Origin of the sequence: Paenibacillus sp. BR2-3 (assembly GCF_046529485.1) — a bacterium.
In the GTDB taxonomy this organism is placed as follows: Bacteria; Bacillota; Bacilli; order Paenibacillales; family Paenibacillaceae; genus Paenibacillus_AQ.
The window spans coordinates 115,344-576,716 of record NZ_CP126311.1; the positions used below are offsets into that span (position 1 = coordinate 115,344).

Annotated in this window: 422 protein-coding genes, 12 tRNA genes, 3 rRNA genes, 2 other RNA genes, 17 pseudogenes and 6 riboswitches (1 of these 462 cut by a window edge); of the genes and pseudogenes, 341 read left to right on the forward strand and 115 right to left on the reverse strand. The window is 48.3% G+C overall.

Annotated features, from left to right (window positions below; genetic code table 11):
* The first annotated feature begins 243 nt into the window (after nucleotides 1-243).
* From PaeBR_RS00560 to PaeBR_RS00725, 34 genes are all read left to right on the forward strand, one after another.
* On the forward strand, nucleotides 244-1,851 hold the full coding sequence (locus tag PaeBR_RS00560; RefSeq protein WP_410513021.1) for a CTP synthase: 1,608 nt from the start codon (nucleotides 244-246) through the stop codon (nucleotides 1,849-1,851).
* A 205-nt stretch (nucleotides 1,852-2,056) separates the two neighbouring features.
* Nucleotides 2,057-3,379, forward strand: coding sequence for an IS4 family transposase (locus tag PaeBR_RS00565; protein WP_410511435.1), 1,323 nt, complete (start codon nucleotides 2,057-2,059; stop codon nucleotides 3,377-3,379).
* 386 nt (nucleotides 3,380-3,765) lie between these two features.
* Nucleotides 3,766-4,152, forward strand: coding sequence for a response regulator (locus PaeBR_RS00570; protein WP_410513022.1), 387 nt, complete (start codon nucleotides 3,766-3,768; stop codon nucleotides 4,150-4,152).
* A gap of 185 nt (nucleotides 4,153-4,337) precedes the next feature.
* Nucleotides 4,338-5,192 carry a class II fructose-1,6-bisphosphate aldolase gene (fba, locus tag PaeBR_RS00575; RefSeq protein WP_410513023.1) on the forward strand — a complete coding sequence of 285 codons (855 nt, stop codon included), beginning with the start codon at nucleotides 4,338-4,340 and terminating at the stop codon, nucleotides 5,190-5,192.
* A gap of 259 nt (nucleotides 5,193-5,451) precedes the next feature.
* Entirely contained in the window at nucleotides 5,452-6,705 is a 1,254-nt protein-coding gene (locus tag PaeBR_RS00580) for a UDP-N-acetylglucosamine 1-carboxyvinyltransferase (protein ID WP_410513024.1), read from the forward strand.
* A 162-nt stretch (nucleotides 6,706-6,867) separates the two neighbouring features.
* Nucleotides 6,868-8,220, forward strand: a complete 1,353-nt coding sequence (rho, locus tag PaeBR_RS00585) for a transcription termination factor Rho (RefSeq protein ID WP_410513025.1) — start codon at nucleotides 6,868-6,870, stop codon at nucleotides 8,218-8,220.
* A 20-nt stretch (nucleotides 8,221-8,240) separates the two neighbouring features.
* Nucleotides 8,241-9,518 carry a radical SAM protein gene (locus PaeBR_RS00590; protein ID WP_410513026.1) on the forward strand — a complete coding sequence of 426 codons (1,278 nt, stop codon included), beginning with the start codon at nucleotides 8,241-8,243 and terminating at the stop codon, nucleotides 9,516-9,518.
* Nucleotides 9,519-9,637: 119 nt separating this feature from the next.
* Nucleotides 9,638-9,835: a 50S ribosomal protein L31 gene (gene rpmE / locus PaeBR_RS00595; protein WP_410513027.1), complete on the forward strand. Its 198-nt coding sequence runs from the start codon at nucleotides 9,638-9,640 to the stop codon at nucleotides 9,833-9,835.
* Nucleotides 9,836-9,952: 117 nt separating this feature from the next.
* An RNA gene (ffs, locus tag PaeBR_RS00600) (signal recognition particle sRNA large type) lies at nucleotides 9,953-10,221 on the forward strand.
* 134 nt (nucleotides 10,222-10,355) lie between these two features.
* Nucleotides 10,356-12,122, forward strand: coding sequence for a DNA polymerase III subunit gamma/tau (gene dnaX / locus PaeBR_RS00605; protein WP_410513028.1), 1,767 nt, complete (start codon nucleotides 10,356-10,358; stop codon nucleotides 12,120-12,122).
* 50 nt (nucleotides 12,123-12,172) lie between these two features.
* A complete protein-coding gene (locus PaeBR_RS00610) occupies nucleotides 12,173-12,484 on the forward strand; it encodes a YbaB/EbfC family nucleoid-associated protein (protein WP_410513029.1) in 312 nt (103 codons plus the stop codon).
* 42 nt (nucleotides 12,485-12,526) lie between these two features.
* Entirely contained in the window at nucleotides 12,527-13,126 is a 600-nt protein-coding gene (gene recR / locus PaeBR_RS00615) for a recombination mediator RecR (RefSeq protein ID WP_410513030.1), read from the forward strand.
* Nucleotides 13,127-13,262: 136 nt separating this feature from the next.
* Nucleotides 13,263-13,514, forward strand: a complete 252-nt coding sequence (locus PaeBR_RS00620) for a hypothetical protein (RefSeq protein WP_410513031.1) — start codon at nucleotides 13,263-13,265, stop codon at nucleotides 13,512-13,514.
* Between the two features lie 52 nt (nucleotides 13,515-13,566).
* A complete protein-coding gene (locus PaeBR_RS00625; protein WP_410515027.1) occupies nucleotides 13,567-13,815 on the forward strand; it encodes a pro-sigmaK processing inhibitor BofA family protein in 249 nt (82 codons plus the stop codon).
* A 300-nt stretch (nucleotides 13,816-14,115) separates the two neighbouring features.
* Nucleotides 14,116-15,673: ribosomal RNA gene (locus PaeBR_RS00630) — 16S ribosomal RNA — on the forward strand.
* Between the two features lie 124 nt (nucleotides 15,674-15,797).
* Nucleotides 15,798-15,914 (forward strand): 5S ribosomal RNA (gene rrf / locus PaeBR_RS00635).
* 42 nt (nucleotides 15,915-15,956) lie between these two features.
* Nucleotides 15,957-16,033, forward strand: a tRNA-Ile gene (locus PaeBR_RS00640).
* 23 nt (nucleotides 16,034-16,056) lie between these two features.
* A tRNA-Ala gene (locus tag PaeBR_RS00645) sits at nucleotides 16,057-16,132 on the forward strand.
* 277 nt (nucleotides 16,133-16,409) lie between these two features.
* Nucleotides 16,410-19,340: ribosomal RNA gene (locus PaeBR_RS00650) — 23S ribosomal RNA — on the forward strand.
* The 16S, 23S and 5S rRNA genes sit together here with 10 tRNA genes alongside, the layout of an rRNA operon.
* 70 nt (nucleotides 19,341-19,410) lie before the next feature.
* Nucleotides 19,411-19,502: transfer RNA gene (locus tag PaeBR_RS00655), tRNA-Ser, on the forward strand.
* A 28-nt stretch (nucleotides 19,503-19,530) separates the two neighbouring features.
* Nucleotides 19,531-19,607: transfer RNA gene (locus tag PaeBR_RS00660), tRNA-Met, on the forward strand.
* Between the two features lie 9 nt (nucleotides 19,608-19,616).
* Nucleotides 19,617-19,692, forward strand: a tRNA-Val gene (locus PaeBR_RS00665).
* Between the two features lie 28 nt (nucleotides 19,693-19,720).
* Nucleotides 19,721-19,796, forward strand: a tRNA-Thr gene (locus PaeBR_RS00670).
* A gap of 14 nt (nucleotides 19,797-19,810) precedes the next feature.
* A tRNA-Asp gene (locus tag PaeBR_RS00675) sits at nucleotides 19,811-19,888 on the forward strand.
* A 66-nt stretch (nucleotides 19,889-19,954) separates the two neighbouring features.
* Nucleotides 19,955-20,027, forward strand: a tRNA-Phe gene (locus PaeBR_RS00680).
* Nucleotides 20,028-20,035: 8 nt separating this feature from the next.
* A tRNA-Tyr gene (locus PaeBR_RS00685) sits at nucleotides 20,036-20,121 on the forward strand.
* Between the two features lie 7 nt (nucleotides 20,122-20,128).
* Nucleotides 20,129-20,201 (forward strand) — tRNA-Lys (locus PaeBR_RS00690).
* Between the two features lie 367 nt (nucleotides 20,202-20,568).
* Nucleotides 20,569-21,447, forward strand: coding sequence for a PucR family transcriptional regulator (locus PaeBR_RS00695; protein ID WP_410513032.1), 879 nt, complete (start codon nucleotides 20,569-20,571; stop codon nucleotides 21,445-21,447).
* A gap of 107 nt (nucleotides 21,448-21,554) precedes the next feature.
* Nucleotides 21,555-22,676 carry an ABC transporter ATP-binding protein gene (locus PaeBR_RS00700; RefSeq protein WP_410513033.1) on the forward strand — a complete coding sequence of 374 codons (1,122 nt, stop codon included), beginning with the start codon at nucleotides 21,555-21,557 and terminating at the stop codon, nucleotides 22,674-22,676.
* Between the two features lie 229 nt (nucleotides 22,677-22,905).
* The gene (gene hprK, locus PaeBR_RS00705) at nucleotides 22,906-23,844 is read left to right on the forward strand and encodes an HPr(Ser) kinase/phosphatase (protein WP_410513034.1); all 939 of its coding nucleotides are present in this window, start codon (nucleotides 22,906-22,908) and stop codon (nucleotides 23,842-23,844) included.
* A gap of 12 nt (nucleotides 23,845-23,856) precedes the next feature.
* The gene (gene lgt / locus PaeBR_RS00710) at nucleotides 23,857-24,885 is read left to right on the forward strand and encodes a prolipoprotein diacylglyceryl transferase (protein ID WP_410513035.1); all 1,029 of its coding nucleotides are present in this window, start codon (nucleotides 23,857-23,859) and stop codon (nucleotides 24,883-24,885) included.
* Nucleotides 24,886-24,894: 9 nt separating this feature from the next.
* Entirely contained in the window at nucleotides 24,895-25,548 is a 654-nt protein-coding gene (gene ppaX, locus PaeBR_RS00715) for a pyrophosphatase PpaX (protein WP_410513036.1), read from the forward strand.
* Entirely contained in the window at nucleotides 25,542-26,054 is a 513-nt protein-coding gene (locus PaeBR_RS00720; protein WP_410515028.1) for an acyltransferase, read from the forward strand. Before ppaX ends, PaeBR_RS00720 begins: the two co-directional genes overlap by 7 nt.
* Nucleotides 26,055-26,209: 155 nt before the next feature.
* Entirely contained in the window at nucleotides 26,210-27,454 is a 1,245-nt protein-coding gene (locus PaeBR_RS00725; RefSeq protein WP_410513037.1) for an acyltransferase, read from the forward strand.
* A 313-nt stretch (nucleotides 27,455-27,767) separates the two neighbouring features.
* Here the strand turns inward: PaeBR_RS00725 and gntK are convergent, their stop codons facing one another.
* From gntK to gnd, 4 genes are all read right to left on the reverse strand, one after another.
* Nucleotides 27,768-29,312, reverse strand: a complete 1,545-nt coding sequence (gene gntK / locus PaeBR_RS00730) for a gluconokinase (protein ID WP_410513038.1) — start codon at nucleotides 29,310-29,312, stop codon at nucleotides 27,768-27,770.
* A gap of 89 nt (nucleotides 29,313-29,401) precedes the next feature.
* Complete coding sequence (locus PaeBR_RS00735) at nucleotides 29,402-30,763, reverse strand: gluconate:H+ symporter (RefSeq protein ID WP_410513039.1); 1,362 nt, start codon at nucleotides 30,761-30,763, stop codon at nucleotides 29,402-29,404.
* A gap of 140 nt (nucleotides 30,764-30,903) precedes the next feature.
* Nucleotides 30,904-31,575 carry a GntR family transcriptional regulator gene (locus PaeBR_RS00740; protein WP_410513040.1) on the reverse strand — a complete coding sequence of 224 codons (672 nt, stop codon included), beginning with the start codon at nucleotides 31,573-31,575 and terminating at the stop codon, nucleotides 30,904-30,906.
* Between the two features lie 109 nt (nucleotides 31,576-31,684).
* Entirely contained in the window at nucleotides 31,685-32,584 is a 900-nt protein-coding gene (gene gnd, locus PaeBR_RS00745; RefSeq protein ID WP_410513041.1) for a phosphogluconate dehydrogenase (NAD(+)-dependent, decarboxylating), read from the reverse strand.
* A gap of 322 nt (nucleotides 32,585-32,906) precedes the next feature.
* On the opposite strand from gnd, the gene PaeBR_RS00750 reads away from it, so the two are divergent.
* From PaeBR_RS00750 to PaeBR_RS00855, 22 genes are all read left to right on the forward strand, one after another.
* Nucleotides 32,907-34,124, forward strand: coding sequence for an ATP phosphoribosyltransferase regulatory subunit (locus PaeBR_RS00750; protein WP_410513042.1), 1,218 nt, complete (start codon nucleotides 32,907-32,909; stop codon nucleotides 34,122-34,124).
* A gap of 79 nt (nucleotides 34,125-34,203) precedes the next feature.
* Nucleotides 34,204-34,839, forward strand: a complete 636-nt coding sequence (hisG, locus tag PaeBR_RS00755; protein WP_410515029.1) for an ATP phosphoribosyltransferase — start codon at nucleotides 34,204-34,206, stop codon at nucleotides 34,837-34,839.
* Between the two features lie 31 nt (nucleotides 34,840-34,870).
* Nucleotides 34,871-36,178 carry a histidinol dehydrogenase gene (gene hisD, locus PaeBR_RS00760; RefSeq protein WP_410513043.1) on the forward strand — a complete coding sequence of 436 codons (1,308 nt, stop codon included), beginning with the start codon at nucleotides 34,871-34,873 and terminating at the stop codon, nucleotides 36,176-36,178.
* Nucleotides 36,168-36,776: an imidazoleglycerol-phosphate dehydratase HisB gene (gene hisB, locus PaeBR_RS00765; protein ID WP_410513044.1), complete on the forward strand. Its 609-nt coding sequence runs from the start codon at nucleotides 36,168-36,170 to the stop codon at nucleotides 36,774-36,776. The genes hisD and hisB overlap by 11 nt, the downstream gene beginning before the upstream one ends.
* Nucleotide 36,777: 1 nt before the next feature.
* Nucleotides 36,778-37,398: an imidazole glycerol phosphate synthase subunit HisH gene (hisH, locus tag PaeBR_RS00770; protein WP_410513045.1), complete on the forward strand. Its 621-nt coding sequence runs from the start codon at nucleotides 36,778-36,780 to the stop codon at nucleotides 37,396-37,398.
* A 42-nt stretch (nucleotides 37,399-37,440) separates the two neighbouring features.
* On the forward strand, nucleotides 37,441-38,178 hold the full coding sequence (hisA, locus tag PaeBR_RS00775; RefSeq protein ID WP_410513046.1) for a 1-(5-phosphoribosyl)-5-[(5-phosphoribosylamino)methylideneamino]imidazole-4-carboxamide isomerase: 738 nt from the start codon (nucleotides 37,441-37,443) through the stop codon (nucleotides 38,176-38,178).
* Nucleotides 38,179-38,802: 624 nt separating this feature from the next.
* Nucleotides 38,803-39,561: an imidazole glycerol phosphate synthase subunit HisF gene (gene hisF, locus PaeBR_RS00780; protein WP_410513047.1), complete on the forward strand. Its 759-nt coding sequence runs from the start codon at nucleotides 38,803-38,805 to the stop codon at nucleotides 39,559-39,561.
* Nucleotides 39,558-40,259, forward strand: coding sequence for a bifunctional phosphoribosyl-AMP cyclohydrolase/phosphoribosyl-ATP diphosphatase HisIE (gene hisIE / locus PaeBR_RS00785; RefSeq protein WP_410513048.1), 702 nt, complete (start codon nucleotides 39,558-39,560; stop codon nucleotides 40,257-40,259). Before hisF ends, hisIE begins: the two co-directional genes overlap by 4 nt.
* Before the next feature lie 15 nt (nucleotides 40,260-40,274).
* Complete coding sequence (gene hisJ / locus PaeBR_RS00790; RefSeq protein WP_410513049.1) at nucleotides 40,275-41,102, forward strand: histidinol-phosphatase HisJ; 828 nt, start codon at nucleotides 40,275-40,277, stop codon at nucleotides 41,100-41,102.
* Nucleotides 41,103-41,126: 24 nt separating this feature from the next.
* Nucleotides 41,127-42,077, forward strand: a complete 951-nt coding sequence (locus PaeBR_RS00795) for a ribose-phosphate diphosphokinase (protein WP_410513050.1) — start codon at nucleotides 41,127-41,129, stop codon at nucleotides 42,075-42,077.
* A gap of 226 nt (nucleotides 42,078-42,303) precedes the next feature.
* Nucleotides 42,304-44,043 (forward strand): tetratricopeptide repeat protein, encoded by a 1,740-nt coding sequence (locus PaeBR_RS00800; protein WP_410513051.1) that lies wholly within the window; start codon nucleotides 42,304-42,306, stop codon nucleotides 44,041-44,043.
* Nucleotides 44,044-44,068: 25 nt separating this feature from the next.
* Entirely contained in the window at nucleotides 44,069-45,022 is a 954-nt protein-coding gene (gene trxB / locus PaeBR_RS00805; protein WP_410513052.1) for a thioredoxin-disulfide reductase, read from the forward strand.
* Nucleotides 45,023-45,216: 194 nt separating this feature from the next.
* On the forward strand, nucleotides 45,217-45,444 hold the full coding sequence (locus PaeBR_RS00810) for a DUF1858 domain-containing protein (protein WP_410513053.1): 228 nt from the start codon (nucleotides 45,217-45,219) through the stop codon (nucleotides 45,442-45,444).
* A 32-nt stretch (nucleotides 45,445-45,476) separates the two neighbouring features.
* A complete protein-coding gene (locus PaeBR_RS00815) occupies nucleotides 45,477-46,742 on the forward strand; it encodes a DUF438 domain-containing protein (RefSeq protein ID WP_410513054.1) in 1,266 nt (421 codons plus the stop codon).
* A gap of 214 nt (nucleotides 46,743-46,956) precedes the next feature.
* On the forward strand, nucleotides 46,957-47,907 hold the full coding sequence (locus PaeBR_RS00820) for an ROK family glucokinase (RefSeq protein WP_410513055.1): 951 nt from the start codon (nucleotides 46,957-46,959) through the stop codon (nucleotides 47,905-47,907).
* A 54-nt stretch (nucleotides 47,908-47,961) separates the two neighbouring features.
* Nucleotides 47,962-48,861 (forward strand): RNase adapter RapZ, encoded by a 900-nt coding sequence (gene rapZ, locus PaeBR_RS00825; protein ID WP_410513056.1) that lies wholly within the window; start codon nucleotides 47,962-47,964, stop codon nucleotides 48,859-48,861.
* Between the two features lie 56 nt (nucleotides 48,862-48,917).
* Nucleotides 48,918-49,859 (forward strand): gluconeogenesis factor YvcK family protein, encoded by a 942-nt coding sequence (locus tag PaeBR_RS00830; RefSeq protein ID WP_410515030.1) that lies wholly within the window; start codon nucleotides 48,918-48,920, stop codon nucleotides 49,857-49,859.
* A gap of 5 nt (nucleotides 49,860-49,864) precedes the next feature.
* Entirely contained in the window at nucleotides 49,865-50,794 is a 930-nt protein-coding gene (whiA, locus tag PaeBR_RS00835; RefSeq protein ID WP_410515031.1) for a DNA-binding protein WhiA, read from the forward strand.
* A gap of 97 nt (nucleotides 50,795-50,891) precedes the next feature.
* Entirely contained in the window at nucleotides 50,892-51,161 is a 270-nt protein-coding gene (locus tag PaeBR_RS00840) for an HPr family phosphocarrier protein (protein ID WP_410513057.1), read from the forward strand.
* Between the two features lie 85 nt (nucleotides 51,162-51,246).
* On the forward strand, nucleotides 51,247-51,771 hold the full coding sequence (locus tag PaeBR_RS00845) for a GNAT family N-acetyltransferase (protein WP_410513058.1): 525 nt from the start codon (nucleotides 51,247-51,249) through the stop codon (nucleotides 51,769-51,771).
* Nucleotides 51,772-51,886: 115 nt separating this feature from the next.
* Nucleotides 51,887-52,639 (forward strand): SIMPL domain-containing protein, encoded by a 753-nt coding sequence (locus PaeBR_RS00850; protein WP_410513059.1) that lies wholly within the window; start codon nucleotides 51,887-51,889, stop codon nucleotides 52,637-52,639.
* A gap of 181 nt (nucleotides 52,640-52,820) precedes the next feature.
* Nucleotides 52,821-53,459, forward strand: a complete 639-nt coding sequence (locus PaeBR_RS00855) for a GDSL-type esterase/lipase family protein (protein WP_410513060.1) — start codon at nucleotides 52,821-52,823, stop codon at nucleotides 53,457-53,459.
* 83 nt (nucleotides 53,460-53,542) lie between these two features.
* Here PaeBR_RS00855 and clpP read toward each other — a convergent pair whose 3' ends face one another.
* Both clpP and PaeBR_RS00865 read right to left on the reverse strand, forming a co-directional pair.
* The gene (gene clpP / locus PaeBR_RS00860; protein ID WP_410513061.1) at nucleotides 53,543-54,139 is read right to left on the reverse strand and encodes an ATP-dependent Clp endopeptidase proteolytic subunit ClpP; all 597 of its coding nucleotides are present in this window, start codon (nucleotides 54,137-54,139) and stop codon (nucleotides 53,543-53,545) included.
* 192 nt (nucleotides 54,140-54,331) lie between these two features.
* Nucleotides 54,332-54,406 (reverse strand) — tRNA-Arg (locus tag PaeBR_RS00865).
* 294 nt (nucleotides 54,407-54,700) lie between these two features.
* Between PaeBR_RS00865 and PaeBR_RS00870 the strand changes: the two genes are divergently transcribed.
* The 16 genes from PaeBR_RS00870 (at nucleotide 54,701) to PaeBR_RS00945 (ending at nucleotide 74,348) form a co-directional block, all read left to right on the forward strand.
* A complete protein-coding gene (locus PaeBR_RS00870) occupies nucleotides 54,701-55,753 on the forward strand; it encodes a sugar-binding transcriptional regulator (protein WP_410513062.1) in 1,053 nt (350 codons plus the stop codon).
* A gap of 116 nt (nucleotides 55,754-55,869) precedes the next feature.
* On the forward strand, nucleotides 55,870-56,880 hold the full coding sequence (gene gap / locus PaeBR_RS00875) for a type I glyceraldehyde-3-phosphate dehydrogenase (RefSeq protein WP_410513063.1): 1,011 nt from the start codon (nucleotides 55,870-55,872) through the stop codon (nucleotides 56,878-56,880).
* A gap of 170 nt (nucleotides 56,881-57,050) precedes the next feature.
* Nucleotides 57,051-58,232: a phosphoglycerate kinase gene (locus PaeBR_RS00880; RefSeq protein ID WP_410513064.1), complete on the forward strand. Its 1,182-nt coding sequence runs from the start codon at nucleotides 57,051-57,053 to the stop codon at nucleotides 58,230-58,232.
* A 24-nt stretch (nucleotides 58,233-58,256) separates the two neighbouring features.
* Nucleotides 58,257-59,009, forward strand: a complete 753-nt coding sequence (gene tpiA / locus PaeBR_RS00885; protein ID WP_410513065.1) for a triose-phosphate isomerase — start codon at nucleotides 58,257-58,259, stop codon at nucleotides 59,007-59,009.
* 2 nt (nucleotides 59,010-59,011) lie between these two features.
* Nucleotides 59,012-60,556, forward strand: coding sequence for a 2,3-bisphosphoglycerate-independent phosphoglycerate mutase (gene gpmI, locus PaeBR_RS00890; RefSeq protein WP_410513066.1), 1,545 nt, complete (start codon nucleotides 59,012-59,014; stop codon nucleotides 60,554-60,556).
* A 58-nt stretch (nucleotides 60,557-60,614) separates the two neighbouring features.
* Nucleotides 60,615-61,901, forward strand: coding sequence for a phosphopyruvate hydratase (eno, locus tag PaeBR_RS00895; RefSeq protein WP_410513067.1), 1,287 nt, complete (start codon nucleotides 60,615-60,617; stop codon nucleotides 61,899-61,901).
* A 400-nt stretch (nucleotides 61,902-62,301) separates the two neighbouring features.
* Entirely contained in the window at nucleotides 62,302-62,535 is a 234-nt protein-coding gene (gene secG, locus PaeBR_RS00900; protein WP_410513068.1) for a preprotein translocase subunit SecG, read from the forward strand.
* Nucleotides 62,536-62,776: 241 nt separating this feature from the next.
* Entirely contained in the window at nucleotides 62,777-65,620 is a 2,844-nt protein-coding gene (gene rnr / locus PaeBR_RS00905; RefSeq protein WP_410513069.1) for a ribonuclease R, read from the forward strand.
* 552 nt (nucleotides 65,621-66,172) lie between these two features.
* Nucleotides 66,173-66,652, forward strand: coding sequence for an SsrA-binding protein SmpB (smpB, locus tag PaeBR_RS00910; protein WP_410513070.1), 480 nt, complete (start codon nucleotides 66,173-66,175; stop codon nucleotides 66,650-66,652).
* 206 nt (nucleotides 66,653-66,858) lie between these two features.
* Nucleotides 66,859-67,223: a transfer-messenger RNA gene (ssrA, locus tag PaeBR_RS00915) on the forward strand.
* Between the two features lie 581 nt (nucleotides 67,224-67,804).
* A complete protein-coding gene (locus tag PaeBR_RS00920) occupies nucleotides 67,805-68,935 on the forward strand; it encodes an SIR2 family protein (RefSeq protein WP_410513071.1) in 1,131 nt (376 codons plus the stop codon).
* Complete coding sequence (locus PaeBR_RS00925; RefSeq protein ID WP_410513072.1) at nucleotides 68,875-71,367, forward strand: hypothetical protein; 2,493 nt, start codon at nucleotides 68,875-68,877, stop codon at nucleotides 71,365-71,367. The genes PaeBR_RS00920 and PaeBR_RS00925 overlap by 61 nt, the downstream gene beginning before the upstream one ends.
* Before the next feature lie 110 nt (nucleotides 71,368-71,477).
* Entirely contained in the window at nucleotides 71,478-71,684 is a 207-nt protein-coding gene (locus PaeBR_RS00930) for a hypothetical protein (protein WP_410513073.1), read from the forward strand.
* Between the two features lie 284 nt (nucleotides 71,685-71,968).
* The gene (locus PaeBR_RS00935) at nucleotides 71,969-72,799 is read left to right on the forward strand and encodes an Rpn family recombination-promoting nuclease/putative transposase (protein ID WP_410513074.1); all 831 of its coding nucleotides are present in this window, start codon (nucleotides 71,969-71,971) and stop codon (nucleotides 72,797-72,799) included.
* Nucleotides 72,800-72,835: 36 nt separating this feature from the next.
* Nucleotides 72,836-73,957: an MFS transporter gene (locus PaeBR_RS00940; RefSeq protein ID WP_410513075.1), complete on the forward strand. Its 1,122-nt coding sequence runs from the start codon at nucleotides 72,836-72,838 to the stop codon at nucleotides 73,955-73,957.
* Nucleotides 73,944-74,348, forward strand: coding sequence for a RidA family protein (locus PaeBR_RS00945; protein ID WP_410513076.1), 405 nt, complete (start codon nucleotides 73,944-73,946; stop codon nucleotides 74,346-74,348). Before PaeBR_RS00940 ends, PaeBR_RS00945 begins: the two co-directional genes overlap by 14 nt.
* A gap of 740 nt (nucleotides 74,349-75,088) precedes the next feature.
* Here PaeBR_RS00945 and PaeBR_RS00950 read toward each other — a convergent pair.
* The gene (locus PaeBR_RS00950; protein WP_410513077.1) at nucleotides 75,089-77,146 is read right to left on the reverse strand and encodes a TOTE conflict system archaeo-eukaryotic primase domain-containing protein; all 2,058 of its coding nucleotides are present in this window, start codon (nucleotides 77,144-77,146) and stop codon (nucleotides 75,089-75,091) included.
* Entirely contained in the window at nucleotides 77,110-77,532 is a 423-nt protein-coding gene (locus PaeBR_RS00955) for a TOTE conflict system archaeo-eukaryotic primase domain-containing protein (RefSeq protein ID WP_410513078.1), read from the reverse strand. Before PaeBR_RS00955 ends, PaeBR_RS00950 begins: the two co-directional genes overlap by 37 nt.
* Before the next feature lie 88 nt (nucleotides 77,533-77,620).
* Here PaeBR_RS00955 and PaeBR_RS00960 point away from each other — a divergent pair, with 88 nt between their 5' ends.
* The 7 genes from PaeBR_RS00960 (at nucleotide 77,621) to PaeBR_RS00990 (ending at nucleotide 81,379) form a co-directional block, all read left to right on the forward strand.
* Entirely contained in the window at nucleotides 77,621-78,166 is a 546-nt protein-coding gene (locus tag PaeBR_RS00960) for a DUF6155 family protein (protein ID WP_410513079.1), read from the forward strand.
* Between the two features lie 84 nt (nucleotides 78,167-78,250).
* Nucleotides 78,251-78,448: a hypothetical protein gene (locus tag PaeBR_RS00965; RefSeq protein ID WP_410513080.1), complete on the forward strand. Its 198-nt coding sequence runs from the start codon at nucleotides 78,251-78,253 to the stop codon at nucleotides 78,446-78,448.
* Nucleotides 78,441-78,944, forward strand: a complete 504-nt coding sequence (locus PaeBR_RS00970) for a hypothetical protein (protein ID WP_410513081.1) — start codon at nucleotides 78,441-78,443, stop codon at nucleotides 78,942-78,944. Before PaeBR_RS00965 ends, PaeBR_RS00970 begins: the two co-directional genes overlap by 8 nt.
* A gap of 323 nt (nucleotides 78,945-79,267) precedes the next feature.
* Nucleotides 79,268-79,525, forward strand: coding sequence for a hypothetical protein (locus PaeBR_RS00975; protein WP_410513082.1), 258 nt, complete (start codon nucleotides 79,268-79,270; stop codon nucleotides 79,523-79,525).
* Nucleotides 79,516-79,773 carry a hypothetical protein gene (locus PaeBR_RS00980; protein ID WP_410513083.1) on the forward strand — a complete coding sequence of 86 codons (258 nt, stop codon included), beginning with the start codon at nucleotides 79,516-79,518 and terminating at the stop codon, nucleotides 79,771-79,773. The genes PaeBR_RS00975 and PaeBR_RS00980 overlap by 10 nt, the downstream gene beginning before the upstream one ends.
* Before the next feature lie 211 nt (nucleotides 79,774-79,984).
* Entirely contained in the window at nucleotides 79,985-80,917 is a 933-nt protein-coding gene (locus PaeBR_RS00985; RefSeq protein ID WP_410515032.1) for a YecA family protein, read from the forward strand.
* A 6-nt stretch (nucleotides 80,918-80,923) separates the two neighbouring features.
* Entirely contained in the window at nucleotides 80,924-81,379 is a 456-nt protein-coding gene (locus PaeBR_RS00990) for an IS1096 element passenger TnpR family protein (protein WP_410513084.1), read from the forward strand.
* Nucleotides 81,380-81,709: 330 nt separating this feature from the next.
* On the opposite strand, the gene PaeBR_RS00995 is transcribed toward PaeBR_RS00990, so the two are convergent.
* The 3 genes and pseudogenes from PaeBR_RS00995 to PaeBR_RS01005 all read right to left on the reverse strand — a co-directional run bounded on the left by PaeBR_RS00995 (nucleotide 81,710) and on the right by PaeBR_RS01005 (nucleotide 84,496).
* A complete protein-coding gene (locus tag PaeBR_RS00995; protein ID WP_410513085.1) occupies nucleotides 81,710-81,922 on the reverse strand; it encodes a hypothetical protein in 213 nt (70 codons plus the stop codon).
* Nucleotides 81,915-83,033, reverse strand: a pseudogene (locus tag PaeBR_RS01000) (IS4 family transposase). Before PaeBR_RS01000 ends, PaeBR_RS00995 begins: the two are co-directional and overlap by 8 nt.
* 311 nt (nucleotides 83,034-83,344) lie before the next feature.
* Nucleotides 83,345-84,496 (reverse strand): glycosyltransferase family 2 protein, encoded by a 1,152-nt coding sequence (locus PaeBR_RS01005; protein ID WP_410515033.1) that lies wholly within the window; start codon nucleotides 84,494-84,496, stop codon nucleotides 83,345-83,347.
* Between the two features lie 339 nt (nucleotides 84,497-84,835).
* On the opposite strand from PaeBR_RS01005, the gene PaeBR_RS01010 reads away from it, so the two are divergent.
* The 22 genes and pseudogenes from PaeBR_RS01010 (at nucleotide 84,836) to PaeBR_RS01115 (ending at nucleotide 107,181) form a co-directional block, all read left to right on the forward strand.
* Nucleotides 84,836-85,093, forward strand: a complete 258-nt coding sequence (locus PaeBR_RS01010; RefSeq protein WP_410513086.1) for a hypothetical protein — start codon at nucleotides 84,836-84,838, stop codon at nucleotides 85,091-85,093.
* A 459-nt stretch (nucleotides 85,094-85,552) separates the two neighbouring features.
* Entirely contained in the window at nucleotides 85,553-85,969 is a 417-nt protein-coding gene (locus PaeBR_RS01015) for a hypothetical protein (protein ID WP_410513087.1), read from the forward strand.
* A 104-nt stretch (nucleotides 85,970-86,073) separates the two neighbouring features.
* The gene (locus tag PaeBR_RS01020; RefSeq protein WP_410513088.1) at nucleotides 86,074-86,640 is read left to right on the forward strand and encodes a hypothetical protein; all 567 of its coding nucleotides are present in this window, start codon (nucleotides 86,074-86,076) and stop codon (nucleotides 86,638-86,640) included.
* Between the two features lie 368 nt (nucleotides 86,641-87,008).
* Nucleotides 87,009-87,335 (forward strand): DMT family transporter, encoded by a 327-nt coding sequence (locus tag PaeBR_RS01025; protein ID WP_410513089.1) that lies wholly within the window; start codon nucleotides 87,009-87,011, stop codon nucleotides 87,333-87,335.
* Between the two features lie 99 nt (nucleotides 87,336-87,434).
* Entirely contained in the window at nucleotides 87,435-87,827 is a 393-nt protein-coding gene (locus tag PaeBR_RS01030; protein WP_410513090.1) for a type II toxin-antitoxin system death-on-curing family toxin, read from the forward strand.
* Nucleotides 87,828-88,098: 271 nt separating this feature from the next.
* Complete coding sequence (locus PaeBR_RS01035) at nucleotides 88,099-88,629, forward strand: hypothetical protein (RefSeq protein ID WP_410513091.1); 531 nt, start codon at nucleotides 88,099-88,101, stop codon at nucleotides 88,627-88,629.
* Nucleotides 88,630-88,661: 32 nt separating this feature from the next.
* Nucleotides 88,662-88,868: a hypothetical protein gene (locus PaeBR_RS01040; RefSeq protein ID WP_410513092.1), complete on the forward strand. Its 207-nt coding sequence runs from the start codon at nucleotides 88,662-88,664 to the stop codon at nucleotides 88,866-88,868.
* Nucleotides 88,869-89,526: 658 nt separating this feature from the next.
* The gene (locus PaeBR_RS01045; protein WP_410513093.1) at nucleotides 89,527-93,837 is read left to right on the forward strand and encodes a bifunctional 2',3'-cyclic-nucleotide 2'-phosphodiesterase/3'-nucleotidase; all 4,311 of its coding nucleotides are present in this window, start codon (nucleotides 89,527-89,529) and stop codon (nucleotides 93,835-93,837) included.
* A gap of 247 nt (nucleotides 93,838-94,084) precedes the next feature.
* Entirely contained in the window at nucleotides 94,085-95,476 is a 1,392-nt protein-coding gene (locus PaeBR_RS01050) for an MATE family efflux transporter (protein WP_410513094.1), read from the forward strand.
* Nucleotides 95,477-95,613: 137 nt separating this feature from the next.
* Nucleotides 95,614-96,042, forward strand: coding sequence for a sigma-70 family RNA polymerase sigma factor (locus PaeBR_RS01055; RefSeq protein ID WP_410513095.1), 429 nt, complete (start codon nucleotides 95,614-95,616; stop codon nucleotides 96,040-96,042).
* Between the two features lie 105 nt (nucleotides 96,043-96,147).
* Nucleotides 96,148-96,591, forward strand: a complete 444-nt coding sequence (locus PaeBR_RS01060) for a DUF4179 domain-containing protein (RefSeq protein ID WP_410513096.1) — start codon at nucleotides 96,148-96,150, stop codon at nucleotides 96,589-96,591.
* A gap of 30 nt (nucleotides 96,592-96,621) precedes the next feature.
* Nucleotides 96,622-96,996 (forward strand): hypothetical protein, encoded by a 375-nt coding sequence (locus PaeBR_RS01065; protein ID WP_410513097.1) that lies wholly within the window; start codon nucleotides 96,622-96,624, stop codon nucleotides 96,994-96,996.
* An 81-nt stretch (nucleotides 96,997-97,077) separates the two neighbouring features.
* A complete protein-coding gene (locus PaeBR_RS01070) occupies nucleotides 97,078-98,364 on the forward strand; it encodes a LysM peptidoglycan-binding domain-containing protein (RefSeq protein ID WP_410513098.1) in 1,287 nt (428 codons plus the stop codon).
* Nucleotides 98,365-98,750: 386 nt separating this feature from the next.
* Entirely contained in the window at nucleotides 98,751-99,593 is an 843-nt protein-coding gene (locus PaeBR_RS01075; protein ID WP_410513099.1) for a metallophosphoesterase family protein, read from the forward strand.
* Between the two features lie 23 nt (nucleotides 99,594-99,616).
* Nucleotides 99,617-100,138 (forward strand): glycerol-3-phosphate responsive antiterminator, encoded by a 522-nt coding sequence (locus PaeBR_RS01080; protein WP_410513100.1) that lies wholly within the window; start codon nucleotides 99,617-99,619, stop codon nucleotides 100,136-100,138.
* Between the two features lie 322 nt (nucleotides 100,139-100,460).
* Nucleotides 100,461-101,786 carry an ABC transporter substrate-binding protein gene (locus PaeBR_RS01085; protein WP_410513101.1) on the forward strand — a complete coding sequence of 442 codons (1,326 nt, stop codon included), beginning with the start codon at nucleotides 100,461-100,463 and terminating at the stop codon, nucleotides 101,784-101,786.
* Nucleotides 101,786-102,715: an HAD family hydrolase gene (locus tag PaeBR_RS01090; protein WP_410513102.1), complete on the forward strand. Its 930-nt coding sequence runs from the start codon at nucleotides 101,786-101,788 to the stop codon at nucleotides 102,713-102,715. The genes PaeBR_RS01085 and PaeBR_RS01090 overlap by 1 nt, the downstream gene beginning before the upstream one ends.
* Nucleotides 102,669-103,742: an ABC transporter ATP-binding protein gene (locus PaeBR_RS01095; protein ID WP_410513103.1), complete on the forward strand. Its 1,074-nt coding sequence runs from the start codon at nucleotides 102,669-102,671 to the stop codon at nucleotides 103,740-103,742. The genes PaeBR_RS01090 and PaeBR_RS01095 overlap by 47 nt, the downstream gene beginning before the upstream one ends.
* Complete coding sequence (locus PaeBR_RS01100; RefSeq protein ID WP_410513104.1) at nucleotides 103,739-104,611, forward strand: carbohydrate ABC transporter permease; 873 nt, start codon at nucleotides 103,739-103,741, stop codon at nucleotides 104,609-104,611. Before PaeBR_RS01095 ends, PaeBR_RS01100 begins: the two co-directional genes overlap by 4 nt.
* A gap of 135 nt (nucleotides 104,612-104,746) precedes the next feature.
* Nucleotides 104,747-105,546 (forward strand): annotated as a pseudogene (locus tag PaeBR_RS01105) (carbohydrate ABC transporter permease).
* A gap of 23 nt (nucleotides 105,547-105,569) precedes the next feature.
* Nucleotides 105,570-106,310 carry a glycerophosphodiester phosphodiesterase gene (locus PaeBR_RS01110; protein ID WP_410513105.1) on the forward strand — a complete coding sequence of 247 codons (741 nt, stop codon included), beginning with the start codon at nucleotides 105,570-105,572 and terminating at the stop codon, nucleotides 106,308-106,310.
* A 31-nt stretch (nucleotides 106,311-106,341) separates the two neighbouring features.
* Nucleotides 106,342-107,181, forward strand: coding sequence for a glycerophosphodiester phosphodiesterase (locus tag PaeBR_RS01115; protein WP_410513106.1), 840 nt, complete (start codon nucleotides 106,342-106,344; stop codon nucleotides 107,179-107,181).
* 431 nt (nucleotides 107,182-107,612) lie between these two features.
* On the opposite strand, the gene PaeBR_RS01120 is transcribed toward PaeBR_RS01115, so the two are convergent.
* The 6 genes and pseudogenes from PaeBR_RS01120 to PaeBR_RS01145 all read right to left on the reverse strand — a co-directional run.
* On the reverse strand, nucleotides 107,613-108,857 hold the full coding sequence (locus PaeBR_RS01120) for a SpoVR family protein (RefSeq protein WP_410513107.1): 1,245 nt from the start codon (nucleotides 108,855-108,857) through the stop codon (nucleotides 107,613-107,615).
* A 59-nt stretch (nucleotides 108,858-108,916) separates the two neighbouring features.
* Nucleotides 108,917-110,113 carry a sporulation protein YhbH gene (yhbH, locus tag PaeBR_RS01125; protein ID WP_410513108.1) on the reverse strand — a complete coding sequence of 399 codons (1,197 nt, stop codon included), beginning with the start codon at nucleotides 110,111-110,113 and terminating at the stop codon, nucleotides 108,917-108,919.
* Between the two features lie 47 nt (nucleotides 110,114-110,160).
* Nucleotides 110,161-112,062: a PrkA family serine protein kinase gene (locus PaeBR_RS01130; protein WP_410513109.1), complete on the reverse strand. Its 1,902-nt coding sequence runs from the start codon at nucleotides 112,060-112,062 to the stop codon at nucleotides 110,161-110,163.
* Between the two features lie 393 nt (nucleotides 112,063-112,455).
* A complete protein-coding gene (gene tlp, locus PaeBR_RS01135) occupies nucleotides 112,456-112,680 on the reverse strand; it encodes a small acid-soluble spore protein Tlp (RefSeq protein ID WP_410513110.1) in 225 nt (74 codons plus the stop codon).
* 104 nt (nucleotides 112,681-112,784) lie between these two features.
* Nucleotides 112,785-113,420: a uridine kinase gene (gene udk / locus PaeBR_RS01140; RefSeq protein ID WP_410513111.1), complete on the reverse strand. Its 636-nt coding sequence runs from the start codon at nucleotides 113,418-113,420 to the stop codon at nucleotides 112,785-112,787.
* 247 nt (nucleotides 113,421-113,667) lie between these two features.
* Nucleotides 113,668-114,054: pseudogene (locus PaeBR_RS01145) on the reverse strand (iron-siderophore ABC transporter substrate-binding protein); the annotation flags it as partial.
* A gap of 327 nt (nucleotides 114,055-114,381) precedes the next feature.
* Here PaeBR_RS01145 and PaeBR_RS01150 point away from each other — a divergent pair.
* The 7 genes from PaeBR_RS01150 to PaeBR_RS01180 all read left to right on the forward strand — a co-directional run bounded on the left by PaeBR_RS01150 (nucleotide 114,382) and on the right by PaeBR_RS01180 (nucleotide 122,631).
* Entirely contained in the window at nucleotides 114,382-115,608 is a 1,227-nt protein-coding gene (locus PaeBR_RS01150) for a Zn-dependent hydrolase (protein WP_410515034.1), read from the forward strand.
* Between the two features lie 514 nt (nucleotides 115,609-116,122).
* The gene (ald, locus tag PaeBR_RS01155) at nucleotides 116,123-117,256 is read left to right on the forward strand and encodes an alanine dehydrogenase (protein ID WP_410513112.1); all 1,134 of its coding nucleotides are present in this window, start codon (nucleotides 116,123-116,125) and stop codon (nucleotides 117,254-117,256) included.
* A 190-nt stretch (nucleotides 117,257-117,446) separates the two neighbouring features.
* Nucleotides 117,447-117,938: a hypothetical protein gene (locus tag PaeBR_RS01160; protein ID WP_410513113.1), complete on the forward strand. Its 492-nt coding sequence runs from the start codon at nucleotides 117,447-117,449 to the stop codon at nucleotides 117,936-117,938.
* A 461-nt stretch (nucleotides 117,939-118,399) separates the two neighbouring features.
* Nucleotides 118,400-118,705: a helix-turn-helix domain-containing protein gene (locus PaeBR_RS01165; protein WP_410515035.1), complete on the forward strand. Its 306-nt coding sequence runs from the start codon at nucleotides 118,400-118,402 to the stop codon at nucleotides 118,703-118,705.
* A gap of 333 nt (nucleotides 118,706-119,038) precedes the next feature.
* Nucleotides 119,039-119,131 (forward strand): putative holin-like toxin, encoded by a 93-nt coding sequence (locus tag PaeBR_RS01170; RefSeq protein WP_410511530.1) that lies wholly within the window; start codon nucleotides 119,039-119,041, stop codon nucleotides 119,129-119,131.
* Between the two features lie 494 nt (nucleotides 119,132-119,625).
* On the forward strand, nucleotides 119,626-121,725 hold the full coding sequence (locus tag PaeBR_RS01175) for a hypothetical protein (RefSeq protein WP_410513114.1): 2,100 nt from the start codon (nucleotides 119,626-119,628) through the stop codon (nucleotides 121,723-121,725).
* 27 nt (nucleotides 121,726-121,752) lie between these two features.
* The gene (locus tag PaeBR_RS01180; protein ID WP_410513115.1) at nucleotides 121,753-122,631 is read left to right on the forward strand and encodes a tyrosine-type recombinase/integrase; all 879 of its coding nucleotides are present in this window, start codon (nucleotides 121,753-121,755) and stop codon (nucleotides 122,629-122,631) included.
* Between the two features lie 200 nt (nucleotides 122,632-122,831).
* Here PaeBR_RS01180 and PaeBR_RS01185 read toward each other — a convergent pair whose 3' ends face one another.
* Entirely contained in the window at nucleotides 122,832-124,427 is a 1,596-nt protein-coding gene (locus tag PaeBR_RS01185) for an IS1634 family transposase (protein WP_410513116.1), read from the reverse strand.
* Nucleotides 124,428-124,657: 230 nt separating this feature from the next.
* On the opposite strand from PaeBR_RS01185, the gene PaeBR_RS01190 reads away from it, so the two are divergent.
* The 4 genes from PaeBR_RS01190 to PaeBR_RS01205 all read left to right on the forward strand — a co-directional run bounded on the left by PaeBR_RS01190 (nucleotide 124,658) and on the right by PaeBR_RS01205 (nucleotide 126,774).
* The gene (locus PaeBR_RS01190) at nucleotides 124,658-125,041 is read left to right on the forward strand and encodes a hypothetical protein (protein ID WP_410513117.1); all 384 of its coding nucleotides are present in this window, start codon (nucleotides 124,658-124,660) and stop codon (nucleotides 125,039-125,041) included.
* Between the two features lie 316 nt (nucleotides 125,042-125,357).
* Nucleotides 125,358-125,531, forward strand: coding sequence for a DUF2281 domain-containing protein (locus PaeBR_RS01195; RefSeq protein ID WP_410513118.1), 174 nt, complete (start codon nucleotides 125,358-125,360; stop codon nucleotides 125,529-125,531).
* Complete coding sequence (locus tag PaeBR_RS01200; protein WP_410513119.1) at nucleotides 125,531-125,908, forward strand: type II toxin-antitoxin system death-on-curing family toxin; 378 nt, start codon at nucleotides 125,531-125,533, stop codon at nucleotides 125,906-125,908. The genes PaeBR_RS01195 and PaeBR_RS01200 overlap by 1 nt, the downstream gene beginning before the upstream one ends.
* A gap of 422 nt (nucleotides 125,909-126,330) precedes the next feature.
* Complete coding sequence (locus PaeBR_RS01205) at nucleotides 126,331-126,774, forward strand: hypothetical protein (protein ID WP_410513120.1); 444 nt, start codon at nucleotides 126,331-126,333, stop codon at nucleotides 126,772-126,774.
* Between the two features lie 14 nt (nucleotides 126,775-126,788).
* On the opposite strand, the gene PaeBR_RS01210 is transcribed toward PaeBR_RS01205, so the two are convergent.
* From PaeBR_RS01210 to PaeBR_RS01225, 4 genes are all read right to left on the reverse strand, one after another.
* Nucleotides 126,789-127,367, reverse strand: coding sequence for a hypothetical protein (locus PaeBR_RS01210; protein ID WP_410513121.1), 579 nt, complete (start codon nucleotides 127,365-127,367; stop codon nucleotides 126,789-126,791).
* A 21-nt stretch (nucleotides 127,368-127,388) separates the two neighbouring features.
* On the reverse strand, nucleotides 127,389-128,837 hold the full coding sequence (locus PaeBR_RS01215; protein WP_410513122.1) for a recombinase family protein: 1,449 nt from the start codon (nucleotides 128,835-128,837) through the stop codon (nucleotides 127,389-127,391).
* Between the two features lie 151 nt (nucleotides 128,838-128,988).
* Nucleotides 128,989-129,339: a DUF6788 family protein gene (locus PaeBR_RS01220; protein ID WP_410513123.1), complete on the reverse strand. Its 351-nt coding sequence runs from the start codon at nucleotides 129,337-129,339 to the stop codon at nucleotides 128,989-128,991.
* Between the two features lie 49 nt (nucleotides 129,340-129,388).
* A complete protein-coding gene (locus PaeBR_RS01225; RefSeq protein ID WP_410513124.1) occupies nucleotides 129,389-129,634 on the reverse strand; it encodes a DUF5372 family protein in 246 nt (81 codons plus the stop codon).
* A gap of 23 nt (nucleotides 129,635-129,657) precedes the next feature.
* On the opposite strand from PaeBR_RS01225, the gene PaeBR_RS01230 reads away from it, so the two are divergent.
* From PaeBR_RS01230 to PaeBR_RS01250, 5 genes are all read left to right on the forward strand, one after another.
* Nucleotides 129,658-130,059, forward strand: coding sequence for a reverse transcriptase domain-containing protein (locus tag PaeBR_RS01230; RefSeq protein WP_410513125.1), 402 nt, complete (start codon nucleotides 129,658-129,660; stop codon nucleotides 130,057-130,059).
* A 153-nt stretch (nucleotides 130,060-130,212) separates the two neighbouring features.
* Nucleotides 130,213-131,424: a tyrosine-type recombinase/integrase gene (locus PaeBR_RS01235; RefSeq protein ID WP_410513126.1), complete on the forward strand. Its 1,212-nt coding sequence runs from the start codon at nucleotides 130,213-130,215 to the stop codon at nucleotides 131,422-131,424.
* On the forward strand, nucleotides 131,417-132,403 hold the full coding sequence (locus tag PaeBR_RS01240; protein WP_410513127.1) for a tyrosine-type recombinase/integrase: 987 nt from the start codon (nucleotides 131,417-131,419) through the stop codon (nucleotides 132,401-132,403). The genes PaeBR_RS01235 and PaeBR_RS01240 overlap by 8 nt, the downstream gene beginning before the upstream one ends.
* Nucleotides 132,390-133,400: a site-specific integrase gene (locus PaeBR_RS01245; protein ID WP_410513128.1), complete on the forward strand. Its 1,011-nt coding sequence runs from the start codon at nucleotides 132,390-132,392 to the stop codon at nucleotides 133,398-133,400. Before PaeBR_RS01240 ends, PaeBR_RS01245 begins: the two co-directional genes overlap by 14 nt.
* 103 nt (nucleotides 133,401-133,503) lie before the next feature.
* Complete coding sequence (locus PaeBR_RS01250; RefSeq protein ID WP_410515036.1) at nucleotides 133,504-134,184, forward strand: group II intron maturase-specific domain-containing protein; 681 nt, start codon at nucleotides 133,504-133,506, stop codon at nucleotides 134,182-134,184.
* Between the two features lie 353 nt (nucleotides 134,185-134,537).
* Here PaeBR_RS01250 and PaeBR_RS01255 read toward each other — a convergent pair whose 3' ends face one another.
* Both PaeBR_RS01255 and PaeBR_RS01260 read right to left on the reverse strand, forming a co-directional pair.
* On the reverse strand, nucleotides 134,538-135,701 hold the full coding sequence (locus tag PaeBR_RS01255; RefSeq protein WP_410513129.1) for an IS91 family transposase: 1,164 nt from the start codon (nucleotides 135,699-135,701) through the stop codon (nucleotides 134,538-134,540).
* Nucleotides 135,702-135,759: 58 nt separating this feature from the next.
* Nucleotides 135,760-136,617 carry a tyrosine-type recombinase/integrase gene (locus PaeBR_RS01260; protein ID WP_410513130.1) on the reverse strand — a complete coding sequence of 286 codons (858 nt, stop codon included), beginning with the start codon at nucleotides 136,615-136,617 and terminating at the stop codon, nucleotides 135,760-135,762.
* 310 nt (nucleotides 136,618-136,927) lie between these two features.
* Here PaeBR_RS01260 and PaeBR_RS01265 point away from each other — a divergent pair, with 310 nt between their 5' ends.
* A complete protein-coding gene (locus PaeBR_RS01265; RefSeq protein ID WP_410513131.1) occupies nucleotides 136,928-137,347 on the forward strand; it encodes a GNAT family N-acetyltransferase in 420 nt (139 codons plus the stop codon).
* A 40-nt stretch (nucleotides 137,348-137,387) separates the two neighbouring features.
* Here the strand turns inward: PaeBR_RS01265 and PaeBR_RS01270 are convergent, their stop codons facing one another.
* Complete coding sequence (locus PaeBR_RS01270; RefSeq protein WP_410513132.1) at nucleotides 137,388-137,621, reverse strand: hypothetical protein; 234 nt, start codon at nucleotides 137,619-137,621, stop codon at nucleotides 137,388-137,390.
* Between the two features lie 562 nt (nucleotides 137,622-138,183).
* Here PaeBR_RS01270 and PaeBR_RS01275 point away from each other — a divergent pair.
* The 4 genes and pseudogenes from PaeBR_RS01275 to PaeBR_RS01290 all read left to right on the forward strand — a co-directional run.
* Nucleotides 138,184-138,273: pseudogene (locus PaeBR_RS01275) on the forward strand (DUF3953 domain-containing protein); the annotation flags it as partial.
* A gap of 53 nt (nucleotides 138,274-138,326) precedes the next feature.
* Nucleotides 138,327-138,875, forward strand: coding sequence for a GNAT family N-acetyltransferase (locus PaeBR_RS01280; RefSeq protein WP_410513133.1), 549 nt, complete (start codon nucleotides 138,327-138,329; stop codon nucleotides 138,873-138,875).
* 360 nt (nucleotides 138,876-139,235) lie between these two features.
* Entirely contained in the window at nucleotides 139,236-139,673 is a 438-nt protein-coding gene (locus tag PaeBR_RS01285) for a DUF6978 family protein (RefSeq protein WP_410513134.1), read from the forward strand.
* Nucleotides 139,674-139,698: 25 nt separating this feature from the next.
* Nucleotides 139,699-140,466 carry a DUF1829 domain-containing protein gene (locus PaeBR_RS01290; RefSeq protein WP_410513135.1) on the forward strand — a complete coding sequence of 256 codons (768 nt, stop codon included), beginning with the start codon at nucleotides 139,699-139,701 and terminating at the stop codon, nucleotides 140,464-140,466.
* A gap of 170 nt (nucleotides 140,467-140,636) precedes the next feature.
* On the opposite strand, the gene PaeBR_RS01295 is transcribed toward PaeBR_RS01290, so the two are convergent.
* Nucleotides 140,637-140,894 (reverse strand): excalibur calcium-binding domain-containing protein, encoded by a 258-nt coding sequence (locus PaeBR_RS01295; protein ID WP_410513136.1) that lies wholly within the window; start codon nucleotides 140,892-140,894, stop codon nucleotides 140,637-140,639.
* Between the two features lie 192 nt (nucleotides 140,895-141,086).
* Between PaeBR_RS01295 and PaeBR_RS01300 the strand changes: the two genes are divergently transcribed.
* The gene (locus tag PaeBR_RS01300) at nucleotides 141,087-141,821 is read left to right on the forward strand and encodes a protein-glutamine gamma-glutamyltransferase (protein WP_410513137.1); all 735 of its coding nucleotides are present in this window, start codon (nucleotides 141,087-141,089) and stop codon (nucleotides 141,819-141,821) included.
* A gap of 271 nt (nucleotides 141,822-142,092) precedes the next feature.
* On the opposite strand, the gene hflX is transcribed toward PaeBR_RS01300, so the two are convergent.
* The 8 genes from hflX to PaeBR_RS01340 all read right to left on the reverse strand — a co-directional run bounded on the left by hflX (nucleotide 142,093) and on the right by PaeBR_RS01340 (nucleotide 154,572).
* Complete coding sequence (gene hflX, locus PaeBR_RS01305) at nucleotides 142,093-143,358, reverse strand: GTPase HflX (protein ID WP_410513138.1); 1,266 nt, start codon at nucleotides 143,356-143,358, stop codon at nucleotides 142,093-142,095.
* Between the two features lie 429 nt (nucleotides 143,359-143,787).
* Complete coding sequence (locus PaeBR_RS01310; RefSeq protein ID WP_410513139.1) at nucleotides 143,788-145,107, reverse strand: glycosyltransferase family 2 protein; 1,320 nt, start codon at nucleotides 145,105-145,107, stop codon at nucleotides 143,788-143,790.
* Between the two features lie 11 nt (nucleotides 145,108-145,118).
* Nucleotides 145,119-146,654, reverse strand: coding sequence for a lipopolysaccharide biosynthesis protein (locus tag PaeBR_RS01315; protein WP_410513140.1), 1,536 nt, complete (start codon nucleotides 146,652-146,654; stop codon nucleotides 145,119-145,121).
* On the reverse strand, nucleotides 146,629-147,753 hold the full coding sequence (locus tag PaeBR_RS01320) for a polysaccharide pyruvyl transferase family protein (RefSeq protein ID WP_410513141.1): 1,125 nt from the start codon (nucleotides 147,751-147,753) through the stop codon (nucleotides 146,629-146,631). The genes PaeBR_RS01315 and PaeBR_RS01320 overlap by 26 nt, the downstream gene beginning before the upstream one ends.
* 30 nt (nucleotides 147,754-147,783) lie before the next feature.
* Entirely contained in the window at nucleotides 147,784-148,842 is a 1,059-nt protein-coding gene (locus PaeBR_RS01325; RefSeq protein ID WP_410513142.1) for a glycosyltransferase family 2 protein, read from the reverse strand.
* A gap of 48 nt (nucleotides 148,843-148,890) precedes the next feature.
* Nucleotides 148,891-149,796, reverse strand: a complete 906-nt coding sequence (locus PaeBR_RS01330; RefSeq protein ID WP_410513143.1) for a glycosyltransferase family A protein — start codon at nucleotides 149,794-149,796, stop codon at nucleotides 148,891-148,893.
* A 181-nt stretch (nucleotides 149,797-149,977) separates the two neighbouring features.
* Nucleotides 149,978-152,974 carry a DEAD/DEAH box helicase gene (locus PaeBR_RS01335; protein ID WP_410513144.1) on the reverse strand — a complete coding sequence of 999 codons (2,997 nt, stop codon included), beginning with the start codon at nucleotides 152,972-152,974 and terminating at the stop codon, nucleotides 149,978-149,980.
* Entirely contained in the window at nucleotides 152,971-154,572 is a 1,602-nt protein-coding gene (locus PaeBR_RS01340; protein WP_410513145.1) for an SWIM zinc finger domain-containing protein, read from the reverse strand. Before PaeBR_RS01340 ends, PaeBR_RS01335 begins: the two co-directional genes overlap by 4 nt.
* 441 nt (nucleotides 154,573-155,013) lie before the next feature.
* Between PaeBR_RS01340 and PaeBR_RS01345 the strand changes: the two genes are divergently transcribed.
* Nucleotides 155,014-155,748 carry a CPBP family intramembrane glutamic endopeptidase gene (locus tag PaeBR_RS01345; protein WP_410513146.1) on the forward strand — a complete coding sequence of 245 codons (735 nt, stop codon included), beginning with the start codon at nucleotides 155,014-155,016 and terminating at the stop codon, nucleotides 155,746-155,748.
* Between the two features lie 78 nt (nucleotides 155,749-155,826).
* Here PaeBR_RS01345 and PaeBR_RS01350 read toward each other — a convergent pair whose 3' ends face one another.
* The gene (locus PaeBR_RS01350) at nucleotides 155,827-157,509 is read right to left on the reverse strand and encodes a glycosyltransferase family 2 protein (RefSeq protein WP_410513147.1); all 1,683 of its coding nucleotides are present in this window, start codon (nucleotides 157,507-157,509) and stop codon (nucleotides 155,827-155,829) included.
* 170 nt (nucleotides 157,510-157,679) lie between these two features.
* Here PaeBR_RS01350 and PaeBR_RS01355 point away from each other — a divergent pair, with 170 nt between their 5' ends.
* Nucleotides 157,680-158,540, forward strand: coding sequence for an MBL fold metallo-hydrolase (locus PaeBR_RS01355; protein WP_410513148.1), 861 nt, complete (start codon nucleotides 157,680-157,682; stop codon nucleotides 158,538-158,540).
* Between the two features lie 59 nt (nucleotides 158,541-158,599).
* Here the strand turns inward: PaeBR_RS01355 and PaeBR_RS01360 are convergent, their stop codons facing one another.
* Nucleotides 158,600-159,313 (reverse strand): hypothetical protein, encoded by a 714-nt coding sequence (locus PaeBR_RS01360; RefSeq protein ID WP_410513149.1) that lies wholly within the window; start codon nucleotides 159,311-159,313, stop codon nucleotides 158,600-158,602.
* A 237-nt stretch (nucleotides 159,314-159,550) separates the two neighbouring features.
* Between PaeBR_RS01360 and PaeBR_RS01365 the strand changes: the two genes are divergently transcribed.
* Nucleotides 159,551-160,555 carry an AI-2E family transporter gene (locus PaeBR_RS01365; protein WP_410513150.1) on the forward strand — a complete coding sequence of 335 codons (1,005 nt, stop codon included), beginning with the start codon at nucleotides 159,551-159,553 and terminating at the stop codon, nucleotides 160,553-160,555.
* Between the two features lie 88 nt (nucleotides 160,556-160,643).
* On the opposite strand, the gene PaeBR_RS01370 is transcribed toward PaeBR_RS01365, so the two are convergent.
* Complete coding sequence (locus tag PaeBR_RS01370; RefSeq protein ID WP_410513151.1) at nucleotides 160,644-161,033, reverse strand: hypothetical protein; 390 nt, start codon at nucleotides 161,031-161,033, stop codon at nucleotides 160,644-160,646.
* A gap of 310 nt (nucleotides 161,034-161,343) precedes the next feature.
* On the opposite strand from PaeBR_RS01370, the gene PaeBR_RS01375 reads away from it, so the two are divergent.
* From PaeBR_RS01375 to PaeBR_RS01410, 8 genes are all read left to right on the forward strand, one after another.
* Nucleotides 161,344-161,550: a hypothetical protein gene (locus PaeBR_RS01375; protein WP_410513152.1), complete on the forward strand. Its 207-nt coding sequence runs from the start codon at nucleotides 161,344-161,346 to the stop codon at nucleotides 161,548-161,550.
* Nucleotides 161,551-161,694: 144 nt separating this feature from the next.
* Nucleotides 161,695-162,807: an ABC transporter substrate-binding protein gene (locus PaeBR_RS01380; protein WP_410513153.1), complete on the forward strand. Its 1,113-nt coding sequence runs from the start codon at nucleotides 161,695-161,697 to the stop codon at nucleotides 162,805-162,807.
* A gap of 96 nt (nucleotides 162,808-162,903) precedes the next feature.
* Nucleotides 162,904-163,785 carry an ABC transporter permease gene (locus tag PaeBR_RS01385; protein WP_410513154.1) on the forward strand — a complete coding sequence of 294 codons (882 nt, stop codon included), beginning with the start codon at nucleotides 162,904-162,906 and terminating at the stop codon, nucleotides 163,783-163,785.
* Between the two features lie 37 nt (nucleotides 163,786-163,822).
* Nucleotides 163,823-164,707: an ABC transporter permease gene (locus tag PaeBR_RS01390; protein WP_410513155.1), complete on the forward strand. Its 885-nt coding sequence runs from the start codon at nucleotides 163,823-163,825 to the stop codon at nucleotides 164,705-164,707.
* A complete protein-coding gene (locus PaeBR_RS01395; RefSeq protein WP_410513156.1) occupies nucleotides 164,622-165,665 on the forward strand; it encodes an ABC transporter ATP-binding protein in 1,044 nt (347 codons plus the stop codon). Before PaeBR_RS01390 ends, PaeBR_RS01395 begins: the two co-directional genes overlap by 86 nt.
* Before the next feature lie 34 nt (nucleotides 165,666-165,699).
* Nucleotides 165,700-166,572 carry an alkaline phosphatase family protein gene (locus PaeBR_RS01400; RefSeq protein ID WP_410513157.1) on the forward strand — a complete coding sequence of 291 codons (873 nt, stop codon included), beginning with the start codon at nucleotides 165,700-165,702 and terminating at the stop codon, nucleotides 166,570-166,572.
* 125 nt (nucleotides 166,573-166,697) lie between these two features.
* Complete coding sequence (locus PaeBR_RS01405; RefSeq protein ID WP_410513158.1) at nucleotides 166,698-167,015, forward strand: hypothetical protein; 318 nt, start codon at nucleotides 166,698-166,700, stop codon at nucleotides 167,013-167,015.
* Nucleotides 167,016-167,141: 126 nt separating this feature from the next.
* Nucleotides 167,142-167,378, forward strand: coding sequence for a DUF6953 family protein (locus tag PaeBR_RS01410; protein ID WP_410513159.1), 237 nt, complete (start codon nucleotides 167,142-167,144; stop codon nucleotides 167,376-167,378).
* Nucleotides 167,379-167,575: 197 nt separating this feature from the next.
* Here PaeBR_RS01410 and PaeBR_RS01415 read toward each other — a convergent pair whose 3' ends face one another.
* Nucleotides 167,576-169,876 (reverse strand): UvrD-helicase domain-containing protein, encoded by a 2,301-nt coding sequence (locus PaeBR_RS01415; protein ID WP_410513160.1) that lies wholly within the window; start codon nucleotides 169,874-169,876, stop codon nucleotides 167,576-167,578.
* A gap of 480 nt (nucleotides 169,877-170,356) precedes the next feature.
* Here PaeBR_RS01415 and PaeBR_RS01420 point away from each other — a divergent pair, with 480 nt between their 5' ends.
* The 16 genes and pseudogenes from PaeBR_RS01420 to PaeBR_RS01495 form a co-directional block, all read left to right on the forward strand.
* Entirely contained in the window at nucleotides 170,357-171,139 is a 783-nt protein-coding gene (locus PaeBR_RS01420; protein ID WP_410513161.1) for a hypothetical protein, read from the forward strand.
* Nucleotides 171,140-171,274: 135 nt separating this feature from the next.
* Entirely contained in the window at nucleotides 171,275-171,673 is a 399-nt protein-coding gene (locus PaeBR_RS01425) for a LuxR C-terminal-related transcriptional regulator (protein WP_410513162.1), read from the forward strand.
* A 154-nt stretch (nucleotides 171,674-171,827) separates the two neighbouring features.
* Nucleotides 171,828-172,736, forward strand: a complete 909-nt coding sequence (gene sbnA, locus PaeBR_RS01430) for a 2,3-diaminopropionate biosynthesis protein SbnA (protein ID WP_410513163.1) — start codon at nucleotides 171,828-171,830, stop codon at nucleotides 172,734-172,736.
* A 100-nt stretch (nucleotides 172,737-172,836) separates the two neighbouring features.
* Complete coding sequence (gene sbnB / locus PaeBR_RS01435) at nucleotides 172,837-173,892, forward strand: 2,3-diaminopropionate biosynthesis protein SbnB (RefSeq protein ID WP_410513164.1); 1,056 nt, start codon at nucleotides 172,837-172,839, stop codon at nucleotides 173,890-173,892.
* A 60-nt stretch (nucleotides 173,893-173,952) separates the two neighbouring features.
* Nucleotides 173,953-175,857: an IucA/IucC family protein gene (locus PaeBR_RS01440; RefSeq protein WP_410513165.1), complete on the forward strand. Its 1,905-nt coding sequence runs from the start codon at nucleotides 173,953-173,955 to the stop codon at nucleotides 175,855-175,857.
* Nucleotides 175,850-177,109 carry an MFS transporter gene (locus PaeBR_RS01445; RefSeq protein ID WP_410513166.1) on the forward strand — a complete coding sequence of 420 codons (1,260 nt, stop codon included), beginning with the start codon at nucleotides 175,850-175,852 and terminating at the stop codon, nucleotides 177,107-177,109. Before PaeBR_RS01440 ends, PaeBR_RS01445 begins: the two co-directional genes overlap by 8 nt.
* Entirely contained in the window at nucleotides 177,093-178,961 is a 1,869-nt protein-coding gene (locus PaeBR_RS01450; RefSeq protein ID WP_410513167.1) for an IucA/IucC family protein, read from the forward strand. Before PaeBR_RS01445 ends, PaeBR_RS01450 begins: the two co-directional genes overlap by 17 nt.
* Nucleotides 178,958-180,799 carry an IucA/IucC family protein gene (locus PaeBR_RS01455; protein ID WP_410513168.1) on the forward strand — a complete coding sequence of 614 codons (1,842 nt, stop codon included), beginning with the start codon at nucleotides 178,958-178,960 and terminating at the stop codon, nucleotides 180,797-180,799. The genes PaeBR_RS01450 and PaeBR_RS01455 overlap by 4 nt, the downstream gene beginning before the upstream one ends.
* A 27-nt stretch (nucleotides 180,800-180,826) precedes the next feature.
* Nucleotides 180,827-181,639, forward strand: a complete 813-nt coding sequence (locus PaeBR_RS01460; protein ID WP_410513169.1) for an HpcH/HpaI aldolase family protein — start codon at nucleotides 180,827-180,829, stop codon at nucleotides 181,637-181,639.
* Complete coding sequence (locus PaeBR_RS01465) at nucleotides 181,623-182,810, forward strand: type III PLP-dependent enzyme (protein ID WP_410513170.1); 1,188 nt, start codon at nucleotides 181,623-181,625, stop codon at nucleotides 182,808-182,810. Before PaeBR_RS01460 ends, PaeBR_RS01465 begins: the two co-directional genes overlap by 17 nt.
* Before the next feature lie 158 nt (nucleotides 182,811-182,968).
* The gene (locus tag PaeBR_RS01470; protein ID WP_410513171.1) at nucleotides 182,969-184,237 is read left to right on the forward strand and encodes a stalk domain-containing protein; all 1,269 of its coding nucleotides are present in this window, start codon (nucleotides 182,969-182,971) and stop codon (nucleotides 184,235-184,237) included.
* Between the two features lie 84 nt (nucleotides 184,238-184,321).
* A complete protein-coding gene (locus tag PaeBR_RS01475) occupies nucleotides 184,322-185,323 on the forward strand; it encodes a FecCD family ABC transporter permease (protein ID WP_410513172.1) in 1,002 nt (333 codons plus the stop codon).
* Nucleotides 185,320-186,339 (forward strand): FecCD family ABC transporter permease, encoded by a 1,020-nt coding sequence (locus PaeBR_RS01480; protein WP_410513173.1) that lies wholly within the window; start codon nucleotides 185,320-185,322, stop codon nucleotides 186,337-186,339. Before PaeBR_RS01475 ends, PaeBR_RS01480 begins: the two co-directional genes overlap by 4 nt.
* A gap of 27 nt (nucleotides 186,340-186,366) precedes the next feature.
* The gene (locus PaeBR_RS01485) at nucleotides 186,367-187,206 is read left to right on the forward strand and encodes an ABC transporter ATP-binding protein (RefSeq protein WP_410513174.1); all 840 of its coding nucleotides are present in this window, start codon (nucleotides 186,367-186,369) and stop codon (nucleotides 187,204-187,206) included.
* A 33-nt stretch (nucleotides 187,207-187,239) separates the two neighbouring features.
* Entirely contained in the window at nucleotides 187,240-187,818 is a 579-nt protein-coding gene (locus tag PaeBR_RS01490; RefSeq protein WP_410513175.1) for a DUF4352 domain-containing protein, read from the forward strand.
* 77 nt (nucleotides 187,819-187,895) lie between these two features.
* Nucleotides 187,896-188,039 (forward strand): annotated as a pseudogene (locus PaeBR_RS01495) (ISNCY family transposase); the annotation flags it as partial.
* On the opposite strand, the gene PaeBR_RS01500 reads toward PaeBR_RS01495, so the two are convergent.
* Both PaeBR_RS01500 and PaeBR_RS01505 read right to left on the reverse strand, forming a co-directional pair.
* On the reverse strand, nucleotides 187,992-189,056 hold the full coding sequence (locus tag PaeBR_RS01500; protein WP_410515037.1) for an ATP-dependent helicase: 1,065 nt from the start codon (nucleotides 189,054-189,056) through the stop codon (nucleotides 187,992-187,994). The pseudogene PaeBR_RS01495 and the gene PaeBR_RS01500 sit on opposite strands and share 48 nt — an antisense overlap.
* A 163-nt stretch (nucleotides 189,057-189,219) precedes the next feature.
* Entirely contained in the window at nucleotides 189,220-190,020 is an 801-nt protein-coding gene (locus PaeBR_RS01505) for an alpha/beta fold hydrolase (RefSeq protein ID WP_410513176.1), read from the reverse strand.
* A 161-nt stretch (nucleotides 190,021-190,181) separates the two neighbouring features.
* Between PaeBR_RS01505 and PaeBR_RS01510 the strand changes: the two genes are divergently transcribed.
* Both PaeBR_RS01510 and PaeBR_RS01515 read left to right on the forward strand, forming a co-directional pair.
* The gene (locus tag PaeBR_RS01510; protein WP_410513177.1) at nucleotides 190,182-190,781 is read left to right on the forward strand and encodes a helix-turn-helix domain-containing protein; all 600 of its coding nucleotides are present in this window, start codon (nucleotides 190,182-190,184) and stop codon (nucleotides 190,779-190,781) included.
* Nucleotides 190,747-191,481, forward strand: a complete 735-nt coding sequence (locus PaeBR_RS01515; RefSeq protein WP_410513178.1) for a hypothetical protein — start codon at nucleotides 190,747-190,749, stop codon at nucleotides 191,479-191,481. Before PaeBR_RS01510 ends, PaeBR_RS01515 begins: the two co-directional genes overlap by 35 nt.
* 291 nt (nucleotides 191,482-191,772) lie before the next feature.
* On the opposite strand, the gene PaeBR_RS01520 is transcribed toward PaeBR_RS01515, so the two are convergent.
* A complete protein-coding gene (locus tag PaeBR_RS01520; protein WP_410513179.1) occupies nucleotides 191,773-192,639 on the reverse strand; it encodes a Cof-type HAD-IIB family hydrolase in 867 nt (288 codons plus the stop codon).
* Between the two features lie 208 nt (nucleotides 192,640-192,847).
* On the opposite strand from PaeBR_RS01520, the gene PaeBR_RS01525 reads away from it, so the two are divergent.
* Nucleotides 192,848-194,089: a DUF445 domain-containing protein gene (locus PaeBR_RS01525; RefSeq protein ID WP_410513180.1), complete on the forward strand. Its 1,242-nt coding sequence runs from the start codon at nucleotides 192,848-192,850 to the stop codon at nucleotides 194,087-194,089.
* Nucleotides 194,090-194,169: 80 nt separating this feature from the next.
* Here the strand turns inward: PaeBR_RS01525 and PaeBR_RS01530 are convergent, their stop codons facing one another.
* From PaeBR_RS01530 to PaeBR_RS01540, 3 genes are all read right to left on the reverse strand, one after another.
* Nucleotides 194,170-194,496, reverse strand: a complete 327-nt coding sequence (locus PaeBR_RS01530; RefSeq protein WP_410513181.1) for a P-II family nitrogen regulator — start codon at nucleotides 194,494-194,496, stop codon at nucleotides 194,170-194,172.
* A 200-nt stretch (nucleotides 194,497-194,696) separates the two neighbouring features.
* Nucleotides 194,697-195,815: a glycosyltransferase family 4 protein gene (locus PaeBR_RS01535; RefSeq protein WP_410513182.1), complete on the reverse strand. Its 1,119-nt coding sequence runs from the start codon at nucleotides 195,813-195,815 to the stop codon at nucleotides 194,697-194,699.
* Nucleotides 195,816-195,951: 136 nt separating this feature from the next.
* Entirely contained in the window at nucleotides 195,952-196,770 is an 819-nt protein-coding gene (locus PaeBR_RS01540; RefSeq protein ID WP_410513183.1) for a hypothetical protein, read from the reverse strand.
* 253 nt (nucleotides 196,771-197,023) lie between these two features.
* On the opposite strand from PaeBR_RS01540, the gene PaeBR_RS01545 reads away from it, so the two are divergent.
* The 24 genes from PaeBR_RS01545 to PaeBR_RS01660 all read left to right on the forward strand — a co-directional run bounded on the left by PaeBR_RS01545 (nucleotide 197,024) and on the right by PaeBR_RS01660 (nucleotide 221,030).
* Nucleotides 197,024-197,482 (forward strand): ATP-binding protein, encoded by a 459-nt coding sequence (locus tag PaeBR_RS01545; protein ID WP_410513184.1) that lies wholly within the window; start codon nucleotides 197,024-197,026, stop codon nucleotides 197,480-197,482.
* On the forward strand, nucleotides 197,476-198,087 hold the full coding sequence (locus tag PaeBR_RS01550) for a C39 family peptidase (protein ID WP_410513185.1): 612 nt from the start codon (nucleotides 197,476-197,478) through the stop codon (nucleotides 198,085-198,087). The genes PaeBR_RS01545 and PaeBR_RS01550 overlap by 7 nt, the downstream gene beginning before the upstream one ends.
* A gap of 75 nt (nucleotides 198,088-198,162) precedes the next feature.
* Entirely contained in the window at nucleotides 198,163-200,121 is a 1,959-nt protein-coding gene (pulA, locus tag PaeBR_RS01555; protein WP_410513186.1) for a type I pullulanase, read from the forward strand.
* Between the two features lie 379 nt (nucleotides 200,122-200,500).
* The gene (locus PaeBR_RS01560; RefSeq protein ID WP_410513187.1) at nucleotides 200,501-201,985 is read left to right on the forward strand and encodes a glutamate synthase subunit beta; all 1,485 of its coding nucleotides are present in this window, start codon (nucleotides 200,501-200,503) and stop codon (nucleotides 201,983-201,985) included.
* Between the two features lie 137 nt (nucleotides 201,986-202,122).
* Nucleotides 202,123-202,665, forward strand: a complete 543-nt coding sequence (gene yfcE, locus PaeBR_RS01565; protein WP_410513188.1) for a phosphodiesterase — start codon at nucleotides 202,123-202,125, stop codon at nucleotides 202,663-202,665.
* A 141-nt stretch (nucleotides 202,666-202,806) separates the two neighbouring features.
* Entirely contained in the window at nucleotides 202,807-203,835 is a 1,029-nt protein-coding gene (locus tag PaeBR_RS01570; RefSeq protein ID WP_410513189.1) for an agmatine/peptidylarginine deiminase, read from the forward strand.
* Nucleotides 203,836-204,108: 273 nt separating this feature from the next.
* Entirely contained in the window at nucleotides 204,109-204,984 is an 876-nt protein-coding gene (gene aguB / locus PaeBR_RS01575) for an N-carbamoylputrescine amidase (RefSeq protein WP_410513190.1), read from the forward strand.
* A gap of 340 nt (nucleotides 204,985-205,324) precedes the next feature.
* Nucleotides 205,325-206,143 carry a transporter substrate-binding domain-containing protein gene (locus tag PaeBR_RS01580; protein ID WP_410513191.1) on the forward strand — a complete coding sequence of 273 codons (819 nt, stop codon included), beginning with the start codon at nucleotides 205,325-205,327 and terminating at the stop codon, nucleotides 206,141-206,143.
* Between the two features lie 81 nt (nucleotides 206,144-206,224).
* Nucleotides 206,225-206,872 (forward strand): amino acid ABC transporter permease, encoded by a 648-nt coding sequence (locus tag PaeBR_RS01585; RefSeq protein WP_410513192.1) that lies wholly within the window; start codon nucleotides 206,225-206,227, stop codon nucleotides 206,870-206,872.
* A gap of 15 nt (nucleotides 206,873-206,887) precedes the next feature.
* Nucleotides 206,888-207,610 (forward strand): amino acid ABC transporter ATP-binding protein, encoded by a 723-nt coding sequence (locus PaeBR_RS01590; RefSeq protein ID WP_410515038.1) that lies wholly within the window; start codon nucleotides 206,888-206,890, stop codon nucleotides 207,608-207,610.
* 133 nt (nucleotides 207,611-207,743) lie between these two features.
* On the forward strand, nucleotides 207,744-208,190 hold the full coding sequence (locus PaeBR_RS01595; RefSeq protein ID WP_410513193.1) for a tellurite resistance TerB family protein: 447 nt from the start codon (nucleotides 207,744-207,746) through the stop codon (nucleotides 208,188-208,190).
* 123 nt (nucleotides 208,191-208,313) lie between these two features.
* Nucleotides 208,314-208,910, forward strand: coding sequence for a TerD family protein (locus tag PaeBR_RS01600; RefSeq protein ID WP_410513194.1), 597 nt, complete (start codon nucleotides 208,314-208,316; stop codon nucleotides 208,908-208,910).
* A 30-nt stretch (nucleotides 208,911-208,940) separates the two neighbouring features.
* Nucleotides 208,941-209,516 (forward strand): TerD family protein, encoded by a 576-nt coding sequence (locus PaeBR_RS01605; protein WP_410513195.1) that lies wholly within the window; start codon nucleotides 208,941-208,943, stop codon nucleotides 209,514-209,516.
* Nucleotides 209,517-209,570: 54 nt separating this feature from the next.
* Nucleotides 209,571-210,152 carry a TerD family protein gene (locus tag PaeBR_RS01610; protein ID WP_410513196.1) on the forward strand — a complete coding sequence of 194 codons (582 nt, stop codon included), beginning with the start codon at nucleotides 209,571-209,573 and terminating at the stop codon, nucleotides 210,150-210,152.
* A gap of 116 nt (nucleotides 210,153-210,268) precedes the next feature.
* The gene (locus PaeBR_RS01615; RefSeq protein ID WP_410513197.1) at nucleotides 210,269-211,525 is read left to right on the forward strand and encodes a TerD family protein; all 1,257 of its coding nucleotides are present in this window, start codon (nucleotides 210,269-210,271) and stop codon (nucleotides 211,523-211,525) included.
* Nucleotides 211,526-211,553: 28 nt separating this feature from the next.
* Nucleotides 211,554-212,294 (forward strand): TerC family protein, encoded by a 741-nt coding sequence (locus tag PaeBR_RS01620; protein ID WP_410513198.1) that lies wholly within the window; start codon nucleotides 211,554-211,556, stop codon nucleotides 212,292-212,294.
* 163 nt (nucleotides 212,295-212,457) lie between these two features.
* The gene (locus tag PaeBR_RS01625; RefSeq protein ID WP_410513199.1) at nucleotides 212,458-213,666 is read left to right on the forward strand and encodes an HpcH/HpaI aldolase/citrate lyase family protein; all 1,209 of its coding nucleotides are present in this window, start codon (nucleotides 212,458-212,460) and stop codon (nucleotides 213,664-213,666) included.
* 76 nt (nucleotides 213,667-213,742) lie between these two features.
* Nucleotides 213,743-215,041 (forward strand): phosphoribosyltransferase family protein, encoded by a 1,299-nt coding sequence (locus tag PaeBR_RS01630; protein WP_410515039.1) that lies wholly within the window; start codon nucleotides 213,743-213,745, stop codon nucleotides 215,039-215,041.
* Complete coding sequence (locus PaeBR_RS01635) at nucleotides 215,038-216,192, forward strand: cysteine protease StiP family protein (protein WP_410513200.1); 1,155 nt, start codon at nucleotides 215,038-215,040, stop codon at nucleotides 216,190-216,192. The genes PaeBR_RS01630 and PaeBR_RS01635 overlap by 4 nt, the downstream gene beginning before the upstream one ends.
* Nucleotides 216,189-217,022, forward strand: a complete 834-nt coding sequence (locus PaeBR_RS01640) for an HAD family hydrolase (RefSeq protein WP_410513201.1) — start codon at nucleotides 216,189-216,191, stop codon at nucleotides 217,020-217,022. Before PaeBR_RS01635 ends, PaeBR_RS01640 begins: the two co-directional genes overlap by 4 nt.
* On the forward strand, nucleotides 217,019-218,071 hold the full coding sequence (locus PaeBR_RS01645) for an ATP-grasp domain-containing protein (protein WP_410513202.1): 1,053 nt from the start codon (nucleotides 217,019-217,021) through the stop codon (nucleotides 218,069-218,071). Before PaeBR_RS01640 ends, PaeBR_RS01645 begins: the two co-directional genes overlap by 4 nt.
* A 65-nt stretch (nucleotides 218,072-218,136) precedes the next feature.
* The gene (locus tag PaeBR_RS01650) at nucleotides 218,137-218,799 is read left to right on the forward strand and encodes a hypothetical protein (protein WP_410513203.1); all 663 of its coding nucleotides are present in this window, start codon (nucleotides 218,137-218,139) and stop codon (nucleotides 218,797-218,799) included.
* A gap of 11 nt (nucleotides 218,800-218,810) precedes the next feature.
* Nucleotides 218,811-219,911, forward strand: coding sequence for a toxic anion resistance protein (locus tag PaeBR_RS01655; RefSeq protein ID WP_410513204.1), 1,101 nt, complete (start codon nucleotides 218,811-218,813; stop codon nucleotides 219,909-219,911).
* 330 nt (nucleotides 219,912-220,241) lie between these two features.
* Complete coding sequence (locus PaeBR_RS01660; protein ID WP_410513205.1) at nucleotides 220,242-221,030, forward strand: formate/nitrite transporter family protein; 789 nt, start codon at nucleotides 220,242-220,244, stop codon at nucleotides 221,028-221,030.
* 106 nt (nucleotides 221,031-221,136) lie between these two features.
* On the opposite strand, the gene PaeBR_RS01665 is transcribed toward PaeBR_RS01660, so the two are convergent.
* Both PaeBR_RS01665 and PaeBR_RS01670 read right to left on the reverse strand, forming a co-directional pair.
* Nucleotides 221,137-223,368, reverse strand: a complete 2,232-nt coding sequence (locus PaeBR_RS01665; RefSeq protein ID WP_410513206.1) for a TPM domain-containing protein — start codon at nucleotides 223,366-223,368, stop codon at nucleotides 221,137-221,139.
* Nucleotides 223,369-223,515: 147 nt separating this feature from the next.
* Nucleotides 223,516-223,659 carry a hypothetical protein gene (locus PaeBR_RS01670; RefSeq protein WP_410513207.1) on the reverse strand — a complete coding sequence of 48 codons (144 nt, stop codon included), beginning with the start codon at nucleotides 223,657-223,659 and terminating at the stop codon, nucleotides 223,516-223,518.
* A 305-nt stretch (nucleotides 223,660-223,964) separates the two neighbouring features.
* Here PaeBR_RS01670 and PaeBR_RS01675 point away from each other — a divergent pair, with 305 nt between their 5' ends.
* Nucleotides 223,965-227,096 carry an EAL domain-containing protein gene (locus PaeBR_RS01675; protein WP_410513208.1) on the forward strand — a complete coding sequence of 1,044 codons (3,132 nt, stop codon included), beginning with the start codon at nucleotides 223,965-223,967 and terminating at the stop codon, nucleotides 227,094-227,096.
* A 50-nt stretch (nucleotides 227,097-227,146) separates the two neighbouring features.
* Here the strand turns inward: PaeBR_RS01675 and PaeBR_RS01680 are convergent, their stop codons facing one another.
* Nucleotides 227,147-228,241, reverse strand: a complete 1,095-nt coding sequence (locus tag PaeBR_RS01680) for a GGDEF domain-containing protein (RefSeq protein WP_410513209.1) — start codon at nucleotides 228,239-228,241, stop codon at nucleotides 227,147-227,149.
* A 215-nt stretch (nucleotides 228,242-228,456) separates the two neighbouring features.
* A riboswitch (purine riboswitch) is annotated at nucleotides 228,457-228,556 on the forward strand.
* 77 nt (nucleotides 228,557-228,633) lie between these two features.
* On the opposite strand from PaeBR_RS01680, the gene PaeBR_RS01685 reads away from it, so the two are divergent.
* From PaeBR_RS01685 to PaeBR_RS01705, 5 genes are all read left to right on the forward strand, one after another.
* Complete coding sequence (locus tag PaeBR_RS01685; RefSeq protein WP_410513210.1) at nucleotides 228,634-230,073, forward strand: NAD(P)/FAD-dependent oxidoreductase; 1,440 nt, start codon at nucleotides 228,634-228,636, stop codon at nucleotides 230,071-230,073.
* 109 nt (nucleotides 230,074-230,182) lie between these two features.
* Nucleotides 230,183-231,700 (forward strand): methyl-accepting chemotaxis protein, encoded by a 1,518-nt coding sequence (locus PaeBR_RS01690; protein ID WP_410513211.1) that lies wholly within the window; start codon nucleotides 230,183-230,185, stop codon nucleotides 231,698-231,700.
* A gap of 259 nt (nucleotides 231,701-231,959) precedes the next feature.
* Nucleotides 231,960-233,621 (forward strand): LytS/YhcK type 5TM receptor domain-containing protein, encoded by a 1,662-nt coding sequence (locus PaeBR_RS01695; protein ID WP_410515040.1) that lies wholly within the window; start codon nucleotides 231,960-231,962, stop codon nucleotides 233,619-233,621.
* Nucleotides 233,618-234,346 carry a LytR/AlgR family response regulator transcription factor gene (locus tag PaeBR_RS01700; protein WP_410513212.1) on the forward strand — a complete coding sequence of 243 codons (729 nt, stop codon included), beginning with the start codon at nucleotides 233,618-233,620 and terminating at the stop codon, nucleotides 234,344-234,346. Before PaeBR_RS01695 ends, PaeBR_RS01700 begins: the two co-directional genes overlap by 4 nt.
* A 122-nt stretch (nucleotides 234,347-234,468) precedes the next feature.
* Nucleotides 234,469-235,731 carry an OFA family MFS transporter gene (locus PaeBR_RS01705; protein ID WP_410513213.1) on the forward strand — a complete coding sequence of 421 codons (1,263 nt, stop codon included), beginning with the start codon at nucleotides 234,469-234,471 and terminating at the stop codon, nucleotides 235,729-235,731.
* Between the two features lie 592 nt (nucleotides 235,732-236,323).
* On the opposite strand, the gene odhB is transcribed toward PaeBR_RS01705, so the two are convergent.
* Both odhB and PaeBR_RS01715 read right to left on the reverse strand, forming a co-directional pair.
* Entirely contained in the window at nucleotides 236,324-237,640 is a 1,317-nt protein-coding gene (odhB, locus tag PaeBR_RS01710) for a 2-oxoglutarate dehydrogenase complex dihydrolipoyllysine-residue succinyltransferase (RefSeq protein WP_410513214.1), read from the reverse strand.
* Nucleotides 237,641-237,692: 52 nt separating this feature from the next.
* Nucleotides 237,693-240,560: a 2-oxoglutarate dehydrogenase E1 component gene (locus PaeBR_RS01715; RefSeq protein WP_410513215.1), complete on the reverse strand. Its 2,868-nt coding sequence runs from the start codon at nucleotides 240,558-240,560 to the stop codon at nucleotides 237,693-237,695.
* A gap of 553 nt (nucleotides 240,561-241,113) precedes the next feature.
* Nucleotides 241,114-241,201: riboswitch (cyclic di-GMP riboswitch) on the forward strand.
* Nucleotides 241,202-241,240: 39 nt separating this feature from the next.
* On the opposite strand from PaeBR_RS01715, the gene PaeBR_RS01720 reads away from it, so the two are divergent.
* The gene (locus PaeBR_RS01720; protein ID WP_410515041.1) at nucleotides 241,241-241,387 is read left to right on the forward strand and encodes an anti-repressor SinI family protein; all 147 of its coding nucleotides are present in this window, start codon (nucleotides 241,241-241,243) and stop codon (nucleotides 241,385-241,387) included.
* Between the two features lie 72 nt (nucleotides 241,388-241,459).
* On the opposite strand, the gene PaeBR_RS01725 is transcribed toward PaeBR_RS01720, so the two are convergent.
* Nucleotides 241,460-241,801 carry a helix-turn-helix domain-containing protein gene (locus tag PaeBR_RS01725; protein WP_410513216.1) on the reverse strand — a complete coding sequence of 114 codons (342 nt, stop codon included), beginning with the start codon at nucleotides 241,799-241,801 and terminating at the stop codon, nucleotides 241,460-241,462.
* A 267-nt stretch (nucleotides 241,802-242,068) separates the two neighbouring features.
* Nucleotides 242,069-243,907 carry a diguanylate cyclase gene (locus PaeBR_RS01730; RefSeq protein WP_410513217.1) on the reverse strand — a complete coding sequence of 613 codons (1,839 nt, stop codon included), beginning with the start codon at nucleotides 243,905-243,907 and terminating at the stop codon, nucleotides 242,069-242,071.
* Between the two features lie 165 nt (nucleotides 243,908-244,072).
* Here PaeBR_RS01730 and PaeBR_RS01735 point away from each other — a divergent pair, with 165 nt between their 5' ends.
* From PaeBR_RS01735 to nfsA, 3 genes are all read left to right on the forward strand, one after another.
* Nucleotides 244,073-244,414, forward strand: a complete 342-nt coding sequence (locus PaeBR_RS01735; protein WP_410513218.1) for a metal-sensitive transcriptional regulator — start codon at nucleotides 244,073-244,075, stop codon at nucleotides 244,412-244,414.
* Nucleotides 244,415-244,473: 59 nt separating this feature from the next.
* Nucleotides 244,474-244,674, forward strand: coding sequence for a copper ion binding protein (locus PaeBR_RS01740; protein WP_410513219.1), 201 nt, complete (start codon nucleotides 244,474-244,476; stop codon nucleotides 244,672-244,674).
* A gap of 100 nt (nucleotides 244,675-244,774) precedes the next feature.
* Complete coding sequence (gene nfsA / locus PaeBR_RS01745; RefSeq protein WP_410513220.1) at nucleotides 244,775-245,569, forward strand: oxygen-insensitive NADPH nitroreductase; 795 nt, start codon at nucleotides 244,775-244,777, stop codon at nucleotides 245,567-245,569.
* 50 nt (nucleotides 245,570-245,619) lie between these two features.
* Here nfsA and PaeBR_RS01750 read toward each other — a convergent pair whose 3' ends face one another.
* From PaeBR_RS01750 to PaeBR_RS01780, 7 genes are all read right to left on the reverse strand, one after another.
* Entirely contained in the window at nucleotides 245,620-245,868 is a 249-nt protein-coding gene (locus tag PaeBR_RS01750; protein ID WP_410513221.1) for a hypothetical protein, read from the reverse strand.
* A gap of 19 nt (nucleotides 245,869-245,887) precedes the next feature.
* Nucleotides 245,888-246,733, reverse strand: coding sequence for an ABC transporter ATP-binding protein (locus PaeBR_RS01755; protein WP_410513222.1), 846 nt, complete (start codon nucleotides 246,731-246,733; stop codon nucleotides 245,888-245,890).
* Between the two features lie 17 nt (nucleotides 246,734-246,750).
* Nucleotides 246,751-247,512 (reverse strand): ABC transporter permease, encoded by a 762-nt coding sequence (locus PaeBR_RS01760; protein ID WP_410513223.1) that lies wholly within the window; start codon nucleotides 247,510-247,512, stop codon nucleotides 246,751-246,753.
* Nucleotides 247,509-247,802, reverse strand: coding sequence for an MTH1187 family thiamine-binding protein (locus PaeBR_RS01765; protein WP_410513224.1), 294 nt, complete (start codon nucleotides 247,800-247,802; stop codon nucleotides 247,509-247,511). Before PaeBR_RS01765 ends, PaeBR_RS01760 begins: the two co-directional genes overlap by 4 nt.
* A gap of 23 nt (nucleotides 247,803-247,825) precedes the next feature.
* Complete coding sequence (locus PaeBR_RS01770; RefSeq protein WP_410513225.1) at nucleotides 247,826-248,899, reverse strand: ABC transporter substrate-binding protein; 1,074 nt, start codon at nucleotides 248,897-248,899, stop codon at nucleotides 247,826-247,828.
* Between the two features lie 160 nt (nucleotides 248,900-249,059).
* A riboswitch (TPP riboswitch) is annotated at nucleotides 249,060-249,170 on the reverse strand.
* A gap of 67 nt (nucleotides 249,171-249,237) precedes the next feature.
* Complete coding sequence (locus PaeBR_RS01775) at nucleotides 249,238-250,680, reverse strand: hypothetical protein (protein WP_410513226.1); 1,443 nt, start codon at nucleotides 250,678-250,680, stop codon at nucleotides 249,238-249,240.
* 73 nt (nucleotides 250,681-250,753) lie between these two features.
* Entirely contained in the window at nucleotides 250,754-251,968 is a 1,215-nt protein-coding gene (locus tag PaeBR_RS01780; protein ID WP_410513227.1) for an MFS transporter, read from the reverse strand.
* Between the two features lie 111 nt (nucleotides 251,969-252,079).
* Between PaeBR_RS01780 and PaeBR_RS01785 the strand changes: the two genes are divergently transcribed.
* Together PaeBR_RS01785 and PaeBR_RS01790 are read left to right on the forward strand one after the other, a co-directional pair.
* Complete coding sequence (locus PaeBR_RS01785) at nucleotides 252,080-252,520, forward strand: pyridoxamine 5'-phosphate oxidase family protein (protein ID WP_410513228.1); 441 nt, start codon at nucleotides 252,080-252,082, stop codon at nucleotides 252,518-252,520.
* Between the two features lie 127 nt (nucleotides 252,521-252,647).
* Nucleotides 252,648-253,013, forward strand: coding sequence for an ArsR/SmtB family transcription factor (locus PaeBR_RS01790; RefSeq protein WP_410513229.1), 366 nt, complete (start codon nucleotides 252,648-252,650; stop codon nucleotides 253,011-253,013).
* A 232-nt stretch (nucleotides 253,014-253,245) separates the two neighbouring features.
* Here PaeBR_RS01790 and PaeBR_RS01795 read toward each other — a convergent pair whose 3' ends face one another.
* Nucleotides 253,246-253,503, reverse strand: coding sequence for a CPBP family intramembrane glutamic endopeptidase (locus PaeBR_RS01795; protein ID WP_410515042.1), 258 nt, complete (start codon nucleotides 253,501-253,503; stop codon nucleotides 253,246-253,248).
* 225 nt (nucleotides 253,504-253,728) lie between these two features.
* Between PaeBR_RS01795 and PaeBR_RS01800 the strand changes: the two are divergent.
* From PaeBR_RS01800 to PaeBR_RS01810, 3 genes and pseudogenes are all read left to right on the forward strand, one after another.
* Nucleotides 253,729-253,923 (forward strand): annotated as a pseudogene (locus tag PaeBR_RS01800) (cadmium transporter); the annotation flags it as partial.
* A gap of 133 nt (nucleotides 253,924-254,056) precedes the next feature.
* Nucleotides 254,057-254,308 (forward strand): annotated as a pseudogene (locus PaeBR_RS01805) (YiaA/YiaB family inner membrane protein); the annotation flags it as partial.
* A 21-nt stretch (nucleotides 254,309-254,329) separates the two neighbouring features.
* Entirely contained in the window at nucleotides 254,330-254,566 is a 237-nt protein-coding gene (locus PaeBR_RS01810) for a YiaA/YiaB family inner membrane protein (protein WP_410515043.1), read from the forward strand.
* A 77-nt stretch (nucleotides 254,567-254,643) separates the two neighbouring features.
* On the opposite strand, the gene PaeBR_RS01815 is transcribed toward PaeBR_RS01810, so the two are convergent.
* From PaeBR_RS01815 to PaeBR_RS01825, 3 genes are all read right to left on the reverse strand, one after another.
* Complete coding sequence (locus PaeBR_RS01815) at nucleotides 254,644-255,606, reverse strand: L-lactate dehydrogenase (RefSeq protein WP_410513230.1); 963 nt, start codon at nucleotides 255,604-255,606, stop codon at nucleotides 254,644-254,646.
* Between the two features lie 620 nt (nucleotides 255,607-256,226).
* Entirely contained in the window at nucleotides 256,227-256,733 is a 507-nt protein-coding gene (locus PaeBR_RS01820) for a CcdC family protein (RefSeq protein WP_410513231.1), read from the reverse strand.
* Nucleotides 256,734-256,942: 209 nt separating this feature from the next.
* Nucleotides 256,943-257,203, reverse strand: a complete 261-nt coding sequence (locus tag PaeBR_RS01825; protein WP_410513232.1) for a GlsB/YeaQ/YmgE family stress response membrane protein — start codon at nucleotides 257,201-257,203, stop codon at nucleotides 256,943-256,945.
* A 225-nt stretch (nucleotides 257,204-257,428) separates the two neighbouring features.
* On the opposite strand from PaeBR_RS01825, the gene PaeBR_RS01830 reads away from it, so the two are divergent.
* Nucleotides 257,429-258,478, forward strand: coding sequence for a lactonase family protein (locus PaeBR_RS01830; protein WP_410513233.1), 1,050 nt, complete (start codon nucleotides 257,429-257,431; stop codon nucleotides 258,476-258,478).
* A gap of 102 nt (nucleotides 258,479-258,580) precedes the next feature.
* Here PaeBR_RS01830 and PaeBR_RS01835 read toward each other — a convergent pair whose 3' ends face one another.
* Nucleotides 258,581-260,866, reverse strand: coding sequence for a chlorophyllase/cutinase-like alpha/beta fold protein (locus tag PaeBR_RS01835; RefSeq protein WP_410513234.1), 2,286 nt, complete (start codon nucleotides 260,864-260,866; stop codon nucleotides 258,581-258,583).
* Between the two features lie 395 nt (nucleotides 260,867-261,261).
* Between PaeBR_RS01835 and PaeBR_RS01840 the strand changes: the two genes are divergently transcribed.
* From PaeBR_RS01840 to PaeBR_RS01855, 4 genes are all read left to right on the forward strand, one after another.
* The gene (locus PaeBR_RS01840; protein ID WP_410513235.1) at nucleotides 261,262-262,374 is read left to right on the forward strand and encodes a sulfate ABC transporter substrate-binding protein; all 1,113 of its coding nucleotides are present in this window, start codon (nucleotides 261,262-261,264) and stop codon (nucleotides 262,372-262,374) included.
* Nucleotides 262,375-262,396: 22 nt separating this feature from the next.
* Nucleotides 262,397-263,236: a sulfate ABC transporter permease subunit CysT gene (cysT, locus tag PaeBR_RS01845; RefSeq protein ID WP_410513236.1), complete on the forward strand. Its 840-nt coding sequence runs from the start codon at nucleotides 262,397-262,399 to the stop codon at nucleotides 263,234-263,236.
* 447 nt (nucleotides 263,237-263,683) lie between these two features.
* Nucleotides 263,684-264,547: a sulfate ABC transporter permease subunit CysW gene (cysW, locus tag PaeBR_RS01850; protein WP_410513237.1), complete on the forward strand. Its 864-nt coding sequence runs from the start codon at nucleotides 263,684-263,686 to the stop codon at nucleotides 264,545-264,547.
* Between the two features lie 104 nt (nucleotides 264,548-264,651).
* A complete protein-coding gene (locus tag PaeBR_RS01855; RefSeq protein ID WP_410513238.1) occupies nucleotides 264,652-264,867 on the forward strand; it encodes a YezD family protein in 216 nt (71 codons plus the stop codon).
* A gap of 104 nt (nucleotides 264,868-264,971) precedes the next feature.
* Here PaeBR_RS01855 and PaeBR_RS01860 read toward each other — a convergent pair whose 3' ends face one another.
* On the reverse strand, nucleotides 264,972-265,280 hold the full coding sequence (locus tag PaeBR_RS01860; protein ID WP_410513239.1) for a hypothetical protein: 309 nt from the start codon (nucleotides 265,278-265,280) through the stop codon (nucleotides 264,972-264,974).
* A gap of 411 nt (nucleotides 265,281-265,691) precedes the next feature.
* On the opposite strand from PaeBR_RS01860, the gene PaeBR_RS01865 reads away from it, so the two are divergent.
* The 4 genes from PaeBR_RS01865 to PaeBR_RS01880 all read left to right on the forward strand — a co-directional run bounded on the left by PaeBR_RS01865 (nucleotide 265,692) and on the right by PaeBR_RS01880 (nucleotide 268,632).
* On the forward strand, nucleotides 265,692-266,105 hold the full coding sequence (locus tag PaeBR_RS01865) for a GNAT family N-acetyltransferase (protein ID WP_410513240.1): 414 nt from the start codon (nucleotides 265,692-265,694) through the stop codon (nucleotides 266,103-266,105).
* A gap of 163 nt (nucleotides 266,106-266,268) precedes the next feature.
* The gene (locus PaeBR_RS01870) at nucleotides 266,269-266,901 is read left to right on the forward strand and encodes an NAD(P)-dependent oxidoreductase (protein ID WP_410513241.1); all 633 of its coding nucleotides are present in this window, start codon (nucleotides 266,269-266,271) and stop codon (nucleotides 266,899-266,901) included.
* An 85-nt stretch (nucleotides 266,902-266,986) separates the two neighbouring features.
* Nucleotides 266,987-268,072: an NAD(P)H-hydrate epimerase gene (locus PaeBR_RS01875; protein WP_410513242.1), complete on the forward strand. Its 1,086-nt coding sequence runs from the start codon at nucleotides 266,987-266,989 to the stop codon at nucleotides 268,070-268,072.
* On the forward strand, nucleotides 267,970-268,632 hold the full coding sequence (locus PaeBR_RS01880; protein WP_410515044.1) for an NAD(P)H-hydrate dehydratase: 663 nt from the start codon (nucleotides 267,970-267,972) through the stop codon (nucleotides 268,630-268,632). Before PaeBR_RS01875 ends, PaeBR_RS01880 begins: the two co-directional genes overlap by 103 nt.
* Nucleotides 268,633-268,651: 19 nt before the next feature.
* Here the strand turns inward: PaeBR_RS01880 and PaeBR_RS01885 are convergent, their stop codons facing one another.
* Complete coding sequence (locus tag PaeBR_RS01885) at nucleotides 268,652-269,107, reverse strand: hypothetical protein (RefSeq protein ID WP_410513243.1); 456 nt, start codon at nucleotides 269,105-269,107, stop codon at nucleotides 268,652-268,654.
* Nucleotides 269,108-269,392: 285 nt separating this feature from the next.
* Here PaeBR_RS01885 and PaeBR_RS01890 point away from each other — a divergent pair, with 285 nt between their 5' ends.
* The 4 genes from PaeBR_RS01890 to sdaAA all read left to right on the forward strand — a co-directional run bounded on the left by PaeBR_RS01890 (nucleotide 269,393) and on the right by sdaAA (nucleotide 272,230).
* Nucleotides 269,393-269,842 (forward strand): GNAT family N-acetyltransferase, encoded by a 450-nt coding sequence (locus PaeBR_RS01890; RefSeq protein WP_410513244.1) that lies wholly within the window; start codon nucleotides 269,393-269,395, stop codon nucleotides 269,840-269,842.
* A 19-nt stretch (nucleotides 269,843-269,861) separates the two neighbouring features.
* Entirely contained in the window at nucleotides 269,862-270,278 is a 417-nt protein-coding gene (locus PaeBR_RS01895) for a GNAT family N-acetyltransferase (RefSeq protein WP_410513245.1), read from the forward strand.
* A gap of 381 nt (nucleotides 270,279-270,659) precedes the next feature.
* Complete coding sequence (sdaAB, locus tag PaeBR_RS01900) at nucleotides 270,660-271,358, forward strand: L-serine ammonia-lyase, iron-sulfur-dependent subunit beta (RefSeq protein ID WP_410513246.1); 699 nt, start codon at nucleotides 270,660-270,662, stop codon at nucleotides 271,356-271,358.
* Nucleotides 271,355-272,230 carry an L-serine ammonia-lyase, iron-sulfur-dependent, subunit alpha gene (gene sdaAA / locus PaeBR_RS01905; RefSeq protein WP_410513247.1) on the forward strand — a complete coding sequence of 292 codons (876 nt, stop codon included), beginning with the start codon at nucleotides 271,355-271,357 and terminating at the stop codon, nucleotides 272,228-272,230. Before sdaAB ends, sdaAA begins: the two co-directional genes overlap by 4 nt.
* Here the strand turns inward: sdaAA and PaeBR_RS01910 are convergent.
* Nucleotides 272,227-272,547, reverse strand: a complete 321-nt coding sequence (locus PaeBR_RS01910; protein ID WP_410515045.1) for a hypothetical protein — start codon at nucleotides 272,545-272,547, stop codon at nucleotides 272,227-272,229. The genes sdaAA and PaeBR_RS01910 overlap by 4 nt on opposite strands.
* A 125-nt stretch (nucleotides 272,548-272,672) precedes the next feature.
* On the opposite strand from PaeBR_RS01910, the gene PaeBR_RS01915 reads away from it, so the two are divergent.
* Nucleotides 272,673-272,873, forward strand: coding sequence for a YwbE family protein (locus PaeBR_RS01915; protein ID WP_410513248.1), 201 nt, complete (start codon nucleotides 272,673-272,675; stop codon nucleotides 272,871-272,873).
* Between the two features lie 49 nt (nucleotides 272,874-272,922).
* Complete coding sequence (locus PaeBR_RS01920; protein ID WP_410513249.1) at nucleotides 272,923-273,450, forward strand: YfiT family bacillithiol transferase; 528 nt, start codon at nucleotides 272,923-272,925, stop codon at nucleotides 273,448-273,450.
* 86 nt (nucleotides 273,451-273,536) lie between these two features.
* Here PaeBR_RS01920 and PaeBR_RS01925 read toward each other — a convergent pair whose 3' ends face one another.
* Nucleotides 273,537-274,274 carry an HNH endonuclease gene (locus PaeBR_RS01925; RefSeq protein WP_410513250.1) on the reverse strand — a complete coding sequence of 246 codons (738 nt, stop codon included), beginning with the start codon at nucleotides 274,272-274,274 and terminating at the stop codon, nucleotides 273,537-273,539.
* A 289-nt stretch (nucleotides 274,275-274,563) separates the two neighbouring features.
* Here PaeBR_RS01925 and PaeBR_RS01930 point away from each other — a divergent pair, with 289 nt between their 5' ends.
* The 8 genes from PaeBR_RS01930 to PaeBR_RS01965 all read left to right on the forward strand — a co-directional run bounded on the left by PaeBR_RS01930 (nucleotide 274,564) and on the right by PaeBR_RS01965 (nucleotide 287,185).
* Nucleotides 274,564-275,586 (forward strand): LacI family DNA-binding transcriptional regulator, encoded by a 1,023-nt coding sequence (locus PaeBR_RS01930; protein ID WP_410515046.1) that lies wholly within the window; start codon nucleotides 274,564-274,566, stop codon nucleotides 275,584-275,586.
* 108 nt (nucleotides 275,587-275,694) lie between these two features.
* Nucleotides 275,695-278,922, forward strand: coding sequence for a cellobiose phosphorylase (locus tag PaeBR_RS01935; RefSeq protein ID WP_410513251.1), 3,228 nt, complete (start codon nucleotides 275,695-275,697; stop codon nucleotides 278,920-278,922).
* 258 nt (nucleotides 278,923-279,180) lie between these two features.
* Nucleotides 279,181-280,098 (forward strand): ABC transporter permease, encoded by a 918-nt coding sequence (locus PaeBR_RS01940; protein ID WP_410515047.1) that lies wholly within the window; start codon nucleotides 279,181-279,183, stop codon nucleotides 280,096-280,098.
* A 17-nt stretch (nucleotides 280,099-280,115) separates the two neighbouring features.
* The gene (locus tag PaeBR_RS01945; RefSeq protein ID WP_410513252.1) at nucleotides 280,116-281,006 is read left to right on the forward strand and encodes a carbohydrate ABC transporter permease; all 891 of its coding nucleotides are present in this window, start codon (nucleotides 280,116-280,118) and stop codon (nucleotides 281,004-281,006) included.
* A 109-nt stretch (nucleotides 281,007-281,115) separates the two neighbouring features.
* Nucleotides 281,116-282,798: an ABC transporter substrate-binding protein gene (locus PaeBR_RS01950; RefSeq protein WP_410513253.1), complete on the forward strand. Its 1,683-nt coding sequence runs from the start codon at nucleotides 281,116-281,118 to the stop codon at nucleotides 282,796-282,798.
* Nucleotides 282,799-282,879: 81 nt separating this feature from the next.
* Complete coding sequence (locus PaeBR_RS01955) at nucleotides 282,880-284,772, forward strand: sensor histidine kinase (protein WP_410513254.1); 1,893 nt, start codon at nucleotides 282,880-282,882, stop codon at nucleotides 284,770-284,772.
* Nucleotides 284,773-284,774: 2 nt separating this feature from the next.
* Complete coding sequence (locus PaeBR_RS01960; RefSeq protein ID WP_410513255.1) at nucleotides 284,775-286,349, forward strand: response regulator; 1,575 nt, start codon at nucleotides 284,775-284,777, stop codon at nucleotides 286,347-286,349.
* Nucleotides 286,350-286,381: 32 nt separating this feature from the next.
* A complete protein-coding gene (locus PaeBR_RS01965; protein ID WP_410513256.1) occupies nucleotides 286,382-287,185 on the forward strand; it encodes an aminoglycoside N(3)-acetyltransferase in 804 nt (267 codons plus the stop codon).
* Nucleotides 287,186-287,319: 134 nt separating this feature from the next.
* Here PaeBR_RS01965 and serS read toward each other — a convergent pair whose 3' ends face one another.
* The gene (serS, locus tag PaeBR_RS01970) at nucleotides 287,320-288,612 is read right to left on the reverse strand and encodes a serine--tRNA ligase (RefSeq protein WP_410513257.1); all 1,293 of its coding nucleotides are present in this window, start codon (nucleotides 288,610-288,612) and stop codon (nucleotides 287,320-287,322) included.
* Nucleotides 288,613-288,994: 382 nt separating this feature from the next.
* Between serS and ssuE the strand changes: the two genes are divergently transcribed.
* Nucleotides 288,995-289,546, forward strand: a complete 552-nt coding sequence (ssuE, locus tag PaeBR_RS01975; RefSeq protein WP_410513258.1) for an NADPH-dependent FMN reductase — start codon at nucleotides 288,995-288,997, stop codon at nucleotides 289,544-289,546.
* A 350-nt stretch (nucleotides 289,547-289,896) separates the two neighbouring features.
* On the opposite strand, the gene PaeBR_RS01980 is transcribed toward ssuE, so the two are convergent.
* The 4 genes from PaeBR_RS01980 to PaeBR_RS01995 form a co-directional block, all read right to left on the reverse strand.
* Nucleotides 289,897-290,928, reverse strand: coding sequence for a ribonucleotide-diphosphate reductase subunit beta (locus PaeBR_RS01980; RefSeq protein ID WP_410513259.1), 1,032 nt, complete (start codon nucleotides 290,926-290,928; stop codon nucleotides 289,897-289,899).
* 233 nt (nucleotides 290,929-291,161) lie between these two features.
* Nucleotides 291,162-293,495: a ribonucleoside-diphosphate reductase subunit alpha gene (locus tag PaeBR_RS01985; RefSeq protein ID WP_410515048.1), complete on the reverse strand. Its 2,334-nt coding sequence runs from the start codon at nucleotides 293,493-293,495 to the stop codon at nucleotides 291,162-291,164.
* A gap of 56 nt (nucleotides 293,496-293,551) precedes the next feature.
* Nucleotides 293,552-294,067, reverse strand: a complete 516-nt coding sequence (nrdG, locus tag PaeBR_RS01990; protein WP_410513260.1) for an anaerobic ribonucleoside-triphosphate reductase activating protein — start codon at nucleotides 294,065-294,067, stop codon at nucleotides 293,552-293,554.
* Nucleotides 294,064-296,049 carry an anaerobic ribonucleoside triphosphate reductase gene (locus PaeBR_RS01995; protein ID WP_410513261.1) on the reverse strand — a complete coding sequence of 662 codons (1,986 nt, stop codon included), beginning with the start codon at nucleotides 296,047-296,049 and terminating at the stop codon, nucleotides 294,064-294,066. Before PaeBR_RS01995 ends, nrdG begins: the two co-directional genes overlap by 4 nt.
* Nucleotides 296,050-296,205: 156 nt before the next feature.
* Nucleotides 296,206-296,438, reverse strand: a riboswitch (cobalamin riboswitch).
* A 355-nt stretch (nucleotides 296,439-296,793) separates the two neighbouring features.
* Here PaeBR_RS01995 and PaeBR_RS02000 point away from each other — a divergent pair.
* Nucleotides 296,794-297,102, forward strand: coding sequence for an MTH1187 family thiamine-binding protein (locus PaeBR_RS02000; protein ID WP_410513262.1), 309 nt, complete (start codon nucleotides 296,794-296,796; stop codon nucleotides 297,100-297,102).
* 98 nt (nucleotides 297,103-297,200) lie between these two features.
* A tRNA-Thr gene (locus PaeBR_RS02005) sits at nucleotides 297,201-297,272 on the forward strand.
* Nucleotides 297,273-297,422: 150 nt separating this feature from the next.
* Here the strand turns inward: PaeBR_RS02005 and PaeBR_RS02010 are convergent.
* A complete protein-coding gene (locus PaeBR_RS02010) occupies nucleotides 297,423-297,854 on the reverse strand; it encodes a hypothetical protein (RefSeq protein WP_410515304.1) in 432 nt (143 codons plus the stop codon).
* Complete coding sequence (locus tag PaeBR_RS02015; RefSeq protein WP_410513263.1) at nucleotides 297,787-297,948, reverse strand: tyrosine-type recombinase/integrase; 162 nt, start codon at nucleotides 297,946-297,948, stop codon at nucleotides 297,787-297,789. Before PaeBR_RS02015 ends, PaeBR_RS02010 begins: the two co-directional genes overlap by 68 nt.
* 431 nt (nucleotides 297,949-298,379) lie before the next feature.
* On the opposite strand from PaeBR_RS02015, the pseudogene PaeBR_RS02020 reads away from it, so the two are divergent.
* From PaeBR_RS02020 to PaeBR_RS02055, 8 genes and pseudogenes are all read left to right on the forward strand, one after another.
* A pseudogene (locus PaeBR_RS02020) lies at nucleotides 298,380-298,612 on the forward strand (holin).
* A 206-nt stretch (nucleotides 298,613-298,818) separates the two neighbouring features.
* Nucleotides 298,819-299,247, forward strand: coding sequence for a hypothetical protein (locus PaeBR_RS02025; RefSeq protein WP_410513264.1), 429 nt, complete (start codon nucleotides 298,819-298,821; stop codon nucleotides 299,245-299,247).
* 213 nt (nucleotides 299,248-299,460) lie between these two features.
* Nucleotides 299,461-299,697, forward strand: a complete 237-nt coding sequence (locus tag PaeBR_RS02030; RefSeq protein ID WP_410513265.1) for a hypothetical protein — start codon at nucleotides 299,461-299,463, stop codon at nucleotides 299,695-299,697.
* 614 nt (nucleotides 299,698-300,311) lie between these two features.
* Complete coding sequence (locus tag PaeBR_RS02035; RefSeq protein ID WP_410513266.1) at nucleotides 300,312-300,752, forward strand: ASCH domain-containing protein; 441 nt, start codon at nucleotides 300,312-300,314, stop codon at nucleotides 300,750-300,752.
* 389 nt (nucleotides 300,753-301,141) lie between these two features.
* Nucleotides 301,142-301,825, forward strand: a complete 684-nt coding sequence (locus tag PaeBR_RS02040; protein WP_410513267.1) for a hypothetical protein — start codon at nucleotides 301,142-301,144, stop codon at nucleotides 301,823-301,825.
* 64 nt (nucleotides 301,826-301,889) lie between these two features.
* The gene (locus PaeBR_RS02045) at nucleotides 301,890-303,392 is read left to right on the forward strand and encodes a hypothetical protein (protein WP_410513268.1); all 1,503 of its coding nucleotides are present in this window, start codon (nucleotides 301,890-301,892) and stop codon (nucleotides 303,390-303,392) included.
* Nucleotides 303,393-303,431: 39 nt separating this feature from the next.
* Entirely contained in the window at nucleotides 303,432-303,647 is a 216-nt protein-coding gene (locus PaeBR_RS02050) for a hypothetical protein (protein WP_410513269.1), read from the forward strand.
* 214 nt (nucleotides 303,648-303,861) lie between these two features.
* Nucleotides 303,862-304,377, forward strand: coding sequence for a hypothetical protein (locus PaeBR_RS02055; RefSeq protein ID WP_410513270.1), 516 nt, complete (start codon nucleotides 303,862-303,864; stop codon nucleotides 304,375-304,377).
* Between the two features lie 240 nt (nucleotides 304,378-304,617).
* Here PaeBR_RS02055 and PaeBR_RS02060 read toward each other — a convergent pair whose 3' ends face one another.
* On the reverse strand, nucleotides 304,618-305,193 hold the full coding sequence (locus PaeBR_RS02060) for a hypothetical protein (RefSeq protein ID WP_410513271.1): 576 nt from the start codon (nucleotides 305,191-305,193) through the stop codon (nucleotides 304,618-304,620).
* 13 nt (nucleotides 305,194-305,206) lie between these two features.
* On the opposite strand from PaeBR_RS02060, the gene PaeBR_RS02065 reads away from it, so the two are divergent.
* Nucleotides 305,207-305,938, forward strand: a complete 732-nt coding sequence (locus PaeBR_RS02065; protein WP_410513272.1) for a hypothetical protein — start codon at nucleotides 305,207-305,209, stop codon at nucleotides 305,936-305,938.
* A 16-nt stretch (nucleotides 305,939-305,954) separates the two neighbouring features.
* Entirely contained in the window at nucleotides 305,955-306,461 is a 507-nt protein-coding gene (locus tag PaeBR_RS02070; protein WP_410513273.1) for a DNA polymerase III, read from the forward strand.
* A gap of 71 nt (nucleotides 306,462-306,532) precedes the next feature.
* Here PaeBR_RS02070 and PaeBR_RS02075 read toward each other — a convergent pair whose 3' ends face one another.
* On the reverse strand, nucleotides 306,533-306,949 hold the full coding sequence (locus PaeBR_RS02075) for a hypothetical protein (protein ID WP_410513274.1): 417 nt from the start codon (nucleotides 306,947-306,949) through the stop codon (nucleotides 306,533-306,535).
* Nucleotides 306,950-307,376: 427 nt separating this feature from the next.
* On the opposite strand from PaeBR_RS02075, the gene PaeBR_RS02080 reads away from it, so the two are divergent.
* Complete coding sequence (locus tag PaeBR_RS02080) at nucleotides 307,377-308,318, forward strand: alpha/beta hydrolase (protein ID WP_410515049.1); 942 nt, start codon at nucleotides 307,377-307,379, stop codon at nucleotides 308,316-308,318.
* 573 nt (nucleotides 308,319-308,891) lie between these two features.
* Nucleotides 308,892-309,158: a hypothetical protein gene (locus tag PaeBR_RS02085; protein WP_410513275.1), complete on the forward strand. Its 267-nt coding sequence runs from the start codon at nucleotides 308,892-308,894 to the stop codon at nucleotides 309,156-309,158.
* A gap of 407 nt (nucleotides 309,159-309,565) precedes the next feature.
* Here PaeBR_RS02085 and PaeBR_RS02090 read toward each other — a convergent pair whose 3' ends face one another.
* Nucleotides 309,566-311,140 (reverse strand): multicopper oxidase family protein, encoded by a 1,575-nt coding sequence (locus PaeBR_RS02090; protein WP_410513276.1) that lies wholly within the window; start codon nucleotides 311,138-311,140, stop codon nucleotides 309,566-309,568.
* A gap of 335 nt (nucleotides 311,141-311,475) precedes the next feature.
* Between PaeBR_RS02090 and PaeBR_RS02095 the strand changes: the two genes are divergently transcribed.
* Together PaeBR_RS02095 and PaeBR_RS02100 are read left to right on the forward strand one after the other, a co-directional pair.
* Complete coding sequence (locus PaeBR_RS02095; protein WP_410513277.1) at nucleotides 311,476-312,492, forward strand: 2-oxoacid:acceptor oxidoreductase family protein; 1,017 nt, start codon at nucleotides 311,476-311,478, stop codon at nucleotides 312,490-312,492.
* A complete protein-coding gene (locus tag PaeBR_RS02100; RefSeq protein WP_410513278.1) occupies nucleotides 312,492-314,780 on the forward strand; it encodes a thiamine pyrophosphate-dependent enzyme in 2,289 nt (762 codons plus the stop codon). The genes PaeBR_RS02095 and PaeBR_RS02100 overlap by 1 nt, the downstream gene beginning before the upstream one ends.
* A 231-nt stretch (nucleotides 314,781-315,011) precedes the next feature.
* Here PaeBR_RS02100 and PaeBR_RS02105 read toward each other — a convergent pair whose 3' ends face one another.
* Together PaeBR_RS02105 and PaeBR_RS02110 are read right to left on the reverse strand one after the other, a co-directional pair.
* On the reverse strand, nucleotides 315,012-315,584 hold the full coding sequence (locus tag PaeBR_RS02105) for a hypothetical protein (protein ID WP_410513279.1): 573 nt from the start codon (nucleotides 315,582-315,584) through the stop codon (nucleotides 315,012-315,014).
* Nucleotides 315,585-315,736: 152 nt separating this feature from the next.
* Nucleotides 315,737-316,057: a hypothetical protein gene (locus tag PaeBR_RS02110; RefSeq protein WP_410513280.1), complete on the reverse strand. Its 321-nt coding sequence runs from the start codon at nucleotides 316,055-316,057 to the stop codon at nucleotides 315,737-315,739.
* A gap of 105 nt (nucleotides 316,058-316,162) precedes the next feature.
* On the opposite strand from PaeBR_RS02110, the gene PaeBR_RS02115 reads away from it, so the two are divergent.
* From PaeBR_RS02115 to PaeBR_RS02165, 11 genes are all read left to right on the forward strand, one after another.
* On the forward strand, nucleotides 316,163-316,357 hold the full coding sequence (locus PaeBR_RS02115) for a hypothetical protein (RefSeq protein WP_410513281.1): 195 nt from the start codon (nucleotides 316,163-316,165) through the stop codon (nucleotides 316,355-316,357).
* A 130-nt stretch (nucleotides 316,358-316,487) separates the two neighbouring features.
* A complete protein-coding gene (locus PaeBR_RS02120) occupies nucleotides 316,488-316,667 on the forward strand; it encodes a DUF2933 domain-containing protein (RefSeq protein WP_410515050.1) in 180 nt (59 codons plus the stop codon).
* Nucleotides 316,668-316,910: 243 nt separating this feature from the next.
* The gene (locus PaeBR_RS02125) at nucleotides 316,911-319,226 is read left to right on the forward strand and encodes a heavy metal translocating P-type ATPase (RefSeq protein WP_410515051.1); all 2,316 of its coding nucleotides are present in this window, start codon (nucleotides 316,911-316,913) and stop codon (nucleotides 319,224-319,226) included.
* Between the two features lie 113 nt (nucleotides 319,227-319,339).
* Nucleotides 319,340-320,779 carry a transposase gene (locus PaeBR_RS02130; protein ID WP_410511969.1) on the forward strand — a complete coding sequence of 480 codons (1,440 nt, stop codon included), beginning with the start codon at nucleotides 319,340-319,342 and terminating at the stop codon, nucleotides 320,777-320,779.
* 212 nt (nucleotides 320,780-320,991) lie between these two features.
* A complete protein-coding gene (copZ, locus tag PaeBR_RS02135; RefSeq protein WP_410513282.1) occupies nucleotides 320,992-321,198 on the forward strand; it encodes a copper chaperone CopZ in 207 nt (68 codons plus the stop codon).
* Nucleotides 321,199-321,377: 179 nt separating this feature from the next.
* The gene (locus tag PaeBR_RS02140) at nucleotides 321,378-323,057 is read left to right on the forward strand and encodes a methyl-accepting chemotaxis protein (protein WP_410513283.1); all 1,680 of its coding nucleotides are present in this window, start codon (nucleotides 321,378-321,380) and stop codon (nucleotides 323,055-323,057) included.
* Complete coding sequence (locus tag PaeBR_RS02145; RefSeq protein ID WP_410513284.1) at nucleotides 323,050-323,544, forward strand: hypothetical protein; 495 nt, start codon at nucleotides 323,050-323,052, stop codon at nucleotides 323,542-323,544. The genes PaeBR_RS02140 and PaeBR_RS02145 overlap by 8 nt, the downstream gene beginning before the upstream one ends.
* Nucleotides 323,545-323,575: 31 nt before the next feature.
* Nucleotides 323,576-324,412, forward strand: a complete 837-nt coding sequence (locus PaeBR_RS02150; RefSeq protein ID WP_410513285.1) for an electron transfer flavoprotein subunit beta/FixA family protein — start codon at nucleotides 323,576-323,578, stop codon at nucleotides 324,410-324,412.
* 28 nt (nucleotides 324,413-324,440) lie between these two features.
* Nucleotides 324,441-325,484 (forward strand): electron transfer flavoprotein subunit alpha/FixB family protein, encoded by a 1,044-nt coding sequence (locus PaeBR_RS02155; protein WP_410513286.1) that lies wholly within the window; start codon nucleotides 324,441-324,443, stop codon nucleotides 325,482-325,484.
* Complete coding sequence (locus PaeBR_RS02160; protein ID WP_410513287.1) at nucleotides 325,481-326,791, forward strand: FAD-dependent oxidoreductase; 1,311 nt, start codon at nucleotides 325,481-325,483, stop codon at nucleotides 326,789-326,791. Before PaeBR_RS02155 ends, PaeBR_RS02160 begins: the two co-directional genes overlap by 4 nt.
* The gene (locus tag PaeBR_RS02165; protein ID WP_410513288.1) at nucleotides 326,788-327,075 is read left to right on the forward strand and encodes a ferredoxin family protein; all 288 of its coding nucleotides are present in this window, start codon (nucleotides 326,788-326,790) and stop codon (nucleotides 327,073-327,075) included. The genes PaeBR_RS02160 and PaeBR_RS02165 overlap by 4 nt, the downstream gene beginning before the upstream one ends.
* 161 nt (nucleotides 327,076-327,236) lie before the next feature.
* On the opposite strand, the gene PaeBR_RS02170 is transcribed toward PaeBR_RS02165, so the two are convergent.
* A complete protein-coding gene (locus tag PaeBR_RS02170; RefSeq protein ID WP_410515052.1) occupies nucleotides 327,237-327,764 on the reverse strand; it encodes a DoxX family membrane protein in 528 nt (175 codons plus the stop codon).
* A 235-nt stretch (nucleotides 327,765-327,999) separates the two neighbouring features.
* Here PaeBR_RS02170 and PaeBR_RS02175 point away from each other — a divergent pair, with 235 nt between their 5' ends.
* From PaeBR_RS02175 to PaeBR_RS02195, 5 genes and pseudogenes are all read left to right on the forward strand, one after another.
* Nucleotides 328,000-328,482, forward strand: coding sequence for a hypothetical protein (locus PaeBR_RS02175; RefSeq protein WP_410513289.1), 483 nt, complete (start codon nucleotides 328,000-328,002; stop codon nucleotides 328,480-328,482).
* Between the two features lie 12 nt (nucleotides 328,483-328,494).
* Nucleotides 328,495-329,475: pseudogene (locus PaeBR_RS02180) on the forward strand (IS1380 family transposase); the annotation flags it as partial.
* Between the two features lie 518 nt (nucleotides 329,476-329,993).
* A complete protein-coding gene (locus PaeBR_RS02185) occupies nucleotides 329,994-330,416 on the forward strand; it encodes a hypothetical protein (protein WP_410513290.1) in 423 nt (140 codons plus the stop codon).
* A gap of 131 nt (nucleotides 330,417-330,547) precedes the next feature.
* Nucleotides 330,548-330,736, forward strand: a pseudogene (locus PaeBR_RS02190) (4Fe-4S binding protein); the annotation flags it as partial.
* A 15-nt stretch (nucleotides 330,737-330,751) separates the two neighbouring features.
* The gene (locus PaeBR_RS02195) at nucleotides 330,752-331,789 is read left to right on the forward strand and encodes a 4Fe-4S binding protein (protein ID WP_410515053.1); all 1,038 of its coding nucleotides are present in this window, start codon (nucleotides 330,752-330,754) and stop codon (nucleotides 331,787-331,789) included.
* Between the two features lie 147 nt (nucleotides 331,790-331,936).
* Here PaeBR_RS02195 and PaeBR_RS02200 read toward each other — a convergent pair.
* Nucleotides 331,937-332,463 (reverse strand): annotated as a pseudogene (locus tag PaeBR_RS02200) (IS110 family transposase); the annotation flags it as partial.
* Between the two features lie 295 nt (nucleotides 332,464-332,758).
* Nucleotides 332,759-333,616 carry an FTR1 family protein gene (locus PaeBR_RS02205; RefSeq protein ID WP_410513291.1) on the reverse strand — a complete coding sequence of 286 codons (858 nt, stop codon included), beginning with the start codon at nucleotides 333,614-333,616 and terminating at the stop codon, nucleotides 332,759-332,761.
* A 284-nt stretch (nucleotides 333,617-333,900) separates the two neighbouring features.
* On the opposite strand from PaeBR_RS02205, the gene PaeBR_RS02210 reads away from it, so the two are divergent.
* The 5 genes from PaeBR_RS02210 to PaeBR_RS02230 all read left to right on the forward strand — a co-directional run bounded on the left by PaeBR_RS02210 (nucleotide 333,901) and on the right by PaeBR_RS02230 (nucleotide 340,391).
* Nucleotides 333,901-335,175 carry an MFS transporter gene (locus tag PaeBR_RS02210; protein ID WP_410513292.1) on the forward strand — a complete coding sequence of 425 codons (1,275 nt, stop codon included), beginning with the start codon at nucleotides 333,901-333,903 and terminating at the stop codon, nucleotides 335,173-335,175.
* Between the two features lie 26 nt (nucleotides 335,176-335,201).
* Nucleotides 335,202-335,867 carry an oxidoreductase gene (locus PaeBR_RS02215; RefSeq protein ID WP_410513293.1) on the forward strand — a complete coding sequence of 222 codons (666 nt, stop codon included), beginning with the start codon at nucleotides 335,202-335,204 and terminating at the stop codon, nucleotides 335,865-335,867.
* A 105-nt stretch (nucleotides 335,868-335,972) separates the two neighbouring features.
* Nucleotides 335,973-336,353, forward strand: coding sequence for a RidA family protein (locus tag PaeBR_RS02220; RefSeq protein WP_410513294.1), 381 nt, complete (start codon nucleotides 335,973-335,975; stop codon nucleotides 336,351-336,353).
* Between the two features lie 398 nt (nucleotides 336,354-336,751).
* A complete protein-coding gene (locus PaeBR_RS02225; RefSeq protein ID WP_410513295.1) occupies nucleotides 336,752-339,841 on the forward strand; it encodes a DEAD/DEAH box helicase in 3,090 nt (1,029 codons plus the stop codon).
* 31 nt (nucleotides 339,842-339,872) lie between these two features.
* Complete coding sequence (locus tag PaeBR_RS02230; protein ID WP_410513296.1) at nucleotides 339,873-340,391, forward strand: hypothetical protein; 519 nt, start codon at nucleotides 339,873-339,875, stop codon at nucleotides 340,389-340,391.
* Between the two features lie 19 nt (nucleotides 340,392-340,410).
* Here the strand turns inward: PaeBR_RS02230 and PaeBR_RS02235 are convergent, their stop codons facing one another.
* The 3 genes from PaeBR_RS02235 to PaeBR_RS02245 form a co-directional block, all read right to left on the reverse strand.
* Nucleotides 340,411-340,650, reverse strand: a complete 240-nt coding sequence (locus PaeBR_RS02235) for a DUF6199 family natural product biosynthesis protein (protein ID WP_410513297.1) — start codon at nucleotides 340,648-340,650, stop codon at nucleotides 340,411-340,413.
* A 135-nt stretch (nucleotides 340,651-340,785) separates the two neighbouring features.
* Nucleotides 340,786-341,403 (reverse strand): GTP pyrophosphokinase family protein, encoded by a 618-nt coding sequence (locus PaeBR_RS02240; RefSeq protein ID WP_410515054.1) that lies wholly within the window; start codon nucleotides 341,401-341,403, stop codon nucleotides 340,786-340,788.
* A 617-nt stretch (nucleotides 341,404-342,020) separates the two neighbouring features.
* The gene (locus PaeBR_RS02245) at nucleotides 342,021-342,293 is read right to left on the reverse strand and encodes a hypothetical protein (RefSeq protein WP_410513298.1); all 273 of its coding nucleotides are present in this window, start codon (nucleotides 342,291-342,293) and stop codon (nucleotides 342,021-342,023) included.
* Nucleotides 342,294-342,451: 158 nt separating this feature from the next.
* On the opposite strand from PaeBR_RS02245, the gene PaeBR_RS02250 reads away from it, so the two are divergent.
* The 4 genes from PaeBR_RS02250 to PaeBR_RS02265 are packed head-to-tail and all read left to right on the forward strand — an operon-like array spanning nucleotide 342,452 to nucleotide 345,071.
* The gene (locus PaeBR_RS02250) at nucleotides 342,452-343,225 is read left to right on the forward strand and encodes a zinc ribbon domain-containing protein (RefSeq protein ID WP_410513299.1); all 774 of its coding nucleotides are present in this window, start codon (nucleotides 342,452-342,454) and stop codon (nucleotides 343,223-343,225) included.
* Between the two features lie 33 nt (nucleotides 343,226-343,258).
* Nucleotides 343,259-344,068 carry a TrmB family transcriptional regulator gene (locus PaeBR_RS02255; RefSeq protein WP_410513300.1) on the forward strand — a complete coding sequence of 270 codons (810 nt, stop codon included), beginning with the start codon at nucleotides 343,259-343,261 and terminating at the stop codon, nucleotides 344,066-344,068.
* 51 nt (nucleotides 344,069-344,119) lie between these two features.
* A complete protein-coding gene (locus PaeBR_RS02260; protein ID WP_410513301.1) occupies nucleotides 344,120-344,428 on the forward strand; it encodes a hypothetical protein in 309 nt (102 codons plus the stop codon).
* Between the two features lie 49 nt (nucleotides 344,429-344,477).
* Complete coding sequence (locus PaeBR_RS02265; protein WP_410513302.1) at nucleotides 344,478-345,071, forward strand: xanthine phosphoribosyltransferase; 594 nt, start codon at nucleotides 344,478-344,480, stop codon at nucleotides 345,069-345,071.
* 110 nt (nucleotides 345,072-345,181) lie between these two features.
* Here the strand turns inward: PaeBR_RS02265 and PaeBR_RS02270 are convergent, their stop codons facing one another.
* Together PaeBR_RS02270 and PaeBR_RS02275 are read right to left on the reverse strand one after the other, a co-directional pair.
* The gene (locus PaeBR_RS02270; protein ID WP_410513303.1) at nucleotides 345,182-346,141 is read right to left on the reverse strand and encodes a diacylglycerol/lipid kinase family protein; all 960 of its coding nucleotides are present in this window, start codon (nucleotides 346,139-346,141) and stop codon (nucleotides 345,182-345,184) included.
* A gap of 103 nt (nucleotides 346,142-346,244) precedes the next feature.
* Complete coding sequence (locus tag PaeBR_RS02275; protein WP_410513304.1) at nucleotides 346,245-346,583, reverse strand: DUF4870 domain-containing protein; 339 nt, start codon at nucleotides 346,581-346,583, stop codon at nucleotides 346,245-346,247.
* 510 nt (nucleotides 346,584-347,093) lie between these two features.
* On the opposite strand from PaeBR_RS02275, the gene PaeBR_RS02280 reads away from it, so the two are divergent.
* From PaeBR_RS02280 to PaeBR_RS02380, 21 genes and pseudogenes are all read left to right on the forward strand, one after another.
* On the forward strand, nucleotides 347,094-347,282 hold the full coding sequence (locus tag PaeBR_RS02280; RefSeq protein ID WP_410513305.1) for a hypothetical protein: 189 nt from the start codon (nucleotides 347,094-347,096) through the stop codon (nucleotides 347,280-347,282).
* 409 nt (nucleotides 347,283-347,691) lie between these two features.
* On the forward strand, nucleotides 347,692-348,735 hold the full coding sequence (coxB, locus tag PaeBR_RS02285; RefSeq protein ID WP_410513306.1) for a cytochrome c oxidase subunit II: 1,044 nt from the start codon (nucleotides 347,692-347,694) through the stop codon (nucleotides 348,733-348,735).
* 123 nt (nucleotides 348,736-348,858) lie between these two features.
* Nucleotides 348,859-350,706: a cytochrome c oxidase subunit I gene (ctaD, locus tag PaeBR_RS02290; RefSeq protein WP_410515055.1), complete on the forward strand. Its 1,848-nt coding sequence runs from the start codon at nucleotides 348,859-348,861 to the stop codon at nucleotides 350,704-350,706.
* Nucleotides 350,703-351,329 carry a cytochrome (ubi)quinol oxidase subunit III gene (locus tag PaeBR_RS02295; RefSeq protein WP_410513307.1) on the forward strand — a complete coding sequence of 209 codons (627 nt, stop codon included), beginning with the start codon at nucleotides 350,703-350,705 and terminating at the stop codon, nucleotides 351,327-351,329. Before ctaD ends, PaeBR_RS02295 begins: the two co-directional genes overlap by 4 nt.
* A gap of 4 nt (nucleotides 351,330-351,333) precedes the next feature.
* Nucleotides 351,334-351,657, forward strand: coding sequence for a cytochrome C oxidase subunit IV family protein (locus tag PaeBR_RS02300; RefSeq protein ID WP_410513308.1), 324 nt, complete (start codon nucleotides 351,334-351,336; stop codon nucleotides 351,655-351,657).
* Between the two features lie 92 nt (nucleotides 351,658-351,749).
* Nucleotides 351,750-352,670 carry a cytochrome c oxidase assembly factor CtaG gene (ctaG, locus tag PaeBR_RS02305; RefSeq protein WP_410513309.1) on the forward strand — a complete coding sequence of 307 codons (921 nt, stop codon included), beginning with the start codon at nucleotides 351,750-351,752 and terminating at the stop codon, nucleotides 352,668-352,670.
* A gap of 25 nt (nucleotides 352,671-352,695) precedes the next feature.
* Complete coding sequence (locus PaeBR_RS02310; protein WP_410513310.1) at nucleotides 352,696-353,160, forward strand: DUF420 domain-containing protein; 465 nt, start codon at nucleotides 352,696-352,698, stop codon at nucleotides 353,158-353,160.
* A gap of 223 nt (nucleotides 353,161-353,383) precedes the next feature.
* The gene (locus PaeBR_RS02315) at nucleotides 353,384-354,004 is read left to right on the forward strand and encodes a hypothetical protein (protein WP_410513311.1); all 621 of its coding nucleotides are present in this window, start codon (nucleotides 353,384-353,386) and stop codon (nucleotides 354,002-354,004) included.
* Between the two features lie 60 nt (nucleotides 354,005-354,064).
* Nucleotides 354,065-354,460: a GntR family transcriptional regulator gene (locus tag PaeBR_RS02320; protein ID WP_410513312.1), complete on the forward strand. Its 396-nt coding sequence runs from the start codon at nucleotides 354,065-354,067 to the stop codon at nucleotides 354,458-354,460.
* A 27-nt stretch (nucleotides 354,461-354,487) separates the two neighbouring features.
* A pseudogene (locus PaeBR_RS02325) lies at nucleotides 354,488-355,405 on the forward strand (ATP-binding cassette domain-containing protein).
* 3 nt (nucleotides 355,406-355,408) lie between these two features.
* On the forward strand, nucleotides 355,409-356,311 hold the full coding sequence (locus PaeBR_RS02330) for an ABC transporter ATP-binding protein (protein WP_410513313.1): 903 nt from the start codon (nucleotides 355,409-355,411) through the stop codon (nucleotides 356,309-356,311).
* Complete coding sequence (locus tag PaeBR_RS02335; RefSeq protein WP_410513314.1) at nucleotides 356,304-357,599, forward strand: ABC transporter permease; 1,296 nt, start codon at nucleotides 356,304-356,306, stop codon at nucleotides 357,597-357,599. Before PaeBR_RS02330 ends, PaeBR_RS02335 begins: the two co-directional genes overlap by 8 nt.
* 353 nt (nucleotides 357,600-357,952) lie before the next feature.
* Nucleotides 357,953-358,534: a glycerol-3-phosphate responsive antiterminator gene (locus PaeBR_RS02340; protein WP_410513315.1), complete on the forward strand. Its 582-nt coding sequence runs from the start codon at nucleotides 357,953-357,955 to the stop codon at nucleotides 358,532-358,534.
* 150 nt (nucleotides 358,535-358,684) lie between these two features.
* Nucleotides 358,685-360,070: an alkaline phosphatase family protein gene (locus tag PaeBR_RS02345; protein ID WP_410513316.1), complete on the forward strand. Its 1,386-nt coding sequence runs from the start codon at nucleotides 358,685-358,687 to the stop codon at nucleotides 360,068-360,070.
* A complete protein-coding gene (locus PaeBR_RS02350) occupies nucleotides 360,051-360,851 on the forward strand; it encodes an HAD-IIA family hydrolase (RefSeq protein ID WP_410513317.1) in 801 nt (266 codons plus the stop codon). Before PaeBR_RS02345 ends, PaeBR_RS02350 begins: the two co-directional genes overlap by 20 nt.
* 23 nt (nucleotides 360,852-360,874) lie before the next feature.
* A complete protein-coding gene (locus PaeBR_RS02355; protein ID WP_410513318.1) occupies nucleotides 360,875-362,044 on the forward strand; it encodes an extracellular solute-binding protein in 1,170 nt (389 codons plus the stop codon).
* Nucleotides 362,045-362,298: 254 nt separating this feature from the next.
* Nucleotides 362,299-362,952, forward strand: coding sequence for an ABC transporter permease (locus PaeBR_RS02360; protein WP_410513319.1), 654 nt, complete (start codon nucleotides 362,299-362,301; stop codon nucleotides 362,950-362,952).
* Nucleotides 362,953-363,789 (forward strand): ABC transporter permease, encoded by an 837-nt coding sequence (locus tag PaeBR_RS02365; protein ID WP_410513320.1) that lies wholly within the window; start codon nucleotides 362,953-362,955, stop codon nucleotides 363,787-363,789.
* A complete protein-coding gene (locus tag PaeBR_RS02370; protein WP_410513321.1) occupies nucleotides 363,786-364,877 on the forward strand; it encodes an ABC transporter ATP-binding protein in 1,092 nt (363 codons plus the stop codon). Before PaeBR_RS02365 ends, PaeBR_RS02370 begins: the two co-directional genes overlap by 4 nt.
* Before the next feature lie 623 nt (nucleotides 364,878-365,500).
* Nucleotides 365,501-366,808, forward strand: coding sequence for a GntP family permease (locus PaeBR_RS02375; protein ID WP_410513322.1), 1,308 nt, complete (start codon nucleotides 365,501-365,503; stop codon nucleotides 366,806-366,808).
* Nucleotides 366,809-366,827: 19 nt separating this feature from the next.
* Nucleotides 366,828-367,964 carry a glycerate kinase gene (locus PaeBR_RS02380; protein WP_410513323.1) on the forward strand — a complete coding sequence of 379 codons (1,137 nt, stop codon included), beginning with the start codon at nucleotides 366,828-366,830 and terminating at the stop codon, nucleotides 367,962-367,964.
* Nucleotides 367,965-368,006: 42 nt separating this feature from the next.
* Here the strand turns inward: PaeBR_RS02380 and PaeBR_RS02385 are convergent, their stop codons facing one another.
* Nucleotides 368,007-369,035: a CdaR family transcriptional regulator gene (locus tag PaeBR_RS02385; protein ID WP_410513324.1), complete on the reverse strand. Its 1,029-nt coding sequence runs from the start codon at nucleotides 369,033-369,035 to the stop codon at nucleotides 368,007-368,009.
* A 60-nt stretch (nucleotides 369,036-369,095) separates the two neighbouring features.
* The gene (locus PaeBR_RS02390; protein ID WP_410513325.1) at nucleotides 369,096-370,010 is read right to left on the reverse strand and encodes a phosphatidate cytidylyltransferase; all 915 of its coding nucleotides are present in this window, start codon (nucleotides 370,008-370,010) and stop codon (nucleotides 369,096-369,098) included.
* A gap of 97 nt (nucleotides 370,011-370,107) precedes the next feature.
* Between PaeBR_RS02390 and PaeBR_RS02395 the strand changes: the two genes are divergently transcribed.
* Entirely contained in the window at nucleotides 370,108-370,650 is a 543-nt protein-coding gene (locus tag PaeBR_RS02395; RefSeq protein WP_410513326.1) for a hypothetical protein, read from the forward strand.
* Nucleotides 370,651-370,687: 37 nt separating this feature from the next.
* Nucleotides 370,688-370,885, forward strand: coding sequence for a hypothetical protein (locus PaeBR_RS02400; protein WP_410513327.1), 198 nt, complete (start codon nucleotides 370,688-370,690; stop codon nucleotides 370,883-370,885).
* 80 nt (nucleotides 370,886-370,965) lie between these two features.
* Here the strand turns inward: PaeBR_RS02400 and PaeBR_RS02405 are convergent.
* Nucleotides 370,966-371,601: pseudogene (locus PaeBR_RS02405) on the reverse strand (DsrE/DsrF/DrsH-like family protein); the annotation flags it as partial.
* 176 nt (nucleotides 371,602-371,777) lie between these two features.
* Between PaeBR_RS02405 and tnpA the strand changes: the two are divergent.
* Nucleotides 371,778-372,074: pseudogene (gene tnpA / locus PaeBR_RS02410) on the forward strand (IS200/IS605 family transposase); the annotation flags it as partial.
* A gap of 78 nt (nucleotides 372,075-372,152) precedes the next feature.
* Entirely contained in the window at nucleotides 372,153-372,509 is a 357-nt protein-coding gene (locus tag PaeBR_RS02415; RefSeq protein ID WP_410513328.1) for an RNA-guided endonuclease TnpB family protein, read from the forward strand.
* A gap of 116 nt (nucleotides 372,510-372,625) precedes the next feature.
* On the opposite strand, the pseudogene PaeBR_RS02420 reads toward PaeBR_RS02415, so the two are convergent.
* Nucleotides 372,626-373,612 (reverse strand): annotated as a pseudogene (locus PaeBR_RS02420) (FAD-dependent oxidoreductase); the annotation flags it as partial.
* On the reverse strand, nucleotides 373,612-373,899 hold the full coding sequence (locus PaeBR_RS02425) for an ArsR/SmtB family transcription factor (RefSeq protein ID WP_410513329.1): 288 nt from the start codon (nucleotides 373,897-373,899) through the stop codon (nucleotides 373,612-373,614). The gene PaeBR_RS02425 and the pseudogene PaeBR_RS02420, both read right to left, overlap by 1 nt.
* Nucleotides 373,900-374,579: 680 nt before the next feature.
* A riboswitch (cyclic di-AMP (ydaO/yuaA leader) is annotated at nucleotides 374,580-374,750 on the reverse strand.
* Between the two features lie 325 nt (nucleotides 374,751-375,075).
* Here PaeBR_RS02425 and PaeBR_RS02430 point away from each other — a divergent pair.
* The 3 genes and pseudogenes from PaeBR_RS02430 to trxA form a co-directional block, all read left to right on the forward strand.
* Nucleotides 375,076-375,348: pseudogene (locus tag PaeBR_RS02430) on the forward strand (transposase); the annotation flags it as partial.
* Between the two features lie 1,471 nt (nucleotides 375,349-376,819).
* The gene (locus tag PaeBR_RS02435; RefSeq protein ID WP_410513330.1) at nucleotides 376,820-377,206 is read left to right on the forward strand and encodes a MerR family transcriptional regulator; all 387 of its coding nucleotides are present in this window, start codon (nucleotides 376,820-376,822) and stop codon (nucleotides 377,204-377,206) included.
* 12 nt (nucleotides 377,207-377,218) lie between these two features.
* A complete protein-coding gene (trxA, locus tag PaeBR_RS02440; protein ID WP_410513331.1) occupies nucleotides 377,219-377,557 on the forward strand; it encodes a thioredoxin in 339 nt (112 codons plus the stop codon).
* A gap of 49 nt (nucleotides 377,558-377,606) precedes the next feature.
* Here trxA and PaeBR_RS02445 read toward each other — a convergent pair whose 3' ends face one another.
* Nucleotides 377,607-378,488, reverse strand: coding sequence for a CHAD domain-containing protein (locus PaeBR_RS02445; protein ID WP_410513332.1), 882 nt, complete (start codon nucleotides 378,486-378,488; stop codon nucleotides 377,607-377,609).
* A gap of 141 nt (nucleotides 378,489-378,629) precedes the next feature.
* Here PaeBR_RS02445 and PaeBR_RS02450 point away from each other — a divergent pair, with 141 nt between their 5' ends.
* Both PaeBR_RS02450 and PaeBR_RS02455 read left to right on the forward strand, forming a co-directional pair.
* Nucleotides 378,630-379,631 carry a copper amine oxidase N-terminal domain-containing protein gene (locus tag PaeBR_RS02450; protein ID WP_410513333.1) on the forward strand — a complete coding sequence of 334 codons (1,002 nt, stop codon included), beginning with the start codon at nucleotides 378,630-378,632 and terminating at the stop codon, nucleotides 379,629-379,631.
* Nucleotides 379,612-380,541: a biotin/lipoate A/B protein ligase family protein gene (locus PaeBR_RS02455; RefSeq protein ID WP_410513334.1), complete on the forward strand. Its 930-nt coding sequence runs from the start codon at nucleotides 379,612-379,614 to the stop codon at nucleotides 380,539-380,541. Before PaeBR_RS02450 ends, PaeBR_RS02455 begins: the two co-directional genes overlap by 20 nt.
* Nucleotides 380,542-380,629: 88 nt before the next feature.
* Here the strand turns inward: PaeBR_RS02455 and PaeBR_RS02460 are convergent, their stop codons facing one another.
* The 5 genes from PaeBR_RS02460 to PaeBR_RS02480 all read right to left on the reverse strand — a co-directional run bounded on the left by PaeBR_RS02460 (nucleotide 380,630) and on the right by PaeBR_RS02480 (nucleotide 383,735).
* Nucleotides 380,630-380,956 (reverse strand): antibiotic biosynthesis monooxygenase family protein, encoded by a 327-nt coding sequence (locus tag PaeBR_RS02460; RefSeq protein ID WP_410513335.1) that lies wholly within the window; start codon nucleotides 380,954-380,956, stop codon nucleotides 380,630-380,632.
* A gap of 287 nt (nucleotides 380,957-381,243) precedes the next feature.
* The gene (locus tag PaeBR_RS02465) at nucleotides 381,244-381,570 is read right to left on the reverse strand and encodes a hypothetical protein (RefSeq protein WP_410513336.1); all 327 of its coding nucleotides are present in this window, start codon (nucleotides 381,568-381,570) and stop codon (nucleotides 381,244-381,246) included.
* A gap of 17 nt (nucleotides 381,571-381,587) precedes the next feature.
* Nucleotides 381,588-382,367, reverse strand: coding sequence for a Fic family protein (locus PaeBR_RS02470; protein WP_410513337.1), 780 nt, complete (start codon nucleotides 382,365-382,367; stop codon nucleotides 381,588-381,590).
* A gap of 240 nt (nucleotides 382,368-382,607) precedes the next feature.
* Nucleotides 382,608-382,898, reverse strand: coding sequence for a hypothetical protein (locus tag PaeBR_RS02475; RefSeq protein ID WP_410513338.1), 291 nt, complete (start codon nucleotides 382,896-382,898; stop codon nucleotides 382,608-382,610).
* A gap of 57 nt (nucleotides 382,899-382,955) precedes the next feature.
* Complete coding sequence (locus PaeBR_RS02480; protein WP_410513339.1) at nucleotides 382,956-383,735, reverse strand: carbon-nitrogen family hydrolase; 780 nt, start codon at nucleotides 383,733-383,735, stop codon at nucleotides 382,956-382,958.
* A gap of 177 nt (nucleotides 383,736-383,912) precedes the next feature.
* Here PaeBR_RS02480 and PaeBR_RS02485 point away from each other — a divergent pair, with 177 nt between their 5' ends.
* From PaeBR_RS02485 to PaeBR_RS02510, 6 genes are all read left to right on the forward strand, one after another.
* Nucleotides 383,913-385,124: a phospholipase D-like domain-containing protein gene (locus PaeBR_RS02485; RefSeq protein WP_410513340.1), complete on the forward strand. Its 1,212-nt coding sequence runs from the start codon at nucleotides 383,913-383,915 to the stop codon at nucleotides 385,122-385,124.
* A complete protein-coding gene (locus PaeBR_RS02490) occupies nucleotides 385,078-385,359 on the forward strand; it encodes a hypothetical protein (protein WP_410513341.1) in 282 nt (93 codons plus the stop codon). Before PaeBR_RS02485 ends, PaeBR_RS02490 begins: the two co-directional genes overlap by 47 nt.
* Before the next feature lie 61 nt (nucleotides 385,360-385,420).
* Nucleotides 385,421-385,798 carry a hypothetical protein gene (locus tag PaeBR_RS02495; RefSeq protein WP_410513342.1) on the forward strand — a complete coding sequence of 126 codons (378 nt, stop codon included), beginning with the start codon at nucleotides 385,421-385,423 and terminating at the stop codon, nucleotides 385,796-385,798.
* 80 nt (nucleotides 385,799-385,878) lie between these two features.
* Entirely contained in the window at nucleotides 385,879-386,205 is a 327-nt protein-coding gene (locus PaeBR_RS02500) for an ArsR/SmtB family transcription factor (RefSeq protein ID WP_410513343.1), read from the forward strand.
* A gap of 106 nt (nucleotides 386,206-386,311) precedes the next feature.
* Nucleotides 386,312-388,066 carry a SulP family inorganic anion transporter gene (locus PaeBR_RS02505; RefSeq protein ID WP_410513344.1) on the forward strand — a complete coding sequence of 585 codons (1,755 nt, stop codon included), beginning with the start codon at nucleotides 386,312-386,314 and terminating at the stop codon, nucleotides 388,064-388,066.
* Nucleotides 388,067-388,093: 27 nt separating this feature from the next.
* Complete coding sequence (locus tag PaeBR_RS02510; protein ID WP_410513345.1) at nucleotides 388,094-388,798, forward strand: DUF1361 domain-containing protein; 705 nt, start codon at nucleotides 388,094-388,096, stop codon at nucleotides 388,796-388,798.
* On the opposite strand, the gene PaeBR_RS02515 is transcribed toward PaeBR_RS02510, so the two are convergent.
* On the reverse strand, nucleotides 388,795-389,112 hold the full coding sequence (locus PaeBR_RS02515; RefSeq protein ID WP_410513346.1) for an MGMT family protein: 318 nt from the start codon (nucleotides 389,110-389,112) through the stop codon (nucleotides 388,795-388,797). The genes PaeBR_RS02510 and PaeBR_RS02515 overlap by 4 nt on opposite strands.
* A 171-nt stretch (nucleotides 389,113-389,283) precedes the next feature.
* On the opposite strand from PaeBR_RS02515, the gene PaeBR_RS02520 reads away from it, so the two are divergent.
* The 8 genes from PaeBR_RS02520 to PaeBR_RS02555 all read left to right on the forward strand — a co-directional run bounded on the left by PaeBR_RS02520 (nucleotide 389,284) and on the right by PaeBR_RS02555 (nucleotide 397,913).
* Nucleotides 389,284-390,837, forward strand: coding sequence for a spore germination protein (locus tag PaeBR_RS02520; protein ID WP_410513347.1), 1,554 nt, complete (start codon nucleotides 389,284-389,286; stop codon nucleotides 390,835-390,837).
* The gene (locus PaeBR_RS02525; protein ID WP_410513348.1) at nucleotides 390,834-391,988 is read left to right on the forward strand and encodes a Ger(x)C family spore germination protein; all 1,155 of its coding nucleotides are present in this window, start codon (nucleotides 390,834-390,836) and stop codon (nucleotides 391,986-391,988) included. Before PaeBR_RS02520 ends, PaeBR_RS02525 begins: the two co-directional genes overlap by 4 nt.
* Before the next feature lies 1 nt (nucleotide 391,989).
* Nucleotides 391,990-392,193 carry a hypothetical protein gene (locus tag PaeBR_RS02530; RefSeq protein ID WP_410513349.1) on the forward strand — a complete coding sequence of 68 codons (204 nt, stop codon included), beginning with the start codon at nucleotides 391,990-391,992 and terminating at the stop codon, nucleotides 392,191-392,193.
* A 29-nt stretch (nucleotides 392,194-392,222) separates the two neighbouring features.
* Nucleotides 392,223-393,317: a GerAB/ArcD/ProY family transporter gene (locus tag PaeBR_RS02535; RefSeq protein ID WP_410513350.1), complete on the forward strand. Its 1,095-nt coding sequence runs from the start codon at nucleotides 392,223-392,225 to the stop codon at nucleotides 393,315-393,317.
* Between the two features lie 85 nt (nucleotides 393,318-393,402).
* Nucleotides 393,403-394,032, forward strand: coding sequence for a hypothetical protein (locus PaeBR_RS02540; protein WP_410513351.1), 630 nt, complete (start codon nucleotides 393,403-393,405; stop codon nucleotides 394,030-394,032).
* Between the two features lie 27 nt (nucleotides 394,033-394,059).
* Nucleotides 394,060-394,605 carry a DUF1697 domain-containing protein gene (locus PaeBR_RS02545; RefSeq protein ID WP_410513352.1) on the forward strand — a complete coding sequence of 182 codons (546 nt, stop codon included), beginning with the start codon at nucleotides 394,060-394,062 and terminating at the stop codon, nucleotides 394,603-394,605.
* A 244-nt stretch (nucleotides 394,606-394,849) separates the two neighbouring features.
* Nucleotides 394,850-396,889, forward strand: coding sequence for a glycosyltransferase family 39 protein (locus tag PaeBR_RS02550; protein ID WP_410513353.1), 2,040 nt, complete (start codon nucleotides 394,850-394,852; stop codon nucleotides 396,887-396,889).
* Nucleotides 396,890-396,929: 40 nt separating this feature from the next.
* Entirely contained in the window at nucleotides 396,930-397,913 is a 984-nt protein-coding gene (locus tag PaeBR_RS02555) for a glycosyltransferase family 2 protein (protein ID WP_410513354.1), read from the forward strand.
* 329 nt (nucleotides 397,914-398,242) lie between these two features.
* On the opposite strand, the gene PaeBR_RS02560 is transcribed toward PaeBR_RS02555, so the two are convergent.
* From PaeBR_RS02560 to PaeBR_RS02570, 3 genes are all read right to left on the reverse strand, one after another.
* On the reverse strand, nucleotides 398,243-398,809 hold the full coding sequence (locus PaeBR_RS02560) for an FAD-dependent oxidoreductase (protein WP_410513355.1): 567 nt from the start codon (nucleotides 398,807-398,809) through the stop codon (nucleotides 398,243-398,245).
* Nucleotides 398,810-399,006: 197 nt separating this feature from the next.
* On the reverse strand, nucleotides 399,007-400,554 hold the full coding sequence (locus PaeBR_RS02565; protein WP_410513356.1) for a sensor histidine kinase: 1,548 nt from the start codon (nucleotides 400,552-400,554) through the stop codon (nucleotides 399,007-399,009).
* Nucleotides 400,551-401,237: a response regulator transcription factor gene (locus PaeBR_RS02570; RefSeq protein ID WP_410513357.1), complete on the reverse strand. Its 687-nt coding sequence runs from the start codon at nucleotides 401,235-401,237 to the stop codon at nucleotides 400,551-400,553. Before PaeBR_RS02570 ends, PaeBR_RS02565 begins: the two co-directional genes overlap by 4 nt.
* A 385-nt stretch (nucleotides 401,238-401,622) precedes the next feature.
* Here PaeBR_RS02570 and PaeBR_RS02575 point away from each other — a divergent pair, with 385 nt between their 5' ends.
* From PaeBR_RS02575 to PaeBR_RS02585, 3 genes are read left to right on the forward strand one after another with little or no spacing between them, the layout of a single operon-like run.
* On the forward strand, nucleotides 401,623-402,786 hold the full coding sequence (locus PaeBR_RS02575; RefSeq protein ID WP_410513358.1) for a glucose-1-phosphate adenylyltransferase: 1,164 nt from the start codon (nucleotides 401,623-401,625) through the stop codon (nucleotides 402,784-402,786).
* 23 nt (nucleotides 402,787-402,809) lie between these two features.
* Nucleotides 402,810-403,913, forward strand: coding sequence for a glucose-1-phosphate adenylyltransferase subunit GlgD (glgD, locus tag PaeBR_RS02580; RefSeq protein WP_410513359.1), 1,104 nt, complete (start codon nucleotides 402,810-402,812; stop codon nucleotides 403,911-403,913).
* A 27-nt stretch (nucleotides 403,914-403,940) separates the two neighbouring features.
* Nucleotides 403,941-406,373 carry a glycogen/starch/alpha-glucan phosphorylase gene (locus PaeBR_RS02585; protein WP_410513360.1) on the forward strand — a complete coding sequence of 811 codons (2,433 nt, stop codon included), beginning with the start codon at nucleotides 403,941-403,943 and terminating at the stop codon, nucleotides 406,371-406,373.
* Nucleotides 406,374-406,475: 102 nt separating this feature from the next.
* Here the strand turns inward: PaeBR_RS02585 and PaeBR_RS02590 are convergent, their stop codons facing one another.
* Nucleotides 406,476-406,955 carry a GAF domain-containing protein gene (locus tag PaeBR_RS02590; RefSeq protein ID WP_410513361.1) on the reverse strand — a complete coding sequence of 160 codons (480 nt, stop codon included), beginning with the start codon at nucleotides 406,953-406,955 and terminating at the stop codon, nucleotides 406,476-406,478.
* 217 nt (nucleotides 406,956-407,172) lie between these two features.
* Here PaeBR_RS02590 and PaeBR_RS02595 point away from each other — a divergent pair, with 217 nt between their 5' ends.
* The 3 genes from PaeBR_RS02595 (at nucleotide 407,173) to PaeBR_RS02605 (ending at nucleotide 409,729) form a co-directional block, all read left to right on the forward strand.
* Nucleotides 407,173-407,472 (forward strand): hypothetical protein, encoded by a 300-nt coding sequence (locus tag PaeBR_RS02595; protein WP_410513362.1) that lies wholly within the window; start codon nucleotides 407,173-407,175, stop codon nucleotides 407,470-407,472.
* 150 nt (nucleotides 407,473-407,622) lie between these two features.
* Nucleotides 407,623-408,183: a GNAT family N-acetyltransferase gene (locus tag PaeBR_RS02600; RefSeq protein ID WP_410513363.1), complete on the forward strand. Its 561-nt coding sequence runs from the start codon at nucleotides 407,623-407,625 to the stop codon at nucleotides 408,181-408,183.
* Between the two features lie 28 nt (nucleotides 408,184-408,211).
* Complete coding sequence (locus PaeBR_RS02605) at nucleotides 408,212-409,729, forward strand: MDR family MFS transporter (protein WP_410513364.1); 1,518 nt, start codon at nucleotides 408,212-408,214, stop codon at nucleotides 409,727-409,729.
* Between the two features lie 89 nt (nucleotides 409,730-409,818).
* Here the strand turns inward: PaeBR_RS02605 and PaeBR_RS02610 are convergent, their stop codons facing one another.
* Nucleotides 409,819-410,286, reverse strand: a complete 468-nt coding sequence (locus tag PaeBR_RS02610) for a MarR family winged helix-turn-helix transcriptional regulator (protein WP_410513365.1) — start codon at nucleotides 410,284-410,286, stop codon at nucleotides 409,819-409,821.
* A gap of 350 nt (nucleotides 410,287-410,636) precedes the next feature.
* Between PaeBR_RS02610 and PaeBR_RS02615 the strand changes: the two genes are divergently transcribed.
* From PaeBR_RS02615 to PaeBR_RS02630, 4 genes are all read left to right on the forward strand, one after another.
* Nucleotides 410,637-410,825 carry a hypothetical protein gene (locus PaeBR_RS02615; RefSeq protein ID WP_410513366.1) on the forward strand — a complete coding sequence of 63 codons (189 nt, stop codon included), beginning with the start codon at nucleotides 410,637-410,639 and terminating at the stop codon, nucleotides 410,823-410,825.
* Between the two features lie 117 nt (nucleotides 410,826-410,942).
* Nucleotides 410,943-411,764, forward strand: a complete 822-nt coding sequence (locus PaeBR_RS02620; protein WP_410513367.1) for a DUF2785 domain-containing protein — start codon at nucleotides 410,943-410,945, stop codon at nucleotides 411,762-411,764.
* A 46-nt stretch (nucleotides 411,765-411,810) separates the two neighbouring features.
* On the forward strand, nucleotides 411,811-412,566 hold the full coding sequence (locus PaeBR_RS02625; RefSeq protein WP_410513368.1) for an ATP-binding cassette domain-containing protein: 756 nt from the start codon (nucleotides 411,811-411,813) through the stop codon (nucleotides 412,564-412,566).
* Nucleotides 412,563-413,816, forward strand: coding sequence for an ABC transporter permease (locus tag PaeBR_RS02630; protein WP_410513369.1), 1,254 nt, complete (start codon nucleotides 412,563-412,565; stop codon nucleotides 413,814-413,816). The genes PaeBR_RS02625 and PaeBR_RS02630 overlap by 4 nt, the downstream gene beginning before the upstream one ends.
* Nucleotides 413,817-413,928: 112 nt before the next feature.
* On the opposite strand, the gene PaeBR_RS02635 is transcribed toward PaeBR_RS02630, so the two are convergent.
* Complete coding sequence (locus tag PaeBR_RS02635) at nucleotides 413,929-415,194, reverse strand: NAD(P)/FAD-dependent oxidoreductase (protein WP_410513370.1); 1,266 nt, start codon at nucleotides 415,192-415,194, stop codon at nucleotides 413,929-413,931.
* Nucleotides 415,195-415,373: 179 nt separating this feature from the next.
* Here PaeBR_RS02635 and PaeBR_RS02640 point away from each other — a divergent pair, with 179 nt between their 5' ends.
* From PaeBR_RS02640 to nadE, 3 genes are all read left to right on the forward strand, one after another.
* A complete protein-coding gene (locus tag PaeBR_RS02640) occupies nucleotides 415,374-417,095 on the forward strand; it encodes a two-component system sensor histidine kinase NtrB (protein WP_410513371.1) in 1,722 nt (573 codons plus the stop codon).
* Between the two features lie 108 nt (nucleotides 417,096-417,203).
* Nucleotides 417,204-417,638 (forward strand): BrxA/BrxB family bacilliredoxin, encoded by a 435-nt coding sequence (locus tag PaeBR_RS02645; RefSeq protein ID WP_410513372.1) that lies wholly within the window; start codon nucleotides 417,204-417,206, stop codon nucleotides 417,636-417,638.
* An 85-nt stretch (nucleotides 417,639-417,723) separates the two neighbouring features.
* On the forward strand, nucleotides 417,724-418,533 hold the full coding sequence (gene nadE, locus PaeBR_RS02650; protein ID WP_410513373.1) for an ammonia-dependent NAD(+) synthetase: 810 nt from the start codon (nucleotides 417,724-417,726) through the stop codon (nucleotides 418,531-418,533).
* Nucleotides 418,534-418,664: 131 nt separating this feature from the next.
* On the opposite strand, the gene PaeBR_RS02655 is transcribed toward nadE, so the two are convergent.
* Nucleotides 418,665-419,486 (reverse strand): alpha/beta hydrolase family protein, encoded by an 822-nt coding sequence (locus tag PaeBR_RS02655; RefSeq protein ID WP_410513374.1) that lies wholly within the window; start codon nucleotides 419,484-419,486, stop codon nucleotides 418,665-418,667.
* 201 nt (nucleotides 419,487-419,687) lie between these two features.
* Here PaeBR_RS02655 and acpS point away from each other — a divergent pair, with 201 nt between their 5' ends.
* Both acpS and mutY read left to right on the forward strand, forming a co-directional pair.
* On the forward strand, nucleotides 419,688-420,089 hold the full coding sequence (gene acpS, locus PaeBR_RS02660; RefSeq protein ID WP_410513375.1) for a holo-ACP synthase: 402 nt from the start codon (nucleotides 419,688-419,690) through the stop codon (nucleotides 420,087-420,089).
* Nucleotides 420,090-420,150: 61 nt separating this feature from the next.
* Entirely contained in the window at nucleotides 420,151-421,419 is a 1,269-nt protein-coding gene (gene mutY, locus PaeBR_RS02665; protein ID WP_410513376.1) for an A/G-specific adenine glycosylase, read from the forward strand.
* Between the two features lie 445 nt (nucleotides 421,420-421,864).
* On the opposite strand, the gene PaeBR_RS02670 is transcribed toward mutY, so the two are convergent.
* Entirely contained in the window at nucleotides 421,865-422,473 is a 609-nt protein-coding gene (locus PaeBR_RS02670; protein WP_410513377.1) for a superoxide dismutase, read from the reverse strand.
* A 447-nt stretch (nucleotides 422,474-422,920) separates the two neighbouring features.
* Here PaeBR_RS02670 and PaeBR_RS02675 point away from each other — a divergent pair, with 447 nt between their 5' ends.
* From PaeBR_RS02675 to folE, 5 genes and pseudogenes are all read left to right on the forward strand, one after another.
* A complete protein-coding gene (locus PaeBR_RS02675; RefSeq protein WP_410513378.1) occupies nucleotides 422,921-423,340 on the forward strand; it encodes a GNAT family N-acetyltransferase in 420 nt (139 codons plus the stop codon).
* Between the two features lie 208 nt (nucleotides 423,341-423,548).
* Nucleotides 423,549-424,139, forward strand: coding sequence for a signal peptidase I (lepB, locus tag PaeBR_RS02680; protein WP_410515056.1), 591 nt, complete (start codon nucleotides 423,549-423,551; stop codon nucleotides 424,137-424,139).
* 25 nt (nucleotides 424,140-424,164) lie between these two features.
* Nucleotides 424,165-425,328, forward strand: a pseudogene (gene queG, locus PaeBR_RS02685) (tRNA epoxyqueuosine(34) reductase QueG); the annotation flags it as partial.
* Nucleotides 425,329-425,664: 336 nt separating this feature from the next.
* Nucleotides 425,665-425,916, forward strand: a complete 252-nt coding sequence (locus tag PaeBR_RS02690) for a YneF family protein (protein WP_410513379.1) — start codon at nucleotides 425,665-425,667, stop codon at nucleotides 425,914-425,916.
* Nucleotides 425,917-425,972: 56 nt separating this feature from the next.
* On the forward strand, nucleotides 425,973-426,569 hold the full coding sequence (gene folE, locus PaeBR_RS02695; RefSeq protein WP_410513380.1) for a GTP cyclohydrolase I FolE: 597 nt from the start codon (nucleotides 425,973-425,975) through the stop codon (nucleotides 426,567-426,569).
* A gap of 56 nt (nucleotides 426,570-426,625) precedes the next feature.
* On the opposite strand, the gene PaeBR_RS02700 is transcribed toward folE, so the two are convergent.
* Nucleotides 426,626-427,765, reverse strand: coding sequence for a Fe-Mn family superoxide dismutase (locus PaeBR_RS02700; RefSeq protein WP_410513381.1), 1,140 nt, complete (start codon nucleotides 427,763-427,765; stop codon nucleotides 426,626-426,628).
* Between the two features lie 176 nt (nucleotides 427,766-427,941).
* Entirely contained in the window at nucleotides 427,942-428,970 is a 1,029-nt protein-coding gene (locus tag PaeBR_RS02705) for an alpha/beta hydrolase (RefSeq protein ID WP_410513382.1), read from the reverse strand.
* A 225-nt stretch (nucleotides 428,971-429,195) separates the two neighbouring features.
* Here PaeBR_RS02705 and PaeBR_RS02710 point away from each other — a divergent pair, with 225 nt between their 5' ends.
* Nucleotides 429,196-429,939, forward strand: coding sequence for an IclR family transcriptional regulator (locus PaeBR_RS02710; RefSeq protein WP_410513383.1), 744 nt, complete (start codon nucleotides 429,196-429,198; stop codon nucleotides 429,937-429,939).
* Nucleotides 429,940-430,044: 105 nt separating this feature from the next.
* Here PaeBR_RS02710 and acnA read toward each other — a convergent pair whose 3' ends face one another.
* The gene (gene acnA, locus PaeBR_RS02715) at nucleotides 430,045-432,789 is read right to left on the reverse strand and encodes an aconitate hydratase AcnA (RefSeq protein ID WP_410513384.1); all 2,745 of its coding nucleotides are present in this window, start codon (nucleotides 432,787-432,789) and stop codon (nucleotides 430,045-430,047) included.
* Between the two features lie 229 nt (nucleotides 432,790-433,018).
* Between acnA and PaeBR_RS02720 the strand changes: the two genes are divergently transcribed.
* From PaeBR_RS02720 to def, 9 genes are all read left to right on the forward strand, one after another.
* Nucleotides 433,019-434,041 (forward strand): amidase domain-containing protein, encoded by a 1,023-nt coding sequence (locus PaeBR_RS02720; RefSeq protein ID WP_410515057.1) that lies wholly within the window; start codon nucleotides 433,019-433,021, stop codon nucleotides 434,039-434,041.
* A 20-nt stretch (nucleotides 434,042-434,061) separates the two neighbouring features.
* Nucleotides 434,062-435,156 carry a D-alanine--D-alanine ligase gene (locus PaeBR_RS02725; RefSeq protein ID WP_410513385.1) on the forward strand — a complete coding sequence of 365 codons (1,095 nt, stop codon included), beginning with the start codon at nucleotides 434,062-434,064 and terminating at the stop codon, nucleotides 435,154-435,156.
* A 43-nt stretch (nucleotides 435,157-435,199) separates the two neighbouring features.
* Entirely contained in the window at nucleotides 435,200-435,517 is a 318-nt protein-coding gene (locus PaeBR_RS02730; RefSeq protein ID WP_410513386.1) for a hypothetical protein, read from the forward strand.
* A complete protein-coding gene (gene uvsE / locus PaeBR_RS02735) occupies nucleotides 435,514-436,521 on the forward strand; it encodes a UV DNA damage repair endonuclease UvsE (RefSeq protein ID WP_410513387.1) in 1,008 nt (335 codons plus the stop codon). The genes PaeBR_RS02730 and uvsE overlap by 4 nt, the downstream gene beginning before the upstream one ends.
* A gap of 125 nt (nucleotides 436,522-436,646) precedes the next feature.
* A complete protein-coding gene (fabI, locus tag PaeBR_RS02740; RefSeq protein WP_410513388.1) occupies nucleotides 436,647-437,417 on the forward strand; it encodes an enoyl-ACP reductase FabI in 771 nt (256 codons plus the stop codon).
* Nucleotides 437,418-437,456: 39 nt separating this feature from the next.
* Complete coding sequence (locus tag PaeBR_RS02745; RefSeq protein ID WP_410513389.1) at nucleotides 437,457-438,341, forward strand: inositol monophosphatase family protein; 885 nt, start codon at nucleotides 437,457-437,459, stop codon at nucleotides 438,339-438,341.
* 16 nt (nucleotides 438,342-438,357) lie between these two features.
* Nucleotides 438,358-438,651 carry a hypothetical protein gene (locus PaeBR_RS02750; protein WP_410513390.1) on the forward strand — a complete coding sequence of 98 codons (294 nt, stop codon included), beginning with the start codon at nucleotides 438,358-438,360 and terminating at the stop codon, nucleotides 438,649-438,651.
* A gap of 102 nt (nucleotides 438,652-438,753) precedes the next feature.
* A complete protein-coding gene (locus tag PaeBR_RS02755; protein ID WP_410513391.1) occupies nucleotides 438,754-440,040 on the forward strand; it encodes a stalk domain-containing protein in 1,287 nt (428 codons plus the stop codon).
* Nucleotides 440,041-440,080: 40 nt separating this feature from the next.
* A complete protein-coding gene (gene def / locus PaeBR_RS02760) occupies nucleotides 440,081-440,689 on the forward strand; it encodes a peptide deformylase (protein ID WP_410513392.1) in 609 nt (202 codons plus the stop codon).
* A gap of 73 nt (nucleotides 440,690-440,762) precedes the next feature.
* Here the strand turns inward: def and PaeBR_RS02765 are convergent, their stop codons facing one another.
* Nucleotides 440,763-442,079 (reverse strand): glutamate-1-semialdehyde 2,1-aminomutase, encoded by a 1,317-nt coding sequence (locus PaeBR_RS02765; protein WP_410513393.1) that lies wholly within the window; start codon nucleotides 442,077-442,079, stop codon nucleotides 440,763-440,765.
* Nucleotides 442,080-442,197: 118 nt separating this feature from the next.
* Nucleotides 442,198-443,238 carry an LCP family protein gene (locus tag PaeBR_RS02770; RefSeq protein WP_410513394.1) on the reverse strand — a complete coding sequence of 347 codons (1,041 nt, stop codon included), beginning with the start codon at nucleotides 443,236-443,238 and terminating at the stop codon, nucleotides 442,198-442,200.
* Between the two features lie 83 nt (nucleotides 443,239-443,321).
* On the opposite strand from PaeBR_RS02770, the gene bcp reads away from it, so the two are divergent.
* The 4 genes from bcp (at nucleotide 443,322) to PaeBR_RS02790 (ending at nucleotide 450,316) form a co-directional block, all read left to right on the forward strand.
* Nucleotides 443,322-443,789, forward strand: a complete 468-nt coding sequence (gene bcp / locus PaeBR_RS02775) for a thioredoxin-dependent thiol peroxidase (RefSeq protein ID WP_410513395.1) — start codon at nucleotides 443,322-443,324, stop codon at nucleotides 443,787-443,789.
* Between the two features lie 121 nt (nucleotides 443,790-443,910).
* Nucleotides 443,911-448,146: an acyl-CoA dehydratase activase-related protein gene (locus PaeBR_RS02780; RefSeq protein ID WP_410513396.1), complete on the forward strand. Its 4,236-nt coding sequence runs from the start codon at nucleotides 443,911-443,913 to the stop codon at nucleotides 448,144-448,146.
* Between the two features lie 212 nt (nucleotides 448,147-448,358).
* The gene (locus PaeBR_RS02785; protein WP_410513397.1) at nucleotides 448,359-448,811 is read left to right on the forward strand and encodes a MarR family winged helix-turn-helix transcriptional regulator; all 453 of its coding nucleotides are present in this window, start codon (nucleotides 448,359-448,361) and stop codon (nucleotides 448,809-448,811) included.
* On the forward strand, nucleotides 448,808-450,316 hold the full coding sequence (locus tag PaeBR_RS02790; protein ID WP_410513398.1) for a DHA2 family efflux MFS transporter permease subunit: 1,509 nt from the start codon (nucleotides 448,808-448,810) through the stop codon (nucleotides 450,314-450,316). The genes PaeBR_RS02785 and PaeBR_RS02790 overlap by 4 nt, the downstream gene beginning before the upstream one ends.
* A gap of 263 nt (nucleotides 450,317-450,579) precedes the next feature.
* Here PaeBR_RS02790 and PaeBR_RS02795 read toward each other — a convergent pair whose 3' ends face one another.
* Nucleotides 450,580-450,873 carry a zinc ribbon domain-containing protein gene (locus PaeBR_RS02795; RefSeq protein ID WP_410513399.1) on the reverse strand — a complete coding sequence of 98 codons (294 nt, stop codon included), beginning with the start codon at nucleotides 450,871-450,873 and terminating at the stop codon, nucleotides 450,580-450,582.
* An 88-nt stretch (nucleotides 450,874-450,961) separates the two neighbouring features.
* The gene (locus PaeBR_RS02800; RefSeq protein ID WP_410513400.1) at nucleotides 450,962-451,903 is read right to left on the reverse strand and encodes a helix-turn-helix transcriptional regulator; all 942 of its coding nucleotides are present in this window, start codon (nucleotides 451,901-451,903) and stop codon (nucleotides 450,962-450,964) included.
* A 150-nt stretch (nucleotides 451,904-452,053) separates the two neighbouring features.
* Between PaeBR_RS02800 and PaeBR_RS02805 the strand changes: the two genes are divergently transcribed.
* Nucleotides 452,054-453,322, forward strand: a complete 1,269-nt coding sequence (locus PaeBR_RS02805; protein ID WP_410513401.1) for an MFS transporter — start codon at nucleotides 452,054-452,056, stop codon at nucleotides 453,320-453,322.
* Here PaeBR_RS02805 and PaeBR_RS02810 read toward each other — a convergent pair.
* The gene (locus PaeBR_RS02810; protein ID WP_410513402.1) at nucleotides 453,297-453,965 is read right to left on the reverse strand and encodes a DedA family protein; all 669 of its coding nucleotides are present in this window, start codon (nucleotides 453,963-453,965) and stop codon (nucleotides 453,297-453,299) included. The genes PaeBR_RS02805 and PaeBR_RS02810 overlap by 26 nt on opposite strands.
* 108 nt (nucleotides 453,966-454,073) lie before the next feature.
* On the opposite strand from PaeBR_RS02810, the gene PaeBR_RS02815 reads away from it, so the two are divergent.
* From PaeBR_RS02815 to PaeBR_RS02835, 5 genes are all read left to right on the forward strand, one after another.
* The gene (locus PaeBR_RS02815) at nucleotides 454,074-455,429 is read left to right on the forward strand and encodes a polysaccharide deacetylase family protein (RefSeq protein WP_410513403.1); all 1,356 of its coding nucleotides are present in this window, start codon (nucleotides 454,074-454,076) and stop codon (nucleotides 455,427-455,429) included.
* A 100-nt stretch (nucleotides 455,430-455,529) separates the two neighbouring features.
* Nucleotides 455,530-456,918, forward strand: coding sequence for a DUF58 domain-containing protein (locus PaeBR_RS02820; RefSeq protein ID WP_410513404.1), 1,389 nt, complete (start codon nucleotides 455,530-455,532; stop codon nucleotides 456,916-456,918).
* Nucleotides 456,887-459,157, forward strand: a complete 2,271-nt coding sequence (locus PaeBR_RS02825; RefSeq protein WP_410513405.1) for a DUF4129 domain-containing transglutaminase family protein — start codon at nucleotides 456,887-456,889, stop codon at nucleotides 459,155-459,157. Before PaeBR_RS02820 ends, PaeBR_RS02825 begins: the two co-directional genes overlap by 32 nt.
* A gap of 135 nt (nucleotides 459,158-459,292) precedes the next feature.
* Nucleotides 459,293-460,831, forward strand: coding sequence for a glutamine-hydrolyzing GMP synthase (gene guaA / locus PaeBR_RS02830; RefSeq protein WP_410513406.1), 1,539 nt, complete (start codon nucleotides 459,293-459,295; stop codon nucleotides 460,829-460,831).
* A 288-nt stretch (nucleotides 460,832-461,119) separates the two neighbouring features.
* Nucleotides 461,120-461,219: riboswitch (purine riboswitch) on the forward strand.
* 128 nt (nucleotides 461,220-461,347) lie between these two features.
* On the forward strand, nucleotides 461,348-461,373 hold the beginning of the coding sequence (locus PaeBR_RS02835) for an NCS2 family permease (RefSeq protein ID WP_410513407.1). The gene runs 1,375 nt beyond the window's last position; only the first 26 of its 1,401 coding nucleotides appear in the window; the start codon lies at nucleotides 461,348-461,350; the stop codon falls past the right edge of the window.

A 461,373-nucleotide genomic window follows, 5' to 3' on the forward strand; every position in this document is an offset into this window, starting at 1 on the left:
TGGGCTTCTGATGAAGTTAATAATTTTTTTCTAAAATAAAAAGTGCCCCGGTTCTACGGGTGTCACTTTTTTGTTTTTTAGATGGCAAGTAACCGCGGTTTTCTGCGATTCAGAGGAAGGCGAACACTCTAAATCTTCTGCGGAAGTAACCTTTTGATTTCCACCGTTTTGACGATAGGGAAACGGGTTTCGATTACATCAAACGTCGCCTGAATTTTTGGACTTTATTAGGAGGGTTTTACAGTGACAAAGTATATTTTTGTAACGGGTGGCGTTGTGTCTTCACTTGGAAAAGGCATCACTGCCGCTTCTTTGGGCAGGCTGCTGAAGAACAGAGGTCTAAAGGTGACGATTCAAAAATTTGACCCGTATCTCAATGTAGACCCGGGAACGATGAGTCCTTATCAGCATGGAGAAGTGTTCGTAACCGACGATGGTGCGGAGACCGACCTTGATCTTGGACACTACGAACGGTTCATTGACATTAATCTGTCAAAAAGCAATAACGTGACGACGGGAAAAATCTATTCGTCCGTGATCAGTAAAGAACGTCGCGGTGAATATTTGGGCGGAACCGTCCAGGTTATTCCGCACATTACCAATGAGATTAAAGAACGCGTATTCCGCGCAGGACGGGAGACCAGTTCTGATGTCGTGATTACGGAGATCGGCGGAACCGTGGGCGATATTGAGAGCCTTCCCTTTCTGGAAGCTATCCGCCAGATCAAAAGCGATATCGGGCGCGAGAATGTGATGTATATTCACGTAACCTTGATTCCTTATATCAAGGCTGCGGGTGAAGTCAAAACAAAACCGACCCAGCATAGTGTTAAAGAGCTACGCAGCATCGGTATTCAGCCTAACGTCATTGTATGCCGTACCGAGCACGAGCTGTCTGCGGATATGAAGGCAAAGATTGCCCTTTTCTGTGACATTGATGCCAATGCTGTAGTGGAATGCCGCGACGCCTCGACCTTGTACGAGGTTCCGCTGAACCTGCGCGACGAAGGATTGGACGAGATTGTTGTCAATCATTTGAAGCTCACGACCCCGGCACCGGATATGCGGGAATGGGAAAGTATGCTGGAGCGGATTACCAAGCTGGAGCGTACCGTAGAGATTGCTATTGTAGGAAAGTACGTGGCTCTGCATGATGCCTATCTGAGTGTGGTGGAATCATTATCCCATGCCGGATTTGCCTCTAATGCCGAAGTTAAGCTTCGCTGGGTAAATGCTGAAGAAATTACCGATGAGAACGTTGACGAGATGCTGCGCGGAGTTGGAGGTATTTTGGTGCCAGGCGGCTTTGGAGACCGGGGGATCGAAGGTAAAATCTCGGCAATCCGCTATGCCCGTGAGAAATCTATACCTTTCTTCGGCATTTGTCTGGGTATGCAAGTATCCGTTATTGAATATGCCCGTTCCATAGTAGGTCTGGAAGGCGCGAACAGCTCCGAGATTGACCCGGGAACAGCTTATCCTGTAATCGATCTGCTTCCGGAGCAGAAAGATATCGAGGATATGGGCGGTACAATGCGGCTCGGATTGTATCCTTGCAAGCTTTTGCCTGATTCCTTGGCGATGTCCTGCTATGCGGATGAGCTCGTCTACGAGCGTCACCGTCACCGTTATGAGTTTAACAATGCATACCGTGATGAAATTGAAAAAGCGGGTCTGGTTATTTCCGGGACTTCACCGGACGGGCGATTGGTGGAAATTGTTGAGCTTCCGGGCCATCCTTGGTTCCTTTCCGTACAATTCCATCCGGAATTCACTTCCCGTCCGAACCGTCCACAGCCTTTGTTCCGTGAATTTGTTAAGGCTTCCCTGACACATTCGGAACAGCTTTAAGGTTAAGAACAACCTCCTAATTTGATGTATTGTAGAGCCTCCTGCCCGGGCAATGTCATTAAGTTAAGGCGCAAGGCCAAAAATCAAGAAAAAGAGTAGGTTATCGAAAAGATAGCCCGCTCTTTTTTTTGCACTAAAAAAAGAACTTGACAAGCAGATGGAAATGTGTGGCGAAGCCCCTTGAAAAAACGAGGAGGTTACGCCAATGGATGAGTACGCGATCTCGCTAAAAAAAACGCTGACATCCCTCATACGAAAAATGTCAGCCGCACCCGCTCCTTTTGTCAAAAACCCTGAAAAAGATTTTACCCGAAAGAAAAAGCTGCCCTTTGAAACGGTCATGCAACTCCTGATTTCCATGGGAGGAAACAGCCTTTACAAGGAACTCTTGGAATCGCAGGGCTATGACGTAAACACCGCAACCACTTCTGCTTTTGTCCAACAGAGGAATAAAATCCTGCCGTCTGCTGTGGAATTCTTGTTTCACGAATTTACGCAATCCTATACGGATATCAAGGACTACCGAGGGTATCGATTACTTGCCATTGACGGTTCGGATTTGCATATCGCAACCGACCGGGCGGACACGGATACCTATTTCCAAAGTCAACCGAACACGAAAGGCTACAACCTTCTGCATTTGAATGCAGCCTATGACTTATGCAACAGACTTTACGTGGATGCCATTATTCAGCCACGGAGGTTGTGCAACGAGGGAAGGGCGCTGGCTGCCATGGTTGACCGTTCCCCCATTCAAGGCAAAACCATTGTTACTGCCGATAGGGGTTATGAAAGTTACAACAATTTCGCGCATATGGAACGCAAAGGGTGGAGCTATGTCATACGGGTTAAGGATTTGGATTCGAATGGCATTCTTTCGGGCTTGCATCTGCCCTCTGGCGGAGCGTTTGATATGGACGTTCATCTGACACTCACCAAAAAACAAACCAAAGAGGTCAAGGCTCATCCTGAGATGTACAAGTTCGTCCCTTCCACGTCTACCTTTGATTTTTTAGATTTGCACGAGAACTTGTTTTACCCGATTTCCTTTCGGGTTGTCCGTTTCGTCCTGCCGGGTGGCGCTTATGAAACCGTCATTACGAATCTTTCTGCCGCTGATTTCCCACCCGATGAAATCAAGTCCATTTATAACATGCGATGGGGCATTGAAACCTCTTTCCGGGCATTGAAATACACCGTCGGCCTGACGAATTTTCACGCAAAGAGACAAGAGTCCATCACCCAAGAGATTTTTGCAAGAATGATCCTGTACAATTTCGCTGAAATGATGACCTCGCACGTCGTCATTTCCCAAATGGATAAACGGCACCCCTACCAAGTCAACTTCACGGTTGCCGTTCACGTTTGTAGACATTTCCTGCGCTCACGGGACGATGAACCCCCGCCCGATGTAGAAGCACTGATTCGCAAGAACATTTTGCCGATTCGACCCATTCGCCCAGGGCAGAAGAATACGCGCAAAATCCGCTGGAAATCAGTCGTTAGCTTCGTCTACAGAGTAGCATAATTCGTTTCGTATGAACATTTTTTTAAGCGGATATTCCGTCCGCTTGTTTGCTGTGCGCTTTTTTCTTGCTTGCACCAAAAAAACAAACGGCACAGGGCTTTTTCCCATGCCGTTTCGGATTCCATTTTTATTCCCAGTCTTATCTTTGAGCTTATCTTAATGACATTGCCTGCCCGGGGGCTCTTTTTTTGGATTTAACTCGCTCTATAGGTCAACCTGTCCCCGGGTCTGCTGTCAATAGGTTAGTGCAATTTATCCTAATAGCAGGAATCTTCTTGTAAATCACGAATTATAGTCTGATATGGATTGAATTGCCAAGGGGGGCATTCAGCTATGGAAGCGCGGAACAATCAAATGGCTGTACATTTCTGAGGAGGTTAGTTGTAATGAGAAACAAGAAGGTATTGATTGTGGATGATCAGAACGGGATCCGAATTCTTCTGATAGAAGTGTTCAACAGCGAGGGATATACCACATTTCAAGCAGCTAACGGTAAAATGGCATTAGAAATTGTACGCAGCGAATCTCCGGATCTGGTTTTGCTTGATATGAAGATTCCGGGAATGGACGGGCTGGAGATTTTGAAGCATCTGAAGGAGATTGACCCTGCCATTAAAGTCATCATGATGACCGCTTACGGAGAACTCGATATGATCAAAGAGGCGACTAATCTGGGAGCGCTAATGCATTTTACCAAGCCGTTTGATATTGATGAAATGCGGGTAGCAGTTAATATGCATCTTAACACCAAGTCGGTGGACCAGTGCAGCTAAGGGCAAGGTAATAAAGAATAGATATAGGATACATTCATTGCGGCAGGGGCTGGGTGAATATCGTCCCACCGGGACATTTTTTTGCTTATCCTATTTAGTATTTGAGACATGTTGTGCTATAATAAGCCTGTATGTGATGTCGGCTTAAACAAAAGTAACCCAACATTCTTAGGAGGATTGAAACCATGCCATTAGTATCTATGACAGACATGTTAAACAAAGCACTTGAAGGAAAATATGCAGTTGGTCAATACAACATCAACAACCTGGAGTGGACACAAGCGATTCTTGGTGCCGCAGAAGAAGAGAAGTCACCGGTAATCCTTGGAGTTTCTGAAGGAGCAGCACGCCACATGGGCGGCTTCAACACGGTTGTTAAGATGGTGGAAGGCCTTATCCAGGACATGAATATCACTGTTCCTGTAGCGATCCACTTGGACCATGGTTCAAGCTTCGAGAAATGTAAAGCCGCGATTGACGCTGGATTCACATCCGTAATGATCGACGGTTCCCACCACCCAATTGATGAGAACATCGAAATGACTAAAAAAGTCGTTGAGTATGCTCATTCCAAAGGTGTTTCTGTTGAAGCCGAAGTTGGTACTGTTGGCGGACAAGAAGACGACGTTATCGGCGGCATCATGTATGCCAAGCTGGATGAGTGCATACGTATCGTTAAAGAAACAGGCATCGATACACTGGCTCCAGCACTTGGTTCCGTACACGGGCCTTACCTTGGCGAGCCTAACCTCGGATTCAAAGAAATGGAAGAAATCCGTGACGCTACTAACATTCCAATGGTTCTTCACGGGGGCACAGGTATTCCTGAGGACGATATCAAGAGATCAATCTCACTGGGTACTTCCAAGATTAACGTAAACACTGAGAACCAAATTGTGTTTGCAAAAGTTGTTCGCGAAGTGCTTGCTGCAAAACCGGATGCTTATGACCCGCGTGTATTCATCGCACCAGGTCGCGAAGCGATCAAACAAACCGTTATTGGTAAAATTCGCGAGTTTGGTTCCAGCAACAAAGCATAACAGCTTTTTCTAAAGAATCAACTACTGTATAAATCAGTATGATTTACCGAGACTCATATTTCCTTGTGTACATACTGCACAGGATATGTACACAGAACAGCCTGTGTACACTGGAACATGTCCTTTAACTCTGTCTATTTGAATAGTTTGAAATGGAAAGCACACCGCAAAGGGCGGTGTCTTTCCATTTTCATCACTAAAAAGCCACAGCACGTATTGTCGATCAGCTGCAATACACGTAGGGGGAACCAGATAATATATGGAAAAATTAATGATTGACGGTGGACGTCCACTGCAGGGCGTTGTTACGATCAGCGGAGCGAAGAATAGCGCTATTGCGCTTATTCCTGCGGCCATTTTAGCCGAATCTGAGGTTGTTCTGGATAATTTGCCGTTCCTAAGCGATGTAGCCGTCTACTCCGAGATCCTGGAAGAGCTTGGCGCAAGTGTATCCTGGTCAGGCAGCCAGATGAGAATTGACCCGTCCCGTATCTTATCCATCCCTATGCCAAACGGCCCTGTCAAGAAACTCCGGGCTTCTTATTATATGATGGGTGCGCTCCTGGGAAGATTTAAGGAAGCAACCATAGGTCTTCCCGGCGGCTGCAATTTCGAGCCCCGTCCGATCGACCAGCACATTAAGGGCTTTGAGGCCCTGGGAGCTACAGTTACCAACGAACATGGCTCTATTCACCTGTATGCCAAAGAACTGCGCGGTGCGAAGATTTATTTGGACGTATCCAGCGTAGGAGCAACTATTAACATTATGCTGGCAGCTTCACGGGCCAAAGGCTCTACAATTATCGAAAATGCGGCTAAAGAGCCTGAGATTATAGATGTAGCTACCTTATTAAACTCTATGGGCGCTGTTATTAAAGGTGCCGGTACAGAAACCATCCGGATCGAAGGCGTTACGGAGATGCACGGCTGCCGTCATTCCATCATTCCTGACCGGATTCAAGCTGGAACATATATGATTGCTGCTGCGGCTACGCGTGGCAACGTGGTTATAGATAATGTTATTCCTAAGCACTTGGAGGCATTAACGGCAAAACTGCTGGAGATGGGTGTGGGAATTGAGGAACTGGATGAGAGCATTCGTGTAATCGGCCGGGCCAGATATGAACACGCTGATGTAAAAGCACTGATTTATCCCGGTTTTGCCACCGACTTGCAATCTCCGATGACAAGCTTGCTAACTCAGGCGGAAGGTGTTAGTGTACTAAGTGATTTTGTCTACAGCAACCGTTTTAAACATGTGCCGGAATTAGTGCGAATGGGCGCCAAGATCCGTGTCGAGGGCCGTTCAGCGATTATTGAGGGCAGTAAACTTAATGCCGCCAAGGTAAAAGCTGCTGACTTACGGGCCGGTGCGGCCCTTGTCATTGCAGGATTGACCGTTGAGGAAGGCATTACCGAGGTAACGGGTGTGGAGTTCATTGACCGTGGATATGATAATCTTGTAAGCAACCTCCGCCAGCTAGGCGCTGAAGTTTGGCGTGAGAACGAATAATATATCAATACCCAAAGGTTTGGAAGGAGTTTTTTGCTGGGCAACTGCATATCTCCTTCCAAATCGGGTAATCCTATCCTAATGAGGATTTTGCTAGACTCGTAGTATTATGTACAGACTTGCTAGATGAACTTATATAAAAATTGAATAGGTGGTTATTATATGGATCTTCAAATTTCCGACTTGGAAGAAATGAAGCTGACCGATTTGTATAAACTGGCTAAGAAATACCAGATTCCCTACTACGGCCAGATGAAGAAGCGGGAACTGATCTTTGCGATCCTTAGGGCACAGGCCGAGCAGAGCGGTCTAATGTTTATGGAAGGCGTGCTGGAAGTTTTGCCTGAAGGGTACGGATTTCTAAGGCCGATTAATTATTTGCCCAGCGCTGAGGATATTTACATTTCAGCTTCTCAAATTCGCAAGTTTGATCTCAGAAGCGGAGATCTTGTATCCGGCAAATGCCGGACACCCAAAGAAAATGAGCGGTATTTCGGACTGCTTCAGGTCAATGCCGTAAATGGCGAGAATCCTGCTACTGCAGCGGAACGCCTTCATTTCCCGGCACTTACACCTCTTTATCCGCAAGATAAACTGCCGCTTGAAACATCCCCTACCCATTTATCTACCCGAATAATGGATTTGCTTGCTCCTGTAGGCCTGGGGCAGCGCGGTTTGATTGTAGCACCTCCCAAAGCGGGAAAAACGCTCCTGCTGAAAGAAATTGCCAATAGTATCTCCATAAATAATCCTGAGATTGAACTGTTCGTGCTGCTGATCGATGAACGTCCTGAGGAAGTAACGGATATGCAGCGTTCCGTAAAGGGTGAAGTAGTTGCATCGACCTTTGATGAGCTGCCTGAGAACCATATCAAAGTAGCCGAACTGGTCTTGCAGCGCGCACTTCGATTGGTAGAACATAAAAAGGATGTCGTAATTCTGCTAGACAGCATTACCCGACTTGCCCGTGCCTACAACCTTGTGGTTCCGCCATCCGGGCGGACTTTAAGCGGAGGTATTGATCCGGCAGCTTTTCATCGTCCAAAACGGTTTTTTGGATCGGCGCGGAACGTGGAGGAAGGCGGCAGTCTGACGATTCTGGCAACTGCACTGATTGATACAGGTTCGCGTATGGATGATATTATTTATGAAGAATTTAAGGGTACCGGAAATATGGAGCTTCATTTGGACCGCAAGCTGGCGGAACGCCGTATCTTCCCTGCCATCGATATCCGCCGTTCGGGTACGCGCCGTGAAGAGGTACTGCTCAGTAAGGAAGAACTGGATACCATTTGGGCTATCCGTAAAAATATGAATGAATCCTACGATTTTGTGGAGGGCTTCATCAAAAAGCTGCGTGACACCAAGACAAATGCCGAATTTTTGGCGTCTTTTGATGCTGCAGGAGTCAAAGAATCCGCTAGCGGCACTGCCAGCAACGGGGGCACCTCCAACAGTGGCGCATCCGCCCGGCGGACAACAAGGACAAAGACTGCATCAGTTCCTACAACCTAGAATAATAAGAGGTGACTAACATGTATTTGGTATATGCCGACGCGCAAGGAAACGTTTTTGACCATCCTGAGCTGTACGGCTTGGCCCGTAGCGGGGATATGATTGTTGAAATGCTGGAGGAAGAGTTAATTCCTCTGCCGGAAGGCGCTACGCTTGTCGGACTCCCTAATACACGGGCGGTAGGGATGAACCCCGGAACGGGAGAAATGCTGCCTTTGCCGGAAGGCTCACAGGCTGTCGGTGCGCTGTTGCCGCAGGGCTTTACGCGTCTTTGTCTTCCTGGATATGTGAAGACGGATAAATCGTACAAGCTTCCGCTGTTCGGATATTCTGCCGTTGTCTGGAAGGATGGCGGTTTTTATGTGGGTGCCGCACTTACAGATGATCCTGAGAAATGGAATCCGCTAAATTGCGATAGCAACGATCTCAAGGCAGGGGTCAGCGAACTTACTGCTAAATACCCGGAGAACCGTCTATACGGGCATCTCTCTAATTGTGCGCTTGGATATGAGTGTCTTACTGCCTCCAATACATTCCTGAGCCGCTGGGAAGGTGCAGTTCCTGTCTCCCATTCCTGTAATGCCGGTTGCTTTGGCTGCATCTCCGATCAGCCGGACGATAGCGGCTTTGTCTCCCCGCAGACGCGGATGGATTTCCGCCCGCGAGTTGATGAGCTTGTCCAGGTTATGCTGGAGCATCTCAAAACCCCTGAAGCGATTATCAGCTTTGGACAAGGCTGCGAAGGCGAACCCTCAACCCAAGCCAAGATCATTATTGAAGCTATGCGAGAAGTGCGCTCCATTACAAATATGGGTTACATCAATATTAATACGAATGCCGGGCTGAATGACCATATCCGCGGAATCGTGGATGCCGGTCTTGATTTGATGCGTGTCAGTACGATCAGTGCATTGGATGATCATTATAATGCCTATTACAAGCCGCGCGGATACACGCTGGCTAATGTTGAGAAATCCCTGAAGTATGCAGCATCACAGGGAGTATATACCTCGATTAACTACTTGGTATTTCCAGGGGTAACGGACCGGGAAGAAGAGATCGAGGCCATGGTGGAATTCGTCAAACGTACCGGACTCCGGTTAATCCAAATGCGAAATCTTAACATTGACCCAGAGAGCTATTTGGAATTGATTCCACCTGCCCTGGGCGAGATACTGGGAATGAAGACGATGCTAGATATTTTCCGCGAGGAATTACCGGATGTTGTTATTGGCTCTTATACACATGTTCCGCCTGCAGAATTGGCCCGTGTCAAGGTGGGGAATGTGCGCATTTGAGCTTAATCATGTACAATTGAAACATATTGCCGATTCATTTATTTCGTGATAGAATGTGAATATGTGTTTATATAACTCTGGATCCGCATGAGATTCAGGGCAAAAGAGGTGAAATTCAAATGCAAGAAGCAATTCAACCCAAGTATAACTTGACTAAGGTAACCTGCGCGTGTGGCAACACATTCGAATCCGGCTCTGTTAAACAAGAGCTTCGCGTCGAAATTTGCTCTAACTGCCATCCTTTCTTCACTGGCAAGCAGAAGTTCCTGGATGCTGGTGGTCGTGTCGATAAATTCAAGAAGAAATACGGTATCTAATCCGGTTAGCCGATATGCGGCTTAATATTAGACAAACCCCCGACTTTCGTAGTTGGGGGTTTTTGGATCGCGCGGCATGGTTGATTTTTGTTGCTGTGTGGGATATACTTATCTTCGCCGTGCTAGACGGGGAGGTAGCGGTGCCCTGTAACTCGCAATCCGCTGTAGCGAGGTTGAATTCCTGTTAGAGGTGCTGTCGATGTGAGGCCTTGGTCCCTGCGTGCTGTGTTGACGATTGGGTCCTCCGCAATGAGTGCTTATGAACCTGGTCAGGTCCGGAAGGAAGCAGCCATAAGTAAGTTTACTCTTGTGCCGGAGGGTTGCCTAGTCCGAGCAGTCGCGCAGGGTTGCCGCTTGGATCGCAGCCATCAATAACAGGTGCACGGTTTAAATGGATAATGAATGCATCTTTGCGACAAGCGAAGATGCTTTTTTGTTTTTGGTCAAAGCCTGGGGATTATAGTATAATGAATAAGCGATAAACGCCGGGAAAGCGGCAGTTGAAAGAAGGTAATGCATAGTGGAACATATCGCGTTGTATCGTGCCTGGCGGCCACAGTCGTTTAATGACATGGTAGGACAACAGCACATTATCCAAACGCTGCAGAACGCCATTCGTGAACAGCGGGTTTCGCATGCCTACCTGTTCAGCGGCCCGCGGGGAACCGGTAAGACAAGCGCGGCAAAAGTATTGGCCAAGGCGGTTAATTGTGAACGGCCGCAGGGTCCGGATCCTTGTAATGAATGCCCTTCTTGTGTGCGGATTACCGCGGGTAACGTAATGGATGTTCAGGAGATAGATGCAGCGTCCAACCGGGGCGTGGAAGAAATTCGTGACCTGCGTGATAAGGTGAAATATGCGCCTACCGAGGTGCGCCGTAAAGTGTATATTATCGATGAAGTGCATATGCTGACTACTGAAGCATTCAATGCTCTTCTGAAGACGCTGGAGGAGCCTCCTCCGCATGTTATGTTCATTCTGGCAACAACGGAGCCCCACAAATTGCCGGCGACGATTATTTCCCGTTGCCAGCGTTTTGATTTTCGCAGAGTATCCCTTGAGGATCAGAACGGTTGGCTGAAGGAAATTTGCGAGAAAGAGGGTATCGCAGCAGATGCTGATGCGCTGCAGTATATTGCCCGTCTCTCGGATGGCGGTATGCGTGACGCATTAAGTATATTGGATCAGATTTCGTCCTTTACCGATGGTCATGTAACTTATCAGCAGGTGCTCGGAATGACGGGCGGAATACCTGCAGAACAGTTTGCCCGTCTGGCTACGGCTATCCTGGAAGGTAATATGGGGCTTCTTCTGGAATTGGTCGAGCAGCTTATGCATGAAGGCAAAAGTGCGGACAAATGTCTGGAGAATCTGCTCTATTATTTCCGCGATTTACTCATGATCAAGATGGTTCCGGGCGCAGAGCAATTGACAGACCGGGTCTTGAATCCGGCAGAGTTCCGGGATATGGCCTCTGCTTTCTCGCGGGAGCGGCTTTTCGAAATCGTTGATACGCTGAACCGTTATCTTGGCGAAATGAAGTATGCGACTCATCCGCAAACCTTGTTTGAGGTAGCCCTCATGAAGTTGTGCAGCGTACAGCAGAGTGAGAGCCACAATTCGACGGGTTCTTCTGTATCTATGAATGTAGTTGAGGGCATCCAAGCTGTCGATCAGAGTGAATTGGTTATTCTCAAGAGACAGATCGCTGCGCTGGAGAAGAAGCTGGAACAGGCCCTGCAGTCTGGGGGGATTTCCGGGGGAGGGCGCGAAGGGGCGGTTTCTCCGAAACCATCCGTAGGCCAAAATCCGGCACCCCGTGTTTCTGCACCCGGGAAGATTCCGCCGCAAATGGACAAATTCATCGCCGGTAAGGATAGCCTTGATTTTGCAGCGGTTTATAAGCAATGGAGCTTTGTGCTTCAGGCTGTAAAAGAAGAGAAGGTGACTGTTCACGCGTGGTTTGTCGATGGGGAACCTGTGTCTGTTATGGAGGATGCGGTACTTGTTGCCTTCAAGAATACCATCCACCGCGATACTACAGAAAAGCCCCTCAATAGACAAGTAATCGAAGGCGTGCTGGCTGCCCGCCTGGGCAGGCCGTACCGGCTTGTGACCATAATGATGCGGGATTGGAATGAGGCCGCGCTGAAGTCCGCTGGGCAGCCGGGTAAGGAAGAACTGCGGCTGGAGCATGAACATGAAGCTGCGGCGGGAGTGTCAGAACCTTGGATTGATGAGGCGATCCAGCTTTTTGGGGAAGACCTTGTTGTTATAAAAGAGTAATACAAAATATACGATCACGCGAAATGCGTATTCCAAAGGAGAGATGATGTATGAACAATATGAACCAAATGATGAAACAGGTCAAAAAAATGCAGGAGCAAATGCTCAAGGCCCAAGAGGAATTGGGAAGCAAGATAATAGAAGGGTCTTCCGGCGGCGGCGTGGTTACTGTTCAAGTGAATGGTCATAAAAAACTGCTCTCCATTCAAATCAAGCCGGAGGCTGTTGATCCGGAAGATGTAGAAATGCTGCAGGATTTAGTCATTACAGCTGTAAATGATGCACTGGCCCAAGCGGAAGAGCTTGCTAACAGCGACATGGGCAAATTTACCGGCGGAATGAAAATCCCCGGCTTATTCTAATCCGCCACTTACTAAAGTTATATCCAAAGGAGAACCGCCACCGTGTATTATCCCGAACCGCTCGCCAAGCTCATCGATGCCTTTACGCGTTTGCCGGGGATCGGTCCGAAGACAGCGGCCCGGCTGGCTTTTCATGTACTGAACATGAAAGAAGATGAGGTTATTGATTTTGCCAAGGCGCTCGTCAGTGTTAAGCGTAATCTCCACTACTGCTCGGTCTGCTGTAATATTACCGATACGGATCCTTGCCGCATTTGTCAGGACAAAACCCGTGATCCTGCGGTTATATGCGTAGTACAGGATTCCAAAGATCTTGTAGCCATAGAGCGGACCAAGGAGTTTGGCGGGTATTATCATGTTCTTCAAGGCGCTATTTCGCCCATGGAGGGTATTGGACCTGACGATATCCGTCTAAAGGAGCTATTGACCCGTCTTAGTGATGAGAGAGTAAAAGAACTTATAATGGCCACCAATCCCAACATTGAGGGTGAGGCTACAGCGATGTACATTTCCCGCCTTGTTCGTCCCTTTGAAATTAAAATCACCAGAATAGCTCACGGGTTGCCCGTGGGGGGCGATCTTGAATATGCGGATGAGGTTACACTATCAAAGGCGTTGGAAGGCCGTCGCGAGCTTTTTTGAATGAAAATAGAGCCATCTATATGAAGGAGCCCGGGTTCGGGCTTCTTTTTTTGGTTCTAAGTTTGTCCCTGTCCCGATATGAATGAGAATAAACGATGCAAGAATCGTTGAAATCATTCTGAAGGGGGAACTGGATATGAGTTGGTTCAATTACAAGCGCCGGGATCGCCGTGAAGCCCAAAGGCACGAGGGCAATGATAAATGGAGTGCATTTTTGGAGGTGCGCAAAGCCCAATCAGAATGGGAAAATGCTTATTTAATGTTCGATGAAGCGCGGGGACAGGACCAGATTGATTATGCCATTTATATCCTGGAGGCGGCGGAACGCAAATATCAGATTCACTTGAAGTATGCCAAATCGTTGGGTTTGGACAGCAGTCAATTGTAGGCAGGGGATGGCAATTAGGAAAAGGGAGGGGAAATAGTTGAAGGCAGCGGCTATGGGTGTACTGATTGTATCAGCAATACTTCTTATATTTATCGTAATTAGAAAAAGATTGGGATGGGGCTGGATAACCCTTTTTGGTACCCACCTCGTTTTAGCAGCTGTAGGTTTGTACTTAGTCAATTTCTCAGGATTGGTTAGCGGGGTATACATTCCATTGAACCCGGTTACTATTGGCACGGTAACACTTCTTGGGCTCCCTGGGGTCGTTATGCTGCTGGGATTAAAAATAACATTGTTTTAGTGGTTGACGCGAGTTTGTAATATGTGATACATTAAGTTTCGGCCCTTTGGACAAGATATTCTCGGATAACTTGCCAGAATGGTAAAGCGAAAAGTTAAAATAAAAAAACGCTTGACTAAAACAAAGGTGCTGTGATATATTATAAAGGTCGCTGCTGAGACATTACATGCGACAATGGAGACATTGATCTTTGAAAACTGAACAACGAGTGAGTGGGATTTTACGAAAGTAAAATCAAAAAATGAGAATGTAAATTCTCGTCAGATGTTTCAAAATGAGCAATCGCTCTTTCTAAATACCAATTTGGAGAGTTTGATCCTGGCTCAGGACGAACGCTGGCGGCATGCCTAATACATGCAAGTCGAGCGGAGTTTTATTGGGAGCTTGCTTTCAATAGGATTTAGCGGCGGACGGGTGAGTAACACGTAGGCAACCTGCCCCTTAGCCTGGGATAACTACCGGAAACGGTAGCTAATACCGGATAATTCCTTTCTTCTCCTGAAGGAAGGATGAAAGACGGAGCAATCTGTCACTGAGGGATGGGCCTGCGGCGCATTAGCTAGTTGGTGAGGTAACGGCTCACCAAGGCGACGATGCGTAGCCGACCTGAGAGGGTGAACGGCCACACTGGGACTGAGACACGGCCCAGACTCCTACGGGAGGCAGCAGTAGGGAATCTTCCGCAATGGGCGAAAGCCTGACGGAGCAATGCCGCGTGAGTGATGAAGGTTTTCGGATCGTAAAGCTCTGTTGCCAGGGAAGAACGTCTCATAGAGTAACTGCTATGAGAGTGACGGTACCTGAGAAGAAAGCCCCGGCTAACTACGTGCCAGCAGCCGCGGTAATACGTAGGGGGCAAGCGTTGTCCGGAATTATTGGGCGTAAAGCGCGCGCAGGCGGCTATTTAAGTCTGGTGTTTAAACCTTGGGCTCAACCTGAGGTCGCACTGGAAACTGGGTGGCTTGAGTACAGAAGAGGAAAGTGGAATTCCACGTGTAGCGGTGAAATGCGTAGATATGTGGAGGAACACCAGTGGCGAAGGCGACTTTCTGGGCTGTAACTGACGCTGAGGCGCGAAAGCGTGGGGAGCAAACAGGATTAGATACCCTGGTAGTCCACGCCGTAAACGATGAGTGCTAGGTGTTAGGGGTTTCGATACCCTTGGTGCCGAAGTTAACACAGTAAGCACTCCGCCTGGGGAGTACGGTCGCAAGACTGAAACTCAAAGGAATTGACGGGGACCCGCACAAGCAGTGGAGTATGTGGTTTAATTCGAAGCAACGCGAAGAACCTTACCAGGTCTTGACATCTGGGTGAAAACACTAGAGATAGTGTCCCTCTTCGGAGCACCCAAGACAGGTGGTGCATGGTTGTCGTCAGCTCGTGTCGTGAGATGTTGGGTTAAGTCCCGCAACGAGCGCAACCCTTAACTTTAGTTGCCAGCAGGTAAGGCTGGGCACTCTAGAGTGACTGCCGGTGACAAACCGGAGGAAGGTGGGGATGACGTCAAATCATCATGCCCCTTATGACCTGGGCTACACACGTACTACAATGGCCGGTACAACGGGAAGCGAAACCGCGAGGTGGAGCCAATCCCAGCAAAGCCGGTCTCAGTTCGGATTGCAGGCTGCAACTCGCCTGCATGAAGTCGGAATTGCTAGTAATCGCGGATCAGCATGCCGCGGTGAATACGTTCCCGGGTCTTGTACACACCGCCCGTCACACCACGAGAGTTTACAACACCCGAAGTCGGTGGGGTAACCCGCAAGGGAGCCAGCCGCCGAAGGTGGGGTAGATGATTGGGGTGAAGTCGTAACAAGGTAGCCGTATCGGAAGGTGCGGCTGGATCACCTCCTTTCTATGGAGAATCGTCACCTGCAATGGTGACATTCAAATCTGGAAGCGCAGGCTTCTATAAGAACCTTTGGGTTCGAACACTCACTCGTGTTCAGTTTTGAAAGAGCAAGTCTCTTTCGTATGCGTTTGGTGGCGATAGCGGAGGGGTTCCACACGTACCCATCCCGAACACGACCGTTAAGACCTCCAGCGCCGATGGTACTTGGACCGAAGGGTCCTGGGAGAGTAGGACGTTGCCAAGCGCACCCTTATGGGTTACTTCATAAGATGCACTGATTGAATAAGGGCCTTTAGCTCAGCTGGTTAGAGCGCACCCCTGATAAGGGTGAGGTCGGTGGTTCGAGTCCACTAAGGCCCACCATTCATAACTTTATATCCTATTATGGGGCCATAGCTCAGCTGGGAGAGCGCCTGCCTTGCAAGCAGGAGGTCAGCGGTTCGATCCCGCTTGGCTCCACCAAAACTTCATTATTATATCTTCCAAAACTTGCTTGTAGTCAAGCGGTTAAAGATTTGATATGATATTTTTCCGGGGTTAAAGCCGGAAAAACAGAAACTTGATCCTTGAAAACTGGATACCGAAACGAATTTGCGTTTTAGAACATCTTTTAGCACACTTGTGCAAACAAGTGAAAGTTATTAGTTGATACGATTGCTTCTTAAATGGAGTGTCGAAGATTGACTTTCTTCTTCGGAAGAGAATCAATGTCCGATATTTTTCCTACGGAAAAAATCGAGGTTAAGCTAATAAGAGCACACGGAGGATGCCTAGGCGCCAGGAGCCGACGAAGGACGTGGCGAACAACGAAACTGCCTCGGGGAGCTGTAAGCAAGCTTTGATCCGGGGGTGTCCGAATGGGGAAACCCAGCTGTGGTAATTCGCAGTTACTTCTCTCTGAACACATAGGAGAGATAGAGGCAGACCAGGGGAACTGAAACATCTAAGTACCCTGAGGAAGAGAAAACAATAGTGATTCCGTCAGTAGCGGCGAGCGAACGCGGAACAGCCTAAACTTGGGCGATTTATCGCCTGGGGGTTGTGGGACGTCTCACATGGAGTTACAAAGGAATCTGGTAGGTGAAGAGGTCTGGAAAGGCCCGCGATAGAGGTAAAAGCCCTGTATCCTAAACCATGTTCTCTCCGAGACGGATCCCGAGTAGTGCGGGGCACGTGAAACCCCGTATGAATCCAGCAGGACCATCTGCTAAGGCTAAATACTACCTGGCGACCGATAGTGAAACAGTACCGTGAGGGAAAGGTGAAAAGCACCCCGGAAGGGGAGTGAAATAGAACCTGAAACCGTGTGCTTACAAAAAGTCAGAGCCCTGTTTATGGGTGATGGCGTGCCTTTTGTAGAATGAACCGGCGAGTTACGTTTAACATGCAAGGTTAAGGTGAGAAGCCGGAGCCGCAGCGAAAGCGAGTCTGAATAGGGCGATATAGTATGTGGACGTAGACCCGAAACCGTGTGATCTACCCCTGTCCAGGGTGAAGGTGCGGTAACACGCACTGGAGGCCCGAACCCACGCATGTTGAAAAATGCGGGGATGAGGTGGGGGTAGCGGAGAAATTCCAATCGAACTCGGAGATAGCTGGTTCTCCCCGAAATAGCTTTAGGGCTAGCCTCGGCACAAGAGTAATGGAGGTAGAGCACTGATTGGTTGCGGGGCCCGCAAGGGTTACCAAGATCAGTCAAACTCCGAATGCCATCTACTTATTGCCGGGAGTCAGACAGTGAGTGCTAAGATCCATTGTCAAAAGGGAAACAGCCCAGACCATCAGCTAAGGTCCCCAAGTGTGTGTTAAGTGGGAAAGGATGTGGAGTTGCACAGACAACCAGGATGTTGGCTTAGAAGCAGCCACCATTGAAAGAGTGCGTAATAGCTCACTGGTCGAGTGACTCTGCGCCGAAAATGTAACGGGGCTAAACACACCACCGAAGCTATGGCTAGATACGTATGTATCTGGGGTAGGGGAGCGTTGTGTATACGTTGAAGGTGTACCGTAAGGAGCGCTGGAGAGTACACAAGTGAGAATGCCGGTATGAGTAACGAAAAGATCAGTGAGAATCTGATCCGCCGAAAGCCCAAGGTTTCCTGAGGAAGGCTCGTCCGCTCAGGGTAAGTCGGGACCTAAGGCGAGGCCGAAAGGCGTAGTCGAAGGACAACAGTTTGAAATTACTGTACCACCGTAATCCGCTACGAGCGATGGGGTGACGCAGGAGGGTAGTGACGCGGACTGATGGATGTCCGTCTAAGCAGTGAGGCTGATGTGCAGGCAAATCCGCACATCGATAAGGCTGGGCTGTGATGGGGAGCGAAAATTACAGTAGCGAAGGTCATGATCTCACACTGCCAAGAAAAGCCTCTAGCCAGGAGAAGGTGCCCGTACCGCAAACCGACACAGGTAGGCGAGAAGAGAATTCTAAGGCGCGCGGAAGAACTCTCGTTAAGGAACTCGGCAAAATGACCCCGTAACTTCGGGAGAAGGGGTGCCCCGGTAGTGTGAATAGCACGAGGGGGCCGCAGTGAAAAGGCCCAAGCGACTGTTTAGCAAAAACACAGGTCTGTGCGAAGCCGCAAGGCGAAGTATACGGGCTGACGCCTGCCCGGTGCTGGAAGGTTAAGGGGAGCGGTTAGGAGCAATCCGAAGCTGTGAACCGAAGCCCCAGTAAACGGCGGCCGTAACTATAACGGTCCTAAGGTAGCGAAATTCCTTGTCAGGTAAATTCTGACCCGCACGAATGGCGTAACGACTTGGGCGCTGTCTCAACGAGAGATCCGGTGAAATTTTAATACCTGTGAAGATGCAGGTTACCCGCGACAAGACGGAAAGACCCCATGGAGCTTTACTGCAGCTTGATATTGAATTTGGGTACGATCTGTACAGGATAGGTGGGAGCCAGGGAAGCAGGAGCGCAAGCTTCTGCAGAGGCGACGTTGGGATACCACCCTGATCGTATCTAGGTTCTAACCTGGTACCCTATAACGGGTACGGGGACCGTGTCAGGCGGGCAGTTTGACTGGGGCGGTCGCCTCCTAAAGAGTAACGGAGGCGTTCCAAGGTTCCCTCAGAATGGTTGGAAATCATTCGAAGAGTGCAAAGGCATAAGGGAGCTTGACTGCGAGACCAACAAGTCGAGCAGGGACGAAAGTCGGACTTAGTGATCCGGTGGTACCGCATGGAAGGGCCATCGCTCAACGGATAAAAGCTACCCTGGGGATAACAGGCTTATCTCCCCCAAGAGTCCACATCGACGGGGAGGTTTGGCACCTCGATGTCGGCTCATCGCATCCTGGGGCTGAAGTAGGTCCCAAGGGTTGGGCTGTTCGCCCATTAAAGCGGTACGCGAGCTGGGTTCAGAACGTCGTGAGACAGTTCGGTCCCTATCTGTCGTGGGCGCAGGAAATTTGAGAGGAGCTGTCCTTAGTACGAGAGGACCGGGATGGACGTACCGCTGGTGCATCAGTTGTTCCGCCAGGAGCATGGCTGAGTAGCTACGTACGGACGGGATAAGCGCTGAAAGCATCTAAGCGTGAAGCCCCCCTCAAGATGAGATTTCCCAAGTCAGTAAGACCCCTTGAAGACGACGAGGTAGATAGGTTGGAGGTGGAAGTGCAGCAATGCATGGAGCTGACCAATACTAATCGGTCGAGGGCTTATCCAATATTTAATTCGCAAATTCGTTCGGATTCAGTTTTCAGGGAGTTAAATTCCTGTTGGAATTGAATTGATTTGGAGAGATACCCAAGTGGCTATAAGGGGACCCTCTGCTAAGGGGTTAGACTGCGTTAGCGGTGCGAGGGTTCGAATCCCTCTCTCTCCGCCATTTCAAAATTCCATAACATTGTTATTGTGGCGGCGTAGCTCAGCTGGCTAGAGCGTACGGTTCATACCCGTGAGGTCGGGGGTTCGATCCCCTCTGCCGCTACCATACATACCCGGAGGCTTAGCTCAGCTGGGAGAGCATCTGCCTTACAAGCAGAGGGTCGGGGGTTCGAACCCCTCAGCCTCCACCATTTTTAAATCAGAACATTTTTACACCGTGCCGGTGTAGCTCAACTGGTAGAGCAACTGACTTGTAATCAGTAGGTTGGGGGTTCAAGTCCTCTCGCCGGCACCATTATTACTAAGTGTGGAACCGTGGTGTAGTTGGCCTAACATGCCTGCCTGTCACGCAGGAGATCGCGGGTTCGAATCCCGTCGGTTCCGCCATTTTTTTCCACAAACTGAAGTGGGAAGTGTATGACTTGCCGCTTTATTTCTATGTAAACTTTATATGGCTCGGTAGCTCAGTCGGTAGAGCAGAGGACTGAAAATCCTCGTGTCGGCGGTTCGATTCCGTCCCGAGCCACCTTTCTTGGGGGATTAGCGAAGTGGCCAAACGCATCAGACTGTAAATCTGCTCACGTAAGTGTTCGGTGGTTCGAATCCATCATCCCCCACCAGTTTTATGAGCCATTAGCTCAGTTGGTAGAGCACCTGACTTTTAATCAGGGTGTCGAAGGTTCGAGTCCTTCATGGCTCATCCATATACAAAAAAGTCATTGCCTTAGGGTAATGGCTTTTTTGTTTGTAATAAGGGGAACACCATTACATACATCTTATAGAAAAACGCATACAAATGAAAAATATGATAGAATAGGCGAAAAGAGCAAAAGTGGTGGACTATTGTGACGATAGAGAATGAGACATTACGTCAAAAGCTTGAGCAGTTAACAGGGAAAAGGTCTGGGATTAAGCAGTTAGGGAGGCAAGAATCTGCGTCTCTATTTAGTATAGGATCACAAGGAAGTGAACAGCCCGTTTTATATGAAGGGAAAATTTGGACGCCGCTCTATGAGAACGACGGACGTATAACAGCTGTATGGGTTGAGGAGAAGGGCTTAACTCCTTTGGAAGTACAGCTGATCCATTATGCTGCGGAAAACTTCGCGGCGGCCCTTAAAGCTGCAGGAATTAAAGAAGAGGGCGAGTCAGAGGCTCTTCAGCTGGGGAAATGGCTTAACGCGCAGCTGGAGCAGGAAAAAGATGATAATGAGATTCCTGATGATATCGCGCTGAAAGGCCGGCTTTTCGGAGATATGATTCCTTTTTTGCTCATCAGCGAAAATGTGCATAGTGCTCCTATTTCCTATCGTTCTTTGATGAAGCTGCTGCGCAGTTATTTTGACAGTTCGGTTATGCTTATTCCTCTACAGGAGAAGGAATGGGTGATTCTAGCCCGTAAGGAACTTCTTACTGACGGTGATGACAAGGATGAGGAAGAAGAGAATGAAGACGATCTGCTGTCGCAAACCAGTATGGGACTGCATGAGCTGATCGCAAGTGAATGGGTTGGCGTATTTCATTTGGCGGTGGCCCCTGCCATTGTTCCTGTAAAGGGTTTGGCTGGATCGGTTGCCTTGCTGCGTGAGACTATTATCCTGGGACGGATTTTTCAGGTGGGGGAATACATTCATTTACCGTGGGAGCTACATTTGGAACGTCTGGTGAACAGCATTCCCGATACACGGCGAAGACAGCTGCTTGGGCAGATTGGTGATTATACATCCGTACTATCGGATAAGGAAATGCTGTTGACTCTGGAGACTTTTTTTGAAATGGACTGCAATGTGAGCGAGACGGCTAAAAAACTATATATACACCGCAATACGCTTCTATACCGTCTGGATAAGATTAAACAGGAGACGGGTGCGGATGTAAGAAGCTTTGGAGATGCCGCAATTGTGAAGTTGACCATGCTATTGTATAAAGTGACGAAAAGGAAATAATTTTTTTGTGAACGTTGCAAATAGCCAGTTCGGGGTGTCTGATGTAAGATAAATGTACGAAAAAGAAATTTTCGAACTTCAATAATTTATCCGAGGGGGAAAATTAAATGGCAGGCGTACGTTTAGAGCATATTTCTAAAAAATACCCGGGTTCTGATAAAGCAACAGTAATGGATATCAATCTTGATATTAAAGATAAGGAATTTCTGGTACTGGTAGGTCCATCCGGTTGCGGTAAATCCACAACGCTGCGTATGATCGCTGGTCTGGAGGAAATCTCAGAAGGTAAGATGTATATCGGAGAGCGCGTTGTTAATGACGTAGCACCGAAGGATCGTGATATTGCGATGGTATTCCAATCCTATGCGCTTTACCCGCACATGAGTGTATACCAAAACATGGCGTTTGGTTTGAAACTGCGCAAAGTTAAAAAAGATGAAATTGACAAAAAAGTGCGCGATGCTGCAAAAATTCTCGATATCGAGCATCTGCTTGAGCGTAAACCGAAAGCCCTTTCAGGTGGTCAACGCCAACGTGTCGCTTTGGGACGCGCTATCGTCCGCGATCCGCAAGTATTCTTGATGGATGAGCCTTTGTCCAACTTGGATGCCAAACTTCGTGGTCAAATGCGTGCTGAAATCACCAAACTGGTGAAACGCCTTGAAACTACTTGTATCTACGTAACGCATGACCAAACAGAAGCTATGACTATGGGTGATCGCATCGTAGTTATGTATGATGGTATCATTCAACAGGCTGCTTCTCCTGAAGTGCTGTACAACGAGCCAACAAACCTGTTCGTGGCCGGATTTATCGGTTCCCCGACGATGAACTTTATCAACGGTACACTGTCTGAAGTTAACGGAAACATCCGTTTCCGCGCTGACAACCTCGATGTGGAAGTACCGGGCGGAAAAGCGCAAATTATCCGCAGCAAAGGCTATATTGGCAAAGATGTTATCATGGGTGTTCGCCCTGAGGATATCCACGAAGAGCCGGTATTCCTGGAAGCTTCACCGAACACGATCTTCACTTCACTGGTCGATGTTACTGAAAATCTGGGCCATGAAATGCTGCTCTACCTGAGCGGTCTTGGCAATGGCACTGTTATTGCCCGTGTAGACGGACGTTCCACAACCCGCGAAGGCAGCAAGCCGAAGCTGGCTATCGATATGAACAAGATCCACTTGTTTGACAAAGAATCCGAACTGAATATCTTATTGGGATAAGACCCCTGTCTTTTCTTCTTTCAGAAAGCCGCCCGAAAGGGTGGCTTTTTATTTTCTTAGAAGGTTTATCAGGGTGAAGGAAGCCGCTTCAAGAGGGCGTTATGATTGCATTCATAAGCGTTATCAATTAAGATAGCAGGAGAATTACCTCCGGCAGAAACGGTATTGGATTACTATTCGGATGCAGGAGAAGCGGACAACCACCGCGGTGACGAAAGGACGAACAGACATGGCTAAGAAAGTAAAAGTATCGGAATTGGTACAACATTTTCAACTAGAAGTCATTTCCGGGCAGGAGGGTCTGAAGAGGCTGATAACGGTTGATGATCTTAATCGTCCCGGGCTGGAGATAGCGGGTTATTTTGAATATTATCCGGAAGAACGTGTTCAGTTGCTCGGCAAGACAGAGCTGGCTTTCTTCTCCATGCTGCCGGAAGAAGAGCGGAAGAGCCGGATTCGGGGGATATGCAATGATAATACGCCTTGTATCGTTATCACCCGCGCCTTGGAAGTCCCGCAGGAGTTAATTGATATAAGTAATGAGAAGGGTTTGCCTGTACTGCGCAGTGCGATGGCTACCACGATTTTTTCCAGCCGTCTGACCAGCTTTTTGGAGGGTAAATTAGCACCGACTGCGACCATTCACGGGGTCCTGTGTGATGTGTACGGCGTGGGGATGCTGATTACCGGAAGCAGCGGTATTGGCAAGAGTGAGACAGCACTTGAGCTGGTAAAACGCGGCCACCGCCTGATTGCCGACGATGCCGTAGAAATCCGCCAAACCTCTGACAACCAGTTGCATGGTACAGCACCAGAACTGATTCGTCACCTGCTGGAAATTCGCGGTGTAGGTATTATTAACGTTATGACGCTTTTTGGTGCCGGTGCGATTCGTAACCATAAGCGTATTACGCTTGTCGTCAGACTGGAAGCCTGGCAGCAGGACAAGCAATATGACCGGCTTGGTTTGGACGAGGAAACAACACGTATTATTGACACGGATATTCCATTGGTAACCATTCCGGTGCGTCCGGGACGTAACCTTGCAGTTATTATAGAGGTAGCCGCGATGAACTATCGATTGAAACAAATGGGCTTTAATGCCGCGCTGCAATTTACCAATAAGCTTACTGCCACTATTTCTGAAGATATGGATGATATAGACTAGGAGTGTGAGAAGATGTTTCCATTAGCTTTAGATCCGATTGTCTTTACAATTGGATCACTGCCTGTTCACTGGTACGGTCTGATTTTAGGGTTTGGTGCACTAGTCGGTTTGTTTCTTGCCATCCGCGAAGGCAAACGTTTCGGAATACCGCAGGAGTTTTTCATGGATATGCTGCTGCTCGGCTTTCCCTCGGCCATTATCGGAGCACGGATTTACTATGTAGCTTTTAAATGGAATGATTACAAGGATAACCCAATGGACGTGTTCAAAATCTGGAACGGCGGCATTGCGATTTATGGAGCGTTGATTGGCGCAATTATTTGTGCAATTCTTTATTTTCGTTATAAAGGTTATCCGTTCTGGCGTCTGGTAGATATTTGTGCACCTGGGCTACTGGCGGGGCAAATGATTGGCCGCTGGGGTAATTTTGTGAATCAAGAGGCGTATGGTGGTGTTGTCGAGGAATCGTTCCTGCGCGACAAGCTTAATCTGCCCGATTTTATCGTGAACCAGATGTACATAGGAGATGCTTTTCACCATCCGACTTTTTTGTATGAATCACTGTGGAGCCTGCTCGGCATCGCTTTGCTGATGGTACTGCGCCGCCAGAAGTTTTTGCGTGCAGGAGAGCTATTTCTGTCCTATTTCATCTGGTACTCCATCGGACGTTTCTTCATTGAAGCTTTACGTACGGACAGTTTGGCTTTTAACGGGAGCACCGGTGTGGAAGCTCTTATAAATACCCTGTGGAGTCCTATGAAATGGCTGGGCTTTGAGCAGGGGTATCTTGATCCGGCTTACGGTAATGTCCGTATTTCCCAACTGCTGGCTTTGCTGATCATTGTTGCAGCGGTAGCCTTAATCGTGATCCGACGGGTGAGCGGACAGTCCAGGGCTCATTACAGTGACCCTATCCTTAGTTCCAAAGCAGCTAACGCGGATATAGTACTCCCGGTAGGTGCAGAAAATACGCCGCAAAAAGCTCCACATGGCAGCAACATCGAGGAAAAGAAGCCTGCCGGAGAAGACAAAAAGGAGTAGTAGAAGAGTATGATAGAATGCGTTCTTTTTGACCTGGATGGAACCATTGTGGACACGAACGAACTGATTATTAATTCGTTTATGCACGCGCTGAAGCAGAATGACCTTACAGCCCTAACCCGGGAACAGATTATTCCGCATATGGGGACGACACTCCAGCAGCAAATGAGAGTATTTTCAGGTCTGGAGGATGTTAGCGGACTGGAGCAGTCTTATCGTTCCTTTAATTATGAGCATCATGATTCCCTGATCCGATCGTTCCCGCATGTAAATGAAACGATGGAGGAGCTGCGGCGTCGCGGAATTAAGATGGGCATCGTAACGACCAAAATTCGTCCTACAACGATAAAAGCTCTGGAGATGTTCGATTTGCTTCAGTATATGGATACCATAGTGACTGTGGACGATGTTACCGAGCCCAAACCTCATCCGGAGCCCGTGCTGACTGCAGTCCGTAACCTGGGAGTGGATCTCCGCAAAACCCTCATGGTCGGTGATAGTGCCGTCGATATTCAATCGGCGAAGGCTGCCGGAGTATATGTGGCGGGAGTGGCCTGGTCACTCAAAGGTGAAGAGACGCTGCGCAAATACGAGCCGGACTATATCATCCATGATATGAAGGACATATGCCATATCGTAGAGCAGGGGACGAAGGAATTGTGAGAAAAGTAACCCGTTATCCCGTGGAAGGCCATAACTCGTTGTGGTATATTTACCGCACAGTCAGTCCATGGAAAGGTGTAAAAAACTTTATTTTTATCCAGATTGCCCGCTATTGTCCGGTTTTATCGCTTAAGAATTGGATTTATCGGCGGATTCTTGGCATGAAGATAGGGCAGCATACGTCGTTTGGGCTGATGGCGATGGTAGATGTGTTTTTTCCGGAAAAAATAACGGTCGGTGAGAATTCGATTATCGGTTATAACACAACGATTCTGGCGCATGAGTATCTCATTAAGGAATATCGCCTGGGTGAAGTTGTGATTGGTGAAAATGTGCTGATCGGTGCCAATTGTACCATTCTCCCCGGCGTAACTATCGGAGATGGAGCGATTGTAGCAGCGGGTTCAGTGGTTCATAAGGATGTAGCTCCCGGAGCTTTTGTCGGCGGAAATCCTTTGCAGGAACTGCGGTCGGCGTCATTGGCAAGAGATGTGGAAGATTTGTGAATATATGTATGGCCCCGAAGGATTGTTTTGCGTGTTGGAGCGCAACTCCTTCGGGGTTTTTGGCGTCATTATGAGAGTATCGGTGGGTGGCTGGGTTTCATAGCAACTTTCTTAAGGGTATGAGTATGTTATTCACTCTATAGTAGAGAAGGGGAATGCACTTGAATCCTGCAAAACAAGAAAGACTGCCCCAGCTGGATCTATTCAGGTCATTAGCTATTTTGGGCGTACTGCATGTGCACGCAACATCTTTAGCGGCTGGCGGGCAAGCGATAGATTCACCTTATTTTTACTGGCTGAACGGGATCAATATTTTCTTCAGGTTTGGTACACCATCGTTTATTTTTCTGAGCAGCTTTGTGTTATTTTACAATTACTACGGGCGGCCGGTTACCCGCAGTTTGATCGGCAACTTTTACCGTCGTCGACTGATCTATATACTGTTGCCTTATTTACTGGCTTCAATCGGTTATTACGGGCTTACGGTAAGTATAAACCAAACATGGGGGCGGAGTCCGGGGGAGCATCTGTACAGCTTTCTGGCAGCTCTGTTCACGGGGAACGCGTATACCCATTTGTACTTTGTTTTTATAAGCATTCAGTTTTATGTGCTTTTTCCGCTGGTGTTGAGGCTGCTCCAGACTTCCCGCCAACTCATCCGCTGGATTATTCCGCTGGGTCTTGCCCTTCAGTGGGGCTTCAGTATCTGGAACAAGTATCAGCTGCACTTGGTGGAAAAGGGCAGTGTGGCCCTTTCGTATTTTGCTTACTATTTGATGGGAGCTTATATCGCCATTCACTTCGAGGATATCAAATCGTGGCTGCTCACTCCATGGCATCAACTGCCTGGTCAACACAAGAGGCTGGTGGTGCTGCTCTGGGGCAGCTGGTTTATCGCCGCTTTTATCCATATGCAGCTTTGGTATGAGGGTCGGCATAACGGCGTGTGGGCCAACTCACTGTGGTACGAGCTGGCGTGGAATGTTCATACGATGCTGTCTGCGCTTGTACTTTTAAAAGCAGCGTTTCTTATATCCCGTGGAGCGCCCCGTGTAATCATTGCTTTTCTGACCCGGCTGGGGGAGTTATCCTTTGCTATTTATCTCCTACATCCGTTACTGCTGGCCATTTACCGGCGGTTCCGTTACAGCATTTCTCCGAAGTCGTTCACCTATGTTCTCTTTATCTATGGCGGTCTGGTTGTGGCGCTTGGCGGCAGCTGGCTGATTGTCCAATTTGCATTTCGCCGAATCCGTCTGGCGTGGGTGGCGTTCGGCAGTGTCCCGCGTTCACTTGCTCCTTCCCAGAAACCTAGCCCCGAGCATGCGTCAATTAGAAGGGTTAAGAATGGGGTAAGGATGACATCGGAGGATTCGCCCAAGGTGAAAATCGAAGGGTAAAATCGAAGGGTAAGGTTAAATAAAAAAGCGTCAGCTATTCTCCTTATTCGGGAATAGCTGACGCTTTTGTTGCTATATATCATGAACTAAAAAGAATAACGTAAGGTTGAGAAGGTGAAAAAGTAAAGGAGGGGGAGTTTGGAACTGTAGGAGCGACAGCGATCGCCTTTGTCCCCGGATTTAAACCATCAGAAGGCGGTACAAATCAAATAAATCTGGGGACAACAGCGGCCGGAAGTCCAAACATTCACCGCAGTTACATAAATCACCGAGCAGCACTTATCAGAATCTTTAGTTCAGTTTATATAGTTACCTATTCATTGGCGATTTCCCGTTGGAATTTGGATATGGCTTCATATTGACTCTCCAAACTGCGGAAAACGGAGATATAGATCGGAAGCAGTTGTTTGTATATTTTGGCATGCTCCTGAAGGGGCTTGTGCTGATGGGTCGAGCCAATCATATCAAATACGACGTCCAGGGAATCCGTGGCTCCGGTGGCGTACATGCCGAGCACGACCGCACCGAGGCAGGAGCTCTCAAAGCTCTCGGGAACGACGACCTCCTGATCAAAAATATCGGCCATCATCTGCCGCCATAACGAGGAGCGGGCAAAGCCGCCAGTAGCCAGAATCTGCTTGGGCCGCCCGATTTGCTCTTCCATGGCCAGCAGGACCGTATACATATTAAAAATTACGCCCTCCAGTACCGAGCGGATCATATGCTCCTTCCGGTGGTTCATCGTTAAGCCGAAGAAGGAGCCGCGTGCATCAGGATTCCATAGCGGTGCCCGTTCACCGGTCAGGTAAGGATGGAACAGCAGTCCGTCACTTCCCGCAGATACCTGTTCAGCAATACGAGTCAGCACATCGTAAGGATCAATACCGAGCCGCTTGGCCGTCTCCACCTCAGAAGCTGCGAATTCATCACGTACCCAGCGGAACAGCATTCCGCCATTGTTGACCGGACCGCCGATGACCCAAAGGTTCTCCGTCAGTGCATAGCAAAAAATACGTCCCTTCGGATCTACTGCCGGACGGTCTACAACCGTTCGAATGGCTCCGCTGGTACCAATTGTAGCAGCAACAACGCCAGGCTTAATCGCTCCTACCCCGAGATTGGAGAGTACGCCATCGCTTGCCCCTATTACAAACTTTGTTTCCGGCAGCAGCGAAAGCTTCTCCGCCATCCCAGGCAGTAATCCCTGCATAACGCAGGTGGTGGGAACGAGTCTAGAGAGACGTTCACTTGTAATGCCGGCAATCTCAAGTGCTTCCGTATCCCAGTCCAACTTCTCTAAATTCAGCATTCCCGTAGAAGAAGCGATAGAGTGGTCTACTACATATTCGCCGAACAGCTTGGCAAATACATATTCTTTGATAGATATGAATTTGTAGGCTTTATGGAAAAGTTCCGGTTGTTCCTGCCGGAGCCACATTAGCTTGGTAATAGGAGACATCGGGTGGATAGGTGTTCCGGTACGCATGTAAAGTTCATGACCGTTCAACTCGTTCTTCAGTCGCAGTGCACATTCAGCACTACGGTTATCTGCCCAGGTAATGCATCGGGTCAGGGGATTGCCCTCAGGGTCTATGGCTATAACACTATGCATGGCAGAGCTGAAGGAAACAAACCTGATTTGATCTGACTGAGTGCCGCTCTGCTGAATAACTTTTGAAATGGTGCTAATGACGGCTTGCAGGATTTGCTCCGGGTCCTGCTCCGCTACAGACGGTGAGGGTTTATAGAGCGGATAACCTTCATCGGCTTGAGCTGCAATGCTTCCATTCTCCTGAAACAAGACTGCCTTTGTACTTGTAGTTCCAATATCAACGCCAATCATATAGGGTGTGCTCATTCGGTCAGCCTCCTGCGATGTGAAGAGAAGCGGGCCGGACTGATGAATCAGCCGTCCCGCTCCGACATCGGATTTAGAATTTCATGTTCTTAGATTATCACGCTTAGAATCATAATGAAGGTCAATGCCACTACAGAGAGAATCGTCTCCATTACAGTCCATGTTTTGAGAGTCTGTACTACCGACATTCCGAAGAATTCCTTGATCATCCAAAAGCCGGCATCGTTGACATGAGAAAGTACCAGAGAGCCTGCGCCTGTGGCCAGAACAACCAGTTCAATATTAACACCCGTACTAACAGCAAGCACAGGGGCGACAATTCCGGCGGCCGTTGTCATTGCAACGGTAGCTGAGCCGGTGGCGACACGTATTAAGGCGGCAACAAGCCAAGCGAAGAAAATAATATTCACATGGGACTGCGTAGCAAGTGAAGCTATAGCCCCGCCAACGCCACTGTCGATGAGCACCTGCTTGAAGGCCCCGCCGCCGCCGATAATCAGGATAATCGTAGCTGTTGGTGCCAGGCATTCATTTGTAAAGCGTGAAATGTCTTCCTTCTTGAAGCCCCGTGCAAATCCCAGTGAGAAGAATGAGAAAACAGCCGAGATAAGCAGCGCAATAACTTCATGTCCGATGAATTTGGCGAAAGGAGTAAACCCATTAACGGCTTCAGGGTCAAGAATGTCAGCTACAGATCCGATAAGCATCAAAATAACTGGAAGCAGGATAGTTAGCAAGGTGATGCCAAAGCCCGGCAGCTCACGCACGCTTTTGGCAGCAAATTGCTCTGCCAGCTTAGCCGGCGGTTCAACCTGTATGCGCTTGCCTATATATTTACCAAAAATCGGTCCTGCAATAATAGCAGTAGGTAAACCCACAAGAATCGAGTATAGGATCGTTTTACCCAGATTTGCACCATAGGCACCAATGGCGATCATAGGCGCTGGATGCGGCGGCACCAGCCCGTGAACGGTTGACAGACCAGCTAGAATCGGAATCCCGATCTGCAGGAGAGGCATCTTTGTTTTGCGGGCAACCATAAATACCACTGGAATAAGCAGAATGACTCCGACCTCAAAAAATACCGGAATCCCTACAACGAATCCGACGAGCATCATTGCCCAGTGAACGCGTTTCTCGCCAAACCGGTCGACCAGCGTATTGGCTATACGCTCTGCGCCGCCGGATTCGGCCATCATTTTACCCAGCATCGTACCGAGACCTATGACAATGGCTATAGTTCCAAGAGTACCGCCCAGACCGCCGGTAATGGACTTGATTAATTTCGGGTATTCCATGCCGGCAACCAGACCCAGGAACATTGCAGAGATGAGTAAGGTTACAAACGGATTCCATTTGTATTTAGCGATAAGCATAACGAGAAAAACAATGACAAGCAATGTCCAAACCAACAGCGTCGTATTATGGCTAAGACCAAATAAACTATCCATAAAAGTAGTCCTCCTATAATTGAATTGGCATTATGGCAGCAGGCTTAAATCGTTACATTGTATACTTGTCGACAATATAATCCAAAGAAGTGGAGCATCATCTGAGAACAAGTGATATCTCCTAAACGATTTACCTGCCTTTAAGGTAGGCTGCGAATGAGTGTCTCTCCGGAATCTGCAAAGTACTCCTGAACAACCTTGCGAATGGTTTCCGCATTTCCGGAACGGAGCCCCTCGACAACTGTCCGATGCTTTTCCGCGACCCAGTTCATTCGTTCCTCGCCGCTTTCGAATCCTTTTTCGGTTGTAATTAGAATGACTGTCATGACAATATGGCGTATGCTGTTCCACAAATGCAGAATCCGTGTATGATTGGCCTCGCTGATGATGGCTTCATGAAAAGAAAAATCATGCTGGGCAAAATCCACAAAATCATTGTATTTAACAGCCAGCTTCATTTTATCGATAATCTGCTCCAGGTTCAGGATTAGACGTTCATGGTTGCCTTCCGCCAGCTTCTGTTGAGCGAAGCTCTCGATAAGGTAACGAACATCATACAATTCCTCAACATCCTTCAAGTTTAACCCGATAACAACAGCACCCATCCTCTCGAGGCGGATCAATCCCTCACCCGATAAAGATTTAAGCGCTTCCCTAACAGGGGAGCGGCTAGTACCGAACTCTGCGGCGATACGATTCTCGGAGAGAATCTCTCCGGGTTTAATCTTTTCGTTTATGATTTGCAGCCTGAGTTCGCAGGCGATGGATTCTCCGAGGGAAGCTCCCTGCAGCCAGGCGGGTGGGTATTGCATTTGACACGACTCCTCTATAGGCGATTGGTTGTATACTAAAGATGCAGATGATGTCTTTCATCGATTTTAGCATACAATGTCTTCATGGTTCCATGATTAGAGAGTCGGATCAGCCTTCCGTTACAACAGCGTGTCCACCGAATTCGTTCCGGAGCGCAGCTACAACCTTACCATGAAAGTTATTCTCCTCCAGGGAGCGGTAACGCATCAGAAGAGAAAGGGCAATAACCGGTGTGCTCGCTTCCAGATCAAGTGCAGTCTGTACCGTCCATTTGCCTTCCCCGGAGCTCTGCATCACACCCCGAATTCCCGATAGTTTGGGATCTTTGGAAAAAGCATTCTGCGTAAGCTCCATCAGCCAGCCGCGGATCACAGAGCCGTTCGACCAAACGCGGGCCACATCCTCGTAATTAAACTCAAAGCTGCTCTTTTCCAGCAGTTCAAAACCCTCGGCTATGGACTGCATCATGCCGTATTCGATACCGTTATGGATCATCTTCAGGAAATGACCACTGCCATTGCTGCCTGCGTACAGATAACCATGCTCAACTGCCAGATCCCGGAATAGAGGCTCGATTGTGGTGAAGATATTACGATCGCCGCCGACCATAAAGCAGGCACCGTGCTCTGCCCCTTCGGTTCCACCGGACGTACCGGCATCAAAGAAGTGAATTCCCTTTGCTCCCAGTTTCTCTGCGCGGGCGATGGATTCCTTATAATGAGAATTTCCGCCCTCAATAATAATGTCGCCTTCATCCAGCAGCCTGGCAAGTGTATCAATGACCCCTTCAACGATAGGGCCTGCCGGAACCATTACCCAAACTGTTCTGGGGCGCTCGAGCTTAGCTACCAAAGCTTCTATAGAAGAAGCCGGAGTCGCTCCATGCTCGGACAGTTGGATTCCTTTTTCTGGATTGATATCGCTTACCACAATTTCATGCCCATGGCCAAGCAGGTTCAATACCAGGTTATAGCCCATTTTTCCGAGACCGATCATGCCGAGTTTCATTACACATCAACTCCTTTAATTGTCTCACCATGCTTTGATGTATACTTGTATACAACTTAATTTGTATCTTACTCCCACCAGACTTGATTTGTAAAGATAATTTTGTAAGCGGTTCATATTTTATCGGCGTGGCTGTACGTTGGGAGGTAAGAACAGATATATTTTTGAATAGAAAGGATAAATGATATTCTATTAAGATAGGGACTAATTGACGAAAAAGAACCGTCCATGGTACGATGTTTCAGATGCTTTAATTTGCTACCACTTTACCATAGTAAAGTAAAATATGTTCCTGATAATTTCAATGAGGTGAATAATGAACATGTCCAAACCGAAAGGGTTCGAGAAACCGGCAGGTGTACGTGATTATCTCCCGCGTGCTGTGAAAAAGCTGCGCAAGATTGAGAATGATGTGTTGCACTGCATGAGCCGTTGGGGATACCAACAGATGATAACGCCAACTCTGGAATATTATGATACGGTCGGTGCAGCCAGTTCCACGTCCGACCAGAAGCTATATAAATTACTGAATAACCGCGGTCAGGCCCTGGTGCTCCGTTCGGAAATGACAGCTCCGGTCGCGCGTGTAGTGTCCTCACTGCTAAAAGATGAGCCGCTGCCGCTGCGTCTGTCCTACCACGCGAACGTTTTCCGTGCCATAGAGGAAGAAGCGGGACGGGAAGCGGAGTTTTTCCAGACGGGTGTAGAGCTGGTCGGTGATGATTCGCCCGAGGCGGATGCTGAAGTGGTTGCCTTGGCGATTGCTTCCCTGCAGGCAGCGGGAGTGAAATCCTTCAAAATCGCTATGGGCCATGTCGGTTTCCTGAACGGCCTGTTTCAGGAGGCGGTACCGGGTCTGCCTGAGGCTCAAGAGGAGCTGAAGAGTCATCTGCTCGGCCGGGATTATGTCTCGTTCCGCGACACGCTTCGGAAGCTTAACCTGCCTGAAGTGCAAAAGAATGAGCTGAACGGATTGCTGCGGCTGCGCGGCGGGAAGGAGATATGCGGCCAGGCGCTGGAGCTTAGCGGCCATAAGCTGGCTCGTACGTCCATAGAGCATTTATGCAAGGTGTGGGAGGTACTGGAGTCTTACGGAGTGTCGGAGCATGTGCTGATTGATCTTACCATGATAGGTGATTTCACCTACTACACCGGCATGACCTTTGAGGGATATGCGTCCGAGCTTGGGTTCCCGGTATGCAGCGGCGGCCGTTATGATAACCTGCTGCAGCAGTTCGGGCGGCCGATACCTTCTACTGGCTTCTCGCTCAAAACGAATCGCATTCTCGACGGAGTACCGGGAACACCGGAGGAGGAAGAGCTGCCCATCCTGGTCCAGTATGACATACTTCGGCGCCGGGAAGGACTGGAGGAAGCAGCGAGGCTGCGGTCCGGGGGTCATGTTGTAGTGACCCGCTTAACGGCCGGTCCGGAGGATCTCAGAGTCGTAAAGCGTCTGGATAATGACACGAATGAAGCGGAAGGTGAGCGCTTTGGAGAAATTTATACGTTCGTCACCTTCGTTAGTGAGCACGGCTGATAGCCGTATTAAGATAGAACGATACGAAGAGAGATTGTTGAGATGAGTAACATTTGCATCGGAAATGGAGACGATTGAGATGGCGCAGATATTGAAGGTGGCTATGCCAAAAGGCCGCATATACAACAAGGCTGCAGAGCTGTTCCGCTCCGCAGGTCTTCCTATTCCTCCAGACGGAGAGGCTTCCCGGAAGCTGGTTATTCCGCTGCCTGAGGCAGGCATGGAGTTTATACTGGCCAAGCCTGTGGATGTTCCTACCTATGTAGAGTACGGCGTGGCTGATATCGGTATTGTCGGCAAGGATGTCCTGCTGGAGGAGGACCGGGATGTGTACGAGCTTCTTGATCTCGGTATTGCCCGTTGCCGCATGTCCATTATCGGTTTGCCGAACTGGCAGCCGGGTATTCAGCAGCGTGTAGCAACGAAATATCCCAATGTAGCCTCCCGATATTTCCGGGAGCAGGGCCAGCAGGTGGAGGTAGTTAAATTGAATGGCTCCATTGAGCTTGCGCCGTTGATTGGTCTGGCCGACCGGATCGTGGATATGGTAGAAACGGGGCAGACCCTGCGTGACAATGGACTGATTGAAATGAAGAGCATATTTGAGATTACGAGCCGGCTTGTTGCAAACCGTGTCAGCTACCGGATGAAAAATGCAGAAATACAGCAGCTATGCGATCGCTTGCAGAGTGTTATAAGCGTGCCGGAGCTGTAAATTGTCCATAGAACCAAGAGGAGGAACAGCTGTGAAAGTCCAATCAAGCAGTGAATTCAAGCTCCAGCGTGAAGTGGAGTACGGGACACCGGAGCAGAATGAGGCCGTGAAGGGAATTGTGGCCGCCATTAAAAAGGAAGGCGACGCTGCGCTCCTCCGCTACACAGAGCGGTTCGATGGCGTTTCTCTTACAGCGGATGCCCTGCGGGTGACACCTGAGGAGCTGGAAGCGGCATACAGCCGGGTGGAGGAATCGTTTGTAACGGCCATTCGCGCAGCGGCGGTCAACATCCGTTCGTTCCATGCCAGACAGAAACGTAATTCATGGATGGATCTGCAGCCGGACGGTACAATTCTGGGACAGATCATCCGTCCGCTGAAGCGTGTCGGTGTTTATGTTCCCGGCGGGAAGGCGTCTTACCCTTCCTCGGTACTCATGAATGTCATTCCTGCCCAGATTGCCGGTGTGCCGGAGATTGTAATGGTGACACCGCCGGCAACGGGCGGCAAACAGGGAATTGATCCTTATATTCTCGTCGCCGCCGCAGAAGCGGGGGTACACGAAATTTACCGCGTGGGCGGAGCTCAGGCGATTGCCGCGCTTGCTTTTGGTACGGAGACTATTGAGCCTGTCGATAAAATATGCGGACCGGGCAACATCTACGTGGCCCTAGCCAAGCGTGAGGTGTACGGTGCGGTAGACATAGACAGCATCGCCGGTCCCAGCGAGATTGTCGTGCTGGCAGATGATTCTGCCGAGCCGGCTTATGTCGCAGCGGACCTGCTCTCCCAGGCGGAGCATGACGAAATGGCCTCAGCCATTCTCGTGACCCCATCGCAGGAGCTGGCTTTTGCGGTGGCCGCGGAGGTAGAGCGGCAGCTGCAGGAATTGCCGCGGCAGGACATCGCCAGGGCATCTGTGGAGAGTTACGGAGCGATTATCCTCGTGGAGTCCATAGCGGAGGGAATTTCCGTGGTGAACCGGCTGGCGCCGGAGCATCTGGAAATTGTTGCAGCCGACCCGATGGAGCTTGTGGGGAGCATCGAGAATGCCGGGGCTATTTTCCTCGGACCTTACAGCTCGGAGCCTGTCGGGGATTATTTTGCCGGACCGAACCATATTATTCCGACCAATGGAACAGCACGTTTCTCTTCGCCCGTGGATGTTGATGATTTCATTAAGAAATCAAGTCTCATCTATTACAGCAAGGAAGCGCTGCTGCGTGATGGACATCAAATTATTGAACTGGCGCGCCGCGAAGGACTGGAAGGCCATGCGCGGGCCATTGAAATCAGGCTGGAGAATGAAGGGAAAGGTGGAGATGGTAATGGAGAATAATCAGGAGCAGACAGTGCGTCAAGCGGGACTTAGTCGTACGACGAATGAGACGGACATCAAGCTGTCTTTATCTGTAGACGGGAGCGGCGTTTCGGAGCTTGAGACGGATGTCCCTTTTTTGAATCATATGCTGGATTTGTTCACGAAACACGGTCAGTTTGACCTGAATGTGCAGGCACGCGGGGATATCGATATCGATGATCACCACACCGTAGAGGATATCGGCATTTGTCTCGGACAAGCATTGCGTGAAGCGCTGGGTGATAAAAAAGGGATTAAGCGTTACGCCAGCGTATTCGTCCCGATGGATGAGGCCCTGGCGCAGGTAGTGATTGATATCAGCAACCGGCCGCATTTTGAATACCGGGCTGCCTATCCGTCCCAGCAGGTGGGGAGCTTTTCCACGGAACTGGTACAAGAATTTCTTTGGAAATTCGCACTGGAAGCACGGATTACACTGCATGTCATTGTTCACTACGGTTCCAACACGCACCACATGATTGAAGCGGTGTTCAAGGCACTGGGACGTGCGCTGGATGAAGCAACACTTATTGATCCTCGTGTGAAGGGTGTGCCTTCTACGAAGGGAGTGCTGTAGCATGGCTGTCGCAATCGTCGATTATGGCATGGGCAATTTGCATAGCGTCAGCAAGGCGATCGAACGTCTGGGTTACGAATGTCTTGTGACAGGGGATGCCGAGGCAATTCTGGCGGCGGAAAGCGTCATTTTGCCCGGTGTCGGCGCCTTTGGCGATGCGATGGAGCATCTTCGAAACAGCGGGTTGGATGCTGTAGTAAAAGAGGTAGCCGCCGCCGGGAAGCAGCCTCTGCTCGGGATTTGTCTGGGCATGCAGCTGCTGTTCAGCAGCGGGGAAGAGTACGGAACACACGAGGGGCTGGATATTGTGCCTGGTTCGGTCATCCGTTTTGACCCGAGAGAGGGCTATAAGGTTCCGCATATGGGCTGGAACAGACTGAGTTTTTTGCAGGGTGACAGTCCGCTGCTGGAAGGCCTTGAAGAGGGTCATGTGTATTTTGTCCACTCTTATCACGCGCTTGTAGAGCGGAAGAGTGACCTCATTGCAGTGACTGATTACGGCTATCCGGTTACAGCTATTGTCGGACGGGGCAACGTGTTCGGGATGCAGTTTCACCCGGAAAAAAGCGGGGAGCTTGGGATGCAGCTCCTGGGGAACTTTTTAAAACTTAAGAGCCATTAATCATGGCCCATAAACATATTGAACGAAAGCGGGGAGCGTCACATGTCTTCTTTTATTGTGTATCCGGCGATTGATATCCGGGACGGAAAATGCGTCAGACTGAAGCAAGGCGATTACAATCAGGAAACGGTCTATAATGACAGTCCTTTAAAGGTAGCCAGATCGTGGGAGGAGCAGGGCGGGCAATTCATCCACCTTGTGGATCTGGACGGTGCCAAGGCCGGTCATCCTGTTAATGATGCCATAATCGGCGCTATCGCTGCTAATGCAAATGTTCCCGTTCAGGTTGGCGGCGGCCTCCGCAGTCTTGCAGACGTCGAAAAGCTGCTGGGGCTCGGAGTCAGCCGTGTCATTATCGGCACAGCCGCTATTAACGACCGTGAATTCACGGAAGCTGTCCTGGGCAAGTACGGGGATAAAGTAGCCATTGGCATCGATGCCCGCAACGGATTCGTCGCTACCCATGGCTGGCTGAACACTTCGGAGACCCGTGCAGAAGACCTGGCCAAGCAGCTGGCCTCCAAAGGGGCAGAGACCTTTATCTACACCGACATTTCTCGTGACGGTATGATGCAGGGCCCCAATGTGGAAGGCATCCTCTCTATGGCAACGGCCAGCGGCACAACCGTTATCGCCTCCGGCGGAGTAACCACAATGGATGATCTGCTGCGCCTTAATGTTCACAGCGCCAGCGGCATCGGCGGAGCCATCGTCGGCAAAGCGCTGTACACCGGTAATATCGACTTGGCTGAGGCGCTGCAGGCATTGGGACAGAAGTAGCTATCCGCAAGAGTCATCGAACGCTGCTGCCGATGCTGCATGAAGACGGATTCAGACCGTTTGTTATGAATCGATGCCGCTAATTGTATTTCGTGCAATTATCTGCATCATTTAGCGTCCTCAGGTGCATTTAACTGCACTTCGTACAGCTATAAATGGGTCTATATAGTGTTGTAAGCATATTCCTCAGATTTAATTGTACGCAATACACTTAAATGCTAATTTTGTCAGTTCGATAGGCAAATAACTGCACGTTGTGCAATTAAGACCTGACGCGCGGACTGTTGTAATTTGTTCAGCCTTATATTCCTTATCGCAGACGGCGTGAAGCCCGTCGTCCCTTCAGGGGCCAAAAACGTGGAACACGAGGGTTTAAGGTTAAAGGTTTAAGGGTTTAAGGTTTAAGGGTTTAATCTTTTAATGTTTTCCCTGCAGGAGCGCCATTAGTTCAAGCGGTCCCGCAGGGATTAGCGATCATAGCACAATGTAATCTAAGGAGCGCTTTTATCCCGCCTGCGCCAAGTTCCGGGTGTCCAGAGGGCCGGGGCCCTTGGGGTCCCCCTTGGCTAAGGGGGATTTAGGGGGATCGAAAAAGCCTTTGCAAAAAAGGAGGGATTTATAATTATGCTGGCAAAACGAATCATACCCTGTCTTGATGTTAAAGACGGACGGGTTGTCAAAGGCGTCAACTTTGTGAATCTGCGCGATGCCGGAGATCCGGTGGAGCTGGCGGCACTGTACGACCGTGAGGGCGCGGATGAGCTGGTGTTTCTGGATATTTCCGCATCGGTGGAAGGCCGGGCTACGATGGTTGAGGTGGTACGGCAGACAGCCGGAGAAATCGCAATTCCTTTTACAGTTGGAGGCGGGATATCGACACCAGAGGATATGAAGACCATTTTACGTGCTGGTGCCGACAAAATCGGTATCAATACAGCCGCTGTAAACAATCCGCAGCTCATTCTGGAGGGTGCCCGCCGTTTTGGCTCACAGTGTATTGTCGTAGCGATTGATGCCAAATATAATGAGACTTGGGGCGAATGGGAAGTGTACACGCATGGAGGACGCAAACCGTCCGGAATACGTGCGCTGACCTGGGCTAAAGAGGTTGAACGATTGGGCGCGGGCGAAATTCTGCTTACCAGTATGGATGCGGACGGCACGAAGGACGGGTTCGATCTGAAGCTGACGTCGGCCGTATGTGATCTGCTGGGCATACCGGTTATTGCCTCCGGGGGAGCCGGGATGAAGGATCATTTTTACGATGTATTTACCAAGGGTAAGGCGGATGCCGGACTGGCGGCTACGATTTTTCACTATAAAGAAATTGCGATAAACGAACTTAAGGCAGATTTGAAGCAAAAAGGGGTGGAGATCCGATGAGTTACGAGGGAGGGAATACAGCCCTGAGCCGGGAAGAGATCTTGGAAGGAATACGTTGGAACGAAGGCGGCCTGCTGCCTGCTATAGTACAGGATGCGGCTAGCAAGGAAGTACTGATGATGGCTTATATGAATCCTGAATCGTTGCGGCTGTCGCTGGAGAGCGGACAGACATGGTTCTGGAGCCGTTCGCGGAATGAACTGTGGCATAAAGGTGGCACCTCAGGCAACACACAGGCCATTACCTCTATACATTATGACTGTGATAGCGATACACTGCTGGTTAAGGTGAATCCTGAAGGGCCTGCATGTCACACAGGGGCCACTTCATGTTTCTTCCGTGAGATTCCACTTGAAGGCAAACAGGCTGAAGAGGCTGGGGCCAAAGCAGCTTACGGGGAACGCTTCGCGGTGTTGGGCGAGCTGGAACGTGTCATTGCCGAGCGTGAAGCAGAACGTCCCGAGGGTGCGTATACTACCTATTTATTTGATAAAGGTGTCGATAAAATATTGAAAAAGGTAGGCGAGGAAGCTTCCGAAACCATCATCGCCGCCAAAAATAAAGACAATGCCGAGCTGCGCCTGGAAATCAGCGATCTTATGTATCATCTGCTGGTGCTTCTGCAGGAGCGCAAGCTGCCGCTGGACGAAATTATGGCAGAGCTCAGCGCCCGCCACGAGCGGCCGCGCCGCGATTAGAAGGGAGCCTTTTTCATGCATATCGATTATCATACTCACCATGAACGCTGCGGCCATGCGATAGGCAAGCTGGAAGAGTACGTGGAGCGCGGCATCGAGCTGGGGCTTGCGCAGCTGGGGCTGTCTGACCACCTGCCGCTTATACATGTGGACCCGGATCATTACTACCCGGAAATGGCGATGCCGCTTGCGGAGCTGCCCCGATATGTGGAAGAGTGCCTGGCGCTCAAAGAGCGCTACAGGGGGGTAATTGATCTGCGTGTCGGCTTGGAGGCGGATTATATTGAAGGCTATGAGGAAAAGATCCGTGACCTCTTAGCCCCCTATCCGTGGGATTATCTGATCGGGTCTGTTCACTTTCTTGGGGAATGGGATATTACGGATTTCCGGCAGGTTCATGGCTGGGAAGGCAAGGATGTCATGGAAGTGTACCGGCGTTATTATGATGCCGTAAGTAAATCGGCAACATCCGGATTATATGATATTATAGGGCATATGGATGTCATCAAACGTTTTGGATATGTCCCTGAGACTGAAGAGGGCCAAGCTGAAGTCAGAGAGCTTGAGTTCAGCGCTTTGAAAGCGATAGCAGCCAGCGGAATCGCTATGGAGCTGAATGCTTCGGGGTTGACTAAGCCTTGTAAAGAGATGTTCCCGGCTGAGCATGTGCTGGGGAAGGCTTTGGAGCTGGGCATCCCGCTTACACTGGGGTCGGATGCACATGATCCTGCTAAACTGGGTGAAGGACTGCCGGAAGCCCGCAGGCTATTGTGGGAGACGGGGTTTCGCGAGCTGGCCGTATTTGAAGGCCGCCGCCGCACCTCCGTGCCATTCAAGCTATAAAATAAAAAATCACGGGAGGGCATTATGCAGCATCATCAATTGCGACTTTTTTCCGGTTCGTCGAATCCGAAGCTGGCGGCAGATATTGCGGCCCGGCTTGGTGTGGAATTGGGGCAGATTAAGCTGACCCGCTTCAAGAGCGGCGAGATTTACGTGCATTACGAAGAAAGCATCCGGAACTGTGACGTATTTTTGCTGCAATCCCTCTCCCATCCCATTAATGAGATGTTTGTGGAGCTGCTGGTCATGATTGATGCAGCCAAACGGGCATCTGCCCGTACGGTTAACATCATTGTTCCGTATTATGGCTATGCCAGACAGGAGCGCAAATCGGCTCCGCGGGAACCCATCTCCGCCAAAATGGTTGCTGATGTATTAACGACAGCCGGGGCTACCCGGGTGATTACCATTGACCTGCATGCCGCTGCTATTCAGGGCTTTTTCAATATTCCAGTAGACCATCTTACAGCGCTCGACTTGATCAGCGGCCACCTGAAGCTAAAGGGACTTAATGATCTCGTTGTAGTCTCTCCGGATGCAGGCCGTGCCTCTATGGCCGAGAAGCTGGCAAGCCGGCTGAGTTCGCCATTTGCGATTATGATCAAGACAAGACCGACTCATAATGAATCAGTGATTACACATGTTATCGGAGATGTGGAAGGACGTACACCCATTATTATTGAGGATCTGATAGACACGGGAACGACTATAGTCAATGTGGTTGAAAGCCTGAAGGAACGAGGCGCCAAGAATAGTATTGTCTGCGCAACACACGGACTGTTCTCGGGACCTGCTCTGGAGCGGCTGGAGCATCCCGGGATTGATGAGGTAGTTATTACAGATTCCATTTTGCTGCCGGAAGACCATTCAAGCCGGTTTACCGTTTTATCCGTCGCACCGATGCTGGCGCAAGCCACCCATATTATTATCGAAGGCGGGTCTATCGATAAGCTGTTCAGAGACGCGGGAATTTAATATCCCCGTCTTTTTTAACGTCCATACTTCTTTCTCTGAATTTGGTGAATCCAAGGCCCCTTCAATTTGAGAATCCTGCCCGCACTTGTGGTATACTGTGTGAAGACAGCCGGGACCCTAAATGGAAACGGAACACGTTTAAGTTTGGAGAACCGGTAGGCCGCGAGGCACCGACCTCCTATTTTTCGTGAGGATAAGGAAGCTTACAAGGAGGTGCCTTGCTTCCATGATTGAGAGAACTTCAGAGCAGGATGTGAGCAACGGAAAGGTTATTCCCATCACTCTGGATGCCAATTTTTTCTTTGAAAGAGCCGTCCGGTCAATGGATCGCTTTCAATATGATAAGGCATTAAAAAATTTTCGCAAAGCAGTAGAATATGAGCCGGATAATCCGGTCAATCATTGTAACATGGCGGGTATATTATCAGAGATGGGCAATTATGAAGCTTCAAATGATATTTTGTCCCATGTGCTTGAGAATATTGACTCCGCCTTAACAGAGTGTCATTTCTATATGGCTAATAATTACGCTAATATGGAAAGATTTGAGGAAGCAGAACGTTGTCTGGTGAAGTACCTGGAGGAGGATGTGAACGGCGACTTTCTTCTGGAATCGGAGGAGCTGATGGAGCTTCTGAACTATGAGCTGGATCGTCCCGCCCCTCTTAACCGGATCAGAAGCCGGGAAGGTGTGGTGGAGCACGACCGTGCCAGAGCACTCCTTGAAGAAGGCAAGTTCACTGAAGCGGTAAAGCTGCTGGAGGATATTTTGAAGAATACGCCAGACTTTTTGGCGGCGCATAATAATCTCGCCCTTGCGTATTTCTATATGGGCCGGTTCGCCAAGGCCAAGGAGTCTATCGGGCGGGTGCTGGATCTTGCACCTGGTGATTTGCACGCACTTTGTAATCTGGCTATCTTCCTCCAGTACGAAGGTGCTCACGAACAGCTGGAGAGACTGCTGCGCATGCTTGAGGCAACCATCCCTTTCCACCAGGAACATGTTTTTAAACTTGCGACAACGATGGGTATTCTGGGCCGTCACAGAATCGCTTACGGGCACTTCCGCCGGCTGCTGAAGGATGAAGAGGTAGGCGGCGATGCCGGTCTCTATCATTACTGTGCAGCAGCGGCAAGCAACAGCGGGCTATATGCCGAAGCGCAGCGCTGCTGGCGGCAGGCCGGCAAGCTGGATCCGGAAGGAGTGGTCCCGCGGTTCTATCTGGCTCAGCTGCAGCAGGCTCAGAAAGAACATCAACCGGTTCCCCCTGTGAGCTATAACTACCAGTTGCCTTTTCAAGAGCAGTTGAAGCTGTGGAAGGATAACAAAGGCAGCTTCGCCGAGGAAGTGCGGACCAATCCGCTGATTCGCTCGTCGTTTTTCTGGGCGCTCCGCTATGGAGACTCCAATACGAAGCTGCAGGTGACGCAGGCCCTACGGTGGATTGAGGATGAAGAGATGTCCGAGGTACTGCGGGAAATTCTGGAGCAGCAGCCACTACAAGAGGATAAGCTTCAAGCAGCAGCCCTGCTTAGTTTGCAAAGGCTGACCGGTAAGGACACAGAGACGGAACCCCTTCTGGGAGAGGAACCCGTCTCCGCTCCCTGGCACAAAGTACAGCCGGAATGGAAAGAGGACTGGCAAAGAATCATTGACCAGACCGTCGGCATGATGGACCGGAGGTATGATGCAGCCCAGAAGAAGGATGCAGAATTACTATGGAAGCAATTTGTGGGCAATCTATATCCGGATGTTCCTTTTTTCCGCCATGCCGAAGGATGGTGCGCCGCCCTGGAGTATTTAACAGCGAAGCTGCACAGCCGGCCGGTCACCTACCGTGAAGTGGCGCTGCGTTATGGAGTGTCGCCGTCCATGGTAAGCCGTTATGCGCGGCGCATGGATGAAGAATGTAATATCAAGCAAAGCGTGACTGAACGGTTCCCGCCGTTTACTGAAAATATATAAAACCCCTTGTGAGGAGGCCACTGTTATGTACAAAACGATTGTAATCGGAACAGGCCCGGCCGGGCTGACTGCCGCCATCTATTTGGCGCGTGCCAATTTGAGCCCGTTGGTGATTGAAGGTTTGCAGCCGGGCGGACAACTGACAACGACTACGGAAGTGGAGAACTTTCCAGGCTTCCCCGAAGGGATTCTGGGTCCTGATCTCATGGATAACATGCGCAAGCAGGCGGAGCGTTTCGGTGCCGAATTTAAAAACGGCTGGGTGGAGTCGGTGGATTTCTCTAAGCGGCCATTCAAAGTAACCGTGGATGGATTAGGTGTACTGGAGGCGGAATCGGTCATTATTTCGACGGGTGCTTCTGCCAGATACCTGGGGATTCCAGGTGAGCAGGAGAACGTTGGACGCGGGGTCAGCACTTGTGCTACCTGCGACGGATTTTTCTTCCGCGGCAAAAAGATTATCGTGGTGGGCGGGGGCGACTCTGCAATGGAGGAAGCCAGCTTCCTGACCCGATTCGCTTCCAGCGTAACCCTGGTTCACCGCCGTCCGGAGCTCCGCGCTTCGAAGATCATGCAGGACCGAGCGCGCGATAACAGCAAGGTAGTGTGGGCGCTTAACCGTACCCCGCTTGAGGTAGCAACCAGTGATACCGGCGTAAAAGGGCTGATGGTGCGCAACAATGAGACAGGTCTCGAAGAGCTTGTTGAAGCTGACGGGGTGTTTGTCGCTATCGGCCATACGCCGAACACGGCTTTCCTGGGCGGACAGATTACGACGGATGCCAATGGTTATATCGTTGTAAACCCAGGCACGACAGAAACGAACATTCCTGGCGTTTTCGCTTGCGGCGATGTGCAGGATACCCGTTACCGTCAGGCGATTTCTGCTGCCGGAACCGGCTGTATGGCGGCAATGGATGCGGAGAAGTTCCTGGAAGGCACGATGGTGCATGACTGGAGCGAATCACTCGATAAATAATCAATAACGCAATGTAGGAGCATAGTCTCTATGTAATTGCGATCAAAATACAAGGCTGTCCTCCAAGCTGTAAAAAGCGAAGGGGACGGCTTTTTCGCATTCTTTTTGACTTTGTGACTGGGATCACAATCCCCTTATAGGGCCTGTGCTAATCTGATATTGAGAATAGTTCTCAGACAAAGGAGAAGAGGTATATGGAAAAGGTGCTGAATATGGAAGAGTCCATATTGGAATTGGCGACCCGGCATCCGGAGGTCATAGGGATTATGGTTGAGCTGGGCTTTCGTGATATTGCGAAGCCGGGAATGCTGCAGACCGCAGGCCGCTTCATGACGTTATCCAAAGGAATCAAGATTAAGAAAATGGACCTCAATACCGTTAAGCTAACGTTTCAGAGTCATGGCTTTAAGGTTCTTGAATAGATGATTTAGACCTCAAAAAGGAGAGGAAATAAATGAGCGAACTGATAAACAATCGTGAATTGGATGTACCGGAGCAAACCCGCCGCCAGGCGATGCTGAAGGAAATTATCAAGGAGCTGCACGCCGGCAAAAGTGTAGATGAAGTGAAGGCGCGGTTTGCCGAAGCGGTGGGGGACGTAACGGTAGCGGAAATTTCCGCTATGGAGCACTCGCTAATGACAGAGGAAGGCATTCCGGTTTCCGAGGTGCAACGTTTATGCTCGGTGCATACGGCCATCTTTAAAGGCTCGATTGAGGAGATTCACCGTTCATCCAAGTCGGAGGAACAGCCGGGTCACCCTGTGCATACGTTCAAGCTGGAGAACCGGGAGATTGAGCGTTTGGTCAATTTCCGTCTGGCGCTCCATGCCGATAAGTTCCAGAAGAACGACAGCGAGGATATTATTTTCAAGCTGCTGGAAGATTTGAATCTGCTGCTCGACCTCGATAAGCACTACAGCCGTAAAGAAAATCTGGTCTTTCCTTACCTCGAAAAGTACGGCATTTATGGTCCGACCAAAGTAATGTGGGGCGTCGATGACGGCATCCGCAGTATGATAAAGGGAGCCAAGACGCTGCTGAGCAATTATAACGGGGACAAAACAGAGATTGGCGCACAGCTTGCTCTTATTATTACGGAAGTCAATGAAATGATCTTCAAGGAAGAGAATATTCTTCTGCCGATGGCGCTGGATAAGCTGACCGAGGATGAGTGGGTCAAAATTGCCCGGGAGAGCGATGAGATCGGTTTCTGTCTGACCGCGCCGGAGCGAGAATGGATTCCTGAGCGTGCCGGTGAGCCGGAAGGTGGCGAAGAAGCCGTCCAGTCTGAAGAAGCAGGTACCGCTCCGCAAGGCTTTATCCGTTTTGAGACAGGTCTTCTGTCTCTGCATCAGCTGGAGACCGTTCTGAATCATCTGCCGGTGGATCTGACGTTTATTGACGAGAATGATGTCGTCCGTTATTTCTCCCATGGTAAAGAGCGCATTTTTGCCCGGACCAAAGCCGTCATTGGCCGTACCGTTCAGAACTGTCACCCGCCGCAAAGTGTGCATGTCGTAGAGAAGCTGCTGGAGGATTTCAAGGCCGGCCGAAAGGATGCGGAGGACTTCTGGATTGTGATTAAAGATAAATTCATCTATATTCGTTACTTTGCCGTTCGCGACGCGGAGGGGCGCTATATGGGAACCCTGGAATTTACGCAAAATATTGCCCCGATCCGCGCGCTGGAGGGACAAAAGCGTATTTTGTCGGAATAGCATAGTTTCATAGAACGAGAACGACTTCCTTGCTGCATAGGCAAGGTTGTTTTTTTGGGGAAATAAGAATGCAGCCACGCCGTTTCCCCTTCCAGAAACTTATTGTATAATAGCTTGTCCGGGTGTGCCGCCTTTCCTTGACCGCAGAGGGGGCTTCTATTATAGTGGGTACGTAGGATTAACTATTTTAGCATAGAAAAAGGTGGCTTGTTACATGTCTGAAAATATCTACGTTGGCGTGGATTTGGGCGGAACCGCAATCAAGGTTGGAATCTGCAACGCCGAAGGGAACCTGCTGCACACTTATGAGGGACCTACAGGAACAGCGGACGGCGTCGATACCGTCATCGATAACATCGAGAAGTATGTGCGTCAAATTGTGGAGGACTCACCTTACACATGGGATCAGCTTGCCGGTGTCGGAGCGGGAGTAGCCGGGTTTACGAATATCCGTGAAGGAATCATCATTCTTGCGCCTAACATAGGTTTTAGAGATGTGCCGATCCGTGCCATTCTGGAGGGTCGATTGAATAAGCCTGTCAAAATAGACAACGACGCGAACGTAGCTGCACTCGGTGAAGCCTGGAGCGGCGCGGGGCAGGGGATTGATAATTGCGTCTGCTATACGCTGGGAACCGGAGTGGGCGGCGGAATTATTGTTAACGGCAAAATCTATCAGGGTTTTGGCGGTCTGGCTGGCGAGCTGGGTCATATTTCTGTAGTTCCTGATCTGGAAGCGATTCAATGCGGATGTGGAAACATGGGCTGTTTGGAAACCGTTTCCTCGGCAACCGGCATTATTCGTATGGCAAATGATGCGGTGGCGCGCGGCGACCGGACCTCTCTCTCTTTGGTAGAAAAGATTGCGGCGAAGGAAGTATTCGATGCGGCAAAAGCAGGCGACGAGGTTGCGCTGCGCATTGTAAACCGTTCGGCTTTTTACCTGGGCAAATCCATGGCGGCTGTAGCTGCGGTGCTTAACCCTGAAGTGTTCATCGTCGGCGGCGGTGTATCCAAAGCAGGCGACATTCTGTTCGAAGAGGTTCGCCGTGTGTTCGCCAAGCTGGCACCAGCACCGCTTCAGACAGGGGTATCCATCATCCCGGCGAAGCTGGGCAATGATGCCGGAATCGTCGGCGCTGCCGGCCTGCTGCTTCGTTCTTAGAACACAACGCAATTATTTTAATCATATACTATAATCTGGGGAGGGGACGCTTTTATGACCGAGCTCGAGACTGTTCAGTCGGCTGGGGCAACCCTGATCATTATTACTGGAATGTCCGGAGCAGGTAAAACTATTGCTGTACAAAGCCTGGAGGACCTAGGGTTTTTCTGTGTTGATAATTTGCCTCCGGTACTTATTCCCAAGTTCGCAGAGCTCATTGAGCAGTCCAAAGGCAAAATCGCCAAGGTAGCGCTTGTTATTGACCTAAGGGGGCGGGAATTCTTCACTGCCTTATCGGAATCCCTTACCTACATTAAGAACGAGTCTACAATCGGCTGCGAAATTCTGTTTCTGGATGCAACGGACTCGGTGCTCGTACAGCGTTACAAGGAAAGCCGGCGGCATCATCCGCTTGCGCCCAAAGGGATGCCGCTAGACGGAATCCGGCTGGAACGCAAAATGCTGGAGGAACTGAAGAACTCAGCCACTCAGGTTATGGACACAAGCAGCATGAAGCCGGCACAGCTTAAGGAGAAGATCGTATCCCGTTTTTCCCACCTGGGCAAAAGCACACTCTCCGTCAATATCACTTCATTTGGATTTAAATACGGCATACCTATTGATGCTGATCTGGTATTCGATGTCCGTTTTTTGCCCAATCCGCATTATGTTGACCACTTGCGACCTAAGACGGGTCAAGAAAGCGATGTCTATGAATACGTAATGAAATGGCCCGAAACGCAGGCGTTCCTGACCAAGCTGCTCGATATGCTTCATTTTCTGATTCCACAGTATCGTAAGGAAGGCAAGTCCCAGATTATTATCGGTATTGGCTGTACAGGCGGCAAGCACCGTTCTGTGGCCATTTCTGAATATTTAGGCAAGATGCTGGGAGTCAGTGAGACAGAATCGGTAACGGTTAGTCATCGGGATGCCGAACGCGATCGGCACTAACGGGAGAAGGGATTACAGTGGCTGAAGAACAAAGAGAGCGGCCGCGTATCGTTGTTATGGGCGGGGGAACCGGATTGTCTGTTATGCTTCGCGGCTTGAAAGAGAAGCCGCTCGACATTACAGCCATTGTCACGGTAGCCGATGACGGGGGCAGCTCCGGGATCCTGCGCAGTGAGCTGCAAATGCCGCCACCGGGAGACATCCGCAACGTTCTGACGTCGATGGCTAACGTAGAGCCATTGATGGCCGATATCATGAGGTACCGCTTCAGCAGCGGCGAGGGGCTGGCAGGACATAGCCTGGGTAACCTGATCCTTGCCGCGCTTACGGACATCTCCGGTGACTTCGTCACGGCTGTCCGGGAGCTGAGCCGATTGTTCGCCGTCCGTGGCCGGGTATTGCCTGCCGCAGGCGAGGCTGTGGTGCTCCACGCGGAAATGGCTGATGGGACATTCATTACCGGCGAGTCTAAGATTCCTGAAGCCGGAGGCATAATTAAACGTGTGTTTCTGGAGCCGGCTGATGTGGAGCCGTTGCCGGAAGCGCTGGAGGCCATTCAGAACGCGGATGCAATACTGCTGGGCCCCGGGAGTTTATATACAAGCATCCTGCCCAATCTGCTGGTACCGAAGCTGGCAGAAGCGATCGTGTCTTCGGAAGCAATCAAAATTTTTGTCTGCAATGTCATGACTCAGCCCGGTGAAACGGACAACTATAAGGTCAGTGACCATTTGCAGGCCGTATATGATCATATAGGACTGCATCTGTTTGATTATGTTATTGTCAACGACGGAGAAATTCCGCCGCAGGTGCAGAGTAAATATGCCGAGAAGGGCGCCCGCCCGGTGCAGTTGGACCGGGAAGCGCTGGATGGCAATGGGTATAAGGTAATTGCGGATAAGCTGGTATTATTTAAGACCTACTTGAGGCATGATACCGATAAGCTTAGCCATCATATATATCAGCTTGTTCAAGATTGGATTACAAGAAAGAGGTGAGACCCTTGTCTTTTGCGGCACTGACTAAAAAAGAGCTGACGATGGTCGAGAGCCAGCCCTGCTGTGAGAAAGCGGAAATGTCAGCACTGATCCGGATGAACGGTTCTGTGCAGCTTTCAAGCAAAAAGGTAGTTCTGGACATTTCGACGGAGAATGCCGCGATTGCACGGCGGGTTTATTCCTTGCTTAAGAAATATTACCAGGTCCATATTGAGCTTCTCGTGCGTAAAAAAATGCGTTTGAAGAAAAATAACGTCTATATCGTCAGAATCCCCAGCCGTGTGCAGGAAATTCTGAACGACCTCAGAATCGTTTCTGAGGGCTTTATTTTTACAGACGGCATTGACGAGAAGATTGTGGGCAAGAACTGCTGTAAGCGTGCGTACCTGCGCGGTGCATTCATGGCCGGTGGATCTGTGAACAATCCGGAGGGTTCCTCGTACCATCTGGAAATTGCTTCCATGTATGAGGAGCACTGCAAGGCGCTAGTGGATCTGGCAGGTGAGTTTCATCTCAACGCCCGCTGCATTGAGCGGAAGAAAGGCTTCATCCTGTATATTAAAGAAGGCGAGAAAATTATCGAATTCCTTAATTTGATCGGGGCGCATCAGGCCCTTTTCAAATTCGAGGATGTGCGGATTATGCGCGATATGCGCAATTCCGTCAATCGCATTGTTAACTGTGAGACGGCCAACCTGAACAAAACCATCAGTGCAGCCGTGAGGCAGATTGAGAACATCAAGCTGTTGCAGAGAGAGGTTGGACTTGCGAGCTTGCCGGATAAGCTGCGGGAAGTGGCGGAAATACGGCTGGCCCATCCGGATATTAACCTCAAGGAAGTCGGGGAAATGCTCAAGGGTACGGTAAGCAAATCCGGTGTTAATCACAGACTTCGCAAAATCGATGAACTGGCGGATAAGGTGCGGGGCGGCTAATATTTTTTTTCTAGTGTGGAATAAGTTATAATGATATAATATTATAAATTTAATGTGAAAATTTTTGGGCAGATCTAAAATAGGGGGTAAGCGTTTCATGACAAAGCACCCGGTAGTTGTCCGGTTGAAGACAGGCCTTCATGCTCGGCCGGCAGCGTTATTCGTGCAGGAAGCCAACAAGTTTTCGTCGGAGATTTTCGTGGAAAAAGACGATAAAAAAGTAAATGCCAAAAGCATCATGGGGATCATGAGTCTTGCGATCAGCTCGGGCACGGAGATTTATATCAGCGCGGATGGCGCCGATGCGGATCAGGCTGTAACGGCTTTGATGAGCCTTGTTAGCAAGGAAGAGTTGGAGAACCAGTAATTTGCAAGGCCTTACTTAAATGATTGACCAAAAGCCCTTTATGGGCTTTTTTTAATACCTGAAATTCTTGATCAGGGGGAAAATAATGGATACAACTGTTCGTTTAATAAGGCCGTGTATAGAGCTGAGGGAGCAATATTTGGCTTTTTATGAGGACTGGATACATAGCGGAGAAGAAATGGTTCCCTGGGTAATTCGTAAAGATCCGTCCGATTTCGAAAATATGCTGCAGTTTCTGGTGGATAACGAGCGGGGTTTGGATCTACCGGAGGGTTGGGTGCCTTCTTCTACCTATTGGTTAGCAACTGCCGACAGCAGGGTAGTGGGCGCAGTCAATATAAGACACCGGCTAACTGAATACCTGTTGAACAGCGGCGGTCATATTGGATACGGCATCCGCCCTTCCGAGAGACAAAAGGGATATGCAAGTGAGCTGCTGAATCAATCGCTGCTGAAGGCCAAGAGGCTGGGGATACATAAGGCGTTAGTCGTCTGTGATGCCATCAATATCGCGTCTGAGAAAACGATCCGTAAAAATGGCGGTGCCGAGGATACTCCTTACACCGAGGAAGACGGGAATGTGGTTAAACGGTTCTGGATCGAGGCATAATCTTTGGAGGAGCGCCACAATTATTTTTTATCCGTGAAGAAACGATGCAACATTTGGCAGGCAGTCTCGTCTAAAGAGTACAAACATTTGAAAAAAGTGAAAGGGGATGGCAAGCGTGAAAAGATGGGTCAAATCGGTCGGATCAGTGCTGCTGGCGGGAAGCTTAATTATGGGGGGGATCGGACTGAGCGGAGCATTCAAGGGTCCGGAAAAGGCCTTTGCCGAGGATGTGCAGAGAAACGTTGTTAGCGTAGTCGGAAAAGGAGAGCTGTCGATCAAGCCGGATATCGTGTATCTATCCATTGGCGTCGATACATCAGCGGCAACAGCCCAGGAAGCGCAAAAAAGTAATGGAGCCAAGATTGCCAAGCTGACCGCTCTTTTGAAGAGCACATGGGGTATTGCGGACAAGGATATTCAAAGCACCCAGTTCTATGTACAGCCCAATTACAGCTACAGTGAAAAAGAAGGCCAGAAGGTGAAGGGGTACAATGCCCACCATACCCTGGAGGTAGCTTACCGTAATCTGGATAAAGTTGGCTCGCTGCTCGATGCTGCTTCCGTCGCTGGCGCGAACAATATCGGCAATGCCCGCTTCGCTATCGAAGATTCCTCAGCTTTTGAAGCACAGGTCATTGAGAAAGCAATGGCTAACGCCGACGTTAAAGCAGGGGCGATTGCCAAGGCTGCCAAACGCAGTCTCGGTATGGTCATCAATGTAAGCCAGAACGACATCAGCAACAACCCTATCTACTACGAAAACTTGAAAATGCAATCAACTGCGGCTGATTCCGCCGGAGGCACCTCTGTGCAGCCGGGTGAGGTCAAGGTTACAACTATGCTCAGCGTTACGTATGAATTGAAATAGATCATCCGTAATCTGTTCAGCGAATTACTGCCTAATGGAAGCAGTCCGTTTGACCGCTTGAAATAAGGATTTAAAAGATGTCCTCCGCGATTGCCAGCCGAGGACATCTCTCTGTTACGCAGTCCTCCTACCCTTCATATGCTAAAGAAAGGATCTAGCTTATGAGGGGAGGAGGTAACTTATGGGTTATCAGTATACCGCGATTGGTGATTCTTTGACGACCGGCTTTGGGGCTTTGCCGGGCAACGGCTTTGTACCGGTGTACCGAAGAATGGCAGAGACAAGCTTGGGCACAACTGTGAGTTCCACGAATCTGGGAGTGAATGGATCAACCACAGCGGAGCTGGGACAGCGGTTACGGAATAATACGTTATACCGGATGGCGCTGCGGCAATCCGATCTAATTACCCTTTCGATAGGCGGCAATGATCTGATTCGTGCCGCTAAGTCTGCAGCCGCACAGCAGGGGGATTCATCAAGAATACTCAGCGGAGCCTTGCAGGAATGCAAACGGAATTTTACCGGGATTATGGGGACAATAGCAGAACTGAAATCAGGAGCCCGCGAGCCCTATATCATCCGGATTGTTGGTTTATATAATCCTTTCCCGCAGTTTGGGGAAGCGACGGAATGGGTGCTGCATTTCAATCGTTATGCTTCACAATATACTAACGGGGTCTGCAGATTTGCCGCCATATACAGTCATTTTGCCGGAAATGAGAAGGCGTTGCTGTCGCTGGATCATCTGCATCCGAACGGGCGGGGATACCGTGTAATAGCGGGACAATTGAATGCACTAGGTTACGGATGGCTAAGATAACACAAGTATATATAGAAAAATAACCCGTATTTGCCGGAGAGCAGATACGGGTTATTTTACATTCCTATGATGGCTGAACTTTCTTACACACCGCTTGCCAGTGGCTTCTCGATAACCTTATCAACGATACCGTATTCAGCTGCATCAGCAGCACTCATGAAGTAATCGCGGTCTGTATCCTTCTCAATCCGCTCCAGCGGTTGGCCGGTACGCTCAGACAGGATGCGGTTCAGCTTGTCGCGAAGCTTGAGGATACGGCGTGCACGGATCTCGATATCTGTGGCCTGGCCTTGTGCGCCGCCCAGAGGCTGGTGAATCATAATTTCACTGTTCGGCAAAGCGAAACGTTTGCCCTTGGCGCCTGCGTTAAGCAGGAAAGCTCCCATAGAAGCAGCCATGCCCACGCAGATGGTGGAGACGTCCGGTTTAATGTATTGCATTGTATCAAAAATAGCCATACCCGCAGTAATGGAACCACCCGGACTATTCACATAGAGATGAATATCCTTCTCCGGTTCCTCGGCAGCCAGAAACAGCATTTGCGCGATGATGGAATTGGCTACCACGTCATTAACCTCTGTTCCAAGGAAAATGATGCGGTCCTTCAGCAGGCGGGAATAGATGTCATAAGCTCGCTCGCCGCGGTTGCTTTGTTCTACGACCATAGGAATATAACTCACGTGGAAAACCTCCTTGATATTGGCTATTGTAATGTCCTTCTTTGTTACTCTTACCGTAATAACCACATGATAAACAAATTCAAACAAAAAGTCAAAGAAAGTCAAACTTATTGCAAAAAAAAAGAGCCATCCACTGGCACTTTGGTTAAAGTATACTATGAGCGTTGTAAAAATACATATTCATATAAAAAATGGCGCGCCCGCCAAGAATCGAACTTGGATCTCAGGCTTCGGAGGCCTACGTCATATCCATTGGACCACGGGCGCAACAAAATTCATTATACTACAGGCATAACCTAAAAGCAAGATATATCTAACAACTCTTCAGCTCAGGATGTAGCGGCCCCATTGCATGAAGCACTGCGTCAGCATTTCTATTTAGGGGTCCATTTAACGGCAATAATGTATAAGAAGAAAAGAGGTTGTGAATTCTACTCTCGGAGCACTTGCTTTCAGGGCAATATTTGGTTAGAATATGGGTGGGACTTAAAAAGTGAGCCCGGGACATTTTAAGACCATGAACAAGGGGATAGAGAAAGACGAAGTTGCAGGAGTGAAAGCATGCGTAACTTATTAGAAATACAAAAGCAGCTTCTGCCTGATCTCATGGAAACCCTTAAGAGACGGTATACGATTCTTCATCAGATCATGCTGTCCGATATTATTGGCCGCAGAACGCTGGCCGCTTCACTGGATATGACGGAGCGAACCCTGCGTGCCGAGACGGATCTTCTGAAATCGCAGGGGCTTGTCGAGATCGAGAGTGTAGGGATGCGCATCAGCGATGCCGGTCGAAACTTGCTGGATCTGTTGGAGCCAGTCGCAAAGAGCCTGTTTGGTCTGGATGATCTGGAGGAGAAGATTCGGGCTACATACGGTCTGAGTAAAGTAATCATTGTGCCTGGCGATTGTGAAACCTCGCCATTCACCAAACGCGAGCTTGGTCGCGCAGGTGCCAAGGCGCTGCTCGGTGTACTGAGGTGCGACGACACGATTGCTGTTACCGGCGGCTCTACACTGGCCGAAATGGCGGATCAGCTTACACCGCCGCTAACCCTTTCCTACAAGGATGCCTGGTTCGTACCGGCACGCGGAGGTTTGGGAGAAAGCATGGAAATTCAAGCGAACACCATTGCTTCCACGATGGCAAAACGGGTTGGAGCGCAATACCGGCTGCTTCATGTCCCGGATCTGCTTGGTGAAGATGCCTACCAGTCACTTGCCCAGGACTCCAATACCCGGGAGATTGTGCAGATCATCCGCCGTTCACGTATTATTGTGCACGGAATCGGGGATGCCATAGAAATGACCCGCCGCCGGAAGCTGGATGAGGCAACGGTCTCTGAAATTCAGGGGGAAGGCGCGGTAGCCGAATCGTTCGGTTATTACTTTAATGAAAAGGGCGAGGTTGTCCATACTATGCTAACAATGGGATTACGTCTTGAGGATATTATCCGGACGGAAGTCATAGTCGGTATAGCCGGTGGTAGACGCAAGTCCAAAGCTATTCATGCGATGCTCCGGTTCGGCCAGGAGAATATTCTGGTCACAGACGAAGCAGCTGCAGTTGAAATCGGCAGAGAAATTGATGAACAAGTACATTTAGTGCATTAGCTTCCATTATGTGGGGAGCGCAATCCGACATTTTGCATTATACTTAACATTGTTGTCTTGACAAGCTTTACGGCCTGTCTTGAATAAATAAAACGAAATCTAGGAGGAACTATTCAATGAGTGTAAAAGTTGGTATTAATGGTTTTGGACGTATTGGACGCCTTGCATTCCGCCGTATTCAAAATGTAGAAGGTATCGAAGTGGTAGCTATCAATGACTTGACAGACGCTAAGATGCTTGCTCATTTGTTGAAATATGATACAACTCAAGGAACTTTCAAAGGTGATGTTGAAGTACATGACGGATTCTTTAAAGTAAACGGTAAAGAAGTTAAGGTTCTTGCGAACCGCAACCCAGAAGAATTGCCTTGGGGCGAGCTCGGTGTTGACATCGTTCTGGAATGCACAGGCTTCTTCACAACTTTGGAAGCAGCTGAGAAGCACTTGAAAGGCGGAGCTAAAAAAGTCGTTATCTCTGCACCAGCTACAGGCGACATGAAAACTGTCGTTTACAATGTAAACCATGACATTCTTGATGGTACTGAAACTGTAATTTCCGGTGCTTCTTGCACAACGAACTGTTTGGCTCCTATGGCTAAAGTATTGAACGACAAGTTCGGTATCGTTGAAGGCTTGATGACTACTATTCATGCTTACACTGGCGACCAAAACACTTTGGATGCTCCACACGCTAAAGGTGACTTCAGACGCGCTCGTGCAGCTGCTGAGAACATCATCCCTAACACTACCGGTGCTGCTAAAGCAATCGGTCTGGTTATCCCTGCCCTTAAAGGCAAACTTGATGGTGCAGCACAACGTGTTCCAGTTGCAACTGGTTCCCTGACTGAATTGGTAACTGTTCTTGATAAGAACGTAACTGTTGAGGAAATCAATGCAGCAATGAAAGAAGCTTCCGATCCAGAAACTTACGGCTACACTGAAGATGAAATCGTGTCTTCCGACATCAAAGGCATCACTTTCGGTTCCCTGTTCGATGCTACCCAAACTAAAGTATTGACTGTTGGCGACAAACAACTGGTTAAAACTGTTGCTTGGTATGATAATGAAATGTCTTACACTGCACAATTGGTTCGTACTTTGGAGCACTTTGCAAAAATCGCCAAGTAATATCGACTTAATATAAGTCCAGCTTAAGAGCGGAAACAGAACTTCATTGTTTCCGCTCTTTCTGAGAATATAAGCAAAGTATAAGTTCACTTCATACTTTGCTTATATTTCTTGAAAGTATATTCCTTGGATTCCTGATTGTATAAATTTTGGGTGTGGAGGAAACAGACATGAACAAGAAGAGTGTCCGTGATGTAGAAGTAAAAGGAAAACGCGTATTTGTACGCGTGGATTTCAACGTTCCTATGGAAGACGGCAAAATCACAGATGATACCCGTATCCGTGAAACACTTCCAACGATTAAATACCTGATTGAGAACGGTGCAAAGGTAATTTTGGCGAGTCATATGGGCCGTCCTAAAGGTCAATTCGTAGATTCCATGCGTTTGACGACTGCAGCTGAACGTCTGTCTGAGCTGCTCGGCAAACCGGTAGCAAAGGCTGATGAAGCTATTGGCGAAGCGGTAAAAGCTCAAATCGCCGAGCTTGGCGAAGGCGATGTAATCGTACTTGAGAATGTCCGTTTCTACCCAGGCGAAGAAAAGAATGATCCTGAACTGGCGAAGCAATTCGCTGAGCTTGCTGACCTGTTTGTCAATGATGCTTTCGGTGCGGCACACCGCGCTCACGCTTCGACAGAAGGCATCGCTCATTTCTTGCCGGCTGTATCCGGTCTGCTCATGGAGAAGGAATTGTCCGTTCTGGGTAAAGCACTTTCCAATCCGGAACGTCCTTTCACGGCGATCATTGGCGGTTCCAAGGTTAAAGACAAGATTGACGTTATCGATAACCTGCTGACTTTGGCTGATAATGTACTGATCGGCGGCGGCCTTTCCTACACGTTCACTAAAGCTCAAGGCTTCGAAATCGGCGAATCCCTTGTAGACAACGAAAAAATCGACGCGGCCCTCGGATTCATCGAGAAAGCAAAAACGCTTGGCAAAAATTTCTTGCTTCCGGTAGACGTAGTGGTTGCTGATAAATTCGGCGCGGATGCCAACACGAAAGTAGTTAGCATCAATGAAATTCCGGCAGGCTGGATGGGTCTGGATATCGGGCCGAAAACTGCAGCAATGTATGCTGACGTTATCAAGAACTCCAAGCTGGTTGTATGGAACGGACCTATGGGCGTGTTCGAAATCGACATTTTTGCCGAAGGTACAATTGCAGTTGCCAAAGCTTGTGCTACCACTGAAGGCTACACTGTAATCGGCGGCGGGGATTCCGCAGCTGCAGCGGAGAAATTCAACCTGGCTGACCAAATGGATCATATCTCCACTGGCGGCGGCGCATCACTCGAGTTCATGGAAGGCAAGGCGCTTCCTGGCGTAGAAGCACTGAACGACAAGTAAGACGTAGAAGGAGGCAAACAAGTTATGAGAACACCAATTATTGCCGGCAACTGGAAAATGTTCAAAACCGTTCCGGAAGCAGAAGGCTTTATCGCTGAAATCAAAGGTCAAGCAGAAGTAGAAGGCGTAGAAACTGTCATCTGCGCTCCATTCACTAACCTGCCTGCTTTGGTAGCAGCGGTAAAAGGCACCAGCATCAAGGTTGGCGCACAAAACCTGCATTTCGAAGATAATGGCGCCTACACAGGTGAAATCAGTGGTGTAATGCTGAAGGATCTGGGTGTAGATTATGTTATTATCGGCCACTCCGAGCGTCGCGCATATTTTGGCGAGACGGACGAAATCGTGAACAAGAAGATGCATGCGGCTTTCCGTCACGGAATCACTCCAATTGTATGCGTAGGCGAAAAGCTTGAAGAGCGTGAAGCGGATCAGACCAAGTCTGTATGTAAAGTACAAACTGAAGCTGCCTTCGAGGGACTCAGCGCTGAACAAGCCGCACAAGTGGTTATTGCTTACGAGCCGATCTGGGCTATTGGCACAGGTAAATCCTCCACTTCTCAAGATGCAAATGAAGTTATTGCTTACATCCGCAGCCTTGTAAAAGATTTGTATGATGATGTAACAGCTAATGCAGTTCGCATTCAATACGGCGGTAGCGTGAAGCCTGAGAATGTAACTGAGTATATGGGCCAAAGCGACATCGACGGCGCCCTTGTTGGCGGTGCCAGTTTGCAGCCTGCTTCCTTCGTTTCATTAGTTGAGGGGGCGAAGTAAGGATGTCCGCACCAAGACCCGTAGCTTTAATCATTATGGATGGTTTCGGTTTGCGCAACACAGCAGAAGGTAACGCAGTTGCCCAAGCTAACAAACCTAATTATGACCGTTATTTGACTCAATATCCCAATACTACGCTTACCGCTTGCGGTGAAGCTGTTGGTCTTCCGGAAGGGCAAATGGGCAACTCCGAAGTGGGACATTTAAATATTGGTGCAGGACGGATCGTATATCAGGATTTGACTCGCATTGACAAGTCTATCCGTGATGGAGAGTTCTTCGACAATGAGACGCTGGTTACAGCGGTAAGAAGCGCCAAATCAACCGGCAAGAAGCTGCACCTGTATGCGCTTGTATCCGACGGAGGGGTACATAGTCATATTAAGCACTTGTTTGCAATGCTTGATCTAGCCAAGAAAGAAGATATGCATGAAGTGTATATCCATGCTTTCATGGATGGCCGCGACGTAGCTCCTGACAGCGGACAAAAGTTCGTTCAAGATCTGCTAGCCAAGATTGAGGAAGTCGGCGTAGGAACAATCGCTACAGTTTCCGGACGTTATTTCGCGATGGATCGCGACAAACGTTGGGAACGCGTAGAGAAAGCCTATCGCGCTATGGTTTATGGCGAAGGTCCTAAATATACCGATGCGCTGCAGGCTATTACTGCATCCTACCAGAATTCCGTGTATGATGAATTTGTTGAGCCTAGTGTAATCGTGGACAGCGAAGGCAAGCCGGTAACTGCAGTTGAGAGCGGGGATTCCGTTGTGTTCCTCAACTTCCGCCCGGACCGTGCCATTCAGCTGTCGCAAGTTTTCACTAACCAGGATTTCCGCGGCTTCGACCGTGGTCCCTTGTTCCCGCAGGATTTACACTTCGTATGCCTGACCACGTTCAGCGAAACGGTACAAGGCTACGTAGCCTATGCACCGAAGAACCTGGACAACACCTTGGGTGAAGTGCTTGTTCAGCAGAACAAGAAGCAGCTGCGCATCGCGGAAACTGAAAAGTACCCGCATGTAACCTTCTTCTTCAGTGGCGGACGTGATGAGGAGCTTCCGGGTGAAACCCGTATCCTGATCAATTCCCCCAAAGTGGCAACCTATGACTTGAAGCCTGAGATGAGTGCTTACGAAGTGGCAGCGGCCTGCGTAGCGGAAATCGAAGCTGATAGACAAGATGCCATTATCCTGAACTTTGCGAACCCTGATATGGTAGGGCACTCCGGCATGCTGGAGCCAACGATCAAGGCCGTGGAAGTAACGGATGAGTGTGTGGGTAAAGTAGTAGATGCGGTTGTCGCTAAAGGCGGCGTCGCGATCATTATCGCAGACCATGGTAATGCGGATATGGTGTTTGACGAGAACGGTCGCCCGTTCACAGCTCATACCACGAATCCGGTGCCGTTCATCCTTACGGATGAGAATGTTGTACTGCGTGATTCCGGTATCCTGGCTGATGTAGCGCCGACCATTCTGGATCTGATGGGACTTCCGCAGCCTGCGGAAATGACCGGACAATCCATGATTGCCAGCCGCAAGTAAGCAATATCTGCTTCACCGATCAATACCAAAAACCAATGTTAAAAGGAGACTAACTTACATGACTATTATTTCTGATGTGTATGCTCGCGAAGTCCTCGACTCCCGCGGTAACCCTACTGTAGAGGTTGACGTTTATCTTGAATCCGGTGCTAAAGGCCGCGCTATCGTTCCCTCCGGCGCTTCCACTGGCGCTCATGAAGCTGTAGAGCTTCGTGACGAAGACAAATCCCGTTACCTCGGTAAAGGCGTTCTGAAAGCTGTTGAGAACGTGAACGAGCTGATCGCTCCTGAAGTGATCGGTATGGACGCTTTGGACCAACTGGGTATCGACAAATTGATGATCACTCTGGATGGCACTCACAACAAAGGCAAGCTCGGCGCTAACGCGATCCTGGCTGTATCCATGGCCGTAGCCCGCGCAGCTGCAGCAGCTTTGGATGTTCCTTTGTACGTATACCTTGGCGGATTCAACGCTAAACAACTTCCAGTTCCTATGATGAACATCGTTAACGGTGGCGCTCATGCCGACAACAACGTTGACGTACAAGAGTTCATGGTTCTGCCGGTTGGCGCACCTAGCTTCAAAGAAGCTTTGCGTACAGGCGCTGAAATCTTCCACGCTCTTAAATCCGTACTGAAGGCTAAAGGCCTGAACACTGCAGTTGGCGACGAGGGCGGATTCGCTCCTAACTTCACTTCCAACGAAGATGCATTGTCCTCCATCATGGAAGCTATCGAAAAAGCCGGCTACAAGCCAGGCGTTGACGTATTCCTGGGTATGGACGTTGCTTCCACTGAGTTCTTCAAAGATGGAAAATACCACCTGGAAGGCGAAGGCAAATCCTTCACACCAGCTGAATTTGTTGACCTGCTTGCTTCTTGGGCTGATAAATACCCAATCATCACCATCGAAGATGGCTGCTCTGAAGATGACTGGGAAGGCTGGAAATTGCTGTCCGAGAAACTCGGCAACAAAATCCAACTTGTTGGCGATGACTTGTTCGTAACCAACACTGAGCGTCTGGCAAAAGGTATCGAAGAAGGCATCGGTAACTCCATCCTGATCAAAGTTAACCAAATCGGTACGTTGACTGAAACTTTTGACGCTATCGAAATGGCAAAACGTGCAGGCTACACAGCTGTTATCTCCCACCGTTCCGGTGAATCCGAAGACAGCACCATCGCTGATATCGCCGTGGCTACCAATGCCGGCCAAATCAAAACAGGTGCTCCTTCCCGTACAGACCGTATCGCTAAGTACAACCAATTGCTTCGCATCGAAGACGAACTGGGTGAATTGGCTCAATACAACGGCCTGAAATCCTTCTACAACCTCAAAAGATAATATCGCTTCTTGAATCGAACAAAGGGGTATCCTAAAGCCATAAAAGGCTGAAGGATACCCCTTTTTTTGATTAGTAGAATCAGGAATTCGGGCGGGCCAGCGTGATCCGTAGCTCATTCTTTTCTTTCTCCCACTTGACTTCAGCCCCGAACGACGTTAACGGAGGCGATGTAGGAGCCAATTTGCAAGACGGCTACCTTATCTCCCTTAGAGGCTGTAACGATCTTCGTAGCCGCATCCCATGAATAAATAATTTTAAAGAATCAGCTCATACATTTTCAGCCTAGGATATAGTGTTGTATTACCTAACGTCCTATGATAAAATAAAAATGCTGTTTATGAATCGTGAATGCCAAAATTACCATAGATAGTGATGCTTAGGCGTAGGAGGTGGAAATAAATGGATATCTTTTTGAAAGTATTGCTCCTGATTTTTTCCGTAGGTTTGATTGCGGTGGTTCTTCTGCAAAAAGGGAAAAGCGCGGGTCTTTCCGGTGCCATCTCCGGCGGTGCTGAGCATCTCTTCGGTAAATCAAAGGCACGTGGCATGGAGCTCGTTCTTCAACGTGTCACAGTAGGACTGGCAGCTGGATTTTTTATCATGTCCATCATTGTTGCCGTTGTTATTAAATAGAGATATTGCTAAAGTAAACCTTCGCTCTCCTCTGATGGATGGGCGAAGGTTTTTTTGTTGTTATTTGGCAGGTGTTAACCTTTAGATTGCAGGAACAGGGATGCTGGAGATTGATTTCGTGTATACTAGGGTATGAAGTATTATAAAGGTAAAATTTACTTGTAGACTTTTTTACGGAACAGGGCAAGACATACATATATGCCGGCGGCTGGAGCCGCCATGGAGGGCCGAGGTGACGAATATGATAACACAAGAAACATTATTGGATTTTATGCGGGAAACCGCTTATAAACCGATGACTTATGACGAACTGGTGAGCCATTTTGGTCTGAAGGAGAACCAACAATTCAAGGAGTTTGAAGAGCTGCTGATTGCCTTGGAGCAGGATGGAAGAATTGTATTGACCCGCAATGCCGCTTACGGTGTGCCGGAGCGTATGGATTTACTGAGAGGCCGGCTGCAGGCTCATGCCAAAGGCTTTGGTTTTCTCATTCCCGATGATCGGGATCACCCGGATGTATATATCCATTCAAATGATTTAAAAGGTGCCATGAACGGCGATATCATACTGGTTCGCGTAACATCAAAAAGCCCGTCCGGCGGCCGGATGGAAGGCGAAGTGGTAAGGATCGTAAAAAGAGGCGTGCAGCAAACCGTCGGTGTATTCCAGAGCTTTGAAACTTACGGTTTTGTGCTGCCTGATGATAAACGGATTAATCGCGATATTTTTATCCCGAGGGAGTCATTCAAAGGTGCTGTAGACGGGGAGAAGGTCGTTGTCCGTATTGTGAATTATCCGGAGGGCCGTTCGGCCGCAGAAGGCGAAATTATTGAAATTCTGGGGCATAAGGATGACCCTGGTGTAGATATTTTGTCGATTATACGCAAGCATCAGCTGCCGGAAGGCTTCCCGGATGAGGTTATGAATGAGGCGAATAACGCCCCGGACTCCATTACGGATGAAGAAATCATTCAGCAGAGACGGCGCGATTTACGAGGACTTAACATTGTCACGATTGATGGCGAGGATGCCAAGGATCTGGATGATGCCGTTAACGTGGAGCGTCTGGAGAACGGTCATTACAAGCTGGGTGTTCATATTGCGGATGTCGGTTATTATGTGCCTGAGAGCTCGGAGCTGGATAAAGAAGCTTATGACCGCGGCTGCAGTGTGTATTTGGTGGACCGTGTAATTCCGATGCTTCCACATCGGTTGTCTAACGGGATTTGCAGCTTGAATCCGCAGGTTGACCGGCTGACCATGTCGTGTGAGATGGAATTTAATGAGCATATGAAGGTTGTTAAGCATGACGTGTTTACGAGTGTAATCCGTACCAAAGAAAGAATGACCTACTCGAATGTCCGGAAGATTGTTGAGGACGAGGACCCTGAGCTTCTGGAGCGCTACAGTCCGCTGATCGAGGATTTCCGCCTGATGAAGGAGCTGGCCATGAAGCTGCGCGATGCGCGGATGCGGCGCGGGGCGGTTGATTTTGACTTTGAAGAGAGCAAAATTATCGTTGATGAGGAAGGCAAGGCCATTGATATTGTGAAGCGTGAGCGTTCGGTGGCGGAGCAGATTATCGAGGAGTTCATGCTGGCGGCGAACGAGACGGTGGCCGAGCATTTCCACTGGCTGAAGGTTCCTTTTCTGTACCGGATTCATGAGGACCCGGACCCGGAGAAGCTGCAGAATTTCATGGCTTTTGCGGCTAATTTCGGCTATCACGTAAAAGGCCGGGGTAATTCAGTACATCCGCGTGCCCTGCAGAACTTGCTGGAGGAAATTAAGGACACCAAGGAGCAGACGGTCATCAGTACGATGATGCTGCGCTCTATGAAGCAGGCAAAATACGATGCCGAGAGCACGGGGCATTTCGGACTGGCTGCGGAGTATTATTCCCACTTCACTTCTCCGATCCGGCGTTACCCGGATTTAGTGATCCACCGCGTCATGCGGGAAGTCATTGAGAACGGCGGCACCTTGAGCCAGAAACGGCATGATTATTTGGCGAGCCGTATGACTGACATCGCCCAGCAATCTTCGGAACGCGAACGTGTGGCTGTAGAGGCGGAGCGGGATACCGAGCAGCTGAAGAAGTGCGAGTACATGAAGGACAAGGTAGGCGAGGAATATGGCGCCATGATCAGCAGCGTGACCAGCTTCGGGATGTTCATCGAGCTGGACAATACCGTCGAAGGTCTGATTCGGCTCAGCGCGCTGACCGATGATTATTATCACTTCGACGAAGCTCATATGGCGCTCATCGGCGAGCGCACCTCGAAGGTGTTCCGCATTGGTGACGAGGTGAAGATCCGAGTCGCCAAGGTCAACATGGACGACCACACGATTGACTTCGAGTTGGTCGACATGAAGCCGCGCGCGGCGGGCGAGCACCGCAGCGGCAGTTTTGGCGGCGGCCGCGGGGGCACGGGCGGCCGCACGGGCGGCGGCTTCGGCAAGGCCGCCGCTGGGGGTAAAGCCGGCGGCGGCGGCAAAGGCCGCGGCGGGAAGGGCAAGCCCGGGGCCGCAGGCCCGGGCAGGGCGGACGCGGGGGGCAAGGCCCGCGGCGGTGAAGGGCCGCGCGGAGCGGCCGGCGGTGCGCCGGGCGGACGCGGCAAGCGGAAGCGCGGCGGCCAGGGGGCCGGCGGCGGGGACGCGGGCCGGGCTGTAGCGCCCGGCGCTAGCGCGGGTGCGGAGCGCGGGGGCGAAGCCCGCGGCACAGGCCCGGCCGCAGCGCGCGCGCGCGCCGGCGTGCCGGTAAGCGGCGGAGACAGCGGCGCGGGAGCTGGCAACGGAGGGCGCGGCATTAACTTCGGCTTTGGCTCCGGCAAGGGCGGATATGGTGGGCCAGGCGGGGAAGAATCCCTCGGTTTTGACCGGAACACCAGATTCCGCAGCCGTGAGGATCGTGGCCCTAATGCTGGGCTCTCGGAACGCAGCAGCGGATCGGAAGGCAAATCACGCCGCAAGAAAAAGTCCAAGAGCGGCGTCTTCATCGGCCAGTCCGTGACTCCGGGCAATGCGGATACACCTTCTGGCGGCAACACTCCAGAAGGCGGCGGCCGCAGGAAGAGAAAATAATTATTAACGGAGCGCTGTTCCCTTTGGCTAGGGGACGGCGCTTTTCTACCTATATAAAGGGGAACCTTCAAAGGGAACCTTCTCCTCTATAAAGAGGAACCTTCCTTGCAGGAACCTACAAAATACGGTCTGTCTTGTTCCCGCTTAGTTGCATTCCGTGCAATTATAACACTCCCTTTTAAGCAAATTAGTCATATAAATGTATTTCATACAGCTATATTCCGCGTAAAACGCCAAAGAGAGCTTCCAAAGTCTGTATAATTGTACGAGGTGCAATTAAAGGTAAAGGTGGGACAGGAAAGCGGGGGATAGTTGTACGGAGTGCAGTTAAGGAGAGAAGGGTGAAGAATGGTGGATGAGAAGCAATTTAAACTAGTAGCGAAATAGAGTGCTTGTAATAAGGGACCAGGACAACCGAGCGCCGACCTCCTTGCGTTTCTTCGATTCCATTTGTTACAATAAAGATCTGACGTTCTGATAGCCATGTTGTTTTTGAGTTTTACAGGCATGGTTTTTCATGGCCATAAGAATATGATTCAAGGAGTGATTCTCATGGGCAAAAAAGCAGATGGGAAAGTGCTCGCCCAGAACAAAAAAGCTTCCCATGACTATTTTATCGAGGACACCTATGAGGCTGGTCTGGTACTGACGGGAACAGAAATCAAGTCGCTGCGTAACGGGCGGGCCAACATTGGAGATGCTTTTGCCACCATTCGGAACGGCGAGATTCAAATTCACAATATGCATATTAGTCCCTTTGAACAAGGTAACCGCGCCAACCCGGATGACCCCACGCGTACGCGCAAGCTTCTGATGCATAAAGAGCAGATTCACAAGCTGCTGGGATTATCCAAGCGGGATGGTTTTACCATTGTGCCACTCAAGATCTACGTTAGGAACGGGTATGCCAAACTGCTAATCGGTCTTGGTAAAGGTAAGAAAGAGTACGACAAACGTGATACTGCAGCAAAACGTGATGCACAGCGTGATATCCAGCGTGTCCTGCGTGATAAGCAGAAGATCGCCAGATAAGCCGAAGTCACCGAAACCCAGCCGTACCAGAATCACCCTTCAATTCCTTTAACCTTCGTGTTAAAGTATTGATAAATGTGATATAATGTTTAAGTAAAAGCTTATTGCTTTGCTTCTGATCAGCCTCTTCTGAAGAAGAAGCTGTGGATTGGATCTATCTATCTAGCGTGAAGATCCGCTTGATCCGAAGAAGCCCTTTTTAATGAGGGGCCGTTCTTGGATTCGACGGGGATAGTTCGAGCATGGGTAGCGAGTAGTGGGGACGCGTCCGCTTTATCAACGCTAAAGCCTATTAAACGGCAAACAACAAACAAACTACGCTTTCGCAGCCTAAGAAACTGTGCGCGTGCTTCTACCCTGCATCGCCCATGTGACAGGGATAGGGGCTAACCAGTAGTGGGATACGCTGTCTCATCTCCGCCTGCGGTGAGCTGAAGAAGACAATCAGGCTGACCCGAAGGGAATCCGGTGACAGGGAGTTTCTAGGGTGACATCAAACCTGTCACTACACTCGTAGAAGCTTATGTGGCGTTATCTTCGGACAGGGGTTCGACTCCCCTCGGCTCCATCCGTAATACCCGAAACGGACACCAAATGGTGTCCGTTTTTGTGTATTCGATAGTCGACGCGGGTACCTCTCTGCTTTTTGAGTCTTCGGCTTCTCGTAATATGAAATATATCTATTGATTATCGGGTCGATATACAATAGTTTTGATTTCACCATAAAGACTTCCTGTTACTAAATCCTTCTCAAATCCATCTGGTCTTTTTTCACTGTTCCCATCTTTAAGGCATATTTCTACAGATTTATCTGCATAGCTGGTAACCCATGTCTATTAAGACGTTCAGTCTATTTGCTCTGAATAACAAAGCCGAGTTCCCGGTCGGTTCTCAAAATTGTGACCAATGTTTACTACGCTTGTAACTGCAAAATCTTTCGACAACTGATATGCTTTCAAAGCAAATAACTCACAGGGGAAGTTGGGGGATATGATAAAATATTAAAGTGGAGGGATGATCAATGACCTCTGAAGTGCTTAATCTTCAAGGGTGAAACGGATTTTTTAGAGGTAAACATTACAGAATAACTGAAAAACTTGAATTTAAATGGATCTAGTCTGAAATAAAACCTCATTAGGGGGATAAAATAATATGGCGGAGAAAACATCAACGGAGTTAGAACAATATCTTAAACAAATCACTGAAAGTCTGAAAGCAAATCGTTGTGCTATACTCGTAGGAGCCGGGTTTAGCAGAAATGCAGATAGCGGATCGCTTTTTGCACCTACATTCCCTACTTGGAACGAACTTGCAGACACATTTTATGAAAAACTGTATTTATGTAAGCCAGATGGGGCCCAATACCTTAGTCCACTTACGCTCGCAGAACAGGTTGAAGCCGCGTATGGACGTTCTGTATTGAATCAACTGCTGATTTCTCGGATACCTGATACTCAGTATAGTCCCTCTGCACTGCATACGAAATTGCTCAACCTACCTTGGACAGATATATTCACCACTAATTATGATACCCTGCTCGAGCGCGCCAGCCAAGAAATCACAAGCAAAAGATTCAATATAATCAACTGCAAGGAAGACTTGGTATCCAGTTCAGATGCACCTCGTATTGTTAAACTTCATGGAACGTTTCCTTCACATCGACCTTTTATTATTACCTCCGAAGACTACCGCCGATATCCACGGGAATTTGCTCCATTTATTAATACGGTACAGCAGTCATTACTCGAGAACACGCTTTGTTTGATTGGCTTTTCAGGAGATGATCCCAACTTTAATCAGTGGGTTGGCTGGATTCATGATAATCTCGGGTTAGAAAATTCTCCGCAAATTTATCTGTTTTCCCATGAAGATTACCCCCATGCCCAGAAAAAACTTCTAGACCGCAAGAAAGTCATTGTTCTCAACATTGATTCATTTGCCTCTGAAGGCAATCCTCGCAAAAAGTATGAAAGTTTACTTGATCATCTTTTGGAAAGTGTCCGCACTGCCCAACCGATCTGGCCTGAAATTCACAGTCTTCACGAGGGGGAGCAAATACCTTTTTCCAAGGCTGTGTCGCTCCTTCAACAGACACGTAAAGCATATCCTGGATGGTTAGTTCCGCCTCATGCTACAAGGAATCGAGCGTTAATTTTAAGGGGAGAAGTAGAGAAATTGCTACAATCCGTTACAAGGAACAGCAAGACGAGGAACTCTCTCTTTTGTATGAATATGACTGGTTGCGGGAAAAGTGTTTACGCCCCCCCTTTCAGTGGGAACTGAGATTTTATTCGCTAATTTTGGAACGTAACCCTGTTACTACTACCGATGATCAACAAATGCGTCTGTCTATCCAGATTTCTCTCTTGCGTGATTTACGTGAAAGTGGTGATCGTGAAGGTTGGAACTCACTGATTAAGCAGATTGGATCTCAGTCAGTCGTCATGAAAGACGAGCAGTTAAATCGTTTATCCTATGAACTTTGTTTGTCTTCTATGTTTAATTTTGACTATAAAGAACTGCAGGCGCATCTTAATTCATGGAATGTTAACGAACAATCACCTGAGTGGGTATTGCGAAAGTCAGGGCTACTAGCTGAGTGCAATGAACTGTTACAAGCACAAGAACTGCTACAAAATTCGCTTGTTCTTGTAAGGCGGCAGCTTCAGAGCAATGAACAAAGCCTGCTCCTACTCTCTTATGAGAGTGCTTTAATGTCATTAAAAGGCCACATTGAACAGGCAATCTCTATGGAGAAGGATTATGGACAATCTTGGAGTGAGCGGCGGGATACAGAGGTCGAACGTCGTCAAATGCATAGAAAATTCACAACAGATTGGAATACTGAAGACGAACGGTTCCAGTTACTTCTGACTGTGCCTCGTCAAGATTTTCGTCCAAAGGGTGAACAACCTTCTTTTGATTTTGGACGACGCACACTTTCATTTAATACTAGGGAAGACACCGATAGTCTTACTGCGTATGCCTTCCTTCGTTTCCGTGAAGAGACCGGACATCCTTTCCGGATTCATAATATAACTAACGGAAATAAAGCTGTAGTTGGAGCGGTAGAGCGAATCGCCGCCTATTCGTTTGCATGGGCTGTGGTTACATTTGCCCGCGCCAATGAGGAAAAAGCGGTTGAAGCTGTATTATCCCGATCAGCCCTCTATGAAATGAATGCATCAACAGCAAACGAGCTATGTCAAAGTTATCTAGATGCACTTCGTCGCACGATGGGAGAACTTCACGCTGCCGATTGGTATTTTTCAAAAAGCTTTGCAGGATTTTCGGCAGAGGTGTTACCTTTGCTATTATCACAGCTTTGTTGTAAGTGTACATTACCTGTCCTTGATGAGCTACTTCAATTTCTGCTCGAGGTTTATCAGAGTGATTGCCGTTTGTATTATAAAAGGGTAGGCAAATGGACATGGCGGTTGATTAATGCATTCACAAAAGCACAACAGTCAGAACGCATCCCTATTTTTCTGAAGTTCCCGCTTCTCCCTGAGGAAACTCGAGTAGTGCATGAGTTTCCTGATCCATTAAATTTTTTGAGTATTCCAGTTGAGAAACCTATCCCCATTGCTGAAGTTGTTACTGGAACGGAGAGTGTTTTTATCCAAGCTACATCTTCTTCTGAGCTGCGGTTATCAGCGCTTGGACGTCTTGCCATTCTTTCTTGCAACGGTTGGTTGACTCGAGAACAGGATGAGCGACTGGGCACATTGCTTTGGCAAGATAATTTTATAATACCAGCAAATTTTGATCGGACGATTAGCCTAATGTTGCCGCATCCTGCCGAGATAAACCCCAAAGAAATTATCAGAACATTGTTGTTAACTGATTTACAAGAACGCGCAATCGAAAGAAAAACTTCAATTTCGGATCGAGATTTTTTACTGGATGAATTTCGTAGCGGGGTCTTTCATGAGATATTCGCTTTAAAGGACATTCCTGTACTATTGCTAATCTTTGAAGCTATACAAAAGCGTCTCGTTCATCATTTTATGAAAACCAGCTTTTTCAACGCGGATAGTATTGCACGTAGACAAATGTTTCAGCTTGTAAAAACGTTAACTCGTTTGTTACTTATCTCAACTGAGTGGTATCCTTCGAGTTCAGAACATGAAATCATGGAGCGAATTTTAGATGTATTGCGAAAAAGCCAACTTACGCATCCAAGTTTGGAATTTCTGTGGGCGAAAAAGTGTAATGTAACTATCGATGTTAACGAGACAATTCTTATCCATCTGTTTATGGGAAGCTATTATCAAAAGCTTGCTTTATATGATACAGCGATCCTGTCGATCGAGTATAAAGAGAAAGATGTTATGACTCAGGAAGAAATCCAGCAGTTGCTTACTTTGATTTCTCAACAGATTTTATGGCGTAATAACGAGCATTTGGTTTCCGCGATCAATGTGATGCATGAGGCAGTTCGACTTGCTCCTGAAACCATATCATCTGAGATCGAACACTCCTTGTTGACGGGTCTACATTGTCTAGAGGAAGAGAGTAAGTCTACAGAAATAGATGCAATAGTTGCGGCTGTCCCGAAAGGCGAGCTTCGTGTTGCATCCGCTCGGTTGGCACATATTATGATTCAAAATTTTAGTGCTGGGAACATACCAATACCTGAAGTGTTAAGACATTGGGAAAATATTTACAACTGCGCCGATGAATTCTCTGAGATTCGTAACGCTGTCTATTGATATAAAATTATCAATTTGAATAGATAATCCATAGCCATTTTCTTACTTCGGCCCATTTTAGTTAGGCTATTAATTTCAGGATTGGTTACGGGGGGCTTGACATCAAATCCGTGACTACACTCGTAGAAGCTTATGTGCCGTTATCTTCGGACAGGGGTTCGACTCCCCTCGGCTCCATATGGAGTATCAGTGAAGACACCTTAAATGGTGTCTTTTTTCGTTTTAGCGGCTGTTTTGGACTATACGTGGCGGTAAACAAGCTTGTTATGACGCGGTTTCTGGGGTTTGCTGTTAATGGATACAGTGAGTTTCACTGAGGCTATATGGAGACAGGAGGCTTTGGCCGCCACGTAAACAGTGATTAATACGATCCCCTTCGGCGTGTGTTTTCGCCTTCCGTACCCATCATCCGCACTTCGCTTCGTTAAAACTACCTCTCAAAGCTACCTCTCTAAAGCCCTCAAAGCTTCTCAGTCATTCGGTTACTCTACTGCACATATTTGTGCCGGCGGTACTTCAAACGACAACCAGATTCAATCTGAGCGGTTATACGCATCTTTGCAAGGTTCAGAACCCTTGAGAAATGATATAATAATAATGAATGGAGCTGATGCCGATGGATTTGCTGGACCCTCGTGTGGATTTTGTATTCAAACGGATATTTGGCAGCGAGAACAATAAGGATGTGCTGTTGGCGTTTCTTAACCGAATTTTTACGGAAGCTGGCGAGCCGCCGCTGACTGAGATCATCCTGATGAACCCTTATACGGATAAAGACGATCCACTCGACAAACAATCCATCTTTGATGTTTACGCCAAGACCTCAGAAGGTAAACTGATTGATATAGAGATGCAGTTGTTTAATAAGTACGACATAGAGAAGAGAACACTCTTTTATTGGAGCAAACGATATGCGAGTCAACTCAGCGAGGGAGACAAATATCCGGAGTTGAAGAAATGCGTGACGATTAACATTTTGAACTATGCGTTCTTGAAGAATGAGCAATATCATAACGTATTTCATCTGCGGGAAGACCGGACCGGGATATCCTTAATTGACGACATTGAGGTTCATTTTCTAGAGTTGCCGAAGCTGGATGAGTACAGCGTCCCGTCTGAAGGCGGATTGATCAATTGGTTGTTGTTTCTGAAAGGTGCCGATACATCACAATGGGAGGTGCTGAAGATGAATGAGCCGGGTTTGGAAAAGGCCATGGATACCCTGCAATATTTGAGTCAGGATTCAGAGGCCAGACGGTTGTATGAGGCAAGACAGAAGTATTTGCATGATGAAGCATCTATGCTGGAAAGTGCAGAAATAGCAGGTATAAAGAAAGTGGCTAAGAATATGCTTGCCATGAATCTGGACATATCGACGATTGCTAAGGCTACCGGATTAACGGAGCAGGAGATCAATGCCTTGAGGAAGTAAAGAATGTGGGAGCATCCAATGAGCGGATGCTCCCTTTTGTTATTACAGATGCCTCGTGTTACGCTACTCTTCATCCCCTTCGGCTACTGTATAATGGCCAGTGGCAACGGAAGATTGGAATACACCGTTACTGTGGTATTTTTGTTTTCCGGCAATACTAATAAGAGAGTCTTTGTCGCAGCGTTGCTTTTGTACGGGATCTCGGGGATTTCAGGATTTTTCCTGACGTCACTCTCGTTGATCCTGATTACCCGCTTCATCTTGGGAATCTCGGTGGCGGCGCTCACGACGAGTGCGACCGCGCTCATCGGCGACTACGCGCATGAGTCCAAGCTGGCTACTTCCATGGGTCGGCAGTCGCTGTTTATGGCTTTTGGCAACGTGCTCTTTGTCTCTCTGAGCGGAGTGCTTGCAGACTTTAACTGGCGTTGGCCGTTCTTGATCTACGCCATTTCACTCCTGATCCTGCCGACTGCGATCTGGCTCATCACCGAGACGCGGACGACCCGATCGCCTGACGGGGGAACTTCGCAAGTTGAGACGACGAAGGAGCCGATGCCGAAGGCTCGAACAGCGTTTGTCTGCATCATTGCGTTCGTCAATATGGTCGTCTATTTCATGGTGCCGGTGTATCTGCCGTTCTACGTACAGTCGTTTTCTGATGGTAATAGCATGAAATCTGGAGGGCTGTTAGCTGTGGTGGGGTTGAGTTGGGGGATCGTGTCCTCTCAATATCATCGGCTTCGAAACAGCCTCTCGTTTGAGCGGATCACTATGCTAGCACTCTCGCTGGTTGTTACCGCTTATGTGCTGTTGTCGCTTGCGACCGGTTACTATGTCATGATCTTGGCGCTGGTGATGATCGGGTTGGGACTTGGTACGATTCTGCCCAATCTGAATGCTTGGTTGCTTTCCGTTGTGCCGGTTGCGCTCAAAGGGCGTGCGATCGGGACGATGGCACTCTTTTCCTTCATGGGACAGTTTTTCTCCCCGATGATCACAGAACCGCTGACCAAGGCGGTCGGTATTTCGCGCAGCTATCTTTTGACCGGGATGTTGCTCGTTCCCCTCGTGGTGGCAAGCGGCTTGTATGAGTTACAACAGAGACGTCTGCGTGCAGGAGAATTCGAAAGGAGTAAAGCACATGTCGGCCAATGAACGAGTCCAATTTAAAAACCCTGAGACCATGCCTCCGACGTTTGGCTACACCAATGTGGTGGAATCGAGAAGCGCTCGGACCATCTATATATCCGGACAGGTGCCCTTGAACAAGGAAGGCCAATTGGTCGGTACGGGGGATCTGGCCGCGCAAACGCGACAGGTCTTCGAGAATATCAAATCTGCATTGGACGCTGCTGAGGTCAGCTTTGATGATGTGGTGAAATTAACCTTTTTCTTGACCGATATATCTCAGATGCAAACGGTGCGCGAGATTCGAGATCAGTACATTAATACGGTGAATCCGCCAGCCAGTTCAGCCGTTGAAGTTCGAAAGCTCATCCGAGAAGATATTTTGATTGAGATTGAAGCAATTGCGGTTGGGAACTAGCAGATACGATCAACTGAAAGCGAGCTTAGGAGACTGCTTTGGCTTCCGCTGTGCCGCGTTGTTGTTCGCTGTTTCTTAAGATTTTGGCCCCTTGATGGACAAGGGGTCAAAGCCATCTAAAAGGATGGAAGGATACGGCTGTGATTTTCGACGATGACTATAACATCGTGGAATCGGTGTTGCTTTTCTCAAACTGGTTAGAGTTGAAGGGCATGTCCCCAAATACAGTCATAGGGTACCAGCATGGCGAGTCGGCAAAAAAGTCTCCAGCCACAATTAACAAGTACTTAGCAGCCGTGGCCTCGTTCGATCGACCATAGTCTGCGATTCGAGATTCCCAAACCTTTCTGATCTCCGATTGAGCCATGAATATATCTACCTCGGGTCATAGCTGGTATCTCTAGTGCCAATTGGCGTAGCATACCAAAAAGTGTTAGTGTGATTTAAAATTGTTCCGTTTGAAGTTGCATAGAAGAACTTGTTGCTGCTTGGATAACCAATACTCATTTTATCCACAAGTTGCCAGTATGGGCTTATATTCCACTGAAAGACGCCGGAGCAATGGAACTTAAAATAGGCGTCTGCTAACGGCTGTTTCGTACAATTCCAGCAGCAACCCCCGCCGAATTGTGGCTCTGCAAGTCCACGCCTCAGTTTCTAGAATCCCTTTCCCAGTAAGGCTTTAAGGCCCTTTTGGGGAAAGGGGTTCTACACGCCTATCCCATTGTATTAACACTTTGTTACAACTCAGCCCCCTTATATCCCATCTTTCGATAACCTCTAACTCTCTTCTTGAACATCGCCATTAACATAGGGACCTGAAGGTCAATATAATCATATATTTTCACTTCTTCTTTATTCACATGACTTCGGTGCAAGCGGCCTGCATATTGCTGCAGGGTGCCTGACCAAGAGATAGGATGGACGAGAAACAAGGTGTCCAGTCTGGCATCATCGAAGCCCTCACCAATCAGCTTACCGGTAGCGATAACTACCCGTTCTTGATCATCTGGAATAGAGGCGATTTGTGCGCGTAGAGCCTCTCTCTGCTTTTTTCCCATTCCTCCTCTAAGCACAATTACGTTTTTGGCGAAAGACTGCAATCTCTCTGCAAAATATTCAGCATGAGCGGTCCGTTCAACCAGCAGCAGCGGAGAGCGGCCTTCATCCAGGCAGGTAAGTAAATCGTCAAAAATAAGAGTGTTACGTTCCTCGTTGTCTACTAGTTGCTGATAGATGTCCTGAATACCGGAAACCTTTTCTTCTGGCTTGATCTGAAAATGGGTATACCGGGGAACAACTCTTAACGAAAATCCTCTGGAGCTGCTTAAGGTCTTGGCATCAATCTTCAAAAGCACCGGTCCAAGCTGGAACCGTACGATTGCTTCTTGTCCGTCCTGACGTTTAGGTGTGGCAGTTAAACCAAATACATACTTTGCTTTTACCTCTCGCAGAACCTGTTCGAAGCTGTAAGCTGACAAGTGGTGGCATTCATCAACAATGACTTGTCCGTACTCACTTACGAAGGATTTAACATTCCCTTTATGGTTGAGGCTCTGAATAATGGCAATATCGATGATACCGGTTCTTTTGTTTTTGCCGCCTCCGATTACACCGATAGCATTTTTAGGGACTTCGAGAAAGGTGTGCAAACGTTCCTGCCATTGTTCCATAAGCTCCCGTCGGTGTACCAGTATAAGGGTGTTTGTTTTTCTTGAAGCGATGATGCTGGCTGCTATGACGGTTTTGCCGAAAGCGGTTGCCGCCGAGAGAACACCTATATCCCGGCTTAGAATCGCTCTGGCTGCTGTATCCTGAAGAGTGGTCAGCGTACCGGTGAACTCAGCCCCTATTGAAGTTCCAGATGAACGTTGATCGTCAAGTGATACGTTGACATGATTATGCTCGAAAAAGGATAGCAAATCCTGCAAGCATCCCCTTGGAAGCACTACGTAACTTTCCAGATCCTCTGCGCATGAGATGACCCGGGGTTTACCATAGGTAGAGAGCCGCATTGCTTGGGTTTTATAAAAATCGGGATTGGAGAACGAAGCCAATTTAATCAGAGCATAAATTGCACTTGAAGGAAGTCCAGACTTAGGAATATAAAGTCGGTTTGAATGAAGAATCTGTATTTCAGCAGGCAAAGATTCCATCAAAATCTCTTCTTCCTGAATGCAGTTCTCCTGTACCCATGCTAATCCATCCTCCGCATCGCTAGATGCTGCGATCAGGGTGTCATTATTAAACAGCCTATGTTCCCCGTGCTTGTATATAAATTGCTTTACCTCGTCCTCGGTCATCTTGCGAAGCCCGGATAATAGACTCCATTGGACTGCGTAAGGCTCAAAGTGTTCATCAATAAAAGTACTGTTTCCATGTTTACGTGGTCCACCTTGAAGCGGAAGGGCAATTAGATTGCCGAACCCGCCTTTAGGCAGTGTATCTTGATTGGGAAACAGACGGTCATAGGATTCCAAGCCGATTTGGTATCTTTTTTTCATTGTTAAGCTCAGCAAAGTCATTCCAAATCTTCTAGCCGTAGCAGCTTCAATATTTTGACTGAAGAAAATCCAAATGTGACCGCCATTACCGGAACGTGAACGCTCTAGCAGAGCAGGTATCCCATGACTTTTGCATGACTGCATTACGGCAGTAACATCTTGTTGCCAATCATGTTTGTCAAAATCCATAGCAAGAAACAAGCAGGTCTCATCTGGTAGCATTGGGTAGATACCAATGGTTCTGTCTTTCCGTGCATCTAAATGGGCTGATAGCACTTCGTTTGTAAAGGGCATGAAGCTCTGATGTGTGCATACAGAGCATTTGACTCTGGGTTTCTCGCAGACAGATGTCCAACATTACCGCAGGCAGGAGAGTAACCGGACTTGCCTTGCTTATTGCCCCAGCGAACCGGGTACACATCGTCTCTGCCGCGAAAATAACTTTTATAAAGGGCGAGCTTATCCTCTACAGTGGAGTACTGATGAATATTAGATTCTCCAATGGTTGGCTCTGTGCTGACTCTTGCCGGAAAAGTGGAATAAGACGCTATTTGATCGTCTGTAGTAGCTATGTTTTCGTTAACAGGCAGCTCCAGTAAACTTCTCAATCGGGTAATTTCCTGCTTGAGTTCTTCAATATGCGCCAGAGCCGCGTTATATTTGTCCTCGATATTGTCCATTGATTGGTCCTCGCGTTTTATTTATATTATACCTTGTAAGCTACAGAGTTATAGTTTTGGAAATTATAACTGGAATAAGGAGATCATCATGCTAAAATTAAAAAACTCAACCATTAAAAAGTATTTGAAGAATCTTACGAGAGAAGAACTCGAGGCTGAAATCTTAAATTTGGCTAAGAAATACCCGATCATTCAGGAGCATTTTTTTTCAATGTTGTTTCCTGATAATGGGGAGGTCTTAGGCAAGTACAAGAAAATTATTGAGAATGAATTCCGCCATCGTAAAGGGGAGATTTTGCGATACCCGATTATGAAGAAAGCAATAAGCGATTTTAGTAATGTTTCAAACAACAGTGAGCAAATTGCGGAAATAATGGTTTTTACAGTTGAATGTGGAGTGGACTTTACGCTTTCATTTGGGGACATTGATCAAAAATTCTACCATACTATAGCAAGTATATATGAACAAGCCCTAATGTATATTGTAGACAACCAGCTAGAAGACAAGTTTCTAGACCGATGCAATCGATTAATGCTGAGCAGTCAGGATATTGGTTGGGGGTTTGGATTTGATATGATGGATTTGTATAATGATTATTTGGGACACATGGATGAAGAAGAAGACCTTGAATAGCTTATGCAGGCGAATTATTTAACCGTAAGGAATGTGTTATAATATTATAAATAAAAACGGAAATCCGAGTGAGGTGCTATAATCATGCTTCCCCAAAGAGAAGAATTGCAACGGTTATTGAAAAAAGCCAACCAACATGCAGTCGCAGAGGCCAAAAAGGCTGGAGCCTCCATCTATTATATAAAAGACGGCAAGCGAATACGTGAAGATGCCACTGGGCAAAAATTTGAGATTACTTACGATATAGCCGGAAATCGCACTGAGCTTGTAAGTCATGACTGAACGTGAGTCTGTAATGACTGTTTTCGCTGGCACCAATGGAGCTGGGAAAAGCACAATCAGCCTTCAGATGAGGGATTATGTCGGAACCATTATTGATCCTGACCAGATTGCCAAAAAGATAAACCCGGAGGATCCCAGATCCGCGGATTTGTCTGCCGGACGAGAAGCTGTTAAGAAAATACGGGAATTAATTAGGCGTAAGGACAACTTCGCTATAGAAACAACCCTTTCAGGAAGTTTCGCTTTGCGGCATATGAAGACGGCTAAGGAACAGGGAGGGCACTGGATTGCCGAAGAAGATATCCGGTGGAGATATGGTCAATCTTTAAGTAACCTGAAGCCTGCTTTGGAGATTTCAGATGAAGTCACCATTATCGACAACACCAGTGAACCTGAGGTTGTGGCGGAGATAAAACGTTCACAGATCAGCTTTTGCAGGCAAGAGATTCCTACGTGGGCTAGGGGAGCTTTGGAATTGTACTTGCATAATCATTGAGCCAATTCTCGTATGAGAATCTTGCTATTTAATGTAGCAAGTTGCTGCAGAATCAGAGTCAAAGACGCCAGAGCATTGGAACTAAACACAGCGTTTGCTAACCGGCGGTTGCGTACAGCTGCAGAAGCGGAACACGCCGAATTGTGGCTCTGCACGTCCATGCCTCGGGAAATCGAACCCTTGTCCATACAAAACCACAACCGATAATATTGGACAGAGATTCGATACGGTTGTGCCTAAAACAACTCGATTTGGATGTTTATCCGGTCGAGTTTTGTTATGTTATAATGAAGCTATCTATTGAAGTCGCAGGAGGGATTGGGATGCGATGGGAAGAGGTTCAAAAAAAGTTTCCTGAAGAATGGGTAGTATTCGAGGCTATTGAAGCTCATTCGCAAGACGGATTTAGGCTCATTGATTCGGTGACTGTTATTGATCGTTATGAAGATTCGCTCGATGCAATGAAACGATATAAGCAATTACACAGAGACCAGCCTGGGAAGGAAATTTATTTTCTGCACACGTCGCGTCCGGATTTGAAAATTGAAGAGAAATGGGTCGGGTTCAAAAGATGGCGATAGATCTGAGGCTGTTGTACGGATTACCCATTGTTTGTATTGATGTTGTGTTTTCTGGACGTCGACTTCATCTGGAAAATGTATTGCTGGATACCGGATCGGCTGGCACTATTGTGGATGCAGATAAGGTTGCAGAAATCGGCGCTATGGATTATGGTATAGAAATTGACGGCATCCTTGGGTTCGATTTCATTCGAGAAGCAGGACTCATTATTGATGCAAATAATATGCAGGTGTATTCGACAAATTAAGCCACTTCCCCCAATATCCAGAGCATCGCGCAATGGCATATTGTAGATTTTTCGATTGCTATTGCTATGAAACGATATTACAAATTGCACCGGGCGAAGCCTTATTGGGATTATGGTTTCTTCCATACATCCCGCGAAACACTGGAGCTTCGGAAGAAGTTATTATCGCGTTATACCCAATTAAACCAACTGGAGTTGTAATCTCGTGAGTATGCATCCTTACTATTCGATTATTAATGAATCGAAATATGACGAAAATGCAGGCTTCCATTATTTTTTATTCCCGTGGTCACATGACACTTATGTAGCGGTTGAATATTATTGTACCAATCCTGAGTGTGATTGCACTTCAGTTATCCTCCATATTGATCGGGTAACGCCGAGCGGTACTACCGAAAACATTGGCTATCTCTCAATCGGTATTTCCGATTTTAGGGTGGAGGAGATTAAAGTCAAACATAAGGCTGTCTATCAGTCAAAACTGAATAAGGAGTTTAAACAAGGTATACCGGAAGAGTGGAGGCCTTCTATCCTGAAGCATCGCAATCATGTGAGAGAATTAATAGGCGTCAGGTTTCCGACCGATTCGTTACAGGAGAGCAAGGGGGCGCTGCTTACAACTTCAATTTTGCCTTCCCGCTCATATGAACCGATGTCCGAGACTTCGATAGATCTGGATAAGAACTCAACAATGGGTTATGTCGAAATATTCGGGGAATCAGCGGATCAATTGATTTTTACTCACGGGAAAAATACCATCTTGGTGGATGAACAGTACTGTATGAATCCGTCCTGCGACTGTCGGCAAGGTCTCTTGACCTTTATTCAATTGGAAGCGGGCAAGTCAATCAGTAAATTTGTTATTGGTTATTCCACTCACAAGCGGAGTTATACCGTTATAGAAAATTATACAACGAAAAAGGAACTGGAAGATCATGTTGTGGCGTTTGAGAATGCCTATCCCGCGGCACGGCTTATCGTCTCGAAACATTATGATGATATGAAGCGTGAGGGTAAACGAGCGATGGTGGAGAAACAGCAGTCTGTTGCCGCAAGATCAGCAATGCTCCCGGGGCGGAATGATCCATGTTCATGCGGTAGTGGCAAGAAGTACAAAAAGTGCTGCGGAGCGGCAGGAGGTTGACCATATATGGCAAAAATTTTTAAGATCACTTTGACGGATTGGAATGGAGCTGTTCGTGGAAAACCGTACCGCAAAATCGCCGTTCAAGAGAACGCGAGTTTGTATGATCTGGCGGCTACTGCGTTGTCTGTGTTTGATTTTGATATGGATCATTCGTTCGGATTTTATGACAACCTGAAAAACTGGGCCCGGTCTGAGGAAGGTTACGAGCTATTTGCCGATATGGGCGAAAAGATGAAGTTCCCGGGTGTGAAGAAAGCTAAAGTTGGTAAGGTGTTCCATACACCCAAACATAAGATGCTGCTGCTATTCGACTATGGCGATGAATGGAGATTCATTGCTCAATATTTGGAGGATGGAGACTTGAGCGGAACGAAGCTCCCTGTTCTCCTGGATTCGAAAGGAAAGGCGCCTGATCAATACGGCGGCTTCTTCGATGAGGATGACGAATGGGAATCATAAATGAAAGGTTCTTCTCTTCATACCGCAATGGTGAATTAATGGGAAGGGACTTAGTTATGCCACCTCCCCAAACAACCTAAGCAGCAATCCCCGCCGAATTGTGGCTCTGCACGTCCACCCCTCGGCTCCATATGGAGTAAAGCAAAAGACACCTTGAGGGCAATGTCATTAAGATAAGCTCAAAGATAAGACTGGGAATAAAAATGGAATCCGAAACGGCATGGGAAAAAGCCCTGTACCGTTTGTTTTTTTTGGTGCAAGCAAGAAAAAAGCGCACAGCAAAACAAGCGGACGGAATATCCGCTTAAAAAAATGTTCATACGAAACGAATTATGCTACTCTGTAGACGAAGCTAACGACTGATTTCCAGCGGATTTTGCGCGTATTCTTCTGCCCTGGGCGAATGGGTCGAATCGGCAAAATGTTCTTGCGAATCAGTGCTTCTACATCGGGCGGGGGTTCATCGTCCCGTGAGCGCAGGAAATGTCTACAAACGTGAACGGCAACCGTGAAGTTGACTTGGTAGGGGTGCCGTTTATCCAATTTGGGAAATGACGACGTGCGAGGTCATCATTTCAGCGAAATTGTACAGGATCATTCTTGCAAAAATCTCTTGGGTGATGGACTCTTGTCTCTTTGCGTGAAAATTCGTCCGGCCGACGGTGTATTTCAATGCCCGGAAAGAGGTTTCAATGCCCCATCACATGTTATAAATGGACTTGATTTCATCGGGTGGGAAATCAGCGGCAGAAAGATTCGTAATGACGGTTTCATAAGCGCCACCCGGCAGGACGAAACGGACAACCCGAAAGGAAATCGGGTAAAACAAGTTCTCGTGCAAATCTAAAAAATCAAAGGTAGACGTGGAAGGGACGAACTTGTACATCTCGGGATGAGCCTTGACCTCTTTGGTTTGTTTTTTGGTGAGTGTCAGATGAACGTCCATATCAAACGCTCCGCCAGAGGGCAGATGCAAGCCCGAAAGAATGCCATTCGAATCCAAATCCTTAACCCGTATGACATAGCTCCACCCTTTGCGTTCCATATGCGCGAAATTGTTGTAACTTTCATAACCCCTATCGGCAGTAACAATGGTTTTGCCTTGAATGGGGGAACGGTCAACCATGGCAGCCAGCGCCCTTCCCTCGTTGCACAACCTCCGTGGCTGAATAATGGCATCCACGTAAAGTCTGTTGCATAAGTCATAGGCTGCATTCAAATGCAGAAGGTTGTAGCCTTTCGTGTTCGGTTGACTTTGGAAATAGGTATCCGTGTCCGCCCGGTCGGTTGCGATATGCAAATCCGACCCGTCAATGGCAAGTAACCGATACCCCCGGTAGTCCTTGATGTCCGTATACGATTGCGTAAATTCGTGAAACAAGAATTCCACAGCAGACGGCAGGATTTTATTCCTCTGCTGGACAAAAGCAGAAGTGGTTGCGGTGTTTACGTCATAGCCCTGCGATTCCAGGAGTTCCTTGTAGAGGCTGTTTCCTCCCATAAAGATCAGGAGTTGCATGACCGTTTCAAAGGGCAGCTTTTTCTTACGGGTAAAATCTTTTTCCGGGTTTTTGACAAAAGGTGCGGGTGCGGCTGACATTTCTCGTATGAGGGATGTCAGCGTTTTTTTTAGCGAGATCGCGTACTCATCCATTGGCGTAACCTCCTCGTTTTTTCAAGGGGCTTCGCCACACATTTCCATCTGCTTGTCAAGTTCTTTTTTTAGTGTAAAAAAAAGAGCGGGCTATCTTTTCGAAAACCTGCTCTTTTTCTTGATTTTTGGCCTTGCGCCTTAACTTAATGATATTGACCTTGAGGGGTGTCTTTTTGTTTTCTGGATTACGGAATTCTCAGAAGCAGTTTGCCGAGTTTGGCTTGCACAGTTTGATTTTTTAGTTTAATTTGTTTAACCAGACAATGGGGGAGATGTGATAAATACGAGTCTCATGTTGAAAATGGGGAATGTTACTCTACCAGCTTTTCAGACTTCAGCAGCATTTCTCGTAAAACGTGAGCGACTTGACTGTTCCTGCCTTTTGCCTTCTTATTTATCCATCGTAACGATTTCTTGTATGTCAGGGTATTATTTTGTTTATAGAACTGCTTGGCTGCAATTCGTAGTGTTCTCCTCAACAATAGAGCTGACGAACGTGTTAACTTAGAGCGGATTCCCCTGCGTAATACACGCAACGTATTTTTGTATTTCTCTAAATCTTCGGATGGTGGTACAAGGGCGAATAAATTCAAAGAGGAGTTATTGAATCCGTAGGTTTTAAACATGATTTTCAGATTTTCAGGATTTAAAATATTTCCTCTCAAGTAGGTTGGATGTTCCTGGTGATATCCGACAACCTCTTCGATGCAATAAAAAGGAATCTTCAATCGATGCAGCCTAAAGCCAAGGTCCCAGTCTTCGAGTCCATAGAGCACAAACTCTTCATTAAAACCTCCAATACGAGTCAAATGGCTGCGACGGATGGATACACAACGAGTGACGAGTAATATCCAAGGAGCTACATCCTTTTTGGCAAATTCCTCTTTAATATTTGGGGGAACCCTTGAGGGTAAAACAACTTTCGACAATGCCTCCGTTTGATGAAGGATATCTTCTGGTGTTATTAGCGGAATAATTTCATTTGCTGCTTCAAAGTCGGCATTCCATAAGCCAGTTTGTGTAAGTGTATTCCGAAAATGTTCTTTTTCCTCAGGAGAAAAGTCGGGGTAATAATGGGTATAAGCATCATCCCACGAGTGAGGTATGCCCGAGAGCACGGCCTTGGGATATTTACGGTGATAGTCGCTTACAATTCTAACGAATTCAGGTAACACTAAAAAGTCAGCATCGCAGAAGATGATATATATCCCTTTCGCATGGTGCAGCCCCAAATTTCTAACGGCAGATCGGCCGCGTTGTTCCTGATGGGATACATAAATAAGAGGATAGGATGCTTGGAAGCCTTCGACCATTTCCTTCGTTCCATCTGTAGAACCGTCATCAGCTACAATCACTTCGAATTGCTGCTTCGGATAGGTCTGTGTTTCAAATGAAGCGAGTGTGAGCAACAGCTGCTGGACTCGATTATAGGTTGGAATAACGATACTGTAACGGATAGCCAGTGTGATCTCCCCCCCACCATTTTTTGAAAGCCCTTGAATATGATAAATAATAACAATATATTCAGTGACTTTAGCCTGGTCTAGTTAAATGCCCTTAAGGTTCGAAATAGACATGTTCTTATTTATGGATCTATTTTGGAGTTGTACGGGAGGAGTCTTCAGGGTGACATCAAAACTAGAACAAGATCTTGAAAAAGGAGGAAGCTTTTAGTCGGATTTCTGGAGGGTTACCGTTTTATAAAAGAGCTCCAGAGATCAGGCGGAGGCCTAACCCTGGTTTAGAAGATACAGCCCGGTATGCTATAATTAATAATAATCATTTAACCGGAGGTGTCTAGGATGCGATGGGATGAAGTTAAAGAGCGGTTTCCTAATGAATGGGTCGTTCTGGAGGCAACCAAAGCTTATTCCAAGGAGGGCCAACGGTTCATTGAAGAGATGGCCGTGATTGACTCCTACGAGGATTCCACCAAGGCATTGAAGCGTTACAGTGAGTTGCACCAGGAAGACCCTCACCGCGAGTATTGTTTTTTTCACACCTCCCGTCCTGAGGTTGTGGCGCGAGAACGATATGTGGGGATCAGAGGGCCGAGATGAACATAGCAGAAATATATGGGCTTCCCTTCGTTAGCATGACAGTTCGTTTAGAGGAAAAGAATTAAAGCTTGTGGTTGGATACTTTGTCCAGAGTAAAACCGGAGATGGTAGAACATTATAAATTAGAGATGGTAAGAATAACGATGTTATCCAAGATCGAAAAGGGACTGGTAGGAATTCTGATCTTAAAAATGATTCATTTATTCATAAAGCCAGCAATATGAACAATATAGTCTGATATTGAATTTGAAAGCAGATTTGCAAGCTTATATAAACGATAAATCATCTACATAAGACTAGCAGAAATAAGCCGTAATTCCCTATAGTGTGAGTTACAGCTGTTTGTGTTGTATATAACCAGAAAGTTGGGATGAGCATAAAATATGCTGTAAAATGATATAATAGTGTCGAATATTATCACAGACTGTAAAGAAAAATATAATTTGCAGGAGGCTGGATATGAAGAATCTTAATATGCTTATCTCTCCGCCTCTCCAGTTTGAGGTGTTAGAACATGATCAAGTAATAGCCAAAGTTAAACTGGATTATATGAACCAAACAGTTGAGGTTTGGCAAGATGATAGTGTGCCACCGGTTTTCTTGCCTTTTCCTGGTAAGCAAAAGGTGCTTGTTAGCGATGTGCTGGACTATTTCGAGTCTAGATGTATACCACGTACTAGGCATCACATCGAAAAAGTGTTGCAAACATTAAAGTTACGCGATTACGTTCCTACCGATATAGTAAAACAAACACATGGTGTGCTCTATGACGATTATGTCTGGATTAGATTTTCAGGTGAGGAGTTGACGTGCGCCGATGTCCATCCCCGTTTTGCAAGTGAACAAGGACTTTCGTCAGACCTTTGTAAGCAGTAGTAAGGGCGACCAGCTGAAGTGGAAAATGGGAAACTTATGGGGTAAAGCTAATAAATTCGGCTATGAAGGTTTGGCGGAATGGGTAGCATTTGAAATGATTAAACGTGATTGAAAATGAAAATAGTAAGTATCTGGGTTGTTATTCCGAAGATTTCCTCCTTCCCGGGGAGAGCCTTATTACTTTGCATCGCCTTCTGGAAAGTTATGGTGTTAAGTTTGATGATGTACTTCGAGATCAGAGCACGCGTGATTCGGTACTATTCATTATAGAATTTCTTCGTAAGATGATAAGTTTAGATACATTGGAGTATTTTTCAATTATGCTGCCGCTAGATGCTTTTCTGTTAAATGAAGACCGACACTTGAACAATATTGCTTTTATTCATGGACCCACGGGATATAGGCTTTGTCCGTATTTCGATCACGGATTGAGTCTTCTATCGGACACTACGGATTATCCATTTAGTATGCCGACAGATGTTGCTTTGCGTAAAGTCAAAGCCAAACCATTTAGCCTCCAATTTTCTAAGCAAGCACGTGCTCTGGAAACATCCCTTCAATTTAATCGATCGTCTGTCCTTCAATTTATAGAACAATATGATGCAGAGCTTGGGAGAGTTTCGCAAATTCTTATATCGCAGATGCGCAAATATAATCATTTATTTATGTGATTACACGACCGGCGATTGCCTGAAATAAGGAATACATTACAAAATATATTATCGTCTTTTAAACAGACAAATAACCGAGTTCATCGAACTAGACACCTACTGGGGTAGAAGGACTAACTGTGGACGAAGATTGATATCTAAGATTCCTTTTTGAATAATGTTAAGATTTTTGTTTATCTATTATTTCATCACCATACTTGCGAATAGAGGACGGCAGTTTTAAAAAATGGAAAAGATGGGGGTGTGTTTTATTATATGGTTCAAAGATGAGATTGAAACTTATGATAATGTAAGGTAAAAGTGGAAAACAGGGCTCAACAAGAGAGGGTAGAAAAAAATTCAGAAAAACCATTAGGGAGTGGTTATCGATGAAATCGTATTTATTTTTGATGGTCGCCATTATCAGTGAGCTCTTCGGAACATCAATGCTTAAGGTGTCTAATGGTTTTACTAGATTGTACCCTAGCCTGTCAACGGTGCTCCTATTCGTGTTGGCGTTCTACATGCTCTCTCTGTCTCTTCAACAAATCCCTTTAGGAAAAGCTTATGCAATTTGGTCAGGAGTAGGGACAATGGCGACAGCAATCATCGGCATTATTGTGTGGAAAGAAACGGTTAGTCTTTCCTATATTATTGGGATACTCCTGATTGTGCTGGGAGTTGTAATACTCAATTTAAAAGGGATCGCTCATTGACGGGGAGTTCCTAAGGTGACTGGAGTAAACTAAAGAACACCTGTAGTGATGTTTTTGAAGAGGATAGAGAAATATTCAATGATTTAAGGGATCGATAAGATGACTATTTTTCTGACAAAAGAAGAAATCGTTGCAGCCCATTATTATATGATGAGGAAAATGGAAGAAGCAGATCAGGCGGGTATCAAAGATCATGCCTTGCTTGACTCTGCTGTACATAGGCCGGGGCAGAGTTTGTTTGGTGAGGATGCCTATCCGTCATTGTTTGATAAGGCGGCCGACTTATTGGAATCCTTGGTTAAAAATCATTGTTTTCATAATGGAAATAAACGGACGGCTTATCTCGCGGGAAAGTCGTTTTTGCTACTGAACGGATATAATTTAAAGATGGAGCGTCTGTATGCTGTCGAGTTTATAGTTGATATTGCAAAAGGTGAATGTTCCTTTGAGCAGATGGCGAGTATTCTTCGTGAGCACTCAATACAAAAGTAATAGTTTGGGTAGAGTTACATCAAGCTGCTACTACACTCGTAGAAGCTTATTTAGCGTTATCTGTGGAAAGGTGTTCAACTCCCCCCAAGAAGAAGGGCATTGGTGACTTACACCGATGCCCTTCTTCTTGTTGACGACTGAACATTGGAAAACAGGTCTTTCGAACGGATAACTATAAAATTACTTGTTGAATTTTGAAGGATATAAAAGGATTTTGTAGAATTTATCCATACTAGAGGAATTCGGGTACAGATTAGGGGGGATTAGGACCGTGGGCATACTTCGTAAATTGCTTGGAATAACAAGTCCAGAAAAAGATAAAATCGTAGTTATACGACAAGAATTTATTCTTGCTATGAGAAAAGTAATACCCACACAAAGGTTATCTGAGTTTGAGGTGGAGATCAAAGAAAGTTTCAGGTTCCTTATGGAGCATATTTCACATATTACAGCCGAGGCTTTAATAAATAACACTCAAATGTCTGTGGAGGATGTTAAGAAGATTACTCACCATTCCTTCTTTGAAAAATTCATAATTTACTATGGTCTAAACAATTATTTTGTTGGATGGGGTTTGGGTTATTCGACAAAGAGTGGAAAAGATAATGTTTATATGAATGAAACTATTTCAGGTTTAAAAGCTTTTGCTGACGAGTTAAGAAGAGAGGCGAATTCTTGCTTTAATTCGGCAATATTTGCGGACATTTTTGTTGCAGCTGCAAAACAAACGCTTATCATAGGTGAAGATATTGGGAAAAACTACCCCAAAATTTCGGCGAAAAATCTTAGATTGCATAAATAGCTCGGGGGATTTATTTGATACCTTGTTTAATTATGAATAATAAGGGTAAAAATGTTGAAGTACATATAAATGGGAAGTTACATAAAAAGACTAATAGTTTCTATGACACTATAATGTGTAATGATGGAGATAAAATTGAAATTCTGGAAAGATCGTTTTTCTCATATATTGTTAGAGCAGAAGGGAAAGTGGGCAATGCTAGTAAAAATGATGAAGGCATGATTGTTTTAAGGTTTTAGCAGTAAACTGCCGATGAACTTCTTGATTTCCGGAATTTTTTCTTATGATAATAAATTATTAATTGCTGAGATTAAACCGGATAAAGTAACTATTTTGCAAACTATGCGATGTAATCTAAGATGTAGGTAGGTATGATCCCAGAGGAAATGATGCACAAAATCTCTGGATTCCATAACAAATCGGAGAAGCGACGCTCAAAGATCTTCAAGTTGAAATAGGGAAGGGATTATCAACCGCTTCCCAACTTTATAGAAGTATAAATGAAGACACCCTTCGGGGTGTCTTTCGTATTATTGGATATTGGATAACTAAAGATTGCTCATCTTGCTTCAAAGTGAAATTATAGGTTTAAAAGCATCATGGGGAGAGCGGGCGGAATTCATTCAGGGATTTTTCTTTCTATTGTTTCATGACCGAATGAAAGGCACGATTATAATATAATCGAATTGCTTATCTTTTTGATACGAAACTTAACATATAGTTAACAGTTTCATGAAAATACTAGAATATATTAACTTATAATAAAATTAAAGGTCAATTCACGTAATATTACTTTACATAAAATAATTTTAATTTAACACAATATTTGGTAATCTATCAGATGTGTATGATATACTATCACGGAAATCACAAAATCATAGGGAGGACTAATACTTTATGGGATGGAAATCCAGATGGAATAAGCCTACTGCTTTTCTGCTGACGACGGCTATGCTCACTGTACAGGTTCTGGGCGGATCTGTTTTGGGCATTTTTGGGGTTGCTGAAAAAGCGTCAGCCGCCGTTGCGCCGACAATCGATCTCCGGCTGATGAGCACGACGGATGTGCATACCAATGTTACCGGCTGGGATTATTTCAAAAATGCCGCCTCGACAACGGTTGGTCTTGACCGGACGGCAACGCTGGTAAAGCAAGCGAGAGGCGAACAAGCCAACAACCTCCTGCTCGACAACGGGGATTTGATTCAGGGAACTCCGCTGGGCACCTACATGGCAAAAGAATCCGATCTGATGACTTCGGCGACTGAGCTTCATCCTATGATCGCAGCCATGAACCTTATGGGATATGATGCGGCAACATTTGGCAATCATGAATTCAACTACGGCCTGGAATTTTTAGATCGTACGATCAATGGCAGCACAAGTAACAAGGAGAATACTGATGCTGATTTTCCATATGTAAATGCAAATATTTATAAAGATGATGGCGACGAAGACCCTGCGAATGACATAAACGCGTTTACACCATATACCATCATCAATAAGACGGTAAAGGACAGCGCCGGCCAGGACCAAACGATTAAAGTCGGCCTGCTCGGTCTTGTAACCCCTCAAATTATGGAGTGGGACAAGGTTAACCTGGAAGGCAAAGTGATTACTAAAGACATCGCTGACACCGCGGCGAAGTACGTTCCGCTGATGAAGGCGGATGGTGCGCAAATCATTATCGCCATGGCGCACACCGGGTTTGACGCAAGCGCCGTTCAAGGTGATTTTTCCGAGAACGACATTAATGCGCTGAGCAAGGTGCCGGGCATCGATGCCATCACGTTCTCTCATACGCACAAGGCATTCCCAACAGGCGATAACGCCAAGCTGGATGCCTCGTTTAAAGATCCTGGAACAGGCCTGCCTTACAACAAAACCGGTACGGTTGTCGACAATGTGTACGGTCACATTAACGGCACCCCGGCGGTTCAAGCCGGCTACGGCGGCGGCTATCTGGGTCTAATCGATCTTAAGATTGTCCAGGACGGCAGTGGGTGGAAGGTCGATAAGGACAATTCCAAGGCTTCGACCCGGTCCATTTCCGGTGCTGTAGGGGATACGGACGTGCTTGCAGCCGTCCAAACCGCCCATAATGCAACCATTGCATACACCGGCCAGAAGCTGGGCGAAACCACGGCTCCGATGAACAGCTATTTTGCGATGGTCCAGGACGACCCGACTGTCCAAATCGTAACGTACGCTCAGAAATGGTATGTCGAGAAGTATATCGCCGATAAACTTCCGGAATACATGGATCTGCCGATTCTGAGCGTGGCCGCTCCTTTCAAAGCGGGACGCAACGCTCCTGACGAATATACAAAAGTCTCAGCGGGCGATCTGACGATCCGCAGTGCTAGCGATTTGTATCTGTATGACAATACGCTCAAAGCGATCAAGGTCAAAGGTTCTGTCGTTAAGGAATGGCTGGAAATGAGCGCGGGGGCCTTTAACCGCATTAAACCGCGCATATCGACTGCGCAGTCACTTCTGAATTCTGAATTTGCCGTTTACAACTTCGATGTAATTGACGGCATCAAGTATAAGATCGATGTGACGAAAGAAGCAAAATACAGTCCAAAAGGCACGCTAATTAACGTGAATACAAGCCGTGTGACGGAAGTGACCTATAATAATGAACCACTCGATCCGAACATGGATTTCATTGTGGTCACGAACAACTACCGCGCGAGCGGCGGCGGCAACTTTCCTGGGGTTAAGGGCTCCGAGATGATTGTAGACTCCCAGGAAGAAAACCGCCAAATTCTCATGGACTACATCAGCACAGCCGGAACGATCAATCCGTCCGCGGATGACAATTGGTCTTTGGTGCCTATCAAAGGCAATATAAATGTCACCTTTACCTCTTCGCCTGATGCGAAGAACGTTTTGCCGGTCAATGGAAGAATTACGGATACCGGTATGCTCGACACTAAAGGTTACGGTATTTACAACCTGAAATTAAAAGAGACTGTACCTGCTCCGACACAAGACGTTGAAGTTCATTTGATCGGAATCAATGATTTCCACGGCCAGCTCGATACGGTTTCCACCGTCAGCAATAAGCCAGTTGGAACGGCAGCGATTCTGGCGACTTATCTGAAGGAAGCTCGAGCCAAGTATGCGAATTCCCTGCTCTTCCATAACGGCGACTCCGTGGGCGCATCCGCACCGGTATCCTCGATGGAACGGGATAAGCCGACACTGGAGTGGATGAACATGATGGGCTTTGATATCGGTTCCCTGGGCAACCATGAATTCGATCAGGGCGTAGAGGCACTGATGGCTCAACTTAGAGGTAAAGTGGATCCCAAAAACAGCAATGTCACCCACGCTGGCGTAGATTTTGATTACGTCAATGCCAATGCTGTGTACAGTGAGACCGGCAAGCCGATTATTGCTCCTTACGTTATCAAGGAAGTGGGCGGCGTGAAAATCGGATTTATTGGTCTTGTCACCAAATCCACGCCAAGCAAGGTTTCTCCTTCCGGGACGGCGGGCGTGAAATTCCTGACACCTCAGGAAGAAGTCGATGCGGTCGAAGGCTACGCCAAGGAACTGCAGGATCAAGATGTGGAAACAATTATCGTGCTGGCGCATGATCCGGCCTCAACCAAGAGTGGTGTGACAACGGGAGAAGCGGCCGATCTGGCTAACGCGCTACCGGCGAACTCTCCGATTGATGTGATCGTTGCCGGTGACAATCACGCGCTGGCCAACGGAGAAGTAAACGGAAAGCTGCTTGTCCAAGCTTACTCCTATGGAACGGCGTTTGAGGACATTAAGCTGGTCATTGACCCTGCAAACGGCGATGTTAAGAGCAAATCCGCTGTGGTCACCACCACTTTCCATGAAAATAAAACGCCTGACGCGGCTACCGTTGCTTTGGTGAACAAATACCTGGCTCTGCATCCGGAGTTGACCCAGCCTGTCGGCACGACGGACGGCTCCGTTACCCGGACGGATGCGTACAACAATGAATCCGCACTCGGCAACCTGATTGCCGATGCGATGCGCAGCGCCGACTTCGGCGATGGCAAAGGCCTGGCGGACTTCGCCTTCATGAATCCGGGCGGTATCCGTGCCGATCTTCCGAGCGGAAATGTTACCTTCGGCGATCTGGCTAAGATCCAGCCGTTCGGCAACACGCTGGTGAAGCTGACGCTGACCGGCGCACAGATCAAGACGCTGCTTCAGCAGCAATGGGGTGTGAAAGCCGACGGAACGGCCGACACCAAAACGCTGCAAATTTCAGGCTTGAAGTACACGGCAAATATGTATCTTCCGGTAGCGGACCGTGTCGCCAGCCTTACGTTCACGGATGGAACGCCGATTAATCCGAATCAAAGTTATACGGCTGTAGTCAATAACTTCATGGCTGCTGGTGGAGATAACTACAAAGTGCTGACAGAAGCCAGTGCTTCCGTACCCGGACCGATTGATCTGGACGTGTTCTACGATTACATCAAGAAGACGTTTAAGGGCGGAGCAATTACAGCGGGCATTGAAGGACGTATTATCAATAATAAGACCGCACCGAATATGCCATACAATCCGGGCCCGGTGGCTACACCAACACCAAGCCCGTCCGCAACGCCTTCGGCTACACCGGCACCAAGCGCAACGCCGGCCCCGACTGCGACACCGGTAGTGGAATTCAAAGATCTGGGCAAGGTGGCCTGGGCTCAATCGGCAATCGAATCCCTGGCAGCCCAAGGTATTATTAAAGGCGTGGGCGGAGATAGCTTCGCACCAACCCAAAATGTATCACGCGCCGAATTTATTACTCTGCTGGTTCGCGCGTTGAATTTGACGGATACCGGTGCAGCCGGTACGTTCAGCGATGTCAAGTCGGGTGTATGGTATACGGATGCCATCTCCATCGCGGTAAATGCCGGCCTCATCAAGGGTTCCGGAAGTGGCAAGTTTGAACCTGGCCGTGAAATCACTCGTGAAGAAATGGCGATTATGGTCGCAAGCGCCCTGAAAACAAAGGGGCAGCTGCAGTCAACCAACAACGCGGCACTGCAGAAGTTTGCCGATAAGGGCAAAATCGCCTCCTACGCACAGGAATCTGTCGCGCAGTTGACCAACCTTGGGATTATTAACGGAGTTGATGCTGACCAATTCGAACCGAAGGGCATAACCAATCGTGCCCAAGCTGCGGTTATCATCTCCCGCATGCTGGATCTGGCGTCCTGATTCTCCGCAATCGTACAAAAGCATCGGCCTTTTCAGGTCGGTGCTTTTTTCTTATGCTGCGGAGATTCGAAGGCGAAATTGGTGTAACAAAAGAACCCGAAGACCTTTATTGTTCTTTCAGCGGAATCGTGCTATATTCAATTTTGTAGCTGCATAAATACAAGCCAAGCTCTTCAGCCCGAAGGGCCTTTTTCTTTTTCCGCGACCCAATCTCGCGGGCAAACTCTACAGAAAAAGAAGTGAAGTTATGATAGAGCCCAAGGTAAAGATTAAGCCAAGTCAACGCTTTCTTGAAAAATATTTTTCCGGCGAATCGATGGACTATCGCGAGATGATTGCGCTGTTTATCCCGATTTTGGTCGATCAAGCATTTATCGTGGGGCTGAATCTCGTGAATACAGCGATGATTAGTTCCTCAGGAGTTGCGGCGATCAGTGCGGTGAACATGATTGATTCGCTTAATATTTTTCTCATCAGTGTGTTTGTCGCCGTAGCGACGGGGGGAACGGTAGTTGTGGCCCAGTACAAAGGCAGCGGCAACGATCTAATGGTTTCCAGTGCGACCGCCGGGGCGGTGTCCTCTGTTTCTTTGATTGCCTTAGCTATCGGCTTGTTAGGGATATTATTTCATAACCCGCTGCTGGGTTTGCTTTTCGGAGCCGCTTCGCCGGATGTTATGGATAATGCCCGGACGTATTTGATCGGGAATTGTGTGTCCTACCTGGGCATTGCCGTTGTACAGGCGGTATGCGGTGCCCTGCGCGGGATCGGAAGGACGAGAGCATCACTTATGCTTTCACTGATTATGAATTTGGCGTATGTCCTCTTAAATGTTGTGTTTATCAGTCTGCTGCAAATGGGTGTTCTGGGCATGGCCATATCGATCAACGCGGCCCGCTATTTGGGTGCGTTGTGCGCACTTTTTTATCTATTCCGGCTGGACAGCAGTCTTCATATCCGTCTCCGCGATTTATTGATTGTCAAAGTCTCTATGCTCCGAAAAATTATGTTTATCGGCGTTCCGTTTGCGGCGGAGCAGGTTTTCTTCAACGGCGGTAAAATTCTGACCCAGATTTTCATTGTCAGTCTCGGTACGTATGCGATTGCCGCGAATGCAATAGCTTCTTCTTATGCCATGCTGATGCAGGTTCCCGCCGGTGCCCTGTCCCTGACGCTGATTACGGTTGTCGGTCAATGTATGGGACGCCGGAATATTAAGGATTCGCGTAAATTCGTCAAGTCGTTTGTGATGTTGTCCTCTTTTTCGTTCGTGCTGATGGCCCTGCTGATCCTGCCTCTGTTCCACCCGATTCTTTCGTTGTTCCATCCGCCCGCCGAGATTGTTGGGGATATTTTTACGATCGTGCTCATCAATGCGATTGCCCAAATCCCGCTATGGTCCATCAGCTTCATTACGCCTTCCGGTCTTAGAGCGGCCGGGGATTCCAAATTTACTTCTATGGTTTCCATGCTGTCCATGTGGCTGTTCCGCGTAGTGCTGGGGTACATACTGGGCATTGTTCTTCATATGGGGATCATTGGGTTTTGGCTCGCGATGAACTGCGAATGGGGCGTGAGGGGAGTGATTTTCCTCCGGCGGTTCCTGGGTGAAAAATGGTATCAGCACCGCCTGATTTAAAGGTTTGTCGCGCTCATATGAGTATTAGAGAGTAACCTAACGGGTGCTCTCTTTTTTATACCATACTGATAGGTTTATGTCATTGGATTCGTATTACATAGTAGTACCAAACAACAGCGTAAAGGAGGGCAGCATTTGTGGAAATAACAGAAGATAATGTTGTACAACAAATTAAGAACCACGATGAGAGGGCGATTGCATTCATTATTCAAATGTACGGGGGCTTGCTTACGGCGATTATTAAACGTCATGTACAGTACAATCAGGAAGATTATGAAGAATGTTTAGATGATGTGTTGCTGGCCATTTGGCATCATATCGACGCATTCGATGAAGGAAAAAATACGTTTAAACAGTGGATTGCCACCATCGCAAAGTATCGTGCCATTGACTATCAACGAAGAATGATGAGAAACCAGCGACAATTTATCAGTAGGGAAATAACCGATGATCTATTCAAAAAGCAGCCCCTATCACCAAAACAAGATGTAGAGGAAGTGTTAACTCACTTATCTTCTACAGAACGGGCCATTTTCGAAAAATACTATTTGGATGGAGTGGTGTGAATCCATGTTAATTTATAAAGAGTTGAATGATTTGAAACTGGAACTTTCCGAATATGAGGAACTGCCTTTAACATAAAGAAGCTTCATAACCTTAAAAAAAACTATTTGAAAAAATGGATAGTGCTAGCAGCTGCCATCGTCCTGGCATTAGGTATAACCATACCTCTTGGGAAAGTTTCACTCGCAGAGATGCCATTTGTGGCGGGGCTAATCGAACGCTTTATTAATGGAGAGAAACCACTCGATTACTCAGTCTATAAAACAGCAATCGGTGAAACGGCTGAAAATGCATACGGCAAGCTGACATTAAATGAAGTACTGGTCGATACGGATAGACTGCTCATAAGCTCGACATTTGAGCCGGCAAAAGGCGTCCCTTTTGATTATCAAACCTTTCTATCTCCACATGTCCTTGTGAACGGAGAAAACCTCGCAGAAACAGTGGGAGCACAATCGATTAAAGTAAAGGATAAGATGTATACGATTTATGGGGATATTAAGTTGAGTCATTTATCGAATGATGGACCGCTTCAAATAAAAATTACTTAGGATACGATCAGGAAACGTAAAAAAATTGTGATGGAAGAGCCGTGGGTATTTGATGTAACGGTGCCAACAAGTCAAATGGCAATAGATACAAAAACCTTTACTATTGACAAGGCCATCACACTCAATAATGGAGAAAAAGTAACGCTTGAAAAAGTAATTGCCTCACCTGTTTCGACGTTAATCTATTTTGATCTGACTCAAGCCTCGGAATCGACCAGATTCAAACTTGTTACGGCTAGCGGTGAGAAAGTTCCTTTAAGAGAAGGCTATGGATCTAGAGATATCGGAGAGACTTCATATGGACGTTATACACCGCTTGATTTAGAGAAAGAAACGTATTTGCTCGTCCCTATTAATGAGGATGGAGAAGAAATAGGACCTCAAGTCATATTAAATCTCGATTAGCATACCCCCCCATTTACCCGAATAAAATATGGCTATAATGGCTATATTCGTTGTTTATCGACGGATGGGGGAGGAGGGTATATGCAAATTCATGTTGTGCAGCCGGGGCAAACTCTGTACGGAATCGCTAATGCCTATGGGATACCGATGGATAGGATTACTGAGGCCAATCAATTGTCTGCACCAAGCATGTTGGTGGTTGGGCAAGCGTTGGTCATTCCGATAATCGGTATGTATTATTGGGTTCAATCGGGGGACAGTTTGTATAAGGTCGCTCAAAGGTATGGTGTGAACATCAATACGCTTGCCCAAATCAATCGATTGCCTTTGGAGAAGCCTTTGCGGATTGGACTTCGTCTGTATATCCCGCCTAAACCTAAACGAAATGCTGAAGTTAATGCCTATATAGAGCCAAGAGGGGAGGGAGTGTCCCAAAGCTTAAGGAATGCTGCGGCAGAAGCGGCACCCAACCTCACTTATCTTGCTCCATTCAGCTTTCAAGTCCAGCGGGATGGCTCTTTACAAGCACCGCCGCTAGATAATCTCTCTTCGATCGCCGGTCAACATCAGGTGACAATGATGATGGTTGTGACCAATTTAGAAAATGATCAGTTTAGCTCAGAGCTGGGGGGCATTATTTTAAATGATCCAGCCGTTCAAAATCGGTTATTGGATAATATCATTAGCGAAGCGAAGCCGTTGAATTTTAAAGATATCCATTTTGACTTTGAATTTTTGAGGCCTGAGGATCGTGAAGCTTATAATGCATTCTTGCGAAAAGCGGCGAAGCGAATTCATCAGGAAGGGTTCTTATTGTCAACCGCCTTGGCACCCAAAACAAGCGCTACACAAACCGGGGCGTGGTATACAGCCCATGATTATAAAGTGCACGGGCAAGTTGCCGATTTTGTGGTCATTATGACCTATGAGTGGGGATATAGCGCGGGGCCTCCGATGGCGGTTTCGCCCATTGGTCCTGTTCGCCAAGTATTGGAGTACGCCATAAGCGAAATGCCGGCAGCAAAGATCATGATGGGGCAAAATTTGTACGGCTATGATTGGACCCTGCCTTACGTAGCAGGTGGAGCTTATGCCAGAGCCCTTAGTCCGCAAGCCGCCATTGATTTGGCCAGGAATAGACATGCAGCGATTCAGTATGATTATAAGGACCAGGCTCCAAATTTTAATTATATCGATGATTCAGGTAAGACGCACAAAGTATGGTTTGAAGATGCCAGGTCCATCCAAGCCAAATTCAATCTAATGAAAGAGCTGGGGCTTCGGGGCATCAGCTATTGGAAGCTGGGACTTCCTTTTCCGCAGAATTGGCTGCTTATTCAAGATAACTTTAATGTGGTAAAAAAATAATAACGATGAAATGGAAAGGGGCCTCCAACCGCCAACGGTATGGCTTATGGGACCCCTCTTTCTTGCTGCAAATCTATTATAAGGACCGGGAATATTCCTAGCTCCTGCGCTCAGTGCGCACTGCTGCTTTTGATAAGGTCCCAGTGGATTTCAATCATAGATGGCAGGCAGGCCGATGTGCGTTGTTTGTAGAAGACGCGGTGAAAATGGTCCGGATTAATGAGGAATGAGGTCCTCCCGATCGTAGCCGAGTTCCTGTACTATAGCTAAAGCAGCTTCAGCGGACCTTTACAAAAACGGCTTCCCCATTTAACGGGTACAAAATACTTGGCCTGTACCCTTAAAGAGGGAAGGACAAAATTTGCAAAGCCGGGAGGAGAGTTTTAATGAAATTAGTTCTGATGGGAGATTTACATTATCACGAAATCGATAAGACGATTCCGGGATTGCTGGAGGCTCGCACAGCTTTCTATCAAACCTTGCTGGGACGATTTCTCGAGATGGATGCGGATTTGCACGTATCGCTCGGAGATCTTACGAATTTTGGATCATCCTTGGAGCTGTTGGAGGTTTACGAGTTGTTACGCCACAACGATAGAACGTTTATCCATGTGCTGGGCAACCATGATCTCTATGGACAGACGAGAAGTGAAGTATTGGAGATTACGGGACAGCGGCGTTATCACGCCATTGACACCGACTCTGCGATGCTAGTCTTTCTGGATACGGCCAAAGAGATGGACTTCACCGATTGGGGCGGCTGGATCGACGAAAAGCAGCTGCAATGGTTTGAGGACATGGTTCTGGCGTCAGGAACAAAACCGCTGCTCGTTTTCGGCCATCATCCGGTATATAACACAACGGCGGGATCGGAGAAGGAGAAAGGTTCGATCCATCCGAGCATTGACATGTGGCGTATTTTAAGCCGGAAAAATGGGGTAGGCATCTATTTCAATGGTCATACGCATGTGGATTCGATCGTAGCTCAGAGCAACTGGACATTCATTCAGTTATCAGCCTGTCTGGATGAGCATGGCTTCCGGGTCGTGGAATTCGCGGAAAAGGAGATCCGAATCTCTGCAGTGGATATAACGGATGCAGATGTTCTGGATCATGCCCCTATACTGCATCAATATATGAAGCACTTCAAACCTAATCCTAACGCTCGAGGAAAAGACTCTGATCGCGAGTTCGAAGTTCCCTTGCTGACTGCGGCAAGACTCCAATAACAATAGGCAGGAGGGTTATAGGGATGAAGGACGTAACGAACTATGACGCTTTCCTAAAGGGCCTCACAACGCACAGGATGATCGCTTCGATTAAAGATCCGAGGCATATCGAAGCAGCTTTGGCACTGCGCAACCAATTAAGCGGAGTCTTTCTGCTGACGGGCCATATCGGCGTCGTGAAAGGCTACGTTGACGTGTTCAAGGAGCATCAGCTGCCAGTCTTCCTGCACTTGGAGAAAATTGGCGGCCTCAGCACGGACAATTACGGTCTCGAATATTTGGCGAAGGTTATTAAACCGTCTGGCATCATTTCGACGAAAACCAATGTGGTGAAAACGGCAAAGAAAATGGATCTGATCACTATTCAACGCTTCTTCCTCGTTGATACCGAGGGGTTGGATAATATCGCCAAGAGTCTCTGCCAGATTAAGCCGGACATCATCGAAGTTATGCCCGCCCGGATTCCCGACATGATTGGCAAGGTGAAAGCAATCACCTCTCTCCCTATTATTACGGGGGCTTATTGTATGAGCAAAGCCATGTAGAGGAATGTTTGAAGTACGGAGCAACAGCTATCTCGTCGTCCAAGCCCGAGCTGTGGGGAGGCACGGAGCCTCTTCCGGGTAAGAAGCAAGTCAGGTATATCGTATAATTCTGCCGACATCGGGTAAGTTTATATAATCTTTGCAATCAGATAATACAGTCTTAATAGTTGTCCTGTAGTATTCATTATGACAAGTAAATAGCAATCGGTTGGAGCACTGGAGAAACCTTATCCGCTGTGGACGTTAATGTCCCCGGCAGGATTAAGGTTTCTTTTTTTGCTGCTAACCTATTCTAAACAAAGAAAAGGTGGAGGATTGGACAATGGTTAAGAAGCTTACTGCACTCTCGCTTGCGATTTTAATGGTAATGGTATTGGCGTCTTGCGGAACGAACAGCACGAATGTTAGCACCGGCAATACGAACAGCGGCGCTAAAGCGGGGGCGGAATCTGCACCGTCCAAGAAGGTCGTCATTAAATACTGGTACGCTTTTGGAGAGAAGATCGAGGAAGCGAAACAAAACATGGTCAAAGAATTCAACGAATCACAGGACAAAATTGAAGTTATAGCAGAGCATCAAGGTGACTATGGCGATCTTCATGCTAAAGTGCAGGCGGCATTCGCAGCGGGTGATGCTCCTGCAGTAACCGACCTTGAAATCGCATCAACCGGAGTGTTTGCCCGCTCGGGTATGCTGCAAGAGCTAACGGCTTATGCAGAGAGAGATAAAGATCAGCTGCAGCTTGAAGATTTCAATCCCGGCTTAATGGGGAACGCCTATGTGGACGACAAGCTGTTTGGTCTTCCATTCATGCGTAGCACCCCGATTTTGTACAAAAATATCACGATGCTAAAAGACGCCGGCCTGGATCCGAAAGGTCCGAAGACATGGGATGAGCTGGAACAGTATTCTCGCGTTTTGAAGGAGAAGGGAAAAGTCGGCATGACAGTGCCTGTCGATATCTGGTTCTACGAAGGTCTGGTTGCCCAAAGCGGCGGTCAAATACTGAGCGATGACGGCAAATCGGCTGCATTCAATTCCCCTGAAGGTGTTGCGCCGGTAGAGTTCTGGAAGAAAATGTCCAGCGAAGGACTCATCAAAATGCCCGTAGGCGATGAAGCGGGAGCTACCGCGGATAAAGACTGGGCGAATCAAATGTCGGCCTTCAAGTTCGGCTCCACTGCCGGCGTAACAGGAAGCATGGAAATTGCAAAAGGCAACGGTTTTGAATTAGAAACGGCGTTTATGCCTGCTAACGTCAGCTACGGCGTTCCGACCGGCGGCGCGCAGCTTGTGATGACGTCGAAGAGCAGCGATGGAGAGAAAGAAGCAGCTTGGGAATTCATCAAGTGGATGACGACCAAAGAAAATACGATCTACCAGCACAAGTATGTTGGTTACTTGCCGACCCGTCTGTCTGCCTTGGAAAGCGAAGAGCTAAAGGCGCATTTTAAACAGTATCCGCAGTTTAAGGTGGCCGTGGACCAGTTGGAATATGCGAGACCGCGTCCGATGGAGAATGCTTATCCGGAAGTTGCCGAAATCCTGAAGGAATCGATCCAGAAAGCAATTCTTGATCCGAAAACGTCCCCGCAGGACGCGCTCAACCAAGCGGCGGAGAAGGCGAACAAATTACTTGGCAAATAATGAGAGGATACGGGGATATGCACAACGAGAACTGGCTGGCGGCGATTAAAGTTATTATTTTCGATATGGATGGCACGCTCTACCAGGAAGACACATTCATGGAACGCTATATACGTTATTTGCTACAGGGCACGGAGCATGAGGGGGAGACCGAGGCTGCCATCAGCGCGGGAAGAGCCATTTTGAGGGGGGAGCATCCCTTCCAATTCGGCCATTTCTATCATACGCAGGATAACTTGGTGTTGGTGCGGCAGGAGGAAAGCTTCATTCAAGGATTTACATGGGAAGGGTCCGCCATCAATGAGCGTGCCATAGCCTATGGGTCATTGTCATCCCAGGCTCCTTATTTAATCCATATCGGCGATCCATGGGGGATTGCGGCAATCGTCCGTCACAAATATAAGCTGCCTGAGGGGAAGCAGCAATCGGCTTTTGAACGGGTGCGTAAGGAGATGATTCTCGCACCTAATCATTTCAGGTTGCGCAGCGACGTATTTCAAGCGATTGAAGAGCTTACTGCCGTGGACAAAAAAATCCTCATGACGAATACGTATTTGGAATCCGGTATGGAATTCCTCCATTACATGAACATTCGACACTTGTTCGAAGATGTGTTTTGCGGCGCGGAGAAGCCCCTGGGTTTGCATAGTTATTTCGAGATTCTACTCAAGCAGGGCTATGAGGCTCATGAAATTTTGTCGATTGGCGATAACCCGTGGAATGATCTGCATCCTGTCAAGCGAATGGGCGGCAGGACCTGCTTTATTTCCCCGTACCCGAGCTGCGATCCTGAAGTATGGGACCTGCGGCTGAAGACACTGGATGAGCTGGAGCAGCTCATGCGTGCGATTCAGGAATCCATTACAAGGAGGACAATATCGGATGGCGAAGATCGAGCTGAAGCATATAAGCAAGAAATTCAAAGATGAAACCGTAATTGAGGATTTGAATCTAACGATCAAGGACGGTTCGTTCACGGTTCTCGTCGGACCTTCAGGCTGCGGCAAATCAACGACATTACGAATGGTAGCCGGACTTGAGAAGCAGACCAGCGGAGAAATATGGATCGATGACAAATGCGTGAACGATACGCCGCCCGGGCTGCGTGACGTGGCTATGGTTTTTCAGAACTATGCTCTGTATCCAACCATGACCGTTCGCGGTAATATCGAGTTCGGCCTCAAGAATAGAGGCGTTCCAAGAGACGAACGCGAGAAGCTGGTGAAGGACATTTCGGAGATTGTGGGGTTGACTTCGTATCTGAATAAGAAGCCGCAGAGCTTGTCCGGCGGACAGCGTCAACGGGTTGCCCTCGCGCGGGCGATGGTGAAGAAGCCGAAGGTGTTCATCCTCGATGAGCCTTTGTCCAATCTGGACGCCAAGCTGCGCAACCAGATGAGAACGGAGCTGATTCAGCTTCACAAGCGGCTGGGAACCACCTTTGTTTATGTGACGCATGATCAGGTAGAAGCCATGTCTATGGGCGACGAGATCGTAGTGATGAACAAGGGGATCATTCAACAAGCGGACTCTCCGATGAAACTTTATCACGATCCGGCTAATCTGTTCACCGCAGAGTTTATCGGGACTCCGGCCATGAACATGATAAATAGAAAGGATGTACAAGGCCTGGATATTCAGAAGGGCGGCAGCATCGGCTATGTAGGATTCCGTCCTGAGCAAGCTATCATTAACGCAAGTGCGGAAACCGAAGGTTACGCTATAGAAGGGGAGATTCTAACCCGTGAAAGTCTGGGAGCGGAAAATATTTATCAGATCCAGTCGCGGGCGGGCATTTTCTTTATCAAAACGTTCCTTACAGCCTTAGTGACCTCCGATCGCGTCAAAGTTACAATTCCGTATGAATATCTGTATTATTTCGGGCTGAGCGGGGAAAGGCTGCGAGGAATTGAGATAAACACAAAACGCCTTGTTGTAGCTGGAGGGATCACATGACAGTATGGGAAAAGCTTCGCCCTTACGGGATGGTTGCCCCGGCTATAATTATTTTTTCCCTGTTTTTTATTTATCCGATCTTTTACATGATTTATTTAAGTATATTCGACTGGAACTTTATCAGCCCGACCAAGACATACGTCGGGTTCCAGAATTTCAAAGATCTTTTAATGGAACCGGACTTCCGGCAGGTGCTCTCGAATACGACGATTTATACGGTTTTGACGGTGACGTTAACGACTGGGATCGCTTTGATGCTTGCACTGTGGCTGAACAAGAAGAGCATCTTCCACGGCTTCGTGCAAGGTGCTATCTTCAGCCCGCATATTATTTCCCTTGTATCCATCTCTCTGCTGTGGAGTTGGCTGATGGATCCCGAATACGGACTGCTGAACTGGGTGATTGGCCTCGCAGGCTTCGGCAAGCTGCAGTGGCTGTCGCATCCGAGCACCTCGCTGATCTCGCTGGTCTTGGTAGCGGTATGGAAAGGGCTCGGCTATAACGCTCTTGTCTTTATCGCGGGTTTGCAGAGCATCCCGCCCGACATTTACGAAGCGGCTTCCCTGGACCGTTCCAAGGCATGGACTACCTTCACGAAGCTGATCCTGCCGATGTTGTCGCCGACCCTTTTTTTCCTCGTGATCATCAATATGATCGGGTCGTTCCAAGTATTTGAGACCATTGCGATTATGACCCAGGGAGGCCCAATCAATTCGACCAACACGCTGGTGTATTATATTTACGAATACGGCTTCCGTTTCTTTAAGATCGGTTATGCCTCTGCTGCCGGCGTCATCCTGCTCGTTATTGTAGGGATATTAACGATGATTTACTTCAAATTACTATCTAATCGTGTTCATTATCGCTAGAAAGGGGTGAAGTTCATGAAAGCTGCAAACCATACGATTGACGGCACCCCTATCGGGAAGCCAGCCGAGAACAAATGGACGGGGACACGCAGTACACTAACCATTTTACGAAAAGTGTTATGGGTTGTACTCCGTATGTTAAATGTGATCGGCCTGCTCGTTCTAGTTCTGGTCTTCGCCTTGCCATTCATATGGATGATTTCCACTTCTCTGAAGACGCTCCGGAAACGATGATATTTCCGCCAGTGTGGATACCGAACAATCCGGTTTGGCAAAATTACACCGAAGCTTGGAACACGGGACCGTTCCTGAGGTATTTCGTGAACAGTGTGATTATCTCGGTTAGCATACTAGTTTTTCAGATGTTGACGATCATTCCCGCCTCCTATGCTTTTGCCCGATACACGTTCAAAGGCTCGAACTTTCTGTTCGGTATTGTCATGGTGACATTGATGATCCCTGCCCAATTAATCTTTCTTCCGGTCTACCTGGAGCTAAGCGCCTTCAAACTGCTAAACACGCATCTCGGACTCATTCTTCCCTTTGCGTCGAGCGCCTTCGGCATCTTCCTGCTACGGCAAGCATTTATGCAAATCTCGGATGAATTGCTTGAGGCAGCGAGACTCGATCAGGCAGCTGAGTGGAAGATCATCCTAAAGATCATGGTGCCGATGGTGAAGCCGGTGCTCGTTACCTTTGCCTTGTTCAGCTTCATTGCCCATTGGAACGATTACTTCTGGCCGCTCGTCATGACGACGAACGAAGCGGCGAGAACGCTGCCTCTCGGTATCGCCAAGATCAGAGAAGTGGAAGGCGTCGCGACATGGAATATACTGATGGCCGGGAACCTGATTTTGGTAGCTCCGATTCTGGTCGTATTCTTCCTGTCGCAGCGTCAAATTATTAAAGCATTCGTATATAACGGCGTGAAATAAAAAAACGGAAGGACTGAGAGACTATGATTACAATCGTTGCCCACCGCGGATGGTCCGGGGAAGCTCCCGAGAATACAATCGCGGCTTTCAAGCTGGCTTTGACGAATTCGGATATTGCAATCATTGAACTGGATGTGCATCTATCCAAGGACGGAATCCCTGTCGTCATTCACGATCATATGCTGGATCGGACGACCAGCGGCAGAGGACCGGTAAAGGCTTATACCTTAGAAGAATTGCGCCAATTGGATGCGGGCAGTTGGTTCGATCCGCAATTCGCGGCAGAGCGGATTCCGACTCTGGAGGAAGTGCTGCAGCTCGCAAAGGGACGCTGCAAGCTGCATGTAGAGCTTAAGGTGATGGGGGATGAGTACAAAGGAATCGAAGAGGAAGTAATCGCGATTATTGATCGCCACGGTATGAAGGAGATGGTCGTGCTCTCTTCCTTCGATCATGATTCCATGAAGCGGGCGCACGAGATCGATCCCTCCATTCGGACGGGGCTGATCTTTCTGGGCAAGCCGACACTGCTGGTGGAGCAGCTACGTTACACGGGTGCCACGAGCGTGTCTATGCATTATGGCTTCGTTACCCCTGCTCTGGTGAATGAGATGACCGGGCATGGGATGGATATGGGTGTATGGACGGTAGACGATCCAGACATTCTTGCCGGCATCATAGAAGAATATCCCGATATGCGAATTACGACGAATCATCCGGACCGTGTGCTCCGGATTGTAAGGCAAGATAGCATAACATCCTAAGTCAGCGGTTATGCCAGAAGGAGGTGGAGCGATGACCAGCCGAAAAGCATTCATGGTTTGGCACAAGATCGGATTGTTACTGTTAACCTTATGCTGTGCGGCATTAACCGTATCTGCTTCTATTCCCGCTAAGACTAAGAGCTCTATGATCATCGCGCATCGCGGGGCATCCGGTTACGCCCCCGAGAATACGATGGCCTCCTTCGAGCTGGCAGAGCGGCTCGGCGCCGACTTCATCGAACTCGATGTGCGGATGAGCAGGGACGGAGAGCTTGTCGTCATCCACGACAAGATGGTGGACAGAACGACGAAGTTTACAGGTTATGTACACAATTATACGTTGCGAGAGCTTCAAGGGATGGATGTGGGGAGCTACTTTGGTGCTGACTATTCGGACGAAACCATAGTGTCGCTTCAAGAAGTGATGGACCGTTTTGCAGGAAGGATTGGCATTCTCATAGAAATCAAAGATCCGCCTCTCTACCCAGGGATTGAAAAGAAGCTGGCTGATATTGTGCGTCAGTACCAACTGCTCCAAGATGTTACAGGTAATGTGGGCATCACAGGCGGTATTATCATTCAATCCTTCGATTTCGAATCGGTGCGTCGTATTCATTCCATGCTGCCCGGCATTCCTGTTGCCGTCCTTATCCACCCTGATCAGCATCCATTATCGGAAGAGACCATGGATCAGCTCGCTTCTTACGCGTCTTACATTAACTATAGCCATGATCTGCTTGATAAGGAAATCATCCGGGAAATCCATGATCGTAACCGCGAGGTAATGGCTTGGACGATACGGAATGATCGGGATATGAAACGAATGAAAAAGCTGAGAGTGGATGGAATTATAACGGATTATCCGGGTTGAGGAGAAAAACCGAAAATTTTGAAGAATTGTTTATGTTAAAGATCGCGTTACTGGAGCAACGTGGCCAAGGTTTCTGACCAAAGTCTGACTGAACCTTAAAATCAGTATTGATTGGGCGGTATGAATGGGAATAAATTTACTACAGCTAATGCTAATGAGATACACACGAATAGCCCATCGCATGCGTTGCATGTAAGTGTACTTTATACAATTAAAACAGCCCATTCTGCCGTAAGCGACAGTATAATTGTATTCTGTGCAGTTATATCTGCGGGATTGGGCTGAAAACCGTGTTAAGCCGCTTGTTAACTGTACAAAGTACAACTAAAGTCCAGGCAATAGCCACTATGTCTCCATATAGCTGTACAATATGCAATTATCTTACCTTCTTGCTCCTCTGCGAGTTTCGTAATCGCTGCCGAACCGGCGCGTTACCCGGTCAGTTCCTTGCCGTCGTACACATAAGTCTTTTCCTTGCCATCGACTATGGTCCTCAGGTTCACCGTCCGGCCCCACAGCCGGTGTACCAGCGGCAAGGTGCGTTCCACGTATTTCCGGTCCAGTTCCAGCCCTTCATAACGGTTGTCGAGCAGCAGCTCGCCCCGGCCATGCAGGTCGTCGTCCTTGACCGTAAGGTAAGGGAATCCGCCATTAGTCCGCGAGCGAATCAAATTTTCTTTGATTTCCTCCACATTTTTGTCAGTAACCTTATACCTCTGATCCTCCAGCTTATAGACGAACAAGTCCATCTCTTCCGTCAGTTCGCGGGTCAGATAGTTGCGGATAAACGACACATCCGATTCCGTCTCCCGGATTTCAAACAACGCCTCAGGCCCTTCCTTCTTCTCAATATGCCGCAGCATCATGAGGCCGAGATAATACGGATTGATCCGCCCGGGGGAGGGCTGAACCACACCGGCGTTCATTTTGGCGAATTCAACAATTTCCGAACCGCTTAAGTCCAGTTCCCGGACCAGCTTCAAGTGCCAGTAGCTGGCCCAGCCCTCGTTCATAATCTTCGTCTCGAGCTGAGGCCAGAAGTACAGCATCTCGGCACGGAGCATATGCAGAATTTCCCGCTGCCATTCTTCCAGATACCGGCTCTCCGCCGCGATATAGCCGATGACATCCTTCACCCCGCCGTCAATCTCCCGGAAACCTCCGGGCCGCCCGAAACGGACAAACGGATCGACATGCTCCTGGATGGCGATCCCTGCGTCGAGAAATTTCTCCACCTCATCGGCACCGTATTCCTGCCCGAACCCTTCAATCCGCTCGGCGAATATGGCCATCCGATCGACCATATTCCGGTCAGTACCCTCAAACATGGCGTTGTTTTTGAAGAAATCGCTGTGTCCCAGCACATGTGCCACGATCAGCTTGTTTTGCAACAGCGTGTTGCTGTCCAGCAGGAATGCGTAGCATGGGTCTGAATTAATAACCAACTCATATATTCTGCTCAATCCATGATCGTACTCCGCTTTCATGCGCTGATAGGATTTGCCGAAGCTCCAATGTGAGAACCGGGTAGGCATGCCATAAGCCCCGATGGAATACAACACTTCGGACGGGCACACCTGATAGCGCATCGGGAAAAAATCAAGCCCGTACTTCAGCGCCATCTCCGTCAGACACTCTACCGCCTGCTCCAATTGCTCCGCCTCTTTATCCATCATGAGGCTTCTCCCACCTTCCCTAAGAGATTGTCGTCCTGGTTCGGGTATGCCCAATCTCTCTAGCTTTCAATCTCGTCTCCGAAAAACGCTTTAAGTGTCTTAAACACGTCTTCCTTCTCCTTCAGGATTGCCCTGATAAAGGAAGGAGGAGCGAGGCCAGACATGGCCTCCCAAAGCTGCTTGCTTCCGTAAGTGCTGTACTGCCGGATCTCGCCATAGCCGAGCATATTAACGCGTTCGAGCAATCCGCTGGCGAGGCGGACAGTCAACATATTGTCACTATCGAGGTTGTCTCCGTCCGAAAAATGAAACGCGTAGACATTATATAGATCCGGAGGATAATCAGCATCCATAATGCGCAGTGCCAGCTCATACACGGAAGAGCATTTCGTGCCGCCGCTCTCCCCTTTCCGAAAGAAGGATTCCTCGTCGACCTCCTTTGCCTCCGTGCAGTGTGACAGAAACCGGATTTGTACGTTCTCGTATTTAGTCCGCAGGAAACGCACCATCCAGAAGTAAAAGCTGCGGGCGACATATTTTTCGAAGCTGCCCATGGAACCTGACGTATCCATCATGGCTAGCACGACGGCCGAGGATTGCGGCTTTCGGATATCCTCCCAGGTTTTGTACCTCATGTCGTCGCCGATAATTGGGCCGAGGACAGGTCCCGAAACGGGGTCCGGCTGCGTTTCACCGGACGGAACGCCGCCGAGCGCCTGGCGCTTGATCGCCTCGAACAACGTGCGCCGCTTGTCGACGTTTGACATCATGCCCTGTTTGCGGACATCGTCAAACCGGATGTCTTCAATGGTCATGTCTGGTGCTGCTTTCGGTTTCAGCCTCGGCAGCTTCAGATCCTCGAATACGAGGTCAGCCAGCTCATCGATCGTCAGCTCTGCCTCGTAATAATCGGTGCCCGGCTGATCGCCAGCTTCATGTCCTCCGCGTCCCGCACCGTCCGATCCGTCCGAACCCGCTTGGCCGATGACATCGCCAACCTGCGTGCCGCCCTGACCCTGGCCGACCTGCGGCTCGCCCTTGGAATCGTAGCGGAATTTTGGCTCGTCCAGACTGCGGACAGGAACCTTGATTATTTTGTCGCCCTGGGGCATAATGATCGACTCTTCGCTGACAAGATCGGCGAGATTGTGCCGAATGGCTTCTTTTACTTTGCGCTTATGACGCTCTTGGTCGATCTCTCCCTTGCGGTGCAGCGACCAGTCGTCGCGCTCGATCACGAACAATCGCTTGTCCATGTCGACCACCTCCCGGTTTTACTAGAAGTCTGACTTCGTGTATGCCGTTACCGATTTAACAGACTGCCGACGTATTTCATCAGCTCGTTGGCGCATATGGCGCAGTAGCCGTGATGGTCGATCAGTCGCCGCGAGACTTCGTTCATGCGCTTGAGCTGATTCTCGTCCGGATTGAGCGTTGAGGTTGTAATTTTAATGACATCTTTCAGATCGGCGAACAGCTTTTTCTCGATGGCATCCTTCAGCGGCTCATGCGAAGTGTACTCGAACTGCCGGCCGCGCCGCGCAAACGACGATATTTTAATCAGGATTTCCTCGCGGAATGCCCGTTTTTGATTTTCGGTCACCCCGATTTGCTCTTCAATCGAACGCATCAGCTTTTCGTCGGGGGCGCCTTCCTCCGAGGTGATCGGGTCCTTCATTTTCTGGCCGCTGCAATAGGCTTCGACATTATCAAGGTAGTTGTTCAGCATGGTGTGGGCGGATTCTTCGAAGGAGTAGACGAAAGCGCGCTGCACTTCAGTCCTGGCTTTGTGGTCGTATTCCTTGCGGGCCAGTGTAATCAGGTTCAGCAACCGGTCGCGTTCTTCCTTGGAAATGGAAGGATGCTGGTCGAGTCCTTCCTTTAGCGAGCGGAGCACATCCAGGGCATTGATGCACGATTTGCCGCCTTTGATCAGTGCGCTGGAAATGCGGTTGATGACGTAACGGGGATCAACGCCGGACATGCCTTCATCGGGATGCTCCCTGCGCAGTTCGTCCATATCGCCGCTCTTTACGCCATCGACTTCGATGCCGTCGTAAATGTACATTTTTTTGATGAGATCGATTCCGGATTTCTTAGGTTCTTTCAGACGGGACAATACGGTAAATACGGAAGCGGTCCAGAGCGCGCCCGGAGCCAGGTGCACCTGGTTGTTCAGCCCCGAAGCATCGACCAGTTTGCGGTATATTCGTTCTTCCTGGCCGGATTTCAGATTATAGGGAATGCGCATGACAATCATGCGGGAATGGAGGGCTTCATTCTTCTTGTTGGAGATAAAAGCGCGGTATTCGGTTTCGTTGGTATGGGCTATGATCAGTTCATCGGCGGAGATGAGGGCAAAGCGTCCCGCTTTGAAATTGCCTTCCTGCGTCAGCGACAGCAGATTCCACAGAAACTTCTCGTCGCATTTCAGAATTTCCTGAAATTCCATCAGGCCACGGTTGGCCTTGTTCAGTTCGCCGTCGAACCGGTAAGCGCGCGGGTCGGATTCGGAACCGTACTGGGTGATTGTTGAAAAATCAATGCTGCCGGTTAGATCGGCAATATCCTGCGATTTGGGGTCCGAAGGCGCAAAGGTTCCGATTCCCGTACGATCGCTTTCCGAGAACAGTACCCGCACGACAGGCATGTCCTCCATTCGGCCCGCGTAATCATTCTCCAGCCGCATCCGGCAAACCGGGCAGAGGTCGCCTTCGATATGGACACCGTACTCCTTGCGAAATTCCTCGCGCAGTTCGCGGGGAATGAGGTGTAGAGGTTCTTCTTGCATCGGGCAGCCTTTGATGGCATACTGGGCGCCTTCGGGTGTGCGTGTGAACGACTCCAGTCCGTTCTTCAGCAGCGTGACAAGCGTCGACTTGCCGCCGCTGACGGGACCCATCAGCAGTAGGAGGCGCTTGCGGACATCCAGACGCTGGGCCGCCGGCCGGAAATACTCCTCAACCAGAAGCTGAATCGAATCCTCAAGGCCGAACAGCGTTCCGCTGAAAAATGTGTATTCCCGCCGACCGTCCCCGAGCTCATTGACGCCAGCCAACTCGATCATCCGGTAAACCAGTTCGTGAGCGGTTCCGGCGATCCGCGGGTTCTCTTTGACGAGTTTCAGATAATCGAGAAAGGAACCTTCCCAGAACAGATCATTCTCCTTATCGCGATAGGTTAACAGTTTATCCAAGAACGTCATGCTTACCGCCTCCCTTTTTAATGTAAATCATAATAGGTGCGAGGTAACCGGTTTAAGCCATACGGTCGGCAACACATCAAACGATTGACAGAGCAGCGAAGACATTCTTAGATTTTATTTTATTTATTTATATTTAAATTTTAGCATAGTTTCTATCATCATTCGACAACAAAAATGTCATTGTATGATGGAAATTACCGGGGATAAGCTTATTTAGCGAAAAAAACCATATAAATTACCAAATATATTGTTACTTGCGGGAGATAACCTTACAATAATTGAGTAATGCCAAAAACCTAACTGTTCCGGTAATATCAGCAAGCTGAAAACCTGCAATAAAAAACACGGCGACCTTTCCCTTATTAGTAGGGGGGTGGTCACCGTGTTTATTATCTACTCCTGGGAATGTGCTGCTTCATCCTTGACTTCCTCGCGGAAACCTCGAATGCTTTCTCTGCGGCGATCATTCTTTTCTTCGATTTGATTGCGTTCCTCGCTGCTGATTTCAGAGGAGAATTCGTTTAGATAATCTTCGCCTTCACGCAGGTTTTGAATCGTATTCTGAATACTTTGCTGCAAATGCTCAACATTATCTGCCCGATTGTCCGGTTTAGCCATTTTAGCTTGTCGCCCCCTGGGTCATTTAATGCGCTCATTGGAACGCTAACAGGTAGTTTGATCGGTACAGGGCGGTTTTATGCAAGTCTGCCTATTTATTTCCCTTAAGCCTCGGCCCACTTTTGGTCGCCCGTCAAATATTTCTCGGTCAACACGGTGAGGAGTTCAATACCCACGGCATTCTGTCCACCTTCAGGCAGGATCAGATCGGCGTATTTCTTGGAGGGCTCAATGAACGCCTCGTGCATGGGCTTAACCGTAGTCAAATATTGGTGGTGGATTGACTGAATGGTGCGGCCGCGTTCTTCAATGTCCCGGAGTACCCGGCGGAGTATGCGCACATCGGGGTCGGTGTCGACGAATACCTTGATGTCCAGCAGCTCCCGGAGCTTTTCGTCGGAAAGCACATGAAGCCCTTCGATAATAACGATATTATTCGGCTCTAATTCAACTGTATTCACAGTGGAGCGGGCATGTACGGTGAAATCATAGACCGGCGCATGGGCAGGACGGCCTTCTTTTAGACACTTGAGATTCTCAATTAACAGCTCGTTGTCAAAAGCGAACGGATGATCATAATTGATCGCCCCCCGCTCGTCCAAGCTGAGATGCGAATGGTCCTTATAGTAATTATCCTGAGATATGAAAGTTACTTTACCCGATCCAAGACGGTCAATTACGGAACGTGCAACCGTTGTTTTGCCGGAGCCGGTGCCACCGGCGATACCAATAATAAGCATGGTAATTCAATAACCCTCCCTAAATGACTGCCTTTGCAATTTCAATATTGTAGCACAGCCATCACGTTTTTACACGTCAGCTCGGCCCTTCGAAGCATAATATTTTTCGAAATGGGTCCATATTAGATTGCTCTACGGATAGGGTGCAACCGGAAAGGGCTGAAGAGATAGGGCTATTCTGGCGGGCAGCGGGATTTTACCCAGGAATCGAAGATATGGAAAAGACGGATGGCAGGCTCCAATTAGTTTATTGTTTAATCTCGTATAGCTCGTACAATTCATCAAGCATCAGATTTGCCGCTTTGATGCCACCGGCAGTGTTCCAAATGGCATCACTGACTTTATAGGTCTGCCCATTCTTTACAGCGCTCAGATTTTTCCAAAGTGGATCGTTTGTCCATTCCTGCTCCGTTTGGTTCGCTTTACCATCGCCGGTCTCATACGTAAAGTAGAATATGCGGTCAGCATCCGCTTCCGGCAGGCGCTCTTTCGTAATTTCGTCGACGAAGGTATCTTTTGCATTCTTCGTCATTTCTGTACGGGCGACGCCGATTTGCTCAAATATAATTCCTGAAAAAGTGTTAGTGTGGTAAACACGTGTTTTTCCATCCATAAAACGAATGACGGATACCGTCTAACAGCAGACTTCGAGCTGCCCGGGCCGCCCAACAGTCCAGAGGCATGGCAAGTTCACCGCAGCAACTGCACTAATCCAGAACATCTGAGGATGGGCAGCGGCCGAAAGTCCAAACATTCCCCGTAGTTACGACCCTCTCCTTAAATGTAAAATTTCAAGCTCAACATTTATAGTTCGAAGAACATGGATTTGTGCCTCTTTTGTAACATAAAGTGAACCATTCCAAAAAATAATTATTACAATGTGTAAAATGAAAATATTCAGGATTGGTATAACATATATAGAAAGCAGTTCATTCCTAGTTGTTCGAACGGAGATGATGTGATGCAGTTGAAAAAATTAACCGTGAACGGCGAGCGGTTGAAGAATACCATCGAAACCTTTGCGGATTTTGGGCGTACGGACAAGAATGGCGTGACTCGGTTATCGTTGTCCGAAGAGGATATCAAGGTTCGGGATTATTTTCGTTCCTGCTGTGAAGAGCTGGGGATGACAGTCAAAATGGATGATATGGGAACGATGTATTCGACGCTTGCGGGTGTGCAGGCGAAACCTCCTATTGTCATTGGGTCGCATATGGATACGGTGAAAAAAGGCGGCCGCTTCGATGGGGTGCTTGGGGTTATCGCCGGACTTGAGATTGTGAGGACTCTGAAGGACCAGGGAATTACGCCGCAAATACCGGTCACGGTGATGAACTTTACCAACGAAGAGGGAGCCCGCTTCGAGCCTTCGATGATGGCATCCGGTGTCCTGGCGGGGAAATTCGATAAGGCAGTGATGCTGAGTAAAAAGGACCCGGAGGGCGTGACGTTTCAAGAAGCTCTTGAAGCCAGCGGCTATGCCGGCGATGCTGCCAATCGGATCAAAGAGGCTGCTGCGTATCTGGAGCTTCATATTGAGCAGGGGCCTGTTCTGGAGAGGGAAAATCTTTCGATTGGTTTGGTCGATTGTGTGGTCGGCATGGCCTGTTATGAGATTGAGGTTACCGGTGAATCCGATCATGCGGGTACGACTCCGATGGGGATGCGCAAGGATGCCTTGTTCGCTGCAACCGATCTGATCACAGAGCTTCGCAGCAAGCTCGGGGAGCTGGATTCCGAACTCGTCTACACGATGGGCCGGATGAACGTCCTCCCGAACATTCATACCGTTATCCCCAATAAGGTTATTTTCACCGTGGAAGCCAGACATAAAGACATGGATGTGGTTCGTGAAGTCGAAGCGATTATCCAAGGCTTACCGGCGCTGCAAGGAGATTGTGAAGTAATGTCAACAAAGCTCTGGGGCCGTGATACCGTCTGGTTCGATCCAAAGATCTGTGAAGCGGTAGAGAAAGCAACGGAATCATTAGGATATTCCAATAAAAAAATGGCCAGCGGCGCGGGACATGATGCCCAGTTCGTGGCCGGTTTTCTCCCGTCCGCAATGGTGTTTGTACCCAGCGTAAAGGGGAAAAGCCATTGTGAGGAAGAGCTCACCTCTTATGAGGACTGTGAAAAAGGCGTCAATATCCTGCTCGAAACGGTTTTATCTTTTTTATCTACTTAGGGAAGATGCAGAAAGGTAGATACCGGACCGATTATTGATGTTATGTTTGTGATACTAAACATACCTCCACTTGCCTTGACAAGAACTTGATGTCACCTTTGCGCACAGAAATGCTGTGCAGCTTCTGTCCTGCCGACAACCCGCTCACTGAGCGGGTTGTTTGTCTTTTTTAAAATGTACAGGTGAAAAGTAACGAAGGAGAAGTTTGGAACTGTAGGAGCGACAGCGTTCGCCCGAAAGCTTTCCGCAGGAAAGCTCGCTTCGAAAGCATATGCTGTCCCCGGATTTCAACCGCGAGCAGCGGTACAATTGAGGAAATCTGGGGACAACAGCGACCGAAAGTCCAAACATTCTCCGTAGTTACGGACAGTCACCGAAACATACTTTTCTCTATTCATTGTGTAAAAACACAATCATGACAGATAAAGTTTTTCTTTTTCACCAAATTGAAAATCCGTTTCCTATGTTATGATTCATTACATAAGAGATTCACACAAGACAGGAGAGATTAAAGATGATTATTGGAGTTCCTAAAGAAATTAAAAATAACGAAAATCGTGTCGGCATTACACCAGCTGGTGTAGTTACACTTCTTAAAGCAGGACATGAGGTGTTGGTTGAGACTGGCGCGGGTCTGGGAAGCGGATTTCTGAATGAGGAATATGAGCAGGCTGGAGCCAAGCTGATCGCCGATGCAGGAGCACTTTGGAGCGCATCCGAAATGGTCATCAAAGTAAAAGAACCGCTGGAAAGCGAATATGAGTATTTCCGTCCAGGCCTGATCCTGTTCACTTATTTACATCTTGCTCCCGAGCCGGCTCTGGCGGCTGCGCTGCAGCAGCATGGTGTGACTGCCATTGCTTACGAAACCGTAGTGGATGGCCGCACTTTGCCGCTACTCACACCAATGAGTGAAGTGGCAGGACGCATGTCCGTTCAACTGGGCGCACAATTTCTGCAAAAGAACCATGGCGGTCAAGGAATTCTTCTCTCCGGCGTTCCAGGTGTGAGCAGAGGCAAGGTCAGCATCATCGGCGGCGGTGTGGTTGGAACCAATGCGGCAAAAATGGCGATCGGTCTGGGTGCCCAGGTTACGATTGTAGATTTAAGTGCAGAGAGACTTCGCCAGCTGGATGATATTTTCGGCGCACAGATCACCACTTTGATTTCCAATCCGTTCAACATTGCTAAAGCTGTTGCTGAAGCGGACTTGCTGGTGGGCGCAGTTCTCATTCCGGGCGCAAAAGCTCCTAAGCTGGTTACCGAGGAAATGGTGAAGACGATGAAGCCGGGTTCCGTTATTGTCGATGTAGCTATTGATCAAGGCGGTATCGTGGAAACCATCGACAGAGTGACTACACATGACAATCCGGTATTCGAGAAATTCGGCGTACTGCACTATTCGGTAGCGAATATGCCGGGTGCGGTTGCCAAAACATCCACCATCGCATTAACGAATGTCACCATTCCTTATGCGCTGCAAATTGCGAATAAGGGTGTAGTTAAAGCTATCGAAGATAACGCAGGACTGAAAAGCGGTGTTAACGTGGCTAATGGCAAGATTACTTGCGAAGCCGTTGCAGAAGCTCTTGGGGAAGATTACTACAGTGTAGAGCAAGCATTAGAGCTGGAATTTACCCTAATCTAAATATATAGATAAAAGAATCCAAGAGAAGAGAAACAAAGAGAATATGAGGGATTACTGGGGGACAGTCTGATGGTATTCATCGGCTGTTCTTTTTTCATGTCATATAGTCAGCTTGGGATAAGTCGTACTATAATAAAATCACTCTATAATACAGATTCGGCTATTCTTCAGGTTGGGGTGGGACATTGAAATGACAGGTTCAGATCCATCATTTGATCGTTTTTTTGACAGCATGGAATCCTTGGCGGACACCATTAGTGAATCGCTTCAGTCACAGGTAACCATTGAGGACAGCAACCACCATGTGATTGGGTACAGCTCGCATCAGTTTGAAAGTGATCCCGCAAGAATCTCCACCATCATCGGCAAGCGCGTGCCTAACCATGTAATCATTGGCCTCCGTAAAAAAGGTGTCATGCAGCAGCTGGAGAACAATGCACACCCTATTCGGATTCCAGCCGTCATGGAGGTGGGGCTCGGTCCCCGGCTCGCTATGTGCATCAAGCATCAAAAAGAGATTCTCGGTTATATATGGGTAGTGGACACGGGGAATCTGACAGAAGGACATGCCGAGAGTATCGTCGAGAAGGCCGCAGGTATTGCGGGTCGGTATTTATTGAAGCAGCGGGCTGGAAATCGAAGCAGGAGAAGACACAGGAAGATTTTTTCTGGAAGCTGCTGACCTCGCACTACGGAACGGAGCCTGCGATCAAGCAGGATGCCGAGGCGTGGTCGATTCTTTTGCCGGAGAGCTATTATATCGGGGTGTTTGAGAGTAACAAGGAGATCGATGATCCTTTTATCCTCCGCTTTCGGCACACTATGGCGCCCTATTCCGGACTCCGTCTGTTGTTGCTGACAGCTGAGCATAATCGGCTCATTATTTTATTCTCATTTATTTATCCGGTTGAAGGGACCGACGCCCTTTCATCATTTATGCATAAGTTTATGAAAGACATAGCGAAGAGCGAGAACTGTCTGCTGGCCGCAGGCTGCAGTCTCAATTACCGGGAGTACAGCGCAGCAGCCAGTGCGTACCGGGAGGCCGTCTCCATCCTTGAGCTCAAAAAACTGCTGCCCTTCCATACCCGGGACTTGCGGCTGTATGAGGAAATGGGCTTTTGGGCTTATCTGCCCACAATCATGGAGCATAAGCGCAGCCATACCCGCAAAAGTCCCTTGCTGTATCCTCTGAAGGAGCATGACCGTGAACATAAAAGTGATTTTCTCAAAACAGTAGCCGTCTATTTATCGCTGAGCAGCAACCTGAAGGAATCCGCAGCGTTTCTGCATATCCACACCAACACACTGATGTACCGATTGAACCGGATCGCCGAGATCACGGGCAAAAGCCTGAAGGATACGGATTACCGGACGTCAATCTATTTGGATATATTGACCGAGGAGACCGGGCAACTGAATCAGTGGTTTGGGGAGGGGCGGGAGTAGTAGCTCTTGTGGTAGATTTATAGGGAAGATGAACTCAGCCACTAACCTCCGGGTTTAGTGGCTTCTTTATGTTTTTTAAGGACAATTAACATCCTATTATATTGTAGTATAGTATAATGATTCCTATAGAGTTTTTTCGTTTTCAAGGATATTCATGAGGGATTTGCGAAGTACGGGAATAAGACGTTATATGAAAGGGATACAAATCTATAAAGATCTTATTAAAACTAAAAGACTAATAAGAACGCTTGTGCGGTTAAGGGATAAAAGGTAAAATATAGATACAATTGAATCTTGGGTGGGCATGGTTTCCCTTCGAAAGGGGGTGAAGCCATGGAAGTAAAAGATGCATTGACGATTATGTTCCTCTTTGGAATGTTTATCCTTGCTCTTTTAACGTATATTAATAACAACAAGAGAAAGTAAAAACCCACCCCAAGGTTGCTCGCCGAAGGTGGGTTTTTATTGCCTACGAACTTAGAAGGGGAATAAACCATCCAAGCCAATTGTATCGACCAAGTGTTACCAGCACTTGGTCTTTCTTAATAATATGATACCACATTCAAATAATTGCTTCAAATCAAAAGCAAGTTAAATGAAAGGAATACTCAAAAGACACTTAAGACATAAAATCATTTAAAGATGTATTAGAGACGATAAGACAATATTGTGAGTAACTCGAAGAAGGCATCCCCATCATATAACACCGTGTTCCCACTGCGGATTGCAAGCGATCCTTGGTCTGCAAGAGGGGTTTCGAGGAAGATAATTCAGCAGACACACCTGCACCACCTAACCGCATCGCGGCCAGCCCTATGGGCTTTAAGGTGGTGAGGCGTCGGGAACACAACAACGTTATGTGACATTGGGGCGAGAAATTAAAAATCATACATGAACATATTTTATAAAGGAGAAGAATTATGGAAAGAGTGAAATTTTACTCACCGAACGATTTAATGTGTGGACGGAATCTTATAAACAGTGAGAAACTCATTAAAGAATATGAAACTGGAATAAAAGTGGCTAATGATTTTAACGATATAATTGAACTATACAATGTTAAAAAATATTTTGACAATAAATTATATTTAACGGACTGGACACCAGAAAGTATCGATCGGTTTGAAAAGCTTATTAGAAACTTTTTTGGGATAGTAGCGAGATATGTAAAGACAATTAACGACGAGAATATTATAAGTATCTATGATGAGATTATTTATTACTACAAGTTAGATTTTTGGGAACTGATTGATAAGTTCAAGACGTATGAGAATGTTTCTGAACATAAGTTTCGAGAACTTCTCTTTTCGTCAAATGTGCAGCTATATCAATTATTAAAGTGTAAAAATATAACTGAACATTACGGTAAGATAATCAAGGAGTATATGCTAAGTGAAAGCTCTTCTGCCAAAATACTCTTAGATAAATATGAAATAAAACATATTAGACATACAGAAGAAATACATTTACCGAAAGAATTAAGTAAAGAGGATAAGGAGATTATAATTTCTAATTATATTGATAGCGATGATCCCAACCTAAATTATTTACGGCTTATTACAAATATTCAGAGCAATAAGGATAAGCTCGAAATTTCTCCAAAAATCTTACTGAAATCGAAAAGAAAAGTCGAAGAACAGGAAAGACAGTTTTTTAAAGATAACACAGGGATGAGGATAGAAACGAGCGTTATATTTTCAAGGTACCAAGAAGAGATAGTCTCGTTACACAATGAGGGTCTATCTACAACTGCAACATATAGTTCTAAATGGATCGAGGATAATGTTGAGTATGCAACTTTACTTAATAACTTCATTTATTTATTTGAATACGTTGACTTACAAATGAGGTGTACATTTGTTAATAAAACAAGTGAAATGGGGGTTTTTGAGCGATTTTTGATAACCTCATCGCAGAATGCGTATGTTAAAGGATTTGCTTTTGAACATAAGAATATCTTTTCGTTACTTCAAATGGCAGGCTATTATAATCAGCTCTTCAGTAATGGCATTAGGTTGGAGGAAATTATTGAATGGTTTTTTGTGGAGTATCTTTCTGATGAATTTGATACCTCTAAATTTAGAGTTACTATGCCGTCAGTAAATTCAACTTTCCTTGAGAAATGTACCAATGTAATGCCAGCGTTAGAATCAGTTCTCAAACAATTTATTATTTACGTAGAAGAAGGTCAAATCGATTTTGAACTTCTTGAAATTCGTTCTGAACACTTAATCTATAAAAACATTCCCTCATTTATTGATAACAAATATGTTTACGGTATTGGCGAGGAGTTTAGCACAGTTATCTTCTTACTTTTTTCAGATCAAAGTGGCCTTGGATATATTGACGAGACAAAGAAAACATATGATAGTTTTTTTGATTTATTGTGCAATGAGAAACCAAAAATAAGTGATTTCCCAGAATATAATGTTCAGAAAGTTAAATGGCTTATTGAGCATAATTATTTGACAGTTGACGATGCGGGGGCAGTTGTTTTTTATGATAATGCCCTCGCCTTCATACTTTATGATTTATATATGAATGATGTGGTAGCCTACTGGAAGTACTCATATGACGAAAGAGTTGTTATGAATGAATTAAAAGATAGGAATGTTTTGGAATTTGAAAGTCCTCTTTTTTCCAGACCGGAACAAGCTTATATAAATTATTTACTAAATAAATCACAATTTAACAATGGGCTAGACCTGAGGAATAGATACAGTCATTTGCAACCTTTTTCCACAGATGATGAACAGATACATACTCAGAATTATTATATATTTTTAAGATTGTTTATCATAACGATAATAAAGATAAACGACGAATTTTGTAGTAGATTAGTCGAGGATGGCCCCAACATCACAACACCGTATTCACGCTGCGAGCCTTACGGCCCTTGGTCTGCAGAGGTATTTCGGGGAAGTGGATCAGCAGACAACCCTGCACTGGCTAAGTCCGTCGGACCGGGGCTAACGCCCCTTAAGCCAGTGAGGGTTCGTGAATACAAGAACGTTAGGTGAAATTATCTTAAAAACGGAGGAATAAATATGTATCAGTATATCGAAGAAGCAAACGAGATCTTAAAAAATTATTTGGAGACCATTTCTGATAATAAGTCAAAGGTTTTTTATCAAACAAGATTAAATAGATTTTTCCATGATTATTTATCACTTGATCATAATAAAGCAAGACCTATGAATGCATTGAATTTTCATGATCTTAATACATTTATTAATTCCTTGAAGTTTACTAATAATGAGAAATTAAATTATTTTTATGCTTTTAAAGGATTCTTTTCTTTCGCCTATATTGGGAATTTTATTCCAAATGAAATTATGAAAGGTGTAATAAAACCATTAGTAAAATCGAAAGTAAGAAAATATATTGATAAAGCATCAATTGAAAAATTGATAGGGTTCACAAAAGATATAAAAATTCCAATTGAAGACCGATTACTTGTAGGTTTTTTTATGTACACCGGATTAAGCAGACAGTATATTGCCAATCTAACAAATTATCAAATAAGTACTGGGAATCAATATTACTCTCTTCATTTTGATATGGGTTCGCATGTAAGATATGTTCCTTTGAATATTGAACTAACCAATCTCATTAAAGAATATCGAAAATTAATGCCTATAATAAGACCATATGACAAAGTGTTTAAATTAAACGAAAACTATATCAGCGATAAGATCAAAAATTTATCAAAACAAATAACAAACCATGAGTTTACACCTACCCAATATTCAAACACATTTATTAAATACGTACTAAATAAAGGTAATGATGTGCTTTCAGTAAGTCGCCTTACACTAGAATCGTTAAATACTATTGAGAAGCATATCGATATAAATGAAGAAGAAATAGTAAAGAAACAAATAAATATTCTTGAAGGACTATTCGAAGAAGATAACATCACCTAACACCGTGTTCCCACTGCGGGGCATACGCCCCTAGGTCTGCAAGAGGAATTCCGAGGAAGAGTATTCAGCAGACATATCTGCACCGCCCAAGTCCGCAAGCGGACCCGGATCCTACGGACCCTTAGGGCGGTGAGACGTCGGGAACACAAGAACGTTATATGAAACATCCGCAAGACTAGCAACCTAAATTCCCGGTCAAATTATAACGAGGTAGGCGAAGGAACTCCCAGCGCATCGTAAAGTTCAATCTGGCGTTTGGTGATCTCGCCGAATTGCAGATCGTGTCCGGGACGTTCATAACACTCGATCACATCGAGTTCATCGAGCAGTTCCTGCATCGTATAGCGCCGGAATAGTTGTTTCTCCTGCATCACTTTCTTAATATAGGATAAATAGATGAGTGCGATGAACTCTACAAACAGTTTTCCATCCAGACTTCGTTCGGAGGAAACCTCCATGCGACGGAAATTCAAGCGTTCTTTCAAGTTTCCAAAGGCTTTTTCAATCACATCCTTGTTGCGATACACGGCGAGCGCTTCAATCGGGTCTTTGATCTCATTGCTAAGCAGTGCGAAATATCCGTAGTTCTTGGCAGCGGCATCTATTGCCTCCTGCTTTGGTTTGATGGAGATGCCCCGTTTAGGCGTAGACGTGATTTCAAAGTACTTGACATAAACTTTTTCATGAGCAGGCTCGCGTTTTCCACTCTCCAGTTCTGTTTTCAGCTTTGTAAGCAGTCGGTTCAATTTATTGGCGTCTTCGGCTTCCTTCTCTTTGTTGAAATACAGGTGCAAATAAGCGCGGCGTTCCCCTTCGATGACATCGCCTTTATAAGGCCGCGTCTGTGAATACTTCCAAGTGATCGTAGCCGAGTGTGCATACAAATTGTAATCGGGATGGAAGTTCTCCCTTTTTTGAAGCTGCGGCTTGGCCGTCTCCAGCTCGGCTTGCACGTATTTGAGCGTCACTTTCACGCCAATGAGAAATTTCAAATGATGCTGATACATGGCATTGATGTTCGCTTCACTGTAGAAGCCGCGATCCATGACCAGCTTGATCTTTTTGTAGGAAAAGAAGTCCATATCGGCAAGCAGATTCTTAAGGGTCTGCACATCCGAAATGTTTCCTGGCAACTTGCGGTAGTAAAACGGCAAATTGGACTGCTCGCCAAAGAGAAGGGCTAGATTCATTTGCGGAAGTGGATCATGTTCCTTGTTTTTTCCGTATTTGACCTGTTTCAAGCTTTCCGAGTAGCTGGATAGGGTGGTCGTATCGTAAGCCCAATACTCTTTTTCCGCGCGGCGCCTGCCCTGCAGCCGAAAAAAACGCTCCCTGGCTTCTTCTGTGATCGAAGCAAAAAAATCGCTGCTGCGTTGTGAAGGAATATCCTTGCGGTAAGGATGGCGGTGAGTCAAGGCCCATTTCGAAAATCGCTGCAACGGATTGTGGTCCTCCAGAATGAGAAAAAAAGCGATGGACAGGAGCTGCTTATAATGATCCGGAAAGCATTGCTTTAAGTCTGCTGTAATCTCCAACTTCTCACCGATGGCGCTGAGCAAATAGGTCGCGCCGGCGTATAAGCGCTTCGTCTCTGCCACGGGAAGTGGGCCGCGCTTCACGGTATGCTCTGGCGCAGCCAAGCGCTTGGACGGAATGAATTCGCCCGTTATCGGGTCCATCTTGCCAATGCAAGTACGACGGCTGCGTGATTGTTGCTTCGTTTTGTCCCAGTAGTTCTCGGACTCATAGACGTATGTAATCCCGTTTTTCTTATTTTTCAGATAGATGAGCGGCATATGATCTCCCCATTCCACGTTATAATTATAACGTGGAATGGGGAAGATTGGCAAGAGATATCGGATAAAAACCGTGTCGTTTCAAGGTTTCTGCACAATCCTCGTTATAATTTCGCGGGAATGCAGGGGACAACCCTGCGAACCTAACCGCGGTCGCGGCCGGCTCCTTCGGAGCCTTAAGGTTCTCGGGTTCGTGAATACAAGAACGTTATCGGAAATCGGAGGATATAATGAAAAATAATCTAAACAAAAATGATAAATCCTTAAGTAAAATTACAAACCTCTATAATAAACATCGTTCATTACAAACAAATGAACTGAAACTACTAAAGATACTTTATGAGGCTAATTTCGAAGATTTGAAACAAGTTGGTTTAGTTGGTTTACTCATTGGGTTTATTTTCACTATTTCAGCCAGTGTTTTCAAAGAAATATTTGTAGTTGATTTATTAAAGTCCAATCTTTTTTACTTAACCGTTGCTATAGTTATGGCAGTACTTGTATTTTTTTATCATCATAAATATCGAAATTCAATTATTAAATTGAAAACGATAGAATTAATTATTAAGGAAAGGGAGCGTATTGAAGGAAGAAGAAATTCAATTAAAAAATGATAATTAGTGTGTATTTCAATGAAGCCTCCGACTTCTGATAACATCGCATTCAACGCTGCAGTCCGAGACAAGCTCGGCCCTTGGTCCGGAAGTGGCATTTCGGAGGAGAAAATTCACCGGACACATTCAAATTCAATCAGCTAAGTGGCAGAGCCACCCGGCACTACGCGCCTTAAGCCGCTTGGAAGTCGCGAATACGACAACGTTAGATGAAATAACTGCAAGACAATTATTAAGCGAGTTTTTCAGGAAGTATATGTTAAAAACAAGTGCACTTTAGTGTATACTGTAGAGAACAGCATATGGAGGTGTAGGTATGAGTCTCGAAGAAAAATTATTAAAGGAATTCTCAGACCTGTCAGATGATAAGAAAATCGAGGTCATTGATTTTGTGGAGTTTTTAAAAAATAAAAATAATAAACAATTAGAATCACTAATGGATACAATTATTGATGAGAATCGGGAAGCTTTAGAGGAGCTGGCCAAGTAATGAAGATCATTGGTATTGACCAGCTAATAATATTTCATAATAAGATTCTTAAAGCAACCGGTGGATCGGCAGGAATTAGGGACAAATCAATATTAGAAAGTGCCTTACAAAGACCTTTTTCAACATTTGATAGCAACGATCTGTATGAAGGAGTTATCAACAAAATATCGGTTGTAACTTACTCACTGATTAAGAACCACGGTTTTGTCGATGGCAATAAGAGAATTGGTGTAGCGACTATGTTACTGTTGTTACGGATAAATGGAGTACTAATAAAGTACTCTCAAGATGAATTGATTGAATTAGGGTTAAATACAGCTGAAGGGAAATTGAAAGAACACGATATTTATCTTTGGATCCAAAGACATCAGGAATAGCTTGATGTCTTATTTTTTGTGCGCCACGCATGGCGATTAACTAGGCGGTGAAAGTCCGCTGTGGGGGCTGGTAGTGGCCAACCACTAGCCAAGAGCAAGGGTGTCCATCGCGAGGTGGAATCTGAAGGAAGCTGGAGGCAAACTTCCGGCCCGAGGAACACGAACATCATCAGGCACAAGGGATGGGATGAGCTTGCGAAACAAAGCAAAGTCCAATACACTACACAGACATTCCAGTGTAAATGGTGCGGGTAGATGGAAGGAAAGTGAATCGTCTTACCGTGGGAGATCTCATGGACGTGAGGAGATGAACTTCAAATCACGGTTGAAACAAGATTTACCATGAGAAGTCAGCAGACGCCATAGTACCTTGAGCAGTCGATGGCTCAAGGGAAGGGCCGAACTTTAGGAGGTGCGGATCAATGAAAGGTACCAAAACAGGAGCCAAGTGCAGCCAACTTCGAAGAGAAGGCTCGACGCAGAACGTACATGCGGAACATGGAGAATATGCGGGAGCGTACAATCCTGCGAGGATACCTGAAACCGACAACACCAACGCAGCCGAGTCGAGGGAAGGTTTGCTTGAGGAAATGGTGAGCAGAGACAACCTGAACGAAGCGTTCAAACGGGTCAAAGCAAACAAAGGGTCTCACGGAATCGACGGGATGGGCGTAGATGAACTTCTACAATATCTCCGAGAGAACGGAGAATCCATCAAGCAATCCATCCTGGACGGAACGTACCGTCCGAATCCCGTTCGAAGAGTAGAGATACCCAAAGAGAACGGAAAGAAAAGAAATCTGGGCATTCCGAAGGTATGTTCATACTGCACGCCTCCCAATTTGGTTTTGGACTTTATAGCATAGTAACCCTATTTCAACTAATTGACTGGTGTAAGATGTCCGGAATTCTGTATACGTTGTCGTAGTGCAATCTCTATTTGCTCATCTAGCGGGATATCCCAAGGCAATCCCGGTCCTATCTTCTGCCCCTGCAACATGCCATGCTCAAGCCAATAATAGACAACATGAGTAGATACCTCTAAACGCTGCGCCACCTCCTTTACGGTGAAGCCTTGTCGTGGTAGTGAAAAGGCAGGTATTTTGTTTGAATAACGGATCCACTTGATGGAGGCAACTGTGAAAATTCTACCCTCTGGTGTGCGCACGCCCAATTCGTTGAAATAGATAACCATTTGCTTGTCGGTCATCGTCAGGGCGAGCTCCCGGACCTTTTCTGTCTGTTCAGCGGTATGTTTTCTGGCCGTTCCCTTTGGCAGCGCTTTGCGGGTATGAATCTCTTCACAGCATTGATTTCGCCATCTAAGACCTAATCTAACCTCCGGATTCCTCGCTTCAGCAAATACGGTAACATCTTCAATGAGCAACCGTAAAATTCGTTTGCGGTCCTTACATGTAGTCGTTGCTGAACCCCAAACGCGGGGCAGTGTATGGGCCAAGTTCAGAATTTCTGCCCTGTCTTATTCAGTTGGCTGCCAACTTAAACGAGAGCGATATTGCGCATATTCTAGTTCAACTCGAGCCATTTCCTCTAGTTTCTCATTCCACTTCGCCTCTAAGCTTCTAGTAACCAGTCGATTTTCCGGCTCTACTTGCTGGTATTGACGCTCAGCGCGATCGACCTCATATTTTGTGCGTTCCAGAAGGAGTGTCCACCCTTTATCTGCATCATCCTCTTTGTTGACTAGCTTGTCCATAACCTGTAGCGCAAGCTCCAACTGGGTGGGCTGTATCATTGCTAAAAGTCGATCACCTATAGCACGGTCAATGCTTGGAGTGGGTACGGTGGTACAAGTTGCTCGGCGGCCATGCTCCCATCTACCCTTACATTCATAAACAGGTGAGATACCGCCGTTTCCAGTGTAGCGTACGCTCATGCGCCGTCCACATTTGCCGCAAAGCACAAGACCTTGTAACAAAGCCGCTCCTTCCCGTGCGGGGCCGCTTCGCTCCAGATTCGTGCGATTGTTTAACAAAACCTGAAGGTTGTGTTCATAGACTTCCCAAGTGATATAGCCGGGATGATGATCTCGAAGGAGCACCTCCCACTGTTCTTGGGGAAGACGTACGATATGATGAACAAAATGGCCTTGTTCATTGACGCGCTTCTGGTCACGATAGCGACCATATACATACGCGCCCGCATAAACAGGATTGTACAATATACCAAGGACTCTACCATGGGTCAATGTTCCCCAGATGAGTTTTCCTGCCCAGGCTCCGCCATAAGCTCGCTTAGGAAAGCGTAAGCTGTTTTGGGAGAAAAATTGAACGACGCCATAAGCGCTTCCGCTCGTTTCAAAAGCACGAAAAACGTTACGTACGGCAGTCTGGACCTCTTCGTCCGGATCCATGACGGTGTGCCCATCTGTGTCGTGGCAAAAGCCAACCGGCAATGGAAAGCGTAACTCTCCCTTTCGCGCTTTGTTTTTCTTCCCACCGAGCATGCGGGCGCGAAGGAAGTGGAGCTCGGCCTCACTCATCGTGCCTTTAAATCCCAAAATGAGCCTGTCGTTAAAGTCGCAGAGATCGTACATGCCATCCTCATCCACTACAATAGTGTTGAATAAAGCGCATAATTCGAGAAGACGCAGGAGGTCGGCGGAGGAGCGAGCCAACCTGGAGATCTCCAGACCAAAGATTGCGCCTACTTGACCAAGAGATACTTGGGCGACCAAGCTCTGGAATCCTTGGCGCAGGGAACGACCCGAACCTGAAATCCCCAGATCCTCGTCGATGACTTGAATCTGCTCCTGGTTCCAACCGAGTTGCTGGGCTTTCTCCTGCAGGGCATACTGGCGCTCCGTGCTCTCCCGATGGAAGCGAACTTGGGCTAGCGTCGATTGACGAATGTACACAATGGCCTTCCGATTCAGGTGCTCCGCTCGGACTTTCATTGACGGTGACACGGTCTTCCCCCTCCTTATGAATCGCGGCTAGACAAGCGTGAAACAACCCCGCGAAAAGGGTGACGAGTTCATCCGCTTTAAGCGGATCGTTCCCGACCAACTCAGCTAATGCAGAACTGGACATAGAGAGTCCTCCTATTTGGAGTACCGTTTAACTCTTCTCTCGACGTCGAAGAAGCTCCAAGTTCAATTCTGTTAATTCGGAGAGAAGAATCTGGGTACTCTCGAAATTTTCCAAGCCCTTACGAACCCAAGCTTCCCAGGTTGCTGGGACATAATCCATCCGTGTACGACCCTGATAGAAAGAGGAGAGATACAGACTTTGGTGGCCTGTCCCGTTCGCGCAGTGACAATTGGGTTTGCCACATTTGATGAAACGTGTGATTAAGGAGCCGCGAATGATGTGATCCATGGAGGAAAGAGATTGAAGGATGAGTGGTTTGCGTTCTAGCAACGCAGAAGTAGGAATTGCTTTTCGTTTATTCTTATCACTGTTATTCATACTAAGATTTTACCTCCATCATCTAAGAACTGTCAACAGGATTCGCCACTCATGTGTGGGATTCCTCTAGGGTATGCAAGAACTGGGCCAATTCTTTTAGTGTCAGTAGATCATAGGACAGGTTGGCGGGAGGAAGAGTGGTTGAGGCGTAATGGTTTGTCCACGTTTCAGGGACGCAAACGACACCGGTATCTGTTTGTAAAGAGTACCGGCGTAACCCTTTCACTTCTCTGATACTAAGCAGGGTGAAGCTTTGTCCTTGTAGAGGATGAAATGGATGGTTGATCGAGACCATTCCTAAATGCCGGTTGAGTTGTTGTGCATTTTGCTTTGACCGTTCCGACAGTGGTAGACCGAGTGATCCAACAGGCCATCGCCCAGGTCCTTGCCCCGATCTATGAGAAACAATTTTCAGACAACAGCTTCGGCTTCCGACCCAAAAGAAGCGCACATGGCGCAATCCGAAGGAGTCAGGAACACATTCAGGAAGGATACAAGTATGTGGTCGATATGGACTTGGAGAAATACTTCGACACCGTGAATCAAAGCAAGCTGGTAGAAGTACTATCCCGAACCATTAAAGACGGGCGGGTCATCTCGCTGATCCATAAGTATCTAAAAGCCGGAGTAGTCGTGAAGCACCGCTTCGAAGAAACGGAAGTCGGCGTGCCGCAGGGCGGGTTATGCAAAGCTTTGCATAATCCGCCTTATGAGAAGTAACTCGTTATGCTAAGTAAAGTCCGTAAGTACCCGTCATCAAAGGGATTTTCCCATCATTACTTTGCATAATATTCCCGAAATGTTCAGTAGGAGAAGATTCTTCTCACTTCATATTTCGGGGGAATTCCTATGGTTTTACCTTTGCAAGAACTAATGAGCCGACTTGAAAAGGAGCTGTACCGCCTGCACTACAACGAGCAGTCGATCAAGTATTACAGGTTGATGTGGCGGCGAATCACCATCTTTTTTGAAACAGAAGGAGTCGAGCACTTTACAGAGGAAGCCGGGCTTCGGTTTCTTGAAAAGGAGTACAACTTCTTCGAATTAGAGAAGGCTGGAGAGTTGACTCAGTCGATCATTAACGTCTTTCGAGTGGTACGCATGCTTGGTGACTTCCAACAGCACGGCAGTATTCTGCGCAGATACTACAAGCAGAAGGAACTTTTGCAAAACATGGAGTTCAAAGAGAGGCTCAAGCATTATGTTGCGCATTGCAAAACGAAAGAATATTCTACGGTAACTCAGAACCATTACCGAAAGATCGCCGAGAAATTCATGAGCTTCTTGGAATCCAAAAGTGTAATGCATTGCGCAGACATATCCGCTCGTCACCTAAATGACTACATCAACACGCTGCTCGGATACAGTTACAAAACAGTGGAACAGCAGCTTTGTGGGTTGCGTTCCTTTCTGCGCTACCTTTACAGCAACCAACTCCATCTACAGGATCTATGTGAAGCCATCCCCGCTGTGAAAGCTAGGAAGCAAAACCGTATCCCTTCCGTGTGGACAACGGCTCATGTCACTAAGTTGCTTGAGGTGATCGATAGAGGCAATCCTTCAGGAAAAAGGGATTACGCCATGATCCTTTTAGTCACACGACTTGGACTCAGAACCATCGATCTCAAGCGTCTGAAACTGGAGAACTTGAAGTGGCAAGAGAATCGCATCGTTTTCCTGCAGTCCAAAACATCGAGAGAGCTAAACTTGCCCCTCCTGCCAGATGTCGGTTGGGCGATCATTGACTATCTCAAACATGGGCGTCCCAAAGTGGAGTCTCCCTATGTGTTCTTGCGACATCTTGCGCCGCTGGGGCCTTTCGCCGACGAAGACAGATTGAACCAGGTCATTCTTAAATACATGAAGCTGGCCAAGATCCCGATTTCACCTCAGAAAAAGAGAGGGATGCATTCCTTGCGACATACGCTGGCGAGCAGATTACTTAAGGAGAATACACCTTTATCCGTGATCTCTGACATCCTAGGACATGTCAGCTCCGATTCCACAGCTATTTATCTTAAGGTAGATGTGGACATGCTCCGTGAATGTGCACTGAACCCCGAGGAGGTGCTTAGTCATGACTGAGTTCGTCTTCCGTAGCCCATTCCAACCATACATCCAAGAGGTAATCCGCCAAAAACAATCGCTCGGTTACAAATATGACAGCAGCGCTCGATCCCTCTACAAGTTTGACCAGTTTTGTTTAGCCAATGGTTGCACAGGCTCTACCCTTTCCAAAGATCTAGTTTATGCATGGAGCCAGAAGCGTCCAAATGAAGCGCATGCGACCTTGAGCAACCGAATTGTTGTCGTACGGCAGTTGGCTATGTACATGAACCGGGTCGGCATCCCGGCTTATGTGCTGCCCAAGAATACTGTCTCTAAGGGACCAAGATATATTCCTCACATATTTAGCAATGATGAGCTTGCGCAGCTATTTAAACAGACCGATGCTTGTCATTACAGACCAGAGGTTCCGAACAGGCAGTGGATCATGCCCTTATTGTTCCGCATGCTCTACGGCTGTGGTTTGCGCATTTCAGAAGCGCTGCAACTGAAATTACGGAACGTTGATCTGGACACGGGAGTACTGACGATTATGGATGGAAAGTTTAACAAGAACCGGCTCGTTCCGCTGTCCGCCGAACTCCACCAACGTTGTCACGCCTATGTGAAACAAGTCCATACATTTTCGGATGCAGATGCGTATTTCTTTCCAGGTTCCAATGGACAAGCCCTAACCCAGAATAACGCGTATAAAAACTTCAGGAAGTTTCTTTGGAGAGCCCGAATTTCTCATGGCGGCTGGGGAAAAGGGCCTCGCCTGCACGATTTCCGTCATACCTTCGCCGTTCACTGCCTGCGACGCTGGGTGCAGGAAGGAAAAGATCTAACCGCCTATCTGCCGGTCCTCAAAACATATCTGGGTCACCATTCCTTCAGCGACACGTCTCAATACTTGAGACTGACGGCTGAGCTTTACCCAGATATTACAGCCAAAGTGGAGCATGCCTTCGGTCACGTGATTCCTGTCTTGGAAGGCGATGGCCATGAAGCCAACTGACTTTGCCAAAGCACTAACTCAATACTTATCTGTTTATCTGCCAGGACAGCGAAATGTGAGTCCTAACACCATCTCGTCCTACCGTGACACGTTTAAATTGTTTCTTAGCTACTGCAAGCAAGGTAAGGGACTCACCATTGAGCGTCTTGGTCTCTCGCAAATGGACGAAACGCTTGTACTTGGCTTCTTGAAGTGGCTAGAAGAAGAACGGAACAATGGCATTTCTACACGGAACCAGCGATTGGCTTGTATTCATGCATTCTTCCGTTATATACAGGCGGAGCATCCAACGGGCTTACTTGCTTTCCAAAAGATTCTCTCCATACCCTTCAAGAAGGCTCAAAAGCCAACGGTGAACCACCTTACTTCGGATGCGTTAATACTGATTCTCGCACAACCCGATCTCTCCACACGTAGTGGTCGCCGAGATTTGACGTTGTTATCTGTCTTGTATGATACGGGGGCTAGGGTGCAGGAGCTAGTTGATCTCCGCGTCCGTGACGTTCGCTTAGATCCACCTCCGATTCTAACGCTCACAGGCAAAGGCCGCAAGACACGACATGTCCCACTTATGGCCAACACAGAGTTTGTATTGAGGCAGTATATGACCGAAAACTATTTACTTGAAAACGGTAAGCTGGACAGACCGCTGTTTGTTAACCGACAGCGAGGAAAAATGACCCGAGAAGGTATTGCGTTCATCCTGGATAAGTATGTTTCTAAGGCACGTTCTGCTTCGTCACTTATTCCAGAAAAAGTGACCCCTCATGTGTTGAGACATACTAAAGCGATGCACTTGCTGCAGGCGGGAGTCAATCTGATCTACATTCGTGATTTGCTCGGTCATGTTGATATTGCAACAACAGAGATTTATGCGCGCGCTGACACTGAACTGAAACGTAAGGCGTTGGAGCAGGCCTATCCTAACATGGTTTCTACGGATCTGCCGCAATGGAACCAAGATGACGACCTGCTTGAATGGTTGACGCGCCTCTAACTTAGCACCTTATTATGCAAAGTAAACGAAGCTACGATCTGATAAGACTACGGTTTTTGGACGTTTACTTTGCATAATATTTTACTTCTCATAAGGCGGGAACCTGAGCCCAATCCTTAGCAACATCATGCTGAATGAACTGGATAAGGAACTGGAGCGCCGCGGTCACCGGTTCGTACGCTATGCGGACGACATGCTCATCTTTTGTAAAAGCAGAAGAAGCGCGGAACGGACGCTGGCGAACCTGCTTCCCTTTATCGAGGAAAAGCTGTTTCTCAAAGTAAACCGGGAAAAGACGGTAGTGGACGAGGCGAGGAAGGTCAAATTTCTTGGACTCTCCTTCTATACAAAGAATGGAGAAATACGGGTCCGCATCCACCCGAAATCCATTGCAAAGATGAGGGCCAAAGTGAAGGAACTTACATCGAGAAGCAATGGAATGGGAAATGAACAGCGGGCGGAGAAGCTTAGACGCTACATCATGGGGTGGATAAACTACTTCAAGATAGCAGATATGAAGAGCCTGCTCCAATCTACGGATGAATGGATGAGAAGACGGATTCGCATGGTCTACTGGAAGCAATGGAAACGAGTGAAAACGAAATTCGAAAAGCTGCAGTCACTCGGAATCCACAAGCAGAAGGCATGGGAGTACGCAAACACAAGAAAGAGCTATTGGAGAATCTCGGGCAGCCCCGTCCTCTCGAAATCACTTGGTAACAACACCCTCAAAGGATTAGGCTTTCTTTTCTTTTCAGATTACTATCGACAAGTCACTGCGTGAACTAAGGAACCGCCGTATACCGAACGGTACGTACGGTGGTGTGGGAGGTCGGCTACTCAACTAATGGGTAGCCTCCTACCCGATTATTATTTGAACCTGAGGCTAATTCGAAGAAGGCAGTTGCTTCGTCTAACACTCTGGATTGGTTGCGCAGTTGCCCAAAAAAAAGACCTTCATAACCACTACTTGAAGGCTGTCAGTGTCGTAATCATATGAGCAGAAAAGCTGCGCGGCAATTGCGCAAATCCATGTTGAACGAAGCCGCAGGTACGTGCTGGCCTATGGGCTTTGTTATTTACTTCCATCTCGCAATGGAGCACGAAATAGGAAACTTCTTGTTCAAACGGATAGAGTCAACGTTTTATTTTCACGGATGAAGACATACTTCCCTCCTCCCCAGAACAGGCATCGTCACAAAAAGTATGCCATTTCATTGTACTTACCCACCGCCCGGAATCAGCGTCAATATCGGACACCAAGTCCCTCCACAAGAGGGGCACATCGAAATATCTATACCGGTTAATTTTAAAAATAAGTTCTTTTGCCGTCAACTTTACGTTAGGTTTAATCGGCGTCCGAGTCAGACGCAAACATTTCAGTAGTTTTGTTTTCCGGTTGGCATTGCTGAGAAAGCCATAATATCTAATTTTCTGAAAACCAGAAGGTAGTACATGCATCATAAATCTGCGCATAAACTCCATCGCATCTAGTGTCAGAGGCTTGACCTTCCCGTCATCTTTGTAATCTCGGTAATGGAAGGTTACCGTCCGCTCATCCATCGCAATGAGCCGATTATTGTAAATTGCAGTCTTGTGCGTGTACCGACTTAAATATTTCACGACGTGAAAGGAAGTCTTAAACGGTTTCTTGCAGTAGACGACCCAATCCGGTTCATAGAGTGCATCTACAAGTGCGAGAAAAGAGGATTCCTCAGCATAGGGCAAGCAGGAGCCGGTAAATCTTAGCTTCTGCTCTACAAAAGCTTTTTTCAAGAAATAAAGGAATATACCTCGAAACACTCTGGAGAGAATCTTCACGGGAATAAAGAACTTTTTCCTCGAGCGCATAAAAGAACAGCCTGAAGGCGAAAGGCCGCCACCCGGTACAATGCAGTGGACATGGGGATGGAAAGACAGATTTTGTCCCCAGGTATGCAACACCATGGTGACTCCGATTTGGGCACCCAGAAACTTAGGATCCAAGGCCAGCTTGGAAAGCGTTTCGGAGGCAGCTTTGAAGAGAATAGAGTTCATAAGTTTTGGGTTGGCTAAAAATAAAGGATTCAACGTGTGAGGAACAGTGAAAACGGTATGGAAATAAGGAACGGGCAAAAGTTCAGATGTTCGATCTAGAATCCACTGCTCTTTTTTCAAATTCCCACATTTGGGACAATTACGATTGCGACAGGAATTGTAGGACACCTTTAAATCCTCGCAAGAATTACACTGATCGATATGTCCGCCCAAAATTGCCGTTCTGCAGGTTTGGATGGCTTGAGTCGCCTTAATGCCTTCCATGTGAACGGGATGGGACTCCAGAAAAGGCTCAGCGAAGCGCGAAAAGATGTGCTGTAGCTCAATCAAGATCACCACCTCCGAGAGGAAGGTCTAGAGGGCTTTTCAAACCGAGGACTTGAGCATGCGTCAGATGTAGATACAGGGAAGTCGTTTGAATATCCGCGTGCCCAAGAAGTTCCTTAATTTGCAGAATACTCGCACCGCGATTTAACAAATGGGTTGCGAAGCAATGACGCAAGGTGTGCACCGACACATCCTTAGAGATCCCGGCAGCATGCAGCGAATCTTTAAAAACAGACTGAATCGTCCTTACCGAAATGGGCTTCGTATCGGGGATACCGGGAAAGAGCCAAAGATTAGGGCGGTAGACCTTCCAGTATTGACGAAGTAAAAGGAGATTATGGTTGGATAGGATGGAATAACGATCCTTGCCCCCTTTGGATTGACGAACCAAGAGGCGCATGTTCGCACTGTGAATGTCTGTCATTCGCAGATGTGCCACTTCGCTCACACTCACACGAAGACCCGCGGAGTAAACCGTTGTAAGAATGGCTTTGTGCTTGAGGTTCCGGGTAGCCTCGAGGATCTGGCATACTTCCTGAAATGTCAGCATGGTGGGGAGAAAAGATTTCTTTTTCACTCTAGGTACATGCAGCATGTTCCATTCGCGGAAAAGCACAGACTGGTAATAAAATTTGATGGCACCATAGGCAGAATTTACGTAGGCAGAACTCAGTTTTTCAGTTGTGATAGCATGATGAAGAAAAGCACGAACTTCCTCGTATCCAACAGATGCAGGAGGCTTGCCACAAAACGAATAGAAACGTTTCATGTGTGCTAAATAAGTTCTTTGAGTGCTTTTGGCAAAACCTCGTAACTCCATAGAAACGGTCATCGAATATATCCAATCTTGCATAAATAAACACCCTCCTTTTTTACTAGATAATAAAGGAAGGCATGGTAAAATAGCAGTAAGGGTTTGTAGGATTTGAAAAGCTACCGCGTAGCGGTTTAGTTCAACACCGTATTCACGCTGTGGACCCTGGCGGGTCCTTGGTCTGCAGAGGCATTTCGGGGTAGTGGGATCAGCAGACAACCCTGCACTGGCTAAGTCCGTCGGACCCGGGGCTGACGCCCCTTAAGCCAGTGAGGGTTCGTGAATACAACAACGTTATACGCAATTCTTGCAGTGCATCTAAAACATAATAATAAAGGATGTAATTATAATGGAAATATTACTCGTCGAGAACATATCAGAATCATATTTTTTAGATTTACTCGAATTATATAAACAAGAAGATTGGACAAGAAATAGAAAACCGGAAGATATTAAAGTAATGATAGATAACTGCAAGACCATTGGACTGATTGATAAGGAAGTGAATAAATTAATTGGATTTTCAAGAGTAATTACAGATTTTGTCTATAGAGCGACGATTTACGATGTAATTATTTTAAATGATTATCACGGCAAAGGACTTGGAAGATTATTAATTGAAAGCATAGTAAATCACCCACAAATTAAAGGAATTGAAAGAATTGAATTATACTGTTCGGGTGACAAGGTAGAATTCTATAATAAATGGTCTTTTAATAAAGTAACTGAAATGACTAATTTCATGAGAAGAATTAATAAACCTATGTGAAGCATTTCAAGATGGCAAGGATTCCGATCGATTAGATAACTCAATTTTGAAGGTCATGGATTATATCCTCAAGGTTAATGGTCTCACCTTTAAGAAATTCTTCTCGGCCTTCTTTAATTGCCTGAATATCATCTTCGGTTAAAGGTTCGTCATCATAAGGAATGTAAAAATCAGCAGGGTGAATCAATCGCTTTACCAAATCAGCAACAAGAGGAACATCTTTATCAGACAGTTTGTCAATTAAATTATTAAGTTCTTTTTTACTCATAGCCAAATGAAATCAACTCCTTAATAATGACATAGACAATAATTGTAACTAACTAATTATTATTTTCAATACGAAGGAGCCTATTATGTGGGAGTATTTAATTGCTAGATTATCTGTTTTAATGGTGATTTGTTTATCCACGTTACTTATTGTTATCTATCCGACAATCAATAAACACAACAAAATATTTTCTAAATTGAGCATAACAGTTGGATTGTTTGTTCTCGTAACATTAATGTATTTTCTTTTAGGATACGCAGTTATTCGTGATCAAATATTTACGTACGGATTTAAGTGAATTGAATAAATTGAGAAAATAGACTTGAAATAATGATTAGGAAACCCTACGGGTTCGGGAATACAATAACGTTATCAGAAATCCCCTAGTGCTATTAAACAAAGAGAAAGGAGACCTAATATGTTTCTGTATACCGTGTTATCAATCGGTTGTTTATTTTCAATAATTGCAGTTTTTAAAAATAGAGAAGAAGAATACGATGATAAATAATTTTTGTCTTATTCTTCGATACGGCGCTGATGCGAATTAAGCCTCGCAGGTTCAGAGTTCAAAGAGAAACGAAAATTAATGGGTATTCTAAATTTATTGGTTTCATTATTTATATTCTCTGTTTTTGCTATGACACTATCACTGAAATAATAAAGTTAAGAACGAAATGTCAAATATTTTTTTGTTTAGGGGTGCCCAATACTATGACTAATAATCTGAAAATAAGCAATCCCACTCAATCCGATATGGCATCAGCATGTAATCTTTTTGAAGCGTCAATTTCCGATGCCTTTGAAAAAGAAGGACTTGGTCTTTTAATAGATGATATTCAAAAAGAAATTGAGCATAAAAAGCATCTGCTTCACACATCACTGAACCTGGCTGATTCGGATACCTATTTCCTGGTTGCTAAAATCAATAGAGCAATTGTCGGCACAATTTCTTTTGGACCCTGTGGCGAGGATATCAGATCATGCACAGAAAATCAGCTGGATGACGTGGGTGAATTGGGCAGTGTATACGTTTTGCCGAGCTATCAGGGCCAAGGTGTGGGCTCAGCATTGATTAAGGATATGGCAACATATCTTAAACAACAAGGAATTGATCAGTTTTGCCTGGACAGTGGCTATAAACGTGCGCAGAAAAGATGGTTGCGAAAATTTGGGGAGCCCTATAAAGTGGTTAAGGACTATTGGGGACCCAATTCTGTTCACATGGTCTGGCTTTGTAAAGTGACTGATTTTATAGATTGAAGAAATAAACGGAACAAGATCAACGATTGGAGAATTTACTAACATTAGAATTTAAAGAGGTTACTAAAGCAAGAGAAGATGATTTTGAAAATGGAAGACTTTTTAGGTAGTGGGCTGAAAGAAATATTATTAGCATGGGTTCTCCCCTTGGTTGTCAGATGTATAATCATGAAAGTCGCTCAGCCAGCACCCCCCAGCCTAAAATAAGAGCTATCTAAGGCTGGGGTGTTTCGTGAATACAAGAACGTTAGGTGAAGTTTTTGCAAAAGCGTTGACAGTCCCATAATATGTAATACAATGTGCCTATCATAACATTCTATCAAGTACCTCAACCGATGAGGAATAAATAGGTGATGGGTCATGCTAATACAGAACGAAGTGGACTATCTATTAAATTTAGTTAAGGTTCTCTCAGAAAATAGAAATATTACACTACCCAATCCTGGGCAATCTTTAGAACTCGGGGTTAATTCTGCAAATTCAAATGAAAAATTTATAGTCGATATAAATAGAAAAGGTACAATAAATATTCAAAAAGTTACATATCAAACAAGGTATCAAAGATCAGTTGTCCTTTTGAGGTTAGACATTGAGGGGAGTCCACATAAAAATCCAGATGAAGAGATTATTCCTTGTCCTCATCTGCATATTTTTAGGGAAGGGTTCGGGACTAGTTGGGCATACCCTTTGGATAAGAAAATAATTACTGAAACAACCGACTTAGTACAGGTATTAATTGCCTTCCTAAAGTATAATAATGTTACTAACATACCACCGATTCAACAATACTTAATTTAATTAACCACTGAAAGGAGGGGGAAACATGCAACTTAAAGATCAGTTAATTAATTCATATTTGGGGTGGCTTAAGGAAAACATCATTCTGAAAGACATTAATAACGCGATCGAGATAACAACCCCTCTAATGGATCGCCATAATGATTTTCTGCAGCTGTATGTTGTGCCTCAAGGTGATAAACTAAGGTTAACAGATGATGGCTATATCATTAATGACTTACTACTTTCAGGTTGTGATATTTATGGGTCAAGAAAACGTAAGGAAATGCTACTTACAATATTAAACAGCTATGGGGTAGGGAAATCAGAAAACGATGAGCTCTTTGTTGAAGCAACAGTTGAAAACTTTCCTCAAAGAAAACATATGCTTGTCCAGGCAATGTTGACAGTAAACGATATGTTTTTAACCACGAGAATGAACGTGCAGAGTATTTTTTGGGAAGATGTTGAGAATTACTTCTTAACTAATGACATTCGATATACTGACAACGTTATTTTTACTGGAAAAAGCGGATTTTCACAAAAATTCGATTTTGTAATTCCCAGATCGAAAAATAAAGGTGAACGAATAGTTCAAACAATAAATAATCCTTCAAAATCAAAAGCTGAAAGTGTTTTATTTGCTTGGGAGGATATTAAAAATACAAGAAAATCAGATTCTAGTCTCTACGCGTTTCTTAATGATTCAGAAAGAACTATCAATAATGATATCCTAAGTGCCTTTAAACAGTACGATGTGAAAACTGTTTTATGGTCAGGAAGACAACAATATGTAGAAGAACTTTCAGCATAAATAGCCCTTAAATGTAAGGGTTATTTTTTTTGTTAATAAGATCGGGAATTACATGAGGAAAAATATGAAATCGAGGAAGTACGATTCGTTGATGAGTTGCCCCTTCAAATGAATTTTGGAACACTATACCATAGTCTAATTAGCAAATGGGAAGAAGTAAAAGGCTGAAATTATTTTTCACAAGCAATTAAATCTTTATCGCGATCACTTTTTATATTTGCGTTGTACAGTTCTTTAGATACAAAGGGCTTATATTTTGTTTTTCCTCCTTTATTCTTAACGGAAGAAGACTGCGCCACGCCACCTTTATAAACTCTATTAAGTTCAGTGCAGTTTTTATATGTTTTTACATTAGATTTAGCTTCTGCTAATCCCGATGCCCCTAATAATAGACCAAGGCTTAATGTGATCGTAAGGATTTTTTTCATTATCAAATCTCCCTGTTTGGTTGAATGGTTCAAACAATTGATAGATCTCTACTAAGAATATATTCTAATTTGAATGTACCTGTATCGCCCATTTTTTTCGCTATTTCCCCTGAAACCCCCGCACCAACACCAATCCCGACACGTACAATAACCCATATTTAGAAATCTGCATCATTAAAGGGGGGAAGTGCGGTGTCGTATTATTATCAATCTCCCGAGAGTCTGAAGTTTGAGCAGAATATGAGAAAAGGCATTATTGACTCGGCAAAAGCCTTGAAGGCCAGTGGAGTGGACTTTGCGACGTATAAAAGCACCCGTTGTAATAAAAAGTTTTGGTCGCGAACAGGTAATGGAGGAATCCTGCTAAAGAAGGGTGTTTTGCCTTCGGTTGGAATCGTGGATATTTTTCAAAATGGGCATTTATATGCTTTCGAATGTTCTGCGGCGATGGTAATTGTCTTGTACAAGGCGACGCTTGATGCAATAGGTGCAGACATTTTTAATGCGTATTTTAAAGATATGTTCTTATGGGACTGGAATGTGGACAGCGACCTGAGGCTAATCACGACATATTATAAGAACGAAATGACTCCGGGGGATATTGTATATTTCAAAAACCCGGATCATGCTCCCGATAAGCAGGAATGGCAGGGAGAGAATGCGGTTATGTTTGCAGATGACCTGTACTACGGCCATGGCATAGGGATAACGACCGCGGCCGGGATCATTGCTTCCCTGAATAAAGAAAGAATACCCGGAAGTGTATCATCGGCATATCTCACGGATCAAGCGCTCCATCCCGATTTCGAATATCTGCGAAGATTATCTCTAGGGAGAAGTCAGCCTGTTGTGGATCATAGGCAATCGGAAAATGCTGTCTTCGCCAGAATAGGTGCTGGCAGATATATTCATAAAATAACTGTATAGGATGAATTAATTATTGTTAAGGTGAAGAGTACCGAAGGGGAATTTTGGAACTGTAGGAGCGGTAGCGATCGCCTTGAAAGCTTTCCGCAGGAAAGCTCGCTTCGGAAGCATATGCTGTCTCCGGATTTCATCCGCGAACAGCGGTATAATCCAAGAAATCTGGGGACAACAGCGGCCGGAAGTCCAAACATTCACCGTAGTTACGGAGAACACCGAACATAAATATAAAACAACCCGGCCTTTTGTGGCCGGTGTTTCGTTTACTTATACTTTACACCTCAATAAATTCACTCCGGAATTTCTCGAAATCGGCCACTCTGCACTCCAGCTTCAGCCGAGTACCGGTCTCTTCATAGCTGACGGACTGGACATGGGCGTGCTCGTTGAAATAGGAGACGACTCCGCCGCGATCGAACGGAACCAGGATTTCGCACTGGATATAGTCCGTAAATACATGGGCGCGGATCAGTCCGGTAAGCTCGTCAATTCCTCTTTTCAGTTTGGCGGAGAGATAGACAGAGTTGTCCTGGACAAGCGGATAGGGCTGGTCTGTCAGATCGGCCTTGTTGTAGGCGTAGATCGTCGGAATGTGATCAGCACCCAGCGCTTTTAAAGTCTCATCGGTTACAGCCATATGCTGTTTATACTCTGGGTCAGAGTAGTCAACTACGTGAATCAGCAAATCGGCTTCGGTAACCTCCTCCAGTGTGGAACGGAAGGCCTTCACCAGATGGTGGGGAAGCTGGCTGACGAATCCGACGGTATCGGTTAATAAAAAGGTTTTATGATCTGGAAGCTCAATGCTGCGGACCGAGGTCTCCAGCGTGGCAAATAACATATCCTTGGCGAATACCTGTTTATGGGAGCCAGGGTGATAGGTGTCCACCATCACGTTCATTAAGCTGGATTTGCCAGTGTTGGTATAACCGACAAGGCACACCACGGGTACCTCATTCTTGTGGCGCTGCTTCCGCTGAATCTGGCGTCTTGCCACCTGCTGTTGAAGCTCCGTCTGAAGGACCAAGATTCTTTCTTCAATTCTTCTGCGGTCCAGCTCCAGCTTGGTTTCACCCGCACCTCTGTTTGTTAATCCGGAACCGCCGCCTTGTCTGCCCAAGGATTCCCGGAGTCCGGTCAGCCGGGGAAGCATATATTGCAACTGGGCCACTTCCACCTGGAGCTGGGCTTCTTTGGTTTTGGCACGTTCCGCGAATATATTCAGAATCAGGATAGTCCGGTCAATCACCTGCTGATCCAGAGCAGACTCCAGATTGCGGATTTGGGAAGGGGACAGCTCGTCGTTAAATATAACGATGGTCGCCTCCTTCTCTTCCAGCAGCGCTGCCAATTCCTGAATCTTCCCGGTCCCAATATAATGGGTGGGGTTGATCCGGCTGGCTTTTTGACTTAGCTCACCTGTGACCTTGATGTCACAAGCGGCGGCCAGGTTCCGCAGCTCCTCCATCGAATAGGCAAAGTTCGTCTTATTCTGGAGCTGCACACCGACAATAATTGCTTCTTGCTGTATAGGTTCCATATCGTTATTCATCCTCCGATTCTAGGTTTGGACAAAAAAAGCACAGGCATCTGCCTGTGCTTACAGTAGGAGTAGAGGACATCGGAACAGGAGCGTAGGGAAGCCGAAGCCTCCATTACAACACCAGGGTCCTCCCCTGAGAATATGAACCCCAAAAACCGCTCGGCAGCGGGGCGAGATCGTTAGAAATCTCCCTTGCGTGCAGCAGGTTATTCTTGGGGCTTCAAATCTGCGGGTTACCTTTATAAATGGGTAGACCAATCCTGAGTCCTCTGCACAGGGCAGAGCTTTAGCGCTATTCAATTCAGCCGCGTAAAGTTCTAACTCGGATAAAGTCTATCACACGTAACCCTCCGTTCTTGTGAGTTAACTCGATCTTAACATAGGACCCATTATGTGGCAAATGCGATTTCAAGCCAGCTGGTTATATTATCTATTTAGCAGCGTCCGTAGTATGGAGACCCTTAAGATTTGCTTCTTCATTAATTTCACGCGGAATTCACGCTTTAATTGATTATAGATGCCAGGGCAATGCCTGCGGGCCCACTGGTACATGGCTTCGAAATCCTTATGGCTCTTGGCCGAATTCATTAAATAATAGAAGATCGTATCATACACATTATGGTTGAACCATTGGTTCATTTCCTTCGCATTGTAACCGTGTTGTTCTATAGCCATATTCCTGATCAATTTTTTCTCTTCCAAATTCTCGATCAGGAAATCCTGGCTTAGATTAAAGGTGATATTGTTTCCATGGATTCTGTAGACACCTGCAATCATATCGATAAACCCGGCATCGCCCACCAGTAAAGAGCGCAGATAAATGGAGGCATCATTGACCATATTCATATTCAGGATATCCATTCGCATCAGCGCTTCACGCTTAAAGAGGGTGGTTAACGTGGAAGCGGGCTTGGGATACCCTTTTTGTTCGAAATTCATGAAATAATCGTGTTGGTTAATGATCTCGCCTAGCCCAAGGCTGGAGACTTTCAATTGCTTCGTCTTGGAGTATTCCAGAAACACATTAGCCGCAACAAAGGATATTTCGGGATGGTTAATATGGAAATCCACGGCGTTGCTGAAATAATTCATGTCAATCAAATAGTCATCATCATCGAGGAAAAGAATATATTCTCCGTCGGCATGGGCGGCAAACGCTTTTCTCCGGTTATTCCCCGGCCCGCTGTTCTGGTCGCTACGCATATAGATTACACGTTCGTCCCCGCCAAAGCTGTCCTTCATCAATTCATCCGTGCCATCCGTTGAACAATCATCAATAACGGTGATCTCTTTATTCGGATAGTCCTGCATCAAGATACTATGGACCGCTTTATACAGGAATGCTTTTCTGTTGTAAGTGGTGATGATCACGCTGACTTTAGGATAATGTGTAAAATGCCCGGCGGCGGGCAGTTTGTATTCCGGACCAGCGACCCGGCTTTTGAGTTCAACAAGACTCTTTACCAAGGCAGGAATATCTTGTTTCCCGATATTAAACTGCTCTGACAGATAGTAAAACAAGGCGTCCTCCGAAGCTCTGCCCAGGATATAAGCATGAACTACCTCAGACAAGGTTACTACATTTTCCCGGATCAAGGGACTCTGTTCGTTATTCATACTGTCCTTGCACCTCTGAAGCATTTTATCTAAATCCTCTGCTGCTGCTGTTAGTGAATGGTTAAGCTCATCCTTCAGGTGGTTCAGGTAGTCGTAACAGGCTTGCTGCAAATCTGCATGATGATCCATATCCAATCCTCCTATACGCTTACTTTTGAACCGGACGTTACCTTGCTCTTCTTAGCTCTGTACCCTTTGAAATGGTCTAACGAATACAGGAATACGTCTCTCTCCAGCACGGAGGAGATGATGAAATATACAGGGAGGATCACCGCCCCCAGGATCATGCCCCACAGGATAACACCCACATAGGAGCTGATATTTAAATCAAGCGTTGTGGTAACCGTAATAATGAGCAAGAAAACGCCCAGGTTCGTGAACCATCTTTTAAAAGTCACCCAAGGGCTCCGGTTCAGCAGCACTTTGCTGGCATAGACCACGATATCAATCGAACGATATAGCAGGGCCACGATGGTACCCATCAGGACTCCGTAAATCCCCATAAACAGAACAAAGATAATGGAGGCGATCAGGTTGATGGCCGATTCCAGAATCGAACGATTTTGCGTCTTCTGAAAATGCCCGGCTATTGTGATTACATTGTTGGAAGAGGTTCTGACATTCGTCAGCAATTTAATTGTTACGAACAAGACTGGCAGCCAAAAGTTGATATAATTCACATCGTTGACTCCGGCAGTATACAACCTCATAAAAGGCAGGATTAAAATATAAACGACCGTAAGGATGGCGAATATTAAACCCATGAAATAGACCTCAAAGGCATCATACAGCTTAAGAAACTCCGCTTTGCTCTCATGATAGCTCTGCCCAAGGGCCGATTTAACACTTCCATTTACGGTCTGGACGATGTTATCCACGATCGTAAAAATCATGTTATACATCACGTAGATACTGACGATTTTTAAATTCGTAAACAGGGTTAAAATGAGCACATCGGTATTTCTAAACACCAGATAGGATATTTCATGGACTAACACCGAGTTTTTTTGCCCGATGGCTTCGAAATCCGGTTTGAGGCTTAGGTCGATCCATTTGTAATTCCGGTTCATATAGACATAAAACGCTACAATTTGCAGCAAAGTCAGGACAAAAAAGGAAGCCTGCACGGCAATGATGTTAACGCCCTGCAGCAATAAGACGATGCGCACAACATTGTTCAAGATATTGGCCGCAGTGACGATAGAGGTCTCCACATAGCTTTTTCCCTCGGCGATCAGGAGAATGCGGAATTTGCCTTGAAAATAGTAGTTAATCGCCCCGCCAAGCCCTGTCAGCAAAATGATAACCATAATGCTTATGGCACTGATCTCGGCCTGGATAACCAGCGGATACACGACAGCGATTAGGACTACGGCGAAGAAATAATAAATGCCTGTCTTTTTATAATAGCTGGAGGTTGCGGCCAGAATGGAATTGATATGGCTCCGGTCGTTTCCGGCAACCGGTTTATATAGGGCTTGAAGTGAAGCCGCCCCCACACCCGCCTCCAAAAGCGCCAAATAACTGATGATTTGTACGATTGAAGCGATTAATCCGTTGGCTTCCGAGCCGTAGTTGACCATGATCAGTCTGGGAATAAAAAATCCAAGGAGGATGGTTATGAGCTGACTTCCCAGCCCAAAGGACAAGTTAAGAATACTCCGTTTCGCTCTCATAGCTCCTCCTGCTTAACAGTGATAAATACGCGTCTAATTTCTCGAAGTGTCTCTCTGCACGGATGACTTGTAAGGATACATCGATTCCATTAGTGCTCATACATTCAAAAACCTGCTCGGGCTGCAGCGCCTCTAAATGCTGAAAGTCGGTATAAAGTCCATTAAAGCCTGCGTCCCGCATGACATTGATCATTTTGCTGCTATAGGCAATGGGGAAGACCGGTTTGTTGCAGACCCACCCCAGAATCATGGCATGGAACCTTGAAGCCACAACAAAGCTGGATAGCGCGATCGCAGAGATCATTTCGTCAATATTCGTCTTATAAAATAGGGTCCGGGTTTGGTGTGCAAGCTCTTGCGGGATCAGATCCAGAATATGCCGGATAGCCTCCTGATCGCCTTCATGCTCGCAAAAGGACATAAAATGCACATCAAAGCCTTGTTGTATGCAATAGACTGCAACATCTTTCATTTTTTCATAATAGAGCAGGTCATTGCTGCTGCCCAGGTCTTTGGCGGACGGTTTGATCACAGAGATCACAATGTAATTCTCCTTGGACGGAGCTTCCGGAGGCTGGAGCTGAAAGATAATATCCGGCGCCAATCGGACGTTTCTTAAATCGTGAAACAGCTCATAGGAATATTCCTCCCGGAAACAGATATCGGTATACTCTTTAAAAAGCTCCTTATGCTTCTGATAATACTCATCGTCCGTGTAGGGACCGAAATTGGCCCCCAGCAGAAAGTAGGGTTTGGTTTTGTTGCGAATCGCCTCTGCTTTATCAAAATACTCTTTCCAGTATTCCCCCTGCATAAAAATGGAGCCGCCAATATGAACGATTCCATCGGAACGGTCCACCAGAAATCGTTGGACAAAATCGTCAATTTTTATTTTTCTGAAGAGAAAGTTAATCCCTCTTACCAGGATCGAATCAGAGGCATACACCCTGAGATTGTGCAGATCCTTGAAACAAAGCTTATACATGCCCGGTGCAACGATTTCAAATCTTGTATCGGGATATCTCTCGCACAGCACCTTAATGAACAAATCATCGCCCAAATTGAATTCTGTGTAAGCATAAATCATCATCTTTTTCATAGCTTAATTTCCTTTCCGGTTCAATTCACTTTAGAGGTGCTCCTGAACCTTTATCACGGTTTTAATTCTGCTTTTCAAGTGAGTCAGGCTTCTGTCCAGATTAATTAACCTGTGATAGAACCGCGGGGAAATTAAAAAAACTTTGATCTGGTAGGCCAGCTTTTTGTCGTCCCCCTTATAATGCTTCATAATGACATGCATTTCTTGAGGCAGAAGGGGGTAGGCTTGGTCAATGTCGTGAAGCAAATCTTGGATACGTATCCCTTCCGTACCGTACAGACAGGTTTTAAGGTTGAAGAAGTAGTTCTCTGTAAGCTCTCTGCTTACTAATAAATCGGATATCGTTTGCAGATCGGCTACGGGATGATCATTGAAATACTCATGGACTCTTTTAAATGCACCCACAACGTCGAATTTTTGTACATTATAGCTATTGGATATGGAGGTGCTTCTTTGCAGGTAGTAAGATAACACGTCCGGAATGGAAATGACCTTGGGTGCTCTGGATAAGGCTTTGTAGATGAACTCCTGATCCTCCCCATTTACACACCGTTCGGTGTATTCGATTCCATTCTCAAGTAAAAAGGCTCTCTTGAAGGCGATGCTTCCGGTCCAGACTCTCAGGCTTTTATCGATAAAAATATGATTCAGTGCTTCAATCCCTGTAATGACGTTTAATTTTGACGTAAAGCTCACAATCGTTGATTTGTTCTCTCTGACCAGGTCATATCCCCAGCAGATCATTTCGGGCTCGTGCTCGTGCTCGCGCGTATGTTCATCAATCGTGTGCACCAAGTCATGGGAGACGTAATCATCTCCATCCAGAAACATCACGTATTTCCCTATAGCTTCGGACAGGCCTTTATTTCGGGCGGCGCTTACTCCACGGTTGTCTGTTCTCAAGATTCTGTAATGCAGCGACGGGCTGCCGGACAGGATCTCTACCGCTGTGTTATAGGTCTGATCGGTAGAGCCGTCATCCACTATAATGACCTCAAATTGTTGTTCACTTTGATTCAGGAGCGAATTCAACATAGGGGTTATATATTGTTCTAAGTTGTATGCAGGGACTACAATGCTTAATATCATAAGGCACTCCTTTCCTTGGATAATGAACCAGAGAGAGGTCGATAGACCTTATTCGGCGGTTGGATTTGAAAATATTTGCTTCAGCCCTTTTTTGTAGCCGTTGATGGCCTTGAAGTTCTTTTTGGGCCGCTCCCTTAGAATTAAGTAGGTTGTTGTCCATAACAAGGCGAGATAACCGATGGGTCCGGATTGCTTGTCTTTGAGGAGATGTACGTGATTAAGCACTCTTGTGTAGGCGACATCTTCGAGGTTATCTCTGGAGGCTTGCGATTCGTGGTGCAGAAGCTTTAATTCGGGATTGATATAGAGCTGGCCTTTTTTCAGCGCAATCCGGGACATTAGAATATCCTCGCCGACACTGTAGCTTTTAAGCCAAGGGACTGGCCTTAAATCCTTGATCGCCTCTTTTTTGAAGGACATATTGCAGCCGTGCTGGAACTCGGTTTTGAACGTTTTCCTCGCTTTGTGCCAATTGTACATGGACCCGGCTTGACCGCTTAAGGAGAGCTTGCCGCTCGATAAGGACTGCTGAAAGGAAAGAAGACAACGGATGGTACCCATGAAGCTGTTCCTCATACCGATGGCCACGCCGCCAACGCCTACGCAGTCTAGATGATCACGATAAGTCTGAATTAAGGTTGAAAAGTAGTGCTCGGGCAGTTCGACGTCATCGTCGAGGAACAATATCGTGTCCATGGAGGCCAACTCCACCGCCTTGACTCTGGACAGCCATAATCCCGGATTCGTCTTATTGAAGTAGACAAAAGAATAACCCTGTTCACTCAGAAGAGATTCATACTCCTGAAGCACATATCTGGGCAGATCGCCGTCGTCTACAATGATGATTTCAACGCCCTGTACCCGGCTCATGCTTTGCTTTGTTACAGAATGAATGCACCGCGTCAAGTCGTTTACCCGATTCCTCGTGCATATAACCACTGACAAGCCTTGCATTGAATCCACTCCTTTTTGTTTGAATCCCCACAGTATAGTTCTATCTAAAGTTAACTTACTATTGAAGTCAAAAGGTTGTATATACTACTTTAGTTTACTTATTTGGTAATAACACAAATATTTACAGGTGAGAACAACACAAAAAAGAACATCCAAACATGTGGATGTTCTTTCTTTAGCACTATTCCACCCATTCCCGCCGCAGCGTGAACAGGTCCTTCAGGGCATCGGTGGAGAGTTCGGTAATCCAGCCTTCCGAGCTGGATATTACATTGTCGCTGAGCTGCTGTTTATTCTCCAGCATCTCATCTATACGTTCCTCCAGCGTGCCCAGGGCAATGAACTTATGCACCTGGACGTCACGGGTTTGACCCATGCGGTAGGCGCGGTCCGTTGCCTGATTCTCCACCGCGGGATTCCACCATCGGTCGAAGTGGAACACATGGTTGGCTGCCGTGAGGTTTAGACCTACGCCTCCGGCCTTTAGGGAGAGAATGAACACGCCGGGCTGTTCAGCCGGGACCTGATCCCGGAAGGAGAGCTGCTCTGCATTGGACTGGAACTGCTCGATCATCCGGTCGCGTGCTGTTTTGGAGGTGCTTCCGTTCAGGTAGAGCACAGGCTCTTGCAGCTCCTGCTGAAGCACCAGCTGCAGCATTTGTCCCATGCCGACATATTGGGTGAAAATCAGACACCGCTCCCCCTCATCCCGCAGCTCCTTCACCATGGCCATCAGCCGCTCCAGCTTGGAAGAACGGCCGATCAGTGTTTCTGTGTCAAATGTGCCCTCAGCGCCAGGGGCTTTCGGAAGAGGCTCCTTCTTCAGCAGCATCGGATGGTCGCACAGCTGCTTAAGCTGGGTGAGTGCGGCGAGAATCGCGCCCTTGCGTTCAATGCCCTCCAGCTTCTGCATGCGTTCCATGAGACTGTTGACGGTCTGATCGTAGAGTGCACCCTGCTCCGCCGTCAGATGAACGTAGGTCTTCATCTCATTCTTATCCGGCAAGTCGAGCTGGATGGCAGGATCTTTTTTCTTGCGGCGAAGCATGAACGGCTTGACCAGCTTTTGCAGATCGGCTATACGCCGTTCGTCCCGCTCCTTCTCGATGGCATTGCTGAACCGGTCCTGGAAAGCCTTTGCGCTGCCCAGGTAACCCGGCGTTATGAAATCGTAGATGGACCACAGCTCGGAGAGCCGGTTCTCGATAGGCGTTCCGGTGAGCGCGATCCGGTGCCGGGCCGGGAAGCTCCGGACGGCGGCGGATTGCTTGGTCTGGGCATTCTTAATATTCTGCGCTTCGTCCAGGCAGATCGTTGCCCAGGTGAATTCTTTGAGCAGCTCCTGATCCAGTGCCGCAGTGGCATAAGAGGTCAGCACGACATCGGCTTGTGCAGCGGCTCCGAGGAAGAAACCTCCACCTTGACGCCTGCTTCCGTAGTGAAGCATAACGTTTAGTGAAGGGGCGAACCGGTTCAGTTCCTTTTGCCAGTTGCCAAGCACTGAGGTGGGACAAATGATCAGGGAAGGCCATAAATCCGAATCCGGCAGGTTGGCAGCTGCACTTTCCTTGAGGTGAAGCAGATAGGCAATCAGCTGCACCGTTTTGCCGAGTCCCATATCATCGGCGAGGCAGGCACCCAGTCCGAAGCGGCGCAGAAAGGCAAGCCAGGCATACCCTTGGTGCTGATACGCCCGCAGCTCCGCCTGCAGACCGGCCGGTACAGGGAGCGTAGGCCATTCCGTCTGCTGGCCGAGCTGGGCGATGAGCTGGATCAGATGGCTGTTCAGCTCCACCTCCAGCCGGAGCCGCACTGCATCCTCCGGCTGTGCTTCCGCAAGATCTCCGCTGCCGTCATCGTTGTTCCCAAGCAAATGCAGCTGCAATACATCCTGAAAGGACAGGCCTTGACTCTTGTCCATACCGTCCATCGCTCGGCGAATCTGCGCTAGCAAGGCGGGGTCCAGCGTAATCCATTGCCCGCGGAAGCGGACCAGCCGTTCATTGCGGGCAACCAGCTCATTAAATTCGGCTTCGGTCAGCTCGGCATCGCCAATCGCTACCCGCCAATCGAAATCGATGATGGAATCCAGCCCGAACAGGGATTGGCCTCCGCGGTTTCCCGATTCCGCGCTAACCTTGGCGCGCAGCCGGGGTTTCTTCCGGCTGGCGGCTTCCCACCAGGCCGGCAGCAGCACCTGCCAGCCTGCTTCCAGCAGCCTCCGGCTGTCCAGGGTCAAGAAACGCCAGGCTGTTTCGCTGTCCAGCGTATAGCCCAGGACATCGGTTCCGCCTGCGAACCTCTCGTCGGGCAGGCTTGCTCTCAGTCGCATAAGCCAGCTGGCGGAGCGGTCGCGCACATAAGACGACCATTCCGCCGGCCACATGCCGGAGGCTTCTCCGTCTTCGTCAAGGCGGACAGGCACAAGCAGGGACTCATCCAGCTTGTCCTGCAGAACAAGCTTAAGCCGCCAGTCAGCGATGGCTTCATCCGGCTCCAGCAGCTGGAGTGCGGGGCGGAAGGGTGCGGTATCGGCCTGCCAGCCTACAGCCATTAACCATTCCGCCGAATTCATACCCGCTGCAGCCATGCGATCCATGTCGAACAGGCGGGGGAATTCTCTCCGCAGATCGGCAGCTTCACCTTGGGTTCCATAATAGAGCCGGGACACCGCGGCAGAAAAGGCAGCCCGCAGTCCGTCCAGGAAGCTGCTGGCTTCCGCGGTTTCACGGAGTGAAGACAGCTCATCTTCGTGAAGCTCCGATCCCGATAGTGCTTCCGAGGCTTTGTCATCCCATATCCACTGCAGCTTGCCCTGCTGATAGGCGGACAGGCTCGGGATATATTTCTTCTCTTTCAGACATTCGGCGAGCCAGGGAGACAGCTTTATCAATTGCGCGGCTTCGCCCTCCCAGGCCCATTCAATATGAGTGAGCAGCTTTTGTTCAGCGAAGAAAGGGATGACCTGCTCGGCAGGAAGAATGATGAGCTGGGCATCCCCGGTCGATTCAATCGTCAATTGAGTTCCATAATAGGATGCTTCATGCCATGCGAACAAGCGCTGTTTAAGAAGAAGTCCGGGCACGTAATCATCCGTTTCCATGGAGCCGAAAATAAGCGCGTCCCCATACTGGCTTAATGCGGCATGTACGGTAATGGTTTGTATAAACTTGCTCACGGTATCATCTTTCCTTTCCGAAGCTCCTCCTGCAGGGCGCGCAGTCTGCTGTGGCGAACCGTGAAGACGTTAAGGAAGGACGCCCAACGCTCCTCCTGCTTCATTTTTTTGTATAGTTTCTGCAGACGCTTCATCAGCTTTACCGCAGCTTTATAGCTATCCCGGTTTTTCTCGGACACATATCTTTCGACCGCCTGATGGTAGAAGGGCAGCAGTGTTTCCGGGGCATGCTTTTCCAGGGGCTGAAGCTTCGTGACCCGAAAATGCGCAGGCTCTCTTCCGGCGGACAGCTGGTAGTCCATCCATTCTTGATATTTGCTGTGCGACAGCAGTTTTTCATCATACATATCCCGGGAGGACGGAAGCATCGCGGTCAGCGCATTCCACATTTGCGGCTCGGTATCGGGAAGCTCTTTTACAGCCTGGTCCCAATAAAAAGAATATTCCTCCAGCCTATAGAACAGGCGGCCGCTGAGTATTGCGCCGATTTCAACAAGCCAAGCCACCAGACGCGGCCAATCCCGGGCATCCGCCAAAGGCGCAAGGAAACCCATCAAATCCTCCGGGTGGAAATCGGGACGCTCGGCGGCTGACCGCAGCAAACTCCAGGCTGCCTGATCTTGAGACAGCTGGAAATGCATCAAGCTCTGGGCCAACAGCCAGGAACGCCGGGAAAGCGAGGTCCCAAGCTTCTTCTCAAGCTGCTGGAGCTTCTCCAGCTCCTCCGAAAAAAGCAGCCTATCGTTTAAATTTGGAATAATCCAGTTCCTCCAAAACAGGGCATAGCAGGGGGAGAAATAGGAAGGGTCACGTGTTTCGGTAAGCATTTCATTGCGCAGATAGGCTAAGGTCTCTGTCACACGGCGCCACTGCTCCGGTTCTTTATCCAGCGGCAGCGCACTTTCGAAGCTGTGTTCTATGGTACTTTGCAGCTCGGAGATCGCGAGATGAGTATAGTAGCCTACATAAGTGCCAAAGGAATGGCTCTGATTCCGAGCCGGTTTGGTCAGCATTTCCAGCATAAAGAGCTGGGCGTGCAATCTGAACAGCTGCTCCGTCACAGGGGAGAGCGATGGTTTTATTTTGAAAATAAGAGCCAAACCGCCTTCGATATATTGAGGATTACGGACTTGCTGAGACAAAGGGGCAACGCAGCGTTCAAACCACCCGTGCCATTCCGTAACCGTCATCGTGGGAATAAGGCTGGCCGTTTCCTTTAACGCAGATTGAGGATTCTTAGAGGGCTTAGGTATCGCGGCGGACATGGCCGAGGCCTTGGCATTCACGAGCACGGGGATGGAACGATTTTGCCAATCCGCGAAATTCAGCAGCACGGCAGCCATATGCTTGCATGGGCCATGAACCGGGCAGTCGCAGTGATTAAGTGAGAATGCCTCCAGATTAATCTTCACACGGTATTCTTCTCTTCCCTCTACAACAGCCTTAATGATTGGAGGAGAAGACATGGAAAATTGAAGGACACGGCCCTGCTTATAATATTGAAATCCGCGCTTGAGGGTCAAATCGTCGAAATAATAAGCTGTATCTTGCACGAGGACGCCCCACTGGGCATCATCCATGATATAGGTAGTTTTCATCGCAATGGCTCTCCTGATGGATCGTAGTCTCTGTTTTGTCCTGTTTATTATAGCACTTCTTCTCAAGTAAACCTGTCTATAATGCGAAACAACATCTATATAGGTCTGCATAAGATATATGTATTGAGGTTATAGAAGGATGTGAGAGGCTATGCCTGTGCTTACTACGAATACTATTATAAACCCGCCTGTTAGTGGAAATAAAAGAATTAATCAAGCTGTAGTGAAAATCGTCAATAACGGGCTTCCAGCGGGTCTATGTTATCTTACCGCTTTTTCCAATGACAGCAATCCGCAATTGATGTTCGTCCAGGAGCTGTTTCAGATGGGACCTCGGGGGATGTACAGTAAATATGATATAGTTTGTATATGAAAAGTCCTTGGCAGGTTGAGTCACAGGTAATATGATCAGAAGACAGTTGCTACAGCAAAGGAAATAAGTTGCAACCGCATGGAAACGATGAAATCGGGGGATCTATTATGTTGGTGCTGCACTTGTTAATCTTGTATTTATTGGCAGTGACTCCGGTATGGGGATATTATTCCTACAAAAAATTCAAGAGAGATTACGCAAGTGATCCTGGCAAAAAAATGGCCTATTATCGGATGACGGTGCTGGAGCTATGGGTTCTTGCAGCGGTGTTCGCGGGATATGCTGGCTGGAGAGGAATTCCCTGGTCCCTCCTGGGCTTCACAGTAGTGGAATGGGGACGTGGCTCTATTATACTTCTTGCCGGATTAATCTCGTATATCGCAGCACCGCTGATTATGATGGCTTTTGTCCCCGGTTATAGAGACCTTATAGAAAAGCAGCTTCAGAGTACTGGAGACTTTTTACCGGTCACGGGACGTGAAAAGCGGTTCTGGATGGTGATTTCTGCAACAGCCGGTGTATGTGAAGAGCTATTATTCCGTTCTTTCATGTTCTACTATTTCCCGCTGATCATTCCCGGGATTTCTATGGTTTGGGTGATCGTGATCAGCAGCCTCATTTTCGGCTTGGGGCATAGCTATCAAGGAGTGAAAGGTGTCCTGTCTACTGCGCTTATGGGTGGGCTTTTTGGTTGTTTCTATTATTTTACGGGTTCCATTGTGCTCTGTATGGTGCTCCATTTTCTGATTGATGCCCGAATTTTAGCCATGCTGCCTAAGGACAAGCCCGCAGAACTAACCTAAAAGGACTGTCCGAACGGCTGATGAGGTCGATTGGACAGTCCTATTTTTAAATATAAGAAAGCAAGTATAAGTTTCACTCTATACTTTATCCTTATATTTCTCCGAGAAACGGGTGCCGTCCCTATAAGGACGGCGAAGCCGTTTCTTCTTGTTCGATAAACCGGATGTTATTCCCACCCACGGAACCAAATTTGGATGCTGATCCAGAATGGAGAGATATTGCTCTTTCCAGCCGTATTGCCCCTCAGGGTCCAGATGCATGTAGCGCAAATATTTTTCCAGACGAAACTCAGGTTTAGACCATCCCAGGTGCTTCAGCCGGAGGTCGCTTAACTGGTGGGGTAGCTCGAATATATTCTCCGGAAACCGTCCGCAATGCTGCGGAAAATCATTCCAGACATAGTTGAAGTCCTTATTGTACCTCAGCAGAAACGGGCGGTAGCTCAGATGGGAGCGCCAATAGGCATCCTCCCGGTAATGATCCTTGTTCCAGAAATCATACAGGCGGAAGCAGTAAAGACCTATGTTGTCCTCCCGCAGCAAAGTGTCAATCTCTACGGCGAACCTATCCTCGAACATCTCATCGCCGTCCAGATTCAGAATCCACTCGGGCTCTGTCTTCACGACCTCTTCCCACTGCTGCTTGCGCAGCTCAATCTCATTGCTGAACTTGGAGACCTTGTTGTATACCATGTGTACAGGAATGTCCTTAAGTGTCTCAAGGCAGAGTGCGGCTGTGTCATCGGTACTGCCATCGTCGATAATGACGGCCTCATCGATATATTTCCTGTGCTCCTCCAGAACTTGCCTCAGGAAGCGTGGACTCTCGTTTTTGACGACCATGGTGAGGGTGAGCTTAGGGCGTTTCCGGTCAGCAGGTACAGGTGAAGGTGCAGCGGGAGCGGACTCGGATTTCGCAGGCTCACTGCTGTCTACAACCGGCTCCACAGCGGTACTCTGAATAAATTCCTCCACTTTACTCAGATCGCTGTCCCTGTACAGGTGCAGTGCGGGATAATGGGTATCGACATATAGCGGGATGCCGAGAGCTGCGGCACGGATACAGAAATGCCGGTCTTCTCCCCAATAAGAGATATTCTTAATGATATTATAGGAGACACCGGTTTCTATGGCATGCCTGCTGATCAAGGTGCAGGCGCCAAGACCGCCGACCTCATAAACACCCGGAATTCTCAGCTTGGTCAGAAAATGATTAAACCGGTAGCTAATCTCCTCAGCGCTGAGCTGTTCGCCCGGGAGCCGCTCCCACTGGCTGTATTCGTCATGCATCCATACCTGCGGCTGAAGCATCGTATCCGGCTGCCATTGGGTCCAGAACACCTCTGAAATGATGTCTTTGCCCATTGCTGCAAGGTGCTCCAGTGTATGGGGGTGCAGGATCAGATCGGAATCAATCAGGAACAGATAATCATAGTCCAGAAGCGCGGCGCGCTGAATCATCATATTTTTGAAATTGGCTACTTTCCAGACGAGATTGGCGTTCCAGAAATGGGTAGTATCATCACGGATATACGGGTCTTTGTAACCTGACGACTGCAGAAAGACATTATTATTCTTGCTCTTAAATTCCTCAAGCAGGCTGCTGGATTGTTTGTCCTCATTATCATCAATCAGATAGAAATCCAGCTCAAGCTGTTCAAGCTTCAGCCGGAGCAGGGAATCGAGGAACTGGCGCAAAATAGGCGGCTTTTGGTGGATTGGGCTGCCCAGCAGCACCTGTGTCTTCTTCATCGCGTTCATAATGTGCCACCACTTATGTGTTCATCCTTTACGATCAGACATAGACTTTCCGTTATCATAAAATCCCTCCGGCCTTAAATATATATGGAATATATGCTTCAATATATTTGTATAACACCGGCAATCCTCTATATTTGTTAATAACGGGAAGAATTTTAGGGGGGAAGATCTTGTTAAAGTGGAAAAAAGGACAGGTTGCCCTGTTTCAGAGTGACCTTTATATGACCAATTCACTCGTAGTGGAAACTCCGGATTTTGTACTCGTTGCAGATCCTTGCTGGCTGCCCCGCGAGGTGGAGGAGATCCGGCAGTATGCCGAGGGAATTCGTGCCGGGAGAAAGTTTTTGCTATTATTCACCCATTCCGATTTCGATCACATTATTGGCTATGGCGCTTTTCCGGAGGCAGAGGTTATTGCAAGCCAAGCATTGGCGGATAAAAAAGTGGAAGAGCGTCAGGTTATTCTTGAGCAGATAAGAGCTTTCGATGACAAATACTATGTCCGAAGGCCATATGAAATTACATATCCCGTAGTGGACCATGCTATGGGGACCGATGGGCAGTGTATGATATTCGGGAATACAAAGCTGACCTTCTATATGGCACGGGGACATAATAACGATGGGATGTTCACCTGGGTCGAACCGCTCGGTCTTTTTATTGCGGGTGATTATTTGTCAGATATAGAATTCCCATATATTGATGACAACAGTGTTTCCTATGAGGAAACGCTTGCTAAATTGGAGTCCATTGCTGACCGCCATCCTTTTACCTTGCTGGTACCGGGACACGGGGAGGCCACGCAGCATCCGCATGAAATGAGACGGAGGCGGGACCAGAGCGTGAATTATATTCGGGCTATGCGGAGATTGGTAGCGGCAGGTGAACAAGAAGCTGTTGATCGTCTGATCGAAGGCTGTGCTTTTCCCCGCAACATGTCCAAGTTTCACCAAAGCAATCAGAAGCAGTTTCAGAGTGAGATGGCGGGGGATTTGACCGAAAACAAAAAAGGGATATCCCATAATGACTAGTGATATCCCCTTACCTTTGAAAAGTATGGCAGAACAATGGTGAAGCACAACGAAGAAGTTTATTTCTTTAATTGATTATTTTTACCGCCGATAGTAACGCCGATGTGGCTGTCATGACTGCCTGCATGGCCTGTGATTCCGAATCCAGCCCCTTGGCCGCCGCCCAATTGGGCTGTAGCCTGGGCGCCGAGTCCATGCTCCCCGCCGATCTGTATTCCGGTATTGAACCCGGCGCCTTGGCTGATGCCCAAGTGACCGTCGGCATTAGCGCTGAGGCCGTGATCTCCACCAAGCTGCGCTCCGGTATTAAACCCGGCCCCTTGGCCCCCGCCGAGCTGGGCCTGAGCTTGAGCGCCAAGGCCGTATTTTCCACCAACCTGTGCTTCGGTATTAAAACCAGCACCTTGGCTGCTGTTCAGGTGGGTCTCGCTTTGGGCATTAATCCCATATTGGTTGCCCAGATGACCACTTGCATGAGTTCCCAGGCTGTTGTAGGTTAAATGTCCGTCTGCTTGAAAGCCAAGTCCGTGCTTGCCGCCTAATTCTCCCCCGGTATTTAGGCTGATTCCTTGCCCGCTGCCTATATTTCCGGTTACATAACCATTCACAATTTGCTTTTTCTCTTTTTGGCTGTCAGTCGGCAAAGAAGCAGTGGTGCTTTCTGAACGGTGGAGATGGTAATAATGGGAGTAAGGGTAATGACTGTAATGAGGAGTATATGGATAAGCTGGCTGGTGAGCTTGACTGTTCGAATAATCATTCCTATGGGTCATGTGGAATACCTCCAGTATAAATTTTGATTGTTTAGCCTATTCATAAAGAGCTGAAATGACACCTGCTAAGATTTACAACCTGATTGAATTTTGCGCGTGGTCACCTATGTTGTATGAAAGTGCCGGAATAGATGCGAAATGAGTCGAATGATGATGTATTAAAGTATTGCTATAATTGTTTTCGTTACGGTAGACTATAATATAGGTGTGAATTGTGTTAGTGAATGGAGAGGAATCATGGAAGTATTTAAGAGGTATTACGCGAACTTAACGATCCGGCGTTTTTTTATTTTGGCGCTGATCGGCCTGCTGCTGTTCAGTATTAGAGATATGCTTAATTTGGTGCTGCTTACGTTTCTGATCGCCTATGTGATGAACAGCTTTCAGGTGCTGCTGTCGAAGAGAATCAGCAAATATGTGGCAGTGAACAGCAAGGTTATTATTGTTATTCTGTACCTGGCTTTGATTACCATGGTCGTCATAGCACTCGTTAAATATTTGCCGAAGGTATACATGCAGATCAAGCAATTAACCGACTTTTTGATTCACCTGACTCCTGCAGATATCCCCCAGAACCAGATCACGCAGTATATATTTAGTACGTTCAAAGATTTGAACTACGAATCTTATATGGAGCATGGACTTGATTATGTGCTGAGAATCAGCAACTGGGGCACAACCTTTGTATTAGCGATTGTTTTGAGCTTTGTTTTTATATTGGAGAAGAACAGAATTGTCGCCTTTACCTCCCGGCTGAGAGAGAGCAAGATTTCCTGGTTTTATGTGGAGCTGGAGTATTTCGGTCAAAAATTTATTTCCTCCTTCGGTAAAGTCATTGAAGCGCAGATATTGATCGCACTGTTCAATACGCTTTTTACGGTGGTCGGATTATGGATTCTGGACTTTCCTTACCTGTTTGCGCTTTCGATCATGATTTTTCTGCTTAGCTTGATCCCGGTTGTAGGGTTTGTCATCTCCTTAATTCCTCTGTGCATTATTGGTTACAATATTGGCGGCCTGATTATGATCATTTATGTGCTGGCCATGATTGCTGTGCTGCACGTAATTGAAGGTTACTTCCTTAATCCCAAGCTGATGTCTTCCAAAATGAATCTGCCCATGTTCTATACGTTTATCGTGCTTCTGTTCTCTGAGCATTATCTCGGGGTGTGGGGCCTGATTCTGGGTATCCCGATTTTTGTCTTTTTCCTCGATATTCTGGAGATCAAACGGGAGAAATAAGGGTGGAACACTTTTAATTTTATAATGAATGTGAAAACCCCGGCCAATGTGGCCGGGGTTTGTGCATTGTGCCTCTTATGTATGTCCTTTAGCCGAATGAGGTGAGTACACTCCGGGTTACAATCTCTTCCAGCTCCGCTCTGTGGGCTGCATATTGATCCTCTGTAATGCTTCCGCTGGCCAGGCGCAGATCGAGCTGCTTCGCGAGTTGGGCTACCTGCAGGTTAATGACGCTGCCGATATTTCCGCTATGCTCCGCCGCAATATCATGAAGTGATTTTCCGTCATACAAGGCTTCGTACAGCTCTTCGTCGGAGGATTGATTTAGCGCCTCCAATAATTCATCGTTATCCGCAACGCTTGCAATGGAAAATTTTGCGACCGGATTTGCACTCCCCATGAGTTTGCTCCAGGCCGTCCCTCCGAAAGACATGGCTACAACCATTGTTCCCACAATCATCACTCGTTTTATATTCATATTAATCCTCTTTTCTTAGGGTTAGGACTCCAGCTTGATTTCATTGTAAAGGAGCAACCTGATGGGAACCTTAAGCGTTCTTTAAAATAAGATAAAGATTGCCTCAAAACGTGAAATCATCGAATTCATACTTGACAGGTATGATTAAAGGGGTATGTGATAACACAAATACTTTACTACTAATTAAATGAGCATTAAAATAATAAACCTGAGCCGATTGGATCGCCAAAGGCTCCCGCACCTTTCCTTAACAGGAGGATGTGCCGGGAGTCTTTTTTTGTTGGCGGGTGGGCAGAAAGCAGAGGGATAAATGAGCAATAAACACTGGGAGCAGCTGGAGGATGCCGAGAAAACCGATCCGTTATTTGCAGTATCAGGGGTACAAAGAATATTTGATGAAGCCTCTTCCGTGAATAAGACGATTAAGCTTTGGGAGGACGGGAATCACTGTGTAACCAATCATGCTACTGAAGTGATTACAACCATAGCGGATTGGTTTGCGGATACATTACGTTAGTTGGAGGACTGTATGTCTTTTACAAATGTTCCTATCCGGCTTAATCCGGCGCAAATAGTGGGCACCTATACTGCAGAAGGGTAAAGAGCAGCTTGGATAAGAGAGACAGCCCACAAAAAAAGACATGGGAGTGAAAGGGAAATCATGAAAACTGGATTAAAAAAACAATTATCTGTTGGTCTTGTACTATCCTTACTCGTCCTGTTGCTCGCCGCTTGTGGAAATTCGGAAGCCAAGGCTGATGAAACGAACGGAAATACAAATGCTAAAGAATTAAGCCTGACGGAGATCGAAGCCAAAGCCAAAGAAGAGGGCAGTGTAGTCAGCGTGGGCATGCCGGATTCCTGGGCCAACTGGAAGGATACATGGACTGATATTACAGGCAAGTATGGACTTGCACATTCAGATACAGATATGTCGAGCGCGGAGGAAATTGCCAAGTTCGATGCAGAAAAAGACAAGCCGACTGCAGACATCGGAGACGTAGGTATCGCCTTTGGACCAGTTGCAGTGGATAAAGGCGTAACACAGCCCTACAAAACCTCCCATTGGGACGAAATTCCCGATTGGGCCAAGGATAAGGACGGGAATTGGGTCGTCGGTTACCAAGGCAGTATTGCCTTCCTGACCAACACCAAGCTCGTTGCCAATCCGCCGAAAAGCTGGGAAGATCTGAAGAACGGCGATTATAAAATCATCGTTGGCGATGTGACCAAGGCTGCACAAGCCCAAATGGCTGTACTCGCCGCAGCGATCGCTTTCGGTGGGGATGAGTCGAACATCGAGCCAGGAATTGCCTTCTTCGAGGATTTGGCCAAGAACGGCCGTCTGTCCAATGCAGAGGCTTCGCTCGCCAATATTGAGAAGGGCGAAGTAGAAGTTACGCTGCTGTGGGATTTCAACGCACTGAACTATAGAGACCAGATCAACAAGGATGAATTCGATGTTGCTATTCCGAAGGAAGGCAGTGTCGTGAGCGGTTATGCAACCATTATTAATAAATGGGCTCCACACCCTAACGCCGCAAAGTTAACGCGGGAATACATTCTTAGCGATGAAGGACAGATCAATCTGGCCAAGGGCTATGCCCGCCCTATCCGTGACAGTGTAACGCTGCCGGATGATGTTGCGGCTAAGCTTCTTCCGAAAGAAGAATATGTGAATGCCAAGCCTGTCGGCGATTATAAGGCTTGGGAAGAGACTGCCAAGAGTATTCCGCAGCTGTGGCAGGAACGGGTCCTTGTGCATTTGAACTAGTACTAGCAAAACAGACGGGTAGCACAATAATAAGAAGAGGGGCGCTTTCGTGATCATGGCGGAAGCGTCCATTTCTTAATTTGAGGAGAGTGAACGATGAAACAGAGAAACCGCGGAATGATCCTGGCGCTGATTCCGTTTGCACTGATGGTGCTGGCGTTTCAACTAGTGCCCGTACTCTCCATGCTGACGGGCAGTTTCCGTAGGGAGGATGGGACGGGCTTTACGCTGGGCAACTATCTGCATGCTCTGCAAAGTGCCTACTATATGCAGGCAATTAAGAACAGCCTGTTCATTTCTTTATCCTCCAGCCTGATCGGGATTGCGGTTGGGCTTATATGTGCTTATTGCATTACCCGATTTACGCCAGCGGTTCGTGACCGGCTGCTGATGCTGTCGAATATGACCTCCAATTTCGCCGGTGTTCCGCTGGCCTTCGCCTATATCATTTTGCTGGGCAACAATGGGATATTTACACTGCTGTTCAAGCAGTGGGGGTGGAGTGTATTCTCGGATTTCAATTTGTACAGCTGGAGCGGTCTGGTGCTGGTCTATGTGTATTTCCAGGTTCCGCTGGCATTGTTGCTCTTGTATCCTTCATTCTACGGAATCCGGGAGCAATGGAGGGAGGCCGCTGCTTTGCTGGGAGCAGGCCCCTGGCAGTTCTGGAAGAGTATCGGGCTGCCGATTCTGGCACCGGCGATCTTTGGTACACTCGGAATTTTATTTGCCAATGCCATGGGTGCTTATGCAACAGCTTATGCTTTGGTGGGCGGCAACTATAATTTACTCGCTGTCCGGATCGGCTCTCTGGTTGCCGGAGATGTTGTGAATCAGCCGGAAATGGGCAGTACGCTTGCTGTTCTGCTTGCGCTGTCAACACTGCTGGCCGTCTATCTGAATCATCGAATGGTCAAACGCGCCGAGAGGTTCCGACCGGGGCGATTAAGAAGCAGAAGATCAAAGGCAATGCATTGAGGCGCTTATGGCCCGCAGCGCGAGAGGAGCTGGGACAATGAACCCTACAAAAACGGGCTGGGCACCGCGTACATTTATGCTCCTGTTAATGGTTTATTTATTGCTTCCTCTGCTGGTAACTGGATTATACGCATTTGCCCAGGACTGGCAGAACAGCCTGCTGCCAAACAGCTGGACCCTGAGCTGGTTCAGTGAAATGTTCAAGGATATCCGCTTTGTGGAGGCGCTATGGACATCACTCTATTTATGCCTTATTAGCGTGGTGTTAAGCCTGGCCGTGATGCTTCCGGCTGTATTCGTCATTACCGTTTACCTGCCCCGCCTGGAAAGCTTCATGAAAGGTATTGTAGTTCTGCCTTATGCTGTGCCCGGCGTAGTTGCGGCTGTTGGCCTGATTCGTACTTATTCCTCCGGGCCCTTCGATATTTCCGGAACCTCCTATTTGCTGGTTGGAGCTTATTTTGTGGTCATACTTCCTTATATGTATCAGGGTATTCGCAACAGTCTGTTAACGGTCTCTGCCGTAGAACTGCTGAATGCAGCCGAGCTGCTTGGCGCGCGCCGTAGAAATGCCTTCCTGAATGTGATTTTGCCTAATATTTGGCCGGGCGTTATCGTCTCGACGCTGTTATCCTTCTCCGTGCTGTTCGGTGAATTTGTGCTTACGAACATGCTGGTCGGAGGACATATCCAGACGATTCAGGTGTATTTATATCAACGTGTTGGAGAAAGCGGACATTTAGCCAGTGCGATTGCAATCTCCTATTTTGTCTTTATTCTGGTGCTGTCGATGCTGCTCATGAAGCTTGGCAAGAAAATGCAGGGGGGATACGGGGATGAACGATTTTTTAAAGCTGCAGGGTGTACGCAAAATGTTCGGCAATTCCTGTGTGCTGGACAATGTGGATTTGCAAATCCGTGAAGGGGAGCTGGTGACGCTGCTGGGTCCCTCCGGTTGTGGGAAAAGCACACTGCTGCGCTGTATTGCAGGCCTCTCCGAGCTGGATGGCGGCAGTATCTCGCTGGCAAATAAAGATCTGGGCAAGCAGCCGCCCCGCCTCAGAGAGGTTGGGATGGTGTTTCAATCCTATGCACTGTTTCCGAATCTGACTGCAGGCCAAAACGTTGAGTATGGTATGAAAATGCGCGGCTTATCCAAAGAGGCCCGCCGCCGCCGCTGCGAAGAGCTGCTGGCCCTTGTCGATCTCGAAGATAAACGGGATGTATATCCGCAGTCGCTCTCAGGCGGACAACAGCAACGGGTTGCGTTGGCCCGTTCCCTGGCCGTGCAGCCCAAAGTGCTGCTGCTGGACGAACCCCTAAGTGCGCTCGACGCCAAGATCCGCAAAAACCTGCGGGCGGAAATCCGCGATATCCAGAAGCGCCTCAACATGACGACACTTTTTGTTACCCATGACCAGGAAGAAGCGCTCACCGTATCCGACCGGATATGTATTATGAACAAAGGCCGGATTGTCCAGGAAGGCACTCCGGAGAGTCTCTATACGGAGCCGCGTACTGAGTTTATCGCCAGGTTCATGGGCAGCTATAACGTATTGACCCGACCTGAGGTGATGGCGTTGTTTGGGGGAATTGACAGCTCTGCGGAAAGCTTCGCCATCCGCCCTGAATCGGTCGTGCTGTTCAATGGGCGTACGGTTCATCAAGAGGACATTAATGGAAAAACCCTTGTGGAGGGAACCATCCATTCCGTGTCTGTGCTGGGAAACATCATTCGTTGTGCCGTCGATACTGCCGGTATTCGCCTGACGGTCGATTTGTTAAATGACGGATGCTGGCTAAGGGTAGAAGAACGTGAGAAGGTCACACTGGCACTGGACCCTGCCCAGCTGCTGCATTTGGAAAGAGAAGGCGCATAAACCATCCAAGAGGTTAGGAAAGGCGGAGCCCAAGATGACAGAAGTGGCGAATAAGCTCATCGTTGTTGTGTTAGATGGGCTAAGACATGATGCGGCCCGTAAATACATGGGGTATATGGAGCATCTGGTCGAGCAGAAGCTGGTATCCTGCTATAGAGTCCAATCCGAATTGCCCAGTCTGTCGCGCCCCCTGTATGAAGTGCTTCTTACAGGCACACCGGTTACCAGAAATGGAATCACAGGGAACCATATTATCAGGCTGAGCAATGAGCAAAGCGTATTCCATCTTGCGGTTGCCGCCAACCTGCGTACAGCTGCGGCTGCGTATCATTGGGTCAGTGAGCTGTATAGCTCAGCCCCCTTCAATCCTGTTACGGACCGGCATCAGCACAATGTATTAAAGCCGATTCAGCACGGCAGCTATTATTTCGAGGACCATTATCCGGACAGTCATGTATTCGCGGACGCGGAGTATTTACGCAGTGCCTTTGATCCACATTTTCTCTATATTCATTCCATGAATATTGACGATGCCGGGCATCGCTACGGTGGGGAAAGCAAGGAATATGAGCGAGCTGTCCGCATGGCGGATAACCTGCTGGCCACACTGTTTCCGCTCTGGATGGCGCTAGGTTATCGTATCCTCGTAACAGCGGATCATGGTATGAATGCCAATGGTTTTCACGGAGGCGTCTCTCCTGCTGAGCGGCATGTTCCTTTATATACGTTCGGAGAAGATGTGCTGTCCCCGGAAAAAGAGGTACAGGCGCTGCCGCAGCTGCGGCTCGCGCCCTTAATGTGTCATTGTCTCGGCATAGAGCCTTCTGCTGCGATGAGCAAGGATGGGCTGCCTGCATTTGTGCCGGCGGTATTACAGCAAGAGGAGGATGGAGGAGAAAAGCTATGAAGCTTGATGTCGAATGCTGTTGGTAATATCAAGTATTTTTGGTGAAAAATGAAAAAAAAGTATATTCATCACCATTATAATTCTGTATAATTACTAGTATATTTTACCTATTAGGAGGTTTGCCTGTGAGTAGTTCAAGAATTCTGAAATGGCTTACGGGTTCGTTTGAGCTTATATTGGCAATTCCGCTTCTTGGTGCCGCCATTGTAATCGGAAGTTGGTACAGCGTACTTGGGCTGATGTTTGTTCTGCATCTCGTTACCTTGATTTTATCGTCTAAGAACAGAGAGCCGATTTACGGTTCAGTGCTCGGGATTGTGACTTCTTTATTGGCCTGGATTCCAATTGTGGGCTGGGTACTGCATTTGATCACGGCCATTTTGCTCATGGTAAGTGCATCGCAGAAGTCCCAACACCCTTCAAACCCTACATACCCGGTTTAAGGACTTCGTTTAGTCCAAATAGAACCGCCCTATACAACCCGATTCGGACGTTTATCCGGTCGGGTTGTATTCATGCTATAATGAGGGCACCTTTTAGAAGCAATCACGGAAAGGAGACGCACCACAATGGAAGTAACCGCACAGGAAGTAGCCGAATGGATGGTCAAGGAAATCCGCTTTACGGGTAATTTATATCAGACTGCTGCCATTGAATACGTAAAGGCGAACTTCGGAGAACAGTTTGTATTTGTGAATGAGAATGGCAACGCCTCGCTGTCCAAGGAAGTGAAGAAAGCTTTCCGGAAGCTGCACGGCGGTAAAATCGCTTGGGACCGGGACGGATTTCTGTGGGCCTGGACCTAAAAAAACGACCGTTAAGGGTCGTTTTTTGTGTGCGCATGGGCACAGTTAACAGGAATTTCTCCAGCTAATTCGATGCTTGTTCTAATAAATCTTACAATTAATAAAATTACCGGGATTTCCATCTATATCATGATTGTAGGGATATTTCGCATTATTAACAGGAGTTTTTCCAGTTATATTAAAGCAAGTTGCCCCTTTTACACCGGCACCTCTCTACTGCCCTTTTCCATAGGGGAGCTGCAGAGCGGACAGGGTTTGGTGGACAGGTGATCTTCGGCCCCGCCTGCTTTCACGCGAGTCCAGCCTGGGCATCGTTCACCCGTACAGGTCCAGACAGGTACGGTGTGGGTTCTTCCTGCTGCTGTTCTGCTGGCCGGTAGTGTTCTTGCCGTAACGGTCACGCTTCTGGACGCAGATGCCTCGGAGGAAGCAACGGCAGACCGGAAGGCCGACAGCATAAAGCGGGAGACCTCTGCTTTTTTACCCCGATGCTGGGCAGGCGAGCTGATGAACAGCTCTTCCTTAGCTCTCGTAACGGCTACATACGCCAGCCGCCGTTCTTCCTCCAGCGCCGCCAGGCTTGATGCTCCGCCGCCAGAGACGGCGGTCTTCCGGTCCTTAAACCGATCGCCCTCCAGCGCCGAGCTGTGCGGCAGAATCCCCTCGGAGGCTCCGATAAGGAACACCACGGGAAACTCCAGCCCCTTCGATTTATGAATCGTCATCAGCGCAACCCGGTTACCCTGCTCTTTGGTGCCCGGCTGGCGATGATGCTCATTCCGCTCCGTAATATTTTCGATAAAATCAAGGAAGGCCGGGATGCTGTCGAACCGCTCCGCCGAGGTTTCCAGCTCGTCCAGCATTTCTTTTAACGTTTCCCTGTGCAGTGTGGCCTGATGCCGTTCGTTAGCCTCAATAAAATGATCATAGAACTGTGTACGGATCTGGCGAATCGCTTGTACCGGTGTCAGCTCACGCATATTGCGGATCAGATCGAGCCGCTCTCTAAGCTTGACGCCTTTGAAATCCTCCATGCCGGGCAGCGACATCAGATGGATGAGCGGGCCTTGCTTCGGCTGGATAGCCTCCATATGGCGGATGTGGTTCATCCCTTTTTCCCGGTTCATATACAGAGTGGGCAGAATATTCTCAATCGCTGCAAAATTCCGCCGGTTCACCGTAAGCCGCAAATGATCTACAACTGGAGAAATCAGCCAGTGCTCATAGAGCAGCTGACCTTCGCCATAATCGATATAAGGAATATCACGCAGAAGCAGCAGTTCCAGTAAGGCCCGGTTACTGCTAGAGGCGCGGTACAGCATGGCGAAATCCTTGTATTCGCGCTTGCCGCTCCCGACTTCACTTACAATATGATCGACCATTTGCTCGGCTTCCTCGTCTGCACTTTGCGGTCGCATATACCGGGGCTGGCTTCCGCCGCTTTTGGCCGCTTGCAGGGTTTTGGAGCGCCGCCGTGTGTTGTGCCGGATAATGCCGTTGCCGAGACCGACAATCGCGGGGCCGGAGCGGTAATTGATATCGAGCGTAATCACCTTTGCTCCAGGATACAGCTTCTCGAACTCCAGTATGAACTCGCTACGCGCCCCGTTGAAGGAATAAATCGTCTGATCATCGTCCCCGACCACCATGAGATTATGCTGCGGATGAGATATCATTTTCACCAATTCATATTGCAGGGCGTTCGTATCCTGAAACTCATCGACCATTACATACTGGTATCTCATCTGCAATTCCTGCAAAAGCACCGGCCGCTCCCGCAGCATCCGGTAAGCAATTAACAGGACATCATCGAAATCGATTTTGAAATGGTCAGTTTTCCACTGCTCGTAGATTCTCAGAATTTGTTTCATTTCTTGATCTGCGGTCGTTAATTCCGGGATTTCATCCACCGTGCCCATGTTCATCTTGTGAGAAGAGAGCAGACTCAGCAGCGTTTCCGGCGGATAAGCATCCTTGGGAAGTCCCAGCTCGCGCATAATCTGCTTCAGTAAAATATGCTGACGGCGGGTTTCGCTGAAAATATCCTGCTGCAAGCCTTGTCTGCGCAAGAAATACAGGAAGAAGGAATGAAACGTCCGAGCCTGCAAGGCGGTGGCATCGCGTTCGCTTACCCCGGGCAGCAGGGCAATCCGCTCGCGCATTTCAGCCGCCGCCTTATTGGAAAAGGTCAACAGCAGCAGCTGGCTCGGTGAAATTCCGCGCACAGACAGCAAATAACCGGTTCTGCAGATCAGAACCGATGTTTTGCCGGAGCCTGCACCGGCCAGAGTCAGAAGCGGCCCCGTATGGTGCCTTACGGCTGCAATTTGCGGGAGGTTCAGCAGGATACCGCCCTGCTCCAGCCTGCGGAAAAAAGCCGAGTCCCGGTCCTCCGGTTTCACCAGCTCTCTGCTGGTCTTGGCAGAGGCTATCGCGGCCTCAGGGATACGTTCTCCAGTAGCGCCCAGAGGAATATTATGAAATAAGAGCTTGTTCAATTGAATTCACCTTCGTTTGTTTCTTGTGCCGGTAATTTAGCCAATCTACAATATACCATCCTATTCCCTTTGCTGCACAAGTAAAAAGTGTAAATAGGAGCGTGGTTGATAAATAAAAACCATTAAAGTGGTCATACCAAAGAGCCTCGCAGGAGGCTCTAGTCTGCTCCTTCGAAAGGTATTAAAGCTTTCAACGCCGTCACTAATTCACCCGTAATCGTAATCGTTACAAGGTAGGCATTTTAATTCGAATGCAATCGCAATCGGCTTTCGAGCTAAATGATCTGAATATCATAGACATCAAATTTCCAAAACAGCTATAATTTCATCCATAATACCTATTTTCAAAATAAACTCCAATCGCTTGTTTATTGTTACGGGTGCTGTTTGACATTGATAATGAGAACTATTATCATTATTATTGAGTAACAGAGTGATAATTTTTTTCAATAATAAATCTGTTTGCCTTTGGAGGGTCACGTGGAACAGGGAATCGAGTTTCATCTACAAAGAAATCATAATATTCATTTTACGGAGGAAACTCCCTACAGCCCTATTTGCAGTGGCCTCGATTTGTTACATCCAGCGAGTTTGCAATCTTTTTTGGATGTCTTTGGATCGATGATTAGGTCCCCGAGGCAAGCGGTTACCGGTTCTTTGTTTGGCAAGCGTTACAGTACATTGGCGGCAGGAGCTTTATATAGTTTTACAGTTTCTGATTATGGCGTAAATATTTCGTTAAACGTTCTACAATTATCGTTGATAGATAAGTCATTTCATTTTCATTTGACGAGACGCACGCAAACTATGGCCATAGTAATGGGTTCAACTCGTATACAGCGAAGAAAGCAATATTTAACACATATATTTAATGACAACCTCATTCCAGTTTTTTCAATGGTATCCCGGTATACGGGACTTGATGAATCTGTATTGTGGGGGCATTTGTCTTATTTATTGGCCTATTGGAAAAAGAAATGGGTGAGCCAGGCGAAATCTGAAGAGTTAAAAAGCCGGATTGAAGCGGATTACCGTTACATAATTGACGAAGCAGGTTCGGAGCTTTGTGTAATAAAGAAAAATAGACTGCAGGATGATTTTCGTTGTATACCGGTTCCTCATCATGCAGATCGGTTGATTACAGTACGCAAAAAATGCTGTTTAAACTATTGTTTACCGGGTGAAGACCGATACTGCTATACTTGTCCGAAAATAACGGATGAACGAAGAATCACCAAATATTTGTGCCTTCAACCGATATAAGTAGCGGTAGTAAGCGATGGCATTAAGCACATCCTGATAGGGATGTTTAGCTATTCTTTTTTCAGCTATAATTTTTTTGCTATTAATTGATAATGGTTATCATTATCAATTAATAGCAATGATGGAGGTGAGACGATGCCTAATACGAAGCACAGACTGCTCATTGATGCCTATTCCGCCAGCCCCGAAGAAAAGGAAAAGGTAGTCGCTATGCTTAACCAGATTATCATAGAGATATCCGGCCTGGAACTTTGTTCATCTGTCCAGATTTCCCTTACAGCAGAGGAAGGGGATCGGGAAAAGAACATACAAGAGCTGTCGGAAGATACAAAAGGGGATATACTGTATCCGGAATTAAGCACAAGACAGCAGGAAATTGCCGTGCTGCTCGCTAGCAACTATTCTGTGCAAAAAATCGCCAATCAATTGTATATATCTGAAAATACGGTCAGAAAGCATGTGCAGAATATTAAAAAGTTGCTGGGAATTCACGCATCTGGGGTAGATCTGATCTATGCATTGAAAGGTAGATAGGGAAAGAGTACATAATCGGTTTCGATGATTTTATGGTCGGAAATGATCATTTACAACTTATTTTGTCCAATGATACGATACATATATGATATTGATAATGATTATCAATATCATATTATCCAGGTCGTTATCCAGGGACTAAGGAGGTTGGAAAATGATTACAAAGCAAGCAGCAATGAAAGAAGGTATAAAGGATTCTGTAAAAGATTGTATCGGCGGCACACCCTTAGTTCGATTGAGCAGGCTTTTCCCGCAGCAGTGGATTGAGGTTATCGCGAAGCTGGAGTATATGAACCCGGGAGGAAGTATGAAGGATCGTCCTGCCCGCTATATTATCGAGCAGGGTTTCAAGGAGGGGATCATTCACGAGAATTCGCACTTGATCGAAAGCACATCCGGAAATTTAGGGGTAGCGTTAGCGATGATAGGCCGAATTTATGACTTGAAAGTCACATGTGTAGTAGATCCCAAAATTACCCAAACGAATCTGCATATTTTGCGGCAGATGGGCGCTCAAATCGAAATGGTGGAAGAGCGGGACGATCAGGGAGGATACTTAAAAACGAGAATTAAGCGGGTACAGGAACTAATGCAAGAAACACCCAACGGATTCTGGATTAATCAATATGCCAACGAAAACAATTGGAAAGCGCACTTTCATGGAGCCGGAAGTGAAATTGCAGAGCAACTGGATCATGTGGATTTGTTTATTGCAGGTGTAAGTACTTCCGGCAGCATTATGGGTACGAGTAGAAGGCTGCGGCAGAAGTTTCCGCAAATGAAGGTTGTTGCCGTCGATGCGCTGGGGTCGATTATTTTTAGTCCGGTTGCGGCCCCGAGGGAACTGCCGGGAATTGGCGCAAGCCGTGTGCCGGAGATTTTGAATAAAGCGGAAATCGACAGCGTTATTCATTCTAACGATTGGGAATCTGTCCAAGGCTGCCGGGACCTGCTGTTAAAGGAAGGAATTTTTGCAGGTGGTTCGTCAGGTTCGGTCGTGGCTGCTATTCACAAGCTTATCCCTTCCCTAAAGCCGGAGGGGGAAGGCCGATTCGTATTGTAACGCTTCTGCCAGATCGGGGAGACCGTTACTTGGATACGGTGTATAACGATAAATGGGCATCTAAATTAAAACGATAAAATGGAAGCAGAGGTGTATAGAGATGGAAACAGAACAACTTATTGAAACAAAGAATGAAGCTTGTGAGCCGGGACCTGCGATTTTATTTTTAAACAAGGAGAGTATAGCGAAGTTTGGAGGGGATCATTCGGATATCTATGTGCAGGGGATAACGGAAGCACTGACCCTGCATGCGAAAGGTCAATTTGTCCAGCCGTTGAAGCCGTATTTGCGGGTTGATCCGGAGAAGGGCCATATTGCGGACCGGATTATTGCAATGCCTGCACATGTAGGAGGCGAAACGGCGATTTCCGGCATCAAATGGATCGGCAGTAAGCATGATAATGCGGCAAAGCGTGGAATGGAGCGGGCTAGCGGACTGCTCATCCTCAATGATCCGGCTACTAACTATCCGGTAGCGATTTTGGAGGCGGGGTTGATTAGCAGCATGCGAACGGCTGCGGTGACCGTTGTCGCGGCAAAATACCTGGCACGAAAAGGTTTTAAGAACGTGGCCTGTTTAGGCTGTGGAATCATAGCCAAAACACAGATGCGTTCCATGCTAGAACAATTCTCTCAGATAGAAACGATCTTTTTATTCGATCTGAATAGACATTCTGCGGCAGCATTAAAAGAAGAGTTGAACCGAAGTTTTCCGGCGGTTGACATTGTACTTTCAGATAGCGCCGAGCAGGCGGTTCGTCAGGGGGAAGTCGTAGTAACATGTACGGTTGCGGATCAGCCCTATATTCCTTTTGAATGGCTGAAGAAAGGCACGTTTGTCAGCAATATATCCATTATGGATGTACATAAAGATGTTTTTCTAAAAGCGGATAAAGTAATTGTTGATGATTGGGAGCAGTCCAATCGCGAGAAGAAAATCATTAACCAGCTTGTTTTGGAAGGAACGTTTTCACGTGAAAAATTATATGCCGAACTGGGAGAGATCGTAATAGGCCATAAGCCGGGACGGGAATCGGACGATGAAATCATCGTGCTAAACCCGATGGGGATGGCGATTGAGGATATCGCTTGCGCTCATCTGATTTACCGTAAGGCGCTTGCCGGGAATGCGGGCACCAAGTTAAGCCTTTATTAGGTTTGGGTCCGATGAAGGTGAGCCAACAAGTGAACTTGCTTGAAAGGAGGTAAACAGCATTTGAATACATATCTCATTGGAAGTAATACCTCTTCAGAAATTAAACAGACGTTGGAAGAGCAAGCAGAGAGAATGGTCTTTTGTGATCTGATTAATGCGATGTTTCATGAAAATTTATTGGGTTTTCTTCAAAAAGGTACCGTTTCAACTGAGCGGTTAGACGTATCTGGCTGTGAGTTGTACACGTTGGAAGAAGGAGAGAGCTATTTCTATTTTCCAGTGGATGATAAACGACAAGTGATGTTTCGTGTCCATCAGCAGCGTTTTATTCAAACGTATAAAATCAGCCGTTTACCTGTGGTGCTGCTGATAAATAAGGAAGAATCCGTGATGGCTCAGGGGCTGCATCCAATACCATTTATGCGAATTTTTGCCGATTCTCTTTCTGAAGAGGAACGTAACGACTCTCTGCCTAATTTGCCGGATTTTCTGGATGAATTGAAAGATTCTATCGAGCAAACGTTTATATCACTAGAGGCAATGCTAGCGTATGATCGGAAACCAAATGATTCCGAATCATCTGTCCAACAGATTGAGCGATTTTCCGCGCTGCGAGACCGGCCTTTTCACCCTACTTCACGAGCTAAACGCGGGTGGAACAACGATGAATATCGCCAGTATAGTCCGGAATACGGAAGTTCATTCGGGCTGGATTGGCTAGCTGTCCGTCGTGATTGCATAAAGGCAAGCACACCAGAAGATATAGCAAGCTTCATTTTAAATGATTTTGAACTGGAGACATTGCACTTAGCAGCTAATCAAGCTGGTGTCGATAATGACAGGTATATTCTGCTTCCTGTTCATCCATGGCAGATGGATCATGTTGTGCCGTCAATATATCAAGAAGAAATGGCACAGGGTATTTGCATACCGGTCATCCGGGGATTAGGAGATTTTAAGGCGACATCGTCAGTTCGAGCCTTATCAGCCTCAGGGGATGGGAAATTCCATGTAAAGGTGCCGATTGGCATTTATTCTCTGGGAGCATTGCGTGTTCTCCCGCCGCGCTACCTTCATAACGGTGAAAAAGGTCAAAGATTACTTCAACAAGTCATGAAGAGAGAACCTTTGTTGGATGATCGATTACGTTTATGCAGCGAGTCTAATTGGTGGGGATTCTACGAACCAGATGGCGATCCGTTCCATGATAAACCGGGGCATCTGGCCTGCCTGATCCGTGAGTATCCTTACGATCTGCTTAAGGATAAAGGAGTGGAATTAATTACCATGTCCGCGTTAGCGGTTGTGGATCAAAAAAAACAAAATCCGATATTCGCTCAAATGGGAGCGAATCGATTCGGCAAACATATGGGCGATACACAGGTATTGGAGCTGTTTAGAGAAATTGCCCATGTATTTATTGAGACAACACTTACGTGTTTCCGATATGGAATCATGCCGGAAGTTCACGGCCAGAACGTGATATTAATCCTTCGGAACGGACGGGTTAGCGGCTTGCTATTGCGGGATCATGACACTATTCGGTTACATCTCCCTTGGTTAGAGAGCGAGGGTTTGGCGGATCCCCAATATATTGTCAAGCCGGGTACGCCTAATAGTTTGGTCAATGAGACGCCGGAACAATTGCTCTCCTATTTTCAAACCCTTGGCGTGCAAGTAAATCTTTATGCCATCATGGATGCATTGTCAACAGCGTATTCAATGGATGAGGCTTTGTTCTGGCAGGAGATCAAAAGGGTTATACATACGTGTATATCCGACATCGATTTTCCGTCATCGGTGCGAAACGTAATCGAACAACAACTGCTTGATAGTGAAACCTGGCCTACTCGCCTATTGTTAACACCCCTTTTAAAGAGAACGGGCTCCGGTGGCGGCAGCATGCCTGCAGGAGTAGGTCAAACGCAAAACCCGCTGCAAAGTTTAGGTGTGGAAGATGAATAAATCCTCTTGTTTCCAAAGAAACTTTCAAGTTCTATGGATGGGACAGTTTTTCTCCATTTGCAGCTTGACGGTTATGGTTCCTTTTCTTCCCTTTTTAATGACTGAGTTAGGGGCAGTGACCACTGCGGAGAATCTGTTATGGGCGGGTTTATCTCTTGCAGCTCCCGCTTATATGCTTTGCTTAGTTTCCCCTATATGGGGAAGGTATGGGGATCGCTTTGGAAAGAAGTTGATGGTAGTTAGAGCGTTATTGGGCATTGCGGTGAGTTTAGGGCTAATGGGATGGGCACAGACGCCATTGCAATTTTTTCTTGCGAGACTGCTCCAAGGAGCTTTCGGAGGTGTTGTCGACGCCACTGCCGCCTTTACCGGATCCCAAGCAAATGAGCGAACACAGGGCCGAGTACTGGGCAGTTTACAAAGCGCCACTGCGGCGGGTTCCCTCATTGGCCCGCTTATCGGGGGAACGATGGCTGATTTGTTCGGATTTCAAACCCTACTATGGTGGATGGCTCTATTGACGGGCTTATCCGGATTAGGTGCAGCAATTCTGTTGCGAGAGCCCCATAGAGAGACGGCATCCAATCGTGAGGTGAACATATCCTTAGTAAAAGCATGTAGCAATTTACTGAGGCACCGTAGGGTAAGGAGTTTCCTGCTGGCGGGAATGATGGCGCAGTTTGGAGCATTTGGTTTGGTCACCGTGTTTGCTCCGCGTGTGGAAGGAATGATTGGCTATGCAAACTATGCCGCAACGTGGGTAGGCGTACTGCAAGCGATCACCTGGGGGGCAACGTTGATCGGGTCCCCATGGTGGGGGCGTCGTAATGATCGGATGCAAATAGAAAAAAACGTATGTTTAGCATTAGTTGGATGTGGACTAAGCGTCATTCTGCAAGCATTACCGCCGAATGTGGTCTGGTTGATTCCACTAAGAATTGTACAAGGGTTTTGTTTTGGGGCGCTTATACAATCCATATTTCTTGTGGTCATAAAGGAGTCAAAAAAAGAACATAGGGGAATGAACATAGGTATCGCTAATTCATTTCTCGTGATTGGACAAATTGCCGGTTCGTTATTAGGTGCCGCATTTGGAGCTTTTCTGACAATGGAATGGACATTTGTGATTATTGGGTCTTCGTTTCTATGCGGGTCTGTTTGGCTCGCGATAGGCGCACGGCAGTCCGTGTCCGCTCCGTATATTAAAACCATCATGATGAGGTGGAAAATGAAAGATGATAAACAATATTAAAGAACAAGCTCAAGCAGCAAAAGAAATGGGACGTACATGGGCGCAAATCGCAACGACGGAGAGGTTGTTAAATGCGTATTTGCGGGAAACAGGTAAATTTGATCCAATTCTGCAACCGGATGATCCGAAATGCAAGTGCCTTCCCTCATCCATTCTTGATGAAATAAGCAGGCAAGGGACACCTATGTCCGTAGCACTGGAGTCCACAGGGGTTATCATTTTCGGTGCATTCACCTATTTTTCAGTGTTCGGTCATCACCGCTACGGATTCTCTTTTTGGATAAAACACTTACAATGTGGGGATCTTTTGCAGGTCCAAAGCTGTAAAGAATTGGCCGAGGTATTGTTGAATGAACTTGCTTCGTCAGCCAACATTTCACCGCAGCAAACCGATCTTAAGGAAACGTTGTTGTTCCAATTGGAAAATTCACTGGAAAAGACCAGTACGTATGTAGAGCGTAGTTTTCGTGAAGGTCAATCTTTATGGAATCTGGCGGCTGAAGAACGCTTTTACTCGGCTGAACAATCACTTGTTTACGGCCATCCGTTTCATCCAGCGCCTAAGAGTTCACAAGGTTTTTCCGCTGAAGATTTACTCCAATACGCTCCGGAGATGGGGGCCTCTTTTGTCCTGAATTACTTTGCTTGCGCTCCGGAGATTATTCAAGAATCTTTTTTGCATACGGAGAAGTTAGATCCATCCTGGTTTTCTCCAAAGGTAATAGAAGCAGTCAAACAGCATTTGGGGCCGTCTTGGCAGCAGTACCGATTAATTCCTTGCCATCCGTGGCAAGCAGAGCATTTGAAAAAGTGGCCTGAGGTTCAAAATTTGTTAGACACAGGTAGGCTTGTTGACCTGGGGCTGCTTGGTGACAGGGTTTACCCTACATCGTCCGTTCGTACCGTTTGGGATCCACAACACAAGTATTTCTTCAAGCTGCCGCTTAATGTGCGAATTACCAATTTTATTCGCGTCAATCCGCTTGAGCAGCTGGAGCGAACAATGGATGCCAGCCGGGTGCTTCGTTATCTGTCCGAACAATTACCATTTTCAGAGTTTACGATTTTGCATGAAGAAGGGTATCGCACGCTTGCACCGGATAGCGTAACACCGGAACAAAGAGAAAGATTGGCTGAGAGTTTCGGGTTTATTGTGCGGGAAAATCCGACTGCCTCTCCAGATAATAAAGAGGTACCCCTCGTGGTGGCTTCTTTGTTGGAACAACCGCCACACGCCAATGAGCCGCCCATTATAGAAGCTGTACGTATGGCTGCCTGTCAATACCCAGATCTCAATCAAGGTGAATTTCTAGAGAATTGGTTGAAACAGTACCTGGATATATCGCTAGTCCCGCTATTATGGTTGTTTATCGAACATGGAGTAAGCATTGAAGCTCATGTTCAAAATTCTATAGTTGCTCTTCGCGACGGATGGCCGGTTCACTTCTATGTCCGCGATCTTGAAGGCGTCAGCATCGGCCACAAACGTGCCCGGGAGCAAGCTATGTTCAATCACAGGATTGCTGAACAAAGTCCTGTTCTCTATACAGAGGAAGAAGCTTGGGACCGTTTCAAGTATTATGTCGTAGTCAATCATCTCGGGCATCTGATTCATACCCTGGCCTATTACGGGTCGACGGATGAAATGGCACTTTGGAAGGTAGTAGCCGAAGTAGTTCAAACCTCGAGTCTATTACAAAAGAGTGTAAATAGTTCTTACCTTCTGGATCTGATAGAGAATGAAGGATTACCTGCCAAAGCCAACTTCATTAGCTGTTTTCATCAAAGAGGCGAAAGACCATTGTATGTGACTATACCCAATCCGCTTATTACGTTCAGGGGGAAAGTATGAATAATAAAAGTGCAGAATTGATAAAAGATTTTACTTACCAACCGTCCATCGTGGATGCTGCGATCCAGTCAAACCAGTTTGTTACGGTAAGGCGACGAATTTTTCGCCAATTAATTGAGGCGTTACTCTACGAGGGAGTGATTACAGCTGAGATTGAGCAGGTGGACGGAGAAACGGGTTACCGCATTCCTGCCCAAGATGAAAAGGGCCAATCTGTCATCTACCTATGCCGCGGACAACGACGATCAACATTCGGACGAATTCGTCTGACTGACGAATTGATTATCCGTATGGTTGATGATATGTGCCAAGAAGCAGACTCGTTGGCCCAATTCTTACTTGAAATTCGTGGATCATTAGGTGCTGATGAAGGACGTTTGATCACGTTCATCAACGAGTTGGAACATACCCTGCTTAAAGACACGTTGGCACAGCATTATCGCCATCAAGAGGGTAGAACTCTCCACGCAAGCAGTTATGATGAATTAGAAGGAGATATTATGGACGGCCACCCTTACCATCCCAGTTACAAATCGAGAATCGGTTTTGATTATATGGAACAATACGAATATGGCCCTGAATTTAAAGGAGAGCTCTATCCAGTGTGGGTAGCGGTCGATAAAAAACATACCTGCATATCCATCTCAAGAGAAATGGACTATCAAAGCTTTCTTATCGATGAACTGGGAGAGGAACTATTTATCTCGTTTGTAGAGACCGTAAGAAGAAGAGGGCTTGATCCGAAGGAATATTTGTTTATGCCTATCCATCCTTGGCAGTGGAAGAAGATCATTACGACGGCTATGTTAGAGGATTTAAGGGAGAATCACCTGATTTTGCTAGGGGTATCCGATGACCGTTATCGGCCGCAGCAGTCGATTCGGACGTTGGCTAATTATACTTCGCCGGAAAAAATGTATTTGAAGTTATCCATGAATTTAATCAATACGTCCACTAGCCGCATTCTGGCTCCCCATACGGTATCTAACGCTTCGGCCATTTCCGACTGGTTAAAAGAGTTGGTAACAACAGATCCCTATTTGAGTCGTGAGGCAAGAATCGTATTGTTACGGGAGGTCATGGGTATTTCCTATGATCGCCCAGCCCGTTCGAATTTGCTCCAATCGAATACCTACGGAATCATGGGCTGCATCTGGAGAGAAAGCTTGCATCGTTTCCTGGAATCAGGGGAAGAGGCGCTTCCTTTTAATGGTCTTTGCCATGTTGAATTAAACGGTAAACCGTTGATAGAATCTTGGATTCGCCGCTATGGTGCGGAAGAGTGGTTAACAAGGTTGTTTGAAACAAGCATCCTCCCGATTATCCATCTGCTGTATGCCCATGGAATCGCGGTGGAGTCCCATGCGCAGAATATGGTGCTGATCCATAGAGATGGAATGCCTGAGCGGATCGCACTCAAAGATTTTCACGATGGCATTCGCTTTTCAAAAACACATCTGGTTGAACCGGACAAATGCCCGGAGTTACTCGGAACACCTGATTATCATGCTCGTATTAACCGTAATTCATTTATTGAAACAGATGATCTTGTAGCTGTTCGCGACTTTATGCACGATGCTTTCTTCTTCATTAATATAGGGGAATTGGCTTTATTAATGGCTGATGCTTTTGATTATCCCGAGCAAAAGTTTTGGGGCTTGGTACGCCAGGTTATTGAAGCATATCAAGAACGCTTTCCCGAATTGTCCGATCGGTACCAATTATTTGATCTGTTTGCTCCATGGATTGAGGTGGAACAACTTGCAAAGAGGCGACTGTTTCCCGATACAGAGCTAAGGGTTCACAAAGTACCCAATCCATTAGCAGTGTCTAAGTAAACCCGTGATGATTGGAGAGTATTTTATATGCTGGGAGATAACGCTCTAAAACGTAAACTGCTTGAAGGAAAAGCGGTGTACGGCTTGTTTTGCTCCATTCCTTCACCTATTATGGTCGAGATGATCGGATGTGCGGGGTTTGACTTCGTCATTATTGACACAGAACATGTCCTAATTAATCCGGAGACGTTGGAAAACATGATTCGGGCAGCCGAGACGACCCATATTACTCCATTGGTAAGAGTTGCCGATGCCAATCCTGGGACTATTCTACGTGTTCTAGACGCCGGTGCGCAAGGGGTGGTTGTGCCGCACGTCCAAAGTAAGGAAGAGGCTGAGAACATTGTCCGTTTCAGCCGGTACTACCCGCTAGGTACACGAAGTTTAAACAGCGGTCGTCCCGGGTCTTTCGGCAAAAACGATTTGGTTGCCTATATGGAGCGGGCAAATAAAGAAATCATGGTTATTCCCATGATTGAAAGCAGGGAAGGTGTTGATCAAGCGGATGACATTCTAGCCGTTCCAGGGATTGATATGGTATTGGAAGGGGCTGCGGATCTTTCACAATCGTACGGGATACCGTGGCAAACCCGCGGGGAAGCGGTCAAAGATGCATTGCACCAGATTCAATCCGCTGCCTGTCGACATGGGGTGCCTTACTGCGCAATTCCGCGCGCTATAGAGGATATGGATATGTGGCGGGAAAGAGGTGTACGGGCCTACGTACTGGGTGACGAACGCGGCACAGCGTTCCGAGCGCTGCGGAACCAATTGAATATGTTTAAAGACCAACAGGCGGAACTATTAAGAAAGGGGGAAGTTGATGAACAGAGTAGTTGAGTATATCCGACAAGTAAAAGAAGAAAGCTCAAAGCCGGTTTGCGCTTTTCTCTACGATTTGAATCATTTGCGTCAATATGTGAAACGGAGGGTTGAATCGCTTCCTTCACCCTGCCAGCTTTTTTATGCGATCAAGGCCAATTCGGAACGATCCATTATTGAGACACTTGCACCCATTGTTCACGGCTTTGAAGTGGCATCACTTGGTGAAATTCTTAAAATAAGATCGGTTTCACCCGATATCCCCATCTTATTTGGCGGACCGGGAAAAACGAATGAAGAAATTGAGGGAGCTATTCAACATCATGTTAGCTTAATCCATGTGGAAAGTCTTGATGAACTGCAAAGGATTGATTATATAGCAAAGCATAGGGGAGTAGTTGTACCGATTCTTTTACGTGTAAATTTACGAGGCCCTTTTCCAAATGCCACACTAGCCATGGCAGGACGTCCCACTCAATTTGGGATTGACGAAGAAATCATAACTGAAGCCATTCGCATGGCGCGATCGTTACAAGGCGTTAAGCTGGAAGGTTTTCATTTTCACTCTCTTTCAAACAATTTGGATGCGCTGAAACATACTGAACTTGTTGCTTACTACTTCCAGGTAGTAAAGAACTGGATAAGAGAGTTTGATTTGCAGATTTCCTATCTCAATGCCGGAGGAGGTATTGGGGTGAATTACGCTGATTTACAGCAGCAATTCGATTGGGATCTGTTTGTTAGCGGCTTGGCAACCTTGTTGGAGAAGCAATTACCGCCAGGTATGCGTGTTCTGTTTGAATGCGGGCGTTACTTGACTGCTCCCAGCGGTTATTACGCTGCGGAAGTGTTGGATATCAAACAAAATCACGGAAAAAAATACGCCGTGATCAGAGGAGGCACTCATCATTTTCGTCTTCCTTCTTCTTGGCAGCATAGTCATCCATTTGTTGTTATTAAAACAGAGCAATGGGAGTATCCGTTTCAGCGAAGAGAATACCAAAATTGCGAGTTGACAGTAGTAGGGCAGCTTTGTACACCAAAGGATATATTGGCTAAAGATGTTGCGGTATCCAGCATACGAACAGGGGATATCCTTTGTTTCCAGTATGCCGGAGCGTATGGATGGGCTATCTCCCATCATGATTTTCTCAGTCACCCGCACCCTGATCATATTTATTTAGATTGAAAAGTTTTTATTGACAATGATTGGATGAGTACTATAAAATAATTTTTGTTGGAATGATAATGATTATCATCCATTCTCTTTTTTTGAAGTCTATTGAGAATGATTATTATTCTAAGTACAGCTATCATTACATAGAATTGAAAGGTGGATAAACAGAAATGAACACAGGATTTATACGTTATGTACTAACCGGAATTTTTGCTTTTGCCATGATTTTTGGAAACTTCCCAACTGCTTTGGTGGAAGCAGCAGGGAACATCAAAGTTACGAAGGATGGGGAATCTCTTTCCTTCGACGCAGCGCCGCAAGTGATACAGGGGCGAACAATGGTTCCTTACCGTGGGATTGCTGCCAGTCTTGACGGAAAAGTAAGCTGGAACGCTAAAACAAAAAGCGTTACTGTTGTAAAAGGAGACACCATTGTTAAACTGAAGATAGGATCAAAGATTGCTTACAAAAACAATCAAATAATACAACTTGATGTAGCTCCTATAGCTATGAAGGGTACTACGCTTGTTCCGCTCCGTTTTATCTCTGAAGCCTATGGTCTTTGGGTTAAGTGGGACAGCAGCAGTAAAACGGTATCGATTAAAAGTAAATTGACCCTACAAACTTCAGTAGGTGAAGTAACCTTAAACCACATCCCAGAACGTGTTGTTGTGTTGGATATGTATTTACTAGATATTGTAACTTCACTAGGAATTGAGCCTGTTGGTATTGCACAAGAGGACGCAGTGAAAAAATCGCTTCCCGATTACCTTGATAAGTATATAAAACATCAGTTTACTTGGGTGGGAGACCGTAAACAGCCCAGCACGGAAGTCATCGCGAGCCTTAAGCCGGACCTTATTATCGGTGATGTAAAACGTCATAAAGAAGCATACAATGTTTTATCCGGAATTGCTCCGACCGCTTTATTTACCGGTGCTGGCGATGACGATTGGAAAGCCATTATTAATAAACTGGGCGACGCATTTGGTGCCGATGACAAATCAAAAGCTGTGCTTGCTGATTATTACAAGAAAGTCTCTTCAGCTAAAGCCGCTATCTCAAAAGAAGGTGCAGTAAAAGTTCTCCCTGTAGGTAACTATGCGAAAAATCAAGTGCGTATCTTTACTACGGATTCATTTACCGGCGATGTTTTGAAAGAAATCGGATTAAACATTACGTTCAGTGCTGCAGGAAAACCTGACGCGTACATCTCTAGAGAAAAGCTTCCTGAGATTCAAACGGATGTAATCTTCCTTTTGGAGAGCCCGAAGTGGACGGAAAATATCGACTTGGAAACCGCTCCGATTTGGAAAGACCTAGCCGTTATAAAGGCCGGCAAGGTGAAAAAAGTTAGCTTGGAAACTTGGACATTCTACCGGGGACCATTAGCTGCAAAAGTGATTATTAGCGATGCAGTCGGTTACTTAACAAAGTAAAACAACATCTAAAAGAAGATATCCAACGGCGTGAGAGAAGGACATTTCCTGCTCACGTCGTTTCCCATTAGGAGATGAACGGATATGCGTTCCAATCATTACAAAAGTATTCTAGTGCTATGTTTGGGACTAGGTACACTTTTAGTAGCTATCTTATTCTCTATCCGTTATGGAGTAGCGGATCTAACCAATAGCACAGTAATTGACGCCCTTTTTCACTATAACAGTGATTTACAGCAGCACCAAATTGTTCATGATCTTCGTCTGCCTAGAGTATTGGCAGCAGTCATGGTCGGAGCCGCTATGGCGATCTCAGGTGCAATGCTCCAGGCCATAACGGATAACGCTTTGGCGGCGCCGGAAATTTTAGGTATTAACTGGGGTGTGGCCCTTACGATTTTAGTTGCGAATTTATATCTGCCTTGGGTACCTGCGGAGTGGATCCCGATTATGGCATTTTGCGGCGGTGGATTGACGATGCTGTTGGTTTGGGGCATTGGTTCACTCGGTTCACGAGGAACTTCATCCGTGAAACTGGCTTTGGCTGGAGTTGCGATCTCTGCACTTGTAAGTACAATGATTGAAGGGATTATTCTTGTAAACTCTCAGAACGCCTATGCGCTTTCTTATTTGATAAAAGGAAGCGTAGCAGGGATAGAATGGCGTGATATTCAATTTTTATATCCATGGATGATAACGGGTTCCATAGCTGCTCTTATGTTAACAGGAAAACTTAACTTACTACGCCTAGGAGATGAAGTGGCAAAGGGGCTTGGATTGCGGGTACGTATGATCCGTTTGGTTTCTTCCATAGTTGTGGTTGTATTAGCAGGTTCCGCTGTGGCTGTATCGGGTCCAATTGCCTTTATTGGGCTAGTGGTTCCACATATAACCCGATTTATTGTAGGGGTTGACGAACGATGGGTAATTCCATGTTCCGGCGTTTTTGGGGCGCTTTTACTTGTTCTTGCCGATCTCGTAACCCGCCTTGTATTTGATCCAGAGGAGGTATCGGTATCGATACTTATGTCGATCATTGGGGCGACATTTTTTATCTACCTTTTGCGCTCAAGGAGGATTACATGAAGCTGATTGTAAACCCCCGCCAACCCGTACTCTCTCGGCCAAGTACCCCATGGTGGGTAATAGCTCTGGCTCTACTTCTTTTATTATTCATGATCTCCATTATCAGTACGGCCTTGGGAGCCGTGCGATTAAGTATAAGGGATATCTTACATGTGTGGTTGGGCGGAGAATTGGAACAAACACAGCAAATCATTATGGAAATGCGTATGCCGCGTGTACTTATAGCGGTACTTGTCGGTGGTGCTCTCGCCATGTCCGGGGCGATTTTTCAGGCTATTACTCGTAACAATCTTGCCTCCCCCGACATTATTGGTGTAAGTAATGGAGCGGGATTAATGGCTGTTATCCTTATCGTCTTATTTCCCGCTGCACCCCCCGGAGTTCTTCCTATTTTTGCTTTTATAGGAGGGGCAACTGCGGCTTTGGCCATCTACTTGTTAACATGGCGTAACGGTATCGAACCCAATAAATTGATTATGATGGGAATTGCCATCTCTGCTTTATGTTTGGCTGCCCGCGAAGCAGTAGTTCTTAAAGCTCCTGATGATTTGGAGACCGCTTTATTCTGGTTAGTAGGTTCAGTTTGGGGGCAGGGTTCTGAACGTTTGATAAGTATCTTACCTTGGTTTTTAAGTTTGTTTACTCTTGCTTTAGTCATTACAAGGCCATTAGCTGTACTTCAATTAGGGGATAAAGTCGCTCGAGGCTTAGGAAGCAAGGTGGAGTTGATTCGATTGCTCGCTTCGGTGATTGGAGTGGGATTAGCAGGCTGTGCGATTGCTGTTGCCGGGAACATCGGATTTGTAGGTTTGTTAGGGCCGCATATAGCCAGATTGTTGGTTGGTCCCGATGTACGGCGTGTGTTACCGGTTGCAGCGTTGATCGGAGCTATTGTTACAGTTTCGGCAGATACGCTCGGTCGAATCGTATTAGCGCCAGCAGAACTGCCGGCAGGATTGCTGACTGCTCTCATAGGAGCCCCTTACTTCCTATGGTTATTATACCGAGAACGATAACAAATCAAAGCTAATGGGGGGAACAAGGTGAAACAATTACATACCATGGATTTGGAATTGGCTTATGAGGATAGAACCATTGTCAAAGGACTTAACTTGCAGATTCCACCCGGAAAAATTACGGCCTTGGTAGGAAGAAACGGATCAGGCAAATCAACAATCCTGCAATCGCTCGCGCGGCTCCTCCGCCCAAAATCCGGTACTGTCTATCTTGATGGTAAGTCTATCCATACTCAAGCAACACGTGAAGTTGCCAAGTCATTGGCAATTTTACCGCAGGGACCGGAAGCTCCCGAAGGATTGACGGTGGAAGGATTAGTTTCTCACGGACGCTATCCCTATCAAAAGTTAATCGGCGGTAAATCGGAAGAAGATCAGCGAATGGTACAGTGGGCACTTGAAGTTACAGGTACGGCTGAGTTGGCGGACCGGCCACTTACCGCTTTATCAGGAGGTCAAAGGCAGCGGGTCTGGATCGCGATGGCATTAGCACAAGATACGGAACTATTATTATTAGATGAACCGACTACCTTTCTGGATATGGCTCATCAGTTAGAAGTGCTTGAGTTGCTGAAAAAGCTAAACATGGAAGCAAACCGTACCATTGTCATGGTTGTTCACGATTTAAACCATGCTGCCAGGTATGCGGACCATCTGGTGACCATCTATAACGGAGAGATTGTATCGGAAGGTCCGCCACAAGTGGTCCTCAACTCGGAAATGCTTGAAAAGGTATTCGGTGTAAAAAGTCACATCATCTATGATCCGGAAACAAACACACCTTTGTGTATCCCGTATAAGCTTGTCAGTCAGGATCCAAAAGATGAGGGTAAGCAGTCCATGGAAAAAATGGCAGTAAACAAATAACGTTTAAATTACGAGAGGAGAAACAACGATAACATGTGGAACAATACGTTAATAAGAAGATGGTGTTTGGCGGCCTTCACCATTCTCGTAGTCATTTATATAGCAGGCTGCAGTAATCCGTCTGCAAAAAGTACAAGTAATGAGCAATCCGGTTCAGAAACAGGCCAAGAAACACCTCAAACATCAGGAAAGGAACATAAGCTTGGTGATACGGTGGTTGTTGATAAACTAAGATACAAGGTAAGTTCTGCCTCAACTCAAAAGAAGATTGGAAACGATAGTGACAATAAAACAACAGATCAACAGTTTATTGTTTTGCAAGTTACGATTGCCAATACCGGTACAGCAGCACAGTTGGTTGATCCGTCTCTTTTTAAACTGAAGGATGGACAGGCCAGAGAGTTTGAACCGATGTTCGATGGGGACATGTATGTAAACCAGGGAAATATTTTTTTCTTGCAAGATGTAAATCCTGATTCTCCGCGCGAAGGAAACATCGTTTTTGAAGTGCCTGCCGATGCAACCCAATTGAAATTATTCGTTCAATCAGGAATTGGATTCGAGGGAAATCACATCGGAACGATCGATCTAGGTACAATAGCAGGCAAATAGCCCGTACCCGCTTATATAGTCGTTGCGTGAGCAAACTTGGAGGAAAATATTGTAAATGGTAAATTTAAATCTGGTCAAATTCGGGCTATGAATCGCTCGTAAAAGAAGTGGGCGACAGCATCGTTGAAGAGGTCAATGCAGCGTTGTTGAGCTTGTGCGAAGAAAAATCCATCTTAAAAACCCGGAAATTCCGCTATAAAGTACGCATTGACGAAAACGAGAGCGGCTTCCTCGTCTGCACTTTGCGGTCGCATATACCGGGGCTGGCTTCCGCCGTTTTTGGCCGCTTGCAGGGTTTTGGAGCGCCGTCGTGTATTGTGCCGGATAATGCCGTTGCCGAGACCGACAATCGCGGGGCCGGAGCGGTAATTGATATCGAGCGTAATCACCTTAGCTCCCGGATACAGCTTCTCGAACTCCAGAATGAACTCGCTGCGTGCCCCGTTGAAGGAATAAATCGTCTGGTCATCGTCCCCGACCACCATGAGATTATGCTGCGGATGAGCAATCATTTTAACCAACTCATATTGCAGGGCGTTCGTATCCTGAAACTCATCGACCATTACATACTGGTATCTCATCTGCAATTCCTGCAAAAGCGCCGGCCGCTCCCGCAGCATCCGGTTGGCGATTAACAGGACATCATCGAAATCGATTTTGAAATGGTCAGTTTTCCACTGCTCGTAGATTCTCAGAATTTGTTTCATTTCTTGATCTGCGGTCGTTAATTCCGGGATTTCATCCACCGTGCCCATGTTCATCTTGTGAGAAGAGAGCAGACTCAGCAGCGTTTCCGGCGGATAAGCATCCTTCGGTAGTCCCAGCTCGCGCATAATCTGCTTCAGTAAAATATGCTGACGGCGGGTTTCGCTGAAAATATCCTGCTGCAAGCCTTGTCTGCGCAAGAAATACAGGAAGAAGGAATGAAATGTCCGTGCCTGCAAGGCGGCGGCATCGCGTTCGCTTACCCCGGGCAGCAGGGCAATCCGCTCGCGCATTTCAGCCGCCGCCTTATTGGAAAAGGTCAACAGCAGCAGCTGGCTCGGTGAAATTCCGCGCACAGACAGCAAATAACCGGTTCTGCAGATCAGAACCGATGTTTTGCCGGAGCCTGCACCGGCCAGAGTCAGAAGCGGCCCCGTATGGTGCCTTACGGCTGCAATTTGCGGGAGGTTCAGCAGGATACCGCCCTGCTCCAGCCTGCGGAAAAAAGCCGAGTCCCGGTCCTCCGGTTTCACCAGCTCTCTGCTGGTCTTGGCAGAGGCTATCGCGGCCTCAGGGATACGTTCTCCAGTAGCACCCAGAGGAATATTATGAAATAAGAGCTTGTTCAATTGAATTCACCTTCGTTTGTTTCTTGTGCCGGTAATTTAGCCAATCTACAATATACCATTAAAAGGCTCACAACACACTGAGCAGCCGCTGATTGAACAGCTCCAGCTCATCATAAAAAATCCCGTGTCCGCTTTTCTCAAAACGCAGCAACTGCGAGCCGTGAATACCCTTATGCATGAGTATTGCAAACTTGAACGGACAAATCTGATCCAATACACCGTGAAAAATAAAGGTGGGCGCATGCACCTGCGGCAGATCCTGACGCAAATCCTCCTCCCTGAGCGAGATGGCGCCGCATACAGTGCCGTGGTTGGATGCGGCAACCCCGATAAACTGGAACCAGTCCTTGAAGCTTGGGGTCACAGGCTGTGCAAACACCTTCTCACCAAAGGCGGCCACCATTTGCGGCCGGTCGGTATAGGTTAACTCAATCAGCTCATCCACTTCAGCCTTGGTCATGCCGTAGGGATAGTTGTCCCGTTGGGTAAAAGCGGGTGCTGCGGCACCGAGCAGCAGAAGTTTTGCTACCCGGTGTCCTCTATGCCGCGACATATAACGGATAGCAATCGCGCCGCCCATGGAGAAGCCAATCAGTCGTACCTGCTCCAGATACAGAGTGTCCAGGACAATACGTATGTCGTCAGCCATCCGGTCATAGTCGTATCCGGTCCAGGGCTGGTCTGACTTTCCGAAGCCGCGCAGATCAATCGAAATACAGCGAAATCCGTACTTTGGGAGCTGCGTTACCTGATACTCGAATATCGAATGATTCAGCGGCCAGCCATGAATGAATACTACGGGAACACCGCTTCCTATGTCTTCTATGAACAGCTTTACGTTGGGCTCTACTTCAATATAGTATTGCACGGTTACACCCCACCTCTTTGGATTAAAAAACCTCGCGCTTCAAATATTATACGTTGTACTAAGAGGACTATGACTGAGGAGCCTTTCGGTAAAATGGCTTGCTATCCGCATCGTAATATATTATCATTATCGATAATGATAATATTAAAGAGGTGGAGAACATGCCGGATTCAAAAGCCGACCTGATCCTGCATCCTATCCGGATGCGAATCATTCAATCCCTCGCCTTGGGCGGACGGCGGACCACGCAGCAGCTGGTCAGAGAGCTGGATGATATTCCGCAGGCGACCATGTACCGTCATCTGAACAAGTTGCTGAAGGCGGGAATTCTGCAAGTGGCAGAGGAGAATAAAATCCGCGGAGCCATCGAAAAGGTATATTACCTTGCCCATGGCGCGGATGATTTAACACCGTCCGATGTCACGGAGCAGTCCTCCGGGGAGCATATGACACTCTTCCTGAAATTCATCTCCTCGCTTATCGGCGATTACAGCCAATACTTGCGTCAGAAGCACTATGATCTATTCCAGGACGGCATTTCCTTCCGGCAGGTGCATCTTCATCTAAACGACGGGGAATATGCCGCTCTGCTCGGCGAGATTCGCCAGATTATGCAGAAACACGCTGAAAATGAAGCCGGAGGAGACAGACGCAGACGAATGATTTCCACGATCGTGATTCCGGAAGTGCAAACCCGTAAAGGAAATACAGTGGAGGGTGAGGGAAATGACAATGAACATGACCGCAGCGAAAGAGAATAACGGAGTACAGGAAGTACAGGAAGTGCAGAAACCAGACCCGTTCGCAGGGGTATCAAAGAAGGCTTTGAAGTTTTTGTCGCTGTATGTTCTGGTTCCTGTATTGTTCTGGGCCCTGTTCAAGATGATGGGCTACGAACTCAATTGGAAGGGGTTCGGACTCGGAGCGCTGGGCTGGCTTGTTGCCCTGTTCCTGCGCGGACCGCTCAGCCTGCTGGTTAGGAAATGGCCTGTTGAAAGTGCCAAGAATGTTGTTGTAGGCAGCTCCGGAGTTCTGGAAGAAGGAGTTCGCCTGATTTTGATCGCTCTCACCTCCGTATCCTTCACCTGGGCACAATCGGTTGGTCAAGGCTGGGCGGCGATCGAAGTATTGTTCGTCATCATTAACGTTATTGTGATTACCTCCCTGATTAAACGGACCGACGAGAAGGCCATGCAGGCGAAGGAAATGCTGCAGTCGCAGGGCAACCTTCAGGCCAGTCCGCTGTGGGGGATATTGGAGCGCATCTGGGCGTCTGCTTTTCATATCGGGGCTGTACTGATTGTTGCGCATAATGCATGGCTTGTCCTGCTGCTGATCCCGCTCCACAGCGGTGTGAATCTAATAGCTGTTCGTCTTGCCGCTAAAGCCTCCCTTCTCACAACGAATATGTTCATTGCGGCGGTTGGCCTTATTACGCTTGCTGCGGGTTTACTGCTGTAGTGTCTATTTATCCGAATAGCTTTGCTGACCGCCGGCCTTACGGGGATTTCCTTGGGGCCGGATAGAAAAAAATATAAAGAATAGACCGGACATGAGAACGCCCAAGTTTTAGTCATATTGAGAAGTTAAGCGAGTTATCTCAAGAATATGAGAAATGCAAGGGTATAGAAGGCATCGAGCTGCTGCCCTATCATAAGTTTCTCGATCCTAATTCGAAGTACTAAAAAACAGAATCCTCTAACTGCACCGTCTATCAGCGGCGGGGCAGCTTAAGGATTCTGTTTTTTTTTTTTAGATCTGGCCTGCGAAAATGTGCTCCAAAGCCGCGGCCACGCCATCCTCATTGTTGCTTACGGTTATGTAGTCACAGTTTTCACGGAGAATGGGAGCGGCGTTGGCCATGGCCACGCGGTATCCCGCCACTTCAAACATCGGCAGGTCATTATAGCTGTCGCCCATGACGACGACGTCTTTCATCGCAATTCCATAGTGTGCAGCCAGCTTGCTCAGGCCCAGCCCCTTGGTTGCATCGTTATGGTTGATCTCAATGTTGTTCTCGTGCGAGGCTGTAATAATGAGTCCGGGAAGTTCGGCGAACCGGGTGGATGCTTCCTTCAGCAAATCGCGGTTCAGGGAAAAGGCGAGTACTTTAAAGATAACGTTCTCGTCCTTGCTCCATACCTCTTCCATTTTTTCGACATAAGTCACCGCAGCCTGCTGAAATTGCTTGCCTACAATGGCCTTCAGAATCCATCTTAAGTTCTCGGGAATTTCCCCTTCCTCAAGGGAGATCAGCTTCTCCAGCCTTACCCGCTTGTCCAACTCGACGTATACATTATCCTGTGTATACACCTCATAATACAATTCCGGGATTTCATTCATCCAGCTCAGGGCGGGAACGATTTTCTCCTTCTGCAGTGGCGTGCTGGCGATCAGGGTCTGATCCCACAGCGTAACGGCAGCGCCATTCAAACTGACTACGGGGCATTCAAGCTCGGCAAGCCGCAGCTGCCGCTCGGCATCCATGTAGGAGCGGCCCGTCGCAATTACGACCGTATGGCCCTGACTCTGGGCCCGTCTGATCGCGTCCCGGTTTCCGGGACTGATAGCGCCGTCTTCATTCAGCAGTGTTCCATCCATATCCAAGGCTATCAGCATATTGTATGGTCTCCTTTTCTTACTCTGTCTCTTTTTATATTTGAAACGCTCCCTTGTATCTTATCATTGATTCCCCGAGGATTAAAATTAATCTCCCTGCGGCAGAAGAAAAGTGACAGTGTCTGCGGGAGAAAAGGGCTATTTTCAGTATGATGATCATTCGTGGTACAATGTTTGTCGGAAAGAAACGGTAAGGAGGCATTATTTTATGAAATCCAGGAACTTGGCTTCAATATCACTGGCCGTTATGGCGTGCGGTTTTCTGATCACTTTATTTCTCCCGGAGAATTTGTCCGTAGTCTTGCTTAGGGGCGGCTTTGAGGCGGGGCTTGTAGGCGGAATTGCCGACTGGTTTGCGGTAACTGCATTATTTCGTCATCCATTGGGTCTGCCCATTCCCCATACATCCCTGCTGCTGAAAAACCGGGACAAGATCATCCAATCGCTCATTTCGGCCATGGAGAACGAGCTGCTGAACAAGGAAAGCATTGAGAAGAAGCTGCGCAGCATCCGTATAGTCTCGATGGGGTCCGGACTGCTAACCAAGCTTTTTGGCAGAAAAAAGGCACGGGCTGAAATGCTGGAGCAGCTTATTGGTCTTGTACAACGTATTTCGTCCCAGAAGATCGTTCCGCAGCTGCAATCCGCGTTGGCAGACTATATTCGGGAGGTTGATCTGGGAACAGCAGCGGATAACATGGCGACGAGACTCATGAACGAGGGCAAAGACGTAGCGGCCCTTGATTATGCACTGGAGCAGGTGTCTATCTGGGGCGGGCGTCCGGAAACACGGGCCATGCTGGGCACAATAGCAAGTCAGAAGTTGGCAGAGGTTAAGCTGGGCGGATTCAAGGGGATGGCGTTTCAAGCCTTCGTCGGATTTATGGATGAGGATATGCTGGGCGAAATGCTGCAGGGCATGCTGGTGTCGGGTATCCGTGATTTTCAGGAGGAAGACAGCCCGTACCGCGAGGAGATTATCCGGGAAATACGTGTGGCATTATTCCAGCTCGTAAATGATGAGCGGCGTGTGGCATCATTGAAAGAATGGGCTGTGGACGAGCTTCAAGGTGAGGCGGGGACTGTATTCCTTAGTGCCCGTTTGGAAGAAATCCGCAGCAAGGCAGTGGCTCTGCTGCAAGAGGATCAGGTGCAGGGAGGACGCAAGCTGTTTGCTCTGTATGCCATGCTTGTCCGCCGCATCAATGGGGAGCAAGGGTGGATTCAGGGCTGGGAAGAACGGATACGGGCTTCACTGATTGGATTTGTGGAAGCGAACCACTACCGGCTTGGCCTGCTGGTCAAAGAGAATTTGGATCAGATGGATGATGCTAGTCTGGTTAACATGCTGGAGGATAAGGTGGGCAAGGATTTGCAATGGATTCGTGTGAACGGGGCGCTGTGCGGCTTTGTCGTCGGACTTGTTCTTACCATTATCCAGCTGATGTAGATACAAATAAAAGGCAGCGAAGTTTACCGCCGGGCGTATTCATGCCTCTTCTGCGGTATGGCTTCGCTGCCTTTTAACAGCTACAGCTGATTCTTGCCGTTACTAATTGTGTAGGCTTCATGTACGGGAAGCACGAATATTTTACCATCCCCGAACGATCCTTTATCCCCGGTTCTTGCCGTTCTCATAATAATACTGAGTACGTCCTCTTTCTCATCGTCGTTAATAACGATCATAAGCAACTTCTTGGAGATTTGATTGTAATGATTTGTACCCACTTGTATACCCTTCTGTTTACCTCGCCCCAAAAGATCCATCTTGCTGATGGAGGGGAATCCGGCAAGCATAAGCTCCGCCATAACCTCATCTGCTTTCTCCGGCCGAACAATCGCTTTAATCATCAACATTATAATCCACCCTTTCTACGACGAATAATGTGTAGGGAAATTGCCAAATTCATGGTAGCAGGATAAGTGAGCTCTGTCGTTATTATGGCAACGCTTACAATATAAGTGTAAGTTTATTTAAGCGTGAATTAAGTGAATAACCTCACAAAATCGTTTTTACACTTTGTCGCATCAACGAGATAACAGGGAAAAGTCGGGATTTATTCAGGCTCTTCTTGCTGACACGGAACCAAAGTCAGGTATATTTTCTCCAAATGTTCAGCCGTATGACGCCATTCGAAGGCTTGCAGGGCGTCCATCCGGCCTTGTGCGCCAATGCTCTCCGCCAGCTTCGGGTTACGGCCGAGGAGCAGCAGATATCTGGAGAAGGGCAGAGCCGCCCGATAACGGTCCACAAGGTATCCGTTTACGCCGGAGACGACGATTTCCCGGATTCCGCCGTTGTTCGAAGCGATGACAGGCAGTCCGGAGGCCATTGCTTCTACATTGACCAGACCAAAGGATTCATGACCCTGCGATGGACAAACGAAGCAGTCTGCTGTCTGATACAGCCGGTGAATCTCCTCATGGGCTACATCGCCAAGAAAAGTAACCGATACCCCGAGCCGCCGGGCCAATCCCTTCAGCCGTCTGATATAAGGCGGTTTACCTCTCCCGACGATTAGGAGGTGAACCGGCAATCTTTTACGGATTGCGTGTACTGCCCGGATTAGAACGGGTACACCCTTGCGCGGAATGACCCGGCCGACGAACAGTATGGTAAAGGTCTGAGGAAGCCGGTACACACGGCGAAGACGCCGCCGCTCCGCCGTTGAAGACGGAACGAAACGGCCCAGATCGGCGCCCAAGGGCACGACCCGTATCACTTGCGCCCGTCTGGGGAAGCGCCGGGCGAGTCTCCGCTGCAGGGAATGGCTGTTGGCGATGATGAGATCCGCTTGCTCAAGGCTGCCGGCAACCTTGGGTGTACCCGGTACGAAGGTAAGGGAATGCAGAAACAGAACGACAGGTGTCTGTGGAGTTTTTCTTTTGACAGCAGCCATGAGATGGGGACGATTATCAACCTGTATTATATCGAACGCCTCTGCCCCGATGTAATTCAGCACGGCGTTAAGATACTGGGACGGGCTGTCCGCAGGCAAACGGACGATGTTAATCTGCTCAAGCTCAGCAAAACGAGGCAATCCCTGCATCCTCCGGCTCACAATAGTTACCTTATGCCGCAGCACTAACTGTCTGGCAATCGCCAGAATGCAAATTTCTACCGAATTGTTCCCCGGAACGGCAAATTGCTCCGGTGCGATGATACAAATCTGCATGGTTCATGCCTCCCTTGACCACAAAAGGGTCTTTTCCCTACCATATGCAGTGCGGTAGGCTGAAGATACTCCCTTGGAGCGGAGTCAGCAAACGTCCCATTGCCAGTTATTCCAGAGCCAAAGCGATCTGCTAAATTTAGTGCGCGACCTGTATTTTTGTTGTTTCGATGACGACAGAAATCTTCTGCTCCAGCTCCATTATTTTTTGTTTGCTTGCTGCGATCTGCCGAAACATAGATACAAGCGAGGAGAGCGACTGTGAAGCGATCGCTGGATTGGGCTTGCGGATGGCGGATTTGAAGCTGCTCCAGTCTGCAGAGAGCCGTTTGTTTAAGGCGGTAACGACACTTTTCTCGGATTTAATTCCAATTTGGTAATTTTCGATACCGGCCAGGGTTTTGCGGGCAGCGGCTATCTTTTTACTGCGGATTTCCTTGGCGGCCTTCAACCGTGCTTCCTTGTCGCGAATGTTCTCACGGGCCAATTGCACCATGACTTTCATGGCATCTCCTTGAGCTTGCAGTACTGAATTCAAGGTTTTGTCCTTCAAACTCCTGGCTATGCTAATTCTTCGGTTCAGTGAGCTGTACTGATCGAACAAAGGCTGGTAGCGCTCCTTCATGCTCTTGGTTTGAGCCTCCAACTGGGACACTTCTCCCGCATCTATCTCCCTGATCTGCTTGCGGACCCCAATCAATGCCTGTTCATTATTGTAATGAACGACTCTGATCTTCTCCTCCCGGCTATCATACTGGGTCTGCAGCATCGCCAGCTCTGCATAAAGATTGGTTAACCTTCCCTTCGTGGAAGCATCGGCGGCGGCAACGGTCTTGTCAAAAGAGGCCTTGATGGTTGGAGTTAATTGAACGATAGCAGCGGCAAAAGCTTCAGCAGGTAACAGAACCGCCAGTATGACCGTAAGCAGTAACCCGGTGAGACGTCTCATCTTCATCAAAAATATTTCCTCCTCATTCATCCGAAATCCCGGTAGACGACAAAAAGCACCCGCAGCAAAGGCCAAAAAAGCCTTTATTACGGGTGCTTCCATCGTAAGGGGTCACGAATGATCTATTTCTTCAAACTATAGTGCAGAGCGTGGTGTTCCGTCAAGATTTTCCATTTTGAATTTATTTCTACAGCCATCTTATCGTATACTGGAGGATAGAAAGTCTGCGTGAGCCGGCTTAGGATGAGGGGGCCTTGTGGTAATGGAGAACTCGGCAAAGGACAGCAGTATTCTGGATCAAGTGTTCATGAAGTCACCGCTGGGAATGGCTGTGCTGACCCCGAACGAGGGTAACTGGCTGAAGGTAAACCCGGCTTTATATCATATGCTCGGCTATTCCGAGGAAGAGCCCCATTCACAAAAGATCACGCTGAAATTCCATGTGGTGGACACCGGGATCGGCATTCCTCCCGCGAAGCAAAACCTGTTGTTCCATTCGTTTTCCCAGCTGCATCCAACCATTAACCGTAAGTATGGGGGAACAGGACTGGGTCTGGCCATCTGCAAAAAGCTTGTCGAGCTTATGGGCGGAGCGATTGCCGTGGAGAGCAGTGAGGGAGAAGGCTCGGACTTTTATTTCACCCTGCAATCCACACTTGAGGATAAGGAACATAGTGATCCTGAAGAAAGAATGGAGCAGCAGAGGCAAGAGTCATGCTGAAAGCTTACAGAAAGCTGAGGGTTGAGCCTTACACGCAATGGGAGCCGGGGGTGGCGTCTCCTTCATCAGCCTGCGGACCAGCAACGATGGCGGCGTTAGCAGAATATTGGAGCACCCGGCTGGGACAAGCCTATATTCATGGGCAGAGTCATTTTCACTCCAAAGCAGCGCATATTAATTACATATACAGCTATCATGGAGGGGCTCCATGGGGGATGAGTGTAAAAGGCTTCAAGAAGGGCATTAATGACTACATTGGCGCTCCATCTTCAGCCGGAGAAGGCAGACGCCTGGAAATCTCGTTAAGCACGTTTAATGATATAGCTCTATACAAGATGGAAATCGACGACGGCCGGCCGGTAGCCCTTAAATTCGACAAATGGTTTACCTTTCGCTGGAAGGGAAGGTATGTCTATGATTATCACTGGGTTCTTGGAATCGGGTATGAGGAAGCAGAAGCCGGTAAGGGGACAGCTCTGATTATTTTGGATAACGGAGTGAAAACTGCAGACGGCAGTTTCATGCCCAGCAGAGAGCGCCGGGTCAACTATGAACTGAATAAGAACATCTTAACAATGGTGGCATTAAATATAGAAAAAGAGTAATCCAAACGTTTGCATCAAGGAGTCTGTCATGTTTAGCAGTTGCCTGTTAATAAGGGATAAAGGGGATAGATGTCTTTGGCGGTACAAAAGGAAATGGATGAACCGATTTATTATGGGGATTTTGTGGCTACCAGCGGTGTTTCTGTATTCTCCCGGGACTTTGATGACCTGTTTAGTTATGATGGAGGCGACCTGGGTGTAACCTATTCACCCTATCGCTCGGCATTTCGTTTATGGGCGCCAACGTCGCAGGAGGCAGAGGTTGTATTGTACGCCTCATGGGAGGGGGAGGCCCTATGCAGATTGCCAATGTTACGTGATATAAGGGGAACCTGGACTCTTGCGGTTGAGGGTGATCTGGAGGGCCAATTCTATACATACCGGGTCCGAATCGGGGAGCAGTGGAATGAAGCCGTTGATCCTTACGCACGGGCGGTTGGCGTGAACGGGGACAGAGGCGCAATTATGGATATGCGGAAGACAGACCCGGAGCGGTGGACTGAGGATAAGCCGCCGCTTGCTGACCCTGTGGAGGCAATCATTTATGAGCTGCATCTTCGTGATGTATCGATTCATCCGGACAGCGGTATACGGCATAAGGGCAAGTTTCTTGGGCTTGCTGAGGAAGGGACGCGGGGTCCGGGAGGAATCCTGACCGGTCTGGATCATATTGTGGACCTCGGAGTAACACATGTGCAGCTGCTGCCGATCTACGATTTTGCCACTGAAAGCGTTGATGAAACCATCCTGGACCAGCCGCATTACAACTGGGGCTATGATCCGAAAAATTATAATGCTCCGGAAGGCTCCTATGCCACCGATCCTTACACTCCAGGGGTGCGTATCAAAGAGTTAAAGACACTGATACAGGCTTTGCATGACAAGGGAATCCGGGTGATTATGGATGTCGTGTACAATCATGTTTATGACGGCTACCGCGTCAACTTTACGAAGCTGGTCCCCGGCTATTATTTGCGTTATAAACCGGATGGGCGGCTGTCCAACGGCTCGGGCTGCGGCAACGACTGTGCTACAGAGCGCGTAATGATGTCACGGTTTATTGTGAATTCGGTGCTCTATTGGGCCAAGGAATACCACATCGACGGCTTCCGTTTTGACCTGATGGGACTGATGGACATCGCAACCATGAACGAAGTACGCCGCCGTCTCGATGAGTTTGATTGCTCGATTCTGACGATTGGCGAGGGCTGGATCATGGAAACGGAGCTGCCTGCGGAACAGAGGGCCAACCAGAGCCATGCCAATCTTATGCCCGGAATTGCCCACTTCAATGATGGCTTCAGGGATGCCATTAAAGGCAATATTTTTCTGCATGATCAAAGGGGATTTATTGGCGGAGGGATCGGTTTCGAACAGAATGTGAAGGCAGGAATTGCCGGAGCGATTGTTTATGAACCCGGTCTCGGACAATTTGCGCAAGATCCGCAGCAATGCCTGAACTTTGTGGAGTGTCATGATAATCATACCCTTTGGGACAAAATCATCCTGTGCAGCACAGGAGAAACGGATAAGCAGCGCCGTGCGATGCACTGCCTTGCCTCGGCGATCGTGCTTACGAGCCAGGGTATCCCCTTTCTCCATGCAGGCCAGGAATTTATGCGAACGAAAAACGGAGTAGAGAACAGCTACAAGTCACCCGTGGAGATCAATTGGATGGATTGGGAGCAGTGCGCGAACCACGGCGAATCCGTATCCTACATCAAAAAGCTGATCGCACTGCGCAAAGCCCACCCGGCATTCCGCCTGCGGTCCGGCGATGATATCCGCGACAGACTTATCTTCGAGAAAGCACCGGCTCACGCGGTTGCTTATACTCTTCGAGATCATGCCGGGGGGGATCAGGCGCCGCATTTGTATGTTCTGTATAACGCGAATCCGCAGGAGATTTCCTTAACTCTGCCGGCTCTTGGGAAATGGGAGGTCCTGTTCGGCGCTGATTTCGTGCAGAAGCTCATTGGAGATAAGCTTACCGCTCGGGGAATCGGGATGATCGTATTGGCTGTACAACCATAAATCTTATTATAAGAGCATGCAGACGAACGTACTTTTATGTACAACGTCTGCATGCTTTTTACATTTTAATACTGAAATATTTGGAAATTCCTGATATAAAGTTAGGTTGAATGTGTCGTTTTGTGTAATTCGTGATATTATTCATTACAAAATTGAAGTAAGGGTGTTAATATAAAATCACTTATTCCCCCTATTCAAGTCTGGGAGGAGCTTGCGAGTGTGGCCGGAATCGCCAAGCCGCAGCTTCTCGCTTCGCCGCTTTACAGCGGTATATAACTTTGGCGACCGAGAGTGACCCTTTTGACGCCGGGAATAAAAGCAAGGACACCACCGCCTTAAATTCCGGCGGCCAATAAGAGAGACTCGGAGGATGACTGGTATGGGTAAAGCAACAGGATTTTTGGAATATCAACGGCAAACACCGGCAGAGTGCGAAACTCTGGAGCGGATTAAGCATTGGAATGAATTTTCTGTACCGATGGAAGAAGATAAGCTGCGGGAGCAGGGAGCACGGTGTATGGATTGCGGAACGCCTTTCTGCCATGTAGGGCGCTTATTGTCGGGAATGGCTTCAGGCTGTCCTGTGAATAATTTGATTCCGGAATGGAATGACCTGGTATATCACGGGAACTGGGAGGTTGCGCTGAAGAGACTGCATAAAACCAATAACTTTCCGGAGTTTACGGGTCGTGTATGTCCGGCACCTTGCGAAGGTTCTTGTACGGTGGGTCTGCATGGCAAGCCTGTAACGATCAAGTCCATTGAGAAGGCTATCGTCGACAGAGGATTTGCGGAGGGCTGGATTGTTCCTGAGCCGCCGTTAACTCGAACCGGCAAAAAGGTTGCCATTGTTGGCTCCGGTCCTGCAGGTCTGGCCTGTGCGGCACAGCTCAATAAAGCAGGACACACTGTAACTGTGTACGAACGGGCAGACCGCATCGGCGGACTGTTGACTTATGGTATTCCCAATATGAAGCTCGATAAGAAAACCGTTCAGCGCCGGGTGGATCTGCTTGCTGCTGAAGGCATTACATTCATTACGAATACGGAAATTGGCAAGGATATCACTACTTCCCAGCTTAAGGAAGAGCATGATGCAGTGGTGCTCTGCGGCGGTTCAACGCAAGCCCGCGATCTTCCATTGGAGGGCCGTGAGCTGGCGGGCATCCATCAGGCGATGGAGTTTCTGACGCTGAACACCAAGAGCCTGCTTGATTCCGGCCTGGCGGATGAACAGTATTTGTCGGCAGCAGGCAAGGATGTAGTTGTTATTGGCGGCGGAGATACAGGCACGGACTGCGTAGCCACCTCTATCCGGCACGGCTGTCGCAGCGTAATCCAGCTGGAAATCATGCCGCAGTCCCCATTAAGCCGGCAGGCGGGAAACCCTTGGCCGGAATACCCGAAGGTGCTTAAGGTTGACTATGGCCAAGAAGAGGCTGCTTCCTTGTACCAGCAGGACCCGCGCCGATACCTCGTTTCGACGAAGCGTTTTGTCGGGAATGAGGAAGGTCATGTGCAGGAGCTGCACACGGTTCGTATTGAATGGACCCGCAATGAGCAGGGCCGGATCGTACCTGTTGAAGTTCCGGGCAGCGAAGAAATCTTTGAGGCACAGCTGGTACTGCTGGCTATGGGCTTTACCGGACCGGAAGAGACAGCATTGACAGGTCTGGGTATAGAGCGTGATGAACGTTCTAATGTTAAGGCAGAGTTCGGAGAGCAGATGACCAATGTGGAGGGTGTTTTTGCCGCAGGTGACATGCGCCGTGGACAAAGTCTTGTCGTATGGGCCATTAACGAAGGCCGTCAGACAGCACGTGAGGTAGACCGCTTTTTGATGGGAGCCTCTAATCTGCCTTAAGTACATTAGAAAACAAGCACTTTTTGAAGCAGGACGCCTTCCGGGGCGTCCGCTTTTGCGTTTCAGGAGGCTTCGAAGTTATTATAGGAGGACGAAGTTTTCAAAGCGATATTTTAAAATGGAGGGGTTGAGGCGTTATGAAATTAATGTTCATTTCCGATATCCATGGATCACTGTATTGGCTCGACAAGGCTTTGGGAAAAGTTGAAGAGGAACAGCCGGATAGTCTTGTTATATTAGGAGACTTCTTGTATCATGGGCCGAGAAATCCGCTGCCGGATGGTTATGATCCACAGGGGGTTGCGGCCAGACTGAACCCCTATGGATCAACAATCGTCGCTGTACGCGGCAATTGTGATGCTGAAGTCGATCAAATGCTGCTGGAATTCCCGATGATGGGCGATTACGTAATGATTTTACATGAAGGCAGACGCATTTATGCCACACACGGACATGGCTTCAGCATGGAGAATTTGCCGTTGCTCTCGAAGGGAGATGTCTTCATTCAGGGCCATACCCATGTTCCTGTAGCGGATATTAAAGAAGGGGTTTACGTGCTGAATCCTGGCTCCATTTCCCTGCCCAAAGAAAATCATCCGAACAGCTACGGTATTATCGAGAACGGGATGTTTAATGTGAAGGATTTTGAAGGAAATATAGTTAAAAGAATCGCCCTCTAGATAAAAATTGCAGCGTTCCAAAGGCTGGTATCCATTAATATTTACTGTAGTTGGAATTGAGCGCAGGGGCATATTCATGTATTATAAGTAAGGAGCTTTGAAGAAAGTCTGCTCAAATAAAACAGTAGAGGTAGTTACCCAATGTATCCTAATGAGTTGAACTATACCATGCCGCCCGAATGGGGTAAGCATGAGCGTACTTTTATTTCCTGGCCGGTGAAGGCTTCAATGTGTTTCCCGGAAGATCATGAGTCCGTATGCCAGGGATACACTGATATTATCAAGGCTATAGCCGAGTTTGAACCGATAACCGTAGTGGTTAATCCGGATGAGCTGGAAGCTGTGGAACGCCTGGTCGGCGGTCCGAATGTTACACTGCTGCCTATTGAGCATAGCGATGCATGGCTGCGCGACAACGGTCCGACTTTTGTGGTGGACAATGAAGGAACGTTAGCCGGAGTGAACTGGAAGTTCAACGCCTGGGGAGGGAAGTATTCCCCCTGGGATCTTGACGATAAAGTAGCCCCGCAGATTCTGGAGAGTCTGGGTCTTGCCCGCTTCGATGCGCCGCTTGTGATGGAGGGCGGCTCCATCCATACGGATGGAGAAGGAACACTGCTGACGACGGAAGAGTGTCTGCTTAACCCGAACCGCAACCCTGACCTGGAACGGGGAGAAATTGAAGATCGCGTGCGCAAATACACCGGCACAGAACATATCATTTGGCTGAAGCAAGGTTTGAGCGGGGATGAAACGGATGGACATGTTGATAACCTTGCCTGCTTCGCAGCTCCCGGTAAAGTGATTATTCAGGTGTGCGATGATCCGCAGGATGAGAACTACGGAATTACGCTTGAGAATCTGCAAATTCTGGAGAATGCCGTAGATGCCAAGGGCCGCAAGCTTGAGATTATTACAATTGCACAGCCGCCGCGGGTGAATCATGAGGACAGCCGTCTGACGCTCAGCTATTTGAATTTTTACTTTGTGAACGGCGGCATTATTTTGCCGGTATTCGGTGGAACGGCTGCGGAGACGGACAAGCTGGCGGAGCAAGTACTGGCAGACGTCTTCCCGGATCGCAGAATCCGTACCGTAAACGGGATGGCAGTCATCCGCGAGGGCGGGAATGTGCACTGTACCACTCAGCAAATGCCAGCCGGAAAGTAATATACTCTTTTGGACCAAATATACTGGGATGAACATTAGCAGGAAAAAGTCCCTCTAATTCGTGAAATATAGCGGTTTTGTGAGGATTAGAGGGAAATTATACCTTATTGTGGGCTCCAAGAAGCTAAAACTCCAAATTAGCTGGAGAAAATCCTTCTAAATTATCTCGTCAAATATATGCGGTTCAATTATAGGGATAATTTCCCGTTAATTTCAGCAACTTATGCCATATATATTTTTTGTTCAACTTATAGATCAAGGAGGTACGGATAAGTGAGAAAAGTGAAAGTAGCTGCCACACAAATGAGCTGCTCTGGCAACATCGACGAGAATATCAGCAAGGCCGAAACTTTGGTCCGGGAAGCAGCGGCGCAGGGTGCGCAGATTATTTTGCTGCAGGAGCTCTTCGAAACACCGTATTTCTGCCAGAAGGAGAAATCGGATTATTATGCCTACGCCACAGAGCTTGAGCAGAACAAAGCTGTGAATCATTTCAAGGCAATAGCCAAAGAGCTTCAGGTGGTACTGCCAATCAGCTTCTATGAGAAAAAGAACTATGCACGCTATAATTCGCTGGCTGTAATCGACGCTGACGGAACGGTGCTGGGTAAATACCGGAAGAGCCATATTCCAGACGGTCCGGGTTACGAGGAGAAGTTTTATTTCAATCCCGGAGATACCGGCTTCAAGGTGTGGAACACCCGATATGCCAAGATTGGAGTAGGCGTCTGCTGGGATCAGTGGTATCCGGAAGCGGCGAGAGTCATGAGTCTGATGGGAGCAGAAATACTGTTCTACCCAACAGCAATCGGCTCGGAACCGCAAGACGGTTCCATTGACTCGAAGGACCATTGGCAGACCTGTATGCTGGGACATGCAGCTGCCAACCTTATTCCTGTCGTTGCCTCCAACCGGATTGGCGAAGAAAGCGATGAGGAATCCAGCATTAATTTCTACGGTTCTTCGTTTATTGCCGGCCCGCAAGGGAACAAGATTGTAGAGGCTGGACGGGATGAGCAGACGGTGCTGGTGAGTGAGTTCGACCTTGACGCGTTGGAGGTTGGCCGGATTGAGTGGGGGATTTTCCGCGATCGGCGGCCTGAGCTTTACAGATTGATCTCCTCTTATGATGGGGATTTGACATTTTAAGGATGCGGAGCAGCATGGAAAATAAGGAGGCCAACGCTTAAACAGCGGGCTTTTTGAGAAACGGGTACGGCCAAGATGATAACGATTCTTGCCTGTACCCGTTTTTAATATTTGTAAACAGGCGTATCCGGGGCTGTTATTTATCTCGCTTCTCCTGCCGGAAACATGGTCACGGGAACCACACTTTTGGTAGATGGCGGGTGGGCGGCGCAATAATTGTTACAATGTTTCGATATTATGTAATGTTATATAACATTAAGAGGAAAACTTAATTGTCACTGTCACTTTAATCTGTTAAAATCTCTTTAAGATATTTATAAATACTTGGGGGGATTGGAACATGAAAAGCACAAAAAAATGGATGATGTCAGGTTTAATGGCATTGATCGTATTAGCTATGGTAGGCTGTGGATCGAATAAGGAAACTGCCGGCAGCGGCAATGCGGCGGTAGAGAAAATTATGTTCGCCAGCGATGCCAGCTATGCACCGATGGAGTATATGGACACGGACACGATCAAAGGCTTTGATATTGATTTCATCAAGGCGGTTATGGAAGAAGCGGGTATGGATTATGAAGTTACGAACACAGGCTGGGATACGATGCTCTCAAGTGTGAAGCAGGGGACAGAGTATCAAGCCGGTCTATCCTCCGTATCCATCACCGACGAGCGCAAAGAAACCTATGATTATTCGATTCCTTATTTCGAATCTACCAATATGATCATGGTTAAAGAAGGCAGTGACATCAAGAACGCGCTTGACCTGAAGGACAAAATTGTTGCTGTCCAGGGAGCTACGACTGCCGACGACCTGATGAGCGGAATTATGGGTGTCGATAACGGCAACCTGAAGCGCTTTGACAGCAACGCGGTAGCGCTGATGGAATTGAACGCCGGCGGGGCGGACGCTGTAGTGGCTGATATCGCTATCGTGCGTGAATATATCAAGAATAATCCGGACCAGAAGTTCACCGGTATTGTGGATAAGGAAAACTTCGGTTCCGAGTATTACGGAATTTTGTATCCTAAAGGCAGCGAACTGAAAGCCAAGCTGGACCCGGCGATCAAGACGGTGCTGGAGAACGGAAAATACGCGGAAATCTACAAAACATGGTTCGGTGAAGAGCCTAATACGGATAACCTGTTGAACGCGCAATAAGCCCAGAAACGAACAAGCATGCGTAATGATAGCTATTGCGCATGCTTCTTTTTTTAAGGCAGAAGAGAAGGGAAGAGCACTATGGATTTCAGATTTGACATTATCATTCATTATTTACCGGTCTTATTAAAAGGGACATTGCTTACTATTGGCATATCCATTATTTCAATTTTATTTGGTTCTATCCTGGGGTTGGGTATTGGATTTGGCAAAATGGCGCCGAAGTGGTATCTGCGCTGGCCCTTTCACTCTTATATTAATTTCTTTCGCGGGACGCCACTGTATGTACAGATCCTAATTGTCCATTTCGGGCTGATCCCGCCTTTTTACGGCAAAACCAACGCGCTGCTAACTGCATTTGTAGCACTATCGCTGAATTCCGCCGCGTATTCCGCCGAGATTTTTCGGGCGGGTATTCAGTCTATTGACCAAGGACAGCGGGAGGCTGCCATTTCGCTCGGTATGACCAGCGGTCAGGCGATGAGGTTTATTATTCTACCGCAGGCAATCAAACGGATGGTTCCGGCTTTTGGTAATGAATTTATCGTTCTGGTGAAAGATTCTTCGCTCTTGGCACTAGTGGCGGCTCCGGAAATTATGTACTGGAGTAACACAATGAAGGGGCAATATGCACGGATATGGGAGCCTTATTTGAGCGCAGCGCTTATTTATTTCATTCTTACGTATTCGCTCAGCAAGCTGCTGAATTATGTTGAACGGAGGCTGTAAATTCATATGGAGCCTATCATCTCAGTGAAAAATTTGTATAAAGCTTTCGGCAGTCACACGGTTCTGGCCGATATCAACGTAGATATATACAACCAGGAGGTTGTCGTTGTCATCGGACCGTCAGGTTCGGGCAAATCCACCTTTCTGCGCTGTCTGAATCTTCTGGAGCAGCCGCAGAGCGGCGAAATTATTATTGAAGGAACTTCCTTGATGGATAAAAGCACAAGGATTAACGATATTCGAACAGAGCTTGGCATGGTATTTCAGCAATTCAATTTATTCCCGCATAAGAAGGTCATAGAGAATATTATGCTGGCACCGATACAGGTACGAAAGTGGACCCCGGAAAAAGCCCGTAAAAAAGCCATGGAACTGCTGGATAAAGTGGGACTAAGTGATAAGGCGGAGGTGTATCCGGCTTCTCTGTCCGGTGGACAGGCCCAGCGGGTAGCCATAGCCCGGGCCCTTGCCATGGAGCCTAAAATTATGCTGTTCGATGAGCCGACATCAGCGCTTGATCCCGAAATGGTCGGTGAGGTGCTGGCAGTTATGCAGGATCTGGCCCGTGAAGGCATGACAATGGTTGTGGTCACTCATGAGATGGGCTTTGCGCGTGAGGTTGGTGACCGTGTTCTGTTTATGGAGCAGGGTATTGTTGTGGAGGAAGGGACACCTGAGCAAGTGTTCGGAAACCCGAAGCAAGAGCGTACGCAGGTTTTCCTGTCCAAAGTATTATAATAAGTCCCCCAATTCGACAAAGTAGAATATTGTTTTTTTATGGGTTATATTAGAACAGTAACCTTGTTCAAGAAGGGAGGCTCTGGGATATCTTTTATTATCATCAATATTATTATGATAGAAGGAGAATACGATGAGCACATTTAAAAACTGGTTGAATACGACGAAAAGCGGTCTCAATGATCAAGTGAAGAAGTTTAAAAATAAAGATTTTATGAATGCGATTGTAGCGGGTTGCGCCCTTGTCGCTGCTGCCGATGGCAAGATTGAAGAGGCTGAGAAGAATAAAATGGCCGGATATATGAACCTGAGCAATGAATTGAAAGTGTTTGATATGAGAGAGGTCATTACCCAGTTCAATTCGTATGTGGGCAATTTTGATTTCTCTCCGGAAATCGGCAAGCAGGAGGCGCTTAAAGCCATCGCTAAATTTAACGGCAAACCGGAAGTGGGCCGTCTTATTATCGCTGTATGCAGTGCGATCGGTGCCGCTGACGGGGACTTTGACGAGCAGGAGAAAGCGGTTGTGCGGAATATCTGCAGTGTGCTCGGCCTGAGCCCGAGTGAATTTAGTCTCTAGAAAAAGTCTGAGGATTTTCCTTAAATCATCTGAAACATTATTGAGTTTCTATCGTATCACTGGTAGAACACCCAATAGCGGATTTGAGATTATTACAGGTTTCAGAAACGGAGGTAAGTGAAGTTGGCTGGAATTAATTTAGTGAAAGGTCAGAAGATCGATCTGACCAAAGGCAACGCAGGACTATCGAAAGTAATTGTCGGTTTGGGCTGGGACCCTGTCGAAGCTTCACGCGGATTCTTCGGAGTGAAGAAACAGGCTAACGTTGACTGTGATGCCTCGGCACTGCTGTTAAGTGAGGATGGAAAGTTACTCAAGAAGACAAACCTGGTATGCTTCCATAACAAACAGAGCGCTTGCAATTCTGTTGTGCACTCGGGAGATAACCTGACAGGTGAAGGCGACGGGGATGACGAGCAAATCAGTGTTAATCTCGCTGCAATTCCTTCCGATATCCACAAGGTCCTGGTAGTGGTAAATATCTATGATGCTGTTAACCGCAAACAGGATTTTGGCATGATTAAATCGGCGTATATCCGGGTGATGAATGCGGCCGGCAACAATGAATTGATCAGATTCAATCTGTCGGACAATTACACGGGCTTTACAGCGCTGATTTGCGGTGAGCTTTACCGCAATGGCGGGGAATGGAAGTTCTCGGCGATCGGTGAAGGCAGCCACGCAGCTCATATTAATCAACTGGCAGAGCGCTACATCTAAATCCAATTTGAAGAAGAGAGGTTTCTACTCATGGCAATTAACTTATCCAAAGGTCAGAAGATCGATTTAACCAAAACAAATCCGGGACTCTCCAAGATCACTGTGGGTCTGGGCTGGGACACGAACAAATACGATGGCGGTAAGGACTTTGACTTGGACGTATCTGTTTTCTTGGCGAATGCGAACGGAAAAGTGGACAAGGAAAGCAACTTTATTTTCTTCAACAATAAACAAAATGAGAACGGTTCAGTTGTGCATACAGGGGATAATCGGACAGGCGAGGGCGACGGGGACGATGAGCAAATTCAAGTCGACCTTTTGGCTATCCCGGCGGATGTGGATAAAGTAGCGTTTACGATTACTATCTACGATGCCGAATCAAGAAACCAAAACTTTGGACAAGTATCCCGTTCATATGTACGAATTGTCAATGATGCCAACAGCGAGGAACTCATCCGTTTTGACCTGGGCGAGGATTTCTCAGTTGAAACCGGCGTAGTGGTAGGCGAACTCTACCGTAACGGTGCAGAGTGGAAATTCAATGCCATCGGCAGCGGTTATAAAGACGGATTATCCGGTTTGACCCGTGACTACGGTCTGTCCTAAAATCCTGCATCTTTAGCCAGGCAGTCCATTTATTCATGAAAGAGGGTTTCGCCTGTGACGATCAGTCTTTCCAAAGGTCAGCGAATTGATCTTACGAAAACAAATCCGGGTCTGACCCGGGTCGTTGTAGGATTAGGATGGGATACGAATAAGTACAGCGGTGGCCAGGATTTTGATCTTGATGCTTCTGCATTCCTATTATACGAGGATGGCAAGGCAAAAGGCGCCGACGATTTCGTGTTCTATAACAATCCGAGTGGGGGTTCAGCCTCCGTAACCCATACCGGTGACAACCGCACAGGTGAGGGTGACGGTGATGACGAGCAGATTATCATTGACTTCAGTAAAGTGCCTGCTCACATTCAGCGTATCGGGATTACGGTAACGATTTATGATTATCAAAGCCGTGCACAAAATTTTGGACAAGTCTCCAATGCTTTTGTTCGTGTGGTGGACGCCACATCGGAACGCGAAGTGCTGCGTTTTGATCTGGGGGAAGACTTTTCGACGGAAACGGCTGTTGTATTTTGTGAATTTTATCGCCATGGCGTCGATTGGAAATTTCAGGCCATTGGCAGTGGCTTCGCCGGTGGTCTAGGCGCTTTATGCAAGAATTACGGACTGGACGCACAATAGCATTAAGGAGGGGCGGGGTCATACCGACCCTGCTCTTTTTTTGAAGAGAATAAGCTTCAAATAAAAGCTCCACTTGGTGGGGCTGTTTTTACCCCATTGGCAAAGGTGGCACAAAAATGAGTGTTGACGTTGTGAAGGGACAGAAGGCCGATCTGACCAAAGGAAACCCCGGACTAAGAGAGCTTACAGTGGAAATCGGCTGGCAATCAGCGCCATCATTGGAGATAGACACCTCCGCTTTTTTACTTGGAGCACAAGGTAAGGTAGCCAAGGATGAGGATCTGATTTTTTACAATAATCCAATCACGCCTTATATCAGATATAAGGAAATGCCAGGCTCAGGTACCCTCAAGAAATTCGAGGTCGAACTTAACAAAATACCATCCGATATTCACAAAATTGCCATTACGCTTACGATCCATGAGGGTGAGGAGCGCAAACAAAGCTTTGGTCAAGTGAATGGGGCCTATGCACGCATTATGAATGGAGCAACAGGTTTGGAAATTCTCCGGTGTGATCTTGGAAACCATTTCTCTGTGGAAACGGCCATCGTGGTAGGAGAATTATATAGATACAACAGTGATTGGAAGTTCAGCGCCATTGCAGCAGGCTTTGCCGGCGGGCTGCAGTCGTTATGTAACAATTTCGGTATAGAAGTGAAGGACGAGCCGGAACTCCGGGTGCAGATTCCGCCAGAAGGGCCACCAGCACCTCCAGCATCGCCGCCTGTTAATCCTGCAGCTAGTGGGCCAGCCGCCGCTCCGGCGCTGAATCTGAACCTGAAGAAGATCGAGCTTAAGAAAAAAGGCGACTCCATCAATCTTAAGAAATCAGCCGGGGGACTGGGAGAGGTTCTGATCAATCTGAACTGGAACCAGAGGCAGGGCGGTGGATTATTTAACCGCAGCCGCGGAGTGGATTTGGATCTCGCCTGTTTATACGAGCTGAACGATGGCAGAAAAGGTGTCGTTCAGGCGTTGGGCAATTCTTTTGGCTCGTTAAGCCAGGCTCCCTACACATCTCTGGATGGTGATGATCGAACCGGAACGATCACGACCGGTGAGAACTTGCGCATTAACGGGGCCAAAATTACCGAGATCAAACGCATTCTGGTCTTTGCATTTATTTATCAGGGCGTAACGAATTGGTCGGAGGCAGATGGGGTGGTCACGATTAAGCAGAGCGAAGGCCCTGATATTATCGTAAAGCTGGACGAGCATAACAATCGCAGAGGAATGTGTGCCATTGCACTCTTCCGGAATGTGAATAACGAGACCTTTAGCATTGAGCGGCTGGTGCAGTATTTCAGCGGACATCGGGAGATGGACGAGGCCTATCAATGGGGCCTGCGCTGGGTAGCGGGCAAGAAATAATTTTATTTAGCGGAGGTTCGAATTCATAATGGACTGGTTTACTGAATTTTTTAGAAATATTAGCGAGAATTACGGGCATTTCTTCTCATGGAGTGATGTGATAGCAACGCTCTCAGACCCGGTGAGCTGGGGGATTATTGGAAGTTTGATTTTGCTGGAAGGGCTGCTCTCTGCGGATAATGCGCTCGTACTGGCTGTTATGGTTAAGCATTTGCCTAAAGAACAGCAGAAAAAGGCACTGTTTTACGGAATATTAGGAGCTTATGTATTCAGATTTCTGGCGATCGGCCTAGGCACTTTTCTTATTAAATTTACGTTGGTTAAAGTGCTTGGAGCATTATATCTGTTCTACATCGCTTATAAAGGAATATTCAAGGGCGGCGGCGAAGAAGAAACAGAGAACAAAGGGACCTCTTTTTGGAAGACGGTACTTCTTGTTGAATTAATGGATATTGCTTTCAGTATTGACAGTGTGGTTGCCGCATTCGGATTGAGCGAACAAGTCTGGGTATTATTCCTGGGCGGCATCTTAGGGGTACTGATGATGCGTGGAGTGGCGCAGGTGTTCTTGAAGCTGATTGACAGATTCCCTGAGCTGGAGCAGACGGCATTTTTGCTCATTGCCATTATTGCCGGAAAAATGCTTGCCGGCGCTTTTGGATACGAAATGTCCCATGTCATATTCTTCACCATTCTGATTGCTGTTTTTGTGGGAACAATTCTCTACAGCTCAGGCAAGAAGAAAAAAGAAGCCAACAGGAAAGCTTAAACTATCGACAGTTTTGATCTAATCGTATAAGAAAAGATGTCAGATTTCGTTTACATTGCAGAACCGGATACCGTCCCCGAGAGGACGGTATAGTCGGTTCTGCTACTCTTTACAGGTGAGTGGTTGCGTTGGTTCGCTTGCAAAACTTTAAGGGGGATGGGCCTTGAAATATTTCGATTACCTGACAGATGAGCAAGAAATGTCATTATTTTACTCTCCGCCCATATCGTTTGATCATACGATGAACAAGGATCTGCTGGCCTATGCCGTTGGGGCCGCCCTTTACATGCCGGCTACACGCCCCAGTGTTGCCGAGGATATTTTGAAGCTCAAGGAAGTAGGTCTGGTAACCGTCATTATTGATCTGGAGGATGCCATAGGAGATGCAGAGGTTGATTCCGCCGAACAAAGCATTATCCGGCATCTTGCTTATTTGGCAGCTTATGCAGAGAATGAAAAGAATCCAAGCAGCAGCCTCCCGCTTATCTTTGTCCGCGTCCGTAATCCCGACCAATTGCAGCAGCTTATTTTCCGGCTGGGTTCATTAACCGCTATACTAACCGGCTTTGTTTTTCCGAAGTTTTCAGTGGAGAACGGTGTGGAATATTTTGAAATTCTTGCGGACTACAACAACTCCCGCAGTTATTCGGCTCCTGTTCTGTACGGTATGCCGATTCTGGAGAGTGCCTCTATTATTTACCGCGAGAGCCGGCTGGAAAGCCTTTTATCTATTCGAGGTTTGCTTAGTGAGTATCGGGACTATGTGCTAAATGTAAGAATTGGAGCAACCGATTTCTCGAGTCTGTTCGGACTACGCCGCAGCCCTGATATAAGTATCTACGATCTAACGCCGATCCGTGACTGCATGGCGGATATTATCAATGTGTTCGGACGGATCGATGGAGGTTATGTGATTTCCGGGCCTGTTTGGGAGTATTTTGCGAATAAAGGACACCGTGTGCTCCGTCCGCAGCTGCGGCAGACCCCTTTCGAGGATACGTACGGCAAGAACGGCCGCGACCTGCGCAACAGTTATATCTCCAGTGCCATGGATGGACTTATTCGTGAGGTTGTTTTGGACAAGGAAAATGGAATTATAGGCAAGACGATTATTCATCCCTCCCATCTTAAGCCGGTTCAGGCAATGTATACGGTAATGCATGAGGAATACGTGGATGCGCTCAGCATAGTGGAGAGCAATGATGGCAGCCTTGGCGTATTCAAGAGCCAGTATTTTAATAAAATGAATGAAATCAAGCCGCATCTGAACTGGGCAAGACGTATCTTACTACGATCTCAAATATACGGGGTGTTACATGAACAACAGCATTTTGTCGGACTATTGCCCGAAAACGAATACACATACGTTTAATATTGTCGAGAACCTGCAGGTTACCGTAACCGAAACCTCCAATCCTTTTCATATGCCGATTTCTGCGTTATTTTCGATGGCGGCCCGCATCAACAAGAAACGTTCCTTCTTATTCGTTAGCAAAGTGCTTGGCAAGCATATTCCCGTTAATCCATACACTCCGCTATTAAGCGGGGCAGCTCTAGGACTCTTGCTATACAGGGAAATGGATCTACAAAGCGGTGCCAGTCATAGGGATGTCGTGGACAAGCTGATTCACCAGGCCATGAATGGGCTGATTCATCCCGGACATGCGGAGGAGGCGTATCACGAGTTGATGGCGGCCAAGCTCATATTGCCGAAACCTGTCATTTTTATCGGTTTTGCGGAGACAGCGACGGCACTGGGTCACAGCATGTACAACATGTTTGCCGGGAATGCCTCATACATTCATACTACTCGTGAAGACATTCCGGATCTGGAATCGGTTATTAATTTTGAAGAAGAGCACTCTCACGCGGTTGACCATCTGTGCTATGCACTGGACGCTGAAATGCTGTCAGGCAATGAACCGGTGATATTAGTAGATGATGAAATTACGACGGGGAATACGGCGATTAATACGATTCGTGATATTCAGTCCAAGTTCCCGCGTCAGGAATATGTGATTGCCTCTATCCTTGATTGGAGAACGGGTGACAATGTTCAGGCCTACAGGGAGCTGGAACAGGAATTGGGGATTTCTATCAGATCGCTCTGCCTGCTTCAGGGAAGTATTGAAGTGAAGGGTACGCCGCTGCTGAATGCCAGTGAAGAGAAGGACCGAACAGCGGCTGCAGAGGCACCTGTTGTTACAACCTTTGTTAACGATGGAATGGTGCGGCTCCCGGTGACTTCTACCGACTCTCTGCATGAGCTGAATAAGTCTCCATATATAAAATATAGCGGGCGATTTGGGCTGGAATCCGGACAAAATGCCGAAGTGGATGCTGGTGTCCGCAGTATTGCCAACCAACTGCGGGAGCTGCGCGAAGGACAACAGGCGCTGGTGTTGGGTGTAGGTGAATTCATGTATCTTCCCATGCGGGTAGCCGCAGAGATGGGTGAGGGAGTCTCTTACCAGTCTACCACCCGGAGTCCGATTCATCCGAACCGCAGGCTGGATTACGGAGTGCACAGCGCCGCCGCCTATCCGTCAGCCGGTGATCCGGAAATCACCAATTTTATCTATAATGTTGATCCGGGGCAATATGAAGAGATCTTCGTACTGCTGGAGCGGGAGGTTCCTAAGGAGCGGATACAGCCGATGACTGATATCTTAACAAAGCTGGCCCGTCATAAGGTACATCTTGTGGTTCTATCTTCAGAGAAACGGGAACGGGAGGCGTGTGAATGAACCTGACAGAAACAGAGCAAATCATCATGAACAAAAGAATAGCCCCCCCGGCTCCACTCGGCAGCTATCCTCCCTCGGATGTTACTTTCCTGCTAAAAGACCTCAGTAATGTCTCGTTGGAACGGGCGACCCAGGAACGGGAAGAGGCCATTCAATCCGGAGTGCACTACTCAGAGATGCTCCCCGTTGAATATCAGCCTACAAGCGGCTATATTGACTTGTTTCACGAAACGCTGCAGGACTCCTCCCGCAAGATAGCTCTCGCAGTGGCTGTTGTCTCCGAATTGATAGTTGCGCAACGAGGCTTAAATACGGTGCTTGTTTCCTTAGCCAGAGCAGGAACGCCTATTGGGGTATTGATTAAACGATATATTTCCTATAGGTATGAGGTAGACCTGCCGCATTACAGTATTTCTATCATCCGTGGTAAAGGGATTGATGAGAATGCCGTGCTCTACATGCTTCAGAAGCATGGGCTGGATGCGGATCTGCAGTTTATCGATGGCTGGACAGGAAAAGGCGCCATTCGCCAGGTCCTGATTGCTGCCTGCGACAGTTTTTACAACAAATATGGAATCAGACTGAATGATGACTTGGCTGTATTGGCTGATCCGGGGTATTGTTCAGCAACATTTGGGACCAGGGAGGATTACCTCATTCCGAGTGCCTGCCTGAATTCGACCGTATCCGGATTGATGAGCCGTACGGTGCTGCGAGGTGACCTTATCGGACCGGAAGAGTTCCACGGCGCAAAGTTCTATAAAGAATGGCTGGACGCCGATGTATCCAATGATTTTATTGAGGCCATATGTCCTCATTTCCCTTCTGTTACGGAGGAGGCGCTACCTATTACAGCAGATCTGCGGCAATCTCCTCCAGAGATTACCTGGCAAGGCTTACAGGACATTCAGTGTATCCAGAAATTTTTTGGCATTTCCGACATTAATCTGATTAAGCCAGGAGTGGGAGAAACAACCCGCGTGCTTTTGCGCAGGGTACCGTGGAAAATCCTCGTTGATTCCATGGATAATCCCAACCTGCGGCATGTTATGCTGCTGGCTAAGGACCGCGGCGTGCCGGTGGAGATCTTCCCGGGATTAACCTATTCCTGCTGTGGTATTATTAAGCCACTGAAGGGAGAGAGTGAATGATCTACGCCAGTGATCTGGACCGTACCCTGATCTACTCCCTTAGTGCTATAGGCGTTCCAGAGGATTCGCCCGGACTTGTTCCTGCAGAAATCATTAATGGTACAACGGTGTCATACATTTCAAAAGAAGCACTTTCGCAGCTCATAAGTCTTGCCGGAAAAATTGTTTTTATGCCGGTAACGACACGGACTGTACAGCAGTATCAACGGATCAATCTCTTTCAGGAGACGGTGATTCCTGAGTATGCCATTACGAGTAATGGCGGTAATATCCTGATAGGCGGGAAAGTGGACGGGGAGTGGAGAGAGTCCATTGGAAAATTGGTGGAGCATCATTCTGCGGCGGCAGAGGAGGCAGGATTCATTGTCCGATCGGCCCTGCGCGAAGAGTGGATCATCAGTGAACGGTATTGCGACGGCTTATTTTTCACCTTTGTGGTTCAGCGTGACCTGCTCCCGCCAGCTTTGGTATCCGCTCTGGCTGATGAATTAAATCAGCTTGGCTGGAAGGTATCCTTGCAAGGCCGAAAGCTGTATGCTGTGCCCCAGGCGGTTAACAAAAGCGCTGCTATCGAGTATGTACGGCGTACAATTCAGCAGGAGCCCATGGTGGCTTCGGGAGATTCCTTGCTGGATAAATGTCTGCTGGATGCCGCTGATTATGCGATTGCCCCTTGCCATGGAGAAATATTTGCTGAACACCAGCAGGGTTTGGCAGAATCGAACTACCCCTTTACTGCTTGCTCGGGTGTGTTTGCGGGTGATGAGATTCTGCAGTATGTAAGTACGATTTACAACAATTTAATGGCATTGGGAGTGGGGCGGAAATGAAAAAGGTAAACATTTATTTCAATCGCTGGTTTTCTGTGGCATACCATTATATGAATCTCATTCGCAATAACGACGACGGAATCTCATTCACAATATTCGCAACCCACCCCGATATTCGGCATATGTCGCTTCAAGGAGCGGATGTTGCTGAGACCGAGCCTAAGCTTGAGGGGATACATTATGTTCAGTTTTGTGTTGATTTCTGCCGCCGAAATGAGATAGATATCTTTATTCCGCGTCTGCATATGCTTGATATTGCTCTCCATGCCCATTTGTTCGATGCCATCGGTACCAAGCTTATCGTCTGCAGAGATGTCGATTTGCTGGAAAGCATCATGGACAAGGGGAAATTTTACGAGAGTGTTAAAGAAACGGGAATCATGACCCTTCCCGATTACCATGTAGTAAGCACAGCAGAAGAGTTTAAAACTGCCTATCATGATCTTATCGGTAAAGGTCATAGCGTCTGCTTCAAACCAACAGATTCGGAAGGCGGGTTAGGCTTCCGGATTATTGATAACAACCGCAGTCCGCTCCAGGAGCTGTTCGGCCATGTGACACCGCTTATTTCTTTTGAGGATGCGTATCGTATTTTGTCCAGTGAGCCATCCTTTCCAGAGCTAATGGTAATGGAACTGCTTGAAGGATATGAGTATAGCATTGATTGTCTGGCAGATGGCGCCGGCAATTTATTGGCGGCTGTGCCGCGCCGGAAGGCGGGGGGCCGTTTGCGGCTTATGGAGCATAACCCCGAGCTGAAGGAAATTGCAGCCAAAGTGGCGCAGACGTACAAAATACCCTACAATTTCAATATCCAAATGAAGTACAATGGTTCTATACCCAAGCTGCTGGAGGTCAATCCCCGGATGTCGGGCGGGCTGCATATTTCATGTCTGTCCGGAATTAACTTTCCTTATCTGGCGGTCAAAAGCGCGCTTGGCGGCGAGGTGCAGCCGGTGGATTTCACAGAGGACGTATTAGCCAGCCATGTAGAGAAACCGCTAATTATGAAATCAAACGGCGAGTCCGCCGTCCCGGATGCCGTTTAGCTTAACAGCTACGGAATAAGTTAACGCAAGAGGTGAGGAACATTCATTCAAAGTCTAAAGTATTGATGTATGCTGGTATAGGTTATATCGTTGCTGTATTGACCAGCGCTCTGCTCCCGGAACTGCTGTCCTTACTGCTTCCTGTTGCCGGGGGTGCAATCGGTCTTCTGTCAGGAGAACGAAAAAGAACCAATCTGCCGGAGGAAGTCCTTCCAGCCGGGCAGGAGACTGCACCGATTTCCTCGTCCCCCGAGGTCAAGAGTGCCGCCAGTACCACGCCAGCCACTCAGGCTCCCGGCGGCAGGGAAGACTCTGATTTCAAGATCGGACCGGAGTTCGCTCCGGTGGTAGAGTATCTCAGCATTCTGGAGGACATGATTATTTCCGAAGGGCAGAAGGATACGCTGGACAATGAAATTGTCGAGAAGTCGCTTGCATTGTTCGCCAGGCTTCAACGTGTAATACCGCTGTTGCAGGAGCTGGGTAACGGCGAGATTAATCATACGGTCCGCAGATTGATTTTGAAGGATTTGAATGGCGTCATCAATCCGTTCTTACGGCTTGGAGGCGAGGCGAAAACCAAGAACCGCAGAATGCTGCTGAACGGTCTGAAGGATGTAGACTCCAAAATATCCGATATCGCTTCGACCATTGAGCATAAAGACCTGATGGAGCTTCAAACCAAAGCGGAATTAATCCATCAACGATACAGCAGTTCCGAATTTTAGGAGGGAAGCCCATGTCCACGCAGATAATTCAACTGAAAAAAGAAGACGAGCAGAAGGTTGTCCAGGAGGCCTCTCAGCTGATTGAAAAGGTAGCCAAGACAGATACAGTTACGCTGGATTCCTTGATGGATGAGATTGGCAAGCTGGGGGTCAAGACACAGGAGAAAGCGGGTCAAACGCTGAAGCTGCTGGACCGTCCGGTGAATGATCTGATGTCAGGCAAACGTGTCGAAGTGCCGAATATGATTATGAAGCTGCGGAATGAGTGCGAGGATTTGCAGCAGAGCAAGAATGTAAGCTTTTTTGGAAAAATGCTGCGTAAGACCCCGCTCAAAAACTACGTATACAAATATCAATCCGTCCGTACTAATATTGACGCTATCGTTACCGGCCTGCGCGACGGCAGAGATACGCTGGAAGAAAGCATCGTCAATATGCGCCAGCTGAAGCGTACCTCCATGGAGGAGATTTATAACCTGCAGACCAAAATCGCCTTCGGAAACAAGCTGAAGGAATTGTTCGAGGTTGAAATCGCCAAGCCGGAGAATGAATTCCGTAAAGCTTATCTGGAACGCGGCCTGCGTAAGGTGATGGTTCGTATTCAGTCGATGACCGAGATGATTTTGCTATACAACCAAGCCATTGCGGCCACAGACATTATTAATGATAACAACGATAAGCTGATTGATTCTGTGAATAATGCCATCGATAAAACCTCTAATCTGATCACCGTCTCCGCGATGATTGCGATGTCACTCGCCGACCAGGAGAATGTTATTTCCGCTGTAGAGGCAACCAACAAGACGATTGAGGATCAGTTCAAGGAGAATGCAAGACTGCTCCGCACCACTACGGAGAAAACAACGGAACTGCTCTCCAAGCCTTCCATGTCGATGGAAGCTGTAAATCAGGCAATCGGTGATTTGCTTATTGCACTGGATACTTCAGAGCAGTCGAACCGCCGTATTATTGAGAGCTGTCAGGATTACACTTCCAAAATGACGACGATCAATACGCAGCTTAACAACCGTTTGGGACTGAATGAGGCGGACAAGCCCAAGGCACTTACTGAAGGTGCGGCTTCCGGCGAATTAAGTAGTTTCTTGAACTAGCCCTCTAATTTATTAGCGGTTTAGTACCCCTCCTTGAAGGGAACTCCAATCATATTACCCTGCTCTCACACATAAATTGTCCGTAAGGCACGATATGTGAAGGAAAGAGAGGATAGGCATATGATTCTGGGATGTTTGATATTTGTGCTTATCGTCGTAGCCAGCAGTGAAAAGGCAGAGGCTATAACAGAACTGAATGACGACAGCTAGCCATTATTTTCCGTTCCGTGGTTCAAGCAATTTCCAGCGGTTTATTGGGTATAATAAGCCGGGGTTGATGAATGGTTAACCCTAACCAGCTGAAAATTATAGACCTGAGACGGAGGATATATGGAGAATGAAGCGCTGCTGCAGGTTGAACGATTAGCTCTTAAAAAGCAGAAAATATACCGGCAAAGTGTACTCCGCTACATTGCCAGGTCCATGCTGGCCAGTATGTTTATCGGTTTTGGCGTCATAGTAGCGTTCAAGACGGGCAACTTTTTCTATATTGAGCATTCCCCGATGACGTATCCAATGGCTGCCATTACCTTCGGTGCGGCCATCATCCTAATCTCTTACGGTGGTGGTGACCTGTTCACCGGGGATACCTTTTATTACACGTATGCGGCGTTACGGCGGAAAATGCAGTGGACTGAAGTTGTCCGTATGTGGGTCGTCAGCTATTTGGGCAACATCCTCGGGGCGACAGCCTTTGCGCTGCTTATTTTCCTGACAGGACTGTTCTACGATTCCAATGTGAATGGTTTTTTGCTTAATGTGGTGGCCCATAAGATGGAGGCCCCGACGCTGCAGCTTTTTTTTCGCGCTATTCTCTGTAATTGGCTGGTCTGTCTGGCCTTCTTTGTACCGATGTCAATGAAGGGTGACGGCGCCAAAATGTTCGCCATGGTACTGTTCGTGTTCTGCTTCTTTATCTCCGGATATGAGCACAGCATTGCCAATATGTGTACCTTTGCCATTGCGCTGGTGCTTGACCATCCCGGTACGATATCGTGGGCCGGGGTAGTGCATAATCTGGTACCTGTGACGCTCGGAAATCTGATTGGCGGCGGAGTGCTGATGGGCGTGATGTACTACTATGTCAATAAGCCCTTCCTGGATGACGAACAGCATTAGGATAGTTGAATGTGAGAACTCAAACTCCATTAGTCACACAAAAAGGCTATGCCCCGGGAAGAGGGCAAAGCCTTTTGTGCTTGGTAATGTGAGAATTATATAAGTTTTACCACTTTGAACCTCCGGATGAATTGCCTCCCGATCTGCCCCCGCCCCAGGAGGAACCGCCGGAGGAACGTCCGCCGCCGAATCCACCTGTAGAAGGAGGGCCGGACGACATTCGCTTACGGGCCTGCTCTCTTCTCTGCTGTTCCCTCATTCTGGCCAGCTGTGCCTGTCGTTCCTCCTCTTCCCTCTGACGGACAAGCCGGGTCGCTTCATCTACAAAAGCGTCGATTTGTGCCTGATAGGAGCGGGCCACAGCTTCCAGTTCATCCAGATTGTAAGGTGCAGCGGACAGCCTCTGCTGCAGTTCGCCAAATTCTGGAAGGGAAGACAGCTGAAAGCGGCTTCTGGTGGAGAGCCCCCTGCTCTGAAGCAGCTGCTCCGCAGTGTCGATCCGGCTCTGTCCTTCAGAGAAGAGCCGGATAACCTTATCCAGCCGTTCATTTAGAGCATCCAGACTCTCTGAAATCCCATTAAACTGTTGACCGGCTTCTTGCTGGAGGGAGAGCAGACGGTCAAGGGCACTGTGGGCGTTCTCGTACTCTCCACGCGCATCGCTGCTCCAGCTTTCAATCTGCGGAACTTCAGCAGCTCCTTCCCGCAGGCGTGTGCTCCAAGACTCCAGATGATCGCTGGCCTCTGATACATGCTGCTTTACAAAGCGGGTTCCGGACTCCAGAACCCGGGCCCGGAGCCCTTCTCGCCGTTGTTCCAATTGGCTCCAGCCCAAGCGCAATGTTTCCAGATCACGCCGGTTATTCTGTCTTAGGAGGGCTTGCCGTTCCGTCATAGCAACGGCATCTTCCAGTAAACTATCCACCCGGGCTCCGATTTTGCGTACTTCATCCATATCACCAGCGCGTAGAGGTGCTTCAAGCGCTGCAGCCTCGGCGGATGCCTGCTCCAGATTGTCATAAGGCCTTACCTTCATATTGTGCAGTGAATTTTGCTCAATCATTGCAGCGATTTTGGCACGGGTAGAGGCCAAGACTTCGGGGAAATCATTGACCTTGTCGTCGTAAGCATCGACATCCTTAAGGTTCTTCTCAATCTGCTCCTGTTTTTCCTGTGCATCCTCAGTGATGTCTTGAGCGGCAATAGGATCGAAAAGCTCCAATTGATCAGCCTTGGCTGTTTCCTCTGCCAGCTCTTTCAGATCCTCCGCGATTTCTTGAAGCTCGTAGCCTTTTTCCTGGACTGCGCTCAGGAGCTGCTGATTCAGCTCGGGAGCATCGCTCTTCAGCTCAGTAATACGCTGTTTGACGTTTCGATCCGCTTCACTAATGACTTCAATTTGCTTTTCCTCCTCAAGGAGTGCGGTACGAAAGTTTAAGTTGGTTTCACGAAGCTTTTCTGCGGCCGTCCTGAGAGCTGCAAGACGATAAAAGGCCGGCTTAACTCCTGCGCCGCCTTCATTTCTAAGTGTTGAAATTTGTATCAGATGGTTAGAAAGACGTCCGGATATTCCTTCTACCATTTCACCGGTTTTGCCCTGAACAATGCCCTGGAACGGCTTCAGTGATTCGATGGCCCGATTCGCCTGAACCAGCAAATCACCCAGCAGCTCCTGTTGTTCCTCCAGCTGCTTGCGCCTCCGGATTCCGGTTATCACTAGAAACAACAAACCCAGAATTAAGGCGGCGCCTATCAGAAATGGCACGACTCTCAGCAGGGGAAATCCCGGACTTGCCGCGGATTCTGTTCCGGTTGTTCCAGCTGAGGTGCCGGAACCGCCGTTCCCTGCACTTCCGGTGCCTAGGGCCTCAGTGGCCTCCATCAGAGAAGAAATACCGCCTGCGAAATCGCCGTCTCTGGCATAAGGGATAAAATAAGTATCCAGCAGGGCCTTGATTGCGGCACTCCCTGCTGCGCCGCCTTGTCTCTGAGACCAAGAGTTAAGCGAGGCTTGAAGCCCGGGATTATTGAAGTTAAGCTCGACCTGCTGGTCTTCACTGGAGATAAGCAGAAGAATATCTCTTGTCGAAAGTCCCCAGGAATCGTATACATCCGAAGCATAGTCTGCGGAGCCGGCCCCCTTCAGGGATTCAATGATAAGGATATGGAACGTATAACGGTCTCCGGCGGCAGCGTTTGTAAGGGCAGCAGCTTCCCTGGAGGTTAGCAGCCCCGCTTCATCCACCACCAAGCCTTGCTGGGCGGGGATTCCTGCGGCGTATGCGGCGGGCATCCATAGCAGGCTAATCATCCATAATAACAGCACAACTTTTTTCAAGCGGATACACTCCAATCTGAAGAGAGTTTATTCTGTGTAGTATACTTAAGATCATACTATTTATTAAACCTTATCGCCGCTCGCGAAGAGAACAAAGAAAGCCGCATTCCCTTTTAAGAAGGAATGCGGCTATATATTTGGATGTTTCTATCTGGTTTGCAGACAAAGAATATACTGCAATCTGGATTTGATCTCCTTTTGCCATTTCAAATCTCCTACTTTAACGGCAAGATTGAGCATATCCAGATAATCGTCAACTTTCAGCGCAGTCCGGGTAGTCGTTGGATTCATGGGTGGTCAGTCTCCTTTTTGTTCTAAAATATAATTAAGTTTTTATTGTTATTTTTTAATAATGATAATCATTATCAATCGTTATTGCTATTATCCACATTTTCCGGCTAAAATGCAACCTAAATTTTTAAGGATTTTCACTCATAAATGTTACAAATATAAGCATTCTCAGAGAAATTGGTATAATTGCACATTTTGTATGATTTGGGAACGGATATCAGCAGGAAAGATACCATTTTTTGTCGAATACCCCCTGTAGAAAGACTCTATAATGAATTATTGGACTAATATAAAGGAGAATTGCGATGAAGCGGTGTAAACTCATGCTCCTGTTCATGATTCTGGTTGTATTTGCCCTCCCGGTTGCAGCCCACGCCGAGAGAGAAGATATAAATTACCAAGCAGAACTGGATTATCCGCCATACAAATACATACAGAACGGCTATTTGACCGGCTTTGACATTGATCTGACGAGTATGCTTTTTGAGAAGCATGGCTATATGATTCATTACAGTACCGGTAAATGGGATGAGATCAATGAACGTTTAATTAATGGGGAAATCGATACCACCGGCCTTATGGTCATTACGGAAGAGAGAAAGCGGGAGATGCTCTTTTCCAAGCCGGTTTTGAAAAGTTATATCTCTGTCTACGCGAAGCAGTCTCTTTCGGGAAAGGTTGATCTCAGCACGTTGGCCCATTACAAAATAGGCGTAGGCAGGAAGCAATACTCCGAATCTGTACTAAGCAGCAAGGTGGGAACCTCTCAATACATAGCTTATTCAACGGTGCCGGAGGCACTTGAGGCCCTTCAAAGGGGTGAAATCGACCTGTTGTTTGAGAACCAGGGGGTTGTCGATTATTTGATTGTTGAACAAGGACTCACAGGCAATATCGTACGCAAAATGAGTAATCTCTTTCCCATGGATGTTGCCTACGGAATCAGCAAGTCCGCTCCGGAGCTGGTCCCTTATATTAATGCCCGATTAGCACAGGTTCAGCAGTCCGGCGCATTCGAGGAGCTGTACAAGCAGTATTTCTTCTCCCATTCCGACTATTATAAGGGAATGATGCAGAGCCGGATCATTTCATGGGCAGCCATCGGCTTATGTCTGCTGGTGTTCAGTATTATGTTTCTTAAAATGTACATCAAACATTTACGCCGGGCGATTTATGCCGAGCAGCAATTTTTCGGGGATGTAATTGAGCATACTGGAATTTTTGTCTGGGCGGTTCATGCGGATCGAAAAGTAATCCGATTTAATAAGTATGCCGAGAGGATAACCGGTCTGCGGGAGCAGGATATCCTGGGGGAAAGCATCGACGATATTGTAGGTCAGGAGGGCACTCCGGTTGACGAGTTCACAAAACTCCTGCAAAGGGCAACAGGGAAGGATTTTGTCAATAATGTAGAGATGAGGATTCAGGATGCTGATTCAGCAAGTCGTTACTTTGTTTTCCGGACAACGCTTCTTCAGGGATTGGATAAGCGTGCTTCGGATATTTTTGTTCTGATTGGCTTGGATATCGACGAGCGCAAGCAGAATGAGCTTGAGCTGCAAATGAGCTATGAAGAGCTGGAGGCGACTTATGAAGAACTGGCGGCGACAGAAGATGAGCTGAAGGATCAATTCGACAAGCTGCGGGTGAGTGAACGCCGGTTCCGGCTTGCTTCGGAAGGCTCCGGCGCTTATATGTGGGAGCTGGATTGGGAGACAGGGATGTATTCTCTGTCCGACCGCTGGTATGAGGTCATGGGCTACACCGAGGAAGAGATCAATTCATTCGAGGGTGGCGTTCTCAGTATTATTCACCCGGATGACCAGGAATCATCCTCTAAAGCAAGGAGAGAGCATCTGATCGGCCTGACTCCGATCTACGAGACCGAATACCGGATGCGTACCAAAGATAATCAATACGTTTGGTTTGAGGTAAGGGGCAAGGCAATCGTTGATCTCAGGGATCATATCGTCCTGTTTCTGGGTTCACTGATTGATATAAGCAATCGCAAGCAGGTTGAATTTAAACTCAACAACAGCTATCAGGAGCTGGAGGCTACCTATCAGCAGCTTACGGCTACCCAGGAAGAGCTGGTAGGACAATACGATCTGCTGCTGGAGAATCAGAAGAAAATGTATCATCTGGCGTATTATGATTCCTTGAGTAACCTGCCCAATCGGGTATGTCTGCTGGAGGCCATGGAGAAACAGTTCCGTCATCCCGGAGGCAGTGCCGCACTGCTGTTCGTGGATACTGATAATTTTAAATATATTAATGATACCTTGGGCCATAAGTTTGGGGATATCCTTATTCGCAAGGCAAGCGAGAGGCTGCAATCCACGATTTGGGACGGTGAGATGCTCTCCAGACTGGGCGGTGATGAATTTGTTATTTTTCTCAAGGACACGCCAAATCATGAAGATGTATTAAAATTGGCAGAGGATGTGCTAAATGGGTTCAAACAGCCGTTTTGGATTGGCGAGAGCAAGCTGTATGTCTCGGTCAGCATAGGGATTTCCTTCTATCCGGACGATGGGGAAACTACGGAAGAAATGTTGAAGAATGCCGATGTAGCCATGTATCAAGCCAAGGAAGCAGGCAAGAACAGATATATTGTGTATGATAAATCAATGCATGCCGCCTTTAATGAGCGGATGAGCATCGAGAAGCATTTGCGCAACGCGGTGGATAATGACGAATTCGAACTGCATTATCAGCCGCAGGTGGATATTAAGTCGGGAAGGGTCTCTGGTGTGGAGGCTTTAATACGGTGGAATAGCCCGGTGCTGGGCTTCGTCTCGCCGTTGTCTTTTATCAAGATTGCTGAAGATTCCAGATTGATTATACCGATAGGAGAATGGGTGCTAAGAAAGTCCTGTGTCTTTATGAAGGAGATACATGACCGTATAGGAATACCGTACAAAATTTCAGTCAATATTTCGGTTATCCAGATGCTGCAGGATGATTTCACTGAACTTGTATTGAATATTCTGGCTGAGAGCGGTCTGGAGCCCAAATGTCTGGAGCTGGAGATTACGGAATCCATTTTTATGGAATCCTTCGGAAGTATTGTCAGCAAGCTTGAGTACTTGAAATCACACGGTATCGGCATTGCTCTTGATGATTTCGGTACAGGCTATTCTTCACTCAGCTATTTGCAGCAACTGCCGATTTCCACACTTAAAATGGACAAGGCTTTTATTGATTCATTGTCTGATAATGCGTATAGCCAAGCTTTCGTGCAAACGATTGTGGAGCTTGGACATAAAATGGGACTGAAGGTAGTGGCGGAAGGTGTGGAGGACAAAGGTCAGCTTGCCTTCCTGAAGCAAACGGGCTGTGACAAAGTGCAGGGCTATCTGATCAGCAGACCGGTTCCGGAACGCGGAACAGGCGAATTGTTTGATCCCCTGAGAAATTGGGATATAGGTTTGTAGCCTATAAAAAACGAGCCCCGGAGAAATCTGAGGGCTCGTTATTGTTGTTACTATAAGAGGACAACTTTATTTTTACCCGTTTTCTTGGCTTGGTACAGGGCATCATCGGCCTTCTGAAAAACATAGCTCTTGGAGTCGGCTCCCGCAAAGTCATGCATGCCAATACTTACGGTCACCGCCTTGTCCTCCATCTCGGCAATCGGCATTTCCGCAATTCCCGCCCGTATCCGTTCTATAATATCGTAGGATGCCTCTAGTGGCTTGGCGGTCAGAATGATCACGAATTCTTCCCCGCCGTAACGTGCTGCGAAATCGTCGGCACCGATATTCTTGAGTACAATCGCTGCTACCTGCTTCAGCGCTATATCGCCGACCCAGTGGCCGTACATATCATTTACTTTCTTGAAGTTATCGATATCAAGTACCGCCAGCTGCATGGGAAACGGGTTATTCTGCTGGTGATCGATCAGCCAGCCCAGGTATTCATGGAAGGTTTTATGATTATAGAGATCCGTAAGCGGATCAATTTTGGACAGGCGATCCATAATGATATTCTGAATGCGTAAATCCTGCTCTGATTTCACTGAGTTTTCAAGCGACTGGAGGAGATCGCTTCCCCGGCGAATAACGCCGAAGCCTGTCAGCGAAGTGCCGGCGAAGATGAAAGCGATGATAAGATTTTCAACCCGAAGCGAATAATCGTAGGTTGAAGGGGTGCAGAGTAAAATAATGATATATAACGAACAAACAATGGTAGAAGCAATCAAGTAAGCATTTTTTAAATAAATCATAGATATAAACAGCGGCAGAAGCATGATTAATGGCTTCACATCAATTTCCGGGCTAATGAACATAATAATCACAAAGGCATATATATGGCTTCCTACCGTGATAGAGGCCTCGGAGAACTGCGGTTTCCATTTGTAAATGCATTCAAGCAGGAGGATGAGCGCCAGTATAATCAAATCAGGGGTCAGTATGAAAGAAATGATATATTCCTGTGCCGAAACCAGGGGACGGTATCCCCACATCGACCTGAATATAAATAGTTGACTTGATAGATCTATAAGCAGCACGATCCAGAATACATTTAGAAGCACACGGTTCCAGTAGGTTTGGCGAGGAGTTTGGGGTGGAATGTGCATAGGGTGTTCCTCTTTTCAAGTGGCAATATACTTATATATTCGACAATAATCCTTGCATTCCTTCCAAAAGGTGTAATGGGGAAAATGTTCGGATTTTAAGTATTCATTAAAGAGAAAGATCGTTTTATCTGATGTATTAATGCTACAAACACGTATATTAAATGAATATTTACCTTGACACATTCGTCTATATTAAGTAAACTTCCTTATGGATCACAAAATAATGTTGAGCTGTTCGTATATCCTCAAAGATAAGGTTTGGGGGTTTCTACAGGGAACCGTAAATTCCTGGCTACGGATAGGGTGCTTTTTGCATACCTATGCAATAGTCGGGATTTTTTGTTATGTTCACCTACAAGAAAATACTATTCATTACATATTGGGAGGAACAGATGGGTAAATATGATGTGATTGTCGTGGGTGCGGGTCCGGCTGGAATCTTTGCTTGTTATGAGCTGACTCGGAAGGCGCCGCATTGGAAAGTGCTGCTGGTAGACAAGGGGCATGATATCTATCGGCGCAGCTGCCCGATCCTTGAGGAGAAAATCAAGCTGTGTCCGCCGGCTTCCGGCCGTAAGGAATTTGCAGGCTGTCTGCCAGCCTGTTCCATAACTGCGGGCTTTGGAGGTGCGGGGGCGTACAGTGACGGCAAATTTAATATCACAACCGAGTTCGGCGGCTGGATGACGGATTACTTGGCCCCGTCCAAGGTGCTGGAGCTGATCCAGTATGTCGATAATGTCAATCTGGAGCATGGGGCTGCACAGTTCATTACCGATCCTACGACGGAGAGCATCCGCGATATTGAGCAGCGGGGTTATGCTGCCGGATTGAAGCTGCTGCGGGCTCAGGTCCGCCATCTGGGTACGGAACAAAACCTGGAAATTCTGAAATCTATCTATGAATATTTGAAGACGCGTATTGATATGGAGTTCAAGACAGAGGTGCTGGATATCATCACCGTCAAGGAGAATGGCTCACACCGGATTACGGGCATTTCTCTGAAAAACGGTGAAGTCCACGAAGCAGGTCTGGTCATGATTGCACCGGGCCGTGACGGTTCTGCCTGGCTGACCGAGGTGCTGAAGAAGCGCCGCCTCAAAATGTACAATAACCAGGTGGATGTGGGCGTACGTGTGGAAACCTCGGATGTGGTGATGCGGGAGATCAATGAGCATCTCTACGAGGGCAAGTTTATATATAACACCTCTGTGGGCACACGTGTCCGTACCTTCTGCAGCAACCCTTCCGGACATGTCGTTGTGGAGAATCACAGCGGAGTGATGGCGGCGAATGGACACTCTTATAAAGATCCGGCGCTCGGATCGAGCAATACTAACTTTGCACTGCTGGTATCGCATAAATTTACTGAGCCCTTCGATAAGCCTAATGAGTACGCCAGGGAAATTTGCAAAAGAGCGAACGATTTATCGAGCGGCGGTGTGATCGTTCAAAAGTACGGCGATATCCTGCGTGGACGCCGCTCTACGGAAACGCGGATTAGTGAAGGATTCCTGGAGCCGACCTTGAAGGAAGCCGTTCCGGGTGATCTCGGACTTGTGCTGCCTTATAACACGATGAAGAGTCTGATTGAAATGGTGGAGGCCCTGGAAAAAGTAACGCCGGGCATAGCTTCTGAACATACCCTGTTCTATGGCGTGGAAGCCAAATTTTATTCGGCCCGGCCGAAGCTCTCGAAAGCCTTGGAGACGGAAATTTCCGGACTGTACTGCGGTGGCGATGGAGCGGGAGTCACCAGAGGTCTGGCCCAGGCGGGGGCAGCAGGGGTATGGATTGCCCGTGGCATGATGGAGCGTTCACCAGCAGTGTGATGTTCCATCATTCGGATCATAATTGTTTAGATAGAAAATATTCCCTTTAGGAATCTCAACTGCTATAATGTTAGAATACATAACATGAATAGAGTGGAGTGGACAGCTAATGATGCGGAATCGTCGGAACTTGGGTCTCTTTATCGTTCTCTTACTGCTGGTCGGCCTGTATAGTTTGTGGATTGACATGTTTTGGGTGCATAAGCTGGTGTTCGTGTTGTTTATGGTGACATTGGGTTGGGCTTCTCTGGTCATACATCTTTCCGGGCTGCGCAGGGAGCAGCTGCTTCAGGATGCCAACTCCAGGGTCGAGCAGCTTGGGAATGATATTGTAGTCACCTCAGACCGGCTGCATGGGGCGCTTGAGGAGATTAGCCGCCATACAGAGGAACTGCAGCAGACTGCGGATTATTCCCATGAATACGAGACCGGGCTGCAGACTCGCAGTTATGAGGCAAAGGCGAATATAGAGGGAGCTTTTGAGACGATGGGCGGGGTAGCTGCTGCCACATTACATATTCAGGAACTGACAGACAAGCTCGGCGCTAATATGGCGGATACACGGCAGGGTGTCGCGGAAATGGTCGATTCTCTAAAAATCACTGACGCAGTTATGGAAGAATTAAAAAACCAGGGCGGGGATATGCGGGCCAAATTCGCTACCTTGAGTCAACATCTGGCGATGATAGAGGAGATTAATACCCTTATTACCGGAATTGTGAACGAGACATCCCTTTTGGCCTTGAACGCCTCCATAGAAGCAGCGCGGGCTGGAGAGCAGGGCCGGGGTTTCGCCGTGGTTGCGAGTCGTATCCGCCAGCTGGCGGATCAGAGCAAAGCCTCTGTAGACCGTTCTTCAGGTCTGCTGCTCGATATTAACAGCGGAGTGAAACAGGTACTGGACTCGGTTGCCGCAGAGCAAGTGGCTGTTGAGCGAGGGGTTAATGAGGTAGGCGCAGTGAGACTTCGGCTGGATGATATTGCGGCCAGAGTAGATGAGGTAGGGGCCGTTGTGGTGGATACCGTTGGCGCAGCTTCCCGGCAGAGCCAATTGATAAATGACACCACTGCCGAACTGCGCGGGGCGGTGGTGATTGTAAGCGAGACAATTGCCAATGTGGATCTGACCCTGGAGCAGGTGACCCGCCAACGCAGTCAAATTGGGCAGCTGAATGAGGTCAGTGCGAATTTGCTGACGGAATCACAGGCTTTGCGGCAGTCGGTCAGTGCCATTGCCGGAAATGAGGAAATCGAGATTGGCCAATATTCGGAACGGCTGCAGGAAATGCAGTCTCTGCTGCAGGATCTTTCCGCTAAAGAGGAGCTGTATTCGCCGGACCCGGCAAGTCATGGCGGTGTTCTTGCTGCCTGCATGAAAAAAGTGCCGGATGTGCAGGCAATCTGGTCGAACCGGACGGACGGAACGTTTATTTTCTCTGAGCCTGCGGCAGGTTTGCTCAATGCAAAACGGAGGGATTGGTGGAATGGGGCGATGAGCGAAGGGGCATATGTCTCAAACCCTTATGTCTCAGCCATCACGAAGCGCTCCTGCATTACATTGTCCAGAGCCATCACGAATCGTCAGGGAGAGGTCGTCGGCGTGGTCGGCATCGATTTGGCGGTTTAGGCGCCCCTCCACGTTCATACATATGTGTAGTGAAATCCAGCGGTCTCCGCTGGATTTTTGGCATGTTCATCGCAGGAATTTAGGAAGAATAGCCGCCAGACATAGTGCGGACACTGTGTACATTATACTTGTGCTTCCGATGTAGCGAGGGGGAGGGACAAGGGACAGGGAGACAGCTAGGGAAGGCCTGTACTTTATGGACAGCGGCGCGAACATTCCTTATAATGAACCGATATATTTACCTTTGGAGGCTGTGCCCATGCAATATACTTTTATCATTTTGCTGCAGCTGTTCGAAAGAGCCGCATTGCTGCTGATGTGCCTGTTCGTACTGACCCGTCTGCCGCGGTTTAAGGAAATTTTTCAAAAAGGAGCCTACGCTCCGCAGGAGCTTGTCATCGCAACGGTAATCTTCAGCCTCTTCGCCATCTTCGGAACATACAGCGGGATCAACGTGGAAGGATCGCTTGTTAATGTGCGAATCATTGCCATCATGGCCGGGGGAATCTTATTCGGCCCATGGGTTGGTCTTATTACCGGCATTATATCAGGGGTACATCGTTTTCTGATTGATATCGGAGGGGTCACTTCCCTGCCCTGCCTTATTACGAGCATTGCAGCAGGTATCGTATCGGGATTTATTTACCGCCGCACCTCCGGTGAACGCCGCTGGATCGCTGGTATTTTGGCCGGAATGGGCTGTGAGGCATTGACGATGGTGCTCATCCTGGTGATGGCAAATCCTACTTCGCTTGGTGTAGACATCGTATCCAAGATTGCTTTTCCCATGATTGTGAGCCAAATTAGTGTCGGCCTCATCGTCATGCTCGTCCAGAGCGTGGAAGGGGAAAAGGAGCGGATAGCAGCCAAACAGTCCAAGCTTGCGCTCGATATCGCGAACAAGACGTTGCCCTATTTTCGAAATATTAATCCCCAATCGCTGCGCACCATCTGCCTGATTATCAAGGAAGATATCGGGGCGGACGCGGTAGCGATTACGGATACACGGTTCATTCGCGCTTATGTTGGTGTCGGGGAAGGGTATTATGAAGCTGCAAATGAAATTATCAGTGAAGAAACGAAGAAGACACTGTCCAGCGGCGAGATTACCATTCGCAACGATGATACGGACTATATTAATCCCCAGATCAAATCGCTGATTATTATCCCCCTTAAGGAAAAGGGAGAAGTGACAGGAGCGCTCAAAATCTACTACACCAAAGCCCACAAAATCACGTATTCTCTCCAGGCAATGGCGGTTGGACTGTCGCAGATGATCTCTACCTTGATGGAAGTGTCGCGGGTGGAAGGCATTAAGGAGATGGCCAACAAGGCAGAGCTGAAGGCGCTGCAGACGAGTATCAATCCCCACTTTTTATTCAATGCACTGAATGCAATCATCTCCTCGATTCGAATTAATCCGGATAAGGCACGGGATCTGATTGTGAACCTGTCCGGATATATGAGATATAACCTGGAACTGACGGATGAAATGATTGATATCAATAAGGAACTGCAGCAGGTTCAGCAGTATGTGGAAATCGAGAAAGCGCGCTTCGGCAGCCGTCTTAACGTGTTTTACGATATTGACGAAGTGGAGGTCCGTATTCCCAGTCTGATTATTCAGCCGCTCGTGGAGAATGCGATTGTGCATGGCATACTGAAGGAGAAAGGTACGGGGACCGTAACCATTTCGGTAAAAGATCAGGGCGCTGCCGTGCGTGTCGGTATCCGGGATACCGGCGCGGGCATCAGTGAGGAAACCATAGAGAGAGTCTACAGCGGCAGTATGCCGGAGAACAAAATCGGGCTGTTTAATGTACACCAGCGGGTAAAGCTGATCTATGGGAACGGGCTGACGATCCGGAGAATGGACAAAGGGACATATATCTATTTTGATGTCCAAAAGGAGAGCCGATGAGAGCGATAATTGTAGAGGATGAAGTGCTGGCGAGGCAGGAGCTGGCTTATTTGATAGAGGCGCACAGCGGAATTAAGATAACGGCACAGTTCGAGGATGGGCTGGATGCGCTGAAATATTTGCAGGGGCAAGAGGTCGATGTGCTTTTTCTGGATATCAATATTCCTTCTATCGATGGCGTTCTCCTGGCCCAGAATAGTAGCAGATTCTCGGTCAAACCGTATATTGTCTTCATCACCGCTTATAAGGAGCATGCCGCTGAGGCATTCGAGATTGAGGCCTTCGACTATATTCTTAAGCCGTACAGTGAACTGCGGATCAAGGCCATGCTGCATAAGCTGGAGGGGGCATATGCTGCTCGCGGCCGGCAAGGGGAAGAGGAACGGAATCCGGTCAGCAACAAGGTGAACCTGTGGAAAAATGAAAAAATTATCGTGGTCGACACCGACGATATTTATTACGCTTCAGCGCAGGAGAAAACCACGAGCGTGATGACCAAGAGTGAGGAATACAGCATGGGCTTAAGCATCAGTGACTTCCACAGCCGGCTGCCGCAGGACCGTTTTTTTCGCTGTCACCGCTCCTACATTGTCAATTTGTCCAAAATCAAAGAAATCATCCCCTGGTTTAACAATACGTACCTGCTGCGTCTGAGCGATTTGGATTTTGAAGTGCCGGTAAGCCGCAGCAGGGTCAAGGAATTCAGGCAGATTATGCGCCTCTAAAGGCATTTCATGCTTCATTTGGGTCATCTCATTCCGGATTTCTCTCAAGAAAGACTGGTTTCGCTACAATAAAGAGGCAAAGAAGCTCTTTCAGCGATCAACGAGAGAAAGAAGGAATGATAATGACTACGACTACGAATAGCAAAAGCGCCAAACGGTGGCTCATTGTATTGGGAACTGTAATTATGCAGATGGGTCTGGGTACTATCTATACGTGGAGCTTGTTCAATGCGCATCTTGTATCCAAATTCGGGTGGGAGCTTAGCTCTGTTGCTATAACTTTTTCCATTACCAGCTTTGCCTTGGCCTTCGCGACCTTGTTCGCAGGGAAATTGCAGGACCGGTTTGGCCTCCGCCGACTAACCGCTGTTGCAGGGATTATGCTTGGACTCGGTCTGATCCTCAGTTCTCAGGCAAGCTCTATCCCGATGTTCTACCTGCTGGCAGGTGTGGTTGTAGGTTACGCGGACGGAACGGCTTACATCACTTCGCTGTCTAATCTTATTAAATGGTTTCCGAAGAATAAAGGGTTAATCTCCGGGGTTTCCGTGGGTGCTTACGGGACAGGGAGCCTGATTTTTAAATATGTGAACGGCAGCCTGATCGACTCGGTGGGCGTGTCCAATGCGTTTCTGTATTGGGGCATGATCGTTATGGTGATGATTGTAATCGGCTCTCTTTTGGTCAGCGAAGCTGCTCCTGCTCCGGGTGTTCAACCCAAATCAGAAACATCTGCAACGGTCGGCGTTCCGACTGGGCAAAAAGACTACACCGTTAAGGAAATGCTGCGTACCAAAGAGGCTTATCTGCTGTTCGTCATTTTCTTCACCGCTTGTATGAGCGGCCTGTATTTGATCGGTATTGTCAAGGATATCGGCGTAAAGCTCGCCGGACTTGATGTGCAGACGGCGGCTAATGCGGTGGCGATGATTGCGATTTTCAATACAGCCGGACGCCTGATCCTTGGAGCTTTATCTGACAAAATGAGCCGTCTTAAGCTGGTCAGTGCTACACTCGCGGTTACTGCTGCGGCAATGCTCGTACTTAGCTTCGCAACACTAAGCTTTGGTATTTTCTTCGCCTGTGTGGCAGCCATTGCCTTTTGCTTCGGAGGCAACATTACGGTGTTCCCGGCCATTGTCAGCGACTTCTTCGGTCTCAAAAATCACAACAAGAACTATGGTATTGTCTATCAGGGCTTTGGCATCGGCGCACTGTCCGGTTCGTTCATTGCCGCTTATCTGGGCGGGTTCAAACCTACCTTCATCGTTATCGGCCTCCTGTGCCTGCTGGCCTGCATCATCGCGCTTTCCCTGAAGGCACCGGTGCAAAAGGTCAAGGTAGAGAAGGGCATGAGCTTGAACCCTGTTGGCCGGACGGCTTAAGGTCTGGTTCGGACAGAGTTTTACGTAACCACTTTGTTCCGTTATTGCAGTTAGTTTTCCTCTCATAGGACCGTCTTTTCAGTAGAAATGTCTGCTGCTGAAGAGGGTCCTTTTTTTAATTCTTTTTAGCTGTAGAAAGTGCAATTATAATCCTCCGTTTGCCCCATATGAGCCGACTAAATGTATTTCATACAATTATTTTTCGGGATTTTTGTAAATATGGACATTATACGAGATTTAATTGTACAGAGTGCAGTTAGCCAAGGATTTATCGGATTTAGGCGTCAAATAAATGTACAGAGTGCAACTAGAGCGTGCTTAAGGTCTTTTTGAGTAATCAGGATATGGGGAAAGTGGTTCCATAATTGCGGTTTTTCTCTTAGGCATTACATGGAGCAGTATAAATTTACCGGCCAAAAACGAATGGAATTATACAAATTGGCATTGCACCTATACAGGATAAAGGTACAAAAGATTTAAACATGCTGAATAAAACCCATCAAGAATGACCCGTTTCTGCTCATTCGAGCGAAATGGGTCATTCTTTGTTTTTAATTTATTGCAAACCATGCAACGATTCAACAACGCCGCATTAACCTTCCAGCAGCAGTGCCTCCGGATCTTCCAGCAGTTCCTTCACCTTGACGAGGAAACTTACCGCCTCCGAGCCGTCAACGATCCGGTGATCGTATGAAAGCGCGATATACATCATCGGACGGTTGACAGTCCGCTCTTCATCGAGCGCAATCGGGCGGAGTTGGATCTTGTGCATGCCCAGGATGCCGACCTGCGGCGTATTAAGAATCGGTGTGGATAAAAGGGAGCCGAATACCCCGCCGTTGGTTATCGTAAATGTACCGCCCTGCAGCTCGGACAGGCTGAGTGTATTGTTGCGAGCCTTGGAAGCCAGCTCGCCGATCTGCCGCTCGATTTGCGGGAAGCTAAGCCGGTCTGCATCGCGGACGACCGGAACGACCAGTCCTTCCTTGGCAGCGACAGCAATACCGATGTCATAGAACTTCTTGATCAGCAGATCCTCGCCGTCAATCTCGGCGTTAAGTAAAGGATAGGTTTTGAGTGCGCCGACAACTGCCTTGGTGAAAAAGGACATGAATCCGAGTCCGACTTCATGCTTCTCCTTGAAGGCGTCCTTGCGCCGCTTGCGGATGTCGAGGATGGCGGTCATATCCACCTCGTTGAAGGTGGTCAGCATCGCCGCGGTCTGCTGCGCTTCCACCAGGCGGCTGGCAATCGTCAGCCGTCTGCGCGACATGCGCTTGCGCTCAACGGCCTTGCCGTCCTCCGGCTGCTGCGCTTTGCCGGCTGCCGGCAAAGCACCCGCCGCCTTGCCTTGCGGCGTGGACGGCGCTGGCGCAGCGGCCCCCGGCCCTGCTGCGCCATGTTCCTTCACATCGGCCTGGCCAATCCGGCCGATCGGATCACGGGCGCTTACCTCGCCGAGTTCGATGCCGCGCTCCCGTGCCAGCTTCCTTGCGCCCGGCGAAGCCAGGGGAGCGGGGCTGTCGCCCGCTCCCGGCCCTTCGGGCGCAGCGGCAGGTGCAGCAGCGCTGACGCTCTCCGCTGCCGGTGCAGCCGTGGCGCTGCCGGCAGCCGCGTCCGCTGCGCTTTCAGCCGCAGCATTTGTCGCCTGCGGCTTGCTGCTTCCCGCAGCAGCTCCGCTGCCGATCACACCGATGGCTTCGCCGACAGCTACATTCTCGCCGGCTTGACGCAGAATGGAGGAGATGACGCCATCTTCCTCCGCGCTAATCTCCAGATTGACCTTATCGGTCTCAAGCTCTGCGAGTACATCTCCCTGTCCGACAGTGTCACCTTCTTTGACCAGCCATTTGTAGATCGTTCCTTCGGAAATGGATTCACCCAGATCAGGTACTTTGATTTCAGACACAGGCCGCTACCTCCCCAAACATAATGGTTTACACTATTGTGACGCCGTCCTTTCAGGTGGACGGCACAGCCGCTTGTACTTGCGAATTTAACTTCAGGGCTTCCGAGACAATTCTCCGCTGCTCATAGCTGTGAACATCTGCATATCCGCTTGCCGGGCTGGAACGCTCGGGACGGCCAATATACTGAACGCTGGTGTGGGACGGAGCGATAGCCCGCAGACGGGGTTCAGCGTAGCTCCAGGCGCCCATGTTCTTCGGTTCCTCTTGTACCCATACGATCTCCTGAAGCGAAGTGAAGCTGCCCAGATGTGCTGCCAGCTCGCGTTCCGGGAAAGGATACAACTGCTCCAGCCGGAGAATATGCAGCCAGGACCAATCCTTATCACGCGCTGACTCCAGCTCAGTCTGCAGGTCAACGGCAACCTTGCCGCTGCATACAACCAAGCGTTTCACCTCGCCGGGCTTTTGGCCCAGCAGCGGTTCTGCCAGTACCCGCTGGAATTGGCCTGCAGCCAGCTCCACTCCCTCGGAGGTGCTGCGCGGATTACGGATAAGACTCTTTGGTGTCATAATAACCAGAGGACGAGCGTTCCCCTGCCCGCATAATGCCGCCTGACGGCGCAGCAGATGGAAATATTGCGCCGAGCTGGTCAGATTGGTCACAGTCCAGTTCTCTTCTGCCGACAGCTGCAAATAACGCTCCAGCCGGCCGCTGGAATGCTCCGGACCCTGTCCTTCATAGCCGTGCGGAAGCAGGATGACCAGATTGCTGCGCTGCGTCCATTTGGCGCGTCCAGCGGCAATGAACTGGTCAAAAATAACCTGTGCAGCATTGGCGAAATCGCCGTACTGCGCTTCCCAGATGACGAAGGTCTCGGGCGCGAAGACGTTATAGCCATACTCATAGCCGAGTACCGATGCTTCGGACAGCGGGCTGTTGTATACTGCAAACGATGCCTGTGATCCGGACAGCAGGTGCAATGGAGAGAATAACGCTCCCGTTTCACTGTCATGCAGGACGAGATGGCGATGTGCAAAGGTTCCGCGCTGTGAATCCTGTCCGCTAATGCGAATCGGTGTGCCGTCCTGAAGAATGGTTGCGAATGCGAGGCTTTCCGCCAGCGCCCAATCCACCTTTTCTCCTTCATTTAAAGCATCCTTGCGGCGCTGCAAAATACGGTGCAGCTTCGGATAGACCTGAAAGCCATCCGGCACGGTCAGCAATTGGCGGTTAATCTCGCGCAGGTTGCTTAAGGTTACGGCTGTGGAACGCGAACCGGAGTCTCCGGTTTGAACAGGAACGGCCGTTTTGCTCTCCGTGTTCTTGTGTTTGCCTTCTTTCATATTATCATAAGCTTCCTGCAGAATGCTCTCTGCCTCGGTATTTAATACCTTCACTTCGTCTTGGGTGGTGACTTTCTCATGGATCAGACGCCCGGCGTAAATGTTGTGAACGGTCGGATGGTTTCGCACTTTGCCATAAACGATAGGCTGGGTAGTTTCCGGATCATCCATTTCATTGTGTCCGTGGCGGCGGTACCCGATCAGATCGATAACGAAATCTTTCTTGAACAAATTACGATAGGCGCTGGCGAGACGAACGGCAGCAACACAGGCTTCAGGATCATCCGCATTGACATGCACAATCGGAATTTCATACCCCTTAGCCAAATCGCTTGCATAATGGGTAGACCGGGAATCCTCGCTTTCTGTTGTAAAGCCGATCCGGTTGTTGACGATGATATGGATCGTTCCGCCATTCTGGTAACCCTTCAGCTTGCCGATGTTCAAGGTTTCCGCCACAATACCTTCGCCCGGAAAAGCGGCATCCCCATGCATCAGTACCGCCATTGCTTTATTCGTGTTCAATATAGGCATTCCAGGCGTACTGCGGTCTTCCTGAGCTGCCCGGGTAAAGCCCTCCACAACCGGATTGACGAATTCCAAATGACTGGGATTATTTGCGAGCGTCAGCCGGGTTCGCACGGTTTCACCTTCACGGACCGCCCGGTCTGCACCCAGGTGGTACTTCACATCACCGGTCCAGCCATAGTTAATACCCATTGACCCCTCGGAGGGGAACAGCTCTTTGTTCGGAGAATGATGGAATTCAGAGAAAATAATATCATAGGGTTTGCCCAAAATATGAGCAAGCACGTTGAGCCGTCCACGGTGGGCCATGCCCATCAATATATGCTCAGCACCGTCATATGCAGCAGCACGTACGATTTCGTCCAGCATGGGAACCAGTGCATCATTGCCCTCCAGGCTGAATCGCTTTTGACCTACAAAGGTCTTGTGTAAAAAGGTTTCGAACTGCTCTACCTGTATCAGCCGTTTGAGCAGGTCCTTGCGTTCTGTGTTATTCAGAGGAGAGGGAGAGCTTGTTGATTCGGCCTGACTGTTCAGCCAGCTTAGCTCCTGCTCGTCGTGTACATGCCCGAACTCATAAGCTATAGTCTGTGTATAAACCTGACGCATCCGGTGAACGGCGTCCCATCCAGTGAGAACATCAGCCGGCGCATTCTCCCAAATCAGCGAGGCAGGCAGAGCGATCAGATCCTCCCGGGTAAGCTCATAAGTTTCCGGATTAAGCCATTTCGTCATGGAGTTATGCTCGCGATCCAGCGGGTCAATATTGGCGGCCATATGGCCATATATACGAATATTGGCAATCAGTTTGGATGCTCTTACCGCTTTTCTAAGCCACTCGGGGTCTCCTGAAACTACGGACGGCGGAGCTTGTTCGGAATCCGGAGTCAGGGGGGGAGGGCCGGATACAGTGAAAAGTTCACGGTAATTACTTTCTACAGAAGCCGGATCATTGGCAAATTGCTCATACTTCTCTTGAATATACCCCAAGTTGGGTCCGTAATACTTACTCCAAATGGATTCGTTATAGGGCTCTTTGGCTGCCATGAATACATCCTCCTAACGGATGAACTCCAAAATGTAGCGCTGAATGCTTAACGCTATTCGGAGCTGCGATGTTTGCGTTTTCAATCTACAGTAATCATAAAGCATTTTAATGCTATTGCCACCCTCCTATTGTGCTACTTTAAGTGCGCGTAATCAATTCATACTTTCGTCCAATCCGTTCGCAAAACGGTATAGATCAGGAGGCCGTTCAGAAGAACTATTATAAATTTTATCTATCGAATCTAGAGGCCTATCAAAATGATTCAATTGTCCTGTTTTATTTCTAAAAAAAGCGGTTTCAAAATTTGAGAATGGGGTATTAACTTATTACAGTCAATTTAAACAGTATATGCCCACCTAACACTATTTTTTCCCGCAAATTCCCCTTAATTAAAGGTTTGGTACAAGCATTTGTCAAAATCGGCCATTCTTTTTCTTCTCTTCACGAATGAATATTCCCACAAATCGACACACTTTTTCTTATAATCTCTGTATAATGTTATTGCAGAGAGCATATTCATCAAAATTGAAGCCAGACCCTTAACATAAAGGGTCCAGAAAAAGGTAAACCTGCCTAAAGTCAGGGACACAAAGTCACAGGTCTAAGGTAGAAATACTACTATGATGGCTGGACTGCCTGGGGACTCAGAATCAGAATCTTAGGAGGAGATTTTTTGGATATGTCCAACCAGGGGGATAACGTAGAACTACAAGAGGTAGATCTGGATCTGGAATGGGTTTACTTGCTCCTTAAGGCTAAAAAGGCGGGAATCAATGCCCAGGAGATTCGCCAGTTCTTCAGTGAGAAGTCTTTACAGGCGATGTAAAGAGATAGGGGTTATGATGGTGCTACATACGAAAAAGCACAGCGTCTGCCGCTGTACTTTTTACGGATTCTGCTAGTTCTGCTGATCAATCCGCCATTTTTGATAGTCCAGAAATTCCTTAAACTCCTTTTTGCTTACGCCGGAAGCCATGGCCTCCTGCACAAGCCGGAACCATTCTGCATCAAGAGACCCTTCCTCATCCTCGGAAAGATCGCCATAGAGAAGATCTTGCATAGAAATTTCAAGCGCACCGGCGATTTTTTCAAGAAATTGAATAGAAGGGTTGGATTGAATGTTTCTTTCGACATTGCTTAGGTATGATTTGGCCACATTTGCCTTGTCCGCAAGCTCGGATAGGGATAAGCCCTTATCCAGGCGGAGCTGATGGATGCGTTGACCCAAATTTTCTGACATGATGACAACGCCCCTCCATGATATTTGCTATTATTATAGCAAATATCCTCTAAACCGACAAAGGCTAATGAAGTGGGATTATCAGGGTAATCGAATGCCGCGTATACCTTTAGAAGCCGGTATGGTATTTTTTATCACTGGAGGAACTCGCATGGCATCACTTTTACATATCTTTCTGCTTAATAAACGTAATCGTTCTCTTTTAAACAGAAAAGAGGCCGTCTGTGCAATGAATGAGGACAACCCGAGAAGTAAAGGAGTTGTATTCTATAACGAGGCCACTTTGGGGCGGAGTTCGCGGGATTCAATATAGCGGATGAAAAATTCTGTGAGTTCAGGATCGAACTGGCTTCCCGCACAGGCCCGCAATTCAACAATCGCTTCATCCACGGATTTTGTAGTCTGATATGGACGTTCCGTTGTCATTGCATCAAAAGAATCGATGATCGTCAGCATCCGGCATAAGCGGGGAATTTCTTCACCTTTAAAGCCGTACGGATACCCCGTACCGTCATATCTTTCATGATGCAGTTCAATATAGGGTGCCAAATCCTTGAATTTGTCATTCGTTAGCGCCATTTTTTTGCCCCAGGTTACATGCCATTTGACCATTTCCCATTCCTCAGGCTCAAGCTTGTCCTTCTTATTAAGGATACCCCAAGGGATTTCGAGCTTGCCGATATCATGGATGAGGGCGCCCAGCGTAAATTTCCGTTTGGAGAGAGCGTCCAGATGAAGCTGCTCGCTGACATCCATAGCATACCGGAATACACGCTTGGAATGCTTAAATGTCTCCAGATCCTTGTACATAAACAGGTTGAGCTGCTGCTCAATGTCGCGTACCTCCTGACTGAAATCGATATCCTGCTCCAGAAGCGACTGGTTGCCGAAGATATGCACCATGTTTTTCCCCTGCTTTTTGGCATAATATAATGCTTGGTCCGCCTGCTCCACCAGCTCTGATTTATCATGAATATCCGGCTGGTAGCCGGCAATGCCGGCAGAGAAGGACAGACAGCCCTGCGGAAAAATCTCCGTACCTTCAAAGAGTGAGTTGTTGAGGGTTTTTCGCAAACGGTCGATGAAACTCTTGGCTTGAACGGTGTCATGCGAAGGCAGCAGCAGCGAAAATTCCTCTCCGCCATAACGGGATACGATAATCTCCGAATCCGTGGTTTCATTCTTCAGCATTTCCGCCAAAAAGACGATCAGTCCGTCGCCCTTTAGATGGCCGAAGTGATCGTTATATTTCTTGAAATCATCAATGTCGATCATCGCCAGCGAGAGGGCTGCACCGTTCATTTGAGATTTACGTATTTCCTCTTCCAGCACGACCTCGAAATAGCTGTGGTTGAAGAGACCCGTACGCTGATCCCTGTTCGCCCGCTCCTCAATGCTGCGATACATCGTAAACATTTGTTTGAACGAATAGGACAGCAGTACACTGAGGCACAGGAAGAGAACCAATCCGACAATACCGTTATGATAGACAAGAATCGTCAATACAAGGGATAACACCAGAGTGCTCAGGTAGGCGAGAAGGGTGTCCCGCATCAGTCCTTTTAACGTATCGAGCAGGCTGGCTTTTAACACAATATAATAAAAGAGGGCAATCAGTAAGGCGTTAAAGGAGAAATAGATGGCCATGCTGATTGCATATGCATGAAGGAGTCCGCTCAGCAGCGGACCGGAGCTTCCCCCAAAACCGGAGAAGGTTAGGGAAGTGGCCATTATCATTATCGTATATACACTGAAGTTGAACAGATGTTTCCACCAGATGGTATCGCGTTTCACAATGCACAGAATGAATGAGGATAAGAGCAGTACCGTTAAGGCGAAAGACAGCCCGAATACAAAAATGCAGGCCAAATAAACGGAGGAATCCAAAGACATTCCGTTACCATGCGGAGGCAGCTGGAAGGAAAGCAGGGCCAAAATGACGGCGGCTCCGACCAAGGCATAGACCCATCCCCAAGTGGAAGGGGTATAGTGCGGAAAGATTCCTTGATTGTAAATCAGTAATAGGGCGATGCCGGTTATACAGACAGCATATACGTATGTATAGCCCAAATTCCACTTGTTGTTATCAGAAGTGCTTCCGGGCACTGGTGTTCATCCTCTCGATACGGGTAGATTGTTTTGTTTATTTTAAGGGATTTTTTACAATATTCATAGTGCGGCTGAAAACTTCTCAAAGAATTTATGAAAAGAGCGGACTTCGCTTGACATACCCATGGGGGGTATATTATATTGGGATTAAGGAGGATGATCATGGCTACACATGAGGAAGGACACACGGGTTCACCCGGCGGGAATGGTTGCCATACTTCTGTTGATCTCAAGAGTCATCATTCCGCTGAATTCAAGAATGGACTGTCGAAGCGTCTCAACCGGATTGAAGGCCAGATCCGCGGGATCAAGGGTATGATTGAGCGTGATACCTACTGTGATGATGTGCTTAATCAGCTCGCTGCGGTCCAGTCCGCGCTGAACGGCGTCGGAAGATTGCTGCTTGAAGGTCATATGAAGAGCTGTATTATTGAACGGATTGAAGCTGGCGAGCATGAGGTAATTGATGAACTGCTGGTTACAGTCAATAAATTAATGAAATAGAGTAACGCACAAGAATTTCAGGTAGCGATGCTCCATAAAACTTTTAGGAGGAGTCTATAATGTCAAATGTTGTATTGAAGGTTGAAGGAATGTCCTGCGGACACTGTGTCAGCTCGGTGGAGAAGGCTGTAAGTAATGTTGGAGCTGCGGCTAAGGTTGATCTGTCCGCTAAGACGGTTGCAGTAGAATTCGACGAGAATAAGGTTAGCCTTGGGACTATCAAAGAAGCTATAGAAGATCAAGGCTATGACGTAGTATAAATGGATTAACGACTGTAAGGCATGGTGCTGGGTCGAACCGGAAGGTTCGCTGGAGCAACTATGCCTTTTCTTTTTAAATAAAATATAAGGAGTGACCGCTGTGAGTGAGAAACCTGCTGACGGGAATCTTGATGCTGCCGCTGATGGAGAGGGGAATGATACGCTCTCTTTGCTCATGAAGCATGTCTCTATCCGTCAGTTTCAAAAGAAGCCGCTGAGTGAGGAACAGCTTGCTGCCATTATTGGAGCAGGGCAAATGGCCTCAACCTCCAGTAACGTGCAGGCATATAGTGTAATTGCGGTTACAGAGCCTGCCCTTAAGGCGGATCTGGCCGGATTGGCCGGTAATCAGGTCTATATCGAGCAGTGTCCGGTATTTCTCGTATGGTGTGCGGATCTGTACCGGCTGCGACAGGTCACAAATCCGCATTTAAAGGGGGCTGATTCTTACGAAGACTCCATGGAGAATTTTATCGTGGCCACCGTCGATGCAGCTCTCGCTGCCCAAAATGCCGCTGTAGCCGCCGAATCGCTGGGACTTGGAATTGTGTATATCGGCGGCATCCGCAATCAGATCGCGGCGGTGTCGGAGCTGCTGGGACTGCCAGAGCTGGTGTACCCTGTATTCGGAATGTGCATAGGCTATCCGGAGGGGTCACCGGGCCAGCGTCCGCGCCTCCCGATGCAGGCCGTGCTGCACCGGGAACGATATGATGCGAAGGCCACCGTGGAACAGGTTAAGGCTTACGATGAAGAGATGCAAGCCTACTTGTCCGCACGGACCGGCGGTGTGAACAACACGCCTTGGTCGGCGATTATGGCCAAACGACTGGCGGAGCCGATTCGGTTGCATATGAAGGATTTTTTGCAAAGCAAAGGGTTTATGCAAAAATAATGCAGTTGAAAAAACCGCCTCAGTCCATAACTGTGGGCGGTTTTTTCAGCTCAAGGCTGATCCATAATTAATAACTCTGTCGGCTCATGCCCCACAGCCAGACGGATAAGCGACTCAGGGATATGCTCGTTCTTTAAATCCGGCTGATTATAGCCATAGTTGGGCGATATAATCTGGCTTTCCATGGAACCCCAGGATACGCCAATTCTGATTATACGCAGCTTATTGCTGGTCTTCGGTGATCCCATGTCTGTCACCCTTTCCGGAACAAATTTACGGATAGTTGTAGTTTCCTCCACCTGCTCCGTAAATATTCGGTTAGGAAAGGGAGTTCTTGGCCTGCTCCTCCCGCATCCACCGGGATAGCTGCCGCTTCAGCATAAGGAAGTCCGGGGAATCCGTAATCTCTTCGCGGCGCGGCCGCGGGAAGGGGACGTCAACCGTGTGGAGGATGGACCCTGGACGGCCGGAGAATACATAAATGCGGCTGGAGAGCAGCAGCGCCTCTTCAATATTGTGGGTGATGAACAGCACGGAACGGCGGTTCTCTTCCCACAGCTCCAGCAGCCAGCGCTGCATTTCGCTGCGTGTCAGCGCATCCAGTGCACTGAACGGCTCATCCAGCAGCATCAGCTCCTGCGGGGCCAGCAATGCCCGGAGGAAAGCGGCCCGCTGCTGCATTCCGCCGGAGAGCATGTGCGGGTAAGCGCGTTCGAACCCGCTTAAGCCGACCTTGGTCAGCCATTGTCGGGCTTCTTCACGGGCGCGGTCACGAGGCGCACCCTTAATTTCACCGGCGAGCCGTACGTTATCTTCGATCGTCCGCCAGGGGAAAAGCGCGGGCTGCTGCGGCATATAGCTGATCTCTCCGCGCTGTCCTGTTACTATATTTCCATTCATTCTTATAGTTCCGGCATCCGGTTGCTCCAGACCTCCGATAATATGGAATAAAGTGCTCTTCCCGCAGCCGGAGGGGCCGATGATGGAGACGAACTCCTGCTGTTCCACTTTAAGCGAAACGTTATGGAGTACACTCGTCTTGCGGCGGCGGTGCGAGAAAGCCTTGGAAATGCAGCTTACTTCAAGAGCGGGAGGTGCTGCATGAGCAGCCGAAGAGCCAAGGGCGTCAGCAGCTCTATGTTGAATAGGGGTCACTTGAGGCATATCAGGCATCTTCCTTTCTATGCATTGCGGCGCGGCTTCCAGCGTACCAGCCATTTTTCCAGCAGGGCGATGATCGCAAAGAGCACCAGACTGAGCAGAACAATGATAACAATAGCGACGAACATCCGGTCTGTGCGATAGGCCGACTTCTGCAGGAGCATGTAATACCCGATCCCTTTATCAGCGCCGATCCATTCGGCGACGACTGCGCCCATTACCGCATAGGTTGCCGATATTTTCACCCCGGAGAACAGAGAGGGCAAGGAAGAAGGCAGCTCCAGCTTGGTGAAGATTTGCCACTTCGTCGCACCGGCCATCTTCATATAGTTCATCATGACCCGGTCGCTTTGCGCCAGCCCCCCCATCGCAGCCACAGCTACCGGAAAGAAGCAGACCAGCGTAATCAGGACAATCTTGGGCAGCAGGCCGAAGCCGAACCAGATCACGAGCAGCGGTCCGAGCGCGATGGAAGGGACATTCTGGCTCAGAATGAGCAGCGGATAAAAAGCGCGTTTGGCCCAGGGCAGCAGGTGCAGCAGCAGCGCAATGACTAGTCCTACACCCGTGCCGACGGGAAAGCCGATCAGCGTGAGCCGCAGCGTGGCCAGCGTATGGACCCAAATGCCGGAGGCGTTGCCGGATGATTCCCGGGCGATATCGGCGGGACTTGGGAGTATCCAGTCTTCAATATGAAATAGAGAAACCGACAGCTGCCATATCGTCAAAAAGAAGATGACCGCCACAAGTGGCGGCCATATTTGCTTCCAGATTGAGCTCACGGCCGATATTTCTCCGTCAGTTTATCCATGCTGATCCCGTTCGGGTTATGGGCAATTTTGATCTGCGAAATGACGCTCGGGCTGCCTGCCTCAATCAGTGCCTCATGCATCTGGCGGACCACCTCAAGCAGTTCTGTAAGCTCCCCCTCCATCGTTGTATCCAGCGGGTTCACCTGATGCTTGACACCGGATTGTTGAATAACCTCGATCGCTTTGTCAACATATGGGATGGAATCTTCATTGTTCGGGGTTTTCGGAATGACCTGAATGCTTAGCAGTGTATTAGCCATGATCATCAATCCTTTCCGTTCTTTTATGGAGTATCCGGCAAAAAGTCATTCGTAAACGTGCCCGGAACATCCAGCGGCTTATCCAGCAGCTTCAGCCCGTACATCCAGTCGGCGTAATTCTGCCACACCTCAGCCTTTTGCTCGCCCCAGCGCGGAGCATCGTCCTTATATTTCGGGCTGAGCCATTTCTGGCTGGCCAGGACCAGCTTTGCATCCAGATCAGGAACGGCTTTGCTCAGGACGGCTGCAGCCTCTTCCGGCCTATCAATCGCGTACTGGTACCCTTTCGACGTAGCTTTCATGAACGCTTTTACCAGCTCCGGATCATCGGCAATCTGTTTCTCGCTCGTCGTCAGGACAGGAGTATAATAATCCAGCTGAGGTGCGTAATCCTTAAGGTACAGCATGTCCAGCGGCTCACCGCGCAGCTCGGCTTCAATGCCGGTCCAGGCGTAGAAAATCCAGGCGAAATCAATATCGCGCTTCACGGCTGTGAAATAATCGGCTTCCCCGATATTGACGAGCTTAACCTTCTTCACATCTCCGCCCTCGGGGTCCATGATCGCTTTCAACGCCGCTTCTTCTGCAGGGGAACCCCAGCCGCCGTAGGTTTTGCCTTCAAAATCCTTAGGTGACTTGATCTTGCGGTCCACAGGCGCGGCAAATCCTGATGTATTATGCTGAATAATGGCTGCAATAGAGACTAGAGGCACACCTTGCAAACGTGCCAGCGTCAGACTCTCCTGAGCGCTAATACCGAAAGCGGCTTCGCCCGAGGTAACCATGGTATCGGCACCGGCTGCTCCCGGCTGGACGATTTCAACATCCAGTCCTTCTTCCTTGTAATAGCCAAGCTCTTGGGCTGCGTAAAGACCGGTATGGTTGGTATTCGGTGTCCAGTCGAGCGCGACTTTAATCTTGGTGAGTTCCTTTGGCGCATCCGTTGCGGTTTCAGGAGTAGATTCCGGCGCAGTTCCACCGTTTCCGGCATTGCTCACTTTATTGTTGCCAGAATTTCCGTTATTGCTGCCGCATGCGGCAATTGCGATGACCAGCACGCAGGTGAGGCATAACATCAATACTTTTTTGACTCCCATTTTCTCTTCTCTCCTTTGATGTAGCGGATATACCAGGCTGAGCCTGGTATATCCGGATAAGTCCCGTCTTCATAAAACGATTGAAAAAATCCGAAATACCAAAAAAAGCGCCCCGGGTGATCGGGACGCTGCAGGCGCATGATTAGCTATGGTCACAAGGACCAGGACTTATGGCGTTTCCTACGCTGGCATTATCCAGATCAGGTATAAGGGTCAGTATCTAATGGAATACACTCTCAGCCGGCCAATTCCAGCACCCCTGCTTTGTATGAAGTTAACGGTTACGGTGTATTATAGACGCCTGCCCCTGAATTGTCCAGTAGCCTTAGGCACTATGATTAGTCCTCCCGGTGGAGTCTTTTTTTACGGCGGTTCCGTATTCCTCTCCGCAGCTCCCTCAAGGTAAGAGAGAGACTGACCAGAATACCGCTCATCGTAACGAACAAAGCCAAGTACTGGAAGGGGGAGTACTCCAGCATTACTTTCCAGTCGATCTTGGCCTTCAGATCCTCAATGACTTGATTCATACCATAAATACCGCTTATAACCGTGTATACAGTGAGAATCATAAGCAGATTATCGCGGCGTTTGGCCTGAAATTTGTCCTGATACTGAAACAGATCGTCGAGCGTCATCTTCACTTCACCGAACAGAGCGTCATTGCCGTATACCTTACGCAGCTGAAAGAAGATTTCCCGGCCCTGTGATTGCGAAATCAGCTCCAGAAAATAAAATTTGGCCGAGAACCGGTTAATGGAATAGATCAGATTCTCAATCTGCTCATAATCGTTGTCAATACGAAGCCGGGAATGCATATTGGCCAGCTTGAGCAGCACGATTTTGTGGAAAATGCTTAATAGAAACCCATAATAATATTCTCCGTACATTTCGTTGGCGAGACTGACGGCTACCTCATGCCGCGCCCGTGTCATACAGCAAAAGGTTTGCTCGTTGGTCATGTAATAGGTGTCCGGACCCCAGCGGTTGTAGGAGTGACTGCTGCAATACTTCTCGATGTAATCTGTGTCGCTGGCACTCATATAAGGTTGTCCTTTAGAGTCGATCCCGTCAATTTGCGAGGCCTTATATCGGATGTTGATGTCAAGCTCAGCGTCTTCTTCAAATTCGTAAAAGGCCTGCACAAGCATTCTTTCATCTACAAAAAAGGGCAGTGTTTCAAAGTAGGCGCCGCTCAGCTCCGAGGAATCCAAAAAGGAACGGAGGCCGGGAGTCAGTTCATTGAAAATGAAATCCTCTACCTGCTTGAAGATGCGATTACCGCAATGGATATGTGTATGTGTATCCTTGCTGGACACGTCCTCCAGTGTGCGGAAACGGTCGGCGAACTCCAGGGCCAGGCTGAACGGAAGCTTGTCTCCGCCGAGTTCAACCCGAATGGTCACGAAGCCAAGCTGAAACGGACAAAGGAACACATCGGTTGATAATACCCGGAAGGGCAGAGTATTCATTGGCATTTCCAGCAGGCAATCCAAAGCGTCCACCCGGGAAAAGCGGTGAAATGAATCCTTGTCGTTCTTTCGGGGAAACAATACATGCGCTGCAAAAGGCATATAGGACCGTTCCATATTTTCGTGGGACACGCAATAGCCTTCTCCGTAATAAGCGTCCTCCAGCTCCCTTTTATTCAGATAAAAGCGAGTGAAGCCATCCTTCTCCAGCTGTTGCCCCAGCTCTTTGGTCTCTCCCTCTTTAATGGAGAATGGAAATATAAATTGCAGAAGAGCTGTTTGTAATACAGGCTCGGAAGACAGCTTGTCCATGATTGATTCCCCGCTTTTATATTAGATAGAAGTCTGATTATAAATTACCCTAAAAACGCGGCAGTGATTATCCTCAGAGGGTAAGCCTCTTTTGAACGGAAGAGCGTCCCGGGCTGATTCTCCAGGCGGCAAGGCTGAGCAGAAACAGAACGGCGGCAAAAGCAGCCAGCAGGCCTGCAACCTGGGCTACCTCCAGATGGTCCATGGCCCAGCCTGTGAGCAGTGGCAGTATAGCGCCGCCTATTCCTCCAGCTGCAATCATTATACTTGGGGTCGACTCTTCAGCGCCGGGCAGCAGCTTGCTGGAGAACACGAGAGCTATGGAAAATATTCCGGACATGAACAGCCCGAGGAGAGCGATTACTGCAAAGGCTGCAAAGGGGTGACTCGCGAACGGGAACAGGGCGAAAAGCAACAGAGTTACGAAGCAACTGCCCAGCACGTAGACACGGTAAGAGATTTTCTCGGCAATTAATCCGGCGAATAATCTCCCTGCTGACATAGCCAGCCAGAAGAAGGTAACGGTCAGTGCAGCCCCAGACTCGCTCATGCCCAGCTTGGCGATAAAGATGGCAGGCATGAAGTTGACCAGACTCATCTCGGTTCCGACATAGAGAAAGAAGAATACAATGAACAGCCCGAGCATGCCCCATTGTTTCCCCGCATAAGGAGAACGCTTGATCGATTTATTGGAGATACTCGTCTCCTTATCGCGTCGGGATGCACGTTCGTCAAGCACAGGCTGCAGATTGCCGAAGTGTCCTTTCCCCCAAAAGAACAGCGAAATCAGAGTGAAGGCTGCCACAATCAGGAATGAGACTCTCCACCAGCCGGCGGCAATGAGGGGGCTTGCGATCAGGGGCATTACGAGTGCACCCACACCAAACAGCACCTCAAGCCGGCTCATCGCGACGGCGGTTCCCTTGGTAATCGCTGCGATAATTATTGTTCCGATAATGGCCTCAATCATGCCAAAGCCAAAGCCTGCGGCTACAGCGACAACATACATCCACTCCCAAGGTGGAAGAAAAGAATAAGCGATCTCAGCACCCAGCAGCAGCCCCGTGGCAATCAGGATGGCTCCGCGTTTACCGAAACGCCGGTTCAGCAGCGGGGAGACGAGCACGCCTGCAAGGAACCCGGCGAATTGGCTGAAGATCAGCTCGCCTCCGGCACTGTAATTTTGATCATAATGATTCAGTAAAACGGGAAGGATAGAACCGAGCACAACATGGGCCAGTCCGATGACGAAATAAGAAAGACAGCCAATCCAGATCAGTTTTTTCATGGGAGAGCTCCTTCTAGGGTGGTTTATGGACAACGTATTTATGATAAATCTAAACTGCGGGTGTGGATATATAATTTTATATTCACATAATGAAAGGGGTTATTTTCGTTCATGGATAACAAACAGTTGGAGAACGATATCATCAAGGCGCTGGATGACAACAAATTCGGTTCCTTAGGCACCATTGAAGCCGGCAACAAACCCAAGGTTCGATACATGGCGGTATTTCATGACGGATTAAATATCTACCTGGCTACCGACCGCAAGACACATAAGGTGGCAGAGCTGAAGGAGAACCCCAACGCCTGTCTTTTGCTCGGATTCGAGGCCGGTGGCAGTAAGGATCAATTGGAGATCGAAGCTACGGTTGAAGTCACTAAAGATGAGGCTTTGCGTTCCAAGGTGTGGAGCAAGGAACTGGAGAAATGGTTCCAGGGACCGGATGATCCCGACTATGTTATTCTTGAGCTTACACCGACACGTATCCAGTTTACCGGCAAGAATAAAGAACATGGTGTATGGGAGAAGCAGGCTGTTGCGTCAGGGAAATAACAGGTACGCTAAAATAAATAATATATGAAGTGCCCCGAATGGACATTGAAAGCCGTCTTCCCTATAATTTAGGTGAAGATTATGTAGGGCCGGCGCTGCCGGAAGATTCATCGGGGAGGGCGAGAACATGGAACCAGCAGCACTAGAGGAATGCGACAATACATGCAAAGGTTCGGAGCTGGAGCCGGATACAATGAAGTTGATCCTGCCGGACAGAGGGACAACCGACAAAATGGCGGAAATGTTCAAAGCATTGGGTGATCCGACGAGAGTCCGGCTCATTTACGCCTTGTCCCGAAGAGAATTGTGTGTACACGATTTGGCCGTTATTCTGGATATGGGGCAGTCAGCGGTTTCCCACCAGCTGCGCTATTTGCGGAATCTGCGGATCGTCAAGCGGCGAAAAGAAGGCAAGACGGTATATTACTCATTGAACGACGCGCATGTCGAGCAGATTTTCTTGCAGACGCATGAACATATCAGCCACGAATAAATATTGTTAAAAAGAAACAAGAAACTGTCCTTAGGCTGTCATTGCCGAAGGACAGTTTTTTTGTTTCGGGGAAATCGTCTACAGTTAGCTTGCTTGATTCACACCTGTGGACATGGCCGGCTTTCTTAAAGACAAGGCGAGCCAGACGGTCTGGGCGGCCAGGACGATGAGGATGAATATATCGTATCCAATATAGCCGCTGCTGTTATCATTGCCCACAAACTGAATCAGATTATGTACGAAATGGAATAGAATCAGCGGAATGATATTGTCGTTCTTCACCATCAGCAGAGCCAGCACACATGTGTGTTAGGGAGAACAGAAGGCTTGAGGTAATGACAGCCGTCTTAACCCCTTTGGGAAGTAGGGTCTTCAGAATCAAACCGCGATAAATACTCTCCTCCACAAAACTAACAAGAAGGGTGAAGAAGATAAAGAACAGCACCTCGGACACACGAATTTCCTGAAATCCCTTCAAACCAATGATCATCAGGACAAGCAGAATAGGAGTGAAGTATTTCCATTCTCGGGGAGAGATGCTTGTAAGGGACCTGAACCCGAGCCCCACCCACTTTTTTTTCAAGGTAAAGTACACGATCAGCGTCAGAGCAATGGGGATAAAAGAGATCAGTACAGGTGCGGTATACGTAAGTTCGTTAATTGTGGCATAAGCTCCTGCTGCAAACACAGCCAAGAGGAGAAGCACCTCGATGGCATAGCTAAGCGTACACGGATGATCGTGTGGCAAAATATTATTTTTGCACTGGGCGTTAAGGCGATCTTCCTGCTGCTTGGCGCATTTGGAATTGCAACGATGTGGGAAGCTGTTTTCTCAGATGTAGGCGTAACAGTGCTGGCTGTACTAAATAGTGTCCGGGCATTGAAGGTAACGGATATATCCCGTTCCTGAATAGGCAGGGCCTGTCCCATAACCCATTAACATGGCTGTGGGCAGGCCTTTTTTTGTGAAAACAAGGAATGACAGGAATAATTACTCTATAGTAAAATATTAGATAATAAACTATTTTATTGAGAAAGAGGCGATGAATCTGGAATTGCAAACGACTACATCAGTTACACCTCAGAGAAGGACGAACTTTTACAGAAGACGCAACACTGCAGCTTATACTTTTATGGCGTGGACAGCTTTTGCCCTTGCAGCGGGTTTTGAGTTTATCGGGATCTACACGCTGAAGGAGCCCTTGTCGGTAAAAGGGTACTATGCCGTAAGCGGCGTATTGATTATCATCTCGGCATTTATGCTTCAGAAGGTTATCAGGGATAACGATGAGGATGAGTTCCTGCAGGAGCAGAACCTGAACCACCGCAAGCGGAATACTTCTGCGTTTACATTCCTGGCCTGGTCGGGTTTCGTGATCGCCGTGCTTTTCGAATACATAGGATTATACACACTGGAGGAGCCGCTTTACGTAAAAGGATACTACGCTATCGCTGCTGCCTTCCTTATCGTATCGTGCTTCGTGCTGCAAAAGACGATCCGGGATAATGTAGAAGACGATTTTAACCTGGGAGCCAGCACACCCACGGAATAAAAATAAGACCGCCCCTAATCATAAATTGATTTAGGGGCGGTCTTATTTAAGTCAGTTACTTCAACATTAAAGGTGTATTAAACCTTATCCTCCAAATGCAGACTGCGGATGCCGGCGCGGACAATGTCACAGGAAGCGCTGAATTTCCCGGCTTCCTCCCCATTCAAATTCAACTCCAGGAGTTCCTTGATTCCTTCGCTTCCAATGATGGCAGGTACACCGGAGCAGACCTCGCTTTGCCCGTACTCTCCATCCAGAATAGCCGAGACAGCAATGATTTTGTGCTCATCATTCAGGATTGAACGGGTGATATAGGCCAGTGCGCTGCCGATACCGAAGTGAGTGGAGCCTTTGCGGGTGAAGATTTCCCAGCCGGCATCCTTTGTCTTGCGGGCGATATCCTCCAGATCCAGGTGACGGAAACGCTCGCGGTGCTGCTCCATAATCTGCAGAATCGGCTTGCCGCCGATCGTCACATGTGACCAGGCTACAAACTGGGATTCCCCATGCTCCCCTAGCGCATAGCCGTTAACACTGCGCGGATCAATGGAAAATACTTCGGAGAGCAGCGTCTTCAGACGCGAGGAATCAATGGAGGTTCCGGTGCCTATGACTCTGTGCCGGGGCAGTCCGGATATTTTCCAGACTATATAGGTTACAATATCGACCGGGTTGGCAGCGATGACGAAGATTCCGTCGAAGCCCCCAGCCATTATATTCCGGACGATTTCCTCTGTAATGACCGCTGCTGCATCCAATACATCAAGCCGTGTCTGGCCCTGCTTCGGATTCGCCCCTGCGGTTAGAATAATTACATCCATATCAGCACAATCATTATAAGTTCCGGCATACACCTTTGTCCGTGCGCCCGCGAAATCCATGCAGTGAGAGAGATCAAGGGCCTGAGCCATCGCCCGGTCATAAGTGCGGTCGATCATCATAATCTCATCACAGATCGCCTGGTTGACCATGGAATAGGCGCAGCTCGAACCCACCATACCCGAGCCAACGATCGCCACTTTTCTCGATTTACTTTTCAATTGCGAATCCCCGCTCTCTAAAAGGTTTTAAGCATACGCTTGGTTTTGTTCTTATTTTAACGTATTTCGCCGTAAGTTACCTGACATTGCGCCGGAAAAATCATCTGTATTTCTTCATGTTTGTCATTAATGAGACAGAACATGGGAAGTTTCCGAACAACAATATGTATTAGTGTATGCGGGGATACGCGGATTCGAGTCGTTGGGCGGACTGCATAGCCCTTATTATCATGCTGATTACTAAAAGAGAACAGAAACGGACTGAGGTGACGCTAATTGTGGATTCAACGCCTTCTTTAACCCGCTTTCAGCTAAATAAGGACTCCTCTGTCCGCCAAATAGGAAATCGGGGGGATTTCAAGTCGATAGCGTCGCCTGGGTCCGCCAAAAACCCTAGGTTAGGACCCGTTTCTCAAAAGTTCGAGTAATTCCTATTGCATAGTATCCCTCTCCGTCAAGAATTGATATTGGTGTTGAGCCAAAGTTTATGTAGGAAATTTAACAAATTAAAAAAGGGGGGTCGCATAGAAAAGGACGGGAAAGCGGGCAATGCCCGGTTCCGCCTAAGTTCCAGGGAAAGTAAAATCCAATCCCGGAATGTTAGGAGGAACAGGCGATGATTATAGACGCGTTTGTGAGAGATGGGTCTTAGGGGGAATGAGAATGTTGTAGCGTTTATACATGAACAGTCTCCAGTGAAGAATCATGCCGAAGGCCAAGATGAAGAAAAGTCCGCCTGATTGCGGAATGGAAACATACCCGTTAATAAATTCATGCAGCAGCGTACGGATCAGGAGCAGTCCAAGCAGGATAAAGGCAAAGCTCTTGGAGCGCTGGGCGTAGATTTGTCCATCCCGTTGTTCAAAAATCGTGCTGCGAATAAGCGGATAGGCGAAGATGAACCAGCCGGTCAGGAAGGCAACAGCGGCCCACCATAAGGGAAACCTTACTTCAGGTGCGGCAAACATGGCAAAGCCGGTAGACATGCCGAGCGGGGGGATCCATATTTTCCGGAGGGTAACCGGACGGGCGCTTGCCTTTAGACGAATAAATATCACCATCAATGCCATGAACACGGCGCCCACAGTAGAGCCGATATGCAGCAGCGAAGGGTTAATATTGCCCATGATTCACGACCTCTCTGTGATTGGAGTCACTTGTGCCTACATTATAACAGAAAAAGGAGGGCAAAACATTTGACCCTGCCTGGCTCTCTCCTGAGGGGCTAGGGGTAAAATTGTTCTCTGGAATGTACAAAAAAACAAACCGCCAGAAGAAGCTATGGCGGTTTGTTTATATAAGTAACCAATAACCGGCTAACGTGCTGCAGTTTGTCTTAAGAACGACTGCGGCCACCGACCGAACGGAGGATCAGACTGACGATAAAGATCAGAAGAACTGCTCCGATCAATGACGGCAGTACATAGAACCCGCCAATCTCCGGTCCAAAGCTGCCCATGATCAAACCTCCGAGCCATGAACCCAGAATACCGGCAATAATGTTACCGATAACGCCTCCCGGAATGTCCCGGCCCATGATCAGACCTGCCAACCAACCAATAATACCGCCTACAATCAGCATCCATAAAAAACTCATTATGCTTCAGCTCCTTTTTTTGTTTGTTGTCTTGGATGGTAACTATTAACCTAATGCGGAACGTTTAAATCAGGTGTCATAATTTGCCGAATTAAGTACTAGTCTTTCCTGGAATAAGAGAACTCATTCCCGGATGAATGGAAAACCTAAACATGTTATAGTGGGAAAATGTAGGACGTGCACTGAGAATTCACCATTCATCCCAATAGAAAAGGAGTCGCTGCTATGGAACGCTCTGATCAAGCTTTATTCTATGTTGGAACCTACAGTCCCGAAGGAGAGGAAGCTATTTTTTTATGTGCTTTGAATCTTGCCGGAGGTGAAATGAGGGTTCTGCACGGGACCAAGGGGATAGAGAATCCGTCTTACTTGGCGGTCAATGAAGCAGGCAGTATTCTCTATGCAGTCAGTGAGAAGGAGGATGGGGAAATCCATGCTTTTAGCATTGAACCAGGGACCAAAGCTCTGACACCCCTGGGCAGCCGACTTACCGATGGCGGGGCTCCCTGTTACGTATCAATCAGTCCCAGGGAAGATTACCTGTTCGTCTCCAACTACTCGGGAGGCAATATTAATGTGTTTCCTGTGGACAGTGAAGGCTTGCTTCAAGAAATGTCCTCACAGGTACGGCATACAGGCAAAGGCATCCGGGATGACAGGCAGGAGGCGCCTCATCCGCATTCGATTAATCCGGACAGCAGCGGGGAACGCGTATGGGTCTGCGATCTGGGTCTTGATCAAATTCTATTGTACCGGATGGAAGAAGGCCAGCTGATAACTCACAGCGAAGTAAATCTGCCTCCCGGCTCCGGACCGCGCCATTTAGCGTTACATCCTACCGGCAAATGGGTATATTTAGTCAACGAATTAAATAATACGGTAACGGTATTCACAAATGATGAAGTATTTGGCGGGCTGAACATACTCCAGCATATGGATACACTTCCGGAGCAATATATAGCCGGAAGCGATGATACTGCCGCTGACATTCATATTTCACCGTGTGGGCGTTTCCTGTATGCTTCCAACCGTGGCCATGACAGCATCGTTCTCTTTCATATTGATACCACAAGCGGCTTTCTGACAGCTGTCGACTGGCAAACTTCTGGCGGACGGACACCGCGTAACTTCGCAATTAACGGCAATTTTCTCCTGGTTGCCAATCAAAATAGCGGTAATATCACGTCTTTTAGTATCGATAGTGATAACGGACGACTGATCCCTACGGGCAATGAACTGGCAATGCAGACACCGGTCTGCATCAAATTTTTATAACGGAAGACGGCACACTTTTTAATCCAAGCCAAAGAGTCCGTCCCTTGTCATGATCTTGGTGGCAGGGGCCGAACTCTTTTTTTGAAAAGACTATAACTCTGTTCATTCATTCCCATCGTCGTCGTAGAAGCCGACATCATCCAGCATGATCTTGTCTCCGGCTTCTTCAAGATAAAAGGTAATTCCGGTAATTTTGGCCGGATCAAAGGCGGTCTCTTCCTTCTGGAAACGCTCGAAAGGAAGCTCATACGTTTGAAAAACAGCTTCTGAGAGATCACCGTATTTATTATCGCTTATCCGCTCTTCCAGCCACGGAGTCAGCGTAAACCATGTACGTGGCAGAGGCAGTATTTCCATAACATCCGCGAGCGGCAGCCGGGCGGTGATATGGTTGCTGTCGGTTAACCCAATTTCGATCCCGGGAGGCAGCGACGTACCTTCACCCTCAGCGGAAGTGTTCTCTTTCAGGTTCGACATCGAGAAAGATATGCCCGCCGCCCCCGCCAATGCGGCATTATTCACGGCATCATTCTGTAGATGGATAGTGTAGGCTGCTTCTGCGTCTTCCAGGGCAGTTCGTTCCAGAACAAGGCCGTACGTGCCTTTGCTTTTGGACTCGCGGTCCTTGGCAAGCTCTTCAGTCCATTTAAGTCCCTGGCCTTCAGCAGTACTGCCACGTCCGGCGGTGTTCTTATCACGATCCTCATCGAAATTAACCACCTGCCTAAAGCCTCCGCTCTGATACCGGCTGTAATAGGAGGTATGCGGCAGCCACTCCAGACCGGTACGGTAATCGCGGAACAACCCGGTATATACATTGTTACCATTCAACGTAGTCTCAAGAAAGGCAGATACATACACCTTGGCGATTTGTCTCTGTTCCTCATCGTTCATAATGCCGCTGCGGCTTAGGAACAACCCCGTAGGCAGTGACTGGTCCAACAGTCCCCAATCACTATTGAACTGGCTATGATTAGCGTCTGCAATGTAGAGCGAGCTCTTGAAGGCGGTTGAACCGCGTGAATAGGAAGAACGGATATACTGCCGGTCTCCGTAGAAATCATGGACATCCCCATCCCGGGCACCCTGCAGTGTCAAGTAGTTAACATCACTAAGCCGGGCCTGCTGGCCGTCTATTGGTTTGTCGGTAGGAGCCAGGGCGATCACCGATGTAATATGAAACTTCCGGGTCACAGCTAGTAGCGAATCTCCCTTGAACCATCGTCCGGCGTCCGCAGCCATAGCGACTGCTTGCCCCCCGCGGCTGTGCCCAAGCAAGGCGGTTTGTGTGAAATCAATTTTCTGGTAAAAAGGATTGCCCGTCTGCTTCGAGTAATTTTCTAATTGCTCCAAATGCTTCAGAATCATCCAGGCCCGGACTTTGAAATCATTATCCGGAATGCCCGACCAGGCGGAGTAATTCAGGAAGTTCTGGTCGAGAGAGACGGCGATGAAGCCTCTGCTTGCCAGCAGCTTGCCAAGATAGTCATATCCGCCATCGGAATAATCCTCCATCATATGATTGCCATGCACCATAAGTATGAGCGGATAAGGACCTTCCCCGTCAGGCATCCAGACACGTCCATTGAGCGGCAGGGAGGTTTGATTGAATCCCCAGATCAGCGAACGCAGCTTCGGCCATTTCTTAATATAAGCAGAAGCATCCACCGTAGACGACAGTAAATCGGCCTCCTCGCCGTATTCCGTGCGGTGCAGATCCAGGCCACTGGCATAAGTAAAGCTATGATATGCATAGGGACCGGGTAATCCGGGGTTACCAGCTGCCAGTTGCACTACGTTGCCCTTTAGGCTGGTTGTGCCCGTGACTTGTGTCTCCTCTTGCCCGCCGCTTGCTAAAGCAAGCGGAGAAAGAGTCAGCATCGCCGCCAGCAGGAAGCCCATTGCGATGCGCCTGCTGCGCAGCAGGCCGAAAGCGAGCCCGGCAAGTGTACCCAGAAGGGTCACAAGAACTGCCACAAAAGCGGCAGCTTCTAATTCAAGATTTGAATAATATAAAATAAGAAGAATGATGCCTAAAACAGTGATTATACATCCGGCGAATAAGCGGGGAATCCGCAGGCCCGTCAGGGCCAGCAGTACAGCAAGAATATTTCCCGCGAGCGCCAGCACAATGGTTCCGGCAGCAGCAGCCAGCGCAATGTCAGCCGGTATTCCGAATCCGGTAGGTATGCCCAGCATGACTATTGTAAAGGCCAAAAAACATATGATCCAGAGCCCGGCCAGTGCTGATCGCCATAGCAGGGTATCGTACCGGTAGGTTTCTCCAATTCGTCTTCCCATCTCTTCCAGAATGCGCCGGTGCAAACGCGGCCCAGCCGGCGCAGGTGCAGGTGCAGGTCCAGGTCCATACTCCAAGTCCATACCCATGTGTTCTCCTCCGACTTTTACGGTGATTGTCCAACTTGCCATAAGATGTAGCAATGATATTACTTTACAGCACCTATGACAAGTGGGTCTCACAGGAACATCTCCCGATGCATATATAAAGCGTGGTTAGGACATTTAAGAAGTGAAAAAAAGGTTTGACAGTATGATGGGCTTTAAGTATTATTATCGATATAACCTACTATTTTGGTAGGAATAATAAAGAATGTTCTTACCGTACGAACGGAGGAACCCCTCAGCAGGCTCGCAGACACGGTTGCAACAACCGGTTTGACCTGACACTGTGGGCTTCCTCCGTTCTTTTTTGGCTTTGGAATGAGCTATACGGTATAGGTGTGGCAGAGCTTTAACAGAAAAAACAATGGGGAGTGTTCAGGATGAAGAAAAGCATCAAAAAGGGGCTTTTAGCGGGTTTTACATTGATACTTACAGCGGGGCTTACGGCTTGCGGCAGCAATAACAATAACAGCAATGCGGCAAATACGCCGGCCGCCACTAACTCCGGCAGCACAACGGCTGCGGTAGAAGCAACTGAGGCTCCGGCTGCTAAAGAACCGGTAGAATTGCTAAATGTATCATATGATCCTACCCGCGAGCTGTATGAGAAATATAACACAGCCTTTTCAGCCTATTGGGAGAAGGAAACAGGGCAGAAGGTTACCGTTAAACAGTCACATGGCGGTTCCGGTAAACAAAGCCGTGCTGTTCTTGACGGTTTGGAAGCAGATGTAGTTACGCTGGCGCTTGGGTATGATATTGATGCATTGCAGGAAGCAGGACTTATTAATGAGGGCTGGCAGAACAAGTTCGAGCTGAACAGCTCACCTTATACCTCGACCATAGTATTTCTCGTGCGCAAAGGAAATCCAAAAGGCATCAAAGACTGGCCCGATTTGCTCAAGGAAGGTGTAGAGGTCATTACTCCGAATCCGAAGACATCCGGCGGTGCCCGTTGGAACTATCTGGCGGCTTGGGGGTATGCGCTGGATCACAACAATAACGATGAGGCCAAAGCTCAAGAATTTATAAAAGAACTGTTCAAGCATGTACCAGTGTTGGATACCGGGGCACGTGGTTCGACGACTACTTTTGTTGAGCGTGGAATTGGCGACGTCCTGATTGCCTGGGAGAATGAAGCCTATCTGTCTGTAGAAGAGCTGGGACCGGATAAATTCGAAATTGTTAATCCGTCTGAGAGTATTCTGGCAGAGCCTCCGGTAGCCGTAGTCGATAAAGTAGTGGATAAAAGAGGAACGCGCGAGGTTTCCGAGGCTTACCTGAAGTATCTCTACAGTGAAGAAGGACAAAAAATCGCCGCAGAGAATTACTACCGTCCAACATTGGACAGCGTGAAAGAGCAGTTTAAGGACAAATTCCCGAATATCAAGCTGTTTACGCTGGCTGAGAAGTTTGGAACCTGGAAAGAAACACAAGAGAAGCATTTTAATGATGGCGGGATTTTTGACAAAATTTACGTACCGGGCAGCTAAGACGAGAGAGGATGAATAAAGGATGACTGTCACCAATACGGCTGTGGCGAGGCAAAAGGTGCTTCCCGGCTTCGGGATTACGATGGGTTACAGCGTATTATACTTAAGTCTTGTTGTGCTGCTGCCGCTGTCTGCGCTGCTATTCAATTCAACAGGATTGAACTGGGGGAAATTCTGGGATGTAGCGACCGACCCCAGGGTTTTAGCTTCTTACCGCGTCAGTCTGGGTACAGCCGCTGCAGCAGCATTAGTGGATGCACTGCTCGGTCTGCTGCTCGCTTGGGTATTGGTGCGGTACGAATTTCCCGGCAAAAGAGTATTCGACGCTTTAATCGATCTGCCCTTTGCGTTGCCAACGGCTGTAGCAGGTGTCTCTTTAACCGCTCTTTATGCCTCAAACGGCTGGATTGGCTCCTTGCTTGAGCCGCTTGGTCTGAAGGTGGCCTATACGCCGCTTGGCATTACACTGGCGCTGATGTTCATAGGCATCCCGTTTGTGGTTCGGACCGTGCAGCCCGTGCTGGAGGATATGGAGAGAGACATGGAGGAAGCGGCGGCAACACTGGGCGCTGGCCGGTGGAGAACCTTTCGCAAGATTCTTCTTCCAGAGCTGCTCCCTCCGCTGCTTACCGGCTTTGCACTGGCCTTTGCCCGCGGCATCGGTGAATACGGCTCCATCGTATTCATCTCCGGCAACATGCCGATGAGAACGGAGATTGCCCCGCTGCTCATCATGTCGAAGCTGGAGCAATACGATTATGCCGGTGCTACCGCCGTTGCGCTTCTGCTGCTGCTGATCTCATTCCTGATGCTGCTTGTTATAAACACCCTCCAGCGCTGGGTTCGGAAATCGGCGAATTAACTAGCGTTGCCGATGTATAGTCTTTTAAAACGGTAGTGACGACTTTATTTTACGGAGCAAGTCTTGCTTCGTAAAATGTTGAAGCTGCGGTTAATTAATAAACGAAGAGGAATTTTGGAACTGGAGAAGCGTTAGCGTCCTCAAAAGGTTTAAAGTTGGATACTGGTAAAAGAACGAAGAGAAAATTTGGAACTGGAGAAGCGTAGCGTTCGCCTTTATCCTCGGATTTCTACCGCGAGAAGCGGTCCTAATCAGGAAATCTGAGGATAACAGCGATCGGAAGTCCAAATATTTCTCGTAGTGATGTATACACCAGTCCAGTATTTAAAACCTGTGGATAACAGCAGGCGGAGATCCAAAAACTTCTCGTAGTGTCTTAATATTTACCGTATTTCAGCATTTGCAAGGCACAACTGGCTTCGCAAAACCCTTTAAGGAGGAATAATCATGGCGGGAACCGTCCCCCTGTACACCGCTCCGCCGCAGAAAAGCATATCTTCTCCCGCTGCCACGGAATCCTCGATTGTGAAGTGGGTGCTGATTGGGGCGGCGGGACTGGTGCTCTTTTGGCTGATTGCCCTTCCGCTGATTGTCGTTCTGACGGAGTCGCTGAAGAAGGGCTGGGATGTGTACTGGGCGGCGCTAACTGATCCTGATGCACGTTCGGCCCTTAGGCTGACATTGCTCATTGCGGCCATTACGGTCCCGCTAAACACGATTTTTGGTGTCGCGGCAGCATGGGCCGTTACTAAATTCCGGTTCCGCGGCAAAGGATTTCTTATTACACTGATTGACTTGCCGTTTGCGGTGTCGCCGGTAATCGGGGGTATGATCTTTGTGCTGATATTCGGTGCCCGCGGATGGTTTGGACCTTGGCTAAGTGCCCATGATATCAAGATCGTTTTTGCCTTGCCGGGAATCATTCTGGCGACACTGTTTGTAACCTTTCCGTTTGTGGCACGGGAATTGATTCCGCTCATGGAGGATCAGGGGACACAGGAAGAGGAAGCGGCGATCACACTCGGGGCGCGCGGCTGGCAAGTTTTTTTCAGAGTAACGCTGCCCAACATTAAGTGGGGTCTGCTGTACGGAATTATTCTATGTAATGCCCGGGCGATGGGGGAATTCGGCGCAGTCTCAGTCGTATCCGGTCATATCCGCGGTGAAACCAATACGCTGCCGCTGCATGTCGAAATCTTGTATAACGAGTATCAGTTCTCCGCATCTTTTGCTGTAGCTTCGCTGCTGCTGCTGCTGGCACTGGTAACCATGCTCCTCAAGAGCTGGCTGTCCCGCAAAAATGTGCATTGACAGCAGTTTCGTCCGCATGCTAAGTTAAATCATAGTATATAGGTAGGTTATCAAGGGATTGGTGCAGAGCAGGAACCCCGATCCGGGAAAAGGGAGGCTGGAGAATGGCTAAACCGCTGAAGGTGGATGAATTATGGCTGGAACGGATTGCAGGGCTTCTGGATGAGATGGAATTCGGCTCACTTCATATTGTTGTGCATGAAGGTCAGATCGTACAGATGGAGCGGACGGAACGCAAACGTTTTGAGAATGGATCTGCACGCATAAGTGGAGAGACCGGATGCCGGCGGACCGATTCCCGTTCTGCGGGACGAGGATAGAGGAGCGCAGCGAGAACCCGGAATGATGGTTTCATAAATAGTTCTGCAATAATAACGGCCCGCTCCCGGGGATAGGGGATGCGGGCCGTTTGGCATGCTGTCTCTTAATAACGCGGGGTTCGCCGCGAAGCTGAAACGCCTTCCACAAGCAGCACGATTGCAGTAATACCATGCATAATCCAACCCACAACAGGGATAAAGCCCACAATCGAAGTGACCACACCGATAACGTTGCCGACAACAGGTCCGCGATCTTTCAGCAGTACAACAATAGCAACCGCATGCAGAATAAAGGCGATACCAAGCGGCACCCAACCGTTTGCTACAACGAATATCCCGCCGATCACCGGCAGGGCGAGGAAAGCCTCAAACGCAAAAGTACCCCATTTTAACAGCTTGGCTAAAGGAGACATCTTACTTCACCAACCTTTTTTAAATTATTTGAAGGTAATATATAAAACGAACTAAAGATTATATGATAAAAAGGTGAGAGTAACGAAGGGGAAGTTTGGAACTGTAGGAGCGATAGCGACCGCCTTTGTCCCCGGATGTTCACCGCTGTAAGCGGTCTAATCCAAAACATCTGGGGATGGGCAGCGGCCGGAAGTCCAAACATTCCCCGTAGTGACGACCCAACCTTTATGTAACAACTTAAGTTCGTTTTATATATTTCAATAATAATGTTACGTATCGAATTCAGCAATCGTTCCAAATCAAGCTGGAGAAAAGCGGCTTGCTGAGGAAAAATTTGTCCTATATATTGGAACAAGAGGGATACAATGCGCTCAGAGTACATCAGAATCGGTTGGATAGGGAGAGAGTATATGGAGATCAGGGATAAGCTGGACATTCGCCATGAGATACCATTGGTTAGTCAGTATTTGGAACTGAGGAGTGCAGCAGGACTAAGCGAGATGAGTGCAGAGGGGGCAGAAATTGGGCTGCCTCGTTCGTCCTTTGCGGTGACCTTGTATGAAAATGAGACTCTAATCGGTATGGGTCGCGTGATTGGAGATGGCGGCTGTTTTTTTCAAGTCACGGATATCGCAGTCAGACCTTCCCATCAAGGCCGCGGATTGGGCAAAACCATTTTGCAGGAAATTATGTCCTTTCTCGCAACTGTACCGGATAAGGCTTATGTCAGTCTGATTGCGGATGGGGAAGCGGCAAAATTATATGCGCAGTACGGCTTTGAGCCGGTAATGCCAAGGTCTCAGGGGATGTTTTTGCGGCGTTAGGGCAGGGCTGTGCGAATGATAGGTCTCAAAATGCCCTTTTAATCGTAAAGGGCTTTTTAGCTTGCTCCCGATTGCTTGGAAAATGGTTTCGAATGATCCATATGGGATAAATTATGATTGAAGGGCGGAACGGTGCCTAAACGAAGAAAGTGAGGACATGGAAATGAAAATTGTACTGTTTGGTGCGTCCGGAGTCATTGGGCGGGCTATTTTGCAAGAGGCTCTGAAGCGGAAGCATGAGGTTACAGCTGCTGTACGTCAGCCGGATAAATTGGAAGCATCGCATGACCGTCTGCGCACCATAAGCGTGAATATTCTGGACCCTGCTTCGGTGAGTGCAGCCGCCCGCGGGCATGAGGCTGCGATTAGCGCTTATGGACCGCAATGGGGAAGTGAATGGGAACTGCTGGAGGCAGCCCGCTCCTTGGTGGAGGGGCTGACTGCAGCAGGACTGACCAGGCTGCTAATTGTTGGCGGGGCAGGCAGTCTGCGGACGGAATCCGGTGAGCTGCTGATGGATACTCCCGGATTTCCTCCAGAGGTAAGGCCGCTGGCTGCTGCACATTCCGATGCCTATGAGATCTACAGGAACTCGGAGCTGGACTATTCCTACGTATCTCCTGCAGCCGTTATCCAGCCGGGCCGCCGTACGGGGCAATTCCGCATCGGTTTGGACCAGCTGGTTATAGATGAGAACGGGGACAGTATCATTAGTGTTGAAGATTATGCAGTAGCTATGATTGACGAGCTTGAAGAAGGCCATTTCAGCCGGGCCCGATTTACGGTAGGTTATTAATAGAGCTGTGTTAAATACAGGGGAATAGCTGGATAACAAATCTCAGTCTACAAGGGAAAAATGACTGTAAAAAGGGGGCGGAATTATGTATGTGGTGACTGCGGAGCAGATGCGCCAATTGGACCGTGAGACGATAGAGGGCCTCGGCATCCCGGCGATTGCTCTGATGGAAAATGCGGGGCGGGCCATTGCGGAGGAGATCATCGCGCTGTGCAAACGGCGAGGGAGCGGAGACGCAGGGCATATGGAGCGCACCGGAAACAGCGGAGCTGCGGATGCGCCTGTGGGCTTCGGGATCAGCGGCGATTCCGCGCTGACCCTGAAGGATGCCGCTGCCGAGCGATGGCTCGTCCTCGTCGGCAAAGGCAATAACGGCGGCGACGGGCTGGCCGCCGCCCGGCACCTCAGCGAGGCGGGCATCGCCGTCACGCTGGTGTATGCAGTGCCGCCGGAGTCGCTGACCGGCGAGGCCGCCCTGCAGCGCGATGCCGCTGCGGCGATGGGCCTGTCCGCCGTAGTATACGGCAGGGACAGGCTGGACATCGCCGCATACAGCGGCATACTGGACGCGCTGCTCGGCACCGGTGCGGCGGGAGCCCCGCGCGGCACCTATGCGGAGCTGATTGCCGCCGCGAACAGCAGCGGCAAACCGATCGTGTCCGCGGACATCCCGAGCGGGCTGGACGCGGACACAGGCAAGACGCATGAGCCGTGCGTTCATGCGTCCGTTACGGTCTGCCTCGCGTTTCTCAAGCGAGGCCTGCTTCAGTACCCCGGCGCCGGAGCGGCGGGGCGTGTGGTGGTCCGCTCCATCGGCATTCCATCTTCTCTGGCGCGGAAAGCGGGCGTAACCGTATATTGGCTTACACCCGCAGTGCTGCAAGAGGTTCTTAACGTGGATGTCTCACGGCATCGTTCACCGGAAGGCCATAAAGGGACCTACGGGCATGTGCTGATTGCGGGAGGCACCCTGCGCATGAGCGGTGCGGGTCTGCTCTCAGCCCGGGCCGCGCTGCGGGCCGGCTGCGGGCCGGCTGCGGACTTGCGACCTGGGCGCTGCCGCGGAGGCTGCTTCCTTATGTCATCGGCTCGGTACCTGAGCTTATGCTGGCGGAGGTTGGCGGCGATGAAGACGGCAGCTGGAATACAGCTACGGCACAAGAGGTGCTGAGACTTGACGCTGAGCGGGATGTTACCGCTGTGGGCCCCGGATTGGGACGGTTCACGGGCGATACCGATTGGCTGCGCGCAATCTGGGAAGGAACGGAAAGTCCGCTCGTGATCGATGCGGATGCTCTAAATATACTGGCTGAGGCTGATTATCGGGGCTGGTCAAGCCGTCGTCACCCCGTTATTCTGACGCCTCATCCCGGAGAAATGGCGCGGCTGGCTGGGATGTCTACTGCTGCGGTTCAGCGGGATCGTATCCGGCTGGCCTTGGAATATGCGGAGGAGCACGGGGTTACCCTTGTACTTAAAGGTGCGCATACGGTAATCGCGACCCCGGAAGGCCATGCCTATGTCAACACGACCGGAAGTCCTGCCATGGGGACCGGTGGAGCGGGCGATGTGCTGACAGGCATGATTTCCGGCCTGCTGGCACAGGGCATGAATGCTGCACAGGCAGCAGCATTCGGAGTATATCTGCATGGGCTGGCCGGCGAAAGGGCAGCCCGCCAGCGGGATAACCCGGCGGCGTTAATCGCGGGAGACATTATTGAAGCCTTATAAGCTGCAAGAAACCGGTTGTTTACTGGAGGAGAAGATAAAGGAGCGGCGCAAACAGGGCAAAGACGGGCAGCAGCAGCGGAGCCCGGTCTGCGGCAAGCTCCGTCGCACGAAAGAGCAGCAGGACCAGCACACCCGCTACGCCGCACACCCACCACGTGCCGCCTTGCTCAGTCCATAGCCATAGACCGGCTCCCAAACCGGAAGCTCCATAGACAATCAGGCTGCGGGAAAGCGAGCTGCCGGGCAGCAGGCGAAGAAGGGCATCGGCTGCCAGAGAAGCGGTCAATCCGTAGACATATACCGCATAAGGTACGGTAACCGGCCAGCCCTGCGGCTTGCCGCCGCTTTCTGGTACCCATAGCATAAACAGGGACAGAAGAAGAAACGTTAGTCCAGCACAGGCTAATTTGCGGAGTGCATACATTCCGGCTGTCAGGCGGACGGATGGAATTCCGCCAAAGTTGGATTTGTTCATGATCCTTTCATCCTCTCATTAGGAGCGGGCCAATCCCTTCCCGTTAGGGTTAAACAGAAGGCTGACGACTCCGTTGTAATGACTTGATGTGCTCGTATATTTCTATTCACCCGCCCAGAAAAGCGTGCGCTGCACCCTGTAAACACCTCCTTAATCCTTCGGAATGTTGTGATTTTTTTTCTAATGAACTTCGTCCTTGAGCCACGTAGCGTATGTCAGCTTATACATGGTACATTGAGTAAGTCGGTAGAAACATTCTATGGAGCGCGAAGGAGTTGATGTCGCATGGAATTACAGATCCGCAAAGCCTCAAAGGATGACATCGAGGGTTTATGCCGGTTGATGGAGCAGCTGAACGGAAAGCCGCTTTTGCCGGAGGAGATGGAACGCCGTCTTGATTTTATCGAGAGGAGTCTGATTGAGGAGCTGTATGTATGCGCAGAGACAACCGGAGGGGACAAAGCTCCCATATTGGGCGCGCTCGGCTTCAGACTCCGGGAAAACATGGAAAATATGAGCCGCTATGGTGAAGTCTCGCTGCTGGTTACCGATAGAGAAGTGCGAAGACGGGGGATAGGCAAAAATCTTATGGCTTTCGCCGAGCACCTGGCCTCCGAACGGGGCTGCATCGGCACCTGGCTGGCCAGCGGCATGGGAAGAGTAAATGAAGCTCATGTATTTTACAAGTCGCTGGGTTACGAGATTACCGGGTACCGGTTCGTGAAAACGAATTAAAGTGGAGGGAACTAGCATAATGATTTATAGAGATATGCTGATTGAAGACTATGCTGCCGCATATCGTCTATGGGCGAACACGGAAGGCATGGGACTCAGCGCAGCGGACTCAAAGGAAGAGATTGCACGTTTTTTACAGCGCAATTCTGGTTTGAGCCAACTTTGTGAAGCTGAAGACGGCAAGCTTGCCGGCACAGCGTTATGCAGCCATGATGGGCGGCGGGGATTCCTGTACCATGTTGCAGTGAGCGGTTCTTCCCGGGGACAAGGGGTGGGACGGGAACTTGTTAAAAGATGTCTGGACAAGCTGTGCGAAGAAGGTATCGCCAAATGCCATCTGATGGTCATTGGGGACAACGAACTGGGCCGGGACTTCTGGACTGGCCTTGGATGGCAGTTCAGGGACGGGATTGCCCTGTACTCGCAGGATACATAGAAGACTCGGGCGTACAGCATGTTGCAGGCAGGGATACGCGGATTCGAGCCGTTGGGCGGACTGTATAGCCCTTATTATCGTGCTGATGTTCTAAAAGAGAACAGAACCGGACTGGGGTGACGCTAATTGTGGATTCAACGCCTTCTTTAGCCCGCTTTCAGCTAAATAAGGGCTCCTCTGTCCGCCAAATACGAAATCGGGGGTATTTCAAGTAGATAGCGTTTCCTGGGTCCGTTAACAACCCGATAATTTGAACTTAAGAATTTCCTTTACAGATGTCGGTCATAACTACGGGGTAACACCCCATAGCATAGGTCAAAACCTTTAGTTGAATTTTTATAGTCTTAATAGTTGTTCAGATCTGAAAGTGGAGGCTTTTACATGAGGTTTAAAGATGTATTCTCAATTATTGGTCCGGCGATGGTTGGACCTTCCAGTTCGCATACGGCAGGAGCAGCACGGATCGGCAGAGCAGCCCGGCAGGTGCTGGGTGAAATGCCACGCTCGGCTGAAGTCATATTCTTCGGTTCCTTTGCGGCAACGTACCGGGGTCACGGCACGGATCGGGCAATTGCCGGGGGCCTGCTGAATTTCTGCACGGATGATCACCGGTTGCCTGACTCCATAGAACTGGCGGGGGAAGCGGGAATGGAAATTTCATTTCGGCAGGGAGCAGGGCTGTTTCCCCATCCCAATACGGTGCAGCTTCGTCTTGCCGGTAAAGACAGCGGCAGTGAGCTTGCGCTTACCGGTATTTCAATCGGGGGCGGGAACATCGAGATTGTGGACATCGATGGCTTTGGTGTGAAGCTGAGCGGGATGTATCCTACGGTTCTGATTCACCATATGGACTATTTGGGTGTGCTGGCAAGCGTAACCGCTGTGATGCGCAAGGGGCAGTTCAATATTGGGCATATGTCACTGGACCGGAAAAACCGCAGCGGTGCCGCATTAACGGTGCTTGAGCTGGATGAATCCGCTACACCGGAGCTTTTGCGCGATTTGGGGGCCCTGCCTGCGGTGAAGTCGGTGAAGCTGGTTGACTTGAACGATGATAAAGGGAAAGGGAGAACACCATGAATTTTCAAACCTTGAGCCAGCTGGCTGTATTATGCGAGGAGCGCGGTCTTGGCATCGGCGCCCTGATGCTGGAGGAACAAAGCGCGGAGTCCGGACGTACCCGGGAGCAGGAATTCGCCACAATGAGTCAGTATTACGGAGTGATGAAAGAGGCCGTTCATCGCGGCATGAATGAGGATACCACCTCGCGCAGCGGACTGACCGGTCTTGATGCCCAGCGGGTAGGTGCATATAATGCCGCAGGTGAACCCTGTCTTGGGGGCGCAGCCGGTGAAGCGATGGCCTATGCGCTTGCGGTGTCTGAAGTCAACGCCTCCATGGGGCGCATTATCGCCACACCAACAGCGGGTTCATGCGGAATCATCCCGGGGGTATTCCTGAGCTGTCAGCAGCGCTTCGGCTGGGATGATGACTATATGGTGTACGGATTGTTTGCGGCGGGAGCTATTGGATATGTCATCGCTAATAACTCATTTGTATCGGGTGCGGAAGGCGGATGCCAGGCCGAGGTGGGTTCAGCTATCGGAATGGCGGCAGGCGCACTGACGGAGCTGCGCGGCGGAACTCCGGCTCAGGCCATGCATGCTGTCGGGCTGGCACTGAAAAATACACTTGGACTGATATGCGATCCTGTCGGAGGTCTGGTGGAGATCCCGTGCATTGTCCGGAACGGATTCGGTGCGGTTACGGCACTTGCTGCCGCAGATATGGCGCTGGCCGGCGTACACAGTGTGATCCCATCCGATGAAGTCATCAAGGTGATGCTGGAGGTAGGGTCGTCTATGCCCGAGAAGCACCGGGAGACCGCTGGCGGCGGACTGGCCCAGACACCTACGGGCCGCAAAATCATGGAGGATTTGCGGCGTAACTAGGACTCTTGTTCAGCCTCAAGCATTTTAAAACGTTTCAGTTGATCCCACAGCCCCTCCTGGCGGAGAATCTCCGGCTGTTTCGGTCCGATGAGATCGAAATGGGGAAACGGCGAACGGTTATGAATATATTGTGGAGGCAATCCGTTAGCGACACACCAGTCTGTCAGACGGGCAAGGTCGGCGCAGCCTACCTTTGTGACGGTAGTAGTACCGGGAAAACGCGGATCAAGCCAATAATGGGTTAAAAAAGCGATCTCGCCGTCCGAGACCGCTTTTTTCCATGCGTTCAACTCTTCTCTTTTCACTCCAAAGGCCATAGCTGTCTTCATTCCTGTCTGTCTGCAAGTTCACTCTATTATAACTCCCTTTATTCTTTTGTTATAATATCAGAATACACAAAGGCTTTTCTATAAATAATGGCTATAAGAAAGGAGATATCTCAATGAACGGACAAATAAGATCCGACATACGCGCGGGTCTGGAAGTTGACATTGTGCTGAAGCAGGATCAGCCTACCGGCAAGCTGACCCATGGCATAGTCAAGGATATTCTGACGAATTCCCCCCGCCATCCCCATGGAATTAAGGTGCGGTTAACGAGTGGACAAGTTGGAAGGGTTAAGAATATTAACAGCCCCGCATAAGCTGAACTAAGCTGCGATACGGATTAACGCATGGAAAGGGAGATGTATTATGGATGAGAATGAGAGATATCCCATTGGTCATTTCGAGTTCGAGGGTGACATTTCAGAGCAGCAGCGTGAAGCATGGATACAGGATATCGAAGGGCTGCCCGCGCTATTAAAAGCAGCTGTCAACGGGCTTAGTGACGGGCAGCTCGATATTCCGTACCGTAATGGAGGCTGGAGCAGCCGTCAGGTCGTGCACCATATTGCAGACAGCCATATGAACAGCTATATCCGGTTCAAGCTTGCGCTGACGGAGGAGGTGCCCACCATCAGACCCTACTATGAGGACCGGTGGGCGGAGCTTTATGATTCTACAGCGGATATTCAAATCTCTGTGGCCTTAATTGAGGCGCTGCATACCCGGTGGGTGATCCTGCTCAGATCGCTGGACGCTCAGGACTATAAGAGGACATTCCATCATCCGGAGTCCGGCAAGACCTCGCCTTTAGATTATAATTTGGGATTCTATGCCTGGCACGGCAGACACCATGCTGCACACATAACAGGGCTTAGAGATAAACTGAATAAATAATGGGCTGTCTATCCGCTCTACCTTTTTAAAATAAACCAGCAACCGGTCATCGGCATTGCTGGTTTTTTGTCGATCCTTAACGGGGGTTACCGGCCCAGGAACTCTTCTACATACTGGTCAGCCTTCGTCTGATTACACAAATTGCAGGCGCAGACGCAGTTATCGGGTGTGGTATGGCCGCCCTTGGCACGGGGGAGCAGGTGGTCTATGGTATCCCCGTATAAGCCGCAGAAATGACAGGTGTAATCATCCCGTGTCAAAATATAACTCCGAAAGTCCTTGTTGCTGTAAAGCCGGCGGATGGTGCGGCGGTTAACGACGACAGCCGCATGTTCCTTCACAAGAGTGACCGCAAGGTCGAGATCAATCTCCTGATGCCACCGCCGGCCTTTATCGCTGTGGCCGCGCATCAGGATCATCCCCTGAGAGGAGGGAATGAGCGCGGATGTGTCCTGAGGCTCCGGCTTCGGGCCTCTCGGGTGAGAAGCCGGACGCCGGGGTCTTAACTCCGGCTTCTTCATCCCTTCCGCAGGCTGCTGGGATGCAGGCAGCGCCGGGGCGGCTGCACTGCTGCGGTAACGCCCTTGGGAAGCACGTGATTTGGTCGCCTCTGCAGGCTGTGATCCATGGATCGGTGCAGTCGTCACAGACTGTGCCTTCAGGGCTTCCGCTTCCCGCAATTTACGGCAAGTGCGGCAGGCTCCGCGACGTGACTGGCCTTTGGAGCGTTTACCGGTCCGGCGGCGGAACTCGGTGAGAGGCTTATGTTGAAGGCAATATGCACAGGGTTTGGATGATAGCGGATCGGTTTGGGTCATAAGCATGTTTGGAGGGGCTGCAAACTGCCCGGGTCCAGTCACCTCGCCTTTGAATAGAGTTAGGAAATTGCTTTAAAAATACGTTCATGGTTCAAGTATATCGCAAAGTGGGGCCGTTCACACCGCAAGCCGGAAAGTCTTAGGTTCTTCTGTTCTGATAATGCCCCGCCTGCTTATTTAGAGCTTGTGCTGCTGCCTGTGTTATAGTGATATTTTCTGCTGGACGGAGCTCAGGAAAGACGTTAGAATGGCAGTGAAGAAAGGGTTTTCATTTTGCGGGACAGGGGTGACCGGATTGACAACTATATACGACATTGCTAAAAAAACCGGCTACTCGCCAACCACGGTATCCAAAGCGTTCAATAATTACTCGGACGTAAGGGAGAAGACGCGCCAGGATATACTCAGGACGGCCCGGGAAATGGGATATGTGCCCAATGCTCATGCCCGCACACTGACCACCAAGAAATCATGGACCATCGGGATACTGTTTGTGGAGAGTACGGGAGTGGGCATCAGACACCCCTTTTTTAGTGCCGTAATTGAAAGCTTCAAGCAGGTGGCCGTTGCCAAAGGCTATGATCTTATGTTTATTTCCAAGGATGTAGGGGGCAAACAAAGCGGCTATTTGGAGAACTGCCGGATTCGCGGTGTCGATGGGGTGGTTGTTTTTCTGTCAGACTATGTTGATCCCTATTTTCAGGAGCTGCTGGACAGTGATCTTCCGACTGTTATTCTGGATTTCGAGACCGCACAGTCACATACGGTTTGCTCCGACAATTCGGCAGGTGCGCTTCAGGCGATGGAATACCTGGTTTCTTTGGGTCACCGCAGAATAGCCCATATTTCGGGTGGTATGAACACTTTTCCGGGAAGCCGTCGTCAACTGGGATATGAGAAGGCACTGGAACAATGGGACCTTGAGCGGCGGGAATCATATATCGTTACCGGTGAATTCTACACTCTCGAGGGTGGTTATGAGGCGATGAAGCAGCTGCTGCAGCTTCCGGAACCGCCGACAGCGGTTTTTGCTTCGGGTGACCTGCTTGCCCTGGGAGCCATTATGGCGGCAAAAGACAGCGGCCTGAACGTACCGCGTGATATCTCTGTTGTGGGGTATGACGATATTGATCTGGCGAAGTATATCACTCCTGCTTTAACGACAGTACGGCAGGATACGGCCTTGCTTGGAAGCCAGGCAGCGGAAGTTCTCTTTGACACGATTAACGGGACGCTGAATGGGTATAAAGCGTTAGTACTGCCTACGGAAATTATCGTTAGAGCATCCTGTGCGCCACCTCCTGCAAACGGAGAATAACCCCTGAAATTTTTTTGGAAACAATCGAAACCGGTTTCGAAACACCGAATAAAGGCTCATCTTTACTCATGTGAATTCTGAATAATTAACTTTAGGAGGACTGTACTCATGACTAATTATTTCTTCGATGCAGGCAAATTCGTGATTGAGGGATTTGATGAAGGGAAGCCGTTCGCCAGCTTTCTGCCGGGACTTGCCGGCCTGAAGGGCATTCCGATGTGGACTTTCTATGTTAACCGCGGGCAAGGTGTATGCAGCTTCGGTGTGCGCGACAAGAACTCACCGATTATGGAGTTTTCCCCGGCAAGTATTACGTATAAGAATGTCGCGGCTACCGGCTTTCGCACCTTTATCAAAATCAAGGGTGAGCAGGAAATATATGAGCCTTTTCAATCGGCCCGGCCTGATTCTGCCGCAAAACGCACCATGACCATACTGTCCAATGGGCTGAGCATTGAAGAAGTCCACCAAGGACACGGTCTGAAGACAGTAATCCATTATTTCAACCTCCCTAATGACGATTATGCGGCATTGGTGCGGCGAGTCGAAATCGTGAATATTGGTGAGAAAGATATTGAGCTGGAGCTGCTGGACGGCCTGCCTGAGATCCTGCCTTACGGGGTTGAGAACAGCGGCTATAAGGAGATTGGGAATCTGCTGCGCAGCTGGATGGACGTATATAATCTGGAGAACGGTATTCCGTTCTACAAGCTGCGCTCCAGTACGAGCGACGAGGCGCAGGTTAGTGAAATCACGAACGGTCATTTCTATTTGTCCTTTATGTCAGAGGGAGAGAGAATCTCACCGATCGTCGATTTCGAGTTGGTATTCGGTGCCAATACGTCGCTTGCTTATCCCGACCGGTTCGCCGGAATGCCGCTTTCGGAGCTTGTGAAGCTGCCTCAATACCCTGTGAATAAGGTACCCTGCGGCTTCAGTGGAGTAGAACGGGTGCTGGCCCCTGGTGCAGGTCTGACTCTGAATACATTTATCGGGCACGTCAATGAGATTGACAAAATCAATCGAAAAGCGGATCTCCTATGCACGGAGCAATATGTTATAGGCAAGGCGAAGGAGGCTGCGGACCTGACCGGGGATCTTACAGCGGACATTGCTACGCATACTTCATCGGCGCTGTTTGATGCTTACTGCCGGCAGTCCTATCTGGATAATTTTCTGCGCGGCGGGTATCCGTTTATATTTGATAATGGCGGGGATGGCAGCGTGGTTCACCTGTACTCCCGCAAGCACGGCGATATGGAGCGTGACTACAATTTCTTCTCATTGGCACCGGAATACTATTCACAGGGTAACGGAAATTTCCGCGATATGAACCAGAACCGCCGCAATGATGTGTTTTTCAATCCAAAGGTAGGCAGCTTTAATATCAAAATGTTCTACAGTCTGATTCAGGCGGATGGTTACAACCCGCTTAGTGTGCAGGGTACGACTTTTGAGGTGACGGACGATCATAAACGTGAGTTTGCAAAATGGCTGGAGCAGGCCGCGCCCGATCATCACGAGGAGCTTAGCAAGCTATGCAGCGGCAGGTTTACGCCGGGACGGCTGATCAACTACATTGCTGACCATAACGTTGCCTTAACGGTGAGCGAGGAGGAATTCCTGTCCTGTGTACTCTCCCTGTCGCAGCAGAACATAGAAGCTTCTTTCGGTGAAGGCTTTTGGTCGGATCACTGGACGTACAATCTGGATCTGGTGGAGGGCTATCTTGATATTTTCCCGGACAAAAAGCAGGAGCTGCTGTTCGGGGACGAGAGCTATGCCTTTTACGACAGCCCGGCATATGTTCAGCCCCGCAGTGAGAAATATGTGCTGAATGGCGGCAAGGTGCGGCAGTATGGCGCACTGCTGGAGGATGAAGAGAAGCTGCACAAGCTGCGCCGCAAGGCCGGGGATACCCACTGGCTGCGCGTGGACGGCGGACATGGCGGTATTTATCGCACCAGTCTGTTCGTGAAGATGATTTCTCTTGCTCTGAATAAATTCGCAACTCTGGACCCTTACGGGCTGGGCATAGAGATGGAAGGCAACAAGCCGGGATGGAATGATGCCGTGAACGGGCTGCCGGGATTGTTCGGCTCAGGGATGAGCGAGACGTTTGAGCTTAAGCGGAGTATTGTTTTTTTGCTGGAAATGCTAATGGACGGGGAGTTCAGCAGAAAGACTGTGGAACTGCCGGAGGAAATGGCACAATTGCTGGAGAGCGTAAATCATGCGGTGACTTCCGTGCTGACAGGAGAGCTTACACAGTTCCGTTACTGGGATATGGTAGCCACTGCCCGTGAAACTTACCGGGAATCTGTTCGTTTTGGCATCAGCGGTATGCAGTCCGAGGCTTCACTGGGTTACCTCCGGGAAGTACTCTCCAATTTTTTGGCTAAAATCGAGGAGGGCATCAGCCGCGCCGTAGAGCTGGGAAACGGGCTTGCTCCGACCTATTTCCGTTTTGAAGCGACGAAATTTCAGCCGGTCAGGGATGATGAGGGGAACCCCGTAATCAGCGCCTACGGACTTCCGAAGGCAGTAGTAGAGGAGTTTGAGGTCTACGCACTCCCTTATTTTCTGGAAGGTCCAACACGCTGGCTGAAAACGCTGAAGAACCGTGAACAAGCAAAGAACGTTTACGACTCTATCAAAAAGACAGGACTATACGATCCCAAAACGTCGATGTACCAGACCTCTGTCAGCCTTGAGGGGGAGTCTCATGAAATTGGGCGCATGCGCGCTTTTACCCCCGGCTGGCTGGAGCGTGAGTCGAACTTCCTGCATATGTCGTACAAATATTTGCTGGAGCTGCTCAAGGCCGGGTTGTATGAAGAGTTCTACGGTGAACTCCAGACCTCACTCATTCCGTTCCTTGATCCGTCCGTATACGGACGCAGCACCCTGGAGAATTCGTCATTTATTGCCACCGGCGGCAATCCCGATCCTGGTGTGCATGGCCGAGGGTTTGTGGCCCGTCTCAGCGGATCGACAGCGGAATTCCTCAGCATGTGGAGAGTCATGATGGCGGGCAACAAGGTATTCTCGGTCGTGGACGGAGAGCTGGCTTTGACTTTGGCTCCGGCCTTGCCGGGCTGGCTGTTTGATGAGCAGGGCAGTCTCTCCTTTACCTTACTGGGCAGTACAGCCGTGACATATTACAATCCGCGGCGGGCTGACACTTTTGGAGAGAATGGGGCCGTTATTCAGAACCTTACGCTTGAATACCAGGAGGGTAACGCGGTTGAAATTCCAGGAGCGCTGCTGCGCGGAATTCATGCGGAAGCCTTGCGGCGCGGGGAGATTGCGAGAATCGGGGTAGTGCTGGAGTAGAGAATGAACAGCAGGGGGTCATATTTTCGGAAAAGAACCAGCCAAGCCGAAAAATGAACCCCCTTTTCCAAAATATGAAACCTTACAGGCTCGGGTGAAAACAATTAAGATTAAAATATAAATTGTAAACGCTTTAATAAGAGAACTAGCTGGAGCCTGGAGGACCGTAAGATGAAAAACAATAAAGATGTTAGGGAAGCCGTACCCTTGGAATCCATGTCCCCTGTCGGAATACCTCCGGTTTCCAAAGAGGTTATTATGACCCCCCGCCGGAAGCTGTGGAAAAAATTTGCCGCCCAAAAGCATTTGCAGACCATGGCATTGCTTGGGGTCGCCTGGATGATTGTATTCAACTACATTCCGATGTACGGCATCATCATTGCCTTCAAGGAGTTCAACATTATCAAGTCGATTGCAGAGGCCCCTTGGGTAGGTCTTACCCATTTCAAGGAGTTTCTGGCGGACGAGAATTTCGGAAATGTCATGAAAAACACTCTGGGTATAAGCTTAATCAAGCTGTTCATCGGATTTCCGCTGCCTATTATATTCGCGCTTTTCCTGAATGAGGTCCGCTCCATCCGATATAAGAAAGCCATTCAGACGATCTCGTATCTGCCGCATTTTCTCTCCTGGGTTGTGCTCGGCGGGATTCTTGCCACATGGCTGGCTGACGTGGGAATTATCAACCATATTCTAATGGGGCTTCATTTCATTGACCAGCCGATTTCATATTTGGCCGAGCCCAAGTACTTCTGGACTATTATCATCACCTCGGATATCTGGAAAGAGCTTGGCTGGTCAGCTATCATCTATCTGGCTGCAATCGCGGGTGTGTCTCCCGAGATGTATGAGGCGGCAACGATTGACGGAGCCGGAAGGTTCCAGAAGATGTGGTTCGTTACGCTGCCGGCGATCAAATCGACCATCAGCATCCTGTTTATTCTGGCGGTCAGCGGTGTGCTGAACTCCAACTTTGACCAGATTCTGGTTCTGCGCAACTCACTGAATGACAGCACCAGCAACGTAATTGATTACTATGTTTACCAAACCGGACTTCTTTCCGGTCGTTACTCCTATTCTGCTGCTATCGGGCTTTTCAAGTCGGTTATTGCTCTCATTTTGCTGCTGATTGCCAACCAAGTATCCAAAAAAATCAACGACACGTCGTTGTTTTAGGCCAAGGAGGACCTGACATGTTTGCTATAAAGCGCAAAACGAAGGGCGAAGTCATCTTCGATCTAGCCAACAATCTCATCATGTTATGTATATGCTTCCTTACGCTGTATCCGATCTGGTACGTGGTGATCAACGCCTTTAACGATGGCAAAGACGCCATGCTGGGGGGCATTTATTGGGTGCCGCGCAAGTTCTCTTTGAAGAATTTCGAGGCGGTGTTTGCCAGCACGGGCATTATGCAGGCCATGTGGATTACAGTGGCCAAAACGTTCCTTGGTGTGATAACGCATGTATTCTTTACCGCTATGGTAGCCTATGCGCTTTCCCGCAAAGATTTGATAGGCGGCAAGCTTTATATTCTAATGGGTACAGTGACACTCTTCTTTGGGGGCGGACTCATTCCGACCTATCTGCTGATCCGGGATCTTCACTTGCTGGAGAATTTCCTGGTCTACATTATTCCGGTACTGTTCAGCTTCTTCGACCTGATTATCTTCATGACCTTCTTCCGGGAAATTCCCGAGGGCTTGGAAGAAGCGGCCAGGATTGACGGGGCCAATGATTGGTCCATTTTTCTGCGGGTCATATTGCCGGTATCCATGCCCGTCCTTGCCACCATTGCGCTGTTCCATGGTGTCTACCAATGGAATGATTATTTCACAGGGATGATTTACATCAACAATGAAAGCTTACAGCCGATCCAGACGTATTTGTACCGTGTTGTGGCCCAGTCCAGTTCATCCCAGATGATGGTTGCCGTACAGGGCAGTGCCCTTACCAAAACGGTAACGTCACAGTCCATAAAACTGGCTACCATGGTGGTCACCACGCTTCCGATTGTGTTCGTATATCCGTTCCTGCAGCGTTATTTCGTTAAGGGAATGATGATTGGCTCGATCAAGGGCTGAGTCAAAAGAAACTTGTGTCCGGCAGACCCAGGTAACTCCTCCAGCCGTCTTTCAGCGGTCCTGGGGTTATAACTTATATTACACATTCTCAGAAAAGGGGTAAGAAGGCATGGGAATAAAACGTAAGCCAAAAAAAATGATGGTGCTGCTGATGGCATTGATCATGGTTCTGTCCGTAGCAGGCTGTTCCGGCAGCAATGGAAACAATGCACCAAAGACAAATAACGGTAACTCAGCGGATACGGCCGATACTGCAGAGCCAACCGCTGCTGCAGTATCGGCGGATGAGCCGGGATGGAAATCCGATACTGCGCCGATCACGTTTGACTGGTACCTGAACTTCGCCTGGTTCCCTAATAAATGGGGCGTGGACCCAACCTCCCAATATATTACGAAGAAAACCGGTGTTGATATTAACTTCATCGTTCCTGCGGGAAATGAGAATGAGAAGCTGAATACTCTGATTGCTTCTGGCAAGCTGCCCGACTTCATCACGCTGGGCTGGTATGAAGATGGTGTGAAGAAAATGATTGAAGGCGGACTCGTGCTTCCACTCAACAAATTGGCTGAAGAATATGATCCATATTTCTTCAAAGTATCCGATCCCGACAAGCTGGGATGGTATACTCAAGCAGACGGCAATGTTTACGGTTATCCTAACGCCTCCTCTTCTCCGGCCGACTATGAGAAATATGGAGATACTTATGTATCTAACCAAACCTTCGTAGTCCGCAAGGATATTTATGAAGCCATTGGCAGTCCGGACATGCGCACACCGGAAGGATTCCTGAACGCGCTGAAGGCAGCAAAAGAGAAATTCCCTGATATCAATGGCCAGCCGATGATTCCGCTCGGTCTGCATGAATTTACCGCAGTCGGTAACGATTCCTTGGAACAGTACATTCAGAACTACCTGGCTATTCCAAGAGAAAAAGACGGCAAGCTGTACAACCGTGAGACAGACCCTGAATATATCCGCTGGATGAAGACACTTCGCCAGGCCAACCAGGACGGATTGCTTGCCAAGGATATCTTTATCGACAAACGTCCGCAAATGGAAGAAAAGATTGCTCAAGGCCGTTATTTCGCCATGCTGTATCAACGTACCGACTTTGCCGCACAGCTCGGCACACTGCATCAGCAAGACCCGAATAAAATCTATATCGCTGTTGACGGACCGGCTAACAGTAATCTGGATGCTCCGCGTCTGAACGGCCCTGGCATTTCCGGCTGGACCGTAACCCTCATCTCCAAAGATGTGAAGGATAAAGCGCGTGCCATCAAGTTCCTCAGCTACCTGAACAGTGAAGAAGGAAATAAAGACCTTTACCTGGGTGAAAAAGGCGTCAGCTATGATACAATTGATGGAAAAGACCAATTTAAGCCGGAAGTATTCGACCTGATGAATAAAGACCGCTCGGCGTTTGACAAGCAGTACGGCTCATCCTTTACCTTCTGGATGCTGATGAACACCAATATTACTGCCCAGTGGACACCTAAAGCGGTAGAGCCTTACAAACAGCTCGAAGACTGGACGAGAGGGAAAACGTACAGCAACTCTGAATTTGACCAAATTGATCCTTTGGCGAACTCTCCTGAAGGGATCATCTTCGCTAAAATTAAAGAGCTGCGCAGCAAATCCCTGCCGAAGCTGCTGATGGCTCCTTCCGATGCGGAATTCGATAAAATTTGGACCCAGTATATCAACAAACAAAAAGACTTGGGCCTTGAAAAGGTTCTGGCCTTCCAACAAACAAAATACGAAGAGAACAAGAAAAAACTTGGCATGTAATATATGATTGCCCAAACGCCCGCTGACCGCGGGCGTTTGGGTGTTTACTTAACTTGTTGACAGCGAGGTGGACATTACAGCGTGGAACTTGGCAAGCGCACTGCGGCTTTATGGTATTCGTTTACTTACTGGTGGGGACGCCGCTCACTGCAGAGCCGCCTGATCGCCGCGTATATTTTCATTATTTTGGGCCCCTGTTTAATGGTATCCTTTTACTCGTATAGGGCCATTAATAATACCTACGTCAAGGATACAGTCGACAAGAACAGCTATTTGCTGCAAATGGAAAAGCTGCACATCCATAACCAGATTGAAGCGATGGAACGGGCAGCCCAAATGGCTTACGATGACAAGGAAGTGAAGGCTTATCTCGCCCACGAGAATGAACCGGACCTTGGAGAGCTAGTCGATTTTAATGAGAATGTTTATGTTAACATGACGCGTATCCAGTTCAATAATCCGAATATCGAGCATTTACGCTTATATTCGAACAGCGATGTACATGAAATATGGCCGATTATTTTCCGTGAAGAACGGGTATCCTCGCAGCCGTGGTTCCAAAAAGCACTGAAGATGAAAGGGCGGGAAGTATGGTCCTTCCAGAATAATGACCCAGATCTGATGCAGCGGTATTCCGGGCAGACGCCGAAGCTTACACCCAAGGTGTCCCTGCTGCGTGAAATGAGCATACCGGCAGACAACCACATCGGAATGGTCCAGGTGGATATGCTGCTGGAGCGGTTTACGCCCAAGACTTACACAACGGTACAGGATAATCAGTCCCAAATGTTTCTTATCGATGAGGAGATGCAGCTGTTTACGCGTTCCGATCATTCATTTTTGCCGGACAACATGGAAATGGCTGCAGCGATTACGGATCGCCTTCAGTCTTACAGAAAGACAGGGAAGTGGGATATTCACTATACGGAGAACGGTAAATCTTATTTGCTGATTAACACACCGCTGGATCGAATCGATTCGTATTTGCTCAATGTAGTTTCCATGGACGGCGTCTTGAAAGACATTTCACATACACGCAACTTAATTATCGGGGCCAATATAGGCTTTATTATTTTAGTGACAACCATTGCTTACGTGCTTAATGCATTCATTCTTAAAAACCTGCGCCGTTTGACAGAGACGATGAAAAAAGTGCGGAGAGGTGAATCGTACAGCGGAATTACGATCCGGGGCGGCGGGGAGATCGGTGAACTCGCGCATCACTTCTCCAAGCTGATGAATACAATTAATACTCTGGTTGCCCAGGCCGTGCAGAAACAGGCTTTATCGAAGGAGGCTGAACTGCGAACTCTGCACAACCAGATTGATGCTCACTTTCTGTATAATACGCTTGAGAATATTAAGATGCTGGCTGAAATTGAGAATCAGCGGACGATTTCCGATGCGCTGACCTCGCTCGGGGGCATGATGCGTTATAATTTCAAATGGTCTGGCGAGTATGTAAAGCTGCGGGATGAGATACGGCATATCGAGAATTACATTGAAGTGATGAATATTCGCTTTGAGCATCCCATCGTGCTGAAGATGAATATTGAGGCTACACATTTGGAGCTTGAGGTTCTAAAGATGTCGCTGCAGCCCATTGTTGAGAATAGTGTCAAGCATGCCTGGGCCGGCGGGTCAGAGGAGCGGGAGGATCGGGTGATCACAATCGATGTCTCGGAAGGGGACGGCGAAATGTTCATTGCAGTCCGTGATAATGGCAACGGGCTGGCCCCGGAGAGATTATCTGCCTTGCATGAGGCCCTTTATGGGAAAGAGGAGCCCAATACCGCTTTTTCCGGACCGGGAGCCAGCGTCGGCAGATCCGGCGGAATCGGGCTTCGGAATGTACATCAGCGTCTGCAGCTGTTTTATGGCGAAGAATACGGACTTGAGGTACAGAGTGAGGAAGGGAGCTGGACGACGGTGTTCATGACCTTGCCCAAAGTTCTCTTGACGGGAGACAAGTAACCATGAAAAAACTGCTGATCGTAGATGATGAAAAGAATATCCGGCAAGGCCTGAAGATAATTATAGATCGGGAATACCCCGGAATTTATGAGATTTCAAATGCGGCTAACGGAGCAGAGGCTCTCAATCAGTTCAGAGACCAGCCTGCGGATATCATTATTACGGATATCCGGATGCCGGTAATGGATGGAATTGCATTGCTGGAGCATTTATCTGCGGAAAAGGGCGCGGGTCAAGAACCCGCAGCAGTTATTATCTTGAGCGGATTTGATGATTTCGAATATGCCAAAAGTGCGATCCGTTACCGCGTCAAGGATTACCTGCTAAAACCGATCCGCCGTGACGAGCTGTTCGAGGTACTGGGGCGGATCAATGAGGAATTGGCGGAACAGCATGCCAGTCTCCGCAAGCTGGAGCAGGAGGCTGAAAGCTTACGCAGAGAGAGGCGGTCGCGTCTTCTGCAGCAGCTGCTTCTTCAGAAGGAATCGCCGATTCACTCTGAAATGCAAGACCGTGGGCGTGAATGGGGGGAGGAATTAGAGGGATTACCGATCCCTTTTATAATAGGACTGCTTAGCTATCATTGCAGTAACGGAACCCGGATAAAGCCGGGAGAAGTGCAGGAACTTATCGAACGGCGAACAGGATTATTGAAAGGATTTAGTGAGATTTTAATAGATTGGGACGGCAGGTTAGTGCTGATTGGCAGCTCAAGGGAGGCGTTCGTGGAGCTGTCGCGTCAGGCTGAGGTTAAGGAGCTTGGCGGATTATTGATCGGAATCAGCGGCGCTGGCCGGGAACCCGGTGAAATTCGCTCCTGCTACGATGAGGCAAGCCGGGCGCTGCAATATACGTATCTGTATCCTCAGATAAACTTTATTGACTATGAAACCGTGAGGGAGAACCGTCTCAGCTTCCCGCCTCCTGATGAGGATCTGCGTAAGCTGCTTAATATGCTGGGTACCGGGCGGGAGAAGGAAATGCGGGGTCTGCTGGCAGCTATTTTTCAGATTGAGCATTTGAAGCGTATGGATCTTTCTTATCTTGAGGGAGTGGGGCGGCTCATGAATGAACGGGTGCTGGATGAGGTGTTCCGCGTTCATGGGGAGGTTTCGGTGGAAGTGCTCAAGCTGTATCGTTCCGTTGGGAATATGTATAATTTTCGCCATTTTCACGACTATTACCGTGCGTTGGAGAACTTGCTGGTAAGCGTGAATGATTACATTATAGGGGTGCGATCTGCGCATACGGAACATGCCGAAATGAAAGAGGCGCTGGCCTATATCGAGGGAAATTACCACCGTTCGCTTAATATGGCTATGGTCAGTAATCATGTTTCTCTGAACTATTCCTATTTCAGTGAAGCGTTCAAGGCCTACACGGGAGAGAGCTTTGTGACCTACCTAAAAAAAGTGCGCATTCGCCATGCCAAACGTCTGCTCTCGGAGGGACGTTCCAGCAGACTGGAAGAAGTCTCGGAGGCTGTGGGTTTCGAGAACAGCAAGCATTTTTCCCGCGTGTTCAAGGAATTGGAAGGTATTTCACCCGGAGAATACAGAGCGAAAGCTTTGCTCTGAGAATGAATAGTCTATAGTTCGGAGGGAATGAGATGGAAGAAATTCAGGGAGATTTAATTACGGTAGAGACATTGGCGGAGGATTTCCGGAAGCTCGGCGTACGGGCGGGTATGACCCTGCTGCTGCATTCTTCCTTCAAGTCACTGGGAAATTGGGTCGCAGGAGGCCCTGTTGCGGTTATTCTTGCTATAGAGAGCGTTCTCGGGGAGGAAGGGACGCTGGTGATGCCCACACATTCCGGGGACTTGTCCGATCCCGCAGGATGGAGCAGGCCTCCAGTGCCGAAGGAATGGTGGCAGACGATCCGGGAACAGATGCCAGGCTTTGATCCTGACCTTACCCCGCTGCATGGGATGGGAGTCATCCCGGATTGCTTCCGCAAGCAAAAGGGGGTAGGGCGCAGCGTCCACCCGACGCATTCTTTTGCCGCCTGGGGTAAGCACAGGGACCGGATCGTGAATAACCATGCTCTTGATTATGGGTTGGGTGGTAATTCACCGCTGGCCCGGATCTATGAGCTGGATGGAAGCATTCTGCTGCTGGGTGTAGGGAATCTCAACAATACCTCGCTGCACCTCGCGGAGTTCCGGGCGGCTTATCCCGGCAAGGAGGAAGCAACCCCGGGCACGCCGATGATGGTGGATGGCGTCAGGCAGTGGGTGGCGTTCAAGGATCTGGATTGGAATTCGGAAGATTTCGAGGGAATTGGAGAGCAGTTCCAGGAGGATACAGGGCTGATTGCCTACGGGCGTATAGCCGCTGCGACCGCCCAGCTTATCCCGCAGCGTAAGATTGTGGATTATGCGGTGGACTGGATGGAGCGAAACCGCAAGTAAATATGCAGGAGAAGGCAGTCCCGGTCCCCCAACATTACTGGAATTTTATTTCCGCAACACAAAAAGGCGTTTTCCCCGTAAGCATGGCTTCCTGGGAAACGCCTTTTCAATCTACTTCTGTTAGCTGGAGGGTATTACAACTGCCGCAGCGGCAGTTCCAGCTTGGCCATGCCGTCCATATATTTCCGCAGCGCATGCGGAATATAAATCGAACCATCCTCCTGCTGATGATTCTCCAGCAGCGGAATCAGAATGCGTGGTGTAGCAACGGCTGTATTGTTCAGAGTATGACAATATTGCAGCCGCCCGTCTGGACCACGGTAACGGATATTCGAGCGCCGAGCCTGGAAATCGAGCAGGTTCGACGCTGAATGCGTCTCCCCGTAGGCGCCTCTGCTTGGCATCCACGTCTCGATGTCAACCTGCTTATGTGTCTTCTGCGACATATCTCCGGTACAGACCGCCATTACACGGTAAGGAAGCTCCAGTAGCTTCAGGATATGCTCCGCGTTAGCTGTTATTTCCTGCAGCATGTTCTCCGAAGCAGCGGGATTATTCTCGCATATTACAACCTGCTCGATCTTCGAGAACTGATGCACACGATACAGTCCACGTACATCGCGTCCTGCCGAGCCAACCTCACGGCGGAAGCAGGCCGACATGCCAGCCAGCCTCAGCGGCGAAGCCATCTCCATGATTTCATCGCTATAAAGAGAAACAAGCGATACCTCCGAAGTCCCGGCAAGCCAGCGGTTTTCTCCGTTCAACTCATAGGTCTGATCTATTCCCAACGGGAAGAATCCTGTACGTTCCAACGCCTCTGGACGGACCATTACCGGTACGTCCATGACTGTAAAGCCGCGGGCAGTCAGTACGTCAAGCGCAAGCCTTTGTACCGCAAGGTGCAGATAGAGGCCTGCTCCCTTGAGGACATAGCTGCGGGGGCCGCCTGCTTTGACACCGCGCGGAATGTCAATAATATGATGCAGCTCGCCAAGCTCCACATGATCCCGAGGAGCATACGTGAATTCGGGCAGCTCACCGACCCGGCGCAGCTCCACGTTGTCGCGATCATCCCGGCCGACAGGTGTATCCTGCGACACCGGATTGGGTACGAGCAGAAGCAGTTCACGGCAGTGCCGATCTGCTTCGGCAAGCTCCCCCTCGAGAACAGTCAGCCCGTTGTTTATATCCCGTACCTGTTCCTTAACGGTTTCACCAGCTGTCCTGTTACCCTGCCGCATAAGCCGCTCTACTTCTTTGGTTAGCTCATTTCGCTGCGAACGCTGCGATTCGGTCGTCTGCCGCAGGTTTCGGCGTTTGTCATCCCATTTCAGCAGATCATCCAGCGGCAGCTCAATTCTTTTCCATTCCGCAGTCTTTCTAACAAGTTCCGTGTTTTCCCTAATCCAGTTCATATCCAGCATACCGTTCGCTCCTTTTGTTATAAAAATACAAAAAACGCCCTCATCCATGGGACGAGGAGCGTCAGCTCGCGGTGCCACCCAGGTTGAACGAATCTCCGTCTTGCGGGAAATCCGATCCTCTTTGGTCTTCGCGGTAACGGGCGAAACCCGGTAAACTTAGAGAGCAAGCAGTATGCTCCGGTCGCAGACGCCTCACGGTTGGATGCCGGTCACTGGCCTGATTGGGATTTGGTATTGCCGCTTAGTATATCGCAAGAAGGTGGCGAGTGCAAGGGCGGTTTGACAACTGCGCTGTCCCTTTGTTAGGATTATTACTAATTTAAAGTGTTTTTGTCGGAATTAGCGTGGGACTCCCCCAAAAGTGAGTAGAAGAGGTGGAACAGTGGCCAAAATTGTAGTTATTAACGGAACTCCTTCCCTTGTATCGCGCATAAATGCAGTGATTGAATATGTTGAGGCCAGCTTGAGCGGGGGTGGCTTCGAGGTTGAGCGCATTAACGTAGCGGAGCTCCCTGCAGAGGATTTAATCCACGCCAAGTTCGAGAGTGAGCACATTGTCAAAGCTAACGGCCTTGTGGCTGAAGCGGATGCGGTTATTGTCGTCAGTCCGGTGTACAAAGCTTCTTATACGGGAGTGCTAAAAACGTTTCTGGATCTGATCCCGGAAAAAGGCTTGGCCGGCAAAATCGTACTCCCGCTCTTCATGGGCGGCAGTCTGGCTCACCTGCTCACGATTGATTATGCCTTGAAGCCGGTGCTGTCCGTGCTGGGCGCACGTTATATTCTGGGTGGCGTATACACGGTGGACTCCCAGGCTGTCCGTAATGATCTTGGTGAGGTAGAGCTTGCAGACGAACTGAAGCTGCGCCTAAATGCTGCGCTGGAGGAGCTTGCCGAAGAAACCACTCATAGAACTTTGCGCAACAAGGGTTAAGCTGCGTTCTTGGACAGCACATATTTTGACATAAAAGCGCACCTTTCGACCTGATTACAGGTAAGAAGGTGCGCTTTTTAGATGATAAGAAAGTATGAACTACATTGGGCCTGTATTCGATGAGTTGTGGCTGATCTGATCTCCCTTTAGCTGCAGTTGGTGCAATTAAAATCTGCCGTAAGCAAACTAAAAGTCAGTTAATTGTACTTGGTACAGCTATTTAGAGGGAGATAGCGATAAAACGGATGTTTCTTGATTTTTAGCTGTACACAATGCAGTTATGAATGAAATATACGCCGATTTAACTCCAATAATTGTATGGAATGCAATTAGGTGTTTAAGATCTATACTTACAAATCGTCAAATCCGTTATCGTCACCGACTTTACCGTAATTCCGGGACTTGGCCTCGAAGAAATCGGTCTTGGTCGCATTCAGCGCATCGTCCGAGAAAGGCTTGATCCATGGCATACAGTTCACATCCACACCCTCGTAGGCTTTGTCCATGCCCATCAGCGTCAGGCGTTTGTTCGCGGTATATTTGATATAATCACCAAGCTCATTGAGGTCGATGCCCCGAACATTCGTCAGGGTGTAATGCGCCCAGTTCGTTTCCAGCTCCACCGCGCGGTCGATCGTGCGGTAAACATATTCCATGTTCTCTTTGGTGTTCAGCTCCGGGAAATCGACGAGCAATTGCTTGAATACCTCCGCGAAAAAGTAACAGTGCTGATTCTCGTCACGCTGAATGTAGGAGATCATCTGGCTGGTCGCCATCATTTTCTGGTCACGGGCCAGATTATAGAAGAAGGCGAATGTGCTGTAGAAGAAAATCCCTTCGAGAATAAGATCTGCTACCAGCGCCCGGAAAAAGGTCTCCTTCGAAGGGTTGTCGCGGAATTCCTGATAGATCTCGGAGATGAACTGGTTGCGTTCCAGCAGCACGGGATCTTTTTTCCAATATTCAAAAATCTCCTTCTGCTCGCTATCCGACACGATAGAGGACAGAACATAGGAATAGGATTGGTTATGCACAACCTCCTGTTGTCCGATAATCGCCGAAATGGCCTCAAGGGAGGAATCGGTAAAATATCGCTTCACATCGCCAACGAACATAGTCTGCATCGAATCCAGCACCGCCAGCAGCGAAATGTTGATCTTGAAAACGCGCTGCTCCTCGGCGTCGAGTATCGGGAACTGCTGGGCATCCTTGGACATCGGGATCTCATCCGCGATCCAGTGGTTGAGCAGCAGCACCTTGTACAGCTTGTACATATGCGGCATGCGAATATCGTTCCAGTTCAGAATGCCTGAGCATTCTCCGTCTATGATGCGTGTGGATTGATTGGGCGCTTCGGTATTAAATATCTTTTGCAATTGCATTTGTATCCTCCTCCTTAGTTTTGCGCGAAAATTTGTGTTTGTCACTTTAAAGACAGAGCTGTAGTCACGAAGAGGAAGTTTGGAACTGTAGGAGCGTAGCGTTCGCCTTTATCCTCAGATTTCAACCGCAAATGCGGTTTCAATAAAGAAATCTGAGGATAACAGCGACCGGAAGTCCAAACATTCCTCGTAGTGACGAAAAGCACCTGCTTCTAATAGTTCAAACGGAAATTTTAGCTAGCGCAAGAATCGCACTCTTCAATCGTAAGCGCACGGCTGCGCACATAATACGTTGATTTCAGGCCACCCTTCCAGGCGTTCAAATGCAGCTCCAGGAACTCGGTCGCCTTAATGTCAGGACGCACGTACAGGTTGAAGCTTTGCCCCTGATCGACGTGGCGCTGACGGGCGGATGCCATGCGGATCGACCAGTTTTGGTCAATCAGGAAGGCTGTTTTATAATACCAGATCGTCTTCTCGGACAGATCCGGGGCAGGGTTTGCGATCTTGTAAGTCGTCTTCTCCTCGTAGGAGAGCAGCTCATACAATGGATCGATGCTGGCCGTGGAGCCTGCAATGATCGAAGTGGAGCCGTTCGGCGCAATGGCGAACATCCAGGCGTTACGAACGCCATCTTGCGCCACTTCCTGCTGCAGCTGGCGCCATTGCTCTGTTGTTACATACTGGCCTTCCTGTTCGCCGCTGACATAGCCGCGCGAGGTGAAGTATGCGCCGCTCTCCCAATCGGAGCCGGCGAATTTCGGATAACGGCCCTTTTCGCGGGCCAGCGCAAGGCTTGAACGCACCAGCAGGTAGTTAATGTGCTCATACAAATGGTTGTTGTACTCCACGGCTTCTTCGGACTCCCAGCGGATGCCCTTCAGCGCCAGCAGGTGATGCAGGCCGAACGTGCCAAGACCGACAGCGCGGTATTGGCTGTTGGTGTACTGGGCTTGCAATACTTCAATATTGTTAATGTCGATTACATTATCGAGCATACGCACCTGAATCGGTACGAGGCGTTCCAGGACTCCGGCGGGAACCGCCCGTGCCAGGTGAATCGAATTCAGGTTGCAGACCACGAAGTCGCCCGGGATTTTGGAAATAACGATCCGTGTTTGTCCGTCCTTGGTCACAAGCTCCTCCTGTTCAACAACGGTAGCCGACTGATTCTGCATGATTTCCGTGCACAGGTTGGAGGAGAACACCATTCCCTGATGGCTGTTCGGGTTCGCGCGGTTAACAGTATCACGATAGAACATATATGGTGTACCGGTCTCCAGCTGGGATTTCATGATCCGCTTCATAATGTCTATGGCAGGGACCGTGATGCGTGACAGCTCCAAATTAGCAGTTGCCTCGGCATATTTTTCGCGGAAAGCGCCTTGTCCAAGCTCTTCATCGTAATAATCCTCAAGGCCGAGCGGACGGCCGTTCTCATCCTTCCAGCCCATAACCTTTTTGATTTCATGCGGGCAGAAAAGGTTCCAGTGTCCCCGTGACTCTACCGCCTCCATGAACAGGTCGGGCAGGCATACGCCGTGGAATACATCATGCGCACGCATACGCTCGTCGCCGTTGTTCAATTTGAGATCTAGAAAGGCGAGAATGTCTTTATGGAACACGTCTATATAGACGGCGATAGCGCCTTTACGCGTCCCGAGCTGGTCTACGCTGACAGCGGTATTGTTCAGCTGGCGAATCCATGGAATAACGCCGGAGCTGGTGTTTTTATGGCCGCGGATGTCGGAGCCACGGGCCCGTACTTTGCCTAAATAAACACCGATGCCACCGCCCATTTTGCTGAGACGGGCTACGTCCGTATTGGAATCGAAAATACCCTCAAGCGAGTCGTCCACGGTGTCGATAAAGCAGCTGGAGAGCTGCCCGGCAACTTTTTTACCGGCATTGGACATTGTAGGCGTGGCAGCAGTCATGTAAATATTGCTCATAGCCCAGTAAGCTTCTTTAACGAGTTCCATACGTTTCTCCGCAGGCTCGCGGTGCATCAGGTACATGGCAATGATCATATAACGTTCCTGGGGGAGTTCCATTACGCGCCCATCAAAATCATGAGCCAAATAACGGTCAGACAGCGTAAGCAGGCCGATATAATCGAACAGCAGGTCGCGTGTATAATCAATGCAGCTTTCCAGCTCGTTAATCTGATCTTTGGTGTAGAAGGTCAACAACTCTTCGCGGTAAATCCCCCTTTTGACGAGATCCGCAATCAGCGGGTATAGCTCGCCGTAAGGCTCTTCCGGGTACGCTTTGTAACGGCGGTTGACCGCAGCTTTTTTATATAGAGAGGTTAGAAGAGAACGTGCCGCCGCAAACTTCCAGTCCGGTTCTTCCTTGGTCACGAGTTCCAGAGCACTCATGGTAAAAGCACTGCTGATTTCTTCTCCGCTGACTTGTTCACGGCGCAATTTGGACTGTACACCGCGCAGCAGCGTTTCTTTGCTAAGCTGATCCAAATCTTTCAAAATACGGTCGGCATAAACGGAGAGACGGATTTCATCAAAAGCCAATTGGCGGTTATCTGGTTTCACTACGAGTTGAGGCATTGTTTTCATCTTCCCTTCTTAAATGGAGTAAATTTTCAATATCAAAAATTGATGTATTAAAGCGCAGAAGGCTGCCAAAAAACAACATCAGGGCCAGTTAGACTAGCTGCAACGTCGATAATTCGCTGATTCGTGCTTCCCCGGTAGGGGAGGGTAGTATCTTTTAGTTCTTCCACAAAACGTCCGTCAATTAACACCTGACACTGCTGAAGTAGCTGGTATTCAGGAGATCCAGGGGCCGCCGTAATTTCTTCATACGTGTATCCGCTGTAAATCCAAACGGGGAAACCTGGAAGCGTGGTGCGAAGTTCGTTGATGAACCCCGAGGCCTCGCCTGCCGAAAAGAAAGGATCGCCACCCGCCAGGGTCAAACCGTCAAGCAGCGGGTTAGCGGCAATCTCCCCAATAATCTCCCGCCTACGATCCAGGGTGAAGACCTCGCCATAATTAAAATTCCACGTCTCGGGGTTGAAGCAGCCCGGGCAGCGGTGACGGCATCCACTGAGGAAGATGACAGCGCGCATGCCTTCTCCCTCGTTAATGGACTCCGGATAATAGCCGCAAATATTCATAGATGCTTAACCCGGTCCCGTACCTCTGCCTGCTTGGCGGCATTGAAGCGGGTCTGGTAATCACCGGTCAAATAACCGGTTACCCTACGCAGGCGGCGGATGTGTACTTCACTTTCATGCGTGCCGCAGGAAGGGCAGTTCGTACCGATAACCCCTTCGTAACCGCAGCCGGAGCAGCGGTCAATCGGGTGATTAATGCTGAAGTAGCTGACTTGCTGCTCCAGAGCATACTTAATGATTTTGATAAAAGCGGATGGGTTGCTGCGAGCATTGCCGTTCAGCTCGACATAAGAGATTGCGCCTGCATTGCAGAACTCGTGAAAAGGAGCCTCCAGGCTGATTTTCCGCGCAGCCGCCAGGTTGTAATAGACCGGGATATGGAATGAGTTCGTATAATATTCACGGTCGGTGATGCCCGGAATAGAGCCTATTACCTTACGGTCGATCTTGGTGAATTTGCCGGACAAGCCTTCTGCCGGAGTGGCGAACAGGGTAATGTTGAGGTTCAGCTCTTCACTTTTCCGGTCGCAGTACTCACGCATATGCTGCACGATAGCGAGCGCCTTCTTGTGGACTTCCATATCCTCGCCATGGTGTTTGCCATACATCGCCTTCATGCATTCTGCCATACCGATAAAACCAAGCGACAGACTCCCGTGCTTCAGCAGCTCACCTACACTGGCTTCGGGCTCCAGCTGCTCGCCGCCTTCCCAGACACCTTCACGCATCATGAAGTCGGAAGCCTTTGCCTTTTGCGCAGCCTGGATACGGAAACGGTGAAGGAGACCTTCCAAAGCGATTTCCATATAATAATTCAGATCGTCATAAAAGCTGTCTTCGTCGGCAGCGGTGCGGCGGCCTGTCGCTATGCCATGCGATAAGCCGAGCCGGACAAGGTTGAGTGTGTTAAATGACAGGTTGCCTTTGCCGGAGCAATGGTTCCGGCCGAACCGGTCGCCGAGCACCCGGGTGCGGCAGCCCATGGTAGCAAATTCCGTATCCGGATTCGCCGGATCATAGTACTGCATATTGAGCGGAGCGTCCAGATTGGCGAAGTTCGGATACAGTCTGCGGGCGGAGCACTCGGCGGCTTTCAGGAACAGCTCATAGTTTGGGTCGCCCTGCTGCTGGTTCACACCCTGCTTGCATTTGAAAATCTGAATCGGGAACACTGGTGTTTCACCGCTGCCCAGCCCGTTCATGGTAGCTGTCAGCAAAGAGCTGATGACCAGCTGACCCTCCGGAGAGGTGCAGGTGCCGTAGTTGATGCTTGTAAAAGGAATTTGTCCCCCGGACCGGCTGGACATGGTGTTTAAGTTATGTATCATGCTCTCGGAGGCTTGCAGGGTTTCACTTTCTGTTTCTTTAAGCGCATAGCGGAAGGCTCTTGGATACAATTCTGCCAAATCCGTCCGGCTCATGGTGACTTCGCCAAGCTGCTCATCAGCTTGTCCTTCTTCGAAGTAAGCGAGACCCTTGCGGAATAGCTTGGCAAATGATTTTGCCACATAAGGGGCAAGATCGTAATCCAGCTTGTTGGCGGATACACCGCCGTACTGGGCATTTTGCTGGGATTGAAAAATAATCGCTACCAGCGCCATCGCCGTCATGATGGAATTCGGAGGACGGACGCTGCCGTTGCCGGTGTTGAAGCCTTCGCGCAGAAGTCTTTCGAACGGAATGAAAATACAATTGGTTGTTCCAATGGCATATTGATCCAGATCGTGGACATATACAACGTTGTCTTCTATGGCTTGTACCAGCTGTGGAGGCATCGTAAAGTTACGGGCATACCACTTGGAGTATTCACTGCCGAACTTGCTCATTTTACCGGAGAAACTCTCCCCGTTCAAATTGGCATTTTCCCGCAGCAGATCCATGTCCAGGCTGTCGATGATATCCCGACCCAGATTGATCACTTCTTCCAGCAGACCGTCCTTAGTATCATGCACACTGTTGTACCGCTTCTCCAGCAACGTCATTGTACCGTTCTCCTCTCGATATAAAAAAAGCATCTCCTGCCGGATGGCAGAAAATGCCCGTATGCGTAACGTAACTATCCCCACGGATATTTACAGTTAGTCTCTATGTAAGCCGCATTCGGACACCTTCCCTGTTCCTCGCAGGTATTGTAATAGATGGTGTCGACGGAAACAGGCAGGTCTCCTGGCTTCCGGCATTCTCCCGACGCCTTCCCGAAGGACCGTTTATTGTCCAACAGTGGCACATGTCAGGAGAGCGTCCGCGATAGCTTGTACAAGCTGCGGACATCCGGTTAACAGTGGCGGGACCGCAGCGGATTCTCACCGCATTTCCCTATTAAGCTTGGGTCCGAATTTAGGATCAAAGCGCCTGTCTCCACTATATTTTGTTGTCGTTACATAAAAATAACCCAAGATATTGTGTTTGTAAACATTTTTTTAGCAAACCCGCGCCGGACGGGGCTTCCCTGCAAGTACTCCACAAATCATCCACAGCTAGTCCACAGGTAATCCACAAGCGGGAGCAAACATCGTCCAAAATGATTCATAAATCTTCCCCAAATATGCCACAAAGAGTCCATAATTAAACTCAACTCAGGGACTGGGCAATTGGTACTAGGCAGTCAGGCTACCGGGAATTTTTCAATGCATATGTTGGGCTGATATTTGTCGGAAGAGTGCGGAGTTGTTACAATAAAGGAAAGATCGTTTGGGTTTTCCATAACTTTTTAAGGAGGTAATCCGGTGGCTATTGCTGAAGTATCGGTCATTCCAATTGGTACAGGAAGCACAAGTCTCAGTGGCTACGTCGCTGATATGCAGCGTGTGCTGGAGACAGTGGAAGGGATCACCTATGAGCTTACGTCTATGGGTACAATTATCGAGGGTCCTTTGGGGCGTATTCTCGCCGCTGTCGAAGCTCTGCATGAATCTCCATTCACAGGCGGCGCACAGCGTGTCTCCACATCGGTTAAAATCGACGACCGCCGCGACAAACCATCCACCAGCCGGGGGAAACTGGAATCCGTGGAGCGCAAGCTGCTGGAGAACTAGTATGAATAGGCAAATGGCAGGTGGGGGCAAGTGAAGGATTGCTTTTTAAGTTAAACCTTGTATAATATTTTTTGTTTGACAGAAAAGTGATCTTTTAAGCTGGTGTAGCTCAGGGGTAGAGCAACGCACTCGTAATGCGTAGGCCGGGGGTTCAATTCCCTTCACCAGCATCTTTAATAGGTTGATATGGCGCGGTTCTCCGGTGATGCGGGGGCCGTGTTCTTTTTTTGCTGCAAGCGGATTGCAAACCTTTAATCTGTTGAAGTGTCTTTTTTACCAAGGATTGACCTCCTAATGTAAGTAGTGCAGCCTCCTGCAGTTCAGTTAATACATGAGAGTAGTGTCCAGGGTAATCTGTATGGAGGAGTGGCCCAGTCGCTCCTGGACGATCTTGAGGTGGCACCTCGTTTGAGCAGGATGGTGGCATGCGTATGCCGTAAATCATGAAATCTAATTTTCGGGAGATCCAGCTTGTTCAGGATGTCGTAGTATACTCTCGCCAAGTTTCGAGGATTGACTGGTGTCCCAATGTGCGTTTGAATAACAAGACCGTGGTCACCATAATAGATGCCTTGTCGATTTTTTTCATCCGACTGTTCTAAATCGTAGAAGGTCAACAAATCTACCGTATCCAGAAACAAAGCGATTGGTCGCTCACCGCTGGCCGTATTCGGCTCATGGAAGTCATGACCGGATTCTGCTTTGGTATAAGGCCTGGCGGATTGAAAGGATACGTCTGTCCAGATCCACATCGCGCCAACGCAGACCTAGAATCTCACTGACCCGCATGCCGGTGGACGCCGCTAGCTCAAACGCTATTATAGAAACGATGCGTTTTGGCTGCATTTAGAATAGGCCTAGTTGCTACTCATTCTATATTACAACTTAACCTTCTTTACTCTCGGCGGCATTACTGCAACAGCAACGTTTCTGGCGACCGTTCCCCAACCGACGCCTTCAGCTAGAAAGCATCCTTTACAAGTCCATGAAGTTATTTAATTGAATTATCTGATATTTTCGGTAATAGGTTCTGGTTGTGGTAAAGACTCAAGTCTCTGCCTTCTCTAAGTTCACGAAGATACTTTCCAAACATTCTATAGCATCCAATTGAATTACCTCCATCTGTTACCTATATGGTAATTAATATATTCTAAAGATATTTCGAGAAAAAGTGTTACCAATTGTAATCCAGGAGCTGATTCAGAGGATCACTTTCAGTATTTAAATGCACTAGTGAAACGCTCAGCCTCTGCTCAGACCTTTGTTGATGATAAGCTATCTTGGAGATCATCCCGACAGGAGTGGAGGGTGTGAAGCGAACCGTCAATTTGCGTCGGAACGCATTGCCGGCTGTAGGCTTGGTGATCGGCCTGCTGGTGGGCGCAGCTGCCTATCCATTTACAGATCTGTGCTAGTGCTTCGGCTCTGGGCTGGGGGCCTTGCGGGGTTGTCGGCTACGGGGCTGTTGGAACTAGCGTTTTCTAATAGAACAGTGACAAGCAAAGAATAGGCCATAAGAATCTATACGAATGAAGATATAAAGATATATATAAACGTGTAACGTTACGTATCTACATGTCACGTCACTAAAATACATAACGTTACTCTATGTCATATCAATATTGCTAATTTATTAATCCGGAATTTGTTGACAAAACTCTAATCATAGGTTATTTTCTTTATAGAGTGTATCAATGCTCTAAGGGGGGTGATAGAGTGGACAGTAAGATAAGGAATTGGTCAGAAGATGAAGACGAAATATTTGTAGATATGCTAAATGATATGGTGCTAATTGAAGGGGCTTCCCTTGGCGAAGTATACAAAAAAGTTGGAGATAGGTTAGACAGAACCGTGGCTGGATGTCAATTCCGATATAATAAAAAGATAAAAGACCTTCTTTCACCAGAGGTTCGTGAGAAGATTGCCTTGAAAAATCCCGCTGTTAATTCCAAGAGTACTGGATCAGTGGTTAAAATTTACAGATCCTCTGCAGACAAAGAACAGGAAATATCTCCTTCCAGAAGTATTGGGGTGCTGTTGGACGAGCTACTTGAACTAGAATCAAGAAGGACGGCTTTACAAGATGAAATTGAAAATCATAAAGATAAAGAATTAATTAAGAGGCTGATTGGGAATCGCTTATAAATAGAGGAGGGTTTGTATGAGGCCTAAAATTAAAAAAAGCCGCAGCTCCTGTCGGGAGCCAACGACTGTGTAGCGTCTAACGCACAATCTAATGTTCGATGCGGTAGAGAACCGGCTACTCAAAAATATAATCCCTAGACAAGATTATATTAGCATACGAACATAGCTCCCGGCAATAATCCAATTGTGGCTAATTGCCAGGGGGTCTCAAATATGACAAGTATAGAAGGTAGTAACAACAGTTTTAAAGCTCGCAACAGCAAAAGTAAGTATATTAAGCGAGTTATCAATGGACAAGAACTTATTTGGAATGCTGAATTCGGTGCATGGGGAGTTTTTCGTCCTTATCGTAAAAATCCAAAAACTGGAGAATTGGAATGGGCTAAAATGCACGGTAAGAAGGCCTTCTTTATTCCCGTTCAATATGGATCTGTAAACGACGCTGAATAGAACTTGAAATATACCCATTCCCCTCTCCTTGTCCGGTTCACAAGGAGAGGGGAATGGTGTTTACAGCGAGCGAAATCTGAACGTGGTAAGATATTTTTATGTAATCCGAGAGCTACATAATTAACTCTGCTACCGTAATGGCCAGCAGGGCTTTTAGTGTTACAGGTCAACCTCTTCCTAATCTAGGCGGGAGCAGGTATTCTGGCGCCGACTCCAGGTGCTCCAGTGCGATATGGACAAGCAACGGTTCGTTGATGTCGATCAGCGCGAAGATCCGCCCAGCGCTCCCTGGAATGTGTCGACTGCAATTACTCTGCCGGTTTTGCCAGTGTGGTATCCGGCGGGTGATCCGGACACGTATGCCAGGCGTAATGTCGTTAAGGTTCAAATTATCACCGCCTTTGAGGGCAGCTTGACTGCAAACCGAAATGCAAACGCGCTTAGGGAATCTCGCACTTAGGTATACCTGCAAAACAAACTCGTAATGCGTAGGCCGGGGGTTCAATTCCCTTCACCAGCACCCTGGCAACAATATTTAGCGCGGTTTCCCGGTTGGATGGAAACTGCGCTTTTTTATCGATATATCATTATTAATATAAAAGGAGATTCTCCATATGCATTGTTTAACCATACGCCAGCCTTGGGCGACGCTAATCGCTCTTGGGGAAAAGAAATTTGAGACCCGTTCCTGGAACACAAGCTACCGTGGAGAGCTGGCCATACATGCCGGCAAAAAAATCGATAAAGCCATTTGCAGGCAGGAGCCGTTCAAATCCGTGTTATCTAAACATGGCTATACAGAGGACAATCTTCCGGTGGGAGTCATTATTGCAGCAGGTTTACTTGAAGAGTGTTATGAAATAACACGTAGTGAGAACGGGGAAGGCTGGGTCAGCGGAAAGGAATATGATTTTGGAGATTATACCGAAGGACGTTTTGCCTGGAAGCTTGAGGGTATGACCCCTCTAAATCATCCGATACCGGCTAAAGGGCGGCTCAGCCTGTGGGAATATCCGGTAAATGAAGCGGAGTCGAAATCGGGATTATCATTTTAAGGTAATTTTTATCTAACGATCAGGTAATTTTCAGGTTGAAGATATATATTGGTTGTACCAAACACCCCCCAGTGTTTTATGGTATATAATCCGGGTCTTGCCTACTCCCAAAGGCGAGGCCTATTTTTTTGGAAAAATGACACGAAAACAGCAATATCCCTTCTCGGACTCCGGCGCTGTTCCTCTATCGCCTCAGTTTCTTCACTTCGTTTTCCAGCTTTCCAGCGTGCTGCAGCAGCATATGAATGAGGCAATCTCGGAATTGTCCATCATACCCCCTAATTAGTGATATTTATTCTAAAAATTCCATTTTTGATCTAAATATTTACAATGGAAGCTCCGATATATTTGAGATAATGAGAAAAATTAACATAGAAGGAAGGTATTTTATGATTGTAAGACTAGATTACACAGCTTCACCCTACCTAGATATAAACACCATATCTGTTATTGGTTCTTTTAATGATTACAGGGAAGATCGTGGACTGATGAGAAAATCCGGGAATGTCTGGTCTGCAGAGGTGTCGCTTTCACCCGGTGAACACTATTATAAATTTTTAATCAACCACGAAATCAAGCTCAACGACCCAATGGCCAATCTGTATCTACCTAATGAATCGGATGAATTGTGGTCAACCATTATCATCAATGATCTAGATCAAAGACTCTATAACAACGAGCAATACACAGTTCATATTGAGAGCTATGCAGTTTCGGGTATGATCACACCGGCTCCCATAAGTAACGACAAAAAAGGCTTTCATTTATCCAGCGATAAAATGGTGGTGGTTCGCCTGGGGTTCACAAACCTCAGCGGATTACATGCCGTTACCGCCCTTTGGTTCGATGCCCGCGGAGTGTTGCATGATGCAGCGGAGAACATGCTGTGCGCTGATGAGGGATCACCGGACAAGCCTGTTTTTATCTGGTTCTGGCTGCCCTTGAATGACGCGCAAAGGGATTATCCAGAAGGAGTGTGGACCATCAAGCTGTTTCTGGATGGCAGCTATGTCTTGGAGGATCAGGTCACTATCACGAACGCGATTGCATTCTTCCACAGGACAGGTGTATAACGCATAGGCACTGCAGACGTAGACACGCAAGTGTTTATAGTATAATTAGGGAAGGAAGATCATAATGGCACAGATTATCGGAGCAGGCAGTTACAGCTATTCATCCCGTTCAGTCACTAGTTCACCGACCAAAACCAGCAGCAGTACATACTCCGGCGCAAGTGCGTCATCGACGGTAAAAAGCACCAGCATAACAAGCGCCGCAAAGGCAACAAGCAGCTTCGCAGCCAGCGCATCAAGCTACAAACCAGCATCCACCACCAGTTCCGCCAGCAACAACACCAGCAGCAGCATATGGGGCTCCATTTCTTCCGCTGCATCGAAAGCGGCGGCATCGGTAAAAAGTGCTGCCGCCTCTACCGTCAATGCGGCAAAATCAACGGCGGTCAGTGTAAGTAAAACGGTGCAGAGCAGTGTGGCTACGGTCTCCAAGGTTATTTCCAATACTGCGGCGGATGTAAAAAAGAACGTTTCCGCAGCGGCAACCTCGACGGTGGACAAAGTTATGATGACAGCGGCTAAAACGGCGAGCACGGTAAAACAGGTCACCGCTAACGCGTCAGACAGCATATCCAGGGCTGCAGAAGCTGCAAAAAACGCAGCGGTATCCACAGTCCATGCGATGAATTCGACGGCGGTGACCGTGAGCAAAAGCGTGCAAAACGCTGTTACTAATGTGGCATCTGGTGCTTCCAAGGCGGCAACGCAAGTATCAGCAGCGGTCAGCAAGACGTTGACCCAGGCGGCAAGCCAGGTTGCGCCAGCAGTGAACAAGACCTTAAGTTCGGTGAAGCAAACCGTTGTCTCTGCTGCCACGGAGGTGAGGCAAGCGGCTACTTCAACGGTGAACAACGTAAAGTCAACCACCGTGACCGTAAGCAAGACAGTAAATTCCGCGGTGAATGCGGTAAGTGAAAAAGCGAAGAACATAACCGCAGCGGAGGCGGTAAATGGATTCCAAACGGTTCTGGATGTGGCTGGGTTGATACCGGGCGTAGGGGAGCTGGCAGATGGCGCCAATGCTCTGATCTATTTGGCAAAAAGGGAAAAGGCCAACGCAGCACTTTCAGCCGCAGCGATGATTCCGGGAATCGGCTCGCTCGGAACGGTAGGCAAACTTCTTGGCAAAGGCAAAGGAATGTTGGATGAAGGCGTAGAGATGGCGGCTCATCTGGGCGATGATGTGCGTGCGGTTAATAAGGTGACGGGTAAACATCCAGTTCCGACTAAGACCAATGCAGGCAGTGACCCTGCGAACTTTGTTAATGAGCATGCTGCAAATAGGCATATTAACGATCCAAGCACTCCATCAACTCCCTCCAAAACGCAATATGGAAAGGATGTTGATGTTAAGAAACTGGTAGATGACACTAAGGCAAATCCAGATTCTGTAGAGACAAAATATGCAGACCCAGCTAATGGGAAAAAAGGAATTACAGTTTACAAGAAAGAGTTTGACGGAAATATTAGTACAAATGATACCCCAACAGGGCAACACCGTGTATTTGACAATCATGATAATCCTGGAAAATCTACCCACTATCCTTATGCAGATCGGAAAAAATAATATGTTATCTATTTAGGAAGAAAATTGAGGTGAATAAATATGAGTGGAAGACTCGATGCTCAATCAACGGTCAAAAACGCTAAAGACTTTGTATTATTTATTAAATATCTATCCTTTGATGAAGATTTTGGTAAGGAAGGTGAAGAACTTTTAACGGAGGCTGATAAAGAATTAGATGGTCTTCTTGAATCCGAAACTATTCCAGAGAACTTACTTCATCGGCTTGTCGGCAAGTTTGGCGATGAATACGAATAAAATTTTAAATGAAAATAATAATAATCAAATCTAAAAATTCTGAATGGACTTTCTTGAAAAGCTTTGATTGAGTGTAGCGTCACTCGATCAAAGCTTTTCTTTATCCTGTATTTTCCTATTCAACATGATATAGAGCGTCCAAAATTCAATGCTCGTGCGCTAAAAACGTAAAGTAAGAAATTAGTTCCCGTGCAAGTAATATGGAAACTCCCTCTTGTCAGTAAACTACCGTTATCTCAACGACCCAATGGCCAATCTGTATCTACCTAATGAATCGGATGAATTGTGGTCAACCATTATCATCAATGATCTAGATCAAAGACTCTATAACAACGAGCAATACACAGTTCATATTGAGAGCTATGCAGTTTCGGGTATGATCACACCGGCTCCCATAAGTAACGACAAAAAAGGCTTTCATTTATCCAGCGATAAAATGGTGGTGGTTCGCCTGGGGTTCACAAACCTCAGCGGATTACATGCCGTTACCGCCCTTTGGTTCGATGCCCGCGGAGTGTTGCATGATGCAGCGGAGAACATGCTGTGCGCTGATGAGGGATCACCGGACAAGCCTGTTTTTATCTGGTTCTGGCTGCCCTTGAATGACGCGCAAAGGGATTATCCAGAAGGAGTGTGGACCATCAAGCTGTTTCTGGATGGCAGCTATGTCTTGGAGGATCAGGTCACTATCACGAACGCGATTGCATTCTTCCACAGGACAGGTGTATAACGCATAGGCACTGCAGACGTAGACACGCAAGTGTTTATAGTATAATTAGGGAAGGAAGATCATAATGGCACAGATTATCGGAGCAGGCAGTTACAGCTATTCATCCCGTTCAGTCACTAGTTCACCGACCAAAACCAGCAGCAGTACATACTCCGGCGCAAGTGCGTCATCGACGGTAAAAAGCACCAGCATAACAAGCGCCGCAAAGGCAACAAGCAGCTTCGCAGCCAGCGCATCAAGCTACAAACCAGCATCCACCACCAGTTCCGCCAGCAACAACACCAGCAGCAGCATATGGGGCTCCATTTCTTCCGCTGCATCGAAAGCGGCGGCATCGGTAAAAAGCGCGGCCGTCTCTACCGTCAATGCGGCAAAATCAACGGCGGTCAGTGTAAGTAAAACGGTGCAGAACAGTGTGGCAATGGTCTCCAAGGCTGTTTCCAATACTGCGGCGGATGTAAAAAAGAACGTTTCCGCAGCGGCGACCTCGACGGTGGACAAAGTTATGATGACAGCGGCTAAAACGGCGAGCACGGTAAAACAGGTCACAGCTACCGCTTCAGAAAGCATATCCAGGGCGGCAGAAGCTGCAAAAAGCGCAGCGGTATCCACAGTCCATGCAATAAACTCGATGGCGGTGACCGTGGGCAAGAGCGCGCAAAACGCTGTTACTAATGTGGCATCTGGTGCTTCCAAGGCGGCAACGCAAGTATCAGCAGCGGTCAGCAAGACGTTGACCCAGGCGGCAAGCCAGGTTGCGCCAGCAGTGAACAAGACTTTAAGTTCGGTGAAGCAAACCGTTGTCTCTGCTGCCACGGAGGTGAGGCAAGTGGCTACTTCAACGGTGAACAACGTAAAGTCAACCACCGTGACCGTCAGCAAGACAGTAAATTCCGCGGTGAATACGGTAAGTGAAAAAGCGAAGAACATAACCGCAGCGGAGGCGGTAAATGGATTCCAAACGGTTCTGGATGTGGCTGGGTTGATACCGGGCGCAGGGGAGCTGGCAGATGGCGCCAATGCTCTGATCTATTTGGCAAAAAGGGAAAAGGCCAACGCAGCACTTTCAGCCGCAGCGATGATTCCGGGAATCGGCTCGCTCGGAACGGTAGGCAAACTTCTTGGCAAAGGCAAAGGAATGTTGGATGAAGGCGTAGAGATGGCGGCTCATCTGGGCGATGATGTGCGTGTGGTTAATAAGGCGATGGTTAATTCTGTACCAACAAAACCTGGTGGAGGAAGTAATCCGAATGATTTTGTTAACCCACACTCGGAAAAGCACATGTTTGACCCAAGTAGACCTTCAACTCCGAATCGTTCACAATATGGTCAAGATGTTGAAGTGGGGAAATTAAGACAAGAAACAATGACTAATCCTGATAAGGCATATTCAAACTGGCCGAATCCCAATAACCCCAATACTCAAAGAATAACTAAGTACTATAAAGAGTTTGATGGTAATATCAGTACACCTGATACGCCAACAGGAAGTCATAGAGTATTTGAAAACTTGGATGACCCTACTAGAAGTTCACATTTTCCTTACGTTCCAAAAAAATAAACTAGGGGATGGAAATATGAATGACTTGTTGTATCACGCTTACTTACCCGAAGGCCATGAACACTACGTTTCCAAGAAAGAAATATTGTCGGGCGGTATAAACTATACGACAAAATCAAACAACCGATATAGTAATGGTGGCAGGGTAAAACTTGAAGTGACAGAAAAACTAAGACCTGTTAATACACCGGACTGGGTTAATTTCAGAAAAGTAATAGGGGTTGATGTTGTTAATCGTTTTACAAAATCCTTTTGCTTTCCAGTATTTTCCAACAAAATTTTAGTCTTTGATGGAGATATTTCTCTATTTATCTACGACCAAGCATTTTATGAGGATTTGAAGGATACCGATGAGGAAGCGCTAAATTTTGATACAGGTGAAAGTATCGAACATTGGGTTAAATTGTATTGGGAAAGTTTGATGACTCTCGAAGAATATAAAGCTAAGAAACCTTATTCCAGGCCGGAGGTATTGATTTTTGAATCAGTACCTAACGAGATTATCCAAGTATGTGAAGTATAAACTTTATAAACCTTGACTGGCTTAATGCCTTTCAAGGTTTCTTTTTTTGGTGGGGCTACCCAGCGCCGAGTTCAGGGTACCCTTTCCCCGGACTCCGGCTTGATAGGGTACTGGTCTTCATAGTTTTTAAAAGCGGAAATATCCATTCCGAGGTATCTCCTCATATGTATGGCGGCTTGCGCGGCAATAATATCATAGAGAAGCAGCATCTGATCGTGATAGCCGCGGCACAGGAACCGGGCTTCAATCCCATTCCCCAGACGCTGCTGCTGGTACACCTTGATTCCTTGTTTTCTCATTTCATGGCGGATGTCCCTGAGATCACCCGTAACTGCAGCTGCAGCGGAATTAAGCATATCAAGGTAAGGGGCGGGTGTCCGGAGATGCGAGGAAATAATGCCTGCATCACGCTCGAAAGCCGATAAAATAAGGGGGAGCAGCACATAAGCTTTGACCAGCATATGATCCTTGCTTCCAACTCTGTTCATAAATCTATCCCCTTAATGAATACGAACGTATATTCTTATTCTACCCTGATCCCTAAAAAATAATCAATGGTATTTCTAAACAGAAGGATAAATGTGACAAATTTCACAACGCGAATCACAAAATTAAATTATATTAAAATTAATTAAATAAAATTGCGATCAACTACCTGGGAAATGGGGAATTGCGAAATGAAAGGCGAAGGGAATTTCCGCCGCGGATTAGCTTTCGGTGTATTTCTAAGTATTCCATTATGGGTGTCCATGATTGGCTGGATACAGCTTCTATAACTTCATCAGCTTAACCTTTTTATATTTCTCCGAGAAACGGGTGTCGTCCTTAACTGGACGGCACCCTCTTCTTGCTGATTGTAAGTTGCTGCTAACGGCATGCTATACTGTTTTTTAATCAGGAGGTGCAACAACGTTGCTGTGGACTGTAATTGGTTTATTAGTTCTTATTGGCATTGGCGGAGCGTTGGCATACGGAGGTTTCTTTTTCTATGGAATAGCCATTAAGCGGGCGCCGAAGACGTTTCTAAGCAACAACCGTGATTTGAAGGCTAACCCTCCCGTCGCCGGAGTCTCATGGGGAGAGGGGCAGGAGTGGATATCGCGCCAGACCCTTCGAAACGTTGAGATATTATCCGATGACGGACTGAAGCTTCGTGCTTATATGATCCCTTCCAGCCGGGCTGAGGGGCGTACAGTAATCATTGCCCATGGTTATTCAGGCAAAGGCAAGGATATGGGGGCATATGCCAAAATATATGCTGATCAGCTGGGCTACAACGTTCTAATTCCCGACGCCAGAGGGCATGGGGAGAGCGAAGGCCATTATATCGGGTTCGGCTGGCATGAGCGCCGTGACTATTTGCAGTGGATACGCTATGTAATTGAGGAGACGGGACCCGAAGCGAAAATTGTCCTGCATGGAGTTTCCATGGGAGGAGCAACGGTGCTGATGACTTCCGGGGAGGACTTGCCGCCGCAGGTAAAGGTAATCGTCTCAGACTGCGCTTATACCTCGGTGAAAGCTCAGTTGTCCTACCAACTGCGGCGTATGTACCGTTTGCCCGGTTTCCCCTTCGTTCATAGTGCCAGTCTGGTCACCCGGTTAAAGGCGGGTTATTCATTTGGAGAGGCTTATGCATTAAAACAGGTGCGTAAGGCGCAGGTGCCGATTCTGTTCATTCATGGGGATGCGGATACATTTGTGCCTTTCAGCATGATGAATGAGTTATATGAGGCCTGCCGGAGTCCCAAAGAGCGGTGGATTGTACATGAGGAAGGTCACGGGATCTCTTATGATAAGGATAAGGCTGGCTATGTGAGCCGGGTTACGGGGTTTGTAACGAAGTATGTAAAATAGGCCCTGAACGTAGACAGCGCCCGATATCCGCGTGAGCGGTTATCGGGCGCTTATTATGTTTCCACATACGATTCCTTCCTGAGCAGGCAAATCGTGTCTTCAGTTATATTCAATCTCCCGCCGTTCGTGAGTAACGGGCTTTATAATTCCTTATTATTTCCATCAGCCGTGTGGCGAGAATAATCCTTCCAAAACGACAAAAGCCCTACCTCTCTTTTGTCCTTGCGGTTCCGTGACCGCGCCAGTGTGAGTCGGATGCCATGTTTGAATTTAGTCTCATAAAAAGGAGTTTCCTGCAAAGAAAACGTAAGATTTTGTGTCTAAAATGCCGATAACTATATTACAGTAACCCATCGGTTAACATCTTCTTAAGTTAGGAACAGATATAAGGGAAATCAAATATTAAAACAGTATAACATATTCGGAAGAGGAATGCAAATATTTTTGACTGGAAAGTGGAAGCGGGGGGACGAATGAATTTATATGCAGCATTTTTGAGGAAGCAAATTCGTAATTACTTGTTCGGCTCTGTTGTCATCGCTCGAAAACTCTACAATAGAGTATTTTCGGCTGATGCTTGTAATGTCTGTTTCCTTTGTAATTATGGCCGCTGTAGAGATCGCGGTATTTATGAATCATATCAGCTCCATTCGTATCGCGCTGAAAGAATACAAGCCGGAACTTACTGATCTGGAGCAGGCTTACATTTATACCCACGAGCTGCCCAAGAAAGCGGTATACCGGATACTTGGACCGCACCTGCTCGGTCATTTTGGAACAGGGGAGAGGAAGCCAAATCGAATTATCCCGGTCAAACAGGATAGGTCGAGCAAATTATGAGCAGTGGGGCCGAGCAGTGGTTCCAAATGAGCCGGGTGAAAGAGATGTTGAAAAACCATCGGAATGGAACAGACGATTACTCCCGAAAGCTCTGGACAATTCACATTTTTTCGATATGGCACTCTATCTATATTCAATGAATTTCTGAAAGAAAATATACAACAACGCATTCACGCATCATAATCTCTTAAAGCAAGAAAGTGTGGACGAAAACGCCAAACAGCAAATCTCCAACAACCCGGAGATTTGCTGTTTTTCTAATTTTCATGGCTTTAAAAATGATGGTAAGCTGTTACATTCGTAGAAAAACCTTATGGGACAGCCCCTTCAGAAAAGAAGCTATCTTGACCTAATACCAGTCTTGTATGATATGTGCCTATTTTTCTTGTCAGGTTTGATTATTATCTTTATTCAGGCTTATTGCTCACCTTCGGATCGGCTACAAAATCGCTCTTATAGTCGGTGTATTTCATATCGGTCACCATTCCTGCAGAGGCATGATGTAGGTCATGGCAATGGAACATCCAATCGCCGGGATTGTCTGCTTCAAGGGCCACTACATATTCCTCACCGGGTTTCAAGTTAAGCGTATCCTTCACAATGGAAGACCCCTCTAAAGCTTTACCATTCTTGCTCAGTACTTGGAAGAAATGCCCGTGTAGGTGCATGGGGTGATCACCAGACACCGAATTGTTGACCATCCGTACCTTCACTTTGTCGCCTTTCTTGACTTGGATCGGGTCCGTATTCGGGAATGTTTTGCCATTGATGGTGTAAATAAGGTTGCCGTCTTTGGAATCCGTACCCAAGTTCATCGTATAGTCCACATCATATTTTTGATCCAACGTGAAAGAAGATTTTCCTGCCTGACCATAACGGGTCAAATCAAAATTAGGGAGGTCTAAAACCGCGTCATTAGGTTCGTCCGTGACTTCCGTCACTCCATCATATGCGATTTTGATCTTCATTCCTTTAACGCCCGGTTCGCTTCCATGAGCTTCCAAATACCACTGCCCAGGGTTGTTCGCTTCAAATTCCATGTCATAACGTTCTCCAGGCGCGATGGCCAGCAAGGAGTCCTTAAGCAGTTGCGGATTGTTGACCGGCTGTCCGTCTGTTGCCGTAACCTTCCACTCATGACCGTGCAGGTGGAGAGTGTGTGATTTATATCCGGCATTCACCAAACGCAGGCGCACTTTATCACCTTGTTTCACGGCAAGACTTTCGATGCCGGTTCCGGAGTTGCCGTTGATGGTCAGCAAATCGTAGATGTTCATATCGTGACCGGCACCGGAAGTTTCAGTAGCGCCGCTCTCAGGCTCCATACCGTTCATGCTCTCCATATTCATACTGTCGGTGCTACTGCCGGAGGACATCCACTCATCAAGCATCAGCGTGTAATCGCGAGTCGCTTGGTTATCCTTGGCTTCGACGATGAAAGAGCCGTATAATCCGCGGTCGATCTGATTGACGCTATCTTGATGGGAATGATACCAGTACGTTCCCTGGACGTTGGCGGTAAATTCATAAACGAAAGATTGCCCCGGCTGTACCGCATTCTGGGTCACACCTGGAACTCCGTCAATAGAGATTGGTACCGGTACGCCGTGCCAATGGATGGAAACGGGTACCGTCAGCTCGTTTTTCAGCGTGATCTTGACTTTGTCTCCCTGTTTAACACGGATTTCGGGACCGGGCACCGAATTATTGAAGGTCCATACGGGAAGCATTTTGCCCGGTTCTACTTCCAGATTGCTAGCTTGAGCCGTCAACGTAAATTCTGTCTGCCGAATAGTCATCATCTTGACGGTATTCGCAGTAGCAGTACCACTCTTTGGCGCTGTCGTATTTTCCGTGCCAGCAGGGTCCATTTTGGAATGGTCCATACTATCCATGGATTCTTTTTCCTTGTTAAGGCAACCCGTGAGTATGATAGACAAGAGACCAACTACTGCCACTGTTCGAATGAAGAGCATTTTCATCTTTAACCTCCACATCGCTTTTTGTAAAGCCGTATTTATAATAATAATAAATAAAGAATGTGTGGAAAGTATGGAGTTTGCACTTATTTTGAGTAAGGAATGAGACAGCCTCCAGAGTCATAATTTTTTATGAGTATGAGGAGGGAGGTTACTCTCGAATATCAAAATAATCAGACGATTAGGAGCTCACCTTTACAAAGGTTCTCTTTTTTCATATTTGCAAACATTCTGTGTCCACACGTTTTCTACATGGAATTCACACAACCCTATTTTACAATGAATCCCATTGAAGGAAAGGACAGCAACGTTCAAAATACGATAAAAGGAGAAAACGGATGTCTATCTTACCTAAAAAGAATGAACTGGGATTTTTTGAGATTCGCTTGGAATCTATCGGAGGTCTGGGTGCGAATCTCGCCGGCAAAATGCTGGCAGAAGCCGGGGTTCTCGGTCTTGGCTTGAACGGCTCTAACTTCTCGTCTTACGGCTCCGAAAAGAAAGGCTCGCCGGTAAAAGCTTTCGTGCGTTTCTGCGAAGCTGACGTGGAAATCCGCGATCACAGCCCGATCGAGCAACCGCACGTAGTCGGCATTTTTCACGAAGCGCTTTATAAAACAGTCAACGTTGTCAACGGAGTGAAAGCTGATGGCATCGTGCTCGTCAACACGACTCGCGATTTCGATGAAGTACGACGCGACCTGAAACTCGAGTACGGCACGCTGGCGATTGTCGACGCAACAGGCATCGCCATCGAGGAGAAAACCAAGGCCAACACCTCGATGCTAGGCGCTTTATACCGTATCTGCGAATTCTTGATCCCGGAAGACATGCGGGGTGTCATTCATAAAACGTTTGAGAAGAAATACCCGCACTTGGTTGAACCGAACATTCGCACCTTCGACCGCGGTTACAATGAAGTGAAGTTCAAAATCTATGAAGCTCCGGAAGATGCGCAAGGCAAAGCCTTCATTCGTCCCCAGACCGTATTCGGTTACGAAACGCAAGAGTTGGGCGGTGTGTTGGTGGCTCAAGCGAACACGATTTTGAAAGACCTGAGCGGTTCCCGCCAAGGCTGGCTACCGCAGTTCCACGAAGACAAATGCATCAGCTGCGCGGCGTGCGACAACGTCTGCCCGGACCTGTGCTTCGTTTGGGAAGAAGCACCGGATAAGAAAGGCCGTCCGCAAATGTTCCTCCGCGGCATCGATTATAAGTACTGCAAAGGTTGTCTGAAATGCGTCGATGCTTGTCCGACAGACGCGCTCACAGATATGCGCGAAGAAGTCGGTTATGCCGAAAATCACAGTATGGCACATAAATTTCCTTATTATGTAGCAGGAGGGGTTAACTAATGGCTATTCTTGAAGAAAATCTGAATAAGACACAAGTTCCCGAGCAAAAGGCCGTTTTCGAATCCGGCAACGAGATGGCGGCAACCGCTGCCGCTCAAATAAACTATCACCTGATGGGTTACTTCCCGATTACGCCTTCCACGGAAGTAGCGCAATATTTGGACCAAATGAAAACCCGAGGTGAGCACGACATTCAATTGGTTGCGGCCGATGGCGAACACGGCTCCGCCGGAATTTGCTACGGCGCAGCGCTGACCGGTGCGCGCGTCATTAATGCAACGAGCTCGCAAGGCTTCCTTTATATGCTGGAACAACTGCCGACTCAATCCGGCACCCGCTTCCCGATGGTGCTTAACCTAGTTGCACGCGCCGTCAGCGGTCCGCTTGATATCCGCGGCGACCACTCCGACTTGTATTACGCGCTGAACACCGGTTGGGTCATCCTGATGGCTTCCACTGCGCAAGCCGTATACGATTTGAACATCATGGCGTTGAAGATTTCCGAGCATTCCGAAGTCCGCCTGCCGGTTATCGTTTGCTACGACGGCTTCTTCACTTCTCACCAAAAGCGTAAGGTTATGTACTTTGCAGACCGCAAAGTCGTTCAGGATTTCGTTGGTCCGGTTCCGACTGGCTACCACAACGTCATTGACAAGAATCATCCGGTCACGATCGGCGCGCATATGCTCGGCGACGATTTGATTAACAACAACTTCCAACAATCCGAAGCTTTGTACAAAGCGGGTGAAGTGTTCAAACAAGTGAACCGGGAATACGCTTTGATCTCCGGCCGTTCGTATTCCGCGCTTGATCTGTACCTCATGGAAGATGCGGAAGTCGCCCTGTTCCTGATGAACTCAGCCGGTGAATCCGCGAAGGACACGGTAGACAGGCTGCGGGCACAAGGTGTGAAAGCCGGTTTGATTCGCCCGAACATCATTCGTCCGTTTCCGGCGGAAGAGCTTCGCCAAGCATTGAAGAACGTCAAGGCGCTGCTTGTTGGCGAACGCGCAGATTCTTACGGCGCACACGGCGGCAACATGACTCACGAAATTCGTTCCGCTCTTCAGGTTGATAAGGATAATAAGACAATCGTTATGAACCGTATTTTCGGCGTTGGCGGTAAAGACTTCTTCCCGGATGAAGCGGAAGAGTTCTTCAAGCTTGTGATTGATGCAGCCGAGAAAGGCTATGCCGAGAAGCCGTTTGATTACTTCGGTCACGTGCCGGGCGAATCGCAAGGCCGACTTCAACCGGTAATCGAGCCGATGACCGGCGAAGTTTACAAAACTGGCCTGATCAAGGTAATGCAAGATGAGGCAACAGGCAAGCTGAAGGTGAAGATGCCGCCGCTTCGCGCGCTTACGGCAAAACCGAAGCGGTTTGCCCCCGGTCATGGCGCATGTCCGGGTTGCGGTATCATCTCGGCGTTAGAGCTTTTCTTTAAAGGCATTGAGGGAGATGTCGTCACCTTGTTCCAAACGGGCTGCGGCTATGTTACCACTACCGGCTACCCGTATACGTCCCATAAACAATCGTTCGTCCACAACCTCTTCCAGAATGGCGCCGCTACGGTTGCCGGTATGGTCGACGCGTTTCTAGAGATGAAACGCCGTGGTGAAGTTAAGGTATCCGACGACTTTACCTTTGTTATGGTAACGGGCGACGGCGGAATGGACATCGGTATGGGTCCGGCGATCGGTACGGCGCTTCGCAATCATAAGATGATCATGGTAGAATATGACAACGAAGGCTACATGAATACCGGTTCGCAATTGTCCTATTCAACTCCGCTCGGTCATCAAACTTCTACTTCCGGTGTTGGTAAAACGCAAAAGGGTAAATCCGGCCACCATAAGGATACGGCTCAAATCCTGGCCGCTACGAACATTCCGTACGTCTTCACTGGTACCGAAGCGTTCCCGCAAGACTTGATTCAGAAAGCTGCCAAAGCTCAGTGGTACGCGCAAAACGAAGGTTTGGCGTATGGTAAGATTCTGATCTCCTGTCCGCTCAACTGGAAAGTGGAGGACCGGGTAGGCACCAAGTTGATGAAAACAGCCGTTGACTCCTGTTTCTTTCCGCTCTACGAAATAGAAAGTGGAATTACGAACATTACTTATAATCCGGAGGCGAAAAACAGCCGTGTTTCGGTTAGCGAATGGCTGAAGGCGATGGGTAAAACGAAGCATTTAATCAAAGAAGAAGAAATGCTGAAATTGTTCGAACAAGAAGTCGAACGCAGATGGACAAGGCTGAAAGCAAGGCATGAGCACGAAGTGCTGTAGGTTTTAAGCAGTGGCCCTCCGTCGGGTCCCGATCTAAATATAGATTAGTGAAAAAAGAGCAATGCAACGGAAATATTCTCCGATGTATTGCTCTTCATCATCTTAGGGTACATAATCGAATCCATAAAACATTCGTGGTCGTAAACCTCTCCTCATATAAAATGGCAATCTGGAACTGTTTCGAGTTCCGACTGCCATTTTTGTGACTTATAGAAATCCGTCTTCAAACCGTTAGAGCTCTAACTCCTGATAAAAATCATCGTCTAAATCTAAGGTAGTACGTGTCATGATGTGTTGGGTATATGACTCTGAAATTAATTTGAACAACGGTTCCGGAACATTTTTTCTAACGCTTTCCAAACTGGGACAAATAATAAAATCAGTCGTTCTAAATAAATCTTGTTCCTGAATAATTTGCCCATTACAGAAGTGAACTTCGCGGTTTATCGCCTTCTGAACCAGGATGTTAGACTTCGATGTTACGAAGACCTCAATGAAAGTAGAGGGGTAGACAACACCGCTGAAATTTGGATTGTTGACATGGTCGTAAGGATAATCGTGTTTAATTTCGTGTTTTGCAATCGATTTAACGAAAAGTTTCTTTATTTCTTGGTTCTTAGAAAGGATAAACAGAGTTTCCTTATATCCGCGAGCTTCCAACATGGAGTTGTTAATATAATTTTTCAAAGCCTGATTGATAAAGTCGGAAATCGGTTTGCTCTCCCCATGACCTGTTATAAAAGCTCTATTAATTAAGCTGGGATCTACGTTCAACTCGTTTAGCAAAGATTGTTTCGTTTCCATATTATTCCCTCCAAAGTGAATAAGATAATGATGCATGTTACTAAAGTAACGAAAAAGTATAGAGAAATGATGTGGTTTTCGTGATATTCTTGTGAATATATCAGAATCATGCTCATTTGAAGTGAATGTAGCCTAAAAGAAGGCCCGAGACATCATTTTTTGTATTGTAAGGCGTGAACGGGCTGTATTCCGATACCGCCTAAGACGACCAGGACAAACGTCCATACAGGCCTGCGAAGTAAAGTAGGGAATTGTAGCAATTGTTCCTGCTTAACCTCATTTTGAAGCATAATGAAAAGAGAAAACAGAACTCCGCCTGTAAAAATCCCTATAGCTTTAAGCAACAGCACACTATATTCCGATGAAATCATATCCCCTAGCATCACACCCATCATCCCTGCCATCACACCGGATAACATCCCATCCAGTACAGCCATCAGGCTAACGGGAAGACCTGTTTTTATGATTTTCATCAATTACTTTATTTCTACAAAAATTCTACACAGAATCCACATAACCGTATTCTATTATAAAATCATCAAAGATATCTGAAGACAACAAAAGGGGAGGTTGAACAAATGGATTGGTCTTGGTTGATATTACTGTTGTGTCCCCTTATGATGTTTCCTATGATGTATTTCATGATGAAGGGAAATCATACGGAAAGTTCGCAACAGAATCAACATAATGCAATGACGGAGCAACTCGCTGAACTGAAGACGCAAAATGAAAGCATAAAAAAAGAACTGCATGAATTGAAAAACAGCAATTAAGTAATCAAAGGAGGAATAAACAATGAGTTGCTGCGGAAACCATAATCATGGAAGTCATAAAAAGGACCAACACAGTCAACACAGTCAACACAGTCAACACGGAGGAAACCATAAATCGCATAAATGGATGATGATCATCTGTTGCGTATTGCCCATTGTTTTGGCAGCTGTCTTTTTTTTAACGAAGGGAAATGGCGGACCTACAAGCAATTTGCTGCTCTTATTCCTGATTCTCTTATGTCCGCTTTCCCACTTGGTTATGATGCCATTGATGAATAGAAAGAAAAAAGATCGTCAGACCCAGTTGTAATGGAATCTGAATTCTGATAAAGTTAAAATATACCCCCCTACAGTATATAATGCCCTAAAGACAAACATTTGCTATGTACTAAATTAAGGGAAGTGACGTTGTCGCTTCCCTACAAAAAGGCATTTAATATACCCCTGAGGGGTATATTAATCTTTGTGATGAAAGCGAGGGGAAAAAGAAATGACCGAACAAAGACCGGTTGCCCAAGACATATCCGTATCCGCCACAGGGTTCGAGAATGTAATGGTCGGTATCGAGGGTATGACTTGTGCAGCTTGTGCTACTCGCATTGAAAAGGGACTTGCCAGGATGGATGGCGTCAAAAACGCAAGCGTTAATTTTGCCGTTGAGAAGGCAAGTGTTACGTATGATCCCGATAGCATCAATTGGAACGCCATTGAAAAGAAAATTCAAGATATCGGTTACAGGGTTCGTTACAACAAGGTGAATCTCGATATAAGCGGCATGACCTGCGCGGCATGCGCCAACCGTATTGAAAAGGGATTAAACAAAATTCCGGGTGTCTCCGCTTCAGTCAATTTAACTTTGGAAAGAGCGACAATTCAATATCAAGAGGATCAAGTAACAGTCGCCGATCTTATCTCCAAAGTGGAGTCCATTGGTTACAAGGCGAAGATTCATAGTAACGAAAACGGGCAGCAAGAAGATAAAAACAAGGAGTTGGAGAACCAAAAACGCCGGTTCATTTTATCGGCCATTCTCTCCTTACCGCTGCTTTGGTCAATGATCGCCCATTTTAATTGGGGGCTTTATGTTCCCGAGCTTCTGATGAATCCGTGGTTCCAATTTGTATTGGCTACCCCGGTACAATTTATCATCGGCTGGCCCTTCTACAATGGAGCTTATAAAGCATTGAAAAACGGCAGTGCGAACATGGATGTGCTCGTTGCATTAGGCACTTCGGCCGCTTACTTCTACAGCGTAGTGGAAACGTTGCGTTATTCCGGAATGGCTGATTCACACCAAACGGTACCAGAATTATATTTTGAAGTCAGCGCCATCCTGATTACTTTGCTCATTTTGGGTAAATGGTTTGAGATGCTGGCCAAAGGGCGCACATCTGAAGCCATCAAGAAGCTGATGGGCTTGCAAGCCAAGACCGCATTGGTCATTCGAAACGGCCAGGAAGTAACTATTCCTATTGAGGAAGTACAAACGGGTGACTTGATTCGGGTTCGTCCTGGTGAGAAAATCCCAGTCGATGGAACCATTCGCGAGGGGACTTCGGCTGTTGATGAATCCATGCTCACAGGAGAAAGTCTTCCGGTAGACAAGAAACCGGGAGATCCATTAATCGGCGCCACAATCAATAAGAATGGAACCATGATTTTTGAAGCGACGAAGGTAGGCAAGGAAACGGCTCTGGCTCAAATTATCAAGATTGTGGAAGATGCGCAGGGTTCGAAAGCACCCATTCAACGGTTGGCGGACAGCATCTCCGGTATATTTGTTCCGGTTGTGGTCGCCATAGCCGTCGGTGTTTTCTTGCTTTGGTATTTTGCAATAGATAAAGGCAACTTTACTCGGGCATTTGAGAATGCGATTGCCGTGCTAGTAATAGCATGTCCTTGCGCGCTTGGCTTGGCGACTCCCACCTCGATTATGGTAGGAACCGGTAAAGGGGCTGAGAACGGAATCCTGATTAAAGGCGGGGAGCACCTGGAGGCAGCCCATAAGCTTCAAACCATTGTTCTGGATAAAACAGGGACGATCACCAAAGGAAAACCGGAGCTTACAGACATCATGGCCCTTGAACCGTGGTCTGAACAAGAGCTGTTGAATAAAGTCGCGAGCGCTGAGAAGGGGTCTGAGCATCCGCTGGCACAAGCGATCGTGAAAGCTGCCGAGGAGCAAAGCATGACTATTCGGATACCAGAGGAATTCGAAGCCATACCAGGTTTTGGTTTGCGGGCAGTTGTGGAAGGAAGAACGCTTCTTGTTGGTACCCGAAAACTGATGGTCCAGCAAGGGATCGAGATTCGTCATATGGAAAACAACATGGAGCTGTGGGAAGGGGAAGGCAAGACGGTTATGCTGGTCGCTATTGATCACTCGCTCGCAGGCATGGTTGCCGTCGCCGATACAGTGAAGGAAACTTCCAAACAAGCTGTAGCCCGGATGAAGAGGATGGGGCTGGAAGTGATCATGATCACCGGTGATAATAAACGAACCGCAGAAGCTATCGCCAAGCAGGTCGGAATTGACCATATCCGAGCTGAAGTGTTGCCACAGGATAAGGCCAGCGAAATTCAGAAACTAAAAGATCAAGGCAAAAAAGTGGCAATGGTAGGCGACGGCATCAACGACGCACCGGCTCTTGCACTATCCGATGTTGGCATGGCCATTGGCACCGGTACGGATGTAGCGATCGAAGCGGCAGATATTACTCTCATGCGGGGGGATTTGAACAGCATCGTAGATGCTATTCAACTTAGTCATAAAACCATGAGAAATATTAAGCAAAATCTTTTCTGGGCATTCTTTTATAATCTGGACAGTCAAAAGTTCTTGTCGAAAAATCGTAACATAGAAAAATAACCCAATCAGACGATGGTATGGTATCCTTTTAGTTCTCACACAGAAAGGAGATCCAATCGCTAAATGGGTTACGACAAAAAGTGTACCTCATTTCCGAGCGATTGACCATACCTATGCTCAAATACGTGAATGAACTTTTACTTCCCTTCCGTTCGTGCTTCTCCAGACAAGCCACTTTCGAGTGGTTCGTTGTTTTGGTCATCGGCTTTATGCTGCGCTCCGACCATCTGGGCGTGACTTCTGTGATTCGGGACCTCTCCCTGAATGGCGGCTGCTATGAGACGCTCATTCACTTCTTCCGTTCTTCGGCTTGGTCTCCGTCATCCTTACGGCGGATGTGGCTTCAGGTCGTTCGCCAGTCTGCGCCCCTGCTGGTGATTCAGGATCGCGTGGTACTCGTCGGCGATGGCATGAAGCAAGCCAAGGAAGGTCGCCGGATGCCGGGCGTCAAGAAGCTCCATCAGGAATCCGAAAACGTCTCCAAGGGCAATTATATTTTCGGTCACCTGTTTGGGGCCATCGGCATTCTGGTCGGCGATTCCCGGAAATGGTTCTGCTTGCCCTTGTTCATGAATCTGCAAGACGGCGTCCAGACCATCCTGGGCTGGAAGAAAGCGGACAACGAGCCGGAGCCGCCTTCCCACGTCGTTCAGATGATTGAACAAGGGTTCGAGGCTGCGAAAGGCTTCGGTCAAGCGCTGTTGCTCTTGGATCGTTACTTCTTGTCGGTTCCGGCCTTGAAGCGGTTGCAGGCGTGCCATCTCGCCTCCGAAGCCCGGATGCATCTGGTGACGAAAGCCAAATCCAACGTGGTGGCCTATGAACGCCCTGCGGCCAAGAAGCCAGGACGTGGCCGACCGGCGAAAAAAGGCAAGGCGGTCAAACTGAAGGAGTGGTTCACGACTCGCGCTGCCGATTTTCAAACCGCCACCGTTCCCCTGTATGGCAAAGAAGAGAAGGTGCAATTTCTATGCCTGGATCTGCTTTGGGGACAGGGCTTGTATCAGGAATTGCGCTTTGTGCTGGTGGTGCATCAGGGCCGCCCCTCCATTTTGGTCAGTACCGATCTGACCTTAGCTGCCACAGACATCATCCGCTTGTATGGCTATCGCTTCAAGATCGAGTGTACGTTTCGGGAAATGAAGCAGGTCATCGGCGCCTTCGGCTACCGCTTCTGGAGCAAGTCCATGCCGAAGCTGAACCGGTTTCTGAAAAAAGAGGAAGCTCACCCACTCAAAGCGGTAAAGGACGAACAAGACCGGCAGCGAATTCAGCGGACGCTTCAGGCGATCGAGGGATTCGTGATGTGCCAGTGCATCGCGATGGGATTGCTGCAGCTGGTTAGCCTGCATTTTTCAGGCCGGACGCCGGGGCTGTTTTTCCGCTATCTGCGTACGCCGTCCCATGCCGTGGTGTCTGAGGCTACCGTTGCCGCTTATTTACGCAAGTCTATTTTTCGCTTGTTTGTGCAAAATCCGCACTTATCCATAACGAAAATAATTAAATCCAAGCAGGAGAACACTCATGTTGAGCACGATTCTCTGGCTTCTTAAAGTTGTAGAACTTTTCACTGTCCAGTTATAATGTAGTTGGTATCCCAGTTGCGGCAGCGGGTTTTTTGGCGCCTTGGGTGGCCGGTGCGGCTATGGCTTTCAGTTCCGTGTCCGTCGTATTGAATGCCTTGCGACTAAAGAAAGTTAAATTATAGAAGTTCTCCTCTTAGAGGGTTTCATAAAATCATATTAAAAAGGAGACATGAAGAAACATGGCAAACGTGGTTTTGAAAGTAGATGGGATGTCCTGCAACCATTGCGTTCACTCTGTTGAAGGGGCTGTAAACAAACTACCTGGTGTGGAATGGGTGAAGGTCAGCTTAGTCGAAGGTGAAGTAACGGTAGAGTTTAAGGATGCTAAAGTCACCTTGGAGAATATCAAGGAAACGATTGAGGATCAAGGATACAACGTATTGTAATCATAAGGGTCACAGTCACGGTAAGGGGAAGCAGTTGAAACTGCTTCCTTTCTATACGCTTGAACTGAAAAAAGAACAGGAATCAATAAAGAAACATATCGCTCGCCTACATAGTTTAAACAAATCTTTTTGGTAATATGTCAAAAGTAAACGATTGCAGAATCAGGAGTGACGATGCCATGAAACTTTCATTAAAACTCATTGTTTTATTTTCAGCCTTGATGTTGCTTGTGACTGCATCCATAGGGATCTACGCCATAGTCGGCATGAGTTCGCAGGTTGCCCATATCGCAGAGAAAAAGTTGGTTTCAAGTGAATCCATGGCTGCAGCCTTGATCAATGAGAAGTATCCAGGAGATTGGGGAATTAAGGATGGGAAGTTGTTTAAGGGGAATACCCAAATCGACGGTAATGATAAAGTAGTTGAATCGATTGGCAGACTTACAGGAGATACCATTGCCATCTACAAAGGCAATATGAGCGTTGCTATGTCGTCGGATTCACAGCGTAATGAGAAGGGTTCAATGGATAAGCTTGAGATGGAATTAGAAAAAACAGTACTGGTTCAAGGGAAGTCCTATGTCGGGCAGTCCAATGGAAGTAACGAAATGGTGTTATATGAGCCTATTAAAAATAAGAAGGGACAAGTCATAGGAGCCTTCCACATTGGAATGGACAAGGAAATGTATGACTACGCTTCGAAAAATTTCAGAAAGAACATGCTTTTGTTTGCTGTAGCAGGGTTGTTAATTGCCATTACGTTATCCGCTTATCTGTCGCTACGTTTAGTCCGACCACTCGTACAAATAACTCGAGTAGTTGAGCAGGTATCTACCGGACAATTACTCGTAGACGAGTTGTCTGTTACATCAAAAGATGAACTGGGCAAGTTGGGGCAAGCGGTGAATGAGATGGTCAGAAGCCTGCGGAAATTAATCATGAAAGTTCAGCGCACGTCAGAGCAGGTCACTGGTGCTTCCGATTCCGTATCCCGACATACCATACATATTTCACAGTCAGCTAGTCAAGCCGATACTACCATCCGGCAAGTGGCGGCAGGAGCTGGAAACCAAGCCCACGGAACGGATGAAAGCGCAAAGGCTGTTGAAGAAATTGCACAAAGCATACAACATATTGCGGAGACTTCCTCTCATGTTGCCTATGCATCCGGCGAAATGGTTCAAGAGGCAGAACAGGGCAATCGTTCTGTGCAAACAGCTATTGCGGAAATAAACCAACTGAACGTTTCAGCCCATCAAGTAGCGAATAAGATTGCTGAACTGAACCAAAACTCGGACAGCATTGGAAGTATTGCCACAGTTATTAGCAACATTTCAGCGCAAACCAATCTTTTGGCCCTTAATGCTGCGATTGAAGCCGCTCGAGCGGGAGAGCAGGGGAGGGGATTTATGATTGTCGCGGGTGAAGTGAAGAAACTTGCGGAACAATCGGAGCGATCGGCCAAAGAAATTACTTCCTTAATCCAAACGGTGCAAGGGGCGACCCAAGAGGCGGTTTCGGCTATGAGTACCGGTCTGGAACAGTCGGAAAGAGGAGTTAGAGTTATCCAGCAAGTGGGAGAAGCTTTTGAACGTATATTGGAATCCGCTCGTTTCGTGGCAAGTCGGAATCAGGAGGTTTCCGCCGTGACACAAGAAATATCGGCGGGCACGGAAGAAATATCGGCTTCCATCTTAATCGTAGCAGGTATAGCGAAAGATACTTTAACGAATGTGCAAATTATTGTAGATGCTTCTCAATCCCAAGTCCATTCGACGAGTGAAATAACTAGTGCAGCGGAATCCATGCTCCATTCAGTTGAAGAAATGAAAAAAGCAATCAGCCAGTTCTATGTGTAAAACGAACCCACGGTTTCTCGAACATAGAGAAGAAACCGTGGGTTCTTCTATTAGAATACAGGTTTTTGCCAACTTCACACTTTCCCCACACGCTCCCCACAGAACCAACAAAAAGTTTGTTTATAGTAATAGTAAGAAACAAAAACATGGAGGAATAAACATGACAAAGAAAAGATTGTTGACATCATTGGCGTTGGTGGCGGTGTTGGGAGCTGTACTGTTGGTAAGTCAAGTCGTCTGGGCTGCTGAGAGTACGTCAAAGAAGCAAGAAACTTCTCAGGGATCCCAAACGGATCATGCGGCGCATCACCCTGAAGCTCAAGCATCCGTGAGTACAACTGCAAGTAAAAAAATGGAAGCGAACAATAAGCAGGTTGCGATGAAAGACAGCAACATGCAGGACATGATGAAAATGATGAATACACCCGAAGGCAAACAGCTGTTGGAAAAGTGCCAAGAGGTACTTAAGCAAAATGCTGGACAATAAAACAACCATCGGTAAAGGGAGGAACTAAATTTTGTTTCATATTATCGTATGCGTAAAGCAAGTTCCGGACAGTAGAGAAATCCGAATTGATCCAAAGACGAACGCTCTCATTCGTCAGGGGGTTCCAAGTATTGTCAACTTCTATGATATGCACGGTTTGGAAGCGGCTCTCCTTATTAAGGATACGATAGGAGCGAGAGTAACTGTAATAACGATGGGACCTCTTCCCGCTGAAAAGGCACTCAAAGAATGCATATCACTTGGCGCGGACGAAGCGGTTTTGATTACGGACAAAGGCTTTGCAGGCGCAGATACGCTTGCTACTTCCTACGTGTTGGCAGCGGCAATCAGAAAAGCGGAAACCGAATGGGGCACAGCCGATTTGATCTTCTGCGGTAAACAAACCATCGACGGGGATACCGGTCAGGTTGGTCCTGGAATTGCTTGTCGGTTGGGTGTGGAACAACTAACATATGTGAACAATATCATTAGCCTTAAGGAGAACGAGGGTCTTATCCGGGTTCAGCGTCACTTGGAGGACGGCATAGAAATTATTGAAACGAAGCTGCCGGCGCTTGTGACCGTTTTGAAGGATATGAACAAGATTAGGCGTGCTTCCTTGCCCGGTATGATTCGCGGTACCCGTTACAAGCCATTTGTTTGGACAACAGCGGATTTCCCGGATATAGATCGTACGAAAATAGGACTAAAGGGCTCTCCGACGACCGTTGGCAAGACATGGGTTCCGGAAGCTAAGAAATCCGTTGGAGAAACTCTCAGCGCAGATACCCCGCAAGAGGTTGGTAAACATGCAATAGATAAGATCTGGCAATCCAGCATTCCCCAACAGATGGGTTGGGTATCATAGATCATCCGTGGAGGAGAGGAAGAAACCAATGTCAGTCGAGCATTTGGAGAAACAACCCGCGACGAGTATATCCGATTATGAGGGTATACTCGTAGTAGTAGAGCATCGCGGAGGAACAGCGAAAAAAGTATCGTGGCAGCTCCTTGGCCAGGGAAGAAGAATGGCGGACAAGCTCGGAGCCCCTTTAATGGCACTTGTAATAGGCCATCAAGTAAAGCATTTGGCCCAGGAAGCAGTAGTTTTTGGTGCCGATCACGTTTATATTTGCGATAACGAATCTTTGAATGATTACCGGACGAAGCCTTACAGCAGGGTGTGTCTAGATGTTTTTGCTCAAGCAAAACCTGAAATCGTTTTGTTTGGCGCGACGGCAACAGGGAGGGATTTGGCGGGGGCGATCGCTACCCATTTGCCAACGGGATTGACAGCAGATTGCACCGCACTTGATGTGGAACCTCAACCTTCCCGTATACTCCTGGCAAGCCGACCGGCTTTTTCGGAGAAAATGATGGCTACCATTCTCTGCAAAAAATATCGCCCCCAAATGGCAACGGCCCGTCCGGGTGTCTTTCAGGCTCTTCAGCGGGATGATACGAGGACTGGAAATGTCATACACGTTCCGTTTCATGATCATTACGGGGAGACGGCAACCCGAGTTATTGACTTTATTACCGAGGTCAACAGCATCAATCTGGAAGAGGCTGATATCATTATCGCCGGAGGACGGGGCTTGGGTGGACCGGAAGTATTCGGGCTTCTGCAAGAATTGGCCGATGCTTTGGACGGAACGGTCGGGGCCTCCAGAGCGGCAGTTGATGCCGGTTGGGTCATGCATGAACGGCAAATTGGTCAGACAGGACAAACGGTTCGGCCGAAACTCATCATTGCCGCGGGTATCTCGGGAGCGGTTCAGTTTACGGTGGGGATGCAACATGCTGATATGATCATCGCCATAAATAAAGATCCGGAAGCTCCTATTTTTCAGATTGCCCATTACGGCATTGTGGGCGATCTGTTTAAAGTCTTACCCGAAATTATTGCTGAGGCGAAGAAAAGGAGGGGGTTGGCTTGAATGAAACATTTGACGCAGTTGTGGTGGGAGCAGGACCAGCGGGATCGGCCGCCGCTCTCCGAATGGCCCAAGCCGGACTGAAAGTCGTATTGCTCGAAAGGGGGGAATTTCCGGGAGCCAAGAATGTATTCGGTGGAGTATTGTATCGCAAGCAAATCGAAGATCTCGTGCCTGAATTCTGGAAAGAAAAGAACGCCCCGATTGAACGCTCTATCGTTGAGCAGCGTATGTGGATGATGGGCAAGGAATCGTGTGTCACATTCAGTCACCGGAACGAAGCTTTCAAAGAACCGATGAACTGCTTCACGGGTTTGCGGGTGAAGTTTGATCAGTGGCTTGCAGGAAAAGCCGTTGAAGCCGGCGCCATTCCGGTTTATGAGACGGCAGCAACAGAACTAATACGACAGGGAGATCGGGTCGTCGGAGTGCGAACAGACCGTGACGAGGGTGACATTTACGCAAATGTCGTCGTCATCGCCGATGGAGTCAATTCCCTGCTCGGCAAATCGCTCGGGGCACACCAGGGATGGAAACCGGATGAAGTATCGCTCGTCGTTAAGGAGACGATCGCGCTTCCCCGGGAGAAGATTGAGGACCGTTTCAGTCTGGAGGGAGATGAAGGCGTCACGGTTGAGTTTATGGGAGAGACTTCCCTTGGCATGGCTGGGATGGGTTTTCTCTATACCAATAAAGAATCGATTTCTCTGGGCATTGGCGTGATGGTCAACGACTTGACCAAGAAACAGATCAAGCCTCACGAGCTACTGGATTCCGTAAAGCAGCATCCGGTCATTCGGAAGCTGATAAAAGGCGGCGAAATGAGAGAATATGCGGCGCACCTTATTCCCGAGGGAGGATATGATTCCGTCCCGGCTTTGTCCGGCAACGGTTGGTGCCTTGCGGGAGATTCCGCACAACTGGTTAACTTTGTTCACCGGGAAGGTACCAATTTGGCGATGAAATCCGGTGAGATGGCGGCAGATGCCATTATTGAAGCGACAAAAAAAGGGGATTTTTCCGCACAAACACTGAGGAGCTATAACGATGCCATACGGAGTTCTTTTATTATGAAAGATCTGAAGAAATACCGAGGCATGCATAAACTGCTCAAAGATACCGATCCGTCGTTGATGTTCGACAAATTGCCACGAGCTTTAAATGAAGCAGCATTCAACATGTTTTCTGTCGATGGTGTTTCGAAAGCGGATAAACAAAAACACGCCATTCGGCTCATGAAGGAAGCTGCCGGAGGTACGCTCAATCTTGTTAAACTGGGAATTCGGGGATGGAGGGCGACCAACGGATGAGCCAACAAGGAATTACGAATCGATTGTTTACCATACGTTACAAATGTGACGAAGCATCCCATTTGAAACTTAAGAATCCCGCTTTATGCGTAGATTGTCCGACGAAAAGTTGTACCTTTATATGTCCGTCGGACGTGTATGAATGGAATGATGAACTGAAGAGGCCAGCCATTATGTATGAAAATTGTTTGGAATGCGGCACTTGCCGTATCGCTTGTCCGTCAGAAAATATCGATTGGAATTATATGACCGGTGGACATGGCATTGCGTACCGTTACGGATGATCTATATCTCAGATACCAGTTGGGCAACCGATTCCCAACTGGTCTTTATAATCAATTCAGGTAAAGAATTATGCATTATAGAAAAATAAAGAGCAGAAAGGGCACGGGAATAACCGGCGCCTTCTTGCTCTTTATTTTTCATTTCGATTTAATGAACATAATTAATCTTGATGGTGCACGACTTGAGCATCTTTTGAACGATAGGGAAGGATCTTCCTTAAGAAGGGCAGCACATAAAAGTCCCCTCCGAATTTGCCCGCATTAGCGCCCGCGACGAGAATAATCATACCAAGAAGAATAAGCCAAGGATTAGAAGACACAGTTCCGGCGAACATGAACATAAAATTCATCAAAAGTCCGAAGAATGCAGCGGCTGTGGTCAAAACCCCAAGAATTAAGCCAAGACCAATTAAAAATTCGCCTAATGGAATGGCAAAATTAAAGAGTTTTACATTTGGAAGCGCGAAGTTTTCAATAAAGCTGGTAAAGTTCGGATAAATCAACTCGTTTGTAGCTCTGTCCACGACAGGTTTTGACACGGCGTTGTTTAAAAAACCCGAGGCATCGAAAGCCTTATCGCCTGTAAGCTTACCCCATCCCGCATCGAGCCACTGCCATCCAACCCAAAGTCGTAGAAGAGCTAGCGCCCCGGCAGCAAATACGTTTTCCCTTAAAAAGCGAAATACCATGTTCATCATCCTTTTCTAAGTACAAATGTTTCCTTCAATAAAATTATAAGTAAGATATATAGAAAATATAAGTGGGAAGCGTGAACACTTCATGACAAAAATTGTATCCATCACAACAACCTGAATCCGTGAAACCAAATACTGAAAAGGTTAGAAAAAGAGCCTCCGGTGGATTAAAATATAAAGCAAAGGGAAGAATTCCCGTATTTTTCACATTCACCTCGGAGGTGCACAGATGAAACCTGTCCGTTTTCAACTGGATCAGTCCGTAGAGTTACTGACCGCTCATTCCGGTCTTGCCCTTATCGGCTTGCTCCTTTCTCATACACAGATTGCTAAACGTCTGATTCGTTACTCCTTGCCTGGCGTACTGCAGCCCGGGGTTACTCATCCGGATGTCCTCTATGCCTACCTCGGATTGCTTTGCCAAGGGAAAAGCGACTTTGACCAGATCGAGCCTTTTCGTCAAGATCGCTTTTTCGCCAAGTCTTTAGGGATCAAACACGTCCCGTCCTCACCCACACTCCGGCAGCGCCTGGATTTGGCGGCGGCGAGCAGCTACGACTGGCAGAATATCCTGCTGGAAGAGTCGGCTGATTTGCTGCGTGCGTTGGAAGTCCCACTCACACCCGTTCATGCGACCGGTCCAGAGGGGAAAGCGTTGTCCTGGCTGCCACTGGACCTGGATGTTTCCCCGTTTGACAATAGTCGTACGTAGAAAGAAGGCGTATCGCTGACCTACAAGAAAGTGGACGGCTATGCTCCCTTTTTTGCCTATCTGGGGCAGGAAGGGTATGGGGTGAACGTCAATCTGCGCGAAGGTAGCACTCATGTACAGAAAGAGGCTGCCTCTTTTTTATTGCATAGTTTGGAGTACAGCCGCCGAATCACGGATCAGCCGTTGCTGGTTCGCATGGATGCCGGTAACGATGCACTGGAGAATCTGAACGTCTGCCTGAACGAAAACGTGGATTTCATCGTCAAACGCAACTTGCGCCGGGAGTCCCCGGAAGAGTGGCTACTGATCGCCAAACAAGATGCCATGTGCTGTGTAGAACGGGAAGGCAAATGCGTCTACCTGGGTTCGATGGAATGGGTCGACAAGAAGCTTGAACGTCCTATTCGGGTGGTGTATCAAGTGATTGAACGAACGATGGAATCCGATGGGCAACTGTTGCTGGTGCCTCGGGTAGAGGTGCAGGTGTTTTTCACCACGCTGACGTGTTCACCCTGGCAGGTGATTAAGCTCTACCGTGACCATGCCACCAGCGAACAGTTTCACAGCGAACTCAAGACCGACCTCAATTTGGAACGACTGCCTTCGGGTAAATTTGCCACCAACGACCTGGTGCTGTGTGCGGGCTTGTTTGCGTATAATCTGTTGCGGGCCATTGGACAAATTTCCATTCAAGAACCCGATGCCCCGGTTAGACACAAAGTCAGCCGCAGGCGGGTCAAAACCGTCATCGAAAATCTGATCTGGCTGGCCTCTCGAATGGTAGAGCATGCGAGGCATTCTCACCATTCATCTCTCAACAGCGCAGGGAAGTTCGAATTAATCTATCCGTTAGTTCTTTCACGGATTCAGGGCAATATAATATTTGAAAAAATTCGACCGCATCTTGAAGATGCGGCTTTTCTACATTGTTTCAACAAATTTTACGTTTATGATAGGATCATACGAAACCATGAATTGGGTGATGTACAATGAATAAATTGAAAGCTCTGGTTGTCGACGATGAATGGAATTTGAGGAACCTGCTGCGTATTTATTTACTCACCAAGTGAAAAAACATAAAAATAAACAGTTTCTCTAAGGAAAACTTTTAGGAGGTGGGACGGATGAGGAAAGGGGATTGGATATTTGCGCTGTTTATGATGTTAATGGGTTTATATTGTCTGATGGTTTCAGCCACGTCTTTCTTGGAAAGACCGTCCTATTCCTATGCTCGAACCCTGTTAACGCTCTGCCTCTGGATGGGTATCCCGTTAATTTTGCTTGGGAGCATCTATCTATTTTTGTCTCGACGTCGGCATCGATAATGACACGGACAATGATGTGGAGAAACCAGCCGTTTTCGAATAATATTTCGGAAATGTTTTTTATGTGAACACTTTCAGAAAATCACAATCATTCGAAGTGTTTTTCGGTCGCTCCACATATTTTCTCCACACTTTCTTTTTACAATGATACCAGACTAATGAACAAAGCGAGGAAGGAAGAGATTGATGAAAAGATTCGGAATCGTAGTTGCGATTGCTGGACTCCTTTTGTTTTCCAGCACTGCATGGGCAGACGAGCAGACCAAGAACGATGGGCACTCCGACGAAGGAAACGGAACGGCACAAGTGCAGCAGACCACGGCTGCACAACAGGAAGTGAAAATGCCTGACATGACAACGGAGGAACACGGGAACATGGAAATGGGCGGTATGGATATGGGGAGTGACGGTGATTCTCATAGTGAGAGTGGAACTGCGAATGAGGAGGGGACCTCTGGAGCAGAACATGACAGTCACGGAAACGAAGAAGTGGTCGAAGCCCCTCCGAACATTCCGGTGCTCAGTACATTTGGAGGTATCATGTTGGTATTTATACTTTACGGCGCCTGGAATAAATGGCTGCGGAAAAAGGAGCGCATTCACGCATGACGAATCTTGCAAAGAGAACACAACAGACAAGCATTCCACCTGTAAAAAAGCCATATAATTTTTTGGATATACCACTTTTCAGAGCCTTTATCAAGAGCCGATGGTTTCCTGGTATTTTCCAATGGGCGGCTATGGCCGTGTTTTCCGTTATTGTCTACGAGTTAGTCGCTGGTACGGTAAATCCCAGTCGTAACTTTGGTACTTCTCTGACATGGGTGCTCTGGTGGCCAGCCATACCAATCCTTTTCCTAGTGTCAGGTCGTTTCTGGTGCGCGGTTTGTCCTTTCGGTAAACTCAGTGACATTGTTCGAAAACTAGTTGGTAGCGAAAGGCCTATGCCGAAGTTTCTGAAGAAATACGGGATTTGGATGATTGATATTTTTTTCATCATGATTACGTGGTCTGATCACATTTGGGGGATCATTGAATCACCGCGCGGCTCTGGATATCTGCTTCTTGTTCTGACTACGATGGTTGTCGTTACTTCCGTATTTTTTGAAAGAAGAACCTTCTGTAAAACACTTTGCTTCCTTGGAGGATTGGCAGGCAACTATTCTCGTTCCGGAATGATAGAGCTCCGGGGAACACCTGAAGTTTGCAAAACCTGCAAAACGCAATCTTGCTTCAAAGGTGATGGCAAGACGGAAGGATGTCCGATGTTTGAATTTGTCCGTACGATGGATAATAGTGCGGATTGCAACCTATGTGGAAACTGTGTGAAGACTTGTCCCAATAATTCCATCCGTATTACCCCGAGAACGCCGACAGCAGAACTGTGGGGGATCAAGAAGCCGAAAGTCGAGCATGCATTTCTGGCTGCAGTTATTATGGGGATCGTGTTTGTGCAGAATATAACGATGCTTGAAATTTGGCAGGATATCTTGAACATCATTAGCAAAGTTACACAAACTACCAGCTATAACGTGAACTTTACGGTTGCTTTCGTTATTTCCATGATTATTCCAATTGCTATGCTCTGGATTGCAGCGAAAATAACCGGACGCAATGAAACATTTGAGAAAGTGAAAGAGAATTTCGTTCGCTTCGGTTATGCCGTTATTCCGCTTGATTTGGCGGGTCACTTGGCCCATAATCTTTTCCACGTATTCACAGAGGGGAAAGCCATTTGGTTCAATACAGCTAATTTGTTCGGATACAAATTAACCGGCGACCTGGGATTGACTTCCGTGGGTACGGTGCAACTCTTGCAATACGCCGTCATATTGTTAGGTCTTTTCGGTTCTGCGTATACTGTGTATCGAATCGGAAATAGAGCTTCTTGGAGAAAGTTGCTGCCCTACTATTCTTTAATGGTAATTTTGGCTGTTATCAATATTTACTTGTTCTCGTTGCCAATGACCCATCGGGTATAATCATATAACAAAGAAAGGTCAAACAAACAGCCAACCTTCCGCGTACTGCGGTCGGCTGGCTGATTTTATTTTGTCTAATTTGTGCCGCTGTTTCTTGGGTCGGCTTTTGACAAAAGTTGCTCATTCATCATCAACGCTCGTATGATCGAGCAGGTTACGCCCCGATACACCGAACACATCGGAAATCACCGTTCCTAATTTGACGTTGCTGGCTTCCAAGTACTTCTGAATGCGGTTCTTTTCTGCGGTCAGGTTGCCCACACGCTTTTTGCGGAGCCGGCATAAATCCCGCATTTCCCGCAGATCCTCCGATGGAATGAAGCTCGCTTCGATCAAGCCGACCCGAAGCAGCTTGGCAATCCATTCGGCATCGCAAACATCGGTTTTACGGCAGGAACATTCTTGATGCGTTGCGCGTTAGCTAGGGTGACGTGAAAATACCCTTCTAAAATATTGTAAACCGGTTTCCAGTAGATGCCTGTGCTTTCCATAGCTACATGGGTGATGGATTTAGATTCCAGCCACCCTAGCAACTCAAACAATTGCTTCGTCAGCGTACCAAACGTTCGAACCTCGCTTTGTACGTTGCCCAAAGCATCGGTATTCAGGGTGCAGACGACAATGGTTTCCTGATGGACATCCATTCCTGCACAGTTTTCCAGTAATACATCCATGATTCGTGACCTCCAAATGGAAATGTTACATGGTGATGGATCGACTCGAGCTTTAGCATTTTTCTGTTCGCAGTCTCCGAAAAAGGGCATTTCCGGGCTGCAGCGGTTTGTGCACAGAGTCCATCCTTACAGTTTATTTGACGGGGTGTATCCACCATAAAAAGTAACGTACTCGTTCACCATGCTAGTACCAGTATGGGGCGTTTCTTTCTCGCACAAACCTTACTACCATTTTCATGCTAGGTTTGCGAACGAGAGATCATTTAAATAAAGTCTTTTATAACAACCAACATATTCATTCATCTATTGGGTGCCTTAAGCCGTCCGATTGCAAACGTATTTGTTTTTGATTGAAGAGCGTGGGTCCCTTCCAAAGTAAATGAAGCATAACTGCAATATAAACGGCGTATACCACTAACTGCATAACGGTAGGAACGGCAACATAGCCTATAAATGCATGAAGAAGTTTACCCAGCAAGCTCTCGTCATGGATGAACCAACTTAAATCCCATGCAATAAGTTCGTGAAGAGGAACAATACCCAATTCTTGAAGAGCCATCGTTATATGGGAAGCCAGGCCTGCTGCAATGACGACAACCATCGTTCCCGTAATTAAGAAAAACATTCTTAAGTTAAGTCTTATGGTTGCTTTGACTATCAGATAGGAAACGATGAATGCCAAAATGAGACCGATTAATGCACCAAACATAAGTCCACTGCCTTCAGCGGAACCATTTAAAGCAGAAAGAAACAAGGCAGTCTCGATTCCTTCTCTAATAATCGTTACGAATGCCAGGGAAACTAACCCCCACATTTGGTTCTGATGAAGGGCGAGAACTACTTTGTCTTTCAAACTATTATTCATTGATTTACTCTGTTTATTCAACCAAATGACCATGTAAGACAATACGGCAATTGCGATACCCGCCACAACAATCTCAAACACTTCTGCGTTCGTTCCTTCAAATTGAATCGAAAACCATTGAATCAGATAAGCTAGCATGATGCTAAGTGCAATAGCAACCCCCGATCCCCACCAAATATACTTGTTTTTATCAGCCTGGCCCATTTTGCTTAAAATTCCAATCAAAATACCTACAACTAAAAAAGATTCAATACCTTCTCTTAACGTGACTAATATTCCTGCAAACATGATACGCCTCCTTGAAAGTGATAATCATTATCATTGTATGACAGAATTTTATCATATAAGAACCGCATTAAGTAGTGACGGTTTAGTGAAGAGAAAAATGGATTTGGATTTCGCATGTCGCAATTGATGGAAGAGAACGATGCTTCCCTTAGTAAGGAAGAAATGGTTTTGTACGGAAGTTGCCTGCAGGTCCTCCAATGTAATTTGTAATTCTGTCGTATTGACAGAAGCATGATGCGGAGTAGAATGAAGCCAAAGCCGCATCAAAGGAGTGTAGTACCTCGATGAACATCATGAGAAGCAGGCCGCTCAACAGCCGACCGAAATGGGGGCGGAAACCCTCAAGGCACCGTAAAAACTTATCTATAGCCACATGGGAGGGGGTGCCTGCGACGGTTTTCCAGGTCCTGCTTCAAGGGCAGTTCCTGACAGGCTTTCTTCTCTATTTAGGCGCATCATCAAGCCAAATCGGTTTTGTGCTGGCTTTAACTACGCTCGTTAATATAGCTCAGATTGGCGTTGCCTTTTTGATTCAGAAATTACCCAGCCGTAAGTGGGCAATGGTTGGCTTTGTAACTTTGCACAGGATACTTTGGACCTCCACAGGGCTTATACCGTTTATATTCCCGAGAGAGTTTTGGGTTATAGCATTTATCGGCTTGTATACAACCGCTTTCATTGCAAATACTGCAGGAGCCGTACTCTGGAGCTCGGTCATCAGCGATCTTGTTCCCCCGCGCGTACGGGGGCGTTACTTTGGAATTCGCAATACCCTCCTCAATGGACTGGGGAGTATCGTCATGTATGCGGGCGGCATTGTTCTGGATTATTATCACGGAGGACAGGGCTTTTTCATTCTGTATATTGTCGTATGGATTTTCGCCGCAGCCAATATTGTAGTGCTGCTCTTCTACCCGGATGTTCATTTCGAGAAATCGGAAGAAAACAGGTTTTGGCCGATGTTTAAGAAACCGCTTCACGATAAGCTGTTTATGAAATCCACGCTGTTTCTTGCGGCCTGGCTTCTGCTGCAGAACCTGACGGTACCGCTCTATTCATATGTTATGCTGCAATTGCTGGATATTAATTACGAGACGTTGTCGCTGCTTAATGTATCCCAGACTGTGTTTATGATGGCCAGCTTCTATGTATGGGGCAATCTCAATTCGAAGTACAGCAACAAGCGGCTGCTGCTCTGGACCCTGCCGATTATTGCGGCCTCTTCACTGGTATGGGGTCTTTTGTCTGTACTGCCGATGTTGCTGGTCCTATTTACGGCACATATTATATTTGGTGTGGGGGTCGGCGGCTTTAACCAATTGGCTTTCAATTTCATCATTGGCGATACACCCAAGAAGGAACGGCCGATGTATATGGCTATGTTTGCGGCCCTTACAGGTCTTTCCTCGTTCTTCGGCCCCCTTATTGGAGGGCAGATTTACGGTTGGATAGAGGATTGGCCCCAATGGACCCAAGTATACGGAATGCAGTTGATCGTAGGCATACTAATGCTTGCACTGGCTTTTCTGCTGGGAAGGCGCGTTCTTAAAGATGAATAGGTTATATAATGGAGGAGACCGTTCTTATGGCAAGAATAGCAATGGTACTGGGGGCAACCGGACTGGTGGGAAAAGCGGTCACGGAAGCTTTGCTGGGAAGCGGGGGTTGGGATGAGGTCAGAGTATTGTTGCGGCGTCCGCTGGATCAGAAGCATCCCAAGCTGAAGCAAACCCTTATGAATTGGGAGCAGTTAGAACAGTATGAGGATAGGTTTAGCGGGGTCACGGCTGTCTTCTGCTGTCTTGGAACAACGATCAGGACAGCCGGATCGCAGAGCAATTTCGAGCGTGTGGATCTTCATTACCCTTTGCAGGCAGCAGCCATTGCTAAGAAAAAAGGTGTGAAGCAGTTCCTGGCTGTATCCTCCATGGGTGCAAATCCGAAGTCCCGCAATTTTTACAGTCGAACTAAAGGGCGTACGGAAGAAGGACTGGTTGCTGTTAACTTTCAGGGCCTGCATTTATTCCGTCCTTCACTGCTGCTGGGACCCCGCACGGAATATAGGCTTGGGGAGCGAGTGGCGGGAAGGCTCATGAAGGCCTTGGATTTCTTAATGGTCGGTAAGGGTGCAAAGTACCGGGCTATTCAGGGGACAACGGTAGCGCGGGCAATGATTAAGATTGCACTTGCCGGTACATACGGAGTGCATGTTTACAGCAATGAAGTTATCCACGTTCTCGGGAAAGAGTAGACTAATATGAAGCTTTCAGGATAGAAGCGGAGTTTCAGGTTTGCAATAAGTGAAGATCAGGACGTACAATGGGGGAAGAAATAGATTAACGGGAGGAGCAGAGATATGAGTAAGAAACAGGTATCTACGACAAAAGCGCCGGGTGCAATCGGGCCTTACAGCCAGGCTATTGCTGCAGGCAACTGGGTTTACACTTCCGGACAGCTGGGCTTGAACCCGGACACAGGAGAATTGGCGGAAGGTGTACAGGAGCAGGCGCGTCAAGCACTGGGCAATGTGAAGGCTATTCTGGAGGAAGCCGGGGCATCTCTGGATCATGTCGTGAAAACCACGGTGTTCCTGAAGGATATGAATGATTTCGCAGCGGTCAATGAAGTATACAGCACTTTTTTTACAGAACCTTATCCCGCCCGCAGTGCTATTGAAGTAGCTCGTTTACCTAAGGACGGACTTGTAGAAATAGAAGCCGTTGCCCGCAAAAAATAAAAGCGGCCAGGTTTCCTGGTTTAGCTGAATCTACAGTAGTATAAGATGACAGGGAGTGCGGCCTATGCCGGGCTCCTTTTTGTGTTCTGGGCAAGATAATGGCAATAAATACGGCTGTGATCATGGTGCTTCCATGAATTGATTTTGAAATCCATAGGAAAATATGCAGAAACGTTTTTAAATCCGGCCTTTTTCGTATAAGATGAAGGTAAAACCTTTTTTTGTTCTAATACCAGAACGTGTAAACTTCCTGGCAACTCTGGTTATATAGGGTATCGCTCGTTTGCTGCACTGTTCATATAAATAGTTCGAAAACTATTTTTTAGTGGAAAAGGGTGCTTCTGTTCGATCCCGAACGGAAGCACCGTTTCTGCTTGCTTAAAAGACAGGAGATCACGATGACTAAGCATCTGTATGCAATATGGTTAGGGGACGTTTTATTTTGCTTCTCCGGCGAAACTTCGGAACCGAAGGTAGATGCCTGGACCCGCGTGGTCAAACGGCTCGAGCTGCAGGGTGGATTGCGTCCTTTTGCAGGTGCTGCGCTGCGTCTGGCCGAAGTGAAGTATCCAACCGCTCTTGCCGAAGGGAAATCTGCGCGGCGTCAGCTGCCCGGTAGAACTCTTGAAGGGCTTGCTCTTACCCCAAAGGAAGCATTTGAGCTGCTCCTGGCCTGGGACGACTCACTTTGCCGGAGACAGGGAGTGGAGCCCGGAGGAGAAATGAGATACTGGGCAGCCGCTGCACGCTTCGGGTTGGAGCTATTAGGCACAGGCGGGATTACGCCGGGAGCCTTGCCTCCGCGTCCGGCAGGAGGATCACGCCGCCGCGGAGGAGAACAGGCAGCATCAGCCTGCTGGGTACCCGTTTTTCGAAATGAGGAGCATAAAGGGATCTTTCTGCAGCTGGCAGCCTCTATGCCCGTAATTGCTTTAGGCAGCCCTGCGGCCGAATCCGGCGACTTGTCGACTCGTGAGGAAGCAGGGGCGCATGTGCTGTATTCGTTCCTACAGGCTGTAATGAGTGCTGAAGTAAAGGGGGTTATCTCCCGCATAGAGAGTGAATTATCGCAGTATAAGGCGAACTATCGGCGGGGGTATTCTCCCTTGACCGAGCTGTGGTGGAACAGTCTTCTTACTGGCAGCCGGGAGATTCCGGTGCAGGGTACTCCTGCCGAGGTGACGGAACTGCTTAGCGTTGTAACCGAGACGGCGGGAAGCCATGTGCCTCACTCAGAAACGGAGGAAGCACGGAGCGGACAGCTGGGTCTTGGACTGCGTCTTGAGCCGCCAGCTGATGAAGAGGGGACATGGCGTTTATCCTTCTGGGCTGAGAGCAGGGAGGAAAGTGAGTTCTGGCTTCCGGCAGGCTCGATCTGGAGCAGCGCTGACCGGGAGTTTACTTTATGGGGGAAACGTTACCGCAACATTCAGGAGCAGCTTCTTTCGGTGCTTGGCCGGGCTGCGAAGATATCGCCGGATATTGAGCGGGGGCTTCATTCTCCCGCGCCAGACGGGGTGGATCTTGAACCCCAGCGGCTCTATTTTTTTCTGAAAGAGACCGTGCCGCAGTTAACGGTGCGCGGAATAACAGTCCAAATGCCCTCGCGTTGGAGCCGTGAGGGACGCCGCCGGATTGGAATGAAGATGAAAATGCAGCAGCTTGGAAGCGAAGCGGGGGGGACGGCCCCGGTAGCTCTCGGCATGGAGGAGCTGATCTCCTTCCGTATCGAGGCTTCGCTGGGTGAGGCTGCGATCAGCGCGGAGGAGCTGACGGAGATCATGGAGGCCGGCGTACCCTTTGTGCGTTTTCGCGGGGAATGGATTGAGGTCGATCCCAAGGAAATTCGCCAGGTTCTAAGATATATGAAACGCCATGAAAGCGGTGAAATGTCAGCAGCGGAATGGATGCGGCTGGAAGCCGAGGATGAAGAGGACAGACTGTGGAAGGGTATGTCTGTTACAGGCATGGAGACTTCCGGGCTGTTGGCTTCTCTTATGCGCGGCGATGTGCTTCGCAATCTGCCGGCTCGTCAAGTCCCGCAAGGCTTGCATGGGACGCTGCGTCCTTATCAGGAGCGGGGATTTCAATGGCTGGCTGCTCTAAGCGGACTGGGCTTTGGTTTATGTCTGGCGGACGATATGGGCCTTGGGAAGACCGTCCAGGTTATCACATGTCTTCTGGACCGCGCTTTGACCAACCCGGCAGAAGAGAAACAAAGCCCGATATTGATTTTATGTCCGACCTCCCTTCTTGGGAACTGGCAGCGGGAGCTGCAGCGTTTTGCCCCCTCGCTCACCGTGCATATTCATCATGGCGGGCGCCGGGTGCGCGGAGAGTGCTTCCTGTCACTCGTCGCCAGCCATGACATTGTGCTGACAACTTATCATTTGGCCGGGCGTGACAGTGAAGATCTGGCGGGAGTCAAGTGGTCAACCGTAGTGCTCGATGAAGCCCAATATATCAAGAACCACCGTACGAAGCAGGCGCAGAGCGTCATGAAGCTTTCAGCTCCTCACCGTATTGCTATGACGGGTACCCCGGTAGAGAACCGTCTGGGTGAACTCTGGTCCATTTTTCATTTTCTGAATCCTGGATATTTGGGAACCTATCACTCTTTCCGGCAGCGCTACGGCTCAGGCGATGGCGGCGAACGGCTCCGGGAGCTGCACCGTTTGGTGTCACCTTTCTTGCTGCGCCGCCTCAAAAGCGATCCCGATATTTCCAAGGATCTTCCGGAGAAGCTGGAACTGAAGTCCTATTGCCCGCTCTCGGAAACCCAGGCAGCGTTGTATCAGGGAGTAGTGGATGAAATGCTGGGTGTGATAGGTGAGCGTTCCGGAATGGCCAGAAGAGGGCTTGTGCTGTCTTCACTTACGAAGCTGAAGCAGATTTGTAATCATCCTGGACTCTTCCGTAAAGAGGAGGGACGCGCTCTCAGGCATGAGCAATCCGGTAAAATGGAGGTCATGTTCGAGGTGCTGGACAGTATAGCCGAACTTGGGGAATCCGCACTGATTTTTACCCAGTACGTTGCGATGGGTGAACTGCTTGTGAACCGGCTGACCCGGCGGTACGGCCAAAATCCGCTGTTTCTGCATGGAGGCATCCCGAAGCGGGAGCGTGATGAGATGGTGCGCTCTTTTCAGGAAGGGGAGGGGACGGCATTTTTCGTGCTCTCACTCAAAGCTGGCGGTGTTGGGCTGAACCTTACCAGGGCTAACCATGTGTTGCATTATGACCGCTGGTGGAATCCGGCGGTGGAGAACCAGGCCACAGACCGGGCATTCCGGATTGGTCAGCATAAAAATGTGCAGGTGCATAAGCTGATCTGCCAAGGAACACTCGAAGAACGGATAGATGAGCTGATTGAACGCAAAAAAAGTCTGTCCGAGCAGGTTGTCGGCTCCGGTGAAACATGGTTGACGGAGATGTCCAACCATGAGTTGAAGGAGCTTATTGAACTGCAAGGGCAGGATTGGATGTAGTGCGGAATAAACATACAGCGGGAGGGATCAAATGAATGGGAATATAGAACTGCGGCAGGAAATTGTACGGCGTCTGGCTTTATGTCCCAATGAGATGTATGCTCTCCTGCAGGGACGTATTCCGCTTTGGTTCGCCGAACTGGAGCTTCTGCTAGCGTTGAAACTAACCGGACTTTCTAAAGAGGAGTTATTGGAGGCTGTATTTGCATGCTGGGCTGAAGCAGCAGTGGAGAACCAGGCCGGGGGCGGAATAAATCCGGCGGCCGGGCTTGCATCAGAGCTGGCCCGGCTGGAGCGCAAAGGTCCTGCAATCTCCTCGGGGGAGTGGCTCGCGGAAGCTGCTGCCGAAGGGTCGCTTCACCAGCCGGGCACCCTGTTTCATGAGGTGGGGGACCGTCCCTTCCCGGATGATCCGGTTGTAGCTGTAGCCGCCGAGGATTGGCAGGCGTTACTTCCGCAGACCCCCAAGGTGCAGGAAGGGCTGGCGCTCGTTATGCGCCGTGTGGCGGAGACTGCCGCCCGGCGGGCGCGTGAGCATCATAAGTCATGAGATTATCGGACCCTGCCAGTTAATGAATAAAGACGGGAAAGAAGAAGACGGAGAATACAAGTAAAAAGAGAATGCCCATTAAGCGCATAAGTATAAAATAGGCGCGGGGAGGTTCTTTAGTCGCCTTCCAGCCCTGGGTTAGGGTCCACATATAACGGGGGTTAATAATTGTTGCCAAGCACAATAACACCCAGATCCCTAAAAATACAGATGGTATGATAAGAACGAAATTTGGAATACCCATTATTGACCCCTCCATTAAGTATCCGAATCAAACACATGATTTGGAACAGGTCTATGATAACTCCTTGCATGGAAAAAATAAATAAGCGTGAAAAAAGGGCAATCCTGCGGCAGAGTTCTTGCTGCGGAAATGCCCTTTATACACTTAGTTTCAGCTCTTATGTTCCTTAATACCCGTATTTACATCCTCTGAAAGCTGCAGAATTTCCGTTCGCAGGCGCAGCATCTTCTGATCCAGCTCATCGGCGGCTTGGGCAGCTTCCCTAAGCTCCTCGGCAACATGAGAGGGAAGCTGCTTGTCGAATTTATAATATAAAATGTGCTCCATGCTGGCCCAGAAATCCATGGCCAGGGTGCGCAGCTGGATTTCCGCCTTCACCCAGCGTGTGCCTTCCAGCAGGATAAGGGGGATGGCCACGATTAAATGCAGGCTCTGGTATCCATTCGGCTTGGGATGGGCAATGTAATCCTTAATCTCCAGCACGCGGAGATCCTCACGTATACTTAGATGATCCACCAGGCGGTAAATATCCTTCACAAAGGCGCATACGATCCGCATACCGGCAATATCATGAATGTATTTCTCCATATTCTCAAAGCTGAGCTCGTAGCCCTTGCGTTCCATCTTCTGCACAATACTCTTCGGATCCTTGATTCGGGATTTAATATGCTCAATAGGGCTGAAACCGTCGCGAATTTGCCATTCGGTCTTGATGACATCAATTTTATTCTGAAGCTCATTCAGCGCCAGACGGTAGAGGGCCGGCATCTGCTTGAGCTCATCGAGCTGTCTGGTGAAATCCTCATCCCTCTCCCATTTGCGAAGATCTTGTACGTGCACCTGTAATTGGCTTAATGTAAGCTGTGTGCTTTCTTGTTCTTTCACGGTTACTCTCCCGATTATACGTATTTGTGACTGATTCCATTTTAACCGATGGACAGCCACGGAAGCAAAGTTCTGAATCGGAAGAATCCGGTTATTTGTTAGTAGGCGAGCCGTCCCCATACCCTTTGTCCTGATAGCCTGTATTCTCCAGTTTCGGTATAACGCCCATATTTTGAACCTCTCATGACTAAAGTCACGAGATTCCTGCGCTGAACGCCATGACAGGCGAAGATAAGCAGGCTATCCCCGCAGTTCTTGCGGTTCTTACGAAGCTTGTACGTTGGACTCTGCTCTCTAGCTTACTGCTTGGTTTTCGCTTTTCAGCTAGAGAGGGCGGATCTGCTTGAACATTTTACGCAGGAGAGCCTTCCCCCTGCAACCCCATATGTTCAGTTTTCAATGAGCAATCTGTACAAGTTAATTATAACAGTTCTTGTGAGTTATTCAAAGAAGCAGTCGGATAGTTAACGTGGCTTATGCCACGCCCTATCCGAAGTTTTCTAACTCACGACTGAAGTCACGAGTTTGCGAAAACTTTCATCAATTGTTTTTCGGGTCTCATCCGTCCCATAGTCGCGTAAATATTGATATACCCTGATGGTCTTCTCGTCAAACTGTTCGATGGCGTCATCGTGATCGGCTGATTTGTAAGGAACGAAGGCACGGCGGAAGCTATACTCGTCATCCTTATCCAGTTCGTTCAAACGGTCCTGCAGAGCTGACAATTCTTCATCCGTTAGCCATACTTCAAACTCTCCCGCCTCATTGCGCACCTGCTATTACTACACAGAACGACAAATAATGAATCTGTTCGCGACATTTGGTATGATAGAGTCACGATTCCGGCCGTGCCGGACCGTAAGTGGTTAATATTAGGTTAACCCACCCAAATATAATGCCCTATTCTCACTGTGGAGAAGGAGGAACTACAATGAATTTATTACAACGTTTTAAAGATGGTGCCAGCCGGGTTACCGAAAAAGCGCAAAACTCTGTGGAAATCGGCAAGCTGAATAGCCGGATTTCGGATATTGAGCATGAGATGGAACTTGAATTTATGAAAATGGGGAAGCTTTTTTACGAGGGATATCGTTCAAGGGATTTATCGCTCGCTGAAGGTAAAATGACGGAGATTTCACGTCTCTGTTCCAAGCTTCAGGAGGAAATCGACAGTGTACGCTTGCGTATTGCCGAATTGAAAAATGAGCGGTTATGCAAATGCGGACACATTGTTGCGCTGGATGCCAACTTCTGTCCGAGCTGCGGTCGGAAATTGGAGGAAGAAACCGGAGTGGGTAAAGCCCCATCATCCGGAGGTTATTCCGTGCGGAAAGAGGATGTTGAAGAGACCCGGGTATATAAAGCCGAGGGGAATCTGGTGAAAGAGCCGGAGCCGGAGCCGGAACTTCAAATTAATTATGAAGAAATTCTTGAGCATGAGGAGGAGCTTCCACTTCCTTTGGAGGACTATGCTGGAGGAATCCAGGATAGCATGCTTGATCACCAGCACGGAGATGAACTGGAACGGGAGCGGGAGAGACAGCTGGAGCTTGACAGGCGCATTCGTGACTGGAAAGCTAGTGAATACGTGGAAGCGGAACGTGAGGGCGAAGGTGGGCAGGATTTGGTCAAATGCCAGATTTGCCGGGCCGACCTGCCAAAAGGCTCCATGTGGTGTCCGCGCTGCGGATCGGAGCAAATCTAGTAAAGAGTCAGTCATCTTGGGGGGACAAAAGGTATGGAACAGTTGCTGCTGCATCTGCGCAATCTGGGCTTCACGGAAATGGAGTCCAAAATTATGGTGGAGCTGGCAGCCAAAGGCCAGGCTTCGGGCTATGAGGTTGCCAAACAGCTCGGAGTCTCAAGATCTAACGTGTACGCGGCGCTTCAACGCCTGACGCAGCAGGGATATGTCCGCTGCGGTGAAGGGGAGCCGGCCCGTTACAGTGTTCTTAACCCGGAGGAATTGGCACTTATGATCTCCGGCCGGGTTCAAGACTCCCTGCTGTTCGTGGAGAACGAAATGCCGCGCGGCGGGCCGGTCAGTCCTTCCTTCTATAATGTGGAAGGGGAACGGAATGTACTGGGCACCCTCATTCGGCAGCTGAATACAGCGAAGCAGGAAATAGTAGTTGATGTGTGGCGGGAGGAAGCCTCCCTCTTGCGTAATGAGCTTGAGCAGGCTGAACTGCGCGGTGTGAAACTGCTTTGGGCGTTCGACGGCGGCAACGCCGGGCCTGTTCCTTATCCTGCCTGGCCGCCGCTTGATGGAGGGGCGAAGCGGGAGGGTGGCCGCAAGTTCTCATTCGTCATTGACCGGGGCTGGTGCATGCTCGGTATGCGCTATGAGGATGGCGCAGCACAGGCAGTTGTAACAGAGCATCCGGTGCTCGTAGAGCTGCTCTTGAACCACTTCACGCAAGAAATGGTACTGTTCGAGCTGGAGCAGGATATGGGGCCCGAGCTGGAGCGGCGCTATGGTGAGCGTTATGCCAACATTTACCGTAAATATGTAATGCACGATCAGGATGAGATTCCGGAGGAGTAAGAAGAATAACGGAGTCAGCTTTTCAGATGATGTCGGGGAGGTGAAGAGAGCATGGAATGTATTGTTCATTTTGAAGTGCTGCACCCGGATGGTCCCAAACAGCTGCGCGGTCTGCTGTTTCTGGATGAGAAATCAACAGGACCCAGTGAGAGCCAACTGATTGAGATGTTCAAGGATATGAAGTTTGATGTGACATTGGCAGATCGGGAGAAGTTGATTTTTGAGCCGGTAAATCCGGGGGCGAAATATTCGGAGATCAGAATTGTCAGTTTCGATACAGGGGATGAAGAATTTAGAGAAGATAAAGAATTGAAGTCTATCGTTGGTAATTTACTTCCGCAGAAGCCGACAGGTCTTTAATTCTATACTACAGGATAAGGAGTCCATTTAGGGGAGAGGAGGAGTACATATGCTGCTGCTGAGACAAAAGGTAATCAACGAAGGGATTGTGCTTGGTCAAGGAGTGCTCAAGGTGGATTCTTTTTTGAACCACCAGATGGACCCGGTTCTCATGCGTGAGGTCGGACGCGAGTTTACGCGCCGTTTTGCGGGGGAGGGCATTACCAAGGTGCTCACGATTGAATCGTCCGGCATAGCCCCCGGAATCATGACGGCACTGGAGCTGGACGTTCCTCTGATCTTTGCCCGCAAGCAGAAGTCGCTGACGCTGACGGAGGATATTTTTGTCGAGAAAGTATACTCCTTCACCAAAAAAGAGAGCAACGAAATCACGGTATCCAAAAAGTTCATCGCACCGGGGGAACGGGTTCTTATTGTCGATGACTTTCTGGCGAACGGGGAAGCTGCTTTTGGACTGGCACGCATCGTGGAGCAGGCGGGCGCCAGTGTAGCTGGTATTGGAATCGTTATTGAGAAATCGTTCCAACCCGGAAACCGGCTCCTGCAGGAGGCAGGGTACCGCGTGGAGTCGCTTGTGCGCATCTCCGCATTGGATAACGGAGTCGTCTCTTTTGTGGAAGAGGACGAAGTGTTGCCGGACTGATTAAATTGCGGGAATCAAGATCTGAATGTTCAACTATGCTGACAAAAACAAGCCGGAACCGAGGGCATAACCGCCTGGTCTCCGGCTTGTTAACGTTCGAAATATAAGACTCACCCGCCGCTAACCTGACTGGAGGCCGCAGCATCAGCCCCCGGCAGCGCGGCACTGGAAGCCAGCGGTGACAGAACCCGCAGCGCTCCCGGTTCACAGCGCACGGCCAGCGCCTCTGCGCCGAGGCTCTCCCCGTCGCCGATGGCGTGCCGGGCTTCCGCGAAGCGGACCGCTGCGCTGCGCCCGCGCAGCATGGACACGAAGGGCAGCGAGACATGCCTGCCCTTCAGTACCGTAGGGAACAGCCGCAGCAATTGCCCGCGGCTGCACCCGTGCACGACGCAGACGTCGAGCTGGCCGTCACCGGCCTCCGCCTGCGGGCAGATCAGCAGCCCGCCGCCGTAGCTCGGCAGGTTGCAGACCGAGACGAGCCAGGCTTTATCGTAGGTATGCTCCTTCCCGTCGCAGACCACGCTTACCCGGCACGGCTTAAAGGTAATCAGCGTATGCAATATGCCGATGATATAAGCCAGCTGACCCGCTCCAATCGCGTTGCACAGGCGCTTGTAGCGGCTCGCATTTACGTTCTCCGCCACCTGGGCGTCGAAGCCGCTGGCCACGGCGGTAAGGGTTAGCGTGCCCGCGCCGGACAGAAGGTCCGCGCTGAAGCAGCGTTCCCCGAGCGCCGCTTCCAGCGCCGCCCGGGGCTCCAGCGGAATGCCGAAGCCCCGGGCGGTATCGTTGCCCGATCCGGCTGGAATGACTGCCAGCGGCACGCCGCTCCGCTTCAGGGCTCCCAGAATACTATGGATGGTTCCGTCACCGCCGATAACGACAGCGGCGTTCCACTCCTCATGCTGCTGCAGTGCTTCCAGAACGCTGGCTTCGGCTTCCTCCGCACTATGTGTAAACAAGGTTTCATACCGGACCTGACGATCCTGCAATAATCCCTCCACCTTATGCCATGTCCGTACCCCGGCACCTCCGCCGGAACGCCGATTTATAATGAATAAATACATGTCTTTCTCCAGCTCCTACAAATTCAGTGTTGTCCTAATACCATTGTAAGGAGTGGATGGGCAAAAGGGAATCCTTTTCGACCGATGGGAAGGGACGACAGACTTACAAATGACGAAGCTGGCGTTCCGTAAACTCCCCGACCCAGGGCAGCCTGTACCATTTGCCGCGCAGGGCGTGGTAAATCATCAGCAGCCAGACCGCAAAACCGCACAGGAAGATAAGAGCGGACAGCAAGGGCCCGAGCAGAGGAAGCAAGCTGCTGAGTACATGGCTGACCATCAGTATTCCGAAGGCAATCAGCGACTGCAGCGCGTGAAACAAAACAAAGCGGCTCCGTTTCTCCAAAGCCAGAAAGGCAATGCCTCCGATAAAAGGGAAGAAGTAGCACAGTGCGCCTGCAATATTGTCGGGTAATCCGGTGGACGATCTAAAGGGGGACATAGGGTTCACTCTCCTTATGGCTTGGACAAGAGGGAGGCATCCATAAGTTGATACTGTGAATGGGGGTCCCCCTCCTCTCTAAAGCCTATGAGTTACCAAGACGAAGTATGTGAGATACGTTGCCGGAAGTATTTTGAAGGCTGCTTTGCAAAATAAAAATATTTTCCATGAGCACAATTTACAAGGAAAGGTGGAAGTTGGGTTGGAATATGATACAATATAACGATAAGGCCCCAAAGGAGTGATTCAGAAATCGGCTCTTAGGGTAACTATAGTGTCAAGATGCCGTCTACCAGGACATCTTAAACTCTCAGCCCAAATCACGACGAACCTGCTTCACCGGTATCTACGGTATCCGAGCCCTCGGCTCAGGATAAAGTCTTGGCCGGATAGTGCAAGCAACGTATGTGTTAGCGGTACTTACTTGCATTCGAAGTTACGGCGGACTTTTCATCATGCATTCTCTACAACGGAGCATTCATTTTTCAATGTTTTGGGAGGGAACTGATCATGGCAAGTAAAGGTCATAACGAAGTCAAGGAAAGTCTACGGGAAATGACACGCATTTTCCAGCCCAAAGATCCCAAGAAATTCGTAAAGGAATACGTCCGTAAATATCGGATAACGGGAGGCTATGAAGAAGAGCTGACCATGGTCGTGGAGCATGAACTGGTAAGGATGAATTCATCCGTCTCCTGACAAGAGAGAACGTTCCGCCTGCCGCCATTTCTTTTATTGAAGTCATTTTTAAGTATGTCATCCATGAGGATTCTCATAAACCGTGCCCGGGCGGCTTGCTGCCGCAGGAATCGGTTTTTTTTGTATGTAAATCTGTAAGGAGCGATTCAAAGCTCACAGAATTGTCAAATAGTTTTATAGTAAAAAGGGCGTATGAAGGCGCTTTAAAAAAGGTTAAAAAGATGTTTACGTTTTCTGAAAGCGATTGCAAATCCAGTCGTGACAAGCCTTTTTTTCATTTTAGAACTCTTTGTGAACTAGTTGTGAACGATTGACAAAACACCCCCATAAACTTATATTAATAGTGATTGTTATAATTGACAGAGCATATGAATTAATCTACGAAATCGGGATGAAGCGGGGTAGATCAATGATGAAAACGTGGCAGGCTGTAAAGCGACTCCTTCCCATGATGACAATTTTTGGACTTATTCTAGCAGGTTGCGGCCGCGAAGACCTGTCGGTGCTTAGACCCCAGGGGCCTGCGGCAGAAAGCTCTTTTGGACTGATTAAGCTCTCGATCACGATCATGATCGTTGTGCTGCTGATTGTGTTTGCGCTTGCAGCTTACGTGATGATCAGGTTCCGCAGGAAGCCTAATCAGAATGAGATTCCCGAGCAGATTGAAGGAAATCACAGGCTGGAGATTCTCTGGACGGTCATACCGCTTATTCTCATTGTTATTCTGGCCATTCCAACCGTGAAGCAGGTTTTTGCCGCCGGTAATGATCATGCGAATGACAAGAATGCGGTGAAGGTTAAAGTAACCGGACATCAATACTGGTGGGAATTTCAGTACCCCGACTATGGGGTGACGACAGCACAGGACCTGGTTATCCCTACCGGAAAGGATATTGCCTTCGAGCTGGAAACCAAAGACGTTCTTCATTCATTCTGGGTGCCCTCGCTCTCCGGGAAATTAGATACCAACCCTGCCGGAACCATTAACCGCTTCAGCTTCAGTGCGCCTAAAGAAGGCGTCTACCGCGGAAAATGTGCGGAGCTGTGCGGACCTTCTCACGGATTCATGGAATTCAAGGTGAAAGCGGTCAGTGAAGAGGAATTCAAACAGTGGATTGACTCTATGAAAGCGCCTGCGGTGCTTCCCGAGGACCCTGCACTTGCCGAAACCTTTAAAAACCAATGCCTTACTTGCCATGCCGTAGGAGATCAGGGAATTGCGAATGCTCCGAACCTTACGGGTATCGGTTCCCGCGAAGCGATAGCCGGCATCCTGATTAACGATGACACCCGGGAAGACGGCGCTCCGGTTGAAGAGAACCTTAAGACTTGGCTGCATGATCCGCAAAACGTGAAGCCGGGCAACCTAATGCCTAACCCCAAAGACCTCGGCCTGAGTGATGCGGAGATCGACGGCATCGCCGAGTATCTGGCCAACTATAAATTGGACTAGTGACATAGCCCATAACGAGCAGCATATATGAAGAGGGGGGGAAGTACCTTGGCTCACGCACATACCTTGAACCCATCCAAGCCTTTAGGGCAGGGGCACAGCGTCAAGCGCCACACCGGGCTGATGGATTGGATTACAACGGTCGATCATAAGAAAATAGCCATTTTGTACCTGTGGGCTGGAGGATTGTTTTTTGGAATTGGAGGACTTGAGGCGATCTTGATCCGCATCCAATTGATTAAGCCAATGAATACTTTTCTGGATGCACAGACCTTCAATGAGCTGATTACAATGCATGGAACGACGATGATTTTTCTAGGTGTCATGCCCGTTATCTTTGCACTTATGAATGCGGTTATTCCACTGCAGATTGGCGCTCGCGACGTTGCCTTTCCTTTTTTGAATGCGCTTGGCTTCTGGACCTTCCTCTTCGGCGGGATTCTGCTTAATCTCAGCTGGATTATGGGCGGCGCGCCCGATGCAGGCTGGACCTCTTATACACCGTTGTCGAGCTCGACCTACAGCAGCACGCACGGAGTGGACTTTTACACGATTGGCCTGCAGATAGCCGGTCTCGGTACCTTAATTGGCGGGATTAACTTTCTGGCAACGATTATTACGATGCGTGCGCCGGGAATGTCCTTTATGCGGATGCCGATGTTCGCCTGGACGACTTTTATTACCTCTGCTATTATCCTGTTCGCTTTCCCTGCCATTACTGTAGGTTTGGTACTGCTTACCTTCGACCGGATTCTGGGAGCTAATTTCTTCGAAGTGGGGGCAGGGGGCAACCCTGTGCTCTGGCAGCATATCTTCTGGATCTTCGGGCATCCCGAAGTGTATATTCTCATTCTTCCGGCGTTTGGTATCATCTCCGAGGTTATTCCAACCTTTTCGCGCAAGCGGCTGTTCGGCTATAGTTCTATGGTGTTCGCCACCATCCTGATTGCGTTTCTGGGGTTCATGGTATGGGCACATCATATGTTCACAACAGGTCTCGGACCGGTAGCGAACGCGCTGTTCTCTGTATCCACGATGCTGATTGCCGTTCCGACAGGGATCAAAATCTTCAACTGGCTGTTCACGATGTGGGGCGGGCAGGTGCGCTTCACCACGCCTAATCTGTTCGCCGCCGGCTTTATCCCGACCTTTACCATGGGAGGCGTAACGGGTGTGATGCTTGCTTCCGCGCCTGCCGATTTCCAGTTCCATGATACGTATTTCGTCGTGGCCCATTTCCATTACGTTATTGTCGGCGGTCTGGTACTGGGGCTCTTCGCGGGTCTGCATTACTGGTGGCCGAAAATGTTCGGGCGGATGCTGGACGAAACTCTGGGCAAGTGGACGTTCTGGACGTTTATCATCGGATTCCATCTGACATTTTTTGTTCAGCATTTCCTCGGACTGATGGGCATGCAGCGCCGCGTATTTACGTATTTGCCGAATCAGCAGTTTGACCTGCTGAACTTGATCAGTACCATTGGCGCAATGCTGATGGGTGTTGGAATGCTTATATTCCTTGCGAATATCTTCCTTACCTCAAGAAGACCGGCCGATGCTGCGGATGACCCTTGGGAAGACGGCCGTACGCTGGAGTGGAGCATTCCTTCCCCGCCGCCGGAATACAATTTCAAGCAAACTCCGCTTGTACGAGGTATTGATGCCTTTTGGAAGGAAAAAACGGCGGGTCATAAGGCTATGACTCCGGCTGAGCCTGTCGGGTCCATCCATATGCCGTCGGCAACGGCGCTGCCGTTCGTGATGTCGGTAGGGATTTTCATCGCCGGGCTAGGGTTTATGTTCAGCCGGGATGAATTCGGGAATGCCTTTATGAGTTTCTTATTCAACAATTATATTGTTACCGCGATTGGACTTCTCATTACGTTCGGAGCTATGCTGGTACGATCGCTTTATGACGATCACGGCTGGCACATCGAACCTGAAGAGCTGGAAGGAAGTGAGAAGTCATGACAACGGCACACGCAGAAGCTGCTAAGGGTACACTTCCACACGAACCTGAAAAAGCTACTGTTGAAGGACGCAACAAGGTGCTGGCCTTTTGGCTGTTCCTGGGCGGAGAGGCGGTCCTCTTCGGCACCCTCTTTGCCACCTTTCTGGCGCTGCGCAATCAGACGAATGAAGGGCCTTCAGCCAATGAGCTGTTTCATCTGCCGCTTGTAGCAGCGGCCACGTTCCTCCTGCTCGTCAGCAGTCTGACCAGCGTATTCGCCATTCAGGCGATGCACAGGAACCGGACGGCGATGCTCCGGAACTGGCTGATTATTACAGTAGTGCTTGGACTAGGCTTTCTTGGCCTGGAAATTTATGAGTTTTCCCAATATGTAAGACATGAGAAATTTGGTATGACTACAAGCGCGTTCAGCTCGGCCTTCTATACGCTGGTAGGCTTTCACGGCGCTCACGTGGCTTTCGGTATCGTTTGGATTTCGATTCTAATTGCACAGCTGGCACGCAAAGGGCTGACGGTTGTGACCGCTCCAAAAATCTATGTATCGGCCATGTACTGGCACTTTATCGACGTGGTGTGGGTGTTTATCTTCACCGTTGTATACCTGCTTGGAAAGGTGGGCTAGGGCCATGACGACTGAACAGCATTCGCAGGGGGATGGCGTGAAGCACCGTCATCGGCATGAAGGGCCGCAGAGGCATATTGTCGTCTTCATATTTTCTATTGTGCTGACGCTTATAGCTTTCGCGGCGGTGGCCGCTGGCGGCATAAATCCTACATTTGCAGTCGTTCTTCTGCTGGTAATGGCTGTGCTGCAGGTTATTTTGCAGATGGGGTTCTGGATGCACCTGAAGGACAAAGGACATTTGCTGCCGATTATCTTTATGCTGGGTGGATTTTTTATCGCAGGGACCTGTATTGTAATGGCCCTTTACTGGGTATGGTGGGATTAGTAAAAAAGGGGAGAGGCGGGCTGTGAGCCCCCTCTTTTTTACTCTATTTCATATTTTTATCAAATGGATGCCCTGCGCGAGGAGGTTTGATCATGCTGGGATTGGAATATTTTAGCTTTGCTGATTTGTGGAGTCCGCTGTTCCTGGCGGGGATGCTGCTGCTGACGGCGGGATACTTCGTGCTGATCGGCCCGCTCTCGGCCCGGTTTTCCGGCTCGGCCCCGGTACCTCTCCGGCTCCGATTTCTGTTCGTGCTCGGAATGGCTGCGCTCTATCTCGCCCAGGGCGGACCGGTAAGTCTGCTTGGGCATATGATGTTCTCGTTCCATATGGTTAGTATGGCCTTGTCCTATCTGGTTGCCGTACCGCTCCTTATGATGGGTATTCCCGACTGGGTGTGGCGGGCGGTGCTGAAGGTTAACCCGTTGCGGGGGTTGTCCTTTCTGGCACATCCCGTCGTTGCTGCGCTGCTGTTCAACGGATTATTCTCCTTGTATCACATTCCGGTGATCCATGACTATGTAATGTTGCATTTCACCGTTCACCGCCTGTATTATACCGTATTGTTCGTGACTGCCGGGTTAATGTGGTGGACGCTGATCAATCCGCTGCCGGAGCGCAGAATGGCATCCGGGCTGGGCAAAATCGGCTTTATTTTCCTCAACATGGTTCTGCTGACTCCAGCCTGCGGATTGATTATATTTGCCGATAGGCCGTTATACGCCACTTATAGTGATCCGGACACCTGGGCAAGGGCGATGGGCTATTGTGTATCGGGTGATCCCGCAGCATTGCTTAAGTCTTTCGGGGGTCCTGCGTTCTTCGGGTGGTTGGCACCAAAGGTGGATCAGCAGGTAGGAGGCATCGCCATGAAGTTCATTCAGGAATTTATTTTTGCCTCCATGCTTGCTTATGTGTTCTATCATTGGTATAAAAAAGAGAACGGGCAAGACGACTCGGAAGAGTCGCCGCCATCCTCAGAACTGGAGAGTGGCAGCTTGACCCGTGCATAGCTGGCCACTGCCGAGGGGGATAATCATGGATATTTTCACACTGTTTCCAACGATCAGCACATCGTTCATCGTGATCAGCGCGGTGCTGGTGGCGATTGGCTGGAGACTGATTATTAAGGGTAAGCGCGAGGCGCATAAGAAGGCGATGATCGCCGCCGCTGTCGCTGCTCTGCTGTTTTTCATTGTTTACGTATCAAGAACGCTGTTTGTCGGAAACACCTCCTGGGGCGGACCTGAAGAGCTGAGTGCGATCTATCATGTATTTCTGATCTTCCACATCGTTCTGGCTACGGTAGCCGCAGTATTCGGACTTACCACAATCACTCTTGGATTCAAGGCGAAGTATGCCAAGCACCGTAAATGGGGCAGAATTACATCCGTGATCTGGTTCGTAACCGCCATAACGGGTGTGATGGTATACGTGCTGCTATATATGCTGTATCCGGGTGGACATACGAAGCCGGTATGGGAAGTTATTTTGGGTGCTTAACAACAGGAATAATAGCTTCAAAACACAAATATAAAATAGAGGCCGGGCACAATCGTGTCCGGCTTTTGTTGTGCCAGCGCAAGAACAAACGGATGGCAATTAGCCAAAAATACGTTCAGTGAAAAATAGATTGACGATGGAAAATAAAGGACATATACTGTGTATATAGATATATACAGTAAGCACAGGAAACTAAATACCTGCTTATGAGCTTGTGGAGCGAATGTTTTTTACAGGTCTGCTGATTAATAGCTCGGTAGGTGGCGTGGAACGGACCGCGATTACAGACTTCATGCTGATGTCGCTGCTTCCGATCCTGGGGTTCACGTATTCCCGTCGTTCGTTCAAGTATTGGAGCGAGGATTCATACACGAAAATGCTGGCCTATCTCCAAAGTTTGCCGATCCCGATTGCAGTTATTTTGTGCAAAAGAAAGCTTCAGGCTCTTCTGTCCTTCGCCCTAAACGGTATTCTGTACTTCGGATTAATCTATGCCCTGAGTGGAGATTTAAGGACAGAGTTATCGCCACTCCCCTATGTAGTCTTTGCCCTAACCTGGATCGGCTACGGACTGGTCATGACGGGTGTCTATGTTGCCATTGAATTTCTGTGCAGCGGCAAGATTTACTGCTGGATGACCATTCTCATTATGGCTTTGTGTGCGGGGGCGTCGCTGCTGGTGAAGCTGGCGGGAGGAAATTTACTTTTCTACACGATCTCGTACTCGAAGGAATATGGGGTGGCATCTCCCTTAATGTGGGGAAGTTTTTTGGCCGGGGTGATTTCTATCCAGTTATTAGCCAAATGGACCATGCAGCGGCTGAAGAAGCGTGATCTCGTATGATCTGTAAGAAGTGTAAGGAAGTGTTCCGGCACGCCGGAATGGAAGGTGGGGTGCAGAATCGTGTGGATACCGATACAAATTAATGAGAATAGTGCAGAACCGCTTTATCACCAGATAGAGACTCAGCTGCGGTCACTGATTATAAGCGGGGTTATTGCAGAGGGAACGCTGCTCCCCTCTATACGTGAATTTGCCGGCGACCTGAACTGCAGCGTGATTACCGTACGCCGGGTATATCAGGATTTGGAGGGTGAAGGGATGCTGCGAACAAGACAAGGAACAGGCACCTTTGTTTCCCATGTGGGGGATGCCGCACGTGAAGATTATAAGCGGGATGCAGTGACGAAGGCGCTGGAGGCAGCAGTGGACCTGGCCCGTTCGGTCCATAGCAGTGAAGTGGAGCTGAAGGGGATTTTTCAGGAGATTGTGGAGCGGAAATATAAAGATCAGGGATGAAGGGTGGGTTCTGCTAGGATGGTACAGATGGCAATAGAACTGCGGAATGTGCGCAAACAGCGGCGTACCAAAACGATAGGGCCGCTTAACCTGAAGCTGCCGGAAGGTCATATCATCGCTTTGGTAGGGCAGAATGGTTCTGGTAAAAGTACTTTGCTGCAAATGCTGCTGCAGCTGACTCACCCGGAGGAAGGGAAGATTCACTGGTTCGAAGGAGAGCATGGGGAAGGGCATCCGCTGGAGCTTCGCCAGACCATAGCCTACGTTCCGGAAATTTCACTCACGTAGGAGAATCACTGGAGGGCGGAGGAGGCGGCCGGATTTCGAAGTTATTGGTACCCGAAGTGGGACAGCCGATATTTCAATGGCCTGCTGGATAAGTTCGAGGTTCCGCGAAATATCAAGCTTGGCAAAATGTCAAAAGGAGAGCGGCGCAAGTTCGAAATTGCCGCTGCGCTTGCGGTACAACCCCGTCTGCTGTTGCTCGATGAGCCTTCTTCGGGTCTGGACCCTTTTGCCTGGAAGACAATGATAGAGATTCTGCGCCGTTATATGGATGAGAATAATGCCACGATCGTCATCTCCACCCATATTGTGGAGGAGGTTCGGCGGCTGGCTGATTATATTGTACTTATGCATCAGGGAAAGGTGCTCGGCATGGCAGAGAAGGATAGTCTGTATGACCAGTGGACCGAGGTTTGGGTGAACGCAAGTGAGGAAGAGCTTAAAGAACTGGCCGGTGACTTTCCCGGCACACCTTACTGGACGATTCAAACTCCTGGAGTGGCTTCCTTTGTTACGCAACATTTTCATAAAATTGAGAAACGCATCCATGATTTGGGCGTAAAGGTTATGAAGAGCCGCAGTTTGGAGCTGGACGAAATACTCAGCTTGTGGACGCAAGGGCATGACCCTGAATTAGTTGGACTGAAGGAGAGGGATTAGAGAATGGAAGCTTTGAAGCTTGAAGGTGTGGTGAAGCAGTTCGGAGATAAGACCGCTGTAAACGGAATTAACCTCAGTGTGGGCCAAGGTGAGATATACGGGTTGCTTGGGGCTAATGGAGCGGGCAAAACCACGACTATGCGTATGGTGCTTGGCCTAATCTATCCGGACGAAGGGAAGATCCTGTATAACGGCAAATCTTTTAATAGTGAGCTTCAGCAAATCATGGGCTACCTCCCGGAAGAGCGGGGGCTGTATCCGAAGGTGAAGGTTAGCGAACAAATCGTCTATCTGGCCCGGCTGCGCGGCATGAGTGCAAGTGAGGCGGATAAAAGTCTGCGTTACTGGCTGGACCGGTTCGATGTGCCGGAATACTACAACAAGAAGATCGAAGAGCTGTCCAAAGGCAATCAGCAAAAAATGGGCTTTATCGCCGCAGTTGTCCATAAACCGCAAATTCTGATTCTTGACGAAGCGTTCAGCGGTCTGGACCCCGTCAATGTGGAGCTATTGAAGGACACGGTCAGGGAAATGCGTGATCAGGGTACCAGTATCCTGTTCTCTACGCACCGGATGGAGCATGTCGAAGAGCTATGCCGCCATATTACCATTATGGATCGTTCCAATACGGTGGTTCAGGGTGATATCCGTGAAATTAAGAAGGGCTATCCGCGTGAGGAAGTACTGCTGCGTACCACAGGTGAGGTTGCGGGTCTAGAGGCTGTTGCGGGTGTAACCCGTGTGCAGCGGCAGGAGCGGGGCTATCTGCTGTCCATTAACGAGATTGGAGCCGCACAGCGGATATTGCAACTTGCGGTAGCGCAGGGGGAAGTTGAGCATTTTGAAATCAAGGAACCGACGTTAAACCAAATCTTTATCAGAGCGGTGGGTGAATCTCATGAATAAGATGGGGACAATTATTGCCTTTACCTTTAAGAATAAAGTAAAAACGAAGTCTTTTATGATTACTACGTTGATTCTGGTTCTGCTGCTCAGTATTGGGATGAATATTCCTTACTTTATCAAATTATTTCAGGGCGAGGATGGAGCGAAGAATGCAGGAATCCATCTTGCAGTTGTCGCCGAGAGCGGAAACCGTGCGGCGGAGTTGTTACAGAATTATGCTTCTGGAGCTGCCGGCACGGGTACGGATGAAGTCACTGTGGAGCAATACACCTCAGTTGACGATGCTGGTCTGCAGCAAGCCCTAGATGATGAGGAACTAGACGGTTATATCCAGTTGGGTGCGGTTGGCAGCACGGGGCTGCCTCCGGTAACCTTTTACAGCCCGGATAGAGATTTGGACGGAGACGTTCAAACTTTTCTTCAAATGGCACTGCAGCAAGTAAACGCACAGCTGATCGCCGGCGACAAGCTTACCCCGGAGCAGATCGGCGCGATGAGCGCACCGGTGCAAATCGACACGCAGCAGATCAGCTCTGAGGGTGCTGGCGCAGCAGAGGAGAAGGATGCGCCGCAGATCATTAATTACGTTATCGTATATGCACTGCTAATGATGTTCTTTATGTCCTTAATGATGACAGGAAATATGATTGCGGCTGAGGTCACCTCGGAAAAAAGCTCGCGCATCATGGAAATTCTCATTACGAGCGCCTCGCCGCTTGCCCAGATGTTCGGCAAGGTGATCGGTATCTTCTTAATCGGATTACTGCAAATTGCTATTATAGCGGCTGCTGTTGCCACTAACCTGATGCTCCCGCATAATGCGGCTATCTTGACTGATTTTGACCTGGATCTCGGCCAGCTTAATGTCAATCTGCTTATCTACGGATTGGTTCTCTATATTCTGGGGTACTTCCTGTATGCCTTAATCTACGCTGCTATCGGCTCCATCGTCAGTCGTACCGAGGATCTGGGGCAGGCGGTGATGCCGCTGACCATGCTGGGACTTGTGACTTTTTACATCCCGTTATTCAGTATTTCCAATGCCGATATCCTGCTGGTCAAGGTAGCTAGCTATATTCCTTTCACTTCCCCGCTCAGCATGCTGCTGCGGATTGGGGTAGGTAATGTGGCGATGTGGGAGATCTTAGTGTCCCTGGTCCTGCTGCTGGCCTCCATCTTGTTCTTCGGCTGGCTCGCCGCCAAGATCTACCGGACCGGCGTGCTCATGTACGGCAAGCGTCCTACTATTAAGGAGATTAGAAGAGCGATGAAGGCGTATAAGATATAAGATAATAGGAGTTGTGGTGGGTAACACTTACTGTTGTCACACGTTGGACTAACTAATGTCATAAGAAATAAGATGATCTGTCAGATTAAACCCCCACAATCATGAGAAAAGCCAATGATTGTGGGGGTTTTATACAAAATCGACACTTTCCAAAACATGTGAAAATGGAGATGAGTAGCCTCCGGAGGACGTTGATGCAAGAAATGAAATCATAAACTCCTCTTTTGTATTTGCCGAATTACAGTCCCGAGATAATAACAATTTTATGTTCATTTTACAAACCATTGACATACTCATAATAGTTATTGGTTATTCTAATAACAGATATCGACGAAACAGAGAGGTAGTACATCATGAATCTGCTTCACAAAGTTGGTCAGAAGCCGATTATCGCCGCTGTACGCAATTTGCAATACGTAGAAAAAGCAATAGAAAGCCAAGTGGATAATATTTTTTTCATGGGTGGAACGGTAAAGGAAATTATTAACGCCGTTCAGTTGGTCAAGCAAGCCGGTAAAAGCGCTTTTGTCCATGTCGATTTGATAAAGGGCTTATCCAATACCGACAAAGAAACGGTAAGCTTTATAGCTGATTACATTGGAGCGGACGGAATTGTCACGCCGAAAAGTCATCTGATCGCTGAAGCGAAAAAAGCCAATTTATTCGGAATACTTCACTTGTTTATTATCGATTCTCTAGCGCTGCAAAATGGACTAAGGGCAGTAGAGAATGTTTGCCCTGATGGAGTGGAGCTTATGCCTGGGGTTGTTCGTAAAACGATCGCTGCTTTTACGGACGCATATAATCATATCCCCATCATCGCGAGCGGGCTCATTCATACGAAAGAAGATGCAGTCGAATGTCTAGAGGCCGGCGCAACTTCGCTTTCCGTCAGTGAACAAAGCTTGTGGTCATTAACTTTTCAAGATATATAAATATCCCTATATGTTTAGAGTCGTGCCGAGAGAAAGCTCTGAACAATAAACAGAAACTTAGCATTGCTATGTCTGTTTATTGTCGAGCTTTCTCTTTTTCTGTTCATTTTATTTTACTGAAGCAAAACTAACTCTAAGGTGGGGATGAAAATGAGCTCTGGAGCAGCCAGTCAACAGCCTTCTTATATCATTTTACTCAGCATTGACGGTATGGCGAACTTCTACTTGCAGGAACCGCAGGTTAGAATGCCGCATCTAAGATCTTTGATCAAGCATGGTGTAGTTGCCAATGCGATGAAAAGCGTATTTCCAACGGCGACCTGGGCTATACATTCCAGCATCGTTACCGGCACATATCCCCGCAAGCACGGGATTCTAGGAAACTGGGTGATGAATCGCTCCACGAAAAGCGTCGGCGAATATTTTAGCGACAGCACTTGGGGCAAAGAAGATATTCTTCAAAGAGAGGCCATTTATGACACGGCCAAACGTCTGGGATGGACAACGGCTTCCGTATGCTGGCCTGTTACAAGAGAAGCCAAATCGATTGATTACAACATTCCTGAATTCTATGATCAGGATTTATTTGAAAGCTATGCTACACCCGGTTTGTGGAAAGAGCTTAAAGAAGCGGGATTGCCGGTTGAACATTACGGTTCCTGGAGCAAGGATCATGCCCGGGGGCACATGCAGGATTGGATGACGACAGAAGTTGCCAAGCATTTGATACAGAGGCATAAGCCTAATCTCATGCTGCTACATTATTTGCTTCCGGACAGCTACCAGCATGATTACGGCACCCGTTCGCAAGAAGTATACTGGTCCTTGGAATATATTGACGAGCGGATTGGGGAGCTCGTTTCGACTCTGAAAGAAGAAGGGATCTGGGAGGACACCGCTCTATGTATCGTATCCGATCATGGATTCGTCGATACGACGAAAACGGTTTTCCCCAATGTATGCTTCAAACAAAAAGGCTGGTTCGATCCGGATCAACCGGAGCAAAGCAAGGTGGCAGCGGTATCCAATGGCGGTTCCGGATACGTGTATATATTTGAAGAAGACCCCACTATGAAAGCTGCATTGAAGCGGCAAGTGAAACAAGCCTTGCAGGAAATGGAAGGGGTAGGCAGACTCTTTGAACCGCAGGATTATGAAAGTTTGGGTTTGCCTGTTGAAGGGGAAATGGAGGATCAACGTCCGGATTTTGCTTTTGAAGCTGAGATGGATTGTTTCATTCATTTTGAACACGAGGGAGATCTTGTGTTTATGCAAGGAACTAAGTTTCAAGGGATGCACGGCTACTTGCCTGATCATGAGGAATTGAAATGCATCTTTGTTGCCTCAGGCAAATCGATTCCTTCAGGCATGCAAATACCCGAAATTCATATCGTCGATGTAGCTCCGACACTTTTAAGTATGATGGGAGGTGATATTCCCGGGATGGATGGGCAGGCCATTGATTTCAAAACTAATTGCAAAGGAGAAAGAAATGGGCAATATAGCAATGAACAGCATGAAAGCATTTCTTTTTGATTTGGACGGATGCATCTATTATGGCGATACGCCGGCTGCCGGGGCTAAAGAACTGTTGGAACTCCTCAAACATGAAGGGAAGCGTTGTTTCTTCGTTACCAATAATTCAACTCAGACGGCAAAAGAGATTGCTTCCAAAATGAGTCGCATCGGCATAGATTCCGAACCTGATGAAATTATTGCGGTAACGGACAACGCAGGTCATTACATTAAGGGGAAATTCGGCGGCTGTGTCAAGGTCAAGGTAGCGGGCAGCGAAGCATTGCAAAGCTCGATACTCGATGCGGGACATGAACTTATTCCGATCGACAATCCGGAGCCGGCCGATGTCATCCTTGTCGGAAGAGATGTTACGTTTGATTATGACAAGCTGCAAATGATCGTCAATGATGCTCACCGAGGAGCGAAAGTAATCGGGGCGAATTGCGATTCGCACCATGTTGGTAGCGGAGGGAAGATTGTTCCTGAAACGGGTTCTTTAATCGCATCGATTGAGACGATGATCGGCATGAAGGTCGAGCACATCGGCAAGCCCTCTCCTTATTTGTTTGAACATGTGATGAATCGATATGGAATTGCTCCTGATCACTGCATGATGGTTGGAGATAATTATCGGACTGATATTATCGGGGGAAGTCAGGCCGGTCTGAAAACCGTCTGGATTAATGAATATAATCAAAATATTCAAGAAGAAAAGGATGGAATAATTCCAGATTATATCGTGAACAATATGGACCATCTGTTAAAGATCTATTTGGGTCAAACCAATCTTATACTATAAATCAGATTAAAGGAGAGAATCATATGAAATCTATGTTTAAGGTGACCGTAATCTTGACATTATGCTTTGCTATTATTATCGGTTGTTCAAGCAAACCTGCTCCTGCTGACAGCAATAAAGAAAGTAAGGGAAATCAAGCTTCCGAGCAAAAGCAACAGTCAATCACATTTATTGATACCGCCGGTGGCGCAAATACACAAAAGTTTTTTAGCGATATTATTCCAAAAGCGTCAAGTGAACTAGGTATCAAAATTAATTATGTTACAGGGGCTGGCGCTGAAATCCAGCAAAGATTAGCCGCTCAGAAACAAGGAGAAGGCGATATAGATGTGCTTTTATTAAAACCGGATGGCATTGGTAATATGATTCAAGCAGGGATTCCTTTTGAAACTCTTGAAAATAATCCTGAAATACCTAATATTTCGCTGGTTGCTGCCGGAGAGCTAAAAGAAGCTTTAGGAGTAGCAACGAACGGTACAGCGGTTCCTTTCTGGCACGATCAATTCGGAATTTTATATAACTCTGACAAAATCAAAAACCCTCCAAAATCTTGGGAGGAATTTTATGAAAGACGTAATGAATGGGCAGGACACATCGGTATGATACGCCCGGATGCAAAGTCCGGTGGCGGAAGAATTATGCAACGGGATTTTCTTCTCGGTTACGGGGTAGATTTCTCCAAATCCTTTGAAGAGGTACAAAAAACAACCGAATGGACTAATGGGCTTGCCAAAATTGGTGATTTCTCCAAAGCGTTATTTAAGCCGTTAGCTTCTGAACCGCCAGTATTGTTCCAACAATTTGCCTCAGAAGATGTTTGGATTACAGAATACGCAATCGACTATACATTGTGGTCTAGAGACCAAGGATTGCTGCCTGAATCCGTTAAGTCGACCTTTTTCCCATCTGGCCATTATGGCGGAGCAGCTTATTTAGCAATTCCTTCAAGCATTTCGGACAGTCAGAAGGAACTTGCTTCCAGGTTCGTTAACTGGATGCTTTCGGAAAAGACACAAATAAATATGATGGAAACGCTGTGGATCTATATGGGTATCGATAAATATGACAACGTTCCTCAAACGGTATGGAATAATGTACCATCATGGGACGTGGTTAAGAATTCCAGAATACCGCTCAATAATAATGACGCTTATACTTTCCTAAAAGAAAAAGGAATGGATTTGGTAAAATAATTTTACAACTTGGCATTTGGAGGTGAAGTGAAATGAGGAATCTTGAAGTGAGATTCCTCATTTCTTTATCTATGCGATTCAAAAAAGACAATCTGCTCACATTGTTATTTCTATTTCCCGGGTTCGTATTTTTCATCGGTCTCTTTATTTATCCGGTATATATTACTTTCTTAAACAGTTTAACGATGAGAAATGATGCTGGATTTACCCTACAGAATTACATCGATATATTAAGCTCGGCTAAATATTGGAATGTGATTGGCATCACTTTTTTGTTGGCAATATCCACAACCCTACTGTCTATTCTTGTCGCACTGCCGCTAGCCTTGATCTTAAGAAAACGGGTGAAAGGCCATCAATTTATCCGTTTGCTGATTTTGCTGCCGTTAACGGTACTAGCCTTAATCAGTGCTCTCGGCCTGCTGATCGTTTGGGACAAAAATGGTTGGGTCAATTTGTTTCTGACGCAAGTGCTGCCATTTATCGATGAGCCGTTGAAAATAAATTATACCCTGTACGGCTTGATCTTATTTTATGCGTGGCTTTATTCCCCCCATACGATTTTGATGACATTATCATCTATTGAAGGAATCGACCGCAACGTGGAGCAGGCGGCTACGATTACGGGGGCCAAACCTTTTGAAGTGTTTCGATATATTACTTTGCCCTTAAGCATAAATGGTATTCGCTCCGGTTCGGTGATGACTTTTCTGCTTGCATTCGGTGCCTTTAATGTTCCGTTAATTGCCGGTGGAGATTACAGACCCCTGACAGTAACGATTTACACGGAAGCTGCTGTCTTTAATAACTGGCCCAAAGCTAGCGCTCTTGCCATTATTATGGGAATTCTTGAAATTATCTTTATTTTTATATACTTTAATTTTTTTAAAAAAAGGAGCGCATCTTAAATGAATCCGATCACACAGAGCATTCGGGCAATCAGAATTGGAAAAAGTATCGTGATTTACGCGTTCCTTTGGGGATTTGCCTTATTCATTCTTTCACCGCTCGCGGTAATTCTCGTGTCGGCTTTCGGAGAAGGATGGTTCGGCGCCAGATGGCTGCCTCAAAATTGGACTTTGCGCTGGTTCGAGTGGGCATTTCAAATGACAGATCTGGTTCAAGTTACAATAAATAGTATGATTATAGCAGCATTAACTATAATCATCAGTTTGTTGATTGGGATACCGACTGCTTGGGCAATAGGAAAAAGAAAGATACGCGCGAAAGAACTTCTGATCGCCCTTATTTTGCTTCCTAGAATGATACCGGAGTTAACTTATGCGTTAGGGACAGCAAAAATATTTTATACGATAGACCTGATTAACACTCATTTCGGTGTGGCGCTCGCACATTCCACAATTACCATTCCTTATGTGGTTTTAATCATGTCCTCTACTTTTGAAGCATTGGATCAAAGGGTCATAGATGCGGGCGGGGTCTGCGGTGCGAATTGGATTCAAAGGTTTCTTTATTTGATTCTTCCTATGTCCATGCCTGGCATCATGGCAGCGGTAATTTTCGCTTTTGTAACCTCATTTAATGAGTTTACTTTAAGCATGATGACTTACGGTCCGCAAACGGTTACCCTGCCGATCCAGACGTATCTTTCCATTGGCGACGGTTATAAAGAAATTGCAAGCGCCGTTTCCTTTGTTCTTTTAATCCCTTCCATTCTTATTCTTGGTGTTATCGTGAAGCAAATCAAACCGGAAAATTTAAATGGAGGAGTGAAAGGTTTATGAGAGACAAGAAGGTCATCATTGAATTAAAGAATATTACTAAAAAATTCGGTAGTGTAACGGTTGTGAATCAATTAAATTTAAGCATTTATGAGGGAGAAATGCTGACACTCCTCGGCTCCAGTGGCTGCGGTAAATCAACCACGCTGAACATGATTACAGGAAGTCTGACGCCAGATAGCGGAGAAATCTATATCAGAGGGAATGATTTGACTTATGTTCCGTCACACAAAAGAGAAATCGGATTGGTTTTTCAAAATTTCGCCCTTTTCCCACATATGACCGTTTTTGAAATCGTAGAATTCCCGCTTAAAATTCGAAAAGAAAATAAAAAAGATCGAAAAGTCAAAGTGATGGAGATGCTGCGGCTTGTTCAATTAGATCATTTAGCTGAACGATATCCGCGAGAATTATCTGGAGGACAGCAGCAGAGGGTTGGCTTAGCAAGGGCATTGATCTATGAACCTAAGGTCGTGTTATTTGATGAACCTCTTTCGAATTTGGACGCTAAATTGAGAGAAGAATTACGATTTGAAATTATGAATTTAAAAGATAGATTAAAATTTACTTCGATTTATGTCACTCACGATCAGGAAGAGGCGCTTACATTATCGGATCGAATTGCCGTGATGAAGAACGGAGTCATTCAGCAATTAGGGACGCCTCATGAAATATATAATGAACCGCAAACACTTTTTGTAGCAGACTTTGTTGGTATATCTAATAAAATTGTCGGACAATGTGTGGACAAAGATAACGGGCATGCGTCCATTCAAAGTGATGGTTTTCACTTAAGCGGAGTATTGCAGCATAATGAACTTCAAATCGGGGATCAAGTTATGGTGTTTATTAGGCCTGAGGATATTCAAATCAGTCATGAAGCTTCCGCCAAAGAAAATACATTTCAAGGAGAAGTCCGGAACATCGTATTTTCAGGAGAAAGAAAAGAATGTATGGTAAGCATCGAAGAGGGGATAACCATTCGGTTGTATATGAATAAGCAATCCGATATTGCCATTGGGCAAAAGTTGTTTGTACATCTTCCGAGCAGCAGCTGCAAAATTTTGAAGCATGAAGAAATGGTAGTTTAGAACAAACTCCTAATTGAACTTATGTGTATTTTGAATGCTCTCTGATGTCCACGCCAAGGACCGAGAGCATTTTCTTTTGGCAATAAGAGTAGCCAGATTTCCGTCGGCCATAGGGTAGCGTTTCCCTTTCGCCAGACCATGGTGACGATTGGAAGATATTCTCCAGGCAACCGCTTGCGGTCCCACAAAATATGCTCTCTCCCGGCACGGCTCCTCCCTAGGCAAAATGCAGTATTGTCGGTTAGAGAGAAAATCAAAGGATCTGTCACAAAATATATGCATTAAGCCTCCTCTGATTCAACTCGTTAATTTTAGGTCAACTTATACCTATCACTTGCCATTACGATGTTTCTCATCTGAGCCTCTAATAAACTCGCATTATTTAGTGCATATGCACAATAATATTCATCGGAATATCAATTGTTAAAAGTGAATGGTGCAAATATAATGAAAACGTATTCAAGCTAGTGAATAAGTTTAAGGAGAAATAGAAAGGGGTCACCAATAAATGTAGATTTAAGAAATCTTATATGTGAAAAATTTTACAAAGTTTGAGTACTAACAGTAGCTCAATGGGGTTTACAAATTAGAAAAAATCAAGATCACCCTGAGGAGGATTTGAGATGACAGCAGCGGCAGCATTAGATATTAGCTGGATTGGCGCTTTAGCCGGACTAGCGCTGGCAATCGCATTAATTTTGTTTAGGCTGGCACCCACTTATGCATTAATTCTGGGAGCCATTGTTGGAGGATTTATTGGTGGAGCGGATTTTTCAGAGGTAATTAAAATCCTTATTTCCGGAACACAAAGTGTTCAAGGGACAGTTATTCGTATTATCGCTGCAGGTGTTTTCGCTGGGGTAATGATGGAATCTGGATCAGCGGGAACCATTGCGAAAGTTATTGTTGATAAACTCGGTGGAACGAAAGCTATGCTGTCACTGGCATTGGCTACTATGATTATCACAGCGGTAGGTGTATTCATTCCTGTTGCCGTATTGATTGTTGCACCTATCGCCTTGTCTGTCGGTAACAAAATGGGATATTCCAAAGTTGCCTTGCTAGTGGCTTTATCTGGCGGAGGTAAAGCGGGTAACATTATTTCTCCGAACCCGAATACCATTGCAGCAGCAGGTGGCTTCAAACTCGATGTTAACCAGGTGATGCTTGGCGGATTAGTCCCTGCTCTTTTCGGGTTAGCTGTTGCGGTTATTATCGCATCAATAATTAAGTATAAAGGCACTAAAGTAACGGATGAAGAAGCCGCCGAATTGGAAAAGGCTAGCGCTATAGATCTCCCACCTTTATCCAAAGCTCTGGTAGCTCCGATCATCGCTATTTTTCTATTGATGATTAGCCCGATTGGTGCGATGTTAGGTATTGACTCCCTTGAAGCTCTAAAAATTGACTCCTTGTTCATCCTGCCGTTTGCAGGTATAGTGGGCTCCTTGGCACTAGGTAGGGCTAATAAAATATTGGATTATTGCACAGCCGGTTTGAATCGAATGACACCAACGATATTGATCATTATTGGCGCGGGTGCCATTGGCGGACTGATTACAGCGTCAACCCTGCCTGCAGAAGTTGTTGCTCTTGTACAATCCTCGGGTATTTCCGGAATGTTCCTTGCACCCATCGCAGGCGTGTTAATGGCAGCAGCAACAGCATCCACTTCGACAGGTGTTATTTTGGCAACGGGTTCATTCTCCAATGCGATATTAAATACAGGTGTAGCCCCTCTGTCGGCCGCAGTTATGACCCACGCCGGTGCTACGGTAATCGACCACTTGCCGCATGGTACTTACTTCCACGTTACACGTAATGCCATGGGCATGAGCATGAAAGATAGAATGAAGGTTGTCCTGTTTGAAAGTATGGTCGGTATAACGATGACTGTAGTAGCAGTAGTTCTTTACGGATTTATCTTATAGAAGGAATGGAGAATGATTTATGGGAAAAATATTTTTGCTCGCTCCTGATTCGTTTAAAGAAAGCATGACGGCAAAAGAAGTATGCGAAGCCATGGAAATCGGCATAAAAAGAGCTATCCCAGACGCGGAGTGCATTCATGTACCTATGGCTGATGGCGGTGAAGGCACCGTCCAGTCATTGGTAGATGCAACAGAGGGCACCTTGGTACAAAAAGAAGTGACCGGGCCTCTGGGTACGCCGGTTCTCGCCCATTACGGAATTTTGGGAGACGGCAAAACAGGCGTGATTGAAATGGCATCAGCCAGTGGAATTCATCATGTTACGAAGGAAACAAAAAATCCTTTAATTACGACTACCTTAGGAACAGGTGAATTAATTAAGGATTGTATTGAAAAGGGCATTACAGATATTATTCTAGGCATTGGCGGAAGCGCTACGAATGATGGCGGCGCTGGAATGGCAAAAGCTCTGGGGTATAAATTCCTGGATAAACAGGGGAATGAGCTGCAGCTTGGCGGCGGATACCTGGGTGAGTTGGATCAGATCGATACTACGGATGTGCTTCCGCAACTACGGAATATTAACATCTTGGTAGCATCGGATGTAACCAATCCATTGTGCGGGGAACGAGGCGCATCCGTAGTTTTTGGTCCGCAAAAGGGTGCTACTCCTGAAATGGTTAAATTTTTGGATGACAATTTAAGGCACTACAGTACAGTTATAAAACAGCAGCTTGGAATCGAAATTCTGGATGTCCCTGGTGCAGGTGGTGCAGGTGGCCTTGGCGGTGGACTGATCGCTTTCACCAACTCCACAATGAAAAAGGGAATTGAAATTGTTATCGAATATACAGGTTTGAAAGAGAAACTGCAAAATGTGGATTGCTGCTTTACAGGAGAAGGGGGCATCGACTTTCAGACGAAATTCGGTAAAGCACCTTTCGGAGTTGCCCAGGCAGCTAAAAGTGTTAACAGCGGTATGAAAGTGATCGCCTTGGCAGGCTATGTAGGCATGGATGTTGAAGCCTTGTACGATGAAGGTTTTGATGCTATCTTTGGAATTGTTCCTGGAGCGGCAGATATTGATACCTTATTGGCGCAAGGCAAGATGAATGTTGCCCGTACATCTGAAAGCATTGCCCGATTGTTAAAATAAGAATCAAAGAGGGTGTCCCAAAAGTCATATGGGACATCCTCTTTATATGATCCGATTAATCAGCATAAAAATTAGTTCCACGAGCTCCAAAATATTTTTGGGATCTTTGCCTGTGATCGTATAAATCTTGTTTAATCTATAGTTCAATGTATTCCTATGGATCATGAGCCTGTTGGCGGTTTCATTGGCGTTTAGATTGCAGTTGAGATAAACCTGAAGTGTTTTTATCAATTCATCATTTTTTTCGAGTAAATGGGCCAGCCGTTCTGCCTTTGTATCATTCTTTTGCAGTTTCGACATATCGGCGATGAACTCACATTTAGAATAGGAAATGGTATTTTCGTTGAAATAAACACCTTTCAATACACGCATAGCTGATTTGGCCTGTAAAAGTCCGTCAGAAATCGAATCGTTTATATTACTGATGGAAATGAAAGCATCCGGATACTGATTTCTAATTTTTTGTTGCAGGGCTTCAATCTTATCCGCTTCCTGAACGACTATGCAAAGCGAAGTTGAGGACATTTTAAAGGAAGATAAGCTTTTAGTGATATCTTCTGCAATCTCATTAGGAGATTCCACATATATGATTTGGGAGGGTTTAGTTAACTGAATGCCATAGGTCAATGCCTGATTTATTAATTCTATCGTATAGGTGGTGTCTGAATTTATAATTAGGCTAAAAAATTCCTGCTTTAAGTTATTTTTCAAATTCTCCTTTTCCAATGCGATGCTTTGGTCGATTAACAAAATAACAGCTGACTTTACAAGGTTTCCGAAGGGTCTCGTTTCCTTTACTTCACCGCTGATTCCTACCACTCCGACAATATTGCCATTCAATTCGATCGGTAAGTTAATGCCCTTCTTTACGAATTCCTCATCGTTGTTAATTTCCACGATTTTCTTTTGTTTTATGGCTTTCACCGCACCATGATGCAACGTACCAATCCTGCCTTTATTTCCACTCCCGATGATAATGCCTGTTTGATCCATAATATTAATATTATATGGAATATCCTTCATCATTCTATTAACAATGTTTTGAGCCTGATTATGAGTTAACTCATACATAGCGGTATCTCCTTCATAAGCACTTCTCTAACGTGATTTATCACTTATAGCACTTACAATCTACATGAAATCGAAAAAATAACGGATCACGTGGAAAAAGACGGGCGAGGTGTAGGTCAAGCTGTCCACCCGGCTTAAGTAGCTTTTTTTCAAAGCATCGAACTTATTGTCATCGCCGATTAACAAATCCCGCTTCAGCACGGAAACCGTAAGGCTACCGAAGAAACCGCTCAAGCTGATCAGCATGCCGGAAACAATCCCGAAGGTAAGGTCAAGCGGCGTGAGGTAAGGGTAGATTAGGTAAGACACCCCTGTCGTCACAAAAAACGCGAATGCGAAGCCCTCCCAAGTCAAATTCGGGTTGGCTGTCGGGATCACTTTACGCTTGCCGAAATACATGGATGCCAGATTGTGCGCGACATCACCCAGCTGTGTCAATACCACTAGAAAAAGCACAAGTCCGGCCCCATACTGCGGCGTAGCAAATTGAAAATAGGCCAGGTGGCTAAGCCCGAAAACCATCAGCATGAGTCCCCACTGGGTAGAGCTGACGCCGCGCAGAAATCCGACGGTTCCTTTATTTATCAATCGCGGGAGCGGCAGGAACAAGAATACATAGACAGGGATAAAGACAATAAACATCCCGTACCACCCGATATAAATCCAGTAAAACTGCACGGGAATCGACAAGTACGCCCACAGAAACAGTCTGCGGTCGGCTTTTCTCGACCTGATCATAGAGAAATATTCTTTCAGCGCGAAAAAGGTGAGTACCATGAGGGAAAGCAGTGAAACCACCGGATTGAACAGGGTGGCCAAGCAAAAGATGAAGAGCATGCCCCACCAGGTCTTGATGCGAAATCCAATGGCGGTATAGTCTTTGTCCGGCTGTATTTTGCCCATCACATAATAAATCAATTGGATGGCCGATAAGACTGCAAAAATAAGAACTAACGTTAATAGTGAGCTGTCCATAGCCAATCACCAACTTGTCGCAGGGTAGGATTCCATTAAAGGGATCTTATGTTATTATGAAGGAAACGTTCAAACTTGATAAGGGGAAATTTTGTAAATGGCAGATGATCGATCGGTCTTTATCTTGCTTACGAATACGGGAACGCTTTTTACGAAGATCATTCAAGGTTACACGAAAGCGCCTTACAATCACGCCTCGATTTCCTTTAACCGTGAACTTTCGGAGTTGTACAGCTTCGGGAGAAAGCATCCGAGCAACCCTCTGAATGGCGGATTCGTGAAGGAGGATATCAAGACAGGGACGTTCAGCAAGTATCCGAACACGACATGCGTCATCTACGAGCTTCATGTTTCCGACCGTGAAATTGAGAAAATGAAGCGCGTCTTGCAAATCTTTATCCGAAGCCGCAAAAAGTATCTCTATAACATTCTGGGTGTGATTGGCATCGCACTGAAAGAACCGGTGGAATTCAGCAACTCCTACTTTTGTTCGCAATTCGTCGCAGAAATTCTGGAGCGGTCCAGCATAAAGCTATGGAATAAGTTGCCTGCGCTTGTTACGCCGGATGATTTTCGGCAAAGCGACCGGCTGCATTTGATCTACGAAGGGTATTTAAGTCAGTACGAGCCTCAGCTATGATAACATTACATATAAGCTATTTACTGGAGTGAGAACTTTGAATAAAAAGAATAATAAAAATCAAACATGGATCAGGCTGGCGTCTTCCGTGCTGTTAATTGTACTCAGCACGCAGATTCGTCCGGAAGGATCAACGCTGCTGGGTGTTTTGCAGACGCTTATGCTAGGTGTAGGAATGGTAGGCTGCTGTCTGGCCATATGGAAATTTAGCAAGGGCGGTAAAAACAAAGGGTAGGGTATATATGACACAAAGAAGCCGCAGCATATGCCGCGGCTTTTTCTCTATGCGTATAATGAGAACTTTGACTCCGCCATTTATATAAAAAGATTAATCCCCGACTGGTCAGCTTTGCCTAAATAGTACCCGACACCGCCGATTTTAACACCATCGATCAGTTCTTCCTGCTTTATGCCCATTACGTCCATAGACATCTGACAGGCTACAACCTCTACACCCTGCTGAATGGCAGTTTCTATCAGGTCTTCTAAAGAAGAGATATTCTTCGCTGCGGGAACCTTGTCTGGCTTTCGCAGAATATTCAGGCCCCAGAAGGTGAAGAACATCGTGACTTTTTTGGAACTGGAGGCAGCACCGTTGGCAATGATGAATGAAGCAATGGCTTTATCCAGATCCCCGCTAAAAACGACCATGGTAGTCCCGTCAGTCGTCGCTACGACGTTACCGGATTCAACAGGTGTGACGGTGGATGAGGTTTTGCGTATCAAAGCTTCAATCTGACCGTTTGACGATTTGCTGACATGAAGCATTTCATTGCGGGACATGGTTGCCCAGGATTGAATATCCTCGTAGAAACCCGGGTCTGATGCTGTCACATGCAGCACTTGCCCATCCTCTAGCTGATCAATGGAGCGTTTGACCTCAATGAGTGGTCCCGGACAGGACAAACCGCAGGCATCCAGTTGGATATTAGCTTGTGTCGCGGGAATAGCTTGGACAGGAGCCACAGCTACAGGCATTTTTGGATTTGGTTTGTATATCGCCATTTGATGAAAAGTTTTCGCAAACTTGTGACTTTTAGTCGTGAGTAAGAAAACTTCGGTTCAGGCGTGTCGATAGACACGTTAATGAACCGACATATGGTATGATTATATTGGGTAATGAAAATATGGTAAACATCAAACATGGACGGGGATATGTTTACGCCATTGAGTACCACATCGTATGGTGCGTAAAGTACCGACACAAGATTCTTGTAGAAGAATTAGATGTAAGACTAAAAGAAATTCTTCTAAAAATTGCGTCCGACTATGCATTCACAATATCTGAAATGGAAAGCGACAAAGATCATATCCATCTGCTTGTTGAATGTACACCGCAACACGCAATACCCAGTATGATTAAAGCATTAAAAGGGATATCAGCGAGACTTCTTTTTAAAGAGTTCCCAATAAGGAAGTACATCCAAGATCAAAAAGTGAAATGAGGTGAAAATCAATGGTAGTGAACAAAGCCTATAAATTCTCATTCACAAGACGATTGGATGTGCAAGGTTTGTATTCAATCACTTCCTTACCACGACATCATTGCGATGGAAGATTTACACGTAGCCAGTATGGTCAAGAATCATAAATTAGCCAAATCCATTAACGAAGTCTCTTGGTCGATGTTTCGCTCCATGTTAGAGTACAAAGCGAAATGGTATGGTCGTATGGTTGTAGTAGTGGGCAAAACCTTTGCAAGCAGTCAACTATGTTCCTGCTGTGGCTATAAAAACAAAGACGTTAAAGACCTGAACTTACGTGCATGGGACTGTCCTGATTGTAGAACACATCACGACAGAGATTTCAACGCAAGCCTAAACATTCTTGCCGAAGGTAAAAGACTGCTTACCGTGTAAATGGGCCGTATAGCCATTATACAAACTGTCGGAACGACAGGGTTAGCTTGGTAAACTTCTCTTCGTTAGAAGGGACTACCCAAGAATCTCGTGACTTTAGTCATGAGAGGTTCAAGTGTTTTAAATCCTCCAATCAGGTTGCGTACTCGGAATCCTTTTTGCTGTAAAATACGCGAAGCCGTATAGCCGCGCAGACCCACTTGGCAGTAGACCCAAATTTCCTTGGCAGCATCTAGTTCCCCCAGTCGATCACGCAGTTCATCAACAGGTATAAGCAGAGAACCTGCGATATTGCCATTCTGATGCTCGATCTCTGAACGAACGTCCACGAGCATCGTAGTGTCCCTGTCTCGTGATTCCAAATTCCGGGAAGTGAAAGTTCCCGTTTTATCCGTCAGGATATTCTCAGCAGCATACCCCAGCATGTTCACAGGGTCCTTTGCAGAAGAGTAGGGCGGTGCATAGGCAAGTTCAAGCTCTGTTAGGTCCGTTACCGTACCCTGAAAACGAATAACAGTTGCAATATCGTCGATCCTTTTGTCTACGCCATCGAAGCCGACGGCCTGTGCCCCGAGAATTTTTCCGTCAGGAGCAAACAGCAGCTTGAGAGTAAGGGGGGACGCTCCTGGATAATAGGAAGCATGCGAGCGGGTAGCCTCGTCTGAAACCTTCTGCTTAATACGATCCGTATCGGGTATATTCCGCACCACATGTATATTAGGGTTATCATTCCCCGGCCAAGCCGGACGAATGGGTTTGGCACCAGGCGAGAGAATAAGATAATCGTAGCTTTCTTCGTATATACCGCGCTCTTTACTGTTTACCTGAACGGTTTTCTTCCCGGTGTTGACTTGGGTAACTTCACTTTCAATACGAATATCTATATTAAAACGCTTAGTCATCGCTTCTGGGGTTTGTATGATTAGTTTCGACCGTTCCTTGATGGTATCTCCTATATAATAAGGCAGCCCGCAATTGGCAAAAGATATATAGGGATCCCTTTCGAACATTACGATGTGCGCTTCTTCATCCAGTCTGCGTAATCTGGCTGCAGCCGAAGCGCCACCGGCCACACCGCCAACAATTAATACCTTTTTACTCATTATGATTCCTCCCCGAAAAACATCCGCACAAGACTTTTTACCTTTTCGTCTCTCACGGTGTAGTTAACCTCCAGTCCATTCCGCTCAGTTTCAACAATTCCAGAGCTGCGAAGCTTCTGCAAATGCTGGGAAACGGTGGACTGCGGCAGATCCAAACACTCTTGCATGAAACTGACATTACAGGAGCCCTTTTTCAGGAGCCCTTTTACGATACATAAACGAACGGGATGGGCCAAAGCCTTCAATATTTCGGCAGCTTCATGATATTCCTTGAAATTGTTATCCATTGGGATCGTCACATCCTTATTCAAAATCATTATATAACGATATAAAATGTAACTATTATTTTGGCAGTCGTCATCCTATTAAGCTATTGATCTTGCCGGAGTCACATCGCTGAGGGTTGAACCAGGGGGAGACAGTTCTTTTCCCGAATAGCTCTAAGCTGTGCTTTTAAATCAGGAATGCTTCTATCCAGAATGGCGCTTATATCAGGCAGGGTAAGCTTTAGGCGATACCAAAGAGCACACAGGACTATATCCTCTGCTCCTAACTGCCCTTGGGTCAGAAGAGAATGACTTGCAAGGTGGGCAGAGCATTGACGAATGCAGTTTTGGTAGGCTAGGGTAGACAATAATTGAGAGTCGAGATCCTCCTGGCGGATAGACTGGTAGAGCTCTGCGAAGATGCGGGTTGTGATTAGCTCAGCTTCCGCCGAGGATTCCAACAATAAGGAACTGAGGGAATGGACTCCGGCAGTATGGGTTTGAACGTATTCAGAAAACAAACTGGCAGTGGATTGACTCCGGAGGAAGCGACTAGACATGATTCCACTTTCCTTTCTAATTGGCTATAGTGAGGCCAGTTCAACGATTTCAGCCATAAAAAAACCGTAGGCAGAGGAGGACCTCTGCTTACGGTTAATAGGCGCAGTTAATATTTAACCTCGCATATAACTTAGCGGATCAAGGGCTCTCTCTATACGCTTACGAGGTTAGCTGTCGGATTCGGACGGTGAGAGTCGCCCTACCTTGTGAGACCATAAGTTAAGTCTCCTTCGGATTCACCCCAATGAAGGCCTTGCGGCCCGTTTGGTTCCCCCGTTTCCCGCGAGGCGGGAATTCAGCGTGCATCAATGGGTTATGGATTTAATCCGAATCATACTCCTTGTAGATTGCATTGTAAAAATCTGAAAAACACCACTACAGCCGAAAAAGAAGCGAAATGGGGCAAAGAGGGTGAAATAGTGGAGTGAAACAGAGTTTATTGCGTTATTTTGACCTCGTTGAAAAAGGATTGCATCGTGCTAAGGTGGGAATGAAGAAACACCATCATGCCACCCCGGGTGGCTTCAGACGTATATGAGCGGACAAAAAAATGAGAACGCTACCACAAACTCCGGAGGAATCTGCTCATGAAATTATGACTATCGTGCAGAATTACCCGAAATACCACAATCCCGAAACTACTGTAAGGTGGTGACCCGGCATGTCTGGGAAGACAACAGCAAGGAGTGGGTACGGAATAACCGGCTCAGCAAGTCAGGCAAACAGTTGTACCGCAAACGAAAAGAAACGATTGAGCGAAGCTTCGCGGATCCTAAAGAGCTCCATGGGTTTCGCTATTGCCGTTTGCGGGGGTTGCCGAACGTCAGGGAACAAGCGCTAATGACGGCAGCCGTGCAGAACATGAAGAAGATGGCGATCCACCTGGATCGTCTGGAAAGACGGGGGTAATCCCTTCAATTTCCCGATTTTACATGTACCAAAACAAAAAGAGAAGCCCTAAGTCATGAAAATGACTGGGTTTCTCGACAAGCTGAGAGGATCTTATGATCCTCAAGGAAAATGCCACACTAGATCTTTAAATATCAGAATCCTCTTCTGTTGGATCGTGATCGGGGAATGCCGCAAGGGGCAATATAGGATACTCTACTGAAATATTCATGGATATCAGATGCAAAAAACATCATTATAGAAATGAGAGCAGTTATCTCCCACTTCCCTTCTGTGTTACTAAATATTGATATTAATAGTTGAAAAGTTACTCCACCAAACACAAAAATTCTATTTTTTTTCTCAAAATAAAGAGCTGCTGGAAGATAAGCAAGATACAAATAAGGAAACCACAGTATAGATAAGCAACCAATTCCATGGAGTATTGATTTTAGTCGTTTATTCAAAGTGCAAGCTCCCTTCATCAAGCTTTTTTATCTATAATGAGTGTTGAGTCTACAAACGAAGATTGATTATATGAGTTTCTATAGATCTTATACTCGGCCTTATTTTCAGAAATAATTTTATTATTAACGATTATTCGTGAAGTCCAAATGCCTTCGGTTAGTGTTGGATTTATTTGCATACCAAAGTAGTAATCTCTACTGTTATTAGTTTTGTTACTCTGCTTCAAAATTTCAAAATGTAAAATATGAATTTGAAATTTGGGATCAAGCAGTTGAAAGTATATCATTGTATCTTGTTTTACATTAGTAACCCTACACCAAAAGCCGAACAAAATAAGTTAAAAAATGACAATAAAATAAGCCATTGTTTCAAGCAGTTCGGGCCGCCAAGCCTTCAACTGCTCCATCCGTACAGCAATACGGCGAAACAGACGCTACCACAATAGCTTACTTTTAATTGATATACCGTCATTTTAGCATCCTGAGCCATAGGGTCAAGGAGATTCCAAACGGTATACAAAAAAAGTTACGAATAAATGATATGCCCTGATTCCTCCGTGTACGAAGGGTCAGGGCTTTTTTGATTCCTGGATGCTGCGATTCTGATCTGTACCACAGATCAGGGCGTGAAATCATACATAATCACAAACTTCATATTCAGTTCGTTTCCAATTTTGAAAAAATGGAATTCGAGGGTCTGATTTTCTATTGTCTTTTTCGAAATGAAGGAAAAGCCTCCTTGAGCCGGGCGTAGCTCCGTGGTTTTCAGCAGTAAAGGAGACAGGAATAACACGTAAAAAAACTGTCCATGGAGGGAGCCTTACCCCAAGCGTACGGTTATTTCCGGGTTGCTACGTAGAGCCGTGGCCATTAGCGCCTTACATTGTGGGCTGCAGGAAGGTTGTAAGGCAGCGTGTCAGAGAAAGAGATCAAGGCCCGTTCATAAGAAAAAGATTGACCCTGACACTGGTGTCAGGGTTTATACTAGGTCTAGACCATTTCTCATGAACCCCGGGGAGAATGCCATGAAAATAGGTGAGCTTGCAGCACTTACGGGCGTTAGCGTCCGGTCACTGCGATATTACGAAAGTCAGGGATTGATTACGCCGGTCCGTCAGGCCAACGGATACCGGGAGTATTCACCGCTTGCCGTTGAGACTGTCGAAACCATTCAGCTGTATTTGAATTTAGGTCTGTCGACGGAGCAGATATCAGGCTTTCTGCACTGTGTGCTCAGGAACAAGGAGTCCTTCTGTTCTGAAGTGATGCCGCTGTACGCCAGTAAGCTTGCGGATATTGAGAGTCAGCTCCTGCAACTGAATCAGATCAAACAAAATCTGGAGGAGCGCATGGCTTCGATTCTTCAAGAGCAGAAAGACACTGCATCGGAGACTGTAACAAAGAAGACGTGAGGGGGATCTTGAATGGCTATAATGAGTGCGGACAACGCCGATATGCTATCAGAAGAATTACAGCAGGGAGGAACGGTGTTGGTAGATTATGGGGCCCCTTGGTGTGCTCCCTGCAAGGTGCTGCTGCCTCTTCTGGAGGAGCTTCATCAGGAGTTTGGGGACGCTGTATCTATTGTTAAAGTAAACTGTGATGAACTGCCACAGCTGGCAGCAGAAGCGGGTGTGATGAGCATGCCTACTGTCATTGTGTACAAGGAAGGCCAGCCGATGGAGAAGCTGGTGGGCCTCCGCCCGAAGGCAGTCTACCAAAGCCTATTAAACAAGCACTTAACCAGCCGGACTATTATATAAAAAACTAAAATCAGGCAGGAGCATCGAAGGATGCTTCTGCCTGATTGGTTTACGAGCCTTTGATATGAACCACTTCATTCTGCTGCAAGGCTTCCAGGACCTCTGCTCTCAAGGTGCGGGTAAAGGCCTCCCACGTTTTTTTGCCGATATCCAGCTCTGCTCGTCCAATGCTGTTCAGCGTATTGAGCCATACCCGCTTATCATTAATCTCTCCAAGCTGTTCCTGTACTTCCTTATAAATCGCCTCATTCGCATGGAATTTCTGATTCAGTGCGAAGGATGCAGCACTGGCAGTGTACCGCAGCTCCTTGGCGGCAATGCGAAGGTCATGCAGTGCCTCGAAGGCCTCCTCCGAGTCAGCTTTCGCTTCCCGAAATATGTCCTTGCAGGCTTTTTTCTTCTGCTCGTAGGCTACCTCAAGCTCCCGCATGACAACATTGGCATCTCTCTTCGCTACCAGGGGCTTCAATTGCTCGCCTATAAAGGTGGCCCACTGTTCATCCAGCTCCTTGCCCAAAAGCTGCGGCAGCTCCCGAGCCAGCTTCTGCCGGTATTTTTTGCGCTTTTCCTTTTGATGCTTAATGACCGCCTTCAGGAGCCCGGCGCTTCTCTTGTCGCCGTCTTTTTTGGACTGGCGCCGTCTTTTCTTGAAAGATTCAATGAGTACGTCAGCATCCCTTACCCTGCCCAGAATCTTCTGGGATTTCTTGAAGAGAGGGTATAAACCTGAGGAGTGGCCGGGGTCAAGAATGGATAACAGAGTAAGCAGCTTCCGGCTGTTCACCCGGGCCTGATGAATATCCTCGTCATCAAAATTTTTCAGAGCGTCCTTACAGTAGTCCCGAAAGTTGATGTACAGCAGGCCCAGTGCCTGTTCCCATTGTTCCGTTTTTCCCGGCTGACTAATTTTTGACAGGTGTTCGACCGTCATGCGGATCCCTCCTAAAAGTTTGCTGGCTTTATACCGAATGCAGAGAAACCTTTTCAAAAATGATTGCGTCTTATACTATAAGACAACGTTATCATGATCAAACAACGATTACAAACCAACAGGTTGACAGGAGGGTGAAGGATGATGAAAAAGAACATGCTTGCACTGGTTTTTGGCTTAGGCCTGCTTATTCCGGGTGGGACTCTCTATTCGGGTGTACATGAAACTGTTCTGGCCGCACCTGAAATAACAAGCGCCGCAGCCGTGACTGCTGCCGCCAACACACCTGTAGTTATCGTTAATGGAAAAAAACTGATGCTTGCAGACGCGCCTTTTACTAAACAGGGAAGACTGCTTGTTCCACTGAGAGGAGTGGCGGAGGGATTTGGTGCGTCAGTGACATGGAATAAGGCAACCCGCACCGCCTCTGTAACCCGTGGTGTGCATGAGGCCCAATTGACAGCCGGCAGTACGGCGGCAGTTAAGGACGGCATTGCCGTGAAGCTGGATGTCCCGGCAGAGATACGCAGCGGCAGAATTTATATTCCTCTGCGCTTCTCCGCAGAAAGTATGGGCGGGCTTGTATCCTGGAATGCTTCCACCGCGACAGCTTCCATTACAATGCCGCTAACACCGGCTGCCGCCCAATTAATTATTCAGGACAGAGCTGAGGAGGCAGTGACGGCGCTGAAGGAGAAGGACTGGGAGTCTTTGCAGGCTTTAAGCTCACCGAAGGGAGTTCGCTTCTCGCCATACGGTTATGTTAATACGTCCAGTGACCGGTTACTGAGTCATAGCTCCCTGACTACAGCCCCTCTGGACAATACCGCGTATCTTTGGGGCTCCTATGACGGCAGCGGTGATCCCATCAAGCTGAATTTCGCGCAGTATTATGACCGGTTTATATACAGCTCCGACTTCGCGGCCGCCCCGCAGATCGGTTACAATGTCACTATAGGTACGGGTAATACGCTGGATAACTCGCGAAATATATACCCGAATGCCATTATTGTAGAATACCATTATGACGGATTTGATCCGCAATATGCCGGTATGGATTGGCAAAGCTTGCGACTCGTATTCGGGAAAGAGGGTAGTCAGTGGGTACTGGTGGGCATTATTCATGATCAATGGACGATCTAATCCGGGAGAATATACGGAAATGAGCCGGCTTCCGCAGCAACTGGTACTGTTTGAGCATTTGCTTCAGGAGGGTGAGGAAGCGGAAAACGGCGGGAGGGATGAAGGTACTGCTGACGGAAAATTCGGAGATATGCTGATCCCGTTCGCTTATGAGGAAACGCTGTGCCGCGACGTTGGCCTTGGCACAGCACCTCCGGCACTGCATCTGTGGAGTCATCCGGGCGGTGTGGCGCTGGGCCTGCGGGACAGCAAGCTGCCCTGCGCCCGGCCCGCCATGCAGAAGCTTGAGGAGGAGCAGGGCTTCCGGACAGCGGTAAGGCATTCCGGCGGTGCGGCTGTACCGCTCGATGCAGGGATCGTCAACGTATCCCTCATTCTGCCGAAAAGCCGCGGAAAGCTGGACTTTCATGATGACTTCCGACTGTTGGCTTCCTTGATAACGGAAGCTGTAGCCGTAACTCATCCACTTGCGGCGGCGCAAATTGAGGCAGGAGAGATCACCCATTCCTACTGTCCTGGTGATTTCGATCTCGCGATCGGCGGGCGCAAATTCTGCGGCATTGCCCAGCGTCGGCAAAGCCATGCGTATTTCGTACATGCCTTTGTCGTTATAGCCGGATCGGGACAGCAGAGGGGAGAACTCATTCGCCGCTTTTATGAGGATGCTGCTTGTGGAGAGGAAGGCTTGTCCTATCCGGACGTGCGGCCCGAGACGATTGGCGGATTAGGAGAATTGGGCGGACCAGAGACAACGGAAGCTTTTGCCGCAGGGATAAGGCAGGCGCTGATACAGCGCGGAGTAACCCTCCAGCCAGCCTCTGCTCTGGCGCAGGAGACAGGCTATACTCTGGAGTATGGGGATATCCGCGTGCTGGAAGCTGCGCGGGTGCTGCGGGAACGCTACTCATAGACTAGAAGAAGCGGAGCATGGAGAGAGGCGTTACAGTAGTCGGGGAGACCCGGATCTGTAACGCCTCTTTTTTGGAGAATCAGCTTATTTAACCTTTTTCAAATCCATAATCCCGTTCGACCTTACAAACTCTTGTTTTATAAGTGAGATACCAATCAGATCTACCTTGTCTTTGGGCGACTAAATGCCGTTCGTTCTGTTTCCATATTTGTATAGCTTCAAGAGATTCCCAATAAGAGACTGTAATACCTACACCTTCTCTAGCACTTTCTACGCCGAGAAATCCAGGTTGGACGGATGCAAGTTTCACCATTTCATCTGCCATTTCCGCATAGTGGTTATCCCCGTCCGTTCGTTCAGATGTAAAAATCACTGCATAATAAGGTGTTTGTGGCGTTTTAGCAATCTCACTCATGACTCTATCCTCCGTTAAATAATGACTTGTGATACGATTCACTGCGCTGTCTAATACGGTAAGAATCTTCTTCATGCTGAATGCGGAGATTTTTTTTTTGGAGTAATTTGATATGAAATTCCCGCCTGAGTAGTTGGCCCTCCGGATTCAGCAATTGCCATATATAATCCCCATTCTCTTACTTCATGGGCTTCTCAGAAGCTCGTGGAGCTTTCTCCAAGCATAATAAGGAAACAAGATTTCGTTAATCACACTAGTTTAGCATTAAATTGCGAATTATTATTTCGTTATTCAACCTTCTCGTCAAGGTAACCAAGATCGGATAAACGTATATTAGAATAAATAACACCAATGCGGTAAGATGTTATCCGCTTTTCTCCACTCGCAGATTCCAAAATTCCTTTTCCAAGCCATTCCTTTGTCCAGTTTGTAGCAGTTCGGGGTGTGACTTGAAAAGCTTCAGCAATATCCTTAGGTTTAATAGAACCTCCATTTTTCATTAACATTCGCAATAAAACAATTTCCTTTGGCTCAAGTCTTGCTACTATAGGATTAATTAAGCTTTTGCTGTTTTTTTGTGCGGAAATAGCAACTTGTTGAAATGCATATGCCATAATCCGTGTGAAATATTCTATCCAAGGTGATAAACTTTTGGGAGCGTGCCGACCTTCATAATATAAAACCGGGAGCCCCATTTATTGGAATAGTATCCAGATAAGTCTGCAAAATAGTACTCTTCCATGGAATTAAATCCTCTAAGATTATATCCTCCGGTAGATAGAATATAAGATGCCAATGCTCTAGATGTTCTGCCATTTCCATCATCAAAGGGATGAATAGTTAATAACTGATATGCAGCGATGGCTGCCTTAATTGGGGTTGGAAGTTCGTGTTCGCTATTAATCCATTCTATCAATTCCATCATTAGCTGAGGTACGTCTATCCACTCGGGTGGTATGTAATCGGGCTGCCGGGTTTCCGCGTCATAAACAGCAAATAATGTTCCTGGTGGAGTTGGCCCTCTGTAAGATGTTTCTTTTATTCCCCTATCGGTTCCTCTCCTCTCAATGATTGTGTGTAACCGCTTTACAAAGGGCTCATTAATAGGATACTTTAACTTCCTTGCTGTATTTAAAAAGGATAGTGCATCCCAATAATTTCTAACCTCTTCTTCAGCACGGATTCGAGAATTCTCACGTTTTGCTTGCACAATCTGAGAGACCTGTTCAAGACTCAAAGGATTGCCTTCTATTTTGGTCGAATAATGCGTCATTTTTAAACGTGCCCTATCCCTAAGCTGCTTTTCAACATCTGCTGGAATTGGTAATATATCAACTATAGCTTTGGCACGCTCAATTGACATTAAGTCCTTCACCATTAAATTCGTGTATTCGAATTTTGGAGAATACAATCTTATCAACTCCCTTATCAATTAATTTTAACATATATTAAGGAAATTTATTTTCCCTATTTTAAGTGTTAACGAATTTTCTTTTCTTAAACTTGCCCCTTCTTATGGTACGGTTCAGCATCTCACAATTAAACTAAATCTCCCGTTAGCGGAAAAAGGCAACCATTTAATATTGGTCGCCATTTTCCTATTGAATATTGCTGTCTAGTTCTCCGTTAGTGGATCATCTGCACAGGTCATTTAATTGGATGCGCTGTTTGCAGCAGAGCGATGCCTTTTCTGAATCGCGTGCATTCCCATGATCACCGCTACAAGTTCGTAAGTATCCAAATATTCGCATTCATTGTTAAGAAGAAAAGCACCGGAAGAAAACCAGCTGTTCACTTGTTCGAAACGGACAACAATCGCTCCGGATTCATCGGATATCGCATATTCCTTTGAAAATGCCGGTGACATGATCACGTAGTTACCTCGCCCGTTTGTTTCATATGTGAATTTCTTGGTGAAAAACGAAAATCTGTATCTCAACATACCCAACAGATCTCCGTCGGCACTGGTAACCTCCCATTTGCCGCCTCCCTTTGAACACTATTGATAGAATTCAGGCCGTCTGTCGGAGAAGACTGGTATTTGACGGCGGACCTGGCGGACCTTTTGCAAATCAATGTCACCGCTTATAATTTCCTCGTATTCAGAGGCTTCGCAGACAATCTCCCCCCAGGGATCAATGATCATGGAATGTCCGGCGAAGGTATTGACGGGGTCACTTCCCGCACGGTTGCAAGCTACGACATAACACTGATTCTCGATGGCCCTGCTAATTAGCAGCGCACGCCAGTGGGACAGTCTGGGCAAGGGCCATTCGGCGCAGACGAACAGCACCTCCGCACCTTGAACCATATGAGCGCGAATCCATTCCGGGAAGCGGATATCGTAGCAGATCAGACCTGCGCAGGGTACTCCATCCAATGCGAATAACCCTTTGGTTTCTCCAGGCTGCAAATATAGATGTTCCTCCATCAGACGAAACAGATGCAGCTTATTATATTCCCCGACGCATTCACCTTGGCGGTTGAATACAAACATACTGTTGGTTACACCGCCAGCGCTCCTTTTGGCCACCGAGCCGGCTACAATATTAATGGCGTACTTCTGTGCCAGGGACGAGATAAAAGACTTCGTGAGTTCACCTTCAGGGTCGGCGATTTCCTCCAGCCGGGTCAGATCATAACCGGTGGTCCACAGCTCGGGCAGAATGAGGCAGTCGGGGGCTTCGGCAGCCGCTTTCCGAATTTTATTCTCCGCAGCGGCATAGTTGGCAGTTGGATTGCCGAATGCGATATCAAGCTGGATAAGGGCTATTTTCAAAAGGGAACCTCCTCTGATGAATCTATATGGACCAAGAGTATATGCTCCCGGCCGCCAATGCAACAATAGCGTTAAAAACGTTTACAGGACCTGCTTCCGGGGTATCTATCTATAGCCTGATTAACAGCTTTCTATAACAAGCGGATAACCAAGAAGATAGCCCGGAGGTCCTTGCATATGAATACTAACAAGCTTATGGATACTGAAACGGATAAGCACCTGCAGCAAGGAATTATTAACTGTGTGAATTATTATCTCTCCGGCGGCTCCCTCCGTATTGCAGCGGAAGAATCGGGGGAAGCTGCTGCCTTTTTACAGGATAACATGAATGGGGAGAGAGTCCGCCGGTACCGGCAGGAGCTTGGCGGAGTGATTACTACTATAGAGCAGCTTGCTAACATTCCCGGGTGCAGTACCAGATGGATCGAACAGCTCGCACCTCTGGTCAGCCGGATGGATGGCGGCAAACTGAAAGCGTTGGCACCGCAGACGACCTGGCATAATGAGGTAACCGCCTATGTGAATGGTCCGCAATGTCTGGAACTGCTGATAGAGGAGATCAGAAAGGCGCAGCGTTATATCCATCTGTCTGTTATGTTATTTTATAACGACCGTTCTGGAAATCTGATTGCCAATGAGCTGTTGTCTGCTCTGGCCCGCGGCGTTAAAGTTCGCATGATGGTGAATTATTCGATTACTGCGTTGGGTTATGAGAAGAATCTTGAATTTGGAAGATTCTCTGAAATATCCGAGCGGCTGGAAGTGGCCGGAGCCAAGCTGCTGAATACCTCTAATTCTTATTATTCTTCGGAGGAATGGCGGACCCGGCGTCAGGCGCTAAAGCTTCAGGGGGTCCCGGAAGATATCCTGTTTCTTCAAGACAAAGTTCAGGAGACTGTAGAAATCAGCAGACTAAATGTGATCGACCACCGCAAGTTCTTTATCATAGACGGGATGACCTCGATCATAGGCAGCCTGAATATAGGTGATCAGTATACTTATGAGACGCCGATAGAGTATTCTTCTGCCGCTCAAGCGGATGGATATAAACTGGGGATTCCCAGCAAGCTGGAGGAGTGGCATGATGGCTGCTTCCGGATCCGGGGAGCCGTTGCCCGGCCGCTTAACGCCATTTTTCACTCACGTTGGCTGCTGCTTGGCGGGGATCATTTTGATGTCGTGGATTCCTTCTACTGTTCGGATATGGATCTTCATTTTGGTGAAGAAGAGTGTACGCTGTTTGCGAGCTTCCCCGGCAATCCGGTCAATCTGATTCAGCAATATTATCTGGACTTGATTTCGTATGCCGCCGACGAGACCGTGATTGTGAATCCTTATTTAATTGACGAGGATTTCTGGGAGCGGCTTCAGGCGCTGGGTTTCCTATGACAAGAGGTCGCATGCCGTATTTCACGGCTCCTACAATATTAACGAAAGAAGCGCCTGTCATGATTTTGAGCTGGGACTGCTGGTGAAGGGTCAGGCTTTGGCGGATAAGGTGAAGTATATGATTGATTACGATCTGGGCGTTTCCCACCGGATAACGGACAAGAAGGAATTTTTCAAGTATCCCTGGCTGCATCCCAGCACGTATATCAACAGGGCTACCCGCAACTTCACTTGATCGGTGATAGGGAACTTCATGTATAATGAACGTTATAAAACGTAACAGATGGAGCATGTATATGAAGATAACAATAACGAAGTACGGATTAAGAAAAGATGAGATATTATTCAACTCTTCATACGGAGAGGGCAGAGGGTTGTGGTGCGGTGCTGCTGTTACACTGGGTGAAGAGGTTGAAGTGGAGTTCGAGTTTATACAGTTTTTGATGAGATGGATTGATATATTGCCGTCTGACTCCAGTGAATTCAGCATGAGGATAGACCAGGATCGTGTTGTCTTTACCGGAAGGCTGGACAATATCGAGGAGGACGGAACGGCATTCCTGCAGATGGGTGAGGGTCTGATCATGTTCGAATGTCTTGGCGAGCCTATGGCCTTGGGTACTTTTGTAGAGGTAAGAACTGCTGATGTCCGGATTTACCCGGCAGCCTTGTAATCAGCTATCAGGTTCAAACGTTAAGGGTGCTATGTTATGATATTAAAGAATCAGAAGTAAAGCTATGAGGAGCACAAGTCATGAACAGCGATATTCAGCAATTTAAAACGGAGTTTTTCAAAGCGCTGGCTCATCCGATGCGTATACGCATATTGGAGCTGCTAAGCGAAGGTGAGAAGAATGTGAATGAGCTTCAGGCCATTTTAGGTTCGGAAGGCTCTGCCGTGTCCCAGCAGCTGGCTGTGCTGCGGGCCAAAAATGTTGTAGCCAGTGTAAAAGACGGCACCTCTGTAATTTACTCGCTCCGCGACCCCCTGATCAAAGACCTCTTGGCAGTAGCCAAGCAAATATTCGATAACCATCTTGTGAATGCCATTTCCTTGCTGGAAGGCATCCGAAGCGAATGAAAATGGAGCTTTAAGCTTAATTAGGGCGTTGACAACCGCGGCCTGCAGGAGTAATGTTTTTTATATATTCAAATAATCAGATATTCAAAGAAAAGAAGGTTTGATCATGACAGGGTGGAGCCGTTTTGAAGGCTATTCTATTGCTTCTCTGCGCAAGGATATCATTTCAGGGACAATCGTCGGTGTGATTGCCATTCCGTTAGGGATGGCATTTGCTATTGCTTCAGGTGTAAAGCCGGAGTATGGAATTTATACCACCATTGTTGCCGGTATCCTCATTTCATTATTTGGCGGGTCCAGATTTCAAATCGGCGGACCAACGGGTGCCTTCATTCCTATTCTATTCGCCATAGGAATGCAGTATGGATATGAGAACCTGCTCATTGCCGGAATGATGGCGGGAGTCTTCCTGGTTTTAATGGGACTCCTGAAGCTTGGTGTGCTGATCAAGTTCATCCCCAAGCCGGTGACGATCGGTTTTACCGCAGGCATTGCTGTGATCATATTCAGCGGGCAAATCGCCAACTTCCTGGGTCTGCGGGATATGAAGCGGCACGAAAGCTTCGTGGACAATATGAAAGAGATTGGTCTTCATATATCGACTATTAATATGTACAGCATTCTGACAGCGGCTGTTTGTCTCGTTGTTGTAATACTGACCATCCGGTTCGCTCCAAGAATCCCCGGATCGCTCATAGGTCTCCTCGTTGCAACGGTGCTGGCCACTCTGTTCTTCACCGGCAAGGTGACTACGATCGGCTCTGCTTATGGAGCCATTCCCAATACGCTGCCAAGCTTCCACTTTCCGATAATCACCTGGGAACGTATCGGTTCTCTTATCCGGCCCGCCTTTCTGATCGCCATGCTCGGTGCTATCGAATCACTGTTATCCGCAGTCGTGGCAGACGGAATGACGGGGGAGCGCCATAACAGTAACCGCGAGCTGATCGGTCAGGGCGTTGCCAATATCGTCGCACCTCTGTTCGGCGGGATTCCGGCGACCGGAGCCATAGCCAGAACGGCTACCAATATCAAGAGCGGGGCCACCTCTCCTGTATCGGGAGTTGTTCATGGAGTGGTTGTTTTTCTTATTCTTCTGCTGTTTGCGCCTTACGCTTCGAATATACCACTCGCTGCAATGGCTCCTATCCTGATGGTGGTTGCCTGGAACATGAGCGAGCGCAAAGAGTTTCTGCACCTGCTTAAGACAAGAACCGGCGATTCACTGGTATTATTCATTACTTTCCTGTTGACGGTATTTGCCGATTTGACACTCGCGGTGGAGGTAGGACTTGTTCTTGCCGTAATTCTCTTTGTGAAACGGATGGGCGAGGTTCATCTGGTGTCCAAGGTGCTTCCCGATCCGACCTCTGTAAAGGTAGAAGCACATATGGTTACAGAGAACCATGATTGCCCGCAGATCGGGATTTACAACGTCGAGGGACCGCTCTTTTTCGGGGCGGCATACAAGTTCGAAGATACGATGCCGGGCTCCGGCCCGGACCAGCCTAATATTATTCTGATGCGGATGGGCAAGGTTCCGTTCATGGATACAACCGGAGAGGCTAATTTGGCTGGACTGGTCAAGCAGTTGAAAGGTAACGGGGGCGAGTTGATGATTTCCAGTATTCAACCGCAGCCGCTCAGTCTGCTAAGAAAAACGGGATTGTATGATACCATCGGCGCTGAACACTTTTACGAACATACCGGAGACGCTATTAATGATGCGCTGCACGCTATCGAGAAGAGCAAATGTGCGGGCTGCAGACATTTTGCATTCAGAGAGTGTACGGCTCTATCCCATTCGGATGAGGCTTTAGGACAGAGAGGGTTTAAGGTACAATTAGGATATGAATCGTAACCTTGCTGCGAAGGAGATCCTAAAACGATGAAGGAATTGAATTATCCGAAGGTATTTGTACTACTCGCCGGTCTGTCGCTGGCTGCACTGGCCGTATATCGTGTAGTTTCACTGCGGACCGACACGTATTATGCATTTCTGATCTGGAATCTGTTATTGGCCTGGATACCCTTTCTATTCTCAATGACTGCTTACCAACTGGATAAAAGAAAATTGGGCGGTTTGCTGCTTCTCCCTCTTTGTGCAGCATGGCTGCTGTTCTTCCCTAACTCCCCCTACATCATGACGGATCTTGTGCATTTAACAATCAGAAGCAGTAGGTACATGGCGGATGGTGAGGTTCAGAGCCGGTACTGGTATGACTTAACCATGCTGCTGTTATTTACCTGGAGCGGTTGGCTGACCGGTTTTTTCTCCTTATATCAATTCCAGGCGGTGATTTACCGCAGAAGCAGTCTGTTTGTATCTTGGGTATTTGTACTGGTTGCCTGTGCCCTCGGCGGTTACGGTGTATTGCTCGGCAGGGTCTATCGTCTGAATAGCTGGGATGTATTGACCGACCGGCATCAGCTCTACCAGCTCATTCTGGATAGCCTGAACTGGCAGTCTGTATTTTTCAGCCTGTTCATCGCCTTTGTCCTGCTGGTAATTTACGCTACGCTATACATTTTCTTGAATGCACGCGGCACCCGGGAAGGCCGTGGCAAAACTTCCAGGGGCAGGCGGGTCTAGTCCATAAAATCCGGTTGGAATTGATACTTCTTGAGGTCAATAATGCCTCTCTCATCAAATACAATCCCCTCCCCAAGAAGGTGGATCTTCTGCAGGGAGCTGGACTCGTCTTCAGAAAGGGAGATCATTCCCTTTACGTTAACTACCCGGTGCCACGGCAGCTTATATTTACGGCTCATAGAGTGTAGGATGCGGACCACCTGTCTCGCCCCGCGCGGACTGCCTGCGGCCAAGGCGACGCCTCCGTAGGTCATCACTTTTCCCTCCGGGATGGATTGAATAACGCGTATTACTTTTTCCGTGAACGGTGTCATCAGAGGAACTCCTTTAACAAGAATATATCTTCCAATTATAGCAGAGAAATAAGAGGCCGCGGGCAGCGGCTTCTTTTTTTTGAACAAGCAGAGTGGGCTTCTATTTGATGAATAGGAGTGAAAGTGTCAGGGGATAATTTAACAAAAGCTATAGTGACAGGAGTGAATCTTATGTCGGTACAAGAAACGGACAAAAAAAACGTCAGGTCTTCTTCAAGTAAGACATCGGCTTCTCTGTCTGTTAGTACCTCCTTAGATGAGAATCTGGCCCTGTTTCGGCGAATATTTGCTAGTGACGGAACGCTGAGAATAAGGGTTATTGAGAATGCCCACCACAAAAGTATCCGCTGCGGCCTGATCTTTATCGACGGTATGATTGACCGGGTTCTTATTCAGGAGGGCATTATCAAACCTATTATGAGTTTTGACTTCGGCGAAGAAGTGGAATACAGCTCGAGTGGGTTGCTGGAAAAAATACGTGCCCATGTTGTCAATGTCAGCGATGTAATGGTTTCTACAGATCAGGATGAATTAATCAGCGCTGTTGTAGGAGGAAAGTCCGTTTTATTTCTGGATGGTTATCCCGGTGGTCTTAACATTAATGTCGAAGGCTGGGAGACACGGGCCATCGCTGAGCCTATGACAGAAAAAGGGATCAGGGGATCCCGTGAGGGCTTTACGGAATCGCTGGGGGTAAATCTGACGCTCATTCGGCGCAGAGTAAAGAATTCCGATTTGAAATTTATCTTCAGCGAGGTGGGAACACGCTCCAAAACGAAGACATGCCTCTGTTATATGGAAAGTCTGGCCTCACCGGAGATTCTTAAAGAACTGCAGGACCGGCTTAAGAGGGTCGATATTGATCATGTTCTCGATACGGGTTATCTGGCCGAGTTAATCAGGGATGAGCCTTATTCGCCGTTCGAAATGATCGGGAGTACGGAACGCCCTGATTCTGTAGTGAGCAAAATTATGGAGGGCAGAATTGCTTTGCTGATCGAAGGCAGTCCCTTCGCGTTGACACTGCCGTATGTTTTTGTAGAGAATTTCCAAGCGAGTGAGGATTATTATCTCAACTACTATTTTGCTTCGTTTAATCGATTGCTTAGGGTATTTGGGGCTTTTATGTCCATTAGTATACCAGCCCTTTACGTAGCTTTAGTTACGTTCAGTCAGGAAATGTTACCTACAATGCTGCTGCTTAGTATTGCTACAGCGAGATTGGCTGTCCCCTTTCCAACGGTTGTTGAGGCACTGATTATGTTAACTATATTTGAGATTCTACGTGAAGCTGGGGCGCGGATTCCAACCGCTATTGGTCAGGCTGTCAGTATTGTGGGAGCTCTGGTGCTGGGTCAGGCCGCCGTAGATGCCCGAATTGTCAGCGCTCCTATGGTTATTGTAGTTGGCTTAACGGGAATAACAACGCTGCTTAACCCCCGGCTTACAGGTTCCTTGATAGTAATAAGGCTGTTATTGCTGATATTGTCTTTTTTTCTAGGGATATACGGGTACTTTTTCGGTTTGCTCGGTTTAGTTATTCACTTGATGAGTCTACGTTCCTTCGGGGTTTCATACATGCTAGGAGTAGGCTCGATAAGGCCCCAAGATATTAAGGATACTCTTATCAGGGCGCCATGGTGGCATATGTATTTGCGTCCAGCGATGATCGGGGCACGCAATATGACGAGAAAGCCGCCGAAGAAAAAGGGAAAACGGTCATGAAAAAAGCAAAAAGCGTACTGTCAGCCATGCTGTCACTGTTGCTTCTACTCAGCATTTCGGGCTGCTGGAATTATAGCGAGGTAGAAGAGATGTCGATTGTGGCAGGTGTAGCCATTGATAAGAATGAATCGGATGGCAAACTGCTGCTGACTGTAGAGATGGTTGATATAAAGGGGGGACTGAGTGGGGGTAAGACAAGATCAAAGCTTATCAGTCTTTCGGGGAAAACAATGTTTGATATTGTACGGAATATGATCACGTTGACCGGAGATAAACTGTTCTGGAGCCATGCCAAGACGATTATTATCAGTGAGGAGATTGCCCGGGAAGGGCTTGTAAAAGTTATAGATTGGTACAGTAGAGACACGGAGACAAGATCGGATGTATATATATTTATTTCCAAAGAGAAGAAGGCCCGGGATATCCTTAATCTGAGCAGCACGAAGGAAACGATTATGTCGTTCGAGATTGCACAAATGATGCGCGATGAGGAGTATGTCAGCACTGCCCCCGTTGTAGAAATTTGGGATTTCATTGACAAGCTGGAGTCTCAGGGGCAGGATGCTACGGCTCCGCTCGTCTTTATTCATGAGAAGGATCAGCAGAAAAGTGAAATCGTCAGGGGTACCGCTATATTTTCTAAGGACAAGATGATTGGTACGCTGAATGGTGAAGATAGTAAATACATGATGTTCGTCAGAAATAAGGTGAAGGGCGGCATCTTGGTAGTGGAAGATGAGAGCGGACATCCTGCCTATTCATTGGAGATTTTATCTAATAGAACAAAAGTAAAGCCCATGTGGGTCAATGGCAAGCTCCAAGTACAGATCAAGACTGAGACAAATACCTGGCTGGACGAAGTGATGAATGCTAACGAGTTTCCCGATATGAAGAGCAAGAAAGATATTGAGAAGCTTGCCGAACAGCAAATGCAAAAGAATATCATTGCTGTGATCCATAAAGTGCAGCAGAAATATCAGGCCGATATCTTTGGATTTGGGGCAGCCATCCACAGGAGTATGCCAAAGGCCTGGGATAAGCTAAAGAAAGACTGGAACCAGAATTTTGCCGAACTGGATGTTGTTGTTCAATCCAAAGTTATTATTGAGAGCACTGCCAAAACATCAAGATCTATAAGAATAGGAGATTAAATTGGTTATTCTCATTGTGCTTATTTATGCTGTTATCGTACTTGCCGATCCATACGGACTGCTGAAGCAAGGAATGAAGCGGGATTTCTATGTGTGTTCCGCTTTATGCTTGATTTCCTTCTCCATTGCATTTGCTTTGGGAATGAAATGGAGAATTCCTAGTCCCTCACCGTTGATAGTAAGCTGGGTTAAACTGTTATTCTAAAATTCACACGCCCGAAAGGAGATTGAAGCATGAACAAAGAGACTATACCAACAGGGCATTCCATCAGTATTGCTATCTTGTTTATTATAGGCAGCACTCTGTTCATGGGAGTGGGGGGACAAACAGGGAATAGCAGGTGGTTTTCTCTGCTGCTTGCTATAGGACTGGCAGTGCCTCTTATGTTGATGTACGCCCGACTCCACGTTCTATTTCCGGGTAAGGATCTCTATGATATGCTGATTACCGTATTCGGCGGAATAGCGGGGAAGATCCTTTCTTGTCTGTATATATGGTACGCGTTTCATTTGGGAACGCTTGTTCTACGGAATTTCGGAGAATTCAGCAAAACCGTGGCTTTGACCGATACACCAATGATTGCAACTATGCTATGTATTGGACTGCTCTGTATTTGGGTGGTTAATGCGGGGCTTGAAGTACTGGGGCGAAGTGCTAAATTTCTGCTGCTGTTCACCCTGATGGTGTTTTTCATCGTTCAACTTTTATCCATACCCAAGTTACAATATCAACACCTGTTTCCTCTGCTTGACAGTGACTGGTCAACTATTCTTGGTGACATGCTAGGTGCGTTTACTTTCCCATTTGCTGAAATTGTAATATTTCTGGGGGCATTCCGGGTTCTTCCGGCTAAGGGATCAGCCTATAGGGTGCTGTTAAGCGGGCTGTTGATTGCCGGAGCCATTATTATTTTAAACTCTCTGCGCAATTTGCTGGTGCTGGGACCCGAGATCCTATCAAGTCTCTACTTTCCCTCTTATGTGGCTGTCAGCCGGATTAACATAGGTGATTTTCTTACGAGAATCGAGGGTTCGACCGCTATTGTGTTTGTGACCTGTTTATTTATCAAGGTCAGCTTATGTCTGTATGTAGCCAGTAACGGAATCGCCAAAGTGTTTAGTCTGAAGAGTTACCGTTCTGTTGTACTTCAGGTTGGACTTATCATGGTCTATTTTGCTGATTTTATTTACAATAATATTATGGAGATGCAGTTTTTTGCCTTTCAAATATATAAAGTATACGCCCTTCCCTTTCAGGTTGTTATTCCCGTGTGTTTATGGATTGGTGCGGAGATTGTTGTCAAAAGGCAGACAGCAGTACAGCAATAGGCGTGCTTTTTATTTTCCAAACTTTACATAGATAGCTATAATGATAGACAGAGAGAAGTCCTTACACTGAAGGAGAGATGGATCTATGGGTGTTAACCAGATTCTCATGGCCTCCCATTGGGGCAGTGAGGTTAGACATAAGCATATAACACAAGACTCCAAGGTGCTGGCTGTTATTTTTCCGGGAAGAAATTATTCGGCGGAACGGTCGCTGCTGGATTATGCTGCTAAAGCGGCCCGGGAGTATGACTGCGATATTCTGCTGCTGGAATACGGCTATCAGAGTGCTAGGGTGGAGCTTAAACGTGAGGACATGAGCATCATTGTGGAGGAAAGCAAGGAGGCTATTATTTCGCTCCCCGCATATGAGAAGTATCTGTTCATCAGCAAAAGCATGGGGACAGTCATTGCAGGGAGAATCGCGGAGGATTTGGGAATACAGGAGAAGACGTCACATCTGTTTTTAACTCCACTGCCTGAGACGATACCTTTGATTCAACAGAGTCAAGGCACTGTGATCTACGGCAGCAGCGACCCTCTGTTCACGGAGCAGCATTCCCGCGAGATCAACGGCCTGCCGAACATGAAAGTGTATAGAATTGATGACGCGAATCATGCCCTGGAGGTTGGCACCGTCAATGAGTCACTGGCGATACTTATTGTGATTATTAATTTATACCATGAATATTTTCGCTATGCATTGAAGGTTAATTGAACCCTAATGAAAGGAAGGTGGTCTCCTTTGACTACATACATTGCGCTGCTGCGCGGCATTAATGTCGGCGGCAACAAGATTATTAAAATGCAGGATTTGAAAGCGATGTTCCAGTCGCTTGAATTTCATAATGTCCGGACCTATATCCAGAGCGGCAATGTCGTATTTGAAAGCAAAGAGGCTTCCGGCACCCGGCTTAGCGGAGCCATTGAGCGGATGATCAAGGAGACTTTCGGCTTTGACGTTTCTGTGATTATCAGGTCTTTGGAGGAGCTGGAGAGCACTATAGCGGGCAACCCCTTTGATCTTTCGGAAAAAGAGGATTTCAAAAGACTGTATGTTTCCTTTTTGGCCGCTGAGCCCTCTGCCGAGGCGCTGGAGAAGCTGCGTCCGTACGAGGACGGACCGGATAAGCTGCGTTTTGTCGGCAAAGAAATGTACGTTCTGTATGAGATCAGCGTGAGCCAGTCGGCGCTTTTTAAAGTTCCGATGGATAAAATACTGGGTACACTCATCACAGCGCGTAACTGGAACACGGTAAACAAGCTCGCGGCGATGGGCAGAACGGTATAGCCTCACGGTTTCCCGCCAAACCATTAAATGAATTATTCAGAATGAGTCCCGCTTTTGCGGGGCTTTTTTGCGTTGTACTGCAACATAACACGCCTCGCTCCGGCAGTGTACATGTTCAGCAAACATTCAGCCGGCATTCATTGTGTGTTAAGGAAAGGGTGCAATAATGCATTTACGGAAAGATTGCATCGTGGATATAGTACGCGCCGGATTTACAGATTTTTAGAATAGGGAGTGGAAAGAAATGAGCTTAATCAGAAAAATGGGTTCGGATCGCATTTTGCTGGTCATTCTGTTGCTTGCAGCATTTCTGTATGGTTATGGAATCTGGAACGACCAATATGTGAATACGTACTACACAACCGCAGTAGGAAGCATGCTGCAAAGCTTTCATAATTTCTTCTTCGCTTCACTGGATTCCGCCGGTTCGGTAACGGTTGACAAGCCGCCGGTGACATTCTGGATTCAGACACTCAGCGCCTTAATCTTCGGACTTCATGGCTGGAGTGTAATTCTGCCGCAGGTGCTTGGAGGGGTCGGCTCGGTATTGCTTGTTTACCTGCTGGTGAAGCCCACTTTCGGCAGAACGGCAGCATTGTTAGCCGCGCTGGCCATGGCTTCCACCCCGGTAGCTGCGGCGGTCAGCCGCACGAACAACATCGATGCCATGCTCGTATTTACTCTCCTGCTTGCTGCATGGTTTCTGTTCAAGGGGACGAAAAGCAATAAAATGGCCAGTCTTCTTGCCGCGTTCGCGCTGATCGGTGTGGGATTCAATGAGAAAATGCTTCAGGCGTATATGGTTTTGCCGGCTTTTTACTTCTTTTATATCATAGCCGCCAAAGTGAACTGGAAGAAAAAAACCGGTGTAGTAGCAGCCTGCACCGCTGTACTGCTCGTAGTCTCTCTATCCTGGGCGGTGATTGTGGATTCGATTCCTGCCAGTAAACGTCCCTTTATAGGCAGCAGCGGAACCAACTCTGTATTGAATCTTGCCTTTGGATACAACGGAGTATCCCGTTTAACCGGAGATCGCAGTACAGGCGGGAGCGGGGGCGGCATGCCGGGGGTGAACGGCAGCGGAGAGAGGCCGTCTTGGAACGGTGGTGAAATGCCGGCAATGAACGGAGCGGCACCAGGGCAGGACGGCACTTCAAGCGCCAGTGTACAGACAGGAGCTGACGACGGCGGAATGCACGGACAGCAGTCCGGCGATGATGGAGACCAAGGCAACCGCGGCGGTATGAACGGCGGTGGCGGCGGAATGTTTAATACAGGAACCGCAGGTCCGCTGCGGCTGTTCCAGTCTGAACTGTCGGGTCAGGCCAGCTGGCTGCTTCCTTTCATACTATTTGGCAGCATAGGATTGTTCGCCAGTCTGCGCCGGAAGAATTTTACGCAAAAGCACAAAGAAGCTTTGTTTTGGCTGGGGTGGCTGGTGCCGATCATGGGATTCTTCAGTATCGCCGGGTTCTTCCACCAATATTATCTGATTATGATGGCTCCGCCGATTGCAGCATTGGCCGGCGCAGGCTGGACACAGCTGTGGAGTCACTATCGTGAACGTTCAGGCTGGCTCTCCTGGCTCCTGCCGGCAGCTACCCTGGTTACATCGGTCTTCCAGTGGGACATAATCCATCCTTATGACAATACCATCGGCAGCGGCTGGTCCCTTGGCGTACTGGCTGCGGGGGTAGTTGTTACTCTGCTGCTTGTTGTCCTAAAAGGCAAAGAGAAACCATTCGTATATGCAGCAGGCATCGCCGGGTTGCTTGTACTATTGATTGGACCTCTTTACTGGGCGGCTACACCCATTATCTATGGCTCGAACAGTATGACTCCGGCAGCAGGTCCTGACAGCAACAGCCGCGGTGGCGGTAATTCCAATCAAGACGGTCCCGGGCAGGAAGGCTCTGCAGGGGTTGACGAGAATTTATTGGCCTATCTCCAGGAACATAATACGGGTGAACAATACCTGTTCGCCGCTATGGACTATGGGACTGCAGGCCCTTATATCATTGACGAAGGTGCGCCGGTTGTCATCCTGAACGGCTTCAATCCATCGGATGTGGTATATACAACCGATACCCTGAAGGCACTAGTGGAAAGCGGAAAAGTGAAATACTTCCTTGTATCCACTGGAGGGATGGGGGGCGGACGCGGCGGTAACTCTGAGCTGACGACGTGGATCACCGGGAACGGAACAGAGATCAAGGCAGCGGATTGGCAGGGAACAGCCACAGGCGGCAACGCCGGCACCTTGTACGAAGTTACATTGAAATAATGGATCGCTTGACTACAAAAAATTCAAGGAGGAGCTGCTCATGAGTACCAAAGTGCGCTATTCCATTATTATACCTATGTTTAACGAAGAGGCAGTCATTCAGGAAACGTATCGGCGCATCAAGAAAGTGATGGGAGTGGCGGGTGAGGCTTACGAGCTTCTTTTCGTCAATGACGGCAGTACGGATAATTGTGCGCAAATGATTGAGGAATGCAGCTATTGGGATGAGAGCGTAAAGCTGATCGACCTGTCACGCAATTTCGGCCATCAAATCGCGATTACTGCCGGTATGGATTATGCGCTCGGTGATGCAGTTGTCATTATTGACGCCGATTTGCAGGACCCGCCTGAGCTGATTCTGGACATGATCAAGGAATGGAAAAAAGGCTACGAGGTCGTCTATGCCAAGCGCGTCAAGCGGCGCGGGGAGTCTTTTTTCAAAAAGTGGACAGCAAGTATGTTCTACAGGGTTCTCCGCTATTCTACAGACATCTCCATACCGGTGGATACGGGTGATTTTCGCCTTATTGACCGCAAGGTTTGCGATCAGCTCAAGCGTCTGCCGGAGAAAAACCGTTTTGTGCGCGGGCTGGTCAGTTGGGTAGGCTTCCGCCAGAAGGCGCTTGAATATGAACGTGATGAACGATTGGCGGGAGAAACCAAATATCCGCTAAAGCGCATGATTAAGCTTTCACTCGATGGCATCACCTCCTTTTCGTATAAACCGCTGAAGCTGGCCGGATATCTGGGTGCGCTGCTGTCCGTTTCGGGATTTCTGTACCTGTTGTACGTGCTGTATACGGTGACTTTTACGGATGCGGCTGTGCGGGGCTGGGCATCCATGATAGGCATAACGCTGACTTTTAACGGCTTTGTACTGATCATGCTGGGCATTCTGGGTGAATATGTCGGCCGGATTTATGATGAGACGAAGGGACGTCCGCTTTACATTGTCCAGGAGGTTTATGGAGGTAAAAAACAGCAGGCGGGAAAAGAGCAGCAGTTGGTAAATCTGAATAAATAAGTGCAAGGGGAACACATAACCCCCAAGCACTGCCTCTCCTCAACGCGGATCTGCGTTAAGTGTACTTTATACAACTAAAATCCCAAAAATAAGACGATAGGATAACTTAATTGCATTCCATACACTTATTTCCTGAAAATACCACCTGTAATTCCTCTTCCGTGTGTTTTAGCTGTACGAAATGCAGTTAAACCTGCTCAGAGCCTCTCAGCGCCTGGAATAATTGCACAAAGTGCAGCTATCACAGGTTCAGAACCACGTTTATAATTTCCCGGAGACAAAAAAACCGTAAGACAGACTCCAGTCTCTCTTACGGTTTATAAGAAATATTAGGCTTTCAGAACATCATGATCAACGTACCGGGCGCCATTCAACTCGCTGATTATGTTAATAGCAACCTTCGCCCCGTCACCAGCGGTAATGATGGCATGTACGCTAACCCCTGCTACGGTACCGGCGGCCCAAATGCCTTCGACATTCGTTTTGCCTTCTGCATTCACGGCTACTACGGTTTTAATTCTTGGCTCTGTGCCGTCTTTGGTTTCCACGCCGGCCTTGGCCGCCAGATCGGTTAGAACACCTGTGGCAAGAATGACGTGCTTTGCTTCATAGGCTGTGCCACTCTCACTTTCAATGACAAAGCCTTCTCCGCTGCGGGAGAGGTTGACTGCCTGGGCTGAGACAAGTTCTGCGCCAAATTTCACGGCTTGCTTATGTCCGGTTTCGACCAGATCGGGGCCCCCTATTTCAGAGATTCCGTAATAGTTTTCGTACCATCCTCTACGGGTCATGCCTTTGTCATTGTCGATCAGCAGCGTTTTTTTGCCCGCCTTGGCGGCGAACAGCGCTGCGCTTGCACCGGCAGGCCCGGCTCCAATAACGGCGATTTCATACATAATCATAACCTCCTAAAAGTTTTGCGGAGCAAAGCTCCTTCAGCATCCACTACATAGCAAAACTCGCTTCGAAAGCATATGCTAAGTTTTGCGGAGCAAAGCTCCTTCAGCATCCACTACATAGCAAAACTCGCTTTGAAAGCATACGCTAAGTTTTGCGGAGCAAAGCTCCTACTCGCTTACTATTATAACGTTAATTACAGCTCTTTAGCTAATCCTTCCACACAAGGAAGGATCACCTTGAACGCCGTGCCTTCCCCGGGCTCACTGGTCACACTGATCTCTCCGTCATGAGCCTCAACGATAGACTTCGTAATGGATAAGCCAAGGCCCGATCCGCCGTATTTACGTGTGCGCGAGGAGTCGCTGCGGTAAAATCGGTCGAATACATGAGGGATATGCTCGGTAGAGATGCCGGAGCCGTTGTCCCGTACCGTTAATTCCGCAAATGCGCCACTGGCGTACAAAGAGAGATGGATGGTTCCCTTCTCGGCATCAGTATGCTGCACAGCATTGTGAAACAGATTAAGAATAACCTGCTTGATCTTATCCGGATCGTACATCCCGCGTATGTCATATGATATATCGAAGGTTACCTTGCGGTTTCCGGACAACACGAGAAGATGGGGCTGCATTTCGGAAATGACTTCCCCGAGCAGCAGCTTCCTGACCCGCAACTGTGGAGCTCCGTCCATACGGGCCAGCAGCAGCAGATCCTCTACAAGTTTGTTAATGCGCTTTGATTCGCCGTGCATACTGTGCAGCGAGTTATACAGCTGTTCTTTGTTATCGGCGGCTCCCCGCAGCAGAACCTCCAGAAAGCCGTGGATGGAGGTGAGCGGAGTTCTGAGCTCGTGGGAAGCATCGGCTGCGAAACGGCGCATCTGCTCTTTGGCTTCCCGTTCGTTGTGGAACGAAATCTCCAGTCGTTCCAGCATCCCGTTAAAAGAATGAGACAGCTTGTCGATCTCAGTCTGTCCCTGTTCCACGGGAAAGCGTATGTCCAGATTGCCTGCATCAATGATTTGCGCCGCTTCTCCCATTTTGGATAAAGGAATCAGGGTCTTCCGCAGTGCAGGCAGATACATAAAGAGGCCAGCCAGTAAAGCAATTACCGACAAAGCGGCGAAAATAAGCAGTTGCTGCATGATCACATCCGTCAGAGGGCCTGTATCTACGCTCATTTGCAGCAGAAGCTTGGAATTTCCGGGTCTCCCGAGGTTCATGAAAACGGCTAAATGCTCGCTCCCGTCTTCAGCAGTTATGAGCTTGTATTTGCCCGTTGCTCTATCGGTTGTATTCAGAAGAAGCTCTTTGTATTCCTCATCGGTCAGTCTGGGGGCAGCCGCATCGGATAGTGTCTCCTGCTGGAAATCCCTGAAGGTGCCATCCGAGCTGTAAATGGCAATTGTCGTATGGGCATCCAGGAGGAGAGGTCGTCTATCCCCGCCGTTGCGCTGACCGCCTGGGATTCTGGCGATGCCGCCCGGCCCCTCTTCGCTGTCTCTGCCATCCTCGGAGTAATTCAGAATGTTGAAATACAAATCGCGCGGAACAGACCTCATTTGGGTTTCCATGGACTCCGCCCTGTTGCTATAGATGAAATCCCGCATGAGGATATATTGGAGCAATCCGATCAATAGAAGCAGTCCGGACAGAATCAGCAGCGAGATGGCCAGCAGTTGCTTGCGTAGTGAACGCGGAGCTGCCAGGCGCTGAAGCAGGCGGGGAATGCGGGCAATCATACCAGATCAACCCGGTACCCGGCCCCGCGTAAAGTACGAATGGTACGGTGTTCCTTGTCTCCGAGCTTTTCACGCAAAGAGCGGATATACACTTCCACAATATTTTCTTCTCCGCCGAAATCATAACCCCATACCTTGTCGAGAATCATCGCTTTACTCAGCACAAGGCCATGATTAATAACCAGGTATTGCAGCAGTTCGTACTCAGTGGGCGATAGTTCCAAAACCTCATCCTTATGGCGGATCTCTTTTCTCCGGCCGTCGATCCGGAAGGGGCCGCAGCGTACCTCGCCGAGCAGTCCGGGGAACTGGTTGCGCAGCCGGGCCTGAATCCGCGCCAGCAATTCTTCGAAGCTGAAGGGTTTTACCATATAATCATCAGCGCCAATGGCCAAGCCCTTGACACGATCATCTACCTCATCTTTGGCTGTAAGCATAATTACAGCAATTTCCGTCTCTTCTGACCGGAGATAGCGGCATACTTCAAACCCGTCCATGCCGGGCATCATGACATCCAGAATCACAACATGCGGTTTGAAATCGGCAGACATAGCTATAGCGGATAAACCATCCTGCGCCGTTTGTACTTCAAAACCTTCATTGATCAGACCCAGCTCCAAAAATTGTAGAATATGAGGTTCATCGTCTACGAGCAGCAGTCGAACACCTTGAGCGGCTTTCATTCAGATCCCTCCATTTTTATTAGTAGATAGCTATAGTATTACACATCATGTTGAACGTTTGCTGAATTTTCACGGTTAATCATATTGGTTAATCATAATATAAGAAGTTAATAGGATTAATGAGAACCGGAATAGAAATATAGCAGTTTGTTTAACTATGATAAAGGGTTTTGACGGCGGCCAGCGAACATATTACAATAAGGATAACACCCTGGGTTTGGAGAGCCCTCTCTGAGTCTGGTGACCTATCCCTATTCAGTACGTTACCCCGTTTGTAAACCTTACCAAGCTCCTTATTAAGCTCACTTCTTTAGGTTTTACTTCTTTCTGCATCATTCTACTTATTTTCAGACGCTTTACTATTTAAGGTCAAGGAGGCGCTTCCATGAAGAAAAAAGAGATGGTGGCCATGTTATTGGCGGGAGGCCAGGGGAAAAGGTTGAAGTCGTTGACCAAATCACTTGCTAAACCGGCTGTTTATTTTGGAGGGACCTACCGGATTATCGATTTCCCTCTAAGCAACTGTTCCAATTCGGGGATTGATACGGTTGGTGTACTAACCCAGTACGAACCTCTGGTACTTCATTCTTATATTGGAGTAGGCAGTGATTGGGACTTAAGCCGTAAAAATGGTGGCGTTTTCGTATTGCCGCCGCATGAACGCGAGAACGGGAGTAGCTGGTACCGGGGGACTGCGGATGCAATTTACCGGAATCTTAAATTTGTCGATCAATTTGATCCTGAGCATGTCCTTATTCTCTCGGGTGACCATATTTACAAAATGGATTACAACGCTATGCTTCAATATCACAAGGAAAGAAATGCCGACTGCACAATCTCTGTTATAGACGTTCCTTTGGAGGAAGCAAGCCGCTTTGGCATATTAAATACCGATGAGGATCTGAAGATTTACGAATTCGATGAGAAACCCTCGAAGCCGAAGAGTACTTTGGCCTCTATGGGCGTATATATTTTCAAATGGGATGTCTTGAGAAAGTATCTGCTGGAAGACGGGGAGAATGCCTTATCGTCCCATGATTTTGGTAAAGATATTATTCCTGTAATGCTGGAAAGTAACAATTCCCTTTACGCCTATCCATTCGAAGGATATTGGAGAGATGTGGGTACAGTGAATAGTTTGTGGGAAGCGAATATGGATCTGCTGTGCGACAATCCGCCGCTTAACCTGAATGATCCCTCCTGGCGGATATACACACGAAATCCCAATCAGCCTGCCCAATATGTTGCACCAGGAGCAAAGGTGTCCAGCTGCATTGTTAACGAAGGCTGCGTCGTGCACGGCGAGGTCAAACATTCCGTCCTTTTTTACGGTGTGGAAGTGGGCGAAGGCAGTGTGATTACAGACTCCGTAATTATGCCTAAAGTCAAGATTGGCAAGAATGTACGGATTCACAGAGCGATCATCAGCGAAAATACGGTAATCGAGGATTATATGGATATTGGCAATGAGCGGGAGAATGAAGATGAAATTCTGCTGATTGACAAAAAAAGCTTGAAACGAAAAACAGTCGCAGCCAAAACCATATAACGATTAGAGGACGGTGGATTCCAATGAAGCAACTCATGGGTGTTATCAATTTGGACCATGAATTGGATAATTTAAATGAACTTACCTATTTTCGCTCCGGTGCGGCCGTTCCCTTTGCAAGCCGTTATCGGCTGATTGACTTTGTTCTTTCTAATATGATGCGTGCTGATCTGGAGAGTGTTGGTCTGTTTGTTCGCCGTAAATACCGTTCACTGATGGACCATTTGGGTGACGGGAAATCATGGGATATGAATCGCAAACACGGAGGGCTCTTCATCCTGCCGCCGGACTGGAATGATCCAACGGATACTTCACTGGGCGATTTGCAGCATTTTCATAACAATCTGGATTTTTTCAAACGCGCAGCTGCCAAATATATCGTGTTCTCCGGCACTCAGCATATCAATACGATTGATATCGAGGATCTGTACCGTTATCACTTGGAGAAGGGTGCAGATGTAACCGTAGTTTACAAGAAGGTCGATCAGCTTCAGCCTGAGCATGAACTGTGTCAGCGTGTCGAGGTTGATGAAGATAATAACGTTACCAGTATTCACCATGAGAAGGATCACCATAACCTGTATCTGGATATGTTTATTATGGAGAAGTCGCAGTTTCTGGAGAAGGTTAAATACAGCATCGCCCATGGGGAAAGTTTCTTTTTCCGGGACGCGATCCAGAAAAGCCGCCACAATTTGAAAATTGCCGGATATGAGTACAAAGGCTATCATGCCGTTATTAACTCATTGGAAAGCTATTACAAGAATAGTCTGGAATTGCTGGAGCCGGATAATTACTTCAGTTTGTTTAGAGACTATCCGGTTCAGACCAAAATTAAATACGAAGCGCCCACCCGTTATCTGGAAAGTGCGGATGTCAGCAATTCGCTTATCGCGAACGGTTGTATCATCGCAGGAAAGGTGGAGAACAGCGTTATTTTTCGCGGGGTACAAGTGCGCAAGGGTGCAAGGATCGTTAATTCTGTCATCATGCAAAAGTGCGTAATTGAAGAGAATGCCGTGATTGAAAATGTCATTATGGATAAAGACGTACAGCTGAGCAAGGACCGGATACTCGTCGGGGATCAAAGGCGGCCGTTCGTCATCGCCAAGAGCAGTAAAATTTAAAAAGCATGTGTGAGGAGGAACCTGCTGTTGTTTAACGATAAAGAAACTTTCAAACAAGTATTCCGCGAGAGACTCATCGGAACATTGGGCAAACCGCTCGAAGAAGCTTCGAATGCCGATATCTATAATATTTTGGGCAACATGATCCGCGAGAATGCCGGCAAAAACTGGGCGGATACCAATCAGAAGTACAAGGCCGATAAGGATAAGCAGGTATACTATTTTTCAATGGAGTTTCTGATCGGCAGGCTTCTCGGCAATAATCTGTTGAACATGGGCGTGCTGGAGGTCGTGCGCGAAGGCTTGGCTGAACTGGGCTTTAGTCTGAGGGATGTTGAGGAAGAAGAAGCGGATGCAGGGCTTGGCAACGGCGGTCTGGGTCGGCTGGCAGCATGCTTCCTGGATTCGCTGGCTTCCTTGCAATATGCAGGGCATGGCTGCGGCATACGTTATAAATACGGTCTTTTCGAGCAGAAAATCGTTGACGGGTATCAGGTGGAACTGCCCGATTATTGGCTGCAAAAAGATAATGTATGGGAAGTGCGCCGTGAAGACAAGCAGGTGGAAGTAAGGTTCTGGGGACATGTGGACAGTTATGAGGAAAATGGGCGGCTAGTATTTGAACACAAGGACTACGAGGCCATTCGTGCAGTGCCTTATGATGTGCCTGTTATCGGCGCTGACCGGAGACATGTCAATACGCTGCGCAATTGGAGTGCGGAGTCCATTACGGAGCCCGCCAGGATGTTCGGCTCCCGGGGCGGGGCTGACTATCATAAATTTCTGGAGTATAAACGTTCGGTGGAATCCATTTCCGAGTTCCTGTACCCGGATGATTCCCAGTACGAGGGCAAGCTTTTACGCCTGAAGCAGCAGTATTTCTTGTGTAGTGCCGGTCTGCAAAGTATACTGCGCACCTTTGATAAGCTGGGACTTCCTTATAACACCCTTCCTGATAAAGTCGCTTTTCATATTAATGATACACATCCAACACTGGTCATTCCGGAGCTGATGCGGATTCTTATGGATCACAAAGGAATGAGCTGGGATGAGGCGTGGGGCTTAACGACACGAATGGTTTCTTACACGAACCATACGATTCTAAGTGAAGCGCTGGAGAAATGGCCGGTGTCGATGGTCAAGGAGCTTCTGCCGCGTATTCATCTTATTATCGAGGAGATTAACGCACGCTTCTGCCGTAAGCTGATGGAACGTTACCCGGGAGACCAGGACCGGATTTCGCAGATGGCGATTATTTACGGGGATCAGGTCAGAATGGCTCATTTGGCTATTGTAGGCAGCTACAGTGTTAATGGCGTGGCAGCACTCCATACCGAAATCCTGCAAAAGCGTGAGATGAAGCTGTTCAATGAGCTGTATCCGCACCGGTTCAATAACAAGACCAATGGAATCACCCATCGGCGCTGGCTGCTGCATGCGAATCCCTCGCTTACCGGCCTGATTAACGAGGCCATTGGTACGCGCTGGATCACTCATCCGCAGGAAATGATCGGCCTGATCAAATACTGTGAGGATTCTTCCTTTCAGGAAAAGGTCGCGGGTATTAAACGCCAGAACAAACTGCGGCTGGCGGAGTATATCAGCAGCAAGCACGGTGAAAAGGTTAATCCTGATTCCATTTTTGATGTGCATGTGAAGAGACTTCACGGTTACAAGCGCCAGCTGCTTAATATTCTTCATATTTTGCATCTTTACAACCAGATCAAAGCTAATCCGTCCATGGATATGGTACCGCGCACGTTCATTTTCGGCGCCAAGGCGGCACCAAGCTATCACTTGGCTAAACGGACGATCAAGCTGATTAATACCGTTGCCCATGTAGTTAACAATGATCCGGATGTGAAAGGAAAGGTACGTATATTCTTTCTGGAGAACTACTCGGTATCTCTGGCAGAGAAGATTATTCCCGCTGCCGATGTCAGCGAACAGATTTCAACCGCAAGCAAAGAAGCTTCCGGTACAGGGAATATGAAGTTTATGATGAACGGGGCTCTGACCATTGGAACGATGGATGGAGCTAACGTGGAAATGCATGATATGGTTGGCAATAACAATATGTTTTTGTTCGGACTTCGCGCCGAGCAGGTAATGGATTACTATCAGTATGGCGGATATTATGCCCGCGATATTTATAATGGTGACAGCCGGGTGAAGGAAGTGCTGGATCAGCTGGTGATGCCGGGTCCGATCTGTTGTCATACCCAGGAGTTCAATCAAATTTTCCATTCTCTGCTGGATAATAACGATGAGTTCTTCGTGCTGAAAGATTTCGCCAGCTATGTCGAAACGCATATCGAGATTGACCGCGCTTATCGCAACCAGAAGGAATGGCTCAAGAAATCGATTATTAACATTGGCCACTCCGGTAAATTCTCAAGCGATAATACGATTAGCCGGTATGCTTCAGAGATCTGGAAGATCAGTCCGGTTAGGCTCTAATCAGAAATTGTTGCGTCCGCAATACTCAATATAAAGAACGGCTGCGCCTCTTGTTTCGGAGGTACAGCCGTTCTTTTCATGTAGTCCTATATCTGACACCTATTATATGACTTCTGATATTATAGCTGCAAAACGCTCCAGGAAACGGCGCTCTTCATCATCGAAACGGTGTTTGAGGGGACTGTCGATATCAAGAACACCTAACAAACGGCCCTCTTTGACCAGCGGGATCACTATTTCACTATTCGATGCAGCATCGCAAGCGATATGTCCCGGAAAAGCATGCACGTCTCCTACTACAAGAGTGCGGCGTTCAGATGCAGCTGTTCCGCATACACCACGGTTTAACGGGATACGAATACAGGCGGGAAGTCCCTGAAAGGGTCCCAGGACAAGCTCCTTGCCGTCATATAAATAGAAACCGGCCCAATTTGTATCCGGCATAGAGTGCTTGAGCAGTGCTGAAGCATTAGCCAAATTGGCTATGGAGCTGGGTTCGTTTTGAATAAGTGCCCCGAGCTGGGCTAGAACAGCCTCAAATCGCTCGCTGCGTGTACCATCATAAGGCATAGCCTGGAACATGAAGCATCACCTTTCTGTACCTTGAGTCAGTATGATAACTGTAAGTTAAAACATAGTACAGCTGACAAGGTACGTCAAGCATTAACAACGGATTGTCATATTATAGGAATTTATTCTGTTGCCATCGAGATATAGATTTAGGGTAGTGTTTCCAGATTTACGACGAAGGGTAATGATAAAATAAATAACGAAGGCCCACAGCCGGAAGGAGTGACACATGCGCGCTGATGTACAGAACCTGTTCATAGGAATTCACATGCTTTATATTGCCCATGAGAAGAACCTGACGGTAACAGAGATGCAGCCGGAATTGGAGAACCTGGGATACCGGGTAGCGGAACGGGAGGTGAAGCAGGAACTGGAGCGACTCACACAGCATAATTTCTTAACTGCCCACGGAGATGCGTACAGTATTACCGGTACTGGAATTGAGGAGTTAAAGGGCGTCCAAGCTAAACTTCAGGTGCTCAGCGGTGAAGTGCTAAGACCGTTCAAAGCGGCGGGAGCCTCAAAGTGATGTATTCCAAAATAATAACAGCGTCTGTAACGGGGCATTGATGCTCCTGATGGCAGACGCTGTTTTTTGTCACATCATAGAAAATAGTAGTTTCATTAAGTAAGTTTTATAAAATAATGTATAATTAATGGGTTGAGAGGGGCGAGTATATTGTATTGGTGCAATGGAAGAGTACCTGTATTGACCGGACATAGGATGGAGCTGCGGGCTATAGCAACAGAAGATGCAGAAGCACTCTATACTTGCTGGTCTCATCCGCTGGTTTCTGTCTGGCTGGGCGCTCCGCCTCTGTCTTCTGTAGTTGAGACCCGTGAACTGATCTCCCGGCTATCGCATATGGCTCTGCAAGAAGAGAGTCTGCGCTGGAGTATTGTGCTGCCCGGTGGGGAAGTCATCGGCAGCTGCGGATATAACACCTGGCAGCTGCAGGGAGCGTATCGGGGGGAGCTCGGCTGTGAACTGCTGCCTGCCTTTTGGGGCAGGGGATATATGAGGGAAGCTCTGAAGCTGCTGCTGGATTATGGTTTCGGGATAATGGGGCTGAACCGGATAGAGGTTTTGTGCCACCCGGATAATTCGCGGGCTGAAAGGCTGTTCACTTCCCTTGGATTTCGGCAGGAGGGAATACTCCGGCAGTACCGCCATACCGCGTCTGGCTTTCAGGATGTGATCCTGTATGGACTGCTGCGGACGGATCGGTACGGGGATTAATTAATCGTATGAGAGAGGATTTGTAGCATTGAAGTCACCTGGGGGAACAGAACGCAAGCTTATTTTGATTGGGGTGCTGTTGGCTACCTTTTTGGCCGCTATTGAAGGAACGGTTACGGGTCCTGCTGGTCCGGCGATCGTGGGTGATTTTCAGGGGATGCAGTGGCTTAGCTGGATTTTCACAGCTTATTTGCTGGCGATGGCTGTTACGACGCCCATTTTCGGCAAAATCAGTGACCTCTTTGGGCGCAAGCCCGTATTTATCGGCGGTGTTGTGGTGTTTTTGCTGGGATCATTGCTGTGCGGCCTTTCGCAGAGTATGGAGCAGCTGATTATTTTTCGCATAGTTCAAGGGCTTGGTGCAGGTGCGCTGATTCCAATGACGTTTACAATTATCGGTGATATTTACAGTATTAAAGAGCGGGCCAAGACTCAGGGGCTGTTAAGCTCCGTCTGGGGGATTTCTTCACTGGTGGGGCCGCTTCTGGGCGGTTATGTGGTGGATTATCTAAGCTGGCGTTGGGTGTTCGTATTTAATGTTCCGTTTGGTCTCCTGTCCATTGTATTCATTGCCCGCTTCCTGAAGGAAGAAAAGGTGCGCCGCAAAACTAAAATAGATGTCGCAGGAGTGCTGTTCTTCGCTGCAGGCATGGGGGCGCTACTCTTTGGACTGACTACAGGGGGACAGAATCTGCCTTGGACATCCCCGCTGCTGTTGGCTATCCTGGCTGCTGCAGTGCTGCTGCTGGCAGTGTTTCTGCTGGTGGAGCTTCGGGCACCGGAACCCATGCTGCCGCTTGGATTGTTCTCTATCCGTAACATTGCCGTTTCTACAGGTTCCAACCTGCTTGTAAGCACATTAATTATCGGACTCTCTACATATGTTCCCTTGTGGGTACAAGGGGTATCGGGTAAAAGTGCTGCGCTTTCCGGATTGCTTCTTGCACCTATGTCTGTGGGCTGGATGTTCGGCTCGATGGCGGGCGGTCGTATGATTCTGCGATCAGGCTCCCGTAGAACAGCTATGCTCGGTCTGGCTATGATATCCACCGGGGCCGTTGGCCTTGTTTTTATGTCAGCGGGTTCTTCACAGCTTTTTCTGCTTTTGCTTATGTTCATCTGCGGAATTGGCTTCGGATATGCTTCCACAGTATTTACCATTATAGCCCAGTCCTCTGTGGGTCATGAGCTACGCGGTGCATCCACGGCACTGAATACGTTCACACGATCCTTGGGACAGACCATCGGGGTCGCCATATTTGGCTCATGGCTGAATTTTAATATTGATAGATTGCTGACGAATCAGCCTGAGTCCGGAGTGAGAGGTGAAGATATCAATAAGCTCCTGAGCCCGCAGGCTGGAAGCAGTCTCCAGGGGAATGTAGGGGAAAGCTTGCGCAGGTCACTGGAGGGTGGACTGCATTCACTCTTTATCATGATGGCGGTCATTGCGGTGTTGTCACTGCTGATCTCCTGGGGACTGCGCAGTAGTGTGCCTTCTTCGGAGGAACAGGGAAAACTTGCTCTGGAAAGGGTTAACAATTAAAAAACAAACAAGGCTGTCCCCGACCATTCAATGGTTAAGGGATAGCCTTTTCATAAGGTGGTACTATTTGGCAGTTTGGAACGTTAATCTTATTTGCGGGGCAGAGGAGAGAGCTTCTCGGCTTGCAGGCCCATCTTTTTCAGCAAAATAATCATCTGCTCCTTCTCGTCATCGCTTAGTCCGCTAAAGGCAAGGTGAATGCGCTCCGAGTATTTCGGATACATCTCGTTCATCAGGCGTTCGCCTTCTACGGTTAACTCCGCGAATATCACGCGGCGGTCAGTCGGGCAAGGCTTGCGCTGCAAATATCCGCGTTCCTCCAGCTTGTCGATTACATACGTAACGTTACCGCTCTGAAGCAGCAGCTTGGCGCCAATCTGTTGAATGGGTTGAGGTCCTTTATAATAAAGAACTTCCATAACGGCGAAAGCCGTAGGGTTGAAACCTTCGATCTTGCTGCCGGTAACGGCATGCTCGTTGATGCTCTTGAAGGACTTGGCAAACACCCGGTACAAATGCAGTGTTAATTGAGTATCGCGTTCATAGGATTGTATCATGCTTCTCCACCCTTTATCTTTAATCGTGTGAACTCGTCGCACGGTTTGGAATCCAATGTCTGAAATGAAAGGGTCACCTGTGCGGCGAACCTATTATAGCTTTACAATACGTCAAACAATGGGAGAAGAACATGTGATTTGTCACAATGAGCAACTTTTAATTATTAAAAATCAAACAATATTTTATGGTGATAAAATAAAGTCCTTCTTCTCCTGCTCCTTCCCTGTACCGAAGAAAAGTTCAGCCTCTGGCAGAGGCGCTGATTACGCCTCCGGACCGATGAAGGGGGACTCCGTCTATTTTAATATGATTCTAAGAGATGTCGATGAGACAGGGGAGTGACCGGGAGATGGACGGAAATCAAAAACACGTGGCAAAAGAGGGGAAGCTGACAACCAACAGGCCTTTTGTACTTCTGATAACAGCGCAGCTCATATCTAATGTAGGGGATTGGCTCCATCTGCTTGCGCTGCTGACGATGGTCGGTTTGGCGGCTGCGAAGAGTCAGGAAGCAATTGCGGAGGTATCGTACATATAACGCAGACTTTTTTGAACAGACTTTCCCTGAATGGGAGGGTCTGTTACCGTTTTATATACAATAGACTCCAAGAGTTAATTATTCGTATAATGAATAATAAAAGAAAGCGGGTATCCCATGCAGTTAAAGGAAGAATTGGTCAATCTAAAAAGAAGAGATTACGCTGTCTCTGAAGACTATGATTATATGCGGACAGCAGTAAAAATGCTGGAGAATATAGGCACAGTAGATGATGAATTGCGGGACGAGTTGATATACTTCACCTTTTCACACTGGATATTACAGGACTGTTTTTCAGGAAGTGAGCTTCGGCAACTGTTAAACTGGGTGTGTGATGACAGGCATATGTTTTATAAGATAGGGGAAAGCCACACCGATTCAGTGTTTACGCGTTCTTTCTCTGTGCTGCTGATTCCATTACTATTACTGGCCGATGAAGCTCGACCTTATCTGACCCCGGTGGAAGTTAACGGGATTAAGGATAGTCTTATCCGCTTCCTCCGCTTTGAAAGGGATTATCGGGGCTATATGGAAGGCAAGGGCTGGGCCCATTCCATAGCTCACGCTGCCGATGCTGTGGGAGAAATTTCCAAGAGGAATCTCGCTCAGGATGATTTGATCGCATTGCTGGAGGCTATCCGTGGAGCTGTGTGCATTAAAGATAGGGTGTATACCAACATGGAAGATGATAGACTGACAACAGCAGTCATAATGATTTTGGAACATGAGGAACTTGATCCCGTATTAATCAGCAACTGGCTGAACAGCTTCACCCTTTGGGAGAAGTCAGAGCAATCGTATAAGAAGCATAAGATCATCTCCAACGTCAAAAACTTCCTTGCGGCGCTCTACTTCCGGCTGTCCACAAAAGGATCTCTTCCCGAACTGGCCCAGGCTGTAAAGCAGGTACGGCAGGAGATCATGAAACCTTATACATAGATCAAGCTAAGTCAGGCACCAATTGATATTTAGGAGATGGAGCAGTATGGAAGAGACAGAAGCAGGGCGGGAGCCGGAGACTGCGGAGATTATGGAGAATGGAGACATTGTACTCGACGTATCCATTGAGGAAGCAGGTTATGAAGCGGGTGATCCGCGCATAGCCAATATCTCGTTTCAGGTGCGGCGCGGACAGCTGCTGGGACTGATCGGACCCAATGGCGCAGGCAAAAGTACGACGATCAAGACGCTCCTCGGTCTTCTGAAGCACGCCAAGGCAAAGGTTACGCTGGGTGGTTCCAATAAATCATATGCCTATGTGCCGGAGCAACCGGTATTCTATGAGGATCTGACGCTGTGGGAGCATCTGGATTTGGCGGGTGCCGCTTACGGGCTGGAATATAAGCAATTTGAGGAAACGGCGGAGCGGCTCCTGAAGCAGTTCGGCATGGAACCTGTGCGCAATGATCTTCCGGCGGGGTTCTCCAAGGGGATGAAGCAAAAAATGATGCTGATGCTCGGATTTCTGGTACAGCCGGACATCTACATTGTGGACGAGCCCTTTATCGGACTGGATCCCCGGGCCACCAAGGATTTCCTGCGGCTGCTTGAGGCGGAGCGGCAGCGTGGGGCAGGCGTATTGATGTCGACACATGTACTGGATACCGCTGAGAAAATATGTGATCATTTCGTGCTTATCTCCGGGGGCAAGGTTGCCGCTTCCGGAACTTTGGAGGGCATCCGCGCTTATGCCGGATTGCCGGAGGCGTCGCTGTTTGACTGCTTCGACGAGTTGACATGAGTAAGCGGGCATCATTTGCATTTCCTACATCCGCACGGCTGTTCGGCCGTAGATTGATCTCCCATTGGCGGGAGCAATCCGCCATTATCCGCACCGCGGCAGACTGGACGGTTCTTCTCTATGTCATTATCCCCGGGGGACTTTTCGGAGGCCGGTTATATTACGGGTTCTGGAACGAGGCACTTCCTTCATGGAGCACGTTTTTACCGTTTATGGTCATCCCCTTATTGCTGGTCATTCTACTAAGCACAGGGGGAATGCTGCTGCTCCTCCAGGAAGGAGATCTGCTGTTTCTCAGGCAGCGGCAGAGCTGGATCAAGACGATTATGCTGCGGGGAATTGTGTATAGTCTCGCGGTGACAACGCTCAAGATTACTGCGGCCTTTGTGCTTCTGCTGCCCTTCCTGATCCGGGGCTACGGATTGACTGCGGAGGCGGCCCTGGCACTGCTGTTTCTGACCATAGCCTGCAGCTGGTGCATTAAGCTGCTTGGACATATCGTAAGGGTGCAGCGCCAGAGCTGGCGCCGCTGGCTGTGGCAAATTCCGGCCATAGCACTGCCCTGCGGGATTTATTTTAGAGTAGTTCTGTTCTGGAGTACTTACCCGGTGCTTCTATGGATTACCGGAGTTCTGTTTGCGGGGGCTGCATTATTTGCCATTCAGTACAGATTACGCATGCGTGGAACCTTCATGAATGATGTTCGTGAAGACTACAAGCAACGGATGAAGATTGCCGGATTATTGCTGCGTGGTGTCCTTGATAAGCCGCGGCCGACACGCTATAAGCCGTGGATATTCCGTAAATCGGAGCCGCTGTTGTCCTCCAAGCTCCCGGAGAGCAGGCTGTCAGCCGCTGCAATCAAAGCGCTCGTGCGCAATCCTGCGCATTTGAAGCTGTATCTGCAGTTTACCGGCGTGGCTGCTGTAGCGATCTTCATTGTTCCTCCACTGCTGAAGTGGCTGGTTTTTGTTGTATTGACCTCCCTAATGGCCTACTGGCTGTTTTCCTTCTGGTCCTTGTTTATTGGGGATGATTACATCGGGATATTGCCATTTACCAAGGAGCAAAAAGCTGAAGCGGGCTCCCGAGCAGTACCCATCCTGCTGATCCCTTTTGCGGTGATCTGTTCGGCAGTGGTGTGCTTTTCAATATATGCCTGGTGGGGGCTGATCCTCTTTATTCCCCTCGGCGCCGCAGCCGGCTTTATGATATCCAGGGTATTCGGCACGTTTCGTCTAGAACGATAACAGGTGATAGGACAGACGTGGAAATACGAAGCAGAACAAAAGTATCCATAAAAAAAGAGCGTACAGGGGTATTTGAACTGTACGCTCTTTTTAATTCAACATGCATTCATTATCAGCTGTGAAATTCCGCCGCATGCTTGCCTGCCGTGTATCCTGTTGAAAAAGCGGCAGTGATGTTATAACCGCCTGTGTAGCCGTGAATATCAAGAACCTCTCCGCAGAAGAATAGGCCTGGCATCAATTTCGATTCCATAGTGCCCGGATTTATTTCCTTCAGGTTCACGCCTCCACCGGTTACAAAGGCTTCCGCGAGGGAACGGGTGCCATGAACGGTAATCGGCATCCGCTTTAATATGGCGGCCAATGCTATAATGCCTTGCTTGGGCAGATGATGTCCTGTAATATCTCCGTCCAGCCCGGCCATAGTCAGCAGCAGCGGAATCAATCTCTCCGGCAGCAGTCCCTTCAGGGCGTTGCGGATGGCTTTCTTCGGCTCCGTCTCCAGCTTGTCCTGCAGCTGGAACTCCACCTCCTGTGGCTTAAGGGCCGGCATCAAGTCGAGGGACATTTCGACCGCCTCATTGCCGGACTTGCGCTGAACCTGGCGCAGAAACTGGCTGCATCGCAGCGCAATCGGACCGGACAGCCCGAAATGAGTGAAGATCATATCCCCGCGATGGGCGATTACCTTCTTGCCTTTGGGATTCCATACGGCGAGGGTAACGTCGCGCAGGGATAGTCCCTGCAGCTCTCCGGACTTGATCCACAGTTCCCGCGAAATAATTGGCACCTCTGTCGGATACAGCTCCGTGATGGTATGGCCTGCCATTTCAGCCCAAGGGTACCCGTCGCCTGTAGAGCCGGTTTGTGGAACAGACTTCCCTCCAGTGGCGATAATTACCGCAGAAGCTGCCAGCTTCTTGCCTGAGGTTAGTTGAATGCCTTCCACCGTACCCTCTTTGTATAGAATCTCTTTTACAGGACTGTCCGTCAGTATCTGCACCCCAAGGCCACGGACTTTGCCGATTAATGCGGATACCACGCTGGATGCTTTATCGGAAACGGGAAACATTCGCCCATTATCTTCTTCTTTTAGCGCGATGCCAAGACCCTCGAAAAAGGCGATAATATCCCGATTGTCAAAATGATCAAAGGCGCTGAACAGAAAACGGCCGTTCCCCGGGATATGGGAAATCAGCTCCGGGGTATCTTTGACGTTCGTCACGTTGCATCGCCCCCCGCCAGAGATCCCCAGCTTACGTCCCAGCTTGGACCCTTTATCCACCAGCAGAACCGACGCTCCATGCTCTGCTGCGGCCACGCTGGCCATCAATCCGGAAGGGCCGCCGCCAATGACGATTACATCGTAATTGCTCATTATATTACTCCTTTGCATATTAAGGGGACTAAATATTCCCCGTTGTTCTTGTAACGGCATCATACCATTCTGCACCGGACGTAACCAGCCCTGCAATCATGACATGTTAATTCCGTTTGTCATCCAGCAGCTTGTGTGCTTTAATCAAAGCATATTAGGTAATTTGTCGAACCCGGAGTGTGATTTCTATTTTTGAGGCGGTTAAGGATATTTTATTGCAAATATCGGCTGCAAGCAGCTTTGTGTTCTTGTTTCAATGGAGATTGGAACAAAGCCAATGGACTCGAAGAGACGGTAAATTGCCGGATGATCAGACCGTTCTGATTCTGGGTTGTGCACTAAGTATGTTGTTCTGTTCTATTTTGTCCACAGCCTTATTTGGAGTAACCTATTTGAATTTAGCTATTTTGCCAACTATTATTGGAGTGCTGTATGGAAACAAACGGTCAGGGGTAATCCTTGCCGCATTATTTTTACAATGCATTATTCTGTTCTCACAGCCCTCAGGGGTCAGTACTATGCTGCTGAATTCGGGAATAATTGTCTATCCGCTGCTGTTCGGCCTGGCTTCCCGCTTCAAAAAGGGAACGGTTATCGAGAAGATGTGTATGCTCTGGATGGTGCTTTTGCCATATCTGTTCTTTATCGCTCTTGTTCCGATATTGGAAGGCCATGATTTATATGAAAATCAAACCGGAAAAGCGCTGATAATAACCGTTTATCTATTCTCGACTATTGCTTTGGGCGGGATACTCATCTATTCCATAGAGATGGCCTGGAGTAAGCTTCACCTCAAGATGCAGATGGAAGGGATATCACTGAAGTTCCAGTGGGAGTCGGATAAGCTCCAGCAAATCGCAAATGTAGTGCCGCTAAGCATATTATCGCTGGATGAGAGCGGTATCATTACTGGTCTTAACGATTCCATGGTGGACTTGTTGCGGAGACATGATCCCCAGATTACCAAAGGCGATATATTGGAGCGGCCGATCAGTCATTATCTGAATAAATTTGCGGATCAGCAGTTCGTTCAGCAGTTATGGGACTGCGTACGCTCCAAAAAGCGCAGACTCGTCAAAATATCCTATGATTCACGCAGCTACCACATTTTTACGGCACCTCTGCTGCAAGGAAGTCCAGGGCTGCTCCGGGGCATGGTGCTGGTTGTTCAGGATACAACGGAAGAGGAAAAAATGCGCATAGAACTGGACAATGTGGAACGATTAACACTGGTGGGGCAGATGGCAGCGGGCATTACGCATGAGATTCGGAATCCAATGGCGGTTGTGCGCGGATTCCTGCAGCTAATGAGAGAAAAAAGCAGCAGCGATCTTCATTCCTATTACCAGATTGTTATGGAAGAACTGGACCGTGCCAACAGTATTATCAACGATTTCCTGTCACTAGCCCAAAGCAGGATTTCATTCAAAGAAAAGGTTTTATTACACGATATTATAGAGGATCTAAGTCCGCTGCTCTGGGCTGACGCCAATCTTCGCGGTCAAAGTATTGAGTTGAAGCTGGATCCGTCACTGCCTCTGCTCCAGCTTAATGTCAGGGAAATGAAACAGCTAATCCTTAATCTGGGGCGTAACGGGATGGAAGCGATGGGCTCCAAGGGAGTACTGACACTGGAAACGCGAAGTACATTGGAAAGAGTGGAATTGATTGTAAGCGATACCGGAAGCGGCATTTCGGACATTCAAAAAGAGAATTTATTCGTGCCTTTCTTCACAACAAAAAGCCAGGGGACAGGCCTGGGGCTTTCACTTTGTCTCAGTATCGTCGAGCGGCATAATGGCAGCATCACGGTCCAATCGCAGGAGGGAATGGGCACGGAGTTCACGGTTTCATTTCCTTGCGGTCTGGAAGAGGCTCCAGCGCTCGCTATTGCCGAATGAGTGGAGGGGACCCGCTACTCTTGCTTTCACAGTGTATGGATGTATAATAAAGTTAGTTAATGCTGCTTTTAAGTAATCTTACAATAGAGTGAAGGAGAGTGCAGGAAAATGTCCATGTCTTTTAATCAATACATGAGAGATTCAATTCAACCTATGCGTGATGATTTGACAAGCATCGGCTTTCAGGAGCTGAAGACTCCGGAAGAGGTAGAGGCCGCTCTCCCGACTGCTAAGGGAACGGCGCTGGTTGTAGTTAATTCCGTTTGTGGTTGTGCTGCCGGGCAGTGCCGGCCGGGTGTAGCCCAGGCGTTGCAAAATGAAATTACACCGGATCACCTGTTTACCGTGTTTGCGGGCCAGGAGAAAGAAGCCACGGCCAAAGCGCGTGAATATTTCGCTCCCTATCCGCCGTCTTCGCCTTCCATCGCCCTTATGAAGGATGGAGAGCTGGTTCACTTCATCGAGCGCCATGGGGTTGAAGATCGTTCGGCTGCTGAAATTGCTGCTGAGCTGAAGGAAGTATTCAATCGTTTGTGCCAATAATGTCAGGTCATTCAATCCCGCAGCATTCGGTCATCCGGGTGTTGCGGGATTTTTTACAAAAATACCGGGAAGCGGGGTGTGGTTTGTGAGTTTGCAGGAAGAAATTATTGCTGCCTTAGGCGTGAAGCCAACCATTGACGTCCAGGCAGAGGTACAGAAAAGGGTCGACTTTCTTAAATCTTACGTGCTGCAGGCAGGGGCAAAGGGTCTGCTTATTGCGATCAGCGGCGGTGTGGACAGTGCGGTGGCTGCGGGTCTGTGCAAACGGGCAACGGACGAGCTGTCGGAGCAGGAAGGCAAGGAGTATATTACGCTGGGCGTATTCCAGCCCTATGGTGTGCAGGAAGATATCGAGCATAGCTATTCCGTAGCCAAAGCTTTTGAATTGACGCACACGGTAGAGACCAATATCGAGGAAGCTGTGAATGAAATCGCGCTTGAGGTAGAGCATGGCCTTAAAACCTTGGGTCAACACCGTCATATGACGCACCAAGGAAAAGGGAATGTGAAAGCGAGAACCCGTATGGTTATGCAGTACGCGCTCTCTTTTGAGAATAATCTGCTCGTTGTAGGAACAGATCACGCTTCTGAAGCCATAACCGGGTTTTACACCAAATGGGGCGACGGTGCCGTTGATATTACGCCTTTAACCTCCCTTAACAAGCGCCAAGTGCGCCAATTGGCGGCTTACCTCGGAGTACCGGATGAGATCGTTGTCAAAGCACCGACAGCAGGCCTATGGCCCGGACAAACGGATGAGACGGAGCTCGGCATCACTTATGATGATAACAGCGACTATCTGGAAGGTAAGCAGATTAGCCCGGAGGTAGCAGAGAAGCTGGAGACCTATTACCGGAGAACGGCACACAAGCGCAACTCGATTCCCGGAATCTAAAACTTCTGAACTGAAATACGGTTTTTTTGAAAAGACCGCCGTGATCCCTCTGCGAATGAACGCAGAGTATCACGGCGGTCTTGTTCAAATATAGTGAATATAATAGGCAGTTTATAGTAAATCGGGGTAAGCTAGTGCGAAGGGAGCGTCCGGTCAATAAAGTCCCCGGTCTCGGCAATGGCCTGCTCCAGCTGCGATGTTGTACCGGCAAAAGGATGAACGGTACCGAAGGTGTGATTGCCGCCGGGAATTTGAACCCAGTCGATATCCGGTCTGATCGATATTAACTGCTCTGATCCCAACCGCAGACGGGCGCCGTCCTGACTTCCTTGAATGAGGATTGCAGGAAAAGTTGAATGTTCCATTCGTTTAAGCAGGTTATAACGCTCCTGCTGCTGCTCCAGATCCTCCAGAATGATGGCATCCAGCGGCATTTGCTGACCGGTGCGGCCATTAAGAACATACGCGCGGCCTTTGTCCTTCATGTCCTTTTTTTGTTCATCTGTGAACAGGTCCAGATTAGTCACCCCGTTCCAGGAGATGACACCGGATATCTCTCCGGGATGATCAAGCGCGTAGAGGAGACAGTCTCCGGCCCCCCGGCTATGGCCCAGCAGAAACAACGGCAGGCCTCCGAACTTGGGATGCTGGCTCAGATAGGAGAGCAGTACTTCCATATCCTTTAGCTCCCGTTGATACGTATTGCGGGCAAATTTCTCCAGCTCGGTGAAGGCTTCGGGGTCCTCGCCGATTCCGGCATGAGAGAAGTTGAAAGTTATAACCTCATGCTCCATGCTAAGGGAGGAGGCGGCGTAAGGGAACATTCCCCAGTCCTTGAAGCCCTTGTAGCCGTGTGCAATGACGATAAGGCTCTTGGCCGGGGTTTGGGCGGGGAAGTGCGAGCAGCGCAGCACGGCATCCGCTCCGGCGGGGATTTTAAAATTGCGGTTCATCTAATGTTCCCCTCTCTTATATGGACTTGCTTTAACTGATAAATTATTCATGACTCATTATGGAATTTGAGCGGGATAGACTTCCGCTGCGTTTTCTTTTAAGATAGCAGAAAGTATCTTGCAAGACTATAACTATTATGTTGTTATTGTACCATTTTTCCATGCAGTAAAGGGATAAACGTCCTTAAGGAGTGTGAAGGCTTGATTTACGGAATTGGGCATGATGTGCTGGAAATTGAACGGATATCCGCTTTGATGGAGGGACGGCTTAAGGATAAGTTCATGGAGCGTATCCTGACTGTTCGGGAGATACAGCTTGGTAAGTGCCGGGACCGGAAGCTGACGGAGTTTGTGGCAGGCCGGTTTTCGGCAAAGGAAGCGATTGTTAAGGCTCTGGGCTGCGGGATTGGCAGGACGCTGGGATTCACGGACATTGAGATTTTACCGAATGGGCTGGGGAAGCCTAAGGTGCAGATATCCGCCGGTGCCTGGTCCAGATTGAAGCTGCCGGATGGGCATAGCTATAAGATTCATCTTACGATAACGCATGAACGGCGTCTGGCTTCCGCATTTGCCGTAGTGGAGCAGCAGCCGGAATGCTAGAGAAGCAGGTCTTGGGAAGAAAAGGCGAAGCAACAAGATGGAAGGGCAAAGGGAGAGAATTATGACACAGCATGAGCAAGAGCAGCAAGAGCAGCAAGAGCGGAAAGAGTCCAAGTGGTTTTTCAGCCGTTATTTGCTGGAATGGTACCATGGGCAGAAGCGTGATTTGCCTTGGCGCCGTCACCGCAATCCTTATTATATCTGGGTCTCGGAAATTATGCTCCAGCAGACGAGGGTAGATACCGTTATTCCGTATTTTCACCGTTTTATTGAACGGTTCCCCACGGTGGAGGCACTGGCGGATGCTCCGGAAGAAGATGTGCTGAAGTGTTGGGAAGGCCTGGGCTATTATTCCCGGGCCCGCAACTTACAGCATGCGGCCAGGCAGGTGAAGGAACAGTACGGGGGGAACGTTCCCGATGACCGGGAGGCGGTGTTCGCTCTTAAGGGAGTGGGCCCTTATACTGCTGGGGCCATTCTCAGCATTGCCTTTAACCGGCCTGAGCCTGCAGTGGATGGCAATGTGATGCGGGTGCTGTCGCGATATTTCCTTATTGAAGACGATATCGCCAAGGGTCCCACCCGCGTGAAAATGGAGCGCCTGGCGGCCGAGCTGATCCCCGAGGGAGAGGCTTCGCATTTCAATCAGGCGCTGATGGAGCTCGGGGCGCTCGTCTGCACCCCGAAATCGCCGCGCTGTCTTACCTGCCCGGTGATGGAGCATTGCGCCGGGCGGCTTGCGGGCTGCGAGACCTCGCTGCCCGTCAAGACCAAGGCCAAGCCGCCGCGCCCGGAGGAGCGGCTGGCGGCCCTGATTGAGGGCCGCGGTGCCCACGCGGGCCGGGTGCTCGTGCGGCAGCGGCCATCCAGCGGGCTACTCGCCCGCATGTGGGAGCTGCCGCATTGGCCGGCGCCGCCTGCGGAAGGCGCCGCGCCGGGCGCGCGGCTGCCGGAGGCCGCGGCGCTGGACCGGCTGCGCCGGTCCCTGGTGAAGGCCGGGATCTCTGCCCGGCCTTCAGGGCACTGGATGGCTGCGGAGCATACATTCAGCCATATTGTTTGGACCCTGCAGGTATACCGCTGCAGGGAGGAAGAGGGTCTTCTGCTGCCGCTGGCGGCAGAAGGCCGGGCGGCGTACCAAGCGTCCCTTCAGTTACCCGAGGGTAACGGTACGCCTATTGAAGCCTTCGCAGACGGGAATGAGAGTCCCGAAGACATGGGCGCCATGCGTTGGATTAACCGGGAGGACATGGCCAACTATGCCTTTCCGAACGTTTTTCTGAAGCTGCTGAACCGATACTTCGATGAGCAGGATGGGAGTATTCAGTAATGATATATCGGACCTATAAGTCTGGTGTGAATACTCTTCAAATCAATATAATTGCAAAAAATGCAGTTATATCCGGTGTTTTTTCCCAACTCAGACGTATAGATGTATTTCGTACACTTATATTCCGCAAAACAGGCGCCAAAGAGCTTTCTCCCCATTTATAGCTGCACAAAATGCAATTACATGCTCAACAGAGGGCTGTGGGGGTTGAATAAGTGTACGAAGTGCAACTAAGTCCGCGAAGTCAAGTTATCATACCTGATCCATCCCAATAATATCCCAGTTAAATCCCAGTAAATCCCGAAAATCTCCGCAAGCTCTCGTTCATGCGCAAGAACTCACAGAGATTTTTTGACTAACCGTATATTTCCCCAAAAAAAGATGCCTCGTGAGCCCAAATGGCTGACGAGGCATCTTTTTGCATATCAGTATTTCCAGTGTTTCCTTATTTGGAGCTTTCGTAGCGTTTGCCGACTTCTTCCCAGTTGACTACATTCCAGAATGCTTTGATGTAGTCCGGACGTTTGTTTTGATAGTTCAGGTAGTAAGCGTGCTCCCATACATCAAGTCCGAGAATCGGAGTCGCGCCTTCACTGATCGGGTTGTCCTGGTTAGGTGTGCTTGTTACAGCCAGCTTGCCGTCTTTGACCACGAGCCAAGCCCAGCCGCTTCCGAAGCGTGTTGTCGCTGCAGTTGCGAAATCTTCCTTGAACTTATCGAAGCCGCCCAGCTCACTGTCGATAGCCGCCGCCAAAGCGCCTGCAGGTGCGCCGCCACCGTTGGGTCCGATAACTTCCCAGAACAGGGTATGGTTAGCGTGTCCGCCGCCATTGTTGCGAACTGCGGTACGGATAGCTTCCGGCACAGCATTCAAATCAGTCAAAAGCTCTTCAATGCTCTTGTCTTGTAATTCGGGTGCCTTTTCCAGTGCGGCGTTCAGGTTAGTCACATATGTGTTATGGTGTCGGTCGTGATGAATCTCCATCGTCAAAGCGTCGATGTGCGGTTCGAGTGCGTTGTTCGGATAAGGAAGTGATGGTAATTGAAATGCCATGGAAAAATCCCTCCTGAGTTTAGTTAAATTTTAAGGTTATTACCCATATAACCTATTGGATATGTACCCGTCTGACTACTATCATTAAACCGTATCTGGAACAATATTGCAACACTAAACAAACAATAGCGTTTAAAAAGTAATACAGGGATGCTGGGGCTACTATTTATTTGTAAGAGCGGTGTTAACATTGAAGGATATCCCGTTTTACAATCATTTATGCCTCCATTTTTACCTAATAAAAGAAAACATTACACATTATTGAATGTAAACGCTCAATATCAAGCGCTTTCAAAAGAAAAGTCGTGATATCGCGAGAAAAGTATGCTTTAATAGATTTAAAAGCAGGTATTCCTCGTTTTTTGATGCTTTTTTCGTCTTCACACTGTTATGGGAACTCCTTCTTTTTGTAAAATTATAAGCCATAGAAAAGGGAGATTTTAAAGAATGCACGTTCGTTCCTTTCAATTAAGCGACGTTAGTCCAGTCACTGAACTGCTGCAGACCGCATTATCGGAAGAATGTTTCGAGAACACCATGGCGCCTTTCTCCAGGCAGCTTTCGTGGGACTCAGATCTCATTGTAGTTGCAGAAGAACAAGGAGAGATTGTTGGAGCGCTGGTTGGCACGATTGAGCAGAACCACGGCTGTTATTTCCGCATTGCCGTACATCCCGATCATCGCCGCAGAGGAATCGGCAGAAGTCTCGTATCTGCGATGGAGAACCGGTTTCAATCCCGCAAAGTCAGCGGTATTTTTGTAGCCGTCGACGAGCATAACGCCGCCGCACTGCCATTGTACGAAGCTATGGGATATGACGAGAATCAGATTTTCAAATCTGTACGAAAGCTGAGCATTGTCGGGTAATACTGGAATTTTGAACCGGTGCTGAGTAAGCGGAATCATTTGATAATATAGAGATCGATAGTGACTGCACAGTCTGTTCCATTATATTAAGCATATCTTCCCTAAGCCGTTGCAAATGGCTGGGAGATATGCTTTTCTATTGTTATGCGAGTGTTTGACTAATGGAACTAGAGGGTGGATTATGAGCGACAATATTGAAGTGGAATTCATGCGCAGCCGAAAGCAAAGGTACAGGTCTTCACGGAAAAAGGCATCAAGGTCCGCACAAAGAAAGAGATGGGTAGTGCAGCTTAGAGATTGGATACTTACCACTGCTGCCGTGTTTATCATCATGTCGTTGCTTAACATATATGTAATCAATATATCTACGGTTAAAGGTCAGTCCATGCAGCCGACACTGTGGGAAGGCGAGAAATTACTCATCAATAAAATTACACTGTCGTTCGCCCACCCGAAACGGGGAGAGATCATCGTTCTGCACGATCCAAGCACCGGAATTAACAGGAAAGAGTATCTGGTAAAAAGGGTGATCGGCATACCCGGCGATACTGTGGAGGTACGGGATCACAAGCTGTACGTTAACGGAATATTAAAGGAGGAGCCATATATCGATACTGAAATTCAGGACACTGATTTCACTCCTTTAACCGTGGAAAATGGCAGTTATTTCGTAATGGGTGACAACCGTCATGCCGGAGCAAGTAAAGATAGCCGTTATTTCGGTTCTGTCCCTCAGGACAGTATTATAGGAAGAGCCGCTTATATATGGTGGCCGTTGTCCAAACTAAACTCATTATAAATATAACAAAAAGGAGAAGGCGGAAATGAACAATAGAAAACAGTCATCATATGCCCCCCCGCCTTCTAAGTGGGACAAGTTAAAAGCTGAGATTAAGGCTGCCGCACCGTCGCTCGGTATTGACGATATCGGGTTCGCAACTGCGGAGCCGTTTCTTTATTTGAAGAATATGCTGCAGGACCACCGGGATAAAGGATACGAGTCCGGTTTTGAAGAACCTGATCTGGATAAAAGAACCATACCCGCGCTGCAATCGGGTGAACCAATGTCAATTATAGCCATAGCAATAGCTTATCCATCCAAAATGGAGAATCCTCCTAAATCGGAACCGGGAGCCCGCAGAGGGATTTTGGCGCGTGCGTCATGGGGGAAGGATTATCACCATGTGCTGCGTGAGGCGCTGGACAAGCTGGAGGCTTTTATTCGTGAGCGGGTGCCGGAAGCTGTGCTGGAGAGTATGGTGGACACGGGAGTTTTGGTAGACCGGGCGGTGGCGGAGCGTGCAGGAATAGGCTTTAGCGGTAAAAACTGTTCCATCATCTCTCCGAAATGGGGCTCGTGGATTTACCTTGGCGAGATGGTTACGAATATCCCGTTTGCGCCCGATACTCCTGTACAGGAGGGATGCGGGGACTGTACAAGATGCATTGACGCCTGCCCTACCGGAGCGTTGGTGGGTCCAGGGCAGCTAAACGCCCAGGCCTGCATCTCTTATCTCACACAAACAAAGGGCTTCCTAAGCGACGATTACATGACAAAGATCGGCAACCGGCTGTATGGCTGCGATACCTGCCAGATTGTCTGTCCGCATAATCGCGGTAAGAACTGGGATCACCGACCCGAGCTGCTACCCGACCCCGAGATTGTCAAACCCTTGCTGCTGCCGATACTAGATCTTAGCAACCGGGAGTTCAAGGAGAAATTCGGCAGCAGCTCGGCAGCCTGGAGGGGCAAGAAGCCTATTCAGCGTAATGCAATTATCGGTCTGGGCAACTTCAAAGAGGAAGCTGCCATCCCCAGGCTGCGGGAAATTGTGCTCAAGGAGCCCCGGCCGGAGATGCGCGGTACCGCCGCGTGGGCGCTTGGCCGAATCGGCGGATTGGAGGCATTGTCAACCGTTAGGCAGGCGCTTGAGCATGAAGATCATGAAACGGTTGTAGAGATGCTCCAAAAGGCCGAAGAGAAGCTGACAACATCCCTTAGTAACCATAAGAACTAAAGAATTATGATAAAAAGGTGAGAGTAACGAAGGGGGATTTTTGGAACTGTAGGAGCGATAGCGACCGCCTTTGTCCCCGGATGTTCACCGCAGCAAGCGGTCTAATCCAAAACATCTGGGGACAACAGCGGCCGGAAGTCCAAACATTCACCGTAGTTACGGGTAAACATTAAAACAGCAAAGTATAAATCTTTAGTTCAACTTATAGTAGGGATTTTTCGAATTGCTGTCCAGTTCTTGAAATGCTATGATAGATTCGCACGCCTTATGGCGCAGCAGACAATAGAGCACAGAGGTGGACTTTAGATGGATATTGCAATACCTATTATTACTTTGGTCGTTGGACTGCTGGGCGGGTTTTTTATCGGTGTATATTACCTGCGCAGACAAATGACGACGATGCAGAATGATCCGGAAATGCTGCAAAAGGTTGCTAAACAAATGGGCTATAATCTGAACGGCAAGCAAATGCAGCGGGCCCAGCAAATGCTGAAGAATCAGAATCAGAATCCGGGACGGGGTGCCGCTGGTAAAGGGCAGAACCGTAAAGGGAAGTAACCAAGCCCGGAATATATAGAATTTCAATCGGGGTGCGGAAGGGGGAAGGTAGTTTCATGGGGAGCGTCAACGAATACGTAAACGGCAAGGTTTCTGTAAACCGTGAGAAAATCGAGTATCACGTAGGAAAGATACTGGAATTAATCGGGGAAGACACCGGCCGTGAAGGATTGCTGGAAACACCCGCGCGTGTCACGCGCATGTACGAGGAGATATTCGGCGGATATTCCATAGATCCTCGGGAGGCACTGGGCGTTACTTTTGATGAGTCTCATGAAGAACTGGTGATCGTAAAGGATATTGTCTATTACAGTCAGTGCGAGCATCATATGGCTCCTTTCTTCGGTAAAGTGCATATCGGTTATATTCCAAGCGGCCGGATTGCCGGACTGAGCAAGCTGGCCCGGCTGGTGGAAGCGGTGAGCCGCCGTCTTCAGGTACAGGAGCGTATCACGGCTCAAATCGCGGATATTATGACCGAGATGCTTAATCCACATGGAGTTATGGTGGTTGTGGAGGGAGAACATCTGTGTATGTGCGCCCGCGGAGTGAAGAAGCCGGGAAGCCATACAGTTACACTTGCGACCAGAGGTTCCTTCCGTGAGGATGCTGCCGCCCGGGCGGAGTTTTTGGCTCTGATTAAGGATAGATGAAGCATCATAAAGAACAGGCCTTGGGGATTCCTCCAAGGCCTGTTCTTTTCATGTCGTTAGTAGGGCTGCCACATCAGCTTGCTTGCTTCTGCATAACGCTCTGATACATAAGGCCAATTGACGACGTTCCACCAATCCTTGATATAAGCGGCCCGGTTGTTCTGGTGTTTCAGATAATAGGCATGCTCCCAGACATCCAAAGGCAGCAGGGGAATAACATCCCATTGCGATAAATTCTGATGCTTCTCTGCCGTCAGGATTTCCAGTCTGCGGCTGCGGGGACTCCAGACCAGAATGGCCCAGCCGCCTCCCTCTACCTTGTTAGCTGCTTCACTGAACTGCTGCTTAAAGCGGTCATAGCTTCCGAAGCTGCGTTCAATGGCCTCCAGCAGGGCACCGGTTGGACGCCCGCCGCCTAGAGGAGACATAACGTTCCAAAAGATAGTGTGCAAATAATGACCGGCCCCGTGAAAGGCCAGCTCCCGCTCCCAATGCTTAACGAGATCATATTTACCGTTCTTGCGGGCTTCGGCCAGCTTATCCTCCGCTTTGTTCAGTCCGTCAACATAGCTTTGATGATGCTTGTCATGATGGATTCTCATCGTCTTTTCGTCGATATAGGGTTCCAAAGCATTATAGGGATAAGGCAGCGGGGGGAGCTGATGGCCCCCAATAGGTACGGACGCCTGCAGGCGATCTTCTGAAAGAGGGACAACTGGAAGAATAGTTTCGTCGGCAGCTTGAACAGACTCCTGCATGACTTCACGCAGCAAATCCGGGTAAATCAGACCTTCCAGAACGCCGAGAAAATACTCCGATTCGCGGATGATGTGCAGCAGTACGGTTACAGCCAGCGGCAGCGCTTTAACGGCGGCACTTCCCTCCATCATGGCGAACAACTGCCGGACGAACTCGTGTGACTGGTTGCAGGAAGTGTGCAGCAGCTGCTCTGTAGAGGTCTTCCCTGCTTCCTTGTCGGGAGGAGAAGAGCTAAGGGAAGATTCAAGCAGCATGCGGGCAGCCGATTCAGTGGCGCCGAAGACGACAGCCCATTTATCCAGCAGCTTCACATAAGGCTCTTCAAGGCCGGGAATAATCGCTTCAATTACAGAGGTATGTTCCTTCTCCTGGGTCTTCCAAAAAACGATTTCTTCCAAAATTCGCACGGGCATCAACGGCCCATATACATATAGCATTGCATAATGCCCCCCGTGATTTGTCTTCAACAGTCATTTATATGACGGGGGAAGGACTCTTATTAAGCGTATTGGTTTACGCGCAATAATGCATCTGAATTTGTTTCCGGAAATGGAACAGCCTCTTTCCTGGGGTGCTTATTCCCTGAAAGAGGCTGTTCGTTTCTGTATAGGCTTTACTTCTGCGACTGTTCTAATGGACTGGACTTGGCAATCTGAACATTGCCGAGAAAAGCGGAGACTCGCCGCAGATATTCACGGGGATGTTCCCGGAACAGCAGTTCATGGTGGCTGCCCTCAACAATCCACGAGTCGGAATACGGATTGCTCTGGTTAGTAGCCAGCTCTTCGGCAATCGGGTAGGGCGCCTTTTCGTCCTTGGTTCCATGAAGGAACAGGACCGGGAAGGAATAGTCCTCCGATTTGACCTTCGGATAAGGAATTTGCTCCAGCCCCGTACCGTTCAGAACAGGAAAAATCATTTCCATGATCTCAAGGGAAGGTTGACGCGGCAGATCAATATTCTGCTTGATATTATGGTACAGAGTGTCAGGCTCCAGCAGAAAGGTGCTATCCAGTATCATTGCATCGATATCCTTTGAGACCAGACCGGCCTGAAGCGCGGTTCCAGCGCCCATGGAGAAGCCCCAGACGACGATTTCCTTGGCTCCGCGTCCCTTGGCGAACTGAATGGCGCCGAGCAGCTGCTGGGATTCTTTTTTGCCGCCGGTCGCGATATCTTTGTTGGTCTGGGACGCAAAGCCGTAATCGAACATAACTACATTGAAATTCAGACGATGGGCATAATGCGCCAAATCGTACATCGGCACCCAGGTTTCCTCGCGGTTAGCGCCATAGCCGTGGCTGAACACAATGGTTTTGGTCGCTCCTTGAGCCGGGATATACCAGCCCTGCATCGTACGGCTGCCGTCGAATGCCTGAAAGGTAACCTCCTCGTACTTGAGTCCCTTCGCTAGTGACGGGTTAGAGTAGAGGGGGGCGACCGTCGGGTTGGACAGCACCCAGGCAATATAGGCATGCAGTGAAATGAAGCAGAATACAAAGAAGAAAAAGACGGACAGCAGCAGCGCTACTATAATATGTTTAACCCGAATCATCTGCAGGGAGAGCGGATGATCCTCAGGGCTTCTGCCTATCGGTTTACGGGAGACAGATGTGTTTGTGCCGGTGGTTGCCAGATCCATACGGTTCCACTCCTAAGTAATGTCTTTACCATTTAATCGTATGTTCATGCGCTTACAAAGTCAATGAAATCACCGCTTTTGTAATGTAACTGTAAACTGCGGCCCAAGCTTTTCCGTTCGGTGAATATACTGGACTTCCCGTTCACTTTTACACTAAGATAGAGTTGATTATAAATAATAATGTAACCGCGTTTCATTTGATGAAACATAGGAGGGGCGATCATCGTGGAGGACCGGAAACTGACTGTACGCGCTGTTGAACGGGCGCTTGATATATTGCTGTGCTTTACGAAGGATAGTGATTTGGGGTTAACAGAGATCGCTTCACAGATTGGTCTGCATAAAAGCACGGTGCACCGGCTGCTGACCACACTGGAGGAGAAGGGGTTCCTTATCCGCAATCCGGCAACCGAGAAATACCGGCTGGGTATCCGTATCTGGGAGCTGTCGACACATTTGCCGGCCTTTGATGAGCCGGCAGCACTGCTTCTTCCGGCCATGGAACGGCTGCGCGACCGTTTCGGAGAGACGATCAGCCTTTATTTGCGGGACGGTACCGAACGGGTGCGCATTCAGGCTGTGCAGAGCCAGCAGGCGATTCGGCGAGTGGCGCAGATCGGTGCGCGGCTGCCGCTGTCCGTAGGGGCTTCAAGCAAGGTGCTGGCAGCCTATGCTCCGCCTGAGATACAGAGAGCGGTGCTGGAAAGCCCGGATTGGCCTTTAACCGTAGATCGGGCTGTATATGCGGAACAATTGAAAGAGATAACCCGATTGGGATATGCAACCAGTCTCGAAGAGCGGGAGCCCGGCGCGGCCGCTGTCGCCGTGCCAATCGTCGGCCGTAGTGGGACAGTAGTTGCAGCGTTGTCGCTGTCCGGACCGGTCAGCCGTCTCTCCCGGGAGACGCTGGTGGAGTATTCCGTCGTACTTATTAAGGCGGCGGGTGAAATGGGTATGATGATTCCTTGACCCTCAATCCTAAATCGGCAATCAACAGAAATAGCCCTCGAACCTTCCCGTATGGGATGGTTCGAGGGCTATATTGCGTATCTGAAACGGTATCAGGTTATCCGTTTATTTTGCAGGTAATGCTTCCGTTGAGGAGGTTGCATCCGCCAGCATCTGGCGAAGCACCGTCTGCAAGATACCGCCGTTGCGGTAGTAGTCGATATCCACCGTGCTATCCAGCCGCGCGATGACCGGGAAGTCGAACTGTGTGCCGTCTTCGCGGGTGGCGGTGACGGTCAGCTCTTGCCCTGGCAGCACCTGGTTATCAAGGCCTGTAATGTCGAAGGACTCGCGGCCGTTCAGACCCAGACTGCTCCAGCCATGACCTTCCTGGAACTGCAGCGGAAGAACACCCATACCGACGAGATTACTGCGGTGAATCCGCTCGAAGCTCTCGGCGATAACTGCCTTTACGCCGAGCAGGAGTGTACCCTTGGCGGCCCAGTCGCGTGAGCTGCCGGTGCCGTATTCCTTGCCGGCGATAACGACGAGATTTTGCCCGGCGGACTGGTACAGCATGGATGCGTCATAGATGGACATGACTTCATCACTTGGCAGGAACGTGGTTACACCACCTTCTGTATCTGGAGCCACAGCATTGCGAATCCGGATGTTGGCGAACGTACCGCGCATCATGACCTCATGATTTCCCCGGCGTGAGCCGTAGGAGTTGAAATCCGCACGCTCCACACCATGATCACGCAAATATTCGCCGGCAGGGCCGGAAGAGGAAATATTACCGGCTGGCGAGATATGGTCTGTCGTAACCGAATCGCCCAGCAGCGCCAGTACACGGGCCTTGGCAATATTCTCAATATCGCCCAGACCATCCGCAAGATTCTCGAAGAATGGCGGGTTCTGAATATACGTAGAATTATCATCCCACTCGTACAGCTCGCCTTCCGGTACAGGAATGGCATTCCAGCGCTCATTGGCGGTGAATACATTCTCGTATTTGCGGCGGAACATCTCCGGACTGAGGGATACACCAATCGCTTCACGAATTTCGGCAGAAGTTGGCCAGATATCTTTCAAGAAGACAGGCTCACCCTGCGGATCAAACCCAAGCGGTTCATTCTGCAAATCTATGTCTACCGTACCAGCCAGGGCATATGCAACGACCAGCGGTGGTGAAGCCAGATAGTTGGCCTTAACCTGGGCATGAACGCGGCCTTCGAAGTTACGGTTACCGGAAATTACTGCGGCTACCGTCATATCGTTCTCGGCAACGGCTTGACTGACTTCATCCGGCAGGGGACCGGAGTTACCGATACAGGTAGCGCAACCGTAACCGGCCACGTAGAAACCGAGCGCCTCAAGCGGCTTGAGCAAATTGGCTTTTTCCAGATATTCCGTAACCACCAGCGATCCCGGCGTCAGACTGCTCTTTACATAGCCCGGTTTGGTCAGTCCACGTTCAACCGCCTTTTTGGCCAGTAGTCCGGCACCAAGCATAACGCTTGGATTCGAGGTGTTGGTGCAGCTCGTAATGGCCGCAATAGCGACTGCGCCGGTTCGGAGCTTGCTTGTGCTGCCGTTCTTATGTTGAATCTCTACCTCTTGAGCAATCTTCTCATCACTGAGACCATAACCGCCCTTATCGACCGGTGTACGGATGATACCTTCGAAGTTCTCCTTCATATGGGTCAGCTCGATCCGGTCCTGTGGACGTTTCGGTCCTGCCAGACTCGGTACGACCGAGGCCAGATCCAGTTCTATGATGTCGCTGAACTGCGGGTCCGGTGTATCCGACGTGCGGAACATGCTTTGAGCTTTGTAATAGGATTCCACCAGCGCCACCAGATCGTCTGGACGTCCTGTGCTTCGCAGGTAGGCTAAAGTTTCGTCATCTACAGGGAAGAAGCCGACTGTAGCGCCATATTCAGGTGCCATGTTGGCAACCGTAGCCCGGTCGGCCAGACTGATGTTGGCAAGGCCCGGTCCGTAAAATTCTACGAATTTGCCGACCACGCCTTTTTTGCGCAGCATTTGGGTAACGGTCAGCGCCAGATCAGTCGCAGTAGCGCCTTCTACCAGACTGCCGGTGAGCTTGAAGCCGACCACATCCGGTGTGACAAAATACAGCGGCTGCCCCAGCATGCCTGCTTCCGCTTCAATACCGCCTACACCCCAGCCGACGACGCCAAGACCATTGATCATAGTCGTGTGGGAGTCAGTGCCTACAAGAGAATCGGGATAAACAACGGTTTCGCCATCAATGGTCTTGGTAGCGGCTACGGAGGCCAGATACTCGAGATTCACCTGATGCACGATCCCGGTAGCGGGAGGTACGGCACGGAAGTTATTGAATGCTGTCTGCGCCCAGCGCAGGAAGCGGTAACGCTCCTCATTGCGTTCGAATTCAACGTTCATATTATATTCCAGAGCGTCCGCGGTACCGAAGGCATCAACCATAACGGAGTGGTCAATAACCAGGTCAACCGGGACGAGCGGATTAATCTTCTTGGGATCGCCGCCTGCTTTTTTCACAGTATCGCGCATGGCTGCCAGGTCTACGACTACCGGTACTCCGGTGAAGTCCTGCAGAACAATACGGGCCGGAATAAAAGGGATTTCCTTATTGCGGTCCACGCCGCCGCCCCAGCCGGCCAGCTGCTTAACATGATCCTCTGTGATGGCGCGTCCATCGAACTGGCGGACAGCCGCCTCAAGCAGTACTTTAATGGAAAAAGGCAGGGACGAAATGTCACCCAGTCCTTGTTCCTCCAGGGATTGAAGATGATAATAGCGGTAACTCTTGCCGCCCGACTCCAGGGTGCGGGCCAGCGAGAAATGATCCTTGCTTGGCATAAATGCGCCTCCTTGTTTCATCTAATGAAACTCAATTTCAAATTTATTCTCTACAATAATTATAACGTTTGCAAAGGGGGGAGTAAAGTTTTTTTTCCTCCTTATTAGCAGGATTGTAGCGGATTTTTTAAAGGGCATAATTGCGCTTTAATCTTATTCTATCTGTATAGCTCCATGATTACCTTCATATACATAGGACAGCAGAAAAACAGGGTGAAGGGCGGGAAGAATCATGGAGGAACAGTGGAAACGCAGTTTGTATCTGTATGTGGACCAAATCAATAGAGGACGGGTAGAGCCGCGCACCGAGCCCCGGCATACCGCTGTGAATGATCCGCGCTTTCTGATGGAGCAGGGAGAACGCAGCCGCCGTCTTGCAGAATGGTATGATGCCCGGGGTATCAAGCCCCTGCGCGGTGAAACAGGAGTGAAGACTCTGAGGCTGGTAAGGCAGACTCCGTCAGAGGTGATTACGGAAATTTCACTGCACAGTGCATTTTATTATGAAAAAGGCGGTCTCACCCATCGCGAGGATACGGTCAATTCAGAACGGCTGACTTTTTCACGCGAAGGAAACGGCTGGGAGATTGCCGCTGTGGAGCGTGCCATTCCCGAGCGTCAGGCGGTCCGCAAGGCGGTAACCGAAGCTGCGGGCAGAACCTACGGGGGGGAAGATGAGCCTCTTCCGCTTCCGCAGCCGCTTCTGAACCGCAGTATACTCGGAGGGATGGCAGAGACCCGTGAAGTGCTTTACCGCCGCGAGGATGCCGCCGCCTATGCTGACCGCTGGTGGCAGGAGGGGAATCCGGAGTTTGAGACTTTTGCTGTAGATTGTACGAATTACGTGTCCCAATGTCTCTTTGCAGGGGGAGCGCCTATCAACTATACTGGTAAAAGAGAAACGGGCTGGTGGTATAAAGGCTATGCCGGAAACCGGGAATGGTGGAGCTTCAGCTGGACGGTATCGGACAGTCTGCAGCGTTATTTGAGCACAGGCCGGAGCAGTGGACTGCGTGCAGAAGTGGTGAAGCGTCCTGAACAGCTTATGCTGGGAGATGTCATTCAATACGATTGGGACGGCAATGGGCAATTTCAACACAGCACGATTGTTACGGCCTTTGATGCGGGCGGCATGCCGCTTGTAAATGCACATACGGTCAGCAGCCGCCACCGTTACTGGGATTATCGTGATTCCTATGCGTGGACCGACAGAACAGTATACCGTTTTTTTCATATTAATGACTATTTATAATGCGGAAAGAGGTTAAGGGCATGGAAAACGCAAAACTAACCGTAGGACTTACGTACGGCGGCAAATCCGGAGAGCATGAGGTATCCCTTCAGACGGCTTTTGCAGTCATGAATGCTTTTGACTACGATAAATATGAAATTGTGCCTTTCTACATTACAAAGCAGGGACTCTGGAAGGTTGGAGAGACTTTGACGGCACCATTCACCCACTTGGAGCAGCTTAAGCTTGAAGATGCACCTGCGGACATGGGGGCTGCCCTGAGTGCCGTATTCAGCGGGTTGTCCGGCGGAGAGAAAGCTGTTGATGTAATGTTCCCGCTTCTTCACGGCACTTTTGGCGAAGATGGAACCATTCAGGGATTATTCGAAATGGCTAATATTCCATATATTGGAGCAGGTGTGCTAGCCTCGGCTGCTGGGATGGATAAAGTGGTGATGAAGAAGCTGTTCGCCGAGGGAGGGCTGGATCAGTGTAAGTACTGCTATTTCAATGTAAGTGCCTGGAAACGCCAAAGCCACGAGCTGATTGTGGCCCTGGAGGATAAGCTGGGTTACCCGGTGTTCGTGAAGCCTGCCAATCTGGGGTCCAGTGTAGGCATTTCCAAAGCAGTAGATAAGGAAAGCCTGGTCAAAGCGGTTGAATTCGCCTTCCTTTATGATACCAAGGTCATTGTTGAGGAATTCGTGGATGCCCGGGAGCTGGAGGTCAGCGTGCTTGGCAATGATGAACCTGAGGCGTCTGTTCCGGGTGAAATTGTAACTTCTGGTGAATATTACGATTATGCTGCAAAATATATCGACGGCAAATCGCAAATGCTTATTCCTGCCCCGGTTGACCCGGAAGTGGCCGACCGTCTGCGGGAGTCCGCATTGACCGCATTCAAGGCTATTGAGGGAAGCGGTATTACACGTGCCGATTTCTTTGTGCGCAGGTCTGACGGCAAAATATTAATCAACGAGGTGAATACCATGCCAGGCTTCACCCCGTTCAGCATGTACCCGCTTTTGTGGCGTGAGACGGGCGTATCGTATAAAGCGCTGCTGGACCGCATGATTGAACTGGCACTGGAGCGTTATCATCACAAGCAAAGCCTGAAGTACGACAACGAGCAATAAGTGGCTGACAGGGAGATGATCCCGGCCGGAAAGGGGAGAAATTATGGGCTTTCAAACAGAGTTTAATTCAGTCTGTAAATTCAAGAACGAGCAGGAACTGTACGAACTATTGGAGTATGGACGCTGCAAGATGGTGAAACAGGGCTTTCGCGTCTTTCCGACCGGGCAAAAGGTAATCGCCTATACATTGGACAATGTGGCTGTGGCTATTGTCAAAATCTCTGCGTCCATCGCAGAGATCAACTTTCAGGGACATGAGATTACTGCGGTGGAAATGGAGCTTGTACGCAAGCTGAATGAGGAAGAATCGCGGGTGCAGACAGCTCTGGCATTTGAAATGTTTTTTGGAGAAGAGAAGTGATTGTCCGGCTCGGATATGTGGCCATGTCAACCCTTATTCCAAACTGCTCGCCTTCCAAGACTATGACGATGGCCTCCTTCAACAAGCTGAATGACCGTGAGGCAGCGCTGCGCCGTCTGGAAAGTATCAGCCGCACGAATCTGCTCAATACCCTCCGTTTGTTACGGCATAATGCTGCATCTGATATTAAAGTGTACCGCCTCACCTCCAAGCTGATTCCGCTGGCGACGCATCCGGATCTTCAGGACTGGGATCCTTTCGCGGCATTGGCGGATGATTTTGCGGAGGTAGGCGGTTTTGTGAAAAAGCATGGCATGAGGGTATCGTTCCATCCCGATCATTTCACCGTGCTCAGTACACCGCGGCCAGAGGTGCTTGCCAGCTCCATCAGGGATTTGCAGCACCATACAAATATGCTGAACGCTTTGGGGCTTCCGGCAACTGCCAAGAACAATATCCATATCGGGGGCGCTTATGGGGACAAGCCATCTGCTGCGGTCCGCTTTCGAGAGCAGTTCGGTACCCTCCCCCTGGCATTGCGGGAACGTATAACGCTGGAGAACGATGACAAAACCTTTAATGCGACTGAGACGCTGGCGGTATGTCAGAGTCTTGGACTCCCGATGGTACTCGATATTCATCATCAGTGGGTGAACAACGAGGGAGAACTGCCATGGGAACTGTGGGAGGACATTCAGAAGACATGGGAGAGTCCTCTGGCCTTAACGGATGTGCTCCCCGGAGAGCATCTGCCTCCCAAAATTCATGTCTCCAGCCCTCGCAGCCCCTCAGACCCGCGAAGTCATGCTGAGGGAGTAGAACCTGCGCCGCTGATTGCTTTTCTGAAAAGGATTGCCGCCTCTACGCCTGCAGTTGATGTCATGATAGAAGCCAAAGCGAAGGATGGAGCGCTGTTTGGACTAATGGAGGCTTTGAAGGAACAGGCCGAGGTTGGAAACGGAATTACGTTACTGGACGGCGCCAGCATTAATATTGAGCCCTAAAACGGGACAAGCATAGGATTTTATTTATAATGCTTTACTTGAAATGTCACCAGAAATAGGGTACGTTGGATAAAACTTAAGCACTTGGAACAGAGCATAAGAACATCTTTCAAAGGAGTTCAAACATGGGAGAATTGTTAACAGGTAAAAATATCGTCGTTATGGGCGTCGCGAATGACCGCAGCATCGCCTGGGCGATTGCCAGAAGCTTGTCGGAACAAGGAGCGCGGCTAGCTTTTACATATGAGAACGAACGGGTAGAAAGCCGGGTGCGCAATCTGGCAGAGACTCTTCCAGGCTCTGTTATTCTCCCCTGCGATGTGACGGTTGATGAGGATATTGATACATTGGCGGGAGAATTGAAGGAACACTTCGGCGTTCTGCACGGTATAGTGCATAGTATCGCTTATGCCAAAGGCGAGGATTTGGAAGGTCGTTTTGCGAATACCTCGCGTTCCGGATTTGCGCTGGCGCATGACATCAGTGCTTACTCACTGGTGGCTGTAGCGCAGCGTCTGCACCCGCTAATGACAGATGGCGGTTCTATTGTTACTATGACTTATATGGGGGCGGAACGGGTAATCCGTAACTACAACGTGATGGGCGTAGCCAAAGCTGCTCTTGAAGCTTCCGTACGTTATCTGGCAAGCGATCTTGGGCTGGACAATATCCGTGTCAATGCCATTTCGGCAGGACCGATCCGTACACTGGCTGCCAAAGGCATCAGCGACTTCAATTCGATCCTTCGTATTGTGGAGGAAAAAGCACCCCTTCGGCGCGGCACCGATACCGCAGAGGTGGGAGATACGGCAATGTTCCTGATGAGCCATCTGTCCCGAGGAATTACCGGAGAAGTTATCTATGTCGATGGGGGTTATCATATCATCGGCGGTTAACGAATGTGACGACTATGTTCAAGAAAGCGAAGTGAAGATATGAATCCTATAAATCCTAATAGCCGGAACGAACGGGAGCCCTATGTGGTTTCAGGCAAGGGATATACAGCGGTAGCGATCAATGCTGCTGCCAAGGCCGGAGAATGGATCAAAAGCAGGCAGGGTATGGTAAAGGAACTGGGGACCAAAACTTCAGCACAGGATCTGGTAACAGAAGTGGATAAAGGCGTAGAGCAAATGATTCGCAGACTCGTTCTTACGCATTATCCCGACCACACCTTTCTGGGTGAGGAAGGCGTTGAAGCGGGTGCTGCCGCCGCAGCTGCGGCTCTGGAAGAAGCGCGGGAGAGTGAATACATGTGGATTGTCGATCCTGTCGATGGCACCACTAACTTCGTGCATGGCTTTCCATTCTACTGCGTGTCCATTGCACTGGTCGTTCGCGGCGAAATAACGGTCGGAGTCATTTACGATCCCATCCGGGATGAGATGTTTGTTGCAGAAAAGGGGAAGGGAGCCTACATGCACGGCGTCCCTACCGCCGTGTCGGCGGAGACTAAACTTGCAGACAGTCTTATTGCTATGGGCTTTCCGCCGGATCGTGAATTTGCACAGCCGGTCAATATGGCGGGTCTGCAAAGCCTTTTGCCGCAAATCCGCGGCGTTCGGGCCGGGGGCTCAGCCGCTTTGCACCTGGCTTATGTGGCGGCAGGACGGGTAGACGGCTACTGGGAAGTGGGCCTGAACCCGTGGGATTGCGCGGCGGGCGTGCTGCTAGTCCTGGAATCCGGAGGCAAGGTCAGCGATACGCTGGGACGGCCATACGATATTGGCACCCGCCATGTCGTAGCAAGCAACGGCCATATTCATGAAGGTCTGGTATCGTCCCTTACGGCCGCAGAAGCGACCGGATACACGCTTTAAGGAGGGCAATCTGGTTATGAGGGATAACGATGATCTGGAGCGCAAGCTAAGCGATATGTTGACCGAAGGCGAGATGGAGCAGGGTGACCGGACTGCCCAGGAGATCCGGGAAATCTCTCCGAAGTATGAAATCCGTATCCAGACCTCACTTGATCCCATTGTGGAGGAGACACACCGTTACCGGCAGATCGGCCGTGAACTGGATGACCGGTATGACAAATATCTGGAACGGGCGGAGAAAAGCTCCAGGCGGGCTGGCCACTCCACCGGTAAAGAAGGCAACGATTCTTCAGGTAGTAATCATAAGTAAGCAGGATTTTTTATGAGCGGTTTCTCCATTACGGGAAGCCGCTCTTTTGTGTGTCTTCCCGTAATGGTAGAATGGAATCATTATATTTGAGGGGGGAGTATCATGCTGAACGCATTGAAAAGGATTCTGGCAGCAGGCACAAGTAGCCTTCTGCTGTTTTCTGCACTTGCAGGCTTAGGGAGCGGAACGGTGAATGCTGCTGCTGTTAACGGGGCTTCAGAACCGGATGTCTTTAACATCGTAGCTCTGGGGGATTCCATTACCGCGGGCTATGAGCCGGGAATGACTGACCCCAATACGAAGCCGTATGGATATGCGGAAAGGCTGCTGGAGCAGGGCTGGTACCATGGCAGAGCCTCTCTCACCAATTACGGTATCCTGGGATTGACTACAGCCGGATTGCGTAATTATACGGGGGCCATTGCAACTGGCGCAACGATTACGCCCGACGGTATCCAGGCGGGGCTGCGGGACCCTCGAATCGCTCAGTTTGCAGCATTAACCTCACAGGTGGGTACAGATCTGAAGGCCGCCGACCTGATTACGATTACAATTGGCGGCAATGATGTGAGCAGCCTGTTCCTGAAGGTAAGTGAGCTTGCGGATACGGATTTTCAGTCGCAGCTGGAGCAGCGCCTAGCCGAATACAATACCAATGTGAAAGCCGTGCTGGAGAATCTGCAGACTGTGAATCCGCAAGCGACCATTATATTGGCGGATCAATACCAGCCGGCCCCCAGAATCGCTTTGGGTTCAAACTATACGAAGTTAATGGATGCAGCCGCACGCTTTACAGCTTCAGCGGATAGTGTTGCAGCAAGCATGAACCGGGAAGGCACATCTGTTCGAGTCGCGCATGTGGCAGAACGTTTTGCTGGGGCAGAAGGTGGTCTGACGCATATTATAGGTGTGGGGGATCCGGATTTCCATCCGACACAGTTTGGATATGAGGAAATTGCCAGAGTTTTTGCCGAGCTGCAGTGGGGAGAGTACCGCACACCGGCCGTGCCCGTTATGACCCCTGCGACTGCGCCGATGTCGATTGTAGTGAAGGGTGTGGAATTGAATACGCCGAATAAACCGATCGTCAAAAACGGCCAGAATTTTTTGGCGCTGAGGGATGTACTGAACGCGGTAGGGGCTTCCGGTAAGTGGGATAGTAAAACGTCCAGCGCCATCATCGTGTACGGCGGCAGAACGGTTATTATTACGATAGGCTCTAAAATCATCAAGGTTAATGGAAAGAATGTTGCAATCAGTACGCCGGCTTTTTTAAAAAAGGTAGGAAAAGAAGATAAAACGTATCTGCCCTTGGCAGCTCTTGCTACAGGACTTGGATTCGATGTGAAATACAGCGCTAAGCTGAGAACGGCATTTATAAATCCTTAATGCGGTAAATGATTAATTACCCGAATTAAAGTAAAGGTGGATGAAAAGGTTGTCTAGTACTAAATACAATGCTAACTATTTGATTACGATGGACGATATCGTACGGGAGGGCCATCCGGTACTGCGCTCCGTGACCAAACCAGTACAGCTGCCGATGACAGAGGAGGTTCGCGGGACGCTGCAGTGCATGATGCAATTTCTCAAGAATAGTCAAAATCAAGAGACTGCCGCTAAATACAAGCTTCGCTCGGGCGTTGGTTTATCGGCCAATCAGATCGGATTACAGCAGCGTATGTTTGTTCTTTACCTGATGGACGAGAAGGGGAATACTCTGGAGCATGCACTGGTTAATCCAAAGATGATCAGCCATTCGGTTTCGATGGTTTATTTGCCGGAAAGCGAGGGCTGCCTGTCGGTTGACCGGCCCGTGGAGGGTTTTGTACCTAGGTATGAATCCGTGAAGGTGAAGGGAGTCAACCTTTCCGGTGAGGAAGTCGTACTGAGATTCAAAGGTTACCCTGCTATTGTCGTTCAGCATGAGATGGACCATCTCGACGGTATCATGTTCTACGACCGGATTAATAAGGAGAATCCGTTTAAGCTTCCGAGGGGTGTGGAAATTCGGAGTTTGTATGAGGAGAAGGACTAAGGTTTTGCTGAGTAGATGTCGCTCCGCGAACCGCAACGTTCCGTTATCGGAGCGACCGCTCAGAAGCAAAAGTCTATCTCTCCCCAGCCATAGCACGGAAGGATTCCTCTGCCGCTTGCAGCGTAGCATCAATGTCTTCATCCGTATGAGCCGTGGTCAGGAACCAGGCTTCGTATTTGGACGGGGCGAGATTGATGCCGCGGTTCAGCATATGACGGAAGAAGCTGGCGAACATCTCGCCGTCCGTATCCTGGGCTTCATCATAATCGGTAATAGGGTGGTCGCAGAAATGGGTGGAGAAAGCGCCGCGAATACGGTTAATCGTAAGCGGAATCCCGTGACGGGCTGCTGACTCCTGAAGTCCGCCAACCAACCGGATGGAGAGCCGCTCCATTTCTTCGTAGACACCTTCACCTTTCAGGACTTCGAGGCAGGCTATGCCCGCCGAGATGGAGGCAGGATTGCCTGCCATGGTACCGGCTTGATAAGCGGGACCCAGCGGGGCAACCTGTTCCATTACATGCTTGCGTCCACCGTATGCGCCGATAGGCAGGCCGCCGCCGATGATTTTGCCCAGCGCTGTGAGGTCAGGGGTAATGTCCTCATGGTTCTCCAGTCCGGCATAGGTTTGTGAGGAGCCATAATGGAACCGGAAGGCGGTAATAACCTCATCGTAGATGACCAGCGAGCCGTTGTCATGAGCCAGCTTGCACAGGCCCTCCAGGAAGCCGGGCTTCGGCATCACCATGCCGAAATTGCCGACGATCGGTTCCACCATAACAGCAGCAACGTCTTCGCCCCATTTCTCCAGCGCTTCGCGGAGAGCGCCAAGATCATTAAAGGGCACAGTAATAACCTCCCGAGCGATACTTTGCGGAACCCCGGCGCTATCCGGAATGCCAAGCGTGGAAGGACCGGAACCGGCCGCTACCAGTACCAGATCCGAGTGGCCGTGGTAACAGCCGGCGAATTTGACGATTTTGCTGCGCTTGGTATAGGCCCGGGCCACACGTATGGTTGTCATAACGGCTTCTGTTCCGGAATTGACGAACCGCACTTTATCCATCGAAGGAATCGCTTCCTTGAGCATTTTGGCCAGGGTGATCTCCAGGCTGGTCGGTGTTCCGTAGAGAATGCCATTCTCCGCCGCCTTGGTAATTGCAGTAGTAATGTGCGGATGGGCATGGCCGGTAATAATTGGACCGTAGGCTGCCAGGTAATCTATGTACTTGTTGCCGTCCTCATCCCAAAAGTGTGCGCCGCTGCCGCGTTTCATGAATACCGGTGCTCCGCCCCCAACGGCCTTGAATGAACGGGAGGGACTGTTGACGCCTCCGACGATATGCTGAAGGGCTTCCTGATATAGTTGCTCTGAGGTTGAACGGTTCATAAAGTTTATCATCCTTTCTTTTGTCAATGCTTATAGGCAGGGGAACGGGCGAACTGCAGCCATCGCCGCCGTCCGCCCGTTGTATGCCAAGCCCGATAATACTTTTATATATAAGTGGTCACTGACCTGTTTCCGTAGAACTGCTCTCAGCGGATGCCTCCGGAGAAGGAGACGGTTCAGGATCACTCATGGTTTCCTGTACAAACTGCTTCAATTCATCCAGATCACGAATACCCAGTACAGCAGAGCCTCTGACTTTCTCTTCAGCCAACTGGTTCATCGGCGGAATCTGCTCACTGCCGCCCATGCTGCTCTCATATCCCACATTCGCCAGCTTCCACATATCATTTAAGTTCAAATTGGTATCAATAAAAGGATTGACCTCAGACAGTATCGTTGGCAGCTTGATGAGTGAGGTGGTGCTCTTCATTTTGTCTGCAACAGCCTTGAGAAATCCGCGCTGCCGTTCTGTCCGCGTGAAATCGGAGGTAGCATCGTGGCGGAAGCGCACATACTGAAGTGCCATATTGCCATCCAGATGCTGGTAGCCTTTTTTCAGGTCAATGTCATATTCGGGTCCATCCGCAACGGTCTTATAGACCATGTCCTTCTCGACATCATAATCGATACCGCCAATCGCATCCACCAGCTTGATGAACCCTTGAAAGTCGGTATACACATAATATTGAATCGGAATCCCAAGCAGATCGCCTACAGTCTGCATTGCTGTATTGGGTCCGTGGGTAATTGCCGTGTTTATTCTGTCCTCGTCTTGACCGGCAATCGATACATAAGTATCACGAAGAATGGAGAATACATAAAATTTCTTCTTCACCGGATCCAGGGAAGCCACAAGCATGGTATCCGATCGGGGCACCTCGCCTTTCTTGACCCCGCGGGCATCTACACCCATCAGCAAAATATTAACCGGTTCCGTGCCCTCCCATTTGGGCGGCTCAGGGGTTTCGGCATCAACAGTCGCAACATTGCTAAAGGGAGAGTTGTCCCCATCTTTGTTGAAGTTATCCAGATTTTTAACAATGGCCGTGAAATAATAAACAACGCCGCCGATAATGAGCAGAAGGAGTATGGCTAGAGTCCACAGCAGCGGTTTTTTCGACTTGCCGGTTTTTGCATGTCGTTTTGTTCTTGGTGGCATTTCTCGTTCTTCCTTTCGCATTCACATTCCCTACATTATAATTTCTTTTGGAGATACAATCAATTGAAGGAGTGAAACCCGCCATGAACGCTATTAAAATCGGAGAGACCGTACCTGACTTTACACTTCCCGCTTCAAACGGGAATTCGGTAAGCCTAAGCCAATACCGGGGGCGGAAGGTCATTCTTTACTTTTATCCCAAAAATATGACATCCGCCTGCACCCAGGAAGCTTGTGAATTCCGTGACGCCCATGAGCGGATTGTGGCAAAGGATGCGGTAATTCTGGGGATTAGTGCGGATAGCCTGGAGTCTCATGCCAAATTCATCGCCAAGAACGGGCTGCCCTTTTTGTTGCTTTCGGATGAGGAGCACAAGGTTAGTGAGATGTTCGGTGTATGGCAGCTTAAAAAAATGTACGGCAGGGAGTTTATGGGTATCGTCCGCTCCACTTTCCTCATAGATGAGGCAGGTGTACTAAGAGAGGAATGGCGCAAGGTGCGCGTAAAAGGACATGTTGAGGCTGCGCTGCAGAAACTGGGAACGGAATAAGATATAGTGGTAAAATTTTCAAAACATCTGTTACATTTTTAACAGCTAAAGGCCTGCTCTTCCATGATATAGTTGCTCATATTACTTCAAATTTGTAACAAGGCATGGTGATGGAGTGAGGATGCTGCGTATCGGACTTGATATCGGTTCAACTACAGCCAAATTGGTTGTTCTGGAGAGTAATACGATTCTTTATCAGGATTATGCAAGACATTATAGCGATATTAAAAAAGCATCCCTTTCTCTGTTATCCGGCGTGCGTGACAGGTTCCCAAAGAGGGAGGCGGCACTTACAGTAAGCGGTTCCTCCGGGCTGTCTCTATCCAAGCTGGGAGGAGTTCCTTTTGTTCAGGAGGTTATTGCCTGTACGAAGGCGATCCATGAGATGATCCCTCAGTGCGATACAGCCATTGAACTGGGCGGGGAGGATGCCAAGATCATTTATCTGAGCGGCGGTATCGAACAGCGTATGAATAATGCATGCGCGGGGGGAACGGGCGCGTTCATTGACCAGATGGCGGCACTGCTGCAGACTGACCCCGGGGGACTTGATGCGCTGGCGGCGCAGCATAAAACTATATACCCTATAGCATCAAGGTGCGGTGTATTTGCCAAAAGCGATGTCCAGCCGCTGCTGGGCGAAGGGGCACGCCGGGAAGATGTGGCAGCCTCCATATTTCAGAGTATCGTAAATCAGACGATCAGCGGTCTGGCCTGCGGACGTCCCATTCGCGGCAAGGTCGCTTTTCTTGGCGGGCCGTTGACCTTTTTGCCGCAGCTGCGGGTCCGGTTCGCGGAAACGCTTGGGCTCGCAGAGAGCGAAATCCTGTTTCCCGAGCGCTCCCAGTATTTTGTAGCTATCGGATCGGCATTGTCTGTTGCAGAGCCTGTTGTGCTGTCTATCGACAGCTGGCTGGAACGGGTGGAAGCCGTCGATTTTGCCAGTGACCGCAATCCGGATGCCGGGCTGCCACCCCTTTTTGAAACTCCGGAGGATCTGGCACAGTTCCGGATTAGGCATGGAAGATCGTCTGCCCCGCGGGCGGATCTGGCCTCCTACCGTGGAGCGTGTTACTTGGGGATTGACGCAGGTTCGACGACGACGAAGCTGGTGCTTACGGGTTCCAGTGATGAAATCCTCTATACTTTTTATGGAAGCAATAAAGGGAACCCGCTGCAGTCGGTAAGTGATGCGTTGAAGGATATATACAAAATGATGCCTGAGGGTTGTTATATTGCTTCCAGCTGCGCCACGGGATATGGGGAAGGACTCGTCAAATCCGCTCTCAAAACAGACATCGGCGAAGTGGAGACCGTTGCCCATTACAAAGCAGCCTCAAAGTTCATGCCAGAGGTCGATTTTATTCTGGACATTGGCGGACAGGATATGAAATGTATCAAAATCCGCGGGGGGGCGATCGACAGCCTGATGCTGAATGAAGCCTGTTCTGCTGGGTGCGGTTCATTTCTGGAAAGCTTTGCCTCCGCATTGGATCTGGGAATTGAGGAGTTTGCAGAGTCCGCCCTGGAAGCTGTCCAGCCGGTTAACCTGGGTTCGCGCTGCACCGTATTTATGAACTCCAAGGTGAAACAGGTGCAGAAGGAAGGAGCGACTCTGGCCGATTTATCGGCAGGGCTTGCTTATTCCGTAATCAAGAATGCTCTCCAAAAGGTAATTCGAATCCGCAATCCTGAGGACTTAGGGGAGAACATTATCGTACAGGGAGGAACCTTCTATAACGAAGCCGTCCTCCGGGCCTTTGAAGGCCTAACCGGCCGGACAGTGGTCCGTCCGGATATCGCCGGCGTCATGGGTGCTTATGGCTGCGCGCTTATTGCCAGAGAGCAGGCAGGAGATACAGGCTTGAGTACATTGTTGAATCCGGATGAACTCAAATCCTTCACATATCAGGTGTCGCCCGGCCGCTGCGGCCGCTGCGCCAACAACTGTGCGCTGACGATCAGCCGGTTCCCGGATAAGAGCTTTCATGTCACCGGAAACCGGTGCGAACGCGGTGCAGGGGGGAAGAAAGAGAAGAATACGCTGCCGAACCTTATGCAGTATAAATATGAGCGTTTCTTCAACTATGAGGCTTTGCCTGAAAAGCACGCCGTGCGGGGAACTGTAGGTCTGCCGCGCACGATGAACATGTTCGAGAATTATCCCTTTTGGCACACATTCTTTACATCACTCCGCTACCGAACCGTGCTATCCCCGATATCCAGCAAAAAGCTGTACGAGAGCGGGATGGATACTATACCTTCTGAATCTATTTGTTACCCGGCGAAGATGGCACATGGACATGTGCAGAGTCTGATCGGCAAGGATGTCGATTTTATTTTTTACCCGGCTGTGGTCTATGAGAAGAAAGAGGATGAGGCGGCACACAACCATTTCAACTGTCCTGTAGTGGCGTCCTATCCGGAGGTTATCCGCAATAATATGGATGGGTTGAAGGAAAACGGGGTTCCACTGGTTAGCCCGTTCCTGACGTTTGATGATATACCCGCGCTGACAAAAGGGTTGGTTCGGACATTTACCGGCATCCCCAAGGAAGAGATTGCTGCTGCGGTTCAGGCGGGTCTGATGGAGGCGAATCGTGCCAAGGAGGATGTCAGATCCAAGGGCGAGGAGACGCTGGCTTTTCTGGCGAGAAGCGGTACCAAAGGAATTCTGCTCTGCGGTCATCCCTATCATGCCGATCCCGAGATTAATCATGGGCTCGCGGAGATGATCACCGGTATGGGTCTCGCGGTACTGACTGAGGATTCGGTGTGTCATCTGGACCAGAGTCAAGGCGATATAGCCGTTGTAAATCAGTGGACCTACCATGCCCGGATGTACCGGGCCGCCCGACTCGCCACCAGATCGGATCTGGAGCTTGTGCAGCTGACCTCCTTTGGCTGCGGCATCGATGCGATTACCTGTGACGCCGTTCAAGAGATCATGGAGAGACATAATAAGGTGTATACCTTGATCAAAATCGATGAGATTAGCAATCTCGGCGCGGCGCGGATCAGGCTTCGTTCTCTTCTGGCAGCCATGCGGGAGCGGGACAAAGGCAATGTGCAGCCGCAGCAGCTCTGCAAGGCACAGCCGAATGTCCCCTTTACGAAGGAAATGAAAGAAACCTATACCATTCTTGCCCCCCAAATGTCGCCTGTTCATTTTGAATTGTTCGAACGGGTATTCAGGGATGCCGGGTATCGCCTGAAGATTCTGGAAACCACGGGGCCGGAGGAGACGGAGGAAGGGCTGAGGTTTGTCAATAACGACGCCTGCTACCCCGCTATTGTAACCATAGGCCAAATTTTATCCGCGCTGAAGAGTGGTGATTATGATCCGGACCGTACGGCTGTTATCATGTCGCAGACTGGCGGAGGATGCCGGGCGACCAACTATATTTCTTTGCTGCGCAAAGCGCTGAAGGACTCGGGCCTTGGGCAGATTCCGGTCATTTCTCTGAATGCCTCGGGCATGGAGAATCAGCCGGGCTTTCGAATAAGTCTCAAACTGGCCAATCGGCTGATTGCTGCCGCCTGCTACGGCGATCTGATGATGCGCATGTTATATCGTTTCCGTCCCTATGAGCTAGTTCCAGGCAGCACGCTGGCGCTGTTCCGCAAGGGGATGGAGCGCTGCAAAGACAGCTTGTCGTCCTTCTCGTTCCGGGAATACAAGCGCTTGATCCGCGATATCGTATCCGAGTTCTGCCAATTGCCTGTGGTGGCAACGGTTAAGCCCAAGGTGGGCATCGTCGGCGAAATACTGATCAAGTTCCACCCTGACGCAAATAATCAGATTGTAGAGATTATTGAAGCTGAGGGAGGAGAAGCGGTGCTGCCTGATTTCCTTGATTTTATTTTCTACTGCCTATACAATCCGATCTACAAAGCGGAGCAATTCGGAAAAAGCAAAAAGCTCGGCTACATCAACCCGCTGCTGATTTCTTATCTGGAAATGTACCGGAAGCCGATTAAAACAGCACTTGAAAATGCAGAGCTGACAAAGGAAAGGGAGAATATCTACGGTCTCGCTGAAAAAGCGGGACGCCTTGTATCCGTGGGCAATCAAATGGGCGAGGGATGGTTTCTGACAGCTGAAATGATGGAGCTGCTTGATCACGGGGTGAACAACATCGTCTGCATACAGCCGTTCGCCTGTCTTCCTAACCATATTACAGGCCGAGGAATGATCAAGGGACTCAAGGAACTGTACCCCGGAGCGAACATTGCGGCGATTGATTATGATGCCGGAGTCAGTATCGTGAATCAGACCAACCGCATCAAGCTGATGATGTCTATTGCAGGTGGACTGCAGCTCCCGCTGCTGGAGAGTGCCGGAAGCGGGGTGTAAAGTGAATAAGGGCTGGCGCATTGTAACTGCCCACATTTGATGTGATCGAAAAACACCCAACGATGGGTGTTTTTTTGTGGATATTTAGTTTTGCAAAATCATAGCGTTATTTTTCATGAATTTTCAGTAATCTATTGACGGGTAAATACGTAAATAGTAAAATAGTTCGCATGCGAAATATATGGTTTAAAGCTAATGGGAGGTGAAGGATATTGGAAGAAAATGAGCAACAGCTGGATGAGATTGTATCCTCTTTTCGCCGTATCAGCCACGCATTCCAACAGCTGCTGTGGAAAGATGCAGAAGAAATGAATATTACACCGACCCAGCTCATGGTGCTGCGCAAGGTGTCAATGCATCCCGATATAGGTATTACCGACCTTGCAGAGCTGTTGTATCTGGGAAACAGCGCGGCGAGCGGGGTAGTTGACCGGATGGTGAAGGCGGGATTGCTGATCCGGCAGCGGTCGGAAAGTGACAGGCGCAGCTTCAAGCTGTCAATGACCGATAAGGGTATAGAAATCCGGGAAAGAAGTAAACAATCTCTTAGAAGACATTTGCTGCCGCTTTCAAATATACCCACGGAGGACGCAGGGGAACTGCTCCGGATTCATGGTGAAATCATCAAAATATTGGAACAAGGGAGAGATAAGAGGGAATTATGAGTACAATAACTGCTAACGCTGCTGCTGCCTCGAAGAATGTACGCAGAGGTCCGATCATTGCGGCGTTGCTTATCGGCGCATTCGTGGCACTTTTGAATCAAACGCTGATGAACGTGGCACTGCCGAAGATGATGGAGGATTTGAATATTCTCGCCAATACGGCGCAATGGTTAACGACGGGATTTATGCTCGTCAATGGTGTTCTTGTTCCGATCAGCGCTTATTTGGTCGAGAAGTTTACGACCCGCCAGCTTTTTATTACCGCAATGGTTTTATTTTCAATAGGTACGCTGGTGTGCGCAGTTGGAGCCGGATTTGAGATGATCATGGTCGGCAGAGTGATTCAGGCTGTCGGCGCCGGTATTTTAATGCCATTAATGAACATTGTGTTTTTGCGGATTTTCCCGATAGAAGAGCGGGGAAAGGCTATGGGTTTAATGGCAGTCGCAATGATTTTTGCCCCGGCGGTCGGCCCTACGCTTTCAGGCTGGGTAGTCCAAAATTATTCCTGGCGTGTGCTTTTCTATATTGTTCTGCCCCTAGCCATCTTTACAACTCTCCTCGGTATGAAGACGATGCAGAATGTGGGGAGGTTAACGTCGCCCAGCCTGGATAAGCCCGGCATTATTTTCTCGACACTCGGCTTTGGTGGACTGCTTTACGGGTTCAGTGATGCCGGAACCGATGGCTGGGGAAGTAAGACTGTGATTATCTGTCTGGTCTTGGGCTTTGTTGCATTGGCTCTGTTCGTTGTGCGTGAGCTTAATACGAAAAATCCGCTGCTGGAAGTCCGCATTTTCCGGTACAATATGTTTACGCTCACGACAATAATCAATATTATCGTTACCATGGCAATGTATTCGGCAATGATTCTGCTGCCTATTTATTTACAGACTATCCGTGGCTTTACGCCTATGGAATCCGGGCTTTTGCTGCTGCCAGGTGCTATCCTGATGGGAATTATGTCCCCGGTAACGGGCATTATTTTTGATAAAATCGGTGCCCGGTGGCTGTCCGTTATAGGGCTTGCCATAACCGTTGCTACAACCTGGGAATTCAGCCAGCTTACGGAGACGACTACTTTCACCCATCTTATCCTTACTTATACTGCGCGGATGTTCGGAATGTCCATGCTGATGATGCCGATTGTAACCGCTGGTCTTAACCAGCTGCCGCAGCGTCTCAGCTCACACGGTACCGCCATGTCGAATACACTGCGTACAGTTGGCGGTGCGCTTGGGATTGCTTTGTTCGTCAGCCTGATGACCAACCGGGTTAAGAGCTTCATAACAGATGCAGTAATGAGCGGAGCGGTCTCCCAAACCGACAAGGCTGCAATGCTTAAACTTACGCAGGAAGCTAAGCTTAACGGGATTACCCATGCCTTTACCGTGGCTACCTGGGTCACCGTTGCTGCTTTGGTGCTGGCCTTCTTTATTCAGAAGACCTCGCCGCAACCGGATTTCCTGAAGACTGAGAAAGATACGGCTGTATCAGGTGAATAAAGAAAACCGATTCAAGAGACTGACTAAGGAAGTTTATACTTTTTGATAAGAAATAACAGGAATTTCTCCTGTTAATTCAGACGCGCTACCCTAATGAAGATGAATTAACGGGATATTCTCCATCTAATTTGGAGTTTTGGTCTTAAAAGGCCGGATTAGAGGTATAATTCCCCGTTAATTCTCAAAAAATCAGTTTATTCCATAAATTAGATGGAATTTTTCCCGCTATATATATGAATAAAAGGTGTAATAAGCGTTTGATGTTATGCTTCTGGAGATTGTAAAGCGCTCCACCGTTTCAGGCGAGGCAGTTGTTCGGCAAGCAGCTGGCGTGCCGTATCTTCGGTCATGCCGTCCTGCACCATAAAACCGGTACAGAGGTCGGTCATTCCCTGAAGCGAAATATCAGGCTGTTTAAATTCTCCGGTTTCATAGCAATACATACAATATTCGCTGTTCTTGCTGCCATCCCGATCCGTACCAAGTAGTGAGGCATCCTGTATTGGCATGCCGCAGCTTTGGCAGAATACTTGCTCCTGTATCCGTTCGTGTTCCATATTAAGCACTCTCCTCTAAATTTGTAATGGTTAAGCATACGCCATATACCCATTATAAAAATATAAACCTGACGGCATTCCGTCAGGTTTATATTGAGTTTTTATATTTAGCAGCAATTTCTGCACCCAGCTTCCCCATCTTACGCCGGATATGCTCCGGCGTAAGTACCTCGATAGCTGTTCCGAAGCTCAGAAGGAAGCCATATAACCATCCGTCTTCAGGATAGTCGAGCGAAACCCTATAGCCGCCATTGCCGTCAGGCTGCAGTTCTGTGGAGTCAAAACGGTCCTCGGCAAGGTGCTTGCCCTCAGGAGCGAAATACAGGACCACTGGCACCGTTTCGGCTTCTCTTTTCCATTCGGAGCTCCAAGGGAACTCTTCGCCAGGGAGGTCTTGCCTTGTAAATCTACGTGTCTCCTTAACGAGTGCCCTCATGCGCAGTAGCTTGAAAAGCCGGAATTCCTGCCGCAAAACACAGAGGCCGTATAAATACCAGGACTGTCCCTTTAACACCAGAGTATAAGGCTCCACCGAACGTTGGCTGGTCTGACCTTCTGCACTTACATATTCGAAGGCTACCGCTACGCTCTGCTCCAGCGCTTCCTTCAAAGTACTGAGCCTGTCTTCCAGCGGCCCCCTAAGCCCCCATGGTGAAAAGTCGACAACAAGCTGGGTCGTTTTGCTGCGGAAAGCTTCAATTTGAGAGGGGGGGATGACGCTGCTGATCTTCTCCATGAGCAGAGAATGTTCACCCCCGCCATAAGAGGAGACATTCTGCAGAGCCGTGAAAATATCCGCCAGTTCGCCATCCGTTAATACATTACGGTCCAGACGATAGCCCTCCATCAGCCCTATTCCGCCATGAGCTCCTTGGTACGTAACGATCGGAATTCCGGCTTGATTGATACTTTCGATATCACGATAAATGGTACGCACTGACACCTCGAACATGTCGGCGAGCTCCTTTGCTTGAATAAGGCCTCGGTTCATTAAAAGGATGACAATGGAGAGTAAACGATCTATTTTCAAAGGCTGATCTCACTTTCTCGGAAAATTCCGTTCTGTAGTGTTCGATCTAATCTTAGCAAATTAAAGAAAATAAAGCATTGCCAGGTTAATTGGTTTCGATTATCATCTAATTAGATATTTATATAATTAGATGAAATGAGGATTAATCCAATGAACAATAGCTCTACAGCCGCTAGGATCAGAGATCAACGAGGTTATGCCAGACTCTTTACGGCTGGAATCATTAATGGGATTTGTGACCGGTTCAGCGGGATTGCCATGCTGGCTCTGGTGCTGCATTTGACAGGATCAGGGATGGCAGTTGGCATTTCACTCGGAGTCCGGGTGCTGCCTTATCTGATTCTGTCGCCGCTTGGCGGGATGCTTGGAAGTAAACTGCCGCGCAAAACCATTATGATAACTACGGATATTATACGAGTGCCTATAGCTTTGATATTTTTGTGGGTGGATGGAGAAAATCGGTTATGGCTGCTTTATGCTACAAATTTCATGCTGGCTGCCGCAGAGGCTATCTACAGTCCCGTTCGTAAATCATCCATTCCACTGCTATCGGAACCCGGGGCACTGCTGAAAATTAACGGATTAGAGCAGCTAATGACGGGGTGTGTACTTATTCTGGGCGCTTTTGCCGGCGGTGTCGTTTCGTATTGGTTTGGTCCGGATATGGCATTTATTATGAATGCGGCTTCTTTTCTAATCGCGGCCATAGTTATTTATGGTATTCATTTTCCGCAGTCGGCGGTGGATGATAATCCGTCACCAGAACATAAAGCTGAAAATGCCAAGGCGGCTGCCTTCCCGTCCCTGCGAAAAAGCATAAAGACTCTATTAGCGGGGAGTCTCATCTTGCAAATTGTACTTGTCTATGAGCTGCTTGTTCCAATGGTAAATGGTCTGGACAATGTCCTGATCAGTGTGTACGCCATACAGGAATTTAATGCCGGCGATGTAGGGGTGGGGGCTTTTTATGCTGCGCTTGGGATAGGGCTTAGTCTAAGTTTTTTTGCCGGACGGTTTATAAAAAGGGGCTTATTATTCGCAGCGCTGGGAGGATTGCTGGTAGAGGGTCTTCTGCTGACCTTCATCAGTATGAACGGGAGCTTCGCGGCAGCCTTTATGTTGTATATTCTGTTGTCACTGGCCGGGGGCATAGGCAATGCCTGCCTGGATACATTGGTTATGCGAGAAACACCGTTGCCCCTTCAGCCGGTTGTTTTTGGATTTATTACTGCTGCAAGCGGTACGCTGCTTGGAATTTCCATGCTGGCGGCGGGTTGGCTGCTGAACATCGTGGAACCACGGACGCTGGGATGCCTGGGTGGTGCGGGTTTCGTCGGGGTTGCGCTGGCTCTGGCGGGGTATGCATTATTACGCAGTAAAAAGGATGGCATATTCACCGTCCCTTGGAAGACTCTTTAACCTTGGCCTTCAGTTTGATGTCAGCCTTTCGTTTGCCAAGGCGGGCCGCAAGGCTCCGGCGGAAGCGGTATATAATCAGGAGTATGGCAATTGCCGCACCACCGGAGATGATCCATAAGGCGTAAAGCTCAAATAAATGAAAGATCCCCATCCACTGAGGACCGAATACCCGTCCGATCCCGATAAACAACAATACCCAGAATAACGCACCGCTGTAAGCGTACAAGGCGAATTTCCGGAAGGGCAGCGCCGTAAGCCCGGAGAAATATCCGGTAAAATGACGCACTCCTGGCACAAAATAACCGATGAAAATGAGGATGCTGCCATATTTGTCGAACCAAAGCTGCGTCTTTTCAAGCTTGCTGGGAGAGAACAGAAACCATTTGCCATAGCGCTGTATAAAAGGCATTCCGGCTTTCAGCCCGATGAAATAGGTGGTGGTCATTCCGACGGTAGTGCCGGCAAAGGCGACAACGATTAATGTCATGAAATCCAGTCTGCCCGTATAAGAGAGGAAGCCGGCGAAGGCCATCGTCGTTTCTCCCGGAAACGGCAGAGCGACGAACTCCAGCAGCAGTCCGAAAAACAGCACACTATATCCATAATTGGCGAACAATTCTTGTATCCATGTTAACATTTCCATTAGGTTGTCACTCTCCAGGAGGCAGTTGTTTTATTCTATTTTGAAGCTTGTCTTCATACAATCTATCAACGGCTTTTACAAGCCAATAGAATGCTGGAGGTAGAGAAGATGAGGGGTAACAAGAAAGCTGGCAGCCGCCGGCCCATGCTGCGTGGACTGCTTTTTATACTAGTTATAATATTGGCTATAGCAGGTGGGGCTTCGGGAATCATTGATCTGGAGTTAAAGCCTCATCCCTTGCAAGCGGCTAGCCTAAAGACTGGAACTCCAAATCTGCAGGAGAAACCTCCGGCTGCAGCATCACAAATCATATCTGCCGGTGTGAAGAATTCCTCCGCTGCGGCTGAATTGAACATTACCCAAGCATCCCGTATATCCCCGGTTAAGGCTAAAATAAATGCAACCCGCAAAATGGTCTACCTTACCTTTGACGACGGACCAAGCCCGGTCACCCCGAAAGTTCTTGATATTCTGCAGCGTGAGGGTGTGAAGGCTACGTTTTTCGTGCTGGGAGACGGAGCCAAAAGCCATCCAGAACTGATTAACGCCATTTGGGAGCAAGGCCATGCCATTGGAAATCATACCTATGATCATAATTACAGCGAATTATACAGCGGATTTACCCAGTTCTGGAGCCAGATTAAGAAGACGGAAGAAATTGTCCGGAACATTACCGGCACCCGGCCTCAGCTTGTACGGGCACCCGGTGGAACCTTTGGTCATTTTGATGATACCTACTTCTCTCTGTTGAAGCAAGCGGGTTACCTGGTGATGGACTGGAATGTGGACAGCGGGGACTCCAAACGCAGAGGAGTCCCCGCTGATGAAATAGTAAAAGAGGCGGTGGCGAATACTACGGATTCCAGCATAGTTCTGTTGCTGCATGATGGGGGAGGGCATGAGGAAAGTGCTAAAGCGCTCCCTGAAATCATTGCCCGCTATAAAGCTGCAGGATATACCTTCGGTGTGCTGGATAATGATGTTAAGCCCGTGCAATTCAGGGTGTCTTCGCGCATTGCAGATACAGGACGAATAAAACCGTCTGCGGCATGGATTGGCGCGAATATAACGGCAAACGGCACACTGTTTGAAGACGGGAAACCGCTGGTACTGGAGGTCGGCAAGCTGGAAACGAAGCTGAAGCCGGGAGAATATTTGATTGATCAGGGACAGTATAGGGTGCCGATCCGGGCTGTAATTCAACGGCTTGGAGGACAAGTGAGCTGGGACAAGGCCAGCCGCAGTGGCACGATTACCTTGAATGGGCGCTCTTTCCTGGCTGATGTGGGGAATAAAGAGCTGATATATAAGGAGATTAACGGTGAGATTACAGTCAAGCCGGAGACATTGAACATGTTTGGCGGGGCCATGTGGATGTCATTGCGGGATCTGCTTGAAATTCTGGGACATCCGCCGCTTGCAGTCAGTGCGACTGCAGAGGAACGGCGAGTAAAGGCATTTTGAGAGTTGGCTATTAAGGCTGCAAAAAGAATATAAAAACGTCTGTGCCCCCTTTTTCCTGGGAAGAATAGATACCAGCAGGTTCCTAAAGAGGAACAAGTCTATGGAAAAAGGAAGGGTTGTCCCATTGTCCTCATCAAATTTAATAGATCAACAACAGAAAAACGACCCTAAGCCGGAGAGAAGTCTCCTAACTTGGCTCAGCCGCAGCGCCATGCTGGAATGGGGGCGGATGCTGGCCGCAGGAGGTTTAATATTCGGCTTGTATATCAGATTAGGCGGTTCGGAGCTGCTATTCCTTTGCGTGGCTGCCGGAGTAGTTGTGTTTGGCGGACTCTTGTTATATCTGTTTGGGCCTGGACGGGTAATCATTAACCGTTCGGTCACGCCTGCGCATACGGTTGCCGGTGAATCGGTTACGGTGTTGGTAGAAGCAAGCTTTCGTTCACGGATTCCGCTGCCATGGATGACAATTACAGATCGTTGGAGCGGTGGCAGTCATCAGGAGCTGCTGTTTCCAGGCTTCCGGCGTAAGTTCACTTATACCTATAAATTGCGAGAGCTGTCCCGTGGCTTTCATCATTTGGAGGATTGCTCCGTAAGGTGGGGGGATCTGCCGGGCTGGTTCACAGGCAGTTATCATCCGAAGGACACATCCGGCTTCAAGGTACTTCCGGCTCCGCTGAATTTTGGCCGGATGGCGCTCGAGGGAGGTTATATTACCGAAGAGTCTGCCGTTTCACCGCGTGGAGGGGTCATGGATGAAGGTACGGATATCCGCGATTATAGGCCGGGTGATCCACTGAGCCGGATTCACTGGAAAAGCACTGCCCGCCGCGGTTCACTGCAAAGCCGAACTCCGGAGCGGGAGAAAGACCGGACGATTTGCATCGTGCTGGATAATGCCTCCAAAAGCTATGAAATCCCTTATGGCGCTCTTGGACCCCGCAGAAACAGGCGGAGCCAGTCTCCGGTGTTTGAAAAGGCCGTTTCAGCGGCTATGGGATTAATGGTCACTGCCGAACGATCCGGTACCTACGTTCAATTATACAGCGGCGGTTGGCCGGAGGGAGTGGCAAGGCATGAGGGGCTTGGGAAAATTCCTGCAAGGGTATTGAATATCCTTACGGAAATTATGCCGGACGGCACCAGAAATTTGCCGCAACTGCTGGAGGATGCGTCCCGCGGCTGGATTCCGGGCATGAGCATTGCTGTCATAACCGGGGTGTTGGAGCCGGAGGGGGCCAAGGTTATCGCCCGGCTGCTGGCGCATGGCGTGAAAGTAAACTTATATTATGCCTGGGACCGAAATGCCCCTGATTCCAGTCTTTCAACGGGTAGAACGGGGGGACTTGGCACTGTCGCCGGTACCATCGGAATCAGCCTGATGCGTCTGGGAGCCGGATTGCACTGTTTTGACCATGCGCTGCCTGTCTCCGGAAAGGGGGAGGAAGAGGCACATGAGTCACCTGGAAAATGGACGGTACTTTAGCGAAATAAAAGTAGAGAGCAGTTTCGCCGGTAATGAAGGGAGGACTCCCATGTATTTCCGGCTTCTGTTCTCTTTGCCGATTATGGGGCTTTTTATAGAGTGGCTGCATCCTCTATACAATATTAGTAAGACACAGGATACCAGAGTGCTGCTGGCCGTTCTTGCATTAGCTGCAGCCTTACTTTTATTGTGCGGATTATGTCAACTACCGGGTTGGCTGCTCTTGTCAGCCCAGTCTTCAGTTGTGGTTCTGTCCTGGAGCTATCTTTGTGCAAAAGATAAGGGAATATTCTGGCTAAGACCTTATCTTAGGGAAATCGGAGGGGATGCTCTCCTGCTGTTCTCCGGGAATATTTCGGATCTGGGCCAAGAGAGCCGGCTTCTGATCCTGCTGGCAGGCTGGGGGATGCTGGTGGCCTCCGTGCAGCATTTGGCACTCTTCAGGGGGAGTATTTCGTTATTTAGCGCGGTGACCCTGACGTATTTGCTGCTATTGGACAGGCTGGCCGCTATTCATACAATGGATCAACTTGTGATTTCAACAGGCCTGATCCTTTGGCTGAAGGGGATGTGCGGAATACTGGCGCTGCAAGAGAAAAACCCCGGCCAGAGTATCATTCCCTATGCCCGCTGGGGAAGTGCTGCGTTTATCACTGCCGCTGCCGTAACGGTAATTTCCTGGTCGGGAGGCGAAGTATCCAGCACAGAGCCGGGGGCACGGGTTTCGTTGCAGCCGATGCTTAGCCGGCTGCACGTATGGGCCACCGAGCAGGCAGTGAAGAAATCCGGCGGAACGACAGGCTACAGCTCCGGTGAAGGAGAACTCGGTAAACCGTTATCAAGCAACGCCGAGCCGGTCTTTACCGCTGAGAGCCGTATTCCCGTCTATTGGCGCGGAGAGAGCTACACCTATTATGACGGCCGAAGCTGGAGCAGAGGCAATGATGATTCCATACCCCTGAATTTATCGGGACTTCCAGACAAGAGCGCTTCATTTAACAGGTATTCCGAAAGCAGAATTCTGCATCAACGGATACAATTCGCGGTTCCTTCGTCCGGGGGACTGCCGCTTTTCAGCGCCGGCAGGGTGCTCGACATTGCAGCCGTTCAGCTAACTGACGGCAGCAGACTAGGCTTTGTGTTCGCCAATAAAGAGAAGGACAGCTTTCGCCTGCCGGATGTGGCAGGCTCAGCAAGGGTAACGGAGTATACGGTCAAATCGCTGCTCCCGGAAACGGACCCGGATCATCTTCGCCGTTTGGCCCGCCCTGATCCGGCAGAAATCAGAAATACCTATTTAGAGCTTCCATCCGCACTGCCCCGGCGTGTCAGCAGTTTGGCTGAGGCGATTACTGCACCTGCCGGGGGCCGGTACGATGCTACCGTGGCTGTGAGGGATTACTTGCAGAACCGTTACACGTACACCCTGGATACCAGGGTGCCGCCCCCCGGCTCTGATTTTGTCGATGATTTCTTGTTTGAGACGAAGGAGGGCTATTGCGTCCACTTTGCTACCGCCATGATTACCCTGCTCCGCAGTGTTGATATTCCGGCCCGTTATGTTAAGGGCTTCGGGCCGGGAACGGCAGTGGAGGGCTCCGCGCCCCAGCGGTACGTGGTCACCCAGGGCGATGCCCATGCCTGGGTGGAGGTCTATTTTCCCGGCGAGGGCTGGGTTCCCTTCGACCCCACGCCGGGTTCGGCAGCGGGCTCCGCGCTGCCGCCGCAGTCCGCGCCCGCTGCGCTCGGCGCGGACGCCCTCCCCGCCCGGCTGCGCCAGGGCGGGTCAACCCCGGCGCCGCTCGCTGCGGCGGCGCTGCTGCTTCCCGCCGCCGCCTGGCGCTGGCGGCGGAGCCTGGCGCTGCTGCTGGCGGCACGCAGCAGCAGCGCCAGAACGCCGGAGCAGCTGCTGGCCGCAGCCGCTCCGGCGTGGCACGGGTTGGCGGCGCGGTATGGCCCGCCGCCGCCCGGGATGACCGGCAGGGAGTACGCCGCCTCCCTGCCGATTGAGGATGCCAGACTGCGCGAGGCGGTCTGGCAGTTCGTACGCCAGTGGGAAGCCCTGGCGTACAGCCCGGCGTCATCGCCGCCTTCTGCGTCATCGCCCGATTTCGGGCATTCCGTCCCTGGATCATCGCCCAATGCCCATCGAACCGCCGCCGGGACCCAGCCGCCACCCTCCGGGTCATCCGCCGGCTTCATAAGGGTCTGCCTGGGCATCACTTTTCGATTGACTTGATTACCAAGGCAACTGCAGGGCTGTTCTCTCAGGGCGATGTCTGTCCAAAAAGGTTCTAAAGTACGAGGTCTCCTTTCCTTGACGGTGTGAATTATCCATGAGTATAATGAATCCAATAATCAAGGGAGGCACGTAATGAACAAGCCAAATGAAATGATCGTCGTTCTCGATTTCGGAGGACAGTACAACCAACTTATCGCGCGCAGAATTCGGGACCTGGGGGTATACAGCGAGCTTCTGCCGTACAATACGCCAATTGACAAGATCAAAGCATTATCACCGAAGGGGATTGTTTTCTCCGGAGGTCCAAGCAGTGTATACGCCGAGGATGCACCGCATGTTGATCCGGCCATCTACGATTTGGGATTGCCGATCTTCGGCATCTGCTACGGCATGCAGCTTATGGCCCATCAACTGGAAGGCAAGGTGGAGCGTTCCGCCAAACGCGAGTACGGCAAAGCCGATGTCGATTTTGAACTCGAATCTTTGCTGGCCGGGGGGCTGGAGAGCCGCCAGACCGTATGGATGAGCCACGGAGACCATGTAGTTGAGCTTCCGGCAGGCTTCAAGCTGGATGCGGGCACCGAAAGCGCCCCGATTGCGGCAATGAGTCATAACGAACGGAAATTCTTTGCTGTCCAGTTCCACCCTGAGGTTCGGCATTCCGTACGCGGTAACGAGATGATCTCCAACTTCCTGTACAATATCTGTGGCTGCGAAGGCAAATGGACGATGGAATCGTTCATTGATGACGCCATTAAGGATATCCGGGACAAAGTAGGGGATAAAAAAGTGCTCTGCGCACTTAGCGGCGGCGTGGATTCCTCCGTTGTGGCTATGCTGATTCATCGGGCCATCGGTGATCAACTGACCTGTATGTTTATCGATCACGGCCTTCTGCGCAAGGGCGAAGCTGAGAGTGTTATGGAGACATTTGTAGGCAAGTTCGACATTCACGTGATCAAGATCGATGCCCGCGAGCGCTTCATGAGCAAGCTGGCCGGTGTGGACGACCCTGAGCAAAAACGTAAAATTATCGGCAATGAGTTCATCTATTGCTTTGATGAAGAGTCGGCCAAGCTGGGAGATTTCGCATTCCTGGCTCAAGGAACACTCTATACGGATATTGTGGAGAGTGGAACAGCCACCGCGCAAACGATCAAGTCGCACCATAATGTGGGCGGCCTGCCGGAAGATATGAAGTTCAGTCTGATTGAGCCTCTGAACACGCTGTTCAAGGACGAGGTCCGTAAGCTGGGTGAAGAGCTGGGAATGCCGCATGCCATCGTCTGGCGTCAACCTTTCCCGGGTCCGGGACTTGCGATTCGTGTGCTGGGTGAAGTCACAGAGGACAAGCTCACCATCGTGCGTGACTCCGACTATATTTTACGTGAAGAGATTGCCAAAGCCGGGCTGGACCGTGAAATCTGGCAGTACTTCACAGCACTTCCTAACATGAAGAGCGTTGGCGTTATGGGAGACGCACGTACGTACTCCTACACCGTAGGCATTCGCGCAGTTACCTCCATTGATGGAATGACAGCCGACTGGGCGCGTATTCCGTGGGATGTGCTGGAGAAAATCTCCGTCCGTATCGTCAATGAAGTAGAGAACGTGAACCGTGTCGTATATGACATCACCTCGAAACCGCCAGCAACCATTGAGTGGGAATAATAGAGGTTCAGCCAAGAGCTGGAACGCCGTTGAACGGCGCTTCCGGCTCTTTTTTTGATAGGTTTGATATTAGCGGTCTCATTTGGACTTTTTTTCATTCCGGCCACTTCCGATGGATACGATGTCAGCTTTCAGTTTATATTAAACGACATAAGCTTTGATTTTTGGCCGATTAGCTTCAAGTGGAAATTAGCCGAAATTGTCTGATTTACGAACGATATGAAAAACCTGACGAATAATGTTCGCTTTCACCGTTGACAACCGATGTCATGTCCACCTAAAATGGTAAAGCACAACAACACATATATTCGTATAATTCCAGGGATAGGCCTGGAAGTTTCTACGAGGTCACCGTAATGACCTGGCTACGATTTAAGAAGAGGATCCAGCGTGATATTGCTGCCGCAAGGCTGGCGATTTCGGGGAGGAACTCTTTTTTTCGGGCCGGTGTCTACCAAAGACTCCGGCTTTTTGTTGCTGCCACAGCACACCAACATACCTTAGGGGGAGAACAATTTGAATCGCTTTTTTAAACTGAAAGA

Excerpts from the sequence above, each read along its gene's own strand:
- PaeBR_RS00565 (WP_410511435.1), top strand. The coding sequence starts at position 2,057 with ATGGATGAGTACGCGATCTCGCTAAAAAAAACGCTGACATCCCTCATA.
- PaeBR_RS00570 (WP_410513022.1), top strand. The coding sequence starts at position 3,766 with ATGAGAAACAAGAAGGTATTGATTGTGGATGATCAGAACGGGATCCGA.
- fba (WP_410513023.1), top strand. The coding sequence starts at position 4,338 with ATGCCATTAGTATCTATGACAGACATGTTAAACAAAGCACTTGAAGGA.
- PaeBR_RS00580 (WP_410513024.1), top strand. The coding sequence starts at position 5,452 with ATGGAAAAATTAATGATTGACGGTGGACGTCCACTGCAGGGCGTTGTT.
- rho (WP_410513025.1), top strand. The coding sequence starts at position 6,868 with ATGGATCTTCAAATTTCCGACTTGGAAGAAATGAAGCTGACCGATTTG.
- PaeBR_RS00590 (WP_410513026.1), top strand. The coding sequence starts at position 8,241 with ATGTATTTGGTATATGCCGACGCGCAAGGAAACGTTTTTGACCATCCT.
- rpmE (WP_410513027.1), top strand. The coding sequence starts at position 9,638 with ATGCAAGAAGCAATTCAACCCAAGTATAACTTGACTAAGGTAACCTGC.
- PaeBR_RS00610 (WP_410513029.1), top strand. The coding sequence starts at position 12,173 with ATGAACAATATGAACCAAATGATGAAACAGGTCAAAAAAATGCAGGAG.
- PaeBR_RS00620 (WP_410513031.1), top strand. The coding sequence starts at position 13,263 with ATGAGTTGGTTCAATTACAAGCGCCGGGATCGCCGTGAAGCCCAAAGG.
- PaeBR_RS00625 (WP_410515027.1), top strand. The coding sequence starts at position 13,567 with ATGGGTGTACTGATTGTATCAGCAATACTTCTTATATTTATCGTAATT.
- PaeBR_RS00700 (WP_410513033.1), top strand. The coding sequence starts at position 21,555 with ATGGCAGGCGTACGTTTAGAGCATATTTCTAAAAAATACCCGGGTTCT.
- hprK (WP_410513034.1), top strand. The coding sequence starts at position 22,906 with ATGGCTAAGAAAGTAAAAGTATCGGAATTGGTACAACATTTTCAACTA.
- lgt (WP_410513035.1), top strand. The coding sequence starts at position 23,857 with ATGTTTCCATTAGCTTTAGATCCGATTGTCTTTACAATTGGATCACTG.
- ppaX (WP_410513036.1), top strand. The coding sequence starts at position 24,895 with ATGATAGAATGCGTTCTTTTTGACCTGGATGGAACCATTGTGGACACG.
- PaeBR_RS00725 (WP_410513037.1), top strand. The coding sequence starts at position 26,210 with ATGCACTTGAATCCTGCAAAACAAGAAAGACTGCCCCAGCTGGATCTA.
- gntK (WP_410513038.1), bottom strand. The coding sequence starts at position 29,312 with ATGAGCACACCCTATATGATTGGCGTTGATATTGGAACTACAAGTACA.
- PaeBR_RS00735 (WP_410513039.1), bottom strand. The coding sequence starts at position 30,763 with ATGGATAGTTTATTTGGTCTTAGCCATAATACGACGCTGTTGGTTTGG.
- PaeBR_RS00740 (WP_410513040.1), bottom strand. The coding sequence starts at position 31,575 with ATGCAATACCCACCCGCCTGGCTGCAGGGAGCTTCCCTCGGAGAATCC.
- gnd (WP_410513041.1), bottom strand. The coding sequence starts at position 32,584 with ATGAAACTCGGCATGATCGGTCTCGGAAAAATGGGCTATAACCTGGTA.
- PaeBR_RS00750 (WP_410513042.1), top strand. The coding sequence starts at position 32,907 with ATGTCCAAACCGAAAGGGTTCGAGAAACCGGCAGGTGTACGTGATTAT.
- hisG (WP_410515029.1), top strand. The coding sequence starts at position 34,204 with ATGGCGCAGATATTGAAGGTGGCTATGCCAAAAGGCCGCATATACAAC.
- hisB (WP_410513044.1), top strand. The coding sequence starts at position 36,168 with ATGGAGAATAATCAGGAGCAGACAGTGCGTCAAGCGGGACTTAGTCGT.
- hisH (WP_410513045.1), top strand. The coding sequence starts at position 36,778 with ATGGCTGTCGCAATCGTCGATTATGGCATGGGCAATTTGCATAGCGTC.
- hisA (WP_410513046.1), top strand. The coding sequence starts at position 37,441 with ATGTCTTCTTTTATTGTGTATCCGGCGATTGATATCCGGGACGGAAAA.
- hisF (WP_410513047.1), top strand. The coding sequence starts at position 38,803 with ATGCTGGCAAAACGAATCATACCCTGTCTTGATGTTAAAGACGGACGG.
- hisIE (WP_410513048.1), top strand. The coding sequence starts at position 39,558 with ATGAGTTACGAGGGAGGGAATACAGCCCTGAGCCGGGAAGAGATCTTG.
- hisJ (WP_410513049.1), top strand. The coding sequence starts at position 40,275 with ATGCATATCGATTATCATACTCACCATGAACGCTGCGGCCATGCGATA.
- PaeBR_RS00795 (WP_410513050.1), top strand. The coding sequence starts at position 41,127 with ATGCAGCATCATCAATTGCGACTTTTTTCCGGTTCGTCGAATCCGAAG.
- PaeBR_RS00800 (WP_410513051.1), top strand. The coding sequence starts at position 42,304 with ATGATTGAGAGAACTTCAGAGCAGGATGTGAGCAACGGAAAGGTTATT.
- trxB (WP_410513052.1), top strand. The coding sequence starts at position 44,069 with ATGTACAAAACGATTGTAATCGGAACAGGCCCGGCCGGGCTGACTGCC.
- PaeBR_RS00810 (WP_410513053.1), top strand. The coding sequence starts at position 45,217 with ATGGAAAAGGTGCTGAATATGGAAGAGTCCATATTGGAATTGGCGACC.
- PaeBR_RS00815 (WP_410513054.1), top strand. The coding sequence starts at position 45,477 with ATGAGCGAACTGATAAACAATCGTGAATTGGATGTACCGGAGCAAACC.
- PaeBR_RS00820 (WP_410513055.1), top strand. The coding sequence starts at position 46,957 with ATGTCTGAAAATATCTACGTTGGCGTGGATTTGGGCGGAACCGCAATC.
- rapZ (WP_410513056.1), top strand. The coding sequence starts at position 47,962 with ATGACCGAGCTCGAGACTGTTCAGTCGGCTGGGGCAACCCTGATCATT.
- PaeBR_RS00830 (WP_410515030.1), top strand. The coding sequence starts at position 48,918 with ATGGGCGGGGGAACCGGATTGTCTGTTATGCTTCGCGGCTTGAAAGAG.
- PaeBR_RS00840 (WP_410513057.1), top strand. The coding sequence starts at position 50,892 with ATGACAAAGCACCCGGTAGTTGTCCGGTTGAAGACAGGCCTTCATGCT.
- PaeBR_RS00845 (WP_410513058.1), top strand. The coding sequence starts at position 51,247 with ATGGATACAACTGTTCGTTTAATAAGGCCGTGTATAGAGCTGAGGGAG.
- PaeBR_RS00855 (WP_410513060.1), top strand. The coding sequence starts at position 52,821 with ATGGGTTATCAGTATACCGCGATTGGTGATTCTTTGACGACCGGCTTT.
- PaeBR_RS00870 (WP_410513062.1), top strand. The coding sequence starts at position 54,701 with ATGCGTAACTTATTAGAAATACAAAAGCAGCTTCTGCCTGATCTCATG.
- gap (WP_410513063.1), top strand. The coding sequence starts at position 55,870 with ATGAGTGTAAAAGTTGGTATTAATGGTTTTGGACGTATTGGACGCCTT.
- PaeBR_RS00880 (WP_410513064.1), top strand. The coding sequence starts at position 57,051 with ATGAACAAGAAGAGTGTCCGTGATGTAGAAGTAAAAGGAAAACGCGTA.
- tpiA (WP_410513065.1), top strand. The coding sequence starts at position 58,257 with ATGAGAACACCAATTATTGCCGGCAACTGGAAAATGTTCAAAACCGTT.
- gpmI (WP_410513066.1), top strand. The coding sequence starts at position 59,012 with ATGTCCGCACCAAGACCCGTAGCTTTAATCATTATGGATGGTTTCGGT.
- eno (WP_410513067.1), top strand. The coding sequence starts at position 60,615 with ATGACTATTATTTCTGATGTGTATGCTCGCGAAGTCCTCGACTCCCGC.
- secG (WP_410513068.1), top strand. The coding sequence starts at position 62,302 with ATGGATATCTTTTTGAAAGTATTGCTCCTGATTTTTTCCGTAGGTTTG.
- rnr (WP_410513069.1), top strand. The coding sequence starts at position 62,777 with ATGATAACACAAGAAACATTATTGGATTTTATGCGGGAAACCGCTTAT.
- smpB (WP_410513070.1), top strand. The coding sequence starts at position 66,173 with ATGGGCAAAAAAGCAGATGGGAAAGTGCTCGCCCAGAACAAAAAAGCT.
- PaeBR_RS00920 (WP_410513071.1), top strand. The coding sequence starts at position 67,805 with ATGGCGGAGAAAACATCAACGGAGTTAGAACAATATCTTAAACAAATC.
- PaeBR_RS00935 (WP_410513074.1), top strand. The coding sequence starts at position 71,969 with ATGGAGCTGATGCCGATGGATTTGCTGGACCCTCGTGTGGATTTTGTA.
- PaeBR_RS00945 (WP_410513076.1), top strand. The coding sequence starts at position 73,944 with ATGTCGGCCAATGAACGAGTCCAATTTAAAAACCCTGAGACCATGCCT.
- PaeBR_RS00950 (WP_410513077.1), bottom strand. The coding sequence starts at position 77,146 with ATGCCCTTTACAAACGAAGTGCTATCAGCCCATTTAGATGCACGGAAA.
- PaeBR_RS00955 (WP_410513078.1), bottom strand. The coding sequence starts at position 77,532 with ATGGACAATATCGAGGACAAATATAACGCGGCTCTGGCGCATATTGAA.
- PaeBR_RS00960 (WP_410513079.1), top strand. The coding sequence starts at position 77,621 with ATGCTAAAATTAAAAAACTCAACCATTAAAAAGTATTTGAAGAATCTT.
- PaeBR_RS00965 (WP_410513080.1), top strand. The coding sequence starts at position 78,251 with ATGCTTCCCCAAAGAGAAGAATTGCAACGGTTATTGAAAAAAGCCAAC.
- PaeBR_RS00970 (WP_410513081.1), top strand. The coding sequence starts at position 78,441 with ATGACTGAACGTGAGTCTGTAATGACTGTTTTCGCTGGCACCAATGGA.
- PaeBR_RS00975 (WP_410513082.1), top strand. The coding sequence starts at position 79,268 with ATGCGATGGGAAGAGGTTCAAAAAAAGTTTCCTGAAGAATGGGTAGTA.
- PaeBR_RS00980 (WP_410513083.1), top strand. The coding sequence starts at position 79,516 with ATGGCGATAGATCTGAGGCTGTTGTACGGATTACCCATTGTTTGTATT.
- PaeBR_RS00985 (WP_410515032.1), top strand. The coding sequence starts at position 79,985 with ATGCATCCTTACTATTCGATTATTAATGAATCGAAATATGACGAAAAT.
- PaeBR_RS00990 (WP_410513084.1), top strand. The coding sequence starts at position 80,924 with ATGGCAAAAATTTTTAAGATCACTTTGACGGATTGGAATGGAGCTGTT.
- PaeBR_RS01010 (WP_410513086.1), top strand. The coding sequence starts at position 84,836 with ATGCGATGGGATGAAGTTAAAGAGCGGTTTCCTAATGAATGGGTCGTT.
- PaeBR_RS01015 (WP_410513087.1), top strand. The coding sequence starts at position 85,553 with ATGAAGAATCTTAATATGCTTATCTCTCCGCCTCTCCAGTTTGAGGTG.
- PaeBR_RS01025 (WP_410513089.1), top strand. The coding sequence starts at position 87,009 with ATGAAATCGTATTTATTTTTGATGGTCGCCATTATCAGTGAGCTCTTC.
- PaeBR_RS01030 (WP_410513090.1), top strand. The coding sequence starts at position 87,435 with ATGACTATTTTTCTGACAAAAGAAGAAATCGTTGCAGCCCATTATTAT.
- PaeBR_RS01040 (WP_410513092.1), top strand. The coding sequence starts at position 88,662 with ATGAATAATAAGGGTAAAAATGTTGAAGTACATATAAATGGGAAGTTA.
- PaeBR_RS01045 (WP_410513093.1), top strand. The coding sequence starts at position 89,527 with ATGGGATGGAAATCCAGATGGAATAAGCCTACTGCTTTTCTGCTGACG.
- PaeBR_RS01050 (WP_410513094.1), top strand. The coding sequence starts at position 94,085 with ATGATAGAGCCCAAGGTAAAGATTAAGCCAAGTCAACGCTTTCTTGAA.
- PaeBR_RS01065 (WP_410513097.1), top strand. The coding sequence starts at position 96,622 with ATGGAAGAGCCGTGGGTATTTGATGTAACGGTGCCAACAAGTCAAATG.
- PaeBR_RS01070 (WP_410513098.1), top strand. The coding sequence starts at position 97,078 with ATGCAAATTCATGTTGTGCAGCCGGGGCAAACTCTGTACGGAATCGCT.
- PaeBR_RS01075 (WP_410513099.1), top strand. The coding sequence starts at position 98,751 with ATGAAATTAGTTCTGATGGGAGATTTACATTATCACGAAATCGATAAG.
- PaeBR_RS01080 (WP_410513100.1), top strand. The coding sequence starts at position 99,617 with ATGAAGGACGTAACGAACTATGACGCTTTCCTAAAGGGCCTCACAACG.
- PaeBR_RS01085 (WP_410513101.1), top strand. The coding sequence starts at position 100,461 with ATGGTTAAGAAGCTTACTGCACTCTCGCTTGCGATTTTAATGGTAATG.
- PaeBR_RS01090 (WP_410513102.1), top strand. The coding sequence starts at position 101,786 with ATGAGAGGATACGGGGATATGCACAACGAGAACTGGCTGGCGGCGATT.
- PaeBR_RS01095 (WP_410513103.1), top strand. The coding sequence starts at position 102,669 with ATGGCGAAGATCGAGCTGAAGCATATAAGCAAGAAATTCAAAGATGAA.
- PaeBR_RS01100 (WP_410513104.1), top strand. The coding sequence starts at position 103,739 with ATGACAGTATGGGAAAAGCTTCGCCCTTACGGGATGGTTGCCCCGGCT.
- PaeBR_RS01110 (WP_410513105.1), top strand. The coding sequence starts at position 105,570 with ATGATTACAATCGTTGCCCACCGCGGATGGTCCGGGGAAGCTCCCGAG.
- PaeBR_RS01115 (WP_410513106.1), top strand. The coding sequence starts at position 106,342 with ATGACCAGCCGAAAAGCATTCATGGTTTGGCACAAGATCGGATTGTTA.
- PaeBR_RS01120 (WP_410513107.1), bottom strand. The coding sequence starts at position 108,857 with ATGATGGATAAAGAGGCGGAGCAATTGGAGCAGGCGGTAGAGTGTCTG.
- yhbH (WP_410513108.1), bottom strand. The coding sequence starts at position 110,113 with ATGGACAAGCGATTGTTCGTGATCGAGCGCGACGACTGGTCGCTGCAC.
- PaeBR_RS01130 (WP_410513109.1), bottom strand. The coding sequence starts at position 112,062 with ATGACGTTCTTGGATAAACTGTTAACCTATCGCGATAAGGAGAATGAT.
- tlp (WP_410513110.1), bottom strand. The coding sequence starts at position 112,680 with ATGGCTAAACCGGACAATCGGGCAGATAATGTTGAGCATTTGCAGCAA.
- udk (WP_410513111.1), bottom strand. The coding sequence starts at position 113,420 with ATGCTTATTATTGGTATCGCCGGTGGCACCGGCTCCGGCAAAACAACG.
- PaeBR_RS01150 (WP_410515034.1), top strand. The coding sequence starts at position 114,382 with ATGCAGTTGAAAAAATTAACCGTGAACGGCGAGCGGTTGAAGAATACC.
- ald (WP_410513112.1), top strand. The coding sequence starts at position 116,123 with ATGATTATTGGAGTTCCTAAAGAAATTAAAAATAACGAAAATCGTGTC.
- PaeBR_RS01160 (WP_410513113.1), top strand. The coding sequence starts at position 117,447 with ATGACAGGTTCAGATCCATCATTTGATCGTTTTTTTGACAGCATGGAA.
- PaeBR_RS01165 (WP_410515035.1), top strand. The coding sequence starts at position 118,400 with ATGGAGCATAAGCGCAGCCATACCCGCAAAAGTCCCTTGCTGTATCCT.
- PaeBR_RS01170 (WP_410511530.1), top strand. The coding sequence starts at position 119,039 with ATGGAAGTAAAAGATGCATTGACGATTATGTTCCTCTTTGGAATGTTT.
- PaeBR_RS01175 (WP_410513114.1), top strand. The coding sequence starts at position 119,626 with ATGGAAAGAGTGAAATTTTACTCACCGAACGATTTAATGTGTGGACGG.
- PaeBR_RS01180 (WP_410513115.1), top strand. The coding sequence starts at position 121,753 with ATGTATCAGTATATCGAAGAAGCAAACGAGATCTTAAAAAATTATTTG.
- PaeBR_RS01185 (WP_410513116.1), bottom strand. The coding sequence starts at position 124,427 with ATGCCGCTCATCTATCTGAAAAATAAGAAAAACGGGATTACATACGTC.
- PaeBR_RS01190 (WP_410513117.1), top strand. The coding sequence starts at position 124,658 with ATGAAAAATAATCTAAACAAAAATGATAAATCCTTAAGTAAAATTACA.
- PaeBR_RS01195 (WP_410513118.1), top strand. The coding sequence starts at position 125,358 with ATGAGTCTCGAAGAAAAATTATTAAAGGAATTCTCAGACCTGTCAGAT.
- PaeBR_RS01200 (WP_410513119.1), top strand. The coding sequence starts at position 125,531 with ATGAAGATCATTGGTATTGACCAGCTAATAATATTTCATAATAAGATT.
- PaeBR_RS01205 (WP_410513120.1), top strand. The coding sequence starts at position 126,331 with ATGAAAGGTACCAAAACAGGAGCCAAGTGCAGCCAACTTCGAAGAGAA.
- PaeBR_RS01220 (WP_410513123.1), bottom strand. The coding sequence starts at position 129,339 with ATGAATAACAGTGATAAGAATAAACGAAAAGCAATTCCTACTTCTGCG.
- PaeBR_RS01225 (WP_410513124.1), bottom strand. The coding sequence starts at position 129,634 with ATGGTCTCGATCAACCATCCATTTCATCCTCTACAAGGACAAAGCTTC.
- PaeBR_RS01235 (WP_410513126.1), top strand. The coding sequence starts at position 130,213 with ATGAGCCGACTTGAAAAGGAGCTGTACCGCCTGCACTACAACGAGCAG.
- PaeBR_RS01240 (WP_410513127.1), top strand. The coding sequence starts at position 131,417 with ATGACTGAGTTCGTCTTCCGTAGCCCATTCCAACCATACATCCAAGAG.
- PaeBR_RS01245 (WP_410513128.1), top strand. The coding sequence starts at position 132,390 with ATGAAGCCAACTGACTTTGCCAAAGCACTAACTCAATACTTATCTGTT.
- PaeBR_RS01255 (WP_410513129.1), bottom strand. The coding sequence starts at position 135,701 with ATGGAAGGCATTAAGGCGACTCAAGCCATCCAAACCTGCAGAACGGCA.
- PaeBR_RS01260 (WP_410513130.1), bottom strand. The coding sequence starts at position 136,617 with ATGCAAGATTGGATATATTCGATGACCGTTTCTATGGAGTTACGAGGT.
- PaeBR_RS01265 (WP_410513131.1), top strand. The coding sequence starts at position 136,928 with ATGGAAATATTACTCGTCGAGAACATATCAGAATCATATTTTTTAGAT.
- PaeBR_RS01280 (WP_410513133.1), top strand. The coding sequence starts at position 138,327 with ATGACTAATAATCTGAAAATAAGCAATCCCACTCAATCCGATATGGCA.
- PaeBR_RS01285 (WP_410513134.1), top strand. The coding sequence starts at position 139,236 with ATGCTAATACAGAACGAAGTGGACTATCTATTAAATTTAGTTAAGGTT.
- PaeBR_RS01290 (WP_410513135.1), top strand. The coding sequence starts at position 139,699 with ATGCAACTTAAAGATCAGTTAATTAATTCATATTTGGGGTGGCTTAAG.
- PaeBR_RS01295 (WP_410513136.1), bottom strand. The coding sequence starts at position 140,894 with ATGAAAAAAATCCTTACGATCACATTAAGCCTTGGTCTATTATTAGGG.
- hflX (WP_410513138.1), bottom strand. The coding sequence starts at position 143,358 with ATGGAACCTATACAGCAAGAAGCAATTATTGTCGGTGTGCAGCTCCAG.
- PaeBR_RS01310 (WP_410513139.1), bottom strand. The coding sequence starts at position 145,107 with ATGGATCATCATGCAGATTTGCAGCAAGCCTGTTACGACTACCTGAAC.
- PaeBR_RS01315 (WP_410513140.1), bottom strand. The coding sequence starts at position 146,654 with ATGAGAGCGAAACGGAGTATTCTTAACTTGTCCTTTGGGCTGGGAAGT.
- PaeBR_RS01320 (WP_410513141.1), bottom strand. The coding sequence starts at position 147,753 with ATGAAAAAGATGATGATTTATGCTTACACAGAATTCAATTTGGGCGAT.
- PaeBR_RS01325 (WP_410513142.1), bottom strand. The coding sequence starts at position 148,842 with ATGATATTAAGCATTGTAGTCCCTGCATACAACTTAGAACAATATATA.
- PaeBR_RS01330 (WP_410513143.1), bottom strand. The coding sequence starts at position 149,796 with ATGCAAGGCTTGTCAGTGGTTATATGCACGAGGAATCGGGTAAACGAC.
- PaeBR_RS01340 (WP_410513145.1), bottom strand. The coding sequence starts at position 154,572 with ATGAAAACTACCTATATCATGGATGATGCCCAGTGGGGCGTCCTCGTG.
- PaeBR_RS01350 (WP_410513147.1), bottom strand. The coding sequence starts at position 157,509 with ATGAACGCGATGAAGAAGACACAGGTGCTGCTGGGCAGCCCAATCCAC.
- PaeBR_RS01360 (WP_410513149.1), bottom strand. The coding sequence starts at position 159,313 with ATGACCCATAGGAATGATTATTCGAACAGTCAAGCTCACCAGCCAGCT.
- PaeBR_RS01365 (WP_410513150.1), top strand. The coding sequence starts at position 159,551 with ATGGAAGTATTTAAGAGGTATTACGCGAACTTAACGATCCGGCGTTTT.
- PaeBR_RS01370 (WP_410513151.1), bottom strand. The coding sequence starts at position 161,033 with ATGAATATAAAACGAGTGATGATTGTGGGAACAATGGTTGTAGCCATG.
- PaeBR_RS01375 (WP_410513152.1), top strand. The coding sequence starts at position 161,344 with ATGAGCAATAAACACTGGGAGCAGCTGGAGGATGCCGAGAAAACCGAT.
- PaeBR_RS01380 (WP_410513153.1), top strand. The coding sequence starts at position 161,695 with ATGAAAACTGGATTAAAAAAACAATTATCTGTTGGTCTTGTACTATCC.
- PaeBR_RS01385 (WP_410513154.1), top strand. The coding sequence starts at position 162,904 with ATGAAACAGAGAAACCGCGGAATGATCCTGGCGCTGATTCCGTTTGCA.
- PaeBR_RS01390 (WP_410513155.1), top strand. The coding sequence starts at position 163,823 with ATGAACCCTACAAAAACGGGCTGGGCACCGCGTACATTTATGCTCCTG.
- PaeBR_RS01395 (WP_410513156.1), top strand. The coding sequence starts at position 164,622 with ATGAACGATTTTTTAAAGCTGCAGGGTGTACGCAAAATGTTCGGCAAT.
- PaeBR_RS01400 (WP_410513157.1), top strand. The coding sequence starts at position 165,700 with ATGACAGAAGTGGCGAATAAGCTCATCGTTGTTGTGTTAGATGGGCTA.
- PaeBR_RS01410 (WP_410513159.1), top strand. The coding sequence starts at position 167,142 with ATGGAAGTAACCGCACAGGAAGTAGCCGAATGGATGGTCAAGGAAATC.
- PaeBR_RS01425 (WP_410513162.1), top strand. The coding sequence starts at position 171,275 with ATGCCTAATACGAAGCACAGACTGCTCATTGATGCCTATTCCGCCAGC.
- sbnA (WP_410513163.1), top strand. The coding sequence starts at position 171,828 with ATGATTACAAAGCAAGCAGCAATGAAAGAAGGTATAAAGGATTCTGTA.
- sbnB (WP_410513164.1), top strand. The coding sequence starts at position 172,837 with ATGGAAACAGAACAACTTATTGAAACAAAGAATGAAGCTTGTGAGCCG.
- PaeBR_RS01445 (WP_410513166.1), top strand. The coding sequence starts at position 175,850 with ATGAATAAATCCTCTTGTTTCCAAAGAAACTTTCAAGTTCTATGGATG.
- PaeBR_RS01450 (WP_410513167.1), top strand. The coding sequence starts at position 177,093 with ATGATAAACAATATTAAAGAACAAGCTCAAGCAGCAAAAGAAATGGGA.
- PaeBR_RS01455 (WP_410513168.1), top strand. The coding sequence starts at position 178,958 with ATGAATAATAAAAGTGCAGAATTGATAAAAGATTTTACTTACCAACCG.
- PaeBR_RS01460 (WP_410513169.1), top strand. The coding sequence starts at position 180,827 with ATGCTGGGAGATAACGCTCTAAAACGTAAACTGCTTGAAGGAAAAGCG.
- PaeBR_RS01465 (WP_410513170.1), top strand. The coding sequence starts at position 181,623 with ATGAACAGAGTAGTTGAGTATATCCGACAAGTAAAAGAAGAAAGCTCA.
- PaeBR_RS01470 (WP_410513171.1), top strand. The coding sequence starts at position 182,969 with ATGAACACAGGATTTATACGTTATGTACTAACCGGAATTTTTGCTTTT.
- PaeBR_RS01475 (WP_410513172.1), top strand. The coding sequence starts at position 184,322 with ATGCGTTCCAATCATTACAAAAGTATTCTAGTGCTATGTTTGGGACTA.
- PaeBR_RS01480 (WP_410513173.1), top strand. The coding sequence starts at position 185,320 with ATGAAGCTGATTGTAAACCCCCGCCAACCCGTACTCTCTCGGCCAAGT.
- PaeBR_RS01490 (WP_410513175.1), top strand. The coding sequence starts at position 187,240 with ATGTGGAACAATACGTTAATAAGAAGATGGTGTTTGGCGGCCTTCACC.
- PaeBR_RS01510 (WP_410513177.1), top strand. The coding sequence starts at position 190,182 with ATGCCGGATTCAAAAGCCGACCTGATCCTGCATCCTATCCGGATGCGA.
- PaeBR_RS01515 (WP_410513178.1), top strand. The coding sequence starts at position 190,747 with ATGACAATGAACATGACCGCAGCGAAAGAGAATAACGGAGTACAGGAA.
- PaeBR_RS01520 (WP_410513179.1), bottom strand. The coding sequence starts at position 192,639 with ATGCTGATAGCCTTGGATATGGATGGAACACTGCTGAATGAAGACGGC.
- PaeBR_RS01525 (WP_410513180.1), top strand. The coding sequence starts at position 192,848 with ATGAAATCCAGGAACTTGGCTTCAATATCACTGGCCGTTATGGCGTGC.
- PaeBR_RS01530 (WP_410513181.1), bottom strand. The coding sequence starts at position 194,496 with ATGTTGATGATTAAAGCGATTGTTCGGCCGGAGAAAGCAGATGAGGTT.
- PaeBR_RS01535 (WP_410513182.1), bottom strand. The coding sequence starts at position 195,815 with ATGCAGATTTGTATCATCGCACCGGAGCAATTTGCCGTTCCGGGGAAC.
- PaeBR_RS01545 (WP_410513184.1), top strand. The coding sequence starts at position 197,024 with ATGGAGAACTCGGCAAAGGACAGCAGTATTCTGGATCAAGTGTTCATG.
- PaeBR_RS01550 (WP_410513185.1), top strand. The coding sequence starts at position 197,476 with ATGCTGAAAGCTTACAGAAAGCTGAGGGTTGAGCCTTACACGCAATGG.
- PaeBR_RS01560 (WP_410513187.1), top strand. The coding sequence starts at position 200,501 with ATGGGTAAAGCAACAGGATTTTTGGAATATCAACGGCAAACACCGGCA.
- yfcE (WP_410513188.1), top strand. The coding sequence starts at position 202,123 with ATGAAATTAATGTTCATTTCCGATATCCATGGATCACTGTATTGGCTC.
- PaeBR_RS01570 (WP_410513189.1), top strand. The coding sequence starts at position 202,807 with ATGTATCCTAATGAGTTGAACTATACCATGCCGCCCGAATGGGGTAAG.
- PaeBR_RS01580 (WP_410513191.1), top strand. The coding sequence starts at position 205,325 with ATGAAAAGCACAAAAAAATGGATGATGTCAGGTTTAATGGCATTGATC.
- PaeBR_RS01585 (WP_410513192.1), top strand. The coding sequence starts at position 206,225 with ATGGATTTCAGATTTGACATTATCATTCATTATTTACCGGTCTTATTA.
- PaeBR_RS01595 (WP_410513193.1), top strand. The coding sequence starts at position 207,744 with ATGAGCACATTTAAAAACTGGTTGAATACGACGAAAAGCGGTCTCAAT.
- PaeBR_RS01605 (WP_410513195.1), top strand. The coding sequence starts at position 208,941 with ATGGCAATTAACTTATCCAAAGGTCAGAAGATCGATTTAACCAAAACA.
- PaeBR_RS01615 (WP_410513197.1), top strand. The coding sequence starts at position 210,269 with ATGAGTGTTGACGTTGTGAAGGGACAGAAGGCCGATCTGACCAAAGGA.
- PaeBR_RS01620 (WP_410513198.1), top strand. The coding sequence starts at position 211,554 with ATGGACTGGTTTACTGAATTTTTTAGAAATATTAGCGAGAATTACGGG.
- PaeBR_RS01630 (WP_410515039.1), top strand. The coding sequence starts at position 213,743 with ATGGCGGCCCGCATCAACAAGAAACGTTCCTTCTTATTCGTTAGCAAA.
- PaeBR_RS01635 (WP_410513200.1), top strand. The coding sequence starts at position 215,038 with ATGAACCTGACAGAAACAGAGCAAATCATCATGAACAAAAGAATAGCC.
- PaeBR_RS01640 (WP_410513201.1), top strand. The coding sequence starts at position 216,189 with ATGATCTACGCCAGTGATCTGGACCGTACCCTGATCTACTCCCTTAGT.
- PaeBR_RS01645 (WP_410513202.1), top strand. The coding sequence starts at position 217,019 with ATGAAAAAGGTAAACATTTATTTCAATCGCTGGTTTTCTGTGGCATAC.
- PaeBR_RS01650 (WP_410513203.1), top strand. The coding sequence starts at position 218,137 with ATGTATGCTGGTATAGGTTATATCGTTGCTGTATTGACCAGCGCTCTG.
- PaeBR_RS01655 (WP_410513204.1), top strand. The coding sequence starts at position 218,811 with ATGTCCACGCAGATAATTCAACTGAAAAAAGAAGACGAGCAGAAGGTT.
- PaeBR_RS01660 (WP_410513205.1), top strand. The coding sequence starts at position 220,242 with ATGGAGAATGAAGCGCTGCTGCAGGTTGAACGATTAGCTCTTAAAAAG.
- PaeBR_RS01670 (WP_410513207.1), bottom strand. The coding sequence starts at position 223,659 with ATGAATCCAACGACTACCCGGACTGCGCTGAAAGTTGACGATTATCTG.
- PaeBR_RS01675 (WP_410513208.1), top strand. The coding sequence starts at position 223,965 with ATGAAGCGGTGTAAACTCATGCTCCTGTTCATGATTCTGGTTGTATTT.
- PaeBR_RS01680 (WP_410513209.1), bottom strand. The coding sequence starts at position 228,241 with ATGCACATTCCACCCCAAACTCCTCGCCAAACCTACTGGAACCGTGTG.
- PaeBR_RS01685 (WP_410513210.1), top strand. The coding sequence starts at position 228,634 with ATGGGTAAATATGATGTGATTGTCGTGGGTGCGGGTCCGGCTGGAATC.
- PaeBR_RS01690 (WP_410513211.1), top strand. The coding sequence starts at position 230,183 with ATGATGCGGAATCGTCGGAACTTGGGTCTCTTTATCGTTCTCTTACTG.
- PaeBR_RS01695 (WP_410515040.1), top strand. The coding sequence starts at position 231,960 with ATGCAATATACTTTTATCATTTTGCTGCAGCTGTTCGAAAGAGCCGCA.
- PaeBR_RS01700 (WP_410513212.1), top strand. The coding sequence starts at position 233,618 with ATGAGAGCGATAATTGTAGAGGATGAAGTGCTGGCGAGGCAGGAGCTG.
- PaeBR_RS01705 (WP_410513213.1), top strand. The coding sequence starts at position 234,469 with ATGACTACGACTACGAATAGCAAAAGCGCCAAACGGTGGCTCATTGTA.
- PaeBR_RS01715 (WP_410513215.1), bottom strand. The coding sequence starts at position 240,560 with ATGGCAGCCAAAGAGCCCTATAACGAATCCATTTGGAGTAAGTATTAC.
- PaeBR_RS01720 (WP_410515041.1), top strand. The coding sequence starts at position 241,241 with ATGTCCAACCAGGGGGATAACGTAGAACTACAAGAGGTAGATCTGGAT.
- PaeBR_RS01725 (WP_410513216.1), bottom strand. The coding sequence starts at position 241,801 with ATGTCAGAAAATTTGGGTCAACGCATCCATCAGCTCCGCCTGGATAAG.
- PaeBR_RS01735 (WP_410513218.1), top strand. The coding sequence starts at position 244,073 with ATGGCTACACATGAGGAAGGACACACGGGTTCACCCGGCGGGAATGGT.
- PaeBR_RS01740 (WP_410513219.1), top strand. The coding sequence starts at position 244,474 with ATGTCAAATGTTGTATTGAAGGTTGAAGGAATGTCCTGCGGACACTGT.
- PaeBR_RS01755 (WP_410513222.1), bottom strand. The coding sequence starts at position 246,733 with ATGCCTCAAGTGACCCCTATTCAACATAGAGCTGCTGACGCCCTTGGC.
- PaeBR_RS01765 (WP_410513224.1), bottom strand. The coding sequence starts at position 247,802 with ATGGCTAATACACTGCTAAGCATTCAGGTCATTCCGAAAACCCCGAAC.
- PaeBR_RS01770 (WP_410513225.1), bottom strand. The coding sequence starts at position 248,899 with ATGGGAGTCAAAAAAGTATTGATGTTATGCCTCACCTGCGTGCTGGTC.
- PaeBR_RS01775 (WP_410513226.1), bottom strand. The coding sequence starts at position 250,680 with ATGGACAAGCTGTCTTCCGAGCCTGTATTACAAACAGCTCTTCTGCAA.
- PaeBR_RS01780 (WP_410513227.1), bottom strand. The coding sequence starts at position 251,968 with ATGAAAAAACTGATCTGGATTGGCTGTCTTTCTTATTTCGTCATCGGA.
- PaeBR_RS01785 (WP_410513228.1), top strand. The coding sequence starts at position 252,080 with ATGGATAACAAACAGTTGGAGAACGATATCATCAAGGCGCTGGATGAC.
- PaeBR_RS01790 (WP_410513229.1), top strand. The coding sequence starts at position 252,648 with ATGGAACCAGCAGCACTAGAGGAATGCGACAATACATGCAAAGGTTCG.
- PaeBR_RS01795 (WP_410515042.1), bottom strand. The coding sequence starts at position 253,503 with ATGATCATTGGTTTGAAGGGATTTCAGGAAATTCGTGTGTCCGAGGTG.
- PaeBR_RS01820 (WP_410513231.1), bottom strand. The coding sequence starts at position 256,733 with ATGGGCAATATTAACCCTTCGCTGCTGCATATCGGCTCTACTGTGGGC.
- PaeBR_RS01825 (WP_410513232.1), bottom strand. The coding sequence starts at position 257,203 with ATGAGTTTTTTATGGATGCTGATTGTAGGCGGTATTATTGGTTGGTTG.
- PaeBR_RS01830 (WP_410513233.1), top strand. The coding sequence starts at position 257,429 with ATGGAACGCTCTGATCAAGCTTTATTCTATGTTGGAACCTACAGTCCC.
- PaeBR_RS01835 (WP_410513234.1), bottom strand. The coding sequence starts at position 260,866 with ATGGGTATGGACTTGGAGTATGGACCTGGACCTGCACCTGCACCTGCG.
- PaeBR_RS01840 (WP_410513235.1), top strand. The coding sequence starts at position 261,262 with ATGAAGAAAAGCATCAAAAAGGGGCTTTTAGCGGGTTTTACATTGATA.
- cysT (WP_410513236.1), top strand. The coding sequence starts at position 262,397 with ATGACTGTCACCAATACGGCTGTGGCGAGGCAAAAGGTGCTTCCCGGC.
- cysW (WP_410513237.1), top strand. The coding sequence starts at position 263,684 with ATGGCGGGAACCGTCCCCCTGTACACCGCTCCGCCGCAGAAAAGCATA.
- PaeBR_RS01855 (WP_410513238.1), top strand. The coding sequence starts at position 264,652 with ATGGCTAAACCGCTGAAGGTGGATGAATTATGGCTGGAACGGATTGCA.
- PaeBR_RS01860 (WP_410513239.1), bottom strand. The coding sequence starts at position 265,280 with ATGTCTCCTTTAGCCAAGCTGTTAAAATGGGGTACTTTTGCGTTTGAG.
- PaeBR_RS01865 (WP_410513240.1), top strand. The coding sequence starts at position 265,692 with ATGGAGATCAGGGATAAGCTGGACATTCGCCATGAGATACCATTGGTT.
- PaeBR_RS01870 (WP_410513241.1), top strand. The coding sequence starts at position 266,269 with ATGAAAATTGTACTGTTTGGTGCGTCCGGAGTCATTGGGCGGGCTATT.
- PaeBR_RS01875 (WP_410513242.1), top strand. The coding sequence starts at position 266,987 with ATGTATGTGGTGACTGCGGAGCAGATGCGCCAATTGGACCGTGAGACG.
- PaeBR_RS01885 (WP_410513243.1), bottom strand. The coding sequence starts at position 269,107 with ATGAACAAATCCAACTTTGGCGGAATTCCATCCGTCCGCCTGACAGCC.
- PaeBR_RS01890 (WP_410513244.1), top strand. The coding sequence starts at position 269,393 with ATGGAATTACAGATCCGCAAAGCCTCAAAGGATGACATCGAGGGTTTA.
- PaeBR_RS01895 (WP_410513245.1), top strand. The coding sequence starts at position 269,862 with ATGATTTATAGAGATATGCTGATTGAAGACTATGCTGCCGCATATCGT.
- sdaAB (WP_410513246.1), top strand. The coding sequence starts at position 270,660 with ATGAGGTTTAAAGATGTATTCTCAATTATTGGTCCGGCGATGGTTGGA.
- sdaAA (WP_410513247.1), top strand. The coding sequence starts at position 271,355 with ATGAATTTTCAAACCTTGAGCCAGCTGGCTGTATTATGCGAGGAGCGC.
- PaeBR_RS01910 (WP_410515045.1), bottom strand. The coding sequence starts at position 272,547 with ATGGCCTTTGGAGTGAAAAGAGAAGAGTTGAACGCATGGAAAAAAGCG.
- PaeBR_RS01915 (WP_410513248.1), top strand. The coding sequence starts at position 272,673 with ATGAACGGACAAATAAGATCCGACATACGCGCGGGTCTGGAAGTTGAC.
- PaeBR_RS01920 (WP_410513249.1), top strand. The coding sequence starts at position 272,923 with ATGGATGAGAATGAGAGATATCCCATTGGTCATTTCGAGTTCGAGGGT.
- PaeBR_RS01925 (WP_410513250.1), bottom strand. The coding sequence starts at position 274,274 with ATGCTTATGACCCAAACCGATCCGCTATCATCCAAACCCTGTGCATAT.
- PaeBR_RS01935 (WP_410513251.1), top strand. The coding sequence starts at position 275,695 with ATGACTAATTATTTCTTCGATGCAGGCAAATTCGTGATTGAGGGATTT.
- PaeBR_RS01940 (WP_410515047.1), top strand. The coding sequence starts at position 279,181 with ATGACCCCCCGCCGGAAGCTGTGGAAAAAATTTGCCGCCCAAAAGCAT.
- PaeBR_RS01945 (WP_410513252.1), top strand. The coding sequence starts at position 280,116 with ATGTTTGCTATAAAGCGCAAAACGAAGGGCGAAGTCATCTTCGATCTA.
- PaeBR_RS01950 (WP_410513253.1), top strand. The coding sequence starts at position 281,116 with ATGGGAATAAAACGTAAGCCAAAAAAAATGATGGTGCTGCTGATGGCA.
- PaeBR_RS01960 (WP_410513255.1), top strand. The coding sequence starts at position 284,775 with ATGAAAAAACTGCTGATCGTAGATGATGAAAAGAATATCCGGCAAGGC.
- PaeBR_RS01965 (WP_410513256.1), top strand. The coding sequence starts at position 286,382 with ATGGAAGAAATTCAGGGAGATTTAATTACGGTAGAGACATTGGCGGAG.
- serS (WP_410513257.1), bottom strand. The coding sequence starts at position 288,612 with ATGCTGGATATGAACTGGATTAGGGAAAACACGGAACTTGTTAGAAAG.
- PaeBR_RS01980 (WP_410513259.1), bottom strand. The coding sequence starts at position 290,928 with ATGCAATTGCAAAAGATATTTAATACCGAAGCGCCCAATCAATCCACA.
- PaeBR_RS01985 (WP_410515048.1), bottom strand. The coding sequence starts at position 293,495 with ATGCCTCAACTCGTAGTGAAACCAGATAACCGCCAATTGGCTTTTGAT.
- nrdG (WP_410513260.1), bottom strand. The coding sequence starts at position 294,067 with ATGAATATTTGCGGCTATTATCCGGAGTCCATTAACGAGGGAGAAGGC.
- PaeBR_RS01995 (WP_410513261.1), bottom strand. The coding sequence starts at position 296,049 with ATGACGTTGCTGGAGAAGCGGTACAACAGTGTGCATGATACTAAGGAC.
- PaeBR_RS02010 (WP_410515304.1), bottom strand. The coding sequence starts at position 297,854 with ATGTGGATCTGGACAGACGTATCCTTTCAATCCGCCAGGCCTTATACC.
- PaeBR_RS02015 (WP_410513263.1), bottom strand. The coding sequence starts at position 297,948 with ATGCAGCCAAAACGCATCGTTTCTATAATAGCGTTTGAGCTAGCGGCG.
- PaeBR_RS02030 (WP_410513265.1), top strand. The coding sequence starts at position 299,461 with ATGACAAGTATAGAAGGTAGTAACAACAGTTTTAAAGCTCGCAACAGC.
- PaeBR_RS02035 (WP_410513266.1), top strand. The coding sequence starts at position 300,312 with ATGCATTGTTTAACCATACGCCAGCCTTGGGCGACGCTAATCGCTCTT.
- PaeBR_RS02040 (WP_410513267.1), top strand. The coding sequence starts at position 301,142 with ATGATTGTAAGACTAGATTACACAGCTTCACCCTACCTAGATATAAAC.
- PaeBR_RS02045 (WP_410513268.1), top strand. The coding sequence starts at position 301,890 with ATGGCACAGATTATCGGAGCAGGCAGTTACAGCTATTCATCCCGTTCA.
- PaeBR_RS02050 (WP_410513269.1), top strand. The coding sequence starts at position 303,432 with ATGAGTGGAAGACTCGATGCTCAATCAACGGTCAAAAACGCTAAAGAC.
- PaeBR_RS02070 (WP_410513273.1), top strand. The coding sequence starts at position 305,955 with ATGAATGACTTGTTGTATCACGCTTACTTACCCGAAGGCCATGAACAC.
- PaeBR_RS02075 (WP_410513274.1), bottom strand. The coding sequence starts at position 306,949 with ATGAACAGAGTTGGAAGCAAGGATCATATGCTGGTCAAAGCTTATGTG.
- PaeBR_RS02085 (WP_410513275.1), top strand. The coding sequence starts at position 308,892 with ATGCTTGTAATGTCTGTTTCCTTTGTAATTATGGCCGCTGTAGAGATC.
- PaeBR_RS02090 (WP_410513276.1), bottom strand. The coding sequence starts at position 311,140 with ATGAAAATGCTCTTCATTCGAACAGTGGCAGTAGTTGGTCTCTTGTCT.
- PaeBR_RS02095 (WP_410513277.1), top strand. The coding sequence starts at position 311,476 with ATGTCTATCTTACCTAAAAAGAATGAACTGGGATTTTTTGAGATTCGC.
- PaeBR_RS02100 (WP_410513278.1), top strand. The coding sequence starts at position 312,492 with ATGGCTATTCTTGAAGAAAATCTGAATAAGACACAAGTTCCCGAGCAA.
- PaeBR_RS02105 (WP_410513279.1), bottom strand. The coding sequence starts at position 315,584 with ATGGAAACGAAACAATCTTTGCTAAACGAGTTGAACGTAGATCCCAGC.
- PaeBR_RS02110 (WP_410513280.1), bottom strand. The coding sequence starts at position 316,057 with ATGAAAATCATAAAAACAGGTCTTCCCGTTAGCCTGATGGCTGTACTG.
- PaeBR_RS02115 (WP_410513281.1), top strand. The coding sequence starts at position 316,163 with ATGGATTGGTCTTGGTTGATATTACTGTTGTGTCCCCTTATGATGTTT.
- PaeBR_RS02120 (WP_410515050.1), top strand. The coding sequence starts at position 316,488 with ATGATCATCTGTTGCGTATTGCCCATTGTTTTGGCAGCTGTCTTTTTT.
- PaeBR_RS02125 (WP_410515051.1), top strand. The coding sequence starts at position 316,911 with ATGGTCGGTATCGAGGGTATGACTTGTGCAGCTTGTGCTACTCGCATT.
- PaeBR_RS02130 (WP_410511969.1), top strand. The coding sequence starts at position 319,340 with ATGCTCAAATACGTGAATGAACTTTTACTTCCCTTCCGTTCGTGCTTC.
- copZ (WP_410513282.1), top strand. The coding sequence starts at position 320,992 with ATGGCAAACGTGGTTTTGAAAGTAGATGGGATGTCCTGCAACCATTGC.
- PaeBR_RS02140 (WP_410513283.1), top strand. The coding sequence starts at position 321,378 with ATGAAACTTTCATTAAAACTCATTGTTTTATTTTCAGCCTTGATGTTG.
- PaeBR_RS02145 (WP_410513284.1), top strand. The coding sequence starts at position 323,050 with ATGTGTAAAACGAACCCACGGTTTCTCGAACATAGAGAAGAAACCGTG.
- PaeBR_RS02155 (WP_410513286.1), top strand. The coding sequence starts at position 324,441 with ATGTCAGTCGAGCATTTGGAGAAACAACCCGCGACGAGTATATCCGAT.
- PaeBR_RS02165 (WP_410513288.1), top strand. The coding sequence starts at position 326,788 with ATGAGCCAACAAGGAATTACGAATCGATTGTTTACCATACGTTACAAA.
- PaeBR_RS02170 (WP_410515052.1), bottom strand. The coding sequence starts at position 327,764 with ATGGTATTTCGCTTTTTAAGGGAAAACGTATTTGCTGCCGGGGCGCTA.
- PaeBR_RS02175 (WP_410513289.1), top strand. The coding sequence starts at position 328,000 with ATGAAACCTGTCCGTTTTCAACTGGATCAGTCCGTAGAGTTACTGACC.
- PaeBR_RS02185 (WP_410513290.1), top strand. The coding sequence starts at position 329,994 with ATGAAAAGATTCGGAATCGTAGTTGCGATTGCTGGACTCCTTTTGTTT.
- PaeBR_RS02195 (WP_410515053.1), top strand. The coding sequence starts at position 330,752 with ATGCCGAAGTTTCTGAAGAAATACGGGATTTGGATGATTGATATTTTT.
- PaeBR_RS02205 (WP_410513291.1), bottom strand. The coding sequence starts at position 333,616 with ATGTTTGCAGGAATATTAGTCACGTTAAGAGAAGGTATTGAATCTTTT.
- PaeBR_RS02210 (WP_410513292.1), top strand. The coding sequence starts at position 333,901 with ATGAACATCATGAGAAGCAGGCCGCTCAACAGCCGACCGAAATGGGGG.
- PaeBR_RS02215 (WP_410513293.1), top strand. The coding sequence starts at position 335,202 with ATGGCAAGAATAGCAATGGTACTGGGGGCAACCGGACTGGTGGGAAAA.
- PaeBR_RS02220 (WP_410513294.1), top strand. The coding sequence starts at position 335,973 with ATGAGTAAGAAACAGGTATCTACGACAAAAGCGCCGGGTGCAATCGGG.
- PaeBR_RS02225 (WP_410513295.1), top strand. The coding sequence starts at position 336,752 with ATGACTAAGCATCTGTATGCAATATGGTTAGGGGACGTTTTATTTTGC.
- PaeBR_RS02230 (WP_410513296.1), top strand. The coding sequence starts at position 339,873 with ATGAATGGGAATATAGAACTGCGGCAGGAAATTGTACGGCGTCTGGCT.
- PaeBR_RS02235 (WP_410513297.1), bottom strand. The coding sequence starts at position 340,650 with ATGGAGGGGTCAATAATGGGTATTCCAAATTTCGTTCTTATCATACCA.
- PaeBR_RS02240 (WP_410515054.1), bottom strand. The coding sequence starts at position 341,403 with ATGCCGGCCCTCTACCGTCTGGCGCTGAATGAGCTTCAGAATAAAATT.
- PaeBR_RS02250 (WP_410513299.1), top strand. The coding sequence starts at position 342,452 with ATGAATTTATTACAACGTTTTAAAGATGGTGCCAGCCGGGTTACCGAA.
- PaeBR_RS02255 (WP_410513300.1), top strand. The coding sequence starts at position 343,259 with ATGGAACAGTTGCTGCTGCATCTGCGCAATCTGGGCTTCACGGAAATG.
- PaeBR_RS02260 (WP_410513301.1), top strand. The coding sequence starts at position 344,120 with ATGGAATGTATTGTTCATTTTGAAGTGCTGCACCCGGATGGTCCCAAA.
- PaeBR_RS02265 (WP_410513302.1), top strand. The coding sequence starts at position 344,478 with ATGCTGCTGCTGAGACAAAAGGTAATCAACGAAGGGATTGTGCTTGGT.
- PaeBR_RS02270 (WP_410513303.1), bottom strand. The coding sequence starts at position 346,141 with ATGTATTTATTCATTATAAATCGGCGTTCCGGCGGAGGTGCCGGGGTA.
- PaeBR_RS02275 (WP_410513304.1), bottom strand. The coding sequence starts at position 346,583 with ATGTCCCCCTTTAGATCGTCCACCGGATTACCCGACAATATTGCAGGC.
- PaeBR_RS02280 (WP_410513305.1), top strand. The coding sequence starts at position 347,094 with ATGGCAAGTAAAGGTCATAACGAAGTCAAGGAAAGTCTACGGGAAATG.
- coxB (WP_410513306.1), top strand. The coding sequence starts at position 347,692 with ATGATGAAAACGTGGCAGGCTGTAAAGCGACTCCTTCCCATGATGACA.
- ctaD (WP_410515055.1), top strand. The coding sequence starts at position 348,859 with ATGGATTGGATTACAACGGTCGATCATAAGAAAATAGCCATTTTGTAC.
- PaeBR_RS02295 (WP_410513307.1), top strand. The coding sequence starts at position 350,703 with ATGACAACGGCACACGCAGAAGCTGCTAAGGGTACACTTCCACACGAA.
- PaeBR_RS02300 (WP_410513308.1), top strand. The coding sequence starts at position 351,334 with ATGACGACTGAACAGCATTCGCAGGGGGATGGCGTGAAGCACCGTCAT.
- ctaG (WP_410513309.1), top strand. The coding sequence starts at position 351,750 with ATGCTGGGATTGGAATATTTTAGCTTTGCTGATTTGTGGAGTCCGCTG.
- PaeBR_RS02310 (WP_410513310.1), top strand. The coding sequence starts at position 352,696 with ATGGATATTTTCACACTGTTTCCAACGATCAGCACATCGTTCATCGTG.
- PaeBR_RS02315 (WP_410513311.1), top strand. The coding sequence starts at position 353,384 with ATGTTTTTTACAGGTCTGCTGATTAATAGCTCGGTAGGTGGCGTGGAA.
- PaeBR_RS02330 (WP_410513313.1), top strand. The coding sequence starts at position 355,409 with ATGGAAGCTTTGAAGCTTGAAGGTGTGGTGAAGCAGTTCGGAGATAAG.
- PaeBR_RS02335 (WP_410513314.1), top strand. The coding sequence starts at position 356,304 with ATGAATAAGATGGGGACAATTATTGCCTTTACCTTTAAGAATAAAGTA.
- PaeBR_RS02340 (WP_410513315.1), top strand. The coding sequence starts at position 357,953 with ATGAATCTGCTTCACAAAGTTGGTCAGAAGCCGATTATCGCCGCTGTA.
- PaeBR_RS02345 (WP_410513316.1), top strand. The coding sequence starts at position 358,685 with ATGAGCTCTGGAGCAGCCAGTCAACAGCCTTCTTATATCATTTTACTC.
- PaeBR_RS02350 (WP_410513317.1), top strand. The coding sequence starts at position 360,051 with ATGAAAGCATTTCTTTTTGATTTGGACGGATGCATCTATTATGGCGAT.
- PaeBR_RS02355 (WP_410513318.1), top strand. The coding sequence starts at position 360,875 with ATGAAATCTATGTTTAAGGTGACCGTAATCTTGACATTATGCTTTGCT.
- PaeBR_RS02365 (WP_410513320.1), top strand. The coding sequence starts at position 362,953 with ATGAATCCGATCACACAGAGCATTCGGGCAATCAGAATTGGAAAAAGT.
- PaeBR_RS02370 (WP_410513321.1), top strand. The coding sequence starts at position 363,786 with ATGAGAGACAAGAAGGTCATCATTGAATTAAAGAATATTACTAAAAAA.
- PaeBR_RS02375 (WP_410513322.1), top strand. The coding sequence starts at position 365,501 with ATGACAGCAGCGGCAGCATTAGATATTAGCTGGATTGGCGCTTTAGCC.
- PaeBR_RS02380 (WP_410513323.1), top strand. The coding sequence starts at position 366,828 with ATGGGAAAAATATTTTTGCTCGCTCCTGATTCGTTTAAAGAAAGCATG.
- PaeBR_RS02385 (WP_410513324.1), bottom strand. The coding sequence starts at position 369,035 with ATGTATGAGTTAACTCATAATCAGGCTCAAAACATTGTTAATAGAATG.
- PaeBR_RS02390 (WP_410513325.1), bottom strand. The coding sequence starts at position 370,010 with ATGGACAGCTCACTATTAACGTTAGTTCTTATTTTTGCAGTCTTATCG.
- PaeBR_RS02395 (WP_410513326.1), top strand. The coding sequence starts at position 370,108 with ATGGCAGATGATCGATCGGTCTTTATCTTGCTTACGAATACGGGAACG.
- PaeBR_RS02415 (WP_410513328.1), top strand. The coding sequence starts at position 372,153 with ATGTGCAAGGTTTGTATTCAATCACTTCCTTACCACGACATCATTGCG.
- PaeBR_RS02425 (WP_410513329.1), bottom strand. The coding sequence starts at position 373,899 with ATGGATAACAATTTCAAGGAATATCATGAAGCTGCCGAAATATTGAAG.
- PaeBR_RS02435 (WP_410513330.1), top strand. The coding sequence starts at position 376,820 with ATGAAAATAGGTGAGCTTGCAGCACTTACGGGCGTTAGCGTCCGGTCA.
- trxA (WP_410513331.1), top strand. The coding sequence starts at position 377,219 with ATGGCTATAATGAGTGCGGACAACGCCGATATGCTATCAGAAGAATTA.
- PaeBR_RS02445 (WP_410513332.1), bottom strand. The coding sequence starts at position 378,488 with ATGACGGTCGAACACCTGTCAAAAATTAGTCAGCCGGGAAAAACGGAA.
- PaeBR_RS02450 (WP_410513333.1), top strand. The coding sequence starts at position 378,630 with ATGATGAAAAAGAACATGCTTGCACTGGTTTTTGGCTTAGGCCTGCTT.
- PaeBR_RS02455 (WP_410513334.1), top strand. The coding sequence starts at position 379,612 with ATGATCAATGGACGATCTAATCCGGGAGAATATACGGAAATGAGCCGG.
- PaeBR_RS02460 (WP_410513335.1), bottom strand. The coding sequence starts at position 380,956 with ATGAGTGAGATTGCTAAAACGCCACAAACACCTTATTATGCAGTGATT.
- PaeBR_RS02465 (WP_410513336.1), bottom strand. The coding sequence starts at position 381,570 with ATGGCATATGCATTTCAACAAGTTGCTATTTCCGCACAAAAAAACAGC.
- PaeBR_RS02475 (WP_410513338.1), bottom strand. The coding sequence starts at position 382,898 with ATGTTGAGATACAGATTTTCGTTTTTCACCAAGAAATTCACATATGAA.
- PaeBR_RS02485 (WP_410513340.1), top strand. The coding sequence starts at position 383,913 with ATGAATACTAACAAGCTTATGGATACTGAAACGGATAAGCACCTGCAG.
- PaeBR_RS02495 (WP_410513342.1), top strand. The coding sequence starts at position 385,421 with ATGAAGATAACAATAACGAAGTACGGATTAAGAAAAGATGAGATATTA.
- PaeBR_RS02500 (WP_410513343.1), top strand. The coding sequence starts at position 385,879 with ATGAACAGCGATATTCAGCAATTTAAAACGGAGTTTTTCAAAGCGCTG.
- PaeBR_RS02505 (WP_410513344.1), top strand. The coding sequence starts at position 386,312 with ATGACAGGGTGGAGCCGTTTTGAAGGCTATTCTATTGCTTCTCTGCGC.
- PaeBR_RS02510 (WP_410513345.1), top strand. The coding sequence starts at position 388,094 with ATGAAGGAATTGAATTATCCGAAGGTATTTGTACTACTCGCCGGTCTG.
- PaeBR_RS02515 (WP_410513346.1), bottom strand. The coding sequence starts at position 389,112 with ATGACACCGTTCACGGAAAAAGTAATACGCGTTATTCAATCCATCCCG.
- PaeBR_RS02520 (WP_410513347.1), top strand. The coding sequence starts at position 389,284 with ATGTCGGTACAAGAAACGGACAAAAAAAACGTCAGGTCTTCTTCAAGT.
- PaeBR_RS02525 (WP_410513348.1), top strand. The coding sequence starts at position 390,834 with ATGAAAAAAGCAAAAAGCGTACTGTCAGCCATGCTGTCACTGTTGCTT.
- PaeBR_RS02535 (WP_410513350.1), top strand. The coding sequence starts at position 392,223 with ATGAACAAAGAGACTATACCAACAGGGCATTCCATCAGTATTGCTATC.
- PaeBR_RS02540 (WP_410513351.1), top strand. The coding sequence starts at position 393,403 with ATGGGTGTTAACCAGATTCTCATGGCCTCCCATTGGGGCAGTGAGGTT.
- PaeBR_RS02550 (WP_410513353.1), top strand. The coding sequence starts at position 394,850 with ATGAGCTTAATCAGAAAAATGGGTTCGGATCGCATTTTGCTGGTCATT.
- PaeBR_RS02555 (WP_410513354.1), top strand. The coding sequence starts at position 396,930 with ATGAGTACCAAAGTGCGCTATTCCATTATTATACCTATGTTTAACGAA.
- PaeBR_RS02560 (WP_410513355.1), bottom strand. The coding sequence starts at position 398,809 with ATGTATGAAATCGCCGTTATTGGAGCCGGGCCTGCCGGTGCAAGCGCA.
- PaeBR_RS02565 (WP_410513356.1), bottom strand. The coding sequence starts at position 400,554 with ATGATTGCCCGCATTCCCCGCCTGCTTCAGCGCCTGGCAGCTCCGCGT.
- PaeBR_RS02570 (WP_410513357.1), bottom strand. The coding sequence starts at position 401,237 with ATGAAAGCCGCTCAAGGTGTTCGACTGCTGCTCGTAGACGATGAACCT.
- PaeBR_RS02575 (WP_410513358.1), top strand. The coding sequence starts at position 401,623 with ATGAAGAAAAAAGAGATGGTGGCCATGTTATTGGCGGGAGGCCAGGGG.
- glgD (WP_410513359.1), top strand. The coding sequence starts at position 402,810 with ATGAAGCAACTCATGGGTGTTATCAATTTGGACCATGAATTGGATAAT.
- PaeBR_RS02590 (WP_410513361.1), bottom strand. The coding sequence starts at position 406,955 with ATGTTCCAGGCTATGCCTTATGATGGTACACGCAGCGAGCGATTTGAG.
- PaeBR_RS02595 (WP_410513362.1), top strand. The coding sequence starts at position 407,173 with ATGCGCGCTGATGTACAGAACCTGTTCATAGGAATTCACATGCTTTAT.
- PaeBR_RS02610 (WP_410513365.1), bottom strand. The coding sequence starts at position 410,286 with ATGATACAATCCTATGAACGCGATACTCAATTAACACTGCATTTGTAC.
- PaeBR_RS02615 (WP_410513366.1), top strand. The coding sequence starts at position 410,637 with ATGGACGGAAATCAAAAACACGTGGCAAAAGAGGGGAAGCTGACAACC.
- PaeBR_RS02620 (WP_410513367.1), top strand. The coding sequence starts at position 410,943 with ATGCAGTTAAAGGAAGAATTGGTCAATCTAAAAAGAAGAGATTACGCT.
- PaeBR_RS02625 (WP_410513368.1), top strand. The coding sequence starts at position 411,811 with ATGGAAGAGACAGAAGCAGGGCGGGAGCCGGAGACTGCGGAGATTATG.
- PaeBR_RS02630 (WP_410513369.1), top strand. The coding sequence starts at position 412,563 with ATGAGTAAGCGGGCATCATTTGCATTTCCTACATCCGCACGGCTGTTC.
- PaeBR_RS02635 (WP_410513370.1), bottom strand. The coding sequence starts at position 415,194 with ATGAGCAATTACGATGTAATCGTCATTGGCGGCGGCCCTTCCGGATTG.
- PaeBR_RS02645 (WP_410513372.1), top strand. The coding sequence starts at position 417,204 with ATGTCCATGTCTTTTAATCAATACATGAGAGATTCAATTCAACCTATG.
- PaeBR_RS02655 (WP_410513374.1), bottom strand. The coding sequence starts at position 419,486 with ATGAACCGCAATTTTAAAATCCCCGCCGGAGCGGATGCCGTGCTGCGC.
- mutY (WP_410513376.1), top strand. The coding sequence starts at position 420,151 with ATGACACAGCATGAGCAAGAGCAGCAAGAGCAGCAAGAGCGGAAAGAG.
- PaeBR_RS02670 (WP_410513377.1), bottom strand. The coding sequence starts at position 422,473 with ATGGCATTTCAATTACCATCACTTCCTTATCCGAACAACGCACTCGAA.
- PaeBR_RS02675 (WP_410513378.1), top strand. The coding sequence starts at position 422,921 with ATGCACGTTCGTTCCTTTCAATTAAGCGACGTTAGTCCAGTCACTGAA.
- lepB (WP_410515056.1), top strand. The coding sequence starts at position 423,549 with ATGCGCAGCCGAAAGCAAAGGTACAGGTCTTCACGGAAAAAGGCATCA.
- PaeBR_RS02690 (WP_410513379.1), top strand. The coding sequence starts at position 425,665 with ATGGATATTGCAATACCTATTATTACTTTGGTCGTTGGACTGCTGGGC.
- folE (WP_410513380.1), top strand. The coding sequence starts at position 425,973 with ATGGGGAGCGTCAACGAATACGTAAACGGCAAGGTTTCTGTAAACCGT.
- PaeBR_RS02700 (WP_410513381.1), bottom strand. The coding sequence starts at position 427,765 with ATGCTATATGTATATGGGCCGTTGATGCCCGTGCGAATTTTGGAAGAA.
- PaeBR_RS02705 (WP_410513382.1), bottom strand. The coding sequence starts at position 428,970 with ATGGATCTGGCAACCACCGGCACAAACACATCTGTCTCCCGTAAACCG.
- acnA (WP_410513384.1), bottom strand. The coding sequence starts at position 432,789 with ATGCCAAGCAAGGATCATTTCTCGCTGGCCCGCACCCTGGAGTCGGGC.
- PaeBR_RS02725 (WP_410513385.1), top strand. The coding sequence starts at position 434,062 with ATGGAAAACGCAAAACTAACCGTAGGACTTACGTACGGCGGCAAATCC.
- PaeBR_RS02730 (WP_410513386.1), top strand. The coding sequence starts at position 435,200 with ATGGGCTTTCAAACAGAGTTTAATTCAGTCTGTAAATTCAAGAACGAG.
- fabI (WP_410513388.1), top strand. The coding sequence starts at position 436,647 with ATGGGAGAATTGTTAACAGGTAAAAATATCGTCGTTATGGGCGTCGCG.
- PaeBR_RS02745 (WP_410513389.1), top strand. The coding sequence starts at position 437,457 with ATGAATCCTATAAATCCTAATAGCCGGAACGAACGGGAGCCCTATGTG.
- PaeBR_RS02750 (WP_410513390.1), top strand. The coding sequence starts at position 438,358 with ATGAGGGATAACGATGATCTGGAGCGCAAGCTAAGCGATATGTTGACC.
- PaeBR_RS02755 (WP_410513391.1), top strand. The coding sequence starts at position 438,754 with ATGCTGAACGCATTGAAAAGGATTCTGGCAGCAGGCACAAGTAGCCTT.
- def (WP_410513392.1), top strand. The coding sequence starts at position 440,081 with ATGAAAAGGTTGTCTAGTACTAAATACAATGCTAACTATTTGATTACG.
- PaeBR_RS02765 (WP_410513393.1), bottom strand. The coding sequence starts at position 442,079 with ATGAACCGTTCAACCTCAGAGCAACTATATCAGGAAGCCCTTCAGCAT.
- PaeBR_RS02770 (WP_410513394.1), bottom strand. The coding sequence starts at position 443,238 with ATGCCACCAAGAACAAAACGACATGCAAAAACCGGCAAGTCGAAAAAA.
- bcp (WP_410513395.1), top strand. The coding sequence starts at position 443,322 with ATGAACGCTATTAAAATCGGAGAGACCGTACCTGACTTTACACTTCCC.
- PaeBR_RS02780 (WP_410513396.1), top strand. The coding sequence starts at position 443,911 with ATGCTGCGTATCGGACTTGATATCGGTTCAACTACAGCCAAATTGGTT.
- PaeBR_RS02790 (WP_410513398.1), top strand. The coding sequence starts at position 448,808 with ATGAGTACAATAACTGCTAACGCTGCTGCTGCCTCGAAGAATGTACGC.
- PaeBR_RS02795 (WP_410513399.1), bottom strand. The coding sequence starts at position 450,873 with ATGGAACACGAACGGATACAGGAGCAAGTATTCTGCCAAAGCTGCGGC.
- PaeBR_RS02805 (WP_410513401.1), top strand. The coding sequence starts at position 452,054 with ATGAACAATAGCTCTACAGCCGCTAGGATCAGAGATCAACGAGGTTAT.
- PaeBR_RS02810 (WP_410513402.1), bottom strand. The coding sequence starts at position 453,965 with ATGGAAATGTTAACATGGATACAAGAATTGTTCGCCAATTATGGATAT.
- PaeBR_RS02815 (WP_410513403.1), top strand. The coding sequence starts at position 454,074 with ATGAGGGGTAACAAGAAAGCTGGCAGCCGCCGGCCCATGCTGCGTGGA.
- PaeBR_RS02820 (WP_410513404.1), top strand. The coding sequence starts at position 455,530 with ATGGAAAAAGGAAGGGTTGTCCCATTGTCCTCATCAAATTTAATAGAT.
- PaeBR_RS02825 (WP_410513405.1), top strand. The coding sequence starts at position 456,887 with ATGAGTCACCTGGAAAATGGACGGTACTTTAGCGAAATAAAAGTAGAG.
- guaA (WP_410513406.1), top strand. The coding sequence starts at position 459,293 with ATGAACAAGCCAAATGAAATGATCGTCGTTCTCGATTTCGGAGGACAG.